Below are 461,373 nucleotides of genomic sequence, written 5' to 3'. Positions count from 1 at the left end.
CGATTCTGCTGTGCCAGCATTTCCATGGCAAAATGGATACCTTTCAAATCACGGCCCGGAATATTCAAGTCACGTGCCTGCGGTGTACCCGTACAAATGCAATAAGCATCAAAACCTTCGGGCAGATGAGTGACATCGATATCCGTATTCACTTTGAACGTAATACCTTCAGCCTCCATTACCGCAATACGACGGTCGATGACTGACTTGCTGAGTTTGAAGTTCGGAATACCGAAACGCAACAGTCCACCCACATATTCCAGTTTTTCGAACACCGTGACAGTATACCCTTTCTGGTTCAACTGGTTGGCCGCAGCCAGTCCGGCAGGTCCGGAACCGATAACGGCCACCGATTTCCCGTTCCGCTTGTACTGGCGAGGCTGCACATAACCTTCACGGAAGGCTGCTTCAATCACTGCGGCCTCATCCTCACGGATAGTGACCGGCGCATCCATACTCAGTTTCAATACACAACTTTTTTCGCACAATGCCGGACAGATACGTCCGGTAAATTCCGGAAAGTCGTTGGTTCCGGAAAGTATCTCATAAGCTTCTTTCCATTTTCCCTTGTACATGGCATCCTGAAACTCCGGGGGGCGATTGCCCAGCGGACAAGCCCAGTGGCAGAAGGGTACCCCACAGTCCATACACCGCGATGCCTGCAACTTACGCTCACTTGTGTTCAACGTCTGTTCCACCTCACTGAAGTCTCTGATACGATCGTGTATCGGACGATATCCGGCTTCTTGTCTGGGAACGGTCAGAAATGCTTTTGGATTTCCCATATATCTAGTTTTTTACTGTTCAACAATTAATCAATAATCACGCTGTACCTCTGCAATTTTCTGCTGCAATTTGCGCATCTGCTCTTCGGCCAGTACCTTCTTGTATTCAATCGGAGTCACCTGAATGAACTCTTCCACGTAATGGCCCCAGTTGTCCAGCATCGTACGAGCCAGCTGAGAGCCTGTGTACAAATAATGCTGACGAACCAGTTCATGCAATTCCTTACGGGCTGTGGCATCTTCCAGCAAGGACAGTTCCACCATCTCCATGTTGCAGAAATAGTCGAAGTTGCGGTCTTTGTCCCATACATAAGCCACACCACCACTCATACCTGCGGCGAAGTTACGTCCGGTCTTACCCAATACAACCACACGTCCGCCGGTCATGTATTCACAGCAGTGGTCGCCCACTCCTTCTACCACGGCAATGGCACCGGAATTACGTACTGCAAAACGTTCGCCCACACATCCGTTGATGTACACCTCCCCGCTGGTAGCACCATACAACAGCGTATTGCCTGCAATCACATTGTTTTCGGCCAAGAAATTGCTTCTAACCGGAGGCTGTACAGAAATATGTCCTCCACTCAAGCCCTTGCCCAGATAGTCGTTGGCCTCTCCTTCCAACTTGAAGCTGACACCGTGTGGCAGGAAGGCACCGAAACTTTGTCCGGCAGAACCCTTGAACTTCACTTGAATGGTTTGTGCCGGTAATCCAGCCTGACCATACTTGGCAGCTACTGCTCCCGAAAGCATGGCTCCCACCGAACGGTCTGTATTGGCAATGGCATATTCCAACGATACTTCCTTGCGGTTCTCCAACGCTTCACGTGCGGCAGCCAGCATGCTGACATCTTTCACGTTTTCAATCTCATGACGCTGTTCGGTCACATTATGCAGAGCAGCCCCATTATCCACCTTGTGCAACAGTTTGCTGAAATCCAGCAACGATGCTTTCTCATTGGTTGTCGGACGTATCTCAATCAAGTCTGTACGGCCTACAATGTCTTCCAGACGAGAGAATCCCATTTCTGCCAGGTATTCGCGTACTTCCTGTGCCAGGAAGCGGAAGAAGTTGACCACATAGCGGTAATGGCCACGGAAGTGTGCCCGCAACTGCGGATCCTGTGTAGCCACTCCCACCGGACAAGTATTGGCATGACACTTACGCATCATCACACAACCCAATACAATCAGTACAGAAGTTCCGAATCCGAATTCTTCTGCCCCCAGCAAAGCCATACTGATGATATCGCGTCCGGTCTTCAACTGTCCGTCGGTCTGCAAACGCACCTGTCCGCGGAGTCCGTTGAGCACCAGTGTCTGCTGTGTCTCGCTCAAACCAATTTCCGGAGAGATACCTGCATAACGCATAGAAGAGGCAGGAGAAGCTCCCGTACCGCCTTCCGCACCGGAGATGACAATCAAATCGGCCTTGGCCTTTGCCACACCGGCTGCAATGGTACCGATACCACTCTCGGCCACCAGCTTCACACTGATTTTGGCTTTCGGATTCACATTCTTCAAATCGAAAATCAGCTGCGCCAAATCTTCGATAGAATAGATATCGTGATGAGGGGGAGGTGAAATCAGTGAGATGCCCGGAATAGAATGACGCGTCTTGGCAATCACCTCGTTAACCTTGAAGCCCGGCAGCTGTCCGCCTTCACCCGGCTTGGCACCCTGAGCTACCTTAATCTGAATTTCCTGGGCATTTACCAAATATTCAGTGGTAACCCCAAAACGTCCGGAAGCCACCTGTTTGGTCTTACTGCACAAGGAGATACCGTCGTAGGTTTCATGGAAACGATCAGAATCCTCCCCTCCTTCACCCGTGTTGCTACGTGTGTTGAGCTTGTTCATGGCCAAAGCCATGGCTTCGTGTGCTTCCTTGCTGATAGAACCAAATGACATGGCTCCTGTCACAAAGTGTTTCACGATTTCTTCCACTGGTTCCACATCATCCAATGGAATCGGATTACGACGGAAAGTAAAGAAGTCGCGCAGGAAAATCGGACTTTCCTTTTCGTCTACCCGACGAGTATATTCTTTGAACTTGGCATAGCTGCCCAAGCGAGTAGCCAACTGCAAGGCACTGATGGTTTCCGGATTCCACGCATGTTTCTCACCGTCCTTCCGGTAAGAGAACTGTCCGATGTAAGGCAGCAAATCGCTCACCTCTTCTTCTTCAAAGCCTGCATCATGGAATGCCTTGTAATCCTTGGCAATACTTTCCAATCCCACACCTCCGATTGAAGAAGAAGGTGTACCAAAATAAGTGGAAAGAATTTCACTGCCCAGACCCACCGCTTCGAAAATCTTGGCTCCACGGTAAGAACGTATCGTACTGATACCCATCTTACTCATCACCTTGTAAAGTCCCTTGCAGACAGCCTTGATATAATTCTTTTCTGCCGTTTCATAGTTCAGCTGCACGTCGCCCTTCTTCACCATGTCATCCAGAATGGCAAATACCATATAAGGATTGATGGCACTGGCTCCGTACCCCAGCAACAAGGCCGCATGCATTACCTCACGAATTTCACCGCTTTCGACAATCAACGCAGTCTGTACACGCTTCTGTACGGAAATCAGGTGATGGTGCACGGCACTCACTGCCAGCAGGGAAGGAATAGCCGCATGCTCTTTGTCAATCTCGCGGTCGGAAAGGATAACGTAGTTCACACCTTCATCTACGGCTGCTTCCGCTTTCTTACACAATTCATTCAATGCCTCACGCAACCCTTCAGCGCCCTTTGAAACCTCGAACAGCATCGGGAGTTTTACGGTATTAAATCCTTTGTAGCGGATATTACACAAAATATCGAGCTGAGTGTTGTTCAAGATAGGATGTGGCAGACGTACCATCTTACAATGTGATTCGCTCGGTAACAAAATATTCGTACCTACTGCACCGATGTATTCAGTCAACGACATCACCAGCTCCTCACGTATCGGGTCGATAGGCGGATTGGTGACCTGCGCAAACTGCTGGCGGAAATAATTGAACAGGACCTGCGGTTTGTCGGACAATACAGCCAACGGCGTATCATTACCCATAGAGGCTGTCGGCTCTGCTCCGTTCATACACATTGGCGTAAGCGTACGTTCTATATCTTCACGCGTAAAGCCAAAGGCCCGCAAATGACGTTCATAGTCAGTTACGGAATTGGAAATCTTACGACCACTGCGCAAGGTATCCAATTCAATCCGGTTGGTAGAAAGCCACTGGCGATAAGGCTTGGCTGCGGCCAGCTGACCTTTCAGCTCGCCATCATAGTAGATACGACCTTCCTGCGTATCCACCAACAGAATCTTACCCGGTTGAAGGCGGCCTTTTTCCTTGATGGCTTCCGGTTCGAAATTGATGACACCCGCTTCACTGGCGACCACCATCATATCGTTCTTCGTAATCAGGTAGCGGGCCGGACGCAGACCGTTACGGTCCAACATACCTCCGGCATAACGTCCGTCACTGAACAGCAAGGCAGCCGGACCATCCCACGGTTCCATCAAAATAGAATGGTATTCATAAAATGCCTTTAAGTCTTCACTGATAGGGTTCTTGTCGTTGAACGATTCAGGTACCAGCATGGCCATGGCATGAGGCAGGCTCAATCCGGACATGACGAAGAATTCCAGTACATTATCAAGCGACGCACTGTCACTCATTCCCGGCTGGATAATTGGGCCAATCTTTTTCACATCACCCAACAAAGGAGTGGAAAGCACACTTTCACGCGCTTCCATCCACCCGCGGTTTCCACGGATGGTATTGATTTCACCATTGTGTGCCAACAAACGGAACGGCTGTGCCAAACTCCAAGTAGGGAATGTATTTGTACTAAAACGAGAATGTACAATAGCCAGTCCACTGGTAAAATAGGGCTGAGTGAGGTCCTGAAAATATTCACGTACCTGCACAGAAGACAGCATACCTTTATATATAATGTTCTTGCTCGACAAAGAAACGATGTAAAAGTCTTTGTGATGCACACGGCGTTCAATCTTTTTGCGCACTATATATAAGGTACGTTCAAAACTCTCCAAATCGGTAGCTCCCGTAATGAACACCTGCTTGATATCAGGCTCGGTTTCCTGTGCACTTTTGCCCAAGATGGATGAGTTCACCGGAACAGAACGCAAATGCATCAGTGACAAGCCTTCCCGTTCCACTTCCTCTATCATGATGCTCAAAATAGACTCTTGTTCTTTCAAATCCTTCGGAAGGAAGACCAGTCCTGTACCATATTTTCCCTTTTCCGGAACCGGAATACCTTGAAGCAGAATAAACTCGTGCGGAATCTGCAACAAAATACCTGCGCCGTCACCGGTTTTATTATCAGCTCCTTCCGCTCCACGATGTTTCATATTTTCCAACACCTTCAAGGCAGCATCCACCAAATCATGCGATTTGTTACCGTGAATGTCTACAATCATTCCCACACCACAAGCATCATGCTCGTACTCCGGATGATAAAGGCCGGAAGAAGCCGGACGACTTTCCGCAACTCCTGCTTTGTCTTTCTTCATAAAATCTCCTGCTATCCTCATTTTGTCTTTCTTATTTAACACCTAGTTCTCTATTTTCATTCTATTTGTCCACAAAAATAAGAATATAACTTCCAATATGACAGTTTTAAATGATTTTTCATGACAATATTTTCATCACAACCAGTCAATACTTTTATTTTAAAGAAAATACCATTATTAAAATTTCAATATGAAACAATTTATAATTGTTTTAATTACAATTATTACATTCCAAAAGAACAAATCTATTTTTTTAAGTATATACATTACGCGTTCTAAGAATTGTCTGTTATTTTGTAAAAAGAAATCTTTCAATAGTAGTCTGAAACCGTAAATAAATGGAAACATTAAAACATGAATGTGGAGTGGCCCTTATACGGCTTTTGAAACCACTGGAATATTATCAGGAAAAATATGGCACATGGATGTATGGCTTGAACAAGCTGTATTTGTTAATGGAGAAGCAACACAATAGAGGACAAGAAGCCGCAGGATTGGCCTGCGTGAAACTACAAGCGAATCCAGGCGAAGAATACATGTTCCGTGAAAGAGGATTAGGTGCCGGGGCTATTACAGAAATCTTCAACAACGTACATCAGCAATACAAAGATTTGACCGAAGAACAACTGCACGACGCCGAATTCGCCAAAAAGTGTTTACCTTTTGCCGGTGAACTTTATATGGGACATTTGCGCTATTCTACTACCGGAAAGAGTGGTATTTCGTATGTGCATCCGTTCCTTCGCCGCAACAACTGGCGGGCAAAGAACCTGGCACTGTGCGGCAACTTCAACCTGACCAACGTGGACGAAATATTTGCCGACATCACGGAAGCCGGACAGCATCCCCGCAAATATGCCGATACATATATCATGCTCGAACAAGTGGGACACCGCTTGGACAGAGAAGTAGAACGCCTCTACAACCAATGCAAAGAAGAAGGTCTGAAAGGCATGGATATCACGCACGCCATTGAAGACCGGATTGACCTGACAAACGTATTAAAGACATCTTCACCCAAATGGGACGGAGGATATGTAATCTGCGGAATGACAGGAAGCGGAGAAGCTTTTGCCGTACGCGACCCATGGGGTATCCGTCCGGCATTCTGGTATCAGGATGATGAGATTATGGTATTGGCATCCGAACGTCCGGTTATCCAGACTGTATTGAATATTCCGGTGGAAAGCATCCACGAACTGATGCCGGGACAAGCACTTTTAGTCAACAAAAAAGGACAGCTCCGTTTGGCACAAATCAACAAACCGGGTATCCCCAAACCTTGTTCGTTCGAACGAATCTATTTCAGTCGCGGAAGTGACGTCGACATCTATCGGGAGCGAAAAAAACTGGGTGAAATGCTGACAGAACCCATTCTTTCAGCTGTAGACCACGATATAGCCCATACGGTAATTTCTTTTATTCCCAACACGGCAGAAGTCGCTTTCTACGGAATGTTACAAGGGCTGGACAACTACCTGAACCGATTAAAAATCAAACAAATCGAGGCTTTAGGACATAAGCCTGACCATCAGGAACTGGAGAAAATCTTGTCGCAACGCATCCGAAGTGAAAAGGTTGCCATCAAAGATATCAAACTTCGTACCTTCATCGCCGAAGGCAATACGCGAAACGACTTGGCTGCACATGTGTACGACATTACTTATGGCAGCCTTGTGCCCCGTGAAGACAATCTGGTTATCATTGACGACAGTATTGTGCGCGGCACCACCTTAAGGCAAAGCATCATTGGTATCCTTGACCGTCTGCAACCGAAAAAAATAGTCATTGTCTCTTCTTCTCCTCAGGTCCGCTATCCGGACTATTATGGCATCGATATGGCCAGCATGGAGCAATTCATTGCTTTCAAAGCAGCCATTGCCCTACTGGAAGAACGCGACATGCAGCATGTCATTGAATATGCCTACCGAAAATCAAAAGAACAGCTGACCTTGCCGAAAGAAAAAATGCGCAACTACGTAAAGGAAATCTATGCACCTTTTACCGATGAAGAAATCTCTGAGAAAATTGCAGCGCTATTGACTCCTGCAGGCACACGGGCAAAAGTTCAAATCGTCTACCAAACACTGGAAGGCTTGCACGAAGCTTGTCCGAATCATCCGGGAGACTGGTACTTCAGCGGAGACTATCCAACTCCGGGAGGAACCAAACAAGTAAACAAAGCCTTCATTGAATGGGTAGAAGAAAATTATCAATTTTAACGGATTATAAAACCTCTATGACCCGTAAATAAATACTCTAAGCATCCTTGTTTTCCCCAGCCACAAAAACAAGGATGCTTTTATTTTTCACGTATCCTACCTTAAAAATTCCGGTGAAGTAAGAATCAAAAAATCTTCCTTGAAAGATGAATTTTTGACATCTCCAGTTTGCAATATAATGAAGTATTCGTATATTTGCAGCGTAGAAACAGAATTCATGGAAGCATTTTACAGAACACATAGCTATTTGGTAGAACATACCAATGCCCCTGTACGTCGTGACCTGATGGACGAGATTGACTGGAACGACCGACTGATTGGTATTAAAGGCACAAGAGGGGTAGGAAAAACCACCTTCCTTTTACAATATGCAAAAGAAAAATTCGGGACAGACCGCTCATGCTTGTTCGTAAACATGAATAATTTCTATTTTTCCAAGTACAGTCTGGTAGATTTTGCTGGAGAATTCGTCAAACGGGGAGGAAAAGTATTACTTATTGACCAGGTATTCAAGCTTCCCAACTGGAGCCACGACCTACGTACCTGTTATGAACGGTATCCACAACTCAAAATCGTGTTTACCGGTTCTTCAGTTATGCGACTGAAAGATGAAAATCCGGAGCTGAACGGCATCGTCAAATCGTATAACCTGAGAGGGTTTTCGTTCCGTGAATTTCTGAATCTGCAAACAGGAAATCATTTTTCCTCTTATACACTTGATGAGATCCTGCATAACCACGAGCATATTGTAAAGACAATTCTACCGCACATTAATCCGCTCAATTATTTTCAGGACTATATCCATCATGGTTTCTACCCATTCTTCCTTGAAAAAAGAAACTTCTCCGAGAACCTGTTGAAAACCATGAATATGATGATTGAAGTAGACATTCTACTCATCAAACAAATTGAACTGAAATATCTGTCTAAAATCAAAAAATTACTATATTTGCTAGCTGTAGACGGACCGGTTGCGCCCAATGTGAGCCAACTGGCCAGTGAGATACAAACCTCACGAGCCACGGTCATGAACTATATTAAATACCTGGCAGATTCGAGGCTTATCAACATGGTTTATCCCAAAGGCGAAAACTTTCCTAAAAAACCGGCCAAAATCATGATGCATAACACGAATCTGATGTACAGCATCTATCCGGTAAAAGTAGAAGAGCAGGATGTACTGGAAACATTCTTTGTTAATACCTTATGGAAAGACCATAAAGTAAACAAAGGTGAAAAAGGAACCTCTTTTGTGGTAGACGACGCACTGCATTTCCGGATATGTGGAGAAGGTAGCAAATACAAAAGCAACCCGAACATATATTATGCGATGCATAAGATGGAAATAGGACATGGCGACCAGATACCTCTGTGGTTATTTGGCTTTTTATACTGATAACAATATAATTGTATTACTCAATATTTAATTAGTAATTGTATGACTAAACAAAAAAAATTCATCACTTGTGATGGTAACGAAGCTGCTGCTCATATTTCGTACATGTTTACGGAAGTAGCTGCTATCTACCCTATCACTCCGTCATCTACTATGGCTGAACATGTAGATGAATGGGCTGCCGCAGGTCGTAAAAACATCTTCGGCGAAACTGTATTGGTTCAGGAAATGCAATCTGAAGGAGGTGCTGCCGGTGCAGTACACGGTTCTCTTCAGGCTGGTGCATTGACAACTACTTATACTGCTTCTCAGGGTCTTCTGCTGATGATCCCTAATATGTACAAAATCGCAGGTGAATTCTTGCCTTGCGTATTCCATGTTTCTGCACGTACACTGGCTTCTCACGCACTGTGTATCTTCGGTGACCATCAGGATGTGATGTCTTGCCGTCAGACAGGCTTCGCTATGCTGTGTGAAGGTTCTGTACAGGAAGTTATGGATTTGGCGGGTGTAGCTCACTTGTCTACAATTAAATCACGTGTACCGTTCGTTAACTTCTTCGACGGTTTCCGTACTTCTCACGAAATCCAGAAGATTGAAAAACTGGACAACGAAGATTTGGCTCCGCTTATCGACCAGAAAGCATTGGCTGAATTCCGCGAACGTGCCCTCAGTCCTAACAAACCGGTTGCACGCGGTATGGCTGAAAACCCGGATCACTTCTTCCAGCACAGAGAATCAGGTAATCCTTACTATGAGGCAGTTCCTGCAATCGTAGAAGAATATATGAACGAAATCAACAAGATCACAGGACGTAACTACGGTCTGTTCGACTACTATGGTGCAGAAGACGCAGAAAACATCATCATCGCCATGGGTTCTGTGACAGAAGCTACTCGCGAAGCTATTGATTACCTGACTGCTCAGGGCAAGAAAGTAGGTTTGGTAGCCGTTCATTTGTATCGTCCGTTCTCTGCTAAGCACTTCTTGGCTAAGGTGCCTAAGACCGTAAAACGTATTGCTGTTCTTGACCGTACAAAAGAACCGGGTGCAAACGGCGAACCGCTGTATCTGGATGTAAAAGACGTATTCTACGGACAGGAAAACGCTCCGTTGATTGTAGGAGGTCGTTACGGTCTGGGTTCAAAGGATACTACTCCGGCTCAGATTCTGTCAGTATACGAAAACCTGGAACTCCCGATGCCGAAAGACCACTTCACTATTGGTATTGTGGATGACGTGACTTTCACTTCTCTGCCTCAGAAAGAAGAAATTGCCCTCGGTGCAGAAGGTGTATTCGAAGCTAAGTTCTATGGTCTGGGTGCTGACGGTACAGTTGGTGCCAACAAGAACTCTGTAAAAATCATCGGTGACAACACAGATAAATACTGCCAGGCTTACTTCTCATACGACTCTAAGAAATCTGGTGGTTTCACTTGTTCTCACCTGCGTTTCGGCAATCACCCGATTCACTCTACTTATCTGGTAACCACTCCGAACTTCGTAGCTTGCCACGTTCAGGCTTACTTGCACATGTACGATGTAACCCGTGGTCTGCGCAAGAACGGTACTTTCCTGTTGAACACTATCTGGGAAGGTGAAGAACTGGCTAAGAACCTGCCGAACAAGGTAAAGAAATATTTCGCAGAAAACAACATCACTGTTTACTATATCAACGCCACTCAGATTGCTCAGGAAATTGGTCTGGGTAACCGTACCAACACTATCCTGCAGTCTGCATTCTTCCGTATCACAGGCGTTATTCCTGTAGACTTGGCTGTAGAACAGATGAAGAAGTTCATCGTGAAGTCTTACGGCAAGAAGGGTGAAGACGTAGTCAACAAGAACTACGCAGCCGTTGACCGTGGTGGTGAATACAAACAGCTGACTGTAGACCCGGCTTGGGCTAACCTGGAAGTGGAAGCTGCTGCTGCCAACAACGATCCTGCATTCATCAACGAAGTTGTTCGTCCAATCAATGCGCAGGATGGCGACTTGCTGCCGGTATCTGCATTCAAGGGTATCGAAGACGGTACATGGCATCAGGGAACAGCTAAATACGAAAAACGTGGTGTAGCTGCATTCGTTCCGGAATGGAATCCTGAAAACTGTATCCAGTGTAACAAGTGTGCATACGTTTGTCCTCACGCTGCTATCCGTCCGTTCGTACTCGATGCAGAAGAACAGAAGGGTGCAAACTTCCCGATGCTGAAGGCTGTCGGCAAACAGTTCGACGGTATGACCTTCCGCGTACAGGTAGACGTACTCGACTGTCTGGGTTGCGGTAACTGTGCCGATGTATGTCCGGGCAACCCGAAGAAGGGTGGCAAGGCTTTGACTATGAAACATCTGGAAAGCCAGCTGCCTGAAGCTGCCAACTGGACTTACTGTTCAGAGAATGTGAAGTCTAAACAGCACTTGGTAGACATCAAAGCTAATGTGAAGAACTCTCAGTTCGCTACTCCGTTGTTCGAGTTCTCTGGAGCTTGCTCTGGTTGTGGTGAAACTCCGTACGTAAAACTGATTTCTCAGTTGTTCGGTGACCGTGAAATGGTAGCAAACGCTACTGGATGTTCTTCTATCTACTCTGGTTCTGTTCCTTCAACTCCGTACACTACCAACGAAAAAGGTCAGGGTCCTGCTTGGGCTAACTCATTGTTCGAAGACTTCTGTGAATTCGGTTTGGGTATGGAATTGGCCAACAAGAAACTGCGTAACCGTTTGGAAGATGCCATGAAAGCTGCGATTGCCGCTGAAGGAACTCCGGCTGAATACAAGGAAGCATTCCAGGAATGGATTGACGGACGCAACGATGCAGACAAGAGCAAAGCTGCTGCTGAAAAGATTATCCCGATGGTAGAAGCTGCAAAAGACAAATGCGAATACTGCGCTACTATCGCTGAATTCAAAGATTACCTGATCAAACGTTCACAGTGGATTATCGGTGGTGATGGTGCTTCTTACGATATCGGTTACGGAGGTTTGGATCACGTCATCGCTTCTGGCGAAGATGTAAACATCCTCGTACTGGATACAGAAGTTTACTCTAACACAGGTGGTCAGTCTTCTAAGGCTACTCCGCTAGGTGCTATCGCTAAATTTGCTGCTTCTGGTAAGCGTGTACGCAAGAAAGACCTGGGTCTGATTGCAACTACTTACGGTTATGTATATGTAGCTCAGATTGCGATGGGTGCTGACCAGGCTCAGACATTGAAAGCCATCCGTGAAGCTGAAGCATATCCTGGACCGTCATTGGTTATCGCATACGCTCCATGTATCAACCACGGTTTGAAAGCTGGTATGGGCAAATCTCAGGCTGAAGAAGCAAAAGCTGTAGAATGCGGCTACTGGCACTTGTGGCGCTTCAACCCGGCTTTGGAAGACGAAGGTAAGAATCCGTTCTCACTCGACTCTAAAGAACCGAACTGGGATAACTTCCAGGATTACCTGAAAGGTGAAGTCCGTTTCGCATCTGTAATGAAACAGTATCCAACCGAAGCTGCTGACTTGTTCGACGCTTGTGAAAAGATGGCCAAGAAACGTTACGATTCATACAAACGTATGGCTGCAATGGACTGGAGCAACGAAAAAGCTGAATAATTCATTTAGCCCCTCATAACAAGAACGGCTGCCTATATAAGGTAGCCGTTTTTTTATAACAAATGCCCGTTTTTCACTATGTTTCTATCGCTTTAATTTAACCCTTATATATGAAATATCTAATCGTATCAGACATACATGGATGTCTGCCCGCCCTGGAACAGGTGCTGCAATTCTACCGAGTCCATCATTATGACATGCTGCTCATCTTAGGAGATATTCTGAATTATGGCCCCCGAAACGGACTGCCAGAAGGACTCGATCCTAAAGGTATTGCCGAGAAACTAAACGAAATGTCCTCAGACATCGTGGCCATCCGTGGAAATTGCGATTCTGAAGTAGACCAAATGCTGCTGAACTTTCCCATCTTATCGGACTACACCTTAGTGGCAGATGAAGGGAAAAAACTATTCCTCACACACGGTCACATCTACAATGAAGAAAAGCTTCCCTGCAACGGATATGACGCCTTCTTCTACGGACATACCCATCTGTGGAAACTGGAGAAAACAGAACATGGAATAATCTGCAATACCGGCTCCATCACTTTCCCTAAAGGAGGAAATCCTCCGACTTTCGCAAGTTACGAACACGGAATAATCACTATCTACCAACTAAATGGAGATGCGTTAAAAGAACTATCCCTCTAAAAACCCATAAAAACGGCTGCCAACCCAATGTAACCCATAACAGACAATACACATTTACAATTGGGAAGGCAGCCTATACGTATAGCAATAGATAACTGTCTTTACTTTATCCTTATAATTCAGAAGAGGATTTCGGACCACCCAAAGGGAAAGAAATGCCCAGGAATCCATTTACCGACTTAGAATTACCACCAAAGAACATGTAGTCGGTACCTACAAATAATGAACCTAGTTTCAACGCCAAACCGATTGATTTACCACCAGCCTGAATCGGAGAATAACTGATAGCTGCATTCAACCAGCTTTTCGGACGAATCGTTGCTAAAAAAGTCAGTTCACTTAAAGTCTTCGGCTGTGTAAAACGAGCAGTGTACATCGCACCGACACTCAACTTATTATCCCAGAAGCCATATTCACCAGCCAACAACAAAGTAGAATACAAATGAGTTTTTGTCTTTACTTTTTCCGGTGAACCCTCTCTAAAGTCAAAACGTTCCAAAGACAGGAAATCACCTCCGATATAATGGTCATAATTGTCTGGAGTAATAGTCACATCTTCACTCCCACTTACTGTGGCCACAGTTGTCTCACTTTCTTTCCATTTCAAGAAACCTAAGTCAAGAATGGAAGCAGATACAGTCAGATTATCCCAAACTTTGTAACTTGCCCCCAAATCAATTCCAAAACCGGAACCTGCTATTCCCAAATCTCCTGCCTCCAGGTCGAAATTATCTATTTTGCCATCTTGATCAAAAGTCATACCACCCCCCTTTAAGGTCGTAATCATGTTTGCATCCGCTGCATAAGAATATCCTTTTCCATACCAGTCAGAAGGAGACAACTCTCCACGAGAAGCATAATCCGAAGAAGCGTAATGATTCAAATCGGGTACATCCAATTCCAAGTCAAACTTATTGACATTCATTTCAGCACGAGCCAGACCCAACAGGATTTTTACCCGTCCTCCCACTGTCAGTTTTTCTGTAATCTGCCGAGAATAACCCAACCCAATTTCAGCATAGGCTTTCATATTCAGGGTCTGGTTGGATAAACTATATTGCTGTTTTTGCCCTGCAATGTTTTCCAAGGAGAAGCCATTCATCGTACGCATCATGGAAAACATATCTTTGGATAAAGCTGCTCCAAAGTCTGCACGTAAACCCAGATTAAAACTCCAGAAACCTTTTCCCTTATACCAGCCAAAAGATAAAATATCGGTATTCAGGTTCACATTCAAGCGATTATCTGCCTTCAAGCGATCAAACAGCTTATCATTTGAATACAAATCACTCCCAGAATCCAAGATATCAATGATATCACTTGTACCCAAAACATTAGAAGAAGCCGACATATTAAACGAGCCAATTACAGGAATATTGAAATATCCCCTTGTAGGCTGCAAGCCTGGATTCAATTGCAAACGCGCACTTGTACCTTCCATAAAATAAGAAGAACGCAAATACTGAGCCTGTACCGCAGTTCCTCCCCACATTAATATGCTCCCTAACAGAAGCAAACCCTTGCATCCAAATCTTCTCATACCCTAGTATATTAATAAGTTTTAATGCAAAAATAAAAATATCTATAATATGGAAGAAACTCTAAAACAAGGTCAGCGAACCATACACTACATATCTGCTACCAAATGTTTGTATTTCGCCACTAAGTTGCAAAAAACAAATTTATTACAACTGGCAAAAACGCTCCATCATCTCTTTTCGGTATTTTTTAGATACCTGAAGCTCATCAACTTCATTAAAGGGAGGATACATCACACACTGTCCGCCCTGCACCATCAACAAATAATTCATATTGATGATATACGACTGATGAATCTGCACAAAAGCCGAATCGTATGCACAGAGATGCTCTGCCCTTGTATTCCGTTTTAAAGGTATAAAAGAACCGTTGGCCAAGGCCACTTCCCAGATTTTCCGGTCGGACACATACCGGAAATAACCGATATCAGACACACGCAACACCCGTAAATCGCCCATCGGAGTCACCACCATAAAAGATTTTTCTCCCTCACGGCCATTATTTATCAGGAAGTTTGTCGAATTCTTGACACCCGTCTCCCGCAAACGTCCCAAAGCCATGGCCAGTTCGTTAGGGTCCACAGGCTTTAAAAGAAAATCAAAAGCATAATTACGCAAAGCATCTATCAGATATTTGTTATACGCCGTATAAAAAATAATATGCATGTCCCAATTTTGAATCTCATGCACTTTGATAGCCACGTCCATCCCCAGCATATCAGGGAGTTCCACATCCAAGAACAACAAATCCGGATGTCCCTTCTCAATCAAACGGATGCCTGACTTTCCATTATGGGCAATCCCTTCCACGGATATCCACTGATACTTCTTCAGTTCAAAACAAAGATTATCAATGGCCGTTTCTTCGTCATCTACAATGACAGCCTTAATTTTATCATTCATGCTTTTTTTATTTTCTTTAATTGAAAAGAATAGTTCAAAGGAATCACAAATCGTACCTCACACCCCATTTCATTCTCATCTCCTACCATTACATTACTAATTTTCACCAGTATAGGACGTGAGTTATACGTATTCAGCAATTGGATGGTCTGTGTAATCACCTTCATACCGGTTCCCGTACCGTGATTTACGCTCACTTGACGATAACCTCCTCCATTGTCACAAACCACAATATCTACTTGGTTATCTTCCAACCGACGCACTTTTATTATCAACAAGCGCTTTCCTTCTTTCAACCGCAACCCGTGCTTGATGGCATTTTCCACAGGTATCTGCAACAGCATGGAAGGCACCTTCACCTCTTGCAAATTTATCCGTTCATCCAGCTCCAACTGATAATGAAAATCGGCCCCCAATGATTCTTTCTCCAAATCCACATACGTATCCACAAACTCCAGTTCATCAGCCAATGATACGGCCAGACAATCAGTCAGTTCCAGATTGCGACGTATCAGCTTTGTCAAACCAATCAGGTTCTTGCTTTCTTCCTCTCCTTTGTGGAGATTCATTTCACGATTCAGCACGTTAAAAACAAAATGGGGAGAAATCCGGTTACGCACATTTTCCAGGCGCAATGAAGTAATCGCATTCTGCATACGCCACTGCTCCTTCTCCCTCAAACGCTTGCGATACAAGATGATTACAAAAGCGATTGCTATCAACAAAAAACATCCGCCCACAATCATATACATCCATTGGTGCAGCTGAAGTACCTGATTTTCTTTCTCACGGATAAAAATTTCCTTTTTCATCAACGTACTGTCCTGTGCATACTTCAATTCAAGTTCTGCTGCCCGCATCTTCACCCTCTCATTCCGTATGGAATCATCCATGCGATGGTTCTCCTTCAGATAATGATAGGCCTGTTTATAGTCACCCACCTTTTCATAATACCGCTGCAAGTAACGGTTGCGCACATGAATCATATTGGGTTCCACCTGATCATATTTCTTGGCATGTTTCAGGCGTTCTTTAGCCAAAGCCACATTTCCTTGCTTTAATGCCAGCTCCATCAACTGCGTATCAATGCAATACAAAGCTGTCGAATGGTGAATAGAGTCAAAAAAACCCCGGCATTTCTGCAAATAATAAGAAGCGGAATCCAAATGGTTCAACAACAGAAACACTTCACCTAGATTAATCATGGTCAGATTCCGCTCAAAATTCATATCCGGATATTGATTCACCACCCCCAATGAGCGACGGAAATACGTCAAGGCGGTTGCATAATCCTGACGATAATAATATGAATTTCCCCGGTTGTTCAAATAAATATGCTTCTCAAAAGGATGCATCTGGTCATAATAACGCGATGCCAGGTTATAATAATAATCACAAGCAGCAAAATCCCTCAACTCCATATTTACTTGAGCCAGACCATAATAGGCCGGAAACCGTTGCTTGTCGGACATATCCAGCGAGTCGGCAATAGACAACGAACGATTATACCACAAAGCTCCCAAGTCATAACGTCCTTTCTTGACATACACATCTGCCAGGTTCAAACATATATCGGGCAAAGACTCCCGGTTGCCACCGCGAGTGGCATATTCAAAAGACTTCAAATAACACCGACAAGCAGAATCCGCCTGAGAAGTGCGCACACAAATATTCCCTCGCGCATTATAAACCATTGCATACAAACGGGCTATATCTTGACTTTCAGCATGTTTATCACAGAAAGCACCAATCTTATCCAACAAATAAGAGGCTGAGTCCAGCCTAAAAGATAAAAAACAACTTCTTACTTTCAACAACAACAAACGATAATACATCGTACTATCTTTCACAGACGGAATAATCCGGTCGACCATCCGGCTGACATGTTCCGGTGAATCGGCAGAGATTCTCTCCATCTGCTGATAAAATCTTTCAAAGAAGTCGACCTTGTTCCTATTTTCTGTCCTCCCGCATCCCATCATCACAAACAAAAAGAAAAGGCCAACTCCTATTCCTACTTTATAATAATACTTCATACTAAGTTCATACCCTCTTTATTAATAACAAAAATAACAAAAAAGAATCCAAGAGACAAAAAAAGTTTATTTTTTTCATACTACATATAAGTCTGTTTGATGGATAGACAAAGCAAATCGTCAAATACACAAAATTTATTATTCCCTATTTCGGCCAACTCATCCATAAGATGTTTAATTATTTCATGAATTCCCGTGTTTTGCAGGGAAATGTGTACATTTGCAATTATAACCACAAACTGAACACATCCATGAATGATAAATCCTCTTATGAACTGCCTGATTTGAGCCACTCCATGGGAGCTCATCTAGGCATTCAGTTTCTCGAAATGGAAGAGGGATATGTCAAAGCCCAAATGCCAGTCGACGAAAAGACTTGCCAGCCATTTGGCATACTCAATGGCGGAGCCTCACTGGCCCTCGCAGAAATCGTAGCCGGGCACGGTTCCATTCCATTGTGCAGCCCTGGAGAAATGCCCTGCGGCATTCAGGTCAGTGCCAACCACCTCCGCATGGTCCCCAAAGGAGAATATGTAATTGCCACAGGACGACTGATTCACCGTGGCCGCACCTCTCACTTGTGGAATGTAGATATCACCAACTCCACGGGAAATTTGATTTCCACTGCACGCATCGTCAACCAAATAGTCAAGAAACGTTCATGAAAACTCCGGAAACTATCTATCACCACCTCATCGATTCATTTACGCGGCAAGAAGTATGCTTTGCGCTATACCGGCTTCCATGGACAGACGAGCCAATCCTGGTCATGCAAGAAGAAGGGAGTCCCATCCTTCTAAACAGTCTGGAAGAACTGAATCAGCGAAAAGGATTTCTTTTATCCCCGTTCCAGCTGACCCATACACGCCCTGCAATATTAATCCGTCCAGACATCGTAGCACACGACTGGGAAGAAATCAAACAGGCCTTGCAGGAATGGACGACTCGCCATCCAGCGTCCATGAACCCGATTCAATCCTTCCCCAAAGAAAAAGAAGAGGTGGATACGACACTCCAACCCTCTGAAAAAGAGGAAAAGGAGCAATACACCGAAACATTCAGCCGCTTTATCCTGCCACTGAAAGAAAAGCTGTTCCGTAAGCTGGTGCTTTCAAGAAGTAGCGTCCAGCCACTGCACGAAGCATTTTCTCCACTGACCACATTCATCCAGGCCTGCAACAATTACCCGCGCATGATGATTTCCTTGTGCCACACCCCTTCTACCGGCACATGGATAGGCAGCACGCCCGAAATCATCCTCAGCGGGCACGAGGAGGAATGGCATACCGTAGCCCTGGCAGGCACCATGCCCATGCAGGGAGAAGTCATGCCTACGGATTGGAGCAAAAAGAACAAGGAAGAACAGGCTTTCGTGGGAGAATACATCCGTAAAACCGTCAAGAGATTCGGCAGCAAACTGACCGAAAAGGGACCTTATACGGCCCGTGCCGGTCAACTGGTACATTTGAAAACGGACTTTCATTTTTGCCTGAAGGATACAAACCACTTGGGCAATGTGCTGCAAGAACTGCACCCCACCCCTGCCGTCTGCGGACTGCCGAAAGAAGAAGCCTACCGGTTTATTCTGCAAACGGAACCGCACGACCGCCTTTTCTATTCCGGCATCATCGGATGGATGGACCCGCAAGGCGACACCACCCTATATGTCAACCTGCGCTGCATGCACGTGGAAGGAAATACAGCCACCCTTTATGCGGGAGGAGGTATCCTGCCCGACTCCACGGCCGATTCGGAATGGGAAGAAACGCAGCAGAAAATGAATACCATGCGAAATATCCTCTCAATCTAAAACATATAAAAGAATCATGTATACTGACAAAAAAAATATCTTGCAGCTCGTAGCCCTGCTGAAAGCTCACCGCATACAGAAGATTGTGTTATGCCCCGGAAGCCGGAACATTCCTATCGTACAAACCTTGGTCAACATTCCGGAGTTTACCTGCTATCCGATGACCGATGAACGTAGTGCCGGTTTTTTTGCCTTGGGACTGGCCCTGAACGGAGGCCAACCGGCGGCAATCTGCTGCACATCGGGTACGGCCCTACTGAATATTCACCCGGCCGTGGCCGAAGCCTTCTACCAGCAAGTCCCTCTTGTAGTGATTTCGGCCGACCGCCCTGCGGCATGGATTGGCCAGATGGACGGACAAACGCTTCCGCAGCCAGGGGTGTTTGGCAGCCTGGTCAAAAAATCGGTCGACTTGCCCGAAGTACAGACGGAAGAAGACGAATGGTACTGCAACCGACTTATCAACGAGGCTCTCATGGAACTTGACCACCATGGGAAAGGACCTGTACATATCAACGTTCCCATCAGTGAGCCCTTCTTTAAACTCCCGGTAACGGAACTTCCCGAAGCACGGGTCATTACCCGTTACCAGGGACTGAACGTGTACGACAAGGACTACCAGCCGCTCATCGAACGGCTGAACCGTTACCAGCGACGCATGGTGGTGGTGGGACAGATGAACCTGATTTACCTGTTCGACAAGAAATCTACCAAGATGCTCTACAAGCATTTTGCCTGGTTCACCGAAAACATCAGCAACCAGACCATTCCGGGACAGCCCATCCGCAACATCGAGCCGCTGCTCTGCTCTATGGATTTTGAAGCGCAGCAGAAGATGCGTCCGGAACTGCTCATCACATACGGAGGACATATCATCTCCAAACGACTCAAGAAATTCCTTCGCCGCCATCCACCGGTAGAACACTGGCACGTAACTCCCGACGGGCAGGTAGCCGACCTTTTCGGTTCTCTGACCACCGTCATCGAAATGGACCCGTTTGAGTTTTTGGAAAAGATTGCACCGATGATGGACAGCCGAACTCCAGAATACCCGCGCGCCTGGGAAGCCCTGTCCAAGCAGATTCCGCAGGCCGAATTTCCCTACTCCGAGATGAGTGCCATCGGAAAAGTCATCGGGCACCTGCCGACACCTTGCTCGCTCCACCTGGCCAACAGCTCGACGGTACGCTATGCCCAACTGTTCCCGCTCCCTCAGGAAGTGGAAGTTTTGTCAAACCGGGGAACCAACGGCATCGAAGGCTCCTTGTCCACGGCCCTCGGTTACGCTACGGCCTCCGACAAGCTCAATTTCATCTTTATCGGCGACCTGAGTTTCTTCTATGACATGAATGCCCTCTGGAACACCAACTACGGAAGCAACGTACGCATCCTCCTGCTCAACAACGAAGGAGGCGAAATCTTCCATGCCCTTCCGGGACTGGAGATGCAGGACAGCAGCCGACGTTTCATCACGGCCACGCACCGCACCTCGGCCAAAGCATGGGCCGAAGACCGTGGCTTCCACTACCTCTCCGCCCATAACGACGAGGAACTGGACCAGACTGTCGAAGCATTCACCCAGCCTTCCATCACTTCACGACCGATATTGCTGGAAGTGTTTACAGAAAAAGACAAGGACATTGAACACCTGAAAACATATTATCACAACTTAAAATAACAAGCATTATGTCACAACCCAGAGAATGGAAAACCATCAAAGAATACCAAGATATTCTGTTTGATTTCTATCATGGTATTGCCAAAATTACCATCAACCGTCCGCGATACAGAAACGCATTCACCCCGACCACTACTTCCGAAATCAGCGATGCCCTGCTCATCTGCCGTGAGTGTCAGGACATCAACGTGGTGGTACTGACAGGCGCCGGCGACAAAGCCTTCTGCTCCGGCGGCGACATGCACGTGAAAGGACACGGAGGTTATGTAGGCACCGACGGCGTACCCCGCCTGAACGTGCTCGACGTACAGAAACAAATCCGCTCCATCCCGAAACCGGTCATTGCCATGGTCAACGGATATGCCATCGGAGGCGGACACGTACTCCACGTGGTCTGTGACCTGACCATCGCTTCCGAAAATGCCATCTTCGGACAGACAGGGCCTCGTGTGGGCAGCTTCGATGCCGGATTCGGCTCTTCTTACCTGGCCCGGATTGTAGGCCAGAAAAAGGCCCGCGAAATCTGGTTCCTCTGCCGCCAGTATTCTGCCCAGGAAGCACTGGAAATGGGACTGGTGAACAAGGTGGTGCCTTTCGACCAGCTGGAAGATGAAGTAGTGGAATGGGCCGAAACCATGATGCAACACAGTCCGCTGGCCCTGCGTATGATCAAGGCCGGACTCAATGCGGAACTGGACGGACAGGCCGGTATCCAGGAACTTGCCGGAGATGCCACCATGCTCTATTACATGACCGACGAAGCACAGGAAGGCGGAAAAGCATTCCTTGAAAAACGGAAACCCGACTGGAGCAAGTATCCTAAATTCCCCTGATTGATTCATCCCACAAATTTCTACCGGACAGAAAGCGAAACTTGCTTTTGCTTTCTGTCCGCTTATTGTTTCATCCCTCACAGAATGTATCATGTATTCACTGAAAATATTTCCGCGTACCCTCCATTTCAAACAACCTGCCGGCACATCCCGCGGAGTGTACCACATCCGGCAAGTCTGGTATCTGCTGCTCACCGACACGGAAACCGGACAGTATGGCGTAGGTGAATGTGCCCCCCTGCCTGCCCTGAGCTGTGACGACCTGCCCGACTACCCTCGGCTGCTGGCTGAAATCTGTGAAAAGACTGCAGCCGACGGACACATCGACTACGAAGCACTCCGCCCCTATCCGTCCATCCTTTTCGGACTGGAAACGGCCTTTGCCCACCTGCAGGCCCATAGCCTGAGATTTTGGGATACTCCCTTCAGCCGGGGCACACAAGGTATTCCCATCAACGGACTCATCTGGATGGGCAATTTTGACGAGATGTACCGCCGCATCGAAGAAAAGATGAAAGCCGGATTCCGGTGCATCAAGGTAAAAATCGGGGCTATCGAATTCGAACGGGAACTGGAACTGCTGGCCCACATCCGCCGTCATTTTTCCGCTTCCGACATCGAACTCCGTGTGGATGCCAACGGAGCCTTCCGACCGGAAGATGCCCTGAGGAAACTGACACAACTGAACGAATTCCAGCTTCATTCCATCGAACAGCCCATACGGGCCGGACAATGGGAAGCGATGAAGGCTCTGTGCGCTGACTCTCCCTTCCCCATCGCACTGGACGAAGAACTGATTGGCGTGAACGAAACCTGCCGGAAAAAAGAATTGCTGGATACCATCCGTCCGCAATACATCATCCTGAAACCGTCGCTCCACGGAGGCATCCGAGGGGCAGAAGAATGGATTTCACTGGCCCAGGAAAGGGGTATCGGCTACTGGGTGACTTCAGCGCTGGAATCGAACATCGGCCTGAACGCCATCACCCAATGGTGTGCCACGCTTCACCCGACCATGCCACAGGGACTCGGTACCGGCCAGCTCTTTACCGACAACCTCGACTATCCGCTGCACATTGAAGGCGACTGCCTGTGGTTCCATCCCGAAGAAAAGGCCTCTGATTTTCTAACTTTCCTGAATCGTCCCTGACATGAGCCATCCTACCTTTATCACCGACATTGCCCGTCAGCACATCCGGATAGAAGGAGTGGACTATTCGGCCACAGAGGCCCGTGCCCGACAGGAAGGACAACCCAGTGTCCTGCAGGAAACCTTCTATGCCCGATACGGAGCGGAGAGTTTCCAAGCCTCTTTGGCCGATTTCCTGAGTGAATGGTTTGACGACCACAACACCGTACTGGTACACACTTCCGGTTCGACGGGAACGCCCAAACCGCTGCGGGTAGAAAAACAACGCATGATGCAAAGCGCCATGCTGACAGTCAGTTTTCTAGGATTGACTCCCGGCGATACGGCCCTACTCTGCATGCCACTGAAATACATCGCCGGAAAGATGGTTGTAGTCCGTGCGCTGGTGGCCGGATTGAACCTGCTGCCAGTCACTCCCAGCGGACATCCGCTGGCACAAACAAGCACTGCTCCCGTTTTCGCTGCCATGATTCCCATGCAGGTATTCAACACTTTGCAAGTGGCCGAAGAAAAAGAATGCCTTCGGCAAATCCGCCACCTCATCATCGGCGGAGGAGCCATCGATGCGTCTTTGGGAAAGCAACTACTGTCATTTCCACACGCCGTATGGAGTACGTATGGTATGACGGAAACCCTGTCGCACATTGCCTTGCGACGCCTCAACGGTCCGGAGGCCTCCGACTGGTACACGCCTTTCCCACACGTCAGACTGTCTCTTTCAGCGGAAAATACCCTGACCATTCAGGCCCCGGCTGTCTGCCCGGACATCCTGGCCACCAACGACATCTGTGAGTTCAATGCACAAGGACAGTTCCGCATTCTGGGACGGAAAGACAACACACTCAACACGGGAGGCGTCAAGGTACAGATTGAAGAGGTGGAAAATGCGCTGAAATCCTTTTTAGCAACTCCTTTCCAAATAACTGCCGTCACCGACCCTAAATTTGGGGAGCGCATCGTACTGCTGCTGGAAGACGAGGACGGCACCTGCCCGGAAACGGCCTTGAGAAAGGCATTCGATTCCCTTCCTCCCTATTGGCGACCCAAGCAAATCTTCCACATCCGGCAGTTGCCACAGACCGGAACCGGCAAGCCCGACCGGGCCACTGCACGCAGGATAGCCGAAGAAATCGCGAGACAAAAGGAGAAATAAGAAGCAAACCACTTGTTTATGAGCATTTGATTTTTTAACTTTGTTAAATATTCAAATGCTCATTTTTTATTGGACAACAAACTATGGAAGAATACACCTTTCTTGCCCCTCTGCTGCTGACCATCGGAGGGCTCATTATCGGAGCTATCCTGAAATCCTTGCTCAAGCACAGCCGACTTCCCTACACCGTCGGACTGTTTGCCATCGGAATCCTTGTCGGCGTACTGAACCGCACCGGAGTGTTCCAGTCGATGCCGGAACTGCACAGTGCCGTCAACTCTGTAGCCAACATCAATCCCGACCTGATTCTCTACCTGTTCCTGCCCATCCTGATTTTTGATGCGGCCTACGAACTCAACCTGCATATCTTCAAGAAGACCCTGGCTAATGCCACCCTGCTGGCTGCTCCTGGACTCGTCATCTGCATGCTGCTGACAGGCGCCTTCCTTATGGGCATCGCCACGTTTGTTCCCGGACTCGAATCATGGACCTGGGCATTTGCCCTCATGTTCGGTGCCTTAATCAGTGCCACCGACCCGGTAGCCGTCGTGGCCCTGTTGCACGAGCTGAAAACCAGCAAACGCTTCTCCACCCTCGTGGATGCGGAATCCCTGCTGAACGATGGAACAGGCATCGTGTGCTTCATGCTCTTCTTCGGGGCCTACGTATCGGGCGAAGCCAGCCACACCTCTCCTCTCGTCACATTCATTCAGGAAGTGGGCATCAGTACCCTGCTGGGATTCTTTCTGGCACGCATCGTCATCTGGTTCATCACCCGCATCAATTCGGAAGAAATGGTGCAGAACAGTGTCATCATCCTGGCAGCTTATCTCACGTTCATCCTCTCGCAATACTATCTCGGTGTGTCAGGCGTTATTGCCCTCGTAGCCTTCGGGCTGACCGTAACCTACGTAGGGAAACCACGGCTGAAGCCTCAGGTGAACACCTTCATGGAACATTTCTGGGAGCTGCTGACCTACATCGCCAATACGCTGATTTTCATTCTAGTGGGTATCGTCATCGCGGAAAAAGTGGACTTCTCCTGGAGTGCGCTCGGCATACTCCTACTCCTTTATGTCGCCCTCAACCTGATTCGCTTTGCCATGATTATGATGCTCTATCCGGTGATGAAACGGCTGGGATACGGACTGACCAAACGGGAATCGGTCATCCTCACCTGGGGCGGACTTCGCGGGGCACTGGCCATGACGCTGGCCCTGATGGTCTCCTATACCCCGGCCATTCCCGAGGATATCCGAAGTCAGGTACTGTTCTTCACAGCCGGCATTGTGACCCTGACCTTGTGCATCAACGCCACGACCATGCGAGGACTGCTGAACCGACTGGGACTGACACACATTCCTTCGGCTCGTACCATGCTGGAATACCGCATTGAAAAATCGGTTCGCGAAAATTCAGAAAAGTACTTGGAAAGCCTGAAGAAGAGAGAAGCCCTGGAGGGGGCTAACTGGAACAAGGTGGAAAGCTACATGACCAGCCGCCCGCAGGAACCGGCCAAGAATCCGCAGAACCAGGCCATGCTTCCGGAAATCCGTCTGCGCGTGCTGGATAAAGAGAAGGCAGTCTGCCGCCAGATTTATGAAGAAGGGGTTATTTCGAAAGTAGTCTTTCTGCGACTCATGAACTCATTGGACGAACTGTATGACCACGACGGGAAGTATCCGCTGAACATGCGGCACTCCATCTTCAAGTTCTGCCAACGGACCGATGTGCTGAACAGTCTGCGGGGACTTCCTTACCTCCAGAACTGGATGACCTTCTATTTCCGTGAACGCATCACGGTGGTCTACGACCTGGGTCGGGGATTCATCATCTTGCAGAAAGAAAGCCTGAAATTGCTGAACGACCTGACGTCGTCCGAATGGATTACCAGTGAACAGCAACCCGTACTGGAAGTCTTACGCGCAGAGATAAACGACAACATCACCCGTATGGGAACCTTTATCGGCAATCTGGCGAAGAATTTCCCGAAAGCATACGGGCACGCACTGACCGTCAAATCTATCCGTATGCTGCTGAGCAACGAACGCCGCACCGTGCGGCAGATGGTCAACAGCGGTATGTTGGCCGAAAAAGACGCAGAAAGACTGCTGAACGACATTGACGACCGCACGGACGGAATCAACTCCTTCAGCCATACCTTCACCGCATCTTTCCTGCGGTGGCTGTTCTTCATCAAGAAAAAGAAAATCTACCGCGTCTGAAAACAGCCTGCCTGTGCCCTTTCCTTATAGGGCACAGGTTCCTTGTCCGGCATAATCCTCGCCCACTTCTCCCTGATACTCCGGATGCCGTTGCAACCAAATGACAGCATACGAGCAAGTGGCCACCGCCTTCAATCCTTTACAACGGGCATAATCGTAGGCAGCCTTTACCAAAGCTGAGGCAATGCCTCTTCCTCCAATAGCTTCCGGCACAATGGTATGCCGTATGTCCAATCCTTCATCGTGAATCTGATACGCCACATGGGCCCGGTGCCCTTCCAGTTCCACATAAAACTCCTGCCGGGATTCATCATGCTTGATTTCCATAGCTGTCTGTTTTTTTATTCTCGATACAAGATAGAATTTTTCAAGTTTATGACCAAACAATCTCTGCAAATTTTATCAAGCGCCTTGATTCATACACCTCGTCACGTTCGTGTCAAGGTCTCATCACGAACGTGTCAAGGTCTCCGCACGAACGTGACAAGGTCTTCGCACGAACGAGTCGAGGATAATTTATCTTTACAGTCTGATTTCAAATTCTCGTCAATCAGCTTCTTTCAGCCAAAGTTTTTCCCTTTTCCCGAAGGTAAACCAAGTGTTTGGGACTTCCAATCAACTGGGCCGTATAGATACCCGTATGACCGGAAAACAGATAAGCTACTACACAGGCAATTCCTAAATAAATGCCCGGACCAGCCCCGAACAATTCAATTCCCATCAGCGTACAGGCTATCGGCGTATTGGTTGCCCCGGCAAATACGGCCACAAAACCGATTCCGGCCAGCAATCCCATGGGCAGAGGCACGATAGCCGACAAGGCACTTCCCAACGTAGCTCCCACAAAAAACAAAGGAGTCACTTCTCCTCCCTTGAAACCAACTCCGATGGTAAAGGTGGTAAACAACGTTTTCAACAGGAAATCATACCACATCTGCTGTTCGGAGAAAGAAGCCACAATGGTGGGAACACCCAAGCCGATGTATTTCGTGGTTCCCATCAGCCAGACAGCAACAGCTATCACCACACCTCCTGCCAGCGGACGCAATGGCGGGTAACTGATACGCTTGGCCACTCCCGACCAGAAACCGATGGAACGCGAGAACAGCATGGCCGCCAGTCCGAAAAGGATACCCACTGCCACAGTCCACAGCAGATTGCTTCCGTCAAGCGCAGGAACCTCCGGCATCACATAATGGGTATGCTCCACTCCCCAAGCATGACACACCATACTGGCTACCGCAGCCGAAAGGAAACTGGGCAAGATGGCCTCGTAACGCATACGGCCTACTACAATAACCTCCAGACCGAAAACGGCTCCAGCCAACGGCGTACCAAACACGGAAGCAAAACCTGCACTGATACCGATGGCTACCATCAACCGGTGGTCTCTGCGCCGCATGCGGAATAAACGAGAAAACTGGTCGGCTATCGCCCCTCCCATCTGCACACCAGTGCCTTCCCTACCGGCAGAACCACCAAACAAGTGCGTCAGTACGGTACCGACATATACCAATGGAGCCATCCGAAAGGGAATGATGTCGTGAGGAGAGCGGATTTCCTCTATCAGGTAATTGTTTCCCCTGGAAGCAGATCCGGCAAGATAATGATACATCAATCCAATAATCAATCCTGCCAATGGCAACAAGGCAATAATCCAAAGGTGGTGTTCACGATACTGCGTGGCCCATTCCAGCGACACTAGCAACAGGGCAGAAGCCGAGCCAATGCACGCACCGGACAAAACGGAAAGAAAAAGCCATTTAAACAAATAAAGAAATAAAGGAAATTGCTCAAATTTCCACCAATAATTCTGATTCTTCAAAGTCTTCATACTGTCTGTTATTTTCTTACATCCTACATTCTGGTCTTCGCAAAAACCAAGGCAGCCACTGCATAGGCCCGGATGCAAATACAATGCTTCCTGCCGGCCATTCGAAAAAGGCCCGCCTCGGCAGGAACTATCAGCTACTTCATTAGCGGTTTATCACAGGGAAGTTCCATTCCCTTGATTCGAAAATCGGTTGCAAAGGTATAATAAAATCCCTAACTACAAAAAAAACTGTTCCCCGACTCTCGTCGGAGAACAGCCACAACACAAACACAAAATAAAACACGACAAAACTACTATGCAAAAATACAACTCCCTGCCTGTTCCAAATGGAAGTCAGCTGTCACGATTAGCTATTCACATAGACAACCATCACAAGAGCTGTACATCACATATAACGTTGTAAAACGTATTTAGTTCAGTATTTTTTAATTTATTAATACTTTCAATTCTTTACATGATTCCTTTTTCACGCAAATGAACCTGCCATTTCCAGGCCGAACGCAAGGTATCTTCAATAGAAGTTTCAGCTTTCCAGCCCAGTTCTGCATTTGCATAAGCAGGATCAGCCCATACCTTCACGATATCACCCGCACGGCGCGGAGCAATCTGGTAGTTCAGTTTCACGCCTGTAGCTTCTTCAAACTTGTGAATCAGTTCCAATACGGAAAGACCGCGTCCGGTACCGATATTAAATACCTCCACTTTGTCTTTCTGTTTGTCATTCAAAATACGGTCCATCGCAATTACGTGTGCTTTAGCCAAATCTACCACGTAAATATAGTCACGGATACAAGAACCGTCCGGTGTGTCATAGTCGTCACCGAACACACTCAGCTTCTCACGGATTCCCATGGCAGTCTGTGTCAAATATGGAATCAGGTTCTGCGGTACACCGTTCGGAAGTTCACCAATCAAAGCTGTAGGATGTGCGCCAATCGGGTTGAAGTAACGCAACATGATGGCATGAATCGGAGAACCGGAGGCTACAGTATCACGGATGATTTCTTCGTTAATCTGCTTCGTATTGCCGTATGGAGATTCTGCCTTCTTGATAGGAGCCTCTTCTGTTACAGGCAATTTATCCGGCTGACCGTATACCGTACAAGATGAAGAGAAGATGATTCCTTTTACTCCATGTTTCGGCATCAGTTCCAGCAGATTAATCAATGAAACCAAGTTGTTACGATAATACAGCAACGGTTTCTGTACAGACTCACCTACAGCTTTGCTAGCTGCAAAATGAATAATTCCCTGGATTCCAGGATATTTCGTAAACACCGCATCCAGACCTGCCTGATCCAAACAATCCACTTTTTCAAAAGCAGGACGTACTCCAGTGATTTGTTCAATACTATCCACTACATCAGCACGTGAATTAGAAAGATTGTCCACAATTACTACGTCGTAGCCGCTATTCTGCAATTCAACCACAGTATGAGAACCTATGTATCCGGTTCCACCTGTCACGAGAATTCTTTTTTTCATAACACTAAGGTTTTCTTATATTTAACTCCTTTATTAAAGTCATTTACTATATGTCTACAAAAGTAGGAAAAAAGATTGAAATGTACACCAACCCGTCATTAAAAAATTAAAAAAGTGTTACCCAAAAGCTTTTCGGATAACACTTTTTAAGAGGTTATTCTATTAAAATGATAAAATCAGTTCAAGCCAAACAGCACAGCCAGTCCTTTATCTACTCCAGAGAATCCCATAAAGGCCATGGCCAGCAAACCAGCTGTCACCAAAGCAATAGACATGCCGCGCATGCCTTTCGGGATGTTGACCAGACTCAGCTGTTCCCGGATACCAGCAAATACAATCAATGCCAAGGCAAAGCCCAATGCGGTAGAGAAAGCATAAACCACACCTGTCAGCAAGTCATAGTTCTTCTGAATCACCAGAATGGTCACACCCAGAATGCAGCAGTTGGTGGTAATCAACGGAAGAAACACACCCAGTGCCTGATACAAAGAAGGTGAAACTTTTTTCAGGATAATTTCCACCATCTGCACCAAAGCTGCGATGACAAGGATAAAAGCAATGGTCTGCAAATATCCCAGTCCGAATGCATCCAGCACAAACTTCTGAATGACGTATGTCACGATAGTGGCCAGCGTCAGCACGAAAGCTACCGCTGCTCCCATACCCATAGCGGTTTCAACTTTCTTGGAGACTCCCAGAAACGGACAGATACCCAAGAATTGTGACAACACGATGTTGTTCACAAAGATTGCGGTAATAAATATCAATATATATTCCATATCTTTCTATTTTTAAGGGTTATGCTTTTTTCAAGCGGTTTACAATCGCAATAAGATATCCCAATACAATGAACGCACCGGGGGCCAGTACGAATATCAGCATTCCGTAATCTTCCGGCATAATTGCGATATTAAACAGCTTACCTGTACCTAAGAATTCACGCACTCCACCCAGCAAGGTCAAGGCAATGGTAAATCCAAGTCCCATACCCAATCCATCAAAGAAGGAAGAAACCGGATTGTTTTTGGCCGCGAAAGCTTCCGCACGTCCCAGCAAGATACAGTTTACCACAATCAACGGGATAAACAATCCCAAGGTAGCATACAGTGCCGGCACGTATGCCTGCATCACCATCTGCAACAAGGTTACAAACGACGCAATGACTACCACGAAAATAGGAATGCGTACCATATCCGGTACCAAGTTCTTAATCAGAGAAATCACCACGTTGGAACAAATCAATACGAACATCGTGGCCAATCCCATACCCATACCGTTGATGGCAGAAGAAGTTGTACCCAAAGTCGGACACATACCCAGCAGGAGTACAAACGTAGGATTCTCTTTTACAATCCCATTCATTAACACTTTAAAATTATTCATAGCCTGTCCTCCTATTCTTTAACGGGTTCTACATTCGTCGTATCTGCTTTTTCATATTCCCCGGCACCCTTTTTCTGCTGAGAAGCTCCACTGGCTCCATCCACATGCTGGTTCATATAAGCTGCATACGCATTGTTCACAGCCAGCAGGAAGGCACGCGAGGTAATGGTAGAAGCCGTAATGGCATCCACATCTCCACCGTCTTTGCTGACGGTCAAAGGTGCCTTGCCCGGGTTCTTCCCCGTGATATCGCCTTTGGCACCCTTCTTAAACCAATCGGCAGCCTTTGAACCCAGTCCTGGCGTTTCAGAATGACTCAAAAGAGAATAATCAATGATGTTTCCTTCATTATCGAATCCGACCAATACGGTCAATGTACCGCCAAATCCATTGGAAGCCGATTCTACTGCGGCCCCGATAGGTTTTCCGCCCTTTGTAGCTTTATAGATTTTATACGTTGCTCCATTGACTTCCACCGTTTCAGGAGCTTCAGCCGGATTATTATCAAAACCAGGAACCACCACTGCAATAGCATCGCTCAATGTCTTGGCGTTAGCCTGTGCAATCGGTTCTGCGGTCACATCGTTCACCCAACCCAGCAAACCTCCGGCCACTACGGAAAATCCGGTCAGTGCCAGAGCCATATTCTTTAAAGATGATTCTAGTTTTTTCATTTCTTCACTACCTCCCCGAAGCGTTTTGGTTTACAATAGGTATTAATCAACGGAGTAAATGCGTTCATGATGAAAATGGCGAACGACATACCTTCCGGATAAGCACCGAAAGTACGGATTACTACGGTCAGGAAACCGATGGCCACGCCATAAATCAGCATGCCCTTGTGGGTCATCGGCGAAGTGACATAGTCGGTTGCCATGAAAATAGCTCCCAGCATCAGACCTCCGGTAAACAGATGAGCAAACGGAGAAGCATACACCGTAGGATTTGCCAAATGCATCAAGCCTGAGAATACAAATACAGTGACCAGAATGGAAACCGGAATGTGCCAGGAAATAATCTTTTTCCACAACATATAGATAAGTCCCAGCAACAAGGCCAACGCACTCACCTCACCGATACATCCCGGATTGTTACCCAGGAACAAAGACATCGTATCAGGAAGCTGGCTCAAGGCATTGGCATCGCCATGTACGGCCATCTTCATCAAAGCCAGCGGAGTGGCTGCCGTTTCCGCATCCGTATAGCTGGTGAGCTGTCCTACTACCGGCCAGGAAGTCATCTGTACCGGGAAAGAAATCAACAGGAAAATACGTCCCACCAAAGCGGGGTTGAACGGATTGCATCCCAAACCACCAAATGTCATTTTTCCCACACCGATCGCTACCAGCGCACCGATGATGATAATCCACAACGGCAGGTTGGAAGGCAGGTTGAACGCCAGTAACACTCCGGTCAACGCGGCCGAACCATCGGTAATCGTGGTACGTTCACGCTTCAAGATATATTTGGTGATAGCCCATTCAAAGAACAAGCAGGCTATGACAGAAGTCAGTGTCACCACCACTGCTCCCAAGCCGAACATGTAGAAAGATACGAGCAAGGCCGGTATCAGCGCAATCAGCACGCCATACATGTTTTTCTGTACACTGTCGCCACTATGTACATGCGGCGATAAGGATACTATTAATTTGTTTGCCATAAGATTCTCCAATTATTTTTTTGCATTACGTGCACGGATGATACCGCCCACCTTACCTTTACCTAAACGGATGTAATCCAACATCGGACGATGAGAAGGACATGTAAACTGACATGAGCCGCATTCGATGCACGACATAATCATTTCGTGTTCCACTCGTTCCCAGTCGCCGTGAGCCGAGCAAGTGGCCAGCAGGAAGGGTTCCAAGCCCATCGGACAGGCATTCACACATTTTGCACAACGGATACACGGCTGCGGTTCTGCACGGCGTGCTTCCTTGTCGTTCATAATCAGCACACCTGAACTACCCTTACAGATAGGCACCTCAGTATTCACCAACGCCTTACCCATCATCGGACCACCACCGATTACTTTTCCGGTATCTTCCGGCAGTCCACCGGCTGCGTCTATCAACTGGCTCATCGGAGTTCCCATACGGGTCAGGAAATTAGACGGGTTCTTCAATGACTTACCCGTAACGGTCACCACACGTTCAAACAAAGGTTTGTTCTTCTGAACAGCTTCATATACCGCATACGCCGTACCTACGTTCTGCACTACAGCCCCCACGTTGATAGGGATGGCAGGAGGAGCCGGTACCTGACGACCGATAATGGCATCAATCAGCTGTTTTTCACCTCCCTGCGGATATTTCACTTTCAAAGGTACGACTTCGATACCCGGATAAGCTGCTGCTTTCTGAGTCATCAGCTGAATGGCATCCGGTTTGTTGTTCTCAATACCGATATAAGCCTTGTTCACTTTGGCTGCCTTCATCAGAATTTGCACACCCACCAGAATCTCGTCGGCTTTCTCCAACATCAGGCGATGGTCGGCCGTCAGATAAGGTTCACACTCTACGGCATTGATGATTACACATTCGGCCTTGCATCCGGGAGGAGGAGTCAGTTTCACATGGGTAGGAAAGCAGGCACCACCCATTCCCACGACACCGGCATTCTTAATTTTAGCCACAATTTCTTCGGGAGTCAGGTTACATTCCTTTACCAACTCCGTACTGCGGTCAATCGATTCTTCCCACTCATCACCTTCCACATCGATAAATATGGCAGGTTTACGATAACCACTTGCATCAATCACACTGTCTATCTTATTCACCTTACCGGAAACGGAAGAGAAGATAGCAGCCGATACAAAGCCACCCGCTTCGGCAATCTTGGTTCCGACTTTCACTACATCGCCTTTTTTCACGATGGCAGTGGCGGGCGCACCAATATGCTGAGACAACGGGAATACGGCTTGCTTAGGAAGTGCAAGCGTCTCTATGGCTTTCCCGGCTGACAATTTATTTTCTGCTGGATGAACTCCACCAATTCTAAACGTCTTCACTGTTATGTTATTTAGTATTATACAATTATAAGATTAAGCTTCGGTGTTTTTCGGAGCTTCGTCAGCCGGAGTGACTGTCGGACTTACAGTTTCCTTCTTTACAGCTTCTGGCTTGGCAGGATTAGCTGCGGGCTTTTCTGTGGCCGGCTTTTCTGTGGCCGGAGCCTCAGCCTTCGGTTTGCGAGGAGGGAAATTTACAGCAATAATCGCATGCTGCGGACATTCCATTTCACACTTGCGGCAAGATTTACATTTTGCCGGATCAATATAGGCCAGGTTATTTTCCAAAGTAATGGCTTCAAACGGACACACCTTTACACACTTGCCACAACCAATGCAGGCAGCCGCACAAGCTTTACGTGCTACAGCTCCTTTGTCTTTATTGACACACTGTACGTAAACTCTCCGGTTGTTCTTTCCTTTCGGACGAATCTCAATGATGTTACGCGGACAAGCTTTGCTGCAAGCCCCACATGCTGTACATTTGGACTCGTCCACTTCCGGAAGTCCCGTCTCCGGATTCATGTGAATGGCATCAAACTGGCAAGCTGACACACAATCTCCGCATCCCAGACATCCGAACGTACATCCTGTTTCACCTCCAAAAGTGGAATTGGCTACCACACACGAACGCACGCCGTCGTACTGAGTCAGTTTCGGACGATTGGCGCAAGTCCCGTTACATCTCACTACCGCCACCTTCGGTTCGGAAGCAACCGCCTCCAGTCCCAAGATGCTTGCCACTTTCTCCATCGTAGGCTGACCGCCCACCGGACACATTTTTCCTTCCAGAGAACCAGCCTTCACACAAGCTGCAGCAAAACCGGAGCATCCCGGAAAGCCACATCCACCGCAATTGGCCTGAGGAAGCACTTGGGCAACCTGTCCAATCCGCGGATCTTCATACACAGCAAATTTCTTGGAAGCCACGTACAAGATAACAGCTGAAATCAAGCCTATGGCACCCAGTGAAATCACTGCAACCAAAATTAAACTCATAATATAAAGTTAGTTTATTAATTATTAATTGATTCCAAAACAAATACAAAAGTACGTCTGAATTTTTCCCGGCAAACGAAAAGTATCAGATAATAAGGTATAAGCATACATAAAGCAATAAGCGAAGAAACCGCCTCATCTCCTCCCGTAATCCACATGGAGACAAAAAGCGAAACGAGCAACACCGCAAAGGGAAAAACGAAAGCCCACATGACCGCTTTCATACCCAAAGATGCCGCTCCGCTTATCATGACCTGACTTCCAATTTGGCAGTCAAGCCCTTCCTTATTGTATACATCTATCAGTTTTTCTTTAGACTCAGCCGCACTGCAATGCCCATTTATGCTGCATGAAGAGCAGGCAGAAGTCTGTACAATCCTTACTTTCAGGTAAGAACCATTGATGCTTTCCACAATACCTAGATGTTTTATTGTATTAGTCATTTTTGCAAACCATACATTACAAATGTGTGGCAAATGTACGATAAATATTGTTTTGTTGGTAACGCTAACGGAGAAAATCTGTTTAAAAAAAGTAAATTTACAGGGACAGCCTTGTACCCCAAATAGCTGCCCCTCTTCATTTCCCGTCAGTCTACAATAGAATAGCCGGCTTGCAGCAGCGCATTCCGAATCTGCGCAATATGCTCCGCATTACGTGTTTCCATGACCAGCCGCAGGAAACAGGCTGTCACATTACTGTTATTGTTGTTTCGTTCATGCAAAACAGAAATAATGTTTCCACCCAAGCGGGCGATTATAGCAGCTACTCCCATCAGTTCTCCCGGCCTGTCATGCAAATCGAGTGTCACCGTATAGGAGCGTCCGGACATATCCAATCCACGACCAATCACACGACTCAAAATAGTCACATCAATATTGCCACCTGAAACCACACAAATGGTTTTCTTGCCTGCCACCGGTACCTTATTGAACATAGCCGCCGCTACAGAAACAGCACCCGCTCCTTCCGCAATCAATTTCTGCTGTTCCATCAATGCCAGAATAGCCGCACAAATTTCATCTTCCGTCACCGTCACAATTCCATCCACATACTTGCTGCACAACTCAAAAGTATGTTCCCCCGGCTCCTTCACTGCAATTCCGTCGGCCACTGTAGCCACCGACGCAAGACACTCCCGCTTGGCATGCTCTATGGAGCGCAACATGCTGGGAGCTCCCTGAGCCTGCACGCCATACACCTTTACATTAGGATTCAGCGACTTTAAGGCATAAGCCACACCTGATATCAATCCGCCACCTCCTACGGGCACGATAACGACATCTACATCCGGAAGCTGATTCAGCAATTCCAAGCCAATGGTTCCTTGCCCGGCAATGACATATTCATCATCAAAAGGATGAATGAATGTGTATCCCTTTTCCTCCTTCAGTTCCAAAGCTTTTTTATACGCATCATCATATACCCCTGGCACCAGGCAGACCTCGGCACCGTAACGCTTAGTAGCTTCTACTTTCGAGATAGGAGCACCTTCCGGCAGACAAATCAACGACTTGATTCCATGTTTGGTAGCTCCCAATGCCACTCCCTGCGCATGATTTCCCGCAGAACAGGCAATCACACCTTTCGCCTTTTCCTCATCTGTCAGCCGGGATATTTTATAACATGCCCCCCGCAATTTAAAGGAACCGGTATATTGCAGATTCTCCGGTTTCAAATAAATCTGACTTTCAGGATTTATCTGAGGAGCATAAATCAAATCAGTTCTTCGTATTACATTTTTCAAGGCAAATGAAGCCCGATAAATACAATCCAATGTTAACATAAAGATATTCTTTTATTATTTTCGCGTGCAAATGTACAAAAAACATTCAACTTTAAAAGAATAAATCCGACAAACACAAAAAAAAAGCATCCAGATAGGAAATCCCATCCGGATGCTTTTTTTTTACAAATTATCATTCAAGGACTGTTGATCGATACCTTTTTCTCCCAATCTGAATCGAAGCTTTAACAAAATACTTCTACTTCGTTTAAAACAGGCAGACTTACTGATATGCAACTCTTCACTTGCGCGCCGGTAGCCCAATTTATGAAAGAAGACATAATCAATCAATTTACGCTCCGTTGAGGAGAGTTCCATGATTGCTTCTGTTAATACTTCACAAGCATGATTATACATAAAAGAAACAATCAAAGGTCGACTTTTATATTTATACACAAAATTCGAAAAGCCATTGCCCATAAAAATAATCCGAGGTTCTCTCTGCTTCTTGCGATAATAATCACGTACCATATTCATGGCAATGGTCAATACCCATGCTCTAAAACGCCCTCTTTCATGATAAGATTTATCAAAAGCTTCAAGTGCTTTCAATAATATCTCCTGACGCAAATTATGCGCGTCATCCAAATTATGAATATGCGACTTGACATACACATCCACCATCAATATGCATTTCTGAAAAAGTTCTTTTTTTTCTTCTTCATTCAGTTCAGAACGATCAGAGTCCAATACAGGACAACTTAAATGATTATACTGCCCCATCTCTTTAATTTTTATATCTCACTGTTTTTATATTACATTCATTTGAATAAAAAAAGCAAGATGGTTAATACTCGTGTTTTTTAATAATAGATTTAACAACAATTTTAAAAAGGTACCTATCGTCAATCATTCTAAAACCTCTTATTTCACTAACAAAACTAAGCATTTATATTTGTAAATACAACAAATCAGGCAAATAATTTCATATTTTTTTTGCTGAATGGATAAAAAAAGAAGCATCAAAAAGGCAAGATTCTGCCTTTTTGATGCTTCCATATCGCAAATTAATACTTAATCCAGCTTCAACACTGCCAGAAATGCTTTCTGAGGCACTTCCACTGTACCAATTTGCTTCATTCGTTTTTTTCCTCTTTTTTGCTTTTCCAACAGCTTACGTTTACGGCTCACGTCACCTCCATAACATTTGGCCGTCACATCCTTTCGTACTGCCTTGATGGTTTCACGCGCAATAATCTTGGCCCCAATAGCCGCCTGGATAGCAATTTCAAACTGTTGACGAGGAATCAGCTCCTTCAGTTTTTCACACATCCGCCGTCCCAAATCGTAAGCATTGTCAAAATGAGTCAAGGTAGACAATGCATCCACCGACTCTCCATTCAACAAGATATCCAACTTCACAAGTTTGGAAGGACGGAAGCCCGACTGATGGTAGTCGAACGAAGCATATCCCTTGGAAATACTCTTCAGTTTGTCATAGAAATCAATTACGATTTCTCCCAAAGGCATCTTGTAATGCAGTTCCACACGATTTCCGGAAATATAGTCCTGCTTCACCAGTTCACCCCGCTTACCCAAGCAAAGCGTCATAATCGGACCGATATAGTCGGTTGCTGTAATGATGGAAGCATCAATATAAGGTTCTTCAATGTGATCAATTAAGGTCGGATCGGGCATACCACCCGGATTATGCACTTCCTGCACCCCTCCCTGCTTATCATATACCATATAAGAAACGTTCGGCACCGTAGTAATGACATTCATATCAAACTCACGGTCCAGACGCTCCTGTACGATTTCCATGTGGAGAAGCCCTAAGAAACCGCACCGGAAACCAAATCCCAGTGCCAAAGAAGATTCAGGCTGAAAGGTCAGAGACGCATCGTTCAGCTGAAGCTTCTCCAAAGAAGCGCGCAAGTTTTCATAATCTTCCGCTTCTATCGGATAAACCCCGGCAAACACCATCGGCTTCACTTCCTCAAATCCGTCAATTGCCTTGTCACACGGACGGTCAATATGCGTAATGGTATCGCCCACCTTCACTTCTCTTGAAGTCTTGATACCCGAAATGATATAACCTACATCACCTGTACGGAGTTCTTTCCGCGGTACCATGTCCATCTTCAACACTCCCACTTCATCTGCCACATATTCTTTCCCAGTATTGAAGAACTTCACTTTATCACCCGTACGGATAATTCCGTTCTCCACTTTAAAATAAGCTATAATTCCCCGGAAAGAATTGAACACAGAGTCAAAAATCAATGCCTGCAACGGGGCATTTTCATCTCCCTGAGGAGCCGGAATCCGTTCTATCACGGCCTGTAAGATTTCTTCCACACCCATTCCGGTTTTTCCAGAGGCACGAATAATCTCTTCACGCTTGCAGCCCAGCAAATCGATGATTTCATCCTCCACTTCTTCCGGCATCGCACTGGCCATGTCACACTTGTTCATCACCGGAATAATTTCCAGATCATGTTCCAACGCCATATAAAGGTTTGAGATGGTCTGAGCCTGTACCCCCTGCGAAGCATCCACTACCAGCAACGCACCCTCACATGCCGCAATGGAGCGAGACACCTCGTATGAAAAGTCCACATGCCCCGGAGTGTCAATCAGGTTCAGGATATATTTCTCACCTTTATAATTATACTCCATCTGAATGGCATGACTCTTGATAGTGATTCCACGTTCACGCTCCAAATCCATGTCATCCAACATCTGTCCTTCCGTAATTTTGATGGTCTGCGTGTATTCCAGCAAACGGTCGGCCAAAGTAGACTTCCCGTGGTCAATGTGTGCAATAATGCAAAAGTTTCGGATATTCTTCATATATAATATTACAACTTATCAAAATTATTGTGCAAAGATAGGCAAAAAAAGAGATTTTTGTGTATGTTTGCCACTGAAACTAATCATAAAACATAAATAACACGTATGAAAAAAACATGGATTATTCTCATCGCAGTAGTCGCTGTGTTAGTAATTTACTGCGTCAGTTCGTATAATTCTTTGGTTACTCAAGAAGAAACCGTAGGCACTGCATGGAGTAACGTGGAAAACCAGTACCAGCGTCGTTCCGACTTGATTCCAAACCTGGTCAATACCGTCAAAGGTTATGCCGCCCATGAAAAGGAAACTTTCGATGCCGTAGTGTCTGCCAGAGCCAAAGCTACCCAGATGACCATCGACATTGACGACCTCACTCCGGAAAAGATTGAAGCCTATCAAAAAGCACAAGGCGCCGTAGGCAGTGCGTTGAGCCGCCTGCTTGCCGTGACAGAAAACTATCCGGAGCTAAAAGCCAATGAAAACTTCAAGGAGCTGCAAGCTCAATTGGAAGGAACCGAAAACCGCATCAGTGTGGAACGCCGGAAATTCAACGAAACGGCCCGCGAATATAACACGAGCATCCGCCGTTTCCCGAAAAACATCGTAGCCGGCCTGTTCGGATTTGAGAAGCGTCCTTATTTCGAAGCAGAAGAAGGCAGTGAGAAAGCCCCGGAAGTAAAGTTCTAAACCGCGGACTTCCTCATGAAACGTTATTTTTCACTTGGACTGTTCTTTTTACTGACTGCATTTTTCTGCCATTTACAAGCAGAAGGATACAAGGTGGAAGACATTCCCATGGTACACTTGCAAAACCGTGCACGGTATGTAAGTAATCCCGACGGTGTGTTAAGTGAGGCTGCCGTAGCCGCCATGGATACCACCCTTTTTGCCTTGGAGCAGAAAACCGGCATCCAAACATTGGTCGTGGCAGTCCGCCAGATAGAAGGAGGCGACTGCTTTGACTTCGCTTACCAATTGGGTGAGAAAAACGGAGTCGGTCAGAAAAACAAGGACAACGGACTGGTCATCTTGCTGGTCACCGAAGAACGGTGCATCCAGTTTGCCACCGGATATGGTCTGGAAGGCATCCTTCCCGATGCCATTTGCAAACGTATCCAGACCCGCTACATGAATCCTTACCTGAGCAAAGGCAACTGGGATGCCGGTATGGTAGCAGGAGTCCAGGCCATACGCCAGATACTGGACAAGAGTTCCGGTTCCCCCACCCCTCCCGAGGGAGAATCCGACAATCTCCTGCTCTTCATTGTGCTGGGATGCTGTTTCATTCTGGTTCCTGCCCTACTCTGGCATTCGGTACGCCAACGAAACAAATGCCCCAACTGTCACAAGCATACCCTGAAACAGGTTTCCGTACGTACGATTTCCCGTGTAGGAGGCGTGCGTACCGAAGAAGTCACCTACCTCTGCAGCCATTGCGGCCATGTGCGCCGCACCCAGCGGAAAGTCAATGACGATGATTTCCACCACCGGGGCGGAAACGGAGGCCCTTTCCTGGGAGGACCGTTCTTTGGCGGAGGCTTCGGAAGAGGCGGAGGCTTTGGAGGTGGCTTCGGTGGCGGAAGTTTCGGAGGAGGGAGCTTTGGCGGAGGAGGTGCCGGAAGCAAATTCTAAAGACAATCACAATTATACTATACAACCATGTACAACAACACTTTTGGAAATATCTTCCGTCTCACCAGCTTCGGTGAGTCACACGGAAAAGCCATAGGCGGTGTCATCGACGGATTTCCCGCAGGCATTGCCATCGACATGGAGTTTGTGCAACAGGAACTGGCCCGCCGCCGACCTGGCCAATCTTCCATCACAACCGCCCGGAAAGAGGCCGATGAGGTAGAATTCCTTTCCGGAATCTATGAAGGTGTATCTACGGGCTGTCCCATTGGATTTGTCGTATGGAACACCAACCAACATTCCAACGACTATGACAACATGAAAGAGGTATTCCGTCCTTCACATGCTGATTTCACCTACACGCAGAAATATGGTATACGCGACCATCGGGGAGGCGGACGTTCCTCTGCCCGTGAAACCATCGCCCGCGTAGTAGGAGGCGCCCTCGCCAAGTTGGCCCTGAAGCAGTTGGGCATCCGCATCACTGCCTTCACCTCACAGGTAGGCACTTTCAAGCTCGACAAAGATTATACCAAGTATGACCTGAGTACCATCGAAAACAATCCCGTACGCTGCCCCGACCAGGAACTGGCCAAGCAAATGGCCAATTACATCTACCAGACCAAAGGGGAAGGTGATACCATCGGCGGGGTCATCAGCTGTGTCATTCAGGGATGCCCTATCGGACTGGGACAGCCGGTCTTCGGCAAGCTTCATGCCGCTTTGGGCAATGCCATGCTCAGCATCAATGCCGTCAAAGGCTTTGAATACGGACAAGGTTTTGGACACATGGAGATGAAAGGCAGCCAGCAGAACGATATCTTCTACCGCGAGAACGACAAGATTGCTTTCCGCACCAACCGCTCCGGAGGTATCCAGGGAGGCATCAGTAACGGACAAGACATTTATTTCCGGGTTGCATTCAAGCCGGTAGCTACCGTACTGATGGAACAGCCCACGGTCGACATCCACGGCAATGAAACCATTTTAAAGGCACGTGGCCGTCACGACCCCTGCGTCCTGCCTCGTGCAGTACCCATTGTAGAAGCCATGGCAGCCATGACCATCCTCGATTATTATTTGCTTAACAAGACAACCCATTTATAAATAAAAACCGCATGGAAATCAAACAATACATACAAGCAAACGAAGCCCGGTTCCTCGACGAACTGTTCAGCCTCATCCGTATCCCCAGCATCAGTGCACTGCCCGCACACAAGGAAGACATGCTGGCCTGTGCCGAACGCTGGCGCCAATTGCTGCTCGAAGCAGGAGCCGACGAGGCCATGGTGATGCCCTCCGATGGACATCCGCTGGTCTATGCCGAAAAACGTGTCAGCCCCGATGCCCCCACCGTACTGGTATATGCACATTATGACGTGATGCCGGCCGAACCGCTGGAACTGTGGAAAAACCCGCCTTTCGAACCGGAAATACGCGACGGACATATCTGGGCCCGCGGAGCCGACGACGATAAAGGGCAGTCGATGATTCAAGTCAAAGCCTTCGAATACCTCGTACGCGAAGGCCTGCTTCACCATAATGTAAAATTCATCTTTGAAGGAGAAGAAGAAATCGGTTCTCCCAGCCTGAATGCCTTCCTGAAAGCCCACAAGGAACTGCTGAAAGCCGATGTCATTCTGGTGTCCGATACCAGCATGCTGGGCGCAGACCTTCCCTCCCTCACCACCGGACTGAGAGGCCTGGCTTATTGGGAAATCGAAGTGACCGGCCCGAACCGTGATCTCCACTCCGGACATTTCGGTGGAGCCGTAGCTAACCCCATCAACGTGCTCTGCGACTTACTGTCCAAAGTTATCGATGCAGACGGTCGCATTACCGTCCCCCATTTCTATGACGATGTGGAAGAAGTGCCGGCTGCCGAACGCGAGATGATTGCCCAAATTCCGTTCGACGAAAAGAAATACATGGAAGCCATCGGCGTGAAAGCCCTGAAAGGCGAAAAAGGCTATTCTACACTGGAACGCAACAGCTGCCGCCCGTCATTCGATGTCTGCGGTATCTGGGGAGGATACACCGGTGAAGGCTCCAAAACGGTCTTGCCCTCCAAAGCCTACGCCAAAGTATCCAGCCGTCTGGTTCCCCACCAGCAGCATGAAAAGATTTCCCAATTGTTTGTAGACTACCTCACCCAGCAGGCCCCCGACTATGTACAAGTAAAAGTCACTCCCTTGCATGGTGGTGAAGGATATGTCTGCCCCATCCACCATCCGGCCTATCAGGCAGCCGAAAAAGGGTTTGAGAAAGCTTTCGGCAAGAAACCTCTGGCCGTTCGCCGTGGAGGAAGCATCCCTATCATCAGCGACTTCGAACAGATACTTGGTATCAAAACCATCCTGATGGGATTCGGACTGGAAAGCGATGCCATCCATTCCCCGAATGAAAATTTCTCGCTCGATATTTTCAGGAAAGGAATAGAAGCCGTAGTGGAGTTCCACTTACAATATAAATAAACCAAAGAGGCCGTCTCAAAATGAAATATAATTTGAGATGGCCTTTTTTGTGTCTGCAAAAAAAATCGGGCAAGCCCAAACTTCGCTCAGTCAGGACTTGCCCGTCTCCCTAATTTTTCGTACCTTAGGGAATCAAGCAATATATCCCAAAGATAATGTTTAAAAACTATACCTCCAACGATAATCTGCTTTTACCTCCGTGTTTAGGCGATTTTATTCCCCAGAACGATCCGGTCCGGGTTGTTCACCGTATCATTGAACAGATCAGCCTGGAAGAACTTTACCGCAAGTACTCCGTCAAAGGCTGTCCGGCCTACCATCCCCGCATGATGCTGCAGATTCTGGTATATGCCTATCTGCGCAATATCTATTCCAGCCGCCGCATTGAGGAGTTCTGCCGCAATGACATCCGCTTCATGTGGCTGACCGGTACCAGGACGCCTGACCACAACACCATCAACCGTTTTCGCAGCAGCCGGCTGAAGGATGTACTCAAGACCGTCTTCGCCACCATCGTGAAGTTCCTCGTGGCGGAGGGCTTTGTAAGTCTGGACGTGGCCTGCACCGACGGGACGAAGATGGAGGCGAACGCCAACCGTTATACGTTCGTCTGGGGCAAGTCCATCCACACCCGCATCTCCAGAATTGCGGAACAGCTTGAGGAGATATGGCGGTACGCCGAGTCCGTCACCAAGCAGGAGCTGCGCGACTCCGCTCCCGTCACTTACCAGGACATCACCCCCGAGAAGGTGGAAAGGGCGCTGGAACAGATACATGAAGCTCTGGAGGGAACGGATGCGGACCGGAAAGTGAAGGCCAAGGTCCGGCGCGTGAGGAAGGCATGGCCCGAACAGCTGAAGAAATACGAATCCCAGGGAAAGATTCTCGACGGGCGCAACAGCTACTCCAAGACAGACCCCGACGCCACGTTCATGCGGATGAAGGAGGACCACATGAGGAACGGGCAGCTCAAGCCCGGATACAACCCGCAGGTCAGTACCAACGGACAGTTCATCCTGAACTATACCCTCCACCAGTGTGCCGGTGACACCTCCACCTATCCCCTGCACATGGAAGACTTCCATTCCCTGTACGGCAGATATCCTGACGTGTCCGTCTGTGACGCCGGGTACGGAAGTGAGGAGAACTACCTGTACGCCTTCAGGCACGGCATCGAAACCTTCATAAAGTACAACTATTTCCACAAGGAACAGAAAAGGAGCTTCAGGAATGACCCGTTCCTGTCTGCCAACTTCTATTATAATGAAGAAACCGACGGCATGTACTGTCCGATGGGACAGAGGATGGAAAGACTCTCCGATGTAAAGCGGACGACAGACAACGGTTTTGTACAGACCATCTCAAGGTACAGGGCACGGAACTGCAAGGGCTGCCCGTTAAGATGCCGGTGTCACAGAAGCCGGTCGGAAAGGATTGTGCAAGTGAATCATCGGCTGAGAAAAATCAAGGAAAGGGAACGTGAGAAACTCCTCTCTGCGGAAGGTCTTAAATACCGGAGCCAGCGGCCACAGGATGTGGAAGCCGTATTTGGAAACCTCAAGAACAACAAGCACTTCAAGAGGTTCCATCTCCGTGGGCTGAAAAAGGTGGAAATTGAATTTGGCCTGCTGGCCATAGCACATAATCTTGCAAAAGTAGCCTCTTAGGAGGCTTCTGACGGGGGGAAAACGGTTTAAAATGATGAAATTTGCAGGAGGAAACTTGGATACTCCTTTTTTGAGGAAAATCCAAACAACTTCAATCTGAGATGAAACGACAGAGGCCATCTCAATTCATTTTGAGACGGCCTCTTTTCCTTTCATTCCTCCACCGTCAGTTCCAGCAGCACCGGAAGATGGTCGCTGTATCCTCCATGATACCGTCTTCCTTTATACGTACGGAAAGGCATCTCCCCTCCATACACATTGTCTTCTTCCAACAAGAAAGGGAAACGCAGGATGGCAGCCTTTTCCTTTGAAGTCCGGGTACGGACATCGGGCTGCAGCAAACCTCCGTTCACCACCATCTGATCAAGTACCCCCCATTCACCTTTATAACGGTAGGTACCCTCCGGCTGGTTTTCCATCAGATTATACAATGCACGCACATCCGGTTCATCCGACAAAGCGGAAACCCGCAGACCTTCCTGCAAAGACTTTCCATCTGGATAATCATTAAAATCACCCATGATAATAAGACGAGGATTCTGTCTTTTGGCCATGACCGAGTCGGCTGCCTGACGGATTCTACGGGCTACCCACAAACGATATGGGTCCGTCTTCTCCGCTCCTCCCACACGCGAGGGAAGATGACACACAAACACATCCAAGGTGTCCCCGCTGACCACACGCCCCGAAGCATACAGGATATCCCGGGTAGGCCGCATACCCAACGAATCCGACGGAATACGTATTTTCTGTGATATCAGCAGACGGAATGAGGCAGGCTGATACAGCAGCGCCACATCAATGCCACGCTCATCGGGCGAAGAAGTCATCACATATTTATACCCCGCCTCCCGAAGAGAGGAATAACGGGTCAGACTTTTCAGACAGAAATCATTCTCTACTTCACACAAACCGACCAAATCGGGCACCTGTTCTTTCCCCGCCGCCAAAATCACCTTTCCAATCTTATCCAGCTTGTCCTGAAAACGAGAATATGTCCAATTCCGTACACTCCCTGGAAGAAACTCTGTATCCTGCTTCAACGAATCGTGACGGCAGTCAAACAAGTTCTCCACGTTGTACTCCATCACCCGAAACGAATGCTGTGCCAGGAGCGGTGTGGCCCACAAGCCACACACCATCCCCAGCAAACTATAAATCATTTTTCTCATACACGAGCCGGAATATGAGCCAACACATCCAGCAGGTGACGCCAGAACTTATCTACCGTAGGAATCAACATACGTTCGTCCGGTGAATGTACACCGCGCAACGTCGGTCCGAAAGAAACCATGTCCAACGACGGGTATTTCTCCAGGAACAAGCCACATTCCAGTCCGGCATGGATAGCCTTCACTTTCGGTTCCACTCCAAACAGACGCTTGTAGCTTTCCACCGCTACCTTCAGGATAGCAGACGACGGATTCGGTTTCCAGCCCGGATAACCGTCCCCAGTGACGCAAGTCGCCCCACCCAGCTCAAAAGCTGCACGTACCATCTGCGACATATCCTCGCGAGAAGACAGAATGGAACTACGCTGGCTGGTCACTACGACAATTTTTCCATCACGCATTTTCATCGAAGCCAAGTTGGAAGAAGTTTCCACCAGTCCCTCAATGTCCTGGCTCATGGCATATACTCCGTGATGCACGGCATACAATGAAAGCAGGAAGCGCTCCATTGCTCCTTTTTCCATCACTTCCGCACAAGGCGTTTCCGATTCCAGTTCCATGACCAGATTCGGTTCCGTTACAGAGAACTCATTTTCCACATCGGCCAGGAACATATTCAGGGCTACCCGTACATTTTCCTTGTCGGCCATCGGCACCGCACATACGGCATGCGCCTCACGCGGAATAGCATTGTGCAAGTTCCCTCCGTCAATCAGGGCCAGATGCAAGTCATACTGCTTCATCAGGATAACCAGAAAACGGTCGAGCAACTTATTGGCATTCGCCCGGTTTTTGTTGATGTCATCCCCAGAATGACCGCCCGTCAGTCCTTTTATAGTCACCCGGAAGAAGAAATAACCTTCCGGAGCCGCTGTCATCGGACAAGGGAATTCAGCCGTAGTACCGGCTCCTCCGGCACACCCGATAAACAGTTCCCCTTCATCTTCCGAATCCAAGTTAATCAGGATATCACCACTCATGAAGCCCTCCTTCAAGGCAAAAGCCCCGGTCAGTCCAGTTTCCTCGTCCACGGTAAACAAGCATTCCAGCGGGCCGTGTTGAATGTCGTTTGCAGCCAGCACCGCCAACTCCGTAGCCATTCCGATGCCATTATCCGCTCCCAGCGTAGTACCTTTCGCTCTCAACCATTCCCCGTCGATATATGTTTCAATCGGGTCCGTCTCAAAATTATGCACGGTCTGGTTGTTCTTCTCACACACCATATCCATGTGCGACTGCAGCACCACCTTCTTCAGATGCTCCATACCCGCCGTAGCCGGTTTGCATATCAGCACATTGCCAGCTTCATCCACCTTGTGTACCAGCCCCTGCGCCTGGGCAAAATCCACCAGATACTTCCGAATCTTCTCTTCTTTCTTAGAAGGACGCGGCACACGACAGATTTCCTCAAAATAATGAAATACCGATGTCGGTTGTAAATCTTTCTTTTCCATAAAAGTATTATCTATTATAACGATTAAAAATTGTATGCAAACAAAAGTTAAATCCACGATTTTTCCCTCCATAAAAGGCTTTTTTAAAGACAAAACCCTAAGGAATCGTGACAAAAACTATATCTTTGCACCACAAAATTAATAGAAATGCTCAAGACTCTTCTGATAACTTTGTTAATAGTTGCTATCTGCATAGCGCTATTATCAGTAAAGATACTTTTCAAGAAAAACGGACGCTTCCCCAACACCCATGTGAGCGGAAGCAAGGCCATGCGTAAAAGAGGAATCGGATGTGTACAGTCGCAGGACCGTGCCGCCCAGCACCTCAATCCCCATGCCATTCCGGAGAGGCAGTCAGCCCAAGCTGATGCTGAATAAAAGGCTAATAATTAACTAAAAACGATTATCGATATCATTATGAAAAAAACGAATGTTTTGAAAGGACTCCTGGCACTTGCCGTAGTATTCCTGTTCGCACAATGTACAGAAAAGAAAGGAACTTCCACTGAAGCGTCTGCTCCGGCAGTAGCAGGTACCAATATGAAAATTGCCTATGTAGAAGTAGACTCCCTGCTGACAAAATACCGCTTTTGGAACGATTTGAACGAACTGATGATTCAGAAAGAAGAAAACATCCGTACCACTTTGAACGAAAAAGCAAAAGAACTGGACGGGGAAATGAGAGAATTCCAGCGTAAATTGGAAAACAACGGATTCGCCAGCCGTGAACGTGCAGAGCAGGAAAATGCCCGTCTGTTGCAGAAACAGCGCGACTTGCAGCAGTTGCAGGAAAAGCTTTACGCTGACCTTCAGGCAGAAAACCAGAAGAACAGCCTGCAGCTCCGCGACTCCATCAATTCATTCTTGAAAGTATACAACCAGAAGAAAGGCTACAGCCTGATTATCAGCAACACCCAGTTGGACAACCTGCTATATGCCGACAAATCACTGGATATCACACAGGAAATCGTAGACGGCTTGAACGCACGCTACAATCCGAGCACCAAGAAATAATTTCTTACCGTTTTATCATACTAAAAAGTCCGGCCATTCCGACCGGACTTTTTTTATTGCAACTCATCGCCTTTGATTACATCTCATTCAGTAATGAATTCATTTCTTTCACCATCAAGGCAGGCGATTTCTTGTTCGTCTTTATCCAACCTTCCGGCGTAAACTCCGACAGTTTGTCATTCAGTTTCTTCAGCTTTCCAGTAGCCCCCTTGGCTTTCAGTTCCTTCCGCAACATGTAGATTTTCTCGCAATCCTGCAAACCCTCTACCAGCCGTTCAAAACGGATACTGCTACGCGGACCCGGATAGATGCTGTAAGTATCCCCAGCTGCCCATGTACGGAAACGAGAGTCGCGCAACGGATCCATCGGCCAGCTGTTCACGGCCCAACGCAGATACCCGTCATATCCACCTGCCACAGCATGTAACGCTGTCCATGCCGCTTCAGCCGGTGCGGAAAACGTAAAGGTATTCGGGAACGCCTCCGTACAACACGTGTACACCGTACTGATTTGTCCCTTGCGCTCGCGCTCCGCTTTCACTTCTGCCGGAAACTGATTCCCGTAAGGTATACTAAGGTAATACAAATCGCCCTGAATCTCTTCATGGTAATTTCCGGCCAGCGTAATCTTGAATTCCGGATCAGCCTCCTTAATCACCTTGATGGCCTCCTGCATAGCTTCCATCGGACGCTCATCCATGGAGATGGCCGTCTTTTCAAACCATCCTTTTTCACGCAGGTGACGGGAAAAATCTTTCAGAAACGTACCCCAGTATTCCGCGTAAGCCTCATCCCCCGGTGCCGCCTTGATAAACTGCACCCGGTTCGTCGCCTGGTCAAAATAATCGAAGCTCAACGCCCACGGAATCATCGTGTAGCAACTGATCAAATCCTTGATGCCGACCTCGTTCATCATGAACTCCACCCACTTATCGAACACCGTATAATCGTACACCCACGTGCCGTCCAACTTCTTCATCCGGAAAATCATGCTGTCATACGCATCCTCCGTCTGTCCGGCCCATGGCTTGTGCATGATGCTGGCAGTGATGGCCCGCTGCCCCGCATTGGCCAGCATCTTCATGATGGGACGCATAGCATCAAAATGCGCCTTGCTCCACAACGGCACCTGATAATAACGCGCCACCGCATACGGATTCTGCCACAAATCCAGATGGAAAGCCCATTTCTGCGGTTCTGGTAACGTGCGGTTCACCACTTCAATCTCAAACGGCAGTTTCATCGCCTCGAAATTCTTCCCGGAAACAATCAGCGTACCTTTATACTTTCCAGGACGTGCCTCTGCCGGTACCCAGACGTTCAGCCACACCGGCTGCGTGGTGCGCGCCTTCACTTCCCGCACCCGTACGATGTCGAGCACATCGGCCACCATCGAAGAATCCCACTCCGCTTTATTTTCACGCGGACCACATCCCCCACTTCCGTCCTTGTTCAGCTCATCAGTCATCACGTAACGCACAAAATATGTATTCACTGCCGAAGAAGGAATCACAGAAGAGCCACTCTTCAGTTCACTGACAGCCATCTCCGCTCCTTCCAAGTCTTTCTGCGTCCACAACACCGCCTGCGCATTCACTCGTTCTCCTTTCCACGCCTTCAACCGAAGCATACCGGTCTCCTTCACATCCGGCACATTCAGCTTTCTATAACGCACATCCGTCGTCCCCCAGCAGAAACGGACCGGAGCCGTCATCTTGTTCCACACTTCCACCCCATCGTGAGGCTTCGTGTCCGTCAGTTCCTCATAATCTCCCAAAGGGAATTTCTCTACCTGCTGTGAAAAGCAGACCGGCCCACATGCAAGCAGCGCCGATAAAATCAACATTTTTTTCATTTCTTATTATTTAGGTTCAATGTTTACTTCATAATACCACGTCATATAATCCCTAGTTCCCTTGCCACCCGGCAGGCCTCTATGGAACTCTTCACCTGAAGCTTCCGCAGGATTTCCTGCCTGTGTCGGCTCACCGTATTGATACTGATGGAAAGCAAGAGGGCAATATCCTTACTCATCATACCCTTGGCAATGAGCCGGAGAATCTGTGTTTCCCGGTAAGACAGAATCTGTGAGTCATTCCGGCGGCCAAGTTCCATCACCTCGCCCGTCACCGAATTGACCACCACACTCTTTCCCGCAAACATCGGGAACCAAGGTGTGTACACGCACAAAGCCAGCCACAACCCGTTCGTCACAGGAGAAGACACATAAAACAACCGATGCAGAACAAACTGATAGTTGCCTGCCCCGTCCTTCATACGCAGCTTGCTGGCCAGATAAAAATCGGCCCGCTTCATCTTCGGCTGACGCCTGACAAAATGGAAAAAGCGGAGTTCCTGCAAATATTTCTCATGCAAATCGTCCGGATGCATCAGCTTCAAAATTCCATCCTCCCAAATCGAATCAATCCGGTTTTCAGCGGCAGGCATACACCTCCAACCCAACGTCTTGGAAAACTGCCCATAATACACATAGCTGACATTGGCATGCATGTCGCTCAACACGGCCACCGCATTTTCCATTTCCGCATAACCAGAAGCAATCTTTTTGTATTTATCCAGCTCCGCCGCCGATAGCCCGCCATCCTTTGAAGCCAGACTTTGCGTCAAAAAACGGCTGTTCAATTCATCTACTATATTCATGAAAATGGTTATTAATCATCATTGTGTATTCGTTGCCCACGCGCTACATTTGCAAAGATAACGAGGAAAAATGATTACCGACAAATGACTCGGGAAACTTTTTACCTATTTAGAAACCTGAATTAATTTCATCCGATATGAAAAAACAACTAATCCTGGGCCTGGCACTCGGTGCATCACTTCAATCCGGAATGGCCCAGACACTGGAAAAAATGCAATGGTTCAACGAACCTGAACAATGGAAAATTGAAAATCAAGCCCTGACCATGTTTGTCACCCCGCAGAGTGACTACTGGCGGATTTCACACTATGGCTTTACCGTGGACGACGCTCCGTTCTATTACACCACTTACGGAGGAGAGTTTGAAGTCAAGGTAAAAGTGACCGGCGATTACAAGACCCGTTTCGACCAGGCCGGACTGATGCTGCGCATTGACCATGAAAACTACATCAAGACAGGCATCGAGTTTGTGGACGGCAAGTTCAACCTGAGCACGGTCGTCACCCACAAGACTTCCGACTGGAGCGTCATCACACTGGACAAGCCGGTACCTTACGTATGGATCAAGGCTGTCAGACGGTTGGATGCCGTGGAAATCTTCTATTCCTTCGACGACAAGGAATATGTCATGATGCGCAACGCCTGGTTGCAGGACCACGTCCCTGTCATGGTAGGTCTCATGGCTGCCAGCCCGGACGGAAACGGCTTCAATGCCACCTTTGAGAATTTCAAGGTAAAGCACCTGCCTGACCTCCGCCGACAAGAATGGTTGAAAAAGAATGCGGAATAAGAAATGAAAAGAGGTTGCATTCCCAGTTGAAGCAACCTCTTTTATCATTTATGACGGAATCTTTTATCACAATCCCTACATATATAATTGGCCTTTGAAATCTTTCCGAATATACAATGACTCTTTCATCTTATAATCTGCTTTTACGCTAAAATACTGATATTTAGACAAAAAACAAAATTTACCTCTAAATTTTTGTCCTTATTTTTTAGGTTAGCTTTTTACCTCCTCATTAATATTCCATAATATTATGATTCCACAGGTTATTTATATAATTATCCTTATCGAAATTTTTATATAAATTATCCACTTCTGTTTGTATTATTTTATCATTTGTACTTTTCAAGTGGTCTGGTAATAAAGATTTTACTTCATCCATATCCATCATCTTACCATCTATGAAATAACGTATGACAAGATTAGACATGAAATCTTTCAAGTTGCATGCAGCTGATTTCAATAATTTTGCGTTCTTATCCAATGCGCGGTCATAATATTCAAGGGCTTTTTGAGGGAAACCTGTCTTTTCATACAGCATACCTGTCAAAAATAACGTGTGGTAAGTGCAGGATTCTTTTTCGCATAATGAAGAAAACAAGTTCAATGATTCTTCTTTTTTCCCTATACGAAACAATATCTCACCTTTCCATAAATAAGAGTATGATATATTCGGATTAATGACTATTGCTCTGTCAATATAAGTGAGAGCTTTTGTCAAGGAATCCACATCGTTCTCATAAAGAAGCACGTAATGTAATGCAGAATTGTACAATGAAGATACTTCAGGAGTTTTCTTCAGTAGCGATAGGTCGTCCGAACTAAAGTTTTGCCCATGTATTCCAATAGAAAACATTATAAAGCAAAATGAAATCAATATATTTTTCATATTTCTTTTTATGCAATTTATCTTTTTATAACTTCTGCTATGACACTATTATTTTTTCCATAATAAGAATCTTTTTCTATTTTTCTCCCTAACTTTGAAACAAAGGTTGATCTTCTATAAAAAACAGCGTCTTTTTTCGCCATTTCAAACCATAATTTAATGTTTGTAGTATTCATATCTTAAACTATAAATATGCAGAATCCCAGAGTCAGTATCAATCCCATCAGACCGCCGGTTCCAAATTGTCGTCCATAATACCGGTTATTTACTACAAATTATTTTACAATAAAAGGAATGTTATATACCATGGCTACGACCCTTCCACCAACTTTTGCCGGCTTCCATTTTGGCATCATGTTTACCACTCGCAATGCCTCGTCATCGATTTCCTTGCCCAAACTTTTCATTATTTCGGCATCACGTATAGTACCATCGGCTTCCACTACGAAGTTCACCAAAACAGTACCCGGTTTGCTATTGGCTGGTTTTCTGAAATTTCTACTGACGAACTCAATCATTGCATCGTGTCCTCCCGGATATTCTGCCAGTTCGTCAACCACGTAGTAAACTCCGTCCTCCCGCTTTTGCGGCATAGAAGGTTTTTTCTGGTTCAATGGCCGACTACCGTTCTTTATAAATACATCCTTATATTTTTTGAAGGAACCAACCGCATCAAGGAATACTGTGATTGACTTCCTTTGTTCATCTGTGAATGAAGTCGGTATAGCGGATATAACCTCACTGGCCGGTGTGTCTATTCCATAAATACAATATTTCAGGAAATAGCTGTCGAGAAAAGAACCAACGGCAGGATTCTTTTTCATCTGAATTTCACACGTTTCCAATGCTTTTTTATAAAAAGCCAGAGCTTCTTCCGACTGTCCTTGTTCTTCCAGTGCTTTAGCTTTCAAAAGATAGAATCCATGTTGTTCCGGATTGTATTTTATCGCCTCGTCAAGGGTCTTTATAGCTTGATCATATTCTTCTTCAGACAATAATAAATTTACTTTATTTCCATAAGCTGTAATATAAGATTGATCCAAAGCGATGGCTTTATCTAACAAGTTCAACGCCTCCGCTATTGAGTCTTTATTTGAAAGATTCCGCAACATAATTTCCGTGGCTCTATCATTCAGGTCAATTGCTTCCTGGGAATATTTCTTCTGTTGGGCCGAAACCGAAATAAATGAGAAGAAAAGAGCAGTAATTAAAAGTTGTTTTTTCATAAACTACATAGTCATTTAAGGTTTATAATTTACATCTATTTCTTATTTCACTCACTTTACAGTTTGTGTTCTTTTGTTAAGTTTCTTTTTTATTACAAGCTATTATAAAAGAGTAAAATGCATAACTCCTTATTAGGGAATCATAGACTTAAGGTAATAATTTTATTCTTATCTTTTATTGTTTGATAATAAAGAGTCTTACCATCCGGTGATAAACGCATTTTGTTTAAACGATTCTCTCCCTTATTGGTGATTAATTTTACTGACTTGGAGTTGGTTAAATCAACCTTAAATACTCCATTCTTTCCAGCAACAATAAAACAATCTTTATTAGGAGTACTTTCTATCAAATATGGGTCGGTCACAATATTATCAAATTTATATGTGATGTCTTCTTCCTTATTCAGACCATCATAACATAAGATATGAAATTTATCATTACTGGCCTTTTTACATATTGTATAATAAGCATTCCCTTTAGGATCGATATCAATTGATATTATTATACCTCTCTTTTCATTGGTTTTTGTAATAGAGCTACGCTCAGTTGGAGAAGAGTACATTGTTTCATCCGAACTGAAATATACTCTTTTACCATCAGCAGATGCTTTAACAGAAAAAATGACATCGTCAGGCAATCTGAAAAGATTCTTATATTTCTTATCTGTAAGATTGAATGAAACCATGTTTTTTTCTTTACCGAAAACAATAACATTGTCTGACAGAAAATCCACTCCAGAGGAAGCGTCAAACTCACTATAGTCTTTAAGACTGTTCTTATAAATAGGAGTGACTCTTCCTGTTTCTAAGTCTTTAATGAAAACAGTAGAGGTAGCATCGGACGACAATTGTTTATAAACCATCATTTTCCCATCATGAGAAATGTTAAAATCAATGATTACATTGGATTTTACGGTAAAAGGGTTTTGTGCCATTAATGTCGTTGTAAACAAAAATAGTACACACAATGTAGTTTTTAAAGCTTTCATATTAGTCTACACATTTATTGTGAATATCAAGAAAATAAATTATTTTCATATCACACATTGGCAATGTTACATTGGTGATGAAATCATCACATAATTTATCGGCATGTTCATAGATAAACTGCAATTTATCTCCAAACAATTCATCAAAATCGGCCTCCACCAGTTTATTTTTGGTGAGATAAAGCAGGACATAACCTATACCGGAAAGACCGTTTTCAAAACCCGGATCATTTGTCTTTGTGAGCAGTGATTCCTGTAATGTCTGTAATGCCTGATCTTCGATATACTCATCTTCCAGAAATCGGGCTACCTCAAACAATGCCAAGGACATACCTGCTTTACCATTAAACAAACCGCTTGAACTGACAGAGCATGAGTTAAGCATTACATGCTCTGCCGCTTTCTTTATCAAGGCTTCATTTATTTCCATCTTATTGAATTCTTCTTGTCACTTATATCTGAAAGGGATTGTAAACAAGCAGGGAACGTTCTTTCCCTTGTCTATCGCAGCTTTCCAGCGGGGCATTAGTGATACCACCCTAAGGGCCTCTTTGTCCGCTGTTTCATCATAACTTTTATCTATTGTGGATGATTTGATATTGCCGTCTGTGTCTATTACCACCTTTACGGTTATAAAGACTTTTTTACAAGAGTATGATTCAGGCAACTTGAAATTCTCTTTTATAAAATCCAACATTCCGTTTACTCCACCGGGATATTCCGGAAACTGTTCCGCCACAAAATATACTCCGTCCTCCCGTTGAATCTGCATCTTCACTTCTTCAGGTTTATGTGATTTATAGTATAAAGGAAAACGATTGTCTTCAAATATGGCCTTACCATTGGAAAGTATAAATGCCTGCTCCATATAGTTCATTATAACCGGATATTTTTCCTTGAACATTAATTCATAATTTTCTAATTTCCTGTATATTTCCACATTCTCATCAGTACATAGCAGACTGTTGAAAAAGGAATACCAGAAAGGGAAATATGCCGTATAGTATTTCTTGCTGAGACGTTCCATCATCAACTCAGGGTTTTCTTCAAGTTTCTTTTTTATAAGATGATGAAGATTACCTCCTATATCATCTACTACTTCACTACCGCCAATGCAAAGAGTTATCAGCCTGTCGTAAAACAAGCTGTCGGGTATCTTGTCTAATTTATACAAACCTTCGTACATGTGTTTCCTGAAACTTGATTTAAGATTATCAAACGAAGGGATATTACCATAAGTAAGCCAGAGTTCATGCCAGGTTATAGGAAAAGCATCGAAGAATTCACGTTGCGTCTCTGCCGTATATCCCGACTTTACCATTAAAGCGAATGTACGGTTCACCTTTGCTGTATCTACAGGAAAACTAAATACTGCCATAAAACAGAATGACAGCAACGATAATAATGCAAGTCTTTTCATAATATACAATTCTAAATGTTAACATATATTCAATACCATACCATTGTTTCCATATTTGCTTAAGAAATCATTATTTTTTTACTGTTGTAGTACTGCCAGATATTTTATAGTCTCCTTGTATCTATTTCATAAAATCCAGGGCAATAATACCATCAGACTACAGATACTTGTTTGATGCGAAATTAAGGCAAACTATCCATTAAACCATTGGTAATCCATAGAAATAAGCTTGTAATATAGATTTGTATATATCTGATTATCAGATACTATACAGTATAAATGCTTGTAATATAAGACAAAGCAATTATAAGTCTAGTTTTTCAACTAAAAACAAGACAATATCTCCACCTTCAGGAATACCAATTTTTTTTCTAATATTAGTTTTGTACTTATGTACTGAAAAGACACTATTCATCCAAATGGCAGCAATCTCTTCTGTCTTGAATCCAGAAACAAGCATGCAACACAACTGGACTTCTTTGTCATTCAGCATAGGATATTTCTGAATAAGTTTTGAATAGAACCCATCAAAAGATAGATCTATATGATTATAAAACTGTTCCCACTGTGTACCTAGCAAATAATTCTCATCTATTATATGATACTTTTCCAAATCTTTAAGAAATCTTGCACTCTGCACTTGCTGTGTTGAGCGCAAAATTGCTATCTTCTTTGCTATCTCAAAATCACGCAAAATAAACTCTTTGACTTCATTTTTTACATTTCTAAGGTTATCCAAAGAATTAATCTGCTGTTGCAAAGCGAGAATCTTATAAACTTGCTTTTTCCGGAGCTGTATATATATCACCAAAGATACGCATAATACTACAAGAAGTCCTACCAGAATGTATTTATAAATGGCTATCTGTCTATGAATAGTTTGTTTCTCACAAATATTCGTATAGGCCTGTATCGCCTTATCCAATGATTCTCCATTCAGGCAATCAAATGCCATTTCATATTTCTCCTTTAGCTTGTTAAGGCATTTTATTTGTTCGCCTGCATCATGATTTAACCGAGCAAACTCTGCACACAACGTATAAAATTCTATTTCCGCAAAGGCATTTCCTCCATTTATACTATTCTCTATCGCCAGAAACTTATATTTTTCTGCATTTAACAAGTCCTTTTTACGATAATAACAATATGTCAAAATTGCGAAACATGTGAATTTATGTTCAATGGATGTTTCCTCAACTACAGCTTCTTTCAGCTTTTCTATGCAAGCATCCCAATGTTGCATTTTGTATAAGGCAATTCCCTGCAAACGTTTTATTTCACTTAAAAATATATTCTTCTTACCAAGATGTTTTTCTATTTCATTCAATTTTTCATATGAGACTTTATATCGATCTAAATATAGAAAGCTTTTGGCAACTTGTATTTGAGTTGATATACTCATATCTTGAAAATTTACATCCTTTATGCATTGATTGGCAAGAGTCTGGTATTTAATAAAATTCAAGGTATTAAATTGCCTGATATACATTTCACCGAGATAGCTGTAAAGATAGAAAAGCCATTCTTGGTCATATTCTTGTCTAGCAATATTTATTGCGGTTTCTATGGTATGGACTTCTTTTGTTATATCATTTTCTTTTTTATAGGTTTCCGCAAGAAGATATAAAGTTTCAAGGTATGGCTGAATCATTTTTTCTTTCTTAAAAATCTGAATGCACCTTTCCAACACACTCTTTGGTGGATAATAATTATTATCCGTATAACTGAGTGTGATTGCAGCTAATATAAAATGAACCGCATCTCTTTTATTCTTTACGCAATTCATGTTTATCGTATCTAACCTTAACAAATAGGATTGTGGATCATTTTCTATCTGAAAAATTATATCATCAAAATTTCTACTCTCCGAATATTCAGAATTACAAGAACCAAGTAATAACAATGAAATACATGCTATTACACCCATATAGTGATTCAGTTTCATATTCATATTATTTTGCATTGTTATATCATGCAACTAAGTGGATTAGATGTTAAAGTCTCATTTTACAACAGCCATTTGTCAAAAGACATAGCTGTTTCAACCTGTATATATTAAACTTGCAACTCGCATCATTGTTTGTCACACAGGAAGATGCCCACAAATATATTGATAAATGGTATTGAACAATGATAAAAAAGGGAAAATATACAGATTATATTCTTTTTTAGCTAAGTTATCATAACAAAACAGTACGATGGATATAGAGTCACCCCATTTGCCAGTAAGGCAGGTACTTTCTCTAATTTATGATTTTTATCAAACTGAAATTCCGCCACATTCAATCTGGGTTTTACACTGCGAATCACTTTCTTTTCATCCTCATTCCCGTCAACCCATTGCACACTAAAACCTTCAAAAACGGAATATTGCGAATACTATCACCTTTGAACATTACTATGCTATAACTGATAAATAAGGAAAGCATCCACAAATTCAATCACCAAATTTGGTTATTATTCTTAATTGATGTATTTTTGTATCAGAACATAAAGGAAACCAGTATGTATGAAGAATATATCACAGCCAAAATGACACCGGCAGGAAAAGTGCTGGAGCATATTTTGAGGAAAGCAAAAATCACTCAAAAGAAACTATCCACCGAGACTGGTATATATCCACAAAGAATCAATGAATTAATTAAAGGAAAGCGAGATTTCACTATCGAGCAGTCTCTAAACATAGAAAAAGCATTAGGAATAGGCATTGAAGGCTATTTTTACATCATACAAGCCAATTATCAAGTCTATGCCTATATTACAGAAAAAGAACGGTCCCAGCATCCGGACTTATCAAAATTCAGCACAGCTTTATTCTGGGATACAAGAATAGAAAAAATCAACTGGATAAAAAACAAAGAATGGGTCATTCAACGCATATTTGAATATGGCAACCAGCAGGAAATTGAGGAAGCCATCAGATTTTATGGAAAGGATACATTAAAAGCGATATTACCCACCATAAACAGTGAATGGAAAAAGGAAACGAGGGAAAGGAACTTTAAAGAATTTGTGCAATGAAACTGCATTATGAAACTGTATCCCCACTTTTAGTTAACTGTCTGAAGAAAATATCAGAATCAGATATTTTCAAAGATTTTAGTTTAGTGGGCGGAACATGTCTTAGTCTCCAACTAGGGCACAGACGCTCCATAGACATAGATTTGTTTACAGACATGGATTATGGAAGCATGAATACAGCAGCAATGAAAGTTTTCTTGAAAGAGAATTTTCCTTATACGGAAAATCTAGACACCTTGGACCAACCAGCCTTGGGATACTCCGTCCGCATTGGAGAATCCCCAACTGCTTGCATAAAAGTAGACTTCTTCTATACGGAAAACTTTATTTTTCCCATCAAAAGCATAGATGGAATCAGACTTGCAGACATAAGAGAAATCGCCGCAATGAAAATAAAAGCGATTACTCAAGACGAACCCAGGCAAAAGGACTTTTGGGACATCTATAAACTTTCCAACACATTCAGTCTGAAAGAAATGATTGAGTGGGCCACCACACGTGATGAATGGAGTTTTACAGAAAAAGAGGTTGAAGCCGGATTCAAAAAAATATCCAACATCAAAGAATGTCCGGAAGGGATAGATTGCTTTAGAGGATACGCATGGGAACTTATCAGTATGGATCTGAAAATGGATGCAGAGGAATACTTCCAATAGTTCAAAATAAATGTAATTTTGATGCTATTAGTCCCGACTCAGAGACGAATCTGAATGAATCGTACTGAGTCGGGACTAATTTTCTCTATTTTGAAATACGTACTTAACCAGAGGCTTACATTTAAACTTTCTATATTCGTTTAATTACTACCTCCTGTATGTTCACGATTATAGGAAGACGTTACCACAGCTACATCTCCATATTGGCGTCCAGATACAGAACGGTTCAATGCGGAAACAGTCAAGGTCGTTACTTGCTGCTCACCGGTCACATGCAAAGCGGTACCGATAGGCAATGTTACGTTTATCGGATAACTTCCGGTTGCTGTAGAGACAGAAGCACCGGCTATGCGGGCCAATATCTCTATCAAGTAGGCTGCTACCTTACCTGTACCGGATGAGGTTATTTCCGTTCCTATATGATAAGTGAACGCAGCTGACCCCACTGTCAATTCTCCAGAACCATACAAGTTGTCCCACAAGTCCTATTCAAAGGCCAGTGCTACGGAACTGCTTGAAGAAGTCACTTCGGCGCTGAAAAGTAAGGTATAAGAAGTAAATTGATCCGCAAATACAGTCACTTTACCTCCATCTACCGTAAATTCCGCATCAACCCACTGTCCGTTTACATATTTCTGTGCCCTGATGTTCTCTGCTACTTCAGGATCCACGTCATAAGTAAGTGCCAAAGGTTCTGACAAAGTTGCACTAGCATCAGTACATTGCACATTGGTTCCGATGAGCATGACGCTTTCAGAGGCACGTGTAGTGGCTCGAGTATGTTCTTCAGCTTCATCCATATTGTAAATCGGAGTAATTACGATAGAGCTTCCTTCAGGATGGTTGGCAGCTTCCAGTACGGTGACATCCACCGTTATGGCTCCGTCTTCATTACCTTCAATCGTTCCCGAAGTGACACTTTCTTCTGTGTCACCGTTTGCGCTGATGGTAACGGTCGTTCCGGCATTAGGCAATGCGACGTTCCATACCACATTGCTGCCTTGGCCGCTTGCGGCTACGGTCACTGTTGTCTCTTTAGACTGCTTGCCCGCAGCTTCCGCTGTCAGGGTATAACTTCCGGCAGCCACATCCTCGAACACGAATGTTCCGTCCGTGCCGATTTGAGTGGTGGTACCGTTCATGCTTACTGTTGCGGACAAGCCGTTTCCGTCCATACCTGTAACACGGTTGCTGATGCTATGGGATACCTCTACGGTAGGCGGTGTTACATTGCCGTAATCAAGGTCTTGTATTCTTCTGTGAATCTGTTTCCTGACCGGTCGGAGATTCAAACTCTCGCTTGTCATATCTTTCTATATCATTTTCATCCACCCGGTCGCCCAATTGGACTTCTATGATATGCAAGTCGGTAAGGGCTTCCACAAAATGTTTCTGCTCTTTTTGTATATAGACCACATTCCCGGCTTTTGCCTGTTTCACCTCACCGTCAATGACGAGTGTTCCGGTCCCTTCCACAAAAGTCCAAACTTCATCGCGGTGCAGATGCTTTTGGTAGCTGATGCTTTTGCCGGACTTGATATACAGATGTTTCGTCAGGGCTTGATTGCCGTCGGGCGAAGCGAAGCGGTCAACCACTTTATAAGTTCCCCAACGGCGTTCTTCATACATAGGCCTGCCATCCAGCTTTTCCACATAAGACTTCAAACGTTCACAACTGTCCTTGTCCGCCACCAGTATGCCGTCAGGACTTGCCGCGATTATCAGGTTTTCCGCCCCTACGCAGATGCAGGGAATATCCAGTTGATTGACAATATGGGTATTCTGGGATGTCTCATCCAATAAGCCTTTTCCGACTACTCGCCCTCCCAGAACTTCCGACAAGGCATCCCAGGTGCCCAGGTCTTTCCACAGTCCATCAAACGGGACAACGGAAACAGAACGGGCTTTTTCTGCCACTTCATAGTCAAAACTGATTTTGGGCAGTTCCGCATAACGGGAACGGGCTTCGGCAAAACTTCCAGCCTGGATATATCCTTGGATGATGTCCAGCATATATCCCAACCGGAATGCGAACACGCCACCGTTCCATAAAGCTCCGGCATCCATCAGTTCACGGGCTTTCTCTTCATCCGGCTTTTCTGTAAACCGAAGTACGGGCTTGACCGAAGCATTGTCCGCATCCTCAGGAACGATATAACCGTATTTGGTGGAGGGATATAACGGACGGATGCCCATCAGCACCAGGTCTCCCTTACCTTGCCTGACCGCCTCTGCCATTTGCCCTATGGTCTGGAAATAGCCGTTGTCCGTAAAAGGATCGCTTGGCATGACCACGATGATTTCATCCCTTCCACACAGATGTTCCTTCTCTAAATACAGGCAGGACAAAGCGATGGCAGGGAAGGTGTCACGCCTTTCGGGTTCGGTGACGATGTGGACGGCATTGCTCAACTGGCTGCAAATCGGATCCCGTTGGCTCTCGCCCGTCGCGATGGTGACGTTTGCGTCCAGCCCTGTTTCACGGAGCTGCCTTACGACACGTTGTATCATGGATTCCCTTGTGCCGTCTGGAGCCGGAAGAATCCGTAAAAACTGTTTGGAATACGATTCATTGGAAAGCGGCCAAAGTCGTTTCCCTGAACCGCCTGATAATAAGATTAGCTGCATATTTCAATTTCTTTTGATTTGATTATCGTTCTGCCCGCATCGAGTTATTCAAAAAATCTTCGTATGCTAAGCGGATTCCGTCTTCTAGTTCTGTTTTATACGTCCATCCCAACGCCGTAGCTTTCGATACGTCCAGCAATTTGCGCGGCGTGCCGTTCGGGCGGGTCGTGTCCCAGCGTATTTCACCTTCGTAACCGATAATCTTGGCGACCAATTCCGTAAGCTGTTTAATGGTCAGTTCCTTGCCTGTGCCGGCATTTACAGTCTCGTTACCGCTGTAGTTATTCATCAGGAACACGCAAAGGTTGGCAAGGTCATCCACATACAGGAACTCGCGCAACGGGCTGCCGTCACCCCAGCAGGTGACGTAGGGCAATCCCTGCTCCTTTGCCTCATGGAAACGGCGGATAAGCGCAGGTAACACGTGACTGTGTTCTGGATGATAATTGTCATTCGGACCATAGAGGTTAGTAGGCATCACACTGATGTAGTCAGTTCCGTATTGTCGGTTCAGGAACTCGCAGTATTTCAGACCGGAAATTTTGGCAAGGGCGTATGCCTCGTTGGTCTTTTCCAGTTCCCCGGTCAGCAGACAGCTTTCTTTCATCGGTTGCGGTGCCATGCGTGGATAGATGCACGACGAGCCGAGAAATTCCAGCTTTTTACATCCGTTCTGCCAAGCTGAATGGATGACGTTCATTTCCAATACCATGTTCTCATACATGAAATCCGCCAATGCTGACTGGTTAGCTACAATGCCTCCTACTTTAGCGGCAGCGAGGAATACATACTCCGGCTTTTCTTCGGCAAAGAAGCGTTCTACGGCTTCCTGTCTCGTCAAGTCCAGTTCCCGGTGTGTACGTGTCAGGATATTGTCATACCCCTGACGTTCCAGTTCTCGTAAGATGGCAGAACCCACCATGCCCCGGTGTCCTGCCACATAAATTTTAGCATTTTTCTCCATCATTTCACGATTCCTTTCTCCAAATATTCTGCCAGATTGGTCCGTACCCGTTCTCCGGCACGCTCCACGGCTACCTTGGCCATATCCGCGTCCACCATCAGTTTGACCAGTTGTTCAAAGCTGGTCTTCTGCGGATTCCAGCCTAATTCTTTCCGGGCTTTTGCTGGATTGCCCCATAAGTTCACCACGTCCGTCGGGCGGTAGAAGTCGGGCGACACTTCCACCAGCACCTTGCCGGTTTTCTCGTCGATGCCCTTTTCATTTTCGCCTTCACCTTCAAAGCGGAGTTCTATGCCCACATAGTGGAAAGCGAGCTTGCAAAATTCACGTACCGAGTGTTGTTCTCCGGTGGCAATTACAAAATCCTCCGGCTTGTCATGCTGAAGAATTAGCCACATACACTCCACGTAGTCCTTGGCGTATCCCCAGTCTCTTAATGAGGAAAGATTGCCCAAAAAAAGTTTTTCCTGTTTGCCTTGTGCGATACGCGCAGCCGCCAGGGTAATTTTCCGGGTAACGAATGTTTCGCCGCGGCGTTCGCTTTCGTGGTTGAACAGGATGCCCGAACAGCAAAACATGTGATACGCTTCACGGTACTCTTTGACAATCCAATAACCGTACAGCTTGGCCACTGCGTACGGGCTGTAGGGATGGAACGGCGTGTGCTCATCCTGGGGCACTTCCTCCACTTTGCCGTAAAGTTCCGACGTCGATGCTTGGTAAATCCGGCAGGTCTCCGTCAGGTCGCATTGACGGACGGCTTCCAGAATGCGTAACACACCTGTGGCATCCACATCCGCCGTAAACTCCGGCGAGTCGAAAGATACCTGTACATGGCTTTGTGCTGCCAAATTATACACTTCGTCAGGCTTTACTTTTTTGACGACCTGCAAAATGCTCATCGAGTCACCCAGGTCTGCATAGTGCAGATGAAAGTGGGGGTGTCCTTCCAAATGGGCGATGCGTTCCCTGTAATCTACGGACGAACGGCGGATAGTGCCGTGTACGTCATATCCTTTACCTAAAAGAAACTCGGCGAGGAACGAACCGTCCTGGCCTGTAATACCTGTAATCAATGCAGTTTTAAGCATAACCTCAAATTATATTGTTTGTTCTTTATTTAGTTGTTACGTTAATATGCGTTCTTTTCTCCGTGAATGGCGTTGGCTATCGTCTTGAAGATGATATACAAATCCAATCCGAAGCTCCAGTGTTCGATGTACCAGATGTCACCCTTGACACGCCCTTCCATTTGTTCCAGTTCCTTGGTTTCTCCACGGAATCCGTTCACCTGGCTCCAGCCCGTAATGCCGGGCTTGATGAAATGGCGCACCATGTACTTGTCGATGAGTTTGGAATATTCTTCCGTATGCTTTACCATGTGAGGTCGGGGACCCACGATGCTCATGTCGCCCAGCAGGACATTGATGAATTGCGGCAGTTCGTCTATATTCGTCTTGCGCATAAAGTTTCCCCATTTCGTTTTTCGCGGATCATCGCGTGTGGCTTGTATCAGGTCAGCGTCCGCATTTACCTTCATGCTTCGGAACTTCAGGCAGTAGAACTCTTTTCCGTTGATGCCGTTCCGCTTTTGCCGGAAAAACACCGGTCCGGGCATGGTTATCTTGGTGACGACAGTCACAATGAGTAATATCGGGATAAACAGCGTACATAGGAAAGTCATTGAAAAAACGATGTCGAAAGTCCTCTTCAACATACGGTTCTCTATCCAGCTCAGCGGCTCCTCGTGCAGGCTCAGGCAAGGCACGCTTCCCATCATGCTGAAATGTACCTGGTGGTACAGGTAGTTCCGCACGTTGGGTACGCTGTAAAACCGTACGATGTGGTTCTCGCAATACTTGATAAGGGGAAGAATCTCATCCTTCCGGCTGGACGGCAGGCAGCAATAAAGGTTGCGTACGGCTTCTTTATGTGTTTCCAGGTAAAGAATCACATCTTGCGGTGTGCCGAGGTAAGGACATTCCCGGGGAAAGTTGCTATTGGGAACGGCATCGAAATAGCCGCAGACCCAATAACCGATGGACGGGTCATCAGCCAGCTCATGATAAAGTGTCACGTTGTTTTCCGTACTCCCCACGAAAATTACGCCGTTACGGTGGCGTATTCTTTTCCAGTAAAGTTTAATGAGATACCGCACTTCCAGACGAAAACCGGATATTCCCATAAGCATGGCAAAAAGGAAAGCCAGGTAATAGATGGGAGCAGGCATGAAAAAACGGCCGCATTTCAGCAGAAGGGTCGCCACAATGGAAAAATAAAACATATTGCGTAAGACGATGCCCACGATTTGAAACTTCCGGACTTTCCTCTTATGCAAGATAATGCCGCCTTTGATGGTGCAGGTGAAATAGACGGCAGACACCAGCAAATGGGACTGCAGCACCGACGATTGTCCTATGGGTTTTCCATAGTTGCAGACCCAATAGAATAGCAGGTTACAGAGCATCAGGTCACCGGCCATGACGATTGTCTTGACCAGGGCGTCATACCGCTCCTGATAATCGATCTTATCCATAAAACAGAACCTTTATAGTGTTAAAAATGGAATTACAACAGTACTTGCAGCATGATGCCGCCTGAGAAGTATTTTCCGTTTTGCAGACTGGCCTGCAGAAACAGCAGTTCCCACAGGTTGCAGTTCACGCCGATGTTGATGTTGTTCCCCATATATTCCACGATGCCCCAAAGGTTGCGGGCGAACGGGGAACGGTAAGTCACGCCACCCACTATTCCTTGCTACTTCCTGTTATACTTCGAGGGATAATAACGGTAGGCCAGATGAACTCCTAGTTCATTTCCGCGGATAAGGAAATGCTTGCTGGCAACGATATAAAAATTCATGAAATATTTGTAATCATCAGTATGGTCATTGATGTGGCGTATTGGATCATTCAAGCCGATGGCTATGGTTGGATACCATTTCCCCTCTTTCAATGGCCTAAGTTCATCATCCAGATTGCGGTAATGATTCATCAATGTACAAGTATAGACCAGCTCTATCCAGGAGAATGATGTTATGAGGAAATGGTTGAAACTGTGTATGTCTGAACTACGACCATCCAGTCAAGACCTATAATATGCCATTTCACACCTCGTATCAGATTGATTAAGAGCTCATACACCTTGTCGTGGAATATATTGCGATAGTTCAACTTTGTCCCACAAAATATCTCCACTGTACCATCCTTGCCAGTCTGTGCCGCAGGGGGCAAGGCACATGACATAGTGAGCAATATGACAAGAATGTATTTCCCTTGTGAATGAAGACTTTAGCATTTGTAAGTTCAATCTAATCTCTCCTAAAAAGATCACGTGTATAGACCTTTTCCTGCACATCGTCAAGGCTTTCATCGTAACGATTGGCAATGATGGCTTGGCTTTGTGACTTAAAAGCCTCAAGGTCATTTACGATGAGACTACCAAAGAATGTGCTGCCATCCTCAAGAGTAGGCTCATATATTATGACCTCGGCACCCTTAGCCTTGATACGCTTCATCACGCCTTGGATGCTCGATTGGCGGAAATTATCACTGTTCGACTTCATCGTGAGACGGTAGACTCCCACTACACAATGACGCTCGGCTGAAGGATGGAAATCACCACGATTGTAATAGTCATAATAGCCAGCCTTGCGCAGTACACGGTCAGCGATGAAATCTTTGCGTGTGCGGTTGCTCTCTACGATGGCTTGGATCAGGTTCTCTGGCACATCAGCATAGTTGGCTAATAGTTGCTTGGTATCCTTTGGCAGACAGTAACCACCATAGCCAAACGACGGATTGTTGTAGTGTGTACCTATGCGAGGGTCAAGGCATACGCCATTGATTATGGCCCTCGTATCGAGTCCCTTCATCTCGGCATAGGTGTCAAGTTCGTTGAAGTAGCTCACGCGCAGAGCTAAGTAGGTATTGGCGAATAGCTTCACCGCCTCCGCCTCAGTCAATCCCATGAAAAGAGTGTCGATGTTCTCTTTTATAGCGCCCTCTTGCAACAAAGCGGCGAACTGATGAGCTGCACTGTCGAGCCGCTCATCACCCTCGGGGCGGCCAACGATGATTCGGCTGGGATAGAGGTTATCGTAGAGTGCCTTGCTCTCACGCAAGAACTCAGGAGAAAAGATGACATTTTCTGTTCGCATTTTTTTGCGAATGCTCTCGGTATAGCCAACGGGGATGGTGCTCTTGATGACCATGATAGCGTTTGGATTAACGCTCTTAACCAGCTCAACAACTTCTTCCACGTGGCTCGTGTCGAAGTAGTTCTTCACTGGGTCGTAGTTGGTGGGTGCGGCTATCACCACGAAGTCTGCGTCAGCGTATGCCTTCACACCATCGAGTGTGGCGGTGAGGTTCAACTCTTTTTCGGCCAAGTATCTCTCGATGTAATCATCCTGGATAGGGGACTTGCGCTGATTAATGAGTTCCACCTTTTCGGGTATCACATCCACAGCAGTCACCTTGTGATGCTGTGAAAGCAGAACAGCGATGCTCAAGCCGACATACCCTGTCCCTGCTATTGCAATCTTATAATCTTTCATTATATATTATTTAATCGTTATACTTTTGCATAAAGTTTTAACATTAGAGTGTAAGTAAGGAAGAAATTTTATTAGTCATAAAAACCGTTTGATATGTTTCGTTCCTACACTCTTGCATTTGAAATCGGATTGTTCAATGAGCGTTTTAGTCCCCCGCATTCACAATGATGACTCACTATATAATGACACTTCTGTTAAAGTTTTTAGACTATGACCTACGCTGGAATTGATGTCAGCAAGGCGATTCCCTTTATCGCTTATTCGTTCGTAAAAACAGGTAAGACAAAAACGTTCAAGAATACTATCGTTAAAGGGACCATAAGTTCATCTAAACATCGTTAATCCATTTAAAAAACGGCGCTAAGTGCGAGTTCTATGACTGGAGCCATGTCATAATACTTATATTGCCCTAGACGACCTCCGAAATAAACTCCTTGTTCATTCAAAGCGAGATTACGGTAATCATCAGCCAAAGCATTGTTATGGTCGTCGTTAACTGGATAGTATGGTTCCATGTCCTCCTTATATTCAGTGGAGTACTCCTCACTCACAACCGTCTTAGGAACTGTATATACCTCCTGACCGAACATCTCAAAATGCTTATGCTCTATGACGCGCGTGAAATTTTTTTCATGTGAAGTGTAATTTACCACTGCGTTTCCTTGGTAGTTTGGAATGTTCTCAATCCGAGTCTTGAATGTTACAGAGCGCCAATCCAACCTGCCTAAACGGAAGTCGAAATATTCATCAATAGCGCCCGTATATACCAGTTTATCAGCAATCTCCCTCCACGATTCGCGCCAGGTTTTACCCGTATCATTGCAGATGGATGTGAAAAAGTCCGTTTCGGTAATACATTCCACACCATTGAGAAGGCCATCAATCAGTTTATTATAACCTCCTATAGGTATTCCTTGATGTTTGTCATTAAAATAGTTATTATCAAATACCAACCTCACAGGTAGACGCTTGATGATAAATGCAGGCAAGTCAGTACATTTGCGTCCCCATTGTTTCTCTGTATATTCCTTGATGAGTATTTCGAATATGTCTTTGCCGACTAATACCATAGCTTGTTCTTCGAGGTTTCGAGGTTCTCGCCCACCCAGCTTTGCCATGGCATCAGCTCGCTGGCTATCTATCATTGTTTGGGCCTCGGCGGGTGAGGTCACCCCCCACATCTCGTAGAAGGTGTTCATGTTGAAAGGCAGGTTGTACAGTCTTCCTTTGTAGTTGGCCACAGGACAATTGGTATAGCGGTTGAATGGTACAATAGTATTCACAAAATTCCACACAGTTTCATTAGAAGTATGGAATATATGGGCACCATACTTGTGGACGTTGATTCCCTCTATGCGTTCACAATACACGTTACCACCCAGGTGCGGACGCTTGTCTATAACAAGACATTTCTTTCCTTTTGCTTTACTCCGAAAGGCAAACGTGGAACCAAACAGTCCCGAGCCTACTATCAGATAATCGTATACTTTCGTCATATCTTATCATGTTTTATCAGAATCCAGAATTTCGGGAAAATGCATCTCAGGTATATCAAGGCCGTATGAAATGTTGCAGTAATAAATCCATAGTGTTTATGCTCGAAATAAAACCTTTCTTTAGGATTATATCCTGTGGGGCTGAAAAGCACTTTCCATCGTTTTTTTATATCTACTTTGGGATTGCACCAGTTAGGGTATGTCTCATGCCGGTCGCATACACCTAGATAATTGGCCGATTGAAATATACCTATCCCTTGCTTCGATGCTCTGTAGCCATAGTCTAGGTCCCCCATACTATGCCTGAAGGTATAGTCCAGATTGCCTACCTTGTTGTATACAAATGCTGGGATCAGCACGATATTGCCATTGAAGGTGCGTACCTTTTGCAGTTCACCAGTAGGGTCGGGTACCTTAGATGAGGCGGTTCTTCCTCCATACGTAGTACACGATGCTTTTTCGTTGCGGCATGCACCCACTACAATGGCCTCCTCGTGGCAGCGTGTAGCACTCTGCATCAGTTCCTCTATGGCACCAGGCAGCAGGTAGGTGTCATCGTTCAGCCATAGATAGTAGTTGTGGTTGTGTTTTGCGGCAGCATTCCAGGCTGTCCACATTCCCCTGTTCCAGTAGAGTGTGCCATCCCCTTGTACTATCTGCACTGTAGGGAACCTCTTCTTAACAGCCTCGACTGTACCGTCCGTACAGCCGTCGTCTGTCAGGTATACCGCAATGGAATAGCCACTTGGAATCTGTTGGTTAAACAGATTTTCCAGACATTTCATTGTCTTCTCTTTCCTGTTATGTACCGTTAACAATACTGCTATTGTCTTCATTTGTCTATGTGGTTATTTCCTTTTAAGATATTCCGGGTTCTGTCTGCTTTTCAGTACTTTTTTATATGAAAAAATCTTTCTTGCGCCAATAAAGAAATTGGTTCGATGGATTAAACACTCATGTAGTACATGTAGTGTATACCCTAATCCAAATTGATAGGATTTTGCCAAGAAATACAGAATAGATACCCTATACTTCTTTTTGTTAATTTCTCTTAGGAAGTCGTTTACCCTTAGTGTGACGTTCAGTTTCGACTCAAAATATTCTTTATTCAGTATAGTAGTAATGCTACCTCTTGATACGGTAATGCAATATACTTCGTGATCATCGTATGCTATTCGCTCGGCTGCATTGCCGCATTTTACAGCAAACATCATGTCATTAGCTGCAATAACCTCCTCAAACCTCACTCCATGTTTTTTTATCATATCATGCTTGTACATTTTTCCCCAGGGAGTGGTGTAGCAATAGCGCAAATAGTTTTCATCTCCAGTCTTTTTATACTGCTTTGCTATGTACTTTGTGTGGCTATCACGCTGTGCTCTTTCACCTGTTTCGCTTACGATGCTGGTCACATTGAAAAATACAATGTTAAAATTTGTATCTTTATAATACGTTATCCTGTCTGCAAATTCTGAAGTAAAGAAGTCGTCAGCATCAGCAAAGATAAGCCACTTGCCAGTGGCGTATTTCATGGCTGTGTTCCGGGCGCCGCCTGCATATACACCTTCATTCTTCCGTAATTCGAAGCCGAATTTCGATTGAAGTCTTTCCACTGTTTCATAATTGTATGTTTCGCTATTGTCATCCACTACTATTACCTGAATATTCAGTGGTGGAACCGACCTCAAAAGCCTTTCTAACAAGTCAGGTGAGTTTTTGTGTGGGATGAGCAAAGAAAAGTCGAATTTCATAACCGATGTACTAATTTAAAATTTCCAAATTGATTAAAGACAATGTATTCAGTATTTCTTACAGATACATCCAATATTATTACTATAGAAGATAGGATGGTTATAACAAGGCAAAATCCAAAACGATTCAATATATAAGATTGAGCACTTATTGTTAATAAAATGTCATCCTATCACTTTGCATAGTTCATCAATCAACGACTGGCTTGCAAAATCCCCTAATTCATGTAAAGGTTTTAAGTCTGGGTTTGTGAGCAACTCCTTCAGTTCTTCCGCATTGTTTGCTACATACACATATCCCAATTCTTTCATCTTTTGTGCTGTTGCTAACTGGTGTTCGTTACGATGCTCTCCCAAAGCGGCTATGCGTGGAAAGATGATGATAGGTTTGTGTTGACACATGGCAGAGATAATTGTCCCCATTCCGGCATGAGCAACTACCAGCCGAGCTTTGCTGAACAGTTCATTAAATTCATCAGGCGGTAAGAAATCTATTGTCTTTATGTTCTTAGCCTGATATTTGCTTTTATAGACCTGAGCGACAAATTCTTCATCCAAGTGAGTTGCCACTTCATCTACAATTTTTACAAAACGGTCAAAAGGGGCTTGCGTTCCGATAGTACAGAATATCATAGCTTTTTATATTACAAGATGTTACAATAAGTCAAAGAGCAATAAGACGTATTCACTTATCAGAATATATCAAACACAGGAAGATTCTATTCACCGAATATGTTTCCGGCATAATGGACTTGCGAAGTTGCAAGTCCGGGCCACTGTGTATAAACATAGTTTGCAAACTTACGTGCTAATTTTCCGCAAGCACTCATGGTTTGCACATTGGCTACAGAATCCACCCAAATTGTCTTAATACCGACCATCCGACCGATTACGATAGTCAGCAGTCCCGGTGCCGCCCCAGTGGAGATGATTGCTGTAGGACGTTCTTTCAACAAAAATGCCAATATCTTAAATGAAGCTGGCAACATCTTCCACGCATCCCAACGGCTAAAATCCATTATGGTATGAAATCGATGATTGCCTATCATCGATTTACATTTCGGGTGTGTCGACATATATACCACTTCGTAATGCTCTTCTAATGGTTTAGCGATGCGCAATAATTGCACCCAATGTCCACCAATGGATGCTACAGCTAAAATATTATTCATTTTTCGTTAAGTTTTATATGTTTTCCCGTTTCGTTCAAATATTGTTGAGGATAATAATCATGCACCCACGTAAGCGTTCAAAACCATACGCTCTTAGTACGGGAACCATAAAAGAAAGACAACCTGAAACAGATACTGAGCTTTTCAATCATACATTGACTCGTATCTACTAAACAAACTTATCAGAGAAATTAAAACAGTCTCTTTTATTATATACTAAGTAAATCGTTAGTACTTTTTGTCTGTTTTTTTACAAATAGGCATATAGGTTGAACCTATACTATTAAATTCTGAATTGCATTCAATACCCCCTCCCTATGGCGTACCAACCAACAAATATCGTAAAATCCTGATGCGACTTATTATGAAGTGTATGACACAACATAGTAATAACGTTAGTATAAGCCCCGTAATGCCCCCAATATATTCCCTGACTACGAACCAAGCCACAATGTGGAGGAACATGATGGTTAAAGAAGCTTTTCCGAGATAAGCAAGGATTTCTCTTAAAACAAATATCTTTTCTATAATTTTGGAAAAGCCAATTATTAGTAGCGTAAAAGAACAAGCAACCATAAAACTTAGATAAGGAATCCCCCAATGTCCATTTTTCATATCTACTTGGCTACTAGGAAGAAAAAACAAGCTAAGAAGTGCTATTAGACCAGCCAATGAATAAACCAGAACTACAGGCAACTGCATTTCATTCTGTTTGTACCATGTGCCAAATACTAGCAAAGGGATAATCACCAGAATCCGGTTTAGCCCCAATGGAATGTACTTTTGCTCTATATTTAGTACATCCAAGAAATAGCCCAAGCTTAGCAGCATAAGAGATATGTAAATATAAATTACCCCCTCCATGCGGACATGGAAAAATTTTCGTAATAAATAATAGCCCAATATACTTTCAAACAAAGCAAATGGAAACCAAAATGCCGTAGCCCTTTGCGATGTATATACATTTATAAAACGCCATCCAGCATTAAAAAAAGATGTTTTATGATTCATACAAGCACTGTATTCCATAGGTACTACGATGAGCAACATGTAACAAAACAGAGGCAACAAAAGTCTATGAGCTTTATGAAGAGCTATCTTTTTAATACTTTCGCTTTTGTTATATGATTTCAGCAAGTATCCACTTAATATAAAAAACAAAGGCATATGAAATGAATAGATAAGAGAAGATATTGATGAATCTAAAGATTGTGTATGAGCTAATACAACCAACACAATGCCTATCCCTTTGGCTATATCAATCCAATATTTATATACTTCCATATAAAAAACGACTTTTCGAAATTTCTTTTCTTTTTATTGTATTACGTGAATCACTGAATCTATCTAATAATCTCTTTGGCTTCTATATATACACTCTCCATCTTGGCAATCATGTTACGTATTAAGAAATTCTGATTTACTCTGTCATGCGCAGCTTGAGCATATCTAGTTCGTAATGCGTTATCTGATAGTAATAAATTAATAGCTTCTCCAAAAACTTTGGAGTCACGGTTTGGACTTTCTAATCCTGTAACATTATGATAATTCTACAATATAATTTCAGCTTGTTATATTATTGTTCGCAGTTTTTCAATTAAATAAGCTGGGAAGAATTCAGCTATCTGGTTATGGTTGGGATAATCCATCACGCGTTCTTCCACATCTATGTTATTCTCTCGCAGATCCCTCAACAACTCTCTGATGTGCTCTTCGTAGTGTGGTTCGTTCTTGGAGTATAGAATGTAAATATGGGTGGGGCGAATAACCGAATTGTATATCTTACTCTCTATTCTACTATCAGCTTCCTTTATGGCCAAATGCAAATCATTTTCTTTTCCCTCTACAATTGACAGCAGATTGGATTTATCACTTCTTTTGTTCAAGTATAGCCCTATTCTATACTGAGGAGCACCTATTATGGCATCCACTCCCTTGATAAGGAAGGAATAGTTGAGTGCAGAGCTTGCTCCTTTCGAAGAACCTATAAAGATTTTTTTTGATGGATTAACTTTATCTATAACATGATTTATAAGTGCCGATACAGCACGTTCATAACGGTCACCCATCAGATAGTTGCCACAATGATCGTTTCCAGCGTCATCCAATAGAAACAATTTGTTACAGTTGAATCTTTTCAGCGTTCCCATATAGTTATACTTTGCGCCGTTTGCCCAACAGGCAGGGAAAGATACAATCAACGGTTTTCTGCTGGAACAATCTTTATCAGTAGACCTTACCCATATATATTTGATGTTTATGCCATCATAGTGCCAGGTCCTTTCGCTTATCATAGTGGACAGTATGGTATACAACCTGTTGAACACCTTGTGTATGAAATTTCTTCTTTTCATATTGCCATGGATATTGAATCAGACAAAACTGCACTACCTCCGTAAAATAGACTCATAACAATCTATATACTTCTTTGCCACCTCTGCCCACGTGTGAATTTGGAAGGGTGGACGCTCCAATTTCCCTGCCTTTTCATAAAATTGCCTCAGCTGTCCGATAGCCGCATTACTATCCTGCTGGTCGCAAAAGAAGATGTCTGTGGGATGCTCATATCCCCAGGCCCAAGGCTTGTTGCTGAGAAGTAATGGCATGTGGTATGCCGCAGCCTCGTAGACTGCAATGCAGCCGCTTTCACCTAAACTAAGTAGTACAAACCCACTGGCGTGCGACTCTATGCAATCCCTCCACGTCTTGCTCACATAGCCAGGATAGTATACATACTTATTGTCTACCTCCTGCATGAATTGTTTATAGTAGAGATCGTCCCTGTGGCTGCCCATGAATACCACAGGCACTTGGGATGCTTTGGCATATTGTGCCAATTTCAAGGTCTGTTTGCGAGGCGAAATATTGGCTACTGATACCAGATACTTATCCGGGAACTTCATCTCTTTTATGTCAAGATGACTGGATATATTCATTTCGGCTGGGTCGTATGCATGGGGTATCAGTACAGTCTTATCTTCACGAAGCAAACGTGGGAAATAGGCAAAGGCATTGCTTTTGTCGTAAATGTGCATAAATTGCACCATGTCCATGTAAGGCAAAGCTTTCCAATAGGCAGACTTCGATACCGAATAGGGCAGTTTGTCGATAAATCTGTTTTTTATACGCTGATACCGCTTTGCACGTTCCGACTTGTTGCTCTCGAAGTCGAATATCATCGAGAAGAACGTCTTCATGCCTTTCTGCTTAGCCGTTTTAGCCATGTCTGCATCGGCCGATAAGAAGTGAATGATGTCGGCATCCTCCTGGCTCTGGTCCCACCAACGGGCAAACTGAATGTCCACGCCGAGTTTACTAATCTCCTGCTGCAATTTCAGGGCGTGTGTGGTTTTACCACCCGGCGTGAGGTACGCACAGGTGTGGTCGTAAATTAAAACCTTCATGTTGTTTTATTTGTTGTTATGTCTCTTTGATGTAAATACGTTGCCTATAAGGTGGTTGTAGCCTAAGGAACAAGCAATATTGACCACTGTAAAAGACACCAGTATCAGCAACCAATATTTAGGCATATAGACGTACTGGTAAAAATAATAGAAGAAGAAGCCGTGTATGAGCCAAATGTTAGTGGAATGATGACCCAAGTATTGGAATGTGTTACGCATACCCCTGCGGTCTATGATGTCTATAAAGCAAGCCACCATGAGTGGAAAGGACAGCAGACGGTATAGCCTGTAAAGGAAATCGTGCATAGGCAGATTGTTCAAGCCAACTATAATTGCCAACAGCACAACCGACACAACAACGTTCCGCCTGTAGTACGATAGCATCCTATACCGAGCCACCCAGTATCCCAGTAGCAGATATACCGTAAACTTTACGAAACGATTTATCAGAAAAGGCATATTGTATTTGTCGTCCACCAGGAAATACAGCAGCAGAGCCACTACGGTGACAGGTATTAATATGTGTATTATTTTACCTCTCACTTTGTTACATATGGCGTATGCCACACTTACGATAGTCATCAGGAGAGCATAGAAGCCCACGTACCACCAGATGCGTATATATCCGTCGCCAATGATGATAGTGTGCAAAAACCTGCCCAAACTCCATTCTATTTTTCCTAAAAGGAACAGTATGGGCAGGAAGATCAATGCTAGTATCCACATCTGTCTATATAAAGGGATGACTTTTTGCGTAAGAACCTCCTTTACAGAAGGTATGGCGCATATATACAGGCTGTAGCCAGTCATGAAGATATATAAAGGTACCGTCCTATCGCAGAAGTGACCTATTACGGCATCTATACCCGTGTAGGAAAATGAAAGGCCATTCTGTGGCGAAGCTGGATTGGGAGCAAACAGATGAAAGCATATCATAAACAGGATGGCCACTCCTTTCAACATCTGCGATTGTTCTCGGGTATATTGTAGTTTATCGTACATAGGGAAGTAGCAAGGCATGTTTAAAGAATTTTACAATTTCACGGTTTGTCATTGCTCGGAAATGGGGTGAATAGCAAATGCCCATTACCAACCATAAACACAGGATGTTTCCATTGAGGGTAAGCGCTTCTTCTATCCATCCATACATAAATCTGAACGCCACGTAGACCCCAATTATTTTGACAAAGTCATTCCGGGCTGTTTTAAGGGCTATGTGTGTAGCCATAAGGAACATTAAGGAAAACAGCACTACGCCTATCAGTCCCGTCCACGTGAATACATTTAGGAAAAACACCTCGGCATTTCGCTCCATATTTAAGTCTTGTACGTTGTCGCCTGAAATTCTGGATCTTTCCCGAATATCATTTTTTAGTGGATTATAGTTAGAATCATAACCCCTTGCGGGAGTTCTTCCCATAATAACATAATCGTTTGCTACAGCAGATGTGATAGCCTCCCTGTATAGCCACGTTCTAGTATCTTGCGACAGTTCTTTGTTTTTTGCGACGGCATTGGGCATATAGCTTTTCATGTCGAACACATTGAATACCCCCGATAGTCCCAGTGTCAATAGACATAGGGTGAGTATATAGAGACCATAGCCCAGTATCTGGTAGACACGATCTCTCAGATGAGCACTTATCCTGATCAGTTGTGACAGACCCAGTGCCATGCCGACTTTGATAAATACACTTCTTGCACCAGCATCTATAAAGGTGAAAAATATGGTGATGGCCAGAAACAGATTTTTCCTATAGATTATAGGGTAGAATATAATCATGACAAAGAATACATAATACATCCAGAACCACGACCATGTATGAAAAAACGGTAAAGCCACCACCGAAATGGGAACAATATACTTGAAATACATCCTTAGACAGTGTATTACCCTGTAGGGCGACATGAATACCAGTATGCCGAGCGATGACAGTAGTGCAAGCGAATACCTATATAGGCTTTTGTAATCCCAATAGTTGCCTGACACAAAAATGCCCCTGATAATACAAATAAATATCCATAGCATTAAGATATTTAGCAGACGGCTGTAGGGAAACCTCTCCTCCTTCCATATGGTTATCGCCAGAATTACAAACAATGTATGAAATGTAAATGTAACGACAGCTGGAAAGATGTGAAGTGTACTCCTTTGAAACGATGGCTCTATCATAATCAGTATGAACAGCCATGGCAGGTATTTAATGAGCGTATTTTTCATAGAAGAACTCTTCCAAAAATTTACGATAGATGTTTCCTACACTTCCCGAAGTTCCACATAGTTCTTTAGTATCTATCAGGTAATTTCCTGCCTCGTAAGATAAAACCAACAAACTTAGTTCCAATGAGCCCGAAAACATGGGAATATGTAGGTCACGGAATTTGTCTATCAAAGGATCGCTTTTGAAGCGAAAGAAAGGAACACCAAGGTAGGCCAACTCGAATAAGGCAGTCGAATTGGATACCACTATTCCATCAGTTTGCGCTATCAGTTCATCAAGGGTAGCTGTTATAGGCATTTGCTTGCCACAGGAGCTCAAGAGGTTCTCAAATTCGTTCCCCTTATAGGCCGGGTGATACTTCAGGATGTAATGCTTGTTGTTGCGTTGGCAGTATTCATCTACTATTCTGACAAGCCGTCCGTTGTTAACGTCAGAGAATTTCCCGTCCAGTAACACCCCCAGCCGTTTTATCTCACCCTTGGCAGTGACTTTTCTTGTTTTTCCTATGCATTTGGCTATTCCTAATACCCGAATCCGTCGGTCTTCCATGCCACTCCTGACTGCCTCCCGATAGGTAAAATTATTCCAGGCAAGGAAATAATCGCTTACGAAGCAATCGAACTCTATACCTTTAAAGTCGATGTTGTCATGCACCTCAGGCCTTGCGGCCACCATGACACCATGCTGCAGTGTAGCCGTTTTACAGCCTTTCTGTTTGGCGTAGCAGACGAAATAGTTGTTGTACAGGTTGGCATCGTAAAACACGAGGGCCAGTTTGTAGTCGGGCAACGTCTCCATGATGCACGAGAAGTCGTGCAGCGTAATTAGTTCCCTTACTATCCGCAATTTTTCTCTCACAGACAAATGTGTTGCGTGCAGGTTTTGCCACCACGACAAGGTATAGTGTAGAAGCTTTTTTGTTCTGTCCCACCTGAATTCATGTCCAATGTATTGTTCTAACAATACACCATCGCATCCATTGGTCAGCCCGCGCACCTTGTCGTACATTTGTGCTATATCTTTGCGCCTGTGCTGTACGCCGGGAGGAGCCAGTACAAATACTATTTCGCCCAATTCACTTTTTTGGAAAAAGGGTTTTAGTGAAACAAACCATATAGTCCTGATTATTACCAAAAGATGATGTGTCAGGTTGATATACCTCTTATGCCATTTTTGCCGGGATATGCCCATTTCATCATTTTCGGATATGATTCTGAATCCTCGGGAGAAATCGAATGGACAGAAGCCCTCGAACTGTATATGGGTCAGTGCTTTTGCTATCGACATACTATTGCTTTAAATATTTCTTGTGTCCTTCGAACAGCCCAAACAAACCAGCAAAGAATGCATTGTTGAATACCCTCCAATGTTTGAACGATTTTTCTATGCTCAGATAGTATTTGCTATAGACGAGATACCGCAAGAGCAGGTTCTTAGCAGCCTTACACGGAAAGTCCATCAAAGCATTTGCAGCTGCATTGCGGTGCATGCAATATAGCCTTAGCAGCGAGTTAGTCAGAATAATCTTACGATTCTTTCCCAGCATATTCATGTCGTAATATTCGGCTCTGTTCAACGGATGGTAGTGTATGGCATCTACTATCACCACAGGTTCAAATCCCTGTACGATTCCTCTTCTATGGTAGTTTGCCTCATCGCCCCAGATGAAGAATTCCTTTCTTGGCAGCCCCACCTTTTCTACGAAAGTGCGCGAATACATCACCCCGTTAAAGGGGAATGCATCGTGGTGTACCACACCATCTACGGCAAATTTGGCTATATAGTCCGATGCCAATGGCACTCCTTTATGGTCGAAGGCCAGCATTGCATGATTTTCGGCCGCTAGGCATAACGGAGAAATGTAGTCATAGTGATCTAAATAACCCACCATGTGTTTCAGGCTGTCTCTGTGCGGCAATCCGTCATCGTCCATCACCCAGAATGCATCGTAGAGGTTCATCTCATAACCTGTCTTGATGCCATGATAAAAACCACCCGCACCTCCCATGTTTTGCTCCAGTCTCTCATACATTATTTCCGTTTTGCCACATCTTATCCGTTCATGGTCTTTTACATTGAATCCATTGTCATGTAATGCTTCCATGGTGCCATCGGTTGATGCGTTGTCTACGATAATGATAGTGGCTGGCAGGTAAGTCTGCGCAGCCAATGCTTTCATACATTGCACGAGGCAGTCTTTGCGATTGTATGTCACTACAACCGCGGCTATCTGATAGGTTCTGTTCATTTTATATGCTTAAAGAGGTGGATGAATAGCAGATAAAGTGCTCTTACAGCTGCATGGCGGATGCTTAAGGCACTTCTTGTAAGGTTAGGCTTATACTGGAAATAGGCTGTAGGAACGTCTTCCGCTCTTACGTGCAGCAAGATATGCCTTAGCTGCCTGTTGGTGAAAAGGGCTACTGCCCCATTCTCCAAATACCCGCGAAGGGCGAAACTATAGGCTCTGATCCTGTCAAATGCGGTCAGGGGGGGGTAGATATAAGTGTCAGAAAGTTGCATGAGCGTTTCGCTCACAGTTATATACTCGTCCTGGGGTTTCCGTTTCATTGTCAGGCTGTCTGCGGCTATCTGGTAGTTGTATAGAGCCTGCGGCAAAACCTTTATAGACCGTATGTGCCGGCAATATTCGGCAGTGAACAGTTCGTCTTCGGCCACCGAAATATCCTCCCGGAACGTTAGACCATATTTGTCTATAATATTTTTTTTGAACAGTTTATTCCAAGTGAATCCAAAATAAAAATACCGCTCTTTGTTCAGCTTCAGAGCAAGCATGACCTTCTGGCAAGCTTCATTCCCTTCGGCCTGGTCTTCTTTCGGGATATAAGAGACGCTACCGCTACCAGGGAAATGCTTTGTCATCCCCCAAAAACAGATGTCTGCATCAAGCTTCTTCTGTCCCTCCATTGCATACCCGAAGCAGCCGGGAGAAACTGTGTCGTCGGCATCAACAAACATAACAAACTCTCCCGATGCCATGTCAAGCCCCTTGTTGCGGGCATGGGAAGGTCCATGATTCTTCGTACAAACATAGCGTATTTTATCCTTGTATTTTACCTGATAGGATAAACAGACTTTCTCTGAATGGTCGGTGCTGCCATCGTTTACCAGGATTATTTCGTGCAGGTATGACTGTGGCAGTATCGACTCTATGCAGGGACCAATGCTGCATGCGGCATTATAGACAGGTATGATAACCGATATGCTATCTGTTTCCATGTTGATACTTATATATTAGTCCGATAATCAATGATAGGAACCTGCCGCTTCTTTTATGAAGATTGATTTTCTTCAGTTGCTTTTCCACTTTGGTATATCCGTGGTGCAGGTAGGCAAGGTCTTGTTGCAGTCTCGGTGGAAAATACTCATCCAGCACGCACTTTCTCTCTGTTTGGGCTTTCTCATGGTACGACGAGATACCGCCCCACATGAACCGGCATACTACGAAGTTCAGTTTCTGATAAGAACAGTTATCAAATATGAAAAGCTGAATGAACAGTTTCCAGTCGCTTACTATTCTGTACCTCTCGTCGAATCCATGCTTGCGCAACACTTCGGTACGTACAAATGAAGCCTGATGGCTTACGGAGCCATCGTAGAGTATCCGCATGCTCACGTCTTTTTGGCTCTTCCAAAGCTTTTCTTGGCCTGATTCATATGTTATAATGGTGTCACCTATGCAGATATCGGCAGTAGGGTCTGCAGCGATGAATTTTTCTATTACCGAACTGTCATATAGCATGTCGCCGGAGTTTGTGTACACTACATACTCGCCGGTAGCGTGCCTCAGCCCCTTGTTCATGGCTTCGTAGATGCCACCGTCTTTCTCGCTGCAATAGTACGACAAGTATGGCCGATACTGCGCAATGAAGGCTTCCGATCCATCAGTGGAACCGCCGTCTATGATGATATATTCCACCACGTCAAACCGTGTTTGACCAACGACCGACGGAATGGTTCTTTGCAAACCGGCCAGGTCGTTATACGATATGGTGATGACCGATACTTTCATTTTCTTCTTCTTTTGATTAGCGTTACAAGGAAATCTTTAAATCCGTGCGCAAACTGTAGCATCAGGCAGAAATATGATAGCGCAAAGATTGTCGAAATGATGAGGGCGTACAGCACTAACGCTGCCCAGTTTTCCTCCGGCTGTAGTGGCACCACGATCGAAACATAGTAGGTTATGGCAAAGGATACGATGAATAGCAGGACATATCGCAGCACAGACCACCAGTATTCTGCAATGCTTCTTCCGAAACCATCGCGAAATAAGTAGTAGGGTTTCCAAAGTATGACGATGAAAAACAGGCTGACAATCTTTCCTAATAAGATTCCCACAAGTCCATAATATAGTCCCACCACGATTGTCACTGTCAGGTTTATACCGCCTTCTGTCCATGCTGCCCAGATGTCTGCATACTGCCCATAGGCATGGTTGAAGTTGTCCACCGTGATTCTCGATATGGATATAAACATGTTGACACACAACAGGATGTTCACTATTTGTGACAGGATATATTCCTCGCCCAACCAGTTGTGGATAAAGGGAGGTATGATAAAATACAGAATGGCCGATATGGTACCCGCTACAAAATAGCGCATGGACATCAGTTCCCAAAACACTTTCATTATCTTCCTTGCATCTCCCTCTGCCACCAAATTGCCTACTCCCGCACCGGCACTGTTCATCACCGATTCACATAGGCTGGTTACACGGCTTATTATCAGCGAGTAATTGTTATAGTAGGCCACATACTTTAGCGATACGAATGCAAATACCAGAATCTGGTCGCTTTGTTTTAGCAGGAAGTCCTTTATTTTGTGAATGAATATTTGTTTCGTGCTCTTTATGATAGTGGGATATTCCTTATATAGGAGTTTGCCTCTCTGAGGTAGCGATACCAGCCACGGATAGGTCTTCTTTATTTTTTTATTCAGTACTATGCAAGCAAATATCGAGAATGAAAATTCTATCACGGCCCAAAGATAATAGTTGCAGTAGTAGTAGCAACAGAATAGCTGCACAAATACCTTGACTATTTGTCCTCCTTGAAGGTATTGTGCTACTACATAGTTCTTTTGATCGGCAGTAAGCAGTATCTGTTTATAGTTCAGAAAATAGCTTATTAGGGAGGATCCCAAAAAGCAAAAAAACACAAAATATACTACGCCTAAGTGTAGGGTGGTTTCATCGAAGATGACAGGGAAGAACAGCGATACGATGATAGCCAATCCCAGAATGATGAAACCTACTATCCTGTAGAACCATCCATACAGCGATATCAAATCGTTTATCTTGGCTGTGTTCTCCTCCCTTATGGGTTTATACAGATGAAAACTTACGGCTGAAGCTATCCCTATTTCAGCCAGACTAAGCATCTGCAGAATATTCTGTAACGTACCGGCCAGGCCTATAAACTCAGGTCCGAGTGTATCGAGGAAAATCTTGCGCGAATAGAAGGATATGAAGAACATCAGGAAGTAAAAAATAAAATTTACCCGTGCATTCTTCAGTGCCTTGTTTATTCTCGATTCATTCATGTTTTTATTTTATTGATAGGAACAAACATGTTCGTCTCGGCTTGCTTCATTGCAGCAGTATGCTTTCTATAAATTCCCGCACACAGCCCTCACCGCCTTTTTTGCTCATGACCTTTATGTCGGCTATACCTTTCACACGTGGGTGTGCATCGATGGGACATGCAGCCAAGCCAACGGCAGACAGCAGGTCTATACAGTTTATGTCATCGCCTATATATGCCACTTCGTTCAGGGTTATGCCCAGTTCTTTACAGATTGTCTGAGCGGCTGCCAGCTTTCCACCCTCGCGTTTGCCTTGCACCAAATAGTCCAACCGGAGTTTATCCGCGCGGACCTGGTTCAGCCTTCGATCCTCACTAGTGATAATGGCAGTTTTAATCCCCGCCTTCTTTAACAAACCGAATCCCATACCATCACGGGTGTTGAATTTCTTCAGTTCATCGCCATGCTCACTGTAATACATCCCGCCATCGGTCAGCGTGCCGTCAATATCGGATATGAAGAGTTTTATCATAGTAGACGCCTTTCCCCGATGTGACAGAATATGTCTGCGCATCAAGTTTTCCAACACAGCCCAGTCATCAGGTTCGTCTATCTCGGTGGCGGTATATTCGGGCATTTCGTAGATGCCTATCCTGCCACCCAGTCTGTTTCCGTTGGCCAAAATGTGACCCACCTTGTTTATGTAGAAAGCACCGTTTTCCATCAGCATACCGCCGAAATCCTGGCGTCGTGGACGGTTCATGTAATCGTAGTTCATGGATGTGCCGTCTGCATTCCAAAAGAAGCGGTAATTGCGCACGCAGCTCAGGATGGAGTCATAATCCCCTTTCGCATACAGCTGCAGGGCTTCTGTGAAATGAATGGTCTCGGTGAGTGGAGATGTGGCCTGCACCAGCATAAAGATATGTTCGGCTGATAGTTGTGCATTGTGGATGTATTCCAGCATCACGCTTTCCGTGCTGGCCGTGTCGCAGGCATTTTCTGCCAAACGACGGTACACCCTTGTTTTCTTATATCCCTGTGACGTAACTACTTCTTCTATCCTGTCCGAGTCTGTAGCCACCACTATCTCATCCACTGCATCACATTGCTCCAATGCTTCGATGTTCCAGCAAACCAAGGGCTTGCCACAAAACGGTTTGATATTTTTAAGGGGGATAGACTTGCTACCACCCCTTACTGGTACAAATGCAATTACCATTTTACTTGATTTTTCTTCAATTTATTTCTCTGTACTTTCTCGATATCAAGAATGTCCTCTTTCTTATATGTCAATGCCTTTGCCACGGCACGGCAGTCACGTGCCAGCTTGCGTACACCGTCTGGTTCCAAGGATGCGGCATGGTCCGTGCCTTTCCATGTGCGGTCGAGCGTGTAATGACGTTCTATCCATTCCGCGCCTAAAGCTACGGCAGCAGAGTCTACGGCAATACCTAAATGATGACCTGAAAAGCCGATGGATTTTACTCTGTCTGCATACAGTTCACGCAAACGGGTGATTTCAAGCAGACAGATGTCTTCGAATGGTACGGGATAACCGGAAGTACAATCATATATTACCAAATCCTTGTTACGCCCTTTGGATTCGAAGAAACGGATAATCTGTTCTTCCTCATCACGTGTAGTCATACCGAACGACAGATGTATTTCACCACCAAAGTTATCGCACAGATATTCCAACAAGCCTTTGTTCAGGTTGCAGGCTGAGGGGACTTTTATCAGATTCGGATGCAGGGTACAGATTTCCTTGGCGGAAGTAATGTCCCATACGGAAGTGGAATATTCCACACCGAATTCGTTGCACCATTCCTGCAATTGGCGATGCTGGTCAAGATTGAATTCTAAAAACTCTCGGTGTTCACCGTAAGTTTTTCCGTATGAGTTTTCCGGATGGGGATGAGGAGCGTTATATTCTTCGGGAGTCAGTAACTCCTTATTACAACGTTTCTGAAACTTGACCACGTCCACTTTGCAATAAGTGGCGGCAGTCATTATCATCTCTTTTGCGATTGCCATGTCACCCTTGTGATTGCAACCGATTTCCGCAATAATTTTGGGTGCGTTCATATATTGAATGTTTAATTTAATTCGAAGAGTGAATATCATTGTAGGATTTTCTACTACATTTTCCAATTCACATTACCTTTGAGTTTTTTGTTGTTTCCACCGTAGATGTGCTGGCTGTCGGTTAGCGGTTTGGTAATGAGTGCACCAGCTGCTATTACGGTATTATCTGGCACTACAGTGCCCTTAAGCAGTGTGGTCCGGCAGCCTATCCATACGTGGTTGCTAACATGAATGGACGACGGCTTATTTATAAGCTCTCCCTGCTTATTGACTATTCTGTGAAAATTAGTGTCCATTATCAGGATCTCCCACGACAACAAGCAGTCGCGACCGAATGTGATTTCTTTCTGGCAGACGATGCTACTATTCCCAGTCAATAAGAAATTATTGCCGATTCTTAGCTTGGCTCCATATGCTACGCTGATTCTACTGCCGGAACCAAAACTAACCTTACCATCCACAACGATTTCTCCACTAACTTCCCAAATGCTTCTAACATATTCATGATACACCGTTCCAATATTCCTTCGACCAATTGTTAGTAAGCCTCTATGTATTGTTGAATTAATAATAATCCCCCCAATTTGCTTATATTAACATTTTTGTAAATCATGATGGGAAGTCTATAAGCGGTACGGAAAGGAAAGTAATGAAAGTTCATGCGCAGTGTCTTCAGTCTGTTAACTGACACAAATTCCTTAATGACTTTTCGTATCATTTCATTGCTATAATATTACCCAGTGGCGGAACTGAACGAATGTTATTTATCTACGCCAACAAGTAAATCTTTATCTTATTCTGGGAAAAGTGCTGTCAGGATGCCCCGTAACATCCGCAATGTGTTTCCCGAAATTTGTTTATCAAAAATTTTTTCTTTCCAAATTGTCAGACGATGCAAGTCACTGCCCACAAAATCATACAAATTGTTTTTCAGCAGCCAACCGGCTTTTTTTCCTACATCTATTGTATACATATTGGCTAAAGAAGGCAGATTTAACTGAAACTTCACGCCTATTGTCTTCAACTGTCGGTATTCGGTTTCTTCCATATATACATAACGTTCGGGATGTGCCAATACGGGGTAATAACCTTTGGTCTTAATCCGCATCAGGATGTTTTGCAAGGCCATTGGCGGATTGAAATAGCTGGTTTCTATCAAGAGATGATCACCGTTTCTGCCTATGGGCAAGAGGTCGTTCCTTTCCAATCGTTCTTCAAATAGATTATCAAGCATATTCTCCGAAGCAAGATTAAGTACCACAGGACCTTGATAGACACTTCGCAATTCTGCAAATCGTTCTCTTAATTTACCTGTAGTATTGGGAATGTCTTCCATGATATGTGGGGTGAGCCACACTTCTTTCACGCCCAATTTTTCATATTCGGTTAAGACTTGCAGAGCTTCTTCCATGGTCTGCACCCCATCGTCCACACCGGGAAGGATGTGGCTGTGCCAGTCAATAAAGCCACTGAAGAACCCACTTTCCGCTAACATCTGCTTTTTTCGGAACGGCCACATAAATCAAATAGAGAATTATGAATGAAGAATTTTTGAACTGGCAATTCTTTATTTCGCTCCAAAGAAACTATTATTCATTTTTCCCATAGTAGTTCTTGCTGCCATACCCATAATGATAACCGTATTTATATCCGTATCGGTAGCCATAACGGTTGCCGCCGCCTTCGGTGCCGTTCAGGATAAGCGCCATGTTCTTAAATCGTTTCTCTTGGTAAGCGTGTTGTAGTTCGAGCAGCATGTCACGTTCTAATAGGCCGGCACGAACTACGAAGAGGGTACGGTCGGCAAGCTTTTCGATGATTTGCGTATCCGCTACTATCTCAATGGGTGGACAGTCGATGAAGATGCAGTCGTATTCACCACGCATCTGTTCTATCAATATGCCCAGGCGCGGTTCGGCAAGCAACTCAGTAGGGTTGGGAGGAATGGTACCTACGGGCAAGATATTCAGTCCGGGATAGCCGGGCAGCTCTTGTACCAACGTCTGCGGATTCTCTTCCCGTTTGCCCAAGTAATCGCTCAATCCCTTGGGATGTGAATGCAGGTAGTGCGAGAGCGAGCCACGGCGCAGGTCGCCGTCTATCACCAATACCTTTTTGCCTTTCAGGGAGAAGCTGGCGGCGGTATTGATGGTAATGAAAGTCTTTCCGCTGCCGGGATTGAACGAGGTGAAAAGGATGACATCGGCTTTCCCCGCGTTGCCCGCATCAAGCATGAACTCCAAGTTGGTGCGTAACACGCGGAACGCCTCGTTGATGATGCCGCGACAGCCTTGTTTAATCAGGACGGTATTAGTAGTTTCCTCTTTGTTTCCTTTCTTTTTGCCGCCTGCTAAGGGAATTTCCCCAGCAAAGGGCAGGGACAGCGATTCCAAGTCTTTCCGTCCGCGCACCTTGGTGTTCAGCTGCTCGCGGGCGAAGATGATGCCTACGGGAATGAAAAGTCCTAAGGTAAAAGCAATCAGGAGGAATTTCTTTTTATTAGGAGCAGTGGGCACCATGCTGCCTGAGGGCGGCATGATGACACGCGTATTATAAGCGGTAAAAGCTTGCGACAGCTCGTTTTCCTCACGTTTCTGCAATAAAAAGAGGTAGAGCGCCTCTTTCACCTTCTGCTGGCGTTCCACCGAAAGCAGGTATTTGCCCTGCGTGGGGTTAGCGGCGATGCGTGCCGTGGTTTGCTTTTCGCTTTGCTGCAAGGCACGCAGTTGGGTGTTCAGCGTAGTGATGTGGTTGTCGATGGAAGAAATGATGGCGCGCCGCATGTTCTGCAATGACTGATCGAGGTCTACTACTAAGGGATTCGATTCGCTGCTGTTTGCCACGAGGTTGTTGCGCTGCAGCTGCATGGCGTTGTAGTCTGCTATCTGTCTCTCAATGCTGGAGCTTTCAATGCCGGAGTTGGCGGGAAGCAGCTGGTTGCGGTTGTTGCCTCCGGTAAGATAGTTGCGCACATAACGGGTCATGGCGAGCTGGGTGTTTAACGCCAATATCTGGGAGCTCATTTCGCTGCTTTGCGTCATGTACATGTTGGCGGCAGCCTGCACGTCAGGCAGCAGGTTCTCACTCTTATAAGAAGAAATGTTCTCGTCTACATGTCCTAATTCCTGCTCGATGACTCCCAAGCGTTCGTTGATGAACATGGAGGTGCTGACGGCTATCTGGTTCTTGTCTTTTACCCAGTTTTCGTTGTAGACGGCAATTAAAGTATTGAGCACGTCCTCGGCGCGCTGGATGCACACGTCTTCCAACGAAAGGTTGATGACAGTGGACTTCTCGTCGTTCAATGACACGTTCAGCTTGTCGGAATAAGCGGCAGTGGCACTTTGTAAACCGGAACGGGAGACATAGATCGGCTCCTTGCATGTTTCCGCACTTGGCATAGGTTTGATTAACAACCTGCCAACAGGAGTGGTTACTGTATCGTTGAACAGGGTTTTGATGGCCTGTCCGGATTCTTCTTCGCCACGCACAAAGTCGGTCAGTTCCACGCCTTTGTTGCTAGAGACGGGGAGGATGGTGAGCGAAGCACCCTCGTTGTCCTGCAAGTCGAAGAACTCCACTTCGTAAGGGCAGGCTTGCCCGTACAACACCTGTTTGTGGAAAGTACCGTCGACAGTATAATTAATGTCCAGGTGTAGGCGTTTTACCACATCGTACATCACGGCGGGCGACTGCAGCGACTGCATCTCGTTGTTCACATTGGTGTTGGTCTGGAACAAATCCAAATCGCCCAATACGCCTGCGGAGTTGGACAAGGAATTTCCTTTGCTGTCCTCTTTGATAAGCAGGGATGCCGAGCGGGTATAAACTGGCGGAGTGGTGAGCAAATGTAATATGGCGAAGCCCAACAGGATTGCCAAGGAGATGACAAACCAGTACCACTTGGCAAGACAGAGATACATCAGGTCTTTGAAGTTGATGCCACTGCCGTTTGACTTTTCTAATTCGTCCAAGAACAATTCGGTTTCTTTATCGCTAAGGGTCGACATGCTTTTTAAAATTAAGAATGAAAAAATGAAAAATTGTCAGTTGAATATTAGGATGCCGATGGATGTCAGCAACGAGGCGAGTGAAATCCAGAACGAGGTAGAACGCACGTTGTTACCGTTGACGGTGGACTGGCGTGACCTCATACTATTGGGTTCCACATAGACTACGTCGTTCTGCTGCAGGTAATAGGCAGGAGAAGTGTATACGTGTTCGCCCGAAGTGAGGCTAATGCCGTATACCCGTTGCTGCCCATCTTCTTGACGCAACACCAATACTTTCTGCCGGTTGCCGTAGATGGTTAGGTCACCCGCCATGCTTAGTGCGTCAAGGACGGTCAACCTGTCGCGATCGATAGCGAAACGCCCAGGATTGTTCACTTCGCCCATCACGGACACACAAAGATTCATGAATTCTACCGTTACCACGGGATCTTTCACCAAGTTCTTCGTCACTAACTCGTTCTTGATATGTTCAGCTATCTCCTCACGTTTCATGCCCGCCACATGCACCTTGCCCAGTACAGGAAAGTCAATGTTGCCGTTTGCATCCACGGTATAGCCTGATATACCGTTATTAGTTCCTGTAGACAATCCGGTGGTACGCAACGACTGACCTAACTGCCGGCTGACGTAAGGCAGATTGAACAAATCTGTCAGTTGTGGGTCACGGCTGTTCACGATAATGGAAATCTTATCTTCCGGTTGCACAGTGATAGCCTGCACTTCCGGCAAGGTGATTTCAGTCTCTCCCGGCTTCAAGTCCTGAAAGTAAATTACGTCTTTGGACGTTCCGCAAGAACTCAAAAGTCCCGTTCCTATAATCGAGAGGAACAGGATACATACAAATAAAGAATATTTTTTCATTTTATGGAATTTTCTTTATCGGGTAGTGATAAAGCTATCGCATCATTGATAATGATTGATAAACATAGTAAGCATTGAAAATATGAGGTTATTATACGGATACTCCTATAATAACTGTATATATTCCGGTTCGACCTCCACAGCAGCGGCAAGCAGCGAAGGTAATTCTATCAGCAGACGCTTTTGCTTGGAGCCGCGGACCGTAAGCAAATAACCTTCACATCCGTCAAGTCGGCTTCCTATAATGCGGATTTTCCGGTTACGCATATCCGGAGTGACATCCTGGGGACGGTAGTATTGAGGTTTGCTTGAAGATTCAACAGCTTTCTTAAACTCCTCCATATCCTTGTCCTTTACTGTCATAGGTTCTCTACCCTTCAAAAAACGGTACTGAAAAGTGCGCACTTTCTCTACAATAGTATCAATAACCATACGGGTATCATGTACAAAGATTAAATCATGGATAAATGGCACCTCCTTACATTCACGTTTTCCGCTATGTATGGTTATTTTCGGCACCTTGGGTGTGAAATTCTCTATTCCCATATCGTCTAATATCTGATAAGCAGGCATTTTGGCATTACATCTGGTCAAGTCCCGCATAACAAACCAATGCGTTTCATTGCTCCTCATAGAATCATATTTTCCAGTAAAGGACAAACCTTCTAATCCTGCAAGTATTTGTATCTATCTGAAATACTTGCAGTTACAAACATTCTCTCCAAAAGTTCGAGCTTTATGCCCGTTTTATCATTTTCCATATTATGCCTTGTGGCTTATTTTTCGCTTCCACAAGTATTCTTTGCTTTCAAAGTGATACATCTCTCCGTAAGAGATATTTATCCCCATGTAGAATCCTAAATTCACTGATAAACAGATATATAGAAGATGAAATAGTCATAGCTTGTGGAACTTTTGTTCGACAAACATATTTTATAGAAACTATAGATTTCATTTTCACTAAAATATTTCTGTTTTTATCGTTGTCTTTTTGATAATTATGTGTAATTTTGTGCCGGAAAACATCTCTTACGGAGAGATATGTTTTTTCGTCAAACAATAAAAATCCCCTTGAACAAGGACATGCTCAAGAGGATTTTAACTTTGGAAAGATTGTTTCTACTACTTATTCCTCACCGTTTTCCATATTCCTTAGCCAATTGACTGAATGACCATACTATTTGCTTTGTCTACCACAGACGAATCGAGCAATGCCAAATAAATGCGAGTAGTACCTTCTGAATCATGACCCAGCGCTTCGCTGATAACAGGAACCGGCACATTTTGACTTTTAGCAATACTGGCCCATGAATGACGACTAACATAAAATGTGAGCTTAATAGGACAACCTACCATCATACCAATTTTCTTCAACCGCTTATTCATCAAATGGGAAGCATTCAGATATTGACGCCTTTCACCCTCCCCAGGCACCCTGATGACAGGTAACAAATAAGGTGAATCTGAGTCTGTATATTTACGCACAATGTCCTGCATAGGTTGCTCCCATTTAATACAAAGCTGTTGCCCAGTCTTGTGGCGCCGATAAACCAATACTCCATTCTGCAAATCTTTCTTCCTCAGAAAAACCAGATCGACGAAGGACATGCCACGAAGATAGAAGCATAGCAGGAACAAATCGCGGGCCAAACCTAACGCAGGATAGCAATCGAGATCGAGAGTCTTGATTTTTCCAATCACTTCTGACGAAACCGCACGTTTAACAGTCTTTTCTACACCTGTATTGACATGACGGAACGGATTCCGGTTTTCAACCAACCCCTCTTCCAAGGCTCTATTATACAAGGCACGCAAGTTACGCATGTAAAATGAAATGGTATTCGGACATTTTCCGTTTTGCTTTAAATATGCTTCGTATTCCATCATCATGAGGGAATCCATTTCCTCAAAAGTGACATCACCGGCTGTAGCCCGAAAGCGAATGAAACTGTTCAGCGAACTAGTATAAATTTCTGAAGTCCGTTCTTTTCCCATACGTTTGGTTTGACTGATAATCTTACGGGCATAAGCAAAGAATCCATTGTCTTGATTTTCAGAAGAACGGAAAGCCTGAACTATTTGTTCCGAAGTGAATTTTCGTTCTTTTTCCAACTTCCTGATAATGTTCTTTAAACGTTTTAAGTCCCCTTCCGTACGACATCTTAAGGTTTCAAGATAACGGTTCCGTTCCGAATTCTCTTCTAACCTTTGAATTCTACCCGAGTCTTTATCCCACTCGGAAAAGTACAACTTATAACCAGTACTTATCAGGCGCGTCTGCCTCTCGTGTATTACCTGATAACACAATGTTCCCTCTTTGCCAATAACCGAAGAGGGTCTGAATTTAATTTTTATCGTTGCCATAACAATATTGTATTTAAATAACATAAAAACGATATACCGAAATCATGACAGGCTTGCTTATGCAGCAAATACGACAAACCACCGGACATCTTTTGATATAACAAGATGTCAAAGCAAACTTCCCTATACTGAAATCCTCAAATTTAGCAGTACAGACTCATACTGTCCCATTTTTTACATACAGAAGTTATATTTCAAATTCAGGGATAAAGCTATTTCCATAATATTCAGATATTATTACAGCAAAGGAGCAATAATCAAGCACAGAATTCACAAACAGATAAGAATCCACAAACAAAAAGCAATTTTTATTTGATTCAACATTTCGCTTCTTCCAGCCAAAAATCTCCTCAAAAGTCTTCACCCACTCCCCCCTCTCCAGAAGCCCCCAAAACCACTTTCCCAAAACGCAAGTGCATTTGTCCACAAACGCACTTGCGTTTTCTTCCAAACGTCAAAGAGTTTTTCCTGAAACGCTTCGGGGTTTTCTTCCAAATACTTCGACATTTTGGCTTCAAATTCGGCTTTTCAGGTAGATTTTCCCACATTTTCTTGTCCAGATTCATCCAAATACCCGTTTTTAGACAGAAAGGACCTCCTCTACAAGCCTTCTGAGAGGGGTAACTCAAGATTATACACAAAAAAATGCGAAAATCCGTTCTTCAAAAAGAAAGCAGAATTTCGCATTTTAAATCTTATATTCAGCTAAAAGCAGAAGATAAAGGCAAAGTGATTTTTCCGTTCAATACATCTCCCAGTACTTTTCACACTCGTGAAGGTAGTCCGTTTCCGGATGAGTACCGAACACCAGCGCATAGAAGGAAGTACCCCGCAAACGGGCACGATGGATGTCGGCCAGCAGCGCATCATCGGGAGGGGGCATCTCGAAATCGGAAATCAGTACCACATCGGCCCGATGCCAGCCGTGGGTACGCAGCATCATCAGCGCTTCGGCAAAAGCCGGACGCACATCGGTACCGCCGTCGAAACGACGTTGCAGGAAGTCCACCAGCACAGGGAAATCGGTCTTCAAATCGCGCACCAGAAGGGTTTGGATGTCTTCTGAGAAGTTAATGACGTAACATTTCCGCGAGGTGGCTTCCGTCAGTCGGGCAATGGCCAGCACGGCCGACTTGGCCAGGCGTTCGCGGCCTTCGCGCATGGAACCGGAGGTGTCCACACAAATGATATAGGGGCCCTGGGCACTGACTTTCTTTTTCTCCGGCGAACGGTCGGAACGGTCCTCACAGGAATAGGAGTCGAACTGTTGCAGGCGTTTTTCCACATAGCGCTGCATGAAGAAGGGATAGAGTACCTCGTCCGTGAGGTAGCAATACTCCACAGGCAGCAGGCTGTTGAGGTCGTCGCCCAAGGTCACTCCTTCCACGTCGCTTTGGGCGGCATGATGAATCAGACTGTCGGCCCGAAGTCCCGACAGGGAGTCGAAACTTTCTTTCCGTCCGCCCACGTTCTTTCCCAGGCAGCGCACCAGCTCGCGTATCTGGCGGTTCTGCTCCATGGCTTTCTCATAGGGCACCACTTTCTGATAGAGTTCCGGATGGTTCCGCAACAGCCATTTCACGCGCGAGCCCCGGAGGTTGCCCTCCGTTTTCAGACCGAACGACTTGTCCAGCAGGGCGAACCCGTCGCACAGGCGGAAGAGGTGCTGGTACTGGTAGTCGTATTCCTTCACCGAGAGCAGATGGTGCCACTTGTCCAAGAAGAGTTCCTGCAAGGCCGCACGTTCTTCGCTTCCTTCGGGGAGCTGGGACAGGCGACCGATGTAATAGGACACATCGAGTTCGGCCAAGGTATAGCGCTTGCGGAAAGCCGTTTCCATCCGTTGCAGGAAGGTCAGGAAATCGGCCGACGAAAGGGTTTCGTTGGCATAGAAGACTTCCCATTCGGGGGTATAGCGGGAATAGAATTCCTGAAGCGAGGGCACCGTCTTGCGGTAATAGTCCCACACACATTCTTCCAGCTCGCTCTCCAGCACCGTCCGCCCCTGAAGGTATTCTTCCATCCGCGCCCGGCTCCGCTCACGAAGTTGCTCCAAATAGGCTGTTTTCAGGTCTTTCAGACGGATATTCCTCGTTCTCTTTCCGGTATGCATGTTTCATTTCCTCCAATTCGTTCCGATAGCGGAACAGGGCTTTCGTCGGCTCGCCCAGTATCCGGCTCATGGCTTCTTTTTCTCTTCGTCCGACAAACAGATGGTTCGCGCAATAGTCGGCTTCTTCTTTCACCCAGTCGCCGCAATGGGCTTCCACGTGGCCGAGCTGCTGTTCCAGCCGACTGAAGCGGGCGGGAAGGTCTTCGTACGACTGTACTTCCATGGCGGGCAGGGCGGTGCAGTCGGGCGTGCACAGCAAGGGGTATTCATAATCGTTGATGAACACCGAACGGCGGCCCCGACGAAGGGTGTAGACTTTCGAAGGGGATACCTTGCCGCGCATCGAGGGGTCGTATTTCTTCAGCACGTAACAGTCGGTCTTGTATTTGTCTTTATGCAGGTAGAACTGCTTGCCGGTATCGTCCAGTTGCTGGTAGTCGGAAGCGAAGAGGAGCAACCGTCCGGCCAGCCGCACGCGCTCCACCTGGTAATAATACGCATCGACCAGTTGCAGTCCGGCATCGGCCCGCTCGCGCAGGGCTCCTGCCGAGTCGAGTTCTTTCTTCAGGGCTTGCAGGTCGGTTTCAATGCCGGAGAGGTTCAGCACATAGCCGCGCACGCTCTCTCCTACCGCGGTCAGCACGGCATCGCGCACCCAGTCTATCTGTCCGGTCTCGTTCCACAGGCAGTGTACCATCAGCAGGCAGTCGGACAGGCGCACCTCGGTGTTCCCTTGCAGGAAGGCGGAGGCCCGCAGCAGGCGTACGATTTTCTTCCAACGGCGGTCGGACACATACAGGGCGGGTGAAGCGGGCACATCGGCATTTTCCAGCTGGCGGTTGTAGTCTTCCAGCTTGTCCTTGAGGGAATGAATCACTTCCAGCACGGAATAGTGCAGACCGACGGCCTTCATCTGTTCTTGCCATTGTCGGTATTCTTCGTCGCTCACGGCCAGTTGCTCGTCCACCTCCGGCTCGCTTTCATCGGCGGTCAGAATCATCTGGTCGAATTCGGACAGGTCTTCAATGCCGCCCACCAGCTTGCGCACCAGGAAACGGTCGTATAGGGCTTCCAGCCCTTGCCCCGAAGCGGGGAGTTCGTTCGAGGCGGCAATCAGCCCCTTCATGGGCACCCGCACGGAAAACTGTCCGTTGCGGTAGATTTTCTCGTTGATGACGGTCAGCAGGGCATTCTGTATGGCGGGACCGGCTTTCCAGATTTCATCCAGAAAGACCACGGTGGCGGTGGGCAGATAGCCTTCGGTCATACGCTCGTAGGTGTCCTCGTTTTTCAACTTGGCGATGGACACGGGGCCGAAAATCTCGTCGGGGGTACTGAAACGCGACATGAGGTATTCGAACGCGGTACCTCCGCGGAACAGGAGTTTCAGCCGACGGGCTACCATACTCTTGGCTACTCCCGGAGGGCCCAGCAGGAAGATACTCTCTCCTGCCACAGCCGAAAGCAGCGCCAGGGCCATGACTTCTTCCTTGCCGTACACCCGCTTGTTGAGGGTGTCCAGCAGTTGCTCGATACGGTTTTTCAGCGTTTCCATTTGACGTAGAGTGAGGGTACAAACTTATGGTGCTGCGACAGCACGTTGAGGGTCTGGAGCACCACCGACAGCACAATCAGTCCCAGGCCCAGATAGAAACTGAAGTTCAGGTCCTTGGCTTCCTGGAAAATGATCATGGCCCCGATGATGCTGTATATCGGCTCGAGGTTGTAGCTCAGATTGACCGTAAAGGCGGAAATGACTTTCAGCACCTGAATCTGGAGGATATAGAGTCCGACGGTACATACCGACGCCAGACAGAGCAGGTAAATGAAATCCTGTGTCCCGGGCAGAATGGAGGCCACGGGGAAATAATGAAGGTAGAAAGGCAGGATGCACGACAGGCCCAGGAAACCGCCCAGCATCTCGTACATCAGCATGGTGCTGGAGGTATAGTTCACGGCCACTTTCTTGTTGACAATGGTAAACAGCGAAGCCAGGGCCGACGAGATGACGCCCATGCAGATACCGGTCCGGTAGCGGGTGTCGAAATGGAAAATCAGCACGATGCCCCCCACGGCCACCAGGCTGAACAGAATCTCCCGCAAGGAAATGCGGTGACGGTTGATGAGGGGCTCAAAGATGGCGGTAAAGATGCTCATCAGCGACAGGCAAACCACACCGATGGACACGTTGGAGGCCTTGATGCTTCCATAAAAGAAAATCCAGTGGCTGGCCAGCAGCAGCCCCACGGAGGCAATCTTTGCCACATCGCCGAAAGTGACCTTCCGCAACTTCTTCAGGCACGAAAGCAACAGAAAGAACATCACGGAGGCAAACATCATCCGGTACCACACGAGCAGTCCTTCGTTCAGGGAAATCAGTCTCCCGAACACGCCCGTCCCTCCGGCAATGAGAATGGAAAGATGCAGTTTTATAAATGCTTCCTTCATAATGACAGAATCTAATGTGATAACGATACAAGAAAGCGAAGAACTCCTTGCGCATGACCGGCGGAATTCTTCGCTTCTTATGTGATTTACTGAATAATCGTCAGCTGATTACAGCGGCATGTTGCCGTGTTTCTTCGGCGGATTGCTCTGGCTCTTGTTCTGAGTCATTTCCAATGCCTGAATCAGTTTGTAACGGGTATCTTTCGGCAGGATGATTTCATCGATGTAACCCTGTTCGGCCGCACGGTAAGGATTGGAGAATTTTTCCTTGTATTCTTCCACTGCCTTGGCTTTCTCTTCCGGAGTAGCCTTGCGGTAGAGGATGTTTACGGCACCGTCGGCACCCATTACGGCGATTTCGGCAGTCGGGTAAGAGAAGTTCACATCGGCACCAATCGGTTTGCTGTTCATCACGATGTAAGCACCTCCGTAAGCCTTACGGGTAATCACGGTAATCTTAGGTACGGTAGCTTCTGCATAGGCATACACAATCTTCGCTCCGTGACGGATGATACCGTTGTGTTCCTGTGTGCATCCCGGCAGGAAGCCCGGCACGTCTTCGAACGTCACGATAGGAATATTGAAGCAGTCGCAGAAACGGATGAAGCGGGAAGCCTTGTCAGAGGCATCGATGTCGAGCACACCGGCCAGGTAAGCAGGCTGGTTGGCCACGATACCTACGGAACGTCCGCCCAGACGGGCAAATCCGACTACGATGTTCTTGGCAAAGTGAGGCATCACTTCAAAGAAATAATGGTTGTCGACCACCGGCTCGATGATATTCTTGATATCATACGGCATGTTCGGGTCGTCCGGAATGACTGTCATCAGCGATTCTTCCGCACGGCGGATATCGTCGGTGCAAGGAATCATCGGCGCATCTTCCATGTTGTTGGAAGGAAGGAAGCTCAACAGTTCACGGATGCTCATCAGGGTTTCTTCTTCCGTATCGCAAAGGAAGTGTGTCACACCGCTCTTGCTGCTGTGGGTATAGGCACCACCCAGTTCTTCCTTGTCCACTTCTTCGTGGGTCACGGCTTTCACTACGTCCGGACCGGTGATGAACATGTGGCTCTTTTCCTTCACCATGAAGATAAAGTCGGTCAGGGCCGGAGAATAGCAGGCACCTCCCGCACACGGACCCAAGATGGCTGAAATCTGCGGAATCACACCCGAAGCAATGGTGTTCTGATAGAAGATGGAAGCGTAACCGGAGATACTGCCCACACCTTCCTGGATACGGGCACCACCTGAGTCGTTCAAGGCAATGACCGGAGCACCGTTCTTCAGCGCCAGTTCCTGTACCTTCACGATTTTCTGGGCACCGGTCGCACTCAGCGTACCGCCATACACGGTGAAGTCGTATGCATATACATATACCAGACGGCCGTCAATCTTACCGTAACCGCATACGATGCCGTCGCCCGGAATGTGTTTCTTGTCCATGCCAAAGTCTGTGCAATGGTGGATTACAAATTTGTCGATTTCATTGAACGTACCCTTGTCGAGCAACATGTCGATACGTTCGCGGGCTGTCATGTGACCGTTGGCGTGCTGTTTTTCCACGCGTTCTACACCGCCGCCCTGAGAAGCCAGCTTGTCCAGCTCCTCAAATTTCTTATATTGTTCTGCTGTTGTCATTGTTCGTCTTCTTTAATTACATCCAACGTCATTATTACCTGATTGCTGTTGACAGAATCTCCTTCGTTCACGAGGATTTCCTTCACCACGCATTCACTGTTCACCTTGTAGTTGCTCTGCATCTTCATGGCTTCAATCACTACCACGATGTCGCCAGCCTGCAGACGGTCGCCTACCTTTACCGGAATCTTGACCACCTTACCCGGCATCGGAGAAACAATCTTGTCCTGTTGCTTTTCCTCCCCGCCCTTGCGCATGCGCAGGTATTTGGCCTGTGAGTCGATGATGTCGATGTTGTATGACTGGTAATGTGCGTTCACGGTATAGCTTTTTCCGCCTTCCTTACGAATCAGTTCGGCGTTGTACGACTTTCCTTCGTGCAGGATGGAACAGCTTCCGTTTTCGGCCATCACGATGTCTACATCGTAAGGCACTCCGTCGATGGTCAGCTGCACCTTGTTGCCTTCCTTGCTGACCAGTGTCACGTCCGCAACTCTGTCACCTATATGTATTTCCATAATCTTCTACTTTTTAATTAAAACACGCTTAGATTCGCAATACTCCTTTTTTCAGACCGAATTCGCGCCAGCGGCTGATCGGACGGTTATCGCTGGATGCCGACTTGTTTTCTTCCAGGTTCATCAGGTAGTCGATGTAAGCGGCAATCATGGCAATGTTTTCAGTTTCTTCCTCCTTCTGTCCGGCCCATTCACGGAGCATATCCTGGTGTTTCGGGATGAACAGGGTATTGTAATGTCCTTCCACGAAATCGGGCACGTTCATGATGTGACGCAAGTAACCGATGTTAGTCTTCAGTCCGGTAATCTTGTATTCGTACAACACGCGGCGCATACGTTCGATGGCAAACTCACGAGTGGTAGCCCACACAATCAGCTTACCAATCATCGGGTCATAATAAATAGGAATTTCGTAGCTTTCGTACACATAGCTGTCGATACGTACGCCGATGCCATTCGGCTCAATCAGCTGACGGATGACACCCGGAGAAGGCATGAAGTTGTTTTCTGAATCCTCGGCACAGATACGGCATTCAATGGCATGTCCGCGCTGCTGCAGGTCTTCCTGCTTGAAGTGGAGCGGCTCGTTGTTGGCCACACGAAGCTGTTCCTTTACCAGGTCCACACCTACCACTTCTTCCGTGATAGGATGTTCTACCTGCAAACGGGTATTCATTTCCAAGAAGTAGAAATTGCGGTGCTTGTCGACCAGAAACTCAATCGTACCGGCTCCTTTGTAATGCACAGCCTTCGCCGCAGCCACAGCTGCTTCACCCATTTTCTGACGCAATTCAGGAGTGACAAAAGGAGAAGGAGTTTCTTCCACGATTTTCTGGTTACGACGCTGGATAGAACATTCACGTTCAAAAAGATGTACGGCATTTCCGAAATTATCACCCAGAATCTGGAATTCGATATGATGAGGTTCTTCTACAAATTTTTCCAGATAAACGGTATCGTCACCAAAAGAAGACATAGACTCCGAACGGGCTGTGTTATAGGCTTCTTCCACTTCATCTTCACTGTGGATGAGACGCATACCCTTACCTCCACCACCCATGGAAGCTTTCAACATGACCGGATAACCGATTTGATTACAGATTTCTTTGGCCTCTTCTACACTCTGCAAAGGCTGCTCTGTACCTGGGACCACCGGAACTCCCGCCGCAATCATGTGCTTGCGGGCAGAAATCTTGTCACCCATGGCATCCATCGTTTCCGGATCCGGGCCGATGAAGATAATACCTTCCTGACGGCAACGACGTGCAAACTCTGAATTTTCAGACAGGAACCCATATCCCGGATGAATAGCATCCACTCCATGACGTTTTGCCGCCATGATAATCTTATCTATGTTCAGATAACTTTCGCGCGATGCAGCAGGACCTATCAGACAAGCTTCATCCGCATAAAGTACGTGGCGAGCCGTTCTGTCGGCTTCGGAAAAAACTGCCACGGTACGAATGCCCATTTCACGGCAAGAGCGCATCACGCGCACAGCAATTTCACCACGGTTAGCGATCAATACTTTGTGTATCATGCTTTATATTTTAATTATGATTTCTATGATACCGAGTCGTTCTCATACGACCCAATTACCTGATTATCCACACACTGAAAAATCCATTCGTGCACAGATAACCTAAAAACTGTGCAAAAATAGCAAAAAAAGAGACACCGTTCCAACGAATGCCTCTTTTTTTGCCAAATCGCTACTCTTTCCCCATAAAATACCTACAAATGAGGAGAAAATTAGCTTTCTAAAAACAATAACGCAAAGTCGAGTTTACAAAACAACGGAATGCATTATATGTATTTTTATTCCTAAAATATTTTATAAAATCTCATTTTTCCCCTTCGGAATCCATTACACAAACCGTTTTATCGAGCCTGCCGGACGGTATAAATGACTTTGCCGTCCTTATTAATCATGTGCAGACACAACTCTTTTTTATCAGCCGAAATCAAAGAAAATCCGGTTTCACCGCTACAGAACTGCGTTCCATCGACCGCTTTTACCTTACGGCTTAACGAACCGGAAGAATTTACGACATAATCTATCGAACTCCCCGGCTTGCGGATGTGCTGGAAGTTGTGAATATGACCGCACAGATACATATTTACATTTTTATGCTTACGCAATACGCTGTCCACTCTTTTTTCCATGTCCAGACGTTCCGCGTCACTTTTGTCGGTGTCTGCAAAAATCGGATGATGCCCCACAACCAACACCCAGTCTTCCGTGGCCGCAGTAAGCACAGAGTCCATCCAAGCCAGCTGTTTGTCCATGTCCTGCTTGCAGGCATCCGGATATTTCTCCACGTCCTTCCGATACTTGTCCAGCAAAGGAGCCGTGTCAATCATGACCAGACGCACAGTGACATCATCATTCTCCAACACCTTTGTGTAATAACGGGCAGGCATCTCCCAGCGAGCGCTTACCTGTGCGTAATCCAATACAGCCTGGGTATTGCCACGGTATTCGTGGTTTCCCATAACCGGATACCAGGGAATCATCAGCTCCGGATGACTGTATATCAGTTCATAGTTGGTCATCCACAACGGGTCGTTCACACTGCGGACACCTTCAAAATGGTGTACATCCCCCGCAGCCACTACTGCTTCAATATCCACATTCTCCGCCATCTGTCCCATCAGTTCGGCGATAGGCTTCTGGTCGTAATATCCGTTACGGCCCAAGTCATTGGCCAACAGAAAGTTCACCGGCTTTTCCAACGCCTTCCATGCCGAAGCCTCTTGCGCAAAAGCTACCAATACAGACAAGGACAAACAACATGTCCAGAAAAATCTCTTCAATGAAATCATAATTCAAGTCTTTAAAATAGTTGAGGTATTCAAAGAATAAGTCCGAAACATACTGTCCGGACTTATTCCACTCGGAAAAATACAGTCAATACAGACTGACTTAACAAAACCTAGAAAAGGAATTTATCATTTTGCGCCATAGGCACCGAAACGAGCTTCCACTTTCGGAGATGTATATGTCTGGCCGTTTACGCTCAAACCTTCTGTCCCGAAATAAGGAGCCAGTGCCGCATCGTTTCCGTCATACGCACCGGTCAATACCGGAGAACCAGCTTCTACCTGGAAATCCCATGCCTCATCGTACACGTAATTTGTCAAGGCTACGTCATTAATCGGGAAGTTGACAAATTTCGGGTCATTGGCTGCACATTCTTCAGCAGTCTTTGTAATCACACTGTGTGCATCTACCACACCTTCATTGTAGTTTTCATGTGCGTATGCATATCCTTCCCAAGAATAAGCCACACCAGATTCTTCCGTAAACACGACATCACTTTTCTGTGTACCGGAAGCATAATAGTTATAATCAATGACAGACTGGTCGTTATAGCCTTCATCCACATTATTCGGAATGTCATAATTCGGAGTCATAGCTCTGAACTTGCAGTTCACCATCAGGTTATTGAAGACATTTGCCAACGCATTCTTTTCGACATACACGCAACCGCCTTTTTCACCGTCACGACGCCATCCGGCATTGATAATGGTGTTGTTGTAAGCCTGGATTTTGGCCATTGCGCGGTCTTCGCTCTGACCGGAGCTGGACAGCTTCAAGCCGTTGGTATTCGGACTGAACATCACATTGTCGGCCACATCGACCACGCAACCGGCTTTTACGTTTACAGCTTCTGCCCCGTCGTATCCGTTGGCGGCGAAAATATTATTGGCAATAATGGCATTTCCTCCCATCAGGTAAATACCATCCGACCAGCCGTTGCGCAGGATGGAATTGGTAATCACATAACGTCCGTTAATGTTGTTAGTGGTAATCTGGGGATAGGCGTCATCTCCGGCTGTATAGATTTCAGCGCTTGCTGCAGGAGAACCTTCAATTACCTGACCTCCCGTATATTCAATGATGGTATGGTCAATCAGCATTTCCTCACAAGTAGCACTGGCCACAATCCCACCCCAAAGGCCTTCAAAAATATTTTCATTGGTGCGTTCATTCTCTGGGACAGAGAACAGAATCGGTTTTTCAGCAGTTCCTTCACAATACAAATTACCATTGACAGTAAACTCAATCGGTGCGTGATTGGCTCCTACTCCGTCTGAACTTACAATGATTTGTGCTCCTTCCTTTATCACCAGGCTCTTTCCTTCCGGCACAGTATAATGATCCGTAAGCTTTACGATGGTATCAGCAGGCCAGACAATGACATTGTCATCGGTTTCCTCACTGTTTCCACCATTATTTTCATCATTTCCATCTGTATTCTCAGTACCGTCACCATTAGAGATTGGATCTTCTTCCGTACAAGCGGCCATAAACGACAACGCTACCAAAGCTGTACTTGCCAGCAAATAATTTTTCAGTCTCATTACGTAATAAATTTAGTTACTAGTTAAATATGTATAGTTTATTATAGTTTATATCTGATTCCCAGCATGAACGACTGTCCGTGCCATTCTTTCCGTTCTATCACATTCCCGTCCTTCCGTTCCGAGGTTACACTCGCTGTTTGCGGACCTTTCTGAATGAATCGTAACAAAGGAGTGTCCAGCAGATTGGACGCTTTGGCAAAAATACTGATGCCGTTCTTGAAGCTCTTTTCCACAGACGCATCCAGCTGCATGTAGCCGTCTTCCCAAATATCATCATTGTACCAGTTGGAAATATCGCTCAAACGTTTTCCTGTGTAACTTCCGGCAATCTGTCCTTCCCAGCCATACTTGGTGCTTTTGAAAAGCAACGATAAATTCGCCACATGGGCCGCCTGTCCGAACAAAGGACGTGTCTGCGAAATGCTCTTCACATCGTTGCCGTCCATGATACGCTTCTCGGTCGTAATCGTAGAGTGGGTATACGTATAATTGGCCTTGATACCGAACCAGTTAAAGTATTTCATGATATCTACTTCCACGCCCAGATTGGTCGCATCTCCGAAGTTCATCGGCTTGTAATAGGTATCCTGCCCTTCGTTCAACAGACCATATTCAATCGGGTTCTGCAACCGTTTGTAGAACATGCCCACCATAAACTGTTCGGATGATTTCGGGAAATATTCATAGCGCAGGTCAATGTTGTCGGCCACGGTATGTTTCAAATCCGGATTACCCTTTTCCTTGTAGTCTTCATTGATAATGCTGTAAGGCACAATCTCAAAGAAGCTGGGGCGGTTGATAGACCGTGCGTACGAGAAACGCAGGTTGGCATTTTTATGCACTCCATATTTTGCATGAAAGCTGGGCAGCATATCCGTATACTTCTGGTTTCCCTCGGGATCTTCATTCTCGGTCGGGAACTTCAATACATATCCTTGATTGGTATGTTCCACACGTACTCCCGCAATGAACTCCCATTTCCGATAGGTATATTTCACCATTCCGTAGCCTGCGCCAATCTTTTCAGAAGCATCGTAGTTCAACGGGTCACTGATGTTACCGTATTTCAAGGGAGTAAACAAAATCTCATCATAGTTATTCCAGTCTTCCCCCTGATATTGCGGATCTTTCACTCCCGTCGCCGAGTTAAAGGTATATTCATTGAAAAAGCTGTCACGTTTTTTGTCGCGATACATACCTCCTACGGAGAAATCAAAGACAGAACCACCGTCCAATTTCAGTTTGTACATCAAGTCCACATATCCCGCCTTATCTTTATCCGAATTGTGTTCCCAACGCCGGGTAGCTGCTCCAGAAGTCTGTACGTGTGTGCCTTGCAAGAAAATTTCCGTATTATCCGGAGTCTCACTGTAGGCTTTCGAGATAACGGCCGACCAGTTCAGGCGAAGCGCCCCATCGTCCAAAAAGGAATGTTCACCTTTCAAGGTTGAGTTGATGATATACTGATGGTTCCACTTCATACGTACTGCCCCTTCCTTGTCGTCATGTCCGTCGCGCACTTCTGCTTCACGCATATCCATGTAACCATTATACCAGGTCAGCTTATGATGTTCGTTAATGAAATAGTCCAGTTTAGCATGCGCCCCGATACGGGTCTGCTGGGAAGAGTAATTACGATACTCAATGCCGTTGTGAGTGGTGCCCGGCTGATAATACAACTGGCTTTCCTTACCACGATAGGTATTCAGGAAACTGCCGGCCAGCATCACGCCCAGCTTGTTCTGAAAGAAACGGTCGCCATAAGAAATTCCGGCAGTCAGATCCGGCAAGGGCTTTTTCCAACTCATCCGTAAGTTGTCGGTTGTGAAATTATCCATGGTCACCCGGTTATCTTCCGGCATACCCATCTGTTCATAAGGCGACTGTTTGACAATGGCCCCGTGGTTGAACGACTGGAAGTCACGGCCGAAATACATGGCATTGTAACCGGTCGACAAATTCACGGTAAACTGCCGTTCCGTAGGCGCATCCTTCATAATCAGGTTGACTGCTCCTCCGATTCCATCACCTTCCATATTGGCGGTCAGCGATTTGGTTACTTCCAGACGGTCGAGCATCTCCGACGGGAAAATATCCAGCGGCACGAAACGGTTCTTGTTGTCCGGACTCGGAATCTTCACCCCATTAATCAAGGTATAATTGTAACGCTTGTCCATACCACGCAGAATCGCATACTGGCCTTCTCCACTACTGTTCCGCTCAATGGTCACGCCCGACATACGTTGAATCACATTCGCTACCGTGATATCCGGAGAAAGTTCGATGGCCTTGGCACTCATCACGTTGACCACATTCATCGCCTGACGTTCAATGCCGCGTGCCCCAGCTTCCGTTCTTCCCGGATTGGAGGCCACCACCACGACTTCATCCAGTGCCACGTCATCGGTTTTCAACGGAATCACGATTTCTTTCTTGTCTGGGGTGATAGTCACCTCATATTTTTTGTATCCCACATAAGAACAGACCAATGTATATTTATCCCGATTGACAGACAGATTAAAACTACCGTCCAACCCCGTAACAGCTCCCTTTCCGGGCTCTTCTTTTACCATTACCGATGCACCGATAATTTCCTCTCCTGTCTGTGCATCCTTAATCTTTCCTTTTACCACACTGGCCTGCACACTTGCAGACATCAGTGACAACAATGCCAAAACGATACTTGCTTTCATTTGCTTTTCTTATTTGCCGCAAAAGTATCCCATCCCATTTTCATCCGTATTGCATAGAAATTTCTTTTTTGTTACATTTAGGCAAGAGATACGTGCATAAAAAAAGAGGTATCCCTTTCAAAAAGGAATACCTCTCCTTACAATATGTATAATACCTCCAGGTTACTTCACCTGCGCCGGAAGCTGAATACTTTCCACCACTTTTTTCCAGTAACTCCGAACGTCTTTCCAAGCATAATAAGGAGCCATCTCACTGTGAAGCGGCAGCTTCACCTCGCGTTCGTTCAACAGCACCTTGACCAGCACCTCTTTCACCCCTTTCTTACGGTAGAATATCAGTTGCACATTTCCACACATCGGAATGATGCGATAGGTACGGTACGTATCCGCAACGTGCTGCCAGTCCGCCGTGGAAGCCTGTAAGTCATTGATGGCCATCAGTACCGCCAGAGGAGCCAGGTTCGTGTCATGTCCATAACGCAACGTCACTCCATTCTTTCGGGAAGCAATCACGGTATCGGCTGTTTCGATAAAATTTTTCAACAGATTTTTTTCGAGCTTGTACATGCAGCCGTCACTCAATGGGGAAGCTCCTTTCTCATAATACCATTCAAAGTTGTTGCGCTGCCACAAGTCATACCGTTCCTGCGAAGTGAACAGAAAAGACAAATCAGGCTGACGGTCACTGCTTTGGCTGATGCCATGTAACTCAAACAAGTCTGTCATCAACTTCACCGGCTGGATATGAGTCTCTACGTAAGAAGAATCACGAAACAGCTGTTTCATCAAGCGTGCCGGATGCACATACACGCTATCTGCCACACGATACACCGAGTCACTGTTCTCCAGATGCTGCGCTTCATACAAAGGATTCTTGTACTTTATATAATAGGCATCTGCCTCACTGGACTGCGTGGTGATGTGCAGCTTGGGGTTCAACCCCTTCAATTCCACACAACCGGCTGCCATGGAAAGAAAGGCCCGTGTTTTATAGGTAGAACGTGCATCCACATGTGCTCCGTCACTGAATACCTCCGGATAATGCCGGTACATCCGGTCTATCAGCTCCCGATGTTGCCGCGCCCCTTTCGGCGTCAGCTCGCCATAACGTGCTTCGGCTTCCTGAGCCAAAGCAGCCACCACCTTCAATGCCCGCTTTCCGTCTGCAGTCAGCACCCCGGCCTCATCCGCTGCAAGGAGAAGCGACAAAGGCTGGGTATATTTCTTCTCCTTCGTCAGATAACGCGAACCATGACGGGCGAACATCGATATATAAAAAGGAGTATAACCCGCGGGAGCAGGTGTAAGTTGCACATCGGGTACCTCATAGGCATAGTATTTTCCTCCCGCCAGTGCCGGATTCTCATCAATCTCTTCACGTGCCGTCTGCCCCTGCATGCACAAAGGGAAAACCAGAAACGGCAGTATCCATCCTGTTTTTCTCATAAGCCTTTTTTAGTTTGAGGCATAAAAATAGCCAATTATCCCTCCCGGTCCTTTCCTTCTGCCCCGAAAAAGGAGCACCTCAAGCTTACTGAAACAGAAATGCAATCCCACTGTCACCCAATTGAGACAACCGGGGCCTACTGAGCCTTTTCTCCTTCCAGGCTGACAATTTCCTGCAGGATACTGACTGCATCTTTCACGTTGGTCACCTTGGAAACCACCATGCTCCGGCGTCCGTTCTGTTCCCGCAAATTGCAGTAACGAGGGTTCTTGGACATATAAGAAATAATCTTTCCGAAAGCCATACTCTGATAATACGGACTGTCCAGGTTGCTGACAAAAAAGAGGGTCATGCGCTGGGCTTTCAACACCACTTTCTCCACTCCGAGGCGCTTGGCCAGCCGCCTCAACGGCACAATGCGCAGCAACTCTTCTCCTTCGGGAGGAATCTTTCCAAAGCGGTCGAGCAATCGGGCCCTGAACGCCTCCACATCCTTGTCCAGTTCCAACTTGTCCAGCTCCCGGTACAACAGCATACGCTCACTGCTGCTCGGAATGTATTCATTCGGGAACAGCAACTCCAGGTCACTTTCCACGGTACATTCATCCACAAACTCTTCGCCGCTGATTTTCTCTTCGCCGGCCTTGATTTCATCCGCATACAAGTCGGCAAATTCTTCGTTTTTCAGTTCGGTCACTGCCTCGTTCAGAATCTTCTGATAAGTTTCATATCCCAAGTCGGCAATGAATCCGCTCTGTTCAGCTCCCAGCATGTTCCCGGCTCCACGGATGTCCAAATCCTGCATGGCAATGTGAATACCACTACCCAAGTCACTGAAATTCTCGATGGCCTGCAAACGGCGTTTGGCTTCCGGTGTCAGTGAAGACAACGGAGGAGCCAGCAAGTAGCAGAAAGCTTTCTTGTTGCTTCGTCCCACACGCCCCCGCATCTGATGCAGGTCGCTCAATCCGAAGTTCTGCGCCTGGTTGATAATAATAGTATTGGCATTGGGAATATCGATACCACTCTCAATGATAGTCGTAGCCAGCAGCACATCGTAGTCATAGTTGACAAAATCGAAGATAATCTTTTCCAGTTCCTCCGGCTGCATCTGTCCGTGTCCGATGCACACCCGGCAGTCCGGAATATTCCGCTGAATCATGGCCTTCAGTTCCGCCAGATTCTGAATCCGGTTGTTCACAAAAAAGACCTGCCCGTTACGGCTCATTTCGAAGTTGATGGCCTCGGTAATGATTTCCTCATTAAACGTGTGCACTTCTGTCTGAATCGGATATCGGTTGGGTGGCGGAGTCTGGATAACCGACAAGTCACGGGCTCCCATCAGTGAGAACTGAAGCGTACGCGGAATCGGCGTAGCCGTCATAGTCAATGTATCCACGTTCACCTTTATCTGACGGAGTTTCTCCTTCACGCTCACCCCGAACTTCTGCTCCTCGTCAATAATCAGCAATCCCAAATCCTTGAACTTCACACTCTTCCCGATAATCTTGTGCGTACCAATGAGTATATTGATGCTTCCTTCGGCCAGTTCCTTCAGGATGCGGCTGGTATCTTTTGCAGTCCGCGCGCGACTCAAGTATTCCACCTTGCAAGGCATCCCCTCCAGACGCTTCTTAAACGTTTGGTAATGCTGGAAAGCCAACACCGTAGTCGGTACCAGTACCGCCACCTGCTTGTTGTCGGCCACTGCCTTGAAAGCTGCCCGGATGGCCACCTCCGTCTTTCCGAAGCCCACGTCCCCGCACACCAGACGGTCCATCGGCTTGTCGCTCTCCATGTCCGCCTTCACGTCTTGAGTAGCCTTCAGCTGGTCGGGCGTATCCTCGTATAGGAAGCTGGCCTCCAGTTCGTGCTGCAAGAAGCTGTCGGGGCTATATTTAAATCCTTTTTCCTGTTTACGCTGCGAATACAATTTAATCAAATCGCGGGCAATGTCCTTAATCTTGGTCTTCGTCCGTTCCTTGATTTTCTCCCAAGCACCAGTTCCCAGCTTGCTGATGCGCGGCTGTTCGCCTTCCTTGCCTTTGTATTTCGAGATTTTATGCAGCGAATGAATGGACACAAACACTACGTCGTCATTCTGATACACCAGCTTGATGACCTCCTGCGTAGTATTCCCGTTCGGGATGCGCACCAGTCCCGCAAAACGGCCGATACCATGGTCGATATGCACCACATAGTCTCCCGGTTCAAACGTGTTCAGTTCCTTCAGTGACAACGCCACCTTTCCGCTACGGGCTTTGTCACTTCGGAGGTTGTATTTATGAAAACGGTCGAATATCTGATGGTCTGTAAACACACACATCCGAAGGGTATGGTCCACAAAGCCCTCGTGCAGCGTACGGTCCACCGGCTCAAACGTAATCCGGTCTCCTCTTTCCTGAAAGATATCTTTCAATCGCTCCGTCTGTTTGGCACTATCCGAACAGATATACAGACAATAACCCCGTTGCAGGAAGTCGGTAAAGGAACTGGATACCAAATCAAAATTCTTATGAAAAATTGGTTGTACAGAAGTTTCAAACTTCATCCGTGCCTGAGGAGTTCCTATGGCCTTATGCCCGAAATCAATCCGGAAAAACTCCAAGGCACACACCGTAAACTCAGCCCCGTCAATCAGTTTCCGGGAAAGATTCATCAGCTCTGTCTGCTCTCCTTCGTAGGCTTTCAACGCCTGAGGCGATACGGTCTCTTCATGAACCGCCTGAATACGTTCGCGTACCCAAAGCAAATCCTTTACCCAAAGAATCGCATCTTTTGAAACGAAGTCCAAGAAACAGATATCCGAACCTTCCGAGGTGGACAGTTCCGGCACGATGCTCACCGACTCCTTTTTCTCTTTCGACAGCTGTGTCTCGACTTCAAACGTCCGGATGCTGTCAATCTCATCACCGAAGAAGTCGATTCGATAAGGATATTCCGACGCAAAGGAATATACGTCCAGGATACTCCCTCGCAAGGCAAACTGTCCCGGCTCGTACACATAGTCCACATGTTCAAAACCATAGCCGGAAAGTTTTTCCATAAGCTTTCCGGTATCTTCCTTCTGCCCCACCTTCAATGTCAAGGTCGATGCGGAAAGCTGGTTCCGGGATACCACTTTTTCGGCCAAGGCTTCCGGGTAAGTGACCACTGCCACCGGCTCCTGCCGTTCCAGACGGCTCAGCACCTCCGTACGAAGAATCTCGTTGGCTGCATCTTTCTGCCCGTACTTGATAGCCCGACGGTAAGAAGAAGGAAAAAACAGGATGTCCGCATCTCCGTTTACCTGTACCATGTCATGGTAAAAATATCCCGCTTCCTCCAGGTCGTTCAGAATAAACACATGAATATCCGGTATCGACTTGACACATACTGAAGCGAACAAAGAGGCACACGACCCGTGCATCCCTTCCAAGAATACATTTTTAACACTCTTATCCTTACACAAAGAAGCCAAACCCATGGTATTGGGATGTTTGGCATAAATATCTTGCAATTCCTTTATACTCATCGTTCCATCTATAGATGGTGCAAAAATAGCAAATATCGTTTGAATATGCACACAAAAAGACAAAGAATGGAACAAGAGTCACCGTTCAGAATTTAAAACTGATGCTTCCGTATGGCAGACAATTACTATGCCAATGCACCGAATAAAAATTCAGAATGTCTTCTTCCGAAGGATTGCCCACCAGATTATAGACTCCCAAGCGAAGTAAGAGCAGTTTTTCGCCCAAGGATTTCCGATAAGAATACCCCACATCCACCCGATAGTTGAGCGGTTCGCGCCTTTTCCGGAAATCCTCGGCAGGCAACAGCTCAAAATCTTCATCCAGCTGCATGACCTTTCCCGAACGCAACGTTCCCCCTACGGAAAATGAGGAGCGCTTCGTCAGCTGGTAGGAAACGGCTCCGGCCAACTGATGAGGTATATCGTACAAGGAGGGCATCTTTCCTCTTTCCGGCATCTCACCAAACCATTCCCGGCTCCGGGAATACGCATACGAAAGCTGCCAAGTCCAGCGTTTCCATTGCTGGTAGTAATACCCTTTTACCCCATAACTGTCTCCCCTTCCTGCCATCAGACACTGTTGCCACGAACCATCTTCAAGCCACGTGTCCGGCCGCAAGGCCAACACATTCCTCCTCGTCTTGTAGTAGGTGGAAAACTCCAGCTGTCCGTCTTTCAGAAAATGCTTCCATCCGGCTTCATAATGCTCGGAAGAACGGGGCTTGAACCCGTCAATGCTGGGCATCCTGAAATCCGTAGGCAACAAAAAGCTATCAAAACGAAGGAAATGATAAAACTGCTCCATCTTTGAAAAATTCACATACAGCAGATTTTTCTCTGAAGGGAAATATTTCAGTGAGAAACGGGGCTGGATGCTATAGTACGAACGGCTGTGCTGCGGGTAATACCCCACTCCATGCACACCTACCTGCACAGAGAGCTCAGGCGAGATGCGCAACAAATTGTCATAATACAAGGAGACCTGACTCACGGGTTCATGACGTACCGTCACTTCTTCTCCTTGCGAGGCCAAATCGTAAATTTCATACGTATATTTCACTCCCCAACGGGCATGATACAGATTCTCATACGCATAACTGAAGTCTGTCGCCGCATTCAGCGACTTAATGCCACTATGCACATAGCTTTCGCCATCATAGCCCATTTCCCCCATATACGCCCGGTTGTTATGAGCGGAATAGAATACGGAAGTCGTATTCCCCAGACTGCCTTTTTGAGTAGTATAAGACAGTTGGTAAACCTGATTGTCCCAGCGTAGCACAGAAGCATTCTCGCCGTTCTCCTTAATCGGCAAACGATAGTCATCCCGTGCACCGTAAGCCAGCACATTCAACGTACTGACGGGAGAAAGGCTATAAGACAATTTCGCATTATAATCATACATGGAGTGGTTCAAGCGGTTTTCTTCCGACAACAGTCCATCGAAAAAATCCAGCCAGCTGCGCCGCGCACTCACCATATACGAGAGTTTCTTCTTGATAATCGGTCCCTCCAGCGTAACCGAAGCAGCCGGCATATCCAGCGTAAGCGTACGCACATGCTCATCTTTGTTTCCCTCTTTCAGGTTCACTTCCGTCACGGACGAAATTTTCCCTTCCAGCCTGGTAGGGAAAAAACCTTTATAGAACACCATGTTTTTCACCGCATCACCGTTGAAGACCGGCAACAGGGAATTGAAATGACCCGGATGGAAGACAGGTACCCCGTCCAGCAACAACTGATTCTCATCGTATCCTCCGCCATCTACCATAAAATTATGCCCTGCCAACGAGGAAGTCACCCCCGGCAGAATCCAAATCTGAGAAAACAAATCGTTCCCGTTAAACGAAAGCAAATTAGAAGGCGTCAGTCCATTCAGCTCACTTTCCCGCTTACCGGACTCTACCGTCACTTCCTCTATTTCAAAAAGCAACGGCTTCAGATAAGTACGGACAAAGCAGTCTTTTTCCACCCGGATGGCACGGGTCTGCGGAGTGTAACCCATATAGGAAGTCTTCAAGACATACAGCCCTTCCGGCACATACAGACGGAACATCCCATTTTCGTTCGAGATGGTATGCCATTGCTTTCCACGCCCGTCTTCCAATGTCACTACCGCCCCATACAACCGTTCCTCGCTTTCCTCCTCACACACGGTACCGCCGACATAATAGTTTTCCATCCGGCGTGCCTGAATCACCAGCTTCCGGGGAGGTACAAAAGCCGTCTTTACCTGATAACCTGCCAGAATCTTATCCAACAGCTCCCTTACGGTCATCTTCTCACTCCGTTCTATCCGGCAGACTTTATCCATTTCTATCTGTGCCGCATTATACGACAGCACGATACCTGTATACTTTTCTATCCAGCCAAACCACTGCGACACGGTAGCGGAAGAGCCAGGAACTTGAATCCACTCTTCCGCTACCGTATGCGCTGATTTGACTTCCTGTCCGTTCACTTGCTGGAATCCGAAACCACTCATCATCCATAACAAGAGAAACAGCCATCTATTTTTCATAAAGCCTGTAATGTTTTCCTTCTACCAACGTCTCACATTTGCACCCACAAAGAAAAGCCAGCTCGCTGGCAATGTCCGGTTCCGACAGACTGATTCGGGTGGTTATCAGGTTCTTCTCCAGCCCTTTTTCCAAATCGATTCGCATTCCTGTCTTTTCGGCTATGACGCTTACCACCTCCGTCACCGGTGTCCGCTCAAAGACCAACACCTGTTGCTCTCCGCCAAACACATCCTGCGGACGTGAAATCGTGTCAGCCTGCAAGGCCCCGTCCTTCAACTCCGCCTTCTCGTTGGCTTCAATGACCACTTCCTGACTGGAAGCCTCCACCCGCACTTTACCGGTCTTGACATAAACGCCCGCCTTTTCCTGCCGTGTTACATCCACCAGAAACGAAGTTCCCAGCACTTCCACATTCAATAAAGCGGTTTCTACCTGAAAAGGTATCCCGTGCATCTTCTTCACCTGGAAAAAAGCCTTACCTCGCAATCGGGCATGCCGCCCTTCCTCCTTACCGGAAAAAGAATAGGCCAGTGTAGCATTCGGATACAGAATCACTTCCGAGCTGTCGGGCAAAAGCACCCGTTGTTCCTTCGTGCCTGTATTCGCATAACGGATGAGCTGTTCTTCCGTACCTGTACGGAAAAGATAGAACGCTCCAATTCCCAATAACAGTAGCAGAGAGGCCGCGGCAGACCAGATAAAAGTCATCTTCCGCCGGAAAGCGACCGTCTTCGGACGTTCCTGTAACCGAGGTTCGATTTTCTGCCAGGCCTTTTCGGCATCAAAGTGAATCTCTTTCGAAACCCTTACCGGTGTCTCCATCAGCTTTCGCATTCGTTCAAATTCCTGACCATTCGCCGAAATCCACTCATCCAGTGCACGTTGCTGAACAAGAGTCAACGGCTCATGTGCAAAATAACGGGCCAGCAATTCATTTATATCTTCATTCTTGTTCATACTCATTTACGGTTTATAATCATGGACAAAATGGAAACAATGACCGTCACCAGCAGAAAACCATGTTCAGCCACATAGACACGCAGCAACTTGATGGCCTTTGTCATCTGATTCTCCACGGTTTTCTCCGACAAAGCCAGTTTTCCGGCAATTTCACGATACTTCAAGCCCTGAAGCTTGGCCAATAAAAAAATCTCCTTGCATTTGGGAGGCAACGTGGCCAAAGCCGCCTGCAGCAGGTCCTCAGGAGAACGTGCTCCTTCCTCTGACATTTCATCCGGCAGACAGCTGGCAGAAGCCGGATGATCCTCTATCGACACCGTGTCTTCCCGCCGCTTCCGAAGAAAGGAAATACAACTGTTTTTTACGGAAGTAGTCAAGTAGGCAGCAAACTCTTTTTCCGGCATGGCATCAAGTTGCTTGTTCCATACACTGATAAAGAGTTCCTGCACGATGTCTTCCGCATCGTCCGCGTCAGAAACATATCCATAGGCTATATGGCATAGCCTTGAATAATGTTCCTGAAAGCGGGATTTGAATATGTCCTTTCTATTGGCTTTCATTCTCGTGATTCAGTCAATATTCGAATTTAGTTAAAACTTCAAGCTAACGCCTGCCGTCACAAAACCTTTGTGTCCCAATCCGGCTTCCACAAAACCTCCTACCCGGTCATTACCCACTCGCAAAGCAATCGGATTTACCTGATAAGCAAAAGAAGTGCTCAAATCAGCTTTTTGCATCGCCTTTTTTCCGGCATCGGTCAATGCGCTCTCCTTGTGACGGCTCAAGTTCACACCGGCAGCAGCCGTTCCATACAATTCCACTAATCCTCTTTTGTAGTACACAAATTCCGCAGCCGGGAGTACCAGGAAATTCAGGTTGCTTTCTTTCAGAGAAGGAGTATTTTCTCCCGCCAAGGTGAGTTTGCTGTTTGATTTAGAGAATCCCAAATCGGCACCTACCTTAAAACGTCCGAAGGAATAACGATAACCCAAACCGTACACCAGACTGTAATTTTCGTCTGTACGCTTGCTGCCTGTCACCGCATCCAGCAGTCCCATACCCAACACGTCGACCGTTCCCTGAGTCAAACCGTCACTCACCGAAAGACGGATGTCATGGCGATTTTCAGAAGGAGTGAAATTCTTACTATGTTCTTGTCCTTTTACCAGGTTCGCACTTGCCAACATACACAAAGATAATGCAATAAATTTAAATTTCATAAGTTCTAGTTTTTTAATCATTAAAAATTATGCAATTCTTATTCAATTTCTATCGATGAACAGTCTTGCGTTTAGTTTCTCTGTTGTTTCACTTAGCTAGGTGATTTCGTCTTCATAACGCAACTTACCGGGAAAACCCCTATCCGCCAACAGAAAAAAATTCAACTTTTTCTGGGGAAAACCTACAAGAATCACATAATCACCTCTGAATGAGAAGAAAACAATTTCCCCATAAAGCGTTATTTTTTCTTTTATACAAACACCAAAATCGGAAAAGTAAGAAATAATTATTACTTTTGTCTCCCAAGGAAGGGGGTGGAAAAAGAATCCTCTCCATTATTTTTATACTTCTGAACAAATATCATGCACAAAGAAATCATTCAACTCTTACACGAGAAAAGACTCAAGGAAGCTTTCTCCAAGATTAAAGAGGCTGCAAACACGCTGAATAACTGGGAGCTGAAGTCGCAGATTGAGACCCAACAGACGACTTATCACTATATGCTTCAATATACGGAAATGGGGACACAGGACCCCCAACGCGAAACCATCTACAACCAGCTGCTATGCAAGGGATATGAGCTGGCCGACAAAACGTATTTCCTGAAAGACCAGGAAAAGGCCTACGGCTATTTTGCGGATAAATTCAGGAAATTCGCACAGACACCACCGCACACCTTCAAGGAAATCGGCTTCATGCTGGAAGCAGCCAAACAACCTTCCCCCCAGACACCAGAGGAAGAGGAGCAGGCCCTTCAAAACTACACCCTCCACCAGAATGCCATCGACGAACTGTTCAACAAGATATGGGTTTCCACACAATGGGGTGAAGAAGACTTCCAGGAAGCCCGCGAACTGTTCCTCAGCTCTTCCATGGCAACCAACGACAAGGCGGTGATGACCAGCGCCGTAACCCTGAGCCTGCTGCAGCTTTTCGACCAGCGGAAATTCCTCTGGCTGCTTTTCGCCTATCAGCAGGGCAGCGAATCCGCTGTCAGCCAACGGGCACTGGCAGGCATCGCGCTTGCCACTTATTTCCAGTCGGACCGCATCCGCCTGTATCCGGAACTGGTGTCCGCATTGAAGCTGATGGAAGATAACCCGTCTCTCCTGAAACAGCTGCACGACATCCAAATCATTTTCCTTCTTTCGCGCGAAACGGAAAAGATTGACAAGAAAATGAGGGAAGAAATCATTCCCCAAATGATGCGCAACCCCCAATTACGCAATCCGGAACTGAAAGCCATCGAAATAGAGGATATCGAGGACCTCAATCCGGAATGGCAGAAAGACATCGAACAGATGAACAATCAAATGCGCGAATTGGGCGAGTTACAGATGGAAGGCGCCGATACGTATATGACTGCTTTCTCCCAGCTGAAAACATTCTCCTTTTTCCAGGAAGCGGCCCATTGGTTCTATCTGTTCAGCTTGAAAGTGCCCGACCTGTACAGAATCTATAAGGGAAAGACGTTCAACGAGAAATCCTTGCTCGGACTGATGATCAGCTCCCCGGCGTTCTGCGATTCCGACAAATATTCCTTCTGCCTGGCCATGCAGTCGCTGCCTCACGACCAGCAGACCTTCATGCGTTCCAAGCTGAACGGAGAAGACCTGATACCCAACGACCTAAATCTGAACGAAAACCTGGAAGAACAGAAACTCAACGCCGTCCAACGGCAGTATATCCACAACCTGTACCGGTTCTACAAGCTGTGGCGGTTCAGACAGGAGATGCACGACATTTTCAAAGACAAACTGGATTTCTGGAACAATGACCTGTTGCGCCCCTTGCTCCTGAAAGGAGAATATCATGGCCAGATTGCGGGTTACCTCTTCTCCAAAGGCTATATGACGGAAGCGGCCAATCTTTATGAAACCTTGGCTGAAAAAGACCCGGCCAATGCCGAGACCTGGCAGAAACTAGGCTTCGCTTACCAGAAAAACAAGGATTATGAGAAGGCCATCCGGGCCTATCTGCAGGCAGATGCCTTAAAATCCAACCATTTATGGACACTCAAGCAACTGGCACAATGCTACAAACAATCGGGAGATTATGCCATGGCTGTCACCTTCTACCGGAAAGTCCTGGAAGCTGACCCTGACAATCTGCACCTTCTGATGCAGACGGGACAATGCCTTGCAGCCCTCAAGAACTATCCGGAAGCTATCAAACTATTCTATAAAGTGGAGTTTCTGGAGACGCATCCGGAGAAAGCACGGCGGGCCATCGGCTGGTGCTACTTTATGTCCGGGAAATACGATGATGCACTCCGGATATACGAAAAACTGCTTGCGCTGGAAAGCCCTCAGGTGAACGACTGGCTGAACTCCGGGCACGTCTATCTGGCCATGGGAAACATCTCTCAGGCCCTGTCCCATTACCGGAAGGCACAGGCCGGATGCGAATCGGGAGAGGACTTCATCGCCTTGTTCCTGGCCGACAAAGCGGCCTTGGAATCACAAAAGGTGACGGAAAGCCAGATTTACCTGATTGCGGATATTCTGCGAAAATAAGACTAATCCTGACACAGTTCATTTTACACTACCTATTTATCAATTAGTATGATTGAAAAAATTTATAGATATACATCACTTTTTTTAAGGACTTTTTTCTATTATTCGGAATGATGTCAATGTACTATATGTTTACAGAAACTTCAACAAAAAGTATCATCAAGCCTTGTTTGTTTTATGCTTTTACTGTAGCTATTTTTAATCTGATAAGGACCATATTTAGAGATAAAAATAAAAAAACAAGTAAGCTTCAAACATTATTTTGTTGTAAGCATTCAGGAATGGAAGGAGAATTTTCAACCGTTTTTAAGCTAAGACTGAAACCAGTCCGATAAGGTTCACTCCCTTACCAGACTGGTTTCTATTTTTTTGATATAAGCCAAGGCCGCACCTATGGCTGTCTGATACTCCGCATTCTCCGGAATGATGAAACGTACGTCATACATCTGCCCGATGGTTTCAAACACCGGACGACACTGGGGAAGCTGCGTCAGGTTGCCTATCAGCACGAAATCGCGGATACCCATCTCCAGAGCCGACAGCACGGCGGCCTGCCCGATGGACTGCAAGACCATGTGCATCAGGCCCAAAGCCACATCCTCGGGAGCCGCATTGTTATCCAGTTTACCCAGCAACGAAGCCGTCGCATCCAAAGGAAGGCCGGGCAGGGAAGTCCGGCAAATATCCTGAATCTGCAAGTCCACGTTCCGCAAATCGCCTTTCTCCGCCAGTTCTGATACCCACAGAATGTCCTGCGTATGCAGCAACAGGCGCGACAAGCCCATCAAGGTACCGCCTCCGATACCGATGCCGCCTATGTGACGAATTTCCTCATTCTCCACACGCACAAAGGAGGTGCCCGTACCCATGCTCACCACCATCAGTTTGTCCAGTCCCGTGGCATACTGCGCACTCAATCCGTTGGCAATGAACTCGTCCGTCCGGGCGGTGGGCAAACCGTACAAGGGCTGCTGTATATAGGAACTGCCCACTCCGGTCAGCATCACCTGTTCCACCTCCGAGAGCTGAATGGAATGGTCGTATATATACTTGCCAAAAGCCCCGAACAACGAAGTCACAGGGTCGGTGGCCGTCACAAACATCGGATGACGGATGCGTCCGTCTTCCATGCCTACAATCTTGGTGGTGCTTCCTCCCACATCTATACCTATAATCATAACTTCAGTTTCAAATCTTATTTTACAATACGGGCGCAAGTCTACAAACTTTTTTTGTGAAAGCAGGTACGTCACCTTCTTTTTTTCAAAAAAATTTAGAAGGAAGCACAACCACCCCCTCTGGAGCACCTCAGAAGGCCATTTTCCAGGTCTTTGGCGAAGGCAAAAAAAACGCACTTGCGTTTGAGTCAAAACGTACTTGCGTTTTACCTGAAACGCACTTACGTTTTACTTGAAACGCACTTGCGCTTGAGGGCAAACGCACTTGCGTTTTTCCGAAGAAAAATAAAGCACTCGAAAAGGAATCCATATTTTATATGTATATTTGCACGACATAATAGAAACACCATGCAGACAAGTGACAGTATTGTGATAATTCCTACTTACAATGAGAAGGAAAATATCGAAAATATCATCCGGGCAGTATTCGGACTGGAAAAATGTTTCCACATTCTGGTCATCGAAGACAATTCTCCCGACGGTACGGCCGACATCGTTCGCCGGCTGCAAAAAGAATTTCCCGAACGCCTGTTCATGATTGAACGGAAAGGCAAGCTCGGACTGGGAACCGCTTATATCACCGGCTTCAAATGGTCTATCGAACACGGATACGACTATGTGTTCGAGATGGATGCCGACTTCAGCCATAACCCCAACGACCTGCCCCGGCTCTACAAGGCCTGCCACGACGACGGGGCCGATGTATCCATCGGTTCACGCTACGTGAGCGGAGTCAATGTGGTCAACTGGCCGATGGGAAGAGTCCTGATGTCGTACTTCGCCTCCAAATACGTGCGGTTCATCACCGGCCTGCCCATTCACGACACCACTGCCGGCTTTGTCTGCTACCGCCGCAAAGTGCTTGAAACCATTCACCTGGACCGTATCCGCTTCAAAGGCTATGCCTTCCAGATTGAAATGAAATTCACGGCCTACAAATGCGGCTTCCACATCACCGAAGTACCTGTCATCTTCATCAACCGCGAGCTGGGTACTTCCAAGATGAACAGCAGCATTTTCGGAGAGGCCGTGTTCGGCGTCATCCAGCTGAAATGGGACAGCTGGTTCAAGAAATACCCCAAGAATTCTAATTGAAAAAAGTGTTTATGAAACGTACGTGGATACATCATGCAATCATTGTAAACGAAGGACGCCGGTTTGCCGGTTCCGTGGTTATTGAAGGAGGGAAAATCCAGGAGATTATCGAAGGAGAAGGGAAACCCGCAGCCGAATGTGACGAACAGATTGACGCACAAGGATGCTTCCTGCTGCCGGGAGTGATAGACGACCATGTACATTTCCGCGATCCGGGACTGACGCAGAAGGCGGATATGGCCACCGAAACGGCTGCGGCTGCGGCAGGTGGAGTCACTTCTTTCATGGATATGCCGAACTGCAACCCGCAGACCACTACCTTGGAAGCACTGGACAACAAATTCCAGGATGCCGCCACCAAATGCATCGTGAACTATTCGTTCTACTTTGGCGCCACAAACAACAACACCCACTTGCTGAAGGAACTGGACAAGACCCGGGTATGCGGCGTGAAGCTTTTCATGGGAGCCAGTACCGGCAACATGCTGGTAGACCGCATGGAGGCACTGAAAAAGATATTTTCGGAAACGGGTATGCTGATTGCCACGCATTGTGAGGACCAGAATACCATCCGTCAGAATACCGAACGCTATAAACAAGAATATGGAGAGGACCTCGACATTTCTTTCCACCCGCTGATAAGGGATGAGGAGGCTTGCTACCGTTCTTCCTCACTGGCCGTAGCCTTGGCCAAGGAAACCGGAGCCCGCCTGCACATTCTGCACATCAGCACGGCACGCGAACTGGGCCTGCTGGAAGACCGTCCGCTGACTGAAAAGAAAATCACGGCGGAAGCCTGTGTGTCACACCTGATGTTCTGCGACGAGGACTATGCCCGCTTGGGAGCCCGCATCAAATGCAACCCCAGCATCAAGACGAAAGCCGACCGCGATGCCCTGAGAAAGGCACTGACTACGAACCTGATTGACGTGATTGCCACCGACCACGCCCCTCACCTGCTGTCGGAGAAACAAGGCGGTGCGCTGAAGGCGGTATCCGGCATGCCTACCCTGCAGTTCTCACTGGTGAGCATCTATGAACTGGTGCACGAAGGATTGCTTTCGATAGAACAACTGGTACAGAAAATGTGTCACGCGCCTGCCCAGCTCTTCCAAATCAGCCGGAGAGGTTTCATCCGACCGGGATACCAGGCCGACCTGGTGCTGCTGAATCCTCATAAGGAATGGACCGTCACTACCGACTGCATTGAAAGCAAGTGTGGCTGGAGCCCGATGGAAGGACGTACGTTCCACGGGAAAGTAGAGAAAACCTTTGTTAACGGAGAGGTAGTTTATGAGAATGGAAAGGTAGACAAGGCTCACCGCGGACAAGCCCTGAAATTTGAACGATAAAAGAAACCGCATGAAAACAGACATCACCACCGTCCGTTACGACATACACGACCTGGCTGAATACATCAACTGGATTTACTTCTTCCATGCGTGGGGATTCCAGCCTCGTTTCGCCACCATTGCCGACATTCATGGCTGTGATGCCTGCCGGGCCGGCTGGCTGGCTTCTTTCCCGGAAACCGACCGTGCCAAGGCTGCCGAAGCCATGCAATTGCATAAGGAAGCTGTACGCATGCTCAACCACATTGACGGAAAATACGGCGTTTATGCCATCTACCGACTTATGGAGGCCAATGCCGACGGAGACAACCTGATTTTGGAGGGGATGTCGTTCCCCTTGCTTCGCCAGCAGACCCGTGTACGTCCCGATGACCCGTTTCTTTGCCTGAGTGACTTTGTGCGCCCGCTTTCATCGGGCATCAAGGATACGGTGGGAGGATTTGCCACCACCATCGACCCGGCCATGGAAGAAGAGTTCCTGCACGACGATTACCAGGCCCTGCTCATCAAGACGCTGGGAGAACGCCTGGCAGAAGCAGCTGCCGAAAAGATACACGAAACCGTGCGCAAGGAGGTTTGGGGATATGCCAAAGACGAGCATCTCACCATGAAGCAGCTTCTAAACGAAGATTATCAGGGTATCCGTCCTGCAGTAGGCTATCCCTCCCTGCCGGATATTTCAGTCAGCTTCCTGCTCGACCGCCTCATCGACATGAAACGCATCGGCATCCGCCTCACCGAGAACGGGATGATGCAGCCGCATGCGTCGGTATGCGGACTGATGTTCGCGCATCCGGCTTCCCGCTATTTTGCCGTGGGAAAAATCGATGAAGAACAGCTCATGGATTATGCTGTCCGACGGCAAATGGAGCCCGACGTGTTACGCAAATACCTGACTGCCAACTTACAATCCTAACCCCATTTAAACCTGCCAATATGATTCTATTAAGAGTATCACTTCTGTTTCTGGCCTTGTTCCTCTTGCCCGACTGGTATATCTGCAAGACCTATCTGTCGCACTGGCACAATAAAAAATGGAAGCAGAGATTCTGGTGGCCGACCCTCGTGCTGCTCTTGATTCTGGTAGTATTCCTTATCGGGCACGACCAATTGCATGAGTATTTCGGAACGTACCTGATTGTGGCCTTGTGTGTCACCATTCCGAAGACCCTCTTCATGCTGACCAGCATCTTGCTGAGACTGCTCCAGAAACTCATCCGCCGGCCTGTTCCCCATGGGAAAATCTCCTTGATTCCAGCCGTACTCGTTTTCGGATACATCCTGTTCGGTGCCCTCAAAGGCAAGGAATATTTTCAGGTGAAAGAGGTGACTTTCTGTTCGCCCGACCTACCGGACGCTTTCGACGGATACCGCATCCTGCAGCTGTCGGACATTCATTCCGGAAGCTGGAAAGGCAATGGGGAAGCGCTTCGGAAAGCCATTGCCCTCTGCAACCAACAAAAAGCCGACCTGGCCGTATTTACCGGCGACCTGGTCAACAGCCGGGCCGACGAGCTGGTGGAATTCATGCCGATATTCTCCCAACTGAAAGCGCCCGACGGCGTGTATGCCGTGTTAGGGAACCACGATTACGGCACCTACGTGAAGTGGGAAAACGAGCATGCCCGTCTGGCCAATGTAGACAGTCTGATTGCCCGCGAGAACCGCATGGGCTGGAAAATGCTGCTGAACGATTCGCATATAATATATAAAGGTAAGGACTCACTTGCCCTGGCGGGAGTGGAAAACAGCGGAAAGCCTCCCTTCCCCGACCGGGGAGATTTGTCCAAGGCCCTGAAAGGAACCGACGGCATGTTCACGGTGCTGCTCAGCCACGACCCTACCCACTGGCGGAGAAAAGTGCTTCCGGACACATCCGTACAGCTGACCTTGTCGGGACACACCCACGACATGCAAATCAGTCTGTTCGGTTTTTCGGTCTCCCGGTTCATCTATCCGGAACACCGGGGATTGTATCTGGAAGGCAATCGTGGCTTATATGTCAACATCGGACTGGGCTATGTGCTCTTTCCCATGCGGCTGGGAGCCTGGCCGGAGATTACGGCCATTACTTTAAAGAAAGAATAATTCAACTAACCCTCAAAATAACCACATCAAATTATGAGATTCTTATACATCATTTATCAAATCTGTATCGGACTACCCATTTTTCTTGTACTAACCATTCTGACCGCACTGACCACCATGTTGGGATGCTGGCTCGGCAACGGCCATTTCTGGGGATATTATCCCGGTAAAATCTGGTCGCAGCTTACCTGTTTTCTGTTTTTGCTCCCGGTGAAGGTGGAAGGGCATCAGCATATAGACCACAAGACCTCGTACGTTTTTGTAGCCAACCACCAAGGGGCCTTCGATATTTTCCTCATCTACGGATTTCTGGGCCGGAACTTCAAGTGGATGATGAAAAAAAGTTTGCGCAACATTCCTTTTGTAGGAAAAGCTTGTGAATCGGCCGGATTCATCTTCGTCGACAAATCCAGTCCGCGAAAAGTGTACGAAACCATCAAACGGGCTGAGAAAATCTTGCAGGGAGGTACTTCGCTCGTAGTATTTCCGGAAGGAAGAAGAACTTTCACGGGACACATGAACGAGTTCAAGAAAGGCGCTTTCCTTATCGCCGACCAGCTGCAGATGCCCGTAGTACCCATGACCATCAGCGGTTCGTTCGACGTGCTGCCCCGCACAGGCAAACTGCTCTCGTGGCATCCGCTGAAACTGACCATCCATGAACCTATTTACCCACAGGGAAAAGGACAGGAAAACCTGACCGTGCTGATGGAAGAGTCCTATCAGGCCATTGAAAAAGATTTACCGGAAAAATACAAAGGAAAGAAATAAATAAGAAAAAAGAAAAACAATCGGGTTGCAAGGGAATCTCTTTCTACCCGATTGTTTTTTTAATGAAGAGGGGCATGCGACATATTCTCACGCGCCACCGACACATACTCTTGTACCATGTAATTATTCTTGAAAGAGTCGGGAGCCCCGTCTATAATCTCTTGCATAAGCGGTGTCAAAAACGGATAAGGCAGACTGTTGCCCAGCATCAGAAAGACACCCGGACCCAGCACATTCTCATAATTGTCCTGGATGAAAGTCTTTGCCAACTGGTTCATCTCTTCCGACAGCTGGTCTCGTTTTTTCTGGATTTCCTCATGAACGGTCTGCAAGTCTTTTCCGTCCATAATCATACGGCTTTCTTCATGTTCCACCTCGTAGGCACGATCGTCGAGCGAATTTTTCTGCATCACGAAGTCGTTGAAACAATCATTCAGTGGAGTCCCCTTAATCGTAATCCCCGCATTGTCAATCTGTATGGCAATATGTCCGGGTTCTATCACCAAGGGCATAATGCAGTCATCATCCATATACAAAGAGGCCAGTACCGTAGAATCCACTTTTCCCTGCATCTCGAATAAGCCATGAATCACTTCAGCCGAGTCAATGTTGACCAATCTATCACCCACCGGGATTTTTATGAAAAGCATCTTGCCGTCCAACATTGAAACAGATGAAGTACCTTCTATCTTATATTTCTTACTGCAAGAGGTGCAAAGCATTGCACACAACAGAAAAAAATAAAGTTTATACATGCTGAAACCTTTTAAATTTGAGCGCAAAGGTATAATCTTTCAAGGATGAGCCGAAATAAATTATCAAAATTTATACTAAGATAGTGGTTTATTACCTTTTCATTCAGCCACATGAAAATGATGTGCGTTTTTTTGCTATTTTTGTGCTCTTGAATTAACAATCATCATAATATGAAAAAAATTAAAGTACTCGCACTCGCACTTATTTGTGCCGTCTTCTCTCCGGCTAAAGCCGATGAAGGGATGTGGTTGCTCCAACTCATGCAGGAGCAGAACCTTGCCGACCGAATGAAAGCGCAAGGCTTGAAAATGGATATCGCGGCTATCTACAACCCAGACCAGATTACCTTGAAGGATGCAGTGGGAATTTTCGGACGTGGATGCACAGGCGAAATCATTTCTCCCAACGGACTGATTCTGACCAACCATCACTGTGGCTACGATGCCATCCAACAGCATAGTTCCGTGGAACATGATTACCTGACCGACGGATTCTGGGCAAAGAGCTATCAGGAAGAACTGCCGACTCCGGGATTAACCTTCAAGTTTGTGGACCGCATCGTAGATGTAACCGATAAGGTAAACGAGGACATCCAAAAAGGAAAGGTCAGCGAAACGGAATCTTTCGGAAGCAAATACCTCAAGAAACTGGCAGATGAAGGGCTGAAAAAAAGTGACCTGAAAGGGAAACCCGGTATCTCTACACTGGCTCTTCCTTTCTATGCAGGAAACAAATTCTACCTGTTCTTCATCAAGACTTACAGCGACGTCCGTATGGTAGCTGCTCCCCCTTCATCTATCGGTAAGTTCGGTGGAGAAACCGACAACTGGATGTGGCCGCGTCACACCGGCGACTTCTCCATGTTCCGTATCTACGCCGACAAAGACGGAAATCCGGCTGCATACAGCAAGGACAATGTACCTTTGAAGGTCAAGAAACACCTGACGATTTCGTTGAAGGGACTGCAGGAAGGCGACTATGCCATGATCATGGGATTCCCCGGAAGCACCAGCCGTTACCTGACTGAAAGTGAGGTACGTCTGCGCATGGAAGGTACCAACATTCCGCGTATCACGGTGCGTGAAGCCCGCCAGGATATCCTCCGCAAGGAAATGGCAGCCAGCGACAAGGTCCGTATCCAGTATGCCAGCAAGTTTGCCGGTTCCAGCAACTACTGGAAAAACTCCATCGGAATGAACAAGGCCATCGTAGACAACCACGTGTTGGAAGCAAAGGCTGAACAGGAAGCAAAATTCGCCGCTTTTGCCAAAGAAAAACAGAATGAGGACTATGCAGCAGTAGTCGGCAAAATCGATGAGTACGTAAAACGTGTGACTCCGCTCCGTACCCAGCTGACGTATTTCACCGAAACTTTCAGAGGGGGCATCGAATTTACACACAGCTCCAAGATGGAAGCTTTGCAGGATCTGGCTGCCGCACTGAAAAAGAACAAGAAAAAAGACATTGAAAAAGCTATCGCTACCCTGAAGGAAGCCTACGCCGATATCCACAACAAGGATTATGACCACGAAGTAGACCGGAAAGTAGCGAAAGTCCTGATTCCGCTGTATGCCGAAAAAGTACCGGCAGAAGCCCTGCCTGATTTCTATCAGACCATCAAGACGACTTTCAAAGGCGATTACAATGCGTATGTAGATGCCCTCTACGATAACAGCATCTTTGCCAACGAAAAGAATTTCAATGCGTTCATCGAAAATCCCACTGCAGAAGCTATCCAGAACGATTTGTCGGCTGAATATGCCAATGCTGTCAGCAAGAAATACAAGGAACTGGCCGACAAGCTGGACAAGGCGAACGGCGACATCGACCTGCTGCACAAAACCTATGTACGCGGTCTTTGCGAAATGTACGCACCGACTCCGAAAGCTCCGGATGCCAACTTCACCATCCGTCTGACTTACGGTAACGTGAAATCTTATGACCCGAAAGACGGTGTACACTACAAATACTACACGACCCTGAAAGGCGTGATGGAAAAAGAAGACCCGAACAATCCGGAATTCGTGGTACCGGCCAAACTGAAAGAGCTGTATGCCACCAAGAACTACGGACGTTATGCCTTGCCGAACGGCGAAATGCCGACCTGCTTCCTGACCACCAACGACATTACCGGCGGTAACTCAGGTTCTCCGGTGATGAACGGCAACGGGGAACTGATCGGAGCGGCTTTCGACGGTAACTGGGAATCACTTTCCGGCGACATCAACTTCGACAACAATCTCCAGCGCTGTATCGCCGTAGACATCCGCTACGTGCTGTTCATCGTGGAAAAACTGGGAGGTTGCAAGAACCTGATTGACGAAATGACCATCGTAGAATAATGAAACATAAGTTTTTACTCACTTTATTTGCCACATTCACCCTCGCCGCCCATGCGGACGAGGGAATGTGGATGCTGACCGACCTGAAGCAGCAGAATGCAGCTGTGATGCAGGATTTGGGGTTGGATATTGCCATCGACAAGGTGTACAGTCCGGATAATATCAGCCTGAAGGACGCCGTAGTACACTTTGGAGGAGGATGTACGGGAGAAGTCATTTCTTCCGAAGGACTGGTACTGACCAACCACCACTGTGGATACGGATATATCCAACAGCACAGCTCGGTGGAACATGACTACCTGACCGACGGCTTCTGGGCCATGACGCGGGAGCAGGAACTTCCTTGCGAAGGACTGAACGTGACCTTCATCGACCGGATACTCGACGTGACGGAATACGTACAGAAACAGCTGAAGAAGTCCAAAGACCCGGACGGAACGAATTATCTTTCCCCGTCTTTCCTGGCGGGAGTGGCCGAAAAGTTTGCCAAGAAAGAACACATCCGTACCGATGCGTTTACCACATTGGAACTGAAACCGTTCTACGGGTCCAACAAATATTACCTGTTTGTCAAGACCTCCTACAAGGACGTGCGTATGGTGGGAGCTCCTCCCTCTTCCATCGGAAAATTCGGGGCAGACACCGACAACTGGATGTGGCCACGCCACTGCGGGGATTTCTCTATCTTCCGTATCTATGCCAGCAAGGACGGAAAACCGGCCGAATACAGTGCGGACAACGTACCTTTGAAAGTCAAGAAACACATCGCCATCAACCTGAAAGGAGTGAAAGAAGGTGACTTTACTTTCGTGATGGGATTTCCGGGACGCAACTGGCGCTACATGATCAGCGACGAAGTGGAAGAACGTATGCAGACTACCAACTTCATGCGCGACACCATCCGCGGCGTACGCTTGCGGGTGTTGGGCGAAGAAATGGCCAAGGACGCGCACACGCGCATCCAATATGCAGCCAAGTATGCGTCATCGGCCAATTACTGGAAGAATGCCATCGGCATGAACGAGGGACTGGTACGTCTGAAGGTGCTCGACCGCAAGAAACGGGAACAGCAGCAACTGCTAGCCTTCGGAGATTCCATCGGCAACGACAGCTACCGGAAAGCCTACGAAACTATCCAGCAGATTGTAGCACAGCGTCATGAGGCAGTCTACCACCAGCAGGCTATTTACGAAGCTTTGATGCTAGGCACGGAATTCTATAAGGTTCCTGATACGGAAGCATTGAAAGCGGCTCTGGAAAGCCAGAAGCAGGAAGACATTGACGAGGCCGTGGCCGACCTGAGAGAAGCCGGGAAGAAGTTCTTCAACAAGGACTACAGTCCGGAAGTCGACCGCAAGGTATCCAAGCAACTCATTGCCTTGTATGCCCGTCTGATACCGGCCGCACAACGGATTGACATTTTCCAGACCATCGACAAGGACTTCCAGGGCAATACAGATGCCTTTGTAGACGCTTGTTTTAACCAGTCTATCTTCAGAAGCCCGGAAGCACTGGAAGCCTTTCTGGCAAATCCGGATGCAGCCCAACTGGAGAACGACCTGATGGTGAAATACGCCGCTTCCGTACGAGACGGTTACCAGGCAACCAGCGAGGCCATGCAGGAAGAGACCAATGCTTACAATGCGGCCCACAAGACCTGGGTGGCAGGTATGCTGCAACTGAAAAAGGCACACGGACAGCCTATCTATCCGGATGCCAACTCTACCTTGCGTCTGACTTACGGCAAAATCGGTTCCTACGAACCGGCCGACGGAAAAGAATACCTGTATTATACGACCCTGAAAGGGGTGATGGAAAAAGAAGACCCGAACAACCCGGAATTTGTGGTTCCGGCCAAACTGAAAGAACTGTATGAAAAGAAAGACTTCGGTCCCTACGCCATGCCCGACGGACGTATGCCGGTCTGCTTTGCCACTGCTACCGACAACACGGGCGGTAACTCAGGCTCTCCGGTCTTCAACGCTCAAGGGGAACTCATCGGTACAGGCTTCGACCGCAACTATGAAGGCTTGACGGGCGACATCGCCTACAACCCTCAGCTGCAACGGGCTGCCTGCGTGGACATCCGCTACACGCTGTTCATCATCGACAAGTTTGCGGGTGCAGGCCATCTGCTTAAGGAAATGACCATTATCCGATAATTCGATTCACCAAAAAGGGGGTGTGTCAAAACTCATTTTTTGAAAATATGAACTTATAATTTGAAATTTGAGCATTCTAAAAGACTAAAGAAAAGGCCGTATCATTACTCAATACAGAGTTTGATACGACCCTTTTAATATTATAGTTACAATCTGTAACTTTAAAAAGTAGTCATTTTAGTTTTGACACACCCTCTTTTTGGTATCAAGCTTGTGCGTCGCTTTCTTCCTCCAAAATCTTCTTGATTTCCGCATCGGCTTTATACAATTTGTTCTTACAGAACTTTATCAGTTTCTGGGCCTCCTGCAAATATTCGCCCAACTGGTCAATGTCCAGTTCATTGCTTTCAATACGGGCCACGATTTCCTCCAGGCGCTTCATGGCCTCTGAATAGGTTTCTTTCTTTGCTGCCATATCATTGTTTCATTTGATTACTTTACTTCTGAATCGCCCCTTTGCCAGACGGGTCTCCACTTCATCCCCCGGTTTCAGCAAGGAAGCGTCTGTCACTGCTTTTCCATTCAGCAAGGTAAGACTGTACCCTTTCTTCAACAAGACTTCCGGCGAAGCGGAAGACACCCGTTGCGCCAGCAGTTCCAGCCGATGCGTTTCGCGCTGCACCCGGTTCTGCAAGGCAGAAAGTACACGAGGCATCAGCTGCAAACGGTAGTTTTCCTGCAACAAGCGCGACTGCCAAGCCGTCTTTATCCGGTTCTGGAAGCGCTCCTGCCGGAAGGTCTCCCGCTGCAACCGCATCTGCACCTTCCCGGGAATACGCGTGACAAAACCTTCCAGCCGTTGCTTTTCTTGTTGCAACAAGCGGGGAACTTCCTCATAAATAATTTCTTCGTATCCTTCCAGTTCCTGTGCCGTCTGCCGCAGGTGATTAATCAGGAATTCGGCAGCTGCCGTCGGAGTCTTCACACGGGTATGGGCTATCAGGTCCAATACGGTATCGTCACGTTCATGCCCGATTCCGGTAATGATGGGAAGCGGGAACTGGGCACAGTTCGCGGCCAGCTCGTAAGTGTCGAAGCCGGAAAGGTCGGAAGTGGCTCCTCCCCCTCGGATGATGACCACCACATCCCAAAGATCGCGCGTGGCATTGATACGGTCGAGAGCCTGAATGATGGACTGCTCCACCTGCTCTCCCTGCATGACCGCCTGAAAAAGACAAGGATAAAACACAAAGCCGAAGGCATTATGCTGTAACTGATTGCAGAAATCGCCATACCCCGCAGCCGTAGCCGATGAAATTACGGCAATCCGCTGGGCAAGTACCGGCAGTTCCAGTTCTTTATTGAGTGTCAGGATACCCTCTTCGTCCAGCTGACGCAGAATTTCCTTGCGGCGGCGTACCATATCGCCCAACGTATAAGTAGGGTCGATGTTGACTACCGTCAACGAATAACCATACAGTTCATGAAAATCGACTGTGACTTTGACCAGCACTTTCAGTCCGGACACAAAAGCCTGTCCGGTTTCCCGTTCAAAATACGCCCGCAATCTGGTAAATACGTTCGCCCATATAATTCCCCGAGCCTTGGCCAGCAGGGCATTGCCTGTGGCATCTTTCTGCACGAACTCCAGGTAGCAATGCCCGGAATAGTTCACGCGTACATCGCTCAGTTCCGCCTGCACCCAATATTCATCCGGCAAGCAGGAGGTGATACTCCTCCTGACCAGTGAATTCAGCTCCAGCAAAGACAAAGGTTTATTTTCCATCGTTTCCGCTCTTCAGTTTCAATCCCAGCTGGTAGGCTTTCCAGATATCCGTCACTCCATAACCGAAAATATTGTCCGGATAGGCATTACGGTCGCTGGCTTCATGCACAATCTCAATCAACTGACGAACGGTAAGCCAAGGACAAGCCTCCCACAAACAAGCCACCAGTCCACAGAATACAGGCGAAGCAAACGACGTACCGTTGGCAAAGGAAGTCCCCCCGTCGATACCCACAACGGCCGAATGAACCCCCATTGCCATGACATCCGGCTTGACACGCCCGTCGGCCGTATTGCCAATGGAAGAAAATGGAGCATTCACTCCCATATTGTCTATCGCCCCGATGGTCAGAATGTCCTCTGCATCTGCCGGAGGCGTTATTTTTTTCCAGGCATCCATACCGGAATTTCCGGCACTGCACACCACCAACAATCCTTTCCTGGCCGCATACGAAGCAGAAGCCGCCATCAAGGAAGTATGTCCATCGAGTTCCCGATAAGTATAATTGTCAACCGGATCGTCAAAAGAGTAATATCCCAGTGAAGTGTTCACGATATCCACTCCCACACTGTCGGCAAATTCAATGGCAGCCGCCCAATTATCCTCTTCCACCGGTTGTTCCGTATCATTATCCTCACTCCGCAACAGCCAGTAACTTGCCTCGGGAGCAGTCCCGACCATTACATGAGGCATATTGGCTGCCATGCAGGAAAGCACTTTCATGCCATGATTGTGCTCTCCATAAATATCCGAATCAGGATTTACAAAATCATGCGTACCCAAAATGGAGGTCTTACGGAAGATTTTCATGGCATCCACATTGTAGAATCCCGCATCAATCACGGCAATCTGCATGCCTTGTCCCTTGAAACCCGCCAGGTGCAAGCTGTCTCCATTGTGCATTTTAATCTGTTCGGAAGCCATTCCATAATAATCCTCCTGTTTTTTCCACTGATTCTTTACCAGCTCCTTCCGTCCCGTTCCCCGCGCAGGAATGGAATCCGGAGAGACCCAGACTTTCTTTACGGAACGTACGAAAGGATTGTCGAGGAAACGAAGGGCCACCGATTCATCGGGCACTTCCATCAGTACCGTATTGTTCCATTTGCTGGACGACACATACTGTCCCCCCTGCTCTTTCAAACGGTCGATATACACCTGGCAGACAGGCAAATCGGTCGAATCGACGGCCAATCCCTGATGCGCCCGACGCGCCAATGCCCGTGAGGACAAAAACTCCTCCGGATGTTCCAAAGAATAAACGGTCTTTTTCTTGTCCGTAAGCTGGACCCGATATTTATACATCGTCTCTGCTGAAGCGCTCCCCAAGCAGGCCAACAGGCAAAAGAATAATCCTACTCTATTCACATTCATCCACATAGCGTTTATTTTTGAAGCGCAAAGATACACAAAGTTTTCCCTGATTCCGGAAAAAGACTTACCTTTGCGCGATTTTTTAGGGAATCTAAAGATTTCTGGATAACAATTAATAAGAAAAAGAATAAGAGAGTATGACGTCACAAAAAGGAACAGCCACCGAGCTGGGAACAGAAAGAATTGGAAAACTATTGATGCAATATGCCATCCCAGCCATCATTGCCATGACTGCCTCCTCCCTCTACAACATGGTAGACAGTATTTTCATCGGACACGGAGTCGGGCCATTGGCTATCTCCGGACTGGCCATCACCTTTCCGCTGATGAACCTGGCCGCCGCTTTCGGCTCACTGGTAGGAGTCGGCGCTTCCACACTTATCTCAGTCAAACTGGGACAGAAGGATTATGCTACCGCCCAGCAGATTCTGGGAAATGTGGTTTCACTCAACCTGATTATCGGGATACTGTTCACCCTTGTCTGCCTGCTGTTTCTGGACCCGATTCTGTATTTCTTCGGGGCCAGCGATGCCACCCTTCCTTATGCCAGAGACTACATGATTACCATCCTTTTGGGAAATGTCATTACCCACATGTACTTGGGACTGAACTCCGTATTGCGTTCGGCCGGACATCCGCAAAAGGCCATGGCAGCCACTATCCTGACCGTGGTCATCAATACGCTGCTGGACCCTCTGTTCATCTATACCTTCCACATGGGAATCCGTGGTGCTGCCATAGCCACGGTACTGGCTCAGGTTATTTCCTTATGCTGGCTTATCAAAATTTTCTGTAACAAGAATGAACTTCTGCATCTGAAAAGAGGGATTTATCGGCTCAAAATGACGCTGGTGGAAAACATCATCGGTATCGGACTGGCTCCCTTCTTCATGAACCTGGCTTCCTGCTTCATCGTCATCCTTATCAACAAGGGATTAAAGTTGTATGACGGGGATTTGGCCATCGGCGCGTTTGGCATTGTCAACCGTATTGTATTTTTATTTGTCATGATTGTGATGGGACTGAACCAAGGCATGCAACCCATTGCCGGCTATAATTTCGGCGCCCAGCACTACCATCGGGTGAACCAAGTCATGAAATATACCGTCATTGCCGCCACCATTGTGACCACCACCGGCTTCCTCGTGGGAGAACTGATGCCGGAACTGGCCGTATCGGCCTTTACAACGGATACACAGCTCATACAGCTGAGCGCAAAAGGATTGCAAGTGGTCGTCCTGTTTTTCCCCATCATCGGTTTTCAGATGGTGACCTCCAACTTCTTCCAGAGTATCGGCATGGCCAAGAAAGCCATCATCCTTTCCCTGAGCCGACAGGTACTGATTCTGATTCCCTGCCTGCTGATTCTTCCTCTCTTTTGGGGAGTAAAAGGCGTGTGGTACAGCATGCCGATTTCGGATATTACAGCCAGTATCATTGCCGGAACCATGCTCTATGCGCAGTTCAAACAATTCAAGCAACAACATGCAGCCCAATCCAATCGCTGACGAAAATAAAAGATAAAAAAGTCGCATTTTTCCGTAGAATGATTTATATTTGCTTTATATCAAACTAAAGAAGTTACACTATGGACGGACATTATGTGATTAATCTCGGACGTCAGCTGGGAAGTGGCGGAAAAGAGATTGGTGAGAAACTGGCGAATGAACTAGGCATAGCTTTTTATGATAAGGAATTGATTAACCTGGCTTCGGAGGAAAGCGGACTCTGCAAGGAATTTTTCGAGAAAGCAGACGAAAAAGCCTCTCAGACGATTTTGGGAGGATTGTTCGGCACGCGGTTCCCGTTCATCACGGAGGGAGCCTATCCCTACAATTCCTACTTGAGCAACGACTCTCTGTTCAAGATTCAGAGTGATGTCATCCGTCAGCTGGCTGAAAAGCAATCGTGCCTGTTTGTCGGACGCTGCGCGGATTATATTCTCCGCGACCACCCGCGATGTGCCAATGTCTTTGTTTCGGCCTCTCCCGAAGCCCGTATCGAACGACTGATGAAACTGCACCACATCAGTGCCGAAGATGCAGAAGACTTGATGGAAAAAGCCGACAAGAAACGTTCGTCTTACTACAATTATTACAGTTACAAGACATGGGGAGCGGCAGCTACTTATCATTTATGTATTGACTCCTCCGTATTGGGTATTGACGGCACCGTAGAGTTCATCAAGAAATTTGTGACCCTGAAGCTTCATCTTTAAAAAGAAAAAAACATAACCTAAAAAGGAAGGGACCGTTCATTTTCATTTGAATAGTCCCTTCCTTTTTTCATCAGCCCAACCGCTACTATTCAGACAGTTGCAAAAGCTGAGTCTATGATATGCCGTCAGCTCAGTACTTCCTTTAAAGTACTGGAGTACTCTCCTGAAAGTACTGCAGTACTTCTTAGGCAGTACTAAAGTACTTCCAAGGAAATACTGAGAACTTACTCTTATCCTAATCTGCGTCCGAACAATTACTGCTTCATCAGGTAAGCCTTGAAAGCCGCAAAATCTTTTGACATCGGTATGCTCTGTTTGGTTCCTTTCATAAAGGCCTGAAGTTTTTCCGGTATTTTTACCTCTACACCGATGATACCTTCTACGGTCTGCAAGAATTTGGCCGGATGAGCGGTCTCCAGGAATACACCCACTTCGCCCTCCTTCAGTTCTTCCGCTAAAGCCCGGTATCCACATGCCCCATGGGGATCCAGCAGATAACCCGTTTCTTCATACACCTTCTGTACCGTTTCCCGAATCTGGTCATCGGTATAGGTTTCTCCACTGATTTCGGAAGCGATGGCCTCATGGCTGCCGTCGTACAAATCCAATACACGGGCAAAGTTACTTGGGTCGCCCACATCCATGGCATTGGCAATCGTAGCCACAGAAGGACGTGGATTATATTTCCCTGTCTTCAGGTACTGATAGAATATGTCATTCCGGTTATTGGCGGCAATGAAACGCTTCACGGGGAGTCCCATGCGCTTGCCAAACAACCCGGCAGTGATATTCCCGAAATTTCCACTCGGTACACAGACTACCAAATTGTCGGCTTTACCGATTTTCTTCATCTGCGCATAGGCATAGAAATAATAAAATGCCTGAGGCAAGAAACGGGCCACATTAATGGAGTTGGCGGAAGTGAGCTGCATGTGTTCGTTCAATTCCTTATCCATGAACGCACTCTTCACCAGTGCCTGGCAATCATCGAACGTACCGTCCACCTCAATGGCCGTAATATTATGTCCGAGGGTAGTAAACTGCTTTTCCTGAATCTCGCTGACTTTTCCCTTCGGGTAGAGCACATATACATGGATACCTTCTACTCCCAGAAAACCGTTTGCCACGGCACTTCCCGTATCACCCGAAGTGGCCACCAGCACATTGACCTGTTTTTTCCCTTCCTTGCGAATAAAATACCCCAGCAGACGCGCCATAAAACGACCGCCTACATCCTTAAACGCCAGCGTCGGTCCATGAAACAGCTCCAAAGAATAAATATTATCTTTCACCTTCACTGCCGGCACATCGAAATTCAAGGTATCATATACAATCTGTTTCAGAGTCTCTGCAGGTACATCTTCTCCAAAGAAGGCATCGGCCACCTTATAAGCTATCTCAGGGAAAGAAAGCGTATCAATCTCGTCAAAAAAAGACTGCGGCAATGCCTTTATCTCGCGAGGCATATACAAGCCCTTATCAGAAGCCAGTCCTCTCACTACAGCCTCTTCCAAAGTAGCGTCCAGCGCTTTTCCGTTTGTACTGTAATACTTCATATTGCAATTTGTTACTGAATGTGCATAAATAAATTCATAAACTCGTCTTTTTCCATCAAGCCGTAACCGCCCTCCTTACAGCTTACTTCATCGTACGTCTGCACGGAATCGGGCACAATACCCGGATAATAAATCAAAAACGGTATAGGCTCATTGGTATGTGTCCGCAACTCACAAGGCGTAGGATGGTCTGGAAGAACCGCCATGGCGACAGGTTCATCCCATTGTTTCACCGCCTCATAGACAGGTCCCACAATCCGACGGTCCAGGTTTTCAATCGTCTGCAACTTCAACGGCACATCTCCTTCATGTCCGGCCTCATCGCTGGCCTCCACATGCAGATACACAAAGTCATCGGTTTTCAAGGCTTCAATGGCTGCCTGGGCCTTTCCTTCATAATTGGTATTGTACAGTCCGGTAGCTCCTTCCACTTCAATGCAACGCAATCCGGCGTAACGTCCGATACCCCGAATCAAATCGACTGCCGTAATGACCGCTCCTTTATGAATGGACGGATATTTCTCGGCCAAGGGTTCCATCTGCGGACGGTATCCCGGACTCCACGGCCAGATGCTATTGGCCGGGTCCTTTCCTTCTGCCACCCGTTTCAGATTGACCGGATGAGTGGGCAGCAACTGTTGTGACTTCAAAATCAAATCATTCAACAAATCGGCTGTTTCCTGTGCTTCCGGACACAAAGCCTTCACCAAATTCGGGCGGAAAGGCTGCAAAGGGATATCATGCGGAGGCACACAAGCCAGCCGTTTGTCTCCTCCTTTTATCACCAGCAGATGACGATACTGCACACCGGTATAGAAATGAATACGGTCGGAGCCCAGTTTTTCATCCAGGAAACGAATCAGCTCATCGGCTTCCTCGGTCGTGATATGCCCGGCAGAATGGTTCTTCAAAATATCTCCTTCCACACAGACGATGTTACACCGCATGGCCATGTCCCCTTCCTGAAGGTCTACTCCGATACTAGCAGCTTCCAGCACCCCACGGCCTTCGTAAACCTTGGGCAGGTCATATCCCATTACCGACATATTGGCCACCTCACTCCCAGGATGAAATCCGTCGGCTACGGTCTTCAACATACCCGTACGTCCCATGCGTGCCAGTTTGTCCATATAAGGAGTCTGTGCATACTGCAACAGGGTCTTTCCTCCCAGCGACGGAACAGCCCAGTCGGCCATGCCGTCGCCCAATATAATAAGATGTTTCATGACTGTCTGTTTTAAATATTGGCAATGCTCATAATATCCGCAAATACTCCTGCAGCGGTTACACTGGCACCCGCTCCATAGCCTTGAATCAGCATCGGATATTCATTGTAACGTTCGGTGGTGAGCAGAATAATGTTATTGGTACCTGCCAGATTATAGAACGGATGGTTGCTGTCCACTTCCTGCAACGCCACTTTTCCATGTCCGTTTTCCAGACTGGCAACAAAGCGCCAGCGTTTTCCTTCGCGTTCCACTTCACGGCGACGCTCTTCGAATTCCTTATCCAATTTGGGTATGTTCTTCCAGAAATCATCCAACGTTCCTTCAAAATACTTGTCCGGAATAAACAGGTGGGTTTCCACGTCTTCCTGGTTCAAACGATAACCCGCTTCACGAGCCAGAATCACCAGTTTCCGAATCACATCCTTCCCACTCAGGTCCACTCGCGGGTCAGGCTCTGAATAACCGTCTTCCTTCGCCTGACGGATGGTCGCACTCAACGGCATGTCAGCGCTGATGCGGTTAAATATATAGTTCAATGTACCGCTTACCACCGCTTCAATCTTCAGTATCTTGTCTCCACTGTTTATCAGGTCGTTAATCGTATTGATAACAGGCAATCCGGCTCCTACGTTCGTTTCAAACAGGAACTTGACTCCCCGCTGACGGGCTATCCGCTTCAGCTCCGCATAGATATCGTAATCCGAAGAAGCCGCAATCTTGTTGGCTGCCACTACCGATACGTTGTGACTCAACAAGTCCTTGTAGAGGGCCGCGATATCCGGACTGGCGGTACAATCCACAAATACCGAATTGAAGATATTCATCCCTACAATCTCATCCCGGAGCACCTGCGGAGATGAAGGAGAACCTTTTTCATCCAATTCCTCCCTGAAATGCTCCAAATCAATTCCTGCACGGGTAAACAAGGCCTTGTGACCGTTGGCTATCCCAACCACATGCAACTTCAATCCACGTTCCTGTTTCAATTTTTCCTGCTGACCATGAATCTGCTCTATCAGACTGGAACCCACTGTTCCTGTGCCACAAATAAACAAATTCAAGACTTGGTATTCTGACAGAAAGAACGAATCGTGAATCACGTTCAATGTTTTCCGCAAAGAAGCACCGTCTACCACAAAAGAGATATTGGTTTCCGAAGCTCCCTGCGCACAGGCAATGACATTGATGCCGTTCCGTCCCAACGTACCGAACAGTTTACCGGCAATACCCGGTGTATGCTTCATATTCTCACCCACAATGGCTACGGTGGCCAAATTGCCTTCTGCCTTCATCGGCGAGATTTCTCCCATTTCTATTTCTTTGGCAAATTCCTCGTTCAATACTTCACAAGCCAGGTCTGCATCTTCATTTCTTACTCCGATGGAAGTAGAGTTCTCGGAAGAAGCCTGCGATACGAGGAACACGCTGATGCCGTTCTCCGCCAAAGTCTTGAAAATACGGTGATTGACTCCAATCACGCCTACCATTCCCAAACCGGTCATGGTAATCAGACAAGTATCATTAATGGATGAAATACCCTTAATGGGTTTGGAAGAATGGTCTGCATCCTGCTTGACGATAGTACCCGGTGCCTCCGGATTGAACGTATTCTTAATCAGAATCGGAATATTCTTGTGACACACCGGATAAATGGTCGGCGGATACACCACCTTCGCCCCGAAGTTGCACAACTCCATAGCCTCCACGTAACTCAATTCCTTGATAGGATAAGCCGTACTGATGACTCTAGGGTCGGCCGTCATAAAGCCGTCCACATCCGTCCATATTTCCAAAATATCCGCATCCAGTGCAGCCGCAATGATGGAAGCCGTGTAATCCGAACCACCTCGTCCCAAATTAGTTACTTCTCCAGTATTTTTATCCGTAGAAATAAATCCCGGCACTACAGACACTTGCGGTATCTCACTGAAGGTTTCACGTACCAGCTGATTGGTGAGTTCTGAATCCAGAATATGCTTGTTATGTTTTTTCTCTGTCTTGATAAACGTACGGGAATCGAACCACACAGCCCCTTGAATCAAGGTAGCCACGATAATGGAAGACAAACGTTCTCCATAGCTCACAATAGTAGCCGACGTTTTGGGAGAAAGGTCCCGAATCAAATAAATCCCCTGAAAAATATCCTTCAATTCACTTAGCAGTTCATTCACCAAATCCAGAAGCAATTCTCTGCCTCTTCCTGCCGGAATGACCGTGTAGACCATTTCTATATGGCGGTTCACGATTTCTTTCATTTCCTTTTCATAAGAATCATCGCCCGAAGCGGCCATTTTCGACGTACAAATCAATTTGTCGGTAATACCTCCCAATGCAGAAACAACTACAATCACTTTGTCATCTACACCTTCTACAATACGCTTCACGCTTAACATGCTATTGACGGAACCTACGGACGTACCGCCGAATTTCAATACTTTCATAGATTATTCTTATTTTTATGCCCGAATTCCTATAATCCGGTCTTATTTCCATAAGAAGAAAGCAGTACAATCCACCTCCCTACGGAAACAAATAAATTAAATTAAAGTTGAATGAATAAAATAATTGAAATGTCTGCATCCGCAGACGTGTATCACGTAGAAACACCAAACATACTATCCTTTACCCCCTAGGGGTCATCCCTGTGGCAGAAGTAATAAAAGGCATATACCCATGCCCCTTCAACAAGATGATATGAAGACAGCGTTCAGTCATAGATTATTGTTTTTCTGCTGGCAAATATAACAACATTTTTCTACAAACCCACATTTAAATGATATTTTTTTGGCAGCATCAGAAATAAACATAAGTTTTCGTACCTTTGTCTGAAATTAGTGTGACAACTATGGCAAAAGAAAAAACAGTATATGTCTGCACGAATTGCGGACAAGAATCCCCGAAATGGGCCGGGAAATGTCCCTCTTGCGGACAGTGGAACACATTTGTAGAAGAAGTGGTCCGGAAAGAAGCCCCCGTGGCCAAGCATGTGGCGCACGGCATCGAATCCGTACGTTCCAAACCTCAGCCTCTCAAAGATATCGCATCCGACGAGGAGCAACGGATTGATATGCTGGACGAGGAACTCAACCGGGTATTGGGAGGAGGACTTGTGCAAGGCTCTCTGACCCTGATTGGCGGAGAGCCCGGTATCGGCAAATCCACCCTGATACTTCAGACCGTACTCCGACTTGCCCACAAAAAGATTCTTTATGTATCCGGTGAAGAAAGTGCCCGTCAGCTCAAACTCCGGGCTGTCCGCATCCCCCATCCGGACAATGACAATCTGCTGATAGCCTGTGAGACTTCATTGGAACAAATCTTCACCCATATCAAAAATGCCGCTCCCGACCTGATCATTATCGACTCCATTCAGACCATTTCTACCGAAAACATCGATTCTTCTCCCGGCAGCATCGTACAGGTGAGGGAATGTACCGCCTCTCTCTTGAAGTTTGCCAAAGAAACCGGTACCCCTGTCATCCTCATCGGACACATCAACAAAGAAGGAAGCATCGCCGGACCGAAGGTGCTGGAACACATCGTGGATACGGTGCTGCAATTCGAAGGAGACCAGCACTACATGTACCGCATCCTGCGCAGCATCAAGAACCGTTTTGGAAGTACCGCCGAATTGGGTATTTATGAAATGCGGCAGGACGGCCTTCGTCAGGTCAGCAATCCCTCAGAACTCCTGCTTACCCAAGACCATGAAGGCATGAGCGGAGTAGCCATTGCCGGAGCCGTGGAAGGCGTGCGCCCTTTCCTGATTGAAGTCCAGGCATTGGTCAGCACGGCAGCCTACGGTATGCCGCAACGTTCGGCCACCGGCTTCGACCTCCGACGCATGAACATGCTGCTGGCCGTATTGGAAAAGCGGGTCGGCTTCAAACTGGCACAGAAAGACGTGTTCCTGAACATTGCCGGAGGATTGAAAGTCAACGACCCGGCCATCGACCTGGCCGTTATTAGTGCCATTCTTTCCAGCAACATGGATTCCGAAATCGAAACGGGAGTTTGCATGGCAGGCGAAGTAGGCCTGAGTGGAGAAATCCGTCCGGTCAACCGCATCGAACAGCGCATCAGTGAAGCCGAAAAACTGGGATTCCAGCGGATGCTGATACCCAAGCACAACCTTTCGGGCATCGACCGTAAGAAAATCAAAATAGAACTTGTTCCCGTACGGAAGGTTGAAGAAGCCTTCCGGGAATTATTTGGATAGAAAGCAATTCATCAAAGCATACTTGAACAAATATTATAAAAAAGGAAGGCCGCTCATCTTTAATTGGTAAGCATACTATTTTCCGCCTTGACGCACATTATTCACAACCCTACCTTTGCGCCGTAACCTTTAACAATAATGATTATGGCAAAAGAGAAAGTAAACTACCAAGAGGTATATGACCTCTACCAGTTATGCAGCGAGACCAAGGATCTTCGGGAGTTCTGTGCGGATTATGGAGTAAATTACGACAAGTTCATGAACTGGCAGCGTCACCAGCTGTGGAGTGAGAAGTTAGGTAAGGCAGTTCAGACTGAACAACCCAAGGTTGCCAAAGTCCAGATAACCGGCAAGCCTTGCAACAGTCCAACCGTGAAGATGGAAGTGAAACAGCCTGAAGGCGAACCGCCAATAAAATGGGTTAAGTTACAACTGACATCCGGCGCAACACTGTTTCTAAGAAATACCACCGTTCTTGACCTGAGTCTGTTGCTTAATAAAATGATAGGATGATATGCTTGGACTGAGTGCTAACCTGAACTATTACCTGTTCAACGGTAATGTGGATTTACGGAAAGGTATCTTCCGTCTGTGTGAGAGTATAAGGGAAGAGATATCACTCGATCCGAGTGATACATCCAATGTATATATGTTCATGTCCCGTAACCGCAAGGTCGTGAAGATACTTCATTACGAACGCGGTTTTTATGTGCTTTATGAGAAACGTCCAGTCATGGGTAGATTCAAGAAACCTGTATTTGATGAGGTCTCCAAATGCTACCGGATACAATGGTCGGATATGGCCTATCTTACGGAAAGCATAGTGGTTGACAAGATGTACGTTAGTCCGAAATATTAATATTAATACACTGATTATCAATAAAATAATATAAAAATAAACGGTAAAAAGTTTGCGTAACTGCCTGATTTTTCGTACCTTTATATCATGATTGATGAAAGAGCATACGAGTTACTTTGCTGCCAGCTGGGTCTGGCAAATGAGGAAAAGGCAGGGCTTCGCAAACAGGTAAACGAACTGATTGCGAGGCTTAAGGCTATTGAAGAATCAAACAAAGAGAACTCCAAGGCTCTGGTTGATACAATCAATGAGTTGTCCGCAACAGTCGAAAACTATCGAAAAGAAATGGAACTTATGAGAAAGCAGCTTGAGGCAAAAGACGAGGTGAACATGATGCTGGCAAATGAGGTTTCCAATCTCAGGCTTCAGCTTGAGGACAGCAGGAAACATCGTTTCGGCCGTACCTCCGAACAAAGAAGGCTGCTGAACAACCGTAACATTGACAAGTCGGCAATGGAGAAGTCCGAGTATGACGGCTCTGATAAGAAAGATGATAATAATAAGGCAGATGGTAACGGTACTGGCAGCAATACCTCTTCCGGTAACGTACCTGCACAGAACTGCAGGCCTTCAAGGAAAAAGGAAACAGCTCCCCGTGCAGAAAAGACCAGGCTGAAGGTGGATAAGGTAGTTGTTCATGAAATAGAAGATTATTACCAACTCCCGGATGGTGCAAGGCTTATGAACCGTAACGGAATGGCTGATGTGTGGGAATACAGGGTCATAGAACATGTAAGGGCTCATAATGTGGAGCATGTGTACAAGGTGGCGAGGGTAAAGCTTGCCGACGGCACTTTCACAAGCACGATGGAGCATCCGCTGAAAAACCTTGGAGGAATCTTCTCTCCTGAACTGCTTGTCCGCCTGCTTTGTCTGAAATATGACTTCAGCATGCCTGAAAATAGACAGATAAGGCTGCTTGCAAGAGAAGGTATCCATATAAGCAACACCACGCTGAACAGCTATATCCATAACGGAATCGCCAAACTAAAGGAATTTATCGGAGATGCATTCAAGGAGTTTGTACAGAGGGCAAAATACCTTATGGTTGATGAGACTACCGAACTCGTTGGAGTTGAAACACCGGAAGGTAAGGCTTACAGGAGAAAGTACTTATGGGCTTTCTTTGCAAAGCATATAAAGATGGTCTATTATCACTATAACAACGGCAGCAGGTCTTCCGATACGGCAAAGTCGTTCCTGGAATATTTTATGGGAACCATATCCACTGACGGATATACGGTTTACAGGATGTTTGACGGAGAAGCCTCAAAGGTGCTTCACATAGGATGCTGGACGCACTGCAGGAGGTTGTGGGTTGATGCCTTGCCTTCAGACAGGACGGCGATGGACATAATAAATCCTATCGGTGATATGTTCAGAAATGAAGACCTGTTCCGTATGATGAAACTCAGCGGCGAGCAGATTAAGGAAAAAAGACTTAAGCTTACGGGACCGATTCTTGAGCGTATCCATCATAAGGTGGTCATGATGATGCAGGATACCAAAATCATGGCAAACGAACTGATGAGAAAGGCCGTGAACTATACGTTAAACCAGTGGAAGTCCTTGAGAAATATCCTCAAGGACGGTTCAGCGGAAATATCCAACAATCTCTGTGAGCAAAGAATGAAACCTGTAAAGCTGCTGCTCAAGAACTGTATGAATATAGGAAGTGAGGCAGCCGCAGAAAACTCGGCATTCATCTTCTCTCTGATAGAAAGCTGCAAACTTAATGACATAGATCCTCAGGATTACCTGAAGCACTTGTTTGAATGTATTCTTCATGGTAATAACTGCGACAGGAAGGCTCTTCTGCCATGTTTTTATAAACCGGAATGTTAAAACAAAAATATTTTCTTACGGACTTTTTTATTTTATCGGCTGAAAAACAGCCGATAAAATTGTCGTGGCGGAAAATAGAATGGTTACCTTTAATTGATTTAATTGGAGATGAGCGGGCCTCCTTTTTTATAGAGTCCATTGTAAAGATGCATCATTTTATGTATGTTTGCAATATCATTATTATCTAACCTTATAAAATTCATGAGACACCATTTACTACCCTTATTCTGTATGGTTTTAGGTGCCACACCTATTCTGGCACAGACCGATGCCAGCCTGCTTCAACCCAAGGTGCAGGAGTTTAAACTGAATAAAAATGAAAAGACCATGGCCGTGCCGCAATCTTACCAGCTCATCCTGAGCGAAGGCAGCTGCCCGCATGCCGCCGAAGCCCTGAAACAGCTTCTCCCCAACAAGCAGGAAAAAACCGGATTCAAAATCATTCTCGGGGAAAAAGGCGATAAAGCCGTCAAGAAATATGCTAAAAAAGTTCCATCGCACAAAGAAGGTTATTATATAGAAGTGAACGATAACCACATCGTGATTGCCGGAGCGGATGCACGAGGAGCCTTCTACGGCGTGCAGACCTTGGCTCAGATGGTACGTCAAGGCGATTTGAGCCTCTGCACCATTGAGGACTATCCTGACATTGACTTCCGCGGTGTGGTAGAAGGCTTCTACGGAACTCCCTGGAGCCACGAAGCCCGTATGCGCCAACTCGAATTCTATGGCAAGAACAAAATGAATACATATATCTATGGCCCGAAAGACGACCCGTACCATTCCTCCCCCAACTGGCGCAAGCCTTATCCGGAAAAAGAGGCGGCCCAGATTCATGAACTCATCGAACAGGCTACCCGCCACGAAGTGAACTTTGTATGGGCCATCCATCCGGGAAAAGACATTAAATGGACGGAGACCGACCGAGATGCCCTGATTCAGAAATTCGAAGCCATGTACCAGTTGGGTGTACGCTCCTTTGCTGTGTTCTTCGACGACATTTCAGGCGACGGTACAGACCCCGTGCGCCAAGCTGAACTGCTGAACTATATTGACAACAACTTCATCCAGCAAAAACACGATGTAAGTCCTCTGGTGATGTGCCCTACGGAATACAATAAGAGCTGGTCGAACGTGGAAGGCGGTTATCTGACTACCTTGGGTGAAAAACTCAACCCCAGCATCCATGTCATGTGGACCGGCGACCGGGTGATTGCCTGCATCGACAAACCTACTTTGGACTGGATCAACCCGCTCATCCGACGTAAGGCCTATATCTGGTGGAACTTCCCGGTGAACGACTATGTGCGCGACCATCTGCTTTTGGGGCCGGTCTACGGCAATGCCAAAGATATCAAAGACGACATGTCCGGTTTCGTATCCAATCCGATGGAACATGCGGAATCATCCAAGATTTCCTTGTACAGCGTGGCCGACTACACCTGGAACCTGGAGACCTACGACAGCATCCGGTCATGGAAGCATGCCATCAAAGATTTGTTGCCTCAGAAAGCCGCTTACCTGGAAACCTTTGCCACACACTGTTCGGACTTAGGACCTAACGGACATGGATTCCGCCGCGACGAGAGTGTATCCCTGCAACCTGTGCTGAAAGTACTGGCACAGGATATGCATCAATCCGAGGCCGTCGACAGTGTGCTCCGGGAATGTATGCTTCTGGAAACGGCCTGCGATGTACTATTGGCCGATAACGAAAATCCGGCCCTCATCCAGGAGATGCGTCCTTGGCTGAAACAGGGCAAGCTGCTCGGCGAATACGGCCAGTGTGTGCTGCAGATGGTAAAAGCACTGGACGGAAAAGACGCTGCCTTCAAGACCTACTACGACCGTACCCGCGCCTTGCAGACTCAGATGTACGAACTGGATATGACCGAAAACCAGAATCCGTACCAGCCGGGGGTAAAAGTGGGAAGCCTCATCCTGTTGCCCACTCTGAATCAGGTATATACCCAGGTAACCAGCGCCTATAATACCCAGTACAATACCCACCTGGAAACTAAGGCTGAATACAATCCTTACACACTGACCAGCGATGTGCCTCAGCTGAAGACCCAGCTGGTACGTGCCCGCCATCAGTACGTGAATGTGTCACCATCCAATGAGGTCATCAAATGGCCGGCCGGAGCCATGCTACAGATTGCCGTAGACCAACTGATTCGCTTTGAGGCCCTGACCATGGACTTAGGTACCCCGGGAGTAGCTCCGCAATTCACACTGGAAGTAAGCAATGACGGTCAGACATGGAAGTCCGTTTCTCTGTCACAGACAGCCGAAAAGACAGAAATCACCGCCGTCCTTCCGACAGACATGTCCTTGAAGTATGTCCGCTTGACGAACAAATCCGGCAAGGAGATGCAGGTTTATTTCAAGAAGTTTAGCTTGAAAGTACAGAAATAAAACCGAATAATGATTACAAACCGCTGCATCGCATCACTTCGGCAAGAGATGCCTATGCAGCGATTTGTATTTTTTCAAATAATCCAATGTCAGGGCATAAAAAAACCCGCACCAATGAAAGTACGGGTCTTTTTTATACCAGACTAATGTGATTAATTACTTCTGCGATGCCGTTTCATAAGGTATCATTTTCTCCAGATTGGCATTCGCTTTCTCCGGTTCCACACTTGCAGCTTTCTGGAACCATCCTTTCGCATCCTCCGTGTTTCCAGCCAACCAGGCCAATACGCCCAAGTTATTATACGCACGCGGGTCTTCTTTCACCTTGTCCATATACGACGCAGCCTTTTTAAAATCGCCACTGACAATATTGGCCGAAGCCGCATTGATATTGGCAATTACATCTTCGGGATAAGTAGCGGCTGCTATCTCGTACACTTCCTTGTATTCCTTGGTACCCGGCTGATACATCCCCGCCACACGATACATCTCCTGCAAACTCAACAGCTTGGGATTCGTATAAATCAGACGGGCAGCTTCCGAATTCAGCACCTCTCTCACCTCGTAATCTACCGATACACTCAACCGGCGCAGACGAGGATAATACTGGTTCATCATCGTGCGGTAAGTGGCCGTGCCCAAAGTCGTTTTCAACCGGGCCTCACGCACATCCAGATTATCATACTTTTGAATGACCGCCAACGCTCTATCAGTATACGCAGGCTTATCTTCTTCCAGCATCTTCACCAGACTGTCCCAATCTTCTCCGGCAGAAGTCACATGCAACACTTCCTGCGGGAAATTATATCCCCCCTTCAAGTTCAATGCAAATGATTCCGCACGCTGGGAGGCCACTCTGTCATTGGTACGGACTGAACCGTCAGGAGAAGAATACCCACAGACATTGATAGACTTGAATGTCACCAAGTCGCGGTCTTCCAACGGATCCAGAATATCTTTCAGTTTCTGCAATTCACTACGATTATTTTTGTAATTTGCATCAAAAACCGTCTTGCCTACCGGAAATTCAATAAACAAGGTACTTTGCTCAGAGCGTACTTTCAGCGGTTCTTCCTTGGGTGCCAGTACAGAGACCATCTCCTTACAAGGTTCACACACTTCAAATTCCACAGGCAAAGCCGGAGTCTGGACAGCCATATCCGGTTCGATTACCGTAATATCCAGCAAATCGACCTCACAACATTCTTTCCCTTCCTGAAGCAGAATCATGGAAGCATGGTCCATCCACGGCTGATAAGGCACAGAAGCCTTGTAACGCACCACATCTTCCCGATTGTCCAGCCGCCCGTGAATCACCACATACGGATTATCATATCCGAACTGACGGGCCATTTTCCGCTCCGAGCGACGCATCTTATAATCTCCATTCTTACCTGTTACAATGACCGGAGGCATGGCGTAATAATTCTGCCCCTCACGCAACACCGGAGTAAAGGCATACGTCTGCTCACTGTTGACATGCACATCTGACACATTCATGGAAAATTCCATGGTCAATGTATCGTTCTTCAACGTCAATGCAGGACGTGTGTACTGAATATCGCCCGCCATAGCCGACAATGGAAATATGGCAAGCCACAACATATATACTATTTTTCTCATATCCACTTTAAATTATTCTATTATAATGACTGAACTTCTACACAACGATATTGGGTCTTATGTTTCGGACCAAAAGTAAAGTTTATACCCAGATTCACGTTCGCAGAGAAACGGTTGATAGGTATGCAATACTTCGGCGTATATTTCCCCATTGGCACATCGGCAGCTACAAAGAAGTTGAAACCCTTCGGATGGAAATTCAACATCAGTCCTGTGCTGGAACCGAAATTAGAAAGCGCATAGTTCAAAGAGGCCTCGAACCAGGCTAACGGCGACACATTGGCAGAAAGACGTGCCTCTGTCCAGGAATGACGTCCCTGAATACGGGTAGAAGACAAAAGGCCGAATTTCAAACGGTCGTAAACAGGCAAAGTATATTCCGCACCCAAGTTCAAGGTAGCCGCCAGCGCAGTCGTACGCTTCAAGCCTTCCCCTTCCTTCGTGAATTTAGCCATCTGTTTCAAATCATCCGCCACACGGTCACTCTGGTTGTCAATTGAATTCGGGTCGTTATCTCCCAAATCAGACTTCACCGGAATCTCATTGAATCCGTCAAACTCAAAGCTGTTGTTCATCGTGGCTTTCACCGTATTTTTCCAACGGATGAATCCCAAATCCAATACGGCAGCCGAGAACGTCCAGTCGTCATTCAGGCGATAAGTCGCACCAAAATCAAAAGCCAAGCCAAAGCCTGTAGGACCCATTTTCTTCGTATCAAAGTCCAAGTCATCATACGAAATCAGCTGGTCAGAACCCGGTTTCAGCTGGTTCGTACGGTTACCATTGGCATCCAATACATAATCACTCTCTTCATAATTTCCCGTTTCACCCCGTGTCGGTGCAATCAGTCCTTTGGCAGAAAGATAAGCCTGAGCACCCAATGGCGTAATTTCCCACGCATCCGGAGTAGCGTCAATGTCCAAACGGTCTATTTTTACCGTAGCTTTTGCCAATCCTACCAGGAATTTCGCTTTTGCACCCACAGTCCACTGCTCATTTATCTGACGGGCATGTCCGAAGGCGATTTCCGCATAATTAGTCGTAAGAATATTCAAATCATTCACCGTGTAATGGGTACCTTCCGGAGCATCCACCCCATTTTTCATAAACTTAAACAGCTGGTCGGGTGCAAATACATTTGCATTACTCTTGATAGACAAACCAAAAGTATTAAAACCACCCCACGCATAAAATCCTGTCGACAAGATGTTCTCATTCAGATTGAAACCCATCTTTATCCGGTTGGGCAATCCGTTCAGGAAATCTGCCCGGCTTACCCCTTCATGCATGAAAGTCATCAAATCGCCATTCGATTTCACGAACAGGAAATCACCTACACCTGCAGTACCCTGGGCCCCAACTGACAAATTTCCCAGTCCAGGCATACCTACATATCCTCTTTCTCCCATAAATGCCGGATTCAGTTCATGGCGATAAGTGGCTCCCTCCAGGAAATAGGCAGAACGGTTAATCTGAGACTGTGCCACAGCTCCACCTACACAAACAAAAGTCGCAAATCCGGACAGTATTGTAAATAAAATATTCTTCTTCATCTGTTTTAGTTTTTCTCGTTCATTATTAGTTCAAATCTACATTCACACCGCCTGGAACGGTCAATTTCACATTGGTCACTTTCAACCATTGTGTATCTTTCAGAGGCACACCGGCGGCTCCTCCTGTTACGGCTGTAATCTTAAAACAGATTTTATCTATCTTCGACAAGAATCCAGGATCTTCTACTGTGCTCAGGTTCAACACCACCTCACTGGTAGCAGGTGTTTCTCCATCCACACTTTCCATGACATATTGTTTATCTTCCTCTATCGTTTTTTCTATGCCTGTCAGTTCCCGACCATACACGTCTTTAATCTGCACATTTTCCGGTTTCAGCTGCAATTTCAAAGGAATGGCATTATCGACTGTCAAAATAATATTTGCCTTTTTCAACGTCACCTTGTCTACATCCTTCAAATCTTTATTCAAATCCTTGATTGAATCACTGTATACGATATTCAGGCCTTGCTCAAAACTCAACGGCACATCTACCTCATAACTGGCCGCCAACTGATAGTCTCGTCCCAGTTCTACCTCATAATAATCACCGTTGCGAACAACCGGTTTCAAATCTACATCAATATCGTCCGGAATAATTTCCAGCAGATTGTTCATATCAGCTACAATGACATTACTTGTCATCCCTTCCACTGAAACACCCTCTGTACGTGAAAGCGCAATCACATTATTACCCGGTTGCAAGGTCACAGCCGTTTTTCCATAGCCCGCACCGACCTGCACTGCATGTCCTTCTATATTGGCATTGTTCTTCTTGGGGGTCAATAATGCATCCAGTTCTATCGGAGTGTCCAATGGATTATTGGCCTTCAGCACAATCACCGGATTGGTAATGTCCAGACGGGTGGCATCGTCTTTCAAGAAATCAGGCAAATCATTCAATTCAATTTGGGTTGTTTCTGCATTGATATCCGGCTGAATGACTCCAGTGACAAAATCAGCCGCCATTTCACTCAACGTCACGTGCAAATTCAGGCTCAAATTTCCAGTGCCACTAATTCCAGAAGTGACTACTTTTCCTTTCATAGACACCTCTCCTTCAATTGTCAGACTTCTATTTTCATCCGGCTTTACTCCTTCACCGACTTTGGTACCAAATTGATAACCTACGACTTCCAACTGTTTGGATGTAAATGCTCCGTTCAGTGTAAGTTTATTGCCAGCTTCAACCTGCCCCTCTTTAAACTTCAGGAATTCAGGAAGCTGGATAACCAGATTTTCGGCCTTTACATCGCCGTGCAAAGTTCCTTCCAATCCAAAAGTCAAATCCAGAATGGCAGGATTTTGAGTGCTCAGCGCTCCCAATTCTTTCAACGCCTCATCGATATCATCGGCAGTAGCCGTCAATGAATTAGCGATTTCTATAGACGTCAGCACCGAAGAAGTACTACCCGAAAAGTTCTCTACAATTTTCTGTGTCAAATCCGTTTGAGCACCGGTAATCATTACCCTTTCCACCGTAGTAGGATTTACATCAATGTCATCTGTTTTCGTCAGGTGATACACACGAGTCGCCGCATCCGGCTGCAAGATATCCCCTTCTTCCACTTCGATGATTTTACTTAAGAAAGCCGTGTCGGTACTACCTACCGGAAGTGTGAGATACTCTCCTCCCACGTTGATTGTCATGTCGATGTCCTTGTCCAAGTCGTACTTGCTATCTACACACGACACATTCCACAACGGGAACGACAACAATAGTCCCCATAATGGGTACATTCTTTTTACCTTAGATTTCATACTGTTATTTTAAATAAAATTCAACAATCATACCTATCAACATCTTATTCTTGATAAAAGTTGAGAAAAATCGACCACAAATATAGATAATTTTACAATACATTGTTCCTTAAACCTTAAAGCAATATAAAAATCACCACTTCAGAGCCGTTGCAGAAACAAAACAGAAATCCTATCTTTGCAAAAAAGTTACAAAGTATTATGACCCACGAATATCAACTCCGCATTCTGCCCGAACAGGCAGCCAGTGAACAGTCACTCAAACAATACATCAGTCGGGAAAAAGGGCTGGACATCCGCACCATCAACGCTGTCCGTACCCTGAAGCGCAGCATCGATGCCCGCCAACGTACCATTTACATCAATCTGACCGTCCGCGTTTTCGTCAATGAAACGCCTTCGGAAGAAGAGTTTGAACGTACGGATTATCCCAATGTAGAAGGCCGTCCGGCAGTCATTGTTGTTGGTGCCGGCCCGGGAGGATTGTTTGCTGCCCTGAAGCTGATAGAACTGGGATTACGCCCCATTGTGGTAGAACGTGGAAAAAATGTACGTGAGCGAAAAGAAGACCTGGCCCGTATCAGCCGGGAGCACAAAGTAGATGCCGAGTCCAACTACAGTTTCGGCGAAGGAGGAGCAGGCGCTTACTCCGACGGTAAACTCTATACCCGCAGCAAGAAGCGGGGCAGCGTAGAAAAAATCTTGAATGTATTCTGCCAGCACGGAGCCAGTCCGACCATCTTGTCGGATGCACACCCCCACATCGGAACCGACAAGCTGCCAAGGGTCATCGAGAATATGCGAAACACCATCCTTGCCTGCGGCGGGGAAGTACACTTCCAGACCCGCATGGAGGCCCTTCTGATTGAAGGACAGAAAGTGAAGGGCATTGAGACCCATAGCGGAAAGACCTTTCTCGGCCCCGTTATCCTGGCTACGGGACATTCTGCCAGAGATGTGTACCGCTGGCTGTATGCCCACGGTGTACAGCTGGAAACCAAAGGGATTGCCGTCGGTGTACGACTGGAACATCCGTCCATGCTGATTGACCAGATACAATATCATAATAAAAACGGGCGTGGGAAATACCTTCCCGCCGCCGAATACAGTTTCGTGCAACAAGTAGACGGACGAGGAGTCTACAGTTTCTGCATGTGTCCGGGAGGATTTGTGGTTCCGGCAGCCAGCGGCCCTCACCAGCTGGTGGTAAACGGCATGAGTCCGAGCAACCGCGGCACAAAGTGGAGCAACTCGGGCATGGTGGTCGAGACACGGCTGGAAGACTTGCTGCTTCCGGAAATGCAACTCCAGGCAGAACCTATCTCCGGTTCCCAGGAAGCCCTCACAGAAGAACTGATACTCCGCGACGGAAAGCTGCCCGATGGCACGGTCCATACACTGGCCATGATGCGCTTCCAGGAAAAGCTCGAGCAAATCTGCTGGCAACAGGGAAACATGCGTCAGACAGCTCCTTCCCAGCGTATGGTAGACTTTACCCGGAAAAAGCTGAGTTACGACCTGCCGGCCACTTCGTACAGCCCGGGACTGGTATCCTCCCCCCTGCATTTCTGGATACCGCCGTTCCTGAGCGAACGCCTCAGCAAAGGATTCCAACTCTTCGGAAAAAGTTCCCGCGGTTTTCTTACCAACGAAGCCGTCATGATTGCGGTAGAAACCCGCACTTCCTCTCCTGTACGTATCGTACGTGACAAGGATACCCTGCAACACCTCACCGTGGAAGGCCTGTTCCCTTGCGGAGAAGGAGCCGGTTATGCCGGAGGAATCGTTTCGGCCGGTATTGACGGCGAACGCTGCGCCGAAGCCGTAGCCCATTACTTGAATCATTAATTCCGACGCCTTATGCACCAGCCTGAAATAGCCATTATCGAGCCCAATACCCTGACAGCCCTCGGACTGCGTACCATTCTGGAGGAACTGATTCCGGAAGCTGTCATCCGTACGTTTTCCTCTTTCGAACGACTGATTGACGACACACCCGACATGTATGCGCATTATTTCGTTTCAGCCCATGTCTATTTCGAACATACCTCATTCTTTCTGGAACGGAAACCCAAATGCATCGTCTTGTCTGCCGGAGAGCCATCCTTGCTGACAGGTATTCCGAGTCTGAATATCCTCCTTCCACAGGAACAGCTGGTGAAAACCATCATGCTGACCCGGAAAAGAGGACACGAACTGACCCATCATCCCGTACCTGCCACACCGACGGATACGGAACATGAACTGACTCCACGGGAAATAGAGGTGCTCCGGCTGGTGACCAAAGGACTCATCAACAAGGAAATCGCCGACAAGCTCCACATCAGTCTAACCACGGTGATTTCCCACCGGAAAAACATCACCGAGAAATTAGGCATCAAGTCCGTATCCGGCCTGGCCATCTATGCGGTCATGCACGGATACGTGGAAGCCGACCGGGTGTGATTCAGCGGAACAGCTCGGGCAACAGATGGTTCAGGTATTTCCGCCAGTTGCGCCATTCATGGCCGCCGTCGGTTTCCATATACTCGTATTTATATCCATGCTTATCCAACAGCTGACGGTATTTCACATTGTCCTGATACAGGAAATCCCCGTTGCCAATGGCAATGAAATACAGCTTGGGAGCCTCTGTAAACTGGGCAGCCAGCTTTTCTTCCAGGTTCTCATAAATATACGCATTCTCGCTTTTTGACTGACGGTTGATGGCGGCAGAAAACAGTCCCACGTAGCCGAACTTATCCGGATAATTGGCCGAGATATACAAGGAATGGAATCCTCCCATCGACAGCCCGGCAATGGCCCGGTGTGCCTTGTCGTTCACCGTGCGGTAATGCGTCTCCACATAGTTCATAATATCCGGAAAGGCCTTTTCGAAAGAACCTTCCATGGTCTTCGGGTTCATGAACGAAGGCTTGTACATGCTGTTCGGGTATTCTCCGGGCACAGCCTCCTGCCCTCCATTACCGTTGGGCATCACCACAATCATAGGTTTCGCTTTTCCCTGTGCAATCAGGTTGTCCAGAATCTGCACGGCACGTCCCAACTCACTCCAGGCGTTCTCATCGCCACCGGCTCCGTGCAACAGGTAGAGCACCGGATAACTTTCCTTACTGTCTTCATACCCGGCCGGAGTATAGACCGTCATCCGGCGGCGTTCCATCCCCAGCGTAGGACTCGGATACCACACCTTTGAGACGGTGCCATGAGGGACTTCCCGCACCAGATAATTCTGCGAAAGCTCCCCGTCGACCAGAAAATAGTTGGTATAGGTGGCAATGTCGCGCAACATATATACGTTATTGGGGTCGAGCATACGCATGCCGTCTACATAGAAACAATAGGTGTGCAATTCCGGCGCAGGTACCGAGGTTGTGTAAGTCCACACTCCATCTTCGCCTTTCTGCATCGGAATCCTTCCAGCCACTTCCACTTCTCCCAGTGGAGTCTGTTGCCGGGTCTTCTCAAAAAAATCGGCTTCCACAGACACATTCTCTGCTTCCGGAGCCCACAGACGGAATGTGATGGTCTGGTTCTTTACTTCGGGCGAAACCAGATTACCCGTATTCACAGCCACAGTTTCCTGTGCCCAGACGCCAAGTGCGAATACACACACCGCCGCCAAACTCAAAAATCTTCTCATACCTTTTACCTTATTATATATGGCTTCATTACAAAACACAAAATTAGCAAAATCCTCATTTATTAGGATTGTCCGTCCCCTCAAATTGCACTTACTTTGCACCCGTTAACTAAACTATATTTCAACAGAATGAAAAAAAATACCGCTATCGCTTTCTTATGGGCCGCTTCGGCATCCAGCGTATGGGCTGGAACCTCTCCCGTAGATGCCTTGCCCAAAGACACCACCAAGGTCATCGACATTGAAGAAGTAGTCGTCATTGCCACACCGAAAGAAAACAACCGTCTGCGCCAGCAGGCCGCTTCATCGACCTCGTTTTCCCAAAGTGCCCTGCGCAACCAGTCGGTCACTTCCGTGAAGTCTTTGTCGGCTCTGGTACCGAACCTGTTCATCCCCGACTACGGTTCCAAACTGACCACTTCTGTCTATATCCGCGGTATCGGTTCACGTATCAATACACCGGCAGTAGGTCTCTACGTCGATAACATTCCTTTCATCGACAAGTCGGCCTTCGACTTCAACTACTCGGATATCGAACGTATCGACGTCATGCGCGGACCACAGGGAACGCTCTACGGACGCAACACCATGGGCGGACTCATCCGTGTGTTCACCAAATCACCCTTCACTTATCAGGGCACAGACCTTCGCCTGGGAGCGGCCACTTACAACAACTACAACGCCTCGCTCACCCACTACCACCGTATTTCCAGCCAGTTCGCCTTCTCAGTAGGCTTGTTCTACGACCATAAGGGTGGGTTCTTCAAGAATGACTTCAACGGCAAACGGATTGATACCGACAATGAATTCGGCGGACGCATCCGTGCCATCTACCTGCCCACCGACAACCTGAAACTTGATTTCACCGTGAACTACGAATACACCAACCAGGGAGGTTATCCGTATGAATATACCGGAAAAGTAAGCGGCGAAGAAGACCGGGCACAATACATCGGACGTATCTCCTACGACAACGCCTGCGGCTACAAGCGTAATCTGCTGAACACCGGATTGAATCTGGAATATCAGGCCGACAACTTCATTCTGAGCAGTGTGACCGGCTTCCAATACCTGCGTGACCACATGGATTTGGACCAGGACTTCACGGAACAGAACATCTATACCATGATGCAGAAGCAGAACTCCAAGACACTGAGCGAGGAAATTGTCCTCAAATCCAAGCCCGGACGCCGCTGGCAGTGGACTACCGGAGTGAGCGGCTTCTACCAGTGGCTCGACACGGAGGCTCCCGTCACTTTCCAGAAAGACGGAGTAAACTGGCTGAACTCTACCATCAACACCAATGCCAATAAATATATGCCGACCATTTCGGCCGGTCCGATGACCATGAAAATGACTTTCAATGACGTCATCAACGGCGAACAACTGGTCATCCCGGGACAGTTCGGCACGCCTATCCTGAATGCGGCCGTGTTCCATCAGTCCACCTTCAACGACCTTTTCGGCCTGGAAGGTCTTTCACTGACCGCCGGTCTCCGCATGGACTACGAAAGCCTGAAGCTGGATTATTACAGCGGTTGCCAGTTTACCCACACCTATTCACTGAGCGGCACACTGACTCCCGGTGACAGAGTCATCCCGATGGTACCGGCACAGGACTTCAACGTGAACAACAGTTACAATGGAAAGCTGTCGCACGACTACATCCAGCTGTTGCCCAAGTTTGCCCTGCAATACGACTTTGATTCACGCAACAACCTCTATGTCAGCGTAAGCAAAGGTTACCGCTCGGGAGGATACAACATCCAGATGTTTTCCGACCTGCTGCAAAACGACATGCAGGCCAGCATGATGAAAAATGTAGCTGATGTAACAATTCCTATTGTCAATAAGGTGCCCATGCTGAGCGACGAACAGAAACAGAAAATTGCGGGCATGCTGAACGGCATGGCACAGACGCCACAAACCGACGTGAAGGCTGCCACGCTCTACAAGCCGGAATATTCATGGAACTATGAAATCGGTTCGCACCTCACCCTGCTGAACGGAAAACTGCAGGCCGACCTTTCTGCCTTCTACATGGACACCCGCGACCAGCAATTGTCGCGCTTCGCCGAAAGCGGACTGGGACGCATCACTGTCAATGCCGGAAAGAGCCGGAGCCTGGGAGCCGAAGCCAGTCTGCGTGCCCAGCTCACCGACAAATTCAGTCTGAACGGGAACTATGGCTATACCTACGCTACCTTCACCGACTACGTGGTAAGCGAAACTGAAAACTACAACGGAAATTATGTACCGTTTGTACCCAAACATACCTTTACCGTAGGCGGACAGTACATCTTCCCGTTCCGTAAGAATGCCATTCTGGACAACATCACCCTCGATGCCAACTACCGGGCGGCGGGCCGTATCTACTGGACAGAGCAGAACAATGCCAGCCAGGCCCTCTATGGCACACTGAACGGACGCCTCAGCCTGAACAAAGGAAACGGACAAATCGGTATCTGGGTGAACAACGCCTTGAACAAAGATTACCAAGCTTTCTACTTTGAAACGATGAGCCGCGGTTTTGCCCAAAAAGGACGTCCCGTACAAGTAGGTATCGATGTACGCTGCCGCTTTTAAGGAAATATAAACTATTGAATTATAGCAATTTAAGAAACACTTAACCACATAAAAAAAACGCTTAGGCGTTTCATCTGAAACGCAAGTGCGTTTAAAACAAAACGCAAGTACATTTGATTCCAAACGTACTTGCGTTTTTTCATGAGTTTTTTATGCCCCTAAAAGTCCTCCAAAATCCTCCAAATTCACTTCCAATCCCCCTTATTTTTTCCGCGGAAGCATCTCAACCGTAGGGGGTTCATAGTTACTGATGGGCAACTTCACTTTTTTCAATTCCTCCAAGGTAAAAACCGGAGGCTCCACCCCTTTAGGATAGGGCTGATTGGAGAATGTACGGAAATATTCCAGACAAGCATCTTTCCACCACACAGCATCGCCAGCCTGGATGTCCAGCCGTTCGGCTACCGCCTGATAGCGTTCCGCATCGACATAGGGCTGCATTTCCTTCCACACCTGCTGAAACGCACGCACTTCGTCCACACCTTTCTGATACTTGTAACAGAGTTCATCCCACAATGAACGTCCCGAATGAAGCAGGTGATTCCAGTTCACATGATGAAACCAAAGCAAATATTCTTCCGGACATCGCTCCAGCGAATCGAACACCCGGTCCAACGAATCCGGATACTGCGACACGGCATCACTTCCCGAACGGCTCCGGTCGAATCCCAATCCCTCCTTGTCCGCCTGATGATAATACGAAGGCAGCCAATCGGCTCGTGCTCCAGGCACCTCACACCAAGGTTCAGGGCCATAATGATGCCCCCAAGCAAAAATGTGGTGCAAGCCCAACGGCATCATGTAATCCACCACCGCCTCCCGGCTATCCATCATAACCTGAGTCATAGGTTCCACAAACCGACGGTCGGTCGTGAAAGTCTGTGCCAGCCATTCACGCGCAATCTCTTCTGCCGACAAAGCCGGATTCCAAGCCAACCGCCCGTAAGCATACCAGTTGGCCTGTGCAAAATCATGTCCGCACCAGTTCACGTTATCGCCTACATTCACCACACCCGCTACCCCCTTCAAGGAAGAAGGCTGCACATAGCGGTAAAACTCTTTCCACATAGTGGCCAGATAAGCCAGGTGGTTGGAATGTCCCAAGTACTCCTGCGTAATTTGAAACTCCACCATCAACGGTGTATGCGGCATGGCTCCAAACAACGGACTGTAAGGTTCCCGCGGCTGGAAGTCAATCGGCCCGTTTTTCACCTGCACCATCACATTGTCCCGAAACCGTCCATCCAGCGGTTGAAATTCCAGGTAAGCCTGCTTGGCCCGGTCTGCATCCGACGGACTGTAGACAAAGGCCCGCCACATCACGATTCCCCCATAGGGTTTCAAAGCCTCCGCCAGCATGTTCGCCCCCTCGGCATGCGTACGCCCGTAATCACACGGGCCGGGCTGTCCTTCCGAATTGGCCTTCACCAGAAAACCGCCAAAATCAGGAATCAATCCATAAATTTCCTGCACTTTCTCTTTCCACCAACGAGCCACCCCCTCGTTCAGCGGGTCGGCCGTAGACAAACCTCCTAACTTCATCGGAGAAGCAAAATTGACCGAAAGATACACCCTGATGCCATAAGGACGAAACACATCGGCCAATTTCCGCACCTTTTGCAGGTAGCCGGCGGATAGAATCTCGGCCGAAGCATTCACATTGTTCAGCACAGTCCCGTTGATACCCACCGAAGCATTGGCACGGGCATATTCCCGATAGCGGACCGGCACGGAATCGGTCAGTTCCTCCCATTTCCACAAAGAACGTCCCGCATAACCACGTTCCACCGTCCCGTCCAGATTGTCCCAATGATTCAGCACACGGATATCGAAGGCCGGCTTTTCCCGGATATCCAGCCGGGTACAATCCGCTCCTTCTGCCTGTAACCGCAGCAGATGGTAAGTCGCATACAGCAATCCCTGTTCTGTAGCGGCCTCCAGCACCGTCTTTCCTTCGGAAGTACGTATGGTATATCCCTCTTTGCCCAACCGACGATGTGTCTCATCGGCACAGAGCTGCAAATCCACTTTCCCTCCTTGCCACAAGGCGGCCAGTTCCTCACGCGCCACAGCAAGCGTAGGAGAAGTGACTAAACAACAGACAGACGCTTGATTCACAGGCGTCTGTCGTAACCAAAGTCTGCTCCCGTCTTCGGCCCACAACGTAAGGACCAAAGACAGGAAACAGACACAACCCCAAAGTCGTTTATTCATCCGCACTGCCTTTTACAGTTTGAATCTTACCGTTCTCGTCATATTCCAGTTCGACCACCTTCAGACTGCGAAGCCAGGTCTTTCCACCAGAAGGCACACAGTCGTGATGGAACAGATACCATTTTCCCTTATACTCCGCAATGGAATGGTGCGTGGTCCATCCCACCACGGGTGTCAGGATCACTCCCTGATACACAAACGGACCATAGGGATTGTCACCTACGGCATAACACAACAAGTGTGTATCGCCAGTGGAATAGGAGAAATAATATTTCCCTTTGTACTTGTGCATCCAAGAAGCCTCGAAGAAGCGGTGCGGGTCGCCCGCAGTCAGCGGTTTTCCGTCTTCCCCCAACACAATCACCGGACGCGGTTCTTCTGCAAACCCGAGCATATCATCCGACAATTTTACCACCCGGCTCGGCAAGGCCGGTTCATCGGCTTCCGGCAGGAACGGGTGCTCAATGGCTTTATTGTCCCGGTAGCGTTGCAGCTGTCCGCCCCAGATACCGCCAAAATACATATAATAACTGCCATCCTCATCCTGAAGCACTGCAGCATCAATGCTGTAACTGCCCCGAATCGGGTCGGGCTGAGGAATGAACGGTCCTTCCGGCTTGTCACCGATGGCTACTCCCATGCGGAAGATGTCGTTCCGGTCTTTCAACGGAAAATACAGGTAATATTTCCCATCCTTACAAGCAATGTCACAATCCCAAAGCTGGCGCCCGGCCCAAGGAATATCAGCTACTTTCAAAGCCACGCCATGGTCCACGATTTCCCCATGCATCACGTCGTCGGTAGACAGCACATGATAGTCATTCATGTCAAAATGATCGCCGTTGTCATTTTCCGGAATACCGGATTCACGGTCGTGTGAAGGGTAAATGTACAAGCGGCCATTGAATACATGTACCGACGGGTCTGCCATGTAATCGGCAGGAAACAGATATCTTTCTTCCTTTTTCATACTATGTAATTTTATGAGACCATTTGATGTTGGTCTCCAGTTCAACATTTATTTCTTTGCAGACGTTACGGAATCGGATGCTTCTTCTATCATTTTCCGTACAAAATCTTTAGGCTGGTAATTCCGGTCGAAAAGCAACGGATAGTCCTTTCTTCCTCGAATCGGGAAATTATTTTTCCAGGAATCCTCATCGGTCACTCCCCAAGCGGTCACTCTTTCCACAATGTCGGCATGCTTTTCAAAAAGCTGAAAGAACTCTTGCATTCTTTTATTCCATGCCTGACTGACAGAATCCGGCAAAGCATCCGGATAGGGATTCAAGGATTTCTTGAAAGCTACCGTATCCGAGATATTGGCACTTCTGCGGGCCGTTGGCAAGGCACTCATATCCCACTCTGTAATCATCACCTTCACACCGGCTGCCGCAAAGGCAAGCATGCTTTCCTCAAACCGGCGGATGTCCGGATAATCCATTCCCATGTGTCCCTGCATACCCACCGCGTCGATACGCAAGCCCTTTTCTTTCAGCGAACGAACCAGTTTTACCACTCCCTCACGGCGTCCCGGCACATCCATGCCGTAATCATTGTAATATAATTCAGCATCCGGATCGGCTTCGTGCGCATACTGAAAAGCCAATGGGATGAACTCCTCTCCCAAAATCTCGTAGAACTTGCTCTTGCGGTAAGAACCGTCTTCCATAATGGCTTCGTTCACCACATCCCATCCTTTAATCTTGCCTTTGTAGCGTCCGACCACCGTCTGAATATGGGTTTTCATACGCTGTTTCAATACTTCAGGAGAAACATTCTTTCCTTTTTCGTCCACACAAAACCACTCGGGAAGCTGTGAATGCCATATCAAGCAATGTCCTGTCACCGTCATGCCGTTGTCGAGTCCTAACTGAACCAAACGGTCGGCATCCTCAAAATGGAACTCTCCTTCCTTCGGTTGGATTTCCTCACTTTTCATGCAGTTCTCTGCCACAATGGCATTGAAATGCCGCTTTACGATTTTCAGTGCGGAAGTGTCCATCCCCGATGACTGGCGGACATTAAGTGCCACTCCCATCAGGAATTTATCCCCAACCACCTCTCTTAATGACTTTTCTGAAACGGTCATTTTGGAAACATTGCTTCCGCATGCCATCAGAAAAAGGCTACATAATGCCATCGATACAATGTGTTTGTTCTTCATTTTTCTGTTTATTTCCTAATTAATAATCGTTTTTACTTCTGCGTTCGCTCAATTCAGCCTGCATTTTCTCATTATATTCCTTGCTGATAGGATAGAAAAACAGAGCGACTACTCCTACCAGAAAGAAAGCGGCAGGAATCAGGCTGGAAGAAAGGATGATGCCTTGCACAGCCGTATCGTTCTGTACGACGCCCGAACCGGAAGCGTAGCCAAATCCAGACAACAAAAATCCCAGTACAGCCCCACCGATACCCAGACCGGCCTTTAAGGCAAAGACTACTCCCGAGAAGATAAATCCCGTCGCACGACGATAATTGATATACTCCGAGTGGTCGGCCACATCGGCAATCATCGCCCAAAGCAAAGGCACTGTAGGCGCATAGGCCAGACTCTTCAGGAAGTTCAGCACGAACATCATGCCAATATTATCTTTAGCAGGGAAATAGAACATGGCTGTAAAGACGGCTGTCAGTGAGAGGCACACAATAAACGTACGCTTCTTGCCGTATTTGTTTGCCAAAAACTCGGATAAGAAAATCACTCCAAAGAACTGCACCAATGCCCCGACCATATTGAAGACACCAAATCCTACTTCGTATGCCTTATCGGGTGATGTCACAATCAATCCAAAGGCATTGAGCACATGATATCCGACCGAGCTACCAGGTTCTGCTGCCACCAGCCCAATCTTATCCAGGAAAGCAAACAACGCAGCCTTATCCACGTAATTCTCAAAATAATAGTTCATGGCACTTCCCCACATGGCCAGTGTGATGAAAACAAACAAGGTCAGGATAAACATGGCCCGCCAAGGCACACTGCCCAATACGTCTTTAATATCCTGACGGGTATCATTTTTTTGGTTAGCCGGTGGAGTGATACGTTCCCTTGCCGAGAAAAATACAATCAAAAGAAAAATAAAACCGACTGCCGCAAACAGGGAAATCGTGCAAAGCCACCCATGCGCCTTGTCTCCCCCATCAGAAAATTTGCTCACCAATGGCAAAGTAAGTCCCTGTACCACAAACTGGGCAATGGTAGAAAAGACAAAACGTACGGAAGTGATACTGGTACGTTCCTTAATGTCCGACGACATCACTCCACCCAAAGAAGAATAAGGCGTATTGTTAAAAGAGTACATTGTCATCAACAATGTATAAGAGATGGTTGCATACACCGCTACCAGCCCTTTTTCCTCAATACCTGGATTATAGAAGGCCAACACATAAAATACCATGAACGGGAGAGCCGTCCACAACACCCATGGACGATATTTTCCCCACCGTGTCTGAGTGCGGTCGGACAGAATACCCACAGTAGGGTCTACAAAAGCATCGACAATACGTGCCACCAACATCACGGTACCTGCAATTGCCCCTTCCAGTCCAAACACGTCCGTATAGAATTTGGTCTGGTAAATCATCATCATCTGAAAGACGAGATTCGCAGAACAATCGCCCAGTCCATAACCGACTTTCTCGGCCATGGACACTTTCTGACTTAGAATATTACTCATTTTTACTTATTTTGTTTCTCATTCTGTATTACTGCTTCCACCAAGCGAGTAGCCGGTGTTTTCTTATCCAGCGGATGAATATCATTCCATTCACCCGTATCACTATTTTTAATCAAGGTTACATAGGGACTTTCCTGTGCCGCTTTTGCCTGCTGTTTTCTCAATTCTGCCCAAGCTGCGCGTCCAGGGTCATCCGGTGCCAGGAAATCGGCCAATTCCACCACATAGAAAGGTAAGTTTCCATTCTGAAAAAGAGTTCTCCAGTCTGCAATCATTGCCGTAAGCAAGGAGGAATATTCCCGCCAGCGCCCCACATTCGACTCGCCCTGATACCATACCACCCCTTTGAACACATAATGCTGCAAAGGATGTATCATACCGTTATACAAACCTGTAGGTATATAATGGAAAGCCGTCGAAGAAGGGGAAGGAGGCATCACCGTTCCAATCTTATGTTTCCATGTACCTTCCAAGCTGACTTCCTGATTGCCACACAGCAATTTATACGGTTTTTCTTTTACAAAGGAAGGGCAAGAACCGTAGCTGAACAAACGTACGGTCAGCTGGTTTTTCCCTTCTTTCAGGAACTTGGCCGGTACCTGATAAATCCGCGGCGGATACTGATAGGAAACAGCCCCCACAAAATGTCCGTTCACATACACAGAATCAGCATCGACCATACAACCTAACCGCAATACTACGTCTTTTCCTGCCCATCCATCGGGCACTACAAACTCTTTTCGGAACCAATGGGTCCCATTCAATGGACGACCGTTACGAAGTGCCCAATTATCTGAAAACATATCTACCCTTTCCCAATCCGTATCATTGTATGACTCGGCATACCAAGGCATTTCACCATGCAGCCCTGCATCCGACCGATACAATTGCTTATTCCATGCCGCCTGATGTTGCTGTTCGGTTTTCTTTATTTGAGCCACCAGTGCAGTATCCTCATATAAGGTTTTCTGATTTACATACTCCGGGAAATCTTTCAATCCTTCCTCGCTAATCCATGCTTCGACCGGTGTGCCTCCCCAGCTGGAATTAATAATACCCACCGGCACTCCCGTCTTTTCCTCCAGCAGTTTAGAAAAGAAATAACAAAGAGCAGAGAAATTTTGGACGTATTCTTTCGTCATCGGCTGCCACTTGATTGTCCGTACATCCTCCAACGGGCGTGAAAAATCATACGCATACGGAACCTTTACATACCGAACAGATGAATTTTCATACGATGCAATCTCTTCGGCATACTTATCCATCACCCGGTTTACCGTCAATTCCATATTCGACTGTCCTGAACACAAGAACACATCCCCAATCAGAATATCTTTTAATAAAATGTCATTGACAGCCATGGAATAAGGGCCTCCTGCTTTCATAGCAGGCAAAGCAATCATCCAATTTCCAGCTTCATCCGCTACGGCATGATACCGTTTCTTCATGAAAGTCAAATTCACCTTTTCACCCGGACTGGCTGTACCCCAAATCTTCAGAGGAACGTTTCGTTGAAGCACCATTCCATCGGAAACCAACGCAGGTAAAGTGACTTTGGCTGACAAGCCAAAACTACAACAAGAAAGCAAAAGAAGAGTCCAAAATACCCTACTAAAATAAGCCTGTGTTTTCATACATTATATCTTGTATTTTTCATCGATTCTTACCACTACAAAAATAGTAAAAGGCCATGGAACAGGCTCTCACACAGGATACCAACCTCATATCTATTGTTACACCACTCTTTCTGTTGTAACAAAAACTTACGGAAATGTTACATCACAAAAGGAAAATCCTCCCCAAAGACTCTTATATAATTTTCCAGCTAACTTTTACAAGAACTCACTTCCACCCCTTAAAATCTATTTTCAAAAGCAAAAAAATCCCCGTTTTTTTTATTGACAACTAAGAAAAAAGAACTTACTTTGTATCAATTATATGGTATTTTAATTCAAATTCAGCTCTACAAACCACATCAATAATGAGAAATAAGACATTCATTATAACCGTTTTTTTCTGTCTACTGCCCCTTTTGTGTAAAGGACAGTTCTGCAAGCTATATACGACTCATGGAGAAATCTCCAGCAGTATGATCAACAACATCTATCAGGATCAAAAAGGCTATATATGGGTAACAACAGAAGACGGGTTGAATAAATTTGATGGAGCAAAGTTTACCAGTTACAGGACTCATAAGAACGACTCTACATCTTTGATAGGCAACCATGTATACAAAGTATTCCAAGATTCCAGAGGTAATCTGTACATTCTTTCTACCAAAGGGCTGCAAATCTACGACTACCGGTCGGATACGTTCAAAACCATCAAAAAATCAAGTCCGTCATATAACAACAAAAGTATTACAGAGCTTCGCAACGGGAATATTCTGATTGGAACCAGTGGGTATGGAATGAAGACTTTGTCGGCCGACTCAAAAGGGAACTATCAGATTAAAGACTGGAATCCTTCCCTGAGCGGATATACCATCAATGAAATCAAGGAAGACCAAAGTGGAAATATCTGGATTTGTACCGAATATCATGGTGTCATCCGGATTGATAAGAATGGGAAAAGATATGACTATTCACTGGGAGCCCACAACGGAAACCAGTTCATCAACTGCTGTACGGAAGATTCTTACGGCAATGTATATGTAGGTACCACCGGACGCGGAGTATTCGTTTATCGAAAGGCTGACGATACTTTCCAGCAAATTTTCAATTCCGAATTCCCCATTAAGGACCTGAAACAAAAAGAACATTTCATGCTGATTGGCATTGATGGAGAAGGTATCGTTTCTTATAACATTCCCGAGAAATGCATCTCGGATACAGATTTCTATATAGACAATGTAAATATCAAAAAAAGTAAGGTACATTCCCTTCTGATAGACAACAGTACCAATCTTTGGATTGGTATTTATCAGAAAGGTGTAGCTTTCATTCCTTTACAAGCTAATATGTTCGGCTATATCGGCAGTTTTTCATCTCTTCGAAACCATATTGGAAACAACTGCATCACAGCCTTATGCGACTATGATAACGGCAAGCTTCTTGTCGGTACAGACAACGACGGTATTTACCAGCTGAGCAACCATTATAATTTTATCCGGCATCTGACACCGGAATCAAATCCGGACATACCCCCCACGGTGATGTGTCTTTTCAAAGATTCCCACCAAAATGTATGGATAGGTTCTTACCTGAGCGGACTTTCCTTTATGAGTTCAAAAGGTGAAGACTTCACCAAGGTATCTTTAAAAGACAAAGACGGAAACGAAATCAAACGTGTGTACAGCCTGGCAGAAGATGCCCATAAAAGACTGTGGATTGGGACTATGGGAATGGGACTCTATTACACAGATTTAAATGCCCCCATCCAGAAAAATATCCATGTATATAATTCAAACGATTTACAAGATGTCAACCAATGGATTGACGCACTGTACTATGCGAAAAACGGAAGACTGTATATTGGTACCTATGACGGCATCAAATGCATCGATACCCAAAACCTGAAAATGGTAGGACAAGAAAAAGCCTTACTAGGATTGGTTGTCTACTCCATTACAGAAGATCACGAACATCGTATCTGGGCCGGTACATCCGATGGCATCTCGGTGATGGACAAAGATTTGAATCTCATCGAGCAATTCACAACACAGAACGGATTGCCCAACAATTCAATTTCCTCCATCGTGACTGACAAAAACAACGATATTTGGGTCAGTACCAATCAGGGCATTGCCAAATACAACCCGCAGAAAAACTCCTTTATTCCGTTTTATGCTTCCGACGGCTTATACAACAATGAATTTTCCAGAAATGCGTTTTGCCAATATCCCGACGGTAAAATCCTGTTTGGAGGCACCAACGGAATCATTTTCTTCAATCCGGACGACATCAAAATTCAGAAATTCCAGGGCAAAATCAGACTTACAGGATTCTATTTACATGATAAATCTGTGAATGAACTTACAAAATCAGGAAACTACCATGTGATTGACACTGACATATTCAATACAAAAGAAATCAACTTGGCACACTACGACAATTCTTTCTACATTGAATTTGCCACTGACAATTTCATGACCCCTCAGGGTTATGTATATTCCATGAACAATGGAACCTGGAACTCCCTGCCCAAAGGAACTTCACGCGTTTCATTCAGCAATCTTCCAGTAGGAAAATATGAGTTTAAAATCAAGGCCGTCAATGGTTCCGCGGAATCAGATATAAAAACAATACTCATCCATATCCATCCTGCATGGTATAACTCGACTATAGCCTGGATTATCTATCTGGCCATCATTGGCAGCATAGCCTCAATCTTTATACATCAGGCAAAAGAAAAATACAGAGTAAGACAAGAAATGCTGAAGCACAAGCACTTGGAAGAAATAAACGAGGCTAAGCTCCAATTCTTTATCAACATCTCACACGAAATCAGAACCCCGATGTCGCTGATTATAAGTCCGCTGCAAAAGTTAATCTCTACCGACAGCGATACCGAAAGGCAGAAAAGCTACTCGCTGATTGAACGTAATGCACAGCGCATACTGAATCTGATCAATCAGCTGATGGATATCCGTAAAATAGACAAGAACCAAATGAAGCTTAGTTTCACGGAAGTGGAGCTCATCGGTTTTATCAATAATATTAAAGACACATTCACTTATCAGGCTACCAGCAAAAATGCTCAGTTGAATCTGATTACCCAACTGGACAGCCTGAAGGTATGGCTGGACCCGAACAACTTTGACAAAGTCATTTTTAACTTGCTGTCCAATGCGCTTAAACATATTCAGAGTGAAGGAAAAATCAACATCTACATTAATACTATTCACAATGGTAAAGAAGAGGCTCCATTGAACAACTGTGCTGAAATTATCATTGAAGACAATGGCACCGGTATCAAGGAAAGTGAAATGACACGTATTTTTGAACGCTTCTACCAAATCAGTGATGACCGGTCGCGCAGCAAAGGGACGGGTATCGGACTGCATCTGTCCATGTCACTCGTAAAAATGCATCATGGCACCATTACCGTCAAGAACAATGACAATCAGCCAGGATGCAGTTTTATCATACATATTCCGTTAGGCCGTGCACATCTGTCGGCAGAGGACATTGCTCCCGAAACTTCAGATAATACAGCTATCACTTCATCGGAAAATAATGAATTTCAACATATTCCATTACACCTTGAAGAAAACGAAAGCGGAGATGACAATGGGAAGAAATTACCACGAAAGAAGCACTCTGTCCTCATTGTGGAAGATGAAGACGACATCCGTAATTATCTGCTCACTGAATTAAGCAATTATTTCCGGGTATTAAGTTGCAGCAATGGAAAGGAAGCATTGGAAATCATTATGTCACACATGCCCAACTTGGTGCTCAGCGATATCATGATGCCGGAAATAAACGGTATCACCCTTCTCAAGAAACTGAAACAGAACATCAAGACCAACCATATTCCAGTCATTCTTCTAACGGCCAAGAACAGTGAGAAAGACTATATTGAAGGGCTCTCACTAGGAGCAGACGCCTACATAGCCAAACCGTTCAACCTGGAAATTCTGATTACAACCATCGAAAACCTGATTCGAAACCGGGAGGTATTGCGCAACAACTTCAGCGGTAAGCAGGAACAGGATGGACAAATCGAAGTGGTTCAGCCCCAGTCAGCAGACGAAAAGCTGATGAAAAAAGTAATGAAAGCCATCAACAAAAACCTGAACAATCCAGACCTGAATGCGGAAATGATTGCGGCAGAAGTGGGTATAAGCCGAGTACATCTGTACCGGAAACTTAAGGAAATCACAAATCAGTCCACACGAGATTTCATCCGGAATATCCGACTAAAGCAGGCGGAAATTCTACTGAAATCAGAGAAAAACTACAGTATTTCTGAAATATCCCAGCTGGTAGGATTTAACAACACCACTTATTTCTCGAATGCCTTCAAAGAATTATATGGTGTTTCTCCAAGCAAATATATGGAATATTGCAAAGAGAATAAAGACAGGCTGGAAGAGGAACCCCAAAATGAACAAGATAAAACGGGAAAACAATAAGAAAGAACTAAAAAAGTCTGGTCGAAATTTAACGGCCAGACTTTTTAAATTCCATCAATTATTCTGCATTCAGAATCTGAAGCATCGTAAGCGCATATCTTTTACCCAGTTCACGATATCCGGCCGCACTGAAATGCAGCCTGTCGGAAACCGCCTCACACCCTTCGGATGAAATGACATGCGCGGAAGGAATTGTTTCCGGCAAATTCTGAATCACCGGATTCATAGAGGCACAAGCTCCTCCCTGCCCTTCCGACACAAGTTCACCCACCAACAGAGGCAATGAATTGGGTTTCAAATTGAGATCGGAAAGAATGCTGTCGTACACTTTCTTGACTTTCAACGGCCACTCCGGATCGCCAGTATTTGACTCTCCCTGATGAAACAGAATCCCTTTTATGACTCCACAACGGGAAGCCTGTCTGGCCAATTCAATCAATCTGGCATAAGGATTTCCATCATACTCGGCCACCATGTTTTTCAGCCAGTTCGGAGAAGTCTCCACGTATGAAGTATAATTATCTTTATCAAACAATTCGATTTTACAACCTCCTACGGCCACATCAATCACTCCCACCTGTACATTGGCCGGAAGACTATCTACCATTGTGCGACCGAAATAATCTGCAGGAGTCAATCCGGTGCCACATCTTGCCAAAGGGGGAACTGCCGTGTACCACTCCCCTTTCTTCCGTCCTAAGTCCGGACAATCCACAGCTTGAAGCACTTTAAAACGAGGATTCACATCCACCGTATCGCATGCTTCTATTTTTGCATTTCCCTCCATATTCGACTGACCCAAGCACAGATAAATATGAAAATTCTCATCCACCTTGCCTGCTTCTGTATGAACCTGTGCAAAAACAGGTCCAAAAGTCAAAGCCATCAACGACGTCAGCGTTGCAATCATTTTCTTCATTTCCATTATTCACAAATTTAGATTCAACTTTTCATTTTCCTTTTTTCATTCTATCAGAAAGCAACTTCAAGTTCCTCTCCCTTATATACAACCGATTTCTCGGCCACTTCTATCGCCCCATTGGAAGACGAAGCGACTTTCACAATCTTCAGCTTCCGAACAGGCTTCATTCCCGCAAACGTCCCCTTCCGTTTACCTATCACCAACGTAGCGTCTTTCTCATTCCAGGTCAGACGGATACAGGAACAGGCTCCTTTTTCATACTCACAGTCTGTTCCATTATCTTCATACAGCTGATAAGTACCATCCGTTCCGGTATACACCCGAATTTCCCACTCCGATTGCAAAGCCGTATCAGCCTCGTCCGCATAACCGGAAGCCAAAGGTAAAATCGTACCCGATTTGACAAATACAGGAATGTAATCCGGAGAAACCGAGGTTTGAACCCACCCTGAAGACAAATGCCGGTTATCATAAAAATCATACCACCCACCTTGAACAGCAGGCAAGTACGTTTTCCAGATTGCAGGTCCCTCTTCCACAATAGGAGAAACCAACAGAGAACGGCCAAACATATACTGGTATTTCAAAGATAAAGCCAACGTATCCAGTGGAAAATCCATCACCAAAGGACGCAACATTGTACCATCTTCCAACGAAACCCATGCAGACTCTGAATAGATATAGGGCAGAAGGCGATAACGCAAGGCCAACGATTTACGGGCCATTTCCGTCACTTTGTCTCCATAGTTCCAAAACTCAGTATTCGTCATATACCCATGCACACGCATCAAAGGCAGAAAAACCGAAGTCTGAAGCCACCGGGAAAACCGTTCATGAAAATGGACATCCGTATACTGTGCATCTCCCGGCCGGAAGAACCCTCCGGCATCGTACGTCCACCAAGGCAGACCGCATACAGAAATTCCCAATCCGGCTACAATCTGACGACGAAACGTATCCCAATCGTTCCCGACATCCCCCGACCAAGTGGCCACTCCATACCGCTGAATACCCGGAAAGCCGCTACGAGTAAGCAAAACCGTTCGGGGACTGAAGGAACCCTGTTTCTCTCCATTGGCAGAAAGGCTTCGCAAACCTTCATATACCGTTTTATTGACCACCAATGGATAGACATTCCGGAACACCTCTCCGGGATAACTTGAGTGATTTACCCGACGCCCCACCAAATCGTCATTTTCCGGTTCGGTAGCATCCAGCCACCAAGCATCTATTCCTATCGGAAGAACCAAGCTATCCCGAAAATTCTGCCAGTAGAATGAAGCAGCCTCCGGATTAAAGAAATCAATCCAAGGAGTGCCTGGAATATAATAGGCTTTCTCGGCCATCTTTTTTCCCAGCACCGAGTTCTGGTCCACCTTCGACCAGACCGACAGCATCAGCCTCATATCCATCCGGTGAAGACTGTCGACCATTTCCCGAGGAGAAGGATAATCTGCCTCATCAAAGCGCATGGCGCTCCAGCCATATCTGCCCCAATACTGCCAATCCTGCACCATCAAATCGACCGGCAATTTTTCTCTTCGGAACCGGGAAGCTGTTTCAAGCAGTTCTTTTTGGGAATGAAAACGTTCCCGGCAATGAATATATCCCAAGGCCCATGCCGGCAACATCGGTACCTCTCCTGTCACTGCCCGATAAGAGGCAATCACCTCATCGGCCGTTCCGGCAAAGAAAGTATAATCGATGCCATTAGAAACCGGAGAACGAAAGGTCGTAGTCTGGTCTACTTTCCGGAAAAACAGCTTAGGAGTATCCTCCTTGGTCAATTCCGCCTTCAAACGATGTACCCCCGCTTTCAAGTCAACCAGAACAGAGACCGTAGGCGGCAGCCATAAATTATTCACATCTACCACCGTATGTCCATCAATCTCCAAATTGTGCCTGCGAGCCATGGAACTTCCTACGTCCAGCATCAAAGCATATTGCCCGTCGGATTCCACTTTCAGACTACCTGCAAACACATTACTTCCACGTACTTCTTCCTTACCTCCTTCAGTAGAAGTCACATTCACAGTCACCTTATCACCCGAAGCACCCGTTTTCTGAAGCGCAATCACTGAAGAAGCCGGATTAAAATCCGTCAGACCATAGTTGTTCCACAAAAGTCCGTATCCCTTATTCGACATCACAAAAGGGACGGCAATCTGCGTATTGACCTGAGTCAACCTCCGCGTCAATCCACGCACATTCAAATACCCATCCTGGAACTGCCCCAGTCCATAAAGATATTCATCGGAAGGAGAATGGAAAGTCTGTGTGGACACATACGTCTGCTCCCCCTGTACAGAAGAAGCCTGAAGCTGACCTCCTTCCTCTCCCAATATCACCTTTCCATCCGAAGAAAGGAACGAAATCCGTCCGTCGGATGCCGACACTTTTACACTTACATCCTTTAAAGACAATATATAATCTTCTCCTTCCATTTTAAGCGTATAAACCGGAGCCTTCACCGGAAGATACACCAATTCCGGCAATTCATGAGCAATTCCCTTGCTTCGAACCACCCTTACAGCACTTCCGGTCAGCGGGATAAGCCTTAACCGAGTATCAACCCGACGAAAAACCACCTGATCGGCTCTTTTTTCTTCCAACGTCCATGCCTGTATCTGGCGGTCAGAGGAAAGACCGAGAACATTCCCCGCCAAACAATCCCCATTCCACCACACACAGACAAAGAAGAATAGTAAAAACAAACAAGACTGCCTCATAACCTCTGTAACTTCATTAATAATTCAGTTTCCAATAATCGAAATAAGCCAAATCTTTCGGAACTTTCCCCCTAAAAATAAAATACAGGTCGTGTACTCCAGTCACTTGCGGTATCTGTGCTTCCACAACCCGCCAACGGTCGCTTCCACCAGTCCGCGGCACCTTTATCTTTGCCAACACCTGTCCATCCAGTCCGTCAAGACGCACCTCCATCGTAATCTCTGCATTGTGAGTAGTAGACAAACGCGCTGAAAAACGAGACGGAGCCTTTTCACCGAAATCCACAGACCGAACTTTTGTATAAGCTCCATCCGCTAAAGCAGTAATGAAAACCCCAACTTGAGCGTTATATGAACTTTTCATTTTTTCCGACCACGCCACGGTCTCTGCTTCTACCTTCCGGTATGGACAAAGAGGTTTCAAGCTTTCTGTGACTCCCTCTTTCACCATCTTCACACACGGAATCTTCCCATCTGCCTGGAAGTCCAACTCTCTGACACACACAGAACGAGTAAAACCACTTCCACCCGGTAGAGAAGCGTCATGATAAAATAAATAAGTTTTTCCTCTGAAATCGGCAATACCCGGATGGTTCGTAAAACTTCCTCCTTCAGTAGCCATCAATGTACCTCCGTAATTCCACGGACCTTCCGGACCTTTTGATGTGGCATAAGCCAGATGTTCAGGCACCGGTCCTCCTGCATAGAAAAGATAGTACATTCCCTGACGCTTATACAACCAAGGAGCCTCTTCATACAGCGTAGGACGCTGCGGATCTCCCTCCCTGCTTCCAAAGGCTTCCGGTTTCATCGGTACCGCATGTATGCCCCCTTCATAAGAAATCATATCCTCGTTCAACTTCACATAATAACAATTGGGATTTCCCCAATACAAATAAGCCTGTCCGTCGTCATCGATAAAGACGGTAGGATCGATATTTCCGTATTCAGCCTGCACAAGCGGAGCTCCCAACGGGTCATAGAAAGGTCCATAAGGACTGTCGGACACAGCCACTCCGATGGCAGTCTCCCCCTTCAAATCCGTCACAGGTACATACATATAAAATTTCCCGTTACGTTCCATACACTGAGCCGCCCAGGCATCTCCTCCTGCCCACTCAAATGTTTTAAAAGACAAAGGCATGGGATGTTCCGTCCAATTTACCATATCATCTGTAGAATAAAGTTTCCAGTCATTCATGGTAAACCAAGTAGACCCATCTTCATCGTGACTGGTATAAAGATACAATCGGTCATTATATACCAAAGGAGCCGGATCGGCTGTATAAGAAGTCTGAATAATAGGATTTTGCGCAGCCACAGTCAAACTGGACAACAGAGCTACCCCCATTGCCAATTTACGCCACCGGTTCTTACCATAAATCTTATTGGCCTGTATATATCTCATCAGAATTAGTTGACTCATAATTTTACATTGATTTTTTTACCCGTATAATTAATTGTTTTTTCTTTTCCATCTGCCGTTTTCAAGACGAAAGTCCGTTCGTGGAGCATTCCTTGATATTCGTCTTTTCTGCTTTCAATCGTAAAGGTACGCTTTTTGTCATTCCATTTCATCCATATTTCTGAATAAGCCCCCTTTTCGTAATTATAGTTATCAAACTCATCTTCATACAAACAGAAAGTACCATCTGCACCAGGATAAATATGAATATCCAGCTGTTGCCATGATTTCTGCTGGGCATACTGCACCTCCGGTCCGATAGGAATAATACTTCCAGATTTTACATACAAAGGCATCACATCCAAAGGAACTTCTTTCTGCACAGATACACCTCCTGCCAGTTTCTCTCCAGTCCAATAATCATACCAGTCTGCTCCCTCCGGCAAATACACCTCGGTAGACTTCAGTGATGAAAAATCAGAAACACGCTCTTCGCCCTGCATTCCAGTGTACATCGGGTCCGTTACAGGCTTCACCAGAATGGACTTCCCGAACATATACTCATTGTTCATGTCCCACACATTCTTGTCTTTTGGAAAATCCATTACCAGCGCCCGCAAAAAAGTAGACTGACGTGAAGTGACTTCCCAAGAAAGAGAATAGATGTACGGCAACAAGGAGTAACGAAGATGAATAAACTTCGCAATCGCATCATAGTAAGGCTCTCCTTTTTTCCCGAACTGATAGATTTCACGAGGCGCATCCGCACCGTGCGAACGCATCATCGGACAAAAGGCACCAAACTGCAGCCACCTTACATACAGTTCCTTATAATCCGGGTCTGCCAGTTTCTTCGGATATTCACCCAAGAAGAATCCCCCTATATCCGTATTCCAGTTCGGAATGGCAGAAAGAGAGAAATTCAATCCAGCCGGAATCTGCCGCTTAAAAGAATCCCATGTCCCTTGAATATCTCCCGTCCATGTATTCGCCCCATATCGCTGTTGTCCGGCAAATGCGGAACGAGTCAAAATAAACACACGTTTATCGGAAGAGGCCTTGCGCTGATGGTCGTATACCCCTCCAACCGACATCAACGGATACGCATTACGCACTTTCCGGAAACTTCCCAAGAAAGTCTCTTCATTCAGATCTTCATCCTTGAAGTTCAGATGGTCAGGTTCCGTAGAATCCATCCACCAGCCATCCATTCCCAAGGCAAACAGTCCTTTGTTCGCATATTTCCAATAGATATCACGGGCTTTTGGATTATAGGCATCGTAAACCCGTACCCCCGACAAATAATCTTCCCGTGGAGGCCACAAATCAGGTCCAGCCAAAGGCCATGTCTGGAAATTGAAAAGCATCCCCTTCTCATCCAGTTCCTTATAAAGCTTTGTCATCGGTCCAAAAGAAGACCAGATAGAGATTATAGCCTTGGCATTCATGCCATGAATATCCTCTATCATTTTTTGAGGATTCCAAAACTCCCCGTTCAGGAATTCCATGGCATTCCACAGATAATTTCCACCCCAATACTGCCAGTCCTGGATGATACCGTCGAGCGGAACCTGCAACTCACGATACTTGCTCACCACTCCTACAATCTCATTCTGACTCTTATATCTTTCCCGACTCTGCCAGAAACCATAAGTCCAAAGAGGGAGCATCGGTACCTGACCTGTCAGTTCACGCATATTGGCTATTACCCCGTCGGCATTACCACCGGTCATGAAATAATAATCGATGAACTCTCCTACTTCCGATTCAAAAAAGGTGGCCTTTTCATTATCAACAAACCAAGTAGGAGAATAATTGTCCCAAAATATACCATATCCTTTCACAGACTGGAAGAATGTGACCACATCTTCCACGTTTCCTTGAATAAGATACTTATCCTGATTCCGCTGACTGAGTTTTCCACTCTGCATCTGCCCCAAACCATAAATAGGCTCATCTTTATCCAACTTAAAGACCTGTTTGATACGGTAATCGCCCGTATTTACTCCTTCTTTATATTGTATTAACACAGGTTTTTCCTGTTCTTCCAGCAACTCGGCTCCATGTTTGGTTTGGAAAGATACATTCCCTGTTTCCTTATCCAGCAACACCATTACTTCCGATGACGTAACGGTATACTTCCCGTCGGTCTCCCCATAAGAAAGTTTGCATTTACGAGGAGCCAATACCACTGAAAGATTATTACGCTCTGGTATCGTATCAGAAGAAGAAGGATATTTCACCACCCGAGCTATTTCGGGGGTATAAAATACAATTTCTGTCACCAGCTTATCTTCCTCCATATTCAATTTAAGCCCACGTGCAGTTTTTGTAAGCACATTTCCAGCCAACAGTATTCCAGAAGAAGACAGAACAGAAGCAAACGATAGAATGCCCGTCAAAATGATAGCTTTCATATTCTCATACGATTTATTGTATTTGACCCTTTATTCCACACTCACTTACGTTTGAATTCCCAATAATCCAACTCAAACAAGTCCTTCTTATTCTCACCTTCAAAACTAAGATACAAATCATGGACTCCACTGACCGCATTGACCTCACAGGAATAAAGTTGATATTTGGACGTTTCGTTTCTCTGCGGTATAGTTACGTTTCCAACAATCTTTCCATCCGGAGCATCCAAACGAATCTTCAGATTTCCTCCCTCAAGAGGCAAGGCGGAAACCTCAAAGCGACGGGCCTTATTCTTTCCAAAGTCTACTCCACGTACACAGATGTACTCTCCATTATTCACATCTACCACCGAAAGAGATTTATCCGCATTGGGAGCTGTTTTCAATCCATATCCCCAAGCCATCGTTTCAGCCTCTACCTTTCGGAAAGGATTGAAGGTACCCACCTGCTCCAGTTTGGTGTCTGCCCAATAAGGCACTTCCTGAATGGTTCCATCTTCATTATAATGCATCTCAGCCACCGAAACCGAACGACGTTCATAATGAGTATCCGTCTCCAGTTTCAACAAGTCATAATTCAAGCCAAAAACATACGATTTCCGTTTATAATCCATAATACCCGGATGGTTTCCACGGCTCCTGACTGTAGGACGCATGATATATCCTCTGGTCGTCCACGGACCTATAGGGCTGTCACTCATGGCATAGCCGATACCTTCCGGACAACAGGTAGAAGCAAAAGCCAGATAGTAGTGTCCATTGCGTTTATAGAACCACGGTCCTTCCTGATAATGCTCCGGTGTTTCCTTCAATTTCACGATATCTCCAGAATACGAAATCATATCCTCATTCAATTTCACATAATAACAATTAGGATTTCCCCAGTACATATAAGCTTGTCCGTCCTCATCGATAAAGACAGTTGGATCAATGTCATCCCAGTGTTCTTTCTGCCATACCAGAGGTTTCCCAAGAGGGTCTTTGAACGGTCCGTAAGGACTGTCGGACACCAGTACACCGATGCCATTTCCATGAATCGGGCAATACATATAGAATTTTCCATTGCGTTCAACCACTTGCTCGGCCCAAGCTCCATTGTCACGTTTCACCCAATCGAAACTTTTGAGTGAAGCCACTGCTCCATGGTCGGTCCAGTTTACCATATCCGTAGAAGTGTACAACAACCAATCCTGCATCTTAAATCCTTCCGCATCGTTTTCATCATGAGTCGTATAAAGAAATACCGTATCATTGTATACCATCGGTGCCGGATCGGCTGTATACTTTGTCTGAATAATCGGCTGCTGCGCATTTACATTCAAACAACTCAATAATCCGCAGCTACCACATAACCATAGAATCTTACTAATATTCATAATATTCAAAATTTAAGTCATTCATTAATTCATAACATTTGTCACTCAGACATTCTCCACCAATCAAAATTGAAAAGCTTACATCCCTTTCTACCTTTAAAACAGAAGTACAAATCATGCACGCCCGAAACAGGCTTTCCATCTTGTTTCACCGCGGTTTCCAAAGTCTTCCACATTTCCCATCCTCCGGTATGCGGAACTTGCACTTCCGCAATCAACGTTCCACCTATACTGTCAGCATGCACTTCAATGGTTCCACCCCTCAACGCACTGGCTACACAGACTTCCAATCTGCCGGCCCCCTTCTTTCCTAAATCAACTTCCCTCACCTTCAGGTAATCACCGTTATGGATGTCCGACACATAGATTCCTGTCTGGTCATTCGGTTCCGTCTTCACTCCTTCAGAAAAAGCCATGGTCTCCGCTTCCGCTCGTTGATAAGGATTGAAGGTGCCTATCGGTTTTACGCCTTCTTGCGTAGCATTGATCACAGGAAAAGTTCCGTCTGCATTATACTTAAACTCTTCCACAGCTACTGAACGTCCGAATCCACCTCCTCCCGGCAACTTTCCGGTATGATAAAAGAAATAAGAATTTCCTTTATAATCAATCACTCCGCAATGATTCGTAAATGAACCTGTATCCTGCAAAGGCATAATTTCTCCCATATACTTCCAAGGCCCCACCGGCGACTTACTCATGGAATATGCAATATGTTCAGGAACACCTCCTGCCGCATACAGCAAATAATAATTATCCTTTCGTTTGTAGAACCACGGACCTTCCGTATAGATATCCTTATATTTTTCTCCCTTCACACGCTTTTCCGGATTCGGAGCCCCGAAACTGTCCACAGTCTGGTCCTGCTTTTTTACCTCTCCCTTGATGGATATCATATCCTCATTCAATTCCGCATAATAGATATTTGGATTTCCCCAATACAAGAAAGCACTTCCATCGTCATCAACATACACGGTAGGATCAATATAATCCCAACTACCGTCACAAAGCGGTTTTCCAATGGCATCCCGGAAAGGTCCCACAGGCGAGTCACCCACTGCGACACCAATGGCCATCGCTCCTGTAAGTTTCGAATGCAGGCAGACATACCAATAGAATTTGCCATGACGTTCTATGCACTGCGCAGCCCATGCCCGGTCATCCGCCCATTCAAAAGACTCTATGGCAAGCGGAGAACCATGGTCAGTCCAGTTGACCATATCCTCCGTAGAGTATACCCTCCATTCCTGCATCCAGAAAAAATCAGCTTTGTCCTCATCATGTCCTGTATACACATAAAGTCTGCCATCGTGTACCATAGGAGCCGGATCTGTCGTATAGCAGGTCTGCACAATCGGATTCTGCGCCAACAGCATGGGAGAAATCAATCCTCCCAATGCTGTCAATATTACTTTATTGCTTATCATAACTTTTTCTTCACAATTATTTCCGAGTAATTACTATACCCCCATTTTTAGGAATAGAAAGGTTCACAACTTGTTTCTTACTGATAACCTGTTCCTTGACAGAGCCTGCCAGTTTATCATTATCTTCATACACACAGACAACCTCTCCTGCCGCAAACAAGGACGAAACATCAATCTTCAAATTAACGGTTTCATCCTGTGCATTAATACCTGCCACATACCACTTACCGGCATGTTTACGTGCCATTACGATATATTTTCCAGGATATCCGTCTATAAACTTTACCTCATCCCATGTGGTAGGCACCTTCTTCATGAAATCGACTGCCCAAGCCGGAGCATCCGTCAGATTATTAGGTGCCAATGCAAAATGTTGTACCGGACTCTGAAACAATACTGCCGTAGCCAGTGCAAACACATCAGAAGTGACTCTCATCCGTCCACCCGGCTCATTTTTCGCATTATAATATTTATTCAAAGTACTTCCTCCAAAATCCATGCTCCCAATCGTGTTGCGCACAAACGGATGAATGCATGCATTGAATGCTTCCGCATCACAACTTCCCTGCGAGAAATTCATGTTCTCACTGGCCAATACCGCTTCACTGGCCGCATAATTAGGATACATACGCTCCCATCCACGTGGAATGGTGCATCCATGAAAAATGACCAAGAGTCCATAATCATTTGCATCGGCCAGAATATCTTCGTAAAGCTGCATGGTAACCTGCTTGTCACTACCCACAAAGTCAACCTTGATTCCCTTGATACCAATACGCTGCATCCACTTCATTTCTTTCCGACGGGCGATAATGTTACTCATCTTTCCACGAGGACCTTGAGGCGCATCATTCCAGTATCCATTGGAATTATACCACAAATACAAGCCTACATTCTTCTGCTTGGCATAAGCTGCCAGTTCTTCTATTTTGTCGTAGCCCACCTGCGTATCCCAGAGCGCATCGACCAGTACCGTACGGTAACCCATCGCTGCACAGAAATCTATGTAACGCTTCTGGTCGTCCATATTCATACTGGCATCTCCCGCAATAATCCAGCTCCAAGTTCCACAACCATATTCAGCCGCATAATCTTTCGACGGTTCATACAAAGGTTCTACCACATCAAACGGTACGGTTGTTTCTACGATAGGAGCCAACGTTGGCCCCAAGGTTATGGTACGCCATGGAGTTTTTCCTGGCAATGCAATGCCCGGAGAAGTCGTACCATTGCCGTTAAATTCACCTTCCTGCGGGAAACCAATGGTATAAAGTCCGTTCTCGTGCCCCATCAGGCGACTGCCACAATAATAGCTGTTCACTCCGGTTTCAGAAATTAAAATCCATCCTTTGTCCGAATTTTTAAACAAGCAAGGGAAAGTATATCCTTCTCCCCAACCGTTCTTTCCCATCGTATCATCTACTGTATATGGAGTCTCATAGCTGGGAGAAGTTCGGGCAAAACCACCCATCGGTCCACTTTGCGGGCACAAGAAGGTAGTCGTTCCTTCCGGCAACACAAAACCCGTAGCTTCCTGCTGCACAACACAACACAAGATATCCTGCTTAGGATACACTGTATATCTAAAAGCCACATCATTGTTACTTACCCGGAATTCTACATCAAAAGCAGTTCTCCCTTCTTTCGTAAACGGAATGACAGCCGATTCAGCAGCATATTCCACCTTACTTTTTTTGATGTTGGGCAAGCGGTAGTTTTTCCGGATAGAAGCCTCCTTGATTTCACTTCCCAATGACAAAGAAGACGTAAAATCACCGATAGTGGTCTTCATGCCCAACGGAGACTTCTTGATAAAAGCCACTCCGTCATAGAATACCTGATAAGAAGGCATTCCACCTTCATCTGAAACAACCACTTTCAAACGTCCATCAGGACTTAACACATCTTTTTCACCTGCATATAACCCTGTTATACACATCATTGCCGCAAAAGACGATAACAATACACGTTTTATCATAGACATTAGTTTTTAATTTAAACTTATATACCTCTACTTAAATTCTTCTAAACGAAATTTATCTATTCCTATTTTTCTTTTTCTTCATCCAAATTCACTCCCAAGGCCTTCAAATCCTTCTCCAATGCTTCAGACAGATAAATATGCTGATAATCATTCGAAATGATTTTTCCATCGCGTCCCACAAGTATATAACGTGGAATGCCATTGAAACTAAATAATTCACGCAAGCGCTGATAGTCGGATGACGGAATGCGATAGACAGCCTCTCCTTTTAAATTCTTTTCTACATATTCTTTATAAGGTTTCTCCGGAGACTCACCTTCACTGGTTATAAATATGAACTGCACATCTTTATGCCCTCTCCATTTCGCTCTCAAGTCTGCACTTCTCTCAATAGCAAACCGACATGGGCCACAACCGGTCGACCAAAAATCAACCAACAAAATCTTCCCTTTATAAGATTCCGTAATTTTTCGAAAAATATCCGTTCCTTCACAAGGGGGTAGTTGGTAAGGTTGCTTCTTGAGATACTCCCGATAAGAGCTTTCTATTGCCTGTGTCAGCACAGGATAAGTAATCATTGCACAGAAAGAATCCTTCAGACACGACATCGTCTGTGTCGTTTTCAAATCCTGCTGAGTCACTTTTTTGTTAGCTTCCGCCTCCAACACTGTACAAATCTTATTGCACAAAACCAGCTGCCACAAAAAAGGTATTTCAGTCATATTCAAATACTCCATCAGAATCTCTGTCTGTATTTTATAAGGATAAAACATTCTCTCCGCAGTCTGTAAAGGAGTCATATCAGATGGAATTACCATTCCATAGCATGCTTTGAGTTTTTCATACGCCTGCTTTTGCAACCAATCCATAAACGCAAAACGATTGATAAAGATGGAAGCTTTATTTACAGCCAAAATTTTTTCATCATTAAGCGGCATATCGCGCAAAAAGCTGAAAAACTCCATGGGTAACGGTGCTTTTCCGGTAGTATCATTCGCTAACCCATAAGTATAATCCATCGCGTAATCCAGTAACCAATATGCTCCAGATATCTTTTCATCCAATGGCAACAACTGTCGGACCTTAAGACATACCTGTTGCTTATCCATGTATTGAGACAGCTTATCGTGCCATAAACTCACAGCTTCATCCCATTTCTCACGTACCTGCTTTGGAGCCAACTTACTTTCCATTTCTTTCATTTCCAGATAGCCAAGCGTAAACTCCGGTGCTTCGGCAAGTTGTCGGTTTATCTCACCCAACTCATCTCCATACATCAGATTGGACAACGGATAGTTCCAGTCTCTAGCTCTGCTGCGGGCAAGCATATCTTCAAAATCGATATACAGCGACAAAGTCTTTCCTGGTTCAAGATAAATGTTTCTATGCAGTGAATTATTTTCTCCTATCACCATTAAACATCGGGAAGGATGCTCCAAAAATACTTTTCCCTCTAATTTTCCGTCCGGATGAATCTTTATGACTACTGGCCGGTCTTTATCTTCCAGCATATCTTGTACATAAATGATACCGGTATCAAATCCCAATATAGGATCATAATGATCAAGTACCCCAGTCACATAAGTCGTATCCGAGTGAAAGAAATGAGTAAATCCCTCCTTCCTTCCGACTGACGTTCCCGTCTGTGGATTTTGAGCAAGCCATCTTTCTCGTTTTTCAGAAACACCCAACCCTTCTCCATCTTTTGTCAGATCAATGCCGTATGTATTATCTTCTGACGAATCTGGCCGAATCCAGTTCACCATTTTTACCGATTCCGGCAACGGAGGAAAAGTCAAGACCACATCCGTTTCTCCCGAATCCGGCATGAAAAACCGTTCACCAAACTTCATCCCTTCTATCCCTGTTGTTTGGTAACGTAAACCTGTAGACACATCTTCCAAATAAATCGTACTGTCCAGGCAAACCCACCAGTGAGGACGAAATACCACATGTACGAACAATTTAGTATCAGCATCCGTCATTTCCACCTTAGTTATCGTATTGATACTCCCGGTTCTCGCTTTGAAAGAAGGATTTACCACCGTCCTTTCCACCACTTTGTTCACATTTTGAGCAGAAGTGGATAAAGAAAACAAAGCGATAAACAAACAAAGTTTTATGTAACGATATCCCACCATTTTTGTTTTATAAGTTCTTACTTTTTGTTTCAAGTATGAGAACCCGCAATAGGAACAACCTATTGCGGATACTCATTCTTTATGGATTCCTATTGAAAACAATTATTCCGTAAGCAAACGCAGCATGAAAATTCCACCTGCCACATTATTGTCCTTACTTCTAAACATGACTTCAATCTGATTTTTTCCTTTTACCAGAGCTTCGGGCAATTTATATTCCACATCCACAAATTCTTCCTTGTTCCATTTGCCCACGATATTCTCAGTCGCCACAACCGTACCATCGACCACAATTTCAAAATTCCGATTGCCTTGTTCATTCCCCCAATAAGTAGCCATAAGGGAAGAAGGCTGCTTGCCGTTGGTAGAAAGTGTATATTTGAAATACCCTCCATTGCGGGCATCCCTCCACTTCTTACCTTTCAATAATCCGGTTTCAGAGTTCTCCTTCACCATTTTATGATCCACTTCAGGCTGCTGTTCACCGACACTTACCGCATCCAACGTACGCGCATCCAATGCCATCAACCGTTTTTCCTCTTCTTGTGTACGCTTCGTATACGCAGCATATCGATCCGCCGTCATACATAACCAATACATCATGTATCGACAATCATGAATACGGGAGAAGGGTTCCAACACCAGACCGTCAAACTTCGAATCATTGAATATGCCCGACAATTTATAACGTAAAGTCTGACCTTCCATGGGTTTCAGCCCATTCAGGTAATTGGTCACCTCTTCTTTACTTCCAATCAAGACCGGAGTTTCACTTAATGGCACCAACTTGCCTGAAGCAATATGTCCCCAACGCCCGTCATCTGCCACCAAGCCATCCAAATTATCTGTACCTACAGATGCACCCATCAGGATAGGACCACGCATAATGGCCACAAAATCATCTTCTCCTTGAAGGGATTCCAATCGCATTTTCATAGGCAAGAACACTTCCACCTTATCACCATCTTTCCATTCACGGTCAATACAGATATAAGAAGAACCGTCTGCCTTCTCCGAAGCCTCCACTACCTTTCCATTGCATCTTACTTCATATCCATCTGTGACCCATTCCGGACGTCTCACCAACAATTTGAAATGACGAGACCTTCCATCCGTCAACCCCACTGTCAACCGAGAGGTCTCCGCATCAGGAAACTGGGTTTCCTGCGTAATCGTGGCTTTCTCCTGTTCCCAGTTCAGTCGTGAAGGAATGAAAAGATTGACAAACAGCGAATCAGAAGCATGCGTATAGATAAACTCCCCATACTTCCCATGATTCTCCATTCCGGTGCCTACACAACACCACATGGCACTGTTAGGTTTCGAGTACACCCGATAGTGTGCCGGACGAGCCGAAGTGAAGTACACGTAACCACCGTGTTCCGGATGCTGTGTTGACAAAATATGATTATACAGGGCTCTCTCATAAAAGTCCGTATATGTAGCCTTTCCTGTCATCCGGAACAAACCTTCCGTCAGTTTCAACATGTTATACGTATTACAGGATTCCGGACCTTCCCGCACTTCTACATGACTTCTGAAATCGTCCATGCCCGAAAAATACTCCCGACGGCTGTTCCCGCCCAACGCCAGCGAACGCTTGCAGGCTACAATGTTCCAAAAGAAATCGGCTGCATCCAAGTATTGATTATCTCCACACACTTCTGCAATACGCTGATACCCGATAACTTTCGGAATCTGCGTGTTCGCATGTATATTGTCCAAATTGTCCTTGTGCGCTGCCATACTGTCGAACAACCACCGATGAGAGAAACGTTTGGCCATAGTCAGATATTTCTGTTCACCCGTAATCTGATAGGCATCGGCAAAGATTTCATCCATTCCCCCAAATTCATTGGCCAGCATCTGTTCCATCTGATTGTCTGACAGTCCTTCCGTGACAGAAATTCCCCAGTCACACAAATTCAAGAACATATCCAGTGCTTCCTCGTTTCCCGTATACATCCAGGCATCCCTCAATCCGGCAAAGATTTTATGTACGTTATACCACGGAGCCCAATATTTCCAAATAGACTCTACTTTTCCGTTTTTTATATCCGTCCACAGCACCTTTCCATTAGGAATACCTCCGATATAGCCGTCTCCATTACTCTCCTGGCAACGTTTCAATTCACTCAGCATATATTCCATCCGTTTTTTGCACTCTTCATTGCCTGTAGCTGCATAATTCATCGCCATAGCTGATAAATAATGCCCGCCGACATGTCCGTCAAGCCCCGCCCAATTCGGGAATGGCTCCGCTTTTACGGGCAACCCTGCTTCTTTCAAGAAAGGAGCCAAGAGGCGGTCTACATCATATTCCATCAAGACCTTGAGGTTTAATTCCTGAGCATGCTTAAACGGCCCGTCAAGCAATTCCACATCCCCTAAAGGAAAAGTATTCTTGTACAATCTATCTTGTGCCTGAATATTCGAAGAGATACCATTCCACATCATCAAACACAGGCATCCTGCAATCAAATTCCGTTTCATCATTCCAACCTTCATAAAATTCCAAATCCACAATTACTTCTTAATGTGTTTATAATCGAAGAAATCTATATCCACAAAACCTCCCAGAGTCTTTGTTGCATAATTAAACAAGGCAAATTTGGTTCCCATAAAGAAACGACGATAGTCAAAAATCATTTTGAAATCAGAACCGATTTTCTTCCAGTCCCTATTATCGTAACTATAATAGAAGCAGGCCATGTCCTTGTTCAACCTGAAATCTCCATCCAGACGAAGGTATATCACATCCGACGTCAAGTCGACAGTCTGCATCACGTTTCGGTCGAGACCTGTCACTGCCTTGTTCGTGTCATCCAGCCGGACACTTTCCGTCTTCATGGTCAAGTATTTCCGGTTCCCTTCACAAGTCACGGACAAGATACCCGCATCTCCATTAAAGGCACTCAGTCCGGCTACATCTCCATCCTTCATGCCTGAAAGTTCCATGCAAACAACTCCCGAACATTCCGGCCCTTCCATGCGCTGAGTCAACGTATTGGGAGCCACAAACAAATTATCAACCACCCGTCCGGTTTTCAAACGCAAATATCCTTTACGTTCAGTCAATGACCAGCAATCATTCATCGGATTGTGATTCCACTGCCAGTTCAATTTCAACTTGTTTCCACTAAAATCATCGCTGACTACCAGCCCTTCGGAAGAATATCCCTGTACAGGTTTGTTCATCGTCGCCGGCACATGTCCGTTTTCGTCACCCAGCATTGGCCAGCCGTCCACCCAACGGCAAGGCATCACGGTCAACACGCGACCTACCCCATTCCGATCCTGGAAAATAACACCATACCAGTTCCCTTTTCCGTCATCCACAATCGTACCTTGTGCCACATACGGAAAACCTGCAAACGCATCTTCCAATATCACCTTTTTCTCATAAGGTCCGGTTATCTTATCCGCCCGATAGCATACCTGCCGGCGATTGCCTCCCTGAGGCCATGAAATCATCAGCAAATAATACTTTCCATCGTGTTTAATCACCCTACTACCTTCCAGCAAGGCATTTTCCTCCTTATCTCTTTCGAATATCTTCATATCGACCCCACCCGGCATGACACCGCTCAAATCAGGCTTCAACTCACGCAGCTGTCCGGTTCCATAAAAGATATAGGCCTTCCCGTCATCATCAAAAAACAACGATGCGTCATGAAAGTGAGGAATTCGCGACAACAAGGTCCATCCCTTTTTCGGATCGGAAGTCGTATATACATATCCTTTGTAAGGAGTGTCATTCGGAGAGAAATACGCATAATACATTCCATCATGGTAACGCAAGGAAGTAGCCCACTGTCCTCGTCCGTAAACTGTCCCCTCCTTCAAGTCATAATTAGGTTTGTCATCCAGCCGGTCGTACAGGTAACTGACAATCTCCCAATTCACCAGATCCTTTGAATGCATGATGGGCGCTCCGGGAACCAGATGCATGGTCGTACTCACCATGTAGAAGTCATCCCCCACACGTATGACATCCGGGTCGGGCACATCTGCCCAGAATACCGGATTAGAAAACGTTCCATCCCCGTTATCTCCACATTGCGCATTGGCCGGACCGGCCCATATACCTCCCATAGCCATTAACAGACAAGCTAACAAAAAGTGTTTTTTCATGATTATATATACTTTTACAAATGATTCGTTCAAATTCTATTTTGCGTAAACTACATACCGCTTTCCCGGCTTCGTCTTCAAATCGTATTCATACACCTTCCTCAATTCAGGTTTTTCCGGTTGTATCAGTTTCTCCGAAATCAGTGGCGCAGAAATTTCTGCCTGCCTCAACAAGTCATTCGGACAATCACCCGAAGCTTCCTTCAAGCCTTTTCCTTTCAGAGGAACATAAGACCGTAAACGAATCACTCCTCCAATACGGGAATAGACTACCGCCTGCGTGAGATTCGTATTCTTCCAGTCCATATCCACCACGAAGCCTCCTCGGGCCACCAAACCTTTTACACTTCCCTCCTGCCACTCATTGGGTATGGCCGGCAGCAAATGTACAGCCCCGTCATGACTCTGCAAAAGCATCTCAGCCACTCCAGCCGTAAAGCCGAAGTTCCCGTCTATCTGAAAAGGCGGATGCGCATCCAGCATATTCGGATACGTACGTCCCAAAGGATATTTTCCAGCCAGACTGTCGCACGGCAACAAAGAAAGCATATTCCGGATGATTCGATATGCATGATTGCCATCCAGCATGCGCGCCCAGAAATTAATCTTCCAGCCAATACTCCACCCGGTTGCCATATCTCCTCTCTGTATCAAGGTATTTTTGGCAGCCTGGAACAATTCCGGACTTCGATAAGGAGATACCTGATTGCTCGGATACAAACCATACAGATGAGAGATATGCCGATGCTGGTCTTTCGGATCATCCACATCCTCCAACCACTCCTGCAACTGATTGTACCGTCCAATCTGCATTGGAGGCAACTGGTTTATCAAGTGCTGAAGAGAGTCACAATATGCCTGGCTTTCCTCCAATATCCGTGCCGCACGCAGCGTATTGCTCAATGCATCAAAAGCAATCTGGTTGTCCATCGTACATCCTGCCACGATGGATACCCCGTTCGGTCCATGCTCTGGAGAAACAGAAGGAGCCGTCACCATCCAACCATAACGGGGGTGCTTGGTCATGAACGACAAAAGAAAATCGGCCGTACCCTTCAACACCGGATAATACTCCCGCAGAAAATCCTTGTCACCGGAATACAGATAATGCTGCCAAAGATGCTGAGCTACCCATGCTCCTCCATTGGGCCACATACCTGCATCTGCAAAATCCACCGGTCCGGCCGCCCTCCAAATATCCGTATTATGGTGAGCTACCCATCCTTTGGCCCCATACAACACACGAGCTGTTTCCCTTCCCGTTACAGAAAGGTCACGTGCCATCTCGAAGAACGGATGATGCGTCTCCGACAGGTTGGTCACTTCTGCCGGCCAGTAGTTCATCTCCGCATTGATGTTGATGGTGTATTTGCTGTCCCAAGGTGCATACAAATCCTTGTTCCATATACCCTGTAGATTTGCCGGCTGGCTACCTGGCTGAGAGGACGATATCAACAGATAACGCCCATACTGAAACATCAATGCAGCCAGCGAACAATCTTCTACCTTATTGAATTCATTGATACGTATGTCTGTTTCCCTTTTCGAAAATTCAGAAGAAGGCAAACTCAGGTCCACCCTTCCGAACTGCTCGGAGTAAGTTTCCTTATGTTCCTTATACAATACTTTATTCGGTTTGTCCCAAGCTCCTTCGATGGCACGACGCGCTTTGGCGTATGCATCTCCCGATACATCCTGATAATTGACGAAATTAGTTGCCGCACTCAGAAAGATGGTAGCCGACGATGCATCCTTCACAGAAAGACGTCCATCCTTGCATACCACTTTTCCATCCGACTTTACACGCATCATCACCACCGCATGAAGCGCAGCCGGAATGCCTTCATGCTCCGCACCATTACAGTACATGACAAGGTATTCCCCTTCATTTTTCACTTCTGAAGTCAGTGGACAAGCATATCTCAAATCAACTCCCAAATTTTTACTTCCCTCACCCGCAGCCAGTTCAATCACCATGACATTATCGGCAAAGGAAGTAAACACCCGACGGGTATATTCCACTCCACCACAACGGAAACGGACAGAAGCCGTCGCATCCTCCAAATTCAAGTCACGAGAATAAGCATCCACCTCTCCTTCGCAATCAAAATCCATCCGCAGACTACCCAAAGTCAGGTAACGCATTCCATGCTGAGAAGTCATGAACTTTGCATCCAGCAAACTCCTGGCCTCTGAGTTTTTCCCTTCAAAAATCAGTTTTCTCACCTCATTCAGATAAGCAGATGCCCCTTCCCGGTTATTACTGTACGGACCACCCGCCCAAAAGGTTTCTTCATTCAGCTGAATTTCTTCATGTGCAACTCCTCCAAACACCATTCCTCCTATATGAGAATTACCTACAGGCAATGCTTCCCACCAGTTACGTGCCGGAGCCGAATACCACAATTTCAAATCCTCCGTCTCTGCAGCGATTAACCCCAAGACAGAAGCTATCAGAAGCACACATACACACAGAACTTTTCTCATAGATACCTATCGTAACTCATTATTTATCAAAAGTCCTTGACACAAAAGGCAGACACATATACAAAGCAGAATGCCAATATTCCCAGTCGTGCCCACCGTCTCTAACTCTGAACTGACAGGGGATACCTGCCTTACGCATAGCCTGAAAGAACTCAATATTCCGATCAAGCAAAAAATCATCATCTCCACAGTCAATGAACCATCTCACCGATTTTAATGCCTGAACCGTATTTTCCTCCGCCTCTGCCACACGTTTTATGCAACTGCGGTCTATCACGGCACGGGTTAATATAGCCAATTTGCTGTTTGGATTTTCAAAACGAGCCGCCCCTTCTTCCGGAATAGACATCAGCGCACTCATGGCATAAACAGAAGCAAACTTATCTGCATGCCACAAGCCATAACCTGTGGCCCCGCCACCTCCCATAGACAACCCGGCTACAGCACGATTTTCCTTATCACCGATTATATTGTATTTACTTTCCACATGAGGCAAGAATTCTTCAAAAAAGAAATCCTCATAAAGCCAGCCCGGCATGTTAAAAAAGCCGTTCCAGACTTCCTTGTAAATATCACCGCCTGCGTCCGGCATCACAATAATCATCTCACTGGCCTCCTGTGCATAAATCAAACGGTCGGCCACTTCCTGCACATGTCCGCGCCACACCCAATCCTGATTGGTCTGCGACATGCCATGGAAAAGATAAAGTACCGGATATTTCTTTCCCGGAACTTCACCGTATGAAGGAGGCAGATAAATGGAACAGACTCTTTCCGCATTCAATTTCTTACTAAAAATCGTATCATTCACTACCCTGCTACGTGAAAACAATGAGACAGGCATCAAGCCTAAAACTGACAAAATAACAATAAAAACATGTTTATTCATAGACATAAATTTTAATCTACACAAAAATACTTCACACATAGAAAAATTACAAGATTTTACGTTACCAGTCTTTTTGTTTATGTTACACACAGCACCTATTCCATTTACAAAGCGTACATTTTACCTATTCTCAGATTACATTTTTCCTTATATTGTTTTGTTTTACAGATATTTATAAAAACCACAGCCTCATCCTGCAATACCAGCCACATCGTAACATACAATAAGAAATCTGCAACATACCGTCACATCCTCCCCATACAAAACACGTACATTTGCATCCAGAAAGATTACACTTCATTTAACCACACAATCATTCAATTATTTACAATTAATTATTTATCATGAAAAATCAATTTAAACTACTTACACTAGGGACATTAGGTCTTCTGGCCGCCTCCTGTAGCAACAAGGTGACTATGCCTGAACCTGGAGTCCCGGTTTTCGGTCAGTTCACCTACACAGGAAAAGATGCGGTGTACGAAAAAAATCCACTCAACGAAGGCGAATTCTATAATCCGATACTACAGGGCTGCTATCCTGACCCCAGTATCTGCAAAAAAGGTACCGACTATTACCTGGTATGCTCTTCTTTTGCCATCAACCCCGGAGTGCCCATTTTCCACTCCACCGATTTGGTCAACTGGAAGCAGATTGGACATGTGCTCGACCGTCCCTCACAACTCAAAGTAGAAGATTCCGGTATCAGCGCCGGCATTTACGCCCCCACCATACGATACAATCCCTACAACGATACCTTCTATATGATTACGACCCAATTCTCAGGAGGTATGGGAAACATGATTGTAAAGACTAAAGACCCCATGAAAGGATGGGGCGACCCAATCAAGCTGAATTTCGAAGGTATCGATCCGGATATTTTCTTTGATGACAACGGTAAAGCATACGTCACACATAACGATGCACCTGAAAAGCCGTTATACGAAGGACACAGAGTAATCAAAGTGTGGGAGTATGACGTGGAAAAAGACCAGATAATCCCTGGTACAGACAAAGTCGTAGTGAACGGAGGAGTAGATTTATCTCAGAAGCCCATCTGGATAGAAGCTCCCCACCTTTATAAAAAAGACGGGAAATACTACCTCATGTGCGCAGAAGGAGGAACAGGTGGCTGGCACAGCGAAGTCATCTTCATCAGCGACAATCCTCAAGGACCGTTCAAACCGGCTCCTGAAAATCCGATTCTTTCACAGAGACATCTTCCTGCAGAACGCCCGTTCAAGGTAGATTGGGCTGGTCATGCCGATTTGGTGGAAGGCCCTGACGGACAATACTACGGTGTTTTCCTGGCTATCCGACCCAATGAAGCCAACCGAGTAAATACCGGACGGGAGACGTTCATGCTGCCTGTCGACTGGAGTGGTACTTTCCCCGTGTTTAAAGGTGGCCTGGAGCCTATCCAGCCTAAACTGACTCTGCCCAAAGGTGTGAAAAACGAAACGGGAAAGAACGGATATTTCCCTAATGGAAACTTCACATACACAGAGACATTCACACAGAGTCCACTCGATTATCGCTGGGTAGGAGTAAGAGGAGCTAAAGAAGGATTCATTTCTACCACGGCAGAAGGACTGAAAATAACACCTTATGAAACCAATATCAAGGCTGTGGCTCCCACTTCCACTCTGTTCTATCGCCAGCAGCACATTAATTTCACCGTCACTACGACCCTGAAATATGTTCCTCGCACTGAAAAAGATCTTGCCGGAATAGCCTGCTACCAAAGTGAGAAGTTCAACTACGTATTCGGGCTGACCAAGAAAGGGGAAGCAAACTACATCGTACTGCAACGGACTGAAAACGGAAACTCTTCCACGCTCGCCAGTGAAAAGATTGAAAAGGATACTCCTGTCAGCCTGCGGGTGAACGCTGAAGGCGACAACTATACATTCAGCTATTCCGTAAAAGATGACAATTATCAGACCGTAGGAGGAACTGTGTCCGGAGACATCCTCTCGACCAACGTAGCCGGAGGATTTACAGGTGCCATGATTGGATTATATGCCACCACATCCAATGATGCGGAAGCGCTATAATAGACACAATTTAGTAACACGACAGGATCTAAGGATTTCCACCGCCTTATGACCCATAAAAAAAGAGGCTTTGACAGCCTCTTTTTTTATGGACATCATTTCACATGAATCACAATTCTACGATAACTTGTAAGCTGTGGCACTCCACTATCTGATAATTCGAGAATCAAATGAATATTTTTGCCGGAAGCTTCCTTAGGCATGCGCAAACGGCAAATGCCCTGCTCATCCACATTCAATTGTACCTCTCCTTTATAGGAACTCGGTTCTTTATAAACAAACCATCTATAGTTCAGTTCATTTCCATCAGGATCATACGAAGAAGTTGCATCAAATACCCACAAACTCCCTGCTTTAACCACCCGATTAAGGCAATTAAAAGTAGAATCATTCTCTATTACAGCCACAGGATGATGATTTGCCTCCGAAAACTTGTCAGTAGTTGTCCAATTCATTCTGGCAGTGAAATCATTCAATATATGCTGTCGCCATTTATTAATGGCGGCAATACCTTCTTTCGAACTGGCATGCATAAAATAAGGGTCATACATCCCCTCATTCTTCCCTGATTTTTCAATAAAGTCCATCCCTCTTATGCCGGCTGTACGTTCCGCATTAAACCGGCCTCCCCACCCTCCATAAGTAAGGCTGTCCGGCACATTCAACCCATTGGCATACACATATAAGAAAGAAGGAGAATCACCTTCTGAAGCCCAGATTCTATCCGGATAACACGTTCCAAAAGGTTTCTTGGACTGCACATTTTCTTTTATCCATTCGTCAGAAGGTCCCCATCCATAAATCTCTTTGTTCCGTATATAGTAAATCTCAGGAAAAGACTTGGCAATCCACGCACCTGCATCATCCTGCCCCAGCACATCATAAATCCTGATTTTAGCTGCAAATTTTTGGAATTCTTCCGGACTTCTTGTCGCATGGACTTTCCAGATAGCCTGTGCGATTGTATTCATTCCACTCCATGCTGCAAGCCATACAGGCCGGGAATCATCTTTTTTATCCACCGCAGCAATAATCAATTCAGATCCCGGAGAGTCCTTTCCCTCGCCAACTCCCGACATATTCGACTTTTCCTGCCCTCTTTTTACAATCGACCTCAAATAATTTACATCAGGAAATCCCTTTGAATGCCTCTTCAAAGACGGATAAATAGCCGAATAACAATCTATCACTTCCATAATGTCCGAGGTCCGGTCCGGATCATCCACCCAAGCATTCGAACTGATAATACCCTCTAAATCAACCCTGTCGGCACATACCAAAAGATGTATCAGCGACTGTTTGTCATCAGGATCAGCCCCACCCAAATCCGTCGTGACAATCAAGCGTTGTTTCCCCACATCACTCTGCGAACAAAGAGTTCCACAAATTCCCAATAATAAGATAAAAAATAAATGTCTCATATAAAATAACTATTTTACTCTCTTACAAGAAGATTCATTCATATACAAATAAGAGTTCTCATACCCTCCACCATCAATCACAATCTTTTCAAACACAATTGCCGGATTTAAAGGAGAAAAATCGAGGATAAAAGTGTTTCCATTCGATGCAGGTAATTCCAGAATTACTTCTTTTTCTACGACACGCCTTGCAACCGTAGGATAAAATTTATCATAAATATTCTCCGGCAACTCATTCAAATCACGATTAAAATTGACCGTTACCTTGTTTCCACCTCTAAAACCCACAGAATACTTATGCCCTTTTACGTCCTGAAAAGCAAGGGTTGACTTAACTACCACAATCACACGAACCTGTTTAAGTTGCTTCATTTTCTCTGACAAAGTCATCTTATAAGAAAGTGTAGCCCCCTTCACCGGCTTAGTATAGGGCATTAAAGTTACACCACTCAACGTGCGCCCCATATCAGGAATGACCTTCCAATCCATCCCTTCAGACGATTTTTTTTCAAAGAAGTGTTCCGCTTCGATTGCCACGTATCCATCCTTCTCCGTAAAAACATACCCGCCTGCGTTCCTTTCCACAGCCGGCAACCTAAAGATTTCCGGCAACTTATCGGCTGGGAAGTCATCATTCCATGATGTATAACCTATATGCTTCTGGGTCATCATTCCCTCCCATTTCCCTTTACTCATAATATGATTATAGTCCTCACTCAAGGCTTTGTCACGAGCAAAACAAGCTTCTACCTTATCTGCCCAGACATTGGCTTCAGGATTACCGTCTGCATAAAGCTTATGGTTCATGGCTTGCGCATAATACATTTCATATAAATTTGACATAGCTTGTACGGGAAACAACAACAACTGCTTATAGGCATCTCTGTATTCAGGAGACAGAGACAGATATTGGCGCAACGCTTCCACCTCCAACCGTGCATAATCGTCTGCCACCCGTTTCCATTCTCCTGTTTCCAGATTATAAGTCTTGCAATCCAACATTTCCGCTGTCACGCGTCCATTATATTTACTATATAAATTCAGTATTCTGGCTGCCTCCTCCGCTTGTGCTTCTCCAAAGACTTGTGCACAAAATTCATGAGGATGCTTCATAAAATTATCTACTGTATAACCTTGAGGATTCCATGCCATATCCATAAACAAAGTGATAGGATATTCCATAGGTTTCAAATCTCCCACATTCAGAATCCAAAGTTTATCCACTCCATACTCATACGTCAAATGAAGCTGTTCCCACATCCCCTGTATCGGCGTCATATTCATCCACTTTGAATTACGGGGTGCTCCCACATAATCCACATGATAATACATTCCCCAACCTCCGGGATGCTTGCGTTCTTTCTCATCAGGCAAACGGCGTACATTTCCCCAATTGTCGTCACACAAAAGCATAATTACGTCATCAGGTACCCGCATTCCTTTATCATAATAATCCAGCACTTCTTTGTAGAGAGCCCACACCTGAGGAGTCTTATCCGCAGATTTGCCTGTCACATCCTTTATAATCTTACGCTGATTTTCTACAATCGATTCCATTAACTTCACATTAGTGTCCTCACTCATGGCTTCGTCTCCATCTCCACGCATACCAATCGTTATCACATCCTCAGTACCTTTGACTCTTTCAATTCCTTCACGAAAAAAATTATCCAACACCTCCTTGTTTGTAGCATAATTCCAGGCACCATATTCTTTACGCTTACGTGCCCACTCCTGATGATTCCGTGCCATAGGCTCATGATGTGACGTGCCGATAATAACCCCCATCTCATCGGCCGTTTTGCTATTTAGTGGGTCGTCCACATAAAAAGCCCATCCCCACATTGCAGGCCACAAAAAATTACCTTTCAAACGGAGAATCAACTCACAAACTTGTGCATAGAAATGATGATTGCCAAAATCCGTTCCAAAATACTGCTTTACCCAGCTCGTCAGACACGGAGCCTCATCATTCAGAAAAATCCCCCGATATTTAACGGCAGGCTCTCCGTCAGTAAACATACCCGGCAACACATAAGCCTCCGTCCGCTTTACTACCGGTACATCCATCCACCAATACCAGGGGGACACCCCTATCTGTTTGGACAACTCATAAATACCATAGATTGTTCCACGACGGTCACTTCCTGCTATCACCAGTGCCTTTTCAATCCCCTCCAGAGGCTTCTCAACCGTAGTGAGAATGTATTTTTCATTTTTACCCTGCAATTCTTTGTCATCCAGTTTCTTCTTTTTGACTAGCTGCTGAATATAACATGAATTCAAGCTACCTATTATAATGCAGTTACCTCCAGAAGCTTCAGTCAGCAAATGCGGTTTAAGTCCAAATACAGCATTAAAATCGCCCTGCAAATTCTCTACCGCAAGACTGATTCCTTTCTGGTCCTTTTCATCAATGAGTATATTCACCGCCGTTTCATTGCATACCAAAGGAAATGAATTATTTTCTCTCTGAAAGGTCACAAACCGATTTGCAGACAGCACATCGACACACACTGCAAACAATAAACAAATTACACTACATATTTTCATGGCAAAAACAATTCGGTCGTCTGTGAGTGGAAATCAACATTGAACCACACAGACAAACCATTTTCATATAAACAGATTTAAAGATGCAACATTAAAAAAAAGTTCTCTTATTCCCTATTTTGCCTGCAGCAAATACAAGAATAAGAGAACTCTTTATATCTAACTTTGATTATCCTTGTGAATTCATCACTTAATCAAATACTTGATAGTATCTATTACTCACCCTGACTCAATTCTTCAGAAGGTTCTGCCACAACCTTACCGGCCAGACCATTGGCAAATCCGGCATAAGTCGGTTTACGTTTATAGCTACTGTCCCATAAGCCTGTAGGCTCTCCCGGTCTCCAACCAGAATCTGCAGGACTGTCTGTTGCGCACCACTGAGTGATACCATATTGCTGTTCTACAGGAATAATCTCAAAGTATTTACTGATAATGAACTGATAGAACTCTGACATCTTCAGCTGCTGTTCATACGTCACATTCTCAGTCTTGATTGCCGTACCAAATGCCTTGTCTACGATACCCATATCCAATTCTGAGATTTTGACGAGCTTGCCGCTCTCTGCCAAAATCTTAAACATATTGACAATCGCATCTTCCTGAGCCTTCTGGTCGGCTTCGTTCAAAATGTAGCTTACATGCATCTGAGTTGCAATACCGTCAATCTTGGTCACACCATCAGATTCCCATCTCTTAATCCATTCCACCAAACTTTTCGCCTTCTGGTTTCCATCCCACCAAGACTCCAAGTTGAAATCGTTAATGAACAATTTCAATTGAGACGGGTCACCTCCATATTCTTTGAAATACTTACGGGCACTTGATTCCAGAATACGTACATAATCAATATCGCCCAAGTAGTCTGTCCAATAGAAGTTTGTTGAAGGGTCACCATTGGCAGATGACTGCAAATCATAAATACCATCACCGTCATTGTCTGCTCCGGATACTGTTTCATTTGCCAAGTCCCAAGCAGTCACATAACCGCCAGTAGCTTCCATCATACCTTTCACCCAATTTTGCAATGCCCAGGTAAGGGTGTCCTTCTTCTCTTCAGGAGTCATTTCAATTACATTTGTCTTTTCTTCATAATACAAACAAACATCATCAAAATACAAAGTCCCTTCATAATCGCCTACATTAAACAGCAGACGAGTGGCATTATCACCTGTACAAGTGGTGGATACTTTTACTTCCTGCCAATCTGTAGTAACGGCAAAGGCCGGGAAATCACCACAACCTACATATCCGTTAGGATTCTGGAAACCTGCTGTAATAGCCCCATCTTTTGTTCCTTTGACTTTTAATCTCAAGAAATAAGTCTTTCCATTCTCAAACGGAGTCGTCTGTTCATAGCACAACTGTTTTTCCCAGCTCTGGGCGGCAGAAGGATTCTCAATCACACACGCACCATCTACCACTGAGATGCTCAAATCCGCACCCCAACCAGATATGGGTTCTCCATCGGAATAATCATGTTCAATTACAGGCACTTCCTTACCGATAGAAGGTGCTACAGTATGTGTAACTTTCAACCACTTGATTTTCACGTCCCCCTCAAATGTTCCAGGCTGAAAAACCACAAAGCTTGATTCAACCGGACAATTTGCAAATTCCACTGAAACTTCCTGCCACTCTTCATTAAAGGATACAGTCTGTTCCAATAGATTCCCCCAGTTACCAAACTGTGCATTGAGAGAGCCAGGAGCCGAGCCTTGAATACAAACCGTAAGTTTATAATTCTGCCCTACAGCCGTAGGAATCTGGTCGGCAACAAAATACTGATACCATTCACCTGGGTAATGGCTTACCATACAACCATCCACAAACTCCGGCGTATATCCCATCACATAGAAGGGATAATCAGTATATGTCGAATAATCGAAATATGCATCCTGCACCTCCTCCATATCTCCCGGATCAAATTCGATTTCCTTATCCGCAATCAATCCGTTCAAATAAGTCATATTCTGCTGTGCATGCCATCCTAAAGTATGACCGTAAATAGTGATTCCAGCAGCTTTTGCCGTCTCTACGAAATTAGATACCGTTGAAAAATTCATTGTACCATCATCGGCTACCACAGAAGCGTACTTCATGGCATTACCAGCTGTCATTTCATCAAAATTAGTCGTCACAGCTTCGTAAACTACGCCTTTTTGGACAAAATCACTTACACTCGCAGCCAATCCCAACTTAAAGTTGGGATTTTTGGCACGATCTACATACGACTTCAACACATCGTAGTTGTTCAAATACTCATATTGAGCAATACTTGTCGGCTTCTCTACGGCAAAAGGCAATATAGCATCATCCACACATGAGCCCATGGTCATTCCCAATGCCAATGCCGGAAGCAGTTTAATATATTGGTTCATGTTCTCCATATTTTAAGGTTAATTATTATAGGTCACTTCAAACCATTCAGGTTTTACCTGACGGTCACGCATAACCAATGTATCCTTCGTAGCATAAGTTACCGAACCCAAATCTACCACATAATCCAGATACAACACATCACGATCCTTGTTATTAAAAGAATTCTTTTCGCCTTTTTCTACGTATTTTCCAGAACCGGAAACCGTACATCCCTGAGTATCTGTCGAGATTGTACATTCATTGTTGTCATTAAAAGAAAGAATCAAGTTACAATCTTGATTATTAAGTGACAAGGCAAAGTTTGCTTCTTTCAAGGAACGCGTTGTCAATTCACAGACCTCATCATCTTCCACATAACCAGCATGACGAACCACCGTATTTGTAGCACCAGCCTGAGAAACCTGATCCACTCCGCGACGCAAATATACCGCATCCCATGGATTGACATATTTCACCGCATACAGAATATAATCTTTAGGCAGTACATTCCAGTCATTTTTATTGCAACGGACAGGATTCTCTACCATCGGAGATCCGGAAAGAATGGAATCTGCATTCTGTACATTCGACATCACCAGAGGAATCACATAAGTAGTCTCGATTGATTTAGGGTCTGCAAAGAAAGCATCCGTCAGCTGAACTTCCACACCGGCACTAATCTCACCTTGCGGAATGACAATCTGATCCGAAGATAATTTATAATAATCGGAAGGCATCGGTTCCACTTTACCTCCAGTGGAGAAAGTCAAGTTATCACACAATGAATTCACCACATTGATATCGACTATAGGGGTAATGTTGTTTTCATACACACCACCCATTGTCGCTTTAATAAGGCATTTATGCTGGTTGTCTCTGGTATTGTCAAATGTCTCATCATTACCCAACACAAGTGTTCTTACCGGATACTGGTACGCAAAATATACAGTTGTTGTTCCATAATCCGGGAAAGACCAATCCTGGTTCTTACAAGAAGAAAAAGCAATCAGCGTAATCAATGAAAACAAATAAAATAGTTTTTTCATTTTTTCAGTCATTAAAGTTATTCAACATAAATCATTTCCAACCCACATTCTGCTCCAAAGCATCAAATTTTATCACCTCACTATAAGGTATCGGGCCGAACCGCATGAAATCATTATATGTACGACTTTCCACATCAAATACCTGATAAGTACCTCCGCTAATACGTACACCTTTTGCAGGTTCATTCAAACTCATATTCCAACGGCGCAAATCCCAGAAACGGAAACCTTCAAAGCACAGCTCCAAACGGCGCTCATTCCGAATCAAATCACGCATCTTAACCTGATCGTTCTTAATGCTTTCCAGATAAGGGTCATTTCCATTTTCATCTTTGATACCGGCACGCTGACGAATCGCCTTGATGACGTCATACGCAGAATATCCATGTTTTCCCGTTCCTGTAGGTCCCCAAGCCTCATTGGCAGCTTCTGCATAATTCAGATAAATCTCCGTATAACGGATACGAGGACTATAATGCGGCTGGCCAGTGGTAGTAGTAGAACTCAAGTACACATCTTCACGCAAATGTTTACGCATGTAATAGCCAGTACGAGTTGAATAGCCATTCTCACGATTCAAGCCATCGTTGTTGGCGGTATTATCTGCACTTGTGTCAATCGTCTTACCATCAGTCCCCATTGTCGTTCCATTCACCACAATATAAAGGTTCAAACGTGGATCACGGTTTGCATAAGGATTCTGTGCATCATATCCAGCTTCAGTACTGCTGATAGGATAACCATTCGCCATCGGGAAAGCATCTACCAGATTCTGAGTCGGATTAATCTGGCCGCTACCATAAAGGCTGGGCGGGAACTGTGCCTGTTCCAAAGAATAGGCTGTAGCATCCTTACCGTTTCGCCATAACATTTCCGGCGGATTGGAGCCTCCGGTCAGGTTATTGATTTCATCGGCATTTTTATACCATGTGTTGCCATTGGCAGCCAAACCAGAGATGCCTCCTATCAAGTCCAAAATCTCACCGTTATAATCGGCAGCTTCTGCCCAAGTAACCTTGCTTCCATCGGCAAAAGCCGGACTCGCTGCCAGAAGTGCGGCCTTGGCACGGAATGCCAAGGCAATACGTCCACTCATACGAGTACGGAAATTATTACCGAACACAATGTTATACTGACTGAAGTTGGCACCTTCTGAACGGTAGATTTCCGGGACCTGAGCATCTGAAGAGATATTCTCATAATCAAGCGGCAACAAATCCTCTGCTCTCTGCACATCATCATAAATTGCCTGAATACATTCATCAAATGTATTACGTGGATAGTTGAAATCAGAAGTCTCATCTTCCACTTCTTCCACAATTGGAACGCCCATCAGACGACCATCAGCCGTATAACCGGCATGTGCTTGCAACATATAGAAATTAAACATCGCACGCAACCCGTATGCTTCTCCTTTCAGACGGTCACAAAACATCATATTTACAACCGGATCATTTACCCATGAAACCTGATCAACCTGTGTCAGGAACAAATTGATATAATGAATAGCCGCTTTACACGACCCCCATTGATCCATGGGATTATTATTGGAAGTCCAGGAACCGGTAGCCATCTTCAGATAGGTGTTACTGGTCTGGTTAGTTACCGCATCATCGGTTGCCACATCATTAAATGACTGTGAGTTATATGGATTGCGGGTATAAGCATTGGCCAAAACTCCTTCTGCATACAAAGGATCATTAAGCCCATCCGAAAGCTGCTTATTATTCTCTATGGCCGGTGTAAACAAATCATCGCATCCCACCAGCAAAAAAGCCGCGACACAAACTGTCAATATTTTTTTCATAAGAATCTACTTTAATTATATCAATTTAGAAACCTATCTTGAAACCGATGTTGTAGAAACGGGTCTGAGGAGCCGCTCCTGTATTCAGTTCCAACTTTTCACGCTCTTTTGAGATTGTCAACAAATTGCTCGCATACGCATATACAGAAAAACTACGTACAAATGAATTGCCTAACCACTGCTGCGGCAAGTCGTAAGTCAACTGCAAACGAGACAAATTGAAACGATCGGTCTTATACATCCAGAAGTCTGAATTACGATAATTATGGTTATCGGTCTGGGTAGTCAAGCGCGGATAAGTAGCCGTTTCAGCCGTTTCAGGCGTCCAACGGCCCCGAACAACTTCCGAATATTTTTTATCGCCAAATACCCAATAATAGTCACTGCTCATGAAAGCCGATGCACCCCAGTAACCCGTACCAAGTGCAAACAAAGTAAAGTTCTTCCATTTCAAGGTCAAATTTAAACCCACTGTCAGCGGAGTACCCTGCCAGCCATAACGTTCGCCCAAATAAACCTCATCCTTTTCATCGATAATCTTATCACCGTTCTGATCGACATACTTCAAATCACCCGGTTTCAATTCGCCGAAAGAAGAGGTAATTCCTGAATTCTGGATTTCTTCCTCACTATTATAGAAACCTTCGGCCTGCAATCCCCACATGCCATCAGTAGGTTTACCCTTACGGTAACGATATTGATCTTCATACAATTCGTCTACCTTCGTATTCTCATTGGTATAATAAGTCGCATTTACACCCAGATTAAAATCGACCTCACCCATTTTCTTATTGAAGTTCAAGGCTACATCAAAGCCGGTACGAGTGCTGTTGTTGTAATTCAAATAAGGAAGCAATGAACTTTCCGGCCAATAGGATACGAAATAGTTCGGGAAACTATTGGAAGGCTGTACCAACATCCCTTCGAGGCTGTTCTTGAAGAAGGAAGCATCGAATGTCAGCAGCTTATTCCATAATGAGCCACGCAATCCCACGCTGATTTCTTTACGTTTGATGAAAGAAAGGTCCGGATTGTTACCACGTCTAGATTCAGTGGCATGACTTTGGTTACCATCGGCCCACCCCCACCAAGCACCATTAGCCTGGTCATAAGTACTCTCATACATATAATAATCGTCAATGCCTAAATCAGTGTTCAATACAGAACCTGACACACTCAGCATCAAATCATCCAATACGGAAGAATCCGCAAGGAAGTTTTCCTTACTCAAGCGCCAACCCAAAGTAAGAGATGGTGAGAACGCGTTACGATTGTTTTCCGGAAGACGGGCTGAATGAATCAAAGCCCCTCCAAAACTCAGATAATATTTGCTCAGATAATCATAATCTACCTGCAAACCTAAGTTCACATTACTTGTTTTATGGTAGACTGCGCTTTCTCCCTGCTGATAACCCGCAGCAACCAACATGGCAGAAACTGTATGGTCGTCTGCAAATTTGTTATTATAGTTCAGCTGGGCAGAAAAAGCCATCGTCTGACGGTTCCAGCTATCGGCAATATGCTGGATTCCATCGTGCACATCGTCGCCATATTTCGTCAAGCCAACAATCAAATCCTCACCATTGACATTAGACCACTGAGGTTCGAAAGTGGCATAAGTATCACTGTAATAACGATTGTAAGTTGTGGAATAATCAATGGCAAAACGTGTCTGGAATGAAAGTCCCTTCAAAAGCATGGAAAGGTCTACATCCACTCCCATATCAAACTGATACTGACGGCTTGTATAAGTATTGACACCTGCCGCATAAAGGTTTGCAATTTCATTGGTCTGATCCACCTGCGTACCTCCCAGCAAATATTTTCCGTCAATCAGGTAACGGCTGTTATTCACCAGATTCCAAGCATCCGTATTATTCTGCATAATATAATCGACTGGAATCAGCGGAGAAATACGGTTCGGTCTCAACGAAGCAGCTGCTCCCCAGAAATCGCCTCGTGCACTACGTCCATCATAGAAAGTAGCATTGGCATTCACATAGGTTTTTACATACTGTCCTAGATTGACATCAATATTACCTCGTACACTAAAGCGGGTAGTACGGTCATCTTTCGCATTGCCGACTTTCAACAGAGACCCCGTATTATACAAATTGATATTGGTATAAAAACGTGCTCTTTCGGAACCTCCTGAGATTTCAGCCGTCACATCCGACTGGTTGTAAGCTTTCTTCAGATAATCGTCTGAATAAAGATTCACATCCGGATAACGATAAGGATTGCTTCCAGAACCATAATTATAAATGTCCGCCTCACTGTACAATGGGTCCATACCATCATTCACACGAGCTTCATTATAAAGAGTCATGTATTCGGCCGATCCCAGATACTTCGGATAGCTTTTCGGCACGAAGAAACCCGTATTACCGCGTACGTCAATGCGAGTATCACCAATTTGTCCACGTTTGGTCGTAATGTATATGACTCCCTTAGCCGCACGACTACCATAAAGAACAACAGCCGAAGCACCTTTCATGAAAGTGATATCCTTGATTTCGGAAGGCATCACGTTATTTGCATCGCGTGGCACTCCATCCACCAACACCAAATAGGAATCCATTCCCCATAAGCTACTTCCATTCCAGCCGCTGACCATGTTTTCCATGCCATCCAGACTGTAGGTAAAATAATCCTTCTTCATGAGTTCTTCTACGTTCACAGAAGAAACTCCTCCTAAAAGATCGTTCTTATTGACCTTTCTATATGCTACTTGTACTAACTCCTCTTCAGCAACCGACAGTGAATCAGAACCGGCACCCCGCAAATCTGACGGCAAATTCTGAGCACCGACATACAATGAAGGAGTTGCAAGTGCTATACATAAAACAGACTTTATTCGTATGTTTTTCATTTTAATTCCTTTTTAATTATAGCATTCAAAATTCTCAAGAACATTACCAACCGGGATTCTGAGTAAATTCCGGGTAGATATTCACATCTGAAACCTTTAAAGGTAACCAGTAATGTTTCTCAGAGAAATTACGGGTTACAATAACTTCTTCTCTGAAATTGGCGACACGGCTCTGAGTAGGATCTTCCTTGTTCAATTCCACGCGGTCAAATTCCTGTGAAGTCTTGATAGTATAAGGATACTCTGTCAACAGCAACCAGCGGCGCAAGTCATTGAAACGATGTCCTTCGTATGCCAATTCTACGGCACGCTCACGTCGCAGCTCACTCATGAACCCACTTAAAGTGCCGGCATATTTACTTGCCATATCATCTACCCCTGCACGTTCACGGATTTTATTCACTGCATCAAGTGCGGTCAACTGGCACTGTCCAGCCTTGGATGTCGGACTTCCATATCCATTCGCAACAGATTCGGCATACATCAGATATATATCGGACAAACGCATCCAACTTACCTGAATGGTCAAGGCATCACCGTAATCACGCAGACCTTCGTCAAAACCATTCACTACAAGCGGAGTGAACTTGTGCAACAAATATCCCGTACGACTTTCATTCTTGACGTCACGATAATTACCGCCTGTATAAAGATTGGCATACTGAATCTGCTTTTCACGCTGGTCTGCGCTGAACTTGGCCGTATTCTCAATGACCTGCAAGCCATCATAAGTAATGTCAGCATAGAAACGTGGGTCACGGCCTTTCCAAGGATGCTCTTTATCAAAACCAGAATCCGAGTCATTCAACGGAAGTCCATTGGCCATACCGTAATAGTTCACATAGTTGGCTGTGGGTGAAAATACGACCCCATTGGTTTCGTTGGCCAGGATAGAAGGAACATATTGTGGACCCAGACACCATCCGGAACCCATCCACCAGTCATACATGGGTGTCTGGAAAATAGCCTCAGTAGAACCCGGATTCTTGCTATTCTGTTTAAATGAATAGAAAATATCCGTATAATGTTCAAAATCAACCAAAGCATATTGAGTCTGACCACCTTCAACCAAAGTCAACAATTCAGCAAATGCATCTGCCGCTTTCTTGCAATAATCCGCATTGTACGTTTTACTGCCCTGAGATTCATAATTCATCAGCGGACTGCCGGCCCACAAATAATTCTTACCCAAATAACCCAAAGCCATAATCTTATTGATGCGCTGCTGGTTATTTCCGAACGTGGCTTTACCTGTAGTGGTATCATCCCAGTTTATAGGTAACAAGTCTGCCGCACGACGAAAATCTTCCGCAGCCCGATCGGCACATTCCTGATAACTCAAACGCGGATTGCGCAGCGGTTCGGTAGAAGAAGGCACTGAATCAATATAAGGCAAACCGCCAAAATATTGCATCAGTTCAAAATGGAACCATCCGCGGAAGAAATAAAGCTGTCCCAAAATCAGGTCACGCTGTTCCTCCGTACCTTCCACCATTTTATCTATATTTTCAATGCCCAGATTGCATTTACGAATTCCATACCATGCCAAAGGCCACAAGGATTTCTGGAAACGGTCGGTAGAATTAGCTACCGTATTGCTGCGGTCCATCCAGCCACACTGCCAGCCATCATAGCTTGACTGCCATCCCCAGAAGTCTCCCATGTCAATCTTATATCCCATGTGATAATCAATACTAAAGGAGATAAGTTCATCTTCTCCCCAGTTGAATGAGTTGTTCCAATAACCATGGGCGAAATCAGGAATACAATAATACAATTCCTCCGTGAATCCCTGGAAATTTCGGAAATTCTTGAATGCGTCCTCTGGATTCACACTACTTTCGGGGGCCTTGTCAAGATAATCCTCACAAGAGCTCATTCCTACGCAGCACAGTGAAAGAAGTCCGCCATAGAATAATGTACGTATATATTTTCTTTTCATTTGACTTATCATTTTATAATGTGAATTTTAAACCGAAGTTAATACGTTTCACCGTAGGATAAGCACCTTGTGAAGCCCAACCGGTACCTGCAAAGTTTGATTCACGGTCATCAGGCATACGAGTCCATACCCAAAGGTTATTACCATTAACATATAGTTTCAAATTAGAAAGTCCCAAACTCTTAATCCAGCCGCTAGTAAAGGTATAAGACAACTCAACATTCTTCAAACGAATATATGAACCGTCATAGAAGTAACGGGCGGCATCATAATAACTATTGGTGGTAGAGCCAAAACGAGGCATCGGCACATCCGGATTTGCGTTATACTTACTCCAACGTGAACCTTCATCGTAGGCAATCAACTGTTTCTGACCGAATGTAGAGAACACTACCTGACGGGTTACATTATTCACTCCGTAGAACTGGATGAAGAAACTCCATCCCTTATAATCGAATCCGAGAGAAGCACTGTATGTGTTCTGAGGACTACCTGAATATCCATAAGGAATCTGGTCGTAAGAGTTAATCACACCATCACCGTTGTAATCGAGAATATAGTAAGTACCAGGCAATTTCTGGTCATCGTTTGATTCAAAAGCCGTACTTCCATATACGTCATCCATAGTCTGTGTGTAACCATGGTCTACATAAGTATGGGTCTGGCCGATGGCCTTTCCTGCATCTTTCTGATAATCAGGAAGCAGTTCAGGATCGTCAGCTTCAATCACCTCATTGACCGCATGCGTCATGTTCATGTTGGCCCACAAATGCAAGCTGTTTCTCAAAGTCTTGTTGAAACGAAGTTCCAACTCATAACCGCGATTCTTAACCTTACCCAAGTTTACCCAAGGTGCACTGACAATACCGCCGAAGTAAGAAGGCATGGCACGATCGGAACCGCTGATAAGAATGTCGGAACGTCTGTCTCTAAAGATTTCCACATTACCGGCAAACAAACCTCCCAAGAATGAATAATCGATACCAAAATTGAACTTACGAACCACTTCCCAGTGAATATCCGTATTACCTACCGTTTTCTGGCGATAGAAAGTGTAAGGGCTGGCCACATTATACAAACCGGTCGCAATATTGCCTCCAGTTTCCCACTGATCCATATACAACCAGCGGCGAGTAGTATCCCATTCGCTACCGATTACGTCATTACCGATTTCACCGTAAGAAGCTCTCAGCTTCAACATATCAAGGAACTTGATTTTCTTCATGAATTTTTCTTCACTAATCATCCAACCAATAGCACCAGAGTTGAAGAATACGAAACGGTTATCAGCACTGAACTTATCAGAACCATTATACGCACCATTATATTCCAAGAAGTACTTGTTGGCATAGTTATAAGTCACACGGAAAGCCCAGTCTTCGCGATAGTTCGGAACAATACTACCTCTCGCACGTTCCTGGCGGCTGAACAATCCCATGGCACCTACCGTGTGTTTACCAAATGTATTATTATAATCAATCTGAGCTGAATAATAGAGATGGCGTTCCGTAGCATTATCATCGATGGCACCTCCTTCAGCTACCCAGTTGATTTGTTCATGGAAATCAAAATTATGACTACCCTGACTGGGGTTATAGCTGACAGCTCCTGTTTCCGGATTAATATATTTATACAAAGCCTGATCTGTTGAACTTACACCACGGTTCTGTTCATAGAAAACGTTATCCCAGGAGATAGAAGCCTTGGCACTCAAACCTTTTACGATGAAATCCAGTTTCTGCTCCAGTGTGAAGTCTGTTGTCAGACGGGTGGTAGTACGTGTATTCTGCCCAGCCAAAGCCAGTCCGGCTACAGAGTTATTGGCATTGTTAATCGGGTCATATCCCCAAGTTCCATCTTCATAACGGGGATAAAATACATTAGGAGGAGTTGTATAGGCACTTCCCCAGATGTTATATTCATAATCCGTACGAGGTCCTTGCTTCACGCCATGAGAACCGGAAAGATTGGTTTTTAATAAGGTAGTCTTAGTCAGCTGGAAGTCAAGGTTACTACGCATGTTCACACGGTTATATCCATACGTTGTCTGATAACCGCGACCGTTATCATATTCCTTGAACAAGTCACCTTCATGCTGGTAGTCAATGGCAGCATAATACTTCACGAACCGTGTACCACCACTCACACTGACGTTTGCATTTTCAGAGAATGCATAATCCTTAAACATCCAGTCTGCCCAGTCAATATTAGGATAGCGTTCCGCTTCTGCCTGATTGGCTGGATTACGATACTTATTCATCTGTTCCTGCGACATCATGTACATCCATGAATCGGGTGTCAAACCCAATTCATATTCCACTGCATCATTACGCAATTGGAACGCATCGTATGAATCCAGTTTGTTAGGCAATTTGGAAGGCATCTTCAATGCCATACTACCACCCACATTAATGGTAGCCTTACCTTCCTTACCACGCTTTGTTGTAATCAAGATTACACCGTTTGCACCTTTTACACCATACACTGCTGTGGCTGACGCATCTTTCAATACGGAAATAGATTCCACTGAATTGACATCAATTCCCGACATCGGACGTTCAATACCATCCACCAGAATCAAAGGAGAACTATTGTTCCATGAACTTGCTCCACGAATTACAATCTGCGGATCTTCTTCACCCGGCATACCGGTAGAAGCCGTAGTAATAACACCTGGCAAGTTACCTGTCAATGCAGAACCCAAATCGGAAACACCACCCGCTCGTTCCAACACTTTAGAAGATGTCTGTGTAATCGCTCCCACAACTGAGGCCTTTTTCTGTTGTCCATAACCGACAACCACCACTTCATCCAGCACTTCACTGTCCTCGCGCAATACAACCACAATCATGGTTTTTCCATTTACCTTCACATCTTGTGGAGTCATTCCCAGATAAGAAACCGTCAGCACAGAATTCCGACTGGGGACTTGAAGTGAAAAATTACCGTCCAAGTCGGCGACCGTTCCCACATTTGTATTACCTTTTAATACAATAGCCGCACCAATCAAGGGCTCATTGTTTGCATCAAGCACCTTTCCTTTCACCAGAATACCATTCTGCGCCATCAACGAAACACTACAGAATAGAAATAACAAAAAGAAAATGTGGCTTCGCATGAGAAATATCTTCTGCCTGGAAGAATTATTCTCGAGAAACTTTTGTCTTATGTTTTTCATTATACCAATAATTAAAAATAAAAAATTACAAAGAGTTACCTAATAGCATTACTTTCGTTATCCTCCGTCTTTTCCCTTAGTATCCATTACGCATTTCATTTAAGATTACACAATTATAGTTCATTTAACACATCACAAATATATTTTTTATTTGACTCATGCAAGTTATTTAGCATTACCAACAACTGCATGCCGTGTTACATAACCACTGAAAATGTTACATTTTTATTATCTCAGGATACATTTAGGTTGTACAACATAAAAAAGAGGGCTTTCAAACCCCTCTCCACTAAAAAGCCTTGTCAAATCAGTTATTGTATAAAAGGATTAGTTCAAAAGCGTCTAGTTTCATCTTATATTTTTTTAAAACAATAATACTTTACAAAAGTAAAACATCGAGAAAAAACAGAGCCATAGAAACAAGAAAAAATTGACCTAAATTCAAAAAAAGACTCATCAAAAAAACGCAAGTACGTTTTACTTAAAACGCAAGTGCATTTAAAACAAAACGCAAGTGCGTTTTCGAGCAAACGTACTTGCGTTTTTCACGAGGACTCATATCTCCTCCAATGTATTCAAAAATCCTCAAAATCCAGGGAAATATCCTCTCAGTGCTTCCACATATTCTGCCATGGCCTCCCTGCCTTTTGCAGTCATCCGGCAAACGGTACGAGGTTTCTTGCCCGCAAAACTCTTCTCAATCTCGATGTAGCCGGCCTCATTCAGTTTGTCGAGCTGAACACTGAGATTACCCGCCGTTGCCTGGGTCTGTTCTTTCAGGTAAACGAACTCGGCTTCCTCCACCGACAAAAGAATGGACATCACTGCCAGACGCAACTGGGAATGGAGCAACGGATTTAATTCCTTCAACATACCTGACGTGCTTTACGGTTCAGATAATGGCCGGGCAAAACCATCATCACCAGAAACGACAATCCGAAATACAGATTCCAGTCGACCGTGGAAGACTGATGGATGGTGTAGGCCATCAACATATAGATGGCAAAGCAGAAAGCCACCAGCGGACACCATGTCACCAGACGGCTGCGGATAACCACACCGGTGATGGAAACCCCGATACCGCAATAAAGCAAGGACAGAGGAAGCATCAGTGAGAAATCCACTCTCCCATAATAAAAGGCCAGCAGGCACATGATAAGTACCGTCAGCACAAACAGACTACCTATCACTTTCCAGACCTGCATAATGGCACGGTCTGTATAAGTAATCACCTCAGCGACTTGCCGACGCTGTTCCCAAAGCATGAAGCCCCAGAACAAAAACATAGTGAACCAACCAAAGTTCCAGCGGGAATCCCCTGTGTAGTACACCAACAAAAACAACAATACTGAAAGGGCGGTGGTAAAATAGCCCCAGTAAAGAAACTGGTTGCCACTGCCCACTTCCAGATTTTTCCGTGTGGAATGAATCATCTGCGAAATCAGTTCCAGACTTTCCCGTTCTGATAATTTCTTTTCTTCCATAAGGCACTCATTTTAGATGTTTCAAATTAAATGTAGTTTATTTTATAAACCATAAACTGATAAATAAAAGCAAGGAGGCGCGCTTCTCTCTTGCTATCACCACAAAGATAAATAAGTTTATTTTATAAACCAAATAAATCAAGAAGAAAATAGATAAAAAAAGCCGTTCCAATCTTCACGACTGAAACGGCTTTCGGATAGATAATAAAGGTATAAGTCTTACTTCGTTTTCTTCACCTCATTCGTATTTGTCAACAACTTGCCCTGATATTCTCCAGTCAATGTCTGCAGAAAGGCAACAATCTGTTTCACTTCCTGCTGTGACAAATCCACACCTACCTCATATTTTCCCATGGCTATCACCGCATCTTCCAATGTGGCCTGAGTAGCATCATGGAAATAAGGCGCAGTCAGTGCCACATTACGCAAGCCGGGCACTTTAAAGCGGTGACGGTCTCTCTCGTTCTTCGTTTCCTTGAAACGGCCGTTGTCTTCCACGGTCAGTTCCGTACCACGGTCGGCGAAATAGTCCTGCTTGATGCCCATCAGCTCATACGACTGTCCACCCATGTTCTCGCCTACATGACAAGTGGCACAATTGTATTTCTTGAACAAATCGTATCCGGCCAGTTCTTCGGCTGTCAACGCTGCCATATCCCCTTTCAGGTATTTGTCAAAACGCGAATTCGGCGTGAGCAGGGTTCTTTCAAACTCCTGAATGGCATTCGTGATGTTGGCTTCGTTAATGCCGTCGGGATATACTTCCGTAAATGCCTTGCTGAATGCCGCATCTGCTTTAAGCTTATCACAGATTTCATCGAACGACTTGCAAGCCATTTCTACCGGATTCAACGGAGGTCCGGCTGCCTGGTCGGCCAATGTAACGGCACGTCCGTCCCAGAACTGCACAAAATTATACAGAGCGTTGTAGACCGTCGGTGCGTTCACACCTCCCAACTGTCCGCCGACACCTTCCGAGAACGACTTGTTGTCTACTCCACCCGTATTCAATCCGTGGCAAGAAGAACATGACACGGTATTGTCGGCCGACAAACGTACATCGTGGAACAGCAGGTTACCCAATATCACCTTACGCATATCCACCGGCACGGAATCCTGCACCGGACGGATTGTCTCATTTGTCCATTGCTTGTCAGCCAACGGATTAGGATAGAAAGCTTCACGCTGAGATTTGACCCAAGCGAGCGCCATCTGGGTTTCCGTATCGGTCAGCGAAGAGCCCCAGTGGACAAGATAATACTTGGCCAACGGCATGGTACCATCGGCAATCACTTTCTCCACTTTGGCCAAATCCACTTCATTGATTTTGTCGCTTTTTTTCAATGCCTCTACCATCGGAGTCATGTCAAAAGAACGATAACCCAGACGGACATCTTCTTTCACCAGTTTGCCTGCTACCGGGAGTCCGGCATAGAAAGGCAATTTCGGATTGGCTGAATGGCAAGCCATACAGCCACTACTTTCAATGATTTCTTCCATTTGCGCATTACTTTCCAAGCTGGCTGAAGGTGCTTTATTCACCAACCGGTAGACCACACAAAGCACGATGGCCACTACCAGCACAGAAAGAATAATCTTCGAACTTTTTTTCATAAAAGAATGAATTTAAAATTAAACAACCAGTATATATAAATAAGACTATGAACGGTTATACAAATGCACACTCTGCCGGGCCGCTGGAAGGTAGTTTACTCCATACCAGCACATCTGAAGCGACAGAAAAGAAACAATTAATATCCAGTACAGCATGCGGGAAGCATTCCGACGGAACAGTCGGAGGTGTACATACAGCAAATAACCCGTCCACGTCACGGCCGCCCAGGTTTCTTTCGGATCCCAGCTCCAATAGTGCCCCCAGGCTGCCTTAGCCCAGATAGCCCCTGTAAGCATGCCGACGGTCAGAAAGGCCAACCCTGCATAAACCAGTTTGTCGGCTGCTTCAAGATAGTTCGCACGATGCTTATAGAGACCCATGCACGACAAGATAAAGGCACATCCCAGCACCGAGTAAGAAAACATGTAAATCGTGACATGGGGAATGAACCACGGACTCTGCAAGGCAGGCATGAGAGACTGGTCGTGAATTTCGGGTTTCAGGATATTGATAAGAGCAAATACCGCACCTACCACCGTAGAAAAGGACAATATCCAAGGATATTTCCAGCGGATATAGGTCAGCAGTCCGGAGACTCCCATAAAAAAGGAATACCACAACCGGGTCTCACCCATGGTGCGCAAAGGAGGACGCTGCAAGTATATCCAGAAACCGGCAATAAACACCCCAAAGACCAGGATGCCCGACAATGTCAGCAGGATAGCCCACCGGTTACGCTTTTTGGAAAACAAGGCAACACCTGCCCCACTGCCCCACAGGATTATGGCCGAAAGGGCAAACCAATGAAAATTATTCCACGTAATCATGTATGCAAAGTATTCGTTTTAGTAAAGTCTAGTCATCTATGTTTCTTAATTTGAAGTCATTCTCCGCCTGTCGGGACCAGCCAAAAACAATAGGGCACTTCCGCACAACATCATCACGATGCCCAGCCACATGAGGTGTTTTAAAGGTTCACGCACAATCTGGACCACGCAATACTGAGGCTGCGGCGACTGCACATCATAAGATGTCAGATAATAATCTTCGGCCCAGTTTGCCGCATAAGGATGATTTACCTCCAGGTGAACCGGCTGTCCGCCTACCGATACCTCCGCAGAAAAATGACGCGGACTTCCATTGGGATAATGCTCCACGGTAAAATCGGTCAGCTGCAACGACTTTGGCAGAAAAACCTTGGTTCCCTTTTCCGTAAAAGCTTCATTGTTAGGTGAATCGCGAAACACCGGGATACGCAGCGTCTGTTCTTCTGCGCTACCAATGAATCCGGCAAAAAGAGCCAGCCATAATCCTGCATGGTTGAGTACAAAACGCCATCGGTTCCGTCCCGGAAGGAATCCCCTCTTCAAAGTAATCATTCCCAAATGAGTGAGCAATCCGAACAGACCCATCACAAAAATCCAGGAAGACATGAAATTGTAGCATCCCAGGCGGGAAAAGATACCCGATTTCTCCGCAGTTTCCTGTACGGAAAGCTGAGGAAACAAACCGATTATCAGGCAGCCGGCCAGAAGCCAGCCCAGAGTCCAGTAAGTACATTGAGGAGAAAGCCATAACCTGACGACTTGGGAAAAACGCTTCTCCTTATACATGTATACCATTCCTCCTATCCAAAGCAAGGCCAGGAGAACATCCAACGGAAAAGCGAAAAAGGCAAACGGGAAATTGCCCAAAACACATTGCACTACTATGGAAAGCAGCAACAATGCAATGAATAGCAAGTTAGTCTTTAAGTTCATTCATCATAAGTTGGTGAAATATCTGCAAAGATAAGAACTTAATTGAATATTACAACAAATTTGTAAATATAACAAACCCATTTCCCGTTAAAATCCGGGAAATGGGTTTGCCTGTCTTCTTATTTTTCCCGGCGCATCCGGTGTCCATAGACAATAATGACCAGAAAACAAATCAGTGGAAGTATGAACGACACATTCACAGCCGGCATGCCCAACAAGGTCTTGCAATCTATCAGTGAAGCCTGCAAAGGAGGCAGCACCGAACCTCCGAGGATGGCCATAATCAATCCGGCAGCACCGAACTTCGCATCGTCGCCCATCCCTTTCAGCGCAATACCATAGATGGTGGGAAACATCAGTGACATACAGGCGGAAACTCCCACCAGACAATACATACCATAGATGTTCTGCAAGAATATCACACCAAGCACACACAGGGAAGCTGCAATGGCAAGCACTTTCAGTAGTTGGCCCGGATTGACATATTTCAACATCAGGGTACAAACAAAACGGCTGATACAGAAAATGACCATGGCGATAATGTTGTATTTCTGTGACAAAACTTCGGCCGCCTGCTCTTCCATACCTTGCGACATAAACAAACGGGTGCCATACTGAATGATGAAAGTCCAGCACATAATCTGCGCTCCTACATAAAAGAACTGCGCCACCACCCCATAACGGTAGCGCTTCACGGCATACAAGCGTTTCAAAGTAGGGATAAAGTTGATGGAATGAGACTGGTCGGCATTTTTAGGCATCTTTGTCAGACGAATGACCAGCAGCATAATCAATATCAACACACCAATGGCCAGATAAGGAGTGATGAGGATACTCAAGTCCGAATCGCGGATAGCCTCAAATTCGGCTTGGCTGAGCTGGGCACGCTCGGCAGTATCCAGCGGGTGGAGCTGGTTCTGGATAAAATTCATGGCGACAAACATTCCCATCAAAGAACCTATGGGATTGAATGCCTGTGCCAGATTCAGGCGGCGAGTAGCAGTTTCTTCTGTTCCCATCGACAGAATATAAGGATTGCAGCTGGTTTCCAAAAAAGACAATCCACACGTCATGATGAAATAGGCCAGCAAAAAGGGATAATAGTTTCCGGTTAACTTGGCTGGGAAAAAAGACAGGGCTCCCAAAGCATACAGTCCCAGGCCCAACATAACGCCTGCCTTGTAGGAATACTTGCGGATAAACATCGCAGCCGGAAAAGCCATGGCAAAGTATCCGCCGTAAAATGCGACTTGCACCAAGGTTCCGTCGGTCACGCTCATCCTGAATATTTTGGAGAAAGCCTTGACCATGGGATTGGTAATGTCATTGGCAAATCCCCACAAGGCAAAACAAAAAGTAATCAGAATAAAGGGAATCAGGAAATTCACCCCATCCTTCTTCAATATGGATTGGTTATTTGATGTTTTATTCATGGTATCAGATTTTTAATAAGGACAGTAGATTTTTTATCCTGTCACTTGATTTGTTGCATGATATTTCCAATGGCAGTGGCCTCGACCGGTCCTTCTATTACGGGAATTCCAATGGCTTCTTCTGTCAGCCGATTCAGGTATTTGTTCTGGCTTCCTCCACCTATGACATACAGTTTTGCGACGGGTTCCGGCAAAAGACGGTTCAGCGCCTCCAAGCCCGTTTTATAACGCAAGGCCAGTGAACGAAGCACACATTTCACAAATTCTCCCTGAGTGACAGGTGGTTTCTGCCCCTGAGCCACACAATAAGCGGTAATCGCATCTGCCATACGCACCGGACACTGGAAAGCTGCCTCATCCACATCAATCAACGCCTCGGTTTCCGCACATTCCGCAGCCGGCAACAAGGTAGTGTAGGCCACATCCTTTCCCTCGTCTTTCCATTCCTGCATCAGTTTCTGTAGAATCCACAATCCGGTGATGTTCTGCAAAAAACAAATCTGGCCTTCCCTTCCTCCTTCATTGGTGAATCCAGCCAGACGGGCTTCTTCTGTCAAAATCGGTTCAGGGTTCATGACTCCCAGCAAAGACCAGGTGCCTGAACTCAAAAAAGCCACTTTCTTTCCATCCACAGACGAAGGAACCACACTGGCTGCACTAGCGGTGTCATGCGAAGCCACCGCTATCACTTCCACATCATAGTCTATTCCTATCTGTTCCTTGATTTCCTGCTTCAGGAATCCGCGTGAAGTACCCGGCATGACAATTTCTCCGAAAAGATGCGTCGGAAGTCCCAATTCACGAATCAGTTTAAAATTCCAGGTGCGTGCCTTGGCATCCAGCAGTTCGGAAGTAGAAGCAATACTATATTCATTGTTGGCGACTCCTGTCAGATAATAGCTGAACAAATCGGGCATGAACAACAATTTGTCGGCAACCTTCAACAACGCATTGTTTTCCTTTTGCATGGCATATAGTTGAAACAGGGTATTGATTGCCATGACCTGTGTACCCGATTCCGCATAATGTGCCGCTACATTCACCTTCGAAAAAAACTCCTCGGGCATACCCTCCGTACGACTGTCGCGATAACAGACTGGATTCCCCAGTAAATTTCCCTGTGCATCAATCAAACCGAAATCCACGCCCCAAGTATCTATTCCAATACTTTTCAGAAAATATCCCTTTTCTACCGCCATACGGATACCGACCTTCATCTCTTCAAACAAAGAAAGAAAATCCCAATAAATATGTCCTCCCATCCGCACCTGACGATTGGAAAAACGATGTACCGTATCCAGTTGGAGTTCGTCACCGGAAAGGTAGCCGGCGATTACTCTGCCGCTACCTCCTCCAAAATCTATCGCTAAATATGCTTCTTTCATCTCGTCTTTTTTCCTAAAATATATGTGTCGAGGTCATCAATCTCTTCCGCTGTCAACGTCTTGTATTTACCTCCGGAAAGCACAATGATACGGCACGCCATTTCAAAAAACATCGCTCTTTCGAAAGCCTGGTCAAAGTCTTTTCCGCAAACCACCTGCCCATGCTTCTGAAGCAATACGGAATTATGCGACTTCATGGCTGCAATCACAGCCTCAGCCAATTCTTTGGAACCCGGACGGAAATACGGAATGACCGGAATCTCTGCTCCCACATGGCAAGGCACTTCTGCTGTCACATTAAAATCTTTGGGGGTATTTTCCATGCACGACACCACAGTAGCATAGGGTGACTGGAAATGAAGCACCACATTTACATCGGGACGCTCTCTCAACACTCCCAAATGAAAAACACTTTCCATGGAGGGTTTTACTCCATTCAACACATCTCCGTTTTCCAGCCGGCAAACTGCCACTTTATCTTTTGTCAGAGAAGGAACCCACGAGCCTGTGCCAGACACCAGCACTTCATCGCCCACACGCCATGAAAGATTACCACTGCTGCACACGGTCAGTCCGGCATCACCTACCCGATGAGCCTGCTTCAAAAATTCTTCAATCTGTTCATTTGTAATCATAATCTTATCAAGAATGGATATATAGCCGGAACAAACGGGTTCTCCCATCCGTTCCGGCAAAATTAAATGAGTTATTTATAAATAGGACCGTAATTCTGACATGCCCGGTAATCAGCTCCTTCTTTATCCATACCAAATGCATTCCATGCGGCGGGACGGAAAATCTTGTCATCTTCCACATTGTGCATGCAAACCGGAATACGCAGAATAGAAGCCAGCGTAATCAAATCCTGACCAATGTGTCCGTAACTGATGGCTCCATGATTAGCTCCCCAATTATTCATGACAGAATAAACATCCTTGAAAGCCGGTTTGTCGCACAGGCGGGGTACGAACCAAGTAGTCGGCCATGTACGGTCGGTACGCTCATCCAGCAGCTTATGGATTTCCGGATCAATTTCCACCGTCCATCCCTCTGCTATCTGAAGAACCGGACCCAGCCCTTTAATCAGGTTCAAGCGGCTCATGGTGACAGGCATGCCTCCCTTCGACAAGAAATTGGAAGAGAAACCACCGCCACGGAAATAGTCTCTGTTGGCCGGATACCAAGTGGTTGCCTCCAGGCATTTTTCCACTTCGCCTTCCGTAATTTCCCAAGACGGCTTCATCGCCGGATGGCCATTGGCATCGGTCTGCTGTCCTGTACCATCCAATGTGGTAGCTCCGGAATTAATCAAATGAATAATGCCATTCTGTGCCAGTCCGGTCAGTTCCTTACCTGTCACACGTTTCACGGCTTCCGGACTCCAGTAGGTACGTACATCAGAGAAAATCTGTGCACGGTTGGTCAACAAATGGCCGAAGAGCATGGCTACTCCATTGCAAGCATCATTTTCTGTTGCTACCACGTAAGCCTCACGAATGCCGTTCCAATCAAAAGACGTATTCAGCAATGCTTCCGAGAAATCCCCATTGGGATAAAAGTCTGTCCACTGGCGCTGGCCCTGGAAACCGGCTGCAATGGCATTGTGTCCCAATGCCTCTTCCTTGAATCCCAATTCCTTGAGTTTCGAATTTCCAGTCATCAAATCGCGCATGATAATCGTCATTTTCACGATAAACTCCCAGTCGGCATCTTTTTCGGCACGTGTCTTGACCTTTGCTTCCACGTTGAAATCCTTTCCTTCATTCTTTTTACAATACTTTTCAGTCCATGCCATCGCCTTGGCATATTCCTCCTTATCGTAAATTCCTTCGGTCATACGGCGGATAATCTCGGTCAAATCCACTGATTCACAACGCATACCCAAATATTCCTGGAAGAAATCCGGATTTACAATCGAACCGGCAATTCCCATGGACACGCTACCCATCGAAAGATAGGACTTTCCTCTCATGGTTGCCACTGCCTGAGCCGCACGGGCAAAGCGCAGAATCTTTTCGGCTACATCAGCCGGAATAGTGTTGTCTTCTATATCTTGCACATCATGACCGTAAATGCCAAATGCCGGTAATCCTTTCTGTGCATGTCCGGCCAACACCGCTGCCAGATACACCGCTCCCGGTCTTTCCGTTCCATTGAATCCCCACACAGCCTTCGGATAGTAAGGATTCATATCCATTGTTTCAGCCCCATAACACCAGCAGGAAGTGACCGTAATAGTAGCTCCCACCCCTTCACGTTCAAATTTTTCGGCACAAGCTGCACTTTCAGCTACTCGCCCGATGGTAGAATCTGCAATTACACATTCCACGGGACTTCCATCACCGTTTCTCAGATTGGAAGAAATCAATTCGGCAACGGCTTTAGCCAGATTCATAGTCTTTTCTTCAAGGCTTTCACGAACGCCACCCTGACGTCCGTCGATGGTGGGACGAATCCCAATTTTCGGATAATTTTTCATGTTTCGATTCTTTACAAAGTTAAACTTCTATTTTTTATCTGTATTTTTCATTTATCCATACTGAACTGTGCTGAAGTTGCAATACAAAAAACATTTCTGTCATTTTATCAAACAGAACATCGAAGATGCACTTCCGTAGGAAGAAATTCCTGTACGCCTTCACCTGTCAAAATAAAATGAGCTGCCTTCTGCCCCATTTCTTCCCAGTTAATGCTAAGTGCCGTAATTCCCTCATCTATCACTTCATAAGCGGGCGTATCGTTATAGGCAATCAATCCAAAATCAACCCCACACTTCAATCTTCTCTCCCTACTCCGCTTGATGACGTTCACCACGTCTGTTTGCCGGATAACAACGTATACAACCCCCTTTTCTATTTCCGGAATCTCTTCATCTTGTATCACATCCGCCCAAAAATGATTGTCACGGCAATAAGCTTCAAAACTCTGTATGGAAGAATGGGGATGCTTAGATTCTTGAGGAAGCTGGAACACGATTTTACGATAACGCTTCAAACGTGCGGACAATTCTGACAGCGCTTTATAAAATGCCTCATCGAAATTCTGACAAATGTAAGAATGGCTTCCTTTCTCAAACTTGCCAAAGTCGAGTAGTAAAAGTCTGGAAGAAGGAATCTTATCGAACAAAGGAGAAAACCTTTCATTGTCAAAATTCATGACTACATAATAATTATATCTCCCAATGGCTTCCCGCAAGATGGTATTAAATATATGTTCATTATACTGATGAAACCAAAGGTCTACCTTATACGAAACTGAAAGCTTCTTGACAAAACTATTATATAAGGTATTCTTAAACGGAGAATACTCATCCAGCAACAGAAATATTTTCTCTTGCCGGTTTATGACGTAATAGCCCTTGCCTGGGGTAGAATCAATCAAACGCCTTTCACGCAAGTCGGCAAAAGCTTTAAATACCGTATCACGCGACACATGGTAGGTTCTGCTCAACGCATTGATAGAAGGCAAACCCGTATCCGTCCGATACTTTCCCATCAAGATGTCCTGTTCGATTAAATCCGACAGTTGCTTTACCTTCGTGGACTGTTTCCCAAATTGTCTATTCTTATCCATATCAATGCATTATCTGTGCTGAACTATGCTGATACAAAGGAAAAGATTTTATGTAAAACCACAAAAGAATGCTTTATGTTTAAAAACAGATAAAGGAAAAATTGGGAACAAAAAAATGGTTTCAGGGGGAAATCCCTAAAACCATCCTTCGTACACCCTCAGGGAGTCGAACCTTTTATTTTATATTCTGAAAATCAATCAAATATTCTCTATAAAACTTTATAGTCCCATGAATAAGTCCGTTTTCAAATTCAGGATTATGCTATAAATTGCATCTTGTATGTCTCCCTGCAAAAATAATATTTTCCATTGAAAATTCCTATAAAAACCTAAAAAAGAAAGATTCAAAACTATGATATGAATAGCTAAGTATAATAAGGAATTACCTTCAGTAATTAATATTATTCTATCTCTTAAAAAAGATACATCATTATTTCATTTCTTACAGCAAATATCGCCCTTTGCCACTGACTGTGCAAGGCGGCCCTGTCGGGCTGGTTGGCTGGAAAAAAATCATCCTCGCTTCGCTCCGGTTTTTTTTTCCGCCAAGCCTTGCACCGGTCATTGGCAAAGAACAGCCGGGCCAGTAAGAAATTGAAATACTGGCTCCACGGAGCCGGTCATGTCTAATTTAAATAAAAGAATATGACTGAAGAAGTTGGAAAGAAGGTATGTGAAGGTACAGTAGCAGGCCTCATGAAGGACAAGACCGGAAAACAGACGGTTATCATGTTGACAAGAAAGAATGCTTACCGAGTGAAGAAAATCAGAGAACAAGGGACGGATGACGAAGCCGTCCTTTTTCATTTCCGTAAACGCTGTACGGGAATGGGCTCCTATGTACACACAATCGAAGCGGCAGACGGAGAAACAGAACTTCATCCGTCTGAATTTGAAAAATGGGAAGCTGTGGAATTCCTGTATCCCGGCTATCTGGAAGACCTGCTTGATGCTGCATACAACGCATACAGATGGAGTTCCTTCGAACCTGAAGCAAGGGCGGAAACAGACATCATGCAATATGAAAAACAACTTGTAGAGGATCTGAAACAGATTCCGGAAGAAAAGCAGAACGAGTATGTCAGTGCATACCATAGCAAGTTCTCCGCCTTGCTGGGCAGTCTCTCACGATGTGCCAGCCCGATGGTGACAGGGCCTGCCAAATTCAACTGCCAGCGCAACAACAAGGCCTTGGATGCATACCAGAACAGATTTGATGAATTCCACGACTGGCGTAACCGCTTCAAGGCTGCCATGGAAAGGATGAAAGAGGCTGCCAAACCGGAAGAACAGAAGCAGGAAGAGGCATGGAACCGCCTGAAGCGTGACATTGCAAGCAGCGCACAGACCATTCATGATATTGATACAGGTAAGGCAAGAGGATACAGCCGTGCCCTGTTCGTCAGCAGTATCCTTAATAAGGTAAGCACCTATGCAGGAAAAGGAGAAGTGGAAATCGTACAGAAAGCGGTAGACTTCATTACAGACTTCAATGCGCAATGCAAGAAACCGGTTATCACTCCGCGGAACCGTTTCTTCCAACTGCCGGAAATGGCACGCCAGGCCAGACTGAAACTTCAGGAAATCAGAGAACGGGAAAACCGTGAACTGAAATTTGAAGGCGGAACGCTGGTATGGAACTATGAGGCAGACCGCCTGCAAATCCTGTTTGACAGTATTCCGGATGACCAGAGGCGCAAGGAACTGAAATCATACGGTTTCAAATGGTCACCGAGATACCAGGCATGGCAACGGCAACTTACACAGAATGCCGTATATGCAGTCAAAAGAGTGTTGAACCTTCAAAACCTATAAGACATGAAAGACCGATTGAAATATGTAATCGATTCCCGCTACTTCGACGGAACATGCCTGACAAGTATGAGTGACGGATTCCATAATGACTATGGTGGGGAAACAATCGAAGAACTGCGCATACGGGAAAACAATCCCTATCTGAAAGCAGTAACACCTTCTGAGATGGATAAGAAACTGCGGCTATACCATCAGTCCCTGTCCGAACCGTTCAAGGAAATCACCGAAGAAGATTACTATGACCTGCTGGATGTACTGCCACCCTTGCGCATGAGACAAAACTCGTTCTTTGTAGGAGAACCGTATTACGGAAATATGTACTCTTTCTGCTTTACCCGTCAAGGAAGATATTTCAAGGGCCTGCGCTCCGTACTTACTCCGCAATCCGAACTGGACAGTCAGATAGACCGTCACATGGAAATCATCAACCGGAAAGCCGTAATCTCAAAAGAGGAAACAAGCAAAACAATCAGCGGAACCAGACTCATTCCCTATTATTTTTCACTGGACGGAAAACAGCCCGCATTCATCTGCAACCTTGTCATCCAATCAGATTCCAGACAAGCAAGGACGGACATGGCGAATACCCTGAAAAGTCTTCGCCGGAACCATTATCAGTTCTATAAAGGGAAAGGACATTACGCAACTCCGGATAAACTGATAGACCATGTATCAGGAAAGAAGCTCACTCTTGTTTCCGACGGACATTTCTTTCAATATCCTCCCGGCAGGGAATCCGCAACTTTCATCGGACATATCAAGGAGACATCAGAGGAATTTCTTTTCCGGATCTATGACCGTGAATATTTCCTGTATCTTCTAAAAAGATTGAGGACAGTGAAAAAAGAATCCGCACAGGAACAAATAAATATCAAATCATAACATTCGGGGAATGCGATAGAATGACTGCCGTATTCCCTCATAAAAACAATACAAGTATGAACAAATCGAACACTCTATACTGGAAAACAGCCACAGATCCGGCTGAGCGCATTGAGGTCAGACTCGTCCTTAACAGTTATATCGACAATGACAATCTGTATGTAGGACTTGAATCCCGGTCTAAGGAGAATCCGGAATGCTGGGAATCCTACACGGACATCACCGTCAACCTCAATTCCCTTCCCCCGTTCCATGCCTATGTGGACAACCGGGACTGCAACAGACATGTGCATGATTTCCTGACCAGTAACAGAATAGCAGAACCTGCCGGATTTGAATATCAGGGATTCAGAATGTTCCGCTTCAATCCTGACAGGTTGAAGGAACTCGCACCCGAACAGTTCAAGACAATCAGCGCCAAACTGCCACCACAGAATGACATGATAAAGGACATCATCTATCAGGAAAGACATTTCCCTTTGAGAACTGTTCAAGACATTCACGGAATATATCTTGTTTCAAGCAAGGAACTGGAAGAATCTCTGATCGAAGGAGTACGGAACCTGGATGCTGCGGCATATGAACTGCTGGATGTCATCTGCCTGTTCTGCTCCACACAGGAACTGCGCTATCTTACGGATGCAGAACTGATAGAAACAATCTACGCACAATAAAAAGGAGGAACAAATATGAAAACCGGAGACATTGTATTTCTGAGACGTCCCTATAAGGGATACCGTGCCGTCGAACTGATGGAAAGACTGGAATGCCGCTGGCTGGTCAGGATTGTCGAGAGCGGTCTTGAACTGGAGGTATATGAAGATGAACTTATATCAGAATTTTAATACGGACAAAGTGTTATGGAAAAATATCAGTTTGCATTCCATTCGGAAATAATCGGCTATACCTCTCCTCATATCGGCGAGGTCAGAAAAGCCATACACAGAAAAGTGGAAAAGGAAAAGTCTGCCGCCATAAAGAATGATATTGAGCTGCACATGTACAAGGTGCATGACGGCATACCGGTTCTCCTTAACACCTGCTACCTGTATGATGAAAAAGGATGTATGGTACACGGAAGTATCAAGGGAACCAAGGATTATCTGCTTGAGACATGGAGATACCATACAAACAGACATTCCAAAGGTTTCAGTTCCACAAGAATCAGGCCCTGCACGACAAGCAGGGCTTTTTCGTTTGTATAACTCTTAAAATCAGGAATCATGAACCAGACATTACAACTTACAGACTATATTCCACAGTATGTAAGCCTCTACTACGTGGACTACCGGGATGACCTTGATGAGCATGAAGACATCCAGGAAGAATGCATCCGTTCCAACAATATGGAAAAACTCTATGAAAAGGCATACGAATGGTATGAGGAACAGGAAAGCTCAAACATGCACGACTATCTGGAGGAGACAAGAAAGAACATGGAAGCGGACAATTTAGCCGGAGAGTTTGAAGAGCATGAAGATGAAATCAGGGAACTTATCTACGACCGGAACGATTCCGACCCGGTAAAGGACCTGATACGCAACTCATCCGTCACTAATTTCTTCTATTCGCTTGGAGTGGAAATCAGCGGATATCTGACCGGTTGTTCACTGCGGGGAGAATCAGTCGCCATGGCCTGCCATAAGGTACGCCGTGCACTGCATCTGAAAAAGGGGCAGTTTGACGAGAAGATTGAAGAACTGGTAGAGAATGCCACATACGGCGGAGAACTGCGCATCTACTTCAACGCCATGTTTGACAGGCTCATCAGCAAAGACCCTGAGAACGATTTCAAAAGCATCCGTTTCCACGGGAATGTAGTGGTGGCCATTGCCGACAGCCGGAACGGTTCCGGACATCATGTACGGATTCCGCTGGATATCACTTTCCCTTTCCGAAGGGAGAACCTGTTTGTCGATTCACAGGTACACTATTCCTATGCCAATGAAGTCTGCGGCATGACCAATGACTGGTGTGATTCCACAAAATGGGAAACGGGCATGATACCTTTTACCGGATCGGTCCGAAAAAGCCGGATGGCTGAATACAAGAAACAAGAAGCCGCTTACGAGCAGACATTCCGAGACGGGAAATGCACCTTCGGTGACATGAACTACAAACGCCACCGTGACGTGCGGTATTCGAATGAATATCCTGCCGGATGCAGGTGCCCTCATTGCGGTACTTTCTGGATTGACTGAAAAAACATTTACCAACCAATAAATTCAAACGATATGAAAATCTGCTGTTCACAAGAGCATTACGACAAGGTCGTACAGTATGCAAAATCAATCAATGACAAGACACTGGAAAACTGTCTTGAACGTCTAAAACAATGGGAGAAGAACGAGAACCGTCCATGCGAAATCGAACTCTATTACGACCATGCGCCTTATTCGTTCGGATTCTGCGAACGTTATCCGGACGGAAATACAGGCATTGTCGGAGGACTGCTGTATCATGGAAATCCGGACGAGTCCTTTGCCGTCACCATGGAACGTTTCCACGGATGGAGCATACATACCTGACATATATGCGACAGTCTGTATTGGGGAGCCTCATGCAATATGGGGTTCCCTTTTTTTATGCCGCAGACATGATGACAGCATCCTCATTTCTTGCTGCAAAAATAGCTGTTTGCCGCGCAACTCCCGCAAGGCGGCCCTGCCGGGCTGGTTGTCTGGGAAAAAATCATCCTCGCTTCGCTCCGGTATTTTTTTCCGCCAAGCCTTGCAGGGATGCGGGCAAACAGACAACAGGGACAACAAGAAATAAGAATGCCTGTACCTTACAGGCAGACAATGTATAACAATAAATATCAGAAGTCATGATTACAGACCAGAAGACACAGAACAGGCTTCACGCGGATACCGGAACGGAACTGTTCTCCATCAGACAAAGGAAGGAAGCCGTCACAAGGATGCTGGACATTCTGAAAGAAACTCCGGAATGCCTGCAGGTTATGAACCATATACCGGCTTATGCCATGGATGAAGATACGTCAGAATGGTGGAAATCGGAAGAATCGGAAAATTTCATGAACTCACTCCTGGAAGTGATGGAAAGCTATACTCCGGACGGATACAGGTTCGGACCGAAATCCGGCACGGCCGACCTTTACGGCTACTGGGAAAGCAAGACCGGACGGACAACCCTCTTCCATCTGCTTTTCAGTCTGGAAAGCGGATATGAATGGGGAAAAGGTCTTTCCCATGAGAAAACGGACGCATTCTACAAGGAAATAAAAGAGAAGTTCCATGAAGAAGGATTCGACACGGACAGAACAGGCTGTACATCACAGGCCATGTATCTTGTAAAAGGAAAGACACGCCTGTACGTGCATCCGATGGAAATAAGCGGCTACTGTGAAACACTGCATATTCCACAGATTACAGCCATACTGAAAAAAGGAGGCCGTACATTCCGTCTTGTAAAGGATACGATAGCGGAAGAGGTGTATTCCTTCACCGATGAAGAAGAAATGGAATATTACCGTGCCAGATACGGAACGTGCATCCACCGGAACATACTGGATGCCTTCAGCAACCGCCGGGCAGGGAAAGAGGACATACTTTCCATGATGGCATCACGGATAAATGTGGCGACGACATCACATCTTCACGGTATCGGATATGATTCGCCTGCATACAGGTTTGTGCATGAGGCATACGACAGACTGGTAAACAACGGAAAGCTGAAGGAGGATGCCCGGGAAATCGGTTGCTGCAACATCATAATGGCCATTTCAAATACCAACGCAATATGAGACTGAATTACAATGACATGCTGCTTCTGGCAATATGGGAATACAACAGGAGACAGGACGAGGATCTGACTCTGGAACTGTTTCAGGAAACATTCGGACAGGTTCCCGGCGCACATTTCCATGACAAATGGGTGCATTATTACAACAAGAACCTGCTGATGATGGCCGCCTATTTCAGGGGTGAGGAAGAAAACGGCCAGAAATTCTGTGATATGATCACCCGACAGGTTGAACGCTATACACAAAACAGGAGGAGAACAGGATGAATACAAAGATACGATATGACCTTGACAGTCTTGAACTGGCAAACGGTGACTTCGGGTATCCCATTACAGAAAAGGAAGTACGGAAAGTGAACCGTATGCTGGAACTGATGGAGAATGTCCGAAGCAGGCAGATGTGCCCGACAGAAGGAGACTGCGTGGAATTTGTCTCACGTTCTGGTGACTATTTCGGAAAAGCTCATATAGAACGGATAACAGGAAAATATGTGGATATATGCCTGATACCGGAAACGGTATTCTGTTTTGATGACATGGGAAAAGCCGCCTATGATACCACCGGAAGTCCCTGGACGCAGGTCAATATCCGGAACATGAAACCCGCAGGTTCTGAAATCCGCATATTCAGAACATGGGGATTCGGGAAGCGCAGCAATACGGGCAGTCTCAGGTTCGATGCTCCGGTCAGGAAATGGGAATACAGAGAACCGAATCCGTTATATGACGGTTACACCACCCGTAACTGGTTCCGCTATCATATCATGAAACACCGGGACAGGGAAAGGACAGGCGAATACACCTTCCGCAGCGATTCATTCACGCTGTACAGCCGGAGCGAGCTGGACGAGCTGGCCGCAATCCTGAAAGGCAGACTCTACAAGGGAATCCTGCCTGACTCTCTTGTACTTTGGGGATACCGCATGGATATTAAGGAAATATCACGTGAACAGTGGAACGGTATGGGACAGCACGGACAAATCCGCATGAAATTCATGGGATACGGTCCGGTCAGAATCCAAACGGACAATGAAAACCATACCGTAACAGTATACAGAATCAACGACAGTCTATAACCAATTATAAAATAAAGGAATATGGCACGATATGAAATCTCCAACGAAGTCAGGCCGCTCGACAGGCTCATCACAGGCTTTGCCTCCTCATGCGGCTATGAAATACAGACCGTATTCAACGACCTGCTGCGTTTTATCATCCACGGCTTCTCTCCGGGAGCACCGCCAATAAGCAACTGGAAATACAAGCGTCAGCAAAACGCCTCGTTCATGGAAATGACAGCCGAATGGACACGTATCATGCAGAAACAAATCGGCAGGTCGGGCTGGTTCGACGCTTTCGGTGAACTCCACATGGCTTACTGCTCAAAACCGGGACAGCAGGCAAACGGACAGTTCTTCACGCCGTCACATATCTGTGAACTCATGATCATGTGCGCGGCAGGTAAAAAAGAGACCGGACAGAGGATGGGAGACCCTACATGCGGCAGCGGAAGACTCCTGCTGGCATACCATGCGCACAATCCGGGAAACTATCTGGTCGGAGAAGACATCAGCCGGACCTGCTGCATGATGACCGTATGCAACATGCTCGTCCACGGATGTGTCGGGGAAGTGATCTGTCATGACAGTCTCCAGCCGAAGGCGTTCACCGACGGATGGAAAGTCAACCAGGCTCTGCCCTTGACGGGAATACCTTCTATAAGACGCATGAAGGAAGAGGAATACAGGAATCCTCTTCCGGAAAATATCGAACGCTTCAAAGAGGCAGTCCGTATCATCAACCTATTGGACAAACAATTACCAACCATTAAAAAAATATAATTATGGAAGCTTTAGCAACATTGAACAATCAGAGACAGTTTGATTTCCAGAACAACGGAATCGAAGTAATGGACCTTGAAACACTACAGCGTACCTACAAGGAGAACGACATTTACGGCAATCCGGTAAGGGGAATCTACCACTACCAGGTCATCCAGCGCATGACGGACATCTGCCGCCGTCACAACCTGAACTACGAGGTGGAGGAAATCTTCGCCGCCCAGAACAAGAACCGGACACAGCCCGGAGTGGTCATCTTGCCGCAGGTGGAACAGACCTATGGAGAGAAGGCGGTAGAAGCACATGTACTGCGCAGAATATTCACCACCATCCGTATTCTGAACGGAGATACCGACGAACTGACAACCACACTCGTGGTAGCCTACCATCAGGACGGTATCCAGGCGGCAATAGGTCCCTGCGTACGTATCTGCCACAATCAGTGTATCCTTTCACCCGAACGAAGCGTTGCCAACTACGGTAAGGACAAGGTGACTACCGAGGAACTGTTCGGGAAGGTGGATGACTGGATGCGCAATTTTGAGCGTGACATGGATGCGGACAGAAGTCGAATCCAAAGGCTCAAGGAAAAGGTGTTGACACCTGGTGAATTATACATGATCATCGGTATGCTGACGGCTCTGCGTGTATCCCATGACAGTGCAGACAAAAGACTGGCATCACAGGTGGACACCTATCCGCTTAACCAGGGACAGATTTCCGTGTTTACGGAAGAACTGCTCAAACTCTCACTTGAACAGCCACGCATTACAGCGTGGGATGTCTACAATGTGTTATGTACAGCTGTACATAATACATTATATGAGTAGTAAATCATTATGTGAAGTATTTATTTGTACATTTATTAAATATGCTGATAACTAACTTCTTGACTCTTTAAGACAAACAGATTACTATACATAATATTTAGAATGATTTTAGCCACTGCAAAAGATCCTTATCTTTTTCCCATAAGGGTTCAACATCAGGAGCTACATTTTTATAAGCTTTTTGTATTGCTTCACGTTTTTGCTTGGAGTCCGCACGAGCATAGACCTCCGTCGTTTGAATCGAAACATGTCCCAATATATCACGTATATAAACAAGATTTACACCCGCTTGTAAGAGATGCATAGCTTTAGAGTGTCGCAAAGAATGACAACTGACAATTTCAGGTATTATATCAGGATTAACTTTTCTGGCCATTGTTACGTATTTTTTAAGAATGTATGTAATTCCTCCTCTGGTTAGTTTCTCCTTTCGATTATTCATAAATAAGGGATAAGGTCTCCAGGTTTTCTCCGTCAGCCGATTTTCTTTCATGTATACAGATAAAACGTTCAACTGGCTCTCAGTCATTGGAACTGTTCTAATTTTATTTCCTTTTCCACATACATTGATATAAAACGGTTTATCCAAATGAACATCTTCTACCTTCAGATCAGCCATCTCTTGCACTCGGGCTCCAATATCATACATTAAAGATAGTAAAGCCAAGTCTCGTCGGCCATTTATACTGTGTTTATTGGGCATGGAGAGAAGGAGCGATATTCCTTCAATAGTCAAATAATTGATTTTTCCTTTTGTATGCTTTTTATTTCTTATACTCAGAATACGTTGAAATTCATATAGGTTATCAGGGTACTGGTATTGTACGTACTTTATGAAAGAATGTATTGCAGCGAGCCTGTTGTTCCTTGTCTGAATGCTGCATTTTCTTTCTTTTTCTAACCAGTCAAGAAATTCAATCACCATATTTTGAGTGATCATGGGAAAATCAAATCTGTCAATTTTTATATTCTTATGTTCTGATATGTACGAGATGAATTGAACAAAAGTATCACGATAGGATTTTATTGTATTATGACTGAATCCACGTTCATTAACCATGTATACTGTCAGAAATTCGGATAAATATTTTGCAAAATTTGTTGTTTTCATACTATTTATTATTCTGTTTTATTGTCATCAATGGAAGGAAAAACATCTGTATATATTGTATCAATAGTATATACAAGATCTGGATACATTTCTTTGGTAAGACGGACATATTTATTCGTGGCTTCTAAGGATTGATGTCCCAGATAAGTTGAAAGAATCGGTAATGAACAGTAAATATCCATTCCGTTTTCCAGCATATGAACTAAAGATCTGACAGCAAATGTATGCCTAAAATCATGTACTCTTGGTCCATAATGATTCCCTTTGAATGGTATTCCCGCTTTGTGTAATATCCTTTTAAAACAGACATATATATCGCCTGGTTCAAGACTTCGACCCCGTGCAGAAAGGAAGAAGTGAGATGTTGAGGGACTGGGGTTTAGCCTTACCCGGTGTATACGATATTGGGTTAGAATAGTTGCTAAAGAATCCGAAAACGGAACGAGACGCTCTTTCCCATTCTTTGAGTCTCTAATTATAAGCATTTTATTTTGCAAATTGACCTCCGTATCCAAAAGTTCAAGGGCTTCTCCTATTCTCAGTCCTGTACATAATAAAAAGCGTAACAAGGCAGGCATTACAAACATAACAGAATCTCTTCTTATGGGCATACATACTTGATTATCACATACAGAGAAAATCTGTTCTAGTTCTTTCGAGCTGTAAATATGTGGGATAAAGTATGTTTTATAAGGAGGAACATGACATATTGAACAAGGTCTATCTTGTTGTCTTAAGTACAAAGCAAACTGATTGAATACAACACTTCTTTTATAGCGGTAGCTTTCGGTTTCATTAGGTCTCTTTACCGCCCATGCCCGAGCTAACTCAATCCCGAGTGAAGTTTCCGTTTCACCACGTTCAATTGTCAGTTTGTCAAATAGTACAAGCATTTTCTCGGCTGTTACATACTTGAACCCACATTGGCGTTTGAACTGTACAAACTCTTCCAGTAGGTCCTTATAGACCCCATTAAATATTATTTTCCTCATGATGTTACCATTTAAACTGTTCATAAAATGAATTTCTTAATTCTGGAGCATCCAATGCGCAAAGTTTTAAAGATTTTGTATCAATACGTAAATAGAACATTGTTGATCCGCTATTAGTATGTCCCAATACCTCTGAGATTACAGGCATTGTAGTTAAACTTTCCAACATTCTGGATGATAACGAATGACGCAAGGCATGTGGCCCATGTTTCCTGTCTAGAATGCTAATTCCAGCTCGTTTGAAAGCCTTCATTGTTATCCGATACACTCTGAGTGGCTTAAGAGGCTCATAAGGAGGTATGCTAGTTAGAATTATGAATGGAGAATCGGACTCGGGACGACCATATTTTAAATAGTCAATTATGGCATTTCCAATCTCCGGAAGCAAGGGTAGTTCAACTGGATGTCCTGTTTTGACTTGTATAAGTCTTATAATATTCTCTTCCCAAAAGATATTGGAAAATTTAAGATTACGTATATCGGAACTTCTTAATGCCAATCTTGCAGCCAACAGTAAACATAAATAATTCCTTTTGCCGACTGGATTGCCTCTGTCTATTGTATTTAGAACTTTTGTTATTTCTTCTGTTGAGTATACAGAAGGTAGTTTGGGCTGTTGGACAAACTTGGGTGAAGGTATGTTTATCGTAATATCTGTTTCCATTAATTTATTACGGAACAACCATTTTAGAAAAACTGTTGTATAATAGACACTTTGATAGAGCATGCTTTTATATTCACTGTCTAACTGATTTATATATTGTATTACATGTTCTTTTTTAAGTTCATACACATGTCTGACATTTTGAGAATTTAGATAATCTAAAAATCTTGAAAGATTGGTTTTGTAGATTCTAATCGTAGTTTGACTTACATGTTGAGTTTCTTTCTCAGAAATAAGATCCAGCATTTTTGCACCAATCGGTCCTGAGAAATCGAATGTTTGACATCGTTCTTTAAGTTTACCATTAAGAACGAATTCCTTCAATATTTTGAACGAATTCAAAGCCGACCGTAGATCAGTCGCTGATAGAGTTACAGATAGGAGGTATTGACTTATCAATTTTCTAACAGAATTTATGGATTGAAAATCAACGCTCAAACCTTCTTTCTGCGCATAATCATATAGGCGTTGCCAGTTCTTATTATGCGATTTTAGTGTTTTGGATGTGGAACCTCGTTTCTCCAGATAGCTGGAGAGTTGTTCAGTAATCTTCCATCCTTGAATTTTAATATTTTTATTCATATCTGCTCTTATTGGGGGATGTTATCCCAATATAGAGCTAAAATACAAAATAGTTATGTACAGTAATTTTTCTACATGCCTTTTTTATTATCTGATTATCATTGTGTTATAATAATTTCAAAGATGGTACTTCACATAATGATTTACTACTCATATAATGTAGCGACAGAAATCTACAAGCCTGGAAAGACTGATTTTCCTGCCATGATTCCACAGAACGGAGCAATGGCCGATTTCCTGCTTTCATATAACCAGAATTAGAATCTGAGACCGAAGACAACAGGCCCGGTTCCGTCACCAGCGGAATCGGGCTTTGTATTTTATTAACTGTAATAATCAGATAAGATATGGCAGCAAGTAACAGAAAAAAGGCTGAAATGTATATCCTTTTCAGCTGCAACGCATGGCACGAATACAGTTCATTCGAGCCAAAGGCGGTTTTCTCTTCCATAGAAAAGGCAGCAGACTTCCTGCAAAAGAACAGAAGAAAACTGAAACTGGAGGAAGATGACGTCGAATGTTTCAGACAGCACAGTCAGACTCAGGGCAGAAATACCAATTACCTGGTACAGTCCTGTCCCTACAATCCAGTCCGCGCAAGAGACTTGGAATGACAAAGAATCCCATTCATAAACAATCATATAAAAATATACGACTATGACAAATGATGAAAACACTTACATCGGAATGTCCCTGCCGGAAGGAATACGGTACATCACCGTTTTTGAAAAAGGGGATTTTGAAAACTGCGGAAGAATACTCAGGACATTCTACCGTACGGAAGACAGGGTGAGAAAACTGCTCGCTTTGGGAAACCTGTTCCATCTGGGAGGCAGCCTCTCATCAAATGAAAACAAGACAAGCTGTTGGCCTTTGAATAATGGGAATCCCATTCACGAAGCAAAGGAAATATCCGGCAAGGAAAAGTTCTTCCTGCTCGGTGACTGGACTTACCTGTATGAAAATGGCAGATGGTTTCTGGGCTATGAAGGAAAAATCTATGAAATCAGCAATCCTGAATTTTCTGTCTTTGTTCCCGACAAGGACCATACGCCTTCCCCTCTGGACAAAGGACTTTCCTTTGCCGTAATCGGCGAAACGGGAAAACTGGAATTCACTCCGGAAATTGTCAACGGATGGGATACCTGGAAAAGCCTTCCCAAAAGAGTCAGTGAAAAAGGGAAAACGGTATATGTATTCCGCAAAACACAACTTATAAAAGTCATCAAACCTAAAAAACTGGAATCATGAAAGAAATCAATATGACAAAGGCTATATCATGTATGCCGGACAAATTCATCACAATGGAAATGGTTGAACTGGCCGCAGCCGAACACCGTCCGGAACTGGTCAACTATCTGCCGGAGAAATATATTACTTCTGAAATACTTGACAGTATCTTCAAAACAGATGATTACGGATGGCGTTCCTGGCAGCTTTCGAAGATACCTGAAGAAAAACGTAACCGCCAGATTTGTCTAAGGGCAATAAAGGCCGAAAAGAGTAATTTTCCTGACATACCGGAAAAATATAGGAACAGTGACATACTTGAATCGCTGTTCGCACACAGGAATTTCATGTACTACCTGCATCTGATACCTTCATCCTCATGGAACAACGGAACAGTCCGTGATGCAATATACTCCCTTTACCGTGACGTACAGCAAAACGGAGGTTACCGGTACTGTTCAGAGAGGTATGAACAGCAGTTCTTATATGAAACAAGCGTCATGCTTTCTTTCGTTCCGCGACAAGCCAAGGATTTCAGACTTTGGAAAGAACTGATCCATGACGGACGTATCGCAACCATGACTATCGACAAAATGATGCCTAAATGTTTCAAACAGGCAGCATACTACAAGGAATGGGCCATACGCTGTATCAAGGAAGTGGATACACGCTGGCTTGACTATGACACCGTATGGAAGGCCATCTGTCACAAGACAGGCAACCTGCATGGCATTTTCGATTCATACGGACATTACGAGTGGTTCTCCAAACATGCGGATGATGCCATGGCTGACAAAGCAATGGAGCTGGAACCTAACCTGTTTAACAAACTTCCCAGACGGTTCCGGACACCGGAAAGACTTATTCATACACTTGAAGTAAAAAGAGAAATCAACAGTTACAACTTCATTCTTGAACCGAACCTGATGACGAAAGAGGTTTGTATGGCACTGGCCAGAAGGGATTCGTTCTACCCTGATATTCCATCGGAACGCTGGATCAGGGAACTTGTGGAATATTTCACCGAATACGGCCATAGTCTGCGCTGGCTCCCTCAACTGCCGAAGAAACTACAGACCAGAAAACTTGCCGAGAAGGTTCTGAAGGAGAAGCCTCAATACTTCCATTATCTGCGGATGGAATTCATCACACCTGAAATGTCCAGGTTGTTATGTCAAAAAGACCAGGATAATATCCGGTATTTCAAGGAACGGGTCATGGAATTCCAAAAATATACAGGGCTTCCAGCCGAATTCTATGGATGTGAAACGGATTTCGAGCATATCAGGGACCGTGATGACAGCCGCCGATACTGCCGTATAGGACTCGCTTACATCGCCTTACAAAAATGTAAACGCGGATGGCATGAAAGTGAATATTATCTTATCATGACACGCCATCCCAACCGATATATGCCTGCCAAGACAGTGTTCAGAAAACAGATTACTACATTCCACCGGACATGGCTGGAAAAGACAATATGTGACAACGACCCGCAATTCCGGATTCCGAAGATTCAAAAGGATTTGAAAGATGTACAAGCCATGCGGTATTATGAGGTGGAACATATCCGTACCATACTGGGTTGCGAAATATTCCGCAACTCTTTCATGGGGCAGACAGTGGAATACTGTATCCGCAAGGACGGGCTGACCTACCATGACAGGAACATGGAAAGGCTCGCCTCCGGCCTGCAATACAAGATCCGTCAATTGAAGGAGCAGGCTGTACTCCCAAAAGGAACAGATGACTCTATGGAAATCAATGCAGAAACGGTACACCGCAATATGGGGTATTGTCTGATTGGAATAGAAGCCTTTGCGGAAGACTACGGACTGGACATAGCCCGGACCTATACCCTGAAAGAGCTGAAGGACGTTATCCATGAACAGGGATACAAGCCTTCACTGGAGAAATACAAAAAAGAAGTCCAACATCTAAATCTTATCTGAATATGAATATTCTCCAAAAAAGAATTGAAAACCTGTGCGATGAAATCATCGGCAGGATACTTGCACTGATGAAGGTAAACTCGGTTTCCGAAGTAATACTGACAGACAATGACAATCCGGTTTACGTAATCTGGTTTGACAAGATAGGTGATCCGTGCGAATGTTCCGTACACAAGGTAACTGCTGTCGGAAAAGGAATCACACTTGAAGTCCATGATAAGATAACCGGAGAAAATTATAAGGTAACAAACCGCCATGAGGCGGCTCTGGCCAATCCGGTATGGCTTAACGATATTCTGGAAGCCATAACAAACATCTTCCATATAAAAGAAGATAATGTTATATGCTGCAAATGCGGAAGTACAAACGTAACCTGTGAAGCGATGATAAATCCCAATACAAAGGACTTTGACTACTATACAGATGACTCTTTTCAGTATGGGTGGTGCGACAACTGTAAAACCGGAGTAGTCATAAGCGACACATCTGAAGTAAAGAAGGGAATATCTCAGAAATATAAAGAGTTTACAGAGACTTACAATACCGAACCGCAACTGGCCTTATGCCGTATCATCTGGAAAGATGATATGAAAGAAACGGAAGTTTCCATAGCACTCGAAAACATTCCGGAAGAGCATGATGACGCCATCTTCTTCTATTGCGACAGCCTGTCCGATTTCATGGCGTTGGCAGAATACGGAGGAGAAGACTTCATCGTTACGGAATGTTTTAACTTTACCAACTTGGAAAATGAGGAATAATTTATTTTCATCTTTTCAAAGTTGCCTGATATGTAAACTTTATATATATTTGCAGCATGAAACAGGAAAGGACCATATCAGCCTACAAGAATTATTTCATGGACTTTATCTCATCTCTCAGAAAAGAGGAAGCCCGTAAGATATACTACATTCTTGATATGCTGAAAGTACAGGAAAGGGTAAGCAGCAAGTTCGTAAAGTATCTGCGCGAAGAGCTCTATGAAATCCGTGCTGAATATGGAGGCAACATCTTCCGGGTATTCTTCATATTTGATGACGGGAACATCGTAATCCTGTTCAACGGATTTCAGAAAAAGACACAGAAGACACCGCCTTCTGAAATAGAAAAAGCATTAAAGATAAAGGAGGAGTATTATGAAAGCAAGAAATGAAAACCTGACCAGCATCGATGCTATCATGGATGCGGAATTCGGCAAGCCGGGAACACCTGAACGTGAGGAGTTCCGTAAGGAGGCATACGCCTACTGCATGGGACAGATTATATGTGATGCCAGAAAGAAGGAAAAGATGACCCAGTCCGAACTGGCTGAAAAAATCGGAACCAACAAGTCCTATATCTCCAGAATAGAAAAAGGTATTGTAGATCCGGGTATCAGTACGTTCTGCCGTATCATTGATGCACTCGGATTGAAGATTGAAATTGTCAAACCGGTATTATAATGGAAAATTATCAGGAAAAAGCCAGAGAAAACTTTTACCGCAACCGTCCATACGGCATTCACATTGATTATGCCCGAAAAGGATTTGTACTGTTCAATCACTATACAAATAGTCTCGGCAAACAGGAAACCGGTTCTATTGAAGGCCTTCCCCTTGAAAAGTTCGAGGATGTGGACGCGATACCATTGAACGGGAAAATTATAAAAAATGGTAACCAGACAACAGACATCTATTTCTATACAGACGATTCAAATCCTTACAAAAACATGAAGCTGGATATGGATGCTCTGAAACAGTATAACCGGTTCATTTATCCCCTGTCACTTTTTTTAGACAGGATATTATAACAAGACAGCCGTGAATCATGATAAATTCACGGCTGTCTTGTTTTCTATGGCATAAACAGTAATCTGTATTCTTCTTTTCTTCTCCTTTCAATTGACGGAATTTTCTTTCCCTTATAGTGACAATATCGTATGAAGTCCGCAAAATGCCCCGGTTACCGGCTTCCAGTTTCCTTATCAACGTGCTTTTGGGCATCCTGCCATAACCGAGCAACCTATATGGTCCCACCTGGTATGCCAGACATGCAACCAAAAGCGAATCCTTTCCCAGATGACGGAACAACGCACACATTTCCTTCAGGTCTTTTCTCAGAATACTGTCTCCCTCACTTTCTGTCAGACTGACGGGAAACTTTTCCCCTTTTCTGATACGGTGACCATATGCAACATACGGATAATGTTCCGGACCATGCCATCCTTCGTATTTCTTGATACACCTGACAGCCGTTTCCCAACGTGAGTCTTCCACATTCCCCTGTGCACGCAGGGAAGTTACCGTCATGGCCAGTACCACCAATGGCAGTACTGACCTTAGAAGTCTAACGGTTATTATAGGGCACCTCCTTCCTGAACTGACAAAGAATCTTCCACGGCATCCGTCTCTTCATCGCCTGCATCATTGAAGTCAAATTCCATTTCCGTCATGTTTCCCCAATTGTCCTCGACAACGACAATGAAGTTCTGCGCCTCGTCACATAGTGAAGTATAATACAGCCTGAACTTCCGGTCCTCCAGCAGATAACGGTCATTCGGCTTGAATTCAAGACCGTTGTCCAGTTTCAGGCAACCCTCCCCATCATACTGGAAATAACGGATCGTATAGACTGTACCGTCAAAATCGCCCTCACTTTTGAGTTCACATCGTATTTCCGCCGTCTCATTCCTGTTCAGTTCCTTTGGAACCGGCATTGTTTCCACGGTAAACGGATAACTCTGCTGGATTTCCAGCTCGGATTCGCACGAGGTCAGTACAAGACTGACCAGACCTATGCAGAACATGGCAATCTTGCCTGCCAGCCCAAATCCTTTTCTCATATTCTTTTCTGTCTTCATTTGTTTTCCTTTGTTTTTGTCAGATATTCATTCAAGTCCTTAAATCCATCATACAGACCGGAACAGTCCATAACCTTGTTCCCGAAATGTATGTTCAAAGTCTCCTGTGCAGTAATCCCGGCCCGATCACGGTCAAGAAAGCACAGGATTTTACCGTAACCCTCCAAAACGGCATACGACCGTTCCAGATTGGATACAGAGTTCAGCACCAGGCAGTCCTCGTCCTTCACAATCCGCAATACCAATGCCGAAAGGAAATCCACAAATCCTTCAAACACACAGCACGTATCCTGTTTCTTTCCGGACAAGGACACACAGGAAATGTCCTTGGGAGAGATGCATCCCTTGAACATCGGGTTACGGAGTTCATAACCGCCGCTCCGGTTCATGAAGCCTATGGCAAAATACCGTTTGCCCCGTATTCCATATGCCACTTCCTTGCAGAACCTCCCGGCTATGGCCGGATCAATGCCTCTCTCTTTCAGGTAGCTTTTCAATGCCTCATGACTCAGTTCCGTCACTTTCACGTCCTCGAATCCGGAAACGCGGGGTATCTTCTTACGTTCCTGTAAAGGCCGGAGGGGAAGGATGCCGGATTTCCCTGAAAGGAACTCCAGCTGTTCCATGAAACCGGTGCTTCCGGTCAGTTCTCCGGCAAGATGGAAGATGTCACCTCCCTTTCCGAGGCCAAAATCAAACCAGACATTCCGCTGCGTATCCACCTTGAAGGATGCGGTTCTCTCATTTCTGAAAGGGGATCTGAACCAAACATCATTTCCTTTACGGGATACCGGTACATGCCCCATACCTTCAAGAAAACCTACAAGGGAAATCCGTCTAATCTGTTCCAGTTCCATAACCCGCTAATTTATCATAAAACGGATGCCGATTCCATACTGGGTATGGCAATGTCCGAGACTTCCGCCCCACAGGAAACGCTCACGCAAGGAAGCCGTCAATGCCACACGGTCGGCAAGGTACAGTTCCATCTCCAGCGTCAGGGCACAGCCGTACACAAAGGCATCGCCGTTTTTCAGGGTGGCCCCGTCATAGAGCTTTTTATCGGACCAGTTTACCGTCTCATATCCGGCCAGTGCCGATCCTCCCAGATTGAGGAAGAACACTTTTCCCGCATCGGAAAGGAAATTCAGGTAATATCCGCCTTCTGCCGTAAACTTCGCCGAAGGGATGGTCACATGACGGTAACCGTGTTTCATATGCAGGTATTCCGCTCCATATACCCATTTGTTCCCGCCTTTGACATAGCTTGAAAGTGTCATTCCCATATAGTATCCGTTATCGGAAGCCATACCTCCACGCATTTCCACACCCTGCATCCTTGGCAGAATCCGCTGGGCTTCTGCCTGTCCCACGGAAAGGACAAGCAGCAATGCCAGCATATACAATACTTTCGTTCTCATCGTACCTTCAGTTCGTTGATGGTTTCCGCACGCACCAGGTCTTCGTTGACCACCTCAAAACTCTGGTGACGGCCGCCCTGTTTCTCATACATCTCTACAACCAGTTTCTTGTCATCCGGTATCGTAAACTTGGGAAGGGCGAATACCGTACATTCCGAATCCCTGCCGTTTACACGTGTCACATAATTATAGGCACGCAGCGGATAAATCACCTGCTCCTGCATGGCCGTACGCTTCATCACCTTTTTGTCCACCACCTTGAACGTAATGAAATCCACGTCAAAAGGCACATTCGAGGAGTTCTTTACCTGGGTATGGAAATAAAGCAGGTCATTATGGGTGTACAGCCCTTTGAGCAGATACTGGATACCGAAACGCTTGCAGCCGATATGACGGATACGGCGTTTGTCATTCTCATACACGGATTTCATGATAAGACGTACCAGACGGGGTGACTCGTTATCCAGCTCGGTCAGATAGATTTCCATGGCATTGTTGGGACGGTTCACCGATTCTCCGTCATGGATGAAATCACACATCTCCACATTCAGCAGCAGCGGCTCGTCGGCATACTTCACGTTGAAGGTATAGAAGTTCCCGTCTTCGGTTATTACAGACATATTGGTCTCCTCCCTGAAATTGCGTGTCGTGGCCTTTACTCGGATTACATTCTCGGCACCGTCGGCCTTGCCGGCTATCAGGTTTGTAGAACCGAGATCCACATACTTGACCGGAGCCGGGAAAATGACATGGACGGTCTTGTCATACGTTATTTCCAGTCCGTGCGGCGGAATCATCTGGCTGAAACCGATCTTGCGGGTCAGCCCCTCATAATAATCACCGCTACTCTGCTGCGCCCAGGCAGCCGATACGCCCAGTAAAAGGGCAAACATCATCAGAATCTTCTTCATGTGCTTTTGTTTAATGGTTGTCTTTTCTTTCATAGTTTCCTGTATTTCATTTCTCCGGTGAATGGAGCAGTACCCGGTGTCCGGCCTTCAAAGTAATCTTTACCGTACGCATCCGTTTGGATATATACTGGGAAACGCCCTGTATCACACCTTTTCCCAGATCGGAGGCAATCTGCGCCCCGGCATCGGTGGAAATGTTGATGCTGCTGTTCATCGAGGTTCCCATGTTGGCGGCAATCTCCCTGGCAGCGTCATATTCCAGTGAACCCGGCACCAGGATTCCCTGCTGTCCGTCCAGATCATAGACTTCCAGTTCCACCGGCAGGATAGTTCCCTTGTATTCCACGGCATTGACCATGATTTCCAGCCGTTCACCCTGTATGCGTGTGCCACCTACCAGTACGGTCCCTTTCGGTATGAAGCGTCCGGCAACAGACATGGGCTCGGTAAGCCGCAGGCGCAAGGCCTGTCCGTCGGATACAGTCTGCGTACCGTGTACACAGGCAGCAATGGTATTGCCTTCCGTTACTGTCTTCCGGCCGACAGCCGTATTGAAACCGGCATTGCGTTCTCCCGAAAAGGCGGATATGAACTCTTCGTCGCTCATAGGTCTGGAAAGCGAGGATACCACCTCATTGTGAACCTGTTTCACCGGCATGGCTTTTTTGTCCTCCGCTTTTCTGACAGGAGAAGGAGTCTCCACAGCCTGACGGTTATTGTATTTGGCGGCCAGTTCGTAGGATTTTTCCATCAGGGCCATCTTTTCCTCCATGCCTGACAGTGGCTCCTGCTTCTGCTGCTGTTGCTGCATACGCTCCAGTTCCTCAATCCTTTCCTGAAGCCTTTCCTTTTCCGGATCGGTCCGCGGTTCATAGATACTTCCCAGCGTACGGTTCATCTCACGGTAGGCTCCGGCCGAGGAACTGACCGGTCCGGCATTTCCTTTTTCTGTTTCCGTTTCCGTGTTTGTTTGCCTCTCTGGTGGAATGTTATCGGGAAGACGGACACTGTCTTTCCGTTCCTCTTTGGCAAACATGGACTCCGCAGTTTCAAAGAATGTCTTCCTTTTCCTGCTTTCCTGTTCCATCAGAGCCTTTTCATAGGCATCCTTCTTGTTTCCTTCCAGGCGGCTGTCCTCGGGAGAAGGGATTTCCGTATTGAATCCCTGTCCTTTATCCTGCCGCTCCCGTTCCTGCCCGGAAGGTGAGAATATCAGATAGAAACTTCCCAGACACAGCAGGAACATCAGAGGATACACAACAAATCTGGCGCGTTTGCGTTTCTGTTCCTCACTCAGCGGCTTCCTGTCCTTTGAGGACCGGAGCCTGAACGGTTTCATCAGCCGTTCCATTACTTTCTTGACTTTTTCTTTCTCCATTTCTTACAATAGATTGAATGAACTCCATACGGAGTGAATCCTTTTCCATAAATTCCATTCCGGACTCCTGGTTCTTACTGCCTATAAACGGTCTGCATGCCGTATAGACACATGCGACGGCAAACGGGACAAACAGTATCCAGAGAACGGCCTTGCGCTGTTTAACGGTAAGTCTGTGGCAGAACCTCCTGAGTTGAAGGTCCGCCTGTCTCGTCAGGTTCCTTTTCATCGCTCTACGCTCCTTATGTCCTTGTTTTCCAGTATGGTCAGATGTTCGATGATAAAGCCGTTGGGGTTGTCATCGGAACGGGACGTATTCTGAAGCTGGCAGTCAGTCACCAGCGAACGTTCCGTCACATTACTCTCACGGATAATCATCTGGCGGGCATACGTCCTGGCCCTGTAGGGGTATCCGGAAAAGTCGCAGACCACGCTGTCCACCCGTACCACCTGATTGATATTACCGGAAATGAGACGGTTATAATATCCTTTCTCGGCAAAATCCACATAGTAATGATAGGCGCTTTTGTCCGCCAGCTGCAAGGCACGGTTGATATTGTGCTCGATGGCATCCTTCTGTGGCGACAGTCCGAAAAAGAGCTCATGGAACCTTCTTACATGCTCCCTGGCTTCAGCCGGACGGTTCTGTGAAAGATCCTGCGAAAGGGCAAGCATCAGTGACTTGCCGCCATCGAGTACATAAATTTTCTCACGCTGTTTCTCCGCAAAGCGGTATGAGTTCCACAGGGCAAAGACGGTCACGAGCGTGCAGCATCCGACAAAGACCGCAAGCATCAGGCGTATCCGTCTGAAGCTGCTTTCAATATTGGTCAGTGATTTGAATTCCATCTGTTTTCATGATTTTTATGTTCCTGTTCTGTTTATTTTCCACGCAGACGCCCTCCGATATTTCCCAGTCCGGAACCTGCGGCACCGGCTGCAAATCCTCCGGCCTTGGTCGCGGTACGGTTGATGTTGCGGTTGTAGTTTCCGGCACCGCCTGCCTGCACAATCCATCCGGCCACGGTCGGCACGGTAAAATATCCGATGATACCTATCAGCATGAAGATCACATATACCGAATTGGAGTTGTCCAGCGAATAGTTCGGATTGTTCTGGAGCTCCAGGATGTCGTTCTGCAGCATGAGCACCTGAATCTTGGCCAGCATACAGCTGAAAAGGTCACTCACGGGAAGCCACAGATAGACGGAAATGTAACGTGTGAACCACTGGCTGAGCGTGGACTGGAAACCGTCCCACACACTGAAGGCAAAGGCAATGGGACCAAGGATGGACAATACAACCTGAAAAAAGGTCCTTACCGTATCTATAAGCAGGGATGCCGCGGCAAAAAGCAGTTCCAGCAGACTGCGGAAGGCGTCACGGATATTCTTTTCCAGATTGTACATGCCCACTTCCATATACATGCCCATGCGGGTTGCCATGGCATCGGGCGACCATCCGAGCTCGTCCAGCTGACGGTCAAACTCCTCATCGCTGACCAGATAGGCCGTTTCCGGATTGCGGAGCATGGCTTCACGTTCCAGCCTGTCCTTCTGCTCACGGTACTGCTGCATGTCCATCGTCTGCCCCTCAAGCATCTTGTGGGTTCCCTGCACAATCGGACTCAGCACCGTATTCATCGTTCCGAGTACCAGAGTCGGGAAAAGCATGATGCAGATGCCTATCGCAAACGGGCGCAGAAGCGGATACACGTCTATCGGTTCGGCACGGGCAAGCGACTGCCAGACACGGACGGCCACATAGAACAGGGCACCGAGTCCGGCAAGTCCCTTGGCCACATCCAGCATATCCCCGCAAAGGGGCATCATTTCATTGTAAAGGCTCTCCAGAATGGTATGGAGATTCGAGAAATCCACGGATAACAATACCATAGGCTACCAATATTTGGAGGTGTCATTGCCATAGAGCTTCAGGACACGGTCAAGGTCATTCTTCTTGCGGGCACGCAGAAAACTCACGGCTATATTCCTGTTCGTATAGTAATTCACGAGATTGCGGTAACGGCGCATACTGGCATAACAGTCATCCACCACGTCCATACGATCCTTGTCGGTCATGGAAAGGGTGCTGACGTTGATTACCTGCCTGAGGTCCTGCAACACCCCGTTGCTCTCTTCCAGAAGTTTGGTATAACCGAAAGCGATGGCATCCAGCTCTTCGGGAGAAAAGTTCTCGTCACCCAGCATCTTCTGGAAATTGGTCACGTAGATTTCCGACACGTCACCTACCATCAGGATAATCTCACTGACCTTACGGGCATCCTTCACCAGATTGTTGACGGACTTCAGGGCATCATAGTATTTCTTGTACTGCTGGTATATCTTCACCGTCTCCGCAAAATTCTGGGCGGTACTTGTCGCAGTTGAAGAGGTATGCACGATATTGTCCGACATGTTGATGATACTCTGGGCAAGGTTTCCCGGATCGGTCACCACCCACTGTGCCCGTATCTGTCCGGCAAGAAAAAAGGTTCCTGCACAAAGCAGCAGCAGTCTTTTTCTCATGGACGTACCTCCTTCCTTACATAGTCACCGTTCGGAGAAAAGGTCAATACGTCAGCCGCCTCATTGTAGGCGATGTCTATGCGGTAGCCGGTATTGATGAACAGGTTACCGTTTTCTTCCACCAGCAGATAGGTTTCCGGCTTCAGCTTCCGTGTCTTTCCGCTACGGGCGAAGACCGTCACCTTGTAGGCGTCCCCTTCCTTATATATAAGGACATCGGGCTTGCCTTCCACACTGCTCCATGAACCGCACAGGCGGTCACAGTCCTTGAACCTGCTTTCACTACAGCTCTGCAGCAGCAGTGATGCCGCCCCGATCAGGCAGGCGGCCAGTCTGTACAACTGTCTGTTTTTCATGTCTTGTCTTTTTAATGATGTTGTTCTTGTTTTACTGAATCTCTCAAAGTCCCATCTTGCGTCTCTTTGGCTTCGGACTGACAGGGATGCGGACTTTTCCGGTCGGCCTGTCCTTACAGGCTGGCTGCCGACATTCCTTGCGGATAATGGTATTGTCCTTTTTGTTTGGGGACTTCAGGCCGACCATGGTTTCAAACCTGGCATAAAGTTCTTTATATGCCTTTTCTGACTGTTGCCGCCTGATTTCATCCGGGGAATTCCGGTCAATGCCGTATTTCATGAGAAAACAGGAATTAATGAAAGGACTGTCAATATTCTTCGGGTTGGCGATGAAACCTCCCAGCTTTTCCAGTTCCCCGTACAGCTTGTCGAGATACTGTACGGGAGGAGGGGAACAAAGCCGCTCGAAGACCTTCTCTACAGCATGTGTCAGTCTTACATCGACCTCTACGGCATCAGGTATCTCGCCTCTGAGCCTTCTTTCCCTGTAATCTTCCGGTTCCATACTTTCAAGCCGGTGATACAGCTCATAGTCTTCTGAAAATCCGTAATGTTCACGGATCTCCTTCGGTATGTCCCATCCGTTCATCAGGGACCAGTAGAGACATTCGATTGTCTCCTTACGCTTTCTTTCATCCGATTCAAAACTGTCATTCATAACCGTCATGCTTTACCGTTTGACCTTTTCCTTTCCCTTCTCATTTCCGCAATGCGTTTTACGGCCAGTTCCAGATTTCCGCCCAGTTCCTTGGCCAGCTTCTGCAATTCCAGCTTTTCCGACTCTTCCGTGGTATATACGGCATATTCCTCATCGCTGACTTCCGTGGCATACACGGCCGAGTGGGTACCGCCAAGACCGATCCAGACCTCACGGTAGAAACGTCCGGGATGGTTGGCCTGGTTAATGGACAGGATCTGTCCGCGTTCCTTGTCGGTCAGTCCGAGAAGCCGCTGGATATGGTCGAACTTGTTCATGTATTTCCGCTGGTCAAGAAGAATCTTGCAGTCACTGTTGTTGATGATAGCTTCCTTTACGACAGGGGAACTGATGATGTCATCCACTTCCTGGGTGACCACGACAGCCTCCCCGAAATATTTTCTGACGGTCTTAAAGAGATACTTTATGTACTCACTCATATTGGCGGACATCAGGGCTTTCCAGCATTCCTCAATAAGTATCATCTTGCGGATACCTTTTAAACGGCGCATCTTGGCGATGAAGGTTTCCATGATTATCAGCGTGACCACGGGCAGAAGCACCTTGTTTCCGCTGATATTGTCCAGCTCGAATACGATAAAGCGCTTGTTGGTAAGATCCAGTTCCTTGTCCGAATTAAGCAGGAAATCATAATCACCGCCACGGTAGAACGGTTCCAGCACGTTCAGGAAACCGTCGATGTCAAAATCCTTCTCACGGACTTTTTTCTCCTCAATCATCCGGCGGTAGTCATCACGCACAAACTCGTAGAATCCGTTGAAATCGGGTCTGACATCCCTGTTTTCCGTTATCCTGCGGATGTATGCGTTCACCGCTCCAGAAAGGGCCACTTCTTCCGAACGCCTTGGGGCTTCATCCTCACGTTTCCAGAGTGTGAGTATCAGTGTCTTGATGCTTTCACGCTTTTCCACGTCAAATTCCCCGGAATCCGTATAGAACGGATTGAAGGCGATGGGATCGTCCTCCTCATAGGTGATATAGATACCGTCCTCGCCATGTGTCCGGTCATGAATCAGGCTGCAAAGTCCCTGATAGCTGTTTCCGGTATCCACCAGCAGGATATGGGTACCCTGTTCATAATACTGGCGGACAAGGTGGTTCGTAAAGAAGGATTTACCGCTGCCGGAGGGACCGAGTATGAACTTGTTGCGGTTGGTGATGATTCCCTTGCGCATGGGCAGGTCACTGATGTCCAGATGAAGCGGTACGCCGCTCTGCCTGTCCGTCATACGGATACCGAACGGGCTGGGCGAACTGCGGTAATTCGTTTCCGAAGCAAACAGGCAGACAGCCTGTTCCAGAAAGGTATAGAAACTTTCCTCAGCCGGAAAATCGCCCGCATTGCCTGGAATACCAGACCAGTACAGCACCGGGGTATCTATCGTGTTGTAATGGGGTACGCATCCCATCAGGGCAAGCTGGCTGCCGGTATCGTTCTTGATACGCCTTAACTCTTCCTCGTCTTCCGCCCAGGCCAGTACATTACAGTGGCACCGTACCGGAACAAGCCCTTTCGTATGCGCCTCGTCAAGATACATTTCTGCCCATTCATAGTTCACGGCATTGCTGCGGCTGTATTTCGACAGGGACAGCATGTTGCGTGAGGTCTTTTCCATGCGTTGCAGGATTTCCTGCGCGTCATCGATGAACACGTACTGCGAATAGACATGGTTGCATGAAAGCAGGAGTCCTACCGGAGCCGCAAACGAAAGACGGCAGTCGCTACGGTCCGTGGATAAGCGCTCATAGCGCATGTCCGTGCCCACACTGCCGGGAAGGTCTTCCGTATCGGAAAGCACATGCAGGCAAAGACGTTTGTCACCGATGCGCATACGTTCCGAATCAAGGCAGATGTCCTGTAATACGGGGTGCGTGTCCTCCATACCGAGAGTCAGGTATCTTTCAATCAGCCCGGGACATTCTTCCGTTCCGACCACCTCTTCCGTTCTGAGACGCTTCATCCTGACATGCCCCGAATCGTTCATGATACGCTCGAACTGCTCCACCGCCTCCAGGAATTTCACGACCGAATCCCAGTCCGTGATTTCCTTGGGAAGGATATAGCCGCGGCACAGGGTACTGAAATCACTGCGACGACGGGCACGTTCGCGTGTGGTCTTTGTCAGATACAGGAAGCAGCGGTGTCTGAGATACGGGCGTTCGTTGAAATGACGCTCATAGCTGCGGGACAGGAAACTTTCCGTCCCGTCTCCTTCGCTCCGGTAGTTTTCCTTGACGAACCAGTCCTGCTTGTACACGACCGAATAATTGGGAAGTACCTTCATGGCCTTTACCCAGGTACCGTGAATGGCTTCATATTCCGCCGCCGTCACCGTGTACAGTTCAGGCAGCTCAACCTCGAAGGCTACCGTAATGTCCGCATCCTTGCTTACGATGCAGTTGTTTTCCACGGCCAAAATCGGGAATATGTCTTCCAGATCACAGGCCTTCAATACACTTCTCATTTCTTTCTCTTCTTTTTGGTTAATGCTCTGAATATTCTGCGACGGGCTGACAGATAGCGCGGATGGCGTTTCTCGGCCAGCATCTTCATCAGCCCGTGCTCACCGTAGCGGGCATTCATGCGGAAGGTCAGCCATACGGTCAGGGAACCGGATACCGCTCCGAAAGACAGGCATACCAGCTGGCTGACACCGGCCATATACAGGACAACCACCGCAAGAAAGACCGATACAAGGCCTCCGGCAAAAAAGAACAGGTACTGTGATTTCAAGCCCTTGAACTCAATCGGACGGCCTGCTCCTTTGTTGATACGGTAATCCATGGCTTACAGGAAGAAGGAACGGAGAATGGTGGCGGCCACAATCAGGAAGATGCAGGCGAAGAACCAGCTCGCCGCAGTCTTGGACGTATCGGGATCGCCGCTGCTGAACTTGCCATACGTCTTGATACCGCCGACCAGACCGAGTACGGCTCCAATGGCATAACACAATTTGGTGGCCGGATCGAAATACGAAGTCATAAGGCTGGTAGCCTCATTGATGCCGGCAAGACCCTGTCCCTGTGCGAAAGCACCTGCCGCTGCCAGCACACACAATACTGAAAATAGGATTCTTCTCTTCATTGTCGAATCATTTTGGGGTTTGACATAAATGTTGAATTCGACTGCAAATATATAAGGCTTAAACCGCTGTGATACAACACTGTCATCAGGTGTCACCGGATGTCATCAGATGTCATTCAGGAAGCCTTACAGACATAAAAAAAGCATCCCGAAAAGATTTCCGGGATGCCTGAATATATCGGTGTCAGATATATTTCCGCCACTCGTCAGACGGTTCATTCCCATCCTTTACTTTAAGCGGTTTGGGATTGCCGTCCTCGTCAAGATACCTGTCTATCAGTTCCTCTACAATCGCGGAATTCTCCATATTGGAAAGGAACACGTCAATCAGGCTGGTCTGCCTGATGGAGAACAGGACACGGGCTGCTTGCATGGCCTTCTCATGGTCGGCTTCATCCTGATGTGTCAGATATTCGCCGAGTACTTCCATGTCCCTGCTGGACAGAACAGGTGATACGGATTCCACTTCGGGAGACTCCGCATCAAGGTCTTCCTGGACTTCCTGCAGGAGTTTCATCTTATCCAACTGAAGGTTGCATTCCACATCTTCCTGCTGCACGTCCTCCTCTTCACCGATAAAATTCCTTTCAAGTGGCTGGCTCATGAAGGGAGCGGCAGTCTTTCCGGCATTCTCGTCCAGATAGACATAACGGGTACTTCCCATCACTTCTGCATCTGAAACCGCAGATTCCGTTACGACAGTTTCTTTCTTTTCCTTCTTTACAGTAGGCTTTCCATAAAAAAATCTACATAATTTCTCTATTTGCTTTTTCCAACCATAAACTATGTACAACAAATAGCTTATACAGACAAGCCGTACACACAGATATAATATTTCCTCCATATCAGAATGGTTTTTGGGTTTTACGGCGAAATAGCTCGCCGAGCTCTTTACTGTAGGTTTCAAGATGATGTGTCAACACATTATCTAAAAAAGAAGGAATGCTGATGTCATCACTAAGAAGTGGCAATATCCGTGCAAGCTTACGGTACAGTTCAATGCTGATATATGTCTGCTTGCGTTGAACAGAATTCTTTCTTTTCAGGAAAAGTTGTCCATAATGGTATGCTTTGTCAGACACAGGTAATGTGTTGCAGTCTGTATTTCCACCCTCCTGATTGTCTATTGATTCTTTAGCATTCTCTTTGTCCACACTTACATTAAGAGATTCGTCTGCTGCAGTTCCTGATGAAACACAGGATATAGACTCGCTGGCCATCATCTCACGTAGTTTTTCTTCATCCACCTTGAAGATCTTTCTGTTTCTGACCATAATACTCAAACCGGAAACAGGATTCTTTCCATCTCTTTAGCAAACACGTCAAGCATACTATCCTTTAGCAGTACATCGGATGGTGGAAGTAGGGTACTGCGGAAATGCTGGCGAGAAGATGATGTCATTTCCTTGTTATAACGTTCAAGATCCGGAAGAACAGTTTGAAACACTTTTAATCCCATACGGGAAATAATTTCATTATACATCACATAAAGTTCTTTTGATGTACGGCTGTCCATACGATTCCAGAACAGGCGTATTTCTTTAAGTGGAGCTTCCGGATGTTCTCCTATGAAATCTTGTACTGTAGATACAAAGGAGAGGCTACTCTGCATCACCATCCGGTCTTTTACTATTGGAGTGAATACATAATCCATATTCATTACCGACTCGAACACACCACGGGAATTTACCGTTCCCGGCAAATCAAAAAATACAAGGTCATATTTTCCTTCAAGCCTGCCGGCTATTTCGGAAGCCTGTTCAGGTCTGGAAGTGATTATCGGATATGCTTTCCGGGAATTGTCCTCAAACTGACGGCAAAACAGACGTTGGTGATATTCGCTCTTTTCAAGATTCTTAAGATCACGGCTCCTAAGTTTCTCAAGACTGAACTGGGGATAATCACAGTCAACAACTGCCACATCTATACCTCTCACATAATTAAAATAACTAGCAAGCAGCACTGTTATGGTGGACTTGCCGACGCCTCCTTTCTGATTACTGAAGGCGACAAGAATCGGACGTTTGTTCATATTCTTCTTCTTTTCGGTTAATATTAGGGTTCTTTTCTCAAGCATTACTAATTTTCTATTTTATCAACAGAGAAATGTTTTATTATAATATCATGTCAGTATGTTAATATGTCACGACACTGCTGAAACAACGTTACTCTATATTATTATTTCGATAGGATAATACACCATTATAATTTCATGTCTGCATGTTGATATCTCAATACACTACTGAAACAACGTTATTATGTATTATCATTTCGTCAGGATAATGCCTCATTATAATATCATGTCAGTATATTAATATGCCACGACACTATTGAAACAATGTTACTCTATCTTATTATTTCGACAGGGTAATACATCATTATAATTTCATGTCTGCATGTTGATATCTCAATACACTACTAAAATAACGTTGCTATATATTATCATTTCATCAGGGGAATATCTCATTATAATATTATATCAGTATATTAATATGTCACTACACTACTGAGACGACATAACAGAATTTTACAATGTTGATAAGTCTCTATTTTATTATAATCGAATGTTGATATTTTCATATTTCAGTATACTTAAAGGATTATAAAATAATATGTTATCAAGTTCTTATGTCACAAAAATAAAATGTTATAAACATATCAGGGTAACATTATGGTAAGAGTGACAACACATGTCTTGATATGTCATCATATGTCATATGAATAATCAAATACAAGCATCAGGAAACGTAATAACAGATTTGAATGATACTTTCTTTTTCATTGAAACACCAATAAAAAAACAAGTACATCATTGTTTCTTCAATCGATAATCCGATGAGAAAAAATCTACGGTTCAACTTTATATTCTCAGTGATGACATAAAATAGCATCAGATGTCGCTAAATGTCATATAATCAGGTATTTCAAAGACTTCTTCATGGACATATTTTTGCAAAGTCAGAACTAAAGAATGGCTTGGAGCATCTTCCGACGGACAGCAGCACGCCGCTCACGTCGCGCAGCAATCCGCCGGAGGTGGATTCTCTGTTCAAACGAACAGAGCAAGTTGTGTTTTTGTACGACAGAAAGTATTCTGCCATACAAAAACCAACTTGCCCTCCCTAACGGTCGGGGGATTTTCCTCCAAAGTCGGAAAATCTGACGGAGAAAGAAAAACAACCCAAAAGCAGAAAAGCATGGAGAAAAAACAGGCAAGAAGGACAGGCAGAAAACCGAAAACTGATCCGGCGGACTACAAGTACAATTTCCGTCTGAACGCACAGGAGAAAAGCAGATTTGAGAAACTGTTTCTGGAATCCGGAGCAAGAGATAGGACAATCTTTATCAAGAAATCAATCTTTTCAGAACAACTGAAGGTAATCAAGGTGGATAAGGTTTCCATGGACTATTACATCCGGCTCGGGGAATTTTATAGACAATTCCAGGCAATAGGCAACAACTATAATCAGGTCGTAAGGGCCGTGCAGAAAAATTTCGGGGACAAAAGGGCGATGTCCCTGCTTTACAAACTTGAAAAGGCTACCCTGGAACTGATACTGCTCAACAAGCAGATTATGGCATTAACCAAAGAATATGAACAGAAATGGTTGCAAAGATAAGTCACGGGGCAAGCCTTTACGGAGCACTGGTCTATAACCATGAAAAGGTATTTCAAGGGACGGCGGAAATCCTGTCAGGACACCGGATGATTTCCGACCGCCCTGGACTGCCGAGCGAGGATATACGTCTGGCTCTCCTTTCATTTGAAAACCATCTGACGGCAAACAGGAGGACGGACAAGCCGGTCCTGCATATCGCCCTCAGTCCGGCACCGGAAGACAGGCTGGACAATGACAGGCTGGCGGAACTGGCAGAAAAATACATGCAGAAAATGGGATATGGTGACCAACCGTTCATCGTGTACAGGCATGGAGATACCTTCAACACGCACGTACATATCGTGAGTGTATGCATTGACGATGAAGGAAGGAAAATCAATGACTCCTATGAACACCGCCGTTCAATGACAGCCTGCCGGGAACTGGAACAGGAATTCGGACTGCGTAACAGTGCGGATACGGAAAGACGGAATCCGAAAGCGGAACTGAAAAAGGTGGATGCCTCACAAGGGGATATACGTCACCAGATAGGAAACACGCTGAAGGCCGTACTGGAAAGCTATCGTTTCCAGACTTTCGGAGAGTATTCCGCACTGCTTTCCACACTGAACATTGAAGCCCGACAGGTACGGGGCGATTACATGGGAACACCCTATACGGGTATCATCTATTCGGCTACAGATGATAGTGGGAAAGTGGTCAGCCCTCCGATAAAAAGTGCAAGGTTCGGCAAGCGTTTCGGAAATACGGGACTGTCCGAACGTATGTTACGGCATACACAGGACTTCAAGGAAGGCAGATGGGCTCCTGCCATATCCGGCAAGGTAGTATGGGCCATGCGTAACGCAAAATCGGAACAGGAATTCAGGGAACTGCTGAAAAAGGAGCACATTGATGTGGTATTCCGAAGGAACGATACCGGACGTATCTACGGTGTCACATTCATAGACCATGAACGGCGTGAGGCGTTCAACGGTTCACGTATGGGAAAGGAGTTTTCCGCCAACGTATTCAACGGCCTTGTCAACTGGTGGGAAGGAATACCCTGGCAGGACAGACAACAGTCCGGCCCGGAGGAACTTTGGAAACGGTACGGTCACCGTATGGAAGAAAACAGTGCGCTTGAACAGGCAGCAGGCATCTTCTCCTTTGAGGCAAATCCGGCAGTCGATTACGAGGAAGAAGCGTTCCGTCGCCGCATGAAACGGAAAAAGAAACCGCAGAAACGCAAATCACGCGGTATCTGATCAATCAAAATGAGTCAACAACAGGGGGAACAACGGATTCCCCCACAATCATCTACATCATTATGCAACAGGAAGACGATTTGAGAGCCCTTGCCAAGATTATGGAATTCGGCAGGGCAGTCAGTATTTTTATTCTGGTAGTCCACGTTTATGTGTACTGCTATCCCAGTATGAGCTCTTGGCATCTGAATCTGGATGTCATAGACCGGATACTGATGAACTTTGACAGGACAACCGGTATATTCGGCTGTATCCTATGGACAAAACTGATGGCGGTTCTTCTGTTGGCCATATCCTGTATGGGTACCATCGGAGTCAAGGGTGAGAAGATTACATGGCAGCGTATATGGGCGGTACTTACTATCGGGGCTGTTCTTTTTTTCATGAACTGGTGGTTGCTTGACCTGCCTTTTCCACACGAAGCGATTACTGCCCTGTATGTGGTGACACTTGCAGCCGGTTATCTATGCCTGCTCATGGCGGGACTGTGGATCAGCAGGCTTTACAGGCATAACCTGATGGAGGATGTGTTCAATATGGAAAACGAATCCTTCATGCAGGAGACAAGGCTGATGGAGAATGAATATTCTGTCAATCTGCCCACCAGATTCCAGTATGGCGGCAAGCTCAACGACGGCTGGATCAACGTGGTCAATCCTTTCCGCGCGACCATCGTATTGGGAACACCGGGTTCCGGTAAATCCTACGCAGTGGTAAACAACTACATCAAACAGATGATTTCCAAAGGTTTCAGTGTATATATCTATGATTACAAATTCGATGACCTTTCAACCATTGCCTATAATACATTGTTGCACAATATGGACAAATACAAGGTAAAGCCGCATTTTTACGTCATCAACTTCGATGATCCGCACCGCTCACACCGCTGCAATCCCATCAATCCGGAGTTCATGACGGACATATCTGACGCATACGAAGCAAGCTATACCATCATGTTAAATTTGAACAAGACCTGGGTGTGACCTGGAAAGTCACGTAATTGATTGTTAGACAACAATGTATATTGTAAGATTTAACCCGCTATTCCGTCAGCGGTAGCCTACTATAAGGTGCATCTCCAGTGATGGGTTGTGCCAAGCTTATAGGACAAAGTACACTTTCCGAAAGGACAAGACTGAACCGTGAGGGAAAGTCAAGGGTGGTTAGTATCATACTGCCAAGTGGCGAGGCTGGATAGCATGGTTAACGTAAGTGAACTGACTTTAGCCGTCGTAAGGTTTGAAGGAGCGCAAGATACTTTAGCTCTCACCAAAAGGTAAGCAGTCGGATAACCCTTGCCCATGTTAGGGTTACACGGACACAGAACTGCCGGCGGACTTGGCAGAACCTAAACTATCCGTTTGTCAATTACGTGGAACAGGGCAAGCCTGTATCTCTCTCGTAAGAAAGCGAGTAAGCAAACCGCAAGGCAAGCCGAATGGGGTGCAGGTATGAGATAACGGAAAAAGCGAACGCCATCCTGTAATGGGGTGGATACGGATTGAATCGACATCACGGGTTGCTGTTGGTGACATCATCCGACACGAAAGTGGGCAGACTTCCGTATATGGTAACTCTTTACAAGATAACTTATAGAACTTTCAAAAGGAGGAAAGCAAATGAACGAAACTAAAACATCGTGTGCGCCTGCTGACAACAGGAATCAGACTTGGGACGGTATGGACTGGTCCAAGTGTGAAACCTATGTCCGAAAGCTACAAGCGCGTATTGTAAAGGCTCAGAAAGAAGGCAGACATAATAAGGTAAAAGCCTTACAATGGATGCTTACTCACTCTTTTTACGCCAAGGCATTGGCGGTAAAGAGGGTTACTTCCAACAAAGGGAAGAATACGTCTGGAGTAGATAAACAGCTTTGGGATTCTCCCAAGCGCAAGTACAAAGCAATTGATGAACTCAAACGCCGTGGTTATAAACCTCAACCACTCCGTAGGGTTCATATCAAGAAAAAGAACGGCAAACTTCGACCGTTGGGAATACCGACAATGAAAGACAGAGCGATGCAAGCATTATACCTAATGGCTTTAGAACCGATAGCCGAAACGACAGGCGACCGCTTTTCATATGGTTTCCGCAAGAAACGCAGGACAATGGACGCTATCCGTCAGATTGACACGGTTCTAAACCGCCAACATTCCCCCGAATGGATTTTGGAGGGAGATATTAAAGGCTACTTCGACCACATCAGCCACGACTGGCTTCTTAATCACATTCCTATGGATAAGACGATACTCAGAAAATGGCTGAAATGTGGAGCTGTATTCAATGGCAAACTGTTCCCGACAGAAGAAGGTACACCACAAGGAGGTATCATATCACCGACACTTGCAAATATGGCACTTGACGGACTTCAACCACTCTTGGCCGAAAGATTCAAAAGACGTTTCATCAACTATAAGACATTCCACTACAAAGTGAATCTTATCAGATATGCGGACGATTTTATAATCACTGGTCGGGATAAGGAGCTTTTGGAAAACGAGGTCAAACCTATAGTAATAGAATTTCTCAAAGAAAGAGGTCTTACTTTATCCGAAGAGAAAACTACCATTACAAACATATACAACGGTTTTGATTTCTTAGGTTTCAATATAAGGAAGTTTGGCAAAAGGCTATACACGTCACCGTCAAAAGAGGCACAGAAACGCTTTAGAGCTAAAATCAGTGACATCGTTAAAGGACATAAAACGTGTAAGCAGGAATCGCTGATACGAATGCTCAATCCTGTAATTACAGGCTGGGGAAATTACTACCGATATGGTGCATCAACCGCTGCTTTTCATGATTGCGACTACCACATTTATAACCTCACGAAGCAATGGGCTTTACGCCGTCATCCGAAGAAACGCATAACCTGGGTGGCAGACAAGTATTGGTATGAAATTCGGGGGCGTAAATGGACATTTGCATGGAAATATGAATCAAAGAACAAGAAAGTAAATTACTTGACTCTTAAAAGGTTGTCGGATATACATTATACTCCGTATAAACAAATCAAGGGTAAAGCAAATCCTTTTGACCCTGACTATGATGATTATTTCTCTCAGCGAAAGGAACAACAAATGCTGGAATCTCTCAAAGGACGTAAGTCTCTCTTATATTTATGGAACAAGCAGAATCGGACATGTCCGTTATGTGGAAAAGTTATAGATTGTACAAAAGCATGGAACGTCAACGAAATACATGTTAACGGTTCGATTGTACGACAACTTGTCCACAACAACTGCTACAAGCAAAATAAACGAAAATGTTGAAAGTATGAGCCGATTTCTAATAACAAATAGGAATATTGAGTTGCTTGAGCCGTATGAGGGGAAACTCTCACGTACGGTTCTTAGGGGAGGAAGAGGCAGCAATGCCTCTGACTTACCCGATATTGAAAAACAGGGTGACTTCTTTGTAGAGTCTCCGATTATCCTTTTGGCAGCTATAATCTGGTATTTGAAAATATACAAAAACGGTATCTATTGCAGCTTCCCTCATGCCGTGGAACTGCTGAACAAACCTTATTCTGATTTGTTTACCATATTGACTTCCTATCCGGAACTGGAAAACTACCTTTCTCCTTTCATGGATGCCTGGAAAGGTGGGGCACAAGACCAGCTTCAGGTGCGCCCATAAGGGCATATAATAAATATAGCTTTGGCAAGCTATTAGGTTCGTGTTCTTTGAAATAATAACCTATCACCAGCCGACTTATCCATTCAACGAAAGACGATGGGGAGTGTAGCATGTCGGTAAAGCCACAAGTAGACTAACTGTCAAGTCTTGACCGAGTGGCGAGGTGAAATGATAGATATGAGGATAAAGCCTATACTGGTTGAACGATAGTCCGAGCGGCTCGATGGTTAAGCCTTAACGGAAGACAGTTACAGACGTTATGCTGTGATACCCAACTTCTCCCTGTAGGTCGATTGGGCAAAAGAACTTGTCACAGAGCAACTACATAAATAGTAAAGGACGAAAATCGTATCCGACAATCTATCAAGCCAAATAGTTATTATATGTCTAAATGGGGATTGCCTAAGTGGGGCAACCCATATGGCAACAGAGCTTCCGTAGTAGTCCGAACAAGGGAAAGCCTTGTACATGGCGAAGGGAAGCAGCCATTATCGTTTAATGTTAATTTTGGAAAGTGTGAGAGACATGAAAAGAAATCCAGAAAAGATATTAAACAGTCTAACACAGCATAGTTCCGACTTGGAATACAAGTTCGAACGTTTGTATCGGATACTGTTTAATGAAGAGATGTACTACATAGCCTATCAACGAATATATGCCAAACAAGGCAATATGACTAAAGGAGTTGACGGAAAAACCGTCGACGGCTTCAGTATGTCCCATATTGAGCAGTTGATTGATACGCTCAGAAATGAGACGTATCAGCCTAAACCCTCACAGCGAGTTTACATTCCAAAGAAAAACGGAAAAATGAGACCGCTGGGTATACCGTCATTTATGGATAAACTTCTTCAAGATGTTATCAGAATGATTTTGGAAGCCATCTATGAGGGCAGTTTTGAAAATACCTCACATGGTTTCAGACCACAACGAAGTCCTCAAACTGCCCTCTCAAGCATTCAAAAGTCATTCAATGGCACAAAGTGGTTTATCGAGGGAGACATTAAAGGCTTCTTCGATAACATAGACCACGAAGTATTGATAGCCATTCTTTCAGAAAGGATTTCTGATAACAGGTTTATCCGACTTATCAGAAAATTCCTGAATGCGGGATATGTTGAAGATTGGATATTCCACAAATCATACAGTGGAACTCCGCAAGGGGGTATTATAAGTCCTATATTGGCGAATATCTACCTTGACAAATTTGACAAGTACATCAAGGAGTACATCACAAAATTCAACAAAGGGAAAAGACGCAAGGAAAATCCGATTGCAAAACAACTCGGACATCGTAAAGCCAAGTTAGTTACAAAACTACGAAACACTGTTGATGAAACGAAACGTAAACAATTGTCTGCGGAAATTAGAGAAACTGTCAAAGAACGACTGAAATATCCTGCCGGTGATGAAATGGATGACAGTATCAAACGACTGAAATACATAAGATATGCAGATGATTTTCTAATTGGAGTAATCGGTAGCAAGCAAGATTGTATCCAAATCAAAGAGGACATAAAGCAATTTATGGCTGATAAATTGAAGTTGGAACTATCTGACGAAAAAACTCTGATTACCAATGCAAGAAAACACGCTAAATTTCTTGGTTATGATGTCTTTGTGCGAAAATCCAATGATACATGCAGAGATAAGAACGGTCATTTGACAAGGTCGTTAGACCACAAGATAGTATTATATGTGACTACCGAAACAATGCGAAAGAAACTTCTTGAATATGATGCTGTTAAAATTACCAAGCAGAACGGGAAAGAAGTTTGGAAGCCAAAAGGTCGTCCATATATGAGATGTCTTGATGATTTGGAGATTATAAGTCAATATAACTCTGAAATCATGGGGTTCTACAACTACTACTCGATAGCAAACAACAGCCCCGTTATTGACTCTTTCTACAACATTATGGAGTATAGTATGTACAAGACATACGCCGCAAAATACACTACTTCCCAAAAAAAGATTATTGCGAAGTACAAGAAAAACGGTGTATTCTCCATACCATACACAAACAAGAAAGGGTACGAGGTTAGACGTGAGTTTTATGACAAAGGTTTCAAACGCAAGGAACTACCGAACCGTAATTTAGATGACAGATTACCTAACACAGTCGCTATAACGGGTGGCAGAAATGGATTGATTACAAGACTAAATGCACGTGTATGTGAAAACTGCGGTGCAACCGACAATCTTGAAATGCATCATGTTCGCAAACTCAAAGACTTGAAAGGTAAAAGTGATTGGGAAATAAAAATGATTTCCCGTAACCGTAAAACATTAGCAGTATGTTCAGTATGTCATCACAAAATACATTCGGGAAAGTTAGACTGAATGATAAGGTGGAGAGCCGTGTACGGGGAGACCTGTATGCACGGTTCGGAGGCGAGTGCTTGGAAACCTACCATTGTAACAAATGGAAAGGCGCCGGGTGCTTAGCCTATGGCCAAATAGCTTCGGCGAAAATTCCGCTTACCAGAATGATTTCTCCACAACTGTACTGGGTCATGACAGGCAATGATTTTTCTCTGGACATCAATAATCCGAAAGAACCTAAAATCCTTTGTGTGGGCAATAATCCGGACCGACAGAACATCTATTCCGCTGCGCTCGGACTGTATAATTCCAGAATCGTCAAACTGATAAACAAGAAAGGGCAGCTTAAAAGCACGGTCATTATAGATGAGCTTCCTACCATCTATTTCCGAGGGCTGGACAACCTGATAGCAACGGCACGTTCCAACAAGGTGGCGGTCTGTCTGGGATTTCAGGACTTCAGCCAGCTTAACCGTGACTACGGTGAAAAGGAAAGCAAGGTAATTCAAAATACAGTCGGCAACATATTCAGCGGTCAGGTGGTAGGTGAAACGGCCAAGACACTTTCCGAACGTTTCGGTAAGATTTTACAGAAACGGCAGTCTATATCCATCAACCGTCAAGATGTTTCCACATCCATTAATACCCAGCTGGATTCTCTGATTCCTGCATCTAAGATTTCCAACCTCTCACAGGGTACGTTTGTAGGTTCCGTGTCGGACAATTTCGGGGAGAAAATCGACCAGAAGATTTTCCACGCGGAAATTATCGTGGACCATGCCAAAGTAAGTGCGGAAGAGAAGGCTTACAAAAAAATCCCTATTATCAACACGTTCAAGGACAGTGAAGGGAATGACATCATGCTCCAGCAGATACAGCGTAATTATGACCAGATAAAGGCGGATGCCCAGGCTATCATCAACGATGAAATGGAACGTATCAAGAACGATCCGGAACTATGTGAACGGTTGGGAATAGAAAGTGTAGAAGAGGAGAAAAGAAAAGCTGAATAGATACAGAATGACAAATAAATCCTGAATCAATTTGATTTTCAGGGAACATTCCTTATCTTTGAACTTGAAATAGAACATAACGGCGGATTACGGGATGTTTTCCGCTGATTATATACATAAGTCGCAAGAAGTCTCAGGTAGGAATCTGGTAAATTTCAAAAAACGATGACTATTGCGTGAGGCTTATGCTATACCCTATAGCGTGAGCCCATGCAAGTTATCGTTTGGGCTTTACCAGAGCCTCTACCTGAAACTACATGGGTTTCATGCTTTTTTACAGATAGAGGTATGGCAAAAGTACAGATTATTATGCCCGTCACATTGGACGGTTTCCTGCCGGACAAAAATGAGATACTGATGGAATGGCTCAGAACAGACCGGAACGGCTTCCATTATTGGGAAGAGCGGGCTACATTCAACATGTATCCGCATTACGGTATGCTTGACTTGATGGATGCAAAAGAGAGACGAGACAATAACTGTACCTTCTTTATGAAAGTACAGGACGAAAAAAGTGCCGAATATGCTGGTGGAGTATTTCTCTTCCGACTCGCAGATGAACTGGTCATTTACCTGCTTCCAATATCATACAAAAGTGGGAAAAACATAACTGGAAAGATTCAATTCGGACAATGGACTTTGCGTGAGTCCAAAACATTCCGAAACAATATATGCAGACTGGTATACCGCCTTAAAGAATAAAGATTACTTCAGATCAAGTTTCTTCATTTTCTTGTACAGGGCTGTACGACTGCAACCGAGTTCCGCTGCTGTCTTGCTGACATTACCATGATTTTTATCAAGCAGATTTCGTATCCTTTCCTTTTCCTGAATAATACGAATATCCGGATTATCATTACAATCTACATTTTCCAGTCCCAAATCACAGACATCCAATAATGCATTATCAGCAACAATTACTGCACGTTTGATTTTTGCGTTCAATTCCCGTACATTACCCGGCCAGTCATATCCCAACATACATGATTTCGCTTCTTCAGTAAATCCCTCATTCTTGACACGTATTCTACCTGAATGTTCTTTTCTGAAGAATTCGGCAAGCGGGAGAATATCGTCTTTACATTCTTTAAGTGGTGGCTGCAAAATTTCCAATTCAGCAAGACGATAATACAAATCCTCACGAAAGCGACCTTCCTCCACCGCTTTTTTCATATCCTCATTGGTAGCAGAAATAATACGTACATCCGTATGTTTCACTTTATCACTTCCTACTGGATTAAACTCCCTTTCCTGAAGGACACGCAGGAGAAGAATCTGCATGGAATACGGCATATTGCCGACTTCATCCAGAAATAAAGTTCCTCCATTGGCTGTTTCAAAATGTCCTTTTCTATCCGCAACAGCTCCTGTAAAAGCTCCTTTGACTGCACCGAAAAATTCTGAAGCCTGCAAATCGTTAGGTATACTTCCACAATTGACGGCAACAAAAGGCTTCTCACGTCTGTCACTATAACGGTGTATCATCTGGGCTATCACTTCCTTACCGCTTCCGCTCGGACCGAGTATCAGGACTGAAAGTTCCGAAGGTGCCACACGACGAGCCAGTGAAGCGGCTTTTCTGGCAGCTTCACTGGTACGTTCAACAAAAGAACGCTCTTTACGCACTACAACCGGACTCTTAAGCATACTGTGCATTAATTCAAGCAATTGTTCTTGGTGAACAGGCTTTTCCAGATAATCCTTAGCTCCAAGCTTGATGGCACGAACAGCATCCGAAATACAGGCATAATCCGTCATGACAATAAAAGGAATTTCCATACCGGAACGCATCATCCATTCCAGAAGGCTGATACCGTCACCTTCCGGCAGGCGCACGTCTCCCAATACCAGACTGATTTCGTTTTTCTTCAGAATACTACGTGCACCGGGTTCATCTATAGCTGTCAATACTTCGTAACCGGCCTTCTGTAGCCATTTTTCAATCATGCCGCAAAGTATCATATTGTCTTCAACAATCAGAATTTTCATATTTTTTCAACTCATTTTCTGTTTCATTAATTAATTTTTCAATCCACTCTATAATCTGGATAGCATTTTCACAAATAACATCATCACTAATATCCATATCGTGTAATTTTTCTTGAAAATCACGCAACAACTGTTCTTTTTCAAGCATTTCCCATACAGGCATCATTCGATGTATTGTTTTCCTAATACTTTCTCGATTGATTGTCTTTATAGCTGTTGTAAGTTCTTCAATTTCTTTTCTTGATTCCATGAGAACAAGAGACAGCATATGTCCATAATCATCTGTATTATCCAACAGACAAGAGAAGTCAAAATCTCCAGTTTGAGAAATTTTTGTTTGAGACATGACAGTTGATAAAAAAGTAAGTAATGCATGAATGTTGAACGGTTTATGAATGCAACCTGCAAATCCTTCTTTTTCATAGATTCCGCTATTACCATCTCCTCGGGCAGTCATAACCGCAACTGGAATGGTTCTTGAATTTCCTATGTCTGAATTTCGGAGCAATCTTAACAGAACGAACCCGTCGGTATCTGGCATTTGTAGATCTGTCAACACAATATCATAATCCGATTTCCCAAGAGCAGCTACGACTTCCTGAAAATTCATACAGGTTGTGCAGGAAATTCCCTTACGTCCAAGCATGTCCTCCGCTATTTTTAACAATATAGGATCATCATCCACAACAAGCACATTCTTCGGTAAAATAGTTATCGAATCACTATCAGTCTTGTCCTCTTCCACAAGTTCATCTGTTTCAGGTAAAGGAATCTCAAGCCTGAAAATGCTTCCCTTTCCCGGTGCGCTTTCCACAGTTATAATACCATTCAGGACTTTGATCAGTCCTTTTGTCAGGAAAAGACCTAAACCAAAGCCCTCAGAATTGACATTCTGTGCAGCACGTTCAAACGGAGCAAATATTCTTTTCTGCGTTTCCTCATCCATTCCGATACCGGTATCTCTGATTTCAATGTGCAGTTTTCCTTCCAAATATTTTGAATAAAAACTTATGGTTCCTGATGGAGTAAACTTGATTGCATTAGTCAATAAATTGGCAAGTACCTGCTCCAGCTTATCTGCATCGCCCTTTACAACAAAAGATGAATTTTGATGTTCAGATTGAAAAAATAAAGCCTTTACAACAGCCTTGCGGGAAAACTCGTCTGAGATGCGTTGCAGGAAACGGTCAAGATAAAATGGCGTGTCGTTACGCAAATCACCGGCTTCATTGATCCGATAGGCATCCATCAGGTCATTAACCAAGTGCAAGATATGATGACAGGAATGTCTAATATCTTCCAAATATAAATCTCTTTTCTTTTTTTGACGAGTTTCAGAAGCCAGATCTGCACAATTGTGAATATTCCCAAGTGGACCACGTATATCATGAGAAACCGTAAGAATAATCTTCTTACGCATTTCAAGCAAATTCTCATTTTCACTAATTGCCTGTTTTAGTCTTAATTTTACTTTTTCTTCATTTCGTAAATCTGAACGTATTTTAATAAAAGAAATAACAATCATACAGTACATAACTATTATTACTGAAATAAATAGATTAAAAGATGTATGCTGACATTTTGTTATTATTTCACTTCTCCTTAAAAAGGATTGCTCCACCTGCTCATCCAAAAAAGAAATAAACTTATATAAGTTGTGATTTATCAGTTGATTCTGTAATTGCAAACTGTCATCATAAACTTTCATTTGGCTATTTATACTATCATGATCTGTAAAAAAGATCTCATTTAACTCGTTAAGTGCATCTGTGTTATATGGAATTAGTATCTTTTCTTTACCTCCCAACAGTCCAGCCAGACCAGATTTCTTACGGGTTGTTATACGGATATTAGAAAAGTTTTCAGCCAATACAGGCAATCGATCAGCAATAATACTATCTGAACTCTTTCTTGATATAAGAGCCTCCATAATATGAAAAAGATGACTTTCCTTTATTTCTAAAAGATTTAGTAAAGAGTCGATATACTCAGAACGCAAAGTATCTTTTAAATCATATGATTTCATATTGCACAATATACTACCAACCTTTAAACGATAATCCCGGTATTTATTAAAATCCGATATATCCCATGTTATAATAGATTCACTCTGAGATGCCAATCTTAACATATACAGATATACTTTATTTATATTTTTACGTTCTTTGTTTATATTTACTACAATTTCCTGAAGTTCATGAACTCTACTTTTCTCAAAGTAAATTATAACAAAAACAAACAAAACAAATAAACATAAAAAGATATATCCACCAATTATTTTCATAGATAATGGCAGATATAACTTAATATTCTTTTTTAAATCAATTGTCCTCAATATTCTTTATATTATTCACAAAATAAATTAATTTGTAATCCTAAACTTCCCTTTTACTTTATGTTCATCCATCCATTTGGATAAAATCGTTCTATACTTTTTAAGTTCATCCTTATAAGATGATTCTACAGCCAGATTTCTCATCTCACCACGATCTTTCTCCATGTCATAGAGTTGTTCGCGATACCTTCCTTTATCATACAGGACATACTTATATTTCTCAGAACATACACACCATCCTCTTGAAGAAGTTCCTTTATCAAAAGTAGTCTCAATTACAATATTCTCCTGATGTTTCATGTCGGCATCTGCTGCCTCAACAAGCTTCCTGTATGAAACTCCGGATGTACCTTCTATAGGTGAAACTCCAGCCCAATCACAAACGGAAGCATAAAAATCTACTCCATTATTTACTAATTGAGGCAAAACGGTACCTGCATTTTTCTTACCAGGCAAAGTCACTATCATAGGAACATTGACAACTTCTTCATATAACGCAGATTTCTGATTCCATTGATGTGCTCCCATTCCATCACCATGATCGCTTGAAAAAATAACTACTGTATTTTCCCACAACTTATTCTTATCAATAGCATCTATTATTTTACCTATTTCTGCATCGATTTTTTCCACTAGCTTATAATATGTATATCTATATTTTCTCCAATCATCTGCTGTATAATATATTGTCGGGTATGCACTATAGTTCTGTGTTTTCTCATACGCTATCACATCTGCATCATACGGATTTATTGCAAAATTCGCAGGCAATCCAGGACAATCTTCTAAAGAAGCCATTTCTATTTCTCCATAAGGCAGACTTTGCTGTCTTGCATATTCGCAAATATTATGAGGATTATCGAACGAAGCAACCAGGAAAAAAGGTTTGGCATGTTTCTTATTTAGAAAATCCACACAAGTTTCAGCCAATCCATTATCATTATGAGAATGAATCACCTCAAAACCGAAAGCATTTTCTTCAGGCATCGAAGATGTATGAACATGCCATTTACCGGCATACGCGCATTCATACCCGACAACTGACAAAAGATTACCAAGCACATTCTTCTCAAAACCTTTAGGCAATGGCTTACCATTCATATTAACCCCTATCTCATGAGAATAAAAACCTGTAAACATGCTTGTTCTTGAAGGACCGCTGAGAGGAGCTGAGCAATAAGCTCTGGTAAACAACACACCGGCATCAGCTAAACGGTCAATGTTAGGTGTTGAGACATCATCATTACCCATACAGCTCAAAGCTTGTGCCGAATGCTGGTCTGTGAAAATATATATAATGTTAGGACGTTCTTGTGCAATAGTACACAACGGCATTAATAATATGCCTAAAAACAAATTACGGTTCATAACTATAAAACTTTTGTAATATCCGGATTAACCATATTACATTATTAAAGTGATAAATAAATCTGATCACCTGATTCATTATTAAACATCAGTTTCAAAGTATTGTCATCATTTATAAACATTACAGTCTCAGCAACCTTCCGAGTCTGTTTCCAATCTCTATTACAGAGTATTATCATATACGATGGAGCAAACTGATTTTTAAGACTTGCACTAATCATATCAACAGAAGCACCACGACGGTTGTAAGCCTTAGGAGCTTTGTAAGTACATTTTGCATCAGGACCATATATAACACCATAATTGTCTGATATATTCACTGCATTGCTGAAATCTTTTTCAAGCCCGCTTGTTTCATTAATTACTATATGACCTTCTTGACTGTAAAAATCACGTTTTCCACCGTTCATCACATAATTTTCTATACCCAATGGGAAAGAAACTGCAGCATCGCTCTTCTTTTCTCCTCCAAGGGGTTTCTGTATGATGGCTACAATACCATTATCAGTATAAATTGAATATTGAAGTTTTCCATATTGAGCTTCTACCTCAAGAGTAGCCTTAAAACCGTTTTCTGTCATTTCATGATTAAGCAGTTTTGCTTTCTTGGCTATTCCGTATGGAGTTTTACCTATCACGTTATATTTGTCAGTACAACTTATATACTGTGTCTGCGGAGTATTACCAGGTGCAGATTCGGCAGCCAACAATATTCTTAATCCATAACTCAAAGTCACATTGCCATATTTACTTCTCGAAGTGAAAATCTTGACATCATCCTGAATACTGTTTATATCTTTCATGTCGGCAGGCTCAACCAACTTAAAATCATTTACATAACTATGTAGCCATGCCAAAGCCGTCCTTCTTGCAGTAACAGCCTCAACATAAAATGTATTTTCATTACTTTTTCCAATAAACTCCCCTGTACCGAAAAGAGCTTGTCTTTCAAGTAATCTCTTTATAACTTCATTCTGCATTTTTACGGCTACAGGTTCTTTGAAATGTGTTGCTATATAAGCATAATAAGACACCTGACCGTAGTTGTGCAATGACCAGTCCTCACCACAAGGATAAATCATTTCACTGTTCGTTTTCAGGATATTATATATTTTATTCCAAACATTCATTACATTATGTTCTGCAAAAGGAGTCAGTTCATCAGCCACCTTTTTGTTAGTAAGATAAGCCATAAGATAAGAATCACCAAGACTGGCACCGGATACATTCTGATACCCAGGATGATAGAAGCCATGATTTTCAAGCATGAATGAAGGATAAAGATTTGTTGTGGTAACCCATTCAGACATATCGCCTTTTTTATCAGCTGCTACACTGTATGTATTAGATAAATATATTTTAGCAGCTTTAAGCCATTTCTTTGCATTAGCATGATTACTCATCCATGCAGCAGCAAGCGATACTATATTACTGTTCCATGCATTCTCTTCCGCTGCAGTATTAAATACATATTCCGAAGCAGGAGCAATTCCGACTCTGAAGTCTGCCTCAGCTGCTACAACTTTCTTACACTGTTCTACAAGGTCCTCAGGCAACTTGTCTTCCATGAGCGCACAGGTAAGCCCCATACTACCTGCCCACATATTTGTCTGCCATCCAAGCCCCCATTTCAAACCGTCACGACAAGTATAATCAGTACCGGCCTGTTTATGAGTAAGCGAAGAGTACCTCAAAACCTTCTCTATTTTTTCAAGGCGCTTAGCATTTTGAGTCTTATTCTCTGGTTCTGCCATTATCAGTACAGCGTGTGCAAGCGCTACACCATTCATAGATCTGATAGCATCATTTCCTGTTCCTTTTTTCTCACCGGAAAGACCACTACCCCAATATCCGGTATTAGGAATACCATTATAGTCTGTCCACTGTGTATTACTATATTTTTCAAAGGCTTTAAGAGCCTTAATAAAATTATCGGAAGCCTCGTTTGAAGCTTTTAATTGTAAGAATCCTAAGGCTAAAATAAATAAAAGAAGTTTTGTTCTCATGGTATTAAACATCATATTATTAGTTCAACATTATTTATTTGTTATATGAAGATTGATATTCATAAATTCATTTCATCGTCTTAACGTAAAAATTTCCCAAACCTTCATCAGCATTATAGAAGACTTTCCCTCCAACACTGATACTTTTTCCGTTTCCTACATATACATCCTTCAGTTTCCCATCACTATAAGAAACTATCGCAAAATGTCCGGCGAAATCTATATCACGGATTTTAAAGGTTTCGGTTGCATGCTGTATTATGATATATTGTATCAGTTCCTTACCTTCAATGATTGATTTCACACATAATCCCTTGAAAATACCATCTTTCTGAAGTTTATCTACATTAACAACACTTCCATTATCTGTCAAGCCAGAAGTTGGTTCATAAACTACCGCAAAAGGTTCATTCCATGCATCACCATATTTTCTAACTACGATTGTAGGAGTCGGTTTATCCGAATATTCTTTATTTACTTCAAAAGTGGCAGGTGCATCAACAAAAGAATACTCTCTTTCAGGTTCACCCAATATAAAGAAACGCATATTAATACCGTTTTCACCAAGTTTTTTTGCCTTAAAGATTCCTGTTACATCTGATTCATATTTTGCAGACGTTTTTACATTCTTGAAGAAATGCCATCCCGGATGCCTGTATGAGGAATTCTTCTTCCATGGCAGACTAGCAGAAGCTTTGAAACGTTCTGGAGTCTCAAACAATGCAGGTTTATTATCTTTCAGTTTCACCTCGTCTGCAATATTATGATATAAATAGTCATGATACTGTTTCTCATTATCAGACTTAGCCCTGAATACATCCACATAATACCCTGTAGTCGGCGATGTCCTTACTACAGCCAAAGTTCTCTGGTGAAGAGCATTATCCTCTCCCATGGTCTTATCCTCAAACATAGTAGTGCTATATGAATAATTTTCAGATACAACATCTTCCCAAGGTTCAGGCTCCATTGAAACCATCTCCACTGTAGATGTTCCAAGATTTACCCAACCACCGTAAGAAGATGATCTACCGTTTGATATCACACAGTTATGTGCTGCATATAGGCGTGAATAATTCTCATGAATATCTTTCTGGTAAGCACCTCGTCCTCCATCTACACCTATAACTTCTCCTTTACCATAAAGCTCTATGTTCATGCCTCCGGCATGACTGTGTACAAATGAGGCACCAGCTACAAAAGCCATAAGTCCGTCTTCTTTTTTACCGGTAGGACTTAAATTTCTCTGAAGATAAAGTCCTGCGTGCGACAGATTATCCGTTCTAGGAAGTTTTGTTTCATTGGGAGTACCTTCAATCTCCCCTGCACACCACAACAACATGGCAGGATCATAATATGGTTCAACGGCTATAGAGTATTTTTCATCCACGACAGGACGATTATATTTCCCTTCATTTATCTTCCTCAGAATGTATCCGCCCATTCTTTCCTTTAATTCTGTAAGACCTTCTTTATCTGCCAATGCATATGCCACTTCCAGTTGTACTGGTGAAGCCCCACCGTATCTGTGCCCATCGCCAAACCTTACAAGATCACCATTTGGAAAAATCAATTCACTCCATCTTGGCAATGACCATGGTATGTTTATATATTTTTCCACCAATCTCAGAGAAGGATTATATTTGTCCATTATCAGCATAAGCTTTGTTGACAAATCCGCAACACCATTCGAATACTGCGAAGTTTCAGGCCAGATATCACCTTTATTCTTATATTCCTTTGCTATATCACGGATACAGTCTTGAGTACTGTTACTTACGTTCAGGAAATGATCTAAATACTTATTGCGCAAATCCATATTTTCCATGGCCAATGCACAGTTTACCAGACAAGAAGCCTCCAATACCGACCAGTTGCTTCCTGAATGTCCATGTTCTACTGCCGAACGGGCATATATATGGAATACATACTGGTATACATACATATCCGGTTCCTCGTTACCTTTCGACACAAGGTTATAAGCTTTTGCTCCACTCATTATATATGGATAAATAAAGTCATAAACGACAGGCAGGGACGCCATATATCTGAGTTCTCTCAAATTATCATCCGGATAAATCCACCCTCCATTTGTCTTTGCATTCTCATCCCATACCGTTTGCTTCAATCCCATGACTATGGAATATGAAATATCCAAAGCACACTGAGCGTATTCTTCGTTACCGGTCAAATAATACATTACAGCACAATCAGTTGATAACTGCACACTGTTTGCCAGTCCAGCTACCGCCTTCGAAAGTTTTTCCTTATCATTTAATGGCAAATAATAAAAAGGAGGATAAGCTCCTCCTGATTGTTTACTCCAATCAAGAGGAAGCCTCCTAAGGAAAGAATCCTTGTCTTTATTATACACATTCAACTCGTTATCAACCTTCTTTTTCAAATCATCATAAAACTTGCCAGCCCATTCATATTTCTCAATTTTATTTAGAATCTCAGCCCTGTCATCACATGAAGCCCAGATAAAAGGTCGTTCTTTCTGCTGACTATTACCACAAATAGGAAAGAACAAAAAAGACAATATTATCATCAAATATCTCATATCTTCAATATTTATTTATCTATAATCACCTGTATTTCATCTATAAAAGGAACTGTATCCGTAACACTCTTCAGTTTTATATAATTTGTTCCCGGAACAATCTTCACAGGAACTTTCACTACATCCCATTTCGGATTATTTCCGTCATTGTTGAAACGTACTGTATTAACCTTATTACCACTCATATACAAATCCATATCCGAGAAAGTATTCTTACCATTCTGATGAAATCTTATATGCAAAACAGCCTCATCTTTACCACTCGTATTTTCGAAATCCCAGGTTATACTACCTTTATTAGGCTCAGGAACAACATATCCAGTTGCTTCATATCCTTTCACCTGAATATCTTTAGTACAATATTCCAATTCCGCATACTCAGCCTGATCACCTTTGAAATTACATACAGGTTCTCCCGGAGTGCCCCAATACAGTCCTTCATCCTCTGCAAATCTTTCCTGCATATCAAGCACTTTCACATCACCGTCATACACTGCGGCTTTTACCGTTGCTCCCAAATTCACTTTAAATGCTCCTGCATATAAATTACTGTTCTCTGTAGGTGTACTGCCATCTGTTGTGTAATAAATCTTGAAATCCGAATTTCCATCATTACCTCTTAATGACACTCTTTCCACACTTATCGACACTCTATCGGAAGTCATCAATTTCTTGTCACCACATATAGCCCCTACATAAACGGATACAGGTTTTGAAGCATCATCATCTGTTGACTGTATAAACATTCTGTTCAACCCAAAGAAACAACATTTCGATGTAGCATTAAAGTTTGTTTCAGTATCAACAGGATTACCACTCTCAAAGGAAAGCATTCTTGCTCCACCATTAATTTTTGCATATACACGATTCTCACCGTATGGATACAAAGTTCCGTTCCTGTCAACCTCTTTCACCGTAATTATACTGATATTTTCCTTATCAGCTTTCAGATTGTCATTCTCAACACTTATATCAAATTTTACAGGTTCATAAGATGTACGTTGCTGTGTTCTGGCAATTTCTTTTCCATTACGATAAGCCACAGCCTCTATTGTTCCTGGTGTCCACGGCATCATCCATTCACATTGTATTTCATTCCATTTCTTTCCTTTAGCCTTCTTTCCAAGACTCTTACCGTTCAGGAAAAATTCCACTTCATCACCACTTGTATATACCCATACAGGAATTTCTGTTCCCAATACCATCTTAGGATGAGTCCAGTGAGGAAGAATATGAACCATATCAATATCAGCCCATTCACTTTGGTAAAGATAATACAAATCTTTTTCAAATCCTGCCAAATCTAATGCTCCTCCCATGAAAGCTCTGAAGGGCCATCCGCCATGCACGAAACCGGCTTCACCAAGATAATCAAAACCAGTCCATCTATAACTACCGGAGAACCAGTCTTTATCTCTCAGCATCTCGATTATTTTTCTAGCAGTCACACGTACAGTCGCATTGTCGTATGAAGAATTGAATATCTGTTTAGGATTTCTTCTCTTATTAGGTGAAGTCCAGTCGTAACCAAAAATTTCCTTGTCAGTTAAGTCTGGTACAAACATCGGATCCTGATTTTTGTTTGGATATTCATCCCTATACCATGTCTTTGTCCTATAATACCCTCTTACTTGCCATGTATGAGGATTTTCTGTTCCTAAGAATGCTCTTCCGTCCGGCTTATATGTTTCAAGGAATTTCACTCTTTCACTGTTACCGTTAGCCCCATGAATATCCATTTCAGAAGCATTTGCATCACCCGATGTAACAAGTCGTGTAGGGTCTTCTTCATGACAAACTCTAACCAGGTCTTTAGCCACTTCACCTTTGGTTTCATTACCTACACTATACAGAAACACAGAAGGATGATTCCTGTCCCTGCGTATAAAACTCCTCAAGTCCTTTTCCCAATGCTCGGCAAATGAATGTGCTCCATAATCATGCAGAGCTTTCTGTTTCCATCCGTCGAACATCTCGTCAAACACCAAGATACCCATTTCGTCACATATATCATAGAATTCCGGAATCTGAGGGTTATGTGCAGTACGGACAGAATTACATCCCATGTTCTTTATCAGTGTGAGTTTCCATCTCAACAACTGTTCTGTTGACATTGCTCCTACCGGACCTCCTTCAAGATGTTCGCACACACCCCTAAGTTTTGTCTGCTTACCGTTAAGATAAAATCCTGATTCTGCTTTCCATTCCAAAGTCCTGAAACCAAAACGGATACTTTCTTCATCCATTGTTTTACCATCTTTATTCTCTATTTTAATGTTAAGAGTATATAAGTTCGGATTTTCCGTATCCCACAAAAGAGGATTATTAACCTTAGTCTGAAGTTTGAATTTATTGTTTCCTTCTTTCAGACCTGTAAAGCTTTCTGCATCTGCAACAGTTTTTCCACTTGCATCAGTTATAAATACGTTCAGTTTATAATCTCCGGCGTATTTATCCAACTTTATATCACCATCAATCATCACCTGTCCATCAGCCTTTGGTGTTCTGATGAAAATCGATGAAGGAACAAAATAAGCACGAGATTCTGTCCTGAGATAAACATTACCATAAATACCACATCCGTGATACCATCGTGCACTAGGTTCTTTCGAGTTATCTACCCTGACAGCAATGACATTTCGTCCGTCTTTAAGGCACGATGTCATATTATACGAAAACGACATATATCCGTATGGGAACTTACCCAAATACTTACCGTTTACCCATACCTCGCTGTTCATATACACACCATCAAAATCTATAAACATAGATTTGTCTTTCATACTGTCTATATCAACATCAAAGTATTGTCTGTACCATCCAATACCTCCCGAAGCATATCCTCCTCTGGCTGTTTGTGCTCCGTCAATGGAATAACCGTTCTCAAAAGCCCAGTCATGCGGAAGGTTTAAAGTTCTCCAATGTGAATCGTCATATTGAGTATTTATCGCTTCCCTGTTTTCTCCCAAAAAGAATTTCCAGTTAGTTGAGATTTTATTTTTTATACCGTAAACTGGATAAGAAAAAAGAAGGATCAATAATATAGAGAATAAGTTTCTCATAATTTCATCGCATATTTTTATGAAATAAATTTAGCTAACCAACTCATAATATTATAGTTGGCAAGACATACTTACGCAATATAAAACAAGGAAATATTAATATCTTTGTTTTCATACGCATAGAAAAACTTGCCAACTACAAAGTTGAAGTTGCTAAACTTCTATTTATGTTTATATTTTTCCTAGAAGTCACATAACAAAAATATTCTCCTAAATCAATAGCCTGAAATGATCAAAAAATTTCTTTCATGTTTTTGTATAATATGATCAAGGCAATTTCAATGAAAAAATAATATCCAATCAATTCATTGATATTTCAACTTATTATAATTCAAATTAATATAATTTGTAAACTAATTAAAGTTTAATTTACGTACTATTTTTCACTAAAAAACTATATTTCTTCATTATTGAATTTATATAATGCAAAAGCGAAATCTATACGGCTAAAATCAATGATTTAGTCTCTTGGAGATCTTTATCTCATTTCAGTATATGGAATTTTATCCATATCATTATAATCAAGATTTTCTCCAGCCATCCCCCATATAAACATATAATTACTTGTTCCAGCAGCGGCATGGATGGACCATTCTGGTGACATAATAGCCTGTTCGTTAGACAACCAAACAAGACGTTCTTCTTTTGGTTCACCCATAAGATGACAAATCATATTACCAGGGGTAACGTTGAAGTAAAAATAAGCTTCTATACGACGAGCATGGGTATGAGCTGGCATTGTATTCCATACACTACCTGGCTTTAATTCTGTTAGTCCCATCTGCAACTGGCATGGACCTTCTTCCATTACATTCTTCACTATAAGCTGATTGATTATACGGTCATTACTGTCTTCCATTTTTCCTGCAGGGAAAGAGTTTGACTTAAGAGTTCCTTTGCGACCATCAATTGTTATATGTTGAGTTTTATAAGATTTATGTGCTGGTGAAGAATTGATATAGAACTTGGCTGGTTTTGAAGAAGTTTTACTCCTAAATGTAACCTTTTGGTTACCACTACCTACATAAAGAGCTTCTTTGAAGTTAAGATTATACTCTTTTCCGTCAACTGTAACAATTCCTTCACCACCTATATTGATTATCCCAAGTTCACGACTGAAAAGGAAATAAGGAGCTTTCAATTCGTCGATTGTCTCAAGAGTAAGTTCTTTATTAACAGGCATAGCTCCACCATAAATAAAACGATCATACATTGAATATGTAAGATTGATTTCATCTACTACTAGAACCTTTTCCATAACAAAATTATCACGCAATCTCTGTGTATCATAAGTTTCAACATCGCGTGGATGACATGCTGTTTGTACATTGACACTTGCAATCTGGGCACTTGCTGTTAATGTTGCTACACCCATAAATAAAGCTATTGCTATTTTTTTCATAATTGTATATTTTTTATGATTGTTTTTATATTTAATTAATATAACTCCACTTATATTATGTTATGCATTTTTGATTATACTTCGTCTATTCACTATTGCCATAAATAACGTAAAGGCAACCAATAAAGCTGAACCAACCCACTTAATGTTGTATACAAAATGAAAGATTATCCATGAAAATATACTTGAGGCAAAATCAAGTGCACCTCCTTGAAAACCTTCTGGTATTTTAACAGCAGCATCACCTGTACGCACATAAACATCCTGAGCAGCCTGTGTAAAATATGGAGCAAGATCGGTTACAAAATACAAACCTACAACAAGTGCAACAAGTCCTATAATAAATGTTTTAGGAACATTACCTTTTGTAATAGGAAGTACCGCAGGAAAAAGATAGAACATTCCGGCAAGTGATGCCAACGGAAGAAATTTGTTTCCAGGCAATACAACAGAAAGAAACAGTGCCACTGGGATAAGCAGCAATGAAACAACTAGCGTTGTCGGATGTCCTATTACCAAAGCCGGACTCATTCCTATGTTAAGGCTTGCCGCATTCTTAAATTTCTTACCAATTAATTCTCTTGTCGCATCAGAGATAGGACGTAATCCTTCTATAAACAATGATGTTATACGTGGTATCAGTTCCATAACAGCCCCCATCTTAATTCCAAGTCCAAAGATTGAAGGTATACCGTCTCTAAATTCATTAAAGTTGCTACATGACAATACACCAATACCACATCCTACTATAACACCAAGAAAAAGTGGATCACCCATAATTCCGAATTTTCTCTTCATACCGTCTGCATCTATATCAAGTTTACTAAACCCTGGTATCATGTCTAGAGCCTTGTTAACAACCAAAGCAAATGGTACAAATCCTTGACAGAATGGTTGGGGAATTGAAATTCCTTCCATTTTGTCATAGTAAGCCTGAAACTGCTTTGATGTCATATCTGCCATTATCAGTGTTATAACATAACATATTATAGCTGCAAAGAAGCCCCATCCTATACTTTCTGTTGCAAAATATACAACCGCCCCAATAAATGCAAAATGCCAGTAATTCCAAAGGTCAATATTAACAGTCTTTGTCGTTTTTGTCAAAAGCATAACTATATTAACGGCAAGACATACTGGAATAATGAATGCTCCAACAGATGTGTTATATGCAACAGACGCAGCTGCCGGCCATCCCATATCAAATATTTCCAAACTTAGTCCATAAATCTCAGTTACCTTCTTTAATGGACCACCAAGGCTAGTAGTAAGAAGTGATGTTACTACTGATAGTCCAACAAAACCAACACCAACAAGAAGACCACTTTTTAGTGCTTTACCAAACTTAATTCCGATACAAACTCCAAGAATAGTAAATAGTACAGGCATCATTACGGCAGCACCTAGCCCAATTATATAACTAAATATTTGTTCCATAATATATTATTCTTTATCTGATCGTTATATCTAAAGGATTATTAATATTATAAGAAAACTCCTTAAGGTATTTTGTCCATTCATCAATACTTGTAATTCCATTCTTGCTCCATCCACTACCCCAAAAATATGTAAATGTTGAGTCAGGTATATAAGTATTATATGCCAATATATGACCTATTGCATCCAATTGTGGCTTATCAAAGAGTCTTACATTCATATCCAACAGACTAGAACTGAATACAGCGCCAACATATATAACCCCGTTGTCGTTTCTAGTATTATTTGTTGAATCAGCATACGCTAAATAATGTCCATCGTTACCTAAAACATAACCATCTGGGTTCTGAGAGTGTAACACTATTCCAGAAACAATAGTTTCAGAATCACTTAGTCCGGAATATTTAATTTTCGTTTTATTCAAATAAGAGCCTTTGTCAAGAGATATAATTCTTGTTTCAATCACATTTAAATTATTATTCACTTTAATTGGATTAAATACCAATTGAGCAGTAAAGCGTAAAGGACCGTTGTCTAAAATTTCAACATCCTTATAACAATAAGGATACACTATAGCAGAATCTACTAATAATGCAGTTGTTCCTGCACCTAAAGATGATCCGACATTATAACAGTCCATTCCATTACCATGGTCTACATGATATGATATCGAATGGTTGATACTGTCAGCTTCATGAAGTTTCCCTTCTTTTTTTAAAGTTATAATTTTTGATCGAGTTACAGAATCAAGCTGTATACTATATCTTTGCTCAAGAACAGGCTGTGACACCTTCTTTGAAAGAATATCGTAACCAAACCCTTTATTACCTTTTTTCTGGAATCCAGGACCATAAGCACGATACCCGGACTTATCATTTTCCCATGCCAAATCATCCAAACGTTCAGGATAAACCTTTCCGCATGATATTGTATCAAACGAAATTGCATTACATTCCGTAAGTCTGTAAATCATAGAATTATGAGCTTGTACATCAACCGGAAAAATGAGAAAACCGTCATGAGTAATCTGGCATGGAACAATATTACCATCCTCATCAGAAACTGAAATCCGTTGAGATGTCCCATCCAATTTTCCTTTCAGTTCATCAAGACTAATTTCTATGATTTCACCATATCTTTTCGTATCACCATTGTTCTTAACCAATATTTCTACACTACCTTCACTGACAGAACATCCTGCAAGGCTAGTAACAGCCAGCAGGATATTCATTAATTTTACAAGCTTCATACTTTATTATATTGATTATTTAGGCTGTTTACCAATATAAGCCAAAATACCACCGTCAACATAAAGCACATGTCCGTTTACAAAGTTTGATGCCTCTGAAGCAAGGAAGACTGCAGGACCCATTAAATCTTCAGGAGTACCCCAACGCGCAGCAGGAGTTTTTGCAACTATGAAAGCATCGAACGGATGGCGAGAACCGTCAGCCTGTTTCTCACGTAAAGGAGCCGTCTGTGGTGTTGCAATGTAACCAGGACCGATTCCATTACACTGAATATTATATTCTCCATATTCTGAAGCAATATTACGTGTAAGCATCTTAAGACCACCTTTAGCTGCTGCATATGCAGAAACTGTTTCACGACCAAGCTCACTCATCATAGAACAGATGTTGATAATCTTTCCGTGACCCTTCTTTATCATTGAAGGAATAACAGCCTTAGATACAATAAAAGGAGCATTCAAATCCACATCAATTACCTGACGAAACTCAGCTGCAGACATCTCATGCATTGGAATACGTTTTATAATACCAGCATTATTTACCAGGATATCAATAACACCCACTTCTTGTTCAACTTTAGCGACAAGAGCATTTACCGCCTCTTCATTTGTTACATCGCACACATAACCATGTGCGTTAATACCAAGTTCTTTATATGCTGCTATACCTTTGTCAACGAGTTCTTGCTTGATGTCATTGAACACAATTTCCGCACCCGCCTGTGCAAATCCAGTTGCAATTGCAAAACCGATACCATAAGATGCTCCTGTTACAAGAGCAACCTTACCTTTTAGTGAAAAATTTACCATATTTATTTTTTTATTTAGTTAGTAACTCTAAAAGCATGAAAACAATCATACTTTTTGAACTGTAAATTATTAATATTTTTTTAGGCCATGTAGAACACTTCCTGCAACGGAATAGAAACCGGCGAATTATCCGGGTTCGTTTCCATTATATCAGCCATATATTCCCACCATTTCTGTATTATAGGTTCAGCACCGAGATCCTGTGAAGACACCTCCCCTTGTTCCTGAACGGCAAAAAGCAGGTTTGTATCCTTATCAAAGAAAATTGAATAATTGCTTACTCCTGTTTCTTTCAACAATTCCACTATCTCAGGCCATATCTCTCTGTGCCTTCTTTCATATTCAGCCTCACAACCAGGCTTTAAAAACATTTTAAATGCAAATCGTGCCATAATATTATTTATTTTCAAAGTACTTAATCATTTCATTAGCAAAAAGCAGGAATGCTCCCGAAGCGTATGTATGATACTGGTGATAGAAGAACGGATACGGGTCACCGGCAATCTGCTGAACATACCCAAGACGTCCAAAATCAGTTACGTTGTTTGTCATACCTTTCCATGCTTTCATCAAAGCCTCTTCATATTCCGCCTTATCAAGAAGACCATTGTTTATACCCCAAGCCAAAGCATAACCAAAGAATCCGCTACCACTCGATTCACCTATGTTCAATTCTTCAGGATCATAAAGACTGCAAGTCCACAACCCTTCAGGCATCTGAATATTCTTGATTTTTGCAACCATTTCCTTGAACAGTTTTTCATAATGCTTGCGATATTCGCTATCCTTAGGCAAGCTATCCATTATACGAGGCATTGAACCGAGTACCCATCCGTTACCGCGAGCCCAGAACACTTTTTTGCCGTTAGTTGATTTGGCAGTAAAATATCTGTCATCACGATAGAACAAAGAGTCTTCTTTTGAATACAGATAATCTTCTACCACATTCCACTGCTTATATGCAAAATCAGCAGCCGCTTTATCTCCTGTAACTCTTGTATATTCATAGAAAGAGATTGGAGCCATATAAAGCGCGTCTGCCCATGACCACCATTCCATCTTATATTCTGAGCCTTTAAAGTGTGGGTCTATCTTCGCCTTTCTTGAAGTATGAAGATCCATGGCATATTTTGTAGGCTTGACCATATAGTCATGCTTCTTTCCCGAATGCTCGTACATATACAGATACAGGTCGCATACAAGTAATCTGTCTGCATGTAATTGATCTGGCAATAAAGCCCAATCGTAATACTGTCCGAGGTTCATCATCTCGTTCCAGTAGAAAGGAGACTGAAGTCTTTCGTGTGCAGCCATAAGTCCTGTATAAAATGCCCCCCACTGCCAGTCGTTCTTATGCTTGTCGATATAAGAACGTCCCAATGTCCAGTCTGCAACCTTTTTCATCAACACCTTAATCTGTTCAGGCGAAGTAATATCAGTAACTTTTGGCTGGAAAATATTCATCTTTACAGACGACAGTGTATTTACCTTCACATCTTTCAACGATTCTTGATTCCACATAAACTGTACAGGCATTTCACTTGAAGAGTTCTGTACTGCCACCACATCCCTGTTGTTGAATGGAGAGTTTTCTGTCACAGCCTCTACTGTCCATCTTGTGCCACGCTTGTTCACAGCCTTATAGACTTCAGAAATACCATTTACAGTTTTAGTGAAGTAAATATTCTTCGCATCGTCCATATCAATCACAGGATTTCCGCAAACACTGTCTGTTTTGATGCTGTACGATTTTACCTTGCCATTGTTGATTTTTGAGATTGTCAGACCTTTGTCCGATTTGCCTACAGCCATAAAGCCATCTACAGTAGGAACGAAGTCGGAAACAGCCACAGCATCACCAAGTTCTGCTGCCAGCTTGATTTCCCCTTCGCAAACATACATCTCATTATTTAATGACAAATAGACCTTCTCATTGAATGACTGGATTTTGAACAAGTCAGAATTTCCTTTTACGTTGATTTCAGATACTTTCTTGACCAATCCTTTTTGGTTAGACCATACAGACACATTACCCTTCCCAAGCACGGCAACCATACTCTGTGCTCCTGCATTGCAAGCCGACAGTTTCTCTACTTTTACGTCAGTCTTGAATGTAGTTTTTTCCCATTTGTTGATATTTTCCTTTTCAGAAACATAAACAGACAGTTTCTTCGAACCGGTTTTACCTACATACAATATCAGGCTTCCGTCGCCAGCGTATGTAAGCGAAACAATGCTATTGTCTGTACGTACATTCTTATGGTCAATAACAGCATACATAGACGATTCGCCTGTAGCGTTGTCATAATATCCCACAATAACATCGCCGAAACAGTCTACCCATGCCGCATAATTTCTGTCAAACTGACCTTTGAAACGGAAAGCCTGGCCCGGACATACACTGCTCCATCCTCCATCGAAAGCAAGCGACTGATAAAGTTCGCCATAGATTGGAGTGTTTTCAAGTTTTTTGTGTCTTAAAGCATCAGCTTCTGTATCACGCTGTACAGCAAATGCAGAAGTTGAAAGTATCAACCCCGAAGCTAGTAATAATAATGAGTTTCTCATGTTTAAAATGTATTATTTTGAATTTGAATTAAGTTTTTGCCAGCACTCAACTGGAGTTTGCCATAATTCAGCGACTGTGGTTTACCGTTCAAAAGAACTATACCTTTCACTCCCTGTGGTATTACGAATTCAGCACCCATGTTAGCTGGGACAGTTATCGTATAATTTCTTCTATTGCCTACCATCATATAATCAGCTTTAATGTCTCCCATCAATGTAGGGTAAACAACAAATGATTTTTTCACATCACCCATTTGTGGAGCTATTTTTATAGTCTGTCCTCCATCAATAATATTCGAAATACCCCAAATCATCAATATGTCTGTATTAGGCATTGCTGACGTTTGAACATCTGAAACAGATTTATCGCCATATACAAAAGACTGTGATTCGGAATACTGACTTGTTCTATTCAAATAATCCCAATAACGAACCCTCCAATAATAAGTCTTTCCCTTTTCAAGTGCCTTACCTTTATATTCCACATTTAATGAATTATTAGTGAACACACATCCGCTGTTCCACATATCACCTACATTCTTTTCAATATTCTCTGCCGTTGAAGCAACAAGAATCTGATAAGACTTCTGCGCTTGTGAGAAATATGGTAATGTCCAACCGAACACTAACTTATCAGATTTAAGCAACAAATATTCATCTTTTGACATAAATCTAGCCGACAGATTTTCCGGTGCAATCCAACCATTAGCAGAGAATTTATGGGCAAGTTCATCAGTTTTGTTTCTAAGGTTTACCAATACCTTGGCATATTCCTTATCTTTCGAAAGGTCAAACTCCTCGTTAGGGTCATCTTTCAGATTATAAAGTTCTTCTATACGCTCATCATTTACATATCTGAAATACTTCCAATCATCAGTTCTCACACCTTCACACGACGGAATATTAGGCATTTCCCACAAATGTTCAATAAGGATTGTATCCCTTTCCATTCTATAGTTCTTGTTTTTCAACAATCCCTTCAGACTCTTACCTTGCCACTGCGAAGGAATATCTCCACCGGCAATGTCAACAAATGTAGAAGGTATATCAACATTTATCACCTGTTGTTCCACTTCAGAATGTTTATCTATTCTTGGATCATATATTATAAGAGGTATTCTCACAGACAGATCGTACATCATCCATTTATCAGCTATCTGTCTTTCCCCCAAGAAATAACCGTTATCACCCATAAAAACAATCACAGTATTATCAGCAAGACCTTTCTTTTCAAGCATCTTTCTAACCTTTGCTATTTCCTGATCCACCCCTGCTATCATCTTATAATATCCTTTCATCATAAACTGATATTTCTCAGGAGAATCGAAACGCCATGTCCAACGCAGACGGCTAAAACCGTTCTTAACAGCCTCAGGAAGACGTTCAAAATATTCATCTTCACTCATTATCGGATCTGGAACTGTCACGTCATTATATAAATCTTCCTGGTCATCATCCCAGAAGTATTGCTGTTTAGCAGAATCGTGCGCATGTGGTGCACTAAAACAAAGAGCCAGAAAGAATGGATTTTTCCCATCCTGCTTTTCTATATAATCCAACCCTTTCTGACCAGTATATCTTGTCAGATGAACCGTATCATTATTCAATGTCTTATAATGATAACCGTCTTCTTTGATTGCATTATTTCTGTCATAATCTTCTATCTCGTCAAACAAAGATTCTGCATCAGTACAATTTACACCTAGTTTGCCAAACAAAGCTGTATGATATCCAGCCTCCTTTAATTTCAAAGGATATGCATTCTCCAAAAATTTGTCATCTATCGGACCGGTTTGGAAAGAATATCTGTGTGTCCTTTCATGTAATCCAGTAAGAATACTTGCCCTACTGGCAGAAGAAATAGGAGTTGAAGAAAAAGCATTTCTGAAAAAAATACCCTGCGAAGCCAGATTGTCAATTGATGGAGTGCTTACAATTTTATTACCACAATACCCCATCGCATCATATCTGAAGTCATCAACGAGGATAAAAACGATATTGGGCTTTTTTACTACATTCGTCTCATTAGCACCAAAGCAAGATACACAAGCAAAAAAGCCACAAAATGAATTTAAAAATTTACCCATGATTTCTTAGTTAATGTAATTTGTTTTCTGAATACAAAACTACCACTTGAAACAAATTCTTACTTATACAATAATTTCAATCTATAAAAACATTCGTTCTTTATATAAAAAAAAGTTCAAATTGAACGTCTTTTACGATTGATTCAAATCTATTGTATAATTAAAATGAAACTACTCTCTCCAAATAAGTAAAGAGTAGTTTCATTCAAAGAAATATCAATATATTAATCATTCAAATCAATAGACAAATTATCTAACACTATTTGGCAATTTGTATGATATACTCCAATATTTATGTTATCAACAGAAACATTCTCTGCTGAATTTAAGAATACATTATCCAAAGGAATATTGATATTATCATTATCGGCTGCAAAACTCAAAGTATTATTGAAAACATCAAGATTTGATACAACGTGTTTCTTTATTTTATCAGTACTTAGATACAATCCATCTATATATTCAGAACTAATTAGTTTCCATTCAGACATATCAAATCTTGCATCATATACTTCACCCCATACAAAAACATTACATTTTAAAGATTTCAATCTTGTTATATCATCGTAAACCACACTTGGGATTAAATCTTTCTGATTAGTATTCACATTCAGTCTTGGGTATATTTCAATCCTTAAATTTCTGATATATTTATCTACTAATTTGTTTTCGACTTCAGGTCTGGCAAAAACATAATTTAAGTATGTAGCAGCTTGCTGATTACCATAGGTACTTCCTGTCTTTAAATCCACTTCCAAAGTCAATGATGGTTTGACTGGTGTATCATCTACAAATGTAGATATATAACCATAAGCATTTTTAGCTGTTCCTTTAAGCAGCAAATCTAACGAGTTTGCATTAATTGTCGGGCTTGCATTACTTTTAGTGAAATACATATACTGGTTCAGATAATTAAAATCATAAAACAAATATTTATCCACCTTTATCTCTGCAGTTCTAGTTTCAGATTTGCCTCCACATTTTACAGTGCAATTAATTTGATAAGTACCTTTTTCCATCGGGGCAATCCATATAGTATGATACAATTTACTACCTATACCTCCTGGTATTTCCTCAAACTCACCACCTGTACAAGACCATTCATATTCAGTATTTGCCATATCACCAGTTTCCACTGATACCCAAACAGGAACCTTCTGTCCCTGGAAACAACTTTCTCCCAAATGACTCAAAGAATCAATTCTAACAAAATCCTCATTTTTGCAACTTGTGAGAATCAATATGAAAGCTAATAAACTATAAATAAACTTCATAACAACTATTTTATTTGATAACTACTATAAAAATCAACTACCACCTTCTTAGGAGCTTTCAAATAAGTATCCAAAACATGGACAAGCCCATCAGTACATATCAATGAAGAATACAATGGACTCACAGAAGTCTGTAAAGGCTTTGTTCCTTCTACATCAGGCTCAACTCCTTCCCATTTGTTTATATTAATTTTACAACCACCACCAGCGACATCAGCATATTGCACTCCCATTAGAACCAGACAAGTATCTGCAGGCGAATTTTCAACATATGAGGCAGTTCTTATCCACTCATTTGTAGATGAATTTAAATTATCCCAATTGTGATTTCCTATCAATATATGATATTTAAGAAATTCTTGGACATCTCTTTGGGGATAATCGGTTATTGAAGACGGAATAACAGTTTCCATTTTAGGATCATCACTTCCTTCCTGATATTCAGGATTTAGTAATCTGTTGTTCTTAAAATATGTATTGAATGCATTATTAGTTAATACAAAATAAGTATTCTCTGGATTGGAATATTCAGATTCCATTCCTGCATATTCTATAGCCTCCACCATTTCAGAATACATATCAGGTTGGGTACGCATATAATCCATAACACTCATATTTGTATGAGAGTCAAAAACACTATCATCATAATCATAATTTTCTTGTAATTCCAGTCCAAACATATTACAACCAGAAAAAAGAATAAGAGAAAAACCTAAGGATAATAAATTATTTTTTTTCATATTCCAACTATATTTTAACCTTCAACATAACCTGGGTTCTGATCACCAACCAATTCTGGATTTGCAGAGAAAGCAGATTGATGAATTGGCCATAATATATACTGCTCATCACCAAAACCTTCAGGAATACCTCTTTCATTAATGAATACCTGATCCATTACTTCTTTTAAATCACCACGTCTTGCGAGGTCAAACCATCTTGTTCCTTCACACCATAATTCCAGCAAACGTTCCTCATCTATTATATCAATCAGCTCTGTCTGAGTTTCACTTCCTGTCAAGTTATGTTCAGTTGAAAAACGCTGACGAATTTGGTTTATTATTGAAATTGCTTCATTCAAATCATTTCCTTCATTACGGCGAGCATAAGCTTCTGCTCTAAGCAACATAATTCCTGAATACCTGTAGAATGGAATCTCATAATCTGCATCAGAAGCCACTATCTTAGGATATTCACCTGTCAAAGGATCCAATTCAAGCCATTTCGTACAGTAATCATCTGCAATTCCCATATTATCATTAATCATATCATAAGAATTTTCATCCAATGTTCCAACACCATTATATAGATGCAATGTATCTAAAGACAAGGCAAATCTTGGATCCCATTCTTTACGATTAACAAATTTGTTCCAGACAGTTCTCGAAATTTTTACTTGGGCATTACTTTGTTGTCCACCACCAATTTGTTTAACAATCCCCTGCTCACCGTCACTTGTATAATCCCAATACAAAACAAATATATTCTCTTTTGAACTTGCAGGATTTATAAATATCTGTTTCCATGTATCAGAATTTGCATACGCATAAGGATTTGTAGAAGTATTTGCAAAATAATCAGAAGCTAAAATAGCATTGGAATAATCTTTTTTCCACATGTAGAAGTCTGTTAATATTGCACTGGCAACACCTCTGGAAATTCTGTAACAACTAGTCGGTGCAGTCACACCAAATAAATTGACAGCTTGTTTGAGATCATTTTCTATTTGCGTATATACCAAATCTAAATCTGCCCTAGGATAATACAGTTGCTGACCTTCCTTGTTCTCGTATGGTTCAGTAATTAAGGGTACCCTTCCCCAAACTCTTACTGCATAAAAATACATCCATGCACGAGCCGTTAAAGCTTCGGCCAACATACTTGATTTATTAGCTTCATCACCATCATTTAATGCAGGTATATATTTTATCGCCACATTCGCACTTAAAATAATTTTATACAGACTATTCCAATTTGAAGTAGCATGTGTTGGTGACAATGTATTATAAAACAGATTTAAGTCACCATTATTTCTGTTTCTCTCAATAGCATCAGAACGATATTCACCCCAATAAAAATAATTAGTCTCCAAAGCATCCTGAATTGCATCATACATACCAGTGATCAATCCTTCCGCATCTTTCTCATTAGACGGGAAACCATCGGCAGGTAAATCTGTTATCGTTTCCTTTGTTAAAAAGTTCTCACAAGATGAAACAAATGCACTCAGTAATAATAAAAAAATATATTTATACATACCTTATTGATTTAGAAATTTACATTTAATCCAATACCAAATTCCCTGGAACGAGGGAACTTACCTGTATCATTACCAGGTTGTAAAACATTAGACACACTAATTTCTGGGTCCCAACCGCTGTAATTTGTCCATGTAAACAAATTGTTGGCATACACCCATAAATTCATATTTGAAACGGGAAGCCATTTAAAGTTTTTCTTCTTAAACATATAAGACAATCTTAACGTTTGCAGTCTTATAAAGCTGGCATCCTCAACATACAAAGAATTGACTCCACCCAGATTCTGATTATAAGTACTTCTGGTTTTTATAAATACAGGTATATCTGTCACAGCACCTGGATATGCCCAAGCGTTATGTATTCTATATGGGTAAGGAATATTATTATTTGATCCCTGACCATTCAAATATTGACTAAGAGCATTATAATTTTTGTTTCCTGCACTTCCATAGAAATTAAGATTCAATGAAAAATCCTTCCAGGTAAATGTATTGTTCCATGAAAAGAAACAGGTAGGCATACCGTTCCCCAAAACTTTTCTGTCATTATCATCAATAACCCCATCTACAGTTTGTTCTTCCCATATTATATCTCCTCCTTTTAGAACAGTATTTCCATACTTCATTTGGGCAGGTGTACCTTCAAATACCTCACCATTTGGATATGTATAACCAATCAGTGTTGGTTTTCCTTGGGAATTTATTATGACATTACCATAAGAATCACGTTCAAATTGTGGGATAAGCCTTGTTTTAAAGTCCTCTGTATAAGCATTGGATTCATCATATGCATAAACTCCCAAAGCTTGATATCCATACAATTGTCCTATAGGATTATTCTCAGCTACTAACCATCCACCTCCGGATATATAATCTTCTGTTGCCAGTTTTTCAATTGTATTCTTATTTATTGAAAAATTCACAGCAGTATTCCACTTGAAGTCTGCTGCTCTAACAACATCACCTGAAACTGTGATTTCAAAACCTTTATTCGATACAGCTCCAAAGTTAGCTTTCATATTATTGTAACCAGATTCTGTTGGAAGAAGCATTGCATAAAGCAATCCGTCTGTATATTTATAATAATAATCCAATACAGCCTTGAATCTACCGAAAGACAAATCCAAACCGGCATTAAACTGTTTTGTAGTTTCCCATTTCAAATCCGGATTACCTACAGTATCGGAAGGTCTGATTCCTGCCATACCATCATACAGATATCCTCCAAACGTATAAACAATCTGAGAATCATAATTTCCTACTCGTTCATTACCTGTAATACCGTAACTCAATCGAAGTTTACCATCTTCAAGTACTCTTTTGAGGGGTTTCATAAATTTCTCATCAGAGAATCTCCAACCCAAAGATAATGACGGGAAATACCCCCAACGATTATTAATAAATCTGGATGATCCATCAGCTCTCATTGTAAAATTCATCATATAACGGCTCATATAACTATATGACAATCGGGTAAAAAAACTTGCCATTGAATGAGCAGTCGCTGAAGTTGTTGTATTTACAAGATCCAAAGCTTCATATGCATTAACGGTAGGTACAGACTCTGTAATATGACCCTTACCTGCAAATTTCAGATTTTCATCATACCAATCCTGAACAGAAGTTCCAAGAATACCATTAACGCTGTGTTTTTCCAGGAACTCACGACTATAATTTAACAAGAATTCAGCAGTATAGTTTCTCTTAATAGCCGTTACATCAGAAGCACTCGACAAGCCACTGGAACTAAGTGATGATGGGGAGAAATTTTTCGTACGAGTAACAGCATAGTTTCCATTAACTGAAGCCTGTGCATTAAAATATTTATTGAAATGATATTTAACAGTCTCATTAAATAATATACTTTGTGTTTGAGGTTCATTTTTTCTAAATAAAGCCTGTGCTACAGGGCTTGCATAACCTGAATTTATGAACAAATGACTTCCATCCGGATAATAAATCGAGAAATGTGCAGGACGACGTAATCCTTGATAAAACATTGCTGATTCATTTACGATATTTCTTTTTGAATACGTATAAGCAAAATTAGTTGTAAATGTCCATTTATCACTAGGCTTAAATTCAAAATTACTTTTGACTGATAAACGTTTATACCAAGAATTTAAAATAATACCCTGCTGATCAAGATAACTGATTGAATTATAGAAGCTAGTAGTCTCATTAGCAGAACTTGCACTGAAATCCACCTGATTTGTATGCGCTGTTCTCGATAATTCATCCTGATAGAAAGTATTAGAGTTCTTGGTTGGATTGTTCGAATCAGTAGTAAAAGGAGTATAAAGCTCTAGCCCTTTATTTAATCCCATATTTACCAAATTATAAAAGACATTAGCTTCATACGCATTAGATTGAGGAATAGTGTGTGCCATGGTAGAAATACTATGAGAATATCTACCACTTACTTTAAGTTTTCCTTTTTCACCTTTTTTAGTTGTTATAATCACTACACCATTTGCAGATTGAGAACCATATATTGCTGCAGATGCAGCATCTTTTAAGATTTCCATTGATTCAATATCATTGGGATTAATTGCAGAAATATCATCCATCTGAACTCCATCAACCACATATAATGGATTAACGCCTGCTTCAAAAGTAGATGTACCTCTAACACGAACTGTACTACCTTCACCAGGTGCACCTGAATTACTGATCACCAATACTCCTGGAGCTTCACCTTGAAGAGCATCAAAAACGGAAAGCGGCTGTTTTTCTTCAATAGCTTTTGCATTTACTGAAGTTATAGCACCTGTTACATCTCTTTTTTTCATAGAACCATAACCAATTACTACAACTTCATCCAGCATTTCCTGATCAGATTTCATTAGAATTTTAAAATAATTCTGTGTTCCAACTTTAACTACCTGATCTTTATATCCAACATAAGATACAACTAATTTCGCATCAGACTCTACATCCTTTAAAATAAAATTTCCATCAAAATCTGTGATAACTCCCTTACCTGTTCCTTGAATTAAAATTGAAGCTCCAATTAGAGGCTCTGAATTTTCATCTAGAACAACACCTTTTATGTCTTTAGATTGTGCAAGAACTTGCGTAATTGAAGCACAAGAGAAAAAGACTAACAAAGAAATAAATTTAATCTTTAAAAATTTATAATACATATTTTTCATAATATTACACTTAATTAATTATTAATTATGGGCTTTATAACCATAGCCAATAAACGCAATAAAAAAATACAAGTTAGCCGGCATATTATTTAAATTAATTACTAAAAAGGATAACAAAATACAGGTGGCTAAATCCTGTCTTCTTTTTCCATTCTAAATGGTATTTTATTGTTTATATACACCAATCATTTATTATAACATAAAAAAAACAAAAACCCTCTTTCTACAAGAAAAATAAACTAAACTATGAACGTGTTTTTACATGTAATACTATCTTTCAGTTTGTCCTACATCATTCAGAATTCTTACATAATTAAACCTGACAATAACAGTATGGGTATTTACTTAATCACTCAACTCCATAACCTAATCAAAAACTAACACCAAATAGTAAACAATCTTTTATCCCAGAAAAACTATAACCTAATTTTTAATCTTTACATTCCATTCACCAACATTCTTTTGTTGAGGCAAATATAAATCGTTATAGATTCCTAAAACATCAATATAAGTTCATAATATAAAAATATAAGTGCATATATGTAAAAATCATTCAAACCGATACAACAATACAAAAAAAATGAGGCCCAAATAAACTTTGAGATGGTCTTTTTTTGTGTCTGCAAAAAAATCAGGCAAGCCCAAACTTCGCTCAGTCAGGACTTGCCCATCTCCACATTTTTTTTGTATCTTAGAGAATCAAGTAATATATTCCAAATATAATGTTTAAAAACTATACCTCCAACGATAATCTGCTTTTACCTCCGTATTTAAGCGATTTTACTCCCCAAAACGACGCGGTCCAGGTTATCCACCGTATCATTGAAAATATTAGCCTGGAAGAACTTTACCACAAGTATTCTGTCAAAGGCTGTCCGGCCTACCATCCCCGCATGATGCTGCAGATTCTGGTATATGCCTATCTGCGCAATATCTATTCCAGCCGCCGCATTGAGGAGTTCTGCCGCAATGACATCCGCTTCATGTGGCTGACCGGTACCAGGGTGCCTGACCACAACGCCATCAACCGTTTTCGCAGCAGCCGGCTGAAGGATGTGCTCAAGACCGTCTTCGCTACCATCGTGAAGTTCCTCGTGGCGGAGGGCTTTGTAAGTCTGGACGTGGCCTGCACCGACGGGACGAAGATGGAGGCGAACGCCAACCGTTATACGTTCGTCTGGGGCAAGTCCATCCACACCCGCATCTCCAGAATTGCGGAACAGCTTGAGGAGATATGGCGGTACGCCGAGTCCGTCACCAAGCAGGAGCTGCGCGACTCCGCTCCCGTCACTTACCAGGACATCACCCCCGAGAAGGTGGAAAGGGCGCTGGAACAGATACATGAAGCTCTGGAGGGAACGGATGCGGACCGGAAAGTGAAGGCCAAGGTCCGGCGCGTGAGGAAGGCATGGCCCGAACAGCTCAGGAAATACGAATCCAAGGAAAGATTCTTGACGGGCGCAACAGCTATTCCCAAGACCGCCCCCAATACCACATGCTATGAGAGCCACATACGTTTTACTATGGATATGAAACTACTCAGAGAAAGCCTTGAATGGCTCTATAGATATATCTACAGACATTGTAGGAAGCATGGCATAAGAAGTACCCGCAGCAAATATAGAAATGAAGCGGAGTCCTATCTGTCCTACTGCAAGAAAAGAAAAAGAAAGGCCTCAAGGACAAGAACGCTCAAGCATCGTATAACCAGACTTCCTGAAAGGTTCCTCATACAGAGGGATGAAATTCATCGAGAGTACGGAACCTTACTCCAGTACACCCTGGATTACCCAAACGTCTTTCCATCATCAAAAAGATTCTTGTACAAGAAAAGGAAATGTTTGATGGGCGGAAAATCAGTGTCACATCGTCAGCATTTACCGTCATTACATACACATACGTCCTATTGCAAGAGGCAAAGAAACAAAGTCTGTCGAGTTCAATGCAAAGATCAACAACATACAGATAGATGACATATCGTTCACCGAACACCTCTCATTCAAGAAATTCAATGAGGGTATAAAACTTAAGGACTGTATCCGTATGCAGCAAAAGCTCATGAATGTGAGAGTAAGATGCGTAGCTACCGATTCCATATATGCTATTAATGACAACAGAAAGTTCTGTACAAAATATGAAATCTCCACATCCTTTGTACGCAAGAGAAGGGCGGCCAGGGATAAACCCTTGAAAAAGTTTCTCAGGAGTGAACTCTCCCAAGAAAAAACTACCATACTTGAAGGCAATTTTGGCACTCAAAGCAACATTACTCACTCTCAAGGCTAAAAGTACGGAACAGGAAGACGGAAATCCTGTGGATTTTCTTTGGAATCATACGGCTAATGCCCTACTGATGATAGGCAAGGTCAAAAACAGAACGGTAAAAGCAGCATGATATGATTTTACTGAAAAATTAGAAAAGGCCATCAGACTTCTTCCGAAACGTCATGTCCTACCGATAAGAGTCAATGAGAAAATACGGGAAAATGACAATAAATGGCATATAAAATGATTATACTTTATCATCTTTATATGCCATTGTATTTACTAGGGACATTTACAGAATATCCCTATCTTGAGCCCCATTTCACAATAAGTTTGATATATCCTTTTAGTTCCTACTTTTTATATATTCCTTAGGCGGAACTCCATATTTCGTCTTAAAACATTTACAAAAATATGAAGAAGAATTGAAGCCGCAGGACAATGATAATTCCTCAACATTTGTATGTCCGCTATTTATAAGTTCTATAGCCATTAGCAGACGTTTTTCCCTTAAATACTCAGAAATATTATACCCAGTTTCTGCTTTTATCCTTCGGAAGAGTGAACTCCTGCTCAGATGCAGACATGCAGCCAACGCCTCAACATCAAAATCAGGATCCTTGATATTTCTAGATATATAAAAATCAAGTTTATCCATAAATGACTGCGGTACCGCATCATAAATTATATCATTAAGTTTTGCAGCCTTTGCCAATAATTTTGAAATATGCTCCATCAACAAGTCTTCATCTACAGGTTTTGTGAGGAAAATATCAGCACCAGCATTTATAATTCTTCTCTGACTCTCAATATCTGCAGCACCAGAAAGAACAATAATTGGAATATTTCTTGTTTTACTATTCTCCCTAATTGATTTTGTACATTCAGTTCCATCCATTAAAGGCATCATGTAATCCATTACTATAATATCTGGAATAACACTTGTCGCCATTTCAAAACCAGCCTTACCGTTTTTGGCTATTAGACATCTGTATCTAGCAGAAAGAGATTTCTTGAGATAAAAAACTACTTCATCATTATCCTCTATAATTAATACTGTTTTAGAATTAGAATTCACTTCAACTGGTATTTCTCCATTATCAGGCACTATGTTATCCACATCCGTCTGCTTTTGAGAAATCAATATAGGAGCAGACGATTCCTGCTGATTTTCATCTGTAATCAAAGGCAGACAAACTATAAATGAACTTCCTATTCCTTTTTCTGAACGAAGCATTATATTACCGTCATGCAAAGCAACATATTCCTTACACAAATGAAGACCAATACCACTTCCATCCTGATTCTCGTTATGATATGTATTAAATCGTTCAAATATTGCTTCAAATTTATCACTCTCAATACCATCGCCATTATCTGAAACAGAAATTTGCAAAGCTAAACCATAAAATCTGTTTCCCACATAGAACATTCCTTTATAACTGTCTTCCGAAAGTTTTACTTTTTTAAGATCAAGTGTTATTTCAGGATCATTGCCTGTATATTTAAATGCATTTGACAATAAATTATATATCACCTTTTCTATCATACGAGAATCACAATTTACATACCTCATCAATGAGTCGGAAGAAAAATTAAGATTGACATTCTTCTTTTTGACGAAATAATCAAACTCACTTATAATATCCTTACACAAAGGAACCAAGTCTGTATTCTTCTTATTTGCCTTCATTTTATCCATTTCCAGAAGCCGGAAATCAAGAATCTGCTCTGTAAGATGTCTTAATCTTTCTGTATTTCTGTAAATTACATCAAGATGAAACATAGTTTCCTTGTCAAAATGCTTCTCACGGAGTATCTTCATCGGCGCTACAATAAGGTTCAAAGGAGTTCTAAGTTCATGCGATATATTCATAAAGAATTTAGTCCTTTCCTCTGCTATAGCTTTATTAATACGGCTTTGATTCCGCTCTGAAGAAATTTCCTGTAGTGCTCTAACTCTAAATTTTATATTCCTATATATAAAATATAAGAGTACAACTGTAAGTATAAAATAAACCAAATAAGCATAACCTGTTGCATAGAATGGCGGATGTATAAAAATTTTTATTCTCAGTTCCTTATCTCCCCAAACCATGTCATTATTTGCCCCATATACACAAAGTGTATATTTCCCCGGAGGAACCTGAGTAAAAATAATATTTTCAGACTGTTGTATAGTAGTCCACTCATCCTGATAACCTTCCAATCTATATTTCAATTTATTCTTCACAGAATTAAGCAAATTATTGGTAGAAACACAGAAAGATAACGAATTAAGATAATAAGGCATTTCCATTTCCCTTATATCTGGAACATAATTTGAATTGACTTTTACTTCATCCAAAGTAGACAATAAATGATTATTAATCTTTATACTAACCGGAAAAACCTGCGGCTTTAACGAATTAACCCTTATACTGTTTATATTTATATAGTTAAATCCAACAGTAGATCCCCAAAAAGCTGTACCATCTTCAAGCAAACAACTAGAAAGAGGGTGAAATTGACATCCTATTACTCCATCCGCCTCATCATATCTATAGATATTTTCTCCTTCTTTACAAATATCAATAATTCCTTTATTAGTAGAAGCCCAAACTCCACTCTTCCCCAACGACATCAAAGAATAAACATCTACTCCATCCATTTGCGTTTTAACCGTAAATGGTTTTAATTTTCCAGACGGAATATTATAAACAAAAATGCCTTTATTACGAGACCCTAATAATAGTTCTTCATAATTTAACGGAATAACACAATAGAAAAGTACTTTCCCAATATTACCGGCAATATCTACTTCTTCAAAAATTTTACTATTTCCTTTTTTTACAACGAATCCCCTATTAGTACAAGCATAAACATTATTTTGGTTATCTACATATAATTGCCAGACAGCATCATAATTTAGAGTATTATTTACGGTAGAATATAGTACCTCCTCATTAGTCTTAAGATTATATTCCAATATACCGCAACTTCTTGTAGCTATATAAAGAATGTCATTCTTAATCAGCATACTAGATACTATAGGAGATATGTTAGCAAAGGACCTAATATTTATTTTTGCCATATTTCCAGAATATTCATCAAATTCCCATACCCCCTCAACAGCTCCTATAAGAATTTTATTTTCATGTCTCAGTAAAGTCTTTATATGAAAAGGAACAGGATAAATCCGTTTAATAAAATCCGATGAAGAATAATCATAAAGATACAAGCCATTATTTTCTGTACCAACCCATATACATTTCATATATTTGGATGAAACAAAAGATGTTACTACTCCAACTTTCGTCTTATTGTTTAAATAATATATTTCACCACCAAAACGATAAGATTCAGGAGAATATCTTGCCAGTCCACCAGACCATGTCCCTAACCATATATTATTTTTAGAATCAATAAATATATCATAAATACTACTTGAAGGCAAACTACTGTTTACATTATTAAAAACCGACACATCATCTCCAGACAATATAGCCAAGCCGTCGTATGTACCAATCCAAATTTCACCATTATCTCTTTTAACTATAGCTCTGACATTATTGCTAGGTATTCTCAAATTTCCTTCTTGTGCATCTATATTATACGAATGCATCAGATTTCCAGCTGTATTTATTACTTCTATCCCACTATTTTCATATCCTAAATACAACCATTCATTATCGCGACAAATAGCTGTTATTTTATCTTCATGATTTCTATATATATGTTTAAATTGTATTGAATCAGATAAATCAACATAACCGACTTCACCTTCCTCTGTACCAACGAGAATATTACAATCCGAAAACAAGTGAAAAGTTGAAATATTTTCAGGCTGATTCTTTAAAAAGTTAATAGTTGCTGACTTACTATCATAGATACATAATTTCTTATTTACTAAGACAATATACTTGTTTTCAGAAAATTGTACAAATTTATCTACCCGCTTACCATCAAACAAATCAATATTACGAAACTCATCATCAATCGGATCAAAATAGACAAGTCCATTTGATGTTCCAACCCAAAGGACATTGTTACTATCCACAGCGATATCAAAAATCTGATTATAAGGAAGACCTGAATCATATATTTCCTCCTGCTGATAATGTTTGAAGTTCATTCCATCATAGAAGAAAAGTCCTGTCTCACCACCAGCCCAAATAAAACCATTTTTATCTTCATGGACACATGTTACTCCTGTAAATGATATTCCAGAGACAGGAGTCACCTGTTCAAACTTGTAACGCAACTTCTCTGCATGCAAACTTAACGAAAGAATTAAAAGGAACAAAAAGGTCAATGTATTTTTCACAATCAACATAATTACATATATAGGTTTACAAAGGTAAGTAATTTTTAATCAAACGCTTCAATAATTGAACGTTTTTTTAATACTAACATTTTAATTCAACAAATTTACAATATTATTAAAAAACGGTTCCTATCAAACATAGCTTGACAGAAACCGAAATCAAATTTACAAAATGTTTTGGTCATTCAATTCATTATGGACAATTGTTATCTTACTACAAACCAAATCCCAATAATACTTAATCTATAAATCTAATAATCTCATCCGTAGGCTTGCGTAGTGGTGCAGAGTGATGTTCACCATCCTCATATCCATATACTATAAGTGCAGCAACTTTTTCATTCTCCGGCAACCCGATTATTTTTGCTATAGAATCATTATCAATCACCCCAAGAATACATGTAGCAACACCTTTAGCATAGGTCGACAAACAAAATTGCTGGCATGCCAATCCGGCATCAAAGCACTCCCAATTTGATTTATCTTCATCCTCATCATCTATTCCTTCTACTTTACCCTTCAATGAGCCACTCTCACCTACAACATAGCTGAGTACTACAACCCCATTTGCTCTTTTCAGAGTCTTTATATTATATATGAAGCCCAGAACGCAATTGTCAGTAATTTTCTCTATTAGGGATTTATTGTCTATAATATTGTAGCGTGCGATCTGATAATTAGACCATGAAGGAGCAAACTGACTCAATTTGACTATTTCAGTCATAAGTTCCCTTGATACTGTTTCATTCTTGTACTTTCTTACACTTCGTCTTTCTTTTAATAATTCTATTGCTTCCATAAACTTATTGCAAATTGTTTTTTATTTTTCAATACAAATTGAGGAATTAAGCTATAATACATTATATAAACATTCGGGATTTATAATGTAAATATCGTGCAATATAACAAAAATTGCTCAGAATTAATTAAGCATTCACACCATTGATACGTTCTTAATAAAATTGCCTTACCATTATGTGTTCACACACATTTTACCTATTTTTCAGAAAATCTTCTCTTGAAGGCGAAAAGCAATCTACAATTACCCCTGGTTCAATACAAATACAACTATGACGAACATCGGGTTCCATATACATACCATCGCCTGCAGAAACTATTTTCTTTTCATCACCGATGGTAAACTCAAACTTACCGCTTGACACGAATGTTGCTTGCGAATGGTAGTGTGCATGTTCTACACCTACAGGACCTTTTTTCTCAGCCTTTATCTTAACCATCATTACCTGACCATCATATCCGAGAATCTGACGCTTAACCCCGTCACCTATGTTTTCCCATTCTACTTTATTTTCATGGATAAATGTCTCACTTCTGGTTTTCTTCATTTTTTCTTTATTTTGTGAATCTGCATAAACTGAGACTGTAGCAACCGCCGCTATAAACATAATAGCAGTAATAATCATTTTTTTCATATCAAAATCGTTATAATTAGTAATATTATTATTTTTTATTTGCTAATGAAACATGAACAACAGTTCCTTTCATCACACCTATTGGTAACTGTGACGTGAACTTCCTATTATTTATAAGAAAAGAAACAGTATCAAGCTGTTGTGTAGGGTCGGAATACATTACAGAATAGACCTTGCCATTATGAATTTCAATACGGTAAAGTCCTGCAGTCAGGAAATTAACAGAAACCGAAACTGATAAATCGAGTGTAGAAGGATTCTTGACTGCAGCCCAACATACATCATTATGTATAACAGACTGAATGTTACGGTCGTTACTCAATATACAATATGCGTCACGATTGAAGTTTCTCAACAAGTCCGAATCGGCACCCGGTATTATCATATAAGAATATGATACGTTTTCGGGACATTTGCCATGATTAAGATAAATAGAAAAAACGTTGCCGGAAACTGTTTCTTCAGGATACATCTGCATTATGTCATGCCAGTTTCCCTTTACTTTGGCTGCATCAATAATACATTTTCCTTCATTCTGAAAGAAAAGGTAACCTAAACCATTATGAAGAATCTTCAAATCATTCATGTCATATTCTGCCCCTTCTTTGAATGATATCGGCTCAGCCCCACGATACACTTGTACTTTTCCTTTTTCCCAACATTGCTCTATAGATGTAACAACCTGTAGGGTGGAATCAGACTCTATTCCCGTTCCGAAACAGACTATTGCAGAATCGGCAAAGAACCAGAATTTATCGGCACTCAGTCCGTCCTTACGCAACAGCATAGCACTTATACCGTTTTTACCATCAGACAACCCTCCCACAAAATTTGTTCTGTTAGTGTATTTATCTTTCTTGTCCGGCTGTGGCATTGGAGAATTATCGTCAAGATATGCAGTCACACCGGGCAAGCGCCTCCAATCCCACAACGGGAATATATCATAATATTCCGAAGAGTCTTTATAAACATAAAGGGCACCATCTGCCATATAGTACCCACGCATATTGTCACCATTTAGAGACTCCACTCCTATCACCCTTTGCGATGACATTTTAAGTGTCGCCATCCAGTCATGACGACGCGAAACTGTATAATCCGACTGCCAGAAATGTTTATGACCAACAAATGAATTATCGTCTGAAAAACAATTGGACATAAGAATGGAAGAAACATCACCGGAAAGACTGTTTGCCGCAAATGCCAGACTCAGAGCCTTGTGAAGCGGTGCGGAAGAAAAGAGCTGCCTGCCCAAGGCGCTGATATCCATCTTTCCGTTCCATATAATCCACTGATAGCCTTCTGTAAGCAGAGTTGAAAGTATCCGGAGTTGCTCATTTGAAAAGGCAAGTGAAGTATCGGCAAAAATACCGGAGAAAAGACTCATGGTATAGATGTATGCCAAACCATAATTGCCAAACTGCTGTTGTGGTCCGTGCTGGTGGAAACTCCAGTCGTCTTTTATTCCTTCAAGCCCTCCTTTAGTTATCTCTGACACTATAATATCACGTGCCTGTTTCACAAGATTTAAATCATTCTGCAAAACAGCCCTCATCATTACATTGCCGGCAAGCCATACTTTATTCTGTCCGGTCATTCCAAATTTGGAGTTTTCCATAATCCTCACGGCATTGACTCGTTCGTCAGCCGTAAGATATTCGTCAAAAAGTATAAACGCAGTACCTAAGGTACGTGGTACACCTATCTCATTATAATACCAGTTAGAGCACTTCAATCCTGCCTTGAACCAATAGTCCATAGCACTGTGAATGGTCTTTTCAAGAGCAGGCGATTTATAATATTCCACACCAGGACTCATAAAGGCTTTTACCATCTCCAGTATTCTTTCCGGATGCAAACGAGGGTCCCAACCGGAACGTTTGGTGTCATTATAATTTATATCTGCCCATGAACCGTCTTTACTAAGATTCTTTATGTATCTTTCAATGCGATCTCTGTCGAAAGGTACACGCTGCTGAAGTTCCATAACCACACGGTCGGATATAATAAATCCCGGCTGATGTTGTACCAGCTCTCGCATAAGCGGAGAGCCGGTGACATCATCCAGATAAATTTCCTGAAAATTCTGTTTGACTACAGAAATCTCAGATTTAGGGAACATATTAGAAATTGAAACAAACAGCAATACTATCAGAAATGATATCTTCATATTAATCAAAACAAACTTTTAAAAGGTTTTATTACTTAAAAGCTACGATCTTACTGTTTTTATAACCAATACGTGCACTTACCGCCTCTATATTCTCATTATTTTTCAACTGAACAGGCGATGAGTATATCATCCACCTGCCTTTATTGCCATTCTCTTCAACTATTCTATAATTGATAGAAGCACCCTCCGTTTGGGAACATATAGTAACCAATCCATCTTTCATAGAAAATTCTGGAGCTGCTGCAAACGGCTGTTTTCCGTCAGGCAAGATTCTTTTAATATTATCCTTTTCGGGAATGAACCAGTCTGGAACATACGTTTCAATCCAACTGTCATAATCTTTCCTCAGCCGTTCCAATACACTGCTATAGGACTTGTCATTTACAATATTATTCAATTCATAAGGATCTTTTTCAAGATCATACAATTCCTCTCCAAGACGTTTGTTATCAAAGAATGAGGCTTGAATACTATCCAGGCGCGAGTCCCTATTCAATTCAAGAATATTATTCATCATTGGCATACTAAGACGGAATTTCACATCAAGATACACAGGAGTTCCAGGATAATAGTTTCTGACATACCGGTATCTTTTATCACGGATATATCCTTGCTTATCAATACATTCATCCAACCTGTCTCTTCCTCCATATACATATTGTCTTTTTTCTTTCGAAGCATATTTACCCAGAAAAGGTACTCCATGCATATAGTCGGGAGCTTTTATTTCGGCTAAAGATAATATTGTAGCAGGTATATCAACAAATCCGACAAGGCGATCTGAAACTGTTCCCGCCTTATATCCATCCGGAAAACTTATCATGAAAGGAACATTGGTACCTCTATCATATATTTCCCTTTTATGATGTGGCAGTGGACCACCATTATCTGAATACCAGATGATTATTGTATTGTCATACACATTAGCCTCTTTAAGTTCATCAACCAGCTTCTTGAACATTTTATCCATCTCTGTGATATTGGAATACGCAACTGCCATATCGTGACGTACTATATCATTATCAGGATAATATGGCGGAACAACGATATCGGACGGATTTACGGAAAGTTTCTCGTTCGTTCTTCGCCATACTCTACTTTCGTGTGTAACCTCTATATTAAAGATTGAAAAAAATGGCATACCTTCCGGTCTGTTCTTCCAATGTGCATCCGTTCCACACTCATCCCATGCTGTAGCCGGGGTGGTGAACTGATAATCTGTCTTTGCATTATTTGTGCAATAATAGCCTGCCTTTCGCAAATACTCTGTATAACATTTCACATCAGGGTTTACAATCACACTATATGGTTGTACTCCCTCCGGCTTTTGGTCAGGGCTACCTAAAGTCCGCATATAATTTGCTCCGTCGGCCATCGGATAACGGCCGGTAATGAGCGCATAACGGCTAGGAGAACTTACACCGATATTGGAATGTACATTTGTAAACCTAATTGCACTTTTTGAAAACTCATCCAAATTTGGAGTTACAGCCACTTTATCGCCGAAACATCCAACCATCGGACTAATATCTTCGCATACTATACAAATAATGTTAGGCCTTTTCTGTTCCTCTGTACATGATGAAACAAGAGCCAGCAAAGCTGTAGCTGCACAGCAACTTCCTATAATTTTTTCCATAATTATTCTATTATCTTATTTTCCAACAATAACAACAGAGTCAATGCTGTCAAGCTTAAGATTAAAACAAGAATAAAGCTGACCATTCTTTTCTTTATATAAAACATCGCTAACGGGGGTTATTTCACCGGTATATGGATTCCATAATTCTAATGTCATCTTACCTCTTAACGACACTTCTGTATCTATAGGTCTATCTGTAGAATTGGCAAAGAAATAAAAATCACGTCCTTCCTTGTTCTTATGTATATAAGACAAACAACCTTCTGAACTATTCAAATCAGGGAAACCGCCTAAAATGACATCTTTCGCTGTTTTTGTAAGTTCTAAAGCATAATTTAATCCATCATTTGTCAATTCCGGCAAGAAAACAGCTTTTCCATTATTGAAATTATCATTCACTGAAATTCCATATTTATATGATGCCTGCGACATATCGCCGAAAACTTCAGAAACAAGTTTCAACAATTCACCGTTTCTACCATTCTCTGACGATATTGACGGAAGCTTTCCTACTGCAATAATCTTACCTCCTGCATCATAAAATTCCTTTACCTTTACCAGTGTCTCAACCGACATTACTTTCTGGGCAGGCATTATCAAGATTTCATAATCCTGATAATTTTCTGTGTTCATAAGTTTCAGTTTACCATCAGAAATCGAATATTTATCAGTCAACAACAACTCAGGATGCACGAAAGTAAAATCACAATGTATATCTTCAGTGAGCATATCGCCTATACGAGTATAGTTGGTATATCCTGATATCCAATGTCCTGGACGTATATTCTCTTCAGCCTGAAAACGGAAAAAGCCCTGCAAATCGGAAATTGGATATAGCAATGCTATATCTGCCACTCTCCTTCCACCACGCAAAATGTATGACATACGACCTATATACTCACTGTATTCCGGTAGTTTTCCTTCCAGTTTTGGATTATGTATGGAAATAAGCGGAGGAATTCCAACCTTATCCTTATACCACATTCCATGAGGTACAATAAAATTGGCTCCACGGGCAAATGTTTCCATAGCTATACGGAACATCATATCAGCATCGAACACCTTGTCCTTTATTGCACCATATATTTCGGCTCCAACCATAGGACGGTCATAATAATCGGCAGCAGAACTGACAAGTTTGTGTCCGTCGCGCCCATAGCCATAACCTATTATGGCATCCATCAAAGGCATTTGTGTATAACGGTAAAATTTGAATATGTCGGCATTCATATCTACAGGCATAGGATTGTAGTTGCCTGGGGGATGTCCTGTTGACTTCAAACCATTCTTGTCTGCCCAGCGAGCCACCGTTTTAGGAAAACCTTCGGCAAGGAGTTCTGCTCGGGTATTGAACAAAGCCACTCGCGCCGATTCTGTTTCCGGACCGATATTTTCCCAAAGTGCCGGATACAATAATACCGGAGAATAACCATACAACTGTTCAAACTTTTCATTGAAAGCCGGTGTCCATGTACGTTCGGCACGGAAAAAGCCTACATCGTCGAAAAAACTGTAGTTAATCAGATTTCCAAAATACTTTTTGAAACGCTCTTCATATTTATCGTATGTAAGTGTCATGAATTTCGACATGGAAAGTGAGTCCAGAAGGTCAACCACCAAATATTTTTTATGCGTGCCATCCTTCACGGCATTAAAAAACATAACCTTCCATTTTCCTTGAGGTACTTTCCATTTGAGTTTACCATCGGAAATGTACTTAGAAAGATCTATTCTTTCTTTAGAGGACTCGTTCATTGCCACTGCAGACATCAGTACCCCTGACGGGACTTCGGAAGTAAAAGTACGTGGTCCGTTCACTTCATACACAGTGCGGTCAAGACGCTTACGTGTATAATCAGGAAACTTACGTTCCATTTCTCCTCCCGCTGTACCGCTTGGGAATGAGATGTCATCATACAGAACCGCTTTCATTCCGCGCTTTTCAAGGTCGGAAAGTACATCGCCGTACAAACTGAAGTACTCATCGCCAAGAAACTCAGGAGTCATGCCGTAAATAGGCAGGAATGTTACTCCACCAAATCCGGCTGAATCGGCTTCGGCTATCTGCTTCATTATCTCAGACTTTTCCACATCACCTTTAACATGCCAGAAGGGCATGGGACGATATTCGGCAGAAGGAGATTGAAATCCTTCTTCCATATCGGCATTTTCCACACAAGAAACGAACATTGAAAAAGATGAAACTAGAAATAAAGTTTTACTGATATTCAAATACATTCTTTACTATACAACAAATAATTAATATAAAATCTTACTTAACATTTTCCTCCTGAAAATCAGGATTAAGTTTAAAATTGCAAGGAGCACCAATATTTTTCTTCCATTCATCCAAAGCTGTTTTCAGCTCTTGGACCTTGACGGAATTTGATTCTGACAAATCATGCTTTTCACCTATATCTGTCTTTATATTGTATAACTCTATGCTATTATCCTCGTAGTTCTCTATGAGTTTCCAGTCACCTTTCCTTATTACAGAAACAGGACGTGACCTGAAATACTTGTCCCTGGTTTCTTTGTTTCCACCTTCCAGATAGGCAGGGAAGTGCCAAAACAGAGGCCGCTCTGCAAACTGCGATTTATCATTGTTCTCCAGAAGAGGAAGAAGACTTTTGCCATCCAACAAAAGTTCATTGTCATGAACTCCGGCAAGTTCCATGAGTGTAGGGAAGAAATCAAGCTGTGAGACATTTACATCAGAAATTTCCCTGTGCTCGAATTTTCCTTTCATGTATATAATCAACGGAATTCTTATACCTCCTTCATAAAAAGAGCCTTTACCTGCCCTGAGAGGCCATTGCTTTGAAACATTGTAAAAACCACCGTTATCCGATGTGAATATTATCAAAGTATTATCAGACTTTCCACTTTTTTCTATTGCATCAAGTACTTTTCCTACATTTCTATCCATAGACTCGACTAAAGCCGCATAGACCGGATTGGAATGAGCCTTTGTCTTTTTCTTCTTTTCGTATTTCTTGACCAGATATTCCGGTGCCTGCAATGGTACATGCACAGCATAAGTGGCATAATACAAAAAGAAAGGGTTGTCATTATCGGCTGTTTTAATGATGTTTACAGCCTCATCGCCCAACCTGTCTGTAAGAAATTCTCCTTTTTCACCATCTTTAAGATTAGGATTACGGTAAGGCGAGAAATAAGTGTGAGGCATTCCGGCATGATTTCCAGCAATATTAACATCAAAACCACATTTCTCAGGAGAATCTGTGACATGCCATTTGCCAATATGATAGGTAGTATATCCGGCATCTTTCAGAGCTTTGGGCAGAATCTGAATTCCGTCAGGAAGCACTTTCCGATTTGGAAAACTTATCAACTTTCTTTTTTTAGCATCACCCCTATCCGGTGGGTTTACTGTATAAACTCCATGTCGTGGCGCATTCTGGCCGGTTAGCATACAGGCACGGCTTGGTGAGCTGTTTGCACCGCCCGCATAGGCATTTCCGAACCATATTCCCAAAGATTTAAGATGATCCACATTAGGAGTTTCATAATAAGTGCTACCATTACAGCTCAAATCAGTCCATCCCAAATCATCAATATTAATAAGTACAATATTGGGTTTAACTATATTTTTGCCATTTACAGAAGCAGCCAACAAAAGAGCTCCTCCCAAAAACAAATTACTCTTAATCATATTTCGTTCTTTATTTATTAAACAATTGTACGATCCTCACATACTGCTTTTATTTTCTATCATTCTGAGGATAAGAAGATCTTTTATCCAACGGGAACTGTTCTTCAAGATATCCTTTTAGACGAGCAATATCTTTGGAATATTTTGCATCTTTGACAAGATTTTTCTCACGACGCGAAAAATCCTGCCCGCAAGTATAGAACTCTGCTGCTGAAAGCTGATTTTTCTCATTGTCCCACCATTCAGTGTATCTGTACTTACCGTCGGTACATGTAAATCCCATAATACGTTTTCCGCGTGGATACACACTGCAAGCATAGTCCTTCCATTCTGTGTCAGGATTTTTCAATACTTCCATTATGCTTTCGCCATCGACATCCGGCTGTGCCAGCCCACAAGCCTCAGCCAATGTGGGGAACAAATCCACAAGTCCGACTTTAGCATCTGTAGTTACACCGGACTTACGGGAAGCCGCATCTTTCTCTCTGCTTACTATAAGAGGAACATTGAGGTCAATCTGGAAATTGGAGTGTTTGCACCATGCTCCATATTCGCCAAGCTTCCAACCGTGATCACCGAAAATCACAACAATAGTGTTGTCACGAAGTTTCAATTCGTCGAGCGCATTCATCACTTTCCCGATTTGGGCATCGGTATAGCTCACACATGCATGATAGCCATGAATTAAACGGCGTGTTGTTTCATCGTCCATAAATCCTTCTTTAGGCATACCTGTATATCCACGTAATTCAGCCCATTTGGTCAATGCCTGAGGGTACATACCTTCAGGACTTCCCTTGAAAGGAACAGTCAGTTTTGATTCGTCATACATATCCCAGTATTTTTTAGGAGCATTGAATGGGAGGTGCGGCTTGCTAAAACCGACAAACATTATAAAATTCTTATCCTTGATATCCTTTAGAATTTTAACGGCATCCCTTGCCACACGTCCGTCGGGGTATGCCTCATCGGCAACATCGGCACACTCGTAAGGTGGCTTGTCACCATTCTTACCTGAATGATTTACCCATTGTGCATTCTCCTTTGGTATATGGATGCTCCAGCTGGATTTATCGTCGGTGGCATGATGATATACCTTACCAACACTGACAGTAGTGTATCCGTTCTGCTTGAAATACTGAGGCATTGTGAGCATATTCTTATGCACACTGCGCAAAGGAGTGAAAATAGAATAAATACCTATAGTTTCCGGACGGTTCCCGGTGAGTAAGCACATACGTGACGGCCCTGAAAGTGCCTGCTGGGCGTATGCATTATTGAACCTTACGCCATCTGACGCTATAGCATCAATATTTGGAGTTAACATATCCGGATGACCATAACATCCTAATTCAGGACGAAGGTCGTCAACTACAAAAACTACTACATTTGGTTTATCAGTTTCCATGTAATCATTCCCTGCCATGCCCGGCAATACAGCCGAGCATAGGGTTAGGGAAGTCATCAGTTTATTGGTTTTGAAATTCATAAGTCTTATGTTTAAAGTCTGAGTTAAAATCTATAATTTATTTTCTTTCTTTTCCAAATACGACATACATGCGGCTGCCCTCAGGAGGAGTGATATCGCTGTTTCCTGCCATAATGATACTTTCACCTTTACGGGCTTCATATTTGAATAATGACATAACGACATCACCAAGCTTGATATCATCGCCGGTATCGGTATATGTTTCAAGGAACTGTGGACGTTTCACACGGTCATCATGCGCCACATAAACAGTCATATCGACTCCTGCCACAAATTGCAACTGATCGCGTGCCCAATATTTATAATCAGAATTTGGCATTCGCACATATTCAGCTCCACGTACGTATGAAGGTATTACTGTGTAATTGTATGTCAAATCTGTATATGCACGTTTTCCCCAGTCAAGAGTAGTACGGAGAAGTGCAGGAGAGTCACCTGTATAACTGAAACGTGTAAACAACTTGCTTTTGGTACTTACACCAGGAATATAAGGTTCAATATAAGGACTATAGGCAGGTGCCGGTTCTCTGACAAGATCGTTGGAAGAAAGCATAATATCATCCAATTCGTATGGTAATTCTTCAGAAAGACCGGACAATAATTCTACCGGTTTTGTTTCAAGAGTAATGGTAGCAGGTTTTATTGTAGATTCCTTTGTACTGCAATGACCAACGGTTGATGCCGTTACAGTAACCTTGCCCGATTGTAACATAGACTTCAATGCCACTCTGTTTATACCGGCTTCAAGATTAAGGAACTGATTGTTTGTAGAATTAGCCAGTCCACTGTTATAACCACCTCTCCATATAGCCGGACCTTCTACTGTAAAGTAGACCTTATCGGTGTTCAACGGACAACGACGTCCTTGTTCATCGACCGCCTCAACGTCAAGAAGTACTATGTCCGAACCATCAGCTTGCCATCCATTAGAACCGGTAATAGGAGTTATACGGAGAGAAACAGCTTTTCCACTGGTTTGTTTTACCGTCTCTGCAACAAGCTTGCCATCTATATAAGCCTCAGCCTTTATATTACCCGACTCCCATTTCACATTTGGAAAACTGAACACATAGCCAGATGTCGGTTTGGAGTTTTCGGCAATAAGCTTATCATTGACAAAAAGTTTTATACTCTGGCAATTGGATGTAACATAGACTGTTTTTACAGTTTCCGGCTTATAATTCCAATGACCAACGATATTAACCTGTGGCTCTGTACGCCAGATAGACTTCAACGAATAAAAAGCCTCCTTTGGAAGTCTTACCGCATCAACTTCTCCACTGGCACGAGTCACCTCTGTCTGGCATCTTCCTCCATGTGGTCCATCAGTAAATACCCAATTGGCTCCTCCGCAATGATAAGACTTCTTTCCCATCTTGTTCCACCAGTGTTCTACCTGCTTTACCGCATATTCCTCGGAAGACCATTTATACACATTTTTATCTATATTAGGATGAGAATAAAAATTGTCATCAGGAGAATATTTATCCCAAATGCGTCGTGGTGACTCATCACGACAATACTCACTCTCTATGATAGGAAGTTTTTCGAACTCCCTCTCCCATCCTTCCGTACCTATTTCTATAGTGACATATTTTGATGAACAATCATGTAAATCGGAACGACGATGACCATACAAGCGTTTGCCTTTTGAATCGAAGGTAGAAATCACGTTACACAACTCTTGGTAGTGTTCATCTGTCTCTGCCCAGTTTCCACCTTCCCAAATGAAGATAGAAGGGTGATTACGATAACAAACCACCATATCGCGGAATGCATTAAGGCGGATTTTCCATGTATTACCTTCATCGGTAGATTCACCGGCCACACCAGGCATCATAGTTACAAAACCAAACTTGTCTCCCATAAGAGCCTCGGCAGGAGAACAGGCACAATGTCCCCAACGGACAAAGTTACCACCAGCCTCGTCCATCAAACGATATGTATATTCACGCATCCAGTCAGGAAGTGCGGAGCCAAGCCCTGCCCATTCATTCGTGGGCTTCTGTCCCCATCCGTGAAGTTTTACACTTTCGCCATTGATGTGGAAACCGGTATTTGGATTGAACTCAAAATATCTGATACCCAAAGGCTGCTCGTCTGAGTCTATAACCTGACCGTTCTGAAGAATTGATGTTTCAATTCGATACAGATAGGGATACCTTGTTGACCACAGTGATGGTTTCTTTATCTTTATTTTAGTCTTTACGATATCCGTCTTACCAGAGGGTATTTCAGCTTTAGTGATTTCCTTCTTAACGAGATTGCCATCAGCATCGAACACAGCTACCTGTATATCCAATGAAGAAGGATAAGAGTTTCCTTCGTTTCTGATTTCTGTTTCAACATATACATCAGCACTCCTCTTGCTTACTTTCTCAGTATATATATATTGTCCCTGTGTTTCCAGATTATCATAAAGGGGCAAAGTTATATGCAAAGGATTCATGACATGAAGATAGACATTACGATAGATTCCACCATGATTAGGATGCCAATGTTCATGATGCCATACCAAAGGGAAGTTGTCACGGAAATGATCACCGCGGTCATTATTAACCTTCACGGCCACTACATTATCTTCACCAAATTTAATGTAAGGAGTCAAATCATATCCGAAAGGTATAAAACCTGTCTGATTTTTACCTATGAAGGTTCCATTTATATATACATCTGCTATCTGGCGTACACCTTCGAATTCAATATACACCTTTTTACCTTTGGCTGTCAGAGGTAAAGAAAAGTGTTTTCGATACCACACGGTGCCTCGCCACTGCCTGCTTTCACCGTTATGACCACCCTCGGCAAAATCGTCGAAAGTATCTATATCATTAAATGTATGCGGACAACTAACTGTTTCCCATGAAGTATCATCGTACTTCTCATCTGCCGCACCTGGAATATTTGCCTTAACAAACTTCCAGGAACTATTGAAATTATATTTCTGACGAGAGTCTATATTTCCTGCTTTCAAAGAAAGAAATATAGCTATAAACGACAATAGTAAATAAATTTTCCGTATTAAATAATCCATAAATACAATTATATATTATTTGTTTGCAGCTTTCCAATCCACTGTTCCATTCTTATCTACTTCATATCCCCACTTATTGATATATTCCATTCCGGGACGGAACTCATCGCCAAGTGCCTTCAGTTTTTTCATCAGTTTATCTTCAAGTTCTTTTCTTATAGAGGCATATTCCGGCGAGTCAATTATGTTCTTCTGCTGATAAGGGTCTTTCAAATTATCGAACATCAGCCACGGTCCATTAAGGTCTCTTACGTAAGTATATCTCTTGGTACGCAAACCTCTGTATTCACGGCCTATACCCTTTCTGAAATCCGCAAAAGGAGTAATACACTCTATGAGAGCAGCATCTGTATAATCTTCCTTTTCACCGGTAATAATATCTGAAAGGTCATCTCCTTCGATTGATTCCGGTATTTCTATATCCGAAAGTCCTAACAATGTAGGCAAAATATCAGGAGTGTTGATTATCATATCAGTCTCACGGTTCTTGTCTGCCAACAATGCCGGATATTTTATCAGGAAAGGAACCCTGATACTCTCGTCGTACGGGCGTTGTTTCCAACGCATACCCTGTGAGCCAAGCATATCTCCGTGGTCGGATGTAAATACAAAGATAGTGTTCTCTTCTATTCCCATATCCTTTATTGCTTTCTGAAGCATACCTATACAATCGTCAAGTGCCGTAATCTGGGCATAATAACCACGAAGGTCCTTAATGAACTGTTCACGCTTATTGGCAGGAACATTTTGGCGAAGAATAATTTCCTTGTCTGCATACATCTTCTTATAATTGTCAGGAACCTGCTCGTATGGATTATGCGGACCGCCCCAGGAAAGATAAAGAATAAACGGTTTATCATCTTTGGAATGCTCCTTCATATAGTTGATGGCATCCTTTGTCTGGTCAATGGCATCGTAACCCTTCCAGAATTTAGGTATGGTATCATTATTGTCGAAATACTTGGAACGGAGATAGGCATGAGTACACTCAAGAGCCTTGAAATATTCGAATCCCTGACGGAATTCCTCTTTAATGTATTTGGTACGTCCGTTACCGTTAATATGCCATTTGCCTATATATGCGGTATTATATCCCGCTTTCTTATATATTTTGGCTACGGAATTAATATCCGGATTTAGTTGTACGTCGTTCAAGAATACACCATTTGACAAGGCATACTGTCCGGTAAGCATAGAAGCCCTGTACGGACAGGATACAGGTACACAGGATATGGCATTACGTATATTGACAGACTCGCCTGCCAGACGGTCAATATTAGGTGTCATGACGTTAGGGTCGCCAGTATAACCCAAGGCCTGTTCGCGCAACTGGTCGGCAAAAACGAATACTACATTAGGTTTTTTCTCTGTTAATACTTCATCATTAGCTGCAAAAGTTTCTACGTATGGCAATGTACTGATTGCCGCAAATGCCATTACATAATTTCTTATCAAAATACTTTCCATGGTTAATATTGATTTATTGTTTCTTGAATTCAAACATTTTATACGAGAAAGAAGGAAGTGTAGTTGTGATTGATATTACACCTTTATTCTTTTCCGAAGGATTTGTTTTTACTGTAGTTGTCTTCCATTCGCTTTCATTATATTCTTCAGGATTTGGCATTGCATTGTAAAGCGCCAGTCCGCTACTATTCAAGCAATGTGCAGGATCTCCCTTTTCATCTATACCCTTTTCTGTCTTATGAAATTTGGTACCATATCTTTCGAGATACAAATTTGTCTTGTTATTCACAGCCGAATACGACAGACTTCTATACCTGATCTTAGTACCCGAAGGCAAGGATGTCTCCAATATAATATTTACCGTCTCATCAGTATCGGAATAATCAAAAGACTCCACATTGTAATTATAAACAATTACATCAAACTCACCGTTACCAGAAGTAGCTGATATTGCATCCACAACATTATCGGCTGTCTTTGGAATTCCTTCAACAGTGGCATTATATCCCTGCATACCAATCATATTATTTACCATCCTGATATGTGTCGCTTCTTTCTGGTCTGTACGGTTACCCCAGCGATAGATATATCTTAAACCCTTGTTATGGTACTTATAGAACTGGTTAGTCAGACATAATTCAAGAACAGGAGTATGACTGGTAACACAATTGATGAATGTATTTCCCGCTGCCCCCATATAGACTATAGCGGAGTACTCCATCAAGTCTAATTTAGTCGATGAATTCCAATTCGGGTCGTTAATAAACTTACCGAACAGTTCCTCATACTTGGCAGGGATATTCCTTGATTTTTTGTTATTGACCATCACATAATCGGATACTCCCCAAAAGTCTATCTTTATATTTTCATCCTTACACTGACTGAGTATTTCGCTCGCAAAAGAAGTGACCTTCTCTCCTTTATAATTTAGATAATTGTTTTTTGTATAAACAAAATCGTATTCTCTGGTATGAGGTCCTATTTTCGCTTCTGGAAGAACACTACGGACAGCCTTTGCAACATTTTTGAAATGTTCAATAAATTCTTGCTTAGTACCAAACCAGTGATCGGGAGTTTCTATTTCAGAACCTATTCTAAATTGCCAAGACGCTACCATATCACGTCCGTATCTGTCTATTAGACGAGACATGAGTTCACTGATAAAATCAGCATATGCCCGTTTGTCGCTTGGAGGCAAAGAGTTTCCGTATATAGACTGTTTTTCATTCTCACGGAAGTTTTTACCGTTACTCGTACCTGTTGGTATAAACTTATATCCTTGTTGGAAAGCCCAGTCCGGCTGGTCCAACACAAACTGCTGAATAGGAGTACCGGAATTTACAATCTTATCAAGGCGCGCAAATAAAGGGGTGAAATCATAATCATATTTTCCTGTCTGTTGATTATACCTGCAGACATCATAATCATAATAAGGTTTTTTATCTTTCAGGATACCACCAAGCATTCTTATCAGATTAATGGAAAGCCCCTCTCTTACGTTAGAACCAGCCTGAGGACTGATTCTGTTTGCCACAGACCATACATTATATATTTTACAATTCTTTTTTGAAGAATCTGTAAAATCTACCGTTAGTGTCAAAGCATCTTTCACCAGTTCAGAATCATCCAGACCAGTGTTATCATAATCATCATTATTATCAGTCTGTTGTTGACCGTTTTCACGGTAATCATTTAAAGGTGATTTTTCGCTACATGAAGACATCATGGAAGCTATAAAGAAACAAGTTAGAAAGTTCATTTTATGCATTATTTTTAATCATTTTGTACTACAAAATTCCATTCTCCACATCCTACTTCGTAGCAAATACTGTCATCATTCTTGCTTACAAATCTATATTCATCTTTTGAAGAGACTATAGTTTCACCATTTTTCCAAACAGTCTTTCCATTGACTGTAACATTGTTAAGCTTTCTACCATTCAACGGTATATAAACCTTAGCTACTGTTCCTTCAGGTGATTTAAGTTCTAATCTGCAAGAGTTGTTATCTTTCTCAGCTTTCATCACTATATTACCTTTTACACTTGGTACAACCTGGTTTACTGACGCAAAAGTATTCAGATAAGGACGTACCTCGAAACTTTTCCATGCCACATCCGTTGCTTTTATTCCTGCAACGTATCGTGACAAGACATAGTTAGGTGCATTCCATGCGTGATTAGGTGTCCCCGGACGTTTCTCGTCAAAACGTTCATATAATGTAGTAAGTTCCTTATCCGAGATTTGTGGTGCATATCGTTCTTTCATTCTTTGCAAGCCTTTCTCATGATTACCGGTAAGGATTAATGCTTCTTCAACCATCCATTCCATGTGAGGACTTGACTTGCGTACAGGGAAAAGGACGCTGTCAACCAAAATCTGATAATTAGCTTTATCTGCAAGTCCACTGATTACAGCCAACGTACTGACACGTTCTTCCAATGCTTTTCCGGCAGTTCCATAATGTGTACCACGCCAATATTTCCCGGAGAAATTCTTTTCTATACTTTCAATACGTCCATTGCACCATTCAATATCAGAAGGTTTTTCCAGAATAGATGCCATTGATTTTACTGCTTTAAGTGCCATATAATACAATATGACATTTGTAGGAACAGGATCTGAATCGGTACCCCAATCAACCCAGTTGGCATATCCTTTTCTGTGCATTGGCAAACCATCTGGCATCATATTCCATAAACGCATATAATCCATTACGGCAGGATATGCGCTTGCCAGTGTTTCCTTATCACCTGTGTTATAATAATACTGCCATATTCCCTGAGAAATAAACTGCAGGCTCTGTCCTGTAAGTTCGCTGCTTTTTCCTCTATAATCGCCAAAACCGGGGGCCAACCCCTGGATTATACTGTCATTTCTATAAGCAATAGTATTATCTATAGCTTTTTTCAGAAGCTTTATTCCGGCTTCGTCGAGGGTATAGAATACTGCTCCTGTCTGGTCGGCAACATCGCCAATCCATAATCCTCTTTCTCTGTCAGGACAATCCATATAACTGTCGCGAGCACAAATGTAAAGGGTATTGCGGGCCATCCACCATAGTCTGGTGAGTTGTTCATCGCTACATTCAAAGTTGCCCGGCATTTCTCCAAGACCAGTCCAACGGTACTTTAATTCAAGAACTTCAATACCGGAAGGAATACTATATTCTATATTATGTCCGTTAAACCACGAATATCCTTCGAACTCCTGAACACCATCTTTAGTAATATATACAGACTGAAGAAGATTGAAAGGGTCGTCAGTATCCACAGTTATAGTATCTCCTTTAACACCTCTTATTTTAAGATAAGGCGTAACTTGTCTGTTGAAAGGCAGCTTTGCACTGATAACCTTAACTTTTCCGGTATTATTAATATAAGGAAGACTAATATTTCCATTATCTGTTTTGAATGAGACATAGTCTGACAAACCTCTATCATTCCACAACGGAATGCATCTGGGAACAAGTTTACCCCATGGAAGACAATCTACTTGACCTTTTTCTATGGCACTATTCCATTTATCATCATTATATGATAAAGAATACCAGGCCGCATCTGTCCAGTCACCCAGTGCTTTGTTTGCATTAAACCTTATATTGTAGGCATTTACTCTGTTGGCAGAACCACCACCTCCTCCACTCTTCGAATCATAGCCGGGATGCTTGATTACTTTCCATGAAGAATCTGAACATAATTGGTATCCATCAATATCCGAATGGAATATCAGTCCACCCTTACCACTATCCTCATGTGTCTTTCTTGTTCTTCCCCAATACCAAACGAGTATGGATATAGTGTTTTCTCCTTTTTGCAGATAACCGCTTAAATCCACTTCATCATAATAGCATGTATTTGGGGCAGCTCCACGAGCAAGCCCGCCTTCAAACAGGACCATCTGTCCGTTTATCCATAACCAATACTTAGTATCTACAGCAATATTGGCCTTGACATTCTCAGGAGCAGAATCCAAAGTAAATGTTTTACGGAAAGCTACCCATGAGTTTGGCTGTCCGTCTTCCTGAAGCCATATCCATTTGGCTTTTCCAAAATCTGATACATTTCCTGAAAAGGATGACAAGGCAACAAAAAACATCAAAAGAGATAAAATATACTTTTTCATTTTACCGAATTTAAGATTAAACAGACAGGACCTCTAAGCCCGGCAGGCAATAGAGAATCTTCAGAATTATAGAATTCCCCTATATCGAAAGTCAATCTTTGAGTTTCAGGCATAGGTTCATTATTGATATACCAATCAGGCATTCTCTTGGATTTAAGACTATAACCGCTTGTATCAGGGAATCTCTGGTCGCCAATCAATCTGTTAGTCCATTCATTTGTTATATTCAGTTCTATTGTATTCTGGCCTTCTTTAAGATATTTATATATATCAAATTTATACGGCTTCATCCATTTTATACCTACATAATTTCCGTTTACAGTAAGTTCTGCCGAAATGTTTACATTACCAAGATCAAGAATTACTTCATTTGCTTTGAATAATTTATCAGCATCTACATTAAACACCTTGGTATAAATAGCCGAACCTGAATAATACTTTATCTCATCATTCCCAGATTTACTCCAATCTATCAATTCAGGAAGTTTAATTTCAGCATCGTATCCATATTCAGGCATAAACTTAACAGTCCAGTCGTCAGAAAGATTATCAGACGAAACAAGATTTATCGTTTTAACTGTATTCTTCTGATTTACTGAAGCCTTATTGCGGAAAACCACAAATACAGATTCCTGAGGTTCCAGATTTATACTTACCTCTGTTCTTTCTGTTCCTATACTGTAGTTATCAGACTTTTCTATTTTTCCATCCATGGCAAACCACAATTCAGGTTCCATACCAGACACACGGAAACTGCAGTCAAAAGTTCTGTTAACTGAGTCAGTATTAGATATGAAATACAAATCAGAACCATTTGCCAGATGACGGTGAGCATAATCCATCTCTATTCCTTTAGGGCAATCCTCAACCGAAAAGTCCGGTTGGATATTCTGTTCCTTTACCATCTTTTCGAACTCACCTTCCTTATAATAATTAGCGCACGAACGGATACGGTCAACAAGTTTTCTGAACTTTTCATAATCCTTTCCTTCTTCATTATATCCAAGGAGTTTTTCCGGCAATACACCGCAAACAGGCACTCCGGCTTCTGTCAATTGGCATAAACGTTCCAATGTAGGCATTGTTATACGGTCGGTATTTTTCAAGACAAGACACTGGTAGGTTGTTCCTTCCGGCAATACTATCTTGGAATCCTTCACTGATGTTCTGTTAATAAGCACATCCGAGTTCACTGCATCACTCTTGTAAGGGAAATATGTACCTTTAGAGGTACCGTTCGGGGAAGCATCTCCTACGAATACCATCACATCCGTTACAGGTACTCCAAGACGAAGCATATAAGAACCGCGTGCTATATACTTAAACCATGATTTACCGGCTCCTAGCCACCACGTCTGGGTACGGTCGAAATTAAATCCCCAGCGACTCATAGTCATACCCGGACGAACATGAGTATTAGGCTGATGTGCGTACCTATGGAACATGAACTCGTTAAAACCTTTTTTCCATGCCCAATCACCAGTAGGCTTAGTCATTGCAGGATATCCTTTCCAGTTGATAGCATCTGTGGCAGTAAAAGACTCAGCCGAGACTATATTCTTTCCATAAATATGAGCGCCACTTATTGCAGGTTCAATGAACAAAGGTCGTCCTTCCATCCAGAATTCTCCCATTGGGATATCGCATGTACCGGCAGCCTCAAGAAAATCAAAAGGTCCCGGTCCGTACGGTTCAAGATAATACTCTATACCTTCCTGTTTACACAAATCGCCAAAAGCCTTGAAATAATTATCATTCATCAGATCACTGCATACTCTTCTAAAATCGCGCAACACTTCTTCTGATGTTTCTGCACTATCGACATATTTACCTAAAATAAGTGGTAGGAAAGGTTTAAAGTCATATCCTTTTTCAGACTTGAATATATCAAGCATTCCATCAGTCCAATTCTGACCACCCATTTCATAGCTGTCGATTTCAACATAATGTAGTGCTTGTGGAGAAACAGTACGAACACTGTCGATAAAACGTTTTGGGAAAGAATCAAAATGTTTTTGTAAAGCTGAAGCTGAGAACTTGTCACATTCCAAACCTCTTCCTTCATTTGAAGCCGGACGATTCCTTGCAGAAGTAGAAGTCATTCCTATTCTCAATATAGTCCACTTACCTTCCGGAAGAGTAGTAGAAAGCATTCCTTCATTATCACAAAATGATGTCAGATCTTTAATATTGCTCTTATCTATAATCATAGAAGATGCAGGCTGTTTACTGTCAGCAAGAAACTCATCCTCTTTTCTTCCCAATCCGTTTTTATTCAAATAATCATTTATGGGTGACGAACTGCTGAGACTTATTTCACTTATAGTAACAGGAGCATCTGTCATGATACGATAATATCTTTTGTTGACATTCTTGATATTACCCTGCTGACACCACTCGCTTACACCTGTTCGCACTACAGGAAATCTTGCTACTAACTCATAATCTTTCCCGTTATCAGATGCCATAAGTCTCAAATCCGACTTTTTTGTTCTTGTACAGGCAAAAAAAGAACGTAACGCAAAAGGCTCTGAATATTTGATATCGATATATGCCGGTTTATTTTTATCCGGTGTTATGGTAGTAAAATCCTCCATAACTCCATCAAAAGCAATATCCGTATTAAATTTGTCATCCGATGTCGTAACCTCGAATTTGGCTTCTGCATCAATTATCTCAGACTCCAATGCAGGATATGCAAGTACGGCGATGTCTTCATAATAGTTTTCTCTTTTTGTGGGTTGTGGAAGAGAAACACTAACTTTTCCACCATCAGTGACTGTCTGGCTGTACACCACATAACGCATACTTTCATTAGCAGATATCCAAGGTCCCCCGCTTGAGCTCCAGCCATCACAGTTATGAAAGCCGAAACTCAGGCCAAGACGTTCACACTCTGATGCAGCATGTTTGACAATGTCGTAATACTCAGGAGAATTGAACCTGACATTTCCTTGCGGTATTCCATGTGTAACGGTAAAAAGCATTACACCACCAATACCAGCCTCAGATATAGCTTCGAGGTCCTTCGTCATACCTTCTTTACTCATGTTGTCGCTCATAGCATGCATCCATGTACGGGGCTTTGCATCCGAAGGTGGATTCATAAACAAATCCTCAGAAATAATCTCTGTGTCGTTTATTCTACAACTTGAACAAAACATAAGCGCCAGAATAGATAAAAAATGTTTCTTCATATTCATTGATTTAATACACAAAAATACCAACAAGGGTGTAATAAGAATTTAATTTTTCGTTCATTTATATATAAAAATCTTCTATTATATAAGAAATCGTTCATTCCTATTTAAAAATAAATCCCCATACCCTAAATAATACAATTAGAATATGGGGAATTGAAAGTCAGCATTGACCCTACAACTTATTGTGCATTTAATAAAGAATAATGTGAACGGTAAAAAGTTGCCACAACACCAATATCCCTACCTTTCACTCTTTCCGGAGCCTTATCGTGTTTCAGAATAAAAGTCTTATTTCCAAAAACTTCTTTTATAAATGTAGGATCTGGAAAAGAATGTGTACCATCCTGAAACGCAACTAAAGTCAAATCGGCATTATCCACTTCGACGGAAATTCCAGTCATACTAGGTCCATGAACATTCAGCCCAAAACGATAAGGAGCAATCATATTTGCATTAAACATAAGTCCATACATCTCAGCCAATGCTCCATTGGTGACACGTAAATATGTTCCATATAATTCACCTAATTTTCCTCCTATACCAAAAACTCTAGCCCCTTTTGATATATGTATATCAGGCACCCATGATTCAGGATTCAAGTTTCTAAACCATACCACTCTGATTTTCAAAAAGCCATCCTGCCTCTTTACTTTCAGGCAAATGTCCATAATCACCACCACCTGTTACTACGTTCTCTAAAAAAAGATCACCGGTTCCGTAGTTTCTATATGAAGAATCACCATATCCCATAAATACATCCCTTATAACCGTAGCCTTTGATCTTACATTTAGAAATGTTGTAAAAGTATTTCTATATTGTCCGTTAGAGAATGCCTCAAACACAATTAAATCATTGGCTCCATCTTCGAACAAAAAAAGCGGAGTATCTGGTTCACCTTCATTTACAACATCCATATTACACCATCCACCATGTATCCATTTAAGCTTTTTCCCAAGTCGCACCGTTCCTCTTAGTTTTAAACACTCATCTGTTGCTTTTATAAAAATATATTCAGCTCCGCTATCAATTAAACTTTGTAAAGCATCTGTATCATCGTCCTGTTTCGATACATCGAATATAGTCCATTTGTGAGGTGACGGGAATTCATAGCTTGGAGTATCTTTAATAGGCAGGGATAATGATTTTGCTGGAGAACTTTCTGAAAGTCTGATAACATTAGATGAATACTCATCTAAAAAAGATTTGCTAAAAGTCACTCCTTTATCATTCAATACATTTCCATAACCATCGGACTTAATATTTCTCAAAAATAAGTGTCCCTCATTCTCTATTGCAGTCTCACTGTCATTTCCACCTAATAATTCAGCATCTATTAGCGTAGTAATAGCGTCACTACCCTCACATCTTATAGCAGAACATTTATTAATACTTGTCAGATTATGAATCACAATATTTTTTGAGATATGCCTTATCCCTTCATTAAGCTGTTGCTCTAATCTGATATTTTCAAAAGTATATCCCGGATAATCTCCTTCCACATTAATTCCTGTTTTAAACCCTTTGATAAAAATATCATGTATAAATGACAGTCCTCCCCCTCTTATAGGTAAATTCAGACCTATAAGGGAAGGATTTTGCTGATCATGGCAAATTATATCAACATCCGACAATTCTCCATTATTACTTGAAACATAATCAACAGCTATTGCTGAAGGATTGTTCTTTCCTATTTCTATTGTTATATGTCTTATTCCATTGAAGTAGGCCTGATTACAGAAATCATCATCCAGAAAACGAATTAATGGTGTCTCTTCCTTTTGAAAAGAAGAAGAATTATCCATCAGTAATATTCGTGTTTTTTCCTTTGATTCTCCCCAAATCATCACATGCCCCGTTACATATCTGAGTTTTTCTTTTTTCGCTTTCTCACGTTGCATGGATTGTACTTCCTTGGAATAAAAGATTAAAGGTTTAGAGACTTTAATATGTTCCTGCCGGAAAATAAATAATTTGTACTGCTCTTTTATCTTTTGTAAATATACCATTAGTCTCAGTTGCAGCATATGTAAAGGCTTTTTGCAAAGCTGTGGAACAATCTGTTTTTCCAGAATTATCCGCATAAAACGGAGCTTTTGTTACGTCTATTACATCAGCTGCCTCTGGGAGTATATAACTCCCAGCTTTACTATGAACTAACGTAACATAAAACTGTAATGATATGAAAACAAAAATAAATCTAAAAACGTAATTCATAGGTAGTACTTTTTTATTATATTACATTTAATTCCTTACTATTCTAATAGCATTTAACACCGGAGTTGATTCTTTCTCTTCAAATGAAACAGTAAGTCCTTTGTTGTCAAAAACATCAATTTCATACTTTATAATAACAGCTCTATTTATACCATATTCTTCGGCTATATTGAAATCCTTCCGCACGCACTGTCCATTAATATATATTGAGAAGACTCTATTTGAATATCTTTTATCTGTCTGATTTGGATCAAGGTTATACAACAACTTTTCATTGTTTTCTTTCGACAGTAATTCTGAAAAATACAAATAAACACTATACTTGCCATTAGGGATATCAGCCTTAAACTGCTCGATTCCTTCCCGCTGTGTCTGGAAAATAGGATCTTGATCTGTACCAAAAATCTCTTTAGTACTTGCTGATGAGGTGCCAAAAGGTACTTTATTAACAATTGGACGACCACCAACATATCCCCATGAACCTTCTGTATATTCTTTCTCGGGAATCCAACATATATTTCCTGTCTTATCTTCAAAATACCTTTTACTACCCAACATAATACTCATCTCAGTAAAATTATGTTTAACATTTATACATCTGAAATCACATATATATTGCTCTTTAATAACTTCACCATCATACACAATTTGTGCTTCAATCCTATTTATCCCATTTATAAAAGGAATAGTAAGCTCTGCCTTTCTATCTTTAACATCATACTCTCCCAAATCTTTTCCATTTGCTGTTATCTTCACTTTTTCAGCATTGGTGTAAATCTTTAAGGGCTGTGTCGAGGTTTCTCCGTCAATACTCGCACCGGCTCTACACTCCCAGAAATCACCACATATATGTAAAACGGGAGAGTCGCTTAAGTAGGCTTTATAAAGATAATAGGTATCCTTGCACTCACGATCTGTACCTACAAGCCCCTTATTATTCACATGTGGGGTAGCCTCCTTTCTTCGTTCAGAAGAGAAATCATTGAAATTCCAGACTGCTGACCCGGAAACAAAGTCTCTTTCCTGTAATACAGGAATATAATATTCATGGAAATATGAGCCATATTCATTACTAAAATCATATCGCTCCGGTTCAAAAGAATGAATTCTTGAATCAACACCAGCTCCATATTCCGTAAGAATCAAAGGCTTATCTGGGAACATTCTTTTTATCTCATCCAAAACAGATTTTATGTCATGAATATTACTACCATACCATCCATAATATATATTAAAGCCTAAAATCTTTGGTATATCAGTCAAACCCGCTTCTTTATAAAGTGCAGGAGCATTATGACACGCAATCATAGTATAACGTGAATCATCAATAGACCTTATTTTTTGCTCAATAGAGTATGCCAGATTATACAGTTCCTTCAAATACTTGTTTTTTTCTATTTTCTTATTCTTTTTATATACCTGATTTAATAATATCTCATTCATATATGCCCAAACCACAACAGAAGGACTATTGTAACTCTGATATACCATTTCAGTAACCTGATCGATACAGTTCTTTGTGTACTCCTCACTCATAGTAATGTTATTGATTATAGGAATCTCTATAGAAGACAATATTCCTAAATTATTACACTGTTCTATGACGAATGGGTCCTGAGGATAATGTGAAATACGAATAAATTTAGCGCCTAAATCTTTTATCATTTTTATATCACGGATATGCATTTCATCTTTCAATGCATTACCCCATCCTACGTAATCCTGATGTCTGCTTGTTCCCATCAACTTACATGGCTGTCCGTTAATAAAAAAGCCTTTGTCAGGATCAAACTTTATTGTTCTTAATCCAAGAGGGTTTGAAACGCAATCAATGACTTTATTATTACTATCATATAAATAGGTAAACACTCTGTACAAATATGGTGTATCTGTATTCCAAAGCTTTGGCTTCTTAACACTTAAATCTGTCTGAAATAAAATATTCTCTGATTTTTCAGGTATTGTAATTGGATTATTCTTTTCTGCGACAATATTACCCTCAGCATCCTGTACCTGAGTCTTCAGATAATATCTTTGTGATTTATCTGTTGCATTAGACAGATATGTTCTCAACTTTATTTTTGCCTCTTTATCAGTTATCTGATATGCATCAAGATAGACTCCGGATGAAGCATAATGGGTTGTTGAAATATGAGCTTTCGGAGTATATAACAAATAAACATCTCTATATATACCTCCAAACATGGTAAAATCTCCTCCTAGTGGGGTTATGTTATTATTCAGAGTATTGTCAACACTTATGGCAATAGTATTTTTACCTTTATTCAGGAATTTGGTTATATCAAATGAGAAAGCAGTATATCCACCTTTATGGTTTCCCACATACTTGCCATTTATAAATATATCGGTCTCCTGGTTTGCACCTTCAAAAAAAACATATACCTGCTCTTTTGCCAAATCTCTATCTATATCGATTGTATTCCTATACCATCCTTTCCCTCTGAAATAACCGGGAATTTCATCGTCTGAATCTTTTGCATTCCATGTATGCGGGAACGATACCTTTTCCCACCCTTTTGTGTTGTAATTTACAGAAGAAGCATCCTCTTCTTGTAAAGAGAATGACCAATTACTGTTTATAGTAAACTTCATTCTTTGTGCTTGAGAATGAGAAACACATAAAAAAATTAAAACTAATAAGGATAATAATCTTCGCATATTCTTAACTTTATTCATATTACTTATTTTATTCTATTAATTATCATTTATACCGAACCATTGATATCCGGAATATCCTATTCTAAATCTATAATCACCTTTATTTCATCAGGTGCGGAGATTTCTGTTTTTACAGTCCCGTCATTTGCCTTCGTATGTTTCACAGAAATAATACCATACGGAGTCGGGAAAGTACCTTTAGCCCAATCCAAATCACATAAATGTGGTTCGATTTTAACTACCTTGCAACCAGGTTCAAGGACTTTAATACCTAGTACATATTCACTTAGCCAGGAAGTAGGACCTGAAGCCCATCCATGACACAGACTATGTCGATACCCCTTATAACAATAATCACCGAAATCACCATGTATATCATTCTTCCCTTCAGGTACTATTTCATCTATGCGTGATGAATTTTCAATCCAATCCAGATTGAAATCCTCCCAGAATGTTGTAGCTCCCAAGTCCAACATACCTCCCCAGTATTCACGAATGATATCAACAGCACCTTGATAATTTCCGGCTTTTGCCATAGCTTTCAACATATAATATCCGTAAAATGTAGAGAATCCTTTTGCTCCTTCTACGGAAATAATATTTCTATCGGCTTCTGCCGGATCCATAATACCGGCAAGAGACATAAGCGCAGCACCCTGTTTATGGCCGGGATCAGTAATTCTTTTGCCTGAATTAAGATACTCCTGTTTAACAGGATCAGACGATTCTAACATTTTATCTGAAAGTGTCTTGCATTTTTCAGCCTTTTCTTTCTCATTGAATATCATACACAATTCGTATCCTGCATTCATTGCCATAATCATCAACGACTGAAGACCTGCATTGATTGCTTTTGGATGTTTATTGGAAGGCCAGTCAAGAAATCTTCCTCCTTTAAGTTTTTCTATTCCATCCTCGCCTACATTATCAATCAGCAAATCCAACAATGACAATATATAATCTTTCTGCTTCTGAAGATACTCTATATCACCATGATAAAGATACCAGTCTCTCTGTATTATCAGCCACCATATTGAATAAGAACAGATTCTGTTCATCCATGAAGGCAGTTTGGTCAGATCCCTTATCATATCAAGACTTTTAGGTACCACCTCATTATACCCGAAAACTGTATTGATAGTCATTACCTCCGGGTGCATATCGCCAACCCAAACCAGTCTGTCACGCTTTATACCGTCCCAAAGATACTCCTGCATATTAAGATGTACGGTATATGCGCCTGTTTTCCATATTTCATCCAAACGCTTATCACTACATCTGAATGTTCCTTTATAAGGTATATCCCTAAATACAGAAATAGCCCTGACTTCCTTTAAATGGAAATCAACATTATTACCGAGCAAATCAATCCTGACAAATCTAAAACCTGAGTTTCCCAATTCAGCTACCCCCAAATTAGGAAGCACTGTCTTGAAATCTCTTATAGCATGGGCATTTGAAGATCTCTTATTTCCCAATTCGCTCATGGCTTCACCTACGCTTTCACCAAAACGGATACGTACATTTACCGGACCTTTGGATTGTCCTGTCACAATCTGAATACCGCCTTGAATTTCCTTTCCAAAGTCCAATAGAACAGACGCACACTCCCCGTCTTTAGATATCATATTGCACACATTATTATCCAATAAATCGGACTGACCCTTTCCATCCAATAAAAGAACCTGACTGTTTTTGATATTTTGCTCATTAGATACCCATACAATTCTTTTAGGAGTAATATACTCTCTAACCCTTGGATCTCTGGTATTAGAGAGAACATTGACGAAAGATGCTATAAAAAGAAATATTAAAGTAATAGTTTTCATCTGATTTCTAATTTAAATTAAGCAGGATGACATTTTAGTACGAAAACAATCTTACAGGGCCCAATAGTCCTGATGACTGAAGTGGAGTATCTTTGCTCCAAGTCATCATAACAGTCCAACCTATACGTTTTTCTTCCGGCAAAGACAAGTCTCCTATCAGCCTGTTCATCCATGTGTTGACAACCTCTATTTCCAAATCATTCTTACCTTTAACAATATAATCAGAGACAGGCAAAACATACGGATCTGTCCATACTCCACCTACATACTTCCCGTTTATCTTGACCTTAGCCATTACCATAACTTTTCCCAAATCAAGATACAAAGGCTTTTTATTGACATCTGATTCGAATTCAAAAGATGTTGAATAAGTAGATATACCGGAGAAATAATTTACTCTTTTATCCGGATAAACAGACAAATCCACCAGACTATCCATAACTATCGGTACTTCAGGAGCTCCTCTACCACTTTCAAAACTGATTTTCCATGGACCACGTATGTTAGCTATTTCATTATGACTTGGAAAATTTTCATTACTTAAAGCATCTTTAGTTTCTTTTCTGAATATTATAAAGAAGCTCTCCAATGGTTCAAATGTCAATGGAACAGATATTCCACAATCTGTCTCAGAATATTCAGGCAAGGTTCTTATTTCGGAAGTCAACGGATTCCATAATTCCGGTTTCAAACCTTTTACTCTAAATACAGGACTAGTTTTTAATTTTTCCTCCGATTGATTTGAAACATAATAGATTTCACCTTCAGACATACTTCTATGAATAAAAAGCAAAGGTGAAGTGTCATCAGTTTTCATATCCGGAAACAGATTTATATCCTCAAACAACTTTTCCAAAGTATAGTTTGCGGGATATACCATACCACTACCATACTTGTTAACCCGGTTTTCTTTCCACATTTCAGCAGACAGGGTTTTCACTTTTGCATCACATTCCGGATAATTCTGTAAGCTTGGCGACCTGAGCGGTGACGGTCCCAATACTAGAAGCCCCTTCTTAACCAAAGTACTTAATTTCTGCAAAAGCTCAGGACGCATTGTTTCCAATTGTGGCAACACAAGTACTCTATACTTCATACCCGAAGAAAGTGTCAGACATCCATCCTCTACATCTGCATACTTCATAAGAACTTCAGCATTAATATAATCAAACGAGTAGCCTTTTGGCAGTTCAGGAGTACACACACCTGTCATCATCGGTGCATCCTCACCTATAAAATATGCCACATCGGCAATGTATATCCCTTGTTGAAGCATGAAATTGCAACGTTTTAGGTATGAGACAAAAAGATCCAAATGAGAAAACCACGTATTATTTCTGTTGAACTCATTACCAAACCAGGCATTAATTCCCGGTTTACGGTCGTCAGGCTGCTGGATATAAAGATGAAAAAGAGTGCTGTTTATACCTTCTGTGAAGAATCTGTCTCCTCTTTGCTTCATCAATTTAGGGTAACGCGAGAAAGGTTTCCTGCTGGCAGTAAATGATTCTGCCCAAACTTTTCTTTTACCATATATATGGGCACACGAAGAAGCCGCTTTATTCTCAATATTTCCCAAGTTACCTTCACTCCAGAACTCTCCTGCCACTTCATCTGACTGTCCTCCATACTGAAGGAATTCACCCGGGAACCCCCAATGTCCATAATTCTCCAACCAAGTAATCAAACCGTCCTTATGGCTTAATTCTCTAAGTCCACCTACGTAATCGTATGAAACTCTATCAGCTATCAGACGGCGCAAATCCCATAAAAATCTGTTTGACATTTCTACAGAACCAACTACCTCACCTCTCATTGCCGGCAGGTAGGGAACAGGGCTGTAACCGTATGTATTCTCGAAAACAGTTTCCATATCATCAGTCCAGTTCAATCCTCCGGTTTCATAACTGTCCATAACAACAATCCTGAAAGTCTTTCTGTCTTCGGCTGGTATCCTACGGAGTATCTCACCTATAAATGCATCATAATGCTCTTTCAGGTATGCCTTGTTCATTTTATCAACTTCAAGCCCTCTTGCCTCTTTTGTGGCTGGGGTATTTTGTTGCCCGGTTGTTTTCATTGAGAAATTAACAACTGTCCAATCCCCTTCTGGCACATACCAGTTAAGTAAGCCGTCATCATTTACATTACCCGTAAGGTCAATTATCTGTTCCGGGGCTACAACATTGGCTGTCGTCTCTTCCTGAAAGTCCCACATATAAGAATTCCATTTGGGCTGTGCGCTTTGAAACATCTTAGCCAATGTTTTTTCCGGGTATCTTTCCACGCATGCTTTTGACGTCATTGTAACCTTGAGATTTCCCTGTCTAGGTTTCAAGAACTGAAGCTTGTACTTTTCACTTTTATTTTGAGGTAAAGAAACAACAATAGAAGCGAACGGATCGAAACCTACATTAATAGCTTTTCTGCTTCTGTCGACATCAAAAGATTTCAGTTCTTTGTATTCCCCACCTTCATATACGTATAAAACAGCTTTAGTCTTTATTTCCGATGTAGCCTTGATTATCAACGTTCTCGGATAATCATAATCCTTGCGCCAGTTAATAACAAGTTCAGCAGGCTGATTGGATTTTTTATTTATCTCATCAGAAAAAGAATCTTCCTTAATGTCGGGATAGGCAATTACTTTTATCATTGTTCCATCTTCTACTTCTGGAAGTTTAAGAGATTGAAGACTACCATTTCCACTTACTTTTAAAGTTTCTGAAGCAAGATACTTCATGCTCTGCTCCAGTTTAACCCAAGGACCTCCGGACTGACTCCAACCAGGGCCGTTGAAGATTCCGATTTCAATTCCGAGTTCCGTCGCGGTTTTCAATGCTTTGTGCAGGACATTCCACCATTCGTCCGACATAAATTTAACCTTGCCAGAGGGAACATTACCAATACCTATATTGCCGATAAAAGCCCTATTTATACCGGCTTTCTTCATAGCGTGTAAATCCTTGACCACACCTTCCTGTGAAATATTGTCTGATACCCAATACCAATATGTAGCTAATTTTTGGCTATCCGGAATATTCTTAAATCCATCCTCAAGTGCTATCAAGGATATTCCTCCAGTGGGTTGCTTATTTGAATTACAACCCACCAAAAGAAACATCATAAAAAATAAAGTTGAACAAAGATTTTTCATAAATAAAATAGATTTGAGTTAGTCTGAAAAATATCAATCTAAATCATAAAATCAAAGAATGCCTTCAATAGTCCATGATCCAGGTTTTACCCTAAAGATTATAAAACCTGTTTCTTCACCAACATACTCAATACCATTAACTTGTTTGGACATACCTTTTGTCCATATGTTCTGACCATTGAATGATACATATTTATATGTCTTACCGTCAGGTAAAGGCAAGTAAACAACCGCCTCAGTATCATCCGGGGTCGCAAGTTTTATCTTAGTATTCTCATTTGTTTTTGCATTTTCCCGTTACGACGGTTACCTGTCTGACGTTCTTCTTCTGTAAGATATGCATCCATCTCACCTTCCAAAGCTGCATTCAGGATACTTTCCAATAAAGAGGCAAAAGCACCGTCTTTACCTAACAAGGGCTTGCCCGCTTTTAACTATTCAATAGCCTTGTTCTTGATACTCTCAAAATCAAATTCTTCTTTCATAAAAAACTGTATTAGCAAAGTTAATATTTTATTTTCCTCTTTGCTGACACAGTTTAATTTACACCCTCAACAAATCAAAAAATCTTTTTTTAATCTCTGCTTATAAGATTTTTTTTAATAGCTTCCATTACATTGGCTGGCGCACGTTTTGCAAGCAATTCTTTTTTCATATAGTCCATATACGGAGCTGCATGTTTGAAAAACTTATAGTAACCCTTGCATAAATAATTAAGTCCCGGTTCTCCAGATATCGTTTTAGCAAATCTATTCTTTGGACATTCACCATTGCAGGCAAATAAATACTCACATTCTTTACACTGAGTAGGCAAAGATTTCTGTTTCATCAACCCAAACTCCTGCTGCCTGTCTCCATACATCATTTCTACTAATGTTTTTTGATAGATATTACCCAATTTATATTCTGGAAATACATAATGGTCACAAGAATATACATCACCGTTAAATTCCATAACTCCTGCATGACCACATGTTTTAGCCATAGAACAGACCCCCGGCTGTTCCCCAACCCAATTAGCAAGGGTAGAATCAAACAGCTGAATAAAATACTGCCCAACATCATTTTTCACCCATTCATCAAAAAGACAACATAAGAAATTTCCCCATTGCTCAGGAGTTACAGAAAAATCAGCCATCTTATCTCCATCTTGTATAGGAGATGCCAAATGCCGCCCATCATTATGCTTAAAAATTCGTTCTACAATAGGGGCAAATTGGATATAATGACAGCCTATTGATTTAAAGAAATTATAAAACTCCACAGGGTAATCAGCATTATAATCATTTACCACAGCCATGGCATTCCATTCTACTCCATACTTATTCAACAACTCTATACCACGCATTACTTTGATAAACGAAGGAAGTCCTTGCTTATTACGACGATATTCATCGTGAAACTCTTGCGGTCCATCAATAGAAACACCCACAAGCCAATTATTTACTTTAAAAAACTGACACCATTCATCTGTAAGCAATGTTCCATTGGTCTGTATACAATTATCAATACTCCTTCCTCCAGAATATTTTTTCTGTAATTCTACTGCCTTTTTATAGAAACTGAGAGGACGCATCAATGTTTCTCCCCCATGCCAAGTAAAAAGTACCTTCTGCATCGTTTGTGAAGCAATATATTCTTTAACAAAACGCTCCAATAGTTCATCACTCATCACATGTTTAAAAGCATCTTTATATAAATTTAACTTTTCAAGATAGTAGCAATAATCACAAGCTAAATTACATATCGCCCCAACAGGTTTTGTCATTACATATAAAGGTCTGGCAAAGGGTGCATATAGTTGTTTCATAAATCCAATTCATTAGTGTTCCGCTAAAATGGGACGAGTTAAACAATTAATCAAATAGCCCCGGAATCAGGGGATCATTTAGTTCTTTGATATCATTGAAATCAGTCTTGTCGAACAGGTCACGCAAATGGGTTTTGTCAGTCAATGATATACTAAGAATTTGCAAAACTTCATCGGTTGAGCGTTTCAACTTCATATCATGTTGGACAAAAGCCACAAGACAGTATGTGATAATAGCCACACTGATTTGTATGCGAACAGAATTCTCTGCCGTACCCCAGAATTTCTTTATCTTGAGTGCCACTTGAGCCATTTGAAGAACAGTTCTATCAACCATCTTTTCTTGTAAAGATTGGCGATATCCAGTGCAGAAAGTTTTTTCGCATTCGTCAGAAAAGTGAACTCACGGTCATCTTCTTCATCGTAATATCGGACGAGTCTGAATGACTCAGGATATTTCTTCTCGGAGAGATAGCCGCTCAGTTTCACTTCCGCATCAGTCATTATGTTCTTTGGTAATCTTCACTTCCATTTGACTGTCTTATACTTTAAGCTCGTCTTGACTCTGACAACAAAGAAAGAGTCTGTAAGATGTATCCTATAGAGCTCTTTAAAGGAGTCATAAGCCCTGTCGAATATATAATAAGCATTTGGTTCATAATGGATTGAAGACATTGCTGTAGAATCATGCTTTGATGCAGTGGTTACAGTATAGAAAGCAGGAACTTGTGCTTCAATGTCATATAAGACATGAGCTTTCACTCCTCCTTTCTTGCTTGGAACTTTGCCCATGGGAATGTTGCAAGACATAACGGAATCGTTGTTGAATCAAACGCATATTCCTTTCCGGAAATGTCAAGGATGTTGGTCGTCCGCTTCTCGCAGGCTTCCTTCATCATATAAAATGCAAATTCCTCAAAAAGTCTGTAATCACGGTTCTGGTTGGCTGTCGCAAGAGTTGTCTTGGCTATCGGTTCACGACCTAACCCAAGATGATATTGCTTAGCCCTATGCGCTTCGAAAGCAACGATTAAGTCTCGCAGACTCTCATGGTTACTCAGTTGTCTAAACATCATCGCGAGCATCTGATTCCAGCAAGTGAAATGCTTCACATATCGGCTGCCATCATACTTGCGAACATAGTTGTTGAACTAAGTCCTGTTCAGAAAAGCGGTTAATTGAGAGAATACATATTTGGCTTGGAACATAGCAGCCATTTGTATTAGACTGCAAAGTTGCAAAATCAAGTCCCTTTCATTTCAAAAAACCGCGTAATTGACTATTTTTCAATTAATTCAAAGAGCTATTTATCCACTTTTACGGGACAGTAGTGCTGAATAATATCAATCTAATTCATAAAATCATATAATGCCTTCAATAGTCCATGATCCAGATTTTACCCTAAAGATTATAAAACCTGTTTCTTCACCAATAAACTCAACACCACTAACCTGTCTGGACAGACCTTTTCCTTTTGTCCAAATCTTCTGACCATTAAGTGACACATATTTATATGTCTTACCGTCAGGTACAGGCAAGTAAACGACAGCCTCAGTATCATCCGGGGTTGAAAGTTTTATCTTAGTGTTCTCATTACTTGAAACTTCAAGACTAATATCACCTTTGACGGAAGGAACTGTCTGCTTTATTGATTTGAAATTAACCAAATGAGGTTTTACAACAAACTCCTTCCATCCCGGTTTTGTAGGATATATTCCCGAAATATATTTGGCCAATATGGCATTTGGAGCATTCCAGGCATGATTATATGAACCACCTTTAGGGAAAAACTCATAAAGTGTTGTCATCTTTTTATTGTCAACCTGGCTTTGGTATTGTTTTTTCATTCTCTCCAAAGCCTTTCCATATTCACCGGCTATACACATTGCATCCTCTACAATCCATTCGAAATGAGGACTGGAATAATAATTCTTTGTAAGAACATTGTCAACAATCTGCTGATATTTATCCGAAGATGCCACACCTGAGACTATGGCAATGGCATTTGCACGGTCATCCTTGAATTTTGCCGGATTTGAACTATAGAAACCATTCTGCCAGAAACACTTGTCATAATTAGTCTTTATAGATTTCATTCTATCCTCATACCATTTTACATCATCGGACTTACCAAGTAACAATGCCATTTCTCTTGCCTTGTCAAGAGCCATATAATAGAAAGCTACCTGAATTGGTTCATTGTCTATTGTTCCTTTCACACCCCAGTCAAGCCAGTCCCATGTATCCGGACTTTTACCTTTTCTATATTCAGGAAGACCATTTTCCTTCATAGGAAACAATGAAAGATAATCATATACGAAAGGATAAACTTCTGACAGAGTAGCCTTGTCACCTGTATTTATATAGTATGGCCATATACACTGCGCTATAAACTGAAGGCTCTGACATACAAGTTCACGAACACGAAGCGGACCTAAGGCACCGATTACCTTATTATCGCTGAAACACATGGTAGATATGATTGCCATCCTCAGAAGCTTGCGTCCGGCATCATCCATTGAATAGAAAAGATAGCTGGTCTGGTCGGCTACATCACCAATCCACAAGGCTCTTTCCCTGTCAGGGCAATCCATAAAATTATCACGGGCACAGACAAACAATGTGTTATAACACATATCCCACAGCCTCTGATAAAAAGGATCATCTATCTGGAATTTTCCGGCCATCTCACCAACAGTAATCCATCTGTATTTAAGAGAAAGAACCTTTACTCCTTTTGGAACTGTATATCTTACGTCGTGACCATTCATCCATGAATAACACTCAAATGTCTGTCTGCCCGGACGGGTAATATAATGAGCTGTTATGGCATTTTTAGGATTGTCAGTACTTATAAATATTGTATCACCCCCTTGAGATTCTACTTTAAGCCACGGTGTAATCTGCTTATTGAAAGGCAATTTACATACCACAGTTTTACCGTTTCCATCGAAAGGGAACCCAAGTTCTTTATCATTGGCATATTCCAAAAGCCCATGGTTAACAGGTCTAGGGAAGTTTCTTTCCACCAAATTATGCCATGGCGCATCACCTTTGTTTCCAAGAACAACTGCTTTAGTCCACTGACTATCGTTGTATTCAGGCATGAACCATTCATTCATATTCTTTCTTGCGTCATACTTGATTTTGAAAGGAACTATAGCTTTAGAAGCAGTACATCCGGTTGTATCGTATGCTACATGGCGACTTGCTTTCCATGAAGAATCCGACGAAATGCCCTGACCGTTTATTTCAGATGAAAACAAAAAACCACCTCTTTTCTTGATATATGTACCTTTATGGGTTTCCCTACCCCAATACCATGCCAAAACAGAAATGACATTTTTACCTTTTTTCAGATATGGCTGGATATTTACTCTTTCAAACCATGTATTGCTTGGTGTAATCTTAGCCTTTCTGTCCCATTTCCCTGCTTGACTTGGAGAGCCGGCAAGGCCTCCTTCAAAAACAACTTGTTGACCATTAACCCACAACCAATATTTACTGTCGACAGCAATATCGGCATATACTTCTGATGAAGGGACATTGTCTATGTCTAATGTTTTTCTGAAACATGCCCATGTATTCGGAGCATCGTTATTGTCTATCCAAATCCATTTCGGAGTAACTGATGCCGCAGCACTGGCTACAACAAATAAGAATAAGAAAAGAAGATGTTTTTTCATTTCAAAGATATTTACGTTATTACATTAATTATTTATAAATTTATAATCATTGGTTTCTTAATCAGTATTCGTTCATTAAAATGTAATATCATATCATTATATAAATTATTGTTCATTTTGGCAGAAATATACAATAAAGAAAGTACGAAAATCCGGAATAAAAAGTTCCGAATTTCCGGACAGATGAACATAACAAAAAGATTATTAAATTATATCTATTGATATGTCTGAGTCTGTGAGAGTAATTAAATGTTTTTCACCCGAAGAAAAACTAAGTGTCCATATTATATCATCAGCACGTCGTTCTACTCCAATAGTTGGCAGTTCTTCTTTTTTAAAATATGGAATGACAATAGTAGTGAAACGCGGATTGACAGCTGTTACAGTAGAGCTGAGTCGTTTAAAATAATCCGTACAAAGGAAATCCCCTCCATTAACCTGTGCAAAGAATGTCTCACCTTTCATATCATCATTTACAACATTTATTTGTACATCGCCACTATATGTAAGTATCATGGCTTTAGCTCCTGAGGAAGTGGTAATAATTGCAGCTTTGCCTTCAGATGTTACTTTATGTTCCGGTTTAGTGATGAGTCGTGAGACGAATTCAACTTCAGACGCATCACGCATGGCTGCATCGTCACGGAAAATCACGTATGGTGAATATGGAGCGTTACGTACAAAATACAATTTTCTGTTCGAATAGTCTATACCTTCTTTATAATCGTATGCGCCTTTTGCCTCACCACGTACAAAAACTCCGTTTTCATCTTCACGGACTGTCTGAATCCGCCCTTCTGTCATACTGGCTTTAGGATTATAAACCTCGCCAAACTGAACAAACTGTTCCTTTCCGTCTATACCAAGTGTAGAATGGCAGTTGCTGTATTTCGGCCAATAAATAGGGTCGTTAATGAATGTTTCACCCAATGAATAGAACGTAAAAGAGTTTTCATCGCGGTGATTATGTCCATGATGAAAGTCATATCCTGATGTGAATGAGACATGAGCGTCATTTGTATCGTTCCACCCGCTACGCATAAAAACCCGTCCACTCTGAAAAACCTTCGTCAACGGAGTTTTTCCTACTTCAGGAGATTCTGTTGCTGTATATTTGGCATCAGGCAGGAAAAGGAAAAACCGTGTATAAGGCAATCCGTATGGGGCACTGAAATATTTACCTCGCTTTGTATAGCTTAAACCAAGATAAAACTTTGCCCTTTTCTCATAATAGTTCATTTCTTTCTGTCCGGGAATGTCTTCTGCAAACTTAAGCCATGCCCATAGCTGCTGTGGTTTATTGAAAAGCATTGCACTATATGCAACAGTCTCTCCTACAGGTGCGCTATAACTGTCGTTCAACACAGTCATACCTCCATCCGGAAGAAGATTCCAAAGAATCTGTTCACCAGCCTGACTTATCAGAGACTTATACTTCTCAAATAAATCATAACCTGTAAGATTCTTTAGAGCCTGGGTAAAAGGGAATGCGCCTCCAAAGCCGTATGAAAGGTAGTGATGTCCTTCTGTAACATAACCAGTCTCGTCGGCACAATATGTGTAGAAACCCTCTGTACGCTGTATGGCACGGTCAAGCCATTCCTGATGACTGCCTGTTACAAGAGCACAAAGTCCCAAGGCTCCGTGGTGTACAGAATTGTGATTGCACGATGTAGAGCCTTTATCAAAAGTTCCCCATACACCGGCAGATACGTATAGATACTTTCCGAACTTTTCTATCTCATCCAAAACTTCTGCCCTCTCTGAATCAGACATATATGGATATAGCATGTCATAACCTAGAACCACTCCCTGTGCGGCATCGGATGCCTGATGATGGTGTTCCCAATTCTTGTTATTATCAGGTTCTGTCTGGCGTACAACTGCCAACAGGACTTCTTTTGCTTTTTCAATGTATTTCTGCTCACCTGTCAGATAACCGGCAAGGGCTAAATTGAGGACATTTACCTGAACACCTCGACCCGCTATTCCAAAATACAGATGTTTGCTTTCATCCTCCAGAAGATATGGTTCTGTCTGAAGCGAGAGCATGGAATCGGCATCCTTTACTACCACTTCACGCATATCTTTAAGCCATTGTGTGGAGAGTGATTTTTCACGCATCTGCTGAACTTCATCCTGAGTAAACAGCAAACAAGGATGTTGAAGTTTTGCAGCCGATACACTACTGATACCGGCTGCTGCAATAAATATTGCTGATAAAAGTTTTTTCATTATGTGTTAATTCTTGGTTATAAGTTTATAATCGCCAGAACCTAATATAAGTATCTGATTTTCCGAATCATATCTTATAGAAGGAATATCTGACACTTGTTTACCATTGATTTTCAAGCTGCCATATTGTTTCTGAGATATACTGACATTAGCCTTGGTATTGAAAGGCACTGACACATTCAATACGAACTCATCACCTTTCTTTTCCCATGCAGATTTAATATTTCCATAAACTGTTGGCACTGTAACTTTGGCAAATGTCATACCCGAAGGTGAAACGGGATTGACACAGAATTCCTTATACCCCGGCTCTTGACGGCTGCTTTGCACTCCTCCAATCATTTCGTAGAAATATGCGGCAAAACCACTGTGCATAGGGTGATTAAGAGAGTTCGACAATTGTGGCATCATATCCCAGTAGAACTGGCGTTCAGGCCATGTGGTAAAGCCATAATTCATAATATAGGTCTGACTTGGGAATGTAGGTATAGTAAGTATGGTATGGGCAAGATCGCTAAACCCATGCTCGGCCAACACTGTATATATATATCGCATACCGTGTATTCCCACTGCATGATGCATTCCTTTTACAGCCTCAATATCGTATACCAGACCTTCGACTACATCCTTAATCTTATCTTCGGGAACCATGCCGAAACGGAGGGCCATAACGGTAGCGGTCTGACTGCCGTACCATAAGGCACCGGACAATGGTATGCGTTTGAGATATGCCTTATTGAAAGCATCAAAAAGCTGTTTCTGTTCTGTCTGCATCTTATTGGCATAATCATCATCACCATTCATTTTTGCAAAACGGGCCATTATACCCAGGACATCGTAGAAATAGGCATTGGCAGATATTACCGGATGACATTCCATTGCTGACGGATTATTCTTCCTATCCCAAAGTGGAGGACACCAGTCTCCCATACCATTCTGCATAATACCGTCTTTATCCTTAAATGTCAGGTAATACTCCATAAGTTCTTTCATGGTAGGATAGAACTCCTTAATCATTGAGTCATCTCCATAATGGATATAGTTATACCAAGGCAAATATACTGTAGCTACTCCCCAGTCAATAAGAGCGACATTTGATGTACGTTTACCGGGAGCAATCATAGTTGGAACACGAAATATTTTTCCGGACTTATCGCCTGCTTTAGACGGACGGCACTGAGTGCGTATATCCTGCATGTATTTCTTGTAGAAATTAAGCATATCATAGTTATACAAAGCGTATTCGCAAAATGCATGTGCATCACCTAACCAGCCACATTTCTCTCTGTGCGGACAATCTTCCGGAATACCATGTATATTATCTACAATTGTCAGACGGCTTATTGTGTCCATCTTATTATAAAGTGGTTCAGAGCATAAGAAACTACCATTCTGCTGTATATCTGTTGCAACAAGTACAGCCGTAACCATATCTTCAGCCGGCTTGCCTTCTATACCTTCATCGACTTTCGCATAACGGAATCCGTGGTATGAAAAATGCGGTTCCCATTCTTCTGTTCCATTTCTACTGAAAATGTAATTGAACCACTGTGCCATACCATTTGCACTTCCACCGGTAGAACCGGCAAATACATCCTTTCCATCTTGTGTCAGACACTCGTATGTACTGATTTTAAGTACATCTCCGGTCTTACCGTTCGCCTTAATCTTTACCCATCCGGCAATGTTCTTTCCATAATCGATAATCCATTTGCCATCTGAAGCCTTGAACATCCTTACTGGTTTTATTTCTTCAAGAACTCTGATAGGCGGCATATTCTGAGCGCTTACTTTCTTAATTTCAGGAGTTATAACAGAAGTATTTGTCCATTGAGAATCATTATAACCATTTCGGTTCCATCCTTCGATGCTGTAACGTGAATCATATATCTCACCGCCATAAATATTATCGAAAACTATCGGACCCGTTGAATTTTTCCATTCACCATCAGTCACAATATATTGGCCGGTTCCGTCTGTATATTCCACCTTAACAACCATTCTTGCAGCAGGTACACCAAAAGACAGGTTTTTATCTGCTTCAGGATTGTTTTTCCATGATAAATTCTGTCCATAGAAACCGTTTCCAAGGATTATTCCCAAAGTATTCTTTCCTGAAGAAAGATTCTCGGTAACATCGTATGCCACGTAATAGGCCTGTTTGTCGTAATTTGAAGGTGCCGGGTCAAGAACATGATCGCCTACTTTCTTTCCATTGATATAAAGTTCATAATATCCCAAACCACAAATATATGCACGGGCAGATTTTATCTCTTTATCCAGAAGAGCCTCGTTTCTGAAATATCCCACAGGCTGGCTTGTAACCATTACAGGTTCCTTCATTGCTCCTGTCTTGAATTCACGGAAACGATGTTCTGACTTTCTGGTATCATTGCTCAGAGTTATCCATTTTGCTTCATGCCACTGTGATTCGTCGTCCATAAGTCCTGTCTCAAACTTAGCCGGATCAGACCACTTGGAAGACTTGCCATCTTCATCCCATATTCTTACCATCCAATAATAAGAAGTCAAAGGTTTCAGATTTTTTCCTATATATCTCACAAAAGCCGATTGCGAAGACTTGACTTTACCCGATTTCCACATATCTGCTTTATGGGATGTGAGACGGTCGATATCAGTTGCGACTATTATCTCGTATGCAGACTGGCTTCTGTCAAAGCCCTCAGCCTGTACTATCCATGAAAATGTAGGATGAGATGTATCAACCGATATAGGAGACTCCATCATTTCGCATTTCAGTGACGAGAATTTCAAATCCTGGGCTGTAACAAAAGATACGCTTATTACAGCAATTAATATTAATAGAATTTTTCTCATTGTAAATATTTTATTTTATATAATCCAACTTTATGACAACAACCCTGATATTCTGGTCTTTCTTATCTGTCTGTATTTTCGCTATGTGCCAGTCGGATGGGAAAAACAGGAAGAAGCGTTCCGGAGTAGAATCTATAAACATTGCCTTTGACGCATCGTATGAATATCCTATTATATCTGGTTTATATGCCCTGTTAGGATATGAGGTCTCATGGTCCAGCAGAGCAAACCGTTCGGTGCCTTTCACTACGTACTGCAAGTCAATATGATGATAATGAGATTCTGTTCCACGCTTATTGAGAGGCTGATTCGAGCTATCTTCAATATTAGCCGTAAGTTCCGTTTCAGGAATCGGATACTTTCCTGCAGGAATACTAAGAAGGTCTGTATTTGCAAGCCATGCAAAAACGGCATTCCACTGTTTTTTATTCTTATAATATTGTGAATGAAACTCCTTTAAATCAGTACTTACATCCGGTAACGCTTTAAATCCATTGCTCCATTCTTTCTGAAGCATCCAATAAGTGTAATTGATAGTATTGCATTCGCAATGCTGAGAAAATAACTTACCTGTGGATATTAGAAGAATCAATATAAATACTATCCTTTTCATCGTTAACTAATTAGAATTTTCTTTATCAATATAATTAAGTAAAAAGTCCTTAACCTGTTGGGAAGTAGCTTCTTTCAGTCCCTTTTCTCCTGCACCTGTAATCCAATATATAACCATACCGGCATCAGAGCAATCAAACTTTCCTCTCTGAAATTTGACAACATCATCAGTTTCCGCCAGTTTACCTTGAAGCCATAATCCCTGAATACGGTCGTCTTCATGGTCACGAGCCCAATCCCAATCAGAAAGTTTGTTTTGCAGATTAATATTCTGGTCTGGAATGCGAACCTCGTGAACCCCAAAGTCAAGAATCTGTTGCCAAGTATAAAAATCACCTGAATCATCATTCGCCGGATGGTGGGTTACAACCTTGACAAACTTATGTTTTGACTTATCTGAAACACTCAATGCAAAACCTATTATATCAGGTTCACCTGCCTCTATAATCCATAAAGGTTCTTCAGAAGTTGCAGAGTTAATCGCGTCACGCAACTGACACACAGTTTCTTCAGTTTGCCATTTAGCATCATAAAATGTAATATGTTCAAACCCTCCCCATCTGCGGGCTGTAATGTCACAACTAAGCTGCATCATCAGATGACGCTCCTTTTCTGCCTCAGAACTAATTCTATCCGGCCGAACCAAATCGCAGCTGTGTGAATAATGTACCAAACGATATTCGAGTCCTGCGGCTCTTAAAAGAGCCAAAGTTACAGCAGTACCTCCCAAGTCGTCAGGATCGGGTGAATTGCCATCTGCAACAATTGCAATTTTTCCAACCGGTGGATTTACATTTATAGAATATAAATTACATATAGATAGGAACTGTAGTAAAAATATTGTAACTAACAGATGTTTCATGTAGGAATATTAAGATTAAACAATAATAACTTGCGACATTGATCCCGGTAACACTGTGAAAGATGTGAAAATAAATCAAACCTAATTCTTAACCTTTAATTATATTTTTATCCCTTTATTATGAAATTAGAATTACCGGAATCTGTCACAAGTTATGAGATATTTACGTTTTTAATTATGAGAAAAAATTATTTCAAACCAAATAGATACAACGGTACAACCGGGCCATCAGGAATGACTTTTGGAGCACTGCCACGATGACTTACTTTTTCTGTTTCCCATTTCAAAACATACTGAACACCATTGGATGCTCTATATGTATCATCATCCTTAATCTGAAGATTAAGTTCGGAGATTTCCTTCTGCTTTACGGCTAAAGGATACTGAGTGGTATATGTATCATTCTCGTTTACAAATTCAAACGTATCCGAATTTACTACATAGATACCTTTCTGTCCGGTTTCATTACTCCAGTCTATTACAAGATTTCCCTTTTCTGAGAATCCCACAAAACTGAAATTGCATCCAGGTGTCATTTTATCACCTCCACCAACGAACTTCCAACGGAATGTCCAGTCGCTAATCTTCTTAGACATCCATTTTCCATCAATGAATTTAGTCAAATATAACTGAGTGAATCCCTTCTCGTCGTATTTAGAGTAGGCAATAATAGGTTTCTTGTCCTTATCAAGAATCATTTTATATTTACCATTGTGCAAACCACCTTCAGATGGAACATTATCCACTATAACTTCTTTCATATCTGGAACCAAAGGTAATTTCACTTCCTTGCCCTCGATATTATACCAATGCTTTAAATCTTTCGACATTACGTATGAAAGCTGATGACATGACGCAACTTGGGGAGTCCATCTCCACATCCAAGTGATATGGGCTACCCCATCATTATCAATAGTCAGAGTATGATATGCGGAACGGGTTTCCTTTGTTTCAGGATTAATACCTCTGAAAAGAGCTTCGCTGAAGTATCTCTCCCAAGCCTTCTTCTCCACATTATATTTGTTGACGAAGATGTCTCCACTACCGCTACCACCTGAACGATAGACATAGAACAACTCGTTGTCGGCATTATTGAAAAAGTTTGGATATGTCACTCTCTGTTCGTCTTTCTCGCCAACCATATACTTCACCTGCTCCATTGACTGAACATCGTATGGTTTAGTACTGCGGAAATATATCATAGGAACCGCATGCATATTACCGGACACGTGAATATAACCTTCCTTGTCTATTCCTAAAGTCACAAGATTATGAGAATCCCATTCCAACTTGTTTGGTAATGTTTTCCTGTTCCAGTCCTTATCACCAATCTTTCTGCTGGCAACTGTCATCATTCTGTTTTTGTCATAATAAGCCACAAACTGAGTATCACCTACAGTTTTAAGATCAAAAAATACTCTGTTTGCTGCCCAAACTGAATCAACCAACAGTTTCTCGGTAATCTGTTTTTCCTTTGAAACGAACACCGGTTCCAATGTTTTTTCTGTACTACTACCGGTAAAATAATATAACGAACCTAATGCTGCAGCTGCAATGACGGCAGCTACCAATACTTTTGTTTTTGACATAATATTATATTTATTTGTTCAAAAATCAAGTTAGACACGACATTCAGAACTGTTTAAATACTTTTTCTGAGAAATCAGCCTGAACTTTATACTCCTTAAATGATAATTGCTTTCCCTTACCTATATACAAATAAACATTTGAATTACTGCCTATTCTCACTATACCAAAACGTCCTTCAAACTCAATTCCAAGTTTCTTGTCTATAAATTTACCATTATCACTATCCATACAGATGATATAATCTGTAATAGTATTTTTATCCAATTCAGTAACCACTTTCATACCTACAACTTTATCCTTGTAAGTCAACTGTTCAGTAGATACAATACTTGATTTTTTATTTCCTGACGGCTCAAAAGCAGCAACGAAAGGACGGTTCCATGCCTCTCCTTTTTGGCGGACCACCATCACCGGTGTATTCTTCTTTACATATCCATTCTTAGCTTCACGTGTAGGAGGAGCAATGGCTTTGGTAAATTCCTTTTCCGTACCTGCCGGGAAGAATACATGCATGTACTTATTGTCGTAATCTATATCAAACCTAACTTTAACTTCGTCAGAAACAGGCTTTGTAGTTTTTGTATCTTCAAAAAATCTCCATCCCGGTGATTTAACCACATCACCAATATCATTCTTATACCTGTCAGTGATTTCTACATCTATTGATTTACCATCACTACCTGCAAAAGAGACTCTGTCACCGACATTATGATAAATATAGTCATGAAATTTATTTTCTGACTTAGATTCAGACCTGAACATATCAAAATAATATCCTGTGGTATCACTTGTACGAACTACAGCCAAAGTACGTTCCTGAATACAATTATTTACAGTATCATTAAGATATTGCGTTGCAAAACTGAAGTTGTCTGATACAGGTTGCTGCAAATGTGCAGGTTCACATGCTATATTCTCGACTGTATTCTGCCATACATTAGCCTTTCCTTTCCATGAACCTTCGTCAAGACCATGAGAAGTGCCATTGACAACAACCGTATTATTACCGGCATATAAACGGAAATAGTGTTCATGAAGAGGAATCTGCCTTTCAGCAACGGTAAGTGGAAGACCGGCATTAGGTCCCATTACATATCCGGCACCATAAAGTTCCATCGCTATACCCGTAAGATGTGAATGAACATAATGTGCTCCACCAATTATACCACAAAGGCCATAATCCACATTGTCTTTTTCAACATAGTTTCTTTGAAGAGCTACACCGGCATGCTTAATAATCACAGTAGGAGTATAATTGAACTTTTCAACTTTCTTGTCTGGAAGATTATGTCCCCAGAACAACTTAAGATAACTTGCATTATCATATTGCTGGTTACTTATTTTTGGTTGTCTGCCACCTTCTGCCTCATACTTCTGCAATAAAGCCAACTCTGCATCTTTCTGAAGTGTCTTCAGATTATTACGTTTGGCAATATCCAAGATATATAGATAATTATATTCTGTAAGGTCAACAGTTCTCTTCGAATCTCCATAACGTACAAAACGTCTGTCCGGATTTCTCAGGTTTTCAAAAAGGAATGTACCCTCGAACACATGCATATTATCTGCTATTACATTCATCTCAGGTTTAATTCTGTCAACTATATTAAGAATTAAAGAGATATTAGGCATATAGCTATAACTTAATGATTCCGGCCATATACCCTGACTGGAAAACATAGGAAGTATGGTATGCTGAAAAGAAGACTGATGCCATGTTCCTTTGTTCCAGAATACATCGAACAGTCGTTCACGTTCTTTGTCATCCTCTATACAAAGGATTGAATATAATGCACCGGGAGCAGTAAGTATTGGATGGTTTGAGATTATGTGTCCATGTTTGTCAGGACGTCCATATTCCTGAAGTATATTACCTACAATATTGGCAAATGCTTTCTGTGAAACCGAATCATCATATTTTATGTGATTGCCTGAAGTCACATCATAAATTTCTGTCTTTCCTGAATTCAGATAATTGTATATGAAATCGTATGTTGTAGCCAACATATTATAGCATGTACGCGGATCATAAAACGAATCTCCCATTACCTGTGTTGTCTGTGGAATCAACTTGGATATTTTACTCAGGTAATACCACAAGACATCAGCAGAATATCTGGCATAAGACTCATCTTTAGTAATATAGTACAACATTGATGACTCTGCAATATTGGTCAACAAAGCATTATGCTTTGGCATATGTCCTCCTAATGCGGGTATTGCCCTATATAAAGAATCCGGATTTAAGAAATAATTATCACGAACTGAATCTACATTGTGTCGCAACTGAACATAAATATCATTTGCCCAATCATCATTATTTATTTTATCAATTAATGCCGGTCTTTCTTCCTCAGTAATCCAAATTACAGGGTGTTTTAATGTCTGTGCCCAGAAATTACAAACCGAACAAAACAATCCTACCGTTAAAAAAAATCTTTTCATCTGTTTATTCAATTGTTATATTTATATTCAATTTTATACATTCCAGAGCCTAATTTAATTATTACATTTTTTCCTTCTGCTTTAAAGTCTAAAGACTTATTGTTTACCAAAGCCTTATTATCTACCAATACGTCTGCAACTTTAGCATTTGGTAAAATTACTTTAGCAGATGTATTACATGGTATTTCTATCTCATAGTTAAAAATCCCTCTAGTAATATTCCACGAAGACAATATCTTGCCATACATGGTAATAAGTTCACCTTTAGCATAATTAAGCCCACCTCCGACATGAGGTGATAGTGTGAAGTATTTGTAAGCCGGATATTCAGGATTGGATTTTATTCCTCCAATATAGCTATACATCCATTCACCTATTGCCCCGTAGGCATAATGATTGAAACTGTTCATACCCATAGGATGGAAAGAACCGTCAGGCAGTATGCAGTTCCATCTTTCCCATATTGTAGTTGCACCTTTTGTTACCGGATACAACCAGGATGGATATTCTTTACGCATCAATAACATAAAAGCCAAATCATCCCGACCAATATCAGACAAAACGTTACACAATAATGGGGTTCCTACAAAACCTGTAGTAAGATGTTTGAACTTTTCCACATCCTGAGCAAGATAATTTGCTGCTTTTGGTTTAAGAGAATCAGGCAACATGTCAAAAGACAATGCCAGCAGATATGCTGTCTGGGTATGTGATACCAATCGTCCGTTTGGAGTGACAAACTCTTTAATAAAAGCACTCTTCACGTTTTCTGACAATTCAGCCCACTTTCGTGAATCCTCATGTTTTCCTATAATAGAGGCTATTTTTGATAACAGCATTGAGCTGTATCTGAAATAAGAATTGGCAATCAAGTCTTTTTCTGTTGTAGCTCCAGGATAATCTGACCTTGTTGATGTGAAAGCAAGCCAGTCTCCCCAATGGAAATCATTTTTCCACAGATAACTTTTACCAGCCTTTTTCGCCATGTATTCCACCCATTTTACCATGCTGTCATATTGTTCTTCAAGAATACGTATGTCACCATATACCCTATACATTGTCCATGGAACTATTATCACAGCATCTGCCCAGGCGGCACTTCCTTTTAATTTTGGAACTACGTCAGGTATTACAACGGGTACCCTACCATCTTCAAGCTGGTCTGCAGCCAGATCTTTAAGCCATTTGGTATAGAATGTCGCGACATCAAAATTATATGCAGCAGTCATACTGAATACCTGAGCATCGCCTGTCCATCCCAACCGTTCATCTCGTTGAGGACAGTCTGTAGGCACATCAAGGAAATTATCTCTCTGTCCCCATTCAATATTTTTCTGTAGTCTGTTCAATAAAGAATCAGAACACTCGAAATGACCGGTTTCTCTCATAGGAGAATGTATGGCAAGACCTGTCAAATCATCCTTGGGAAGTGGATTACGCAGTCCCTGCAAATGAACATATCTGAAACCATGAAAAGTAAAGTTCGGTTCATAAACGACTTCCGACTCATCTTTCAATATCAAATAGTCTGTTGCCTTAGCACTTCGAAGATTTGCTGTATAGAAATTTCCTTCATTATCAAGGACTTCGGCATACTTCATTACTATAGTATCTCCCGGAAGTCCCTTAACTTTCAGACGAATGTTACCGACTATATTTTGTCCCAAATCTGCTATTAATTCCCCTTTAGGAGAAATAAACACATCTATTGGTTTAAGTTCCTTTATAATCTTAGGAAGTTCATTAACATTGGCTACAAGATTGTCTTTCGTAACATCCAATAGTTCTACTTTATGCCACTCTCCGTCATTGTAATCAGCCAGATTCCAACCCGTAAGTTCTTTGTTCAAATCATAACATTCTCCATCATAATGATCTGACCACATAATCGGTCCGTAAGACCATTTCCAATCCTTATTTGAAGTTATCCATTTTTCAGTACCATCTGAATATATAAGATGCATCATAAAAAGCAATCCCAACCGATTGCCATAATATGCCCTGTCGTTCTGCCAACCCATACGTCCGCGATACCATCCGTCGCCAAGCATAACACCTATAGCATTATCTTTATCCAACATTTCCGTTACATCGTATGTCTGGTATTGTAAACGTTTATGATAACTTGTCCAACCTGGACCAAATATATAATTGCTTACTTTTGAACCGTTCAAAAACAACTTATACGTTCCTAATGAAGTTATATAGACTCTTGCCTGCTTAACTTTCTTCTCAAGATTAAAATCATAACGATAGTATTGTGAAGGAAGTGAAGTTGTTATTTTACCTTCATCATGTACTGAAATCCATGATGCCCTATTCCATTGTCCATCATCCATAACTCCGGTCTCCCATGTTGAGGGTTCACTCCAAGATGATAACTTTCCTTTATTATCCCATATTCTTACAGTCCAATAAACTTTCTTAAAAGATGGTATTGGCTGACCTTGATATTGAACATGAATAGAAGCAGAAGACTCAACCTTTCCTGAATACCATAATAAATTATTGTTTGCTTTAAGATCTTTTTCAGAATATGCGACCTTGATTTCATACGCTTTCTGAGAAATATTGTGTTTATCAGATATCAGCTTCCAACTGAGCCTCGGCGTTTTTATATCTATTCCTACTGGATTATGCATATACTCGCAAACCAAGTCTGTAACCTTGGTTTGCGATGATGCATGAACAGCTATAAAACATGTAATAAAAACCAAAAATAATCTTGATTTGCCAATCATAAATAAATATTATTGTTACCTATTGAAAACTATTTTACAGTCAATACAATCTGTTTAAGATCCTGCTCACGAGATGATGAGCCAACAAATATTGTAAATGTTCCTGGCTCAATTGTCTTTTTCATATTAACGTCATATAATTCAAATTTATCAGGAGTGAGCTCAAATTCTACTGTTTTGGTCTCTCCTTTCTTTATATGTACTCTATCGAAAGCCTTAAGCATCTTATTATATCTGCCTACAGAAGCATAATCATCTTTAATATATACCTGAACTATTTCGTCACCATCATACTCACCAATATTCTTAACGTCAATCTTAAGTTTTACACTTTCACCGGCCTTTATTCTTGATGAAGATAACACAGGCTTTGAATATTCAAATTTGGTATAACTCATACCATAACCGAAATGAAATAAAGGTTCTTTGGAAGAATCCTGATACTGACCTTTACCTGAACCTACAAAATCAGGCTTCTGCAAATATGTTACAGGAAGTTGTCCTACATTTCGTGGGAAAGAAACTGTAAGCTTTCCACCCGGATTATAGTCTCCAAAAATAACATCTGCCAAAGCATCACCGGTACGCATACCAAGATACCATCCTTCAATCAAAGCATCGACCATTCCTACTTCTTTCTCAATATCCAGAGGACGACCATTTATCATAATCATAACAATAGGTTTGCCTGTTTTTGATATTGCTTCAATTAATTCACTCTGTACACCTACAAGATTTATATCATCGCGGTCGTGACCTTCACCACAAGTCAACGAGCAACCTCCAACTGCGAGAACAACAACATCCGAATTACGCGCAGCATTTACAGCCTGTGAAAATCCTGCTTTAGAATTTGAAAAGAAGTCACAACCTTCTGCATAGTTTACTTTAACTTTATCGCCAACTTTATTCCTGATTCCTTCCAGAACAGATGTATAATAAGGTGGCATACCGGAATAACTTCCAGTCTGAATATATCTGTTATTCCTTATGGTTTCTGAAGCATTAGGGCCAATAACAGCAATAGACTTTATTTTCGATTTATCCAAAGGAAGAATATTATTATCATTCTTTAGTAGAATAACTGCATTACGGGCAACATCAAGTGCACATTGCTGCGCTTCTTCGCTACTTTCAACAATCATATCATTTGAAATTGCAGGGGCACTTTCAAACATACCAAGACGATATTTTGCAGTAATGATACGCTTAACATTAGCGTCAACATATTTCATTAAAGATCTGTCTTTAAGAATAGTATCTTCCAGGACATCCATTGTATAAGAAAGTTGATCCGGATTTTTTCCTATAACCAATTCCATATCAACACCGGCTTTCATAGCCAAAACGGCAGCCTCTGTTTTGTTGCTGGCAATCTTATGCATTGTCCGTAAACGTCCAACATCTGTGTTATCAGATATAAGAAAACCATCAAAGCCCCATTCCTTGCGCAATACATCATTAATCAGCCATGAATTAGCATGACATGGTACACCATTTAAATCCTGATGTGCCGGCATCAAACTTCCAACTTTAGCTTCCTTTACAGCAGCCTCAAAAGAAGGAAAATGAATTTCATATAATCGACGTAAAGACACATCTGAAAAGGCACCATTTAATCCTGTACGATTTTCCGGATATGCAACAAAATGTTTGGCTGTGGCAATTATATGATTCTCATCCAAATATTCATCTCCTTCTCCTTGAAGACCTTTTATAAAGGCTACTCCCATACGACTAACCAAATAAGGATCCTCACCATATGATTCTTCAATTCGTCCATATCGTGCATCTCCTATGCTGACATCCAGATTCGGAGAATAACAATGAGTAACACCAATCCCTCTTGCTTCTTTAGCTATATATGATGTCATTTTTTTTATCAACTCAGGATTCCAAGTAGATCCTAAAGCTATAGCCTGAGGGAAAACTGTAGCGCCATCCAACCATAATCCATGCAGGCATTCACTATACATCATTCTTGGAATGCCAAGTCTTTCATTATATGGAGCATCCTGCACCATTTGCTCTATTTTTTCATCAATGGTCATTCTTGAGACAATATTCTCAACGAATTCATTCTCTTGATTTACCTTTTCTACTTTACTTTCTGTACAAGCAGAGAGCAGGATCAAACTCACTATTAATACCGTAGTTTTCATAATACTTTATTAAACATTTATTTTGATAACAAATATCAGAAGTAATAAAGTCTTTTACGAATACGATACGGGCAAAAGATAGAAAATATCACTCAAATATGTACAAATCATACACTATGAACGAAAAATACATATAGTTATAAATATAAACACAAAAAAATCCCGCAAAGAATAAAATATTCATTGCAGGATTGATAAACAAACTAATATGGGTGTAATTACAAAGTCTTCTTGTAAAGTTCAAGGATTATCTCTTCTGTCACCTCACGCGGATTACCAGGAGTACATACATCTGCATATGCTGCCCTCGCAAGGCGAGGAAGATCTTCAGCATTAATTCCCAATTCTGAAAGATGCTGAGGTATTCCTACACGTACTGACAATTCCTTAACCGCTTTGACAGCTGCATCTGCAGCTTCTTCCTTTGTCATTCCGGCTGAATATACATTCATAGCCTTGGCAATATCAACATACTTATCCAAGGCGGCCGGAGCATTGAATTCCATAATTGTTGGCAATAAAAGTGCATTCGCCACACCGTGAGGTATATCGAAGATTGCTCCCAATGGATGAGCCATACCGTGTACTACTCCCAAACCTACGTTAGAGAATGCCATACCGGCTATGTACTGTGCAACAGCCATACCATTACGTGCTTCGGCATTATTTGGTTCATTCACTGCTGTTTCAAGATAGCGTGCTATCATCTCGATCGCCTTGATTTCAAACATGTCACTCATCTCCCATGCACCTTTAGTGATAAGACCTTCGATGGCATGAGTCAAAGCATCCAAACCTGTTGCTGCTGTCAGACTCTTTGGAAGAGTGTACATAAGTTCGGCATCGACTATGGCAATAGCAGGGATATCATTAGGATCGACACAAACCATCTTCTTGTGGTTTTCCTCGTCAGTAATAACATAGTTGATAGTAACTTCTGCAGCTGTTCCAGCTGTAGTTGGAAGGGCTATGATAGGAACTGACTTCTTCTTTGTATCGGCAACTCCTTCCAGAGATACTACATCGGAGAACTCAGGATTATTGGTTATGATACCAATAGCCTTGGCTGTGTCCATTGACGAACCGCCACCAATGGCAATAATGAAATCAGCACCTGAAGCTGCATATGCTGCAAGACCAGCCTTAACGTTAGAAACCGTAGGATTAGGTTTGATCTCGCTGAAAACTTCGTATGGGATATTGGCATTACGCAAAACTGATAATACTTTATCGGCAACACCAAACTTTATCAAATCCTTGTCTGTTGCTACAAAAGCCTTTTTCAAGCCAAGACGTGATGTTTCTTTTGGAAGAACTTCTCTGGCTCCGGGACCAAAGTAAGATACTTCGTTCAATACAAATCTATTTACCATAACAATGAATTTTACAGGTTAAACACTCGTTTAAGTTCGTCCATTTGTTCGTCTGTCATTCCTTTTGGTACAAATCCCATTGAACAAGCAGACTCATAGATTTTGGCTGATTTTGATAATGTATCTATCATATCGAATGCCTCAATCAAATCCCCACCAACAGCTACGGCACCGTGTTTTTCCCACATTACGACATCATATTCGTCAAGCTGTTTGATAGTTTCCTCTGCAAGGACTACCGAACCTGGCAACTGATATCTAGCTATTCCTAAACCTTTCGGACAGAAAGCACGTGTCTCCGGTATCATACTCCAAAGGATCTTGCTCAATACATCTTTCTCTAGGAAAGCCGGATTATGAGTCATAGCTACAAGTTCTATAGGGTGTGTGTGAACAACGACCTTATTATTTCTACCTTTTCCGATAAGATAGTCATGTATCATCAAATGTGAAGGCAATTCTGAAGTAGGACGTATATATTCTTCTGCAATGATGTCATAATATGTACCGTCAGCAGATATACGTATTATTGACATATTTTTCATCGGATTAGAATGTACATAACGCATTCTTTTACCTGTACCTGTCACTATAAAATAATTACTGCACAAGTTCTTTACAGGCTGAGGAAGTACAATTGCTTCTCCAAGTGGTTTGAGGGAAGTAATTGCCTCATCCACTACATCTGTAATATTATAAGATATATTACCACCATTACGTTCAGCCCATCCGCGTTCCCAAAGGTAACCGGCTACTTCAGCTATCTGAGAGATAATTCCTGAAATTGAATTGTTGTAAACCATCGTTAAGTTATAATTAAATACTGTTTAAACATCATTTTAATAATCTTCTATACCAGCGACGAGAAGAAGATTGAGAATATCAAAATCAATAAACCTATACCTAAAGTAACAAGAGTCTTGCGGTCTGCCCCTGCCCATTCGCGCAGGATAATTCCCCATAAATTTGAAAAGACAACATTAAACGACATAAGTATGCTCCAAGCAAATGCCATAAGGACAGCATTGTCAGTAAAGAAGCTTTTACCCATTTCCAGACCGAAGAACTGTGAATACCATAATACTCCTGCAAGCATGCAGAACAACACATTGTTGATAAACTGTGAGGGAGAGACCTTGAAATAGTCTTTTGTTGTTCCATTCTTTATATTCTGCCAGAAACAATAAACTGCATTGGTAAGGAAACCACCAAAAGTAACCAACAGAATGACCGGTAATCCGGCATAAAGAGGATTGACACCGGCTGATAAGGCAGCCTCCTTAATAGAAGTTCCAGCATCAAGCCCAAGTGCAAAACATGCACTCATAACTCCTGCTAGAAGAGCTACAAGAAGTCCCTTGGTAAGGGCAAAGTCTTTAACTGCCGCTTTCTTTTCTTCTTCACTCATTGACTGCGAACGAAGAGAACCACTATAACCGATAACAGCTATACCGGCAAGAGTGATACATACACCTAAAAGAAGTACAAGTCCTTCGCCATGAAACAAATCAGTACCGGCCATAAGAGTAGGGAACAACGTACCGAAAGCTGCACATGTTCCTAAAGAAATAGACTGTCCCAAAGCCACGCCAAGATAGCGCATACTTAGCCCGAATGTAAGTCCGCCTACTCCCCACAACACTCCATATACTATTGCCTTCAGGGCTCCTCCTGACGATAGTAACGAAAAAAGGAAACCACCCTCGGGCACCGCCAAGAGTGCTCCGAGAAGTGGAAATACCAACCAGGCAAATATGCCTTGTACCAACCAGAAGTTTTCCCATTCCCAAGATTTGATTTTCTTGATTGGAACATATGAACTGGACTGGCCAAAACTGCCTATGGCTATTATTAATAAACCTAATAAAACATCCATTTTATCAACGTTTTGAAGTAACTTCAGCTTCGTACTTTTCGACTTCTGCTATAAATTCATTGCCTACAGGCACCCCATTCTTCAGGCAGAACATGTCGTAAACTGCATTCCAAGGCAATGCCTTAGCTTCTTCAAGAAGAGCCAGACGCTGGAATCCCATATCATTAGCTTCATATCCACGAAGTTTAGCCAATGGTTCAAGCAATGCACGTACCATACTCTTCTGTGCAGCACGGCTACCAATCACATACGCACCTATACGATTGATTGAAGCATCGAAATAGTCGAGACCGTAATGAACTCTGTCGAGAGCGTCACAACGAACGATTTCACTGAACAAATCAAGTGTAGGATCGTCCATTATAGTTACATGGTCTGAGTCCCAACGAACAGGACGGCTTACATGAAGCATCAGTTCTGGAACATAAAGCAAGAGAGAAGATACCTTGTCTGCCACGCTTTCTGTCGGGTGAAAGTGCCCAGTATCAAGAGTTACCATTTTATTGTTCTGTGCTCCATAAGCTACATAGAATTCATTTGAACCTACAGTGTAGCTTTCAAGTCCGATACCGAACACTTTTGATTCGATACAGTCCTTCATGTTCTTGTATTCAGTTGCGAAAATCTCGTCAAGAGAGTTCTTGAGGTTTTCACGATACTTCATACGGTTTACAGTAATATCCTTGCTACCGTCGTGTACCCATACGTTCATGATACATGGATCGCCCTGAGCCTTACCCATATCTTCCGCAATGGCACGACAACGCTTGCTGTGTTCAATCCAGAAATCACGAATACCCTTGTCTGGATTTGAAAGTGAAAGGTTTCCGCTCTTCGGATGACCGAAACATGTAGTGTTGAAGTCAAGCTTCATATTGTTTTCCTTACCCCATTCTATCCAGCTCTGGAAATGAGTTGTGTCAACTTCATCACGGTCTACTACCTTACCCTGGAAATCACCATATATTTCGTGAAGATTCAGACGGTGTGTTCCCGGAATCATTGATTTAGCCTTTATGATATCAGCACGAAGTTCGTCAATGTTTCTTGCCTTTCCAGGATAATTACCTGTAGCCTGAATTCCTCCGCTAAGCTGTCCTGCCTGTACTTCAAAACCGGCTACATCATCAGCCTGCCAACAATGAAGTGAAAGGTGGAAATTCTGCATCTGTTCCAATACTTTGTCTGTATCTACACCTAATGCTGCATAACGTTCTTTTGCAATCTCGTACGATTTTACAATTAATTCTTCTTTCATGGTTTTTAAGTTTATAAGTTTATGATTTTTATTTTATTACTTGTTTATGATTTCCAGATACTTCTGATATGCTTCACTCCAGCTTTCTGAATCCATAGGATTATATATGGAAAGCTCTACGTTTGCTGAAATTACATTTCTCATTTCCTGAAGCGAATTTACAATTCCGGCAGCTTTAGCCTGTAGCATGATATTTCCTACAGATGAAGCCTCAGCAGGGCCTGCAATAACAGGAAGTCCTATAGCATTTGAAGTAAACTGATTAAGAAGTACATTTCTTGAACCTCCTCCTATAACATGAAGTTTTTCAATGGGATTCTCTGCCAATGTATTGAATACATCAAGTATCTCACGATATTTCATTGCAAGACTCTCGAAAATCATTCTTATATAAGCTGCATGAGTCTGAGGTGCAGCCTGTCCTGTTCTTTTACAATATTCATTGATAGCCTCTGGCATATCTGCAGGATTGACAAACAGAGCATCATCAGGATCGATAAAGCATTTGAAGCCCTCTGCTTCGGAAGCCATCTTTACCATTTCAGGATAAGAATATTCTATACCGTCCTTCTTCCAGCGCTTCAGACACTGTTCCACAATCCACATACCAGTAATATTTTTAAGAAGCCTGATTGTGCCGTCCACACCTCCTTCATTTGTAATATTGTATTCAGTAGTTTTTTCATTTACCACCGGATGTTCTGTTTCAATACCCATAAGTGACCATGTACCTGAACTAAGATAAGCAAAGTTTTTATCCAAGGCTGGGATTGCAGCAACAGCTGAAGCTGTATCGTGTTCTGCCACAGCAACAACAGGAACAGGTCGTATTTGGAGTTCTTCGGCCAGTTCGTCAGTAATATTTCCAATCACAGTACCAGGCTTTACAATAGAAGCCCACTTTTCTCTATCTACTCCAACACTCTTAAGTAACATATCATCCCAGTCTCTTGACTCCGGATTTAACAAACCTGAAGTAGATGCTATGGTATATTCTGTAACTTTCTTTCCTGTAAGCATATAGTTCAACGCATCTGGAATAAAAAGTATTTTATCTGCGTTCTGCATTGAATTACATTTACGCCCATTCATCACATAAAGTTGGAAGATTGTATTGAAATTCATGTGCTGTATGCCGCTGCGCATATACACATATTTAGAACTCATCACTTTATCGAAATATTCTTCTTTCTTTCCTATAGTCTGTGGGTCTCTGTATGCGTATGGTATACCACACAATTCTCCATCGGGACTTACACATACGATATCCACTCCCCAGGTATCAATACCTGCAGATGTTACAGGAACTCCCTTACGGGCTACTTCCGAAAGTCCTTTCTTCAGATTTTCATACAATGAATAAATATTCCAATAGAAATGTCCGTTCCACTGCAACATTTGGTTAGGGAAACGTGTTATTTCTTCTAAGGTTAGCTTCTCTCCTTCCAGTTTTCCCAGTATGGTTCTGCCACTTGTAGCACCTAAATCGAATGCGATAAAATAGTATACTTTCATAAAAACAATGGTTAACTTTATTATGCGACAAAAGTAACCATATAACAAATCAAACTATATGTAAAATATGATATTTAAAATGGAAGATTTGATGAAAATACATACCTTTGCAAAAATTCCCATATCATGAGAAACGAAATAAAAAAAAACTATAAATACCTTATCAGCAGCCAAAAAGACAAGGACTGGGGAATAACGGTAAATACTGTAGGATATGAAATTATTGAAAAGAACTACGAAACATATCCACCACGTACAGGTCATCCGGAACAATTTTTCTTTACCCCATCACGTGGTAGGAAATTGGACAGCTATCAACTTCTATATATAATAAAAGGTAAAGGGATTTTTTTTACCTCACCTGAGGATAGCATAGATATTAAGGAAGGCGACATGATTATACTTCGCCCAAACCAATGGCACAGTTACATGCCTGACAAAAAAACAGGATGGACTGAAATGTGGATTGGTTTTGAAGGTGTAAATATGGACAGTAGATTCAAAAACAATTTCTTCAACAAAGAACAAATAATATATAGGATAAGCGTACAAGACAATATCGTAAACCTGTATAATCAGGCTATAAAAGTAGCCAACGAAGAAAAAGCGGCATGCCAACAATATCTTGCCGGCATAGCAAATCTGATTCTTGGCATGACAATGTATTATGACTATAACAGATGTTTCGATACAGTTACTGAAGAACAAATAGACAAAGCCAAAATTATAATAAGAGAAAATCTACTGAAAGGAATAACAGCTAAAGATGTAGCTTCCCAAATAAACATGAGTTATTCATGGTTCCGCAAACTATTCAAGGACTACACAGGTGTATCACCTGCACACTATATTCAAGAACTGAAAATACAAGAGGCCAAACAATTATTGGCTAGTAATAAAATTAAAATAAAAGAGATTTCATTTTTTCTTGGATTTGATGATATAACATATTTCTTAAAAGTCTTCAAAAAATATACAGGATATACTCCCCTTGAATATAAAAAAACATTCTATAATAGTTAACACATTATTTATCACCTCTATATAAACAAACATTAACTAAATTTTAAAACTAATTACAAGCAATAATATTAACAATTAAATTCAATTTAAATGTTATGAGAGCCATAATGTATATTACAGCTCTTCATGTATGATAAAAATATCATCTACCTTTAGATTCCATTTATGACAATTTTCCTTTGATACATCTGTTTTCTTTACATCTTTATCAAAAATACCAACCCATTTTATTGACAGATTTTTGTCTGATACGTTTACCAGAACATATTCTAGCTTACTCATAATATCCCTCAGTATTTTTAATGCCACCACATTTAGGTTGAAGAAATCCACACCGTTATCCTTGTACTTTAGCTGGTTACCCTGAATACATACATCCTGCCCATAAAAAACATCTCTCAACTTTGGCTCTTCAACCTTACCATTATCACTGTAACAATTTTTTTGACCTAAATCTACTATAGGATACTTCACCTGTGAATAGCCCATCTGTATGCAAACTAAAACAATGGACAATAAAAATATTTTATATCTTTTAATTTAAATTTATCTTTATTATTTGACAACAAAATATACACAACAATATTATAAAAAATACATTACATAAGAATGTGATGGTAAACGCACATTTTTTAGTAATTAAGGACTTGTTGAGACTATAATCTCTCACAAAACTTAAAACTCAACACTCTCACTACATAAAACTTTTCGTGATTAAAATTTTAGTTATCCCTTCCATCAAAGATAAATCCCAATCCTGCTTTGCCAGCCACATTTATTCCTTTTTTCAGGAGAATTTTCCTTATGGCTTACGCCATGAAAATTCACCTGAAAAAGAATGCGGCGGCAAACGGATTAGAATTAAAGAAAAGATTACAGGGATTAACTGCGACCGACGTGACGCATAACCGTAAATCTAAGGCGGCTATCCTTATATTTTATATATGGCCTCACAAATACTGTGAATATCCACCTTCCCTAATAAAAAACATAGACTGCCTATCAACTCCCGAAATAAGACAGGGATTTCAGCTCACTCCGATCTGCATAGTCCGGTAGCTTCGCTATGCTTTTACACCTATTACACCTATTTTTTCTACTTCTTTTCATCCTTTTTTTCTGCTGTTTCTGCGTTCTTTCCTATCCTTCGTATGACATTTGATGACATCTAATGACATCTAATGCCATCCGTTTGTAAATCAAATGTTTACTCAATTTATCATCTTACATTTGGACTGTGAAACAAATCAAGTAGTCACTCAAAACAAAAGATTATGGCACAAGAAAACAGTCCTGACAAGGAAAAAAGGCAAGGCCGGACAAAGAAACCGGAAAAGCCTTATGTGGAACAAATTGACGAACTTCTGCTGGTACATAACAAGAATGACCCAAAGGAGGGTTTGGGAGTGGTCAGCAAGGCAGACGAGAATGGCAATTATCAGACGGTTACACCAGAAGAGAAGAATGAGAACTCATTCTTGAAATTCGACAAGAATTCAAGTATACTCGAAAACTTCATCAAGAATTTCTGGAGCCAGCTGAAGGAGCCTACGCATTTCAGGCTTATCCGCATGACCTTCAATGATTACAAGCAGAACAAACAGGCGATCAAGGAACTGGCCGAAGGCAAGAAGACAGATGCGGTAAAAGAATTCCTGAAACGCTATGAAATCGTACCGAAAGTAAACAATCAGAAAAACAGTCAAACAAAAGAGGAGGAAACAACAATGGCAAAGAAGCAGGAACAGACAACGCAGGCTCAGCCTGAACAGGTATCACAGGTGGAAGCTGCCGCACAGGGGCGCGAACAGCAGGAACCGCAACGCCAGCAGACACCCACGTACCGCTACAACGAGAACATGATTAACTGGGAGGAGCTGAGTAAATTCGGCATATCCAAGGAAATGCTGGAGCAGTCCGGACAGCTTGACAGCATGCTGAAAGGATACAAGACCAACAGGACCATGCCGCTGACACTCAACATTCCTGGGGTACTGACTGCCAAACTGGATGCGCGTCTTTCATTCATCTCCAACGACGGGCAGGTCATGCTGGGCATCCACGGTATCAGAAAGGAGCCGGAACTGGAACGTCCTTATTTCGGACATATCTTCACGGAAGAGGACAAGAAGAACCTGCGTGAAAGCGGGAACATGGGACGCGTGGCTGACCTTAACCTGCGTGGCAACACGACAGAGCCGTGTCTGATTTCCATCGACAAGAATACCAACGAACTGGTAGCCGTCCGACAGGAGCATGTCTATATCCCGAATGAAATCAAAGGGGTAACCCTGACTCCGGACGAAATCCAGAAACTGAAAAACGGAGAACAGATATTCGTAGAGGGGATGAAGTCCAATCAGGGTAAAGAGTTTAATGCCAATCTGCAATACAGTGCGGAAAGAAGAGGCATCGAATTTATCTTCCCGAAAGACCAGGCCTTCAACCAGCAGACGCTCGGCGGTGTACCGCTTTCTCCCATGCAGCTCAAAGCGTTGAACGAAGGACATACCATCCTTGTAGAGGATATGAAGAGAAAGAACGGTGAACTGTTTTCTTCCTTCGTTACCATGGACAAGGTTACAGGAGGGCTCCAATATACGCGACACAATCCGGAAACGGGAGAAATCTACATACCGAAGGAAATCTGTTCGGTACAACTCACACCGGAGGACAAGGAAGCGTTACGCAAAGGACAACCCATCTATCTGGAGAACATGATCAACCGTAAAGGTGAGGAATTCTCGTCATTCGTCAAGCTGGATCTGGTAAGTGGCAGACCACAGTATTCCAGAACTCCAGACGGTTTCAACGAACGACAGGCACCGGCCATTCCTGCTGAGGTTTACGGACACCTGCTTTCGGCACAGGAAAGAGCAAATCTTCAGGACGGAAAGTCTATCCTCGTAACGGGTATGAAAGGCCCCAATGGTAAACAGTTCGATTCATACATAAAAATCAATGCCAATACTGGACAAATGCAATTCTTCCAAGAGAATCCAGATGTCCGTCGCAATACTTCACAGCGTGCTTCACAGACTGACAATACCCAGCAGCAGGAACAGAAGAAGGGAGCAAAACAGGCTGTCTGAGCAAAACAGAATTCAAATCATCAACTACTAAAAAAGGAAAGAACATGAACAAGACCAATCATCATATCTACAAGGCTGAACAAATCGACTGGGAGAAACTGGAATCGGTAGGTATCAGCAGATCGCAAATTGAAAAGGACGGAAACATGGACCTGCTCCTTCAGGGAGAGGAAACCAATGTCATGTCCATTAAAATCAAGACTCCTGTATTTTCACTTACAATGGATGCCACACTCAGTCTGATTGAAGACGAGAATGGAAATCCGGTCATCAGCATAAACGGTATCAACCCTTCAGGTGAATAAATAAAAATCCATAATGTATCATATCTCTCTTTCCATACGGACTTACCGTATGGAAAGATATAAAAAACAGAATTTATCATGATTGCCATATTAACAGACAAACCAAGTGTAGGAAAAGAAATCGGAAGAATCATCGGTGCAACCAGAGTAAGAAACGGATATGTGGAAGGAAACGGCTACATGATAACGTGGACTTTCGGGAACATGCTGTCACTGGCCATGCCGAAAGACTACGGAACCCAGAAGCTGGAACGGAATGACTTTCCTTTCATCCCGTCCGAATTTGAACTGATGGTACGTCATACACGTACCGAGAACGGATGGATACCGGACATTGATGCCGTGCTCCAGCTTAAGGTAATCGAGAGAGTGTTTCAGGCATGCGACACCATCATTGCGGCTACCGATGCCAGCCGTGACGGGGAAATGACATTCCGCTATGTCTATCAATACCTGAACTGTACACAGCCCTGTTTCCGTCTGTGGATTTCCTCTCTCACCGACGAATCTGTACGTCAAGGCATGGAAAATCTGAAACCGGACAGCTGTTACGACAGCCTGTTCCTTTCTGCCGACAGTCGCAACAAGGCAGACTGGATTCTCGGAATTAACGCCAGCTATGCCATGTGCAAGGCGACTGGCCTTGGCAACAATTCCCTCGGACGGGTGCAGACACCGGTACTGGCTGCCATCAGCAGACGCTACCGTGAGAGGGAGAACCATATTTCATCGGACAGCTGGCCCATCTACATCAGCCTGCAAAAGGACGGCATCCTCTTCAAGATGCGCCGCACACAGGATCTTCCCGACAAAGAATCCGCAACAATGTTTTTTCAGGACTGCAAGCTGTCACATCAGGCACAGATTACCGGTATCAGTCACAGCGTAAAGGAAATACTTCCACCGGATCTGCTTGACCTGACACAACTTCAGAAGGAAGCGAACATCCGCTATGGTTTTACCGCATCAGAGGTGTACGACATCGCCCAGTCCCTTTATGAAAAGAAACTGATTTCCTATCCGCGGACTTCCAGCCGTTATCTGACGGAGGATGTGTTTGACTCGCTTCCACAAATCATGGCGCGTCTGCTATCATGGGAGCTGCTCCCTGCAGCTAAAGGAACTGGAGGTATTGATATATCCAATTTGTCCCGCCACGTAATAAGCGCAGAAAAAGCCAATGTACATCATGCCATCATCATTACAGGTATCCGTCCAGGAAATCTGTCCGAAAAGGAAATGCAGGTTTACAGACTTGTAGCCGGAAGGATGCTTGAGACATTCATGCCTCCGTGCCGTATAGAAACGACAAATGTTGAAGCGGTTTGTGCGGCACAACATTTCAAGGCCGAACAGACAAGAATCATTGAAGCCGGCTGGCATGACGTGTTCATGCGTTCCGACATGGTCCAAAAATCAGGATATTCCGTCAATGAACTCCCCGAAGTAAAGAAAGGTGATAACCTGAATGTATGCGGATGCAACATGGTACACAAAAAACAACTGCCGGTAGATCCGTTCACGGATGCAGAACTGGTGGAATACATGGAACTGAACGGACTGGGCACGGTATCTTCACGTACCAATATCATCCGTACACTGGTTAACCGTAAGTATATCCGTTATTCAGGGAAATATATCGTTCCGACCCCGAAAGGTATGTTCACCTACGAAACCATCCGTGGAAAGAAAATTGCGGATACTTCACTTACAGCAGACTGGGAAAAACAGCTGGCCGGACTTGAAAGCGGAATGATAACCGGGCAGGACTTTCTTAATAGAATCAGGACTCTCGCCAAGGAAATGACCGATGACATTTTCAACACCTATTCCACAAAAGAAGAATAACATCCATATCAATATAACCACAAGAATGCAGGCCGTAAGGTCTGCATTTTTTGTGTCCGTACAGAAAAGAATCTGTTTTTCCGCTTTTAAGCGGCAAAGGTCTTGGATTGCCTGCCTTTTGCCGCAAGGCTGCCCTGAAGGGCTTGGCTGGACAGGAAAAAATCATCCTCGCTACGCTCCGGTATTTTTTCCTGCCAGGCCTTGCGCAAAAAGGCAATCCAAGAGGCCGGAGGCCTATAAAATCGGGAAAACACATCCCGATGGGATTATTCATTCATAAAATTAAGGATTATGGAACTACAGATTATCGAAAGTATCAGCAAGCATGCGGTAACCCTGGTACTGGTTATCGGAATACTTATGCTGACAGACAAAGGTATCATGCCTACAGGTATGATTGCAATGCTCCTGCTCACCGGAGGAATCATAGGATTTCTTTTCAGAGCTCTTCTACTGATTGTCAGGATAGCATTTATCTTTTTCATTGTCGGACTCCTGTTTTTCTAACCAATAAAACCAACATATATGAAAACAAGTACATGTATATCTTCTGCTCCTGTCATGCCGGCTGTATGGCCACAGAACGAACATATCAGACCGGTCAAAAGACGCCTGTCCAATACAGTTGATGAACCTAAAAACATCGGCTACTATCTGGAATCTCTGCGTGATATTGCAAGCAGACCGGACAGAAAGGATGTCCTGAAAGAATTCTTCAAGGAAACTTATGTATAACCATAAAATTTTTCAATTATGTTTTTTCAATCAATTTATCAGATGATTACAGCAGGAACGGATTTGAATATCAATATCCGTAAAGTGGACAACAGCCTGAGCGTAGCAGTCATGCCAAGGCGGAACAGTCTGAAAGAGGATACGCGGCAGAACATGGTGCCGCTGGTAGTGAACGGAACACCGACAGAACTGGATATGGGTTTCCTGCAGACCATACTCCAACCGATACAGAAGGTACAGGGACTGCTTGCCAATGCGGAAAATTTCGAGAAACAGGCAGAAAAGGCTACATCACAGGCCAAATCATCCAAGGCTCCAACAGTACCAGCCGAATCAAAGGAAGCCAAGGAAAAACGGGAAAAGATGGAAAAGCTCCTCAAAAAGGCTGATGATGCAACTGCCGCAAAAAGGTTCTCCGAAGCAATGACATGGCTGAAACAGGCACGGGTTCTGGCTTCTGCCGAAAAACAGAAGGAGATTGATACCAGGATGCAGGAAGTACAGAAACAGGCCAGCGAAGGAAGTCTGTTCGGTATGGCAGAGGAACCGGCGCCGGTAATTCCCCAACCACAAGGCAGCATGAACGGTCAGCCACAGCCCGGTATACAAACAAGCATATTCCCGGAGCAGCAGACCCATACTATGAATCCTGAACCTGTCATGCAGTCTGCTCCACAACAGATTCCACAGGAAATGCCTCAACCGGTATATGGAACGAACGGAGCATATATCCAACCTGCTCCAAACCGCCCCGTAATGCAAGGAACAGGTATGCCGCAAGGAGCTACAATGCAGCCCTATCCGCAGCAGCAGGCTTACCAGCCTGAGACGGCTCCTTATCCACAACAACAGGTACGGCAGCCGACAAACGGCCATATACCGAACGGAACAGTACAGGTACAGAACGGAAACGGACGGGAATACCAGACTGCGCCGGCTACACATGAGACATTCTGCTTCGATCCGGAAGACGAGAATGACAGGGAACTTCTAAAAGAGGACCCGTATGCGGAATATCCGGATTTTCCGGCTGAATACCGTATGAAGGACGAGGCACAGGTAGAAATGGTATACTGCTGATATATAAAAATAAATGATTTGTAAAACCAATAAACAATAAACAATATGGCACTGGAAATTAAAGGAATGAAAAGAGTATTCAAGATGAAGAAGAACAGTCAGGAAATCGTACTGGACGATCCGAACGTAAACATGTCTCCGGCTGAAGTGATGGACTTCTATTCAATGAACTATCCAGAACTGACCACCGCGACCGTACACGGACCGGAAATCGAAGACGACCGGGCGGTATATGAATTCAAGACAACCATCGGAGTAAAAGGGTAAGGACATGAAAAAAGGACAACGTAAAAATAAAAAACCATGTACACAACTTACGGAACGGGCTTTGGAAAATTTAGCCAGACTTATCATATCGGAACTCGAAAATACGGACATAAGCCGGGGCATCAGGAGCAGAAAGAAAAGAAAACTCCCTCCAGCAGAAAGCCTCATGGTTTTCTGAACACGAGAATACCTTCCATCGCTCCCGACCTGTATGTGGAGAATGACAGGGATGTAACGGTAAATGTCACCACCAAAGAGAATCTTGATTTCCTGTACCGTTCAGCCATGAAATATGCGCAGCTCCTGGATGTGGAGCTGCCATACCATCCTACAGGCAGGACTTCCATAAGAGAAAAAATATGCCTGCTATATAATGCGCTGGATTCCATAGTATCTCATCATGTAAATCTGGAACTTGTCGGTGACAGGCTCCAGTTCTGTATCTATCACTTCCATGAATGGCCTGATTACACCCTGTTCCTGATACCGATAGATTTTACAGAAAGACTGAAAGGTGAAATCAAAAGGATCACACTGGAGTTCATCAGAAGGTTCATCAAGTATCACAGGATGATGGATATAACCGATACCCCTTATTTTGAAATGTCGGAAGTCTGTATCGATTATGTGGACTTTGAACAGCTTGATGAGGAAGAGAAAAAGGATTTGTACAGAAAGGAAAAGCTTTTCAGGTCATATGAGAAAGGGAGAATCCACAGGAAGCTGTGCCGGATGTACTCCAGAGCTTTCTGTAGGAATCTGGAAGAACATATCCGCAACTGTAATCCTTCCAGCAATAAGGAAAAAAGACTTTTGGAACTGATTACCGAAGGGCTGTCCCTGATTGCAAAGGACAGCCCTTATATCTTGAATTATGACTATGATTATGCAAGCGAAAAGGAAAGGGATTTCGAGCCACCACCACTCGAATATCAGATTCTGCTTACATATTCCATTACGGATACGGTTACCAAAGACATGGAAAGCTGTTTCAGTACTGACTGTCAGGAAACATATAACCAGACTCCCGTATCATTTACATTCATCACACCGGAAACTGAAAAACTGTTCAGACCAGAGAATTATCCGGAACGGTTCTCAAAATGGTTTGAGAAATTTGTAGAACATGTTACCTATAATTTATAAACATCATGAATGAACTGACCCAAAATATTCAAAAAATGATGGTGCCGAAGGCGGCTATCATAGCCTACAAGTATGAAGACAGAAGAAATTCTGACACCAGGTACTTCATAGAATTGCGTCCCATCGGGAAAAGCGGACAGATGGGGGCAGGTATCCCCGTCACATACGAATTCATGAATACCCTGCTGGAATCCTACACGGAAGAAATGAGCGGGATACCGGCAGGAAGAGTCCCCGATAACATGCTGGCCTGCAATCCGAGAAAAGGACAGGAAGAATATATCTGGTACAATCCGCCCGGAAAGAGACAGATGTTCTTTCACAAGGATCTCAATATACAGGACGGCATATTCAATCTGCCGGGAATTGTTTATCATGTAAAAAACGGAAGCATGGACGTATTCGCCTTCAAGGGAAAACGTCCAATGGAGACGACTCCACTGTTCCGTGCCCCGTTCTTCAACGTGACCGGGTCAAGTGTCTGCCTTGGCAGCAGTTCTCTGGAAAAGCCACAGAACCCGACTTTCCTTTCCCTGCTGGAATACTGGGAAAAACGGTTCTGGCTGACTGAATTCTCCCATCTTGGAGGAAATGTCAATCCTACCGTTTCAAATCTTGTCATCGTCACCGAGAACATAAGAAACAATCCGTTCGATATGAACGAACTCAAGCCCATGAATAAAAAACTTAAAGACATACTTCCATGAAAAAAATACATTTTACCGACCGCTACCTGCTCAATCCGCGTCATCCAGTAACAGTATTCGTCATCGGAGCCGGAGGTACAGGCTCACAAGTGATAACCAATCTGGCACGCATGAGCATGGCACTTCAAGCATTGGGCCATCCGGGACTGCATGTCACCGTATTCGATCCCGACACAGTAAGCCAGGCCAATATAGGACGCCAGCTTTTCAGTGAAACAGAACTGGGACTAAACAAAGCCGTATCACTAGTCACACGCATCAACCGTTTCTTCGGATACACATGGACTGCCGAAGCGCAATGTTTTCCTACCAGGAATTTTTCTGAAGACAGCACAGCAAATATCATCATAACCTGTACGGACAATATACGTTCACGTCTTACGCTTTGGAAGTTCCTGAAGAAAGTCCGCAAAGAAAACTTCAGTGACCATTCGGCTCCCATATACTGGATGGATTTCGGGAACAGCCAGACAAAGGGACAGGTCATCATCGGGACGGTACGTGAGAAAGTTCTCCAGCCTTCTTCACAGGAATATATTCCCATGCCTAAAATGAATGTCATCACTGAGGAAGTGGACTATGCAAAAATCAAGGAAAAGGAATCGGGGCCGAGCTGTTCTCTGGCAGAAGCCCTGGAAAAACAGGATCTGTTCATTAATTCCACACTGGCACATATCGGATGTGATCTGCTCTGGAAAATGTTCAAGGAAGGAAAGACACTGTATCGCGGTGTCTATGTCAATCTGGAGACATTGAAAGTGACCGCAATCCCGGTATAACGTCACTATTGGTACAGTAAAACTTCATATTATCATAAAACTGATAATACCAAACCATATATTGAAGAATTATACAACACAATCAATAATACAGCACTTGACTAATATACTAATGTCTGACATATAACATACAGATACATGAAGCCCCTAGCAGTTACTCCGTTGGGGACTTTTTATTTACTCTGTTATTTCTACAGAGTTTACTTCCTAATCTGCTACAACACTTTCGTAAAGGCCGTTCCCTATTGTCCGAAGTTCACTTTATATCCGTCCTTCCTTAATTTTTCAGTAAACAGATTTACTTTATCTTTGCAGCCAACAGATATTACAAAATGTGCAAGTCCTTTATAAATCTCCTCTACCTGTCGGTGTGTTTATCCCAGATTTATATATCAGTTCTATTCTGCACTGTTTTTGTCGTAATACAAGAAATATGAAGTAAAGTTTTTAATCGAATTATTATAAAACTCACTCGCTTCAAAATTGAAATAATATATAAAATTTTAAGTAATTATATATCATCTGCCCCAATTGCCAGACATTCTATTTTCATACTATTGCTTATAAATATTTATAATTCTGTTTTTATCTTTATTTTTCTCTATGGCCTTTTAAACTATTTGATATTTTACATACAATACAATTCACAAGGTTTACCAGTTGATTTGTGATCAATGTTTATTAATATTTTCAGTTGAATATTTTTTTGCTTTCCGATACATGAGAAATCAACATTCTCTATTACATGGCAGCCATTAGCTTCACAAACCTTGTCAAATTCTATATGTCTCTTTCCTTTTTCTGCTATTCCATGCGAATCTATAATAATAAAAAGAGGTTTTTTTTCTAAAATAGAATGAAGGACTTCTTCACATAGAAAAGTGTCTGTAGCGAAATACATATCCGTTCCGTATTCGTTTTTCTCCAAATTAGCTGTATGTAATAGTAAAGCCATATTTTCAAGAGTAGTAAAACTTTTAACATTATCCAGTTTGGGCATTCCATTCTGACAATCAAGAACCATTGCTGTGATATTGTATTCAGATTTTTCCGGAACTGTTGTATAACAATCCAAGTGAGTACCGACATGTCCTCTTGCTCCTATTCTGTCGGCCTGTGCATCAGCCCATTTGATAGGAGGAGAGTTTTTATCTAATTTTATATGTAGCGATTTCATGTATTTTTTCGTTTATTCTTAATTCAATGAGTAAAGGTATATAAAAAACTATAGTTTCAGACTGTTTCTAGTGAGAAAATTATAATTTGTCACAATAACACGGATTCATAAGATTTGCCAAACAAAATTATTTATATTAGTTCTGTTACATATATCTATGTTAACAAAACCAGATATCTTTCTGTGTGGCTTCGTTTACTAACACTAAAAGCGAGAAAAAATAATAAAATATAATCTCACTACAATGCATAAGTGACCGTATGATCTCTTTATCAGAATAACGGCCACTTATTGTTTTAATTAGCTACTTATTATTTACTATATTCTTACCTCGCTGGAGCAGGAAACTCTGTATCTCTGAGGCGAGATAGAATGATTTCCCGTTCTTTTCCACCGAGTAATATTTAATCTTTCCCTCTTGCCTGTAACGTGCCAGAGTTCTTTGTGACACACCAAGGAGTTCTGCCAGATCCACATTATCAAGAAGTTTATCCCCGTTCATACATTCTTTCAAACGGTTCATCTGGTCCAGTTTCTTTTCAATGCGGGCAAACCCCTCTACCATGGTTCCTATCAGTCTTTCGAGTATCTCATTATCTATATATGACATAATTCCAATGTTATTAAGTGAATAAATCGATACTCTCTTCGTGCGCACTCTAAGAGTATGTACTTATAGTAGTGAAAATAGTATGCCACATAGTTCATATTTATTTTATATTACCACTTAACTGCTGATAATCTGAAACATACAGAATAATGTCTAAATATTAGTGTAAACCAAAAGTGTAAACTATATAATACGGAAATCAAGTATCGGTTAACATGATTAACTTTCATGACATCTAATGAATTTTGATGCTATCTGATGAAGCAATCAAACATAATATATATTGCAGCAATTACCTTTATCCCAACAATCCTAAAATACCAAATATGGAAATAGTCAATATTGAAGCAAAAACATTTCAAGAAATGCTAGATGCATTATTTAATCTAGAAAAAGAAATCAATTTATTGCGAAATCAACACCCTAATTGTCAGCTAAATGAATGGTTAGATAATCAAGAAGTATGCGAAATACTAAATATTTCACTCAGAACATTACAGTACTTAAAGAACCGTGGGAATATTACATTCACTCAAATTGGCCGCAAAACGTACTATCATAAACAAGAAGTCATGAATCTAATTAAGGGACAGCAATATGGGAAAAATACTGACAAAAAATGATAAAGAAATCATCGATTTCTTTAACCGAATCCAAGATTTAAAGGAGATTTTAAAATCACTTAAAACTTATCAATTGAGAAGTCTCCAAAATGAACAGTATATAACAGACTCTGAACTTGCGGAAAAATTAAAACTTTCAAAACGTACTTTATCCGAATACAGGTGTAATGGAATATTACCTTATTATCAAATTGGTAAAAAAATTCTTTATAAAGAAAGTGATATTGAAGAGTTATTAGCTAAGAACCGGACAAACATATTCGGCACCCAATTTTAACTGATAAATTTAAAATCACAAGAAGGAATAGCTTGTAAACAATTCCTTCTTGTGCCCCTTTTTTCATTGTCTAAAGCTCCGTTCAACATTTTCCATATCATTCAATATGGACTGATCCAAAACTTTCGCATAGTGTCTTGTCATATTAAGATTGGCATGTCCAAGGATCTTTGCAACATTCTCCATCGAAACTCTATTTGCCAAAAAGACTACTGTAGCAGCTGTATGCCGTGCAACATGTGTTGTTAATTTCTTCTTTATACCACAAATATCAGCTATTTCTTTCAAATATGCATTGGTTTTCTGATTACTGGAGACCGGCAATAACAACCCCTTAGCATTTGTTGATGCAAAATCCTTATACTTTTCTAGAATTTCTTTTGCAGCACTAAGCAAAGGAATGTTACACATTTCCTTCGTTTTCTGTCTCATTTTTCGAATCCACATATTTCCCTGGGCATCTTTAATTAAATCCTCAGCAGTTAATTGAGAAACATCCACAAAAGCCAAACCCGTGAAGCAACAAAACACAAAAATATCACGAATACGCTCCAGTCTTGGTATCGTTATTTTCTTTTGTCTGATACGTTTCAATTCATCGTTAGATAAAAAATCTACATTAACTTCTTCAGCTTTAAAACGAAGTCCAAAAAAAGGATCTCTTTTAATCCAATCATTACCTATAGCTATACGTATTACTTTCCGGAAATTTTTTATATGCTTAAGAGCTGAATTATTCTGACACGACTTCTCGGTCTTTAAGAAAAATTCAAAATCTCTAACAAATTCCTGATTAATCTCGGGAAGGGGGATATCATCTTTACGATACCTCTGTTTAAGAAACTGCTTTAAATATAACAAAGTCGTATCAAATTTTCTAACCGTCCCTTCCACATATTCTTTACCAATAAGTGCACGACATTTATCATTGTGATCTTCGAAAACTTCCAACAACATCTTTACATCATTACCACAATATCGATTTATTATAGCATTTGCTGTAACAGGAGTAGACATGTCCAAAACTAATTCTCGATGTATCTGGTGCATTTTTAAACGGATAGCTTCAAGATAACTATTCAGTTCTCTTGCAACTCTGTCTTTTCCAAGAGCACACCCTTTAGCTGGACTCCAACGATTAACCAAAATACTGCGTTTAATTCGGATCTCTGCTATTTGCTTATTCAATGTCAAACGCAAACAAATTGGTGCTTCACCATTTTTTAGAAGTTTTGTCTTCTTAATAAAGAACAAAATGCTCATTGTTTCTCTTTCTTCTCTTGCCATAAACCAATTTCTTTTGTTTCTACAAATTTAATTTATTTACCACAAGATGAATTCATGCAAAACACTGATAAATAATGAAATAGAATCATATCCGTGGGACTTTTTTAGGGGCTAAAAAAAGTCCCACGGATAAGTCCTTTCTTTCTTTCCGAAAACCACCTTATTCTGCATAGTAAAAAACAAAAAAGTTCTGAAAATCAATTGATTTTCAGAACTTTTCTACTTTTTGCACTAATTTGTTGTACACCCTCAGGGATTCGAACCCTGGACCCACTGATTAAGAGTCAGTTGCTCTACCAACTGAGCTAAGAGTGCATCTTGTTGTTTGGAGGTTCCTGGCGGATTCGAACCGCCGTACACGGTTTTGCAGACCGCTGACTAAGCCACTCATCCAAGGAACCGATGTTCTCTCTTTCTAATTTGCGAGGTTCCTGGCGGATTCGAACCGCCGTGCACGGTTTTGCAGACCGCTGACTAAGCCACTCATCCAAGGAACCGAAATGTTCGCCGCACTTGTTTTTCTCAAATGCGTTGCAAAGGTACAACTATTTTTGAAACTTACAATACCTGAGGAAAGGAATTTGTGATTTTCTTTACAAAAAGCATCCAATATTCCCTTTCCACCTTAATGATAATAGGCAGAAACTTTGAGTTCTCACAAAAAACTTTTTTCTTTGCAGCAAACTAATTAAAATCATTCAACCATGAAAGGTATTGTTCTTGCAGGAGGGTCGGGCACTCGACTCTACCCTATAACCAAAGGGGTCTCCAAACAACTTCTTCCAGTTTTTGACAAACCCATGATTTATTACCCGATATCTGTGCTGATGCTGGCAGGGATACGTGATATTCTGATTATTTCTACTCCTTACGACCTTCCCGGATTCCGTCGGCTGCTAGGAGACGGAAGCGATTTCGGCGTACATTTTGAATATGCAGAACAGCCTTCCCCCGACGGACTGGCACAAGCATTCCTGATTGGAGAAGAATTTATCGGAAACGATGCGGTCTGCCTGGTCTTGGGTGACAATATTTTCCATGGAAACAGCTTCACGGTGATGCTGAAAGAAGCGGTCCGTATGGCCGAAGAAGAAGGAAAAGCGACCGTTTTCGGCTATTGGGTGAGCGACCCGGAACGTTATGGAGTGGCTGAATTCGACAAGGAAGGAAATTGCCTGTCCATTGAAGAAAAGCCTCAGCACCCCAAGTCCAACTATGCCGTGACAGGCCTTTATTTCTATCCAAACAAGGTGGTGGAAGTAGCCAAACAAATCAAGCCTTCCGCCCGCGGTGAACTGGAAATCACTTCGGTGAACCAGCGTTTCCTGGCCGACGGAGAACTGAAAGTCCAGACTTTGGGAAGAGGATTCGCCTGGCTGGACACCGGCACACACGACTCGCTGGCAGAGGCATCCACCTACATCGAAGTAATTGAAAAACGACAAGGACTGAAAGTTGCCTGCCTGGAAGGAATAGCCCTGCGACAAGGCTGGATTACCCCCGAAAAGATGAGAGAACTGGCCCAGCCCATGCTGAAAAACCAATACGGTCAGTATTTACTGAAGGTCATCGACGAATTGCAAAAGAACAACCGATAAATGATATTAATCATTCACACATGGAAGTAATAAATACAGAGATTGAAGGGGTGGTCGTTATCGAACCCCGCCTGTTCAAAGATGAGAGAGGATATTTTTTTGAATCTTTTTCACAAAGAGATTTCGACAAGCAAGTACGCACCATCCATTTCGTACAAGACAACGAGAGTAAATCCAGTTACGGGGTATTACGCGGACTGCATTTTCAGAAACCACCGTTTGCTCAAAGCAAGCTGGTAAGAGTCATCAAGGGTTCTGTACTCGACGTGGCGGTGGACATCCGAAAGGGTTCTCCCACTTTCGGACAACATGTAGCTGTGGAACTGACCGAAGACAATCACCGCCAGTTCTTCATTCCACGAGGCTTTGCCCACGGATTCAGCGTACTGAGCGACGAAGTCATCTTCCAGTACAAGTGCGACAATTTCTATGCCCCCCAAAGTGAAGGAGCCATTGCCTGGAACGACCCGGCTTTGAAGATTAACTGGAAGATACCTGCCGAAAAAGTCATCCTTTCGGAGAAAGACAAACACCATCCGCTATTGGCAGAAGCCGACTGGCTGTTCGACTACCACGAGGACCTTTACAAAGAATAAGACACAAAAATCCCCGGATAACGAGATTGCCGTCCGGGGATTTTTTATCAATTATTTTCCTGTGCGTTCTTTTTCATACGCAATTCATACAAATCATTCCGGCGGTCACGCAGGTTACGCACACTACCATAGGTGTGAAGTTCATTCAATAAGTCCAAATCTACATCTGAAACCAGAATCATTTCGGTATTCGGAGTAGCTTCCGCACGTTTTCCGTCGGTCGGGAAAGCAAAGTCACACGGCGTAAAGACTCCCGACTGGGCATACTGGATATCCATGTTGTGCACACGAGGCAGGTTGCCCACACTTCCGGCAATCACCACGAAACATTCATTTTCAATGGCACGTGCCTGTGCGCAGACCCGTACACGTGAATAACCGTTCTGCGTATCGGTCAGGAACGGCACAAACAGAATCTGCATGCCCTGATCGGCCATCAGTCGGGAAAGTTCCGGGAATTCCACATCGTAGCAAATCAGCACACCGATTTTGGCACAGTCGGTGTCAAAGGTCTGTACTTTCTTACCGCCGCTCAACCCCCAGCTCTTCACTTCATCGGGGGTTACATGAATCTTCTCATACATTTCGTAAGTTCCATCACGACGGCAAAGGAATCCCACATTATAAAGTCCGCCGTCCTCTTTCACGTAAGGCATACTACCTGTGATGATATTGATGTTATGCTTGATAGCCAGGTTGATGAAACGGTCTCTGATATCTTCCGTATATTGAGCCAAAGCACGGATAGACTGGGCCTCTCCCATATTGTTGAATTTGGCCATCAACGGAGCATTGAAATATTCCGGGAAAAGTACAAAGTCGCTCTTGTATCCGGCCACCGCATCGATGAAGAACTCCACTTGTTCAAACACGTCATCCAATGTCTGATAGGAACGCATCTGCCACTGCACCAACCCGACTCTGACTGTGGTCTTCTTGTCAATGTACGAATCTGTAGGCGGCTGATAGTAAATATTATCCCACTGCAACAACGTAGCGCAATGCTTGGATTCCTCGTCGTTCGGCAGGTAATTACGCATCACACGACGTACGTGGAAATCATTCGAAAGCTGGAAGGTCAGCACCGGATCGTAGATTTCGCGCGAACGGACCTTCTCGATGTATTCCTTCGGACGCATCTGGTCGGCATATTTGTAATAGTTCGGAATACGTCCACCGAACATGATGGCTTTCAGATTCAATTTTTCACACAATTCCTTACGATATTCATACATTCGGCGGGCCAGGCGCAATCCCCGGTATTCCGGATGGATAAACACTTCAATACCATAAAGGATATTCCCTTTCGGATTGTGTGTGCTGAAGGTCTCATCTCCTGTCACCTTCGCATACGTGTGGTCTCCCTTGACCAAATCATAATCCACGATGATAGAAAGTGCGCATCCCACAATCTTGTCATCCACGACGGTTACAATCTGTCCTTCGGGGAAAATACGAATCAGTTTTTCTATTTGTGCATGTGTCCAGAACACATCCTTGTCTGCATAAACGCGAGTAAACGACTGGGCAAGCTGTGCATAGTCTTCAATCTGCAAATTTCGAAGCTCTACCTTGTTAATCTTCTTTTGAGTCGGTTCCATAATTTAACTAATTTTGTCCGTTATTTTTCTCGGGCACAAAAGTAATCATTTCCTCAGGTAGGGTGTATCGCTTATTCAGGATTATTATACTATCTTTGTGACAAAAACTAAGCCCCATGAAAAAAATTAAACTAGGACTCCTTGCCCGCATCATCCTAGCTATCGCTCTGGGTATTGGTGCAGGTACAGTTTCGCCGGCACTTCCGGTACGCATTTTTGTGACATTCAACGCGCTTTTCAGCCAGTTTCTGAACTTCATCATTCCCCTGATTATTGTAGGACTGGTCACCCCGGCCATCGCCGACATCGGGAAAGGAGCCGGAAAAATGCTGGTAGCCACCGTGTTGCTGGCTTACGGAGCCACCCTGTTTTCCGGATTTCTTTCATTCGGCGTGGGAGAGACCTTCTTCCCCAGCCTCATCACCCGAAACATTCCACTATCGGAAATCAGTGAGGCACAAGGAACTACCCCATTCTTCACCGTAGCCATACCCGAACCGCTCAACGTTATGACCGCACTCGTCATGGCCTTCACCCTCGGACTCGGACTGGCTCATCTGGATACCACCTACCTGAAAAACGTCTGCAACGATTTCAAGGAAATTATCGTCAAGACCATACAAGCCGTGATACTTCCCCTGTTGCCGATTTATATCTTCGGCATTTTCTTCAACATGACTCACTCCGGACAAGTGTTCCACGTACTGGCAGTGTTTATCAAGATTATCGGCATCATCTTCCTCCTGCACATCTTCCTGCTGATTTTCCAATACTGCATCGCGGGACTGTTTGTACGCAAGAATCCATTCCGTCTGCTGGCAAGAATGATGCCGGCCTATTTCACCGCCTTAGGAACCCAGTCGTCTGCCGCCACCATTCCTGTGACCCTGAAACAGACCATACAAAACGGTGTACGCGAAGGGATTGCCGGATTTGTCATCCCCTTGTGTGCCACCATCCACCTGTCGGGAAGTACCATGAAGATTGTGGCCTGCGCCCTGGCCCTGATGATGATGCAGGATATTCCCTACGATTTCCAGATGTTTGCCGGATTTATCTTTATGTTGGGAATCACCATGGTAGCCGCCCCGGGTGTACCGGGAGGAGCCATTATGGCCTCGCTCGGCATCTTGTCGTCCATGCTGGGGTTTGACGAAAACGCGCAAGCCCTGATGATTGCCCTCTACATCGCCATGGACAGTTTCGGTACGGCCTGCAACGTAACGGGCGACGGAGCCTTGGCACTGCTCATTGACAAGTGGTTCGGGAATTCAACAACGAATACGTCCAGTACATCCCATCAAGACTGACCGTAAGCCTACATCCTACAATTCAGCGACTTACGAAGAACAGACAATCGCTTTATCACATGTCCAAGAGCTATAACTGTAGTTATAATTCCTATTTTATAATGCCACAATCCAAGTGGAGAGTTTGCCCCATTTATACCCAATAGTGCAAGACCCGTAACGGATAGCAATAAAAATATGACAGACAGGACAACTGTAACTTTACTCTTTCTGCCTATTCCTTTTTGCATAATTCCTTTATACCATCCCCGATGCGTGACCACGTGGAATATTATGGCAACAAAAAATAAGACACTACCCAAAACATGAAAAACAGCCCAGTTATGCCAAATTACATGACTGCCACCATGTCCGGCCACATGCAAACCAAATCCTGAAATGGCAGATACGATAAATACAACAATCAATATCCAATCTATTACAAAAATTCTTTTCATACGTTTCCGTTTTGATTACGTGACAAAAATCGCTACTTTACCGGAAATGAATGATAACAATTGTAAAGAAATGGAGTTTAACGACGATTTCTAATACGGGACAGTGAAACAGGCGTAATACCAAGATAAGAAGCGATATAATGTAGCGGTACCCGTTGGACAATAGTAGGGTATTCCTTCAACAATTCTTCGTATCTCTGTTGTGGCGTATTCTTGATACGGGACAAAAACAAGTGCTGGTAAAGGCTGAATCGCTCTATAATTTTCTCCTCGTATAGCAGTCTCAAGGCAGGATCACTTTCTATTTTATGATAGAAATCTTCTTTTTTAATTGACACGACCTCAGACGGCTCAATACTTTCTAATGAGAACAAGCTGGGTGTACCTTTATACAGACTATCAAATGAGGACACAAAATCACCTTCAAAAAAGAATTGAAAAGTTATATCCTTTCCTTCATTGTAGAAAAATAATCTTAGACATCCTTTGCGGATAAGGTATATCTCATTCGCAATCTTACCCTCTTCCAATAATACCGTTTTAGACGGAATGGATAGGGCTTCAATTTCTTTTACATTAAAAATATATTATCTGACATTTCTTTCATCAAATCTGTTTTACATATGATATTTACTGTTCTCTAAATTCGGCCGGCAGACAGCCCACATACCGCTTGAAGAACTTGATGAAATAAGACGGGTCCTCGAAGCCAAGCTGAAAGGCGATTTCCTTCACTTTCAGGCTGGAATGAAGCAACTGGCGCTTGGCTTCCAGTACAATGCGATCGTTTATGAGCGCAAGCGGTGTGCTGTGCGAACTTTCATACACGCAATTAGTCAGCGTCTTGGTGGACACGTTCAGGTGGGCGGCATATTCCTTCACCGTATGCATCGAGCGGTAATGATGTTCCAACGACTGGCGGAAGCGGACGAAGGTGCGGTTGGCGGCATTGTTGATACACAGTGGTAGCCCGTGTCCCCTTTCTCCTGTCCGCTGCACGTAAATCAACAACATCTTGATGAGGTACTTCAATAAATCGCTGTGCGCAAAAAGTCCCTCATTGCGTATTTCTTCCTCCATTTCATTTACGAGAAGTGCCAGTTTCCCTGCGTTCTCCCGGCGGATGAGATAGTAGGGCGAAGCGTCGAACGCATTGAACACATTGTATTTCAGAAAGACGTTCTCGCTACTTCCCTCGTCCGATAGGAAACTTTCATTAAAATGTATAACAACGCCTTCCACCTGTCTGCCAGTCTCGAAGTAATGGATTTGCCCGGGGGAGATGAAAAACATCGTGTTGTCCGCCACCGGATATTCCTTGAAATCCACATAATGCACGCCCGTCCCTTTCCGGAACCATATTATCTGATAAAAACTGTGTATGTGCGCCTCGTAAGGGTGAGAACCGTTTTCGGCAAAAAGCCGGGAAAGTTCCGTCATCTCAAACTGCATCTGCGAGACGGAATCTAAATCGTATTGGGTGAACACTTCTCTTTTCATACTCCTGTACGTTAATTTTCTATGTGCAAAGGTAACATATTAAGTTTTTCAATAGGAAAAAACGAAAAGAAATAGGGTAAATTTGGGAAGACAGATAACGTCTTTATATTTTGATGCCTGAATTTACCATTCATTTTCCCAAATGGACACCGCACGTATGCCTGCTGCAAGCTAACTTTGCAGTGTCTAATAAAAAAACAAAAGATATGGCAACAGAAAAGAAGACAGGTGCATTCCTGCAAATCACCATGAACATCAAAGAAAGCGACCGCACGGCAGCCGCAGCAGTGTACAACAAATATCGCCAGCCGTTCTTGGACGGCATCCACGGGGCGACTAGCAAGCAGCTTCTTGTGCGCGAGAATGATGTACAGGTGCTCCACGGGTTCGTTTCCGCAGCTGACGCCGAGAACTACCTGAAGTCTGACTTGTTCACACAAGATGTGTTCGTAGAGTTGAAGCCTTACTTCCAGAGTGACCCGAACGTAAGAATCTACAGTGTGGTAGGTTGAGTCTGAAGCAAAACAAAAACGAACTGAAGGCAGCTACATATTGAGAGTGTCTGTCTTCGGTTTGTCCTCCGTTAAAACGCTCAATATTATAAACTTATCTTCTTCCCCTATTGTAAAAATATCGGTTTCTTCCTTATTGATGTGAATAGTTTATCAGACTGTTCTTTGAACCACTCGGTAAGGACTTTCGGTAATGCTGCGCAGAACGCCGCAAAATGAAACATTCTGCAATTTTCTCCGAACCCTCTAATAATCAAATTCTGTTGTATTAATCTGGTGTAATTCAGCGGTTATTCCAGAGATTTTCCGTAAGTTTGTTATCAGCTCAAGCTAAAAAACATACTTATGAAAAAGAATCCTTACAAAGAGGCTCCGGCCAGTTTTTCCATCTGCTTACATACTGACTGTACCTGCGCTTCCAATTGCCTGCGCCAGCTTGCCTATCCGGTACTGCTGGAACGGGAGGCATTCCTGCACCTGGCCAATCCCGCACGATGCACCAAAGATACTTCCTGCCCGTACTACCGCGATGCCACTCCGGTGACCTACATGCGCGGTTTCAGCCAAATGAAAAAGCAAATGTACCCCGACCAATACCAGAAATTCATGAATATCCTGATTGCCCACTTCGGACGAAATCCTTATTTTGAAAGAAGAAGAGGGGAAAGAAAACTGCCTCCCAAGGAACAGGAAATCATCCGCAAGGCCTTGAAGCAGGCTGGAGTGACAGACAACTTGGAATTCGACCTGAAGGAAGACGAACTCAACTGGTACGATTAGCCAGTACTTCCCCGAAAGTACTGCAGTACTGGCAGGAAAGTACCCCAGTACTGCAAAGGAAGTACTGCGGTACTCCTTAGGCAGTACTCGCAAAGCATAATAATTCTGTTTATCAATCTAATAAAAAAGCACAAGAAAGGCCTGCCAATGTAAAAAACGAGGCAGACCTTTCTTGCATTTATTTCATACCACGTGCCTTGAAAATCCGCTCCTTCGCATCATTGATGCGCTGGAGTTTTTCTTCGGCAGCTTTCCGGATGTCTTCCCCCAACGTAGCCACGCGGTCAGGATGATGCTTCAACACGAGACTGCGATAAGCCTTGCGTACTTCTTCGTCCGAAGCGGTAGGTTCGATTTCCAGCACCTTGTAGGCATCCTCCAGTGAATTGCCCTTCAGGTTCAGCATGGAATCCACTTCCTGTAAAGACAACTGCATGGACTGAGCTACTTCCTTCAGCGCGTCAATCTCTGCCTGACACACATTGCCGTCACTCTGGGCAATCTTTACCAAGAAATCGAGCAACTGCAGACGCTGTTCATAGGTCAAATTGGCAGCAATCTGCGCCCCACATTCCCGGATGGTACGACGAAACGCAGAAGGGTCATTCCGCTCCATCTGCTTGCGCTGTTCAAACAGATTCAGCAAAATACGTTCACCCTCGTCCACTGCATTGACACCAAAATTAACCCGCAGGAACTGACGTACAAATTCCATCTCACTGTGCATGATGCGACCGTCTGCACGAATAATATACGAAGCCATGACCAGCATGGAGAACAAGAAACTGTTACGCTGCCCGGCATAAATATCCTCCTGCGTATAAGTTCCGGAAGTCTCTCCCATTTCATTCTGTGCAGCCACACTTTTGTCAAACAAAGAGCCGATGGCAAATCCCGCCAAGGCCCCCAGAGGTCCCATGGTCATGAATCCCATGATTCCCCCAATCCATTTTCCGTATCCCATAAACGATTGATTCTATTATTCTACTATCTTAAAACAATGTACACACTTCTGCCTGGCTCACTTTAATCAAATCGGCCGGAGCCAGCTTCACCTGCAACCCTCTCACTCCTGCACTGACGTAGATATAAGGAAAATCATTGCAAGTGTGATGGATGTAAGTGGGGAAATGTTTCTTCATTCCGATGGGAGAGCATCCCCCACGGATGTACCCCGTAAGCGGAAGCAGTTCTTTCATGGGTATCAAGTCGCATTTCTTGTTTCCGGAAATCTTGGCCGCCATTTTCAGGTCGATTTCATGTTCCCCCGGAACCACACAAACAAAATAGCCCGATTTATCTCCCTGCAAAACCAGTGTTTTGAACACCTGTTCGATATTCTCTCCCAATGTGGCAGCCACATGCACACAACTCAAGTCGTTCTCGTCGACCTCGTATGGAACCAGTTCGTATTTCACCTTGTCCCGATCCAACAGACGGGCTGCATTGGTCTTTGCAATCTTATCTTTTGCCATCTTTAATCACTCCTTTCAATTCTTCCTTCAAAAATCCTGATGTATATCCTTTACCCGATTCGGCCACCTCTTCCGGAGTGCCGCAAACCAGCAACTGGCCTCCTCCCTTTCCGCCTTCGGGGCCCATATCAATAATATAGTCTGCCATTTTAATGACATCCAGATTATGCTCTATCACGATAACCGTATTTCCTTTGTCCACCAAACGGTTCAGCACATTCATCAACACCCGAATATCCTCAAAGTGTAATCCGGTGGTAGGTTCATCCAGAATATATACGGTCTTTCCCGTGTCCCTTTTCGACAGTTCCGTAGCCAGTTTCACGCGCTGGCTTTCCCCTCCCGACAAGGTCGTGGAAGGTTGCCCCAACTTGATATAACCGAGTCCTACTTCCTGCAACACCTTGATTTTATTCAGAATCTGCGGTACATTCTCGAAAAATTCCACCGCACGGTTGATGGTCATATCCAACACATCGGCAATGGACTTTCCCTTGTAGCGCACTTCCAGCGTCTCGCGGTTGTAGCGCTTGCCATGACACACCTCACACGGCACCAGCACATCCGGCAGGAAATTCATCTCGATAGTCTTGTAACCGTTCCCGCCGCAAGCCTCACATCGTCCGCCCGACACATTAAACGAGAAACGCCCGGCCTTATAGCCACGAATCTTCGCCTCCGGAAGGCCGACAAACAGATTACGGATATCAGAAAACACGCCCGTATACGTTGCCGGATTGGAACGGGGCGTTCTTCCCAGCGGAGACTGGTCCACATTCACCACTTTATCAATGTATTCCAAACCCTCAATGCGGTCATACGGCAAGGGGTCTTGCAACGAACGGTAGAAATACTGGGATAGAATCGGCTGCAACGTATCGTTGACCAACGTAGACTTTCCACTACCGGAAACGCCTGTCACGCAAATCAGCTTGCCCAATGGGAACTCCACATCATCCCCTTTCAGGTTGTTGCCACGGGCTCCCCGTAGAATCAAAGAATACCCATTGCCCTTTCTCCGCTCCGCCGGCACTTCAATGCTCATCTTCCCGTTCAAATATTGTGAGGTCAGCGTATCGGTTTTCAGCATTTCTGCCGGAGTACCGGAAAAGACTACCTCTCCTCCCAACCGACCGGCTTTCGGCCCCATGTCTACAATGTAGTCTGCGGCCAGCATCATATCCTTGTCATGCTCCACCACTATCACAGTATTTCCCAAATCCCGCAGTTCTTTCAAGGAATTGATTAACCGGATATTGTCACGCTGATGCAACCCGATGCTGGGTTCATCCAAGATATACAGCACATTGACCAACTGGGAACCAATCTGAGTGGCCAGACGGATACGCTGACTCTCTCCGCCCGACAAAGTGACCGAAGAACGGTTCAGAGAAAGATAATCCAGTCCCACATCCAGCAAGAACTTCAAGCGGGTACGTATTTCCTTCAAGATTTCCGTCGCAATCAGACGTTGCTTTTCTTCCAGAAAATCCTCCACATGACACACCCAGTCATACAGTTCACTGATATCCATGGTGGCCAGCTCGTAAATATTCTTGTCATGAATACGGAAATGCAAAGCCTCCTTGTTCAGACGTGCCCCTTTACATTCCGGACACACATCCGTCTTGGCAAACTGTTCCGCCCATTTCTGTGCGGTAGCCGAAGCCTCCTTTTCCTGCATCATCTGGATATACTTGACAATACCTTCATACACCACAAAATAATCGGAAGTGGTATGAATCAATGTACTCTTGATTTTCAGACGCTCATCGCATCCGTACAGGATTTCATTGATGGCATCTTCCGGCAATTCACTTACCGGAGTTTTCAGCGTGGCCTCATAACGTTCCAACAAGGCTTCCAGCTGCCAGAAAATCATCACATTCTTGTATTTTCCCAACGGGGCGACTGCTCCTTCATAGACAGACAACGAACGGTCGGGAATCACCTTGTCCTCGTCAATCAAATTGACATACCCCAATCCCTTACAACGCGGACATGCTCCCTGTGGCGAATTGAACGAAAAATTATGCGGTGCAGGTTCCTTATAGGACAATCCTGTCACCGGACACATCAGTCGCTTACTATAGTGGCGTACACTCTCGGTCTGTGCATCCAATATCATAAGGAGGCCGTCGCCCTGCTGCATGGCCGTAGACACACTTTGCTTCAACCGGCTGTCTTCCTTGTCCGTCACCACCGTTTTATCAATCACCACCTCAATGTCATGGTTCTTGTAGCGGTCCAGTTTCATACCGTGAACAATCTCCTTAATCTCACCGTCCACCCGTACATAAAGGTAACCCTTCTTGCGCACCTGCTCGAACAACTCCTTATAATGTCCTTTACGTGTCCGCACCAAAGGAGCCAGAATAAAAATTCGTTTTCCCTTATAATCCCGGTGAATCAAATCCAGAATCTGCTCTTCGGTGTACTTCACCATCTTCTCTCCCGACAGATACGAATAAGCCGTGCCTGCCCGCGCGAACAACAAACGCAGATAATCATATATTTCCGTAGTGGTTCCTACCGTAGAACGTGGATTCTTATTGGTCGTCTTCTGCTCGATGGAAATCACCGGACTCAGTCCCGTAATCTTATCCACATCCGGACGTTCCATTCCCCCCAGGAAATTACGGGCATACGCCGAAAAGGTCTCTATGTAACGCCGCTGCCCTTCCACAAACAAGGTGTCGAAGGCCAAGGACGATTTTCCACTTCCACTTAATCCGGTTATCACCGTCAAACTATCACGGGGAATTTCTACATCTATATTTTTCAAGTTGTGTACCCGGGCTCCCTGCACACAAATCGTTTCAGTTCCTTCAGTCATATAATCCTTCAATGATATCTTTGCAAAGATAGAGATATTTACTTTTCCATTTTCATCCTACAATGCAATTTTTTTTGTACTTTTGCCACTCAACAAATCATATAAATGACCATGAGATTCTTTCAAATAGCGTGTCTTGTACTGGCATTCACCATTGGAAGTGCCATAACGGCCCTCCACGCACAAAACGGGAACAATAATTATTTTCTACATACAGTAAGTAAGGGACAAAGCCTTTATTCCATAGCAAGCATGTATCATGTGACAGTAGACGACATTGTACGCCTGAATCCGGGAAGCGACAAACAAATCCGGGCCGGTGAATCTCTGAAGATACCACAGGCAAGCCATACTTCTTCCGGCGAAAACGGCACTTTTCATACCATACAAGCAGGAGAAACGTTGTATCAGCTGACCGTAAAGTACAATGTCAGTGCACAGGCTATCTGTGATGCCAACCCGGGACTGAGCGCCAGCAATTTCCGAATCGGACAAGTCATTTCCATTCCGACAGGAAATCCTGCGGCTCCTGTTTCCAAGCCGGCCGAAACTCACCCCACAACTACTCCAGCCACATCCCAAAAAGACTGGAAAGAAATGCACAAGGTAGAACGGAAAGAAACGATTTTCAGCATCTGCCAAGAATATGGAATAACCCAAGAAGACCTTCTGGCACTGAATCCAGAACTGAAAAACGGGAAACTGAAGAAAGGGATGTTCCTCTTTATTCCTTATCCGAAAAACAGTCGGCCCAACAAACAAACAGTTGCGACGCCTGTCACCATCCCGTCCAACGAAGAACTTTTCAATCAAAGTAAGACAGCGCCCAAAAATTTAAGAACAATCCAAGCCGCTGTCATGCTTCCGTTTACAACTGCCAACAATGCCAAAGCCGAAGAGCAAAGCCGGATGATAGAATACTACGAAGGGTTTCTACTGGCTGTGGACAGTCTGAAACGGCAGGGAGTATCCATCAATCTGTACACTTACGACACCAAAGGAAGCGGAAACACCATTTCCAGTATCTTGAATAAACCGGAGATGCAAGACATGGATATTATTTTCGGTCCTGTCCATACAAACCAAATAGGACAGTTATCCGACTTTGCCAAACGTCACAAAATACGTTTGGTCATTCCTTTTGCACCTAAAGTGGATCAGGTCTTCACCAACCCGATGATTTATCAAATCAACACTCCTCAGTCTTATTTCTATTCAGAAGTCTATGAACACTTTCTGCGAAAATTCAGCCGGTCGAACATTGTTTTCATAGACATAGCCAATGGAGACAATGACAAGACAGAATTTATCAACGGACTCAAGAATGAACTGAAAGACAACCGTGTGAAGTTTAAACAAATTCAGTTAGGAGCCACTCTTACCCCGGAAAAAGTGATTGCAGCCATGGATACACTTCGGGAAAACATCTTCATTCCAACCTCCGGACGGAGCAGTGCCCTGACCAGAATCATTCCACAACTGAGCAATGTGTTGCGTGCACACCCTGCTTTCAACATGCATTTGTTCGGCTATCCGGAATGGCAGACCTACACGCAGGAACATCTGGCCAGCTTCTATGAACTGGACACGTATTTCTATTCGTCCTTCTATACCAACAACCTGTTCCCGGAAGCGGTACGCTTTACCCAAAACTACCGCCGCTGGTATAGCAAAGACATGGCCAACATCTTCCCCAAATACGGCATGTTGGGCTTTGACACGGGATATTTCTTCCTGAAAGGCCTTTCGCAACAGGGCAACAAACTGGAAGAGAATCTGGATAAAGTCCATGTCACCCCTATCCAGACCGGATTCAAGTTTGAAAGAGTCAACAACTGGGGAGGATTCATCAACCAGAAAGTCTTTTTTGTACACCTGACCAAGAACTACGAACTGATCAAACTTGATTTTGAATAAGATGAAAAGATACCGACAAATCCTATTTATATGCGGTCTGCTCTGCCTGCTTCCGCAATTCATCCATGCCCAGCTACAAGACGAACGGCATAATCTTTCTGTGGGAATCAACGGAGGAATCAACCTGAACTCTGTCAGCTTTACTCCCAGCATCAAGCAGACCAACTTCATTGCTCCGGAATTCGGACTCACCATCCGCTATATCTCCGAAAAATATTTCAAGATGATTTGTGGTATCCAAGGCGAAATCAACTTCTCCCAACGAGGATGGAAAGAGGTTATAGAGGATGGCAGTAACAACACCTACCACCGGGCCATGAACTACATAGAAATTCCTCTGCTGGCCCATCTTGCCTTCGGAAAAGACCAAGGTAACGGAGCCCGATTCATCTTGAACCTCGGCCCTCAGGTCGGATTTCTGATAAGTGAAAAAGAATTCTATAGTGACCCCTCCACCTGGAATACGTCCAACCGTCCGCAAGGTACCGATGAACAATATGGAAAATTTGCTGACCGGAAATTCGACTACGGAATTGTAGGAGGCGGAGGCGTGGAAATACGCACCGGTATCGGACATTTCCTGCTGGAAGCCCGCTACTATTTCGGGCTGAGCGACTTTTATAACAACAGTAAAAAAGACTATTTTTCACGTTCCGCACATTCTTATATTGGCGGACGTCTCACCTATTTATTTGACTTGAAAAAATAACCCGTATGATCAAACTGATATCTTGGAACGTAAACGGACTGCGTGCCTGCTGCGACAAAGGTTTCCGCGATGTATTCAACCAGCTTGATGCCGATTTCTTCTGCCTGCAAGAAACTAAAATGCAGGAAGGGCAGCTTGACCTTTCTTTCGAAGGCTACACTTCCTACTGGAACTATGCCGAGAAGAAAGGCTATTCCGGCACGGCTATTTTTACCCGTCACCAACCCCTACAAGTGACTTATGGTCTGGGAATTGACGAACACGACCATGAAGGCCGTGTCATTACTTTGGAAATGGAAAAATTTTTCCTGGTAACGGTCTATACCCCCAATTCGCAGGACGGACTGAAACGCCTGGACTACCGCATGACTTGGGACGATGACTTCCGGGCATATTTACAAAAACTCGACCAAATAAAACCGGTACTGGTATGCGGCGACTTGAATGTGGCCCATAAGGAAATTGACCTGAAGAATCCCAAAACCAACCGGATGAACGCCGGATTTACCGATCAGGAACGCGAGAAATTCCAGCAGCTGCTGGATGCCGGATTCGTCGATACCTTCCGTCATTTCTATCCCGACCAGACCAACATCTACTCTTGGTGGTCTTACCGTTTTAAGGCACGCGAAAAGAATGCCGGGTGGCGTATCGATTATTTTCTGGCCTCGGCCAGCCTTTCCGACAAATTGAAGGGAGCTAAAATACATACCGAAATATTCGGTTCTGACCACTGCCCTGTGGAAGTCACTGTCGAAATTTAAGTTTTATGAGATGAAGAACGAAGGATTCACTTTACGAAAACGGTTGCGGAGCTTTAAGTTTGCCGGCAACGGCATCCGTCTGCTCATTGCCCATGAACACAATGCGTGGATTCATTGTTTTGCCGCTGTATGTGTCACGATAGCCGGATGGCTCATCGGGCTATCATCCATCGAATGGATTGCCATTGTATTCGCCATCGCCATGGTATTGGCGGCAGAAGCCGTCAATTCTTCCATCGAGGCACTGGCCGACTTGGTTTCTCCCGGTTACAACGAAGCCATCAAACGTACCAAAGACCTGGCTGCCGGAGCCGTATTGATTCTGGCTATCGGTGCTGCTATCGTCGGGCTCATCATCTTCGTTCCTAAAATTCTTCTTTTGTTATGAAACAGCTTATACTTTTCCTGACAGCTCTCTGTCTCACTGTATCCCTTCATGCCCAACAGCTCGAAATCAGTGAATCACGAAAAGCAGTCCGTACTTCCGGCGATATAGGAGCCGTGTTACTGCCCGTAGCCGGACTGACCGCCATTCTAATACAAAAGGATTGGAAAGGATTGCAGCAAGGAGCCTTGGCCGGAATCACCACTCTGGGAGTGACCTACGCACTGAAATATGCGGTCAAGAAGGAACGGCCCGACCATAGCGACAACCATTCGTTCCCCTCCATGCACACCTCCGTTTCTTTTACCGCCGCTTCCTTTATCCAGCGACGCTACGGCTGGAAATGGGGCTTGCCGGCTTATGTCGTATCTACGTATGTAGGCTGGAGCCGGGTGTACGGAAAAAAACATGACTGGTGGGATGTGGCTGCAGGGGCTGCCATCGGTGTAGGAAGTTCCTATATTTTTACCCGTCCGTTCGCCCAGAAACATGATTTGGCAATCAGTCCCATGGCAGGCGACGGATATTGCGGATTCTATGCCTCACTGAAATTTTAAACAAAAAAAACGGAAGTAAGCAACTGGCATGAAGCCGCTCACTTCCGCAATAGCTTTCCTTATAATAAGGTATTAATTGAAATAGTACAAGAAAGTAGCAATACCTTCCAGTGCTTTTTTCTTCTGGTCCTTGATTTCGATAGAGAACTTGATTTCAGCCTTTGCTACTCCGCGCAGATTGACCAATGAATGCAAAGTGGCAACCAGACGTACACTTTGTCCGGACAATACCGCCTGTCCGAATTTCATCTTGTCCATTCCATAGTTCACCATCATTTTCAGATTGTTCACCTCGATAATCTGATTCCACAGATAAGGAAGCAATGAAAGGGTCAGGTAACCATGTACAATCGTACTCTTGTAAGGACTTTCTACCTTTGCACGCTCCGTATCTACATGAATCCACTGATGATCCAGTGTAGCATCGGCAAACTGATTGATACGTTCCTGTGGAATTTCCAGCCAGTCGGATACGCCAATCTGCTGGCCTACCAACTTCTCAAATTCTTCGTAAGAGTTAATAATTACTTTGTCCATACTTATCGTTATTCTTTAAAAAGCATAAAATATAGACAAAGATAAGTATATTTTCTTATTTCTTTCATTTTCCACCCAAAATAAAATAGACTATACTTCACGATAAATAGACTATTTCTCTGATTTACTTAGGTAAAAAATGTATGACACGTCACTCAATACTTCACCATACGTTTCGGAGAGCCATGCCATGAACAACCCAAGCAAAACACTTCTTCCAGATTAAAACCTTCAAGCGATTCACCTTCCTTTTTCGGAACGACTTCTCCCTCTGAAGTCACATACACCAGCCTGCGCTCTTCTGCCGCATTCTTCACATACATTGCCGCTATCTTGCACTGCGGACATACCAATTTCTTCATTTCTTTTCTCTTTTTGATTAACTACAAAAATAAAGGTTTCCGGTGAAACCACCCGAAGCCAGCCTCGTTTTCAACCTCTTCCTGCAACCAAGTTGTTATTATTACACACAGAGTACAAGATAGAAGAAAAGAACTTAACTTCGCAGTCAAAATAAAACAAATTACTTATGTCACATGTTCATTCACACGCCCACGCACATCATCACGTCATAGAATCCGTGGGCACTACACTCATTGTCTGCATTCTGCTAAACCTGCTGTTCGTCATCGTAGAGGCAGGCATCGGATTTGCCTATCATTCACTGGGACTGCTTTCTGACGCCGGCCACAACCTGAGCGACGTGTTCAGTCTCCTGCTTTCACTCTTCGCCATCCGGATGGCCACCCGGAAAGGAAACAGCCACTTCACCTACGGATACAAAAAGAGCACCGTACTGGTCTCGCTGGTCAATGCCGTCATTCTGCTGATTGCCGTGGGGGGTATCCTGATTGAAAGTATCTACAAACTGAAAAGTAGCACCCCTATCTCCGGCGAAGCGATATCATGGACAGCCGGTGTGGGTATACTGATTAATGGGGCTACCGCTCTGCTGCTGATGAAAGGTCAGAAAAACGACTTGAATATCAAAGGTGCCTTCCTGCACATGGCCATGGATACGCTGGTCTCCGTAGGAGTTGTCGTATCGGGCATCCTCATCAGTGTCACACAATGTTACCTCATCGATGCCTTCATCGGTATGGCCATAGCCCTTATCATCCTGATTTCTACCTGGAGACTGCTCAAGGAAAGCCTTTACCTGTGCCTGGATGCCGTACCCGAACAAATCCAGCTGGAAAAACTGGAAACAGCCATCGGACAGACTCCCGGCGTTGACAGCTGGCACCATTTACACATCTGGGCCGTCAGCACCACCGAAAATGCCGCTACTCTTCACATCGTAGTCCGTCATCTTTCGGATATGGAAGCCACCAAACATGAGCTGAAACAGCTCTTCTCCACCTATGGCATTACTCATTCCACCATTGAGTTTGAAACATCGGATGCCCCCTGCTGCGACACCTCGGAAGGATGCTACAAACAAACATCCCACTAAATAAAAAATGCGCCGAGAAGAGTTGTCTCCTTCGGCGCATTTTTTATTTCTTGAAAGAATTATTTCAGTCTTACAAACAATTCTCCGTCCACTTCACTTGTTTCAATCTTATCCTCTCTCAGCAACCAGCCTAATCCAAGAAACAAATCTTTGTCTGCTTTCAATTTAATTTCCTTTTTCAGTTGCTTCTGAGTTTTGCCTTCTGTTTCATTCAGTGCCTCCCAGATTTGTCCGGCAATGACACCCGCTTTTTCTTTTAACATAATCTTTTTGCTTTTATAATTAAACATCCTCAATTGACGTTTTCAAACCGGGAGCAAATTTAACAAAAAACAAGATAAATGCATAAAGAAAAACTAGAAACTTTCATTTTAAAACTGAGAAAAGCGTATCTTATTACAATTTTCCTTCATTTTCCAAGAAATCTCCCCAAATTTTCGCTGCTGTTTCCACCATACGAACACATGGACGCTTGGCATAATACTGCGGAGTACGGGCTTCCGGTGTAGAAACAATAGGTTCTTTTTTAGAAAGTCCCAACAAATCGGCGCAACGAAGTGTCCCACACTCCTCCTTGAACTTCCCGGCCAGTTCCTGTACCAGCTTGTAATTGGCTGACTTTCCTTCGCGGTCGGCTCCGTCCTTGGCACACCGTTCCAACCCGGCCAGCAGGAACATGCCGCAAGCCGCTCCACAAGTTTCACGCATCCGGCCTATCCCCCCGCCAAATGAAGCTGAAATATGTATCGCCTGCTCAAACGTAAACCCATACATATCAGCGTATGCTCCCACCACCGACTGTGAGCAGTTATATCCTTCCTTAAACAGGCTGACTGCCTTTTCTATACGTTCTTCCTTAGTCATACGTCATTCCATTTCATTTTGATACCACATTCACCGGACGACCTTCCATGAAAGCCCTCAGGTTGTTTACTGCAAGATTCATCAGACGGACACGTGCCTCACTGGTAGCCCAGGCCTGATGAGGAGTTATGTAACAATTACGTGCCTTCAGCAACGGGTTGTCGGCACGGGGCGGTTCGGAAGAAAGCACATCCAGACCGGCAGCCGCAATCTTACCCCCGTTCAAGGCATCTGCCAAATCCTGTTCGTTGACCAGTCCGCCACGGCCTGTATTAATCAGAATGGCGGTCGGCTTCATCAGGCTCAGCTTACGGGCATCCACCAGTTCACGGGTGTCTTCTGCCAACGGACAATGCAAGCTCACAATATCGCATTTGCGGAACAGTTCGTCCAGTGAAGGGCATTTATGCACATCCGAAGGAAGTTCCATCGCTGATTTGCTGGTATAGGCATACACATCCAGTCCGAAGCTGACGGCAATGCGGGCTGTGGCCCGGCCGGTATTACCGAAACCGATGATTCCCATCTTCTTCCCGTCGAGTTCATGTAGCGGCGTATCCCAGAAACAAAAGTCCGACTGCCCGCTCCACTTACCGTTCTGCACTTCTTCGGCATAATGTCCCGTCCGCTGTACGATGTTCAGGATATGGGCAAAGGCCATCTGCGCCACCGACTTCGTGCTATATGCCGGAATGTTCGTCACGACCACTCCCCGACGGGATGCCGCTTCGATATCTACAATATTATATCCGGTAGCCAGCACACCGATGTATTTCAAATCCGGCAGTTTTTCAATCGTATCCGCATCCAGTACCACTTTATTGGTGAACAGCACCTCCGCACCGGCAGCACGTTTCAGCACCTCCTTGGGAGCCGTCCGTTCGTACACGGTGAGTTCACCCAATGCTTTCAAATCCTCCCAGGACAAATCGCCCGGGTTCAATGTATATCCGTCTAAAACGACAATCTTCATCTTTTTATCCTCCTTTATTATATTGCTTATTCTTTAAAACGTTCTCCCCATAGTCCAACCATCCGGTCCTTCATTTTCTGCTCTGAAGGATTCTCCTGCGCATGCCACAGACGTTGTGTCCGGATTTCGTCCGGCAGAAAATCCTGCTTTACGAAGTTCCCTTTATATGCATGGGCATACTTATAGTCCTTTCCATAGCCCAACTGTTTCATCAGCTGGGTAGGTGCGTTACGCAAATGAAGCGGTACCGGCAGATTACCCGTTTCGCGCACCAGCTGCAAGGCTGAATTAATGCCTTCATACGCCGAATTGCTCTTCGGGCTCGTGGCCAAATACACCGTAGCCTCCGCCAAGGGAATCCTACCCTCGGGCCAGCCGATTTTCATCACTGCCTCAAAAGCCGCATTGGCCAGCAGCAAGGCATTGGGATTAGCCAGGCCGATATCCTCCGAAGCCGAAATCACCAGGCGGCGGGCAATGAAAGCCGGGTCTTCGCCTCCCTCCACCATCCGGGCCAGCCAGTATAAAGCCCCGTCGGGATCGCTTCCCCGAATCGACTTGATGAAAGCGGAGATAATGTCGTAATGCATTTCCCCCTCCTTGTCGTAGGCCAGCGGGTTTTGTTGCAGGCAAGCCACTACCTTCTCATCCGTAATGACTACCGGGTCCTCACCTTCCGACTCGATGACCAGCTCCAGGATGTTCAACAACTTGCGGGCATCGCCTCCCGAATAACGAAGCATGGCATCCGTCTCCTTCAGCTCCACCTTCCGTTCCTTCAGCACCGCATCCTTTTCCAGGGCATGATGCACCAGTTCCAGCAAATCGTCCTTGTCCAGCGACTTCAACACATACAGTTGGCAGCGCGACAACAACGGACGGATGACCTCGAACGAAGGATTCTCCGTGGTGGCGCCAATCAGCGTCACCGTACCCGTTTCGACCGCCCCCAGCAAGGAATCCTGCTGCGACTTGCTGAAACGATGGATTTCATCAATAAACAGAATAGGACTCTGCTGCGAGAAAAAACGGTTGGCCTTGGCCTTCTCAATCACCTCGCGCACCTCCTTCACTCCCGAAGTCACCGCACTCAGCGTATAAAAAGGTACTTCCAGCCGGTTGGCCACAATCTGTGCCAGTGTGGTTTTCCCCACTCCCGGAGGTCCCCACAGAATAAACGAAGAAATCCGCCCCGCCTCAATCATCCTGCGCAACACGGCTCCTTCGCCCACCAGGTGTTTCTGACCTATATATTCATCCAGCGTCTTCGGACGCATCCTTTCAGCCAATGGTTGTGCCATATTTATGATTCAATTAAATATTGTTCAAAGTTACAGAAAGTTTCCGACAAATCCGCAAACAAAACTTTTTCCACTACCTTAAAAAAACTGCACCGAAACAAAAATGAAACAGAAACGTAAGGACAAAAAAAAAGGCGCTTTTCACAAAGGGCCTTTTTAAGTTTTCAATAGGTATTAGTTTTTTTTCTTAAGGTAAAAAGATTGTTTTCAGGATAACGGCACAAAGATGCGGCGTTTTTTTCAGGTAACCAAATAAAAAAACATGTCATAAAACACATTCTGCGTTTTTTTTCATTTTCTTTCATTTGCCATTATTAACAACATGCATCCTTGCGCTCTTACAAAGATAAGCAAAATTAAGTAAAACGCATCCATTTGCAGAAATATTTTCCCCATTTATTCACACGGTGATTATTTTTACTATTTTTGCAACCATAAAAGAAAAAATAAAAAGTTTCCGTATGACAGAGATAAATACGACTGAAAATTCAGAAAAGAAGAGTCTGAATTTCATTGAACAAATTGTAGAGAAAGACTTACAGGAAGGTAAAAACGGCGGAAGAATACAGACCCGTTTTCCGCCTGAGCCCAACGGATACCTGCACATCGGACATGCAAAAGCCATCTGCCTGGACTTCGGAATAGCCCAGCGCTACGGCGGCGTGTGCAACCTGCGTTTTGATGACACCAACCCCACCAAGGAAGATGTGGAATACGTAGAAGCCATCAAGGAAGACATCCAGTGGCTCGGATTCCAGTGGGGACACGAATATTATGCATCCGACTATTTCCAGCAGCTTTGGGACTTCGCCATCCGTCTGATTAAGGAAGGAAAAGCATACGTGGATGAGCAGACTTCGGAAGAAATCGCCGCCCAGAAAGGTACTCCTACTCAGCCTGGAACGGAAAGCCCTTACCGTAACCGCCCCATAGAAGAAAGCCTGGAGCTGTTCCAGAAAATGAATGCCGGAGAAATTGAGGAAGGCAAGATGGTGTTGCGTGCCAAGATTGACATGGCCAACCCGAACATGCACTTCCGCGACCCGATTATCTACCGTGTGGTAAAAACGCCACACCACCGTACGGGTGACAAATGGAAGGCTTATCCGATGTACGACTTCGCACACGGACAGAGCGACTATTTTGAAGGCGTGACCCACTCACTGTGTACACTGGAATTCGTGGTACACCGCCCGCTGTACGACCTGTTCGTCGACTGGGTGAAAGAGGGCAAAGACCTGAACGACAACCGCCCGCACCAGTATGAGTTCAACAAACTGAACCTGAGCTATACGCTGATGAGCAAACGCAACCTGCTGACGCTGGTGAAAGAGGGACTGGTAGACGGATGGGATGACCCCCGAATGCCGACCATCTGCGCATTCCGCCGCCGCGGTTATTCTCCGGAATCCATTCGCAAGTTCATCGACAAAATCGGCTATACCACTTACGACGCACTGAACGATTTCGCCCTGCTGGAAAGTGCCGTACGTGAAGACCTGAACGTACGTTCCACCCGTGTGTCTGCCGTGCTGAATCCGGTGAAACTGATTCTGACCAACTATCCGGAAGGAAAGGTGGAAGAAATGGAAGCCATCAACAATCCGGAAGACCTGAGTGCCGGTACACATACCATTGAATTCAGCCGTGAGCTTTGGATGGAACGCGACGACTTCATGGAAAATGCACCGAAAAAATATTTCCGTATGACCCCGGGACAGGAAGTCCGCCTGAAAAACGCCTACATCGTAAAATGTACGGGCTGCAAGAAAGACGAAAACGGAAACGTGGTGGAAGTCTATGCAGAATACGACCCGAACACGAAGAGCGGCATGCCGGAAGCCAACCGCAAGGTGAAAGGAACCCTCCATTGGGTAAGCTGCAACCACTGTCTGAAAGCAGAAGTACGTTTGTACGACCGCTTGTGGAAGGTAGAAAATCCACGCGACGAAATGGCTGCCATCCGCGAAGCCAAAGGATGCTCCGCACTGGAAGCAATGCAGGAAATGATCAATCCGGATTCATTGAAGGTACTGCACGAATGTTACGTCGAGAAATTCCTGGCCGATGCCAAACCGCTCGACTACCTGCAGTTCCAGCGTATCGGTTACTTCAACGTAGATAAAGATTCTACTCCGGAACACTTGGTGTTCAACCGCACCGTATCATTAAAAGATACATGGAGCAAGATCAACAAATAAAAGTAGTCTTCTAAGCCCCTGGAAAAGTGTAGATTTCCGAAGGTTTCCGAAGATTTTGGAAGGCTCTTGAAGCGCCTGAAAAAACACCCTTGTGTTTGGACTCAAACGCAAGGGCGTTTTACTTCAAACGCTTCGACGTTTTGAATAAAACGCAAGTGCGTTTTTCCGCATGCAAAAAGAGACAAAAATACCGCACAAAAAAACCGCCGGACATACATCCAGCGGCATCCAATATAGCTCTTTATCCGAATCAGCGAACCGAGGTCTTGGCCGAAAGTTTTTCCAAAAAATATACCAGGAAGAATCCCACTATCATCAGCACCACGGCTTCGGGGATATACGCGTTCGGCAGCACATTGTGCTCAATCAACGGCTTCACTTCCCCTTGACTGTCCACAAAAGTCTCTACCACCTCTTTCCAAGGCCATACCTTATTTAAGGAACCCAACATGAAACCTGTCAATACCGCCAGCGTAATGTTGCGGAAGTGCGCCAAGGCATACGAAAGCACCCTGGAAAAAGAAGTGATTCCGATGCAGGCTCCAGCCGCAAAAACTCCCATCACCACCACATCCAGTGTTTTGACTGCATCCATAATGAAAAAATATTTCCCCAGCAACACCAGTATGAAACTGCCTGAAATGCCTGGAAGAATCATGGCACAGATGGCAATGGCTCCGCACAGGAAGATAAACAACAAGTTCGAAGGTGTTTCGGCCGGAGTGGCCACCGTGATGTAAAAGGCCACCACAACTCCTATCACAAACGCCACCCAGGTTTTCCAGCTTTTCCATTCCTTAATGTCTTTCGACACAAACCAGGTGGAAGCCAGCACCAGCCCGAAAAAGAAGGACCACACCAATATCGGATGGTCTACCAGCAACCAGGTTATCAGCTTGGCCAGCGAAAACACACTGATTCCGATACCCGCCAGCAGGAAAAACAAGAAGTTTCCGTTGATTTTTTTCCAGAAAGCACCCCATTTTCCGGTAAAGAATAGTTTCAGGCTTTCCAGATTGATGCTTTTAATCGAATTGATCAGTTCGTCATAGATGCCTACAATAAAGGCAATGGTTCCACCCGACACACCGGGCACCACATCGGCAGCTCCCATCCCCATACCTTTTAACATCAGAACTGCATAATCTTTCAGTTTTCGTTCCATCAATTTTATCTGTAAATAGTTAGCGGATGCAAAGTAAACGAAAAAAACTCGCTCCACCGCCATTCAGGAAAACATTTTATGGTTTTTATTGTTATATTTATGACGATTATTAAAAAACAGATTGATTATGGCTACAACTTTATTTCAAGGAACTCCCGTCACACTGGCTGGAGAATTTATACAGAAAGGGGCACAGGCTCCCGATTTTTCACTGGTGAAAGGCGACCTGAGTTCGTTCACCCTGGCTGATGCCAAAGGCAAATTCGTGGTGCTGAACATTTTCCCGAGCATGGATACAGGGGTATGTGCAGCCTCTGTCCGCAAGTTCAACCAGCTGGCTGCCGGCATGGAAAATACGCTGGTGCTGGCAATCTCCAAAGACCTGCCGTTTGCACAAGGACGTTTCTGCACGGCTGAAGGTATTGAACGCGTCATTCCATTGTCGGACTACCGTTACACTTCTACTTTCGGCAAAGATTACGGGGTGCTGATGACCGACGGCCCGTTGTGCGGACTGCTGGCCCGCGCCGTAGTTATCCTGAATCCGGAAGGAAAGGTAATCTATACCCAGCTGGTTCCGGAAATCGTGGAAGAACCCGACTATGAAGCAGCACTGGCTGCCCTCAAATAAAAATAAGGGATTAATAAAAGAAAAAGGGACGACTCGTTACGGGTGTCCCTTTCTTTTTTATCCTTACCTTAATATTATTATTCAGCGGAGAATTCCTTGATACGTTGTTCTTCCGACAAACGGCAGACCAGCAAGGTGTTGTTCTTTTCAGCCACGATATATCCGTCGAGCCCTTGCACCACCACTCTCTTTTCCTGAGTGGCATGTACTACGCAGTTACGTGATTCGTACATACGGATGTCCGGACCGATGCACACGTTGTTATGGGCATCACGCTTGGAATTTTCATGAAGCGAACCCCACGTGCCTAAATCACTCCAGCCGAAAGAGGCCGGGAAGACATAAATCTCGTCCGCTTTCTCCATAATGGCATAGTCCACGGAGATATTCTCACAGGTAGGGAACAGTTCGTCCACCATTTCCTGCTCCTTGTCGGTATAGAAATACGGGAACAGACGTTCGAATATCTTGGCCATTACCGGCTGATACACCCGAATGGCATTGACAATCGTGTTGACATTCCATACAAAGATACCCGCATTCCAGAAATAGTTGTTCCGCTGCAAGTAGCGTTCGGCTGTAGCCAAATCCGGTTTTTCCCGGAAAGCATCCACGCGGTAAATCTCTTTGTTCGAAGGGCAGGCCATCGACAAATCGGCCTCAATGTATCCGTAACCTGTTTCCGGACGGGTAGCCTTCATCCCCAATGTCACAATGGCATCCGAATCGGCCGTAAACTTCATGGCCGAAGTCACGACACGGGCAAACTCGCGCACGTTCATCACAATATGGTCACTGGGAGTCACTACGATATTAGCCTTGGGATTGCGAGCCTTGATTTTCCAGCTCACATAGGCAATGCAGGGAGCCGTATTCCGGCGGCAAGGTTCAAGCAAGATATGTTCCTGGGGCACTTCGGGCAACTGTTCCTTAACGATTTCCGCATACTTGGCAGAAGTGACGACCCATATATTCTCTGGCAGGCAGACATCTTTAAAACGATCTACGGTCAGTTGGATGAGTGTGCGCCCACAGCCCAGCACATCGATAAACTGCTTGGGCATCTCCGGACTGCTCATCGGCCAAAAGCGACTGCCTATGCCTCCAGCCATAATGACCACATGATTATTCGTTGGATTCATAACAAACTTTTCTTGGTAACTACGCAAAGTTAAGTGATTAATTTTGAATATTTCCTATCTTTGTAAAAAATTATCTACTGAAAATGAGAACTTATCCCTGTATACTGACCATCGCCGGTTCCGACTGTAGCGGTGGAGCGGGCATCCAAGCCGATATCAAAGCTGTCTCTGCACTGGGAGCCTACGCGGCCAGTGCCATCACAGCCATTACCGTACAAAACACTTGCGGAGTGACGGGCATCCATCCCGTACCTCCAGCCTACGTGAAAGGACAAATCCAGGCCGTCATGGAGGACATCCGCCCGCAAGCCATCAAGATTGGGATGATTAATGACACGGAAATTGTAGAGGTCATTGCAGAATCACTTCAAAAATACCGCCCGCGGTTCGTGGTATTCGACCCCGTCATGGTATCGACCAGCGGATGCAAGCTGATGGAAGACGAAGCCATTGAAGCCATCACGACCCGGTTAATCCCCTTGGCCACCCTCATCACGCCGAACCTGAGCGAGGCCGAAATACTGGCCGGACAAAAAATCAATACCGTCGAAGACATGCAACGCCAGGCTAAAAAGATGCTGGAGCTAGGCTGCAAAGGCGTACTCATCAAGGGAGGACACCTGGAAGGCGGACAAATGTGCGATGTACTTCAGACAGCCGACGAAGACAACCCTCATCTGTTCACCGCCCCTAAGGTGGAAAGCCTCAACACCCATGGTACGGGATGTACACTGTCCTCGGCCATCGCCACATATCTGGCTCTGGGAGAGTCTGTTGCCAGTGCAGTAGAAAAAGCCAAACAATATGTCTATTTAGGCATCGAATCTGGAAAGGACGTCTGCATCGGACACGGACACGGCCCGTTGAATCACTTCTATTCGCCTGTGTCTATGCACATTTTCGACAAAAATGAGTAATATGTCAAAAGAATCATTACCTTTGCAGGTAATAACTTAAACAACGAAGAAAATATGAAAGCATTTGTATTTCCCGGACAAGGAGCCCAGTTCGTAGGTATGGGAAAAGACCTGTACGAAACGTCTCCACTTGCCAAAGAATTATTTGAGAAAGCCAATGATATTTTGGGTTACCGCATCACCGACATCATGTTCGAAGGTACCGACGAAGATTTGCGCCAGACAAAGGTAACTCAGCCCGCCGTATTCCTCCACTCTGTCATCTCTGCCTTGTGCATGGGAGACGCCTTCCAGCCGGAAATGACCGCCGGACACTCCTTGGGTGAATTCTCTGCCCTGGTAGCTGCCGGAGCCTTGTCATTCGAAGACGGACTGAAACTGGTGTATGCTCGTGCCATGGCCATGCAGAAAGCCTGCGAAGCCCAGCCTTCTACCATGGCGGCCATCATTGCTTTGCCGGATGAAAAGGTAGAAGAAATCTGCGCTTCGGTTGCTGCAGAAGGAGAAGTTTGCGTGGCAGCCAACTACAACTGCCCGGGACAGATTGTCATTTCAGGAAGTATCGAAGGCATCAACAAGGCTTGTGAACTGATGAAAGCTGCCGGTGCCAAGCGTGCCCTTCCGTTGAAAGTGGGCGGTGCTTTCCACTCTCCACTCATGGACCCTGCCAAGGTAGAACTGGAAGCTGCCATCAACGCCACGGAGTTCCACACCCCGAAATGTCCGATTTACCAGAATGTAGACGCTCTTCCTCATACAGACCCTGCTGAAATCAAGAAGAACCTGGTAGCACAGCTTACTGCTTCTGTACGCTGGACACAGACCGTACAGCAGATGATTGCCGACGGAGCGGACGACTTTACAGAATGTGGTCCGGGCGCCGTACTGCAAGGATTAATCAAGAAAATCAACAAAGAAGTCAACGCACACGGAATTGCATAATCAGACAATCAGTCTGACACAGGCACGAATTATACGAAACCGGCGGATCCTTTTCATACATCCGTGCTGAAACGTATAATTCGTGCTTTTTCTTTTTATCAACCACAAAGAAAGGACTCATTATGGAAACGACAAAAAAAATCATTATCTATCAGGTATTTACCCGGCTGTTCGGCAACCAGAACAAGACTTGCCAGCCCGATGGGGATTTGACCACAAACGGATGCGGAAAAATGAAAGATTTCACCAAACAGGCTTTGCATGAAATCAAGAAACTGGGGGCTACCCATATCTGGTACACCGGACTGCTGGCCCACGCCTCCCAAACAGATTATACCGCATACGGCATACCGAAAAATCATCCTTCCATCGTGAAAGGAAAAGCAGGTTCTCCCTACGCTATCCGCGATTACTATGATGTAGACCCCGATCTGGCCGAACATGTAGACAAACGGATGGAGGAATTCGAGGAGCTGGTGAAACGCACTCATGAATGTGGGCTGAAAATGATTATCGATTTCGTACCCAACCACGTGGCACGCCAGTATCATTCCATCGCCAAGCCACAGGGAGTCAAAGACCTGGGAGAAGACGACGACTGCACACAGGATTTCAACCCGCAAAACAATTTCTACTATATTCCCGGACAGAAACTAGGAGGAGAAATAGATTTCCACAATCCGGAAATGGGGACATACGAGGAAATGCCGGCAAAGGCTACCGGAAACGACCGTTTTGACCCATGGCCTAACCGGAACGACTGGTACGAGACGGTCAAACTGAACTATGGAGTGGATTACATCAACCATACGGGAGGACACTTCGACCCGATTCCCGACACCTGGCATAAAATGGAGCAGATACTGAGCTACTGGGCCGAAAAAGGAATCGACGGTTTCCGCTGTGATATGGCAGAGATGGTGCCCTGCGAATTCTGGGGATGGGTCATCCCGCGCATCAAAGCTGCTTACCCGCATATTATCTTTATTGCCGAGGTCTATAATCCCAACGAATACCGGAACTATATCCACAATGGACACTTTGATTACTTGTACGACAAGGTGGGTCTTTATGATACGCTGAGAAACATCACCTGCGGCTATGCCTCAGCCACCGGCATTACGCATTGCTGGCAGAGCGTGGACGACATCCAGGACCACATGCTGAATTTCCTGGAAAACCACGACGAACAACGCATCGCCTCCGGATTCTTTGCCGAAGACCCGTTCAAGGCTATCCCAGCCTTCATCGTTTCAGCTTGTCTGCGAAAAAATCCGGTCATGGTCTATTTCGGTCAGGAACTAGGCGAAAAAGGCATGGACAGTGAAGGATTCAGCGGACGCGACGGACGGACTACTATTTTCGACTATTGGTGCGTGGACAGTATTTTCCGCTGGAACAACCACGGACGCTGGAACACACATCTGCTGAATGAAAGAGAAAAGGAATTGCGGCATTTCTACGAAACCGTGTTGCACATCTGCCAGAATGAACCGGCCATCAGTGACGGTGACTTTTTCGATTTGATGTATGTCAATCTGAACGGATGGCAGATGAACGAACACAAGCAGTATGCCTTCTTACGGAAATTTGCCAACGAAGTATTGCTGGTTATGGTAAACTTCGGAGATGCTCCCGCACAGATTGGGGTCAACATCCCTCCGCATGCTTTTGATTACCTGAAAATGACTCCCTCCCCGAAATGCAAATGCAAGGACTTGCTCTCAGGGAAACAGGAAACCATCTGCTTCTCTCCGGACAGTCCGGTCTGCACGGAACTTCCGGCCTACGGAGGAAAGATTCTGAAGTTAAAAACAAAATGACTCATCCCCTTGCGAAATGCATACCCGACCGCATAGTTTTGAGTTATTTTGTTTGCAAACTTGAAACAAAAAGGTATCTTTGCACAAATGAGCCGACTTTGTGCAAACAATAAATACAATTATATGGAAAAAAGTTTTCTGGCCTTCATTGAGGACAGTATCAAGAAAAACTGGGACCTGGACGCCCTGACAGATTATAAAGGCGCCACCTTGCAATATAAGGACGTAGCACGTAAAATAGAGAAACTACATATCCTGCTGGAAGAAAGCGGCATCAAGCCGGGCGACAAAGTGGCCTTGTGCGGACGTAACAGTTCGCACTGGGGAGTCGCCTTTCTGGCCATTCTGACCTACGGAGCTGTAGCCGTTCCGATTCTACATGAATTCAAGGCAGACAACATCCACAATATCGTGAACCATTCCGATGCCCGCCTGCTTTTTGTGGGCGACGTGGTATGGGAGTCGTTGAACGAAAGCGAAATGCCTAATCTGGAAGGCATCATCCTGATGACAGACTTTACCCTGCTGGTTTGCCGCAGCAAGCAGCTGGAATATGCCCGGGAACACTTGAATGAAATGTTCGGAAAGAAGTTCCCCCGCAATTTCCGGAAAGAACATGTCAGTTACCGGAGAGATACTCCCGAAGAACTGGCCCTGATTAACTACACTTCCGGAACAACCAGTTTCTCCAAAGGAGTCATGCTGCCCTATCGTAGCCTGTGGTCCAATACCCAATTTGCCTTCGAGGTCTTGCATTTGCAGCCGGGAAACAAAGTAATCTCCATCCTTCCCATGGCGCACATGTACGGACTGGCTTTCGAGTTCATCTACGAAGTCTGTGCGGGATGTCACGTCTATTTCCTCACCCGTATGCCTAGTCCGAAAATCATATTCCAAGCCTTTACGGAGGTGAAACCCCACATTGTGATTTCTGTTCCGCTTATCATCGAGAAGATTATCAAGAAGAACGTATTGCCCAAACTGGAAACGCTGAAAATGAAGATTCTGCTGAGGGTTCCGCTCATCAATGATAAAATCAAGGAAGCTGTACGCGAACACATGGTACAGGCTTTTGGCGGCAACTTCTATGAAATCATCATCGGAGGGGCGGCTTTCAACCAGGATGTGGAACGCCTGTTGAGAAGTCTGGATTTCCCTTATACGGTAGGTTACGGAATGACGGAATGTGGCCCGATTATCAGTTATGAAGACTGGCGGCGCTACAAACCCGGCTCATGCGGAAAAGCTGCTCCCCGTATGGAAATCAAGATTGACAGTCCTGACCCGCAAAACGTGGTAGGAGAAATTCTCACAAGAGGAGAAAATGTCATGCTGGGATACTACAAGAACCCGGAATCAACCGCCCAGGCCATTGATGCCGAAGGCTGGCTGCATACGGGAGACTTGGGGGTGATGGACAAGGAGGGCAATCTCACCATCAAAGGACGAAGCAAAAACATGCTGCTCGGACCTTCCGGCCAGAACATCTATCCGGAAGAAATCGAAGAAAAGATAAGCAATCTTCCTTATGTATGCGAAAACATTGTCATCCAGCAAAGTGACAACAAGCTGGCTGCTCTGATTTATCCGGACTTCGACGAGGCATTCAAACAAGGACTGACCAAAGAAGACATTGAAAGAATCATGGAAGAAAACCGGTTGGCTGTCAATGCAGAACTTCCGGCCTATTCACAGATTGCACGCGTCAAGATTTATCCCGAAGAGTTTGAAAAAACGCCAAAGAAGAGTATCAAACGTTTCCTTTACCAAGAAGTCAAATAACTACAATGAAATTAAGATTCATATCCGTGTTCCTGCTGGGAAGCCTCCTGGCGGGAACACCTGTATCCGCCCAGCAGAAGGAACAGAAAAGTGTGCTGAAAAAAGGGCCTAATGTGTCGCTGAATATCACCAACAAAAAAAAGTTTCCCCAAAGGACTTATCTGAATCTGGGATTGTTCAGCAATTATCCGTGTCTGAATGGATTGGGCATCAATGCCATTTCAAGCTTGCAGCACTATAATTCATACGGCATGCAGATATCCGGGCTGGTCAATGTGGCTGGATTAAAATCTACCGGTGTCCAGATTTCCGGTATTGCCAATGTCACGGGAAAAAGAGCCTGCGGATTCATCTTTTCCGGTCTGACCAATGTCACGGGAACGTCAGCCTACGGACTTTCAATTGCCGGACTGGGAAATATCTCCGGAGGGGATATAAAAGGTATGGCAGTAGCCGGGCTGGTCAATGTAAGCGAAGATCTTCGAGGAGTGGCCATCTCCGGACTGGCCAATGTCAGCAAAGATGTGCAAGCCGGACTGATTGTCGGCGGACTGATGAATGTGTCTGGCAATTCTTCCAGAGGAGTACAGCTGACCTCTTTATTGAATGTGGCCGGAAAATCCAACGAAGGATGGCAACTGGCCGCTTTGGGAAATGTCAGTGTGGAAAACAAAGGTGTGCAAAGTGCCCTGCTGAACTACAGTGTAGAAAACAAAGGTGTGCAGCTGGGAATAGGAAACGTCAATACAAAGAGTAACTCACGAGGGTATCAGATTGGACTGATTAACATCAGTACAGACAGTACGGCGCATCAGATAGGATGTATCAACCTGAAACCGGCAACGAGAGTACAGATGATTGTATCAGGAGGTAATGCCAACAAAGGAAGTGTATCTATTCGCTTCAAGAACAAATTTACCTACACACAGATTGGTGCGGGCGCCTATTACCTGGGTACAGACAACAAACTTTCCGTGAGTGGATTTTACCGTGCAGGTGTATATCACAGCCTGACAAAGAAACTCGACCTCAGTGCCGACATCGGATATTACCACATTGAATCACTCGACAATAAGAACCAAGGATTTCCAGCCCGCCTGTATGCCTTGGAACCTCGCATCAGCCTGGAATACAGTCTGACAAAGAAATTCGGCCTTTTCGTATCCGGCGGATACGGATGGACACGCACTTATAAAGGTAATCAGGCTTTCGATAAGAAAATGGTAATTGAAGCAGGAATGGTACTGTTCTAAACAGACCATTCCTTATTTGTTTTTCAGAATCAGCTGTTCAAGCTGGCAGAACGTACCCTGCTCAACGTCTCAGGAGTCATCTGCAGCAAAGAAGCGATATAAACCAACGGAGCACGTTTCAAAATCTCAGGATGTAACTGCAGCAGCTTGTTATAACGCTCATGGGCAGGTTCAAACCGCAAAGTATCCGCCTTGACCTGTGACTCAATTAATGACAGTTCAAAAATCCTCCGATACCATGCTCCGATTGCCGCATCCTCCTGCGACAACAGTTCCAATCTGTCCTTAGGAATCTCCCATAATACAGTAGGCTCCAAGGTTTCAATCATCAACCGTGTAGGCTCTTCTTTCAAATAGCTTTCCAGACAGATCACTACGCCTCCTTCATAAGCTATGTGCTCCGTCAAATCCTTGTCGTATTTAAAGTAAAACTGACGTGTCAGTCCTTTTTCAATATAAAGCATGGAACGGCACACATCTCCCTCGTCCAATATTCGCTCACCCTTCTTGTATTTTCTACAAGTCAATATATCGGCCAGTTCGTGAAGCTGCTCCCGGCTAAGAAGACATTTCATTCCGGATACCATTAGTCTGGCTACTTCTATATTTGTCATCATACTACTATTCACTTTACTTCAAACTTATTTGACTTTAATACGGTCGAAACCTTCACCAAATACACCAATAACCGCACTCTGTGATACAAAAGCCTTGGGATCAATATCCTTAATCAGACGAAAAATCGTGCTGGACTCTCTTTTCTTCGCCAGTACAAACATCATCTTTACCCCATTGTGAGTATAACATCCCACTCCATCAATAAAAGTCACCCCTCGGTGCAAATCCTTATTGATACGGGCTCCAATTTCTTCGTATTTGTTGGAAATGATGAAGAACTGTACGGACTGACGGGCACTGTTCACCACCTGGTCGAGCACGAAACTGGAAATGAACAACACCACATAGCCATATACCACCTTTTCCCAGTTATGTAAAACCAGATAGCTGGAAGATATGATAATCACGTCGCAAATCAAGATAACCTTTCCCAATGTAATGTCACGATACTTGTTCACAATAGCCGCAATAATATCCGTACCACCTGTACTTCCATTAGCCGAAAATGCTACGCCAATCCCTCCTCCACAGAAAGAGGCTCCCAGCACACACGACATAAATGGCTGATCATGAATCAACGGTCCGGACACGAACTTTTGAATGACACTCAAGATAAAAGTCAATGTGAAAACCGCAAAAATGGTTTTCAAACAAAACTTAAGACCTAAAATTTTCAGCGCAAGCAAAAGCAACAGGAAATTTATAATTAAATAGGTATATTGTACCGGAAAACCCGTTCCCCAATAAATGATGGAAGCAATTCCTGGTACCGCCCCCGAAGGTATGTCGCTAGGCAACAAGAACACGGTCCATCCGATACCATACATAATCATCCCCAAAGCAATCATTAAATAATCCTTGGTTTCTCTCAATAATTTCTGCTTTCTAGTAGCAGGCAAAGCTGGATTCATCTCTTTGATTCTCTTTAAAAATTTCGAATGCAAAAGTAAAAAAAAATCCACACAATTGACTTATATCAATTTCAAAAAATAAGAAAATAAAGCAAGGGCAGATTTTTAAAAATGACATGATTTTCGTAATTTTGCCGGCAAATAGAAAAATAAATGGCATTAGTCAACGAACACCTGCTCAAATTACCGGAAAACTACTTGTTTACCGATATCGTGAAACGAGTAAATTCTTTTAAAGTGACACATCCCCAGGCCCGTATCATCCATCTGGGAATCGGCGATGTGACCTTACCTATCCCCAAAGCATGTGTGGAAGCAATGCAGAAAGCCGCCGGAGAGTTGGGCAACGCGGAAACGTTCAGAGGATACGGCCCCGAACAAGGATATGATTTCTTGATTGAGGCTATCCTGAAACATGATTATGCGGCACATGGTATTAATTTTGACAGCAATGAGATATTCATCAGCGATGGCTCCAAATCGGACACGGGAAACATCGGCGACATCCTGCGACATGATAACAGCATAGGGGTTACCGACCCTATTTATCCGGCTTACATCGATTCCAATGTTTCCTGCGGAAGAGCGGGAGTGTTGGAGAAAGACGGAAAATGGAGCAATGTGGTCTACATGCCCTGCCGTATTGAGAACAATTTCATTCCCGAAATCCCGAAACAGCGTATCGACATCATTTATTTATGCTATCCCAACAATCCTACGGGAGCCGTGCTGACAAAAAGCGAACTCAAAAAATGGGTGAATTATGCCATTGAGAACGATGCACTCATCATTTTCGATGCTGCCTACGAGGCGTATATTCAAGACCCGGACATTCCTCATTCCATTTATGAAATAAAAGGAGCCAAAAAGGTGGCCATCGAATTCCGAAGCTTCTCAAAAACAGCCGGTTTTACCGGTGTGCGCTGCGGATACATGGTCATCCCCAAAGAAGTGACAGCTGCCACTTTGGAAGGCGAGCGCATCCAACTGAACAAGCTATGGCTCAGACGGCAATCGACCAAATTCAACGGGGTTTCGTACATCACCCAACGAGGAGCCGAAGCCATCTACACTCCAGAAGGAAAAGAACAGGTGAAAGCCATGGTGAAATATTACATGGACAATGCCAAAATCATGAAAAAGATGTTGGCGAAAACTGGAATCCAATTCTTTGGAGGAGACAATGCGCCTTACTTATGGGTAAAGGCACCGGGCAACCAGACAGCATGGAAGTTTTTCGACAAGCTGCTGTATGAGGCCCATGTGGTAAGTACGCCCGGTGTCGGATTCGGCCCCAGCGGCGAAGGGTATGTGCGACTGACTTCATTTGGAGACCGGCACCAGTGCGAAGAAGGTATCCGGAGAATCTGCCAGTGCCTTTAAACTTTTGTACAGCAAACAAGCCAATACATCAAATATAAAAACCAAACAACTTAAATAAGAAATTAAGGTAGTATGTCTAAATTAAGATTCAGAGTTGTGGAAAAGGCATTCCACAAGAAACCGGTAGAAGTACCGTCACCGGCTGAACGCCCAAGTGAGTATTTTGCAAAATACGTGTTCAACCGCGAAAAAATGTTCAAGTACTTGCCAAGCAATGTCTATGCCAAACTGATTGACGTAATCGACAACGGAGCTTCCCTCGACCGCAGCATCGCCAATGCCGTAGCCGAAGGTATGAAAAAATGGGCCATTGAACTGGGAGTGACTCACTACACACACTGGTTCCAGCCTTTGACCGAAGGCACTGCCGAAAAGCACGATGCTTTCGTGGAACACGACGGAAAAGGCGGTATGCTGGAAGAATTTTCCGGCAAGCTGCTGGTACAACAGGAATCAGACGGCTCTTCTTTTCCGAACGGAGGTATCCGCAATACATTTGAAGCACGTGGCTACAGCGCATGGGATCCTTCCTCACCTGTGTTCGTGGTAGACGACACCTTGTGCATCCCGACAGTCTTCATCGCCTATACCGGCGAATCGCTCGACTACAAGGCTCCGCTGCTGAAAGCTTTGCGCGCAGTCAACAAGGCGGCCCTCGACGTAATGCACTATTTCGACCCTTCTGTAAAGAAAATTGTTTCTTACCTGGGATGGGAACAGGAATATTTCCTGGTAGACGAAGGCCTGTATGCCGCACGTCCGGACCTGCTGCTGACAGGACGTACGCTGATGGGGCACGAAGCTTCCAAGAACCAGCAGCTGGAAGACCACTATTTCGGCGCCATCCCAACCCGTGTGGCAGCCTTCATGAAAGACCTCGAAATCCAGGCTCTTGAATTGGGTATTCCGGTAAAGACACGCCATAATGAGGTAGCTCCAAACCAGTTTGAGCTGGCTCCGATTTACGAAGAGTGCAACCTGGCCGTAGACCACAACATGTTGGTCATGTCGCTCATGAGAAAAGTGGCACGCAACCATGGGTTCCGTGTATTGTTGCATGAAAAACCATTCAAAGGTGTCAACGGTTCCGGCAAACACAACAACTGGTCATTGGGCACGGACACAGGCACATTGCTGATGGCTCCGGGAAAAACATCCGAAGAAAACCTGCGCTTCATCACGTTTGTAGTCAATACACTGATGGCTGTATACCGCCACAACGGACTGCTGAAAGCCTCTATCATGAGTGCCACCAACGCACACCGCCTGGGGGCCAACGAGGCACCTCCCGCCATCATCTCTTCATTCCTGGGAACCCAGCTGAGCAAGGTGCTCGACCATCTGGAAGAAAGTACCAACGATGACTTGGTTTCCTTAGGCGGAAAACAAGGTATGAAACTCGACATTCCGCAGATTCCGGAATTGTTGATTGACAACACCGACCGTAACCGTACTTCTCCGTTCGCTTTCACCGGCAACCGTTTCGAATTCCGTGCTCCAGGTTCTGAAGCCAACTGCGCCAGTGCCATGATTGCCCTGAACACAGCTGTGGCTGAGCAGCTCATTGAATTCAAAAAAGAAGTAGACGAACTGATTGAAAAAGGTGAACCGAAAATTTCGGCCATCATCCAGATTATCCGCAAATGCATCAAAGAATGCAAACCCATCCGCTTCGACGGTAACGGTTACAGCTATGAATGGAAGGAAGAAGCTGCCCGCCGGGGACTGGACTGCGAAACCAGCTGTCCGGTCATATTCGACAACTACCTGAAACCGGAAAGCATCCGCATGTTCGAATCCACCGGTGTGATGAACCGCAAGGAACTGGAAGCCCGCAACGAAGTGAAATGGGAAATGTACACCAAGAAAATCCAGATTGAAGCCCGCGTTTTGGGCGACTTGGTGATGAACCACGTAGTTCCGGTAGCCATCGAATACCAGACCAAGCTGATTGACAATGCCTACAAGATGAAATCATTGTTCCCGGAAAACGAGGCCCATGCACTGTCGGCAGAGAACCTGGCCATCATCAAGGCAATTTCCGAACATACCTCTTTCATCAAGAAACATGTGGATGAAATGGTGGAAGCACGCAAAGTGGCCAACCGCATTGCCAGTGAGCGTGAAAAAGCCATCGCCTACCATGACACGGTAGCTCCGATGCTGGAACAAATCCGCTACCACATCGACAAGCTGGAACTGATTGTAGACGACCAGATGTGGACGCTTCCGAAATATCGCGAACTGCTGTTCGTACGCTAAGCCAGATTCGTCCCCTTATCCTTATTTTATCATCCCCGAAGGCTTTTCAAAGGCGATTTTCTGCCGGAAAGCCCTTCGGGGATTTGTTATTGACTCACTTTTCTAACATTTTGTCCGGTACAAAAGACTTATTTTCCACAAAGTATATATCTTTGCAGCATGGAATGGTTAATTAATTTATTTGTGGAACAATCCGCTCTGCAGGCGGTCATCATACTTTCCCTCATTACAGCCATCGGGTTAGGACTGGGAAAGATTCATGTTTTCGGAATTTCTCTCGGAGTGACATTTGTTTTCTTCACCGGCATCCTGGCAGGGCACTTGGGCTTTGCCATCGATTCCCAAATGCTGAGTTACGCCGAAAGTTTCGGACTGGTTCTATTTGTCTATGCTTTGGGGCTGCAAGTAGGTCCAGGTTTCTTCAGTTCATTCCAGCGGGGCGGGTTCCGCCTGAACATGCTGGGGCTGGGAGTCATCTTCCTGGGCACGCTCATGGCAGTCATTCTCAGCTTTACCACAGAAATAGACCTTCCCGACATGGTAGGTATCCTATGCGGTGCCACCACCAACACACCTGCGCTCGGTGCCGCCCAGCAAACCTTAAAGCAACTGGGAGAACCCACCAGTGGAGCCGCCCTCAGCTGTGCAGTAACCTATCCGCTGGGAGTAGTAGGAGTGATTTTTGCGATTCTGGTTGTCAAAAAATTCTTTGTGCGTCCCTCCGACATGAGTGAACGGGAACATGATGACCCGAACCATACTTATATCGCCACTTTCCAAGTGCACAATCCTGCCATTTTCAATAAAAGCATACAAGACATTGCACAGGCCGGGTATCCCAAGTTCGTCATTTCCCGCCTTTGGCGGGAAGGTACCGTCAGTATCCCGACCTCCGAAAAGATTCTGAAAGAGAACGACCGTATCTTGGTCATCACGACCGAAAAGGATGCCCCCACCCTGACCATCCTTTTCGGCGAACAGGAGAAGCGCGACTGGAACAAGGAAGACATCGACTGGAATGCTATCGACAGCAAGCTGATTTCCAAGCATATTATCGTATCACGTCCCGAAATCAACGGGAAAAAGCTGGGATCACTCCGTTTGCGAAACACGTATGGCATCAACATCAGCCGGGTGCTCCGAAGCGGCGTGCAACTGCTGGCTACCCCGGGACTGGTGCTGCAGCTGGGAGACCGCCTGACCGTAGTCGGTGAGGCAGCTGCCATCCAGAACGTGGAAAAGGTACTGGGAAACACGGTCAAGACCTTGAAAGACCCGAACCTGGCTTCCATCTTTATCGGCATCGTACTGGGACTGGTGGTCGGAGCTATCCCTATTGCCATACCAGGAATCAGTTCGCCGGTGAAACTGGGACTGGCGGGAGGCCCCATCATCATGGGAATCCTGATTGGAGCCTACGGTCCCCGCCTGCATCTGGTGACCTATACCACCCGCAGTGCCAACCTCATGCTGAGAGGAATCGGCCTCTCACTCTATCTGGCCTGCCTCGGCTTGGATGCCGGTGCCCACTTCTTCGAAACCGTCATGCGCCCGGAAGGTGCCCTATGGGTAGGAATCGGATTCCTTATCACCTTCATCCCGGTAGTCATCATGGCCCTGATAGCCCTCCGTCTGTGTAAAATGGATTTTGGAAATACCTGCGGCATGCTGTGCGGAAGCATGGCAAACCCGATGGCACTGAACTATGCCAACGACATCATACCCGGCGACGAACCTTCCGTAAGTTATGCCACCGTGTATCCCCTCGGCATGTTCACACGCGTCATCATTGCCCAGCTGGTACTGATGCTATTCTTATAAAACTCAAAAAAATTTTATCCGATATCATGGAAACCTACAAACAAATCACCTCGGAAATGATACAGGAGGACATCCGCTATCTGGAACTCCTCTCCCACGATTTCCCCAGCCTGGCGGCCGCCAGTACGGAAATCATCAATCTGGAAGCCATTCTCAACTTGCCCAAAGGCACAGAGCATTTCCTGGCCGACCTGCACGGAGAATATGAGGCCTTTCAGCATGTGCTCCGAAATGCCTCGGGAGCCATCAAGCGGAAAGTCAACGAGATTTTCGGCAACAACCTCCGGGAAATGGAAAAAAAGGAACTTTGTACGTTGATTTACTATCCCGAACAAAAACTGCAACTGGTCAAGGAGGTGGAAAAAGACCTGGTCGACTGGTATGTCATCACCCTGAACCAGCTGGTCAAGGTCTGCCAGAACGTTTCCTCCAAATATACCCGTTCGAAAGTCCGCAAGGCGCTGCCCGAAGAATTTTCCTACATCATTCAGGAATTGCTTCACGAAAGCACCATGGACCCCAACAAGCAGGCCTACATCAATGTCATCATCCGTACCATCATTGACACACGGCGTGCCGACGATTTCATTATTGCCCTGTGCAACCTCATCCAACGGCTGACTATTGACTCCCTACACATTCTGGGCGACATCTTCGACCGCGGTCCCGGTCCGCACATCATCATGGATACGCTTTGCGACTATCATAACTTCGACATCCAATGGGGCAATCACGACATTCTTTGGATGGGAGCCGCCTCCGGCAACGATTGCTGCATAGCCAACGTGCTCCGTCTGGCCATGCGCTACGGAAATCTCTCGGCGCTGGAAGACGGTTACGGAATCAACCTGCTTCCGCTGGCTACCTTCGCCATGGAAGCCTACGCCAACGACCCGTGCCAATATTTTGCCCCTAAAATCGCGCCGGAAAGCAGTACGTATAACGACAAGACCTTGCGGCTCATCGCACAGATGCACAAGGCCATCACCATCATACAGTTCAAACTGGAAGCAGCCGCCATTCTCCGCCATCAGGAGTTTGACATGAACAACCGACTGCTCCTGCATCACATAGACTTCAAACGGAAAGTATTCCAGCTCGACGGAAAAGATTATGAAATGCGCGACTGTCTGTTCCCCACCGTCGACCCGGAAAACCCGTACCAGCTGACGGAAGAGGAAGAGGAAATCGTGCTGAAACTGCACAATTCCTTTACAGGCAGTGAGAAATTGCGCAAGCACATGAAATGCATCTTCCGCTACGGATGCATGTATAATGTCTGCAACTCCAATCTGCTTTTCCATGCTTCCATGCCGATGAACGCCGACGGAACCTTGAAAGAAGTGGAAATACTGGGCAGCAAATACAAGGGTGAAGCTCTGCTGAAACGGGTAGGACAACTGATTCGTACGGCCTATTTTGCAGAAGACGACCATCCGGAAAAAGCTTTTGCCAAGGATTTCATCTGGTACCTGTGGTGCGGAAAAGATTCCCCAGCTTTCGACAAGAGCAAAATGGCAACCTTCGAACGTTATTTCCTGACCGACAAGGAAACACACAAGGAGGTGAAAGGATACTATTATACCCTGCGTGACCGGGAAGATATCTGCGACATGATTCTGGATGAGTTTGGAGTGGAAGGCGAGCACCGCCACATCATCAACGGACATGTACCCGTGAAAGCCGTGAAAGGAGAGAAACCTATCAAGGCCAACGGCAAACTGATGGTCATCGACGGAGGATTCTCCAAAGCCTACCAGCCGGAAACGGGTATCGCAGGCTATACACTGGTGTACCACTCCCGTGGTTTCCAGCTCGTGCAGCATGAACCGTTCACTTCCACCCAGAAAGCGATAGAGGAAGGACTCGACATCAAGTCGACCACGCAAATCGTAGAACTGAGCAGCAAGCGCATGATGGTGAAGGACACCGACAAGGGACGCGAACTGATGGTACAGATTGAAGACCTGAAGAAACTGCTGGTGGCCTACCAGAATGGCATCATCAAAGAAAAAGGAAGTTGATTTCAGCTGATTTACAGCATATTCCACACAAAAGAATTTCCCTCAAAAAACGCAAGGACGTTTGCCATAAAACGCACTTGCGTTTTTCCTGAAACGTACTTACGTTTTGATTCAAACGCACTTGTGTTTTCCCTAAAACGCACTTGCGTTTTTTTTATGCCCCTGCCAACCCCCTACATAAAGTCTCTATTTCACTTTTTTGCATCATTATGCATCTTTTTTTTCGCAAAACGCTTGCATATTCAAAAATAATGCGTACCTTTGCACCCGTGATTGAAAAACACTTCAACACAAAGCCAGGATGGCCCGTTCGTCTATCGGTTAGGACGCAAGATTTTCATTCTTGAAAGGGGGGTTCGATTCCCCCACGGGCTACTGAAAAAGAAATAACGCACACGGTATTCCGGTGCAGAAGGATGGCCCGTTCGTCTATCGGTTAGGACGCAAGATTTTCATTCTTGAAAGGGGGGTTCGATTCCCCCACGGGCTACAACGGAAAGCTGTCTCATCGTTGAGACGGCTTTTTTTATGCACACAAAAAAGAAAGGTACCCAAAGCCACGACCGACTTCAAGCACCTCTCTTCCCGATTGGTAAATGAAATTATTCTTATGTCACATCGCAAGTCTTCGTCAGAAGATGACACCCAGACGGAAGCCCACCTGATTCTGTCCTTCCACATCGCAAGTCAGCGTCTGAGTCTTGTTCGTCGCATAACTGTAGTAGGCAGCTATATGGAATCCCCACTTCTTTCCTGTAGGATAAATCTTCACACCAATTTCAGGAGACACGTAGAACCCCCAAGACTTGTCGTACAGTCCCCCACTGCCGAAATACGTGGTATTACGGGCAAACATGGTACCCATCTTCAGCCCGATATACGGCTTCACATAGCGATTGGTTGAAAGGTTGTATGCACCCATCACTCCAAACGGTATCTGAAAAGCCGAACGCTGCTGGTCGGTGGTCAATGATTCCGTAGGCGACAACGACAAGGTCTGACGCCCCACGTACTGGTGATTGGTATGATAAGAAGCAAACAATCCCACCTCCCAACGCGGAGTCAGCTCATATCCCAGCTCAAAATTCATTCCCCATCCACTCAGCTTATCGGCAAAATCCGTAGAGAAAGGAGCGTTCATCTGCCAGTCAACCTTCAAGGTCGTCTTACTGACATCGTATTGCGAAAATCCTTTTACGGCAACTCCCAGACACATGAGAGCCACCATCGCGATTCTTTTCCATGCATTCATCTTCATTTGAAATTCCTCCTCTCGTAGTTAATTGACCGATTTAATATAAGGTGACTGCTCAAACGCCTGAACCACGGCATTCAGCAACATCCTCTGATTGAACTGTCCGCTATATTGGAATCCGGAAGCACTGGCATACCATACTACCGGAAGATTCTTCGCCGTTCCGTCTGCTCCGGCAGAAAGGTTCACCATTTCCATCACCAAGGTATTCGTATTATAGGAATAGGACACCGGATAAGGATAGTACCAGCCAGACCAAGGCCCCCAGAAACCATAGTCCCACCAGCCTCCCCAGTAGCCGCCGGAAATCACCTGCGTGGTCTGAGCCACGTAAGAAAGCTGTACGCCTACACTGGCTTCATCCTTTTTCTCCGGGTCAAGGATACGAGTGTATCCCCGGCTGTTCATTTCTTCAGCCACCTCATTAATGATGGCCTTCGCATTTTCATCCTTCCAGTAAGTGGCACGATGGCCTCCTGCTTCCAGGATACTGTCGGGCAGGAAATAAGTCTTGTAACTACCAAAGTCGGCATCCTTGTCATAATCGGTGTACACCACCAGATTCGCGTCGAGCTTGTTCATATCAGGATCTTTCTCACATGCCGACAATCCCAATAACAGGCACGCAAAAAATAAGATTTTCCTCATAATTCATTTTCAATTTTTAGAGTGAACGTCCTTTAAAAACCGAACTCCTGAAAGACGGAAGTATAACCCCGGTCAAAGTCAGGCGGTTCGAATTAAAATTCGGCGAGATAGTCACAGTGGCACTGTTCGTTCCTTTGGGCATGCTGATGTCCAGGCGGGCCGAAATGCCGATTCCCATCACGTTCATGGACAGATAGGTCGTTCCTTTCTTATCGGTTTTCACCTCATAGGAAGACACCGTTCCGTCGACTGTCACACCTCCCAGTCCGTTAGGACCTGCAGCCGGAATGTTGAAAGCCACCTGTACCACGGCATTCTCTCCATCCACCGATACAAAGTTGGTGTTCGAAGTCACGTAAGCCGTCTGCCCGTACTTGAATACCACCCGGTCTGCTTCAAGAGTAAATTTCTTTGCATTGACAGCCTCCACTGCCTCCGCATGCTGGATACTGTCCATTTTTTCCTGAAGCGCTTTCTTTTCAGCCTTCGTCAATTCAACTTCCTGAGCCTGGATATGTCCAGCCATTAAGGCCAGAGCACATATCAAAATAGATACCATTTTTTTCATAAGTCTGTTACTTTAAAAGTTTACATCTAATAAACAAACATATCGCCTGTTTGCTGCACAAAACCTGTTTAAAAAAGTATAACGTATTTCCCGATTTTCAAATAAAATTATTATCTTTAGAATATATAAAGGAATAATATATCAGCCAACCTTAAAAAAAAGAACTATGACACACATCAGCGAAATTACCCTATTGATTGCTGTCATTGCATTGGCCCTCTGGCCCATCGTGCTGTTCATCTTGCGTTTCTGGCGCGAACGTCGCAAACAGCTGGAACATATCGAGAGAATGACGAAGGACGAACTGGACGAAATCACCACAAAAGACCTCGTCATCAGCGTACTGAAGAAAATTGGCTGCCAGCCGAAAGTAAATGAGGAAAATCACATCACCTTCCAATACCAGGGAGACGATTTCTACATCGCCGCCGAAGAAGAAAACCGCTTCATCATGATATGGAATCCTTGGTGGGGCTCCATCAATGCCGACAATGAAGCCCTGCCTTATCTGAAAGAAATCATCAACCTGGCCAACGTAAACTCACTGGTCACTACAGTATATATGGCCGATGAAGACGAAAAGACCATCGGACTGCACTCGCGCTGCCACACTTTCTTCTCGCCCAACGAAGGAGAGCTGGAAGAACACATGAAAATGCTGCTCGACTATTTTTTCGACATGCACAATGTAATCAAGGACAACATGAACCAGCTGGGGCAGGCTGCCATCAATGAGGAGGAAAAGAAGGAGCGCGTGAAAGTGAAAGGCTTCTCCGCCTACAAGGAAAACACCATGCCTATTGAGACGAAGAAGGGAGAGGAAGAGAACAAGAAGGAGTAGCAGACGATTCATCGAGCTTGCGCATGCTGAACTCACAACCGCAATACTGCTGGTTGTAGAAATTATATTCCTTGATAATGGCGATGCGGCGCTCACTGAGTCCTCCCTTGCGCCAATTCTGTTCCCACCACGTGACATCCGGATAGGAAGCCACAGCCCAACGTCCGGCTTCGTTTATCTGGTCCAGACTTTTCCAGCGCGAGGAAGCCAGCGTAGTGGTTATCACCGAAAAGCCGTGTTCATGGGCATAACGGGCCGTATCGGCCAAACGCATCTTGAAACATTTCAGACAGCGGCCTCCACGCTCTGGCTCATTTTCCAGTCCGGTCACCGTACAGCGCCAGGCTTCGTGGTCATAGTCCGCATCCACAATCTCCAGCCCCAGCGACTGGGCATAACGGGTACATTCGTCCTTGCGGATGGTATATTCCTCCAGCGGATAGATGTTCGGATTGCAATAATAAATGGTAGGACGCACCCCATGCTGCATCAGGCATTCAATAATGGCCGATGAACAAGGTGCACAGCAAGTATGCAGCAACACCTTGTCTGCCCCACCGGGTACTTCCAGTTCAAACTTTTTCTTTTTCATCGCTTCCTCCCTTTTTATGCACACGATTCAGACGATTCGTCCGTATAGGCCGCAAATAACGGTTGCAGGATTTCCGGCACCTCCACTCCTTCGTCGCGTATGCCTTTCAGGCAACAGAACGCCTCATCGGTCAACGAAAAATACATCTCCCGCTTGTCCTTCTCACCCAGGGTACGCACCAGCAGGTTACGTTCTTCCACCGCCCGAATTACCTTTGAAGCATGCGAAGGGGTCAGTCCGGTACGTTCTACAATCGTGCGGGCTGCCACCTGCTCCTTGCCGATGGCACACAGCACCATGGCCTCGTTCAAAGACACCCCATGCGCCTGCAGCAAGTGCGACTCAAGATCAGAGAGAGCCCGGAAGAGCTCTCTCATCACACAGATACATTTTATTTTTTCCATACGTTAAATAAACAGATTGACATTGGCTTCTTCGGCACGGTCCATATAAGTGGCTACCCCACCAATGGTCACGTTGTCCAGCAGCTCTTCTTTCTTGACGCCCATCACGTCCATCGACATCTGGCAGGCAATAAACTCTACTCCGTTGTCAATGGCCTGCTGACGAAGCGACTCCAAGGAATCGATGCCTTTCTTCTGCATGATGTAACGCATCATCTTCGAACCCATGCCGCCCATGTTCATCTTCGAAAGCTTCAGTTTCCGTGAACTGGAGGGAAGCATCATGCCGAACATTTTTCCAAAAATGTCTTTCCGCACTGCCGGCTTCCGTTCCTTCTTGATGGCATTCAGTCCCCAGAAGGTAAAGAAAATGGTCACTTTCTTTCCGGTAGCCGCCGCGCCGTTAGCCAGCACAAAGGTAGCCAAAGTTTTGTCAAGGTCATCGCTGAAAAGAATGAAAGTTTTTCCCTTCTCTTCCGGTGCCCGGCGGACAGCCTCCATGGCACAGGCCGTGGCCTTCTCTACCTGCACTTTATAGATTCCTCCTTCCGACTTCGAAGACAGGAAACGATTCCCGGTGGTACGGCACCACGCCTCGGCATCGCGAGGAAAACCCGCATCCGTAGCATGAATTTCCATCTGCTCCCCAGCTTTCAGTTCCTCCATCCCCTTCTTCAACCGCAAAATCGGGCCCGGACACTGGATGCCGCAAGCATCTACCACATGTACCTTCTTGCAATCCGTGGTTCCTTCGGCCGTGTCACAAGTGCAGACCACCTCGCATGCCTCATCCGGCTGACAGACCGGAGTAACTGCCGCATTGTAGGTCTTGATACCGCCAATCAGGTTACGCACATCCTTGTAACCATTATCTTTCAGAATATTGGATGCCAGATATCCCCGCAGTCCCACGCCACAATACAGGAACACCGGCTTGTCCGACGGGATTTCCTTCATCCGCTGACGCATCTCATCCAAAGGTACATTGACCGCTCCGGCAATGTGTCCCAGTTCATACTCGTCTTTCGTGCGGACATCGACCAAGGTCACCTTCGTCAAATCGGCCTGTTGCAATTCTCTCCAGTAGAGTGGAGTCATCTTGCCGCTCAAGATATTTCCGGCCACATAGCCCGACACGGCTACCGGATCTTTGGCAGAAGAGAAAGGAGGTGCATAGGCATGTTCCAGTTGCATCAAATCATAAACCGAACCTTTCTGCTTGATGACCAGCGCATATTCATCAATGCGTTTGTCCACACCATTGTATCCCACAATCTGTGCCCCGTACAACCGTCCGTCTTCCGGAGAGAAGGTGATCTTGATATCCATCTGCAAAGCTCCCGGATAGTATCCGGCATGAGAACCGGAGTGGATGGTAGCCGACAAGTACGGAATGCCGAACGCCTTCAAACGTTTGGCGGGAAGTCCGGTAGAAGCCACGGTCAAATCGAACACCTTGGCAATGGCCGTACCAATGGAGCCCTCGTATTTCACTTTATTGCCAAACGTCATGTTATCGGCTACGATACGTGCCTGACGGTTGGCCGGCCCTGCCAGAAAATTCAACCAAGGCTTGCCCGTAATCGGATGCGGATATTCAATGGCATCGCCTACGGCATAAACTGACTCATCGGAAGTCTGCAAGTATTCATTCACGTAGATACCCTTCATTTCACCCAACTTCAATCCGGCTTCCACGGCCAGACGAGTCTCTGCCCGTACACCGATGGAAAGAATCACCAGCTGTGCCTCAGCCTGCAAACCCGACTGGAACTTCACCTTCACCCCGGACGCTGTTTTTTCAAAGGCTTCTACCGCCTGCTTCAAGTACAGTTTGACACCTTTCTGCTGCAGATGAGTGTGTACCAAAGCCGCCATGGAGAAATCCACCGGTCCCATCACCTGGTCGGCCATCTCCACCACGGCTACCTCTATCCCTGCATGATGCAAGTTCTCGGCCATCTCCAGTCCGATGAAACCACCTCCTACGATGACGGCTTTCTTCACCTCATGGCCCTGCATGTAGTTCTTGATACGGTCGGTATCTGCCACATTCCGCAGAGTAAAGATTCCTTCACTATCAATTCCGGGCAAAGGAGGACGAACCGGAGAAGCTCCCGGAGAAAGCAACAGTTTATCATAGGTTTCTGTGTACTCCTTCCCTTCCGAAGTGCGCACTTTCACTTCCTTGCGGGCTGTATCGATAGCCATCACTTCCGAGCGTACCCGCACATCGATATGAAAACGTGCGGAAAAGGCTTCAGGAGTCTGCACAAACAAACGGTTACGGTCTTGAATCACCCCACCTATATAATAAGGTAAACCACAATTGGCATAAGAGATGTATTCCCCGCGTTCAAACAAAATAATTTCGGCCTTTTCCGTGTTTCTCCGAATACGGGCAGCTGCAGTGGCTCCACCTGCTACCCCACCTACAATGACGTACTTCATAGCTATTTCTTTTCTTTGTTATTATTTTCTATTGGAAACTATTTGCAAAGAAAAGAAATAATCGAGAAAAGAATAAATTTCCAATGGAAAATATTTTTCAATTAAGGATTATTAAGAGAATGTAGGAAAATTCTCACGCCAGTTTCTGGTAAGCCAAGCGAGGAGTACCGTTGCTTACATAGATAATACCGCAATACACAAAGCCCATTGATTGAACCAGATTCTGCATCACCCTGTTATCGGCATGTGTATCCACCCGCAAGCAAGGCCATTGGCTGAAACACCAGTCGATACACAGTTTCCCGATACCGTGACAAGAACCGTCGGAAGCCAAGCGATGAATCACATAATAAGGAGAATCGTCTTTCCATTCCCCTTCCTCAATATGAGCATACGTAGGGTCGGGACCTTGAATGAAACAGAAAGTGGCCACCGTCTTCCCCTCCTTGGTGACACACACGTAACAATGAGCGTCCTCTATTTCTTTCTGTATCAGTTCACGCTGCGGATAACCGTTAATCCACTGATTCGGGTTTCCCGTACGACACATAAAACGACGGGCTTCTTCAAATATTTCCATCAAACGATCCAAGTCTGCCAGTGAGGCCTTGCGTATTTGCAAATCCATAAATCTCCTTTTTTTCGACATAAATCGACACAAAACTAATGTTTTCTTTCGTTTTCCGGACGAATATGCTTGGTTTTTTAAAATATTATTGTACCTTTGTCACGCTTTCAAGCAATAATGGGGCATTAGCTCATCTGGCTAGAGCGTTTGACTGGCAGTCAAAAGGTGGCAGGTTCGAGTCCTGTATGCTCCACTTTTCTTTTCCCACCCCGTGGGAGCTTTCCCCTGATAATCTATAAACAAACCTTGCTCCCTTATTCATCCACACATTATTATGTACAGCATTTTAATCATAGAAGACGATAAAAGGGTGGCCGACCTTCTGAAAACCGGATTGGAAGAAAACGGTTATACCACCTTCGTGGCATACGACGGTGCCATGGGACTTCGACTTTTTCAGTCACATGCTTTCCAACTGGTCATTTCGGATATCATCCTCCCCAAACTGAACGGATTCGAGCTTTGCAAGGAAATACGCAAACTCAATGCACAGATTCCCATCCTAATGCTGACGGCCCTCGGCTCCACGGATGATAAGCTGGACGGATTTGATGCCGGAGCAGATGATTACATGGTCAAACCTTTCGATTTCAGGGAACTGAATGCCCGCATAAAAGTTCTGCTGAAGCGGAAAAATGAAGCGGAGAATCCGGTTTCTCCTTCCGACAAACTGAATTACAAGGACCTGCAAGTGGACACCAGCCGCAGGGTAGTTACCCGCCAAGGCATTCCTATCCGTCTCTCCCCCAAAGAATACAACCTACTGACCTATATGGTACAGCATCCGGAAAGAGTCATCAGCCGGGTGGAAATAGCCGAAAAGGTATGGAATACCCACTTTGATACCGGTACCAATTTCATCGATGTATACATCAATTACCTGCGCAAGAAAATAGACAAAGACTTCGACACCAAACTGATTCACACCAAACCCGGAATCGGATTTATTCTTACCGACGAAAAGCCATGAAGATAAAGACCACCCTGACACTCAAAAATACCGGAGTCATAGCCGTGGTATTTCTGTTGTGCATGAGCCTGATTTACCTGGTCAGCGAACACATCCGGAGCAACACTTTCTTCCACAACCTGAAAAGTGAGGCTGTGACCAAAGCACACCTTTTCCTGCAAGACCAGGTAGATGCCCGCATCATGCAGTCCATCTATCTGAACAACAAAGAGTTTATCAATGAAGTGGAAGTGGCAGTCTATACCCCCGACTTCCGCATGCTTTACCGCGATGCCGTCGAGAATGACATTATCAAGGAAAGTCCGGAAATGCTCACTCGTATTCTTCACGAAAAAGAAATAGAATTCCACATCGGAAAGTACCAGGCCATCGGGATGGTCTATCCCTTTCAAGGAAAGGACTACATTGTGACCGCCGCAGCTTACGACGGTTACGGCCATACCAACCTGCTGGAACTTCAGAAGACCTTAATCATTCTGTTTCTCTTCGGACTGCTGCTCTTGTTCGTGACCTGTTATTTCCTGGTACGGGCTTCCTTGAAGCCTATTCGGGAAATCGTAAGGGAAGTGGAGAATATCACGGCTTCCCATATTGACCGGCGATTACCGGTGAGAAACGAGAAAGACGAACTCGGAGAACTGAGTCTGGCCTTTAATGACTTGCTGGAACGACTGGAAATTTCATTCAACGCACAAAAGATGTTTGTCAGCAACGTATCCCACGAGATGAGAACGCCGTTGGCTGCCCTGATGGCCGAACTGGATTTAGCCTTGCAAAAGGAACGGACAGAAGCGCAATACCGCCAAGCCATGCAAAACGTATTACAGGATGCACGACGCATGACCAAACTGATTGACGGACTCCTCAATCTGGCCAAGGCGGATTACCAGAAAGAGCAAATCAAGATGCACGAAATCCGGCTCGACGAACTGCTGCTTGACACCCGGGAACTCATTCTGCGGGCCCACCCGGAATACCAGATCGAACTGATTTTCGAACAGGAAGATGCCGAAGACGACCGGATGATTACCGTCATGGGCAACTCCTACCTACTGAACATCGCCTTTGCCAACCTGATTGAAAACAACTGCAAGTATTCGGAAAACAAATCCTCCTTCGTCCAAATCTCCTATTGGGACAAATGGGCGATTATCCGCTTGTCCGACAATGGGATTGGCATATCGGACAAAGAAAAAGAGCAGATTTTCACCTTATTCTACCGAGGGGAACAAGACAAGCAGACAGAAGGACACGGCATCGGCATGGCACTTGCCCAAAAGATTATCGGGCTTCACCAAGGACATCTTGCCGTACATTCCAAACAAGGAGAAGGCACAACCTTCACCATTGAGCTGCCTCATATCTAAAAGTCTCTTATTCAGCTTTCACACCACACTATCAGAAAGACGGCCGGAAACAACCGGCAGGATTCTAATAGTTTTCTAATACCACTCTAATTATCCTCTAACAGGCCCTGCCAGCAGTATCGCTTACTTTTGCCGTGCGAAAAGGAAACAGAGTAATCACCCTATGAATTCAGGTATTATGTGGAAAAGAAGAAAAAGTAAGGAAACAAGCACATTCAATGCTGAAAAGGTATTTTTGGCAGCTACCCAGCCTCTCAACACCGTATGCAATTATTTTCAGACCAGCAAAAACGGACTGACATCCGAAGAAATCGAGAACCGGCAGTCCATCTATGGAACGAATGAGGTAGCACACGAACAGAAGAAGAATCCGGTTTCCACCTTCATCAAGGCCTTCATCAACCCTTTCATCGGCGTACTGACCGTGCTGGTGGTCATTTCTTTCGTACTCGATGTCCTGCTAGCCAACCCCGGAGAACAGGATTGGACGGCCATCTTCATTATTCTGACGATGGTGATTGCCAGTACCATCCTCCGCTTCTGTCAGGAATGGAAAGCCAACGCTTCGAGCGAGGCTTTGCTCAAGATGGTCACGAATACCTGCTATGTGAGACGTGCCGGCCAGCACGATGAAGAAATCAACATCACAGAACTGGTACCGGGGGATATCGTCATGATTGCCGCTGGCGACATGATACCAGCCGACCTCCGTATTATCGAAGCAAAAGACCTGTTTGTCAGCCAGTCATCCTTGACAGGAGAATCGGACCCGATTGAAAAGCGCCCGGAAACAAATGCGAACAAACACCGCAAAGGCAGTGTCATAGAACTGGAAAACATCTGTTTCATGGGCTCCAACGTAGTCAGCGGTTCGGCCACCGGCATTGTCATTGCCACCGGAAACGACACTTACCTGGGCACCATCGCCCGCAGCATTGCCGGACACCGTGCCGCCACCGCCTTCGACAAAGGAATCAGCAAAGTCAGCTTCCTGCTCATACGCTTCATGCTCATCATGATTCCCTTCGTGTTTCTGGTCAACGGAGTGACCAAAAGCGACTGGCTGGAAGCTTTTATCTTTGCCGTATCGGTAGCCGTGGGCCTCACGCCGGAAATGCTTCCGATGATTGTGACGGCCAACCTTGCCAAAGGAGCCGTAGCCATGTCCAAGAAGAAAACCATCGTAAAAGACTTGAATGCCATTCAGAACTTCGGGGCCATGAACATTCTCTGTACCGACAAAACCGGTACCCTCACCTGCGACCAGATTGTATTGGAAAAATACATCAATGCCGACGGAAGCAGCGATGAAAGCCGCCGTATTCTGCGTCATGCCTATTTCAACAGCTTCTTCCAGACCGGATTGAAAAACCTGATGGACAAGGCCATCCTGTCGCACGTCAAGGAACTGTCATTGGAATACCTGAAAGACAACTATGTCAAGGTGGACGAAATACCGTTTGATTTCACCCGGCGGAGAATGTCGGTCGTGGTGGAAGACCGACAAGGAAAACGACAGATTATCACCAAAGGTGCCGTAGAAGAGATGCTGGCCATCTGCTCACATGCCGAATTCGACGGAGAGGTACATCCCATGACGGAAGCCCTGAAACATAAGGCACATCGTATCATCGAACAGATGAACAAGCAAGGCATGCGGGTCATTGCCGTAGCGCAAAAAAGCTACCTCGACAAAGCGTGCGACTTCTGTGTGGAAGATGAAAAAGAGATGGTACTGATTGGCTATCTGGCCTTTCTGGACCCACCCAAGCAATCGGCAGCCAAGGCCATACAGCAATTGCATGAACACGGAATTGAGGTCAAAATCTTGTCTGGAGACAACGATGCCGTGGTGCGTACCATCGCCCGGCAAGTGGGTATCAACACTACTAACGCACTCAGCGGCCCTCAACTGGCCGACTTGAATGAGGAGGAAAAGATGAAAGCAGTACGCGAGACGACCGTCTTCTCCAAACTGACTCCCGTGCAGAAAACGGAAATCATCACCCTCCTCCAAGCACAGCAAAATACCGTCGGCTTCCTAGGTGACGGTATCAACGATGCGGCAGCCCTCCGCCAATCGGACATCGGAATCTCGGTCGACTCAGCCGTAGACATTGCCAAGGAAAGTGCCGACATCATCCTACTGGAAAAGAGCCTGATGGTATTGGAAGACGGGGTACTGGAAGGAAGAAAGACCTTCGGCAACATCACCAAATACATCAAGATGACCGCCAGTTCCAATTTCGGCAACATGTTCAGTGTCATGGCAGCCAGTGCTTTCCTGCCCTTCCTGCCCATGCTTCCCATTCATCTGCTGATTCAGAACCTGCTGTATGATATTTCGCAGACCACCATCCCCTTCGACCGGATGGATGCGGAATACCTCCGGAAACCCCGGAAATGGGATGCCTCCGACCTGAGCCGCTTCATGATTTTCATCGGTCCCATCAGTTCCATCTTCGACATCGTCACTTATCTAGTGATGTGGTTCGCCTTCAGCTGTCAGAGCATGGAGCATCAGACCCTCTTCCAGTCCGGATGGTTCATCGAAGGCCTGCTGTCGCAAACACTGATTGTACACATGATACGTACGCGGAAAGTGCCGTTCATACAAAGCCGTGCCTCCTGGCAGGTAACCGGACTGACCCTGCTCATCATGGCTACTGGCATCCTGATTCCCTTCACCCCGTTTGGGACCTCCATCGGTCTGGAAGCTTTGCCTGCAAGCTATTTCCCCTGGCTGTTCGGCATCCTGCTCTCCTACTGCGTACTGACACAACTGATTAAGAACTGGTACATCCATCGTTTCACCAAATGGTTATGACAAAACTTATCAAATACATACTGGTCATTGCAACGGTATCCCCTTGCCGTTGCTTTGCCCAGAAACTCCTGATTAATTATACCACCGAACTGCAGAGCGATTTCAAGAAAGGAGCCAACTGGGTGAATTTGTTACGGTTGGATTTTTCCGCCCCGCTAGGCCCGTCTGCCACCCTTGAAGCAGCCACCCTCAGCACGGCCAAAACCCGAGCCGAGTCTTTGGCCAACGATTTGCAGACCTTTTCCAACATCGAAGAAGACAATCACCCGCTTGCCGCAGCCATACTGGGCATCCGGCAGCCAATGGGAAATTCCAGCCTGTTCATCGGCATCCGTAACCTAAACGAAGACTATTTCACTTCGCCGGCCACAGCCCTGTTCACCAACAGCTCATGCGGCATCTTTCCCACCTTGTCGGCCGATTATCCCATAGCCAACTATCCGGTGTCTTCCATGGGGGTACACTATGAGCTGCAACAGGCTCAATGGAGCCTGCAAGCTTCTTTGTATAACGGGAAAGCCTCCTATCGCTTTACAGGAAAAGAAAATGTATTCCGTTTCTGCCCGAAGCGCGACGGGATACTCTGTCTCACCTCATTCAACTACCAGCATCATGACAGCAATTATCACATGGGCTTTGCTTTACATAGCGGGATGTATCGGAATTATGCAGAAGGAGATACGGAACAAGCATCAAAAGAAGAAAAGAAAGAAATCCGGAAAATAATCTGGGGATATGCAGAACAGTCAATCACTCCCCGCCTGCAAGTGCTCTTACAGGTTTCTGCCCAATGGCACGCCAGCCAAGGATGCAAACACTATTCCGGAGCAGGCCTTGTATGGCAATGTGGAAAAACAGAAGGCGGACTATTCACCGATTACGCCCGTTTCTCCCATTCACACGAATGGGCCAGTGAATTCACTTGGAAGATTCCCTGCCTGGGCAAAGGGTTCATACAGCCCACCTTGCATCTGATTCATCAGCCGGAAGCACACTACCTGATTGGCCTGTTGCGCTTCGGGTACGTGCTTCCGGCCCTCTGATATAGAATTATTTCACTACAATCTCGTCGGTAAACAAGAATCCACCGGCTTCAGGATTGATGTCAGCCTGTACCCGCACGTAACGAGCCTCGCAAGTGCCCTCCCATGCATAATTCTGGATAGTCAGCTTTTCATCCGTAATAGGCAGCGTCGTCGTAATCGTCTTCAACAGCGTATATTCCTTTCCGTCGTCCGAAACCAGGAAGCTGACCTTCTGCGGCAGGAACACACCCGGACCTATCAACTGCATGAAGTCGATGGAAAGCTGGCGGATAGGCAGTGATTTTTCCAAATCCACTACCGCGTCCATTCCTTTTCCAAGGAATCCCTGCCAGCGCAAATCGGTATAGACCCATCCCCCATGGATGCCGTTGGTCAAAGCTCCGTCTCCTCCCGCCGGATAAGAATCTGCCGCATAAGGGCGCAGATACTCTACCTTCTTGCCTTTTGCCAGATGGTTGTCAACACTCAGTGCCTCCGGACGGTTACCCACTTCATTCTTCAAGTCAAAAGTATGGTATCCCAATGAATCCAACACTTCCACTTCCTGCAAAGCCTCTGCATGGAAACGCTTCCAGTCCTTCCGCTCCGGGTTGGTCCAGGCCACCTCGGCCAATGCCAGCAAACGAGGATAAATCATATATTCCGTATGTTCCGGCGTAGACAAATATTCTGCCCATACATTTCCTTGAACTCCCCACACGCAATCCAGCTTATCTGCCGGGAAAGCCGGAGTTACAGGCTCATAAGAATATACCTTTTCCAACGGAAGATACCCTCCAATGGCTTCAGGCTGTGTGCGCGGCGCATCCTGATAACTGTCAAAATAGCAATAGGCACCCGGCGACAGAATCGTACGCAGCCCTCTTTTCACTGACTCGGCTCCCTTATCTTCTCCGCGCCACACGGTCACAGCCGAAGTTTCATCCAACTCGCCCGTCAGTATTTCGTCCCAACCAATCATCTTGCGGCCGTTCTCCCGCAAGAACTTTTCAATTCTTGAAACAAGATACTCCTGCAGTTCGCCTTCTTCTTTCATTCCTTCTTCCTTCATCCGTGCCTGACAGTCGGGACATTGTTTCCAGTGGTTCGTGCTGGCCTCATCCCCTCCGATATGAATGTATTCCGACGGGAAAAGCGCCATCACTTCCTTCAACACATCGGTCAGGAAAGTGTAAGTCAATTCTTTTCCAGGGCAGAACTCACCACCGGGCTTCAAATCACCTCCGCAGGCCAGCTGTGGAAGGGCAGCCAAGACTTCCTCCGAATGAGCCGGCATCTCAATCTCCGGAATCACCGTAATATGAAGCTGACGGGCATATTCCACAATCTCTTTCACATCTTCCTGCGTGTAGTATCCTCCGGATGCCCCCGGAGCATCCTGCCGGCAATACGTCCGTCCACCGTTCCACCAGCTTTTCCAGTCCGGGAAAGGACGATAAGCCGTTTCGCGCGTCAACTCCGGATATTTCTTGATTTCAATCCGCCATCCGGCCCCATCGGTCAGATGCCAGTGGAAGCGATTCAGTTTGTAACGAGCCAATGCATCCAGCTGTTTCTTAACAAATTCTTTGGTATAAAAATGACGTGACACGTCCAAGTGCATACCTCGGTATGCGAAACGCGGTGCATCCTCGATGGTCACTTCCGGCAACAAGAAAATATTGTTTCCCGCCGGCTGTACCAACTGATTTATCGACTGAAAAGCATAGAACAAGCCGGAAGCAGAAGTGGCCTCCACTTGAATCCCCTTTTCCGTCACTTCCAACCGATAGGCTTCCTCCTTCATCTGCGACTGTTTCGGACTGAGCAATTTAAACACAATATCCGTCTTTCCCCTCTTTTTATAAGTCAATGCAAAAGGAGACTGACCGACATATTTTACAAAATCTTCCTTATCCGCCCCTTTCAGGTTACATGAAAAAGAAGCATTTTTCTGAAGTACAAAATGACCTTCACCCACCACCATCTGTTGAGGATAAGGAATGACATAACTCTCCGATACAGAAGAAGCCACGGCCGAAAACGCCATCGCCACAAAGAAATAAAGGAATAACAAGGATTTCATCTGTTGATTGTTTTATAAGGATTTTCAAATGTTTTTAAAGTTAACCATTTCCACGTTAAAAAGCAAATAAGAAAAAACATTTCTCCAGCCGATGCTTTCAACGGGCAAAAAAAATCCTCGTAAAACCTTGATTTTACGAGGACTAGTAAAACTTCGCGGAGAGACAGGGATTCGAACCCCGGGTACCTCGCAGTACAACGGTTTTCAAGACCGCCGCAATCGACCACTCTGCCACCTCTCCAAAACTCCGATTAAGAGTTGCCTTGTTTTTCAAAGGCGATGCAAAGGTAGGCATTATTTTGGAATCCGCAAATATTTACCGCCTTTTTTGATTATTTTTTTTCATTGTCGTACCTTTGCAGCCAAGAAAAAACGAAACAGACGAATCATGATATATCCTCATAATTTCGAACAAAAGATTGGATTCGACCAAATCCGACAGTTGCTGAAAGCACGCTGTTTAAGCACATTGGGAGAAGAACGTGTAGACGAAATGGCTTTCTCGGACGACTACCAGGAAATCAACCGCCGACTGGAACAGGTGGTGGAGTTTGTACGGATTACCCAGGAAGAGGAAGATTTTCCCGCACAGTACTTCTTCGATGTCCGCCCCTCGCTGAAACGTATCCGGATGGAAGGTATGTACATGGACGAGCAGGAACTCTTCGACCTGCGCCGCTCGCTGGAAACCATCCGCGACATCGTACGCTTTCTCCAGCAGACTGATGGAGACGAAGCAGACGATACGGCCACTTCCCCTTATCCGGCACTACATGAACTGGCGGGAGATATCCTGACCTTTCCACAACTGATTGCCCGCATTGACAGCATTCTCGACAAGTTCGGGAAAATAAAGGACAATGCCTCCACAGAACTGTTGCGCATCCGACGGGAACTTTCAGCTACCACCGGAAGTATCTCGCGCAGCCTGAACAGCATCCTACGGGCGGCCCAATCGGAAGGATACGTCGACAAAGATGTAACCCCCACCATGCGCGACGGCCGCCTGGTCATTCCGGTAGCCCCGGGCATGAAACGGAAAATCAAAGGTATCGTACACGACGAGTCGGCCACCGGAAAGACGGTGTTCATCGAACCGGCGGAAGTGGTGGAAGCCAACAACCGCATCCGGGAACTGGAGGGAGAAGAGCGGCGGGAGATTATCCGTATCCTGACCGATTTCTCGGCGACGGTCCGTCCGCAGATACCCGCCATCCTGCAGTCCTACGAATTCCTGGCCGAGATTGACTTTATCCGTGCCAAGGCACTGTTCGGCATCGAGATAAAAGGCCTGAAACCCTCGTTCGAAAACCAGCAGATTGTCGACTGGTTCCAGGCGGTACATCCCCTGCTGCAAATGTCGCTGACCAAGCACGGCAAGAAAGTGGTTCCCTTGGACATTATCCTCACCCGCGAGAAACGCATCCTGCTGATTTCCGGTCCGAACGCCGGAGGTAAGTCCGTCTGCCTGAAAACCGTCGGACTGCTGCAGTACATGCTCCAGTGCGGCATGCTGGTGTCCATGCACGAACGAAGCCATGCCGGCATCTTCAGCCATATCTTCATTGACATCGGCGACGAGCAGAGTATTGAAGACGACCTGAGTACCTACTCTTCCCACCTGACCAACATGAAGGTGATGCTGAAATCGTGCAACGGCCAGAGCCTCATCCTGATTGATGAGTTCGGAGGAGGAACGGAACCGCAGATTGGCGGGGCCATTGCCGAAGCCGTCTTGAAGCGTTTCAACCTGAAAGGTACCTTTGGAGTCATCACCACCCACTACCAGAACCTGAAGCATTTTGCCGAAGACCACGAAGGAGTGGTGAACGGAGCCATGCTCTACGACCGCCACGAAATGCGTGCCCTCTTCCAGTTGCAGATTGGGAATCCCGGAAGCTCATTCGCCGTGGAAATTGCCCGGAAAATCGGACTTCCGGAAGAAGTCATCGCCGATGCCTCGGAAATTGTGGGAAGCGAATACATCCAGAGCGACAAATACCTGCAAGACATCGTACGCGACAAGCGTTACTGGGAAACCAAACGCCAGAACATCCGCAAGCGGGAAAAACAGATGGAAGACACCATCGCCCGCTATGAGCAGGAAATAGCCGAACTGGAACGGAGCCGGAAAGAAATCCTGAACAAAGCGAAGGAAGAAGCCGAACGCCTGCTTCAGGAATCGAACGCCAAGATTGAAAATACCATCCGCACCATCAAGGAAGCACAGGCCGAGAAAGAACGTACCCGCACTGCCCGCCAGGAACTGACGGACTTTAAAGAGCAGGTGGAGAAACTCGACAAAGCGGCCATGGAAGAAAAAATCGCCCGCAAGATGGAGCAGCTCCGTGAAAAGCAGGAACGGAAAAAAGACAAGAAGGCCCGACAGCAGCAGAAAGCCTCCGAGCCTCAGCCTGTACCTAAAGTCCGCCCGATAGAAGCCGGCGACTATGTCCGCATCAAGGGACAGACCAGTGTGGGACAGGTGATGGACGTCAACGGAAAGAATGCCGTAGTTATGTTCGGCCTGATGAAAACCAATGTCAAAACCGAACGGCTGGAACGGGCCGATGCCCCGAAAGCCGCTCCCCTTTCCAACAAGACGACTTTTGTGAGCAGCGAGACGCAAGACCGGATGTACGAAAAGAAACTGAACTTCAAGCAGGATCTCGACGTCAGAGGAATGAGAGGGGATGAAGCCATCCAGGCCGTCACTTATTTCATCGACGACGCCATTCTGGTGGGAGTCAGCCGTGTACGTATCCTTCACGGTACCGGAAGCGGCATTCTGCGTACCCTCATCCGCCAGTACCTGGCCACCGTACCGGGGGTTGCCCATTTTCAGGACGAGCACGTACAATTCGGAGGAGCCGGCATCACCGTGGTCGATTTAAAATAACCCGAAGGGATTTTACAAACATATACGACAAGCATATACGATTATTGCGTATCTTTGCAGAAAACTCACACCTATTTTGAGATGAAATCAATCAGAGAACTATATCGCATCGGAACGGGCCCGTCCAGCAGTCACACCATGGGCCCCCGCAAGGCAGCCGAACAGTTCCTCGCACGGAATCCGCAGGCGGCCTCTTTTGAAGTCACGCTGTACGGAAGCCTGGCTGCCACTGGACGCGGCCACATGACCGACGTGGCCATTCTGGATACCCTACAGCCTCATGCTCCCGTGGAAATCATCTGGAAGCCTCATGTATTCTTTCCTTTCCACCCCAACGGAATGACCTTCAAGGCATTCGACGCCCAAAAGAAGAAACTGGACGAATGGACGGTGTTCAGCGTGGGAGGAGGCGCACTGGCGGAAGAAGGACACGACCGCACGGCTACCAACGACATTTACAGCATGAACACCATGAGCCAGATACTCTACTGGTGTGAACACACGGGCAGAAGTTACTGGGAATACGTGGAACAGTGCGAAGGCAAGGAAATCTGGGATTTTCTGGCAGAGGTATGGGAGACCATGAAGGCAGCCATCCATCGGGGACTGGATGCCGAAGGGGTACTGCCCGGTCCGCTGAACCTGCGTCGTAAAGCCTCTTCTTATTACATCCGGTCGAAAGGATACAAAGATTCTCTCCGTTCCCGGGGACTGGTCTTTGCCTACGCCCTGGCCGTCAGCGAAGAGAACGCTTCGGGAGGAAAAATCGTGACGGCACCCACCTGCGGTGCCTGCGGAGTGGTTCCGGCGGTTCTGTATCACTTGCAGAAAAGCCGTGAATTCAGTGACGCACGTATCCTCCGTGCACTGGCCACTGCCGGTCTGGTAGGTAACATCGTGAAACACAACGCCTCTATTTCCGGTGCCGAAGCCGGATGCCAGGCCGAAGTGGGAGTAGCCTGCTCCATGGCTTCAGCCGCCGCCAGCCAGCTGTTTGGCGGCAGCCCGGCACAGATTGAATATGCGGCAGAAATGGGACTGGAACATCATCTGGGCATGACCTGCGACCCTGTATGCGGACTGGTACAGATTCCTTGTATCGAACGCAACGCGTATGCCGCCGCCCGCGCCCTCGATGCCAACATCTATTCGGCCTTTACCGACGGACACCATCGGGTGTCATTCGACAAGGTAGTCGAAGTCATGAAACAGACAGGGCACGACCTCCCTTCCCTATACAAGGAAACCAGCGAAGGAGGCCTCGCCAAGAACTATCAACCCATGGATTAAAAGGACCTGAAAAAACGCAAGGACGTTTCAATAAAAACGCCTTTGCGTTTCAACCAAAACGTACTTGCGTTTTAAGTGAAACGTACTTACGTTTTAAGCAAAACGCAAGTACGTTTCTCATCAGTGTACAACAATTTAATTCCCAGACATTTACGACTTCCCGCATGATTTGTATCAGCCACTACGATTCTCCCTTGGGAGGCATCACCCTTGCCGCCACGAACGACAGACTCTGCGGACTGTGGTTTGACGGACAGAAGTATTTCGGCAGTACCCTTCGGGAAGAAACCGAAGAAAAAGAAATTCCCGTCTTGTGTCAGACCCGACAGTGGCTCGACCTCTATTTTTCCGGAAAGAAGCCCGGCTTCCTTCCCCCGCTTCGTCTTGATGGTACCCCTTTCCAACAAACCGTCTGGAACATCCTGTCCAGTATCCCCTACGGAAAAACCCAGACCTACAAAGAAATGGCCGCAGAAACCGCCCGTAGGCTCGGACGTCCTCACATGGCTGCCCAGGCGGTAGGAAACGCCATCGGACACAACCCCATCAGTATCCTTATCCCCTGCCATCGGGTGGTGGGAACCAACGGCAGCCTGACCGGATATGCCGGAGGAACAGAACGCAAACTTGCCTTGCTGCAGATTGAACATATACCTTATTATATAAAGTAATTACATGAAACCGTACGCAGTTTATTTATTCGATTTTGACTATACCCTGGCCGACTCTTCCCGCGGCATCGTGATGTGCTACCGTAACGTACTCGAACGTCACGGATTTCATCAGGTGGACGACCACGCCATCAAACGCACCATCGGAAAAACGCTGGTCGACTCCTTTTCCATCCTGAGCGGAGTGACGGATGCCGATACACTGGAAATCTATCGGAAAGAATACGTGAAAGAAGCCGACCAGCACATGACAGCCAACACCCTGCTTTTCCCCGAGACGGAAGAGGTGCTGCACGCATTGAAAGCACGCGGTGCCCGCATCGGCATCATCTCTACCAAATACCGCTACCGCATCATGGAACTGCTGGGGAAGAAATTTCCGGAAGCATTCATTGACATTATCATAGGAGGTGAAGACGTGAAAGAAGCCAAGCCCTCTCCCGAAGGACTGCTGTTGGCCATCTCCCGTCTGCAATGTCCCAAAGAACAAGTGCTGTACCTGGGCGACAGCACGGTGGATGCGGAAACAGCCCAAAATGCCGGAGTCGATTTTGCCGGCGTCTTGCACGGCATGACCACCCGCGAGGAGCTGGCAGCCTATCCGCATGTAGCCATCCTGCCCGACCTGACTCCGCTCAAATAAAAAAACGAGTCCATCGGTTGTTTTTTTCAGATAAATAGTTGGTTATGTAAATTTAAAGCCGTAAATTTGCAGCCGATTTTAGTCCGTGTAGGTAAAAAAGTAGCCGGAGAGAACGGTTCACCTTGCGGAGGAAACCCGTTTAATATTTATTTAAAATGTACGTAATCGTAGAAATTAACGGTCAGCAGTTCAAAGCAGAAGAAGGCAAGAAACTGTTTGTTCAGCACATCCAGAACGCTGAAAACGGTGCAACTGTTGAATTTGACAAAGTCTTGTTGGTTGACAACAACGGTACTGTAACTGTAGGTGCTCCTACTGTAGACGGTGCAAAAGTGGTTTGCGAAGTAGCTTCTCACTTGGTAAAAGGTGACAAGGTATTGGTATTCCACAAAAAGAGAAGAAAAGGTTACAGAAAACTGAACGGTCATCGCCAGCAGTTTACTGAATTGACAATCAAACAAGTTATTGCTTAATCATTTAAAACGTAGAAGAAAATGGCACATAAGAAAGGTGTAGGTAGTTCTAAGAACGGCCGTGAGTCAGCTAGTAAGAGATTAGGCGTAAAGATATTCGGTGGTTCAGCTTGCAAAGCTGGTAACATCATTGTTCGTCAAAGAGGAACAGTTCACAACCCGGGTGAAAACGTAGGTATGGGTAGTGACCACACTCTTTACGCATTGGTAGACGGTACTGTATGTTTCAAGAAAGGTCGCGAAGACAGAAGCTATGTTTCTGTAATTCCTTGCGCTGAAGCATAATCTACTGAAAAGGAAATTTGAAAAAGGATATTCTCTTTTGGGAATATCCTTTTTTTTATCCCCTACAAACAGCTGAAAACAAGTTTTTTCCTCTCCATCAAATACTTGTTTCCAACAAACAAGCACATTTTTTTAAGCTTACTTTGCTAAGTCAAAATATCTATTCTTAAAAAACGTAGTAAGCATGAAAAAATTCATTCTTTTATTCTGGCTAATCCTTGGTGCATTGTCACTATCATCATGCACCGAAGAAGAAGAAATTACACAAGGGGACATCGTAGGAGTAGTAACAGATGCTGTCAATGGGACACAGCCCCTAAGTGGCGTACAAGTAAGCATACTTCCGAATGGAGCCAGCACCAGTACAGGAAGTGATGGGAAATTCAGCTTTCCTCAGCTAAAAGCTGGAGAGTACAAAATTCAATTTATGAAAGAAGGGTATGAAACCAATACCAAAAGCGTAACGGTTGTACCAGGACAAGTTTCAAATGCAGATATCCAACTTACTGCTGTTGTGCAAGATGCGCTTATACAAATCACCCCTTCTACCTTGAATTTTGGGACAACTCAAAACGAGCTGTCTGTAAAAATCCAAAACAACGGCAACACAAGCACCGACTGGAGCTTGGATTTAGGAAGCCACACTTGGTTAATTGCCAACCCGATAGCTGGACAAATAGAAGCAAACAAGCAACAAAGCATCATTTTCACCGTAGACCGTGACAAACTGACCGAGACACAGACTGCAATCATCAAGTTATCCGCGTTCGGCAATTCTTTCCCTATCAACGTGTCGTGCGCTCCGAAAAATGCACAATCTTACATGAGTGTAGAACCCGAAATTCTTGACTTTGGCAACGATGTACAAGAATTACCCCTCACCATCAAGAATACAGGAAACTCCACATTAAACTGGTCTATTGCCAGTCCATCAGAACCAGCTATTACTCTATCCGAAAACAGTGGTTCCATTACAGCAAAAGGTTCTAAAGTAGTAAAAGTCTTCCTAAACCGCAACAATGGAGCTGTAAACATAAACACTACTTTAGTTTTATCAGACGGAATCAAAGAGCAGGCCATACAAGTTGTCTCTGGAAGTGAATCTCAAACCGGTATCATGAATATTGAACCTGAAATACTTGATTTTGGAAAAGATATCAATGAAGCTTCATTTACCATAAGCAACACCGGAAAGGGAGAATTAAGCTGGAACATAGAGGAAATCAAAGAAAACAGCCTGACAGTAACTCCCACTGAAGGGAAAATTACTGCAGGAAGCAGTCAAACTGTAAATGTGCAACTGGACCGAGACAAAATGCCGGAAGAACTCAATGCAACGCTGAACGTTTCAGATGGAAAAACACACAAGACAATCCAAATTACAGGTCAGAAAGACAACTCTCCCAGCCTTGTAGTCGGCCAAGGACTTTATGCATATTACAAATTTGACGGTGACTTCAATGATATGACAGAAAATGCAATCAATGGATTCGGGAATAATTCTCCTTCTTTCGTAGAAGGAATTACGGAAGGCTCACAAGCTGTCAAATTCAGTCTTACAGACAACAGTTCATTCATCGTTCCTAAAGCAATCACCGACAGTCGTACGCTGACGGTCAGTTTTTGGGGAAAAGACTTTAGCGACGGCAATATTTTTTATTTAGTCTCATCCAACAACAACGCTTCCATGTTTACATTTACAATGAGCCAAGGAAGTCTTAAGTTTGTAACGACACGCTATAACAATGAATATCAATATAGCAACAGACCCGCCTTCACACACCCTACTATAACAGACGGCAAATGGCATCATATTGCACTGGTATCTGATTTCAATAACATCGAATATGCCACCACAACGACTTCACTTTACGTTGATGGAGTTCTTGTAGATACTATCACAGAGTACGTTAATCCATTTGAAGAAGGAACTCATTCTCAGGCATCCTATGGTACAGGTATTAAATTCATTATGGGAGGTAATGTCACTATAGAAAGAAAAACTGTAAATGGCACAAACATGACGATTGACAATTTCCGGGTATATAATACCCGTTGTCTGTCAGACAAGGAAATCAAACAAATTTATGATGCCAAACAATAACTGAAATAACTAAAGGATTATTATACCAACACGAGCTGTAGCGTTTCCTGTTACAGCTCGTGTTTTTACACAATAAACCAGAACAATACACATTATTCAAACAAAACAAAGCCGCTCCACAGAAACTCATCTTCCGGCTGGCTGCTTATCAGCTCACGCTGCGTCCTGGCAAACGCTTCGAACATGCTACATCCATTGACCCAATAACGATAAAAAGCCGTAATGAAAAGCACTGTCTTTGTGTCCGATATATTATTCAAGTTGGCTAATACAGCCTTGGCACCTGCCACTTTAAAAGCCCTTATCAAACCAAACAATCCTTCTCCATCCTTCATCTCGCCGGAAGCAGAACGGCAGGCCGATAAAACCACCAGGTCTGTTCCATTCAAGTTCATTTGAGAAACATCGCATGCCGTCACTATGCCGGAATCCATGGCATCATAAGGTATCGGTTTATTCCAATAACGGTTGGCTCCCGTAAGCAAGAATCCATTCCGCAGCATCGGATTCTTATACGCGCTGCAACCCACCAACGGATTTTCTTCAAAAGACACAATCCTCCCATCCGGAACGTTTTTATCGTACAACAAGGAAAAGCCATGAGTCGCCACATGAATGATACTATGTGGGACAACCTGAAAAGACAAACCCAGAAAATTGGCCTTATTCGCCTTACGGCCTAAAAACAAATGAGATTTCCATCCCTTCGGAAGCAGCGTATCAATACGACATAATTCCTCCCTGCTCCCCGGTAAATACTGGACTCCCTGCCCCCGCACTCCTTTCAGTGAAGGGAGCTGCGAAAAATAGGCCCCACCAAATCCATACAATGTATATTCAGCCTCTTTATCATCCTTTCTACCCATTTTCAGTCGAAGAAAATCTTCAATACTCAATAAATAATGCAAGTCGTATGTTTCAAGCAATCTTTTCTTCTGATACAGCATATTCCCCCAATACACCTCCATCATATCCCCTTCCAGACAAAGATACAACTTGGTTGAGGAACCAATAAACCGGCTGATAGGCTTCCATATCTCGTCAGCCTCCCGATTTTCCACACGGAGGCGAAAAAGCTCCCTTTTCTTCGGTAACACCACAACCCTTGGACATGACAAATCTGCCCTCATAACCAAGGCTACATATTGCCGGTCATAGAAATTAATCGGTAAATCGATTATTTTGATAAGCGTTTCATCGGGAGCAAGCCACCTTTTCAAACTTCTCCAATCCTTTAACTGCGCCGAATCACACTCTGAAGGCGAAAATCCTCCTACCAAAGAAACTTGTTTCCGCTTCAATCCAATCAGCTTGACCCACATGTCAAACTTACTGAAATAGCGAGGATTTCCGGGCAACAGATAATAATCAGGAGTATAATAAAGTGAATCTATCGACTTCTGCAAATCGAGGGCTATAGGACGGGAATCTTCCTTAATTCGAGTGACGGGCGAAGGACTGACAGCCAATAAATTTTCTTTCAACAGGCTGTGCTCCAGAAGTAGCTCAGCCACAGATTCATGCCGGATATGGCGGAGAGAAAAACGCTGTATCATGTCCAGATAATATCGCAAGAGATTACCGAGTTCGTCTCGTTCCTCTGGCAGAAAATAAAATAAATCCATACTCAAATATTTTCGGATTTCAGCCAGCAGACAACGATAGACTCCAGCAGCCTGCTCCAGATGTCCTTGTCGTTCGCATATACAGGCCATTTGGATGGTATATAAATAGAATAATGGCAAAGTGCCATTTTGAAAGATTTCTTCCTTCGTAAAGGCTGGAGAAGCTATTTGTTTCAATCCTTCCATCATTTTCCCAGCTTCATCAGGATGTAACTGCATGAGATACTGAATGGCATCCTTTTGTCTGGAAAGTCTGTGAAAAGAAACAGGCTCATATTGCAGACTCAAAGTCAATGCCTCTTCACAACTGGTCAAAGCTTCCTGCAGCTTTCCTTGCTTGATTTTATACAGACTGCAATCTGCCAGATAGCGTGCCTTACATTTTTGAAACCAGGCTTCATAAAAGGAATAAATACTGTCCGGTTGTTCATCACACTGTTCCAAAATCGTTCTGGCACGCACCAAATTCGTACTCACTTTTAACAAATCAAACATATAGGCTATTCCTAGACTGCTGTCCTCATCTTTATCAATGAGTGTTTTGTTCCTGCTAAAACTGATTTCCAAATTTCTCCGCACAAGTTCCAGATACTTCCACGAAAAAACGTCTTTATCCAGTTCCCGACCAAATATCTTCTCTGCTTCTTCCGACAATTCCTCAAAGAATGAAGGACATTTCTTTTCCAGGCAATCCAGACTTTGCTGATAAAGTTCCCAGGCATATTCCAGACTATCTCCGATGAGCGGTTCCCAATATGTTTCCAGCTGTCGGTTTGAAGAATGATACGCATATAAAGCCGTTACCTTCAACATACATCCCAGCCATACCACAACAAAGAGTAAGTACCTTAAAACCATCGCCGTTGATTTAATGCATCATAAATTTGCAGGGCTTCTTCACTATAAGAGTTCTTCTGTTGGCTGATATATAAAGCCCAATCAACCGCTTCCTCTCTCTTCCCATCGTGTAGCAAGCATCCCAACATCAACCAGTCTCCCACTTCTTTATTCACACTTTTCTGAAGTTCCTCAGCCAATAAATACGCCTGCCCGATATTATCCTGACGTAAAAAAGCTATCCCCAGATACATTTTGCTCTTTTCCGTAATGCAAACCAGCTTATTTCCCTCCGACAGCTGCTGATAATAAAGAACCAGACTATCACTTTTTCCCTCTGAATACCATTCCTCGATATGCCGGTTTATTCTAGCTGTCTCAGGAGTGGAAAAACCTTCTGAGCGTAAAGTTTCCCACACAGGCGGATTATAAACTTCATGCAAAACGTCCTGGGTACTGAAACGATACATTCTCCCGTAAAAGTAACCAAGTACCATCAGCACGCATAAACAAGCTGCTACCCAACGGACCTGAGCCTTTACTGACAGTTTCTTCCTTTCCGGCTTTTTCTGGTACAGGATTCTTGCTTCTGCCTTTTTTCTCTCGGCCTCTACAACCAGTTGCCTGAGAAGAACTTGTTCCCTGAGAGCCTCATCCTTTTCCATTCGAGCGATGAAATCCGATTCTTCTTCCGAAGTCATCTCATAATTCAGAAAGCGGTCTATTTCATCCTGTATTCTATTTTCCCTGTTTCTATCCATAACTTATTTCTTCAGTTTATAATAAATGCCCATTCTCTCCAGCCTGCGTTTCAGCTCAAAAGAAAAACGGCGCATACACGAATTCTTCTTACTTTTAGCCACACTCGCCGATTGATAGCCCATCCGCTCGGCAATCTCACTCATACTCAAGCGTTCCCAATAGAACAGCTGCAATATCTGATTACACACAGACTCTCCTTCATTCACCAGACGAGACGCCTCTTCCAATGCATTCTTCCAGTCGGTATCCGGTAATAATTCACTTATCCATCCAGCCACAAGAGGACGTTCGGTTTCTTTCTGAAACTTCTTTAAAACCCGGTTCTTCCCAATCCCCAAAAGATAAGTGAAAAGAGAAGCATCCTGCTGCTGGTATTTTCCAGTACGAATATTATCAATCATCAACAAGAAACTATCATGATAAATATCTGATATTTCCTCTTCTCCCAATTGATATCTTTTCTGCATATATCCCATAAATCGTACCCGGTACAACCTATAAAGCTCCTCTATTCCGTCCTTGGAAAGGATATCTCCTCGAACATCCTGATTTTCTCCCCGTCTTTTCCAGTCAAACACAAAATGCATAACTTTCACTTTAATGAATCACAGACAATATAAACAGCTTCTCCTTATCACTACACTCCATATATGGATGTTGTAATTTCAACAACGGACTGGAAGGTAACTGTCGCATGGTCTCATTTACTACCTTGCACCAACCTTCAGCCGTAAATCCAGCAATTTGTTTTTCTGCCACCTGTACGAAACTATAAGTCAGTTTTCCATAATGACACTTGCTCTTCCGACTATAATATTCATAATTTGTCTCCTCCGGCTTACATGCACTCAATACCATAGTAGGAGCCAGATTAGCCAAAGACTTCAATTTCATACTACACTCCAAATGCTTTCCTCGTCGAGGAGTATAATTATCCGGAGCAAAAATTTTAGTGACACCACGGATATAAACACCACTCACATAGCGATTGGCAGTTCCACTATGGCATGCATCCAAAAGTACGAAAATCTGTCCGGATTTCCCCAATTTGCGCCGAAACCTGTCAATCCATTCCCCCAATTCATCATCACTGAAATGCTTTTCTCCCTCATAAATACCAGGAAGATACCAGAACAATGCATCATAAGGGACCAAGGCTTCATCCAACCCGTCCTCTTCATCCCCATTCAAATCCATCATCTGCTGCCCATGGCAAGAAAAATGCAAAAACAAATAGTCGCCAGCCTTCACATTCTCATACAACTTTTGCAACGCCAGATTAATTGCTCCCTTGGTGGCCTTTTCATTTTCCAACAAGATAATCTGTTGATAATGATTTCTATCCAGCAATTCAGAGACTAATATGCCATCGTTATCACCATGAATATTTTCCCATCCACTATCCACCGGATATTTACCAATAGCCACCACCAACGCCCTTCCCGTACGAGCGTCTGCATGACTCCCGCTCAGAACTGCAAATAAAAATAACACACAAAAACAACGGAAAAAAAACATATACGCACTAAAAAAATATTCAACTATCCATTTACCTTTTAGTTCTTTGACGGATAAAGATAAAAAAGATGTTTTGAATATCCCTACTCAAAACATCTTTTTCTGCAAACAAGGTTTTTATCATTCAGCAAGAATCTTGTTTTGAATTAAAGTAGAGATTTTTTTAATTTAATTTGCAATATTAAATATTAAAGCCATGAACCGGAAATTGAATATTTCATATTACACAGCAAAAGAGATGTTGATGGAATTACTTGCGAATAATAAATTGCTGGAAGATGAAGAAATAAAAGTGATGCTGAAAGATATGGCGTTACAAAAAAATGAAGAAGACAGAAACTCATCCATGAATACTCCAATCATTATAGATACAGAATGTCGTCTGTTCTTTCCAATGTACAGCGACAAGGAAGTGAAAATGTCCTATTTACCTAAAACGGTCTATATTTTCTTCTTGCTTCATCATACGGGTGTAGAGTTCAAGAATCTAGACCACTATTTAAAAGAATTATATCAGATTTACCAAATCGTTTCCGAAGAGAAGAATATAGAAGCCAGAAAAATCAAAAGAAGTTTAGAAAACCTCGTTTCACCTGGAAGCAACCGAATTTATGAAATCTGCTCTGTGATACGAAGAACTTTATCAGAAATCCTTCCAAGAGAATTAGTTACACAATATGCTATCACGGGAAAATGGGGAGGGGTTCATAAAATAAAAGCCGAACGTTCATATCTTGAAATCAGACACAAAAAACTGAAACAAATCTTATCAGAATAATCTTTATTGTTTAATATAATATCTATTTAAGTATGAAAAAACTAACTGTAATGCTAATGACAGCATGCAGCATGCTGCTCATTGCCTGCTCATCAAACACCCCCACAAAAACGGTAAAAAAGGCCTTCGATGCACTCATTGACGGTGATTATGAAACGTATGTAAGAAGCCTCTATGTGGAAGACAAATCAGATCCGGAAAAGGTTGAAAAAGATATTCAGGATTTAATCAAAATAGTAAAACGCAATTCAGAGGACGAAGATGAAAAAGTTAAAAGCTACGAAATCCTAAACGAAGAACAGAGTAAGACAGGAAAATGGGTTCGCATCACCTACAAGCTCACCAACGCTGATGGTACAGAGAACACTTCTGATTTCTATTTGACAAAAGATGATACAGGAGAGTGGAAAATTCAAATGTTCGGAACAGACAGATTGATGGATGAATAACAAAGTATCACTTATATCCTCATCGACAATACTTTGAAGTTAAAGTATAATATCCCAATAGTTTAATTACTCAACCTACAGAATCATGACTAGCACGATGAATAAATTAGCAATAATATTCCATCAAACTTGATTACAATATCCCAGTATTCGATATATGTCTGAATATAAGTTTGTCATAAAATATGAACCTTTCATATTCAACATTTTAATTCCTTTTCTTGATTTAATTTTAGCTAATAATTAATCCAACTTAATATAAAAAACAATGAAAGTAAATAATTTATTAGTATCAGGCTTTACCTTGTGTATGCTAAGTATCATTCCCCAACCAATGGAAGCGCAGTTCTTTAAAAAGATAGGCAATATGCTTGAAGCAGTAGATAAAGCATTAGGTGGAGATACCTCGAAAAAAATTACAGCAACAGAAAATGCCGAGACTGATTCCCCTCAAGTGAATAGAACTGTAAATGGCATACATCAAGCTACATTGTATGACAGGGATATAACGATGAAATGTCCTGTAGTAACCAATCAGACCAAAGTGATAACAGTAGATGTGACTCCCAATATTTATGTAAATATGACACCTTATTCTGATGGGGTTGCTTTTGTGAAGGTAGACAAAAAATGTTTCTTTGTAGATACCTTAGGCAATAAAGTTCTTGATTTCAATTATAGCCTTCCTTTTATGCAGGAATATCCTCGTTTTTATCAGGGAGTTTGTCCTGTGAAAAAAAACATGGCAAAGAATATGTCATTAATAGACAAGGCAGGTAAGGTGGTCATGGAACTGCCAGTATATAATTGCACAAACTTTGTAGATGGAGTAGCTGTTGGATTCTTATCTGTTACTAAAGGATATAGTAAAGTCACAAGAGCAGTTTATTTTAATACAAAAGGAGCACTTGTTTATAAAAATTTGATTGAAGATGTCAAATTTGGAACTTTGGAAGCTCTCCGTCCATTGTGTGAAGGACTTGCAGCCCATTATAGCTATTCGAAACAACTATATGGATTTAGAGATAAAGATGGGAATTTGGTTATTTCTCCAAGTTATTCAAAAGTACAAGATTTCAATGACGGGCTGGCAGCTGTTCAGACAACAAGTGGAAAATGGGGCTACATTGACAAAACAGGTAAAATGGTAATTGAAGCAAAGTTCTCGTCAGAACCAAGTCCGTTCAGTGAAGGTTATGCAGTAGTGGAAAAACGGGATGGGAAAAAATGCTATATTGACAAACAAGGAAATGTTGTTTTTGACGGATTAAGAGATGCCCATTATTTTCATCATGGAAGAGCCTTTGTCCGTTTAGACAGGATGTCTAAATACACACTCGCCTTAATAGATAAAAATTTTAAAGTTGTTTCTGAATTTCATACTGACTTGAATACTTTACCTTTAAAAGATGCCGTTTCTTATTCTGAAAATGATATTTTGGTAAGTAATTGTTTCGTAACCGAAATGGGAGATATGATTTTGGGAGCAGAACAGTTAAAAAATCATTTTTCGGACGGATTGACTTATTGTATTGTTTTAAAAGAAGGAGGAAAAACCACTTGCGGTTGTATTAATCGTAAAGGTGAATTCGTCTTTATATTTAAAGAATCTGAATTCTAGTTATTTATAAGAAGCTGTTAAAAAGAGCAAACATCCACTTCTTAAAAACGAAGAATATAAATTAAACTGTGTCAGCAAGGGGTCAAGTATAAACTTTGCTAACACAGTTTTTTATATCTTCAGGCCTACTTATTTTCATCAAAGCAAAAACAAAGCTAACTTTGTGCAAATCAATCTTAACTGTACAAATATGAAAACAAGCTACCTGATTCTTTTATTACTCCTACTCCCTATCCATTCCTTGGCTAGCAATTGTCTTCAAGAACTACATTCAAATATTAATCATTTTATCGCACAGCAAAAGGCAGAAATAGGAGTAGCAATTATCGCAGAGGGAAAAGATACGCTCACCATAGGAAACAATCACCACTATCCCTTGATGAGTGTATTCAAATTGCATCAAGCGCTAGCTGTTGGAAACTATTGTGAAAAACATCGGATATCCTTTGACACTCTGCTCACTGTAAGCAAAACGGACCTCAAACGCGATACATATAGCCCGCTAAGAGACCAATACCCCAATGGAGGGAAATTCTCGCTCAAACAATTGATGCAATATACTCTTCATTTGAGTGACAACAATGCATGCGACATTTTATTTAGATTTATTGGAGGCCCCGATGTGACCGACCGTTACATCCGAAGTTTGGGTATCAAAGATTTCTTCATTCAGCATACGGAAGAGGATATGCACCGCAACCTGAATCTTTGCTACCAGAACTGGAGTACGCCTCTCGCCACCGCAGAAGTCATTGAGGCCTTACTCACCCGCCCCTTGTTTGACAAGGAAAATCAGGAATTCATAAAAAAATCCCTTATCACCTGTCAGACCGGAAAAAGTAGAATAGTCCGTCCTTTACAAGATAAAAATGTTACCGTAGGACACAAAACCGGTACCGGCGACTATAACAAATCCGGTCAACTCATTGCAATCAATGATGCCGGATTTGTACTGTTTCCAGACGGACGTCGTTATACATTGGTAGTATTCGTCAAAAATTCTCAGGAAAATCCTGAACATACCGAAGCAATCATCGCACACATTTCAGGAATGGTTTATCAAGCTTTCTCCAAGCCCTGATAAACTCCTTTCACCAACTGACAGGCCGTTTTCAAATCAATCGTTCCGGTATTCAGCATCAGATTGTAATGATGCGGTTCACCCCATTTCATGCCCGTATAATACTCATAGTGATGAACCCGGTTACGGTTTATCCGCCTGATTTCAGCTTCCGCATTTTCCCGGGCAATGCCATATTCTTCCACACAACGGTTCACCGCGCTTTCCACATCGGAATAACAGAACACTTTCAACACTTTCGGATAATCCTTCAATACGAAATCCGCACAACGACCCACGATGATACAGGATTCTTTGGCGGCCAGTTCCTGAATAATCTTACTCTCGGACACGAACAACACATCATCCGATGAAAGGCTGGACTCCAGCGGCCGTTCACTGTTCTTCGAAAGAATGCATTTCAACCAGAAAGAAGGGATAGACTGCTCATTCTTCACAATGTACTGCTCATCCATTCCGCTACGCTGGGCAGCCAGCTGGATAAATTCCTTGTCATACAACTTAAGACCGAGTTCCTTCGAGAGCATCTCACCCAGCAGATGCCCCCCACTTCCATACTCACGCGCAATGGTAATTACAATATGCTGTCCTTGAGCCATAGCGGCTTTTTCCCGCACGGAAGGATCTGTAATCCATTTATCCAAGAATTGATAATACGGACTTACAAAATGCACAATCGGACCTACCACCAACGCCGAAATCACGGTTCCTTCACGTACCCCATAGATTCCCGACATGAATATCAAGGACAACAAGCAGGCAAAGACAACCAGCGTCACATCAAATCCCAGCTTCACATAGCCGAACTCTCCACGGAACCTTTTTGTGATGACGTTCACAAAATATTCCCCAGCCATCATGGCTGCATTTGCCTTTACCTCGAGTGCGATACCTACGGCCAAAATCACACAACCTATCAACAGGGCAATAATCATATATACATAGGTTTCCGGGTGCAGCCAGAACAACACATAGTGCATACAAATATCGATAAACGTACCGAAACAGAAAGAAATGGGAATCTGCAGAAGGTACATCCGCAAATCAGCTTTCAATTCCTGGCGTGACATCAGAAACGGTTCCAGCACCACAAACAGAAGATTCAACAGGATGGTCCACTGTCCGATGGTCAAAGGAGTAAACATACTCAATACATACGTCACACTCGTAATCGGAGACGTACCCAGCAAAGCCTTGGTAATGAAAGCGATTCCAAGTGCGTTTACAAACAAAGAAACGCAAAACAACAGGTAGCGTCTAAAAAGAAATACATTCATATATCATCTGCTTTTATAAACGCCGCAAATTTCTGTCTATTTTTCCGCTTCTCAATCATAAAAGAGCAACTAATTTTGGTCGAAAACGAAACAAGACTTACATTTGTAGAAAAAATACGTAAGATGAACAGGCTACTGACTGATATCATGAAAGAATCGGGCCAAAAGGCTGGAAACACCTTGTTTGCCCCAATAAAGCATCCCCATTTTCAGACAAACTCCATCGTCATAAAACAAGGATTCTTCTTCCTGCTCGTCACAAACGGAACAACGGCCATCACCGATGCCTTCCATCGCTATACGCTTTCCGCCAACCAGCTGCTGGTACTTACCCCCAGTACCGAGAGTGTGCTGTCCAATGCCAGCCCCGATTTCTCCATGTCGGCCCTGTACATCAATCCCGATTATTTTGACAGCCTGCCCGACGGACAACCCGTGTACAATCAGGTGGCCCGCTACCTGGGCAACTACCAGCTGCCCATTTTCCGCCTTCAAGATGCATCCGCTAAATACATGCAAAAAACGATGTCACTCTTTTCGGAACAGCTGAAAGCCATGCAGCTGTATCAGGACGGAATCATCCGCCATCTGTGCAGTTTTCTTCTCCTGCAAATCACGGATGCCCTCTGCCAGGAAAACCGGAATACTCCAGTCTGCGTAAAACGTTCCAACGAGATTTTCCGCAATTTCAAGAAACTGCTGGTACACCATTACCGGGAGGCACACACCATCCAGTTCTATGCCGACCAACTCCATATCTCAACCACCTATCTTTCCCGTATCGTCAAAGAGCTGACAGGGCATACCGTCTGCTTCCATGTGTCGGAACTCCTGTGTGCAGATGCCCGGAAACTACTGGAATGTACCGACATGGATATCAAGGAAATAGCCGACTACCTGGGATTCTCCGACCAGTCGGTATTCGGCAAATTCTTCATCCGGAAAACCGGACTCTCCCCGCTGAAATTCCGGATGCGGAAAGAAAGAAAAGGCAAAGAAGACAAAAGCGGAGTTCAAGCATCTCAAGGATTGTAACTCCAGCCACAATCATTGTGGTATATCATCAGCCGGCTCATCCCTCCATCCACCGTGATATTCTCTCCGTTGATGAAAGAGTTACGTTCGTCACAAAGGAAAGCCACCACCCGCACAATGTCCATAGGCTCTCCCACTCTACCCGAAGGATGTTGCTTCAAGTCCCCTTGACTATACACCGGTTGATACGCCTCTTCTTTATGGTAAGCCCCCGTGTCAATCCATCCGGGAGCAATCGAATTGACGCGTGCCACTCCCGACAGACTTACAGCCAAGGCATGTGTCAACGCCGTAATGCCTCCTTTGGCTGCCGTATAACTCTCGGTATTCGGCTGCGACTGGAAAGCACGGGTAGAGGAAAGGTTCACAATGGAACCAAGTCCTTGGAAATGCTCCTTAAACAATTTGGACAGCATAAAAGGAGCGGCTACTCCCACACGCTGCACATATAGAAAATCCTCATAATCGCATCCTTCCAGAATTCCTCCATGCATCAGACACGCATTGTTAATCAAACAGTGGATACCTTCCGGCTGTTCCCGAAGCACCCAATCCGCAAATTCCTCCAGCACTTCCTTCTCGGAAATGTCACCGGAAAATCCCGCCACATTTTTCCCTTGCCTACGCATTTTTTCCACTTCAACCAGCATCGCTTCCCGGTCACAATCCACAAAATACACTTTATCGCCTTGAGAAGCAAAATATTCCACAATACAACGGCCGATGCCCCCGGCACCGCCTGTCACTACTATCACCCGATTCATAAAACGTATATTCTTTTAATTTTTCTATTTTTCCGTATAATTCCCAATTTTTCTTATACACTGCAAAAGTAAGAAATTTCATCAAACATTTCCTGTGCGGGAAATGTTCTGTTCCTAAAAATGAAATGATTACATGAAACTGATAATGAGCGACAGACCGCTGGACATTACTCTCCAGCCCAAGGAAGACATCCGCTATTTCGATTTGTCTTCTTTGAAAATTGCGAATTGCATGGGATGTTTCGGATGTTGGACGAAAACTCCGGGACAATGTGTCATCCGCGACGAAGCCACTCAAATTTATCCCTGCATTGCCCAAAGTGATGCCGTACTATATGTGAGCCGTCTGGCCTATGGAGGCTACGACACTCCCATGAAAACCATGCTCGAACGAGCCATCCCTGTGCAACAGGCCTTCATACGCATCCATCAAGGCGAAACGCACCATGTGCAACGCGACGTGAAACTCAAACAAGCCACCATTATTGCTTACGGCGATACGGACGAAGAAGAACGTGACATTTTCCGGCAATTAGTGGTCCGCAATGCCTGCAACATGAGTTTTGCCCAGCACGAGATTATATTTACCACCGAAGCCATGGTAAACGACACGGTAAAAAAGACACTGGAAAAATGGAAAAAATACTGATACTGAACGGCAGCCCAAGAGCTCCTAAATCAAATTCAAAGCGTTATGCGGAGATTTTTATGAAGCATTATCCGCACGAAGCGGTTTACCGCTCTGTTACTCCCAGAAATTACCTCAGCCTTTGTAAGGAGATAAACGACTATACACAGGTATTGTTCGTCTTCCCGCTGTATGCAGATGCCCTTCCAAGCGGTTTTCTCCAATTTCTCAAGACTTTGGAAGCTTATCCGCCAGCCCGTAAACCCCTTATCTCTATCCTGATAAACTGTGGCTTTCTGGAACATGAACAGAACGAAGTGGCCATCCGCATGATACAGCTGTTCTGCCGACGAAACGGATACTCCATGGGGTCTATTCTCATGCTGGGAAGTGGAGAAGCCATTCTGGACACACCTTTCAAGTACATTGCCACCCGCAAAATCTGCCAACTGGCCCAGTCCATCGCTTCAGGTCGCTACCGCACCCTGACCGGCACAATGCCTTTGTCCAAGACTCTGTTCCGCATGGCAGCCGAGATTTACTGGACTCGCTACGGGAAACGGTTCGGCACCTCCAAACAGCAGATGCAAACCATGGAAATAGAAAGAAATGCTTCCTCCTAAAATAGAAAATGGAACCACCAAGAAAAACTCCCCTTATTCAGCCTTTGCAATCACAAGCTGAATAAGGGGAGTTTTCTATAAGATAAATAAATTCTCTGTTTAACCTATCGTCAATTCACCGTCTACAGTCACCTGATTTTCCCACGCACCGATAGAACCGCTTTCTACCACGATGCCTTCACGGCCCACTTTCAAGGTAATGGTACATTTGGCACCACCTTTCAAGTCTGTTTGGGGCTTACCCAACTGGGTAAACAATTCACTCAGTGTAAAAGACTTATGCTGTCCACCCACCGTTACATCCAAAGTAATTTCTGTAGTAGCTTGAGGAATCACATAAAATGAAGCAGATGCACCGGTAGAAGTGTACTGACCTTTATCAGACTTCACTTCTCTTATTTTTCCTTGAAAAGCATCTACTGTACACTGCGTATGAGCTTTCACCAAAAGCGATAAATTCTTCAAAGCATCTGCCGAATAACCATCTCCCGGAGTAAAGGTCACATCCAAGCGATGCAACGCATGCACAAAATTCAAGTTTACTGCCTCCGAAGTACCCACATTCACCGTTTGGACAGGAGCAAGAAGCAAGTCTTTGTCAGTAGCCTTCAGCACATCAAATTCAAAAGTACCACTTTCTGTGACGGTCTGCTTCGGATAACAAGCCGCCATCTGCACCTGACTGGTACTTTCCGGTAAATTCAATCCGCCCCATGTTATTTCATCCTTCTGATATGCGTAATCCAGAGAAGTTTTATTGGCATCTGCTTTTGTAACACATAATGTCATTACATCCCCTTTGCTAAAACTGCCACTACCATCCGAATTCAACTGTGGCACACGTGATTGGGGAGAAACATCCGCCACAATCGTAATAGCCTGATTAGAAGATGACTGGGTTGGGATTTCATTGGTTGTACAAGATACCGCTATCCATGCGGCAGCTACAAGTACATAAAAACAATTCTTTTTCATTTTATTATTCTATTTCAATTATTTATCATTATTATACTCCAGGAAAAGCTTTCCGCCATATATCCTGCCGTAAGTCTACTAAAGTCAACGAACATATCGTTGATGTTCTCTTCGTAGGTGTTCCATCAAGTTTGTCCAATGGAGCCAAAAAAGTCTCTCTTGTCTTATCTCCAGATGCTCCAGCCAGTTGGTACACGACCTTAAACCGTTTGACTGCACCATAATTGGGATCCTGATCTGCCGAATTGTTATCACAAAAATACAAATAAGCCACATTACCCTCTGCATCAAATTCAGCCCCCCAAATGGTCATAGCATGAAGTCCTTCATTTGCATTAGCAAAGCCATATACAGAAAAACCGATTGCTTTATGGTTTCGAAAAGCATCCTTCATCCAATTGTTAAAGTTCTTTTTTGACATATTGTAAGTGTCCGTAGCCACTACATTATCTTTCGAAAACACCTCACTAAAAAAGCCTTTAAAATCCGTATTGTAATTTGCATTCAATTTTTGGCCGTCACCATTAATGAACCAATTGACACCTCCTGTTTCCCAACTTCCTAAATTCGGAAAAGAATTCTTGAAGAATGCGAATATATCACTATGGTTCTGGTCATTTTCTGTCATCCGACGATATTCCTTAGGACAAGAACTCTCCGGATGTACAGCCTCGTATGCTTCCACGTATTTACTATTATGCTCCAACCACCAATGAAGCAAATTGGATGCAGTAGCAGCCCAACACATATTGTTATCTCCTCCTTTATAGTCGATAGTCTTGTTGCAATCATACCAGCCGCAATTTTCTTTCCAAGTAAGATAAGTCACATTATCAGGTAAACCATTATACTCATACCGGAACCATACCCCATCCGGAAAACTTGACATCCAGTCTGGGTAAGTTTGAAGTTCATCTATCCCTGGACAAGCCGGAGAATTTATACCATACACCCACCGGGTCTGATTGGCAAATTCTGTATCTACTACCTCATCATCTACACCTGTATCTCCAGACTTCAGGGTCAAGTTCAACGTAGTCTGCATTCCTGGTTTGAACGATTGCACTTCTGAATCAAGCGAATAAGAAATTTCTTTCTCGCCATAAGTCAAACGAAGCAATCCGTCTCCCTTCTGATAATCCGAGGCATCTTGCGGAAGAATAATGGCTGAATACGTATGCTCTGCTGTCTTCAGAGGTGTAATCCAATAATAACTTTTCTTGGATGATAAGTTCACACTTCCATCCACCAGAGAAATCTCACCATTCGTACAACTCCGTATCTTCAGTTCCAAATTCTCCGGAACAGTTCCTTTCAGATGAATATTAATCTGATGCAAGGCATGCTTGAACAACAGCTTGGCGGAACTCTCTTCCGACCCTACAGTTGTTTGGGCAAAAAGAATATCTGCCTCCTGCTTATTTACTGCAATGCTCTGATTCAGCGGCAAATTAAGAATCCGACGGGTCGCATCCCCTACTGGCTGTGACAAAACCGGAAACAAGGCCGACAAAGTCCACGTTCCTTGTCCGTTATTCACCCGTTTCAAAGAAGGAGTCCACCTTCCACCTTCATACTGCAACCAGACGTTGGAAGTTCCTTCTCCGACTTTCGTCCACACATCAATGCGGTCGCCTTCCTCAAAACAGCCGATACCTTCGTCATCCACTACCGCACGACTGTCCTGCGACCAAGCAGATTTGGCACACTCCAACGTAAAGTCCTCCTTCTTCGATATAGAAATATCCTCCGTGCGGTCGCACGACATCAAGAATAACATGCTGCCCAAAAGAGCAACAAACAATCGGTTCATTTGCATCATCAATACAGGTTCGTTTCTGTGTCATCAACATTTACAATCAAACAAGAGTTTTGTTCAGAATCTCATACAGAAACACGGCTTTTTTCTGTTTTTTTCACAAAACACAAAAAGAATAAATTCCTTCCGGACCTTTTCACCATGCTACCGGTGCCCGGCCCTTTCCTTCTCCCATCAGAATTTCCGGACCATGACACCTTAAACTGAAAGCACTATTTTTTCCGATAACAAACCGTCCCTGTTGCCTGGAAAGTCGGCATTACCAATACCTCTGCTATCTGAATGTGTGCAGGAGCGGAAGCAGCATAATACACCACCTCGGCAATGTCATCCCCCGTCAGCGGACGGATGCCTTCGTACACGGCATCGGCTTTTCCCTTGTCGCCCCGGAAACGGACGACAGAGAAGTTTGTCTCTACCAGCCCTGGCTTGATGTTCGTCACCCGCAGCGGAGTATCCACCAGGTCGATACGCAATCCGTCGGACAATGCTTTCACGGCTGCCTTCGTCGCACAATACACACTGCCGCCCGCATAAGCCGCATCTCCGGCCACAGAACCGATATTGATGATATGCCCGCATCCACGTTCCACCATCCCCGGCACAATCATCCGCGTCATGGCCAACAATGCCTTGATATTGGTATCAATCACCACATCCCATTCTTCCAGCGAACCTTCATATTCTTTATCCATTCCGATTACCAGTCCGGCATTGTTAATCAGCACGTCAATGTGCCGCCATTTATCCTGTAAGGAATCTACCGCCTGACGCATGGCCTGCCGGTCGCGCACATCAAACGGCAGCGTCAGCACTTCCACGCTCTGTGCCGTAAGTTCTTTTTTCAGGCTTTCCAGTTTTTCCACGTTTCTTCCGTTCAATATCAGGTTGCTTCCCATGGCTGCAAATTTCCGTGCGCAACCCTCACCGATACCACTTGTGGCACCTGTAATAAAAACCAATTTCCCTTTCATATATTCCTTGTCTATTTTTTATTATGATATTACTGCTTTCCCTTCTTAAATGCATCGAGCACAGCCAGTCCCTTTTCCGCATCACTTTCCTTTATCATCACCTGTATCTGTTGGGCAAATGCAATGATGGGGCCATAACCACTACGGACACTATTTGTCAGAAAACAGTCGATGCCTTCATCTTTCAATACCGTTTCCAGCAACTGACATTCCCACAACTCTCCACGATACAATTCAATGATTTTATCCTGTTTCATCACACAATTTTCAGGTCCTAACTCCTTGCAAAGATAGGAAAGCATTCCGACAAAAAACGGTCTTCCGCTTCATTCTTTCTTTTTTATTCGCTTATTCTCGCGATATTTCCTATCTTTGCCACCGATTATTAATGCAAATTTAATTTTTAAACATGGAAAATAAATACATTACGGTAGCATATAAACTGTATGCAGTGGAAGACGGAAAAAAAGAATTGCGTGAAGAAGCTCCGGCCGCCCACCCGTTTCAGTTCATTTCCGGAATAGGATATACACTGGACCGCTTTGAAAAAGAAATTCTGGCCCTTCAAAAAGGAGACAACTTCAGTTTCACCATTCCTTGTGCAGAAGCATACGGAGAAAGAAACGAAGACAACGTACGCCAGGTACCTAAATCAATGTTCTGCGGACCGGACGGAAAATTCGACAGCGACAATATTTTCGAAGGAAACATCATCATGCTGAACGACTCCGAAGGACACCAGTTCTATGCCAACGTGGGTGAAATTACAGACGACAAAGTGGTGCTCGACCTGAATCATCCTCACGCTGGAAAAGACCTTTATTTTGAAGGAACCGTCATGGAAATGCGCGACGCCACCAACAAAGAAATGGAAAGCATCATCAAACTGATGAGCGGTGAAGGCTGTGGAGGCGGATGCGAAGGTTGCGGAGGCGGATGCGGCGACCACGAGCATGAAGACGACGGATGCTGCGGCGGAGGTTGCGGACATTGCCACTAATTCTGAGAAATCCATAACTACCATACGAAGAAGACGGGACACGCCGTCTTCTTTTTATTTTCCACCCGTTTTAATCTTATTTCCCTATGATTCTTATTGCCGACAGTGGAGCCACCAAAACCGACTGGTGTTTCGGAACCACCCTTCACCACAGCCAGATTGTCCAGACAGAAGGCATCAACCCTTTTCATCAGACGGCGGACAAAATAAATGAGATACTCCGCAACGGACTATTACCCCAACTTCCTTGTCCTTCTTCCGACATACAGGACGTATTCTTCTATGGTGCCGGATGCACCCCCGACAAAATAGAAAAGCTGGCTTTCCTCTTGGGGCAGACATTTCCCCACGCCACCATCGAAGTACACAGCGATTTGGTGGGAGCCGCACGTGCTTTATGCCAGCACAAGCCGGGAATAGCCTGTATTCTGGGCACCGGAGCCAACTCCTGCCTGTACGACGGAGAGAAAATCATACAAAACACTCCTCCGTTGGGATACATTCTGGGAGATGAAGGAAGTGGCGCCTATTTGGGTAAACGTTTTCTGGGCGACTGCATCAAGCAGCAGCTTCCGGCCGGACTGCTGGAGGGGCTGCTGAAAGAATACCAGCTGACCCTGCCGGACATTCTGGAAAGGGTCTACAGACAACCTCTGGCCAACCGTTTCCTGGCCAGTCTTACACCTTATATATATAAGCACAAACCACAACCGGAAGTACATCATTTTCTGACGACCTGTTTCACCGACTTCTTCCAACGCAACGTGGTTTCCTACGAAGGATACCGGCAACTGCCCATTTCTTTTACCGGCTCCGTAGCCTGGTTTTTCCGTCAGGAAATAGAAGAAGCCGCACAGCAGCTCCACCTCCACACAGGCGTTTTCATACAGTCTCCCATACTGGAACTGAGGCATTTTCACCTGCCTGAAAAAACGCTTTGACGTTTTCCCTTAAACGCACTTGCGTTTTACTTCAAACGCAAGGACGTTTTGATCAAAACACAAGT

351 protein-coding genes, 7 tRNA genes, 11 pseudogenes and 1 riboswitch (1 of these 370 running past the window's edge) are annotated in these 461,373 nt (G+C 44.1%); of the genes and pseudogenes, 130 read left to right on the top strand and 239 right to left on the bottom strand.

Going from position 1 to position 461,373, the window contains the following annotated elements; translation table 11 throughout:
* Nucleotides 1-785, bottom strand: the 5' portion of a protein-coding gene (locus tag OIM59_RS03845; RefSeq protein ID WP_303895177.1) for a glutamate synthase subunit beta. 559 nt of this gene lie to the left of the window's left edge; 785 of the gene's 1,344 nt are visible here — the first part of the coding sequence; its start codon is at nt 783-785; the stop codon falls past the left edge of the window.
* Nucleotides 786-815: 30 nt separating this feature from the next.
* The gene (gene gltB / locus OIM59_RS03840; RefSeq protein ID WP_299172575.1) at nt 816-5,339 is read right to left on the bottom strand and encodes a glutamate synthase large subunit; all 4,524 of its coding nucleotides are present in this window, start codon (nt 5,337-5,339) and stop codon (nt 816-818) included.
* A 317-nt stretch (nt 5,340-5,656) separates the two neighbouring features.
* Between gltB and OIM59_RS03835 the strand changes: the two genes are divergently transcribed.
* The 4 genes from OIM59_RS03835 to yfcE all read left to right on the top strand — a co-directional run bounded on the left by OIM59_RS03835 (nt 5,657) and on the right by yfcE (nt 13,186).
* Nucleotides 5,657-7,540, top strand: a complete 1,884-nt coding sequence (locus OIM59_RS03835) for an amidophosphoribosyltransferase (protein ID WP_299172573.1) — start codon at nt 5,657-5,659, stop codon at nt 7,538-7,540.
* A 217-nt stretch (nt 7,541-7,757) separates the two neighbouring features.
* A complete protein-coding gene (locus OIM59_RS03830) occupies nt 7,758-8,936 on the top strand; it encodes an ATP-binding protein (protein ID WP_299172571.1) in 1,179 nt (392 codons plus the stop codon).
* Nucleotides 8,937-8,978: 42 nt separating this feature from the next.
* The gene (gene nifJ / locus OIM59_RS03825) at nt 8,979-12,536 is read left to right on the top strand and encodes a pyruvate:ferredoxin (flavodoxin) oxidoreductase (RefSeq protein WP_299172568.1); all 3,558 of its coding nucleotides are present in this window, start codon (nt 8,979-8,981) and stop codon (nt 12,534-12,536) included.
* A 110-nt stretch (nt 12,537-12,646) separates the two neighbouring features.
* Nucleotides 12,647-13,186 carry a phosphodiesterase gene (gene yfcE, locus OIM59_RS03820; protein ID WP_303895172.1) on the top strand — a complete coding sequence of 180 codons (540 nt, stop codon included), beginning with the start codon at nt 12,647-12,649 and terminating at the stop codon, nt 13,184-13,186.
* 112 nt (nt 13,187-13,298) lie between these two features.
* Here yfcE and OIM59_RS03815 read toward each other — a convergent pair whose 3' ends face one another.
* From OIM59_RS03815 to OIM59_RS03805, 3 genes are all read right to left on the bottom strand, one after another.
* On the bottom strand, nt 13,299-14,726 hold the full coding sequence (locus OIM59_RS03815) for a DUF5723 family protein (RefSeq protein WP_299172562.1): 1,428 nt from the start codon (nt 14,724-14,726) through the stop codon (nt 13,299-13,301).
* Nucleotides 14,727-14,871: 145 nt separating this feature from the next.
* Nucleotides 14,872-15,627, bottom strand: a complete 756-nt coding sequence (locus tag OIM59_RS03810; RefSeq protein ID WP_303895169.1) for a LytTR family DNA-binding domain-containing protein — start codon at nt 15,625-15,627, stop codon at nt 14,872-14,874.
* Entirely contained in the window at nt 15,624-17,543 is a 1,920-nt protein-coding gene (locus OIM59_RS03805) for a histidine kinase (RefSeq protein ID WP_299172556.1), read from the bottom strand. Before OIM59_RS03805 ends, OIM59_RS03810 begins: the two co-directional genes overlap by 4 nt.
* A 371-nt stretch (nt 17,544-17,914) precedes the next feature.
* On the opposite strand from OIM59_RS03805, the gene OIM59_RS03800 reads away from it, so the two are divergent.
* The 7 genes from OIM59_RS03800 to OIM59_RS03770 all read left to right on the top strand — a co-directional run bounded on the left by OIM59_RS03800 (nt 17,915) and on the right by OIM59_RS03770 (nt 26,512).
* Nucleotides 17,915-18,328: a PaaI family thioesterase gene (locus OIM59_RS03800; protein WP_299172553.1), complete on the top strand. Its 414-nt coding sequence runs from the start codon at nt 17,915-17,917 to the stop codon at nt 18,326-18,328.
* Nucleotides 18,325-19,473 (top strand): isochorismate synthase, encoded by a 1,149-nt coding sequence (locus OIM59_RS03795; protein ID WP_299172551.1) that lies wholly within the window; start codon nt 18,325-18,327, stop codon nt 19,471-19,473. The genes OIM59_RS03800 and OIM59_RS03795 overlap by 4 nt, the downstream gene beginning before the upstream one ends.
* Nucleotides 19,474-19,489: 16 nt before the next feature.
* Nucleotides 19,490-21,151, top strand: a complete 1,662-nt coding sequence (gene menD, locus OIM59_RS03790) for a 2-succinyl-5-enolpyruvyl-6-hydroxy-3-cyclohexene-1-carboxylic-acid synthase (protein WP_299172548.1) — start codon at nt 19,490-19,492, stop codon at nt 21,149-21,151.
* A gap of 8 nt (nt 21,152-21,159) precedes the next feature.
* Nucleotides 21,160-21,984: a 1,4-dihydroxy-2-naphthoyl-CoA synthase gene (gene menB, locus OIM59_RS03785; RefSeq protein WP_022354397.1), complete on the top strand. Its 825-nt coding sequence runs from the start codon at nt 21,160-21,162 to the stop codon at nt 21,982-21,984.
* 91 nt (nt 21,985-22,075) lie between these two features.
* Nucleotides 22,076-23,134, top strand: a complete 1,059-nt coding sequence (locus tag OIM59_RS03780; RefSeq protein ID WP_303895160.1) for an o-succinylbenzoate synthase — start codon at nt 22,076-22,078, stop codon at nt 23,132-23,134.
* Between the two features lies 1 nt (nt 23,135).
* Nucleotides 23,136-24,287 carry an AMP-binding protein gene (locus OIM59_RS03775; RefSeq protein WP_303895157.1) on the top strand — a complete coding sequence of 384 codons (1,152 nt, stop codon included), beginning with the start codon at nt 23,136-23,138 and terminating at the stop codon, nt 24,285-24,287.
* An 83-nt stretch (nt 24,288-24,370) separates the two neighbouring features.
* Nucleotides 24,371-26,512, top strand: a complete 2,142-nt coding sequence (locus OIM59_RS03770) for a sodium:proton antiporter (RefSeq protein WP_303895154.1) — start codon at nt 24,371-24,373, stop codon at nt 26,510-26,512.
* A gap of 24 nt (nt 26,513-26,536) precedes the next feature.
* Here the strand turns inward: OIM59_RS03770 and OIM59_RS03765 are convergent, their stop codons facing one another.
* The 13 genes from OIM59_RS03765 to lepA all read right to left on the bottom strand — a co-directional run bounded on the left by OIM59_RS03765 (nt 26,537) and on the right by lepA (nt 39,805).
* Nucleotides 26,537-26,839 (bottom strand): GNAT family N-acetyltransferase, encoded by a 303-nt coding sequence (locus tag OIM59_RS03765; RefSeq protein WP_022354393.1) that lies wholly within the window; start codon nt 26,837-26,839, stop codon nt 26,537-26,539.
* A gap of 223 nt (nt 26,840-27,062) precedes the next feature.
* The gene (locus OIM59_RS03760) at nt 27,063-28,346 is read right to left on the bottom strand and encodes a voltage-gated chloride channel family protein (RefSeq protein ID WP_299172536.1); all 1,284 of its coding nucleotides are present in this window, start codon (nt 28,344-28,346) and stop codon (nt 27,063-27,065) included.
* Nucleotides 28,347-28,460: 114 nt separating this feature from the next.
* Nucleotides 28,461-28,529, bottom strand: a riboswitch (Fluoride riboswitch).
* Between the two features lie 267 nt (nt 28,530-28,796).
* Nucleotides 28,797-29,831: a UDP-glucose 4-epimerase GalE gene (galE, locus tag OIM59_RS03755; protein ID WP_299167657.1), complete on the bottom strand. Its 1,035-nt coding sequence runs from the start codon at nt 29,829-29,831 to the stop codon at nt 28,797-28,799.
* 176 nt (nt 29,832-30,007) lie between these two features.
* A complete protein-coding gene (gene rsxA, locus OIM59_RS03750; RefSeq protein ID WP_072542009.1) occupies nt 30,008-30,610 on the bottom strand; it encodes an electron transport complex subunit RsxA in 603 nt (200 codons plus the stop codon).
* Nucleotides 30,611-30,629: 19 nt separating this feature from the next.
* On the bottom strand, nt 30,630-31,214 hold the full coding sequence (gene rsxE, locus OIM59_RS03745) for an electron transport complex subunit RsxE (protein ID WP_072542008.1): 585 nt from the start codon (nt 31,212-31,214) through the stop codon (nt 30,630-30,632).
* 11 nt (nt 31,215-31,225) lie between these two features.
* Nucleotides 31,226-31,888 (bottom strand): RnfABCDGE type electron transport complex subunit G, encoded by a 663-nt coding sequence (locus OIM59_RS03740; RefSeq protein ID WP_299167662.1) that lies wholly within the window; start codon nt 31,886-31,888, stop codon nt 31,226-31,228.
* Nucleotides 31,885-32,874: an RnfABCDGE type electron transport complex subunit D gene (locus tag OIM59_RS03735; RefSeq protein ID WP_072542006.1), complete on the bottom strand. Its 990-nt coding sequence runs from the start codon at nt 32,872-32,874 to the stop codon at nt 31,885-31,887. The genes OIM59_RS03740 and OIM59_RS03735 overlap by 4 nt, the downstream gene beginning before the upstream one ends.
* 12 nt (nt 32,875-32,886) lie before the next feature.
* Nucleotides 32,887-34,224, bottom strand: a complete 1,338-nt coding sequence (gene rsxC, locus OIM59_RS03730) for an electron transport complex subunit RsxC (RefSeq protein ID WP_299167665.1) — start codon at nt 34,222-34,224, stop codon at nt 32,887-32,889.
* 33 nt (nt 34,225-34,257) lie between these two features.
* Entirely contained in the window at nt 34,258-35,223 is a 966-nt protein-coding gene (locus OIM59_RS03725; protein ID WP_299167669.1) for a Fe-S cluster domain-containing protein, read from the bottom strand.
* A 17-nt stretch (nt 35,224-35,240) separates the two neighbouring features.
* Nucleotides 35,241-35,666, bottom strand: a complete 426-nt coding sequence (locus OIM59_RS03720) for a SoxR reducing system RseC family protein (RefSeq protein WP_299167671.1) — start codon at nt 35,664-35,666, stop codon at nt 35,241-35,243.
* A 146-nt stretch (nt 35,667-35,812) separates the two neighbouring features.
* Nucleotides 35,813-37,009, bottom strand: a complete 1,197-nt coding sequence (ilvA, locus tag OIM59_RS03715; RefSeq protein ID WP_299167674.1) for a threonine ammonia-lyase — start codon at nt 37,007-37,009, stop codon at nt 35,813-35,815.
* Between the two features lie 123 nt (nt 37,010-37,132).
* A complete protein-coding gene (locus OIM59_RS03710; RefSeq protein ID WP_303895139.1) occupies nt 37,133-37,732 on the bottom strand; it encodes an RNA polymerase sigma factor in 600 nt (199 codons plus the stop codon).
* Nucleotides 37,733-38,023: 291 nt separating this feature from the next.
* Nucleotides 38,024-39,805 carry a translation elongation factor 4 gene (lepA, locus tag OIM59_RS03705; protein WP_148329532.1) on the bottom strand — a complete coding sequence of 594 codons (1,782 nt, stop codon included), beginning with the start codon at nt 39,803-39,805 and terminating at the stop codon, nt 38,024-38,026.
* A 105-nt stretch (nt 39,806-39,910) separates the two neighbouring features.
* Between lepA and OIM59_RS03700 the strand changes: the two genes are divergently transcribed.
* The 5 genes from OIM59_RS03700 to OIM59_RS03680 all read left to right on the top strand — a co-directional run bounded on the left by OIM59_RS03700 (nt 39,911) and on the right by OIM59_RS03680 (nt 45,578).
* Entirely contained in the window at nt 39,911-40,492 is a 582-nt protein-coding gene (locus tag OIM59_RS03700; protein ID WP_299167683.1) for a LemA family protein, read from the top strand.
* A gap of 15 nt (nt 40,493-40,507) precedes the next feature.
* Nucleotides 40,508-41,437 (top strand): YgcG family protein, encoded by a 930-nt coding sequence (locus tag OIM59_RS03695; protein WP_299167685.1) that lies wholly within the window; start codon nt 40,508-40,510, stop codon nt 41,435-41,437.
* Between the two features lie 27 nt (nt 41,438-41,464).
* Nucleotides 41,465-42,544 (top strand): chorismate synthase, encoded by a 1,080-nt coding sequence (aroC, locus tag OIM59_RS03690; RefSeq protein ID WP_299167687.1) that lies wholly within the window; start codon nt 41,465-41,467, stop codon nt 42,542-42,544.
* Nucleotides 42,545-42,555: 11 nt separating this feature from the next.
* Nucleotides 42,556-43,911 carry a dipeptidase gene (locus tag OIM59_RS03685; protein ID WP_299167689.1) on the top strand — a complete coding sequence of 452 codons (1,356 nt, stop codon included), beginning with the start codon at nt 42,556-42,558 and terminating at the stop codon, nt 43,909-43,911.
* A 155-nt stretch (nt 43,912-44,066) separates the two neighbouring features.
* Nucleotides 44,067-45,578, top strand: a complete 1,512-nt coding sequence (locus tag OIM59_RS03680; protein WP_303895133.1) for an IS1182 family transposase — start codon at nt 44,067-44,069, stop codon at nt 45,576-45,578.
* Between the two features lie 152 nt (nt 45,579-45,730).
* Here OIM59_RS03680 and OIM59_RS03675 read toward each other — a convergent pair whose 3' ends face one another.
* Nucleotides 45,731-46,750 carry an endonuclease/exonuclease/phosphatase family protein gene (locus OIM59_RS03675; protein WP_299173672.1) on the bottom strand — a complete coding sequence of 340 codons (1,020 nt, stop codon included), beginning with the start codon at nt 46,748-46,750 and terminating at the stop codon, nt 45,731-45,733.
* Nucleotides 46,747-48,204 (bottom strand): aminoacyl-histidine dipeptidase, encoded by a 1,458-nt coding sequence (locus OIM59_RS03670; RefSeq protein ID WP_299173675.1) that lies wholly within the window; start codon nt 48,202-48,204, stop codon nt 46,747-46,749. The genes OIM59_RS03675 and OIM59_RS03670 overlap by 4 nt, the downstream gene beginning before the upstream one ends.
* Before the next feature lie 147 nt (nt 48,205-48,351).
* On the opposite strand from OIM59_RS03670, the gene OIM59_RS03665 reads away from it, so the two are divergent.
* Both OIM59_RS03665 and OIM59_RS03660 read left to right on the top strand, forming a co-directional pair.
* Nucleotides 48,352-48,582 carry a hypothetical protein gene (locus tag OIM59_RS03665; protein ID WP_177864532.1) on the top strand — a complete coding sequence of 77 codons (231 nt, stop codon included), beginning with the start codon at nt 48,352-48,354 and terminating at the stop codon, nt 48,580-48,582.
* A 39-nt stretch (nt 48,583-48,621) separates the two neighbouring features.
* Nucleotides 48,622-49,218, top strand: a complete 597-nt coding sequence (locus OIM59_RS03660) for an OmpH family outer membrane protein (protein WP_072541993.1) — start codon at nt 48,622-48,624, stop codon at nt 49,216-49,218.
* 76 nt (nt 49,219-49,294) lie between these two features.
* Here OIM59_RS03660 and OIM59_RS03655 read toward each other — a convergent pair whose 3' ends face one another.
* Both OIM59_RS03655 and OIM59_RS03650 read right to left on the bottom strand, forming a co-directional pair.
* Complete coding sequence (locus tag OIM59_RS03655) at nt 49,295-51,073, bottom strand: glycoside hydrolase domain-containing protein (protein WP_299173685.1); 1,779 nt, start codon at nt 51,071-51,073, stop codon at nt 49,295-49,297.
* A 41-nt stretch (nt 51,074-51,114) separates the two neighbouring features.
* Nucleotides 51,115-51,879, bottom strand: a complete 765-nt coding sequence (locus OIM59_RS03650; RefSeq protein WP_299173688.1) for a response regulator transcription factor — start codon at nt 51,877-51,879, stop codon at nt 51,115-51,117.
* 137 nt (nt 51,880-52,016) lie between these two features.
* Between OIM59_RS03650 and OIM59_RS03645 the strand changes: the two genes are divergently transcribed.
* The gene (locus tag OIM59_RS03645; RefSeq protein ID WP_299173690.1) at nt 52,017-52,670 is read left to right on the top strand and encodes a DUF1349 domain-containing protein; all 654 of its coding nucleotides are present in this window, start codon (nt 52,017-52,019) and stop codon (nt 52,668-52,670) included.
* Nucleotides 52,671-52,902: 232 nt separating this feature from the next.
* On the opposite strand, the gene OIM59_RS03640 is transcribed toward OIM59_RS03645, so the two are convergent.
* The 7 genes from OIM59_RS03640 to OIM59_RS03610 all read right to left on the bottom strand — a co-directional run bounded on the left by OIM59_RS03640 (nt 52,903) and on the right by OIM59_RS03610 (nt 59,136).
* Complete coding sequence (locus OIM59_RS03640; protein ID WP_139255716.1) at nt 52,903-53,556, bottom strand: M48 family metallopeptidase; 654 nt, start codon at nt 53,554-53,556, stop codon at nt 52,903-52,905.
* 17 nt (nt 53,557-53,573) lie between these two features.
* The gene (locus OIM59_RS03635; RefSeq protein ID WP_299173695.1) at nt 53,574-53,732 is read right to left on the bottom strand and encodes a hypothetical protein; all 159 of its coding nucleotides are present in this window, start codon (nt 53,730-53,732) and stop codon (nt 53,574-53,576) included.
* A 99-nt stretch (nt 53,733-53,831) separates the two neighbouring features.
* Complete coding sequence (locus OIM59_RS03630) at nt 53,832-54,782, bottom strand: TonB family protein (RefSeq protein WP_299173698.1); 951 nt, start codon at nt 54,780-54,782, stop codon at nt 53,832-53,834.
* Nucleotides 54,783-54,922: 140 nt separating this feature from the next.
* Entirely contained in the window at nt 54,923-55,771 is an 849-nt protein-coding gene (locus tag OIM59_RS03625; RefSeq protein WP_299173701.1) for a hypothetical protein, read from the bottom strand.
* Nucleotide 55,772: 1 nt separating this feature from the next.
* Nucleotides 55,773-56,201 carry a lanthionine synthetase LanC family protein gene (locus tag OIM59_RS03620; protein ID WP_299173704.1) on the bottom strand — a complete coding sequence of 143 codons (429 nt, stop codon included), beginning with the start codon at nt 56,199-56,201 and terminating at the stop codon, nt 55,773-55,775.
* Between the two features lie 18 nt (nt 56,202-56,219).
* Complete coding sequence (locus OIM59_RS03615) at nt 56,220-57,191, bottom strand: energy transducer TonB (RefSeq protein ID WP_303895118.1); 972 nt, start codon at nt 57,189-57,191, stop codon at nt 56,220-56,222.
* A gap of 304 nt (nt 57,192-57,495) precedes the next feature.
* A complete protein-coding gene (locus tag OIM59_RS03610) occupies nt 57,496-59,136 on the bottom strand; it encodes a LuxR family transcriptional regulator (protein ID WP_303895115.1) in 1,641 nt (546 codons plus the stop codon).
* A gap of 560 nt (nt 59,137-59,696) precedes the next feature.
* Here OIM59_RS03610 and OIM59_RS03605 point away from each other — a divergent pair.
* Both OIM59_RS03605 and OIM59_RS03600 read left to right on the top strand, forming a co-directional pair.
* Nucleotides 59,697-60,212 carry a helix-turn-helix domain-containing protein gene (locus tag OIM59_RS03605; RefSeq protein ID WP_299173713.1) on the top strand — a complete coding sequence of 172 codons (516 nt, stop codon included), beginning with the start codon at nt 59,697-59,699 and terminating at the stop codon, nt 60,210-60,212.
* Nucleotides 60,209-60,868 (top strand): nucleotidyl transferase AbiEii/AbiGii toxin family protein, encoded by a 660-nt coding sequence (locus OIM59_RS03600; protein WP_299173716.1) that lies wholly within the window; start codon nt 60,209-60,211, stop codon nt 60,866-60,868. The genes OIM59_RS03605 and OIM59_RS03600 overlap by 4 nt, the downstream gene beginning before the upstream one ends.
* A gap of 140 nt (nt 60,869-61,008) precedes the next feature.
* Here OIM59_RS03600 and OIM59_RS03595 read toward each other — a convergent pair whose 3' ends face one another.
* From OIM59_RS03595 to OIM59_RS03365, 47 genes are all read right to left on the bottom strand, one after another.
* Nucleotides 61,009-61,350, bottom strand: coding sequence for a hypothetical protein (locus tag OIM59_RS03595; RefSeq protein ID WP_299173719.1), 342 nt, complete (start codon nt 61,348-61,350; stop codon nt 61,009-61,011).
* A 3-nt stretch (nt 61,351-61,353) separates the two neighbouring features.
* Complete coding sequence (locus tag OIM59_RS03590) at nt 61,354-62,175, bottom strand: carboxypeptidase-like regulatory domain-containing protein (protein WP_299173722.1); 822 nt, start codon at nt 62,173-62,175, stop codon at nt 61,354-61,356.
* The gene (locus tag OIM59_RS03585; RefSeq protein ID WP_299173724.1) at nt 62,108-63,496 is read right to left on the bottom strand and encodes a sugar phosphate nucleotidyltransferase; all 1,389 of its coding nucleotides are present in this window, start codon (nt 63,494-63,496) and stop codon (nt 62,108-62,110) included. The genes OIM59_RS03590 and OIM59_RS03585 overlap by 68 nt, the downstream gene beginning before the upstream one ends.
* A gap of 22 nt (nt 63,497-63,518) precedes the next feature.
* Nucleotides 63,519-64,463 carry a GDP-L-fucose synthase gene (locus OIM59_RS03580; protein ID WP_299173727.1) on the bottom strand — a complete coding sequence of 315 codons (945 nt, stop codon included), beginning with the start codon at nt 64,461-64,463 and terminating at the stop codon, nt 63,519-63,521.
* Nucleotides 64,460-65,551, bottom strand: a complete 1,092-nt coding sequence (gene gmd / locus OIM59_RS03575; RefSeq protein WP_299173730.1) for a GDP-mannose 4,6-dehydratase — start codon at nt 65,549-65,551, stop codon at nt 64,460-64,462. The genes OIM59_RS03580 and gmd overlap by 4 nt, the downstream gene beginning before the upstream one ends.
* 41 nt (nt 65,552-65,592) lie before the next feature.
* Nucleotides 65,593-66,987 carry an undecaprenyl-phosphate glucose phosphotransferase gene (locus tag OIM59_RS03570; RefSeq protein ID WP_299174391.1) on the bottom strand — a complete coding sequence of 465 codons (1,395 nt, stop codon included), beginning with the start codon at nt 66,985-66,987 and terminating at the stop codon, nt 65,593-65,595.
* A gap of 41 nt (nt 66,988-67,028) precedes the next feature.
* Nucleotides 67,029-67,199: a hypothetical protein gene (locus OIM59_RS03565; protein ID WP_303895108.1), complete on the bottom strand. Its 171-nt coding sequence runs from the start codon at nt 67,197-67,199 to the stop codon at nt 67,029-67,031.
* Between the two features lie 18 nt (nt 67,200-67,217).
* Nucleotides 67,218-67,454, bottom strand: a complete 237-nt coding sequence (locus tag OIM59_RS03560) for a hypothetical protein (RefSeq protein ID WP_299173735.1) — start codon at nt 67,452-67,454, stop codon at nt 67,218-67,220.
* 316 nt (nt 67,455-67,770) lie between these two features.
* Nucleotides 67,771-69,018, bottom strand: coding sequence for a nucleotide sugar dehydrogenase (locus OIM59_RS03555; protein ID WP_299173738.1), 1,248 nt, complete (start codon nt 69,016-69,018; stop codon nt 67,771-67,773).
* A 347-nt stretch (nt 69,019-69,365) separates the two neighbouring features.
* Nucleotides 69,366-70,514, bottom strand: coding sequence for a UDP-galactopyranose mutase (gene glf / locus OIM59_RS03550; RefSeq protein WP_299173740.1), 1,149 nt, complete (start codon nt 70,512-70,514; stop codon nt 69,366-69,368).
* Nucleotides 70,511-71,350: a glycosyltransferase family 2 protein gene (locus OIM59_RS03545; RefSeq protein ID WP_299173743.1), complete on the bottom strand. Its 840-nt coding sequence runs from the start codon at nt 71,348-71,350 to the stop codon at nt 70,511-70,513. Before OIM59_RS03545 ends, glf begins: the two co-directional genes overlap by 4 nt.
* A gap of 12 nt (nt 71,351-71,362) precedes the next feature.
* Nucleotides 71,363-72,265, bottom strand: coding sequence for a glycosyltransferase family 2 protein (locus tag OIM59_RS03540; RefSeq protein ID WP_299173746.1), 903 nt, complete (start codon nt 72,263-72,265; stop codon nt 71,363-71,365).
* A gap of 165 nt (nt 72,266-72,430) precedes the next feature.
* Nucleotides 72,431-72,898: a glycosyltransferase gene (locus tag OIM59_RS03535; RefSeq protein WP_299173749.1), complete on the bottom strand. Its 468-nt coding sequence runs from the start codon at nt 72,896-72,898 to the stop codon at nt 72,431-72,433.
* An 86-nt stretch (nt 72,899-72,984) separates the two neighbouring features.
* Nucleotides 72,985-73,437: an oligosaccharide biosynthesis protein Alg14 gene (locus OIM59_RS03530; RefSeq protein WP_299173752.1), complete on the bottom strand. Its 453-nt coding sequence runs from the start codon at nt 73,435-73,437 to the stop codon at nt 72,985-72,987.
* A gap of 315 nt (nt 73,438-73,752) precedes the next feature.
* Entirely contained in the window at nt 73,753-74,721 is a 969-nt protein-coding gene (locus OIM59_RS03525) for an acyltransferase family protein (protein ID WP_303895098.1), read from the bottom strand.
* Between the two features lie 287 nt (nt 74,722-75,008).
* Nucleotides 75,009-75,791 (bottom strand): hypothetical protein, encoded by a 783-nt coding sequence (locus OIM59_RS03520; protein ID WP_299173755.1) that lies wholly within the window; start codon nt 75,789-75,791, stop codon nt 75,009-75,011.
* A gap of 33 nt (nt 75,792-75,824) precedes the next feature.
* Complete coding sequence (locus OIM59_RS03515; RefSeq protein WP_299173758.1) at nt 75,825-76,841, bottom strand: glycosyltransferase; 1,017 nt, start codon at nt 76,839-76,841, stop codon at nt 75,825-75,827.
* A 6-nt stretch (nt 76,842-76,847) separates the two neighbouring features.
* On the bottom strand, nt 76,848-77,843 hold the full coding sequence (locus tag OIM59_RS03510; RefSeq protein WP_303895094.1) for an acyltransferase: 996 nt from the start codon (nt 77,841-77,843) through the stop codon (nt 76,848-76,850).
* Nucleotides 77,833-79,062, bottom strand: coding sequence for a hypothetical protein (locus OIM59_RS03505; protein WP_299173763.1), 1,230 nt, complete (start codon nt 79,060-79,062; stop codon nt 77,833-77,835). The genes OIM59_RS03510 and OIM59_RS03505 overlap by 11 nt, the downstream gene beginning before the upstream one ends.
* Nucleotides 79,043-79,921, bottom strand: coding sequence for a hypothetical protein (locus OIM59_RS03500; RefSeq protein ID WP_299173766.1), 879 nt, complete (start codon nt 79,919-79,921; stop codon nt 79,043-79,045). The genes OIM59_RS03505 and OIM59_RS03500 overlap by 20 nt, the downstream gene beginning before the upstream one ends.
* A gap of 430 nt (nt 79,922-80,351) precedes the next feature.
* The gene (locus tag OIM59_RS03495) at nt 80,352-81,311 is read right to left on the bottom strand and encodes a glycosyltransferase (RefSeq protein WP_299173769.1); all 960 of its coding nucleotides are present in this window, start codon (nt 81,309-81,311) and stop codon (nt 80,352-80,354) included.
* Nucleotides 81,308-82,303, bottom strand: coding sequence for a glycosyltransferase family A protein (locus OIM59_RS03490; protein WP_299173771.1), 996 nt, complete (start codon nt 82,301-82,303; stop codon nt 81,308-81,310). The genes OIM59_RS03495 and OIM59_RS03490 overlap by 4 nt, the downstream gene beginning before the upstream one ends.
* Nucleotides 82,290-83,096 (bottom strand): glycosyltransferase family 2 protein, encoded by an 807-nt coding sequence (locus OIM59_RS03485; protein WP_299173774.1) that lies wholly within the window; start codon nt 83,094-83,096, stop codon nt 82,290-82,292. Before OIM59_RS03485 ends, OIM59_RS03490 begins: the two co-directional genes overlap by 14 nt.
* Nucleotides 83,093-84,628: a lipopolysaccharide biosynthesis protein gene (locus OIM59_RS03480; RefSeq protein WP_299173777.1), complete on the bottom strand. Its 1,536-nt coding sequence runs from the start codon at nt 84,626-84,628 to the stop codon at nt 83,093-83,095. The genes OIM59_RS03485 and OIM59_RS03480 overlap by 4 nt, the downstream gene beginning before the upstream one ends.
* A 46-nt stretch (nt 84,629-84,674) precedes the next feature.
* Nucleotides 84,675-85,832: an acylneuraminate cytidylyltransferase gene (locus tag OIM59_RS03475; protein ID WP_299173781.1), complete on the bottom strand. Its 1,158-nt coding sequence runs from the start codon at nt 85,830-85,832 to the stop codon at nt 84,675-84,677.
* Nucleotides 85,826-86,698: an N-acetylneuraminate synthase family protein gene (locus OIM59_RS03470; RefSeq protein WP_250803708.1), complete on the bottom strand. Its 873-nt coding sequence runs from the start codon at nt 86,696-86,698 to the stop codon at nt 85,826-85,828. Before OIM59_RS03470 ends, OIM59_RS03475 begins: the two co-directional genes overlap by 7 nt.
* A 793-nt stretch (nt 86,699-87,491) precedes the next feature.
* Nucleotides 87,492-88,217 (bottom strand): tyrosine-protein phosphatase, encoded by a 726-nt coding sequence (locus OIM59_RS03465; protein ID WP_299173789.1) that lies wholly within the window; start codon nt 88,215-88,217, stop codon nt 87,492-87,494.
* 70 nt (nt 88,218-88,287) lie between these two features.
* Nucleotides 88,288-90,621, bottom strand: a complete 2,334-nt coding sequence (locus tag OIM59_RS03460; RefSeq protein ID WP_303898157.1) for a polysaccharide biosynthesis tyrosine autokinase — start codon at nt 90,619-90,621, stop codon at nt 88,288-88,290.
* 123 nt (nt 90,622-90,744) lie between these two features.
* Nucleotides 90,745-91,572: a polysaccharide biosynthesis/export family protein gene (locus tag OIM59_RS03455; RefSeq protein ID WP_299173791.1), complete on the bottom strand. Its 828-nt coding sequence runs from the start codon at nt 91,570-91,572 to the stop codon at nt 90,745-90,747.
* Nucleotides 91,573-91,677: 105 nt separating this feature from the next.
* Complete coding sequence (locus tag OIM59_RS03450) at nt 91,678-92,205, bottom strand: UpxY family transcription antiterminator (protein WP_299173794.1); 528 nt, start codon at nt 92,203-92,205, stop codon at nt 91,678-91,680.
* A gap of 519 nt (nt 92,206-92,724) precedes the next feature.
* Complete coding sequence (locus OIM59_RS03445; RefSeq protein WP_299173797.1) at nt 92,725-93,936, bottom strand: site-specific integrase; 1,212 nt, start codon at nt 93,934-93,936, stop codon at nt 92,725-92,727.
* Between the two features lie 187 nt (nt 93,937-94,123).
* Nucleotides 94,124-94,387 carry a hypothetical protein gene (locus OIM59_RS03440; RefSeq protein WP_299173800.1) on the bottom strand — a complete coding sequence of 88 codons (264 nt, stop codon included), beginning with the start codon at nt 94,385-94,387 and terminating at the stop codon, nt 94,124-94,126.
* A 291-nt stretch (nt 94,388-94,678) separates the two neighbouring features.
* Nucleotides 94,679-96,049, bottom strand: a complete 1,371-nt coding sequence (locus OIM59_RS03435) for a VWA domain-containing protein (protein ID WP_299173803.1) — start codon at nt 96,047-96,049, stop codon at nt 94,679-94,681.
* Nucleotides 95,976-97,604, bottom strand: coding sequence for an AAA family ATPase (locus OIM59_RS03430; RefSeq protein WP_303895075.1), 1,629 nt, complete (start codon nt 97,602-97,604; stop codon nt 95,976-95,978). Before OIM59_RS03430 ends, OIM59_RS03435 begins: the two co-directional genes overlap by 74 nt.
* Nucleotides 97,592-98,497, bottom strand: a complete 906-nt coding sequence (locus OIM59_RS03425) for a DMT family transporter (RefSeq protein WP_299173808.1) — start codon at nt 98,495-98,497, stop codon at nt 97,592-97,594. Before OIM59_RS03425 ends, OIM59_RS03430 begins: the two co-directional genes overlap by 13 nt.
* Before the next feature lie 108 nt (nt 98,498-98,605).
* A complete protein-coding gene (locus OIM59_RS03420; protein WP_022354531.1) occupies nt 98,606-100,138 on the bottom strand; it encodes an acyl-CoA carboxylase subunit beta in 1,533 nt (510 codons plus the stop codon).
* Nucleotides 100,135-100,656 (bottom strand): biotin/lipoyl-containing protein, encoded by a 522-nt coding sequence (locus OIM59_RS03415; protein WP_072541981.1) that lies wholly within the window; start codon nt 100,654-100,656, stop codon nt 100,135-100,137. The genes OIM59_RS03420 and OIM59_RS03415 overlap by 4 nt, the downstream gene beginning before the upstream one ends.
* A 28-nt stretch (nt 100,657-100,684) precedes the next feature.
* Nucleotides 100,685-102,196, bottom strand: a complete 1,512-nt coding sequence (gene accC, locus OIM59_RS03410) for an acetyl-CoA carboxylase biotin carboxylase subunit (RefSeq protein ID WP_299173812.1) — start codon at nt 102,194-102,196, stop codon at nt 100,685-100,687.
* A gap of 341 nt (nt 102,197-102,537) precedes the next feature.
* Nucleotides 102,538-103,482: a metallophosphoesterase gene (locus tag OIM59_RS03405; protein ID WP_303895067.1), complete on the bottom strand. Its 945-nt coding sequence runs from the start codon at nt 103,480-103,482 to the stop codon at nt 102,538-102,540.
* Nucleotides 103,483-103,608: 126 nt separating this feature from the next.
* Entirely contained in the window at nt 103,609-105,024 is a 1,416-nt protein-coding gene (locus OIM59_RS03400) for a hypothetical protein (RefSeq protein WP_303895064.1), read from the bottom strand.
* 41 nt (nt 105,025-105,065) lie between these two features.
* Nucleotides 105,066-107,720, bottom strand: a complete 2,655-nt coding sequence (locus tag OIM59_RS03395) for a TonB-dependent receptor domain-containing protein (RefSeq protein ID WP_303895062.1) — start codon at nt 107,718-107,720, stop codon at nt 105,066-105,068.
* A gap of 162 nt (nt 107,721-107,882) precedes the next feature.
* Complete coding sequence (locus OIM59_RS03390; RefSeq protein ID WP_303895059.1) at nt 107,883-109,166, bottom strand: histidine-type phosphatase; 1,284 nt, start codon at nt 109,164-109,166, stop codon at nt 107,883-107,885.
* Between the two features lie 137 nt (nt 109,167-109,303).
* Nucleotides 109,304-112,681 carry a transcription-repair coupling factor gene (gene mfd, locus OIM59_RS03385; protein ID WP_303895057.1) on the bottom strand — a complete coding sequence of 1,126 codons (3,378 nt, stop codon included), beginning with the start codon at nt 112,679-112,681 and terminating at the stop codon, nt 109,304-109,306.
* 85 nt (nt 112,682-112,766) lie between these two features.
* Nucleotides 112,767-115,202, bottom strand: coding sequence for a TonB-dependent receptor (locus tag OIM59_RS03380; RefSeq protein ID WP_299173826.1), 2,436 nt, complete (start codon nt 115,200-115,202; stop codon nt 112,767-112,769).
* The gene (locus OIM59_RS03375; RefSeq protein WP_299173828.1) at nt 115,192-116,160 is read right to left on the bottom strand and encodes a FecR family protein; all 969 of its coding nucleotides are present in this window, start codon (nt 116,158-116,160) and stop codon (nt 115,192-115,194) included. Before OIM59_RS03375 ends, OIM59_RS03380 begins: the two co-directional genes overlap by 11 nt.
* 2 nt (nt 116,161-116,162) lie before the next feature.
* Nucleotides 116,163-116,723, bottom strand: coding sequence for an RNA polymerase sigma-70 factor (locus OIM59_RS03370; RefSeq protein ID WP_299173830.1), 561 nt, complete (start codon nt 116,721-116,723; stop codon nt 116,163-116,165).
* A 30-nt stretch (nt 116,724-116,753) separates the two neighbouring features.
* Nucleotides 116,754-117,383 carry a hypothetical protein gene (locus OIM59_RS03365; protein WP_299173833.1) on the bottom strand — a complete coding sequence of 210 codons (630 nt, stop codon included), beginning with the start codon at nt 117,381-117,383 and terminating at the stop codon, nt 116,754-116,756.
* 363 nt (nt 117,384-117,746) lie between these two features.
* Between OIM59_RS03365 and OIM59_RS03360 the strand changes: the two genes are divergently transcribed.
* Nucleotides 117,747-119,900, top strand: coding sequence for a tetratricopeptide repeat protein (locus OIM59_RS03360; protein ID WP_299173836.1), 2,154 nt, complete (start codon nt 117,747-117,749; stop codon nt 119,898-119,900).
* Between the two features lie 338 nt (nt 119,901-120,238).
* Here OIM59_RS03360 and coaW read toward each other — a convergent pair whose 3' ends face one another.
* Nucleotides 120,239-121,078, bottom strand: coding sequence for a type II pantothenate kinase (coaW, locus tag OIM59_RS03355; RefSeq protein WP_072541969.1), 840 nt, complete (start codon nt 121,076-121,078; stop codon nt 120,239-120,241).
* Nucleotides 121,079-121,426: 348 nt separating this feature from the next.
* Between coaW and OIM59_RS03350 the strand changes: the two genes are divergently transcribed.
* The 5 genes from OIM59_RS03350 to OIM59_RS03330 are packed head-to-tail and all read left to right on the top strand — an operon-like array spanning nt 121,427 to nt 126,384.
* Nucleotides 121,427-122,173: a polyprenol monophosphomannose synthase gene (locus tag OIM59_RS03350; RefSeq protein WP_072541968.1), complete on the top strand. Its 747-nt coding sequence runs from the start codon at nt 121,427-121,429 to the stop codon at nt 122,171-122,173.
* A gap of 11 nt (nt 122,174-122,184) precedes the next feature.
* Entirely contained in the window at nt 122,185-123,525 is a 1,341-nt protein-coding gene (locus OIM59_RS03345; protein ID WP_299173840.1) for a dihydroorotase, read from the top strand.
* Nucleotides 123,526-123,535: 10 nt separating this feature from the next.
* Nucleotides 123,536-124,441 (top strand): vitamin B12 dependent-methionine synthase activation domain-containing protein, encoded by a 906-nt coding sequence (locus tag OIM59_RS03340; protein ID WP_148329501.1) that lies wholly within the window; start codon nt 123,536-123,538, stop codon nt 124,439-124,441.
* A 20-nt stretch (nt 124,442-124,461) separates the two neighbouring features.
* Complete coding sequence (locus tag OIM59_RS03335) at nt 124,462-125,613, top strand: metallophosphoesterase (protein WP_299173844.1); 1,152 nt, start codon at nt 124,462-124,464, stop codon at nt 125,611-125,613.
* A gap of 33 nt (nt 125,614-125,646) precedes the next feature.
* Complete coding sequence (locus OIM59_RS03330; RefSeq protein WP_299173845.1) at nt 125,647-126,384, top strand: 1-acyl-sn-glycerol-3-phosphate acyltransferase; 738 nt, start codon at nt 125,647-125,649, stop codon at nt 126,382-126,384.
* A 59-nt stretch (nt 126,385-126,443) separates the two neighbouring features.
* On the opposite strand, the gene OIM59_RS03325 is transcribed toward OIM59_RS03330, so the two are convergent.
* Entirely contained in the window at nt 126,444-127,139 is a 696-nt protein-coding gene (locus tag OIM59_RS03325) for a DUF4369 domain-containing protein (RefSeq protein ID WP_299173848.1), read from the bottom strand.
* A 171-nt stretch (nt 127,140-127,310) separates the two neighbouring features.
* Here OIM59_RS03325 and OIM59_RS03320 point away from each other — a divergent pair, with 171 nt between their 5' ends.
* Both OIM59_RS03320 and OIM59_RS03315 read left to right on the top strand, forming a co-directional pair.
* Entirely contained in the window at nt 127,311-129,482 is a 2,172-nt protein-coding gene (locus tag OIM59_RS03320) for a S46 family peptidase (protein ID WP_303895046.1), read from the top strand.
* Nucleotides 129,482-131,644 carry a S46 family peptidase gene (locus OIM59_RS03315; RefSeq protein WP_303895044.1) on the top strand — a complete coding sequence of 721 codons (2,163 nt, stop codon included), beginning with the start codon at nt 129,482-129,484 and terminating at the stop codon, nt 131,642-131,644. Before OIM59_RS03320 ends, OIM59_RS03315 begins: the two co-directional genes overlap by 1 nt.
* 205 nt (nt 131,645-131,849) lie before the next feature.
* Here the strand turns inward: OIM59_RS03315 and xseB are convergent, their stop codons facing one another.
* From xseB to OIM59_RS03300, 3 genes are read right to left on the bottom strand one after another with little or no spacing between them, the layout of a single operon-like run.
* Complete coding sequence (gene xseB, locus OIM59_RS03310) at nt 131,850-132,059, bottom strand: exodeoxyribonuclease VII small subunit (RefSeq protein WP_022353962.1); 210 nt, start codon at nt 132,057-132,059, stop codon at nt 131,850-131,852.
* Between the two features lie 9 nt (nt 132,060-132,068).
* Nucleotides 132,069-133,370, bottom strand: a complete 1,302-nt coding sequence (xseA, locus tag OIM59_RS03305) for an exodeoxyribonuclease VII large subunit (RefSeq protein ID WP_303895040.1) — start codon at nt 133,368-133,370, stop codon at nt 132,069-132,071.
* Nucleotides 133,360-134,745 (bottom strand): S8 family serine peptidase, encoded by a 1,386-nt coding sequence (locus OIM59_RS03300; RefSeq protein ID WP_303895036.1) that lies wholly within the window; start codon nt 134,743-134,745, stop codon nt 133,360-133,362. Before OIM59_RS03300 ends, xseA begins: the two co-directional genes overlap by 11 nt.
* A 137-nt stretch (nt 134,746-134,882) precedes the next feature.
* On the opposite strand from OIM59_RS03300, the gene OIM59_RS03295 reads away from it, so the two are divergent.
* Both OIM59_RS03295 and OIM59_RS03290 read left to right on the top strand, forming a co-directional pair.
* Nucleotides 134,883-136,253, top strand: coding sequence for an MATE family efflux transporter (locus OIM59_RS03295; protein ID WP_299173859.1), 1,371 nt, complete (start codon nt 134,883-134,885; stop codon nt 136,251-136,253).
* Between the two features lie 80 nt (nt 136,254-136,333).
* Nucleotides 136,334-136,963 carry an AAA family ATPase gene (locus tag OIM59_RS03290; protein ID WP_022353958.1) on the top strand — a complete coding sequence of 210 codons (630 nt, stop codon included), beginning with the start codon at nt 136,334-136,336 and terminating at the stop codon, nt 136,961-136,963.
* 254 nt (nt 136,964-137,217) lie between these two features.
* Here OIM59_RS03290 and thrC read toward each other — a convergent pair whose 3' ends face one another.
* From thrC to thrA, 3 genes are read right to left on the bottom strand one after another with little or no spacing between them, the layout of a single operon-like run.
* Nucleotides 137,218-138,519 carry a threonine synthase gene (gene thrC / locus OIM59_RS03285; protein WP_072541958.1) on the bottom strand — a complete coding sequence of 434 codons (1,302 nt, stop codon included), beginning with the start codon at nt 138,517-138,519 and terminating at the stop codon, nt 137,218-137,220.
* 11 nt (nt 138,520-138,530) lie between these two features.
* Nucleotides 138,531-139,745, bottom strand: coding sequence for a cofactor-independent phosphoglycerate mutase (locus OIM59_RS03280; RefSeq protein ID WP_303895030.1), 1,215 nt, complete (start codon nt 139,743-139,745; stop codon nt 138,531-138,533).
* Nucleotides 139,746-139,756: 11 nt separating this feature from the next.
* The gene (gene thrA / locus OIM59_RS03275; RefSeq protein WP_299173868.1) at nt 139,757-142,189 is read right to left on the bottom strand and encodes a bifunctional aspartate kinase/homoserine dehydrogenase I; all 2,433 of its coding nucleotides are present in this window, start codon (nt 142,187-142,189) and stop codon (nt 139,757-139,759) included.
* 404 nt (nt 142,190-142,593) lie between these two features.
* Here thrA and radA point away from each other — a divergent pair, with 404 nt between their 5' ends.
* The 5 genes from radA to OIM59_RS03250 all read left to right on the top strand — a co-directional run bounded on the left by radA (nt 142,594) and on the right by OIM59_RS03250 (nt 149,089).
* Nucleotides 142,594-143,967 carry a DNA repair protein RadA gene (radA, locus tag OIM59_RS03270; RefSeq protein ID WP_303895026.1) on the top strand — a complete coding sequence of 458 codons (1,374 nt, stop codon included), beginning with the start codon at nt 142,594-142,596 and terminating at the stop codon, nt 143,965-143,967.
* Nucleotides 143,968-144,111: 144 nt separating this feature from the next.
* A complete protein-coding gene (locus tag OIM59_RS03265) occupies nt 144,112-144,480 on the top strand; it encodes a hypothetical protein (protein WP_303895024.1) in 369 nt (122 codons plus the stop codon).
* A 1-nt stretch (nt 144,481) separates the two neighbouring features.
* The gene (gene tnpB, locus OIM59_RS03260) at nt 144,482-144,826 is read left to right on the top strand and encodes an IS66 family insertion sequence element accessory protein TnpB (protein WP_303895021.1); all 345 of its coding nucleotides are present in this window, start codon (nt 144,482-144,484) and stop codon (nt 144,824-144,826) included.
* Between the two features lie 87 nt (nt 144,827-144,913).
* A complete protein-coding gene (locus OIM59_RS03255) occupies nt 144,914-146,671 on the top strand; it encodes an IS66 family transposase (protein WP_303895019.1) in 1,758 nt (585 codons plus the stop codon).
* A 201-nt stretch (nt 146,672-146,872) separates the two neighbouring features.
* Nucleotides 146,873-149,089 (top strand): beta-N-acetylglucosaminidase, encoded by a 2,217-nt coding sequence (locus OIM59_RS03250; RefSeq protein WP_303895016.1) that lies wholly within the window; start codon nt 146,873-146,875, stop codon nt 149,087-149,089.
* Between the two features lie 156 nt (nt 149,090-149,245).
* Here OIM59_RS03250 and OIM59_RS03245 read toward each other — a convergent pair whose 3' ends face one another.
* The 3 genes from OIM59_RS03245 to OIM59_RS03235 are packed head-to-tail and all read right to left on the bottom strand — an operon-like array spanning nt 149,246 to nt 154,003.
* Nucleotides 149,246-150,712, bottom strand: coding sequence for a DUF3868 domain-containing protein (locus OIM59_RS03245; protein WP_303895013.1), 1,467 nt, complete (start codon nt 150,710-150,712; stop codon nt 149,246-149,248).
* Nucleotides 150,713-150,732: 20 nt separating this feature from the next.
* A complete protein-coding gene (locus OIM59_RS03240; RefSeq protein WP_303895011.1) occupies nt 150,733-152,265 on the bottom strand; it encodes a DUF5723 family protein in 1,533 nt (510 codons plus the stop codon).
* Nucleotides 152,266-152,290: 25 nt separating this feature from the next.
* Complete coding sequence (locus OIM59_RS03235) at nt 152,291-154,003, bottom strand: hypothetical protein (protein ID WP_303895008.1); 1,713 nt, start codon at nt 154,001-154,003, stop codon at nt 152,291-152,293.
* Nucleotides 154,004-154,225: 222 nt separating this feature from the next.
* On the opposite strand from OIM59_RS03235, the gene OIM59_RS03230 reads away from it, so the two are divergent.
* Both OIM59_RS03230 and OIM59_RS03225 read left to right on the top strand, forming a co-directional pair.
* A complete protein-coding gene (locus tag OIM59_RS03230) occupies nt 154,226-155,872 on the top strand; it encodes an NAD(P)/FAD-dependent oxidoreductase (RefSeq protein ID WP_303895005.1) in 1,647 nt (548 codons plus the stop codon).
* Nucleotides 155,873-155,884: 12 nt separating this feature from the next.
* The gene (locus tag OIM59_RS03225; RefSeq protein ID WP_299173889.1) at nt 155,885-156,469 is read left to right on the top strand and encodes a response regulator transcription factor; all 585 of its coding nucleotides are present in this window, start codon (nt 155,885-155,887) and stop codon (nt 156,467-156,469) included.
* A 1-nt stretch (nt 156,470) separates the two neighbouring features.
* Here the strand turns inward: OIM59_RS03225 and OIM59_RS03220 are convergent, their stop codons facing one another.
* Nucleotides 156,471-157,667, bottom strand: a complete 1,197-nt coding sequence (locus OIM59_RS03220) for an esterase (RefSeq protein WP_303895003.1) — start codon at nt 157,665-157,667, stop codon at nt 156,471-156,473.
* A 129-nt stretch (nt 157,668-157,796) separates the two neighbouring features.
* On the opposite strand from OIM59_RS03220, the gene OIM59_RS03215 reads away from it, so the two are divergent.
* Nucleotides 157,797-160,253 (top strand): TonB-dependent receptor, encoded by a 2,457-nt coding sequence (locus OIM59_RS03215; RefSeq protein WP_299173895.1) that lies wholly within the window; start codon nt 157,797-157,799, stop codon nt 160,251-160,253.
* A 201-nt stretch (nt 160,254-160,454) separates the two neighbouring features.
* Here OIM59_RS03215 and OIM59_RS03210 read toward each other — a convergent pair whose 3' ends face one another.
* The 5 genes from OIM59_RS03210 to OIM59_RS03190 are packed head-to-tail and all read right to left on the bottom strand — an operon-like array spanning nt 160,455 to nt 167,784.
* The gene (locus OIM59_RS03210; protein ID WP_303894999.1) at nt 160,455-162,467 is read right to left on the bottom strand and encodes an alpha-glucuronidase; all 2,013 of its coding nucleotides are present in this window, start codon (nt 162,465-162,467) and stop codon (nt 160,455-160,457) included.
* Nucleotides 162,460-163,437, bottom strand: a complete 978-nt coding sequence (locus OIM59_RS03205) for a glycoside hydrolase family 43 protein (RefSeq protein ID WP_303894997.1) — start codon at nt 163,435-163,437, stop codon at nt 162,460-162,462. Before OIM59_RS03205 ends, OIM59_RS03210 begins: the two co-directional genes overlap by 8 nt.
* Nucleotides 163,438-163,485: 48 nt before the next feature.
* On the bottom strand, nt 163,486-164,634 hold the full coding sequence (locus tag OIM59_RS03200; protein WP_299173903.1) for an endo-1,4-beta-xylanase: 1,149 nt from the start codon (nt 164,632-164,634) through the stop codon (nt 163,486-163,488).
* Nucleotides 164,635-164,653: 19 nt separating this feature from the next.
* Nucleotides 164,654-166,150: an MFS transporter gene (locus OIM59_RS03195; protein WP_299173906.1), complete on the bottom strand. Its 1,497-nt coding sequence runs from the start codon at nt 166,148-166,150 to the stop codon at nt 164,654-164,656.
* A 2-nt stretch (nt 166,151-166,152) separates the two neighbouring features.
* Nucleotides 166,153-167,784, bottom strand: a complete 1,632-nt coding sequence (locus tag OIM59_RS03190) for a sialate O-acetylesterase (RefSeq protein WP_303894991.1) — start codon at nt 167,782-167,784, stop codon at nt 166,153-166,155.
* A gap of 347 nt (nt 167,785-168,131) precedes the next feature.
* On the opposite strand from OIM59_RS03190, the gene OIM59_RS03185 reads away from it, so the two are divergent.
* Nucleotides 168,132-172,229 carry a two-component regulator propeller domain-containing protein gene (locus OIM59_RS03185; RefSeq protein WP_369695915.1) on the top strand — a complete coding sequence of 1,366 codons (4,098 nt, stop codon included), beginning with the start codon at nt 168,132-168,134 and terminating at the stop codon, nt 172,227-172,229.
* A 70-nt stretch (nt 172,230-172,299) separates the two neighbouring features.
* Here OIM59_RS03185 and OIM59_RS03180 read toward each other — a convergent pair.
* From OIM59_RS03180 to OIM59_RS03125, 12 genes and pseudogenes are all read right to left on the bottom strand, one after another.
* Nucleotides 172,300-173,115, bottom strand: a pseudogene (locus tag OIM59_RS03180) (sialate O-acetylesterase); the annotation flags it as partial.
* An 86-nt stretch (nt 173,116-173,201) separates the two neighbouring features.
* Entirely contained in the window at nt 173,202-175,880 is a 2,679-nt protein-coding gene (locus OIM59_RS03175; protein ID WP_303894987.1) for a TIM-barrel domain-containing protein, read from the bottom strand.
* Nucleotides 175,881-175,896: 16 nt separating this feature from the next.
* On the bottom strand, nt 175,897-177,231 hold the full coding sequence (locus OIM59_RS03170; RefSeq protein ID WP_299174401.1) for a glycoside hydrolase family 43 protein: 1,335 nt from the start codon (nt 177,229-177,231) through the stop codon (nt 175,897-175,899).
* Between the two features lie 71 nt (nt 177,232-177,302).
* Nucleotides 177,303-179,702, bottom strand: a complete 2,400-nt coding sequence (locus OIM59_RS03165) for a TIM-barrel domain-containing protein (protein WP_303894986.1) — start codon at nt 179,700-179,702, stop codon at nt 177,303-177,305.
* Between the two features lie 41 nt (nt 179,703-179,743).
* Entirely contained in the window at nt 179,744-181,078 is a 1,335-nt protein-coding gene (locus OIM59_RS03160) for a glycoside hydrolase family 43 protein (RefSeq protein ID WP_303894985.1), read from the bottom strand.
* Between the two features lie 41 nt (nt 181,079-181,119).
* On the bottom strand, nt 181,120-182,505 hold the full coding sequence (locus OIM59_RS03155; RefSeq protein ID WP_299173922.1) for a glycoside hydrolase family 43 protein: 1,386 nt from the start codon (nt 182,503-182,505) through the stop codon (nt 181,120-181,122).
* A gap of 16 nt (nt 182,506-182,521) precedes the next feature.
* Nucleotides 182,522-184,447: a glycoside hydrolase family 97 protein gene (locus tag OIM59_RS03150; protein WP_299174404.1), complete on the bottom strand. Its 1,926-nt coding sequence runs from the start codon at nt 184,445-184,447 to the stop codon at nt 182,522-182,524.
* 104 nt (nt 184,448-184,551) lie between these two features.
* The gene (locus OIM59_RS03145; RefSeq protein WP_299173924.1) at nt 184,552-186,663 is read right to left on the bottom strand and encodes a TlpA disulfide reductase family protein; all 2,112 of its coding nucleotides are present in this window, start codon (nt 186,661-186,663) and stop codon (nt 184,552-184,554) included.
* Between the two features lie 69 nt (nt 186,664-186,732).
* Nucleotides 186,733-189,123: a glycoside hydrolase family 127 protein gene (locus OIM59_RS03140; RefSeq protein WP_299174407.1), complete on the bottom strand. Its 2,391-nt coding sequence runs from the start codon at nt 189,121-189,123 to the stop codon at nt 186,733-186,735.
* A gap of 33 nt (nt 189,124-189,156) precedes the next feature.
* Nucleotides 189,157-190,725, bottom strand: a complete 1,569-nt coding sequence (locus OIM59_RS03135; protein WP_299174410.1) for a glycoside hydrolase 43 family protein — start codon at nt 190,723-190,725, stop codon at nt 189,157-189,159.
* Nucleotides 190,726-190,800: 75 nt separating this feature from the next.
* Entirely contained in the window at nt 190,801-193,251 is a 2,451-nt protein-coding gene (locus OIM59_RS03130; RefSeq protein WP_299173926.1) for a glycoside hydrolase family 95 protein, read from the bottom strand.
* A 19-nt stretch (nt 193,252-193,270) separates the two neighbouring features.
* Nucleotides 193,271-194,140 (bottom strand): esterase family protein, encoded by an 870-nt coding sequence (locus tag OIM59_RS03125; protein ID WP_299173928.1) that lies wholly within the window; start codon nt 194,138-194,140, stop codon nt 193,271-193,273.
* 419 nt (nt 194,141-194,559) lie between these two features.
* Here OIM59_RS03125 and OIM59_RS03120 point away from each other — a divergent pair, with 419 nt between their 5' ends.
* Nucleotides 194,560-196,197 carry a glycoside hydrolase family 43 protein gene (locus tag OIM59_RS03120; RefSeq protein ID WP_299174412.1) on the top strand — a complete coding sequence of 546 codons (1,638 nt, stop codon included), beginning with the start codon at nt 194,560-194,562 and terminating at the stop codon, nt 196,195-196,197.
* 95 nt (nt 196,198-196,292) lie between these two features.
* On the opposite strand, the gene OIM59_RS03115 is transcribed toward OIM59_RS03120, so the two are convergent.
* From OIM59_RS03115 to OIM59_RS03030, 18 genes are all read right to left on the bottom strand, one after another.
* Nucleotides 196,293-197,618: a nucleoside hydrolase-like domain-containing protein gene (locus tag OIM59_RS03115; RefSeq protein ID WP_299173930.1), complete on the bottom strand. Its 1,326-nt coding sequence runs from the start codon at nt 197,616-197,618 to the stop codon at nt 196,293-196,295.
* A 9-nt stretch (nt 197,619-197,627) separates the two neighbouring features.
* Entirely contained in the window at nt 197,628-200,171 is a 2,544-nt protein-coding gene (locus OIM59_RS03110; protein WP_299173933.1) for a glycosyl hydrolase 115 family protein, read from the bottom strand.
* Between the two features lie 215 nt (nt 200,172-200,386).
* Nucleotides 200,387-202,552, bottom strand: coding sequence for an endo-1,4-beta-xylanase (locus tag OIM59_RS03105; RefSeq protein WP_299173935.1), 2,166 nt, complete (start codon nt 202,550-202,552; stop codon nt 200,387-200,389).
* Between the two features lie 18 nt (nt 202,553-202,570).
* Nucleotides 202,571-203,578 carry a DUF5627 domain-containing protein gene (locus OIM59_RS03100; protein ID WP_210436321.1) on the bottom strand — a complete coding sequence of 336 codons (1,008 nt, stop codon included), beginning with the start codon at nt 203,576-203,578 and terminating at the stop codon, nt 202,571-202,573.
* Between the two features lie 31 nt (nt 203,579-203,609).
* A complete protein-coding gene (locus OIM59_RS03095) occupies nt 203,610-205,385 on the bottom strand; it encodes a RagB/SusD family nutrient uptake outer membrane protein (RefSeq protein ID WP_299173943.1) in 1,776 nt (591 codons plus the stop codon).
* A gap of 25 nt (nt 205,386-205,410) precedes the next feature.
* Nucleotides 205,411-208,257, bottom strand: a complete 2,847-nt coding sequence (locus OIM59_RS03090) for a SusC/RagA family TonB-linked outer membrane protein (RefSeq protein ID WP_299173945.1) — start codon at nt 208,255-208,257, stop codon at nt 205,411-205,413.
* 43 nt (nt 208,258-208,300) lie between these two features.
* Nucleotides 208,301-210,199 (bottom strand): RagB/SusD family nutrient uptake outer membrane protein, encoded by a 1,899-nt coding sequence (locus tag OIM59_RS03085; protein ID WP_299173947.1) that lies wholly within the window; start codon nt 210,197-210,199, stop codon nt 208,301-208,303.
* 13 nt (nt 210,200-210,212) lie between these two features.
* Nucleotides 210,213-213,317 (bottom strand): TonB-dependent receptor, encoded by a 3,105-nt coding sequence (locus tag OIM59_RS03080; RefSeq protein ID WP_303894974.1) that lies wholly within the window; start codon nt 213,315-213,317, stop codon nt 210,213-210,215.
* 645 nt (nt 213,318-213,962) lie between these two features.
* Nucleotides 213,963-214,250 carry a transcriptional regulator gene (locus OIM59_RS03075; protein ID WP_148329906.1) on the bottom strand — a complete coding sequence of 96 codons (288 nt, stop codon included), beginning with the start codon at nt 214,248-214,250 and terminating at the stop codon, nt 213,963-213,965.
* Nucleotides 214,244-214,861, bottom strand: a complete 618-nt coding sequence (locus tag OIM59_RS03070; protein ID WP_299173954.1) for a hypothetical protein — start codon at nt 214,859-214,861, stop codon at nt 214,244-214,246. Before OIM59_RS03070 ends, OIM59_RS03075 begins: the two co-directional genes overlap by 7 nt.
* Nucleotides 214,862-215,080: 219 nt before the next feature.
* Nucleotides 215,081-216,475 carry a cytochrome-c peroxidase gene (locus OIM59_RS03065; RefSeq protein WP_299173957.1) on the bottom strand — a complete coding sequence of 465 codons (1,395 nt, stop codon included), beginning with the start codon at nt 216,473-216,475 and terminating at the stop codon, nt 215,081-215,083.
* A 45-nt stretch (nt 216,476-216,520) separates the two neighbouring features.
* Nucleotides 216,521-217,303: a cytochrome c biogenesis protein gene (locus tag OIM59_RS03060; RefSeq protein ID WP_299173960.1), complete on the bottom strand. Its 783-nt coding sequence runs from the start codon at nt 217,301-217,303 to the stop codon at nt 216,521-216,523.
* A gap of 45 nt (nt 217,304-217,348) precedes the next feature.
* On the bottom strand, nt 217,349-218,236 hold the full coding sequence (locus OIM59_RS03055; RefSeq protein ID WP_299173963.1) for a cytochrome c biogenesis protein ResB: 888 nt from the start codon (nt 218,234-218,236) through the stop codon (nt 217,349-217,351).
* 119 nt (nt 218,237-218,355) lie between these two features.
* Entirely contained in the window at nt 218,356-219,669 is a 1,314-nt protein-coding gene (gene fucP, locus OIM59_RS03050; RefSeq protein ID WP_299173966.1) for an L-fucose:H+ symporter permease, read from the bottom strand.
* A 41-nt stretch (nt 219,670-219,710) separates the two neighbouring features.
* Nucleotides 219,711-221,054, bottom strand: coding sequence for a rhamnulokinase family protein (locus tag OIM59_RS03045; protein ID WP_299173968.1), 1,344 nt, complete (start codon nt 221,052-221,054; stop codon nt 219,711-219,713).
* Nucleotides 221,051-221,689: a class II aldolase/adducin family protein gene (locus tag OIM59_RS03040; protein ID WP_299173971.1), complete on the bottom strand. Its 639-nt coding sequence runs from the start codon at nt 221,687-221,689 to the stop codon at nt 221,051-221,053. Before OIM59_RS03040 ends, OIM59_RS03045 begins: the two co-directional genes overlap by 4 nt.
* Before the next feature lie 71 nt (nt 221,690-221,760).
* Nucleotides 221,761-223,533 (bottom strand): L-fucose isomerase, encoded by a 1,773-nt coding sequence (gene fucI / locus OIM59_RS03035; protein WP_299173974.1) that lies wholly within the window; start codon nt 223,531-223,533, stop codon nt 221,761-221,763.
* Between the two features lie 107 nt (nt 223,534-223,640).
* Entirely contained in the window at nt 223,641-224,627 is a 987-nt protein-coding gene (locus OIM59_RS03030) for a GntR family transcriptional regulator (RefSeq protein ID WP_299173977.1), read from the bottom strand.
* A gap of 645 nt (nt 224,628-225,272) precedes the next feature.
* On the opposite strand from OIM59_RS03030, the gene OIM59_RS03025 reads away from it, so the two are divergent.
* The 12 genes and pseudogenes from OIM59_RS03025 to OIM59_RS02970 form a co-directional block, all read left to right on the top strand.
* Nucleotides 225,273-226,442: a hypothetical protein gene (locus tag OIM59_RS03025; RefSeq protein WP_303894962.1), complete on the top strand. Its 1,170-nt coding sequence runs from the start codon at nt 225,273-225,275 to the stop codon at nt 226,440-226,442.
* 3 nt (nt 226,443-226,445) lie between these two features.
* Complete coding sequence (locus OIM59_RS03020) at nt 226,446-227,324, top strand: hypothetical protein (RefSeq protein ID WP_303894960.1); 879 nt, start codon at nt 226,446-226,448, stop codon at nt 227,322-227,324.
* Nucleotides 227,325-227,380: 56 nt separating this feature from the next.
* A complete protein-coding gene (locus OIM59_RS03015) occupies nt 227,381-227,998 on the top strand; it encodes a DUF4313 domain-containing protein (RefSeq protein ID WP_303894957.1) in 618 nt (205 codons plus the stop codon).
* Between the two features lie 15 nt (nt 227,999-228,013).
* A complete protein-coding gene (locus OIM59_RS03010) occupies nt 228,014-228,169 on the top strand; it encodes a hypothetical protein (RefSeq protein ID WP_004326287.1) in 156 nt (51 codons plus the stop codon).
* A 15-nt stretch (nt 228,170-228,184) separates the two neighbouring features.
* Nucleotides 228,185-228,529: a hypothetical protein gene (locus tag OIM59_RS03005; protein WP_009121407.1), complete on the top strand. Its 345-nt coding sequence runs from the start codon at nt 228,185-228,187 to the stop codon at nt 228,527-228,529.
* Nucleotides 228,530-228,547: 18 nt separating this feature from the next.
* Entirely contained in the window at nt 228,548-229,525 is a 978-nt protein-coding gene (locus tag OIM59_RS03000) for a hypothetical protein (RefSeq protein ID WP_118391534.1), read from the top strand.
* 33 nt (nt 229,526-229,558) lie between these two features.
* Nucleotides 229,559-229,852, top strand: a complete 294-nt coding sequence (locus tag OIM59_RS02995; protein WP_004326290.1) for a DUF4120 family protein — start codon at nt 229,559-229,561, stop codon at nt 229,850-229,852.
* A gap of 299 nt (nt 229,853-230,151) precedes the next feature.
* On the top strand, nt 230,152-231,090 hold the full coding sequence (locus OIM59_RS02990; RefSeq protein ID WP_303894949.1) for a hypothetical protein: 939 nt from the start codon (nt 230,152-230,154) through the stop codon (nt 231,088-231,090).
* Nucleotides 231,087-231,356: a hypothetical protein gene (locus OIM59_RS02985; RefSeq protein WP_009121403.1), complete on the top strand. Its 270-nt coding sequence runs from the start codon at nt 231,087-231,089 to the stop codon at nt 231,354-231,356. The genes OIM59_RS02990 and OIM59_RS02985 overlap by 4 nt, the downstream gene beginning before the upstream one ends.
* Nucleotides 231,353-232,165 carry a DUF4121 family protein gene (locus tag OIM59_RS02980; protein ID WP_303894945.1) on the top strand — a complete coding sequence of 271 codons (813 nt, stop codon included), beginning with the start codon at nt 231,353-231,355 and terminating at the stop codon, nt 232,163-232,165. Before OIM59_RS02985 ends, OIM59_RS02980 begins: the two co-directional genes overlap by 4 nt.
* Nucleotides 232,166-232,186: 21 nt before the next feature.
* The gene (locus OIM59_RS02975; RefSeq protein WP_303894943.1) at nt 232,187-232,930 is read left to right on the top strand and encodes an N-6 DNA methylase; all 744 of its coding nucleotides are present in this window, start codon (nt 232,187-232,189) and stop codon (nt 232,928-232,930) included.
* Nucleotides 232,931-232,932: 2 nt separating this feature from the next.
* A pseudogene (locus tag OIM59_RS02970) lies at nt 232,933-233,724 on the top strand (DUF932 domain-containing protein); the annotation flags it as partial.
* Between the two features lie 133 nt (nt 233,725-233,857).
* On the opposite strand, the gene OIM59_RS02965 reads toward OIM59_RS02970, so the two are convergent.
* The 3 genes from OIM59_RS02965 to OIM59_RS02955 are packed head-to-tail and all read right to left on the bottom strand — an operon-like array spanning nt 233,858 to nt 237,109.
* Complete coding sequence (locus OIM59_RS02965) at nt 233,858-234,871, bottom strand: site-specific integrase (RefSeq protein ID WP_087397479.1); 1,014 nt, start codon at nt 234,869-234,871, stop codon at nt 233,858-233,860.
* 8 nt (nt 234,872-234,879) lie between these two features.
* Nucleotides 234,880-235,887: a tyrosine-type recombinase/integrase gene (locus OIM59_RS02960; RefSeq protein WP_303894938.1), complete on the bottom strand. Its 1,008-nt coding sequence runs from the start codon at nt 235,885-235,887 to the stop codon at nt 234,880-234,882.
* Nucleotides 235,868-237,109 carry a site-specific integrase gene (locus OIM59_RS02955; protein ID WP_303894935.1) on the bottom strand — a complete coding sequence of 414 codons (1,242 nt, stop codon included), beginning with the start codon at nt 237,107-237,109 and terminating at the stop codon, nt 235,868-235,870. Before OIM59_RS02955 ends, OIM59_RS02960 begins: the two co-directional genes overlap by 20 nt.
* Before the next feature lie 153 nt (nt 237,110-237,262).
* Between OIM59_RS02955 and OIM59_RS02950 the strand changes: the two are divergent.
* From OIM59_RS02950 to OIM59_RS02915, 8 genes and pseudogenes are all read left to right on the top strand, one after another.
* Nucleotides 237,263-237,370 (top strand): annotated as a pseudogene (locus OIM59_RS02950) (DUF932 domain-containing protein); the annotation flags it as partial.
* An 86-nt stretch (nt 237,371-237,456) separates the two neighbouring features.
* Nucleotides 237,457-237,723 carry a hypothetical protein gene (locus OIM59_RS02945; RefSeq protein ID WP_004326296.1) on the top strand — a complete coding sequence of 89 codons (267 nt, stop codon included), beginning with the start codon at nt 237,457-237,459 and terminating at the stop codon, nt 237,721-237,723.
* 43 nt (nt 237,724-237,766) lie between these two features.
* Nucleotides 237,767-238,360, top strand: a complete 594-nt coding sequence (locus tag OIM59_RS02940; protein WP_303894932.1) for a hypothetical protein — start codon at nt 237,767-237,769, stop codon at nt 238,358-238,360.
* On the top strand, nt 238,357-240,291 hold the full coding sequence (locus OIM59_RS02935; RefSeq protein ID WP_303894929.1) for a hypothetical protein: 1,935 nt from the start codon (nt 238,357-238,359) through the stop codon (nt 240,289-240,291). Before OIM59_RS02940 ends, OIM59_RS02935 begins: the two co-directional genes overlap by 4 nt.
* 2 nt (nt 240,292-240,293) lie before the next feature.
* A complete protein-coding gene (locus OIM59_RS02930) occupies nt 240,294-241,052 on the top strand; it encodes a hypothetical protein (protein ID WP_303894926.1) in 759 nt (252 codons plus the stop codon).
* Between the two features lie 56 nt (nt 241,053-241,108).
* Nucleotides 241,109-241,444 (top strand): type II toxin-antitoxin system RelE/ParE family toxin, encoded by a 336-nt coding sequence (locus OIM59_RS02925; RefSeq protein ID WP_007560861.1) that lies wholly within the window; start codon nt 241,109-241,111, stop codon nt 241,442-241,444.
* On the top strand, nt 241,428-241,733 hold the full coding sequence (locus tag OIM59_RS02920; protein ID WP_004326306.1) for a helix-turn-helix domain-containing protein: 306 nt from the start codon (nt 241,428-241,430) through the stop codon (nt 241,731-241,733). Before OIM59_RS02925 ends, OIM59_RS02920 begins: the two co-directional genes overlap by 17 nt.
* Complete coding sequence (locus tag OIM59_RS02915; protein WP_007560866.1) at nt 241,733-242,080, top strand: hypothetical protein; 348 nt, start codon at nt 241,733-241,735, stop codon at nt 242,078-242,080. Before OIM59_RS02920 ends, OIM59_RS02915 begins: the two co-directional genes overlap by 1 nt.
* Before the next feature lie 44 nt (nt 242,081-242,124).
* Here the strand turns inward: OIM59_RS02915 and OIM59_RS02910 are convergent.
* The 17 genes and pseudogenes from OIM59_RS02910 to OIM59_RS02830 all read right to left on the bottom strand — a co-directional run bounded on the left by OIM59_RS02910 (nt 242,125) and on the right by OIM59_RS02830 (nt 255,559).
* Nucleotides 242,125-242,579: pseudogene (locus OIM59_RS02910) on the bottom strand (glycoside hydrolase).
* A 47-nt stretch (nt 242,580-242,626) separates the two neighbouring features.
* Nucleotides 242,627-243,130: a DUF3872 domain-containing protein gene (locus OIM59_RS02905; protein ID WP_303894917.1), complete on the bottom strand. Its 504-nt coding sequence runs from the start codon at nt 243,128-243,130 to the stop codon at nt 242,627-242,629.
* Nucleotides 243,127-243,987, bottom strand: coding sequence for a toprim domain-containing protein (locus tag OIM59_RS02900; protein WP_303894915.1), 861 nt, complete (start codon nt 243,985-243,987; stop codon nt 243,127-243,129). The genes OIM59_RS02905 and OIM59_RS02900 overlap by 4 nt, the downstream gene beginning before the upstream one ends.
* A gap of 6 nt (nt 243,988-243,993) precedes the next feature.
* Nucleotides 243,994-244,551, bottom strand: coding sequence for a conjugal transfer protein TraO (locus tag OIM59_RS02895; RefSeq protein ID WP_303894913.1), 558 nt, complete (start codon nt 244,549-244,551; stop codon nt 243,994-243,996).
* Nucleotides 244,548-245,462: a conjugative transposon protein TraN gene (gene traN / locus OIM59_RS02890; protein ID WP_005776862.1), complete on the bottom strand. Its 915-nt coding sequence runs from the start codon at nt 245,460-245,462 to the stop codon at nt 244,548-244,550. Before traN ends, OIM59_RS02895 begins: the two co-directional genes overlap by 4 nt.
* A gap of 46 nt (nt 245,463-245,508) precedes the next feature.
* Nucleotides 245,509-246,813, bottom strand: a complete 1,305-nt coding sequence (traM, locus tag OIM59_RS02885) for a conjugative transposon protein TraM (RefSeq protein ID WP_211479452.1) — start codon at nt 246,811-246,813, stop codon at nt 245,509-245,511.
* A gap of 252 nt (nt 246,814-247,065) precedes the next feature.
* Nucleotides 247,066-247,689, bottom strand: a complete 624-nt coding sequence (gene traK, locus OIM59_RS02880) for a conjugative transposon protein TraK (protein ID WP_004326315.1) — start codon at nt 247,687-247,689, stop codon at nt 247,066-247,068.
* A 32-nt stretch (nt 247,690-247,721) separates the two neighbouring features.
* Nucleotides 247,722-248,735, bottom strand: a complete 1,014-nt coding sequence (gene traJ / locus OIM59_RS02875; RefSeq protein ID WP_303894905.1) for a conjugative transposon protein TraJ — start codon at nt 248,733-248,735, stop codon at nt 247,722-247,724.
* Between the two features lie 3 nt (nt 248,736-248,738).
* The gene (locus OIM59_RS02870; protein ID WP_008152252.1) at nt 248,739-249,368 is read right to left on the bottom strand and encodes a DUF4141 domain-containing protein; all 630 of its coding nucleotides are present in this window, start codon (nt 249,366-249,368) and stop codon (nt 248,739-248,741) included.
* Nucleotides 249,365-249,724, bottom strand: coding sequence for a DUF3876 domain-containing protein (locus tag OIM59_RS02865; protein ID WP_004294975.1), 360 nt, complete (start codon nt 249,722-249,724; stop codon nt 249,365-249,367). Before OIM59_RS02865 ends, OIM59_RS02870 begins: the two co-directional genes overlap by 4 nt.
* A gap of 43 nt (nt 249,725-249,767) precedes the next feature.
* Complete coding sequence (locus OIM59_RS02860) at nt 249,768-250,382, bottom strand: hypothetical protein (protein ID WP_303894899.1); 615 nt, start codon at nt 250,380-250,382, stop codon at nt 249,768-249,770.
* A 5-nt stretch (nt 250,383-250,387) separates the two neighbouring features.
* Nucleotides 250,388-252,907, bottom strand: coding sequence for a TraG family conjugative transposon ATPase (locus tag OIM59_RS02855; protein WP_303894896.1), 2,520 nt, complete (start codon nt 252,905-252,907; stop codon nt 250,388-250,390).
* Nucleotides 252,904-253,227: a DUF4133 domain-containing protein gene (locus tag OIM59_RS02850; RefSeq protein ID WP_303894892.1), complete on the bottom strand. Its 324-nt coding sequence runs from the start codon at nt 253,225-253,227 to the stop codon at nt 252,904-252,906. The genes OIM59_RS02855 and OIM59_RS02850 overlap by 4 nt, the downstream gene beginning before the upstream one ends.
* Before the next feature lie 3 nt (nt 253,228-253,230).
* Nucleotides 253,231-253,623 (bottom strand): DUF4134 domain-containing protein, encoded by a 393-nt coding sequence (locus OIM59_RS02845; protein ID WP_172774576.1) that lies wholly within the window; start codon nt 253,621-253,623, stop codon nt 253,231-253,233.
* 88 nt (nt 253,624-253,711) lie between these two features.
* Nucleotides 253,712-254,371, bottom strand: coding sequence for a DUF4122 family protein (locus OIM59_RS02840; protein WP_303894889.1), 660 nt, complete (start codon nt 254,369-254,371; stop codon nt 253,712-253,714).
* 1 nt (nt 254,372) lies between these two features.
* Nucleotides 254,373-254,774, bottom strand: a complete 402-nt coding sequence (locus OIM59_RS02835; protein ID WP_259300400.1) for a DUF3408 domain-containing protein — start codon at nt 254,772-254,774, stop codon at nt 254,373-254,375.
* A 32-nt stretch (nt 254,775-254,806) separates the two neighbouring features.
* On the bottom strand, nt 254,807-255,559 hold the full coding sequence (locus tag OIM59_RS02830; RefSeq protein ID WP_117713936.1) for a ParA family protein: 753 nt from the start codon (nt 255,557-255,559) through the stop codon (nt 254,807-254,809).
* Nucleotides 255,560-256,724: 1,165 nt separating this feature from the next.
* On the opposite strand from OIM59_RS02830, the gene mobA reads away from it, so the two are divergent.
* From mobA to OIM59_RS02790, 8 genes and pseudogenes are all read left to right on the top strand, one after another.
* Nucleotides 256,725-257,147 carry a conjugal transfer protein MobA gene (gene mobA / locus OIM59_RS02825; protein ID WP_032584188.1) on the top strand — a complete coding sequence of 141 codons (423 nt, stop codon included), beginning with the start codon at nt 256,725-256,727 and terminating at the stop codon, nt 257,145-257,147.
* Nucleotides 257,132-258,394, top strand: a complete 1,263-nt coding sequence (mobB, locus tag OIM59_RS02820; RefSeq protein WP_303894880.1) for a conjugal transfer protein MobB — start codon at nt 257,132-257,134, stop codon at nt 258,392-258,394. The genes mobA and mobB overlap by 16 nt, the downstream gene beginning before the upstream one ends.
* A gap of 62 nt (nt 258,395-258,456) precedes the next feature.
* Nucleotides 258,457-259,377: pseudogene (locus tag OIM59_RS02815) on the top strand (YWFCY domain-containing protein); the annotation flags it as partial.
* Between the two features lie 639 nt (nt 259,378-260,016).
* Nucleotides 260,017-261,669, top strand: a complete 1,653-nt coding sequence (gene ltrA, locus OIM59_RS02810; protein ID WP_303894877.1) for a group II intron reverse transcriptase/maturase — start codon at nt 260,017-260,019, stop codon at nt 261,667-261,669.
* Nucleotides 261,670-261,673: 4 nt separating this feature from the next.
* Nucleotides 261,674-262,024, top strand: a pseudogene (locus OIM59_RS02805) (conjugal transfer protein TraG); the annotation flags it as partial.
* 537 nt (nt 262,025-262,561) lie between these two features.
* A complete protein-coding gene (locus tag OIM59_RS02800) occupies nt 262,562-264,379 on the top strand; it encodes a reverse transcriptase domain-containing protein (protein WP_303894874.1) in 1,818 nt (605 codons plus the stop codon).
* Nucleotides 264,380-264,489: 110 nt separating this feature from the next.
* Nucleotides 264,490-265,374 (top strand): annotated as a pseudogene (locus OIM59_RS02795) (TraM recognition domain-containing protein); the annotation flags it as partial.
* Nucleotides 265,375-265,662: 288 nt separating this feature from the next.
* Nucleotides 265,663-266,076 (top strand): hypothetical protein, encoded by a 414-nt coding sequence (locus OIM59_RS02790; protein ID WP_039950483.1) that lies wholly within the window; start codon nt 265,663-265,665, stop codon nt 266,074-266,076.
* Nucleotides 266,077-266,079: 3 nt separating this feature from the next.
* Here the strand turns inward: OIM59_RS02790 and OIM59_RS02785 are convergent, their stop codons facing one another.
* From OIM59_RS02785 to OIM59_RS02705, 17 genes are all read right to left on the bottom strand, one after another.
* On the bottom strand, nt 266,080-267,363 hold the full coding sequence (locus tag OIM59_RS02785; RefSeq protein WP_303894866.1) for a sigma-54 dependent transcriptional regulator: 1,284 nt from the start codon (nt 267,361-267,363) through the stop codon (nt 266,080-266,082).
* Nucleotides 267,344-269,647: a hybrid sensor histidine kinase/response regulator gene (locus OIM59_RS02780; protein ID WP_303894863.1), complete on the bottom strand. Its 2,304-nt coding sequence runs from the start codon at nt 269,645-269,647 to the stop codon at nt 267,344-267,346. The genes OIM59_RS02785 and OIM59_RS02780 overlap by 20 nt, the downstream gene beginning before the upstream one ends.
* Before the next feature lie 78 nt (nt 269,648-269,725).
* Nucleotides 269,726-271,066, bottom strand: coding sequence for a sulfatase (locus OIM59_RS02775; RefSeq protein WP_303894860.1), 1,341 nt, complete (start codon nt 271,064-271,066; stop codon nt 269,726-269,728).
* Between the two features lie 44 nt (nt 271,067-271,110).
* The gene (locus tag OIM59_RS02770; RefSeq protein ID WP_303894857.1) at nt 271,111-273,072 is read right to left on the bottom strand and encodes a hypothetical protein; all 1,962 of its coding nucleotides are present in this window, start codon (nt 273,070-273,072) and stop codon (nt 271,111-271,113) included.
* Nucleotides 273,073-273,139: 67 nt separating this feature from the next.
* Nucleotides 273,140-275,635, bottom strand: a complete 2,496-nt coding sequence (locus tag OIM59_RS02765) for a heparinase II/III family protein (protein ID WP_303894854.1) — start codon at nt 275,633-275,635, stop codon at nt 273,140-273,142.
* An 11-nt stretch (nt 275,636-275,646) separates the two neighbouring features.
* A complete protein-coding gene (locus OIM59_RS02760; protein WP_303894851.1) occupies nt 275,647-278,697 on the bottom strand; it encodes a glycoside hydrolase family 2 TIM barrel-domain containing protein in 3,051 nt (1,016 codons plus the stop codon).
* A 478-nt stretch (nt 278,698-279,175) separates the two neighbouring features.
* On the bottom strand, nt 279,176-280,099 hold the full coding sequence (gene kduI, locus OIM59_RS02755) for a 5-dehydro-4-deoxy-D-glucuronate isomerase (RefSeq protein ID WP_303894849.1): 924 nt from the start codon (nt 280,097-280,099) through the stop codon (nt 279,176-279,178).
* A gap of 60 nt (nt 280,100-280,159) precedes the next feature.
* Complete coding sequence (locus OIM59_RS02750; RefSeq protein WP_303894847.1) at nt 280,160-281,536, bottom strand: PTS galactitol transporter subunit IIC; 1,377 nt, start codon at nt 281,534-281,536, stop codon at nt 280,160-280,162.
* A gap of 13 nt (nt 281,537-281,549) precedes the next feature.
* Entirely contained in the window at nt 281,550-282,785 is a 1,236-nt protein-coding gene (locus OIM59_RS02745; protein ID WP_303894844.1) for a DUF4861 domain-containing protein, read from the bottom strand.
* 15 nt (nt 282,786-282,800) lie between these two features.
* Entirely contained in the window at nt 282,801-283,595 is a 795-nt protein-coding gene (locus tag OIM59_RS02740; RefSeq protein WP_303894841.1) for a gluconate 5-dehydrogenase, read from the bottom strand.
* Nucleotides 283,596-283,675: 80 nt separating this feature from the next.
* A complete protein-coding gene (gene rhaM / locus OIM59_RS02735; protein ID WP_303898152.1) occupies nt 283,676-283,987 on the bottom strand; it encodes an L-rhamnose mutarotase in 312 nt (103 codons plus the stop codon).
* Nucleotides 283,988-283,991: 4 nt separating this feature from the next.
* The gene (locus OIM59_RS02730) at nt 283,992-286,163 is read right to left on the bottom strand and encodes a glycoside hydrolase family 105 protein (RefSeq protein ID WP_303894838.1); all 2,172 of its coding nucleotides are present in this window, start codon (nt 286,161-286,163) and stop codon (nt 283,992-283,994) included.
* Between the two features lie 2 nt (nt 286,164-286,165).
* A complete protein-coding gene (locus OIM59_RS02725; RefSeq protein ID WP_303894835.1) occupies nt 286,166-288,250 on the bottom strand; it encodes a sulfatase-like hydrolase/transferase in 2,085 nt (694 codons plus the stop codon).
* Between the two features lie 224 nt (nt 288,251-288,474).
* Nucleotides 288,475-289,524, bottom strand: coding sequence for a hypothetical protein (locus OIM59_RS02720; RefSeq protein ID WP_303894832.1), 1,050 nt, complete (start codon nt 289,522-289,524; stop codon nt 288,475-288,477).
* 5 nt (nt 289,525-289,529) lie between these two features.
* Nucleotides 289,530-290,264: a fasciclin domain-containing protein gene (locus OIM59_RS02715; protein ID WP_303894829.1), complete on the bottom strand. Its 735-nt coding sequence runs from the start codon at nt 290,262-290,264 to the stop codon at nt 289,530-289,532.
* Nucleotides 290,265-290,278: 14 nt separating this feature from the next.
* On the bottom strand, nt 290,279-291,781 hold the full coding sequence (locus OIM59_RS02710; protein ID WP_303894825.1) for a RagB/SusD family nutrient uptake outer membrane protein: 1,503 nt from the start codon (nt 291,779-291,781) through the stop codon (nt 290,279-290,281).
* 11 nt (nt 291,782-291,792) lie between these two features.
* Entirely contained in the window at nt 291,793-294,939 is a 3,147-nt protein-coding gene (locus tag OIM59_RS02705) for a TonB-dependent receptor (protein WP_303894822.1), read from the bottom strand.
* 722 nt (nt 294,940-295,661) lie between these two features.
* On the opposite strand from OIM59_RS02705, the pseudogene OIM59_RS02700 reads away from it, so the two are divergent.
* Nucleotides 295,662-296,006, top strand: a pseudogene (locus OIM59_RS02700) (transposase); the annotation flags it as partial.
* 420 nt (nt 296,007-296,426) lie between these two features.
* Nucleotides 296,427-297,334: pseudogene (locus tag OIM59_RS02695) on the top strand (DDE transposase); the annotation flags it as partial.
* 216 nt (nt 297,335-297,550) lie between these two features.
* Here the strand turns inward: OIM59_RS02695 and OIM59_RS02690 are convergent.
* The 36 genes and pseudogenes from OIM59_RS02690 to OIM59_RS02505 form a co-directional block, all read right to left on the bottom strand.
* The gene (locus OIM59_RS02690) at nt 297,551-301,510 is read right to left on the bottom strand and encodes a hybrid sensor histidine kinase/response regulator transcription factor (RefSeq protein WP_303894819.1); all 3,960 of its coding nucleotides are present in this window, start codon (nt 301,508-301,510) and stop codon (nt 297,551-297,553) included.
* Between the two features lie 238 nt (nt 301,511-301,748).
* Entirely contained in the window at nt 301,749-302,309 is a 561-nt protein-coding gene (locus tag OIM59_RS02685; protein ID WP_303894818.1) for a nitroreductase family protein, read from the bottom strand.
* A gap of 193 nt (nt 302,310-302,502) precedes the next feature.
* Nucleotides 302,503-302,856, bottom strand: coding sequence for a cupin domain-containing protein (locus tag OIM59_RS02680; protein WP_303898150.1), 354 nt, complete (start codon nt 302,854-302,856; stop codon nt 302,503-302,505).
* 115 nt (nt 302,857-302,971) lie between these two features.
* Nucleotides 302,972-305,113, bottom strand: coding sequence for a polysaccharide lyase 8 family protein (locus tag OIM59_RS02675; RefSeq protein WP_303894815.1), 2,142 nt, complete (start codon nt 305,111-305,113; stop codon nt 302,972-302,974).
* Between the two features lie 31 nt (nt 305,114-305,144).
* Complete coding sequence (locus OIM59_RS02670; protein ID WP_303894812.1) at nt 305,145-306,755, bottom strand: sulfatase; 1,611 nt, start codon at nt 306,753-306,755, stop codon at nt 305,145-305,147.
* A 15-nt stretch (nt 306,756-306,770) separates the two neighbouring features.
* The gene (locus OIM59_RS02665; RefSeq protein WP_303894808.1) at nt 306,771-308,996 is read right to left on the bottom strand and encodes a glycosyl hydrolase; all 2,226 of its coding nucleotides are present in this window, start codon (nt 308,994-308,996) and stop codon (nt 306,771-306,773) included.
* A 34-nt stretch (nt 308,997-309,030) separates the two neighbouring features.
* Nucleotides 309,031-310,434, bottom strand: a complete 1,404-nt coding sequence (locus OIM59_RS02660; protein WP_303894806.1) for a sulfatase — start codon at nt 310,432-310,434, stop codon at nt 309,031-309,033.
* 49 nt (nt 310,435-310,483) lie between these two features.
* Nucleotides 310,484-311,899 carry a sulfatase gene (locus OIM59_RS02655; RefSeq protein ID WP_303894803.1) on the bottom strand — a complete coding sequence of 472 codons (1,416 nt, stop codon included), beginning with the start codon at nt 311,897-311,899 and terminating at the stop codon, nt 310,484-310,486.
* Nucleotides 311,900-311,960: 61 nt separating this feature from the next.
* Nucleotides 311,961-314,957: a sugar-binding domain-containing protein gene (locus tag OIM59_RS02650; protein ID WP_303894800.1), complete on the bottom strand. Its 2,997-nt coding sequence runs from the start codon at nt 314,955-314,957 to the stop codon at nt 311,961-311,963.
* 15 nt (nt 314,958-314,972) lie between these two features.
* The gene (locus OIM59_RS02645) at nt 314,973-316,424 is read right to left on the bottom strand and encodes a sulfatase (RefSeq protein ID WP_303894797.1); all 1,452 of its coding nucleotides are present in this window, start codon (nt 316,422-316,424) and stop codon (nt 314,973-314,975) included.
* Between the two features lie 13 nt (nt 316,425-316,437).
* Nucleotides 316,438-318,183, bottom strand: a complete 1,746-nt coding sequence (locus OIM59_RS02640; RefSeq protein ID WP_303894794.1) for a hypothetical protein — start codon at nt 318,181-318,183, stop codon at nt 316,438-316,440.
* Nucleotides 318,184-318,197: 14 nt separating this feature from the next.
* Complete coding sequence (locus OIM59_RS02635; RefSeq protein WP_303894791.1) at nt 318,198-320,549, bottom strand: alpha-L-rhamnosidase C-terminal domain-containing protein; 2,352 nt, start codon at nt 320,547-320,549, stop codon at nt 318,198-318,200.
* Nucleotides 320,546-323,746 carry a glycosyl hydrolase gene (locus OIM59_RS02630; protein ID WP_303894788.1) on the bottom strand — a complete coding sequence of 1,067 codons (3,201 nt, stop codon included), beginning with the start codon at nt 323,744-323,746 and terminating at the stop codon, nt 320,546-320,548. The genes OIM59_RS02635 and OIM59_RS02630 overlap by 4 nt, the downstream gene beginning before the upstream one ends.
* Nucleotides 323,747-323,931: 185 nt before the next feature.
* Complete coding sequence (locus OIM59_RS02625; RefSeq protein ID WP_303894785.1) at nt 323,932-324,351, bottom strand: hypothetical protein; 420 nt, start codon at nt 324,349-324,351, stop codon at nt 323,932-323,934.
* A 4-nt stretch (nt 324,352-324,355) separates the two neighbouring features.
* The gene (locus OIM59_RS02620) at nt 324,356-325,777 is read right to left on the bottom strand and encodes a hypothetical protein (protein WP_303894782.1); all 1,422 of its coding nucleotides are present in this window, start codon (nt 325,775-325,777) and stop codon (nt 324,356-324,358) included.
* A complete protein-coding gene (locus OIM59_RS02615) occupies nt 325,695-325,967 on the bottom strand; it encodes a glycosyl hydrolase family 28-related protein (RefSeq protein ID WP_303894779.1) in 273 nt (90 codons plus the stop codon). Before OIM59_RS02615 ends, OIM59_RS02620 begins: the two co-directional genes overlap by 83 nt.
* 27 nt (nt 325,968-325,994) lie before the next feature.
* The gene (locus OIM59_RS02610) at nt 325,995-328,664 is read right to left on the bottom strand and encodes a glycoside hydrolase family 2 TIM barrel-domain containing protein (RefSeq protein WP_303894776.1); all 2,670 of its coding nucleotides are present in this window, start codon (nt 328,662-328,664) and stop codon (nt 325,995-325,997) included.
* A gap of 59 nt (nt 328,665-328,723) precedes the next feature.
* Entirely contained in the window at nt 328,724-330,475 is a 1,752-nt protein-coding gene (locus OIM59_RS02605) for an alpha-L-rhamnosidase C-terminal domain-containing protein (protein ID WP_303894773.1), read from the bottom strand.
* Nucleotides 330,476-330,509: 34 nt separating this feature from the next.
* Nucleotides 330,510-333,632, bottom strand: a complete 3,123-nt coding sequence (locus OIM59_RS02600) for a glycosyl hydrolase (RefSeq protein WP_303894771.1) — start codon at nt 333,630-333,632, stop codon at nt 330,510-330,512.
* A gap of 275 nt (nt 333,633-333,907) precedes the next feature.
* Nucleotides 333,908-334,048: pseudogene (locus OIM59_RS02595) on the bottom strand (IS256 family transposase); the annotation flags it as partial.
* Nucleotides 334,049-334,206: 158 nt separating this feature from the next.
* A complete protein-coding gene (locus tag OIM59_RS02590) occupies nt 334,207-335,442 on the bottom strand; it encodes an anaerobic sulfatase-maturation protein (protein ID WP_303894768.1) in 1,236 nt (411 codons plus the stop codon).
* Nucleotides 335,443-335,488: 46 nt separating this feature from the next.
* Nucleotides 335,489-336,650, bottom strand: a pseudogene (locus OIM59_RS18660) (IS4 family transposase).
* Nucleotides 336,651-336,803: 153 nt separating this feature from the next.
* On the bottom strand, nt 336,804-339,128 hold the full coding sequence (locus OIM59_RS02570; RefSeq protein WP_303894756.1) for an alpha-L-rhamnosidase C-terminal domain-containing protein: 2,325 nt from the start codon (nt 339,126-339,128) through the stop codon (nt 336,804-336,806).
* A gap of 204 nt (nt 339,129-339,332) precedes the next feature.
* Nucleotides 339,333-341,363 carry a DUF4962 domain-containing protein gene (locus OIM59_RS02565; protein WP_303894753.1) on the bottom strand — a complete coding sequence of 677 codons (2,031 nt, stop codon included), beginning with the start codon at nt 341,361-341,363 and terminating at the stop codon, nt 339,333-339,335.
* 6 nt (nt 341,364-341,369) lie between these two features.
* Entirely contained in the window at nt 341,370-344,201 is a 2,832-nt protein-coding gene (locus tag OIM59_RS02560) for a family 78 glycoside hydrolase catalytic domain (RefSeq protein ID WP_303894750.1), read from the bottom strand.
* Between the two features lie 10 nt (nt 344,202-344,211).
* Nucleotides 344,212-344,814, bottom strand: a complete 603-nt coding sequence (locus OIM59_RS02555) for a YhcH/YjgK/YiaL family protein (RefSeq protein ID WP_303894747.1) — start codon at nt 344,812-344,814, stop codon at nt 344,212-344,214.
* 6 nt (nt 344,815-344,820) lie between these two features.
* The gene (locus OIM59_RS02550) at nt 344,821-345,675 is read right to left on the bottom strand and encodes a hypothetical protein (RefSeq protein WP_303894744.1); all 855 of its coding nucleotides are present in this window, start codon (nt 345,673-345,675) and stop codon (nt 344,821-344,823) included.
* Nucleotides 345,676-345,863: 188 nt separating this feature from the next.
* Nucleotides 345,864-347,264 carry a BNR repeat-containing protein gene (locus OIM59_RS02545; RefSeq protein WP_303894741.1) on the bottom strand — a complete coding sequence of 467 codons (1,401 nt, stop codon included), beginning with the start codon at nt 347,262-347,264 and terminating at the stop codon, nt 345,864-345,866.
* 43 nt (nt 347,265-347,307) lie between these two features.
* Nucleotides 347,308-349,710, bottom strand: coding sequence for a hypothetical protein (locus OIM59_RS02540; protein ID WP_303894737.1), 2,403 nt, complete (start codon nt 349,708-349,710; stop codon nt 347,308-347,310).
* Between the two features lie 8 nt (nt 349,711-349,718).
* Nucleotides 349,719-352,451 (bottom strand): alpha-L-rhamnosidase, encoded by a 2,733-nt coding sequence (locus OIM59_RS02535; RefSeq protein ID WP_303894736.1) that lies wholly within the window; start codon nt 352,449-352,451, stop codon nt 349,719-349,721.
* Between the two features lie 29 nt (nt 352,452-352,480).
* Nucleotides 352,481-354,613, bottom strand: a complete 2,133-nt coding sequence (locus tag OIM59_RS02530; RefSeq protein WP_303894734.1) for a glycoside hydrolase family 3 N-terminal domain-containing protein — start codon at nt 354,611-354,613, stop codon at nt 352,481-352,483.
* A 218-nt stretch (nt 354,614-354,831) separates the two neighbouring features.
* Complete coding sequence (gene fucO / locus OIM59_RS02525; RefSeq protein ID WP_303894732.1) at nt 354,832-355,986, bottom strand: lactaldehyde reductase; 1,155 nt, start codon at nt 355,984-355,986, stop codon at nt 354,832-354,834.
* An 11-nt stretch (nt 355,987-355,997) separates the two neighbouring features.
* Nucleotides 355,998-356,789 (bottom strand): rhamnulose-1-phosphate aldolase, encoded by a 792-nt coding sequence (gene rhaD / locus OIM59_RS02520; RefSeq protein ID WP_303894729.1) that lies wholly within the window; start codon nt 356,787-356,789, stop codon nt 355,998-356,000.
* Nucleotides 356,790-356,836: 47 nt separating this feature from the next.
* Nucleotides 356,837-357,862, bottom strand: coding sequence for an L-rhamnose/proton symporter RhaT (rhaT, locus tag OIM59_RS02515; RefSeq protein WP_303894726.1), 1,026 nt, complete (start codon nt 357,860-357,862; stop codon nt 356,837-356,839).
* 4 nt (nt 357,863-357,866) lie between these two features.
* The gene (locus OIM59_RS02510) at nt 357,867-359,120 is read right to left on the bottom strand and encodes an L-rhamnose isomerase (RefSeq protein ID WP_303894724.1); all 1,254 of its coding nucleotides are present in this window, start codon (nt 359,118-359,120) and stop codon (nt 357,867-357,869) included.
* A gap of 36 nt (nt 359,121-359,156) precedes the next feature.
* Entirely contained in the window at nt 359,157-360,635 is a 1,479-nt protein-coding gene (locus OIM59_RS02505; protein ID WP_303894722.1) for a rhamnulokinase family protein, read from the bottom strand.
* A gap of 126 nt (nt 360,636-360,761) precedes the next feature.
* Here OIM59_RS02505 and OIM59_RS02500 point away from each other — a divergent pair, with 126 nt between their 5' ends.
* The gene (locus OIM59_RS02500) at nt 360,762-361,658 is read left to right on the top strand and encodes an AraC family transcriptional regulator (protein ID WP_303894719.1); all 897 of its coding nucleotides are present in this window, start codon (nt 360,762-360,764) and stop codon (nt 361,656-361,658) included.
* Between the two features lie 114 nt (nt 361,659-361,772).
* Here OIM59_RS02500 and OIM59_RS02495 read toward each other — a convergent pair whose 3' ends face one another.
* On the bottom strand, nt 361,773-362,147 hold the full coding sequence (locus tag OIM59_RS02495) for a hypothetical protein (RefSeq protein ID WP_303894716.1): 375 nt from the start codon (nt 362,145-362,147) through the stop codon (nt 361,773-361,775).
* 785 nt (nt 362,148-362,932) lie between these two features.
* Here OIM59_RS02495 and OIM59_RS02490 point away from each other — a divergent pair.
* The 10 genes from OIM59_RS02490 to OIM59_RS02445 all read left to right on the top strand — a co-directional run bounded on the left by OIM59_RS02490 (nt 362,933) and on the right by OIM59_RS02445 (nt 371,617).
* Nucleotides 362,933-364,750: a DUF3945 domain-containing protein gene (locus tag OIM59_RS02490; RefSeq protein ID WP_303894714.1), complete on the top strand. Its 1,818-nt coding sequence runs from the start codon at nt 362,933-362,935 to the stop codon at nt 364,748-364,750.
* Between the two features lie 44 nt (nt 364,751-364,794).
* Entirely contained in the window at nt 364,795-365,055 is a 261-nt protein-coding gene (locus OIM59_RS02485; protein ID WP_004326355.1) for a DUF4099 domain-containing protein, read from the top strand.
* 78 nt (nt 365,056-365,133) lie between these two features.
* Nucleotides 365,134-366,903: a DNA topoisomerase gene (locus tag OIM59_RS02480; RefSeq protein WP_303894710.1), complete on the top strand. Its 1,770-nt coding sequence runs from the start codon at nt 365,134-365,136 to the stop codon at nt 366,901-366,903.
* Between the two features lie 291 nt (nt 366,904-367,194).
* Nucleotides 367,195-367,410 (top strand): hypothetical protein, encoded by a 216-nt coding sequence (locus OIM59_RS02475; protein WP_087247554.1) that lies wholly within the window; start codon nt 367,195-367,197, stop codon nt 367,408-367,410.
* An 18-nt stretch (nt 367,411-367,428) separates the two neighbouring features.
* Nucleotides 367,429-367,638, top strand: a complete 210-nt coding sequence (locus OIM59_RS02470) for a hypothetical protein (RefSeq protein WP_303894703.1) — start codon at nt 367,429-367,431, stop codon at nt 367,636-367,638.
* A gap of 18 nt (nt 367,639-367,656) precedes the next feature.
* A complete protein-coding gene (locus tag OIM59_RS02465) occupies nt 367,657-368,718 on the top strand; it encodes a PRTRC system protein E (protein ID WP_303894700.1) in 1,062 nt (353 codons plus the stop codon).
* 45 nt (nt 368,719-368,763) lie between these two features.
* Nucleotides 368,764-368,985: a PRTRC system protein C gene (locus OIM59_RS02460; RefSeq protein ID WP_004326366.1), complete on the top strand. Its 222-nt coding sequence runs from the start codon at nt 368,764-368,766 to the stop codon at nt 368,983-368,985.
* 36 nt (nt 368,986-369,021) lie between these two features.
* Entirely contained in the window at nt 369,022-370,131 is a 1,110-nt protein-coding gene (locus tag OIM59_RS02455) for a peptidase (protein WP_303894686.1), read from the top strand.
* Between the two features lie 5 nt (nt 370,132-370,136).
* A complete protein-coding gene (locus tag OIM59_RS02450; RefSeq protein ID WP_303894684.1) occupies nt 370,137-370,838 on the top strand; it encodes a PRTRC system protein B in 702 nt (233 codons plus the stop codon).
* Complete coding sequence (locus OIM59_RS02445) at nt 370,835-371,617, top strand: PRTRC system ThiF family protein (RefSeq protein WP_303894681.1); 783 nt, start codon at nt 370,835-370,837, stop codon at nt 371,615-371,617. The genes OIM59_RS02450 and OIM59_RS02445 overlap by 4 nt, the downstream gene beginning before the upstream one ends.
* Before the next feature lie 628 nt (nt 371,618-372,245).
* Here the strand turns inward: OIM59_RS02445 and OIM59_RS02440 are convergent.
* Both OIM59_RS02440 and OIM59_RS02435 read right to left on the bottom strand, forming a co-directional pair.
* Entirely contained in the window at nt 372,246-372,794 is a 549-nt protein-coding gene (locus tag OIM59_RS02440) for a hypothetical protein (RefSeq protein WP_303894678.1), read from the bottom strand.
* 304 nt (nt 372,795-373,098) lie between these two features.
* Complete coding sequence (locus OIM59_RS02435; protein ID WP_287677883.1) at nt 373,099-373,404, bottom strand: helix-turn-helix domain-containing protein; 306 nt, start codon at nt 373,402-373,404, stop codon at nt 373,099-373,101.
* Nucleotides 373,405-373,730: 326 nt separating this feature from the next.
* Here OIM59_RS02435 and OIM59_RS02430 point away from each other — a divergent pair, with 326 nt between their 5' ends.
* Both OIM59_RS02430 and OIM59_RS02425 read left to right on the top strand, forming a co-directional pair.
* Complete coding sequence (locus tag OIM59_RS02430; protein ID WP_303894672.1) at nt 373,731-374,027, top strand: helix-turn-helix domain-containing protein; 297 nt, start codon at nt 373,731-373,733, stop codon at nt 374,025-374,027.
* The gene (locus OIM59_RS02425; protein ID WP_303894668.1) at nt 374,002-374,304 is read left to right on the top strand and encodes a helix-turn-helix domain-containing protein; all 303 of its coding nucleotides are present in this window, start codon (nt 374,002-374,004) and stop codon (nt 374,302-374,304) included. The genes OIM59_RS02430 and OIM59_RS02425 overlap by 26 nt, the downstream gene beginning before the upstream one ends.
* 63 nt (nt 374,305-374,367) lie before the next feature.
* Here the strand turns inward: OIM59_RS02425 and OIM59_RS02420 are convergent, their stop codons facing one another.
* From OIM59_RS02420 to OIM59_RS02405, 4 genes are all read right to left on the bottom strand, one after another.
* The gene (locus OIM59_RS02420) at nt 374,368-375,591 is read right to left on the bottom strand and encodes a site-specific integrase (protein WP_297273801.1); all 1,224 of its coding nucleotides are present in this window, start codon (nt 375,589-375,591) and stop codon (nt 374,368-374,370) included.
* 242 nt (nt 375,592-375,833) lie between these two features.
* Nucleotides 375,834-375,906: transfer RNA gene (locus tag OIM59_RS02415), tRNA-Lys, on the bottom strand.
* Between the two features lie 11 nt (nt 375,907-375,917).
* Nucleotides 375,918-375,992, bottom strand: a tRNA-Cys gene (locus OIM59_RS02410).
* Between the two features lie 24 nt (nt 375,993-376,016).
* Nucleotides 376,017-376,088: transfer RNA gene (locus OIM59_RS02405), tRNA-Cys, on the bottom strand.
* A 207-nt stretch (nt 376,089-376,295) separates the two neighbouring features.
* Here OIM59_RS02405 and rfbA point away from each other — a divergent pair.
* Nucleotides 376,296-377,189, top strand: coding sequence for a glucose-1-phosphate thymidylyltransferase RfbA (gene rfbA, locus OIM59_RS02400; RefSeq protein ID WP_299173980.1), 894 nt, complete (start codon nt 376,296-376,298; stop codon nt 377,187-377,189).
* 20 nt (nt 377,190-377,209) lie between these two features.
* Nucleotides 377,210-377,785: a dTDP-4-dehydrorhamnose 3,5-epimerase gene (gene rfbC, locus OIM59_RS02395; protein ID WP_299173983.1), complete on the top strand. Its 576-nt coding sequence runs from the start codon at nt 377,210-377,212 to the stop codon at nt 377,783-377,785.
* A 47-nt stretch (nt 377,786-377,832) separates the two neighbouring features.
* Here rfbC and OIM59_RS02390 read toward each other — a convergent pair whose 3' ends face one another.
* On the bottom strand, nt 377,833-379,386 hold the full coding sequence (locus tag OIM59_RS02390; RefSeq protein ID WP_072541913.1) for a carbon-nitrogen hydrolase family protein: 1,554 nt from the start codon (nt 379,384-379,386) through the stop codon (nt 377,833-377,835).
* Between the two features lie 116 nt (nt 379,387-379,502).
* Between OIM59_RS02390 and OIM59_RS02385 the strand changes: the two genes are divergently transcribed.
* Entirely contained in the window at nt 379,503-380,696 is a 1,194-nt protein-coding gene (locus tag OIM59_RS02385) for a dicarboxylate/amino acid:cation symporter (RefSeq protein WP_299173988.1), read from the top strand.
* An 8-nt stretch (nt 380,697-380,704) separates the two neighbouring features.
* On the opposite strand, the gene OIM59_RS02380 is transcribed toward OIM59_RS02385, so the two are convergent.
* The 3 genes from OIM59_RS02380 to OIM59_RS02370 all read right to left on the bottom strand — a co-directional run bounded on the left by OIM59_RS02380 (nt 380,705) and on the right by OIM59_RS02370 (nt 382,633).
* Nucleotides 380,705-381,133, bottom strand: a complete 429-nt coding sequence (locus tag OIM59_RS02380) for a DUF4405 domain-containing protein (protein ID WP_299173991.1) — start codon at nt 381,131-381,133, stop codon at nt 380,705-380,707.
* Nucleotides 381,134-381,210: 77 nt separating this feature from the next.
* On the bottom strand, nt 381,211-381,663 hold the full coding sequence (locus OIM59_RS02375) for a Crp/Fnr family transcriptional regulator (protein WP_299173994.1): 453 nt from the start codon (nt 381,661-381,663) through the stop codon (nt 381,211-381,213).
* Nucleotides 381,664-381,763: 100 nt separating this feature from the next.
* A complete protein-coding gene (locus tag OIM59_RS02370; protein WP_299173996.1) occupies nt 381,764-382,633 on the bottom strand; it encodes a helix-turn-helix domain-containing protein in 870 nt (289 codons plus the stop codon).
* Between the two features lie 206 nt (nt 382,634-382,839).
* On the opposite strand from OIM59_RS02370, the gene OIM59_RS02365 reads away from it, so the two are divergent.
* Nucleotides 382,840-383,145: a hypothetical protein gene (locus OIM59_RS02365; protein ID WP_299173999.1), complete on the top strand. Its 306-nt coding sequence runs from the start codon at nt 382,840-382,842 to the stop codon at nt 383,143-383,145.
* 345 nt (nt 383,146-383,490) lie between these two features.
* The gene (locus OIM59_RS02360) at nt 383,491-383,925 is read left to right on the top strand and encodes a DUF6078 family protein (protein ID WP_299174002.1); all 435 of its coding nucleotides are present in this window, start codon (nt 383,491-383,493) and stop codon (nt 383,923-383,925) included.
* Between the two features lie 178 nt (nt 383,926-384,103).
* Here the strand turns inward: OIM59_RS02360 and OIM59_RS02355 are convergent, their stop codons facing one another.
* The 3 genes from OIM59_RS02355 to uvrA are packed head-to-tail and all read right to left on the bottom strand — an operon-like array spanning nt 384,104 to nt 388,236.
* Nucleotides 384,104-384,889 carry a TerB family tellurite resistance protein gene (locus OIM59_RS02355; RefSeq protein ID WP_299174005.1) on the bottom strand — a complete coding sequence of 262 codons (786 nt, stop codon included), beginning with the start codon at nt 384,887-384,889 and terminating at the stop codon, nt 384,104-384,106.
* Nucleotides 384,890-384,917: 28 nt separating this feature from the next.
* Nucleotides 384,918-385,400: a Cys-tRNA(Pro) deacylase gene (ybaK, locus tag OIM59_RS02350; RefSeq protein ID WP_022352787.1), complete on the bottom strand. Its 483-nt coding sequence runs from the start codon at nt 385,398-385,400 to the stop codon at nt 384,918-384,920.
* Complete coding sequence (gene uvrA, locus OIM59_RS02345; protein WP_299174008.1) at nt 385,387-388,236, bottom strand: excinuclease ABC subunit UvrA; 2,850 nt, start codon at nt 388,234-388,236, stop codon at nt 385,387-385,389. The genes ybaK and uvrA overlap by 14 nt, the downstream gene beginning before the upstream one ends.
* 111 nt (nt 388,237-388,347) lie before the next feature.
* Here uvrA and OIM59_RS02340 point away from each other — a divergent pair, with 111 nt between their 5' ends.
* Genes OIM59_RS02340 through OIM59_RS02320 form a run of 5 tightly spaced genes read left to right on the top strand, consistent with a single transcriptional unit; the run spans nt 388,348 to nt 392,568 of the window.
* The gene (locus OIM59_RS02340; protein WP_299174010.1) at nt 388,348-390,153 is read left to right on the top strand and encodes a LysM peptidoglycan-binding domain-containing protein; all 1,806 of its coding nucleotides are present in this window, start codon (nt 388,348-388,350) and stop codon (nt 390,151-390,153) included.
* A 1-nt stretch (nt 390,154) separates the two neighbouring features.
* The gene (locus OIM59_RS02335; RefSeq protein ID WP_299174013.1) at nt 390,155-390,862 is read left to right on the top strand and encodes a porin family protein; all 708 of its coding nucleotides are present in this window, start codon (nt 390,155-390,157) and stop codon (nt 390,860-390,862) included.
* A 5-nt stretch (nt 390,863-390,867) separates the two neighbouring features.
* The gene (locus OIM59_RS02330) at nt 390,868-391,626 is read left to right on the top strand and encodes an exodeoxyribonuclease III (RefSeq protein ID WP_299174015.1); all 759 of its coding nucleotides are present in this window, start codon (nt 390,868-390,870) and stop codon (nt 391,624-391,626) included.
* A 10-nt stretch (nt 391,627-391,636) separates the two neighbouring features.
* Nucleotides 391,637-392,014, top strand: coding sequence for a diacylglycerol kinase family protein (locus tag OIM59_RS02325; protein WP_072541907.1), 378 nt, complete (start codon nt 391,637-391,639; stop codon nt 392,012-392,014).
* On the top strand, nt 392,011-392,568 hold the full coding sequence (locus OIM59_RS02320; RefSeq protein WP_072541906.1) for a phosphatase PAP2 family protein: 558 nt from the start codon (nt 392,011-392,013) through the stop codon (nt 392,566-392,568). Before OIM59_RS02325 ends, OIM59_RS02320 begins: the two co-directional genes overlap by 4 nt.
* A gap of 72 nt (nt 392,569-392,640) precedes the next feature.
* Here the strand turns inward: OIM59_RS02320 and OIM59_RS02315 are convergent, their stop codons facing one another.
* Nucleotides 392,641-393,105, bottom strand: a complete 465-nt coding sequence (locus OIM59_RS02315; protein WP_072541905.1) for a MaoC family dehydratase — start codon at nt 393,103-393,105, stop codon at nt 392,641-392,643.
* A gap of 155 nt (nt 393,106-393,260) precedes the next feature.
* Nucleotides 393,261-393,467 carry a hypothetical protein gene (locus OIM59_RS02310; protein ID WP_299174022.1) on the bottom strand — a complete coding sequence of 69 codons (207 nt, stop codon included), beginning with the start codon at nt 393,465-393,467 and terminating at the stop codon, nt 393,261-393,263.
* A 167-nt stretch (nt 393,468-393,634) separates the two neighbouring features.
* Between OIM59_RS02310 and OIM59_RS02305 the strand changes: the two genes are divergently transcribed.
* A complete protein-coding gene (locus OIM59_RS02305; RefSeq protein WP_299174025.1) occupies nt 393,635-394,561 on the top strand; it encodes a cation diffusion facilitator family transporter in 927 nt (308 codons plus the stop codon).
* 59 nt (nt 394,562-394,620) lie between these two features.
* On the opposite strand, the gene OIM59_RS02300 is transcribed toward OIM59_RS02305, so the two are convergent.
* The 4 genes from OIM59_RS02300 to OIM59_RS02285 all read right to left on the bottom strand — a co-directional run bounded on the left by OIM59_RS02300 (nt 394,621) and on the right by OIM59_RS02285 (nt 397,699).
* Nucleotides 394,621-394,824: a winged helix-turn-helix domain-containing protein gene (locus OIM59_RS02300; protein WP_299174028.1), complete on the bottom strand. Its 204-nt coding sequence runs from the start codon at nt 394,822-394,824 to the stop codon at nt 394,621-394,623.
* Nucleotides 394,825-394,957: 133 nt separating this feature from the next.
* On the bottom strand, nt 394,958-395,425 hold the full coding sequence (locus OIM59_RS02295; RefSeq protein ID WP_299174031.1) for a C-GCAxxG-C-C family protein: 468 nt from the start codon (nt 395,423-395,425) through the stop codon (nt 394,958-394,960).
* A 13-nt stretch (nt 395,426-395,438) separates the two neighbouring features.
* Nucleotides 395,439-396,398, bottom strand: coding sequence for a D-2-hydroxyacid dehydrogenase (locus tag OIM59_RS02290; RefSeq protein WP_299174034.1), 960 nt, complete (start codon nt 396,396-396,398; stop codon nt 395,439-395,441).
* Between the two features lie 26 nt (nt 396,399-396,424).
* Entirely contained in the window at nt 396,425-397,699 is a 1,275-nt protein-coding gene (locus tag OIM59_RS02285; RefSeq protein WP_299174037.1) for a replication-associated recombination protein A, read from the bottom strand.
* Between the two features lie 461 nt (nt 397,700-398,160).
* Here OIM59_RS02285 and OIM59_RS02280 point away from each other — a divergent pair, with 461 nt between their 5' ends.
* Nucleotides 398,161-399,900, top strand: a complete 1,740-nt coding sequence (locus tag OIM59_RS02280; protein ID WP_022352772.1) for a glutamine--tRNA ligase/YqeY domain fusion protein — start codon at nt 398,161-398,163, stop codon at nt 399,898-399,900.
* 250 nt (nt 399,901-400,150) lie between these two features.
* On the opposite strand, the gene OIM59_RS02275 is transcribed toward OIM59_RS02280, so the two are convergent.
* Nucleotides 400,151-401,065: a DUF368 domain-containing protein gene (locus OIM59_RS02275; RefSeq protein WP_299174041.1), complete on the bottom strand. Its 915-nt coding sequence runs from the start codon at nt 401,063-401,065 to the stop codon at nt 400,151-400,153.
* A 127-nt stretch (nt 401,066-401,192) separates the two neighbouring features.
* On the opposite strand from OIM59_RS02275, the gene tpx reads away from it, so the two are divergent.
* Nucleotides 401,193-401,696 carry a thiol peroxidase gene (tpx, locus tag OIM59_RS02270; protein ID WP_072541897.1) on the top strand — a complete coding sequence of 168 codons (504 nt, stop codon included), beginning with the start codon at nt 401,193-401,195 and terminating at the stop codon, nt 401,694-401,696.
* Nucleotides 401,697-401,773: 77 nt separating this feature from the next.
* On the opposite strand, the gene OIM59_RS02265 is transcribed toward tpx, so the two are convergent.
* Complete coding sequence (locus OIM59_RS02265; RefSeq protein ID WP_299174045.1) at nt 401,774-402,838, bottom strand: mannose-1-phosphate guanylyltransferase; 1,065 nt, start codon at nt 402,836-402,838, stop codon at nt 401,774-401,776.
* Between the two features lie 83 nt (nt 402,839-402,921).
* Here OIM59_RS02265 and thiD point away from each other — a divergent pair, with 83 nt between their 5' ends.
* The 5 genes from thiD to OIM59_RS02240 all read left to right on the top strand — a co-directional run bounded on the left by thiD (nt 402,922) and on the right by OIM59_RS02240 (nt 409,555).
* Nucleotides 402,922-403,755: a bifunctional hydroxymethylpyrimidine kinase/phosphomethylpyrimidine kinase gene (thiD, locus tag OIM59_RS02260; RefSeq protein ID WP_299174048.1), complete on the top strand. Its 834-nt coding sequence runs from the start codon at nt 402,922-402,924 to the stop codon at nt 403,753-403,755.
* A gap of 54 nt (nt 403,756-403,809) precedes the next feature.
* Nucleotides 403,810-404,697 carry an ACP S-malonyltransferase gene (gene fabD, locus OIM59_RS02255; RefSeq protein ID WP_072541894.1) on the top strand — a complete coding sequence of 296 codons (888 nt, stop codon included), beginning with the start codon at nt 403,810-403,812 and terminating at the stop codon, nt 404,695-404,697.
* A gap of 122 nt (nt 404,698-404,819) precedes the next feature.
* Nucleotides 404,820-406,520 (top strand): alpha-amylase family glycosyl hydrolase, encoded by a 1,701-nt coding sequence (locus OIM59_RS02250; RefSeq protein WP_299174053.1) that lies wholly within the window; start codon nt 404,820-404,822, stop codon nt 406,518-406,520.
* Between the two features lie 123 nt (nt 406,521-406,643).
* Nucleotides 406,644-408,302 (top strand): AMP-binding protein, encoded by a 1,659-nt coding sequence (locus OIM59_RS02245; protein ID WP_303894628.1) that lies wholly within the window; start codon nt 406,644-406,646, stop codon nt 408,300-408,302.
* A gap of 5 nt (nt 408,303-408,307) precedes the next feature.
* Nucleotides 408,308-409,555: a hypothetical protein gene (locus OIM59_RS02240; RefSeq protein ID WP_299174058.1), complete on the top strand. Its 1,248-nt coding sequence runs from the start codon at nt 408,308-408,310 to the stop codon at nt 409,553-409,555.
* 29 nt (nt 409,556-409,584) lie between these two features.
* On the opposite strand, the gene OIM59_RS02235 is transcribed toward OIM59_RS02240, so the two are convergent.
* Together OIM59_RS02235 and OIM59_RS02230 are read right to left on the bottom strand one after the other, a co-directional pair.
* Nucleotides 409,585-410,172: a Crp/Fnr family transcriptional regulator gene (locus tag OIM59_RS02235; RefSeq protein ID WP_299174061.1), complete on the bottom strand. Its 588-nt coding sequence runs from the start codon at nt 410,170-410,172 to the stop codon at nt 409,585-409,587.
* A 24-nt stretch (nt 410,173-410,196) separates the two neighbouring features.
* A complete protein-coding gene (locus OIM59_RS02230; protein WP_299174063.1) occupies nt 410,197-411,084 on the bottom strand; it encodes a YitT family protein in 888 nt (295 codons plus the stop codon).
* 153 nt (nt 411,085-411,237) lie between these two features.
* Here OIM59_RS02230 and OIM59_RS02225 point away from each other — a divergent pair, with 153 nt between their 5' ends.
* The 6 genes from OIM59_RS02225 to OIM59_RS02200 all read left to right on the top strand — a co-directional run bounded on the left by OIM59_RS02225 (nt 411,238) and on the right by OIM59_RS02200 (nt 419,064).
* Nucleotides 411,238-412,467: an LL-diaminopimelate aminotransferase gene (locus OIM59_RS02225; protein ID WP_299174066.1), complete on the top strand. Its 1,230-nt coding sequence runs from the start codon at nt 411,238-411,240 to the stop codon at nt 412,465-412,467.
* Nucleotides 412,468-412,539: 72 nt separating this feature from the next.
* A complete protein-coding gene (locus tag OIM59_RS02220) occupies nt 412,540-414,729 on the top strand; it encodes a glutamine synthetase III (protein WP_303894622.1) in 2,190 nt (729 codons plus the stop codon).
* A 159-nt stretch (nt 414,730-414,888) separates the two neighbouring features.
* A complete protein-coding gene (locus OIM59_RS02215; RefSeq protein WP_299174069.1) occupies nt 414,889-416,550 on the top strand; it encodes a putative transporter in 1,662 nt (553 codons plus the stop codon).
* Between the two features lie 26 nt (nt 416,551-416,576).
* Nucleotides 416,577-418,574: a fructose-1,6-bisphosphatase gene (locus tag OIM59_RS02210; RefSeq protein ID WP_303894615.1), complete on the top strand. Its 1,998-nt coding sequence runs from the start codon at nt 416,577-416,579 to the stop codon at nt 418,572-418,574.
* A 303-nt stretch (nt 418,575-418,877) separates the two neighbouring features.
* A tRNA-Glu gene (locus OIM59_RS02205) sits at nt 418,878-418,949 on the top strand.
* A 43-nt stretch (nt 418,950-418,992) separates the two neighbouring features.
* Nucleotides 418,993-419,064: transfer RNA gene (locus OIM59_RS02200), tRNA-Glu, on the top strand.
* 141 nt (nt 419,065-419,205) lie between these two features.
* Here the strand turns inward: OIM59_RS02200 and OIM59_RS02195 are convergent.
* From OIM59_RS02195 to OIM59_RS02185, 3 genes are read right to left on the bottom strand one after another with little or no spacing between them, the layout of a single operon-like run.
* Nucleotides 419,206-419,832: an outer membrane beta-barrel protein gene (locus tag OIM59_RS02195; protein WP_303894613.1), complete on the bottom strand. Its 627-nt coding sequence runs from the start codon at nt 419,830-419,832 to the stop codon at nt 419,206-419,208.
* 21 nt (nt 419,833-419,853) lie between these two features.
* Nucleotides 419,854-420,477 (bottom strand): DUF4136 domain-containing protein, encoded by a 624-nt coding sequence (locus tag OIM59_RS02190; RefSeq protein WP_072541883.1) that lies wholly within the window; start codon nt 420,475-420,477, stop codon nt 419,854-419,856.
* A 16-nt stretch (nt 420,478-420,493) separates the two neighbouring features.
* Nucleotides 420,494-421,045, bottom strand: coding sequence for a DUF4251 domain-containing protein (locus tag OIM59_RS02185; RefSeq protein WP_303894610.1), 552 nt, complete (start codon nt 421,043-421,045; stop codon nt 420,494-420,496).
* Between the two features lie 175 nt (nt 421,046-421,220).
* Between OIM59_RS02185 and OIM59_RS02180 the strand changes: the two genes are divergently transcribed.
* Nucleotides 421,221-421,886, top strand: a complete 666-nt coding sequence (locus OIM59_RS02180; RefSeq protein ID WP_072543899.1) for a hypothetical protein — start codon at nt 421,221-421,223, stop codon at nt 421,884-421,886.
* Here the strand turns inward: OIM59_RS02180 and OIM59_RS02175 are convergent.
* From OIM59_RS02175 to OIM59_RS02160, 4 genes are all read right to left on the bottom strand, one after another.
* Nucleotides 421,843-422,478 carry an epoxyqueuosine reductase QueH gene (locus OIM59_RS02175; protein WP_303894607.1) on the bottom strand — a complete coding sequence of 212 codons (636 nt, stop codon included), beginning with the start codon at nt 422,476-422,478 and terminating at the stop codon, nt 421,843-421,845. The genes OIM59_RS02180 and OIM59_RS02175 overlap by 44 nt on opposite strands.
* Before the next feature lie 14 nt (nt 422,479-422,492).
* Nucleotides 422,493-422,882 carry a MarR family winged helix-turn-helix transcriptional regulator gene (locus OIM59_RS02170; protein ID WP_072541881.1) on the bottom strand — a complete coding sequence of 130 codons (390 nt, stop codon included), beginning with the start codon at nt 422,880-422,882 and terminating at the stop codon, nt 422,493-422,495.
* 3 nt (nt 422,883-422,885) lie between these two features.
* Nucleotides 422,886-425,333: an FAD-dependent oxidoreductase gene (locus OIM59_RS02165; RefSeq protein ID WP_303894602.1), complete on the bottom strand. Its 2,448-nt coding sequence runs from the start codon at nt 425,331-425,333 to the stop codon at nt 422,886-422,888.
* A gap of 133 nt (nt 425,334-425,466) precedes the next feature.
* Entirely contained in the window at nt 425,467-425,961 is a 495-nt protein-coding gene (locus OIM59_RS02160; RefSeq protein WP_303894599.1) for a GNAT family N-acetyltransferase, read from the bottom strand.
* 119 nt (nt 425,962-426,080) lie between these two features.
* Between OIM59_RS02160 and OIM59_RS02155 the strand changes: the two genes are divergently transcribed.
* From OIM59_RS02155 to OIM59_RS02135, 5 genes are all read left to right on the top strand, one after another.
* Nucleotides 426,081-426,154 (top strand) — tRNA-Ala (locus tag OIM59_RS02155).
* 81 nt (nt 426,155-426,235) lie between these two features.
* The gene (locus OIM59_RS02150) at nt 426,236-426,931 is read left to right on the top strand and encodes a response regulator transcription factor (protein ID WP_303894596.1); all 696 of its coding nucleotides are present in this window, start codon (nt 426,236-426,238) and stop codon (nt 426,929-426,931) included.
* Nucleotides 426,928-428,298, top strand: a complete 1,371-nt coding sequence (locus OIM59_RS02145) for a HAMP domain-containing sensor histidine kinase (RefSeq protein WP_303894593.1) — start codon at nt 426,928-426,930, stop codon at nt 428,296-428,298. Before OIM59_RS02150 ends, OIM59_RS02145 begins: the two co-directional genes overlap by 4 nt.
* 175 nt (nt 428,299-428,473) lie before the next feature.
* Nucleotides 428,474-431,125, top strand: a complete 2,652-nt coding sequence (gene mgtA / locus OIM59_RS02140) for a magnesium-translocating P-type ATPase (protein WP_303898144.1) — start codon at nt 428,474-428,476, stop codon at nt 431,123-431,125.
* Nucleotides 431,122-432,168 carry a carbohydrate porin gene (locus OIM59_RS02135; protein WP_299174097.1) on the top strand — a complete coding sequence of 349 codons (1,047 nt, stop codon included), beginning with the start codon at nt 431,122-431,124 and terminating at the stop codon, nt 432,166-432,168. Before mgtA ends, OIM59_RS02135 begins: the two co-directional genes overlap by 4 nt.
* Nucleotides 432,169-432,175: 7 nt before the next feature.
* Here OIM59_RS02135 and OIM59_RS02130 read toward each other — a convergent pair whose 3' ends face one another.
* Both OIM59_RS02130 and OIM59_RS02125 read right to left on the bottom strand, forming a co-directional pair.
* The gene (locus OIM59_RS02130) at nt 432,176-434,236 is read right to left on the bottom strand and encodes a beta-N-acetylhexosaminidase (RefSeq protein ID WP_299174100.1); all 2,061 of its coding nucleotides are present in this window, start codon (nt 434,234-434,236) and stop codon (nt 432,176-432,178) included.
* 156 nt (nt 434,237-434,392) lie between these two features.
* A tRNA-Ser gene (locus OIM59_RS02125) sits at nt 434,393-434,477 on the bottom strand.
* Nucleotides 434,478-434,624: 147 nt separating this feature from the next.
* Here OIM59_RS02125 and OIM59_RS02120 point away from each other — a divergent pair.
* The 7 genes from OIM59_RS02120 to OIM59_RS02090 all read left to right on the top strand — a co-directional run bounded on the left by OIM59_RS02120 (nt 434,625) and on the right by OIM59_RS02090 (nt 442,601).
* Entirely contained in the window at nt 434,625-437,135 is a 2,511-nt protein-coding gene (locus tag OIM59_RS02120) for an endonuclease MutS2 (RefSeq protein ID WP_299174102.1), read from the top strand.
* 81 nt (nt 437,136-437,216) lie between these two features.
* A complete protein-coding gene (locus OIM59_RS02115) occupies nt 437,217-438,425 on the top strand; it encodes an L-serine ammonia-lyase (RefSeq protein ID WP_148331094.1) in 1,209 nt (402 codons plus the stop codon).
* Nucleotides 438,426-438,589: 164 nt separating this feature from the next.
* Entirely contained in the window at nt 438,590-439,096 is a 507-nt protein-coding gene (locus tag OIM59_RS02110; RefSeq protein ID WP_299174107.1) for a methylated-DNA--[protein]-cysteine S-methyltransferase, read from the top strand.
* A gap of 4 nt (nt 439,097-439,100) precedes the next feature.
* Nucleotides 439,101-439,739 carry an HAD family hydrolase gene (locus tag OIM59_RS02105; protein WP_299174109.1) on the top strand — a complete coding sequence of 213 codons (639 nt, stop codon included), beginning with the start codon at nt 439,101-439,103 and terminating at the stop codon, nt 439,737-439,739.
* Between the two features lie 155 nt (nt 439,740-439,894).
* On the top strand, nt 439,895-440,212 hold the full coding sequence (gene rplU / locus OIM59_RS02100; RefSeq protein ID WP_072541873.1) for a 50S ribosomal protein L21: 318 nt from the start codon (nt 439,895-439,897) through the stop codon (nt 440,210-440,212).
* Between the two features lie 21 nt (nt 440,213-440,233).
* Nucleotides 440,234-440,497: a 50S ribosomal protein L27 gene (gene rpmA / locus OIM59_RS02095; protein WP_007562978.1), complete on the top strand. Its 264-nt coding sequence runs from the start codon at nt 440,234-440,236 to the stop codon at nt 440,495-440,497.
* 184 nt (nt 440,498-440,681) lie between these two features.
* Complete coding sequence (locus OIM59_RS02090) at nt 440,682-442,601, top strand: carboxypeptidase regulatory-like domain-containing protein (RefSeq protein ID WP_299174113.1); 1,920 nt, start codon at nt 440,682-440,684, stop codon at nt 442,599-442,601.
* 92 nt (nt 442,602-442,693) lie between these two features.
* On the opposite strand, the gene OIM59_RS02085 is transcribed toward OIM59_RS02090, so the two are convergent.
* Genes OIM59_RS02085 through OIM59_RS02070 form a run of 4 tightly spaced genes read right to left on the bottom strand, consistent with a single transcriptional unit; the run spans nt 442,694 to nt 447,319 of the window.
* Nucleotides 442,694-445,084 carry a CHAT domain-containing protein gene (locus tag OIM59_RS02085; protein WP_299174115.1) on the bottom strand — a complete coding sequence of 797 codons (2,391 nt, stop codon included), beginning with the start codon at nt 445,082-445,084 and terminating at the stop codon, nt 442,694-442,696.
* The gene (locus OIM59_RS02080) at nt 445,075-445,824 is read right to left on the bottom strand and encodes a hypothetical protein (protein ID WP_299174118.1); all 750 of its coding nucleotides are present in this window, start codon (nt 445,822-445,824) and stop codon (nt 445,075-445,077) included. Before OIM59_RS02080 ends, OIM59_RS02085 begins: the two co-directional genes overlap by 10 nt.
* Before the next feature lie 3 nt (nt 445,825-445,827).
* Nucleotides 445,828-446,412, bottom strand: coding sequence for an RNA polymerase sigma factor (locus OIM59_RS02075; RefSeq protein WP_299174120.1), 585 nt, complete (start codon nt 446,410-446,412; stop codon nt 445,828-445,830).
* Nucleotides 446,413-446,422: 10 nt separating this feature from the next.
* Complete coding sequence (locus OIM59_RS02070; RefSeq protein ID WP_299174122.1) at nt 446,423-447,319, bottom strand: caspase family protein; 897 nt, start codon at nt 447,317-447,319, stop codon at nt 446,423-446,425.
* 220 nt (nt 447,320-447,539) lie between these two features.
* Here OIM59_RS02070 and OIM59_RS02065 point away from each other — a divergent pair, with 220 nt between their 5' ends.
* The 4 genes from OIM59_RS02065 (at nt 447,540) to bla (ending at nt 451,272) form a co-directional block, all read left to right on the top strand.
* Nucleotides 447,540-448,121: a hypothetical protein gene (locus tag OIM59_RS02065; RefSeq protein WP_299174125.1), complete on the top strand. Its 582-nt coding sequence runs from the start codon at nt 447,540-447,542 to the stop codon at nt 448,119-448,121.
* 32 nt (nt 448,122-448,153) lie between these two features.
* Nucleotides 448,154-448,570 (top strand): DUF4878 domain-containing protein, encoded by a 417-nt coding sequence (locus tag OIM59_RS02060; protein ID WP_299174128.1) that lies wholly within the window; start codon nt 448,154-448,156, stop codon nt 448,568-448,570.
* 268 nt (nt 448,571-448,838) lie between these two features.
* The gene (locus tag OIM59_RS02055) at nt 448,839-450,191 is read left to right on the top strand and encodes a WG repeat-containing protein (protein WP_299174131.1); all 1,353 of its coding nucleotides are present in this window, start codon (nt 448,839-448,841) and stop codon (nt 450,189-450,191) included.
* A 190-nt stretch (nt 450,192-450,381) separates the two neighbouring features.
* A complete protein-coding gene (gene bla, locus OIM59_RS02050; protein WP_299174133.1) occupies nt 450,382-451,272 on the top strand; it encodes a class A beta-lactamase, subclass A2 in 891 nt (296 codons plus the stop codon).
* On the opposite strand, the gene OIM59_RS02045 is transcribed toward bla, so the two are convergent.
* The gene (locus OIM59_RS02045; RefSeq protein WP_299174136.1) at nt 451,251-452,549 is read right to left on the bottom strand and encodes a cytidylate kinase family protein; all 1,299 of its coding nucleotides are present in this window, start codon (nt 452,547-452,549) and stop codon (nt 451,251-451,253) included. The two genes, bla and OIM59_RS02045, sit on opposite strands and share 22 nt — an antisense overlap.
* 123 nt (nt 452,550-452,672) lie before the next feature.
* Here OIM59_RS02045 and OIM59_RS02040 point away from each other — a divergent pair, with 123 nt between their 5' ends.
* Nucleotides 452,673-453,584, top strand: a complete 912-nt coding sequence (locus tag OIM59_RS02040; protein WP_299174138.1) for an AraC family transcriptional regulator — start codon at nt 452,673-452,675, stop codon at nt 453,582-453,584.
* Here the strand turns inward: OIM59_RS02040 and OIM59_RS02035 are convergent.
* Nucleotides 453,572-454,348 (bottom strand): SDR family oxidoreductase, encoded by a 777-nt coding sequence (locus OIM59_RS02035; RefSeq protein ID WP_299174141.1) that lies wholly within the window; start codon nt 454,346-454,348, stop codon nt 453,572-453,574. The two genes, OIM59_RS02040 and OIM59_RS02035, sit on opposite strands and share 13 nt — an antisense overlap.
* Before the next feature lie 133 nt (nt 454,349-454,481).
* On the opposite strand from OIM59_RS02035, the gene OIM59_RS02030 reads away from it, so the two are divergent.
* Together OIM59_RS02030 and OIM59_RS02025 are read left to right on the top strand one after the other, a co-directional pair.
* Nucleotides 454,482-454,997: an NAD(P)H-dependent oxidoreductase gene (locus OIM59_RS02030; protein WP_299174144.1), complete on the top strand. Its 516-nt coding sequence runs from the start codon at nt 454,482-454,484 to the stop codon at nt 454,995-454,997.
* Nucleotides 454,982-455,599, top strand: a complete 618-nt coding sequence (locus OIM59_RS02025; RefSeq protein WP_299174146.1) for a hypothetical protein — start codon at nt 454,982-454,984, stop codon at nt 455,597-455,599. The genes OIM59_RS02030 and OIM59_RS02025 overlap by 16 nt, the downstream gene beginning before the upstream one ends.
* Before the next feature lie 99 nt (nt 455,600-455,698).
* Here the strand turns inward: OIM59_RS02025 and OIM59_RS02020 are convergent, their stop codons facing one another.
* The 4 genes from OIM59_RS02020 to OIM59_RS02005 all read right to left on the bottom strand — a co-directional run bounded on the left by OIM59_RS02020 (nt 455,699) and on the right by OIM59_RS02005 (nt 459,624).
* Nucleotides 455,699-456,574 (bottom strand): fimbrillin family protein, encoded by an 876-nt coding sequence (locus OIM59_RS02020; RefSeq protein WP_299174149.1) that lies wholly within the window; start codon nt 456,572-456,574, stop codon nt 455,699-455,701.
* 31 nt (nt 456,575-456,605) lie between these two features.
* On the bottom strand, nt 456,606-458,387 hold the full coding sequence (locus OIM59_RS02015) for an IdeS/Mac family cysteine endopeptidase (RefSeq protein WP_299174152.1): 1,782 nt from the start codon (nt 458,385-458,387) through the stop codon (nt 456,606-456,608).
* 218 nt (nt 458,388-458,605) lie between these two features.
* On the bottom strand, nt 458,606-459,367 hold the full coding sequence (locus tag OIM59_RS02010) for an SDR family NAD(P)-dependent oxidoreductase (RefSeq protein ID WP_299174155.1): 762 nt from the start codon (nt 459,365-459,367) through the stop codon (nt 458,606-458,608).
* A 29-nt stretch (nt 459,368-459,396) separates the two neighbouring features.
* Nucleotides 459,397-459,624, bottom strand: coding sequence for a putative signal transducing protein (locus OIM59_RS02005; RefSeq protein ID WP_299174158.1), 228 nt, complete (start codon nt 459,622-459,624; stop codon nt 459,397-459,399).
* Between the two features lie 152 nt (nt 459,625-459,776).
* Here OIM59_RS02005 and OIM59_RS02000 point away from each other — a divergent pair, with 152 nt between their 5' ends.
* Both OIM59_RS02000 and OIM59_RS01995 read left to right on the top strand, forming a co-directional pair.
* Nucleotides 459,777-460,367 carry a peptidylprolyl isomerase gene (locus OIM59_RS02000; RefSeq protein ID WP_299174161.1) on the top strand — a complete coding sequence of 197 codons (591 nt, stop codon included), beginning with the start codon at nt 459,777-459,779 and terminating at the stop codon, nt 460,365-460,367.
* Between the two features lie 86 nt (nt 460,368-460,453).
* The gene (locus OIM59_RS01995; protein WP_299174164.1) at nt 460,454-461,308 is read left to right on the top strand and encodes an ATPase; all 855 of its coding nucleotides are present in this window, start codon (nt 460,454-460,456) and stop codon (nt 461,306-461,308) included.
* Nucleotides 461,309-461,373: the final 65 nt, after the last annotated feature.

The sequence above is a fragment of the Bacteroides mediterraneensis genome (assembly GCF_025993685.1).
GTDB classification, from domain to species: Bacteria; Bacteroidota; Bacteroidia; order Bacteroidales; family Bacteroidaceae; genus Phocaeicola; species Phocaeicola mediterraneensis_A.
Note: the sequence above shows the minus strand (reverse complement) of the source record. Positions and strands in the feature narration are given on the sequence as shown.

Excerpts from the sequence above, each read along its gene's own strand:
- gltB (WP_299172575.1), bottom strand. The coding sequence starts at position 5,339 with ATGAGGATAGCAGGAGATTTTATGAAGAAAGACAAAGCAGGAGTTGCG.
- OIM59_RS03835 (WP_299172573.1), top strand. The coding sequence starts at position 5,657 with ATGGAAACATTAAAACATGAATGTGGAGTGGCCCTTATACGGCTTTTG.
- OIM59_RS03830 (WP_299172571.1), top strand. The coding sequence starts at position 7,758 with ATGGAAGCATTTTACAGAACACATAGCTATTTGGTAGAACATACCAAT.
- nifJ (WP_299172568.1), top strand. The coding sequence starts at position 8,979 with ATGACTAAACAAAAAAAATTCATCACTTGTGATGGTAACGAAGCTGCT.
- yfcE (WP_303895172.1), top strand. The coding sequence starts at position 12,647 with ATGAAATATCTAATCGTATCAGACATACATGGATGTCTGCCCGCCCTG.
- OIM59_RS03815 (WP_299172562.1), bottom strand. The coding sequence starts at position 14,726 with ATGAGAAGATTTGGATGCAAGGGTTTGCTTCTGTTAGGGAGCATATTA.
- OIM59_RS03810 (WP_303895169.1), bottom strand. The coding sequence starts at position 15,627 with ATGAATGATAAAATTAAGGCTGTCATTGTAGATGACGAAGAAACGGCC.
- OIM59_RS03805 (WP_299172556.1), bottom strand. The coding sequence starts at position 17,543 with ATGGAGAGAATCTCTGCCGATTCACCGGAACATGTCAGCCGGATGGTC.
- OIM59_RS03800 (WP_299172553.1), top strand. The coding sequence starts at position 17,915 with ATGAATGATAAATCCTCTTATGAACTGCCTGATTTGAGCCACTCCATG.
- OIM59_RS03795 (WP_299172551.1), top strand. The coding sequence starts at position 18,325 with ATGAAAACTCCGGAAACTATCTATCACCACCTCATCGATTCATTTACG.
- menD (WP_299172548.1), top strand. The coding sequence starts at position 19,490 with ATGTATACTGACAAAAAAAATATCTTGCAGCTCGTAGCCCTGCTGAAA.
- menB (WP_022354397.1), top strand. The coding sequence starts at position 21,160 with ATGTCACAACCCAGAGAATGGAAAACCATCAAAGAATACCAAGATATT.
- OIM59_RS03780 (WP_303895160.1), top strand. The coding sequence starts at position 22,076 with ATGTATTCACTGAAAATATTTCCGCGTACCCTCCATTTCAAACAACCT.
- OIM59_RS03775 (WP_303895157.1), top strand. The coding sequence starts at position 23,136 with ATGAGCCATCCTACCTTTATCACCGACATTGCCCGTCAGCACATCCGG.
- OIM59_RS03770 (WP_303895154.1), top strand. The coding sequence starts at position 24,371 with ATGGAAGAATACACCTTTCTTGCCCCTCTGCTGCTGACCATCGGAGGG.
- OIM59_RS03765 (WP_022354393.1), bottom strand. The coding sequence starts at position 26,839 with ATGGAAATCAAGCATGATGAATCCCGGCAGGAGTTTTATGTGGAACTG.
- OIM59_RS03760 (WP_299172536.1), bottom strand. The coding sequence starts at position 28,346 with ATGAAGACTTTGAAGAATCAGAATTATTGGTGGAAATTTGAGCAATTT.
- galE (WP_299167657.1), bottom strand. The coding sequence starts at position 29,831 with ATGAAAAAAAGAATTCTCGTGACAGGTGGAACCGGATACATAGGTTCT.
- rsxA (WP_072542009.1), bottom strand. The coding sequence starts at position 30,610 with ATGGAATATATATTGATATTTATTACCGCAATCTTTGTGAACAACATC.
- rsxE (WP_072542008.1), bottom strand. The coding sequence starts at position 31,214 with ATGAATAATTTTAAAGTGTTAATGAATGGGATTGTAAAAGAGAATCCT.
- OIM59_RS03740 (WP_299167662.1), bottom strand. The coding sequence starts at position 31,888 with ATGAAAAAACTAGAATCATCTTTAAAGAATATGGCTCTGGCACTGACC.
- OIM59_RS03735 (WP_072542006.1), bottom strand. The coding sequence starts at position 32,874 with ATGGCAAACAAATTAATAGTATCCTTATCGCCGCATGTACATAGTGGC.
- OIM59_RS03725 (WP_299167669.1), bottom strand. The coding sequence starts at position 35,223 with ATGAGTTTAATTTTGGTTGCAGTGATTTCACTGGGTGCCATAGGCTTG.
- OIM59_RS03720 (WP_299167671.1), bottom strand. The coding sequence starts at position 35,666 with ATGACTAATACAATAAAACATCTAGGTATTGTGGAAAGCATCAATGGT.
- ilvA (WP_299167674.1), bottom strand. The coding sequence starts at position 37,009 with ATGTTAACATTGGATTGTATTTATCGGGCTTCATTTGCCTTGAAAAAT.
- OIM59_RS03710 (WP_303895139.1), bottom strand. The coding sequence starts at position 37,732 with ATGGGGCAGTATAATCATTTAAGTTGTCCTGTATTGGACTCTGATCGT.
- lepA (WP_148329532.1), bottom strand. The coding sequence starts at position 39,805 with ATGAAGAATATCCGAAACTTTTGCATTATTGCACACATTGACCACGGG.
- OIM59_RS03700 (WP_299167683.1), top strand. The coding sequence starts at position 39,911 with ATGAAAAAAACATGGATTATTCTCATCGCAGTAGTCGCTGTGTTAGTA.
- OIM59_RS03695 (WP_299167685.1), top strand. The coding sequence starts at position 40,508 with ATGAAACGTTATTTTTCACTTGGACTGTTCTTTTTACTGACTGCATTT.
- aroC (WP_299167687.1), top strand. The coding sequence starts at position 41,465 with ATGTACAACAACACTTTTGGAAATATCTTCCGTCTCACCAGCTTCGGT.
- OIM59_RS03685 (WP_299167689.1), top strand. The coding sequence starts at position 42,556 with ATGGAAATCAAACAATACATACAAGCAAACGAAGCCCGGTTCCTCGAC.
- OIM59_RS03680 (WP_303895133.1), top strand. The coding sequence starts at position 44,067 with ATGTTTAAAAACTATACCTCCAACGATAATCTGCTTTTACCTCCGTGT.
- OIM59_RS03675 (WP_299173672.1), bottom strand. The coding sequence starts at position 46,750 with ATGAGAAAAATGATTTATAGTTTGCTGGGGATGGTGTGTGGCTTGTGG.
- OIM59_RS03670 (WP_299173675.1), bottom strand. The coding sequence starts at position 48,204 with ATGGAAAAGAAAGATTTACAACCGACATCGGTATTTCATTATTTTGAG.
- OIM59_RS03665 (WP_177864532.1), top strand. The coding sequence starts at position 48,352 with ATGCTCAAGACTCTTCTGATAACTTTGTTAATAGTTGCTATCTGCATA.
- OIM59_RS03660 (WP_072541993.1), top strand. The coding sequence starts at position 48,622 with ATGAAAAAAACGAATGTTTTGAAAGGACTCCTGGCACTTGCCGTAGTA.
- OIM59_RS03655 (WP_299173685.1), bottom strand. The coding sequence starts at position 51,073 with ATGAAAAAAATGTTGATTTTATCGGCGCTGCTTGCATGTGGGCCGGTC.
- OIM59_RS03650 (WP_299173688.1), bottom strand. The coding sequence starts at position 51,879 with ATGAATATAGTAGATGAATTGAACAGCCGTTTTTTGACGCAAAGTCTG.
- OIM59_RS03645 (WP_299173690.1), top strand. The coding sequence starts at position 52,017 with ATGAAAAAACAACTAATCCTGGGCCTGGCACTCGGTGCATCACTTCAA.
- OIM59_RS03640 (WP_139255716.1), bottom strand. The coding sequence starts at position 53,556 with ATGAAAAATATATTGATTTCATTTTGCTTTATAATGTTTTCTATTGGA.
- OIM59_RS03635 (WP_299173695.1), bottom strand. The coding sequence starts at position 53,732 with ATGAATACTACAAACATTAAATTATGGTTTGAAATGGCGAAAAAAGAC.
- OIM59_RS03630 (WP_299173698.1), bottom strand. The coding sequence starts at position 54,782 with ATGAAAAAACAACTTTTAATTACTGCTCTTTTCTTCTCATTTATTTCG.
- OIM59_RS03625 (WP_299173701.1), bottom strand. The coding sequence starts at position 55,771 with ATGAAAGCTTTAAAAACTACATTGTGTGTACTATTTTTGTTTACAACG.
- OIM59_RS03620 (WP_299173704.1), bottom strand. The coding sequence starts at position 56,201 with ATGGAAATAAATGAAGCCTTGATAAAGAAAGCGGCAGAGCATGTAATG.
- OIM59_RS03615 (WP_303895118.1), bottom strand. The coding sequence starts at position 57,191 with ATGAAAAGACTTGCATTATTATCGTTGCTGTCATTCTGTTTTATGGCA.
- OIM59_RS03610 (WP_303895115.1), bottom strand. The coding sequence starts at position 59,136 with ATGAAACTGAATCACTATATGGGTGTAATAGCATGTATTTCATTGTTA.
- OIM59_RS03605 (WP_299173713.1), top strand. The coding sequence starts at position 59,697 with ATGTATGAAGAATATATCACAGCCAAAATGACACCGGCAGGAAAAGTG.
- OIM59_RS03600 (WP_299173716.1), top strand. The coding sequence starts at position 60,209 with ATGAAACTGCATTATGAAACTGTATCCCCACTTTTAGTTAACTGTCTG.
- OIM59_RS03590 (WP_299173722.1), bottom strand. The coding sequence starts at position 62,175 with ATGACAAGCGAGAGTTTGAATCTCCGACCGGTCAGGAAACAGATTCAC.
- OIM59_RS03585 (WP_299173724.1), bottom strand. The coding sequence starts at position 63,496 with ATGCAGCTAATCTTATTATCAGGCGGTTCAGGGAAACGACTTTGGCCG.
- OIM59_RS03580 (WP_299173727.1), bottom strand. The coding sequence starts at position 64,463 with ATGATGGAGAAAAATGCTAAAATTTATGTGGCAGGACACCGGGGCATG.
- gmd (WP_299173730.1), bottom strand. The coding sequence starts at position 65,551 with ATGCTTAAAACTGCATTGATTACAGGTATTACAGGCCAGGACGGTTCG.
- OIM59_RS03560 (WP_299173735.1), bottom strand. The coding sequence starts at position 67,454 with ATGAATCATTACCGCAATCTGGATGATGAACTTAGGCCATTGAAAGAG.
- OIM59_RS03555 (WP_299173738.1), bottom strand. The coding sequence starts at position 69,018 with ATGAAAGATTATAAGATTGCAATAGCAGGGACAGGGTATGTCGGCTTG.
- glf (WP_299173740.1), bottom strand. The coding sequence starts at position 70,514 with ATGACGAAAGTATACGATTATCTGATAGTAGGCTCGGGACTGTTTGGT.
- OIM59_RS03545 (WP_299173743.1), bottom strand. The coding sequence starts at position 71,350 with ATGAAGACAATAGCAGTATTGTTAACGGTACATAACAGGAAAGAGAAG.
- OIM59_RS03540 (WP_299173746.1), bottom strand. The coding sequence starts at position 72,265 with ATGAAATTCGACTTTTCTTTGCTCATCCCACACAAAAACTCACCTGAC.
- OIM59_RS03535 (WP_299173749.1), bottom strand. The coding sequence starts at position 72,898 with ATGATATTCTGTACTATCGGAACGCAAGCCCCTTTTGACCGTTTTGTA.
- OIM59_RS03530 (WP_299173752.1), bottom strand. The coding sequence starts at position 73,437 with ATGAATAATATTTTAGCTGTAGCATCCATTGGTGGACATTGGGTGCAA.
- OIM59_RS03525 (WP_303895098.1), bottom strand. The coding sequence starts at position 74,721 with ATGGAAGTATATAAATATTGGATTGATATAGCCAAAGGGATAGGCATT.
- OIM59_RS03520 (WP_299173755.1), bottom strand. The coding sequence starts at position 75,791 with ATGAAAAGAAGAAATTTCATACACAAGGTGTTCAACAGGTTGTATACC.
- OIM59_RS03515 (WP_299173758.1), bottom strand. The coding sequence starts at position 76,841 with ATGAAGGTTTTAATTTACGACCACACCTGTGCGTACCTCACGCCGGGT.
- OIM59_RS03510 (WP_303895094.1), bottom strand. The coding sequence starts at position 77,843 with ATGTACGATAAACTACAATATACCCGAGAACAATCGCAGATGTTGAAA.
- OIM59_RS03505 (WP_299173763.1), bottom strand. The coding sequence starts at position 79,062 with ATGAAAAATACGCTCATTAAATACCTGCCATGGCTGTTCATACTGATT.
- OIM59_RS03495 (WP_299173769.1), bottom strand. The coding sequence starts at position 81,311 with ATGAACAGAACCTATCAGATAGCCGCGGTTGTAGTGACATACAATCGC.
- OIM59_RS03490 (WP_299173771.1), bottom strand. The coding sequence starts at position 82,303 with ATGGAAACAGATAGCATATCGGTTATCATACCTGTCTATAATGCCGCA.
- OIM59_RS03485 (WP_299173774.1), bottom strand. The coding sequence starts at position 83,096 with ATGAAAGTATCGGTCATCACCATATCGTATAACGACCTGGCCGGTTTG.
- OIM59_RS03480 (WP_299173777.1), bottom strand. The coding sequence starts at position 84,628 with ATGAATGAATCGAGAATAAACAAGGCACTGAAGAATGCACGGGTAAAT.
- OIM59_RS03475 (WP_299173781.1), bottom strand. The coding sequence starts at position 85,832 with ATGGTAATTGCATTTGTACCAGTAAGGGGTGGTAGCAAGTCTATCCCC.
- OIM59_RS03470 (WP_250803708.1), bottom strand. The coding sequence starts at position 86,698 with ATGAACGCACCCAAAATTATTGCGGAAATCGGTTGCAATCACAAGGGT.
- OIM59_RS03465 (WP_299173789.1), bottom strand. The coding sequence starts at position 88,217 with ATGTGGCCGTTCCGAAAAAAGCAGATGTTAGCGGAAAGTGGGTTCTTC.
- OIM59_RS03460 (WP_303898157.1), bottom strand. The coding sequence starts at position 90,621 with ATGTATCTCTGTCTTGCCAAGTGGTACTGGTTTGTCATCTCCTTGGCA.
- OIM59_RS03455 (WP_299173791.1), bottom strand. The coding sequence starts at position 91,572 with ATGAAAAAATATTCTTTATTTGTATGTATCCTGTTCCTCTCGATTATA.
- OIM59_RS03450 (WP_299173794.1), bottom strand. The coding sequence starts at position 92,205 with ATGAGGAGCAATGAAACGCATTGGTTTGTTATGCGGGACTTGACCAGA.
- OIM59_RS03445 (WP_299173797.1), bottom strand. The coding sequence starts at position 93,936 with ATGGCAACGATAAAAATTAAATTCAGACCCTCTTCGGTTATTGGCAAA.
- OIM59_RS03435 (WP_299173803.1), bottom strand. The coding sequence starts at position 96,049 with ATGCATACCGGAAAGAGAACGAGGAATATCCGTCTGAAAGACCTGAAA.
- OIM59_RS03430 (WP_303895075.1), bottom strand. The coding sequence starts at position 97,604 with ATGGAAACGCTGAAAAACCGTATCGAGCAACTGCTGGACACCCTCAAC.
- OIM59_RS03425 (WP_299173808.1), bottom strand. The coding sequence starts at position 98,497 with ATGAAGGAAGCATTTATAAAACTGCATCTTTCCATTCTCATTGCCGGA.
- OIM59_RS03420 (WP_022354531.1), bottom strand. The coding sequence starts at position 100,138 with ATGACAACAGCAGAACAATATAAGAAATTTGAGGAGCTGGACAAGCTG.
- OIM59_RS03415 (WP_072541981.1), bottom strand. The coding sequence starts at position 100,656 with ATGGAAATACATATAGGTGACAGAGTTGCGGACGTGACACTGGTCAGC.
- accC (WP_299173812.1), bottom strand. The coding sequence starts at position 102,196 with ATGATACACAAAGTATTGATCGCTAACCGTGGTGAAATTGCTGTGCGC.
- OIM59_RS03405 (WP_303895067.1), bottom strand. The coding sequence starts at position 103,482 with ATGATTTCATTGAAGAGATTTTTCTGGACATGTTGTTTGTCCTTGTCT.
- OIM59_RS03400 (WP_303895064.1), bottom strand. The coding sequence starts at position 105,024 with ATGAGACTGAAAAATTATTTGCTGGCAAGTACAGCTTTGGTAGCGTTG.
- OIM59_RS03395 (WP_303895062.1), bottom strand. The coding sequence starts at position 107,720 with ATGAAAGCAAGTATCGTTTTGGCATTGTTGTCACTGATGTCTGCAAGT.
- OIM59_RS03390 (WP_303895059.1), bottom strand. The coding sequence starts at position 109,166 with ATGAGAAAAACAGGATGGATACTGCCGTTTCTGGTTTTCCCTTTGTGC.
- mfd (WP_303895057.1), bottom strand. The coding sequence starts at position 112,681 with ATGAGTATAAAGGAATTGCAAGATATTTATGCCAAACATCCCAATACC.
- OIM59_RS03380 (WP_299173826.1), bottom strand. The coding sequence starts at position 115,202 with ATGAAAAATAGATGGCTGTTTCTCTTGTTATGGATGATGAGTGGTTTC.
- OIM59_RS03375 (WP_299173828.1), bottom strand. The coding sequence starts at position 116,160 with ATGAACAAGAATGAAGATATAAATGAATTGCTGGCCCGTTATTTTGCA.
- OIM59_RS03370 (WP_299173830.1), bottom strand. The coding sequence starts at position 116,723 with ATGAAAGCCAATAGAAAGGACATATTCAAATCCCGCTTTCAGGAACAT.
- OIM59_RS03365 (WP_299173833.1), bottom strand. The coding sequence starts at position 117,383 with ATGAAATTTAAATTTATTGCATTATCTTTGTGTATGTTGGCAAGTGCG.
- OIM59_RS03360 (WP_299173836.1), top strand. The coding sequence starts at position 117,747 with ATGCACAAAGAAATCATTCAACTCTTACACGAGAAAAGACTCAAGGAA.
- coaW (WP_072541969.1), bottom strand. The coding sequence starts at position 121,078 with ATGATTATAGGTATAGATGTGGGAGGAAGCACCACCAAGATTGTAGGC.
- OIM59_RS03350 (WP_072541968.1), top strand. The coding sequence starts at position 121,427 with ATGCAGACAAGTGACAGTATTGTGATAATTCCTACTTACAATGAGAAG.
- OIM59_RS03345 (WP_299173840.1), top strand. The coding sequence starts at position 122,185 with ATGAAACGTACGTGGATACATCATGCAATCATTGTAAACGAAGGACGC.
- OIM59_RS03340 (WP_148329501.1), top strand. The coding sequence starts at position 123,536 with ATGAAAACAGACATCACCACCGTCCGTTACGACATACACGACCTGGCT.
- OIM59_RS03335 (WP_299173844.1), top strand. The coding sequence starts at position 124,462 with ATGATTCTATTAAGAGTATCACTTCTGTTTCTGGCCTTGTTCCTCTTG.
- OIM59_RS03330 (WP_299173845.1), top strand. The coding sequence starts at position 125,647 with ATGAGATTCTTATACATCATTTATCAAATCTGTATCGGACTACCCATT.
- OIM59_RS03325 (WP_299173848.1), bottom strand. The coding sequence starts at position 127,139 with ATGTATAAACTTTATTTTTTTCTGTTGTGTGCAATGCTTTGCACCTCT.
- OIM59_RS03320 (WP_303895046.1), top strand. The coding sequence starts at position 127,311 with ATGAAAAAAATTAAAGTACTCGCACTCGCACTTATTTGTGCCGTCTTC.
- OIM59_RS03315 (WP_303895044.1), top strand. The coding sequence starts at position 129,482 with ATGAAACATAAGTTTTTACTCACTTTATTTGCCACATTCACCCTCGCC.
- xseB (WP_022353962.1), bottom strand. The coding sequence starts at position 132,059 with ATGGCAGCAAAGAAAGAAACCTATTCAGAGGCCATGAAGCGCCTGGAG.
- xseA (WP_303895040.1), bottom strand. The coding sequence starts at position 133,370 with ATGGAAAATAAACCTTTGTCTTTGCTGGAGCTGAATTCACTGGTCAGG.
- OIM59_RS03300 (WP_303895036.1), bottom strand. The coding sequence starts at position 134,745 with ATGAATGTGAATAGAGTAGGATTATTCTTTTGCCTGTTGGCCTGCTTG.
- OIM59_RS03295 (WP_299173859.1), top strand. The coding sequence starts at position 134,883 with ATGACGTCACAAAAAGGAACAGCCACCGAGCTGGGAACAGAAAGAATT.
- OIM59_RS03290 (WP_022353958.1), top strand. The coding sequence starts at position 136,334 with ATGGACGGACATTATGTGATTAATCTCGGACGTCAGCTGGGAAGTGGC.
- thrC (WP_072541958.1), bottom strand. The coding sequence starts at position 138,519 with ATGAAGTATTACAGTACAAACGGAAAAGCGCTGGACGCTACTTTGGAA.
- OIM59_RS03280 (WP_303895030.1), bottom strand. The coding sequence starts at position 139,745 with ATGAAACATCTTATTATATTGGGCGACGGCATGGCCGACTGGGCTGTT.
- thrA (WP_299173868.1), bottom strand. The coding sequence starts at position 142,189 with ATGAAAGTATTGAAATTCGGCGGTACGTCCGTAGGTTCCGTCAATAGC.
- radA (WP_303895026.1), top strand. The coding sequence starts at position 142,594 with ATGGCAAAAGAAAAAACAGTATATGTCTGCACGAATTGCGGACAAGAA.
- OIM59_RS03265 (WP_303895024.1), top strand. The coding sequence starts at position 144,112 with ATGGCAAAAGAGAAAGTAAACTACCAAGAGGTATATGACCTCTACCAG.
- tnpB (WP_303895021.1), top strand. The coding sequence starts at position 144,482 with ATGCTTGGACTGAGTGCTAACCTGAACTATTACCTGTTCAACGGTAAT.
- OIM59_RS03255 (WP_303895019.1), top strand. The coding sequence starts at position 144,914 with ATGATTGATGAAAGAGCATACGAGTTACTTTGCTGCCAGCTGGGTCTG.
- OIM59_RS03250 (WP_303895016.1), top strand. The coding sequence starts at position 146,873 with ATGAGACACCATTTACTACCCTTATTCTGTATGGTTTTAGGTGCCACA.
- OIM59_RS03245 (WP_303895013.1), bottom strand. The coding sequence starts at position 150,712 with ATGAGAAAAATAGTATATATGTTGTGGCTTGCCATATTTCCATTGTCG.
- OIM59_RS03240 (WP_303895011.1), bottom strand. The coding sequence starts at position 152,265 with ATGAAGAAGAATATTTTATTTACAATACTGTCCGGATTTGCGACTTTT.
- OIM59_RS03235 (WP_303895008.1), bottom strand. The coding sequence starts at position 154,003 with ATGTACCCATTATGGGGACTATTGTTGTCGTTCCCGTTGTGGAATGTG.
- OIM59_RS03230 (WP_303895005.1), top strand. The coding sequence starts at position 154,226 with ATGACCCACGAATATCAACTCCGCATTCTGCCCGAACAGGCAGCCAGT.
- OIM59_RS03225 (WP_299173889.1), top strand. The coding sequence starts at position 155,885 with ATGCACCAGCCTGAAATAGCCATTATCGAGCCCAATACCCTGACAGCC.
- OIM59_RS03220 (WP_303895003.1), bottom strand. The coding sequence starts at position 157,667 with ATGAGAAGATTTTTGAGTTTGGCGGCGGTGTGTGTATTCGCACTTGGC.
- OIM59_RS03215 (WP_299173895.1), top strand. The coding sequence starts at position 157,797 with ATGAAAAAAAATACCGCTATCGCTTTCTTATGGGCCGCTTCGGCATCC.
- OIM59_RS03210 (WP_303894999.1), bottom strand. The coding sequence starts at position 162,467 with ATGAATAAACGACTTTGGGGTTGTGTCTGTTTCCTGTCTTTGGTCCTT.
- OIM59_RS03205 (WP_303894997.1), bottom strand. The coding sequence starts at position 163,437 with ATGAAAAAGGAAGAAAGATATCTGTTTCCTGCCGATTACATGGCAGAC.
- OIM59_RS03200 (WP_299173903.1), bottom strand. The coding sequence starts at position 164,634 with ATGAAGAACAAACACATTGTATCGATGGCATTATGTAGCCTTTTTCTG.
- OIM59_RS03195 (WP_299173906.1), bottom strand. The coding sequence starts at position 166,150 with ATGAGTAATATTCTAAGTCAGAAAGTGTCCATGGCCGAGAAAGTCGGT.
- OIM59_RS03190 (WP_303894991.1), bottom strand. The coding sequence starts at position 167,784 with ATGAAAACACAGGCTTATTTTAGTAGGGTATTTTGGACTCTTCTTTTG.
- OIM59_RS03185 (WP_369695915.1), top strand. The coding sequence starts at position 168,132 with ATGAGAAATAAGACATTCATTATAACCGTTTTTTTCTGTCTACTGCCC.
- OIM59_RS03175 (WP_303894987.1), bottom strand. The coding sequence starts at position 175,880 with ATGAGGCAGTCTTGTTTGTTTTTACTATTCTTCTTTGTCTGTGTGTGG.
- OIM59_RS03170 (WP_299174401.1), bottom strand. The coding sequence starts at position 177,231 with ATGGGGGTAGCTCTGTTGTCCAGTTTGACTGTGGCTGCGCAAAATCCT.
- OIM59_RS03165 (WP_303894986.1), bottom strand. The coding sequence starts at position 179,702 with ATGAAAGCTATCATTTTGACGGGCATTCTATCGTTTGCTTCTGTTCTG.
- OIM59_RS03160 (WP_303894985.1), bottom strand. The coding sequence starts at position 181,078 with ATGAATATTAGTAAGATTCTATGGTTATGTGGTAGCTGCGGATTATTG.
- OIM59_RS03155 (WP_299173922.1), bottom strand. The coding sequence starts at position 182,505 with ATGATAAGCAATAAAGTAATATTGACAGCATTGGGAGGATTGATTTCT.
- OIM59_RS03150 (WP_299174404.1), bottom strand. The coding sequence starts at position 184,447 with ATGATGTGTATAACAGGGTTATATGCAGGTGAAAAAGATGTGTTAAGT.
- OIM59_RS03140 (WP_299174407.1), bottom strand. The coding sequence starts at position 189,123 with ATGAAACGGAATTTGATTGCAGGATGCCTGTGTTTGATGATGTGGAAT.
- OIM59_RS03135 (WP_299174410.1), bottom strand. The coding sequence starts at position 190,725 with ATGGGAGGTATATGGGCCGGTCCGGCCAATGCGCAATGTGGAGATAAC.
- OIM59_RS03130 (WP_299173926.1), bottom strand. The coding sequence starts at position 193,251 with ATGAGAAAAGTTCTGTGTGTATGTGTGCTTCTGATAGCTTCTGTCTTG.
- OIM59_RS03125 (WP_299173928.1), bottom strand. The coding sequence starts at position 194,140 with ATGAATAAACATGTTTTTATTGTTATTTTGTCAGTTTTAGGCTTGATG.
- OIM59_RS03120 (WP_299174412.1), top strand. The coding sequence starts at position 194,560 with ATGCCTGAACCTGGAGTCCCGGTTTTCGGTCAGTTCACCTACACAGGA.
- OIM59_RS03115 (WP_299173930.1), bottom strand. The coding sequence starts at position 197,618 with ATGAGACATTTATTTTTTATCTTATTATTGGGAATTTGTGGAACTCTT.
- OIM59_RS03110 (WP_299173933.1), bottom strand. The coding sequence starts at position 200,171 with ATGAAAATATGTAGTGTAATTTGTTTATTGTTTGCAGTGTGTGTCGAT.
- OIM59_RS03105 (WP_299173935.1), bottom strand. The coding sequence starts at position 202,552 with ATGAACCAATATATTAAACTGCTTCCGGCATTGGCATTGGGAATGACC.
- OIM59_RS03100 (WP_210436321.1), bottom strand. The coding sequence starts at position 203,578 with ATGAAAAAACTATTTTATTTGTTTTCATTGATTACGCTGATTGCTTTT.
- OIM59_RS03095 (WP_299173943.1), bottom strand. The coding sequence starts at position 205,385 with ATGAAAAAAATATTGACAGTTTGTGTCGCGGCTTTTTTGCTGGTGGGA.
- OIM59_RS03090 (WP_299173945.1), bottom strand. The coding sequence starts at position 208,257 with ATGAAAAACATACGAATAAAGTCTGTTTTATGTATAGCACTTGCAACT.
- OIM59_RS03085 (WP_299173947.1), bottom strand. The coding sequence starts at position 210,199 with ATGAAAAGAAAATATATACGTACATTATTCTATGGCGGACTTCTTTCA.
- OIM59_RS03080 (WP_303894974.1), bottom strand. The coding sequence starts at position 213,317 with ATGCGAAGCCACATTTTCTTTTTGTTATTTCTATTCTGTAGTGTTTCG.
- OIM59_RS03075 (WP_148329906.1), bottom strand. The coding sequence starts at position 214,250 with ATGTTGAAGGAATTAAATCCGTTGCTCCATTCCCAGTTGCGTCTGGCA.
- OIM59_RS03070 (WP_299173954.1), bottom strand. The coding sequence starts at position 214,861 with ATGGAAGAAAAGAAATTATCAGAACGGGAAAGTCTGGAACTGATTTCG.
- OIM59_RS03065 (WP_299173957.1), bottom strand. The coding sequence starts at position 216,475 with ATGAAAAAAAGTTCGAAGATTATTCTTTCTGTGCTGGTAGTGGCCATC.
- OIM59_RS03060 (WP_299173960.1), bottom strand. The coding sequence starts at position 217,303 with ATGATTACGTGGAATAATTTTCATTGGTTTGCCCTTTCGGCCATAATC.
- OIM59_RS03055 (WP_299173963.1), bottom strand. The coding sequence starts at position 218,236 with ATGAACTTAAAGACTAACTTGCTATTCATTGCATTGTTGCTGCTTTCC.
- fucP (WP_299173966.1), bottom strand. The coding sequence starts at position 219,669 with ATGAATAAAACATCAAATAACCAATCCATATTGAAGAAGGATGGGGTG.
- OIM59_RS03045 (WP_299173968.1), bottom strand. The coding sequence starts at position 221,054 with ATGAAAGAAGCATATTTAGCGATAGATTTTGGAGGAGGTAGCGGCAGA.
- OIM59_RS03040 (WP_299173971.1), bottom strand. The coding sequence starts at position 221,689 with ATGATTACAAATGAACAGATTGAAGAATTTTTGAAGCAGGCTCATCGG.
- fucI (WP_299173974.1), bottom strand. The coding sequence starts at position 223,533 with ATGAAAAATTATCCGAAAATTGGGATTCGTCCCACCATCGACGGACGT.
- OIM59_RS03030 (WP_299173977.1), bottom strand. The coding sequence starts at position 224,627 with ATGGATAAGAATAGACAATTTGGGAAACAGTCCACGAAGGTAAAGCAA.
- OIM59_RS03025 (WP_303894962.1), top strand. The coding sequence starts at position 225,273 with ATGACTGAAGAAGTTGGAAAGAAGGTATGTGAAGGTACAGTAGCAGGC.
- OIM59_RS03020 (WP_303894960.1), top strand. The coding sequence starts at position 226,446 with ATGAAAGACCGATTGAAATATGTAATCGATTCCCGCTACTTCGACGGA.
- OIM59_RS03015 (WP_303894957.1), top strand. The coding sequence starts at position 227,381 with ATGAACAAATCGAACACTCTATACTGGAAAACAGCCACAGATCCGGCT.
- OIM59_RS03010 (WP_004326287.1), top strand. The coding sequence starts at position 228,014 with ATGAAAACCGGAGACATTGTATTTCTGAGACGTCCCTATAAGGGATAC.
- OIM59_RS03005 (WP_009121407.1), top strand. The coding sequence starts at position 228,185 with ATGGAAAAATATCAGTTTGCATTCCATTCGGAAATAATCGGCTATACC.
- OIM59_RS03000 (WP_118391534.1), top strand. The coding sequence starts at position 228,548 with ATGAACCAGACATTACAACTTACAGACTATATTCCACAGTATGTAAGC.
- OIM59_RS02995 (WP_004326290.1), top strand. The coding sequence starts at position 229,559 with ATGAAAATCTGCTGTTCACAAGAGCATTACGACAAGGTCGTACAGTAT.
- OIM59_RS02990 (WP_303894949.1), top strand. The coding sequence starts at position 230,152 with ATGATTACAGACCAGAAGACACAGAACAGGCTTCACGCGGATACCGGA.
- OIM59_RS02985 (WP_009121403.1), top strand. The coding sequence starts at position 231,087 with ATGAGACTGAATTACAATGACATGCTGCTTCTGGCAATATGGGAATAC.
- OIM59_RS02980 (WP_303894945.1), top strand. The coding sequence starts at position 231,353 with ATGAATACAAAGATACGATATGACCTTGACAGTCTTGAACTGGCAAAC.
- OIM59_RS02975 (WP_303894943.1), top strand. The coding sequence starts at position 232,187 with ATGGCACGATATGAAATCTCCAACGAAGTCAGGCCGCTCGACAGGCTC.
- OIM59_RS02965 (WP_087397479.1), bottom strand. The coding sequence starts at position 234,871 with ATGAAAACAACAAATTTTGCAAAATATTTATCCGAATTTCTGACAGTA.
- OIM59_RS02960 (WP_303894938.1), bottom strand. The coding sequence starts at position 235,887 with ATGAACAGTTTAAATGGTAACATCATGAGGAAAATAATATTTAATGGG.
- OIM59_RS02955 (WP_303894935.1), bottom strand. The coding sequence starts at position 237,109 with ATGAATAAAAATATTAAAATTCAAGGATGGAAGATTACTGAACAACTC.
- OIM59_RS02945 (WP_004326296.1), top strand. The coding sequence starts at position 237,457 with ATGGCAGCAAGTAACAGAAAAAAGGCTGAAATGTATATCCTTTTCAGC.
- OIM59_RS02940 (WP_303894932.1), top strand. The coding sequence starts at position 237,767 with ATGACAAATGATGAAAACACTTACATCGGAATGTCCCTGCCGGAAGGA.
- OIM59_RS02935 (WP_303894929.1), top strand. The coding sequence starts at position 238,357 with ATGAAAGAAATCAATATGACAAAGGCTATATCATGTATGCCGGACAAA.
- OIM59_RS02930 (WP_303894926.1), top strand. The coding sequence starts at position 240,294 with ATGAATATTCTCCAAAAAAGAATTGAAAACCTGTGCGATGAAATCATC.
- OIM59_RS02925 (WP_007560861.1), top strand. The coding sequence starts at position 241,109 with ATGAAACAGGAAAGGACCATATCAGCCTACAAGAATTATTTCATGGAC.
- OIM59_RS02920 (WP_004326306.1), top strand. The coding sequence starts at position 241,428 with ATGAAAGCAAGAAATGAAAACCTGACCAGCATCGATGCTATCATGGAT.
- OIM59_RS02915 (WP_007560866.1), top strand. The coding sequence starts at position 241,733 with ATGGAAAATTATCAGGAAAAAGCCAGAGAAAACTTTTACCGCAACCGT.
- OIM59_RS02905 (WP_303894917.1), bottom strand. The coding sequence starts at position 243,130 with ATGAAGACAGAAAAGAATATGAGAAAAGGATTTGGGCTGGCAGGCAAG.
- OIM59_RS02900 (WP_303894915.1), bottom strand. The coding sequence starts at position 243,987 with ATGGAACTGGAACAGATTAGACGGATTTCCCTTGTAGGTTTTCTTGAA.
- OIM59_RS02895 (WP_303894913.1), bottom strand. The coding sequence starts at position 244,551 with ATGAGAACGAAAGTATTGTATATGCTGGCATTGCTGCTTGTCCTTTCC.
- traN (WP_005776862.1), bottom strand. The coding sequence starts at position 245,462 with ATGAAGAAGATTCTGATGATGTTTGCCCTTTTACTGGGCGTATCGGCT.
- traM (WP_211479452.1), bottom strand. The coding sequence starts at position 246,813 with ATGGAACGGCTGATGAAACCGTTCAGGCTCCGGTCCTCAAAGGACAGG.
- traK (WP_004326315.1), bottom strand. The coding sequence starts at position 247,689 with ATGGAATTCAAATCACTGACCAATATTGAAAGCAGCTTCAGACGGATA.
- traJ (WP_303894905.1), bottom strand. The coding sequence starts at position 248,735 with ATGGTATTGTTATCCGTGGATTTCTCGAATCTCCATACCATTCTGGAG.
- OIM59_RS02870 (WP_008152252.1), bottom strand. The coding sequence starts at position 249,368 with ATGAGAAAAAGACTGCTGCTGCTTTGTGCAGGAACCTTTTTTCTTGCC.
- OIM59_RS02865 (WP_004294975.1), bottom strand. The coding sequence starts at position 249,724 with ATGAAAAACAGACAGTTGTACAGACTGGCCGCCTGCCTGATCGGGGCG.
- OIM59_RS02860 (WP_303894899.1), bottom strand. The coding sequence starts at position 250,382 with ATGAATGACAGTTTTGAATCGGATGAAAGAAAGCGTAAGGAGACAATC.
- OIM59_RS02855 (WP_303894896.1), bottom strand. The coding sequence starts at position 252,907 with ATGAGAAGTGTATTGAAGGCCTGTGATCTGGAAGACATATTCCCGATT.
- OIM59_RS02850 (WP_303894892.1), bottom strand. The coding sequence starts at position 253,227 with ATGGATTACCGTATCAACAAAGGAGCAGGCCGTCCGATTGAGTTCAAG.
- OIM59_RS02840 (WP_303894889.1), bottom strand. The coding sequence starts at position 254,371 with ATGGAGGAAATATTATATCTGTGTGTACGGCTTGTCTGTATAAGCTAT.
- OIM59_RS02830 (WP_117713936.1), bottom strand. The coding sequence starts at position 255,559 with ATGAACAAACGTCCGATTCTTGTCGCCTTCAGTAATCAGAAAGGAGGC.
- mobA (WP_032584188.1), top strand. The coding sequence starts at position 256,725 with ATGGAGAAAAAACAGGCAAGAAGGACAGGCAGAAAACCGAAAACTGAT.
- mobB (WP_303894880.1), top strand. The coding sequence starts at position 257,132 with ATGGTTGCAAAGATAAGTCACGGGGCAAGCCTTTACGGAGCACTGGTC.
- ltrA (WP_303894877.1), top strand. The coding sequence starts at position 260,017 with ATGAACGAAACTAAAACATCGTGTGCGCCTGCTGACAACAGGAATCAG.
- OIM59_RS02800 (WP_303894874.1), top strand. The coding sequence starts at position 262,562 with ATGAAAAGAAATCCAGAAAAGATATTAAACAGTCTAACACAGCATAGT.
- OIM59_RS02790 (WP_039950483.1), top strand. The coding sequence starts at position 265,663 with ATGGCAAAAGTACAGATTATTATGCCCGTCACATTGGACGGTTTCCTG.
- OIM59_RS02785 (WP_303894866.1), bottom strand. The coding sequence starts at position 267,363 with ATGAAAATTCTGATTGTTGAAGACAATATGATACTTTGCGGCATGATT.
- OIM59_RS02780 (WP_303894863.1), bottom strand. The coding sequence starts at position 269,647 with ATGAAAATAATTGGTGGATATATCTTTTTATGTTTATTTGTTTTGTTT.
- OIM59_RS02775 (WP_303894860.1), bottom strand. The coding sequence starts at position 271,066 with ATGAACCGTAATTTGTTTTTAGGCATATTATTAATGCCGTTGTGTACT.
- OIM59_RS02770 (WP_303894857.1), bottom strand. The coding sequence starts at position 273,072 with ATGAGAACAAAACTTCTTTTATTTATTTTAGCCTTAGGATTCTTACAA.
- OIM59_RS02765 (WP_303894854.1), bottom strand. The coding sequence starts at position 275,635 with ATGAGATATTTGATGATAATATTGTCTTTTTTGTTCTTTCCTATTTGT.
- OIM59_RS02760 (WP_303894851.1), bottom strand. The coding sequence starts at position 278,697 with ATGAGAAACTTATTCTCTATATTATTGATCCTTCTTTTTTCTTATCCA.
- kduI (WP_303894849.1), bottom strand. The coding sequence starts at position 280,099 with ATGAAAAAAATAGCAATAGCTTTATTTATGGGTGTAGCAACATTAACA.
- OIM59_RS02750 (WP_303894847.1), bottom strand. The coding sequence starts at position 281,536 with ATGGAACAAATATTTAGTTATATAATTGGGCTAGGTGCTGCCGTAATG.
- OIM59_RS02745 (WP_303894844.1), bottom strand. The coding sequence starts at position 282,785 with ATGAAGCTTGTAAAATTAATGAATATCCTGCTGGCTGTTACTAGCCTT.
- OIM59_RS02740 (WP_303894841.1), bottom strand. The coding sequence starts at position 283,595 with ATGGTAAATTTTTCACTAAAAGGTAAGGTTGCTCTTGTAACAGGAGCA.
- rhaM (WP_303898152.1), bottom strand. The coding sequence starts at position 283,987 with ATGGCACGATTTGCATTTAAAATGTTTTTAAAGCCTGGTTGTGAGGCT.
- OIM59_RS02730 (WP_303894838.1), bottom strand. The coding sequence starts at position 286,163 with ATGAGAAACTCATTATTATTACTAGCTTCGGGGTTGATACTTTCAACT.
- OIM59_RS02725 (WP_303894835.1), bottom strand. The coding sequence starts at position 288,250 with ATGGGTAAATTTTTAAATTCATTTTGTGGCTTTTTTGCTTGTGTATCT.
- OIM59_RS02720 (WP_303894832.1), bottom strand. The coding sequence starts at position 289,524 with ATGAAGTTTATTTATAGTTTATTAGCTTTCATATTGATTCTCACAAGT.
- OIM59_RS02715 (WP_303894829.1), bottom strand. The coding sequence starts at position 290,264 with ATGAAAAAAAATAATTTATTATCCTTAGGTTTTTCTCTTATTCTTTTT.
- OIM59_RS02710 (WP_303894825.1), bottom strand. The coding sequence starts at position 291,781 with ATGTATAAATATATTTTTTTATTATTACTGAGTGCATTTGTTTCATCT.
- OIM59_RS02705 (WP_303894822.1), bottom strand. The coding sequence starts at position 294,939 with ATGAAAAATATGTATTATAAATTTTTAAAGATTAAATTTATTTCTTTG.
- OIM59_RS02685 (WP_303894818.1), bottom strand. The coding sequence starts at position 302,309 with ATGGAAGCAATAGAATTATTAAAAGAAAGACGAAGTGTAAGAAAGTAC.
- OIM59_RS02680 (WP_303898150.1), bottom strand. The coding sequence starts at position 302,856 with ATGAAGAAAACCAGAAGTGAGACATTTATCCATGAAAATAAAGTAGAA.
- OIM59_RS02675 (WP_303894815.1), bottom strand. The coding sequence starts at position 305,113 with ATGAAGATATCATTTCTGATAGTATTGCTGTTTGTTTCAATTTCTAAT.
- OIM59_RS02670 (WP_303894812.1), bottom strand. The coding sequence starts at position 306,755 with ATGGAAAAAATTATAGGAAGTTGCTGTGCAGCTACAGCTTTGCTGGCT.
- OIM59_RS02665 (WP_303894808.1), bottom strand. The coding sequence starts at position 308,996 with ATGTATTTGAATATCAGTAAAACTTTATTTCTAGTTTCATCTTTTTCA.
- OIM59_RS02660 (WP_303894806.1), bottom strand. The coding sequence starts at position 310,434 with ATGATTAAGAGTAATTTGTTTTTGGGAGGAGCTCTTTTGTTGGCTGCT.
- OIM59_RS02655 (WP_303894803.1), bottom strand. The coding sequence starts at position 311,899 with ATGACTTCCCTAACCCTATGCTCGGCTGTATTGCCGGGCATGGCAGGG.
- OIM59_RS02650 (WP_303894800.1), bottom strand. The coding sequence starts at position 314,957 with ATGGATTATTTAATACGGAAAATTTATTTACTATTGTCGTTTATAGCT.
- OIM59_RS02645 (WP_303894797.1), bottom strand. The coding sequence starts at position 316,424 with ATGGAAAGTATTTTGATAAGAAATTATGTAATGGCATTTGCGGCAATC.
- OIM59_RS02640 (WP_303894794.1), bottom strand. The coding sequence starts at position 318,183 with ATGAACTTTCTAACTTGTTTCTTTATAGCTTCCATGATGTCTTCATGT.
- OIM59_RS02635 (WP_303894791.1), bottom strand. The coding sequence starts at position 320,549 with ATGAAAAAGTATATTTTATCTCTTTTGATGTTTTTTGTTGCCTTGTCA.
- OIM59_RS02630 (WP_303894788.1), bottom strand. The coding sequence starts at position 323,746 with ATGAAGAAACATTTTTTATCTATTCTGGCGCTTATGTTTTGTTCAAGT.
- OIM59_RS02620 (WP_303894782.1), bottom strand. The coding sequence starts at position 325,777 with ATGCTGCAACTGAGACTAATGGTATATTTACAAAAGATAAAAGAGCAG.
- OIM59_RS02615 (WP_303894779.1), bottom strand. The coding sequence starts at position 325,967 with ATGAATTACGTTTTTAGATTTATTTTTGTTTTCATATCATTACAGTTT.
- OIM59_RS02610 (WP_303894776.1), bottom strand. The coding sequence starts at position 328,664 with ATGAATAAAGTTAAGAATATGCGAAGATTATTATCCTTATTAGTTTTA.
- OIM59_RS02605 (WP_303894773.1), bottom strand. The coding sequence starts at position 330,475 with ATGAAAACTATTACTTTAATATTTCTTTTTATAGCATCTTTCGTCAAT.
- OIM59_RS02600 (WP_303894771.1), bottom strand. The coding sequence starts at position 333,632 with ATGAAAAATCTTTGTTCAACTTTATTTTTTATGATGTTTCTTTTGGTG.
- OIM59_RS02590 (WP_303894768.1), bottom strand. The coding sequence starts at position 335,442 with ATGAAACAACTATATGCACCCTTTGCCAGACCTTTATATGTAATGACA.
- OIM59_RS02570 (WP_303894756.1), bottom strand. The coding sequence starts at position 339,128 with ATGAAAAAACATCTTCTTTTCTTATTCTTATTTGTTGTAGCCAGTGCT.
- OIM59_RS02565 (WP_303894753.1), bottom strand. The coding sequence starts at position 341,363 with ATGAAAAAACTTTTATCAGCAATATTTATTGCAGCAGCCGGTATCAGT.
- OIM59_RS02560 (WP_303894750.1), bottom strand. The coding sequence starts at position 344,201 with ATGAGAAAAATTCTATTAATATTAATTGCTGTAATAAGCGTATCTTTT.
- OIM59_RS02555 (WP_303894747.1), bottom strand. The coding sequence starts at position 344,814 with ATGAAAAGGATAGTATTTATATTGATTCTTCTAATATCCACAGGTAAG.
- OIM59_RS02550 (WP_303894744.1), bottom strand. The coding sequence starts at position 345,675 with ATGAAACATCTGTTAGTTACAATATTTTTACTACAGTTCCTATCTATA.
- OIM59_RS02545 (WP_303894741.1), bottom strand. The coding sequence starts at position 347,264 with ATGTCAAAAACAAAAGTATTGGTAGCTGCCGTCATTGCAGCTGCAGCA.
- OIM59_RS02540 (WP_303894737.1), bottom strand. The coding sequence starts at position 349,710 with ATGAAAAGATTTTTTTTAACGGTAGGATTGTTTTGTTCGGTTTGTAAT.
- OIM59_RS02535 (WP_303894736.1), bottom strand. The coding sequence starts at position 352,451 with ATGATTGGCAAATCAAGATTATTTTTGGTTTTTATTACATGTTTTATA.
- OIM59_RS02530 (WP_303894734.1), bottom strand. The coding sequence starts at position 354,613 with ATGAAAACTACGGTATTAATAGTGAGTTTGATCCTGCTCTCTGCTTGT.
- fucO (WP_303894732.1), bottom strand. The coding sequence starts at position 355,986 with ATGGTAAATAGATTTGTATTGAACGAAGTATCTTACTTTGGTCCCGGA.
- rhaD (WP_303894729.1), bottom strand. The coding sequence starts at position 356,789 with ATGGTTTACAACAATTCAATTTCAGGAATTATCTCTCAGATAGCTGAA.
- rhaT (WP_303894726.1), bottom strand. The coding sequence starts at position 357,862 with ATGGATGTTTTATTAGGTTTATTAATAATAGCCATAGGCAGTTTTGGC.
- OIM59_RS02510 (WP_303894724.1), bottom strand. The coding sequence starts at position 359,120 with ATGAAAGAAGAATTAATTGTAAAATCGTACGAGATTGCAAAAGAACGT.
- OIM59_RS02505 (WP_303894722.1), bottom strand. The coding sequence starts at position 360,635 with ATGAAAGTATACTATTTTATCGCATTCGATTTAGGTGCTACAAGTGGC.
- OIM59_RS02500 (WP_303894719.1), top strand. The coding sequence starts at position 360,762 with ATGAGAAACGAAATAAAAAAAAACTATAAATACCTTATCAGCAGCCAA.
- OIM59_RS02495 (WP_303894716.1), bottom strand. The coding sequence starts at position 362,147 with ATGGGCTATTCACAGGTGAAGTATCCTATAGTAGATTTAGGTCAAAAA.
- OIM59_RS02490 (WP_303894714.1), top strand. The coding sequence starts at position 362,933 with ATGGCACAAGAAAACAGTCCTGACAAGGAAAAAAGGCAAGGCCGGACA.
- OIM59_RS02485 (WP_004326355.1), top strand. The coding sequence starts at position 364,795 with ATGAACAAGACCAATCATCATATCTACAAGGCTGAACAAATCGACTGG.
- OIM59_RS02480 (WP_303894710.1), top strand. The coding sequence starts at position 365,134 with ATGATTGCCATATTAACAGACAAACCAAGTGTAGGAAAAGAAATCGGA.
- OIM59_RS02475 (WP_087247554.1), top strand. The coding sequence starts at position 367,195 with ATGGAACTACAGATTATCGAAAGTATCAGCAAGCATGCGGTAACCCTG.
- OIM59_RS02470 (WP_303894703.1), top strand. The coding sequence starts at position 367,429 with ATGAAAACAAGTACATGTATATCTTCTGCTCCTGTCATGCCGGCTGTA.
- OIM59_RS02465 (WP_303894700.1), top strand. The coding sequence starts at position 367,657 with ATGTTTTTTCAATCAATTTATCAGATGATTACAGCAGGAACGGATTTG.
- OIM59_RS02460 (WP_004326366.1), top strand. The coding sequence starts at position 368,764 with ATGGCACTGGAAATTAAAGGAATGAAAAGAGTATTCAAGATGAAGAAG.
- OIM59_RS02455 (WP_303894686.1), top strand. The coding sequence starts at position 369,022 with ATGTACACAACTTACGGAACGGGCTTTGGAAAATTTAGCCAGACTTAT.
- OIM59_RS02450 (WP_303894684.1), top strand. The coding sequence starts at position 370,137 with ATGAATGAACTGACCCAAAATATTCAAAAAATGATGGTGCCGAAGGCG.
- OIM59_RS02445 (WP_303894681.1), top strand. The coding sequence starts at position 370,835 with ATGAAAAAAATACATTTTACCGACCGCTACCTGCTCAATCCGCGTCAT.
- OIM59_RS02440 (WP_303894678.1), bottom strand. The coding sequence starts at position 372,794 with ATGAAATCGCTACATATAAAATTAGATAAAAACTCTCCTCCTATCAAA.
- OIM59_RS02435 (WP_287677883.1), bottom strand. The coding sequence starts at position 373,404 with ATGTCATATATAGATAATGAGATACTCGAAAGACTGATAGGAACCATG.
- OIM59_RS02430 (WP_303894672.1), top strand. The coding sequence starts at position 373,731 with ATGGAAATAGTCAATATTGAAGCAAAAACATTTCAAGAAATGCTAGAT.
- OIM59_RS02425 (WP_303894668.1), top strand. The coding sequence starts at position 374,002 with ATGGGAAAAATACTGACAAAAAATGATAAAGAAATCATCGATTTCTTT.
- OIM59_RS02420 (WP_297273801.1), bottom strand. The coding sequence starts at position 375,591 with ATGGCAAGAGAAGAAAGAGAAACAATGAGCATTTTGTTCTTTATTAAG.
- rfbA (WP_299173980.1), top strand. The coding sequence starts at position 376,296 with ATGAAAGGTATTGTTCTTGCAGGAGGGTCGGGCACTCGACTCTACCCT.
- rfbC (WP_299173983.1), top strand. The coding sequence starts at position 377,210 with ATGGAAGTAATAAATACAGAGATTGAAGGGGTGGTCGTTATCGAACCC.
- OIM59_RS02390 (WP_072541913.1), bottom strand. The coding sequence starts at position 379,386 with ATGGAACCGACTCAAAAGAAGATTAACAAGGTAGAGCTTCGAAATTTG.
- OIM59_RS02385 (WP_299173988.1), top strand. The coding sequence starts at position 379,503 with ATGAAAAAAATTAAACTAGGACTCCTTGCCCGCATCATCCTAGCTATC.
- OIM59_RS02380 (WP_299173991.1), bottom strand. The coding sequence starts at position 381,133 with ATGAAAAGAATTTTTGTAATAGATTGGATATTGATTGTTGTATTTATC.
- OIM59_RS02370 (WP_299173996.1), bottom strand. The coding sequence starts at position 382,633 with ATGAAAAGAGAAGTGTTCACCCAATACGATTTAGATTCCGTCTCGCAG.
- OIM59_RS02365 (WP_299173999.1), top strand. The coding sequence starts at position 382,840 with ATGGCAACAGAAAAGAAGACAGGTGCATTCCTGCAAATCACCATGAAC.
- OIM59_RS02360 (WP_299174002.1), top strand. The coding sequence starts at position 383,491 with ATGAAAAAGAATCCTTACAAAGAGGCTCCGGCCAGTTTTTCCATCTGC.
- OIM59_RS02355 (WP_299174005.1), bottom strand. The coding sequence starts at position 384,889 with ATGGGATACGGAAAATGGATTGGGGGAATCATGGGATTCATGACCATG.
- ybaK (WP_022352787.1), bottom strand. The coding sequence starts at position 385,400 with ATGGCAAAAGATAAGATTGCAAAGACCAATGCAGCCCGTCTGTTGGAT.
- uvrA (WP_299174008.1), bottom strand. The coding sequence starts at position 388,236 with ATGACTGAAGGAACTGAAACGATTTGTGTGCAGGGAGCCCGGGTACAC.
- OIM59_RS02340 (WP_299174010.1), top strand. The coding sequence starts at position 388,348 with ATGAGATTCTTTCAAATAGCGTGTCTTGTACTGGCATTCACCATTGGA.
- OIM59_RS02335 (WP_299174013.1), top strand. The coding sequence starts at position 390,155 with ATGAAAAGATACCGACAAATCCTATTTATATGCGGTCTGCTCTGCCTG.
- OIM59_RS02330 (WP_299174015.1), top strand. The coding sequence starts at position 390,868 with ATGATCAAACTGATATCTTGGAACGTAAACGGACTGCGTGCCTGCTGC.
- OIM59_RS02325 (WP_072541907.1), top strand. The coding sequence starts at position 391,637 with ATGAAGAACGAAGGATTCACTTTACGAAAACGGTTGCGGAGCTTTAAG.
- OIM59_RS02320 (WP_072541906.1), top strand. The coding sequence starts at position 392,011 with ATGAAACAGCTTATACTTTTCCTGACAGCTCTCTGTCTCACTGTATCC.
- OIM59_RS02315 (WP_072541905.1), bottom strand. The coding sequence starts at position 393,105 with ATGGACAAAGTAATTATTAACTCTTACGAAGAATTTGAGAAGTTGGTA.
- OIM59_RS02310 (WP_299174022.1), bottom strand. The coding sequence starts at position 393,467 with ATGAAGAAATTGGTATGTCCGCAGTGCAAGATAGCGGCAATGTATGTG.
- OIM59_RS02305 (WP_299174025.1), top strand. The coding sequence starts at position 393,635 with ATGTCACATGTTCATTCACACGCCCACGCACATCATCACGTCATAGAA.
- OIM59_RS02300 (WP_299174028.1), bottom strand. The coding sequence starts at position 394,824 with ATGTTAAAAGAAAAAGCGGGTGTCATTGCCGGACAAATCTGGGAGGCA.
- OIM59_RS02295 (WP_299174031.1), bottom strand. The coding sequence starts at position 395,425 with ATGACTAAGGAAGAACGTATAGAAAAGGCAGTCAGCCTGTTTAAGGAA.
- OIM59_RS02290 (WP_299174034.1), bottom strand. The coding sequence starts at position 396,398 with ATGAAGATTGTCGTTTTAGACGGATATACATTGAACCCGGGCGATTTG.
- OIM59_RS02285 (WP_299174037.1), bottom strand. The coding sequence starts at position 397,699 with ATGGCACAACCATTGGCTGAAAGGATGCGTCCGAAGACGCTGGATGAA.
- OIM59_RS02280 (WP_022352772.1), top strand. The coding sequence starts at position 398,161 with ATGACAGAGATAAATACGACTGAAAATTCAGAAAAGAAGAGTCTGAAT.
- OIM59_RS02275 (WP_299174041.1), bottom strand. The coding sequence starts at position 401,065 with ATGGAACGAAAACTGAAAGATTATGCAGTTCTGATGTTAAAAGGTATG.
- tpx (WP_072541897.1), top strand. The coding sequence starts at position 401,193 with ATGGCTACAACTTTATTTCAAGGAACTCCCGTCACACTGGCTGGAGAA.
- OIM59_RS02265 (WP_299174045.1), bottom strand. The coding sequence starts at position 402,838 with ATGAATCCAACGAATAATCATGTGGTCATTATGGCTGGAGGCATAGGC.
- thiD (WP_299174048.1), top strand. The coding sequence starts at position 402,922 with ATGAGAACTTATCCCTGTATACTGACCATCGCCGGTTCCGACTGTAGC.
- fabD (WP_072541894.1), top strand. The coding sequence starts at position 403,810 with ATGAAAGCATTTGTATTTCCCGGACAAGGAGCCCAGTTCGTAGGTATG.
- OIM59_RS02250 (WP_299174053.1), top strand. The coding sequence starts at position 404,820 with ATGGAAACGACAAAAAAAATCATTATCTATCAGGTATTTACCCGGCTG.
- OIM59_RS02245 (WP_303894628.1), top strand. The coding sequence starts at position 406,644 with ATGGAAAAAAGTTTTCTGGCCTTCATTGAGGACAGTATCAAGAAAAAC.
- OIM59_RS02240 (WP_299174058.1), top strand. The coding sequence starts at position 408,308 with ATGAAATTAAGATTCATATCCGTGTTCCTGCTGGGAAGCCTCCTGGCG.
- OIM59_RS02235 (WP_299174061.1), bottom strand. The coding sequence starts at position 410,172 with ATGATGACAAATATAGAAGTAGCCAGACTAATGGTATCCGGAATGAAA.
- OIM59_RS02230 (WP_299174063.1), bottom strand. The coding sequence starts at position 411,084 with ATGAATCCAGCTTTGCCTGCTACTAGAAAGCAGAAATTATTGAGAGAA.
- OIM59_RS02225 (WP_299174066.1), top strand. The coding sequence starts at position 411,238 with ATGGCATTAGTCAACGAACACCTGCTCAAATTACCGGAAAACTACTTG.
- OIM59_RS02220 (WP_303894622.1), top strand. The coding sequence starts at position 412,540 with ATGTCTAAATTAAGATTCAGAGTTGTGGAAAAGGCATTCCACAAGAAA.
- OIM59_RS02215 (WP_299174069.1), top strand. The coding sequence starts at position 414,889 with ATGGAATGGTTAATTAATTTATTTGTGGAACAATCCGCTCTGCAGGCG.
- OIM59_RS02210 (WP_303894615.1), top strand. The coding sequence starts at position 416,577 with ATGGAAACCTACAAACAAATCACCTCGGAAATGATACAGGAGGACATC.
- OIM59_RS02195 (WP_303894613.1), bottom strand. The coding sequence starts at position 419,832 with ATGAAGATGAATGCATGGAAAAGAATCGCGATGGTGGCTCTCATGTGT.
- OIM59_RS02190 (WP_072541883.1), bottom strand. The coding sequence starts at position 420,477 with ATGAGGAAAATCTTATTTTTTGCGTGCCTGTTATTGGGATTGTCGGCA.
- OIM59_RS02185 (WP_303894610.1), bottom strand. The coding sequence starts at position 421,045 with ATGAAAAAAATGGTATCTATTTTGATATGTGCTCTGGCCTTAATGGCT.
- OIM59_RS02175 (WP_303894607.1), bottom strand. The coding sequence starts at position 422,478 with ATGAAAAAGAAAAAGTTTGAACTGGAAGTACCCGGTGGGGCAGACAAG.
- OIM59_RS02170 (WP_072541881.1), bottom strand. The coding sequence starts at position 422,882 with ATGGAAAAAATAAAATGTATCTGTGTGATGAGAGAGCTCTTCCGGGCT.
- OIM59_RS02165 (WP_303894602.1), bottom strand. The coding sequence starts at position 425,333 with ATGAAGTACGTCATTGTAGGTGGGGTAGCAGGTGGAGCCACTGCAGCT.
- OIM59_RS02160 (WP_303894599.1), bottom strand. The coding sequence starts at position 425,961 with ATGGATTTGCAAATACGCAAGGCCTCACTGGCAGACTTGGATCGTTTG.
- OIM59_RS02150 (WP_303894596.1), top strand. The coding sequence starts at position 426,236 with ATGTACAGCATTTTAATCATAGAAGACGATAAAAGGGTGGCCGACCTT.
- OIM59_RS02145 (WP_303894593.1), top strand. The coding sequence starts at position 426,928 with ATGAAGATAAAGACCACCCTGACACTCAAAAATACCGGAGTCATAGCC.
- OIM59_RS02135 (WP_299174097.1), top strand. The coding sequence starts at position 431,122 with ATGACAAAACTTATCAAATACATACTGGTCATTGCAACGGTATCCCCT.
- OIM59_RS02130 (WP_299174100.1), bottom strand. The coding sequence starts at position 434,236 with ATGAAATCCTTGTTATTCCTTTATTTCTTTGTGGCGATGGCGTTTTCG.
- OIM59_RS02120 (WP_299174102.1), top strand. The coding sequence starts at position 434,625 with ATGATATATCCTCATAATTTCGAACAAAAGATTGGATTCGACCAAATC.
- OIM59_RS02115 (WP_148331094.1), top strand. The coding sequence starts at position 437,217 with ATGAAATCAATCAGAGAACTATATCGCATCGGAACGGGCCCGTCCAGC.
- OIM59_RS02110 (WP_299174107.1), top strand. The coding sequence starts at position 438,590 with ATGATTTGTATCAGCCACTACGATTCTCCCTTGGGAGGCATCACCCTT.
- OIM59_RS02105 (WP_299174109.1), top strand. The coding sequence starts at position 439,101 with ATGAAACCGTACGCAGTTTATTTATTCGATTTTGACTATACCCTGGCC.
- rplU (WP_072541873.1), top strand. The coding sequence starts at position 439,895 with ATGTACGTAATCGTAGAAATTAACGGTCAGCAGTTCAAAGCAGAAGAA.
- rpmA (WP_007562978.1), top strand. The coding sequence starts at position 440,234 with ATGGCACATAAGAAAGGTGTAGGTAGTTCTAAGAACGGCCGTGAGTCA.
- OIM59_RS02090 (WP_299174113.1), top strand. The coding sequence starts at position 440,682 with ATGAAAAAATTCATTCTTTTATTCTGGCTAATCCTTGGTGCATTGTCA.
- OIM59_RS02085 (WP_299174115.1), bottom strand. The coding sequence starts at position 445,084 with ATGGTTTTAAGGTACTTACTCTTTGTTGTGGTATGGCTGGGATGTATG.
- OIM59_RS02080 (WP_299174118.1), bottom strand. The coding sequence starts at position 445,824 with ATGGATAGAAACAGGGAAAATAGAATACAGGATGAAATAGACCGCTTT.
- OIM59_RS02075 (WP_299174120.1), bottom strand. The coding sequence starts at position 446,412 with ATGCATTTTGTGTTTGACTGGAAAAGACGGGGAGAAAATCAGGATGTT.
- OIM59_RS02065 (WP_299174125.1), top strand. The coding sequence starts at position 447,540 with ATGAACCGGAAATTGAATATTTCATATTACACAGCAAAAGAGATGTTG.
- OIM59_RS02060 (WP_299174128.1), top strand. The coding sequence starts at position 448,154 with ATGAAAAAACTAACTGTAATGCTAATGACAGCATGCAGCATGCTGCTC.
- OIM59_RS02055 (WP_299174131.1), top strand. The coding sequence starts at position 448,839 with ATGAAAGTAAATAATTTATTAGTATCAGGCTTTACCTTGTGTATGCTA.
- bla (WP_299174133.1), top strand. The coding sequence starts at position 450,382 with ATGAAAACAAGCTACCTGATTCTTTTATTACTCCTACTCCCTATCCAT.
- OIM59_RS02045 (WP_299174136.1), bottom strand. The coding sequence starts at position 452,549 with ATGAATGTATTTCTTTTTAGACGCTACCTGTTGTTTTGCGTTTCTTTG.
- OIM59_RS02040 (WP_299174138.1), top strand. The coding sequence starts at position 452,673 with ATGAACAGGCTACTGACTGATATCATGAAAGAATCGGGCCAAAAGGCT.
- OIM59_RS02035 (WP_299174141.1), bottom strand. The coding sequence starts at position 454,348 with ATGAATCGGGTGATAGTAGTGACAGGCGGTGCCGGGGGCATCGGCCGT.
- OIM59_RS02030 (WP_299174144.1), top strand. The coding sequence starts at position 454,482 with ATGAAACTGATAATGAGCGACAGACCGCTGGACATTACTCTCCAGCCC.
- OIM59_RS02025 (WP_299174146.1), top strand. The coding sequence starts at position 454,982 with ATGGAAAAAATACTGATACTGAACGGCAGCCCAAGAGCTCCTAAATCA.
- OIM59_RS02020 (WP_299174149.1), bottom strand. The coding sequence starts at position 456,574 with ATGAAAAAGAATTGTTTTTATGTACTTGTAGCTGCCGCATGGATAGCG.
- OIM59_RS02015 (WP_299174152.1), bottom strand. The coding sequence starts at position 458,387 with ATGAACCGATTGTTTGTTGCTCTTTTGGGCAGCATGTTATTCTTGATG.
- OIM59_RS02010 (WP_299174155.1), bottom strand. The coding sequence starts at position 459,367 with ATGAAAGGGAAATTGGTTTTTATTACAGGTGCCACAAGTGGTATCGGT.
- OIM59_RS02005 (WP_299174158.1), bottom strand. The coding sequence starts at position 459,624 with ATGAAACAGGATAAAATCATTGAATTGTATCGTGGAGAGTTGTGGGAA.
- OIM59_RS02000 (WP_299174161.1), top strand. The coding sequence starts at position 459,777 with ATGGAAAATAAATACATTACGGTAGCATATAAACTGTATGCAGTGGAA.
- OIM59_RS01995 (WP_299174164.1), top strand. The coding sequence starts at position 460,454 with ATGATTCTTATTGCCGACAGTGGAGCCACCAAAACCGACTGGTGTTTC.